Origin of the sequence: Mariprofundus sp. NF (assembly GCF_013387455.1) — a bacterium.
In the GTDB taxonomy this organism is placed as follows: Bacteria; Pseudomonadota; Zetaproteobacteria; order Mariprofundales; family Mariprofundaceae; genus Mariprofundus.
The window spans coordinates 115,344-576,716 of the sequence record NZ_VWNC01000001.1; the positions used below are offsets into that span (position 1 = coordinate 115,344).

Here is a 461,373-nt window from a genome sequence, read left to right on the forward strand (position 1 = left end):
TACCCGCAGTCTCAGGGCTGATGCAGGCGTCATGCTCTCGGCATCGCACAATCCGGCCGGTGATAACGGCATTAAATTTTTTGCCGCTGATGGTTATAAGCTACCTGATGAGGTGGAGCTGGAGATTGAAGCGTGTCTGGATGATCTACCACCGCTGCCTCCGGCACTGGAGATCGGTAAGGCAGCTCGCGTTGATGATGCACGGGGTCGTTATATTGAATTTCTTAAGGGCTCCCTGCCCAGAGGGTTGCGTCTGGATGGCTTAAAAGTTGTTGTCGATTGCGCCAATGGTGCCGCCTACGATGTGGCGCCGCGTATGCTTAGAGAGCTTGGCTGTGATGTAATTGCCATGCACGCCTCACCGGATGGTTACAATATTAATCGCGAATGTGGTTCAACCTATCCTGAACATATGATGCGCAGGGTGGTGGAGAGCGGCGCTGATGTGGGGCTGGCACTTGATGGTGATGCAGACCGCCTGATCGCTTGTGACCATCAGGGGCAAATTGTTGATGGCGACCGCGTCATTGCCATTCTTGCAGAACATGCAAATCGGCATGGGCAGCTCACCGGCGGCGCTGTGGTCACAACCCTGATGAGTAATATGGGGCTGGAGCGTTACCTAGCCGATATGGGACTGGAGATGCTGCGTGCTGCAGTGGGTGACCGTTATGTGCTGGAGATGATGCGCGAGCGGGGCTGCAACATTGGCGGAGAACAGTCCGGCCACATGATTCTTCTGGATCACAATACAACCGGTGATGGCTTGATGACCGGTCTGCAACTGTTAACAGCCATGACCGAGCAGCAGAAACCCCTGTCAGACCTTGCTTTCGGAATGGAACTGTTTCCTCAGAAGTTATGGAATGTAGTGATGAAAGAGCGTTGGGACGTTCTGGCTGATCCTCAGGTGCAGGCGCTGGTTGGCGATGCTGAATCACGACTGGGTGAAAATGGCCGCATCAATGTGCGTATGTCAGGTACCGAGCCTAAATTGCGTATTATGGTAGAAGCTGAAGATGAGGAGTTGATGCTCGGCATTGGCGAGCCGTTGATGCAGGCGATTAAAGAGCGGTGTGAAGAGAGTGAGGGGTAAGGTGTGAGGGGTTAAGATTTTTCACTTTTCACTCGCTACTTCTCACGCATGCCCGATCTGACTTGAGAGCTGACTACGGTTGATGCCCATGCAGCGGGCACCAAAATTCCAGCGCATCTCCGGTGGTTCCTGAAACAGAATATGATGGCTTACCGGCGCAATGATCCAGTCGTTATTGGATAACTCCTGCTCAAGTTGTCCGGCACTCCAGCCGGCATAACCAAGAATAAACATGTAATGTTCAGGTCCTTCACAGCGCGCCAGCTCTTCCAACACATCGCGAGAGGAGGTGAGATGCACCTCTTCAGAGATCTGCATGGTTGACTCATAGATATGCCAACCGTCATGCAGCACGAAACCGCGAAAGGCATCGACAGGCCCCCCTTCAAAGACACGCTGTTGTGCTTCATCGCGTGCATCCGTTTTGGCAGACTGTTCAATACCGAGGTCATCCAGCACATCGGGGAGCTTTATCTCCTGTGGCCGGTTGATGATCAAACCCATGCTGCCCTCATCATCGTGGTGACAGATCAGGATAACGCTGTCGGCAAAACTGGGGTCATGCAGGGAGGGGGTAGCCAGCAGAAGTTGTCCGGTGAGTTCACTGATCTTCTGCACATCTACCTCCGTTTTATGGCTTGTCGCACATTCTTTTGGCCATTGCGATGGCGGCCAGAAGACTTGAGGAAGATACGTCCTGCCTGCCAACCCGGTCAAGTGCAGTGCCGTGATCCACACTGGTGCGAACAAAGGGCAGGCCGAGCGTGACATTCACGGCATCACCAAAGCTTAAGGCTTTGATCGGGATCAGTGCCTGATCGTGATAGCAACAGATAATGGCATCGAAGTTCTTGCGACTGTTGGCAGAGAAGAGGGTGTCGGCAGGTAGCGGATCGGTAATGTTGATGCCTTCAGCAGCGGCAATCCGGGCTGCAGGTGCCAGAATATCAATCTCCTCTCTGCCAAAGTGACCCTGCTCTCCGGCATGGGGGTTGAGACCGCACAGGCCGAGACGTGGCTGTTTGATGCCAAAGCGATGTTTCAGATCATGGTTGACGATGCGAACGCAGTCGAGAGTGGCTTCAATCGAGAGTGCTTCAGGCACTTCACTGATCGCCATATGGGTAGTCAACAGCGCTACACGCAACGTATCAGAGGCCAGCATCATGACGAAATCGGTTATTTTGTCGTCATGGTTTTTACGCGACAGATGGGCGAGGAATTCGGTGTGGCCGGGGAATTGAAAGCCCTGGCTTTTCAGGATTGCTTTTTCAATCGGGCCGGTCACCAGTGCCGCCGCCTCATTAGCGAGGCAGGCGCGGGTGGCCGCTTCGATGCAGCCAATCACTGCATGGGCTGTTGATGCCGATGGGGTTCCCGCAGTCACTGAGCCGACGTCTGTTTCAGGGATCGGATTCCAGAGGCGGAGCTCATCTTGTCCGGGTTTGTAGCTTTTCGCTTCGTTCAGTGAGGAGAAAGCTTTGAGTTGAACAGGCAAATCTATTGCACGGGCTCGATCTTCAAGCCAGCTCAGTGGCGAGACGATAATGCAGTTTTGCAAGGCTTGCGGGGTTTGTGAAAAGGCACGAAGCGTGCAGTCAGGGCCGATGCCGGCAGGTTCTCCAACGGTGATTAAACAGGGTTTCATCTGAATTTGTGCCATCCTAGCTTTGAGCTTGAACCAGCTCCTTAATAATCTGCCATCTGGGGCCATTTTTTTCCATGATCAGCAGTTTATGATCCTCAGATGTTAATCTGTCGGATTCATAACGCTGGTCAAACTCGACAAACGCTTCCTTATCGTCATTAAACTTGATGCTGACGTTGGTAACTGCGATTTTTATGTAAGATTTGTTGGCAATAACTTTTTTTTTATAGCTTTTCCACTGCTCAAGAGTTTTTTTTTCAGGGGCGAAGTTTGGTGAGTAGAAAGCGAAGTACGCCTCAATATCTTGCTCACTCCATGCTTTACGCCACCCCTCAGCTGTGTTGAGCAGCTCCTGAGCATCCTGCTGGATGGCGGTATCTGGCTGTGAAGGGATCTGGAGGATATCGATGCTGCTGCAGTCGTGAATCTCAATCTTGGCTTTTGAGCGCAGGCCGGAGATCCAGCGTGGCGCCTGCTCCTGCATCTCAACGTTGGTCAGGATCTGGGTGATCTTATCACGGTGTGCTTCCAGTGAGTTGGGGTCAATCTTGCGCTTGGCAACGGTGCGAATGATGTGGAGTCCAAAGCTGGATTCAACCACGCCGCTGGTGCCGCCCGCATCCTGTGCAAAGGCAGTCTCTTCAAAGGCAGGAACCATCATGCCACGCCTGAACCAGCCAAGGTCGCCACCTTTACCGGCGCTTGGGCCTTGTGATGCCTCTTTTGCACGGGTAATGAACTCCTCTTCACTGGCCCCCTGCATCTCTTTGGCAATCTCTTCGGCACGTTGGCGTATTTTTGCACTGGTCTTTTCATCACTGAATGAGGGGACTTTAAGCAGAATATGCCGGGCATGTACCTCTTCATAGCTCTCACCCGCCGGGGTGGGTTCTTGCCAACGCTCCTGCATGACTTTCAGGATATGGTAGCCGGAAGGGGATCGAATCGGCTGTGTAATAGCGCCAACGGGCAGATCCAGTGCCGGAGAGAAGCGTTTGGCAATACCGCTCTCCATGACCCAGCCCATGATGCCACCCTGATCACGATCAGAGGATTCAGAGTGCACTGCTACCAGCTGTTTGAAATCATTGCCGGCCAGTAGTTTGCTATGAATTGCTTTGATTCTGCTGCGAACGTCAGCGATTTGAGCCGGAGTTGGTTCACTCGGCAGTGGCAGGAATATCTGGCCCAGTTCCACTTGCCTGCGGGGTTTGGGGTCGGCGAGGTATTTGCGATGGTATTCGCGCAGCGCCTCTTCACTTATTTTTATGTTACTGCGCACAGCGATGTTAATCAGTTTGCCGATCTGAATCTGCTCTTTGAGGTTGCGCTTATACTCATCAAAGCTCATGCCTTGCATGCCCAGTGCCTGCTCAAGTTGGCCGGGCATCAGGTTGTTCTGCATCTCCATCTTCTGAACAGCCTGCTCGACCTCTTCACGACTTACTCTGAGTTCAAGTTTGGCTGCTTCCTGCAGCTGAATGGTTTTTACAATCGTGCTTTCAAGCGCACGTTTGAATAGCTGATCACGTGAACCCGGCTGCTCAACACCACTGGCTTTGAGCTGCATGAGCATAGTGTCAGTATCGCGTTGGATATCATAGCAGGATACGGCTTCGTTATTAATGATGGCCGCAATTGAGTCAAAAGTCTCCGCCTTGGCGACTGAAAATGTCATCAGAATCGCTATCAGCAAAATGGTGAAACGCATGGAACCTCCACAGAGTGTTGCAAATGGCATAAATCAGCGAAAAGGGGTGCCGAATTGTCCGGTTGATGGGTTTTGTGAAGTTTTACTATCAGTGCAGAGAAACAAGTAAAACTATCACGAACCGACGCTACCGAGTCCTTTGAATTCAAGCAAGATACGGAAGCCTATGTTGGCTGCATTGGTGGTGCCGGTACGGCGGTTGGTGCGGTATCCTTCCGCCCCCAGTGTCCAGCATGGATGCTGGTATTTAAGCGTTACCGAGCTCTGCTGGGAGAGTTTTAGTATGGTGTCATATTGCCATGTGCCTGAAGCATGCCAGCGATTGGCGAGGCGAATGTTTGCCGTTGCGTTAATGGTTTGCGATCTGGCAGTGAATCTGGCGTCTGTATAGGCGTAACTGAGGTTCAGGGCATTACCACTGCCATCGGTATAGCCTGCAGTCGCATAACCCGTTGCCCAGTAACGCTCAGCATGGTTGTACTGACCACTTCCAGCAATATGAAAACCGGCAACAGGTGACCAGATCGCCTCAGCCAACAGGTTGGAGAAAGGGCGCGGAGCTGCAGCCTGAAGAACGGGATCAATACTTTTTCTGAATCGATCATAAGAGGCCCCGGCGCGAAGGATTAACAGGTCGCGGGCCGCTTGATCAATATCCGGTTTGTGCTGCAGGCGACTCTCCAGTACCAGAGTGGCGCGATTGCTGCGCTCGATGCGGTCATTACCGATAAAGCGGTTGCCGGAAAGCAGGTTGCTCCAGTTCAGGCCACCGAAGCCTGAATCGAAATTGGGCAGCGCGCTCTGGTCAGGTGCATCGATATAGTCGTAACGGATAATGGGTGAGATCAGATGACGCCAGCTGCGGCTATCACTGATGCGTTCGAAATCGCTGCGCAGTTCGAGGTTGGCTTCAAAAGTTGAGCGGGTGGGTTTGTTGTTGGTCAGATTGGTTTGCTGCAACCAGTAACGCGTGTGATGGGCTCCAACCTGCATATTGGCTGAGAGGCCTCCACCTGCAAGTTGCCATGGAATTTCCACATAGGGGTGCAGGTCTATGCGTCCCCCATCGACACCAATTTTTCTGTCGAAACGTGTAGTTTGCTGATCAAAGTGGAGAAGAAGATTTGGAAACAGTTCCAGCTGCATGCGGCTTTCGACTCTTGGCAGGATTTGCAGTGTTGTTTTGTTGTTGGCCAGTAGCAGGTTTTGCTGGTGACGCGCCTGCACCATCCAGTCTCCACTGAAACTATTGAGATCAAAGCCCTGAGAAAGGGTGGCATGGCTGGTCAGGTAATAGGCGCTGATATTGTCACCGGTGTCATAATCGGCCAGATAATCAGGGTCGCTGACGAAATCGCCATCGGCATCGAAGGCGAAATTTGCAGGTAGATCCCAGTGCATCTTGCCATCAAAGCGGTAGCGCTGCCTGTTGATCTCAGCATCGTCTATCCAGGCCCCCTGCAGTCGTTCAAAGCCAAGGCTGGAGATGTGCCGCAATTCTCCCGAGCCCATCACGCCACGCGCACTCATCCAGTGGGGGGTAGCTGTGAAATCCCAGCTGGGATCGATAGCCAGATAGAGAGGCAGAGCCACCTCAGTTCCACGCCTTTTTCCTGATGCTACCTTGGGCATAAGCAGGCCTGATTTTCGCCGCAGCGGTTGCTGCCACCAGGGCGCGTAGAGCACAGGCACACCCCAGAGTTGAAATCTACTGTGCTGCACAGTCAGAGAGCCGTCTTGCTGATCAAGCTCTGCTTTTGTGGCTGCGATAGACCATGACTCTTCATCGATCGGGCAGGCTGAATAGGTCAGCTCTTCGGCCTCAAAGCGCTGGTCATCAATGCGTTTGACCCGTTCGGCAACCAGACGCGCACCATCGGGCAGGATGATCGTCGCTTTGTTCATGTGGCCGGTTTTACTGTTGGTCTGCATGATTGCATCTTCGGCTTCAATGGTTGCCTGTGCCGACTCAATCACTACATGTCCACGCGCTTCGAGAATTTGCTGTTTGCTGCGATAGAGCACTTCATCCGCACGCAGCGTCTCATTCTCTCTTTTGATAATCACGTTGCCTTTGGCGATGATTACACCATCAGCACCGCGGGATATTTCATCAGCTGAAATATCTACAGGGGCTGCACTGGATGCTGTTGCAGCAAGCAACAGGGTGGTGGCAACGAGAGTCTGTAAAATCCGGCGCAGTTTGAGCATGGGGTGGCAAGCTATCTTACAATTCCCACCCGTCCACTTTACCGTGCTGATGCAGCGCTGTTGCGATCCGCGTTTACAGAGGATCAGAGCGGTTTAATGGCGAAACCGAGGTAGTTGACTGAGAGGTCATCAGAGAGTGAGAAGCGGTCGCTGAGCATGGCATATGAGAGCCCTTTCAGATCTTTGATCTCAAGGCCCGCATCGCGCAGTGCACTGTTCATCTCTGAAGGTTTAATAAACTTGGCATACTCATGGGTGCCTTTGGGCAGCCAGCCGAGAATATACTCCGCGCCCAGAATAGCTTTGATATACGAGGTGGGGTTACGGTTGAGGGTGGCGAAAAAGAAGTGCCCGCCGGGTTTAATCATGGCGGCGCAGGCGGCTACTGTGCGCGGCACATCCGGGACATGCTCCAGTACTTCCAGGCAGGTGACTGCATCATAATGCTCAGCATGGTTCTCAGCCCAATTCTCAGCATCATTCTCTACATAATCAACCGATACCCCTGACTGCTCGCTGTGCAGACGGGCAATAGCCAGTGCTTTGGGTGAGCGATCAAGGCCGGTGACTTTGGCACCACGTGCGGCCATGTTTTCAGCCAGCAGACCACCACCGCAGCCGACATCAAGCACGGTGGCTGTAGCAAGCTTTACCTGCCGGTCAATATAATCGAGCCGGATCGGGTTGATTTTGTGCAGGGGTTTGAATTTACCGGTGGGATCCCACCACTCCTCTGCCATCGCTTCAAATTTGGCGATCTCATCGCTGTCAAAGTGCTGTGTCTGCATAAGCGCAGGCTGTCTTTCAAGCGCATTGAAGGCAAGTGGTGATCTCTCTTGTTGCTGCAGATAACAGGGCTGGTCAGGCAAAAAAACACGGGTAGGCTGCCCGTGTGTTCGGACGAATAATGGCAACCAGACTACTGCAGGCTATTCCCACCTTACTGGGCGTGGCTACGCTGGTCTTTTTTCTATTGCATTTGGTGCCGGGTGATCCGGTTGATGCGCTGCTGGGCGAGACTGCGATGCAGGCTGATCGTGAAGCGTTGCGACAGGCGCTTGGTCTTGATCAGCCGATTCTCTTTCAATATGGCAGCTACCTTAGCGGCCTTGCCACAGGCGAGTGGGGCACATCGCTGGTGGATCACCGGCCGGTGCTGGAGCGTATCCTTGAGCGGGTTCCGGCCACTGCACAGCTGGCGATTGTTAGTCTTATACTGGCGGTGATTCTTGCACTGCCACTGGGTTACTGGGCTGCCCGCCATGCCGGTAAAAAAGAGGATGTGGCGGCGATGAGTTTCTCGCTGATCGGTGTTTCGATCCCCAACTTTTGGCTGGGGCCGATGCTGATGCTGCTGTTTGCCGTAGGCCTTGGCTGGCTACCGGTCTCAGGCATGGATCAACCCGGTTCGATCATTCTGCCTGCAGTAACGCTGGGAACTGCGCTGGCGGCTGTGTTGTCGCGCATGGCCCGCTCCTCATGGCTGGAGGCGATGAGTATGGATGCCACACGCACGGCACGTGCTTTCGGTATCTCTGAACGCTTGATCTGGTGGCGTCATGCCGCACGTCTGGCTGCGATTCCTGTGATCACCATGTTTGCTCTGCAGCTGGGTGCTGTGCTTGGTGGTGCAGTGATCACAGAAACCGTATTCGACTGGCCGGGACTGGGATTGTTGACCATTGAAGCGATCCAGCGCCGCGATTACCCGCTGGTGCAGGGTTGTGTGCTGCTGATTGCCGGTTTTTATGTGTTGGCCAATCTCTTTGCCGATCTGCTCGGTCTCTGGCTCGATCCGCGCCAGAGGCACGGAAGCTGATATGTCCCGTTCAGCCCTGAGACTGGCAGGTTTTTGCCTGACCTTCCCACTGCTGGTGCTGCTGGTTTCAGCAGTGGGTGGCATCGAGAGTCATGCCATTGATCTTGATGCGGTGTTAAACCCCATGAGTTCATCCCACCTGCTTGGCACCGATGCGCTGGGGCGTGATGTGCTGGCACGCCTCTCTGAAGGCCTTCAACTCTCCCTGATGGTGGGTGTCACCGTTGTCCTGTTTGGCGGCTGCGTGGGTATTTCTATCGGCATGCTGGCTGGTTGGATGGGGGGCTGGATCGATGCGCTGCTGATGCGTATTGCTGATATCGTGCTCTCTTTCCCCGGCATCCTGCTGGCCATTGCACTGGCTGCGATGCTCGGCCCCGGCATTGATAATCTGGTGATGGCACTGGTGGTGGTCGGCTGGGTCGGTTTTGCCCGTCTTTCGCGTGCGCAGGTACTCTCCTTTAAATCCGTACCGTTTGTTGAAGCGGCTATCGCCAATGGTTCATCGGTTCCTTACATCGCCATTCGTCATCTGCTGCCCAATATCGCCGCACCTCTACTGGTTGAAGCCAGTTTCGGCCTTGCTGCCGTGATCATTGGCGAAGCAGGCCTCTCTTTCCTCGGTGTCGGTGTGCAACCGCCCGATGCATCACTCGGCACCATGATCCGTGAAGGCACCCGCCTGATGCTGGTCTCCCCCGGCCTTGTCATCTGGCCCGGTCTGATCCTCTTCTCACTGGTGATGGCCGTGAACCTTCTCGGCGACGCCCTGCGCGATAAACTCGATGTGCGCATGGATGTGAAATCATGAATGGCTGCTTCCGACCCAAAGCAGTCATTCAATTGATTGGCACTAGGCTGCTATTATTAGGGGGAATACATTGAAGAAGACCAATAATGCACTGCCTCGATTGGCTGGCATATTAATATTATCTGTCTTCTGTTCTTTCTTTATCTTGGCTTATATGTATCCACTAAAGCCCCATTCATTACTTGGTTGGATTACCTTATATTTAATTTCATTACCAATAACTTACATCTTCGAAGAAGGGGGCAAGAAGCTGCTTGAGAACAAGTTCACTGCCCGGATCGGATCTGCAGGTCGTATTCTGTATGCCGTAATCTTGTTTGGTTTATTCATTGCATTGGAAGTTATGTTTATGCCAAACCTAGAACCATACTTAACTGAATGGTGATGAATGTCCGCTCCTTTAATCGGGCCATTCAGTCAAGCACCCAAAATATACCGAGTAAAACTCGGTTTTGTCTCTCGTGGTGGGTCACGCTCCTTTCCGCAGTCGGGTTGGTTAAACTAACTCGCTGCACGCATAAGTCAGACAGATTGGAGAGCCAGGCTTTTGGTCGCGCTATTATGCGCAGCAGACATTTACGGCTTCATCCAGACATTCGTCCACACGAGGGACGTTTCTGTTACTACTCTAAATCAGTTCATAGTTTTACCTCAGTAGAGTTGTAACGGAAATCGGTCTCATCAATCCACATCCTGTGCAAGATGACAGCAAGCTTTCGTGCCACAGCAATCACTGCACGTCGGTGTCCTTTGGTTTTTGAGAGGCGCACTCCCCATGCCTTGAGATAGGTCCACTTATCGGATCGGATAACCAGTGAGTGCGCTGCCACATAAAGGGCAGAGCGAACATCGGCATCACCTGCTCTGGAGATATGACCGGGATTATCCAGCTCACCTGACTGGAACCGTCTTGGTGTTAAACCGAAGTGCGCTGCTACAGTCCGTGATCGCTTGAACCTAGATGGATTATCCACACCAGCCTTAAAGGTTAAGGCTGTGATTGCTCCAACACCGGGCACTGTCATCAACCGCTGGCAGACCTCATCCTTTCTTGCCATCGCTGTCACTTGAGCATCCAGCTTGAGATAGGTTTGATAGAGCATAAGCCGCGCATCGAGCAAAGGGATCAGTGAATCAACCATTAAACCGTGCTCTTCGATGATGGGTCGAACGAGATCATCAAAAGCACCATGTTTCAGCGTTCCGGGGAGTTTAATGCCAAGAAGTCGGATCAGGCCACGGATCTCATTCTCCAGATCAACACACTTCTTCAGCACCGCTTTCCTACCTGAGAGCAGGGCTCGGGTCAGATGGCTCTCCATGCTTTTGACATACACACGGCTGTACCAACCACTACGCAGGATCTGTGCGATACCACGGGCATCATTCCTGTCCGTTTTGTTACGCATGGCTGATAAAGCAGCACTGACCTGTCTGGCTTCCATACAGATCACTTCAAAACCTGCAGCTTGCAGACCATAGCTAAGATATTGAGTCAGTGTTCCTGCCTCAAAACCAACTGAGCAGACCTCCGGACTGAATCGTTTCAGTGCAGCAGCTATCTCGTCCACTTCTGAAACTACTTTATCTTCAAAACAGATATTGCCATCACCATCAATAATACAGATGGAAACAGAACGCAGGGATACATCTAATGCTGTATGGAAAACCATGATAAACCTCCTATACTCACTCACATCTGAGGGGTACTAGGAGCTTAGACGATAATCGTCAGCCCGATTGCCGATGCTTCTGGCCGTAAGCGGACATTCAGAATAAAGGTTATAAGCTATGAAAAGGCCAATATTTCTGAAGGTGCGTGTTGTTGATGAATGAACATCTGATTATCGGATTGCAGGGTTTACAGCTCACTGAGCAGGAGAGGGTGTGGCTGAAAGAGAAGCCACCACTCGGGGTGATTCTGTTTGCCCGTAACATTGAGAGCCCGGAGCAGGCAAAAGCACTGCTGGATGATGTGCGGGATTGTACCGGCGTGAAGACGTGGGCGGCGATTGATGAAGAGGGTGGTCGGGTCAATCGGCTGCCTTGGGCGCCGTTTAACAATCGTCGGCATGCTGCTGAGTATGAATCTATATATAAGATGGATGAGCAGGCAGGCGTGGATGCGGTTTATGAGGATAGCCTGATCGTGGGCAGGGCGCTGGCTGAGCTTGGATTTACGCACAACTGCGCACCGGACCTTGATCTGTTTCATCCCGAGGGGCACGGCATCATCGGAAAGCGTGCCTATTCGAGTGATATTGATGTGGTGGTTGCGCTGGGGGCAGCCTGTATGCGCGGGTTGCACGATGCGGGCATTGAAGCGGTGGGTAAACATTTCCCCGGACATGGTCGCGCCAATGCTGATTCGCATGTGGCGGTGCCTGAGGTGGATGCTGCTCTTCCGATCCTGCTTGAGGAGAGTGAGACCTTCCGACGATTGATCAAAGAGGGGTTAAAGCATGTGATGACTGCGCATGTGATCTATACGGCAGTCAATCGCGACGTGGGTACACTGTCGCCATTCTGGATTCATCATGTGCTGCGCGAGCGCATTGGTTTCTTCGGGCAGGTGTGGAGTGATGATCTCTGTATGAAGGGCGTCGGTGACGATGTTGTGCAGGCCGCTAATGCGGCATTGGAGGTCGGTTGTGATGTTCTGCTGGTCTGTGAGCCTGAGGGTGTGGCTGAAGTCTACCGCAGCCTGGAGGGTTAGCTTTTACCGATATCGAAGGTGTGGCCCAGTAGTTTTTCCGCTTTTTCCGGCGGCAGAGGCGGGCTGAACAGGTAGCCCTGAATCTGGTCGCACTCACAATCACACAGGAACTGCAGTTGTTCCACTGTTTCAACGCCTTCAGCAACCACACCGAGCTCAAGCGCTTTGGCCAGTGAGATGATCGCTTTAGTGATGGTGGCATCCTGCTCATTCTCCGGGATGTCCATCACAAACGAGCGGTCGACTTTGAGGATATCGATCGGGAAATGTTTGAGGTAACTCATACTGGAGTAGCCGGTACCGAAATCATCAATGGAGATTTTCAGCCCCATCTCCTTGAGCTCTTTGAGTACCCGCATGGCTGCATCAGCATCCTGCATCAGAATACTTTCGGTGATCTCAAATTCGAGATAGGCCGGATCTATGCCTGTTTCGGCCAGAATCTCTTTTACGGCGCCAACCAGTGCGTGGTCGGTGAACTGATGGCATGAGATGTTTACCGAGATGACTACTGGATCAGCACCTGTTTGGCGCCACGCCTTCTGCTGCTGACATGCTGTTTTGATAATCCATTTCCCCATTGGAATGATCAGCCCGGACTCCTCGGCAACAGGGATGAAATCGATGGGTGATACCATGCCTCTCTCCGGGTGAATCCAGCGGATGAGGGCCTCAAAACCAACCACTTTTTGGCTGACAGTATCGACTTTGGGCTGATAGAAGAGGGTCATCTCATCATTTTTCAGTGCTTTGTAGAGTTCACCTTCAAGCTGAATCCGGCACTGGCTCTGTACACGCAGATCATCATCATAAAAGAAGACACCATTTCTGCCTTTGTATTTCACTTGATACATGGCGGCATCGGCATGCTTGAGCAGGGAGTCGATGCACTCACCATCCTCGGGATAGACCGAAATACCGATAGATGATGTTACCACCACCCGATTGCCGCTTAACATCACCGGCTCATTCAGAGAGGCGAGAATACGTTCGGCAATCAGACTGATATGTCTGATATCCTCAATATCACTGAGCATGACAGTGAACTCATCACCGCCAAGGCGGGCCAGAGAGTGGCCATTGCCATCATCGCGCTCTGAACCGGCCAGATCGCTGGGGCGAATGCTTCGGGTCAGGCGTTTTGAGACCTCTTCGAGAAGCTGGTCACCGGCATCATGACCGAGGCTGTCATTGATGCGTTTGAAGTTGTCCAGATCAAGGAACATCACCGCAACCTTGGTGCCGTTACGGGATGCCTGTTTGATAGCTACTTTGAGATGCTCCTTGAACAGGGTGCGGTTGGGCAGGCCGGTGATGGCATCGTAATAAGCCAGCTGGCGGATCTCCTCTTCGGTGTTCTTGCGCTCAGTGATGTCCTGAAGTGTGCCGAAGAGCTGGGATGGGGTTCCATCCGGTTTCCGTTCGGCATGCATATGGATGATGCGCAGCTCACCGTCCGGTGGTGTGATGCGAAATTCGGTATCGGCAGGGATATTTTCTTCTGCACGTTTGATCGCTTTGTCAAAAATGACTCTGTCATCGGGATGGATGGAGGAAAGCAGCAGTTGATGAAAGATGCATGCTGAGGTGCGCGGTACGCCGAAGATGCGATAGGACTCTGTGGAGACATGAATCTCCTTGCCGCTGGTGTCCCAGCTCCAGTTGCCGAGTTTGGCAATGCGCTGTGCATCGGAGAGCAGCTTGGCGCTAAGTGTCGCCTCTTTCATGGCCCGGCTGGCGCGCAGGGTATACTGAATGCGATGGCCGATAATGGGCCAGTTGATCGGTTTGGATATAAAGTCGGTGGCACCACTGTCAAAAGCACGTTCAATTGCATCGACATCATCCTGACCGGTCATAATGATGAGAGGGACATTGTGGCCGTTGGGTAGCTTGCGCAGCGCTTCGCAAAGTTCATAGCCGTTCATCAGTGGCATGGTGACATCCACTAGCAGCAGATCCGGTGCGGATGCTTTAAAGAGCCCCAGCGCCTCTACGCCATTGGCCGCTTCTACGACAGTGTAATCGGAGTCGTGCAGGATCTCTGTCAGCGTCTCGCGCAGGATCTCATCATCATCGACCACCATGATGGTGGCCAGAGAGTTGAAGGGCTTGTGGTTATCAGGCTGTTGCATGGGTTCCAGTCTCAGCAAATCGTGTGCCATTTCTGAATGGGTAACGGATGACTGTCAGTGTGGTTTTATTGATTGGCATAAACTACCAACTTCTTTGTTGTGACACGGAGGCTTTCAATGCTTCAGCGCTGCTGGCGGTCAGGATTGAAAATAAAGCCACCCTGGTGAGAGAACTCAAGCTGGGCCTGTTGTGGGTCTTCAGCGTGGTCGACAATCAGGTTTTGCAGTCGCGGAGTACTATCGATTTTCACCGACTCAAAGCGAAGAGCTAATCCCATCGCCGTGGTTCGAATAACAACGGCTTCGGCTTCAATAGGCAGTTCATGCTGAAAATGGCCAAGCAGGATGCTGACTGTGCAGCGGGTGCCTGCTTCAAGTTTAAGGTTGGTTTTCAGAAAGGTGCCATTCATGCTCACATCGAGCACTTCGACCTCCACTGGTTCTTGATGCTCAAGGGTTAACAGTGCTGCAACTTCAACCTGAGAGCGGGTGTATCTGCGGTGATTGCTATTTGGCATCGAGTCTCCCTGTTGAAGGTATTGTTCGACTTAACTATATACATGACGCTGGTTATGGCAAAGGCATGTGTGCAATTGATGGCTCGGCAGCTTATGGTTTTGCTGTTGATACTTGAAAGTGCGGGAAGGTGGGATGCGAGAAAGAAGCAAAAAAATGAACATGACCAATAAAATTCTGCTCTGGATGGTTGCCGGACTGATTGTCGGAAGTCTGATCAATAATTTTGCATCTGATAACCGATGGATTCAGACCTATCTGGTTATGGGTCTATTTCATGTTGTTGGTGCAATTTTCATCAGTATGTTAAAGATGCTGGTGGTGCCACTAGTCACTTTCTCTCTGATTTGTGGTGTATGTGGCATCGGGGATATCAGCAAGCTTGGCCGTGTGGGCGGAAAAGCATTCGCTCTGTTTATGTTTACCACGGCTTTGGCCATCAGCCTCGCCATTGCCATCGCAACACTCTTTGCTCCGGGGCAGGGTTTTGAACTTGCCTCTGCAGCCACCGGCTCCTTTGCCGCCCCTGCTGCTCCACCATTGAGTCAGGTCTTTATTGATCTTGTGCCGGGCAATCCGATTGCCGCATATGCCGAAGGCAATATGCTGCAGATTATCTTTTTCACCATTCTGTTTGCTGTCTGCATTTTGATGGTTGGAGACGCAGGCAAGCCCATTATCGATATCTCCGAGCGTCTGAATATGGTGATGATGGAAGTGGTCAATGTGGTGATGCATGTGGCTCCCATCGGCGTCTTTGCCTTGATGGCTAAAACCTTCTCCTTGCAGGGCATGGAGATGATTCTGCCCATGCTCGGTTATTTTGCAGTGCTGGTTGGAGCCCTGATCCTGCATGCAACGGGAACACTGATGATTCTGCTTAAGGTGCTTGGACGGGTCAGTCCGCTGCAATTTCTGCGTAAAATGCGCAGTGCCCAGATATTCGCATTCAGCACCTCAAGCTCAAACGCCACGATTCCGATCACGCTGCAATGCGTTGAAAAACGTATCGGTGTTGATAACTCCACAGCCTCTTTTGTCGTACCCTTTGGTGCCACGATCAATATGGATGGCACAGCGATCATGCAAGGCGTGGCAACAGTATTCATTGCCAATGTTTACGGTATTGATTTGGGCCTTACCGGTTATCTGACTGTGATCGCCATGTCGGTTCTGGCATCTATAGGCACAGCGGGGGTGCCCGGTGTGGGGTTAATCATGCTGGCGATGGTCTTTAATCAGGTCGGTCTGCCTGTTGAAGGCATTGCTCTGATTATTGGTGTGGATCGTTTGTTAGACATGATCCGAACCGCAGTAAATATCACGGGTGACGCAGTCATCACAACCATTGTGGCCCGCAGTGAAAACAGTATTGATATGGCGATATTTAACGATCCGGATGCAGGCCATGCGAAAGATGTAGCACTGCCAGCAGTTCATCCCGACAGAGCAAAGGTAGCATCTAAGGTCTGATAAGCGCCGCTGATCGGGTTCATGGATGAGTTATTAAGTTATTCTCTGAATTAACTAGGAGTTGGTGTTTGCTGACCAGGTTGCATCGGCTGCGAACGAGTTGTCCTATCTATTAATAGAAGGGGCGTTAGTTCCATTGGGGATGTGGCGGAATTACACTCGGTGTAATAAATATTTGCATGCATCGAAACCTGTCGCTATGGTTCGCCGCCCTAATGAAAAGGAAAGAAAATAAGAGGTAAGAACGTTCATGTCTTTGGCGCTGGAAGAAAAAAACACAATTATTGAGAAATTTCGTCGCAGTGAAGGCGACACAGGTTCACCAGAAGTACAGGTTGCTCTGCTGACTGAGCGTATTAACCAGCTCTCTCAGGGTCACTTTAAAGAGAACCATAAAGATCATCATTCACGTCGCGGTCTGCTTAAGATGGTCGGCCAGCGTCGTAGCTTGCTCGGTTACCTTAAAGGTAAAGACTTCGGTCGTTATCGTACCCTTATCGAAGCCTTGGGTCTGCGTAAGTAAAACAGTTTCAGGCGGCCCTTTCGGGCCGCCTTTTTTCTTTATACCGGTTTTAGCCACGCCAAAGACAGCGCGTTAATAAGGAAGTAATCCATGTTTGATGTAAAAACTACCCAGGCCGAAGTAGCTGGCCAAACAATCTCATTCGAAACAGGGCGTGTAGCCCGACAGGCCGGTGGTTCGGTTCTGGCTAAGGTTGGCGACGTTGTTGTTCACGTTGCTGCAACCGCTGCCAAGCAGCCACTGCAGGGCGTAGATTTCATGCCGCTGACTGTTCACTATCAGGAAAAAACATACGCAGCAGGCCGTTTTCTTGGCGGTTTCTTCAAGCGCGAAGGTCGTCCATCCGAGAAGGAGACTCTGACTTCACGTCTGATCGACCGTCCAATTCGCCCACTGTTCCCTAAAGGTTATTTCCACGAGACTCAGGTCATCGCGACTGTTATCTCTGCTGATGAAGCTACCAACCCGGACATCATCGCTATCAACGCTGTATCTGCTGCACTCTCGATCTCTGATGTTCCATTCGCTGAGCCTATTGCAGCTTCCCGCGTTGGCCTGATCAATGGCGAGTTCGTACTCAACCCGACTTATGAGCAGGTTGCAGAGTCTGATCTGGATCTGATTGTTGCCGGTACCCGCAGTGCAGTACTGATGATTGAGTCTGAGGCTAAAGAGCTCTCTGAAGAGCAGATGATCGATGCGATCATCTTCGGTCAGGAAGGTTACCAGCCTGTACTCGATGCCATTGAAGAGCTGGTGAAACTTGCTGGTAAAGAGAAGCTGGTTGTAGAGCTGGCAGGCAACGCTGAAGTGAAGGACGCTGTTAATGCAGCATTCGAAGCTGATGTTCGCGAAGCTTATGCCATTGTCGATAAGTCTGCGCGTGCAGCCAAGATCGATGCTTTCCGTGCAGCTGCACAGGAGAAACTGGCTGGTTCTGAAGAGAATCCGGGTCAGTTCTCATCTAACGATGTTAGCTCTGCGATGAAGAATCTTGAGAAGAGCGTTGTTCGTCGCTCTATCATTGCCGGCAACCCGCGTATTGATGGTCGTGCAACCGATCAGGTTCGCGCCATTGATTCACAGATCGGTATTCTGCCTCGTACCCATGGTTCTGCCCTGTTCACCCGTGGTGAAACTCAGGCGCTGGTTACCATTACACTCGGTACCGAGTCTGATATGCAGATGACTGAATCTCTGGAAGGCGTAGCTAAACAGCGTTTCATGCTGCACTACAACTTCCCGCCATACTCTGTTGGTGAAGCACGTCGCTTCGGCCCTCCGGGACGTCGTGAGATCGGCCATGGCCGTCTTGCCCGTCGTGGTATTGAAGCTGTTCTGCCTGCAATGGATGATTTCGGTTATGCAATCCGCTCTGTATCCGAGATTACTGAATCTAACGGTTCATCTTCTATGGCCTCTGTATGTGGTACATCTCTGGCATTGATGGATGCTGGCGTACCTGTGAAAGCAGCTGTTGCCGGCGTTGCCATGGGTCTGATTCTTGAGTCTGACGGTTATGCAGTTCTGACCGATATTCTGGGTGATGAAGATCATCTCGGCGATATGGACTTTAAAGTGGCTGGTACCCGTGATGGCGTAACCACGCTGCAGCTGGATATCAAAATCGGCGGTCTGACCCGTGACATCATGAAGGAAGCACTCGGCCAGGCGCATGCCGGTCGTATTCACATCCTTGATGAGATGGCCAAATGCATCGAAGCACCACGCGGTTCTATTGCTGACCATGCACCTCGCATGATCACCATGAAGATCAAAGCGGACAAGATTCGCGAAGTGATCGGCGCTGGTGGTAAAGTGATTCGTGGTATCGTTGAAGCAACCGGTGCCAAGGTTGATCTCGAAGATGATGGAACCGTGAAGATCTTTGCAGTGACCGGTGAAGCTGGTGAAGCGGCCAAGAAGATGATCGAAGATATTGTATCTGAGGTTGAAGTTGGCGCGATCTACACCGGTAAGGTTGTCAAACTGATGGACTTCGGTGCATTCGTTCGTGTTGTTGGCGGTACTGATGGTCTGGTTCATATCTCACAGATTGCCAACCATCGTGTTGATAAAGTGGCAGATGAGCTCTCTGAAGGTCAGGAAGTTCGTGTGAAGGTACTGGATGTTGATCGTAATGGTCGTATCCGTCTCTCTATGAAGGCGCTTCTGGAAGAAACCGAGAGCTAATGAGGCTTAATTCAAGCTGTTCGGAAGAGGTGGGCTTTTGCCCGCCTCTTCTTGTTTGTGGGTGAAAATGACTGAATCGTATTATCAAGAAACAGATCTGAGTGACGGGCCGCTGGTGCTTACGCATGAGATGCCTGCTGCCCAGAGTGTGGCACTCGGCATCTATATCGATGTTGGCAGCCGTGATGAGTCTCTTTCAGAGGCTGGTATCACGCATGCGCTGGAGCATATGCTGTTTAAAGGCACCAGAGATATGGATGTGCATCAGTTGGCCGAGAAGCTTGATGAACTGGGCGGCAACGCCAACGCATATACTTCCAGAGAGCGCACCTGCTTTCATCTGCATGTGCTGCATGAGAAGTGGCGCGAGGCACTCGATATCCTGATGGCTATGGTGCAGGAGCCTGCACTGCCTGCCGATGAGTGGCCGCGTGAGCGCGAAGTGATCTATGCCGAAATGGCCATGGTGGAAGATACGCCGGAAGAGTGGATCGTTGATCAGCATGTGGAGGCACTCTTCCCTACAGCAGCCATCGGTAAACCTGTACTCGGAACTCATGACTCTCTGGCAGCGATTGGTGCAGAGGATCTGACCGGTTTTTTGAATCGCTGGTATCGATCCCCTCGCATGCTGGTTACCGCGGCCGGTAATATTTCTCATCAGCAGCTTGTTGATGCTGTGGCAGAGGCAAGCTGGCGAAAGAGGGGTGAAGCGGTAGCCCGACAGCAGCCGGATGCTATGGCGACAGGCGTGCAGTCGCTAAAGCGTGAAGGCGGACAGGCACAGATCATTGTCTCGGTTGCAGGAATTCCTGCCAGCTCAGAAGAGCGGCCGGTGGCGTGGCTGGCCAATCAGGTGCTTGGTGGCGGTATGAGTTCACGACTGTTTCGTGAGGTGCGCGAGAAGCGTGGGCTGGCCTACAGTGTCGGTTCACACATGAATTCACTCAGTGATGTCGGAACCTGGAGTGTCACCTGTGGCTCAGAGCCTGAACGGGCTGCGCAGTGTGTATCTCTGCTCTCCTCGTTGATGGATGATTTTGCTGAAAGCATCACCCATGATGAGGTGGAGAGAGCTCGCCGGCAGCTGGAGGTTCAGCTGCGTATGGGGCTGGATTCAGTGGAGGGGCAGATGCTCTATCTGGGTGGCAGGCTCGATGAGTCTGTGCTGATTTCTCCGTTGCAGTGGCTTGAACGAATCAGATCGGTAGATGCTGATACCGTTGCACAGTGGTCTGCATCCCGCCTATCGGCTGAAAAGCTGTGGAGCATTGCCGCACCTGAGAAGGCACTTTCAGAAATCTGTGGTAGAATTCGCTGATGTTTACCGCTATCAAAGAAGATATACGCACCGCATATGACCGTGACCCGGCCGTTCGTTCGGCATGGGAGGTTCTGACCTGCTATCCGGGGCTGCATGCGATCTGGATGTATCGTCTGGCCAATGCGCTGTGGCGTCGACGCTTGTTTTGGCTTGGGCGTTTTGTATCGCATATGGCCCGTTTCTTTACCGGCATTGAGATTCATCCTGGAGCAACCATAGGTCGGCGTTTCTTTATCGATCATGGCATGGGCATTGTGGTCGGTGAAACTACCGAGATCGGGGATGATGTGACGCTCTATCACGGTGTTACCCTCGGCGGTACAACCTGGGAGAAGACCAAACGTCATCCCACGCTTCACAACGGTGTGATTGTCGGTGCAGGTGCGAAGGTGCTGGGTGCGATTACCATCGGACAGCAGTCACGCATTGGTGCCAACTCGGTGGTGTTCCGTGATGTGCCTGAGCACTCAACGGTTGTAGGTATTCCCGGCACAGTGGTGGCAACAACCGAATCACTGATTGAAGATGGTAAAATTAATCTTGATCATCATCTGCTTGCTAACCCGGTATCTGAAGCGCTCGGCCATGTGCTGAAAATGATTGAGGACGTGAATGCGCGCATTGATACCTTCCATCCCGATGCCAAAGGCAGAGAAGCAAAAGAATCCGATGATCTTGATAAGGATCGCCTGAGTGAGCAGGAGAAGCTGGAGCGCTTTCTTGGTGGCGGCATCTAGGGATTCGTCGGGCTCCTCCCTTATTCGATTTACAGGCCATGCATTATTTATTGATCTTAATTCAACCTTAATACTTGACTAAAAGAGTCGGCTTTATAATATCCGACCTTTTTACAGGGTTATTGTATCAGGAGGTTGATATGCGATTAACAAGTAAAGGGCGTTATGCTGTCTCTGCGATGGTAGATCTGAATAAGCAGCAGACTGAAGGTCCGGTGACACTGGCGGCCATCTCTGAACGCCAGTTTATTTCACTCTCATACCTGGAGCAGCTGTTTCGTCGTCTGCGTGAATCGGGTCTTGTTCGTTCTGTGCGGGGTCCCGGTGGCGGTTATCTTCTGGCCAAGGAGTCTGTCGATATCTCAGTTGCCGATATTATTCGTGCAGTGAATGAACCGGTACGCACCACCATGTGTGAGAATGGCGTACGCGGTTGTCATCGCGGCAACCGTTGTGATACCCATCAGTTGTGGGAGTCGCTCGGTCAGCATATCTACCGTTTCCTTGATGCGGTAAGTCTTGATCAGGTCTGCAATGAGGATGTGTTCCTTAATAATGTGGAACTGGGTGACGTTCAAAACTATATTATGCAACCTGAAGTTCACGAAGCGAAGGTGAATATTGCATCGATATCTTGACTGTAACGCCACATATCCACAGCTAAAAGAGAGCCTTGAGGCCATGACCGAAGCGGCCATGGCAGCACCGGGCAACCCCTCCAGCCTGCACTGGGCAGGCAGGGCTGCGCGCCGTATTGTGGATGATGCCAGAGACCGGTTGGCCGCTTTTGTCGGTACAGAAGCCGGTAGCATTGTCTATACATCCGGCGGTACAGAGGCGAATAACATCGCTATCCATAGTGTCCTCTCCACCAGTAAACCGGGCCGGATTATTACGACAGCTATTGAGCATCCTGCGGTTCTCAAGCCGCTGGAGTCATTTGTTGCCGGTCATCCCGAATGGGAACTGGTGAAAGTGCGTCCTGATGTAACTGGTGTGGTCAGCGTTGAGAGTTTGAAAGCGGTGATCAATGACGAGACCCGGCTGCTCTGTCTGATGTATGCCAATAACGAGAGTGGCGCGCTTCAGCAGGTTGAAGAGGTTGCTGCGATATGCCGGGAAAAGACTGTTCCGATGCTGGTGGATGCAGTGCAGATGCTGGGTAAGAAACCGTTACGATTTAATGATCTTGGTATTGACTTTATGAGTCTCTCCGCGCACAAAATCGGTGGCCCCAAAGGTATTGGTGCACTGCTGGTGCGCAGAGGTGTCAAACTCAGCGAGCTGACCCCCGGTGGCGGGCAGGAACGTGGCCGCCGATCAGGCACTGAGAATGTGCCGGGCATTGCCGGTTTTTCTGCGGCATTGGGCAAAGTGGATTTCAGTGGCTGTGAAGCGGTGCGCGATCTCTTTGAATCGGAGTTGCAGAAACGTATGCCGAGGGCCGAAGTGGTTGCAGCTACAGCGCCGCGTACAGCCAACACCTCTCTGGTAATACTGCCGGGTCTTGATGGTGAAACACTGTTGATGCAGCTGGATCTGGCCGGTTTTGCCGTGGCTTCCGGTTCTGCCTGTTCGTCAGGCAAACGTGAACCTTCGCATGTGCTGCTGGCGATGGGGGCTTCCGAGTTAAAGGCGAGAAGTTCACTGCGCGTCAGTTTTGGCCCTGACAATGGCAGTGATGACGCAATCGCGCTGGTTGAAGCGCTGGTAACAGCCGATCAACGACTTAAAAAAATGGCAGGTATGGCAGCATGAGTAGTAAGGCAGCAAACATGAATATTGAACTGACTGAATCGGCTGTAGCCCGGATCAGAGAGCTTGTCAGCAGTGATGGCAAACATGGATTGCGATTGGCAGTGAAAGCGGCGGGTTGTTCCGGCCTTGAATATGTTATGGATGTGGTTGATGGCCCGGCTGCTGGTGATATTGAAAAGGCCTATGAAGGTTTTACGCTCTATGTCGATGCTGAATCCTATACCTCGGCACTTACAGGTCTGAAACTTGATTTTCAGAAAGATGCTCTCTCATCGGCATTCGTTTATCAGAACCCGAATCAGAAAGGTGCCTGCGGATGCGGCGTCTCTTTTTCAGTCTAACTCACAATTCAAATTGAATTAATCCGGCAGGCCTCATAGCCTGAGTGCCTGCAAAATCAGGGGGGCACTTATGTCGAATGTACTTTTATCTATCTCCGGTCACGATCGTGTGGGCATTGTACGGGATGTGGCCGAATCGATGCTGCACCTGAATGCCAATATCGAAGACTCATCCATGACTGCGCTGCGCGGTCGTTTTACGATGATGCTGATCGTAAAGCTGCCTGAAGATAGAAGTCTCGGTGAATTAAAGGCAGCCCTTGCCGAACTGGAGCAGCGCACGCGCCTGACAGTACAGTCACAGGTGATCAGTGATGAAGAGGCCTCCAGGCAAGCGATGGAGCCGGATCATGTCATTACCGTACACGGTGCGGATGCTGTAGGTATTGTGTATGCGGTTACTGATGCACTGGTGCAGTCGGGCGTCTCTATTGTGGATGTATCGACCCAGTCACGTGAATCAGAGGGCAGCAGTGTCTACCTGATGGTGCTTGAGGTGAGTGCATCTGCGCAGAGTGAAGCAATGCTGGCGGCCATGAAAGATGTGGCGACTAAGCGGGATATCGATATTGAGATCCACGCTCTGGATGATGCCGTTCTCTAACTGACCACAGTTAGAGCTGCTTCTATTCGTTGTGACTTTTGAAATTCTGAAAAATCCGGATGAACGGCTTCGCCGCAAGGCTGAGATTGTTGAATCCTTTGGTGATGAACTTACGCAGTTGTTTGAAAAGCTGGAGGCCACCATGCGTGCAGGCCCCGGTGGTGTCGGCATTGCGGCACCGCAGGTGGGTGAAAACCTCAGGCTTGTCGTTGTCGATTGCAGTCAAAGTATGCGCCCATGCAAAAACCATGGCCTGCTCTATCTGGCCAACCCACAGATTGAATCCAGAGAGGGTGAATCACTGGGGCGCGAAGGCTGCCTCTCTGTTCCCGACTGGGTTGGCATGGTGCCGAGGGCAAAAAATATCATGCTCAGTTACAATGATCTGCACGGCAATCGGCAAAACCTTGAGGCGACCGGTTTTGAAGCTCGGGTGATCCAGCATGAGATTGATCACCTTGATGGTGTGCTGTTCATTGATCGCATTGTCTCAAGCAAAGGCCTGGTCAGACGTCTTCCTTCTTAATTTCATAAGCAGCTTGCGGATTGAATATTATCTGCTTTACTAAGGTAAATCGCTCTGCTCGGCAGAGCGATTTTCTAATGAATTAGGAGGGAGATAAATGAAAGTCAGCATGAAAATAGCGGCTATTGCTCTTGGGTTGGGGCTCTTGGCAGGGTGCGCATCAAGTGGTAACGAAGCTCTTAGAGATGAAACAAAGCAAACTGTTTCAAATAAAATAATTGAAGGAACCACCACGGCGGCAGAGGTTCAGGCACAATATGGAGCAGCTACCAGCACAAGCTTTACAGGTGATGGTCTGGAGATTTGGACATATGAGTTTGAAAACACAAGTGCTGATGCCATAAGCTATGTGCCAATTGTTGGTTCTTTTGGTGGTACAGCAAGTGGAACGAAAAAACAGCTGACTATTTTGTTTAATGAAAGTCAGGTTGTAAAACGGGTTAAGTTAACAGAAGCAGCAGTGAAACATAAAACTGGATTGTTTAATAACTGATCGTTTGATTTAATTGATACATGGCAGTTTTGTCATGGTACGCTGCAACCATCCTAGATTACATATCTAATCTAGGATGGTTTTTTTGTATGGAATAATATTTATGAGCTATTTAATCAGAAGTAGATATGCCTGAACTCCCTGAAGTTGAAACAGTCCGAACCGGACTTGAACCCCTGTTAATGAATCGAACAATCAGTGCTGTAACCTGTTTTCGTCAGCAGCTTCGCTATACATTGCCTGATCTCTCTGGATTGGTTGGACAGCGCATCACAGCGGTTGCGAGAAGATCGAAGTATCTGCTATTTCAACTGGATAGTGATCAGCTGCTGGTCTGGCATTTGGGCATGACCGGTCAGTTTCATATGTTATCAACAGCAAGTGAGAAGGGATCCCATGAACATGTGCGTATTGATCTCACTGATGGCCAGAGTCTGCGCTATCGTGATGCAAGACGCTTTGGTTATGCGGGGCTGATCCATGCAGATCAGCTGCTTTCACATCCGTGGTTTGCCAGGTTGGGGCCAGAGCCACTAAGCGTAGATTTTGATAGCAATCATCTCGCTGCCATTTGTCACGGCCGCAAGGCTCCGATCAAAACAGTCATTATGGATGCCGCCAATGTGGTTGGTGTTGGTAACATCTATGCCGCCGAATCACTGCTTCGGGCGGGTATTCATCCTTCCAGAGCCGCAGGCAGAATCTCGAAAAAAAGATTGGCTTTGTTAACGGATTCGATCAAGCAGGTGTTGGCCGAGGCCATCGTAGCAGGTGGCAGTACGATCAGTGATTTTGTTAAAGCCGATGGCAAACCGGGTTATTTTGCGCATAGCTTTCAGGTCTATGGTCGGGAAGGGAAGGCCTGTTTGCGCTGTGATAAACAGATTAAACGAATGGTTCAAGCTGGTCGAAGCACATTTTATTGTCCCGGCTGCCAGCATTAATAGCACAAAGCTCTCCTAATCCCGTGAAAAAGATCGGCTGGGCGGTTAAGATGCGCCGACGTTATCTGAGTGATCACTCGATAAGACCGGAGGCATGGTGAAACAGGCTTTAGAACAGGCATTGCAGCAGGCGTTAGAACTGTTGCTCAAGGATATAGAGGGTGCTGAAGCGCCACAGGTTCAACTGACACGCACCAAGAGCAGAGAACATGGCGATTATGCGACCAATGCGGCGATGCCGCTGGCGCGCCTGCTTAAGCGAAGCCCGCAACAGATCGCAGCATCGATTCTTGAACTGGTCGTGTGGCCGGATGCCGTTGAATCTGCTGAAATCGCAGGTCCCGGTTTTATCAATATCCGTCTGAAGCAGGCGAGTGAAGCGGGCATCCTGAAAACGATCCTGATCGCTGGTGATGATTATGGCCGTGTGCCGCTTGATGAGAAGGCAGAGAAGGTGAATCTCGAGTTTGTCTCGGCCAATCCCACTGGACCTATGCATGTGGGGCATGCCCGTGGTGCGGTTGTCGGTGATGTGCTGGGTCGCCTGCTGGCCATGTGCGGTCGCGATGTGCATCGCGAATATTATATCAACGATGCCGGTGCCCAGATAGGTGTGCTGGCCGAGTCAGTCTGGCTGCGCATGCGCGAGTTGCAGGGTGAAACGATTGAGTTGCCTGAATCAGCCTATCCCGGTGCCTACGTCATCGAAATTGCCAAAGATATTCTCGAACATATCGATTTTCATGCCTTGATCGCCATGGATGATGAGGCGCGGGAAAAACTGCTTGGTCGCGAATCTGTAGCTGCCAATATGGCGATGATCCGTGAAGATCTTGGTGCACTGAATATCGCATTTGATCTCTACTTTCCCGAGAGCGATCTGCATGAGTCCGGCCGTGTTCTTGAGCTGATCGAGAAGCTCAAAGCTGATGGCATTGTCTATCCCGGCACTTTGCCGCCACCAAAAGGTAAAGAGGTCACTGATTACCAGCCGGTAGAGCAGCTGCTGTTCAGAACGACCGATTTTGGTGATGACGTAGATCGGCCACTGGCCAAACAGGATGGCACGCCTACCTATTTCGCTGCCGATATCGCTTACCACGTTGATAAATTTCAGCGCGGATTTGGGCGTATGATCGACGTTTGGGGCGCTGATCATGGTGGTTATGTCACCCGTGTTCAGGCGGCGATGAAGGCGCTAACAGGGCTTGAAGCCCAGCCGGATGTGCTGCTGGTTCAGATGGTAAATTTGACCCGTGATGGTAAACCGGTGCGTATGTCCAAACGTTCAGGAACCTTTGTAACGCTGCGTGAAGTGGTGGATGAAGTGGGTGCGGATGCTGTTCGTTTCAACTTTATGACCCGCAGGGTGGAGAGTCAGCTCGATTTTGATCTTGAGGTGGCCAAGAAGAAGAATGATGAAAACCCTGTCTATTATGTTCAGTACGCCTATGCCCGTGTCTGCGCCATTTTGCGTAAGGCTGAGGAGGAGGGCGTTGTGCTCGGTGATGTGCAGGATGTGGACGTTTCCGTGCTCACCTCACATGAGGAGCAGCGCCTGATAGCCCATCTTCTGGCTTACCCCGAAGCGCTGAAAAAAGCGGCGGATAAGCTGGAGGCCTACCGGATTGCAACCTTCACCATGCGTCTGGCGGCAGATTTCCACAGCTTCTACCACAAACATCGTGTGGTTACCGAGGATGCAACATTGACTGCAGCACGCCTGCTGCTGGCCAAAGCGGTTGCGCAGGTGATTCGCAATGGCTTAGCGGTACTCGGTGTTTCCGCTCCGGATCGCATGTGAATCTGTTGATGAATCATCATAGGGGCCATTAATGGCTCGTGATTTTGCCAAGGTGGTTGCACCGGCACGTTCGGAAAAGAAAAAAGAGAGTGGTTCGATACTCTCTGTTCTGGGCATTGTTATCATTGCCGGACTCTGCTTTGCAGCGGGTTTCTGGTTGGGAGGCAATCAGGCGCAGCCTGTTTCAGATGGCATCTCGCGTTCTGATCTCAACAAAGTACGCAGTGAGCTGGAGAAGAAGGACTCAGAAACAGCAGTGCTGCAGGCAAAAATCGAGACTTTGCAGGATCTGGTTGAGCAGTGGAAAACCAAGGCGGGAGCCAGCGCTCACACCAAAGTCGGTGAGTTGAAGTTTTATCAGGAGCTGCCCGAACAGTCGGTAACCCCCTCTTCAGTTCCTGATTCAACTCCGGCTGCGGCAAGGCCTATGGGGCAGACACTTGAGGTTGAAGCGCCTGAACAGGCTCCTGCGACTTCGGTCATTGATGCCGCTGCCAGCGATCATATCACTTACCGTGTTCAGCTGGGTTCGTTTCAAACAAGGAGTGATGCAACATCACTGCAGTTAAAGCTGATGAAGGCCGGCTTCACCGCTTTTGTACACAGCGTCAATCTGCCTGGTCGTGGCCAGTGGTTCAGGGTTTATGCCGGCCCTTATACGAACAAAGATCTGGCCAAAGATGCGGTGCGTAACATTCAGGAGAAGATGAAGATCAGAGGCCTGCTGGTTCGTGATGGCGGATAGAGAATCACAACGAAAGGGTTGGTTAGAGCACGTTCTGGGTCGTGAATATCAGATCGTACCCTTAGCCGGTGATGCATCGTTTCGCCGCTATTTCCGGGTAGAGGATAGTCAGCGCCACTATGTGTTGATGGATGCACCACCTCCGCATGAAGATGTCTCCCTGTTTCTGGCGGTACGCAGCTGGTTTGTGCGTGCCGATATTCGTGTGTCCAAGATGTTTGCTGAGGATCTTTCCCAGGGATTCCTGCTGATGGAAGATTTTGGGGATCTGACGTGGGCAGGTTGCTGTGAGACAAAATCTGATCTGGAACCACTGTTTAAGGATGGGCTGCGGCAGCTGCATCTTCTGCAAGCCTCTGCCCCTGAAATGGATCTGCCGTTTTTTGATATAGCGAGAATGCGACGTGAATGTGATCTCTATCTCGACTGGTACCTGCCAAAGGTCGCAGGCCTTGAACCGACAAAGGATCAGCGGCAGCAGTTTCATAACGCTTTGGCCGATACCGTGACGATCATTGCAGCGCTGCCGCAGGTGCCGGTGCATCTGGATTACCATAGCCGCAATCTGATGCTTCCCGCCGGTGAGCTGCCACTGGGCATGATTGATTATCAGGACGCCGTCATGGGGCCTGTGAGCTACGATCTGGCCTCACTGCTTTATGACTGTTATCAGGATTATCCTGAACCACAACGCAGAGTCTGGAGCCGTTATTTCTTCGATCATCTGCCGCACTCTTTGGCTGCCGGATTCTCCGGTTTTGACGACTGGCACCAGAAATTGCGCATGACAGCACTGCAGCGCCATATCAAAGCGATTGGTATCTTCGCACGACTTGCCCACCGTGATGGCAAAAAACAGTTCCTCACTGAGATACCGCTAACCAGAAAACATCTGCTCGAAGAGTTGCAGGTTTTAGGCATGCATCAGGATCAGTTTCCACTGCTTTACACTGAACCGTCCAACAGCTGACCTTGAATGTCATTGTGCTTCGCGTAGGGTCGCGCCCCTAAAATGGGGCTGGTGGCAGATGCAACCGGTTTTACAAGCAAGGAGATCAACATGCAGATCAGCAACAACAAAGTCGCTTCATTTCAATATACGCTAACCAATGATGCCGGAGAGACTATCGACTCATCCAGTGGTGGGGCACCGATGGTCTATCTGCATGGTGCTGAGAATATTATTCCGGGACTGGAGTCTGCGCTGGATGGCAAAGGCGCAGGCGATGCGCTGCAGGTAACCATTGAGGCTGCAGATGCCTACGGCGAATATAATGCTGCACTGACTGAAGTTGTACCTGCTGAGATGTTCCAGGGTGTAGAGAAGATTGAGGTGGGTATGCAGTTTCAGGCACAAACCTCCGAAGGTGTTCAGGTGGTGCGTATTGCAGGGGTAGATGGTGATAAGGTCACTGTTGATGGCAATCATCCACTGGCTGGTGAACGTCTGCATTTTGATGTGACTGTTGAAGAGGTGCGCGATGCAAGTGCCGAAGAGTTGGAGCATGGCCATGTGCATAGTGGAGATGAGAGCTGCGGCTGATCTCCACCCATAAGGACGCTGAAGATGATAAAAGGGCTGCCCTCCGGGGTGGCTCTTTTTTTGTGCAGAAGGTTTTTTCATAGTATATGCTTGCTTCTGTGCTACAGTCACAGGGAGATGAGACGGGGATTTCCGGCATGGCAGGGTTTAAAGTGAAATGGGTCGGCAAGAAGGTTCTTATTGTCGATGATGATGAGGTGACACGTATATTCCTTGAATATGCGTTGAATGCCCATGACTATCCCACCGTGGTTGCATCTGATTTCGACACAGCCAGAGAGGCCATGGATGCTGACAGTTTTGCGCTGGTATTGATGGATCTGGTTTTTGTCGATTCTACCTATACCGGATTTGATATAGCTGAGTATATCCGTTCAGTGTCACCGGATACTCCGGTGGTGATTATGACCTCCTACCCAAGTACCGATTCTGCCGTGCAGGCACTGCGCTCGAATGCATCTGACTATCTGCAGAAACCTGTACATATCGAGGAGCTTCTGAACTGTGTAGAGAAGGTGTTAACTGCAGAGGTGGAGACTAAGCCGTTTGATAGCCGACTTGCAGCCAGGCTGGGGCTCACTGAACGGGAGCAGGATGTGCTGCAGCTGCTCTATAAGGGTTGCAGTTATACCGAGATCGGAAAAGCGCTCTCCTTCACCACATCTACAGCAAAAACCTACGGTAAACGTATCTATAAAAAACTTGATGTTCAGTCACGCGGCGAAGCGGTTTATGAGGCTGTTCAGCTTAATCTGATCCGTCACTAATTTTTCTCGTAGTCTCAGGCCCTGTTTTCAACAACAGTGAAATACCAAAACAGAGTTTTTAGATTGTTAAATAGTTCACACATTTCTTGATACTTACTGTTATAGAATTCTCACCACGCTGAAGCCGAAGAGGCAGAGGGAACTATTGAAAGGATCAGGAGTGAAGAGATGAAAAAAAGTATCGCATACCCATTTCCAAGGCCTCTGTTTGAGGCACAGACTGCAAACACTAAAAAAATTTCATCACCTGAAAGTAAAGCTCAGCAGGCCGATGATCGAGGCAGTGATCACAGGTAAATATCGACTGAGTGGGAGTTTTTGATGCGCCACTCACTGCCAATAACTGTTCACTTTACCCGGCTTGATAGATTCCGCCACGCAGGTGGCCGGCAAGATCAATGATCTCCTTTTTCATGGTCAGTTGAGCAGGCGTTTCAGGGAGGCCACAGGGGCCTGTTTCGACCATGATCAGCCCTTCAGGTTTCACGCGTTTAACGCCTTCATTTAGAATGATCTCTATAAACTGCAGGCCATTGGCTTCATCAGTCAGTGCGCCGCGCGGCTCAAAATCCAGTTCCGCTGCAAGATCATCCATCTCATGTTTTGCCACATAGGGCGGGTTGGAGATGATCGCATCAAAAGGCCCATCACTCTCTTTGAGTGGTTGCAGCATGTCGCCGTGGCGAAAGGTGATACGGTCTGAGACATTCAGACTCTCCGCATTGCTGCGGGCTATGGCCAGGGCGCCTTCGGATATGTCGGTGGCGATAATATGTGCCTGGGGAAACTCGCAGGCCAGCGTGATGGCAATACAGCCGGAACCGGTGCCGATATCACAGAATTGGTAACTGCCATTTCTATCCGGGAACTGTTCCAGCACCATTTCGATCAGGTGCTCGGTTTCAGGACGGGGGATCAGCACATCCGGGCTAACCATAAACGGGCGCGACCAGAACTCTTTTTCTCCGATGATATACGCCACCGGCTCGCGTCTCTCACGGCGTTTGATCAGCATCTGGAAGGCCTGCTGGATATCTTCCGGGACTTCATCCATGGCGCGGATGATCAGATCGGTACGACTGGTCTGCCAGACGTGCATCAGCAGAATCTCAGCATCCACCCTTGCCGATTCACAGCCTGCCTCTGCAAGCTGACTGGCCGCCAGCAGAATCATCTCGCGGATGTTCAACGGCTTATGAACCCTGAGCTGCGAGCAGTTCCGCCTGATGGTAGGTGAGGATGGCATCGATTAACTCACCCATTTCACCACCGATAATCTGATCCAGTTTATAGAGGGTGAGATTGATGCGGTGGTCGGTAACACGACCTTGCGGGAAGTTATAGGTGCGGATGCGTTCTGAGCGATCACCGGAACCGACCATACCCTTGCGTGCCTCAGCCCGTTCGTTATCGACTTCGGACTGCTCTTTGTCATAGATGCGTGCCTTCAGCACTTTCATCGCCTGGGCTTTGTTTTTATGCTGGCTGGCCTGATCCTGACAGGTGACTACGATGCCTGAGGGTGCGTGGGTGATACGCACGGCTGACTCGGTTTTATTAACATGCTGACCACCGGCACCGGAGGCGCGATATACATCAATACGGATATCTTCAGGGCGAATGTTGATCTCCACCTCTTCAGCAACAGGCAGAATAGCAACCGTGCAGGCAGAGGTGTGAATGCGGCCACCGGACTCGGTTTCCGGCACACGCTGAACGCGGTGCACGCCGGATTCGAATTTGAAACGGGAGAAAACACCATCACCGGTAATCTGCGCGACGATCTCTTTATAACCACCGACCTCCGACTCACTGGCGGAGAGAACCTCCACCTTGAAACCCTGTGATTCTGCATAGCGGCTGTACATACGGAACAGGCTGCCGGCAAACAGGGCAGCTTCATCACCGCCGGTACCGGCCCTGACCTCGAGAATAATATCGCGGGCATCATTCGGATCTTTAGGAAGCAGCAGAATGGAGAGCTTCTCATCGCTCTCTTGCATGGCACTTTTTATCTCAAGAATCTCTTCTTCAGCCAGTGCTTTGAGCTCAGGGTCGCACTCGGCATCTGCGATCATCTCGCGGTTATCGGCAAGCTGTTGTGCCAGCTGCAGGTAGTGCGCTGCTTCATCTGCAACGGGTTCGATTTCGGAGTATTCGCGGGAGAGCTTAATGAATCGTTTGTTATCAGATGTGACGTCAGGGTCGGAGAGCAGGATGCCGATCTCTTCGCGACGGTGAAGGATATTATCCAGACGATTGTTCATTCTTCCCCTTTGTGTGGGTGAGTGTGGATGGTGTTAATTCAAGGTCAAATAGCCGTTTGGCCGCGCCCATCAGCAGATCGCCTTCAATATCATCGGGAAGCACTTTCAGCGTCTGCAGGGTTGGATGCATGTAGCGCTTCATCAGCGCTTTACTGAAGCGCTCCACCGCTTCGATCTGTGAAGCATCAAGATCTTTCATATAACGCAGCGCTTTCTCCATCTCTTCGCGGCGGCGCAGTTCCATCTGCTGCTGGATGGAGCGGATCAGTGGAACCGATTCAAGAGATTTCAGCCAGGAGAGGAAAGAGAGTGCCTCCTCCTCAATGATTTCACGTGCCTGTTCGGCCTCATGCTGACGGTGTTCAACATTGCCCTGCACAACCTGTTGCAGGTCATCAATATCGTAGAGGTAGGCACCATCAATATCACCAATGCGCGGATCGATATCACGCGGCACAGCAATATCGACCAGAAACATCGGACGCCCTTTACGTTTTTTCATCGCCTTCTGAACGGTTTCAGGCAGCAGCACAAAGGTGCTGGCACCGGTACTGGAGAGCACAATATCGGCGGCATCGAGATAATCAGGGATCTGATCGAGTGTCAGGGCATGCCCCTCAAACTCCATCGCCAGATTCTGGGCGCGTTCCAGGGTGCGGTTGGCAACCAGAATATCTGAGCAGCCATTACCTCTGAGGTGGCGGGCAGCAAGCTCAGCCATCTCGCCTGCGCCCATAAGCAGTACTGTTTTGCCCGCCAAGTCGCCAAAGATGTGGCGGGCCAGCTCAACCGCACAGGAAGAGATATTAACCGCCTGCTTACCGATCTCAGTTTCACTGCGGGCCCGTTTGGCCGCTGCAAATGTCGATTGATACAACCTGTGCAGGACATGACCTGCAGAATTGGATGTCAGCGCGTGCTCATAGGAGGTTTTAACCTGCCCGAGAATCTGCGGCTCACCGAGTACCAGTGAATCCAGTCCTGAAGCGACACAGAAGAGATGCCGGATCGCCTCATCGGTGGTGTAGGAGTAGAGGTGCTCACACACCTGCTCCAGACTCATCTTGGCTTTTTCAGCAAACCACTCATGCACAGCAGCAATGGCGGCATCGGGATCGTGGGTTACCACGGTCATCTCAACACGGTTGCAGGTGGATAGCAGTGCTGCTTCGCGAATGGCCGGATGAGCAATGCGCTGCTTAAGAATCTCGGCAATGTCGGCTTCGGAAACAGCCAGCCTCTCCCGCAAGGCGACGGGGGCAGTTTTATGATTCAGTCCGATATGACAGATACGCATGGGCGAAAGCTTAGCGGTTTGAAGATTGTGGGTACAGGTCGCTCTCTTCCAGCATATTCAGCGGCTGAGGTTGAGTAAGCGCCTGATCAGAAAAAAGCAGTGCATCCATACGGCCCTGGTGACCAAGATCGAGCAGTAGACAGTAGTCTGGAGCACCGCCCAGCTGTGATTCACACAGCTTGCTTAGCGCTTCAATTAACTGCACATCAGGCTGACTGTCGGGGCTGGATGAGAGATAAATACCTCTGCTCTGGTGGTCGCTGTCTGTGCCATGTGTCAATTTGTGGACATCACTATTTACAAAATTCGTGACAGGAAGGGCCGATTCTATCATATTCTCGCCGCCTGCAAGCAAGCCGCAACACGGTTTCGGGTCTGAAACAAGGGCCTGATGAAGTAGTTGTTGCATGCAGTGGCGTTGAATAAATATCTCTTTGCCGGGTGAAATCGATGGATTCATCGGCCAAGGATAAAAGCTTAACTGAGACAGTCAATTAGAGCATTTTAGTTGACTGGTCGTTGAAGGGCGGCACTACAGGTAAGTTGGTAAAGCATGGGGGCTTTTTGCAAAAACTGAAAAAACAGCTGGTCTTCTCCGCCTCTTCGACAGGTCGGATCTTTGGTGTTGTGTTCAGCCGTAAGGTTGCTGTGGCGGGAATCTCTCTGATCTCTGCTGCACTGCTGTTTGGTGGCTGGGGTGCTTATAGCCTTTCGCAAACATCTCAGTTGAAACTTGCCCTTAAACAGACACAGGTGGCACTCGATTATGCGCAGTTAAACAAAGCGCAGGAGCTGGCCTCTCTGCAGTTGAAGCTGGATGCCGATCAGCAGAAGATGGCTGTCTACGCGCGCACCTTGGGCCAGATGCAGGCACGCATCTCCCGTCTTGATCAGTTGGGCAGCAAACTTGTGGATGTTGCCTCCCTCGACAAATCCGAATTTGATTTTGGACTTGAGCCCGCTTTTGGCGGCCCCCGCGAGCAGAAGTCTGAATCGCTAAATATCGAAGCAGGTTTGCACGAAACGATGGCACAACTTGATGGCCGTCTGAGCCAGCTTGGTGCCCAGCTTACCGCTGTAGATTATATGCTTGAGAAGAAACGTGACGCACAGAGTGCCCGCCCGCATGCATGGCCAACCGAAGGTGGCTGGATCAGCTCCCATTTCGGGCCACGTATCAATCCGTTCAGTGGTAACCCTTCAAAGCACTATGGCGTGGATATTGCCAACCGTTACGGCGCTCCGATTCTGGCAGCCAGCCGTGGCGTTGTGACCTTTGCCGGTAAAATGCCCGATTTCGGTTATGTGGTGGATATTGAACATGGTCACGGTTACAAAACACGGTATGGTCATATGGGTAGCTTGTCGGTCAAGATCGGCGATGTGGTAGAGCATAGTCATCTGCTCGGACGTATCGGCTCCACTGGTCACTCCACTGGCCCGCACCTGCATTACGAAGTGCGCCGTCATGGCAAACTGATCAACCCCCGCTCATTCCTGCCTCGCGGCTGAATATCTAACTAAGCATTTATAATAAAGCGGCCACATCTTGTGATGGGCCGCTTTTTTTGTGTGTTAGATGAGAAGGGCACATCAGCAAAAATGGTCTACACTCACCTAAATGAGAGTCTGCTTCCGGCCACAAGCGGTCATTCAAAGCATTATAAATCTAGCACTCCGTACTTTTTATTGAGTTGGCAACATATTGATCCATCTTATCCACAAACTCCACTGGAAGCTTAGTATTACCAGTCAAGATAGCTACCTCCACTCCTGCAAGTAGGGCCATTGAATTCACAAACCCTGCAATTTGGATGACGTCATTGTCACTATAATTTGGCTCTATATATTCATCAGTCACTCGCCGGGATAGTTGGTTGAAGCCTGAGTGAGTAAAGCTGCATAACAATGACCAACCTGAAGCTTTTACAGTTGATAGCACGCCTTCAGAATAACCATCCAGTTCCTCAACATCTGATATTAACTTACCCAAACTGGGATTTAGTGTTTCATTCATAAACTTTCTAAACTGGTCATCAGAAGCACATTTATTTAGCCATATTCCCCTGATGTATGCTTCAAATGCAGATCGAGCCAGCACAAAGGCCGACCCGTACAGCTTATTATCAATCAGGATTGTGAAAGCCTGCTGGTGTTCAAAGACAACATCAAAACAGCTCGCGGAAGCTCTGCCTTTCTCATGCCCAGGTACTGATAAACCATCAATCTTATTATGAAGCCAACTTGCTATCTCTTTAGATTCGGCAACTATTTCACTTTTAATCATCACAAAACCTTACCGAATTCATTAGATAAAGTCCTCTGATATGGAACGTCCGCTTGTGGCCGTTAGCAGCTATTCGCTAAGCTTCTGCACTGAATAAAAAAGGCGACCACATCTTGCGTTGGGTCGCCTTTTTTATGTGGTTGTTACTGAGCCGCTTAAGCGTCGTCAGCTTCGCGGGCGGCGGCGATTGCAGCCATATGGACAATATCATCCACGCTGGCACCGGTCTGCAGTACATGCGCCTGATAGGGCAGGCCAAGCAGGATAGGGCCGATAGCGGTACCGCCACCAAGTTCTCGTAGCAGTTTATAGGAGATATTACCTGCCTGCATGGTCGGGAATACCAGAATATTGGCTGGTTCTTTAAGTTTGCTGAACGGATAATGTTTCATAATCGCTGCATTAACAGCGGTATCAGCCTGCATTTCACCATCAACAACCAGATCAGGGCAGCGCTCATGTAGAATGCGCGTGGCCTCTGCAACCTTGAGGGTTTCGGGATGTTCAGCACTGCCGAAGTTGGAGAATGAGAGCATGCCGACGCGCGCCTCACAGCCCAGAGAAACCGCGGTTTCAGCGGCCAGTTCGGCGAGTCTGGCCAGCTGTTCGGCATCCATATCCACATTGACCGTGCAGTCAGCCATGAAGTAGGCACCGTTCTCCATGATCATGATATACATGCCATAGACATGATGATGGTGACCTGTGGTGTCGTGCCCGAGCACCTTCAGCAGCGGGCGCAGTACCGCAGGGTAGTGGGCAGTACGACCGGAGAGCATGCCGTCTGCAAAACCCTGACGCACCAGCATGGAGCCGAAGATGTTGATATCACCACGTAGTGTTATGGCTGCATCATCATGAAGAATGCCGTGGCGTTTGCGATCAAAATAGTAGGCATCAGCAAGATTTGAGAAGCGGGCATCCTCAACAAGAGGATCGATCACCTCAATGCCATCGAGATCGAGCTGCGCATGCTGGCAGAGCGCATCCATCTGTGTTTTACGACCAATCAGAATCGGCGTGGCGATGCCAAGCTCTTGCATCTCAATAGCCGCGCGTACGATGGTCTCATCTTCGCCTTCAGGCAGGACAAGACGAAGTGGGTTGGCTCTGGCTTTATCCATAATCATACGCATAAACAGGCGTGAAGAGTCAATGCGGCCAGCCAGCTCCTGGGCATAAGCTGCCGGATCTGTCAGCGGCTTGCGGGCCACACCGGTTTCGGTGGCTGCCAGGGCCACTGCGACAGGCACGACTTCGATCAGGCGGGGATCAAACGGCTTGGGAAGAATATATTCAGGGCCAAAGCGTAGCTCTTTGACACCATAAGCTTTAAGCACGGATGCAGGCACATCCTGACGGGCAAGATCAGCCAGCGCACGCACGGCTGCCATCTTCATCTCTTCGTTAAAAGCGGTGGCTCTGGCATCCAGTGCGCCACGGAAGAGGAAAGGGAAACCCAGTACATTATTCACCTGATTCGGATGATCGGAGCGGCCGGTGGCCATAATCAGATCTTTGCGGGCACTCATGGCAAGATCGTAATCAATCTCAGGATCGGGATTGGCCATGGCAAATACAATCGGTTTGGCGGCCATCGACTGAAGCATTTCAACCGTCACCATATTGCCCTGTGAGAGGCCGACAAAGGCATCGGCACCACTCATCGCCTCTTCCAGTGTGCGCTCGGCCCGTTCTGAAGCGAAATAGGCTTTGTGCGGCGGTAGATCTTCGTCACGGTCTTTAGTGATGACACCTTTACGATCGAGAAAGAGGATGTTTTCGCGTTTGGCACCGAGCTGCTCGATCAGCTTCATGCAGGCAAAACCGGCAGCGCCGGCACCGAGGCAGACGATCTTCACATCTTCGATGGCTTTGTTTTGCAGGATCAGGGCGTTGAGGAAGGCGGCAGCAGTGATTACCGCTGTGCCGTGCTGATCATCATGCAGAACAGGGATGTTCATGCGTTTCTTCAGCTCTTCTTCAATAATGAAACACTCAGGTGCTTTGATATCTTCAAGGTTGATGCCGCCGAAGGTGGGCTCCATGCGTGCCACGGTATCGACAAACTTCTGTGGGTCGAGTTCATCCAGCTCAATATCGAAGACATCGATATCAGCAAAACGTTTGAACAGTACGCCCTTACCTTCCATTACCGGTTTACCGGCCAGTGCGCCGATATTACCCAGCCCCAGTACAGCGGTGCCGTTACTGATCACACCAACGAGGTTGGCACGCGATGTATACTCATCGGCCAGTTCAGGGTTATCTGCAATAGCCAGGCAGGGTTCTGCCACGCCCGGGCTATAGGCCAGCGCCAGATCACGCTGGGTCAGGCACGGTTTGGTCGGTTTTACACATATTTTTCCGGGAGTGGGCGAGCGATGATACTCTAAGGCTTCTTTTTTCATCGCATCTTTTGGCATGGTGGGCTCCTGTGGTGTAATCTCGTTGCAGTGCGGCATTATAGCGGCGGATTGAGAAGGAATCGCTGAATAAATTCAGCGATTCTGTGCGGTTCATGGACGAACCGCCAAACCGAAAACGCAAGTGGCCGGTTTGTAAGCAGAAACAAAACGACGTTTTATTTCTGCGGCTTGATTTTTGGCATGATGCCATAAATCAACATCTCATTAAACAGTCATGGAGGGAGTTTGAGAGTTGTCTTTGCAGGAGCCGGGGCAGTGGGTTGTCACTACGGTAGTCGGCTACAACAGGCTGGAAACAGTGTGCGTTTTCTGGCCCGTGGTGCTCACCTGAATGCGCTGCAGCAGCACGGTCTGCTGCATGAATCAGAAGGGAAATCAGTACGCTTGCATGTAGAGACCATTGATCATGGCGCTGAAATTGCTGATACGGATGTGTTGATCTTATGCTGTAAAATGACTGCGCTCATGCCGATGCTTGAAAGTCTGAGCGGGAAAATCGGAGCTGAGACGCTGCTTGTCACATTGCAGAATGGTGTGGAGGCCGTGGACTGGGTCGCCAGAGGGTTTCCGAAGCATGCGGTAGCTGCCGGCACGGCCTTTATTGGTGCAAGGCTTGAAGCGCCGGGCCATGTGATCCACTCGGCAGCCGGAGGCGTTCGCTTGGGATTGTGGCAAGCAGGTGCGGGGGAGCGGTTTCTGCCTGAATTGATTGCGCAGTTTAAGGCTGGTGGTGTGCCTGCGCGTCTGGAGGCTGATCCTGCGCTGATGCTGTGGCGCAAATTGCTCTGGAATACGGGTTTTAATGCCATCACTGCGATCAACCGACGCTTTGCCAGCCAGATGTGTGAGCAGCCCGAAACGCTCTCTATTGTGCGCGCTGCCATGCAGGAGACGGTGGCGGTGGCTCAGGCTGAAGGGATCAAGCTTGGTGAGGAGGATATTCAGGGCCATGTCGATGTGACGCTCTCCATGGGGCCTGTCAAAACCAGTATGTGGCAGGATATTGAGGCGGGTCATACAACCGAGGTGGAGTATCTCAATGGCCTTGTTGTGCGCCTTGGTAAGCTACACGGCATCGCCACACCGGTGAATCGTATGCTTGTCGCGCAGATCCATGCCATCGAATCTGCATGAGAGCCCCTATGCCAGTGCTGTTGGTGCCTCAAACAGGTAACCCTGCATGGCATTGATGCCGAGACTCTGCAGTGACTCCCGATCTGCATCGGACTCCACATGTTCAGCAATCACCTGAATATCCAGGCCGTGTGCGATATCGATGATGGTTTGCAGGAAGAATCGGTTATCGCTGTTCTCTGAGATATTGCGCACATAACTGCCATCGAGTTTGATATAATCGAGTTTCAGCTGACTTAAGGTCTGGAAGGCGCTGAGTTTGCGTCCGAAATGCTCCATCACCACTTTACCGCCAGCAGCATGGATCAGACCGATCAGCTGCTCGCTGATATCGAGTCGCTCCAGCATGGCATGTTCACTGATCTCGAAAAGCATGTTTGATGCTGCAGTGGGGTGCGCTTGCAGGTGTGACTCAAGCCAGCCTATAAATGCACGATGGTGTACCGAGCGGGTGGAGAGGTTGATGGCCAGAGGTTGGGTCTGTCTGCCTGATTCAAGCAGATCAGTAACCCGCTTAATCACGTGGCAATCCAGATCCCTGTTGAGCGCCAGCCGATCCGCCATGGCGGCAAATGTTCCCGGCGCAATCTCCTGTCCACCCTCATCCTGAATTCTGATCACCGTTTCCCGATACAGAGGCGAGTTATCACTGTTCATAATGGGCTGACTTAACAGGCGGATAGTGTTGTTCTCCATAGCGCTGTTGATCAGTCTCTCCCACGCTTGGCTACTGCCAGCATCGCTATCGTTGGCACTACAGAAATAGCTATTAAGCCCCTGGTGCAGCGCCGATGCCAGTGCTGTATCAGCATGAGAGAGAAGTGAAGGGATCGACTCATCATGTTGAAAGGGAACCAGGCCGATATGTGCGATGCCATCAACACCAAGCGAGGCTGAAAGCTCTGTCAGAGCACTGCTGCACTGCTCTGCGAATTCGACGGCGTCTTCTGTGATGGCCATTGGCAGCATCACACTGAATTCAGCGCCTTTGCTGCGCGCTGTCGTGGCATTGAGGTAGGGGGCAGAGAGGGTGTTGATCAGTGATGCTACCGCAATCAACAGATCATCACCGCCCTGAAATCCGTGCTGTTTGTTGTAATCGGAGAAATGGCTAAGGCGGATCAACAGCAGTGCCCCGCAGCCTGTATGTTCCCTGTCTTTGAGATTGTGTTCGAGTGAAGCAAGGAACCCCCGGCGGTTCATCAATCCGGTTAGATCATCGAAGTTCGCCTCTCTGCGCATGATTTCGGCACGCTCTGTCAGGCTGTTGATACTGCTTTTCACCTTGATTGATAAACGATTCATCGCTTCGACAACACGTCGCAATTCGCGCGTGCCGGGAACCCGCTCTACGATAGGGAATTCACGATTACATATGGCATCAGCTTGCCGCTCCACATCATCCAGCGGTTTCAGGATGGTGCGGAGAATCAGAGTCGTGCCGATCAGGGCGATCATGAAAGCGATCATCGACCACCAGAAAATCTCAAGCGTGGTTTGCCACAGCTTCTGATAGGCAAAACCGGGATGTGCGACCAGCTGCAGTCGTCCTGCCTGACTCCAGCCTGTGGTGATCATGGTCTCTGCTGAAGCGGCCTGCAGAGGCAGTCGGTTGATAAACCACTCGGGGACACCGGCGATCATGCGGTTGTTCTGGCGCTGAATCAGAACTTCTCCGGAGATTGAAGTGATGCTGAGCGACTGGTAGTAACCACTGTCAAACAGGGCATTGACCATGGTATTCATGGTTGCGATATCCTTTTTCTTCATATGCGGAATCAGCGAAACGCCCAGTGAGCTGGCACTGTTCTGAGTCTGAGTGGCGAGTTGATCCATCAGATAGGAGCGGGTGTTCTCCACGCTTATCCAGAAGGTTCCCGAGAAGATAAGTAGAAATACAGTCAGAATCAGTGTGATAAGTTGGCGTGATAGTGTCATGGGACACTCCTTTGTAGCGTTGGACTGGTTTCAGTATCGCGGCCGTATTCCCGCTCCTGCCGGATGCGGATATTTAGGTCGCGCCAGAGATTAATGCGCTGTGAACCACCGAGAATGCCACGGCCACGCTCTTTGGACATCCAGAGGTAGTTACCGTTAAAGCTGTAGACAGGAATCAGATCAGAACGTTGCGAAGCAGGTTTTATTTTATCGATCAGATTATCGAGGATCAGGGGTTCACTTTCAGGGGTTTCGTAGTAGGCCAGCACCATGTGCGCCTGATTCAGTTCAACTGCCGTGACATAGGTGATACGAAGTTTTTCATCGGGGATGCCCAGTTCACGAAGCGTGAAATATTTGGCGATGGAGAAATCTTCGCAATCACCGCCATTGGTTGAGAGCATCTCAACCGGTGTAGCCCAGAAATCACGATCTCCCCAGTGCTGTTCATCGGAGATAAAACGGATGCGGTTAAAGAACCGGTTTACCTTGCGCAACGTCTGCCTGTCACTCTGCTCCGTATGTTCTTCAATCAGTGCCTGCCAGTTGATGACCCGCGTTTTGGCCTCAGTGCCAAACTGTTGGGCTATCTTGTTGAGAAATTCGGGGGAAAAACCGACGTTCCCTGCTACGGTCAGGGTAACCGCAAACATGATCCAGATCAGCAGTGGCAGCTTGATGACGGCAGGTTTCAGCAGGGGCTCCTTGTATGCATGAATAGTAGTGAGAGCCAAGCACGAAACAGGCCATTTGACCAGTATTTCAACAGGCAATAAAAAAGGCAGGAGAGAAACTCTCCTGCCTTTTTGAGGATGCTATTTAGCGATTAACGCTTAACCTGCATCAGTGATGAGAGCATCTGATCCGTGGTGAGAATGGTTTTTGAGTTGGCCTCATAACCACGCTGTACAATGATCAGTTTTACGAACTCATTGGCCAGATCCACGTTGGACTGCTCAAGTGCGTATGGCGAGATGGTTCCCATACCACCTGATCCGGGCAGACTCAGTACAGGTGAACCCGATGAGATGGTCTCAGCCAACTGGTTGGCACCCACGTGGCTAAGTACCGCATCATTGGGGAACTTGGCTAGTGCAACCTGATAGATGGCACGGCGCTGACCGTTGGTGAATACGCCGAAGATTTTACCGGCTGAGTCGGTCTCCAGTTTATCCAGGAAGCCGGCAGGGAAACCGTCACGGGTCATCTGACGGGTAGCAAATGCACCTGCCATCTGCACAGTGCCATCCAGACCTGTACCGGTAATGCCCTGCGCATCGGTTGTGGTTGCATTACCATAGTTAATGCTGATTACACTTGGGGCTGCGTTTGCCCAGCTGATCGTTAGATTTGGTGAGACCTCTGTTATCAGTTCACCGGTTGAACCAAACACGATGGACTGTGTGCCTGGAACCCAGGCTCCTGCTACTAATGTTGAAGCTGTAGGTGCACTGACCTCAGTAGGCGTGCCCGGGGTACCAACGGTGAGTTCGCCACCATCAACAGAGGCGTGCCAGTCCCAGACGATGTTGCCGGTTGCATCCAGTCCCATCTTGGTGAACTGCAAACTGACTGGGTGTGTCTGGCCGAGGGCATCAAAAACATTCACCTCGGCTTTATAGTGGAATGTGGCTGGATCGGCCGGGTCGAAGACTGTTCCTGTTGCCAGAACCGTGGAGTTGGAATCGAGTGTGATACCCGCAGTAACGCCCGTAGTTGCCTGAGCCTGAGCTGCCAGATTGGCGAAGGTGATGTCGGTAACATTACCGATCGCTCGACCGGTCACATCATCAACGGCAAAACCCTGCACCACATTACCCTGCGCATTGATGAGATTAAAATCCTTATCGAGAATGAATGCGCCGGCACGTGAGTAGACCAGTGAGTCGGTGGCCGGATCGCGCATGGCGAACAGGCCGTTACCGTTGATGGCCATATCGGTCGGACTGGTGGTGTTCTGCAACGAACCCTGAGCCTGATCTCGAATGATCGAGCCGATACGTACACCGTTACCTACCTGGTTGGCGATGTTGGATCGGGTCACACCCACGGTTTGTGAGAGTACATCCGAAAAGTTTACGTTCTGACTTTTAAAGCCGAGTGAGTTGACGTTGGCGATGTTGTCACCAACCACACGTACAGCCTCACCGAATGATGAAAGACCGGAGGCGCCGATGAAAAGTGCATTATAAATACCCATGTTATTTCTCCTTTAATTCTTTTGTTTTTTGCCGCTTAGATGCGGAGTTCTATGACGTCTGCGAGCGGTACTGCTTTACCACCCACGATTAATTCTGTGCCACCAGCGCCGAACCGGACGCCTTCAACAAGACCTGAAAGTTGAACTGAAGATCCAACCTCGTTGCCACTAACATCAAGTGCACTGACACCTATTAAATAGCTGCCTGCCGAGGCTTTCGCGCCGGAATCGCTCATGCCATCCCAGGTGAGAGCGTTGTCGCCAGCATTCAGGTTGCCCTGCATGGTGCGAACCACGTTGCCGTTGGTGTCGTAGATGAAGACGAGTGAATCAGTGGCTGTGGCATCCATAGCGACATTAAATTTCTGCGTAGTTACGCCGTCGAAGTTGATGGTGCTCTGATCCACAGTTACCGTGTGTCCCAGATAACCGGCCGCGCTTGCAGTGCTTACTGCGCCGCTGCTACCACTACCGTTGGCATCTACCAGCTGTTGTAGCAGTTTGTTGGTGCTGGTCTGTTGTTCGACCATATTAAACTGCGCTAACTGCTGCGACATAGCCGTGGCATCCTGCGGTTTCATCGGATCCTGGTACTGCATCTGGGCAACCAGAAGTTTGAGGAAGATGTCCTTCTGACCGATATCGCTATTAGAGGCTGGAGCCTTATATGCTGCAGTGTTGACGGTTGAGGCATCTGTTGTTGTTAAAGCCATAGTATCCTCCTAAACCCGAATGCTCAGGCCGCTTTCTGCGGTGCGAACTGACTGCTGCATCGATTGGGCGGTCTGGGTCTCTTTGTCGCTATTTTCACCAGCTTTGGCAAACGTGTTTCCGGAACCACTCTCTCCGGAGCCAAAACCACTCTCCTGACTTTGTGAGCCCATGGAGAAGCCGGATAGATCAAAGCCTTGCTGTGCAAGGGCTGCCCTCAAGGCTGGCAACTGCTGGTCGATTGCTGCACGAGTGGTGCCCTGATCGACAACCATATGAACCTGTAGCTGTTTGCTGGCGTCGGTCTGCAGAGTGATCTGAATTTTTCCGAGATGAGCGGGATCGAGTTGAATTTCCAGTTTTGTCTGACCATTGCTGGCTGACTGGGCAATATGTTGCATGCTGTCAAACACGGTCATGACCGGGGCAGATTTGCCGGTCAGGTAGCTCTGAAACTGTGTGTTACCAGTTGAAGAGGTTGCACCGGAACGGGTGTCGCCACTCATGGCTGACATGGCACGGCCATCTTGCGCGCCCCTGTCTGATGCGTGGTTACCGGCATCAGAGGTGGATGCGTCGGATATGGTGCTCTGTGCAACTGTGGCGGTAGCACTGGCTTGAGCTGCGGTCTGTTGAGGCTGTCCATGCGCATTTTTGCCCTGCATGTGGTTTTGTACAGCGGCAGCAAATGCAGCGCCATTCGTAGTTTTACCTAAAGCTGGCTCTTTGGCCTCAGTTTTCATTGCTGTGGCTACATTGGTGGCGATGGTTTTTGCATCACTACCTGCGGCAACGTTAGCGGCAGCTTTTTGCCTTGATAGCTGACCATCTTTCATTAAACCTGAAACAGCCGCTTCCGCTTTTGCCGAGTTCAGATCTTTTGTCAGCTGGGCCGCTACCTCTGGCTTGGCAATGCTGAACTCCGCCTTCTCACCTTTGCTAAGCTGAGCCGATGTCTCTGGTTTGGCGATGCTGAACTCTGCCTTCTCACCTTTGCTCAGCTGAGCCGATGTCTCTGGCTTGGCGATGCTGAACTCCGCCTTCTCACCTTTGCTCAGCTGAGCCGATGTCTCTGGCTTGGCGATGCTGAACTCCGCCTTCTCACCTTTGGTCAGCTGAGCCGATGCATCTGGCTTGCCGATAGTGAACTCTGCCTTCTCACCTTTGCTCAGCTGAGCCGATGCATCTGGTTTACCTATGCTGAACTCTGCCTTCTCACCTTTGCTCAGCTGGGCTGAAACATCTGGCTTGCCAATGGTGAACTGTGTCTGCTCGCCTTTTTTCTTCTGAGTCGATGCTTCCGGATTGCCGATGATGAACTCTGCCTTCTCACCTTTGACAAGTTTGGTCGCAGCTTCAACTTTTTCACCTGCAAACAGGACAGTGGCGACAGGTGTGCCACTTTCCGCTGCTTTCTTTTTAGTGAGAGGATCCTGTTCGGCCATTTTGGCTACGAACTTACCTTTCTTGAGTGCCAGCGCGTCTGGTTCCGTGGCAGTAAACAGCCCTTTGCCTTTGCCCTGACCCTGCTTATCCAGCATTGCCATCAGCTTGGCGAAGAGGCCACCTTTTGCCGACTTCCCTGATTTCCCTAAGATGCCGGATAGGCCGGTTCCATTTATTTGTTCGATCATGCCAACCATTGAGCATTTTTGAGGCCAGATAGAAAACTGTTTAAAAACAGATGTTTAGGTGTGGTGTGGAAGTTTTGTCCGGGCAATGTTTGCCTGTTGCTGGAAAAACTTTCCTTATGCCGCAGAGGCGGCGGCAATCTTTCCCAGCCTCAGATGTTGATCAAAAACTATCTCCAGGCTGCCCATTGCGAGGCATGTGAATCCTGTCGTTTATCTGAATACCGGAAAGTTTGATCATCCGGGAACGTCTGCTAACGGCGCCAAAAGCGGACATTCGGATTCACTTTCTTTGCCCTCCAAGTGAGAGTTGGAAGAATAATTCCTCATCTAATGTTACGGTTTAATATTTCTTGTCTATAATGACAGTCGGGGGATGAACAGCACGGACAAGTTAGAAACAATCAAAAGCCTGAGCGTTGAATTTGTAGTTCTGTTCGCAGTGAAATCATGAGTTACCACTTTTTCTTATTTTCACTCTTAATGTATTCAGTGAGCTTAGCTCTTAAATATGAGGCCTGTCGGCCAGGCTTGGAATACCGACCAAGCTTCAATGAAGTTCGGGCATATCGTATTAAAGATGAAAAAGAACGAAGAAATGCAAGAGCATTTAAAATTCTAGCTATATTTCTTGCCGTCTTTGCAACTATAGCTTTGCCCTTAAACCCTAGTCTCCCAAATCTATTAAATGATAGAGAATTTGTATCTGTATTGCTGCGAATGATTTTAGGTTTTATTCTGTTTTCTAATTTTTTCGCTCGGAACACTCTCTATAAAGAAGAGTACTCGGAAGGATTGATGTATTCTTTCCCATTGATGGGGATTCTTGATGTTTATATAAAAACTGGATGGTTCGTAAAAGGCTCGGACTTCATCTCGTTGGTGGTAAATTTAACCACTGCAATGGCGATAAGTGGGGTGGTGTTATTTCTATATTACATTTGACCGCGAATGACTGCTTCCGACCGTTTGAACCGAAGACCCAAAGCAGACATTCAGATTTTGCTATAATTCTTTCTCAATGGAGGGGGAGTTAACGGTGTTAGAGTCAGTTGTTCATAATCTATTCGGAGCAACAATCAGCTTCTTTCTGATTTTCAGACCTTTGTCTGTTGCTGGATTCATGGGCTATATTTACTGGCAAATGTTAAACTCACCCCCATGGGTGGCAATGAAGAGATGAAAAATCATTTCTTTGGAACAAACCCATTTTGGTTCAGGTTGCTAGGCGTAATGTATGCGGTACTTTGGCTATATCCATTGGTAGTTGCTGAATGACCGCCGCCGAAAGCGGACATTCGATGAGTTGCTTCAGTTAGCGTTTATAGGTTGTGATTGAATGAAAAGTGGCCACGAGTTTTGCAACTGGCGGCCACGGGTTGGGCAGTTTAATGCAAGTGGCTTGCACGTAGCGATAACATGGTTAGTTAATCGTCTTTGTGTTCACCAATCAGAATCAGTTCGGCAATGTTATGATTGAACTTGGTCCATGAGTAGCGGGAGACCGGATTTCCGAATGGGTTGAGAATGATCTGGTGCTGACGAAGACAGGCGTAGTCCTCTTCACGCGGGAAGAGTTTGCGGATGGTGTTCTGCAGAGGATCATTCCATATAAAACTCTCTTTCAGGCGATAGCCAATCCAGACGTAACCATCAGCCAGCAGACTGGCAAACAGCGCTTCAGCATCTTCCGGCAGCGGTGCAGTCACAGTCAGGGTCAGGATATCCATCTCATCAACATCACCGACATCACCCATCAGGTCATCAATGGTGTGGCGCAGGGTGCGCTGCAGTTCATAAGCAGCAGGGTTTTCAGAGCGATACATGTGGTAACTCGTGTGTGCAACATAGGTGCCATAAAAGGCATTCGGCACGGTGACGTGAATCTCGTGTGGCAGATTGAAACGTTCCAGCTCCTCCTGCAGTAGCAATGCCTGGTCACGATTCTCAAGCACAGGGTAGATATCAGGATGGACACCCAGCTCATTCACGATAGTGACCAGATGTGAGAGTACTGTGGCGATACTGGCATAGGGGTGCGCTTTCAGATGAGGGGCACGTGAAAGCAGGATTTTATCGGCATCTTTCACATAGGGGCGCAGGAAATTCATGTTGGCATAATTCCAGCGAACCAGATCAATACTGATTTGATTATCATCACTGCCGGTGCGGCGTTGCAGGTAGGCCAACTGATCTGCGCACTCCTCTTTGCTCATATCATCAATCAGGGTGACATGGATGCTGTCAAAATCATCGAGCAGGCGTTTGAGCAGCAGTGGCAGGCTGCCGACCCATCCGGTGATCAGAAGATTAAGATCTTTCTTGAGTTTGGTTTTGATCAGTCCCTGAGGGGGTTCAGCCAATACCGGGCATGGTCTGTCATGTAGGCGTTTGATGGCAAACAGTGTTTCAGAATAGAGTGCATTAGGGCTGATGGAGATGCCCAGAATGGATGGGATCTGCATCGGCAGCTCTAGTGCGTCAGCCTTATAGAGCGGGTGTGCACGTCCCGATGCATCGGTCAGGCCAAGGAGTGTAACCCCGCGCATCAATAACTGGGCAGCAAGCCTGTTCAGTGGCATCGACTGCTTGTTATCGGGCAGGCTAAGCGTGAGTTCACCATCTTCAAGCTGCAGTGTGCCGTCCCATTCAGAGATCTGCAGAGAGGAGTCCTCTGTGCGATCAGGGATCATCAACCGTTCCATCACCTGATCAAAATCTTTATAGACCAGAATGTTGCGGAATAGATTGGCGCGAACGTCTGCCTGTGAAAGGACGACGGTCGGTTTATTATAAAAGCCGGACGTATCCCAACCCACCTGCAACATATGCTGATGAGAGTCCAGATGCGGGGTTGCCATGCCGGGCGTGGAGACATTGATATAAATTTCCGGATTGACCCGGCGCACGGCAATCAGGGAGTAGGTGGCATGGGCCAGATCATCAGCGCCAGTGTGACCATCGGGAAGATTGATCACCGCCTGTCTGGCGTGGCCCAGATTGATGCGCTGCAGCGATTTTGTCTCTTCCACTTCACCCCAACGGTAGGATACCCAGCTGTGTTCGATGAGTGAATCAGGCATCTTTTCACTGTTGTTGAGGATCACCAGTTTTAATTTGGAGAAGTTGCGTTCTGATACGACTTTCAGCTGTTCAACGATAAATGGTGCAACTTTAGACCATCCCAGCATCACCATGTGGTTGGTAATGTTCAGACGTTCGTTACGTAGTTTGGCCATCAGGCCGGAGACGATGTGGGCACCGATACCGATGAAGAAGGCGAAGATGAATACGCCGACGATGACTGCCAGTACCGAGAAGACGACAATTGAGGTCTCCTCGGGATAGGTCACGGTATTGCCGGGATCGGTAAACATGCGGAAGGCGAACCAGATGGGGGCAAACATGCCTTGATCCTGTGCATTGACCACGCCATCCTGGCTGTAGTCGAAATTAGGGAAGGAGTAGTGGCCGATAACGCCGCCACCGATGGAGAGTACAGCCAGCAAGAGCACGATCAGATTGATCTCCTGCATGAACTGACCTTCGCGCATCACCTCTTTGAGGTTTCTGATAATGACCATCCACGGGCGCAACAGGCGCACCAGTCGCAACATACGTAGCGCGCCACCATAAGGAATGAAGGCAAAGGCAGGGATCATCACAATCGTGGCAATGGTATCGATCCACCAGTAAGTCCATTCAGCTATTTTGTCTTTTCGCGATTCATAATTCATGTGTCGCATAATCAGCAGGCGAATCGCCAGCTCGACAGCGAAGAAGATAATGATAATCCACATCAGGGTGTCTTCGGCAAAGAACGAGAGCAGAATAATCAGTGAGATCAACATGCCATAGGTCGGTGAATACATGGCACTCTGCAGGTCCAGATAGCGGAACATGCGCAGTGTACGCAGCAGGTAGAAGGCACGAATCAGACGGGCTGCCGCAGCGTTTTCGGCATCAATGGGGATATCAAATACGGTAATCAGCAGAGAGAGGATGCCGATGACATCCAGTACTAAAAAGAGCGCGTCAATTTTTTGATTCAGAGAGGAGCGATAGGGGTTGGTTTGGCGTTTGTTGATCATGATGGCAAGACGCATGGAGAGCTCGCCGACAAAGAATATAAAAAGAACTGCAGCCAGAATTTGACTATGGGTGAAGGAGAGTGCAATCAGTGCCATCATCAGGAAACCAAAACGTGGATGCATCAGGATCCACTCCATGTGATGGTAGAAAAGCGGCCGGTCACTGAATACCGATTGCATATTATTATTCTTCATGGTTCAGGCTCACTGTTGTGTGTAGTGGTGAAATAGTATCAATGCCAAATCGAGGTGTCTCATTTTACTGTGCTGATCTGGCGGGTCAGCGCCTGACTGATGGTCACTGCCTTATCCGCCGGCATAAACGAGAGAATCTTACCTACCTTCTTCTCATCCATGAGCAGAAATACTTTGATAACATCTGCAAGCTCCATCTTGGCAATCACCGGTGCCGCCTTCTCGGGTTTCATGCCTTCAAATACAGCCGTCAGTCGTTTTACCTTTTTGCTCTTGATCTTCTTCTCATCATCAAGGCGCTGTTTGATGCTGGTCTCAAGCTGTTCCAGCTCGGTGATTCTCCGCCGTACCTGCTCATCGGCCTCATTGATCGATTTTTCCCGCTCATCGAGTTGTTTGGCGCGGCTGTCCAGGTTCTCTTTGTAGGACCTTAGCTCAGAGAGTGTCTCATCATCGTGACGGGAAGAGGAGCCGCTTCTCGCGGCTTGAGCGGGAGCGGCTGCTTCAGCCCGGGGGATAATATAGGCCTCAAGCATGGCCAGCGACTGGTCGATCGTTGGCTGTTCAGCTGGTCCGCTGGCAGGAATGCTTGGTGTCACAGTCGTTTCAGATGCAGTTGCTGTGTAGATGGCGGCATCGGTAGTTGAGGTGGCAGGCCATAGTGTAAAGCCGAGCTTGCCGCCGAGTAGAATGCCGATAACGATAAAGATTCGAATAGATAGTTTATGGGGTGTCATAGTGTCATACCGATGAGGAGGATCTTCTGGATGCAACCATATCATCCATCTGACGCTGAGCTTTCAGGTCATCCTTCCTGTTCTGTTTTTTTGTCTCTTTCTGATGCATGCTGTCGTAGGTGTAGTGGGTGCGCTGGGCCTTGGCCAGCCGCTCGAATATATCCTTCTTCTCCACTTCCATGGCTTTGATGCCAGCCTTGATTGAGGTGAGTCTGTTCTGCTGCTCGCGAAATGCGGTATCAAAGACCTGCAGCAGCGATGCGGAGTGACGCTTACGCATGGCCTGGTCACGCTGCTGGTTCAACTGCTTGATATGTGCTTCAGAATTGAGGAACTGCTGTTCTAGCGTATGTTTGCGATCATTGAGCTCTGCCAGTTGCGTTTCAACCTTATTGCGCTCTTGCTCGCTGAGCCGCGTTAAAAGTTTGGACGTTTCTAGTTTCATTCAGGCTCTCCTCATTGGTCATGCTACTAACCAGCTGTAGCAATCCCTGTGCCGATTCTTCACGACGGCTTGAAGATTTGAGTTCCTGCTGTAAAAAACTGCGAATTGCTGGAATAACTTCGATCACCTGATCGAGTTCCGGGTTGGTTCCCGACTCATAAGCACCGATAGAGATCATGTCCTCCATATGCTCGTACTGGGACATTTTCTTACGGAAAGCACGCACAGCCTTCATCTGAACGCTGCTCAGTAGCTGGTTATCCAGACGGCTGACACTTCTTAATACATTGATGGCAGGAAAGTGCCCCTGCTCAGCAAGTTTGCGATCCAGAATGACATGGCCATCGAGAATGGCCATGGCGGCATCGGCAACCGGGTCTGCTTGCAGATCGTCACCTTCAATCAGTACCGTATAAAAAGCACTGATATCACCCTTCTTGACGCCCGGACCAGAACGTTCAAGCAGTTCAGCCATGAGTGAAAAGCATGACGGTGTATAACCTTTACTGGCTGGTGGCTCACCCAGCATCAGCCCGATCTCACGCTGGGCCTGGGCAATACGGGTCAGACTGTCGACCATCAGCAGGACATCTTTGCCATCTTCCCGGAATGACTCGGCAATGGTGGTGGCAATATAGGCAGCCCTTACCCTGAGTACCGGCGGCATATCTGAGGTGACCACCACCACGACACTGTTTTGCAGCGCTTCAGCACCGAGTGAGACATCAAGAAACTCACGCACTTCACGACTGCGCTCGCCAATCAGGGCGATAACATTGATTTCGGCATCCGAGTTTCGGGCCAGCATGCCCATCAGCGAGCTTTTACCGATACCGGCTCCGGCAAACAGTCCCATGCGCTGGCCCCAGCCCATAGGCAGACAGGCATCCATCGCCTTGACTCCCAGCTGCATCGGCCTGTCAATGATATGACGATCAAAGGGGTTGAGTTTAATGCCCTGAATATTGCGTACTCTGCCTGTAGCGGGTAGTGGTTTGTTATCCATCGGTTTGCCCATGCCATCAAGTACGCGGCCCAGCAGATGATTGCCGACGCGAATGCTGGGAAGTCCTGAGAGGGGGCGAATCGGGTCACCCGGGGCAATGCCTACAGTTCGGCCTACCGGCATCAGCAGGGTATATTCGGCCCGAAATCCGACCACTTCAGCCTCAAGCGTATGACCGGTAGCGCAGTTGATTTCACAGACATGGCCGACACTTGATTTGAGTCCGGTCGCTTCAAGCATGGGGCCAAGCACCTTGTAGACCTTGCCACGCACCGGGAAAACATTGTGGCACTGCTGCTCAGAAAGAACCTCTTCTCTCTGCTTTTTATCCCAGAGTGGTATGGAGGTTTTAGGCTTGGGGTCCATCGTTGCTTTCCGGTGTAACTACTGTTTCGGTGAGCAGTTCAGGGCGCAACTGATCCATATAGTTGGCTACCGCAGCGACAGGATCAATCAGGATATCCTCTTGAATGGAGATGATGCGGCATGTTGCAGGTTGAATGGCATCATCACTGGTAAGTATGGCCATCAATTCGCTCTCATCGAGCAGCCGTTTAAAGATGGCGTGATCTGCGGGTGCGACAGCGATGCGAAGTCCACTGGTGTCGGGAAGATGTTCTGCAGCCTGCTCTGCAATTTGCCAGAGTTTTGATCTGTCGGTATCCAGTGTTTCAGCGATAATCTTCTCGGCAATATGCTGGGCAACATCCAGTGCTGTTTCGGCAAAGGCCAACTTGACCTCATCAATCGACTTTTCAGCGCCCTGGAGTGTCTCCTGAATCGATTCAAGGAGTTGTTCAGCCCTCTTCTGTCCCAGTGCCATGCCTGCCTTCTCTCCGGCGAGATAAGCGTTGTCATAGGCCTCTTTCTCGATCACCTCAGCTCTGCCTTGCGCCTCCTGCAGCATCTTCTCCAGCTGCTTCATGCGATCAACACCAGCCAGCGGCTGTGCCTCTGCAGCTCGACCCGTATCGGTTACTGTTCTGTAGGGGAAAGCCCCCTTGTCGGTGATGTTCGGGTTAATCTCTTCCCGGAAAGAGAGCGGATTGATCGTATTCATGGGGATCAGACCATGTCATCGGCTGTGCTGAGTGCAATAGCACCATCATCATCGAGCTTGCGGATCACCTTGAGTACGCCCTGCTGAGCCTCTTCAACATCCGAGAGCTTCATTGGCCCCATCACCTCCATGTCCTCGCGCATGATCTCAGCAGCACGCTGTGACATATTGCCAAAGAAACGCTCACCAATTTCATCAGAGGCACCCTTGAGTGCTTTGACCAGATCATCAGAGGAGATATGTTTGAGAATGGTCTGGATATCACGGTCGGAGAGATCTTTCAGATCTTCAAAGACAAGCAGCATACGGTCCACCTGGGTAAACAGATCCTCATCTTTATCGCGCAACTGATCGAGAATCGGACGTGCCACCTCTTTCTCCAGCCCTTTGAGAATATCCACCACACTGATCATACCATCAAAGCTGATGCCGGAGTCACCCTGCATATCCGCCAACTCTTTCTCGAGTGTCTCCTCAATATCTTTAACCAGCTCTCTGGGCACACTTTCAATCTTGGACATGCGCATGACCACTGAGAGCTGCATCTCCTCCGGCAGCAGTGCAATAACACGACTGGCGACCGAGGAGTCGATGTTGCCCAGAATCAGCGCGATCGTCTGCGGATGTTCATCCTTAATATAGGAGGCGATCATGTCGGGTTTCAGACGTGAAAGTTTTTCCCAGATATCAAGCGACTTGGGTGCCGAGAGTTCATTGAGAAGACGGTCTGCCCGCTCATGTTCAATGGCATAACGAAACAGTGAAACGACATCTTTCTGGGAGGAGCGCATGAGCGGATCTTCAGAGCGGTGCAGTTCCAGATACTCTTTGGTTACAGCATCGAGAACTTCTGTATCAATCTTACCCAGTTCCGCCATTCTTCGGCCCAGACGACTGAGTGTTTTGTCATCCATATGCTGTACAAGCGGAGCTGATGCTTCCGGCCCAAGGGCAAACAGAAGAATGGCAGCTTTATCTTCACCGCTTAGCTGAGTTTTCCCCTTCATACCGGATCCACCCATTCGCGCATGACTTTATTGGCTCGATCAGGCTCTGTTACCACGCTCTGCCTGACCTGTTCCATATTGGCCAGACGCGCATAGGCTTCGCCGGACAGCTGATGCTGACCAAGCACACCTTCAGGGCCTTTTCTGGCCGCCTGCTGTTGCTCTGCAGACTCCTGAATACGGCGGGCAAGAGGTCTGAGTACAAACCATCCGAGCAGTAACAGCGCCAGCCCGGCAAGGCTGTAGCGCACAATCTGCATGTAGAAGACTCTGTTTTCGGATGAGGCGAGCGCCTCACCATCAACAACGCTGGAGATATCGATCAGTGGCATGCTCTGCACATCAACTGAATCACCACGATCTTCATTGAAGCCCATGGCACGTTCAACCAGCGCCTGGATGCTGGATAACTCCTCTTTGCTGCGTGGGGCGAAGCTCGTTTCACCATTTTCACCGGTCTGGGTTGCACCGCCGACAATGACGGCTACGGAGAGTTTGTTGATGCTGCCAAAGGGCACAATGCGATGCTCATTGATGGTGCTGATTTCGTAGTTGTTTACATCCTCATTACGGCTTGCGCTGTCACTGGGTTGTGCCCCTGTAGTGCCGGTTGCCGGATTGGCACCGGGGGTATTAGAGGCCAGACCGGGAACGCCGAGGGCAGCACCCTCATTGGACTGGCGATTCTCCGAAATGCTCTTGCGACTGCGCAGTACCTGTTCATCAGGGTTATAACGGGTGTTTTTCTGTTCGATAAACTCGCGGTTGATGTCGGCTGAGACACGAACAACAGCCTGGCTTACACCAACAATCTGCTCAAGCATACCTGTCAGTCGCTCTTCCATGCGCTGCTCAAGTTTACCCTGATACTCCTGCAGCGTTTGACCCTCGCTCATCGGAGCCTCTTTTTCGTTGGCTGAGAGTAGTGAACCTGATGCATCGACAACGGTGACATCACTCTGGTCCATCTCAGCCACACTGGCGGCAACCAGATTCTGAATCGCAATGACTGATCTCTTGGGCAGACGCTGTCCACCGGAGAGTTGCAACATCACCGAAGCTGTAGCTTTGCGGTCACGATCTGCAAATGCTGACTCTTTCGGCAGTACCAGATGTATACGTGCGGCGCTGATTTGCGGCATCACTTCAATGGTGCGTGCAAGCTCACCCTGCAGCGCACGTTGCAGATTGATTTTGCGGGTGAAATCACTAAGGCCGAACTCGTTGCTTTGATCAAAAATTTCAAAGCCGGTTTTACCCGAAGGGGTAACACCCTGACCGGCCAGATTCAGGCGAACCTGATAAACCTGATCCTCTGGAACCATGACGGTACCACCGCCCTCCAGACGGTAGGGGATATGCTCTTTCTGAAGCATTTCTACCACTGTAGCGGCATCTTTTTCCGCCATGCCGGCATAAATGGCCCGATATGGTTTCTCTGATGACCAGAGAACAAGGCCAAGAAAACCGGTCAGCATCAGACTTGCTGCGGCAAAGAGAAGAATTTTTCTGTATTTTGCCAGCACCTGTGGAACCTGGATTGTGGCGCCCGGCGCCGTTGCACCTGCCTCCTGCGAGGTGGCATCAATGGGATTGGTCGCCATGTTCATCGGTGTCTGCGGCATCAGTGAGTCAGCCATGATTTAAATCCCCTATACCTGCATGCGGATGATTTCGCGGTATGCATCCACCAGTTTATTGCGTACGCCAAGCATCATCTGAAACGAAAGGTCAGCCTTCTGAATGGCCATAAGGGTTTCGGAGGTGTTGACACTTTCACCTGTCGCCAGTGCCACCGATGCGCTGGCTGCAGCTTTTTTATCATGGTTCATCTGCTCGGTGTATGCCTTGAGCATTTCGCCGAAATTATCTGCTTTGCCGGCGGTTGATCTGTCACCAACCTGCAGACTGTTGCTGCCGGTAAGGCCAGTTGTGGGTCCAATGCCTTGAATACTCATGACAATCTCCTATTTCAGCAGTTCGAGTGATTTAAGAAACATCCGTTTGGATGCCTCCATGGTGGATACATTGGCTTCAAAACTTCTTGCCGCCGAATTCATGTCCACCATCTCTTCCACCGGATTTACATTCGGCATGCGCACGACACCTTTGCCATCGGCATCAGGATGCGAGGGATCAAAAACCTCACGAAACGGGGTGGGATCCTGCGCTACATGCGAAGCTCTTACCGATTGATGGCGATCTTTTGCAAAACTGCTGTTAAATACATTTGAGAATGACTGGGTTGCAGGTGTGGCCTCAAAAACAGCCTGTCTGCGACGGTAGGGGCCACCATCAGGGGTGCGGGTTGATTCGGCATTGGCGATATTTTCCGCCACAATGTCCATGCGAGAGCGCTGTGCAGTCATGCCTGCTGCACTGATGTGCATGGAGGAGAGAAGATCATTAGCCATTAGCGATTACCCTCCTTGATGGCATTGAGCAGTCCGCTGATGCGACCTTTGGCCAGTCGCATGGAGAGCTCATGCATCAGCTGGTTTTCACTCATGCGCGCCATCTCTTTCTGAATATCCACAGTGTTGCCATCCATTCTGCGGGCCGGACTGTAATCGAAAACGGAGCTGCTGCTCAAACGTCCACTGCCACTATCACTGATATGGCCGGCGTGTGTGGCGGCAGGTTTGCCTGCCCCTTTGTGTTGTTGCCTTTCGCTGAGGAAGTCAGCAAACGAGCGGTTGTCCGCCCGATAGTTAGGTGTGTCGGCATTGGCAATGTTGCTGGAGGTGACGCTCTGCGCTTTTTCTCTGGCGATCAGAGAGGATTCAATGCGCTGGAATCCGTCGCCTAACATATCAATCATGATTTACACCTCCTCTTGCCTTAGCCGCCAATTATTTATCACAGGTAAGAACTACCCAGCAAGTGACATGCCAGACTCATAACCCTGCAGCTTGTTGCGTAGTGTGCGGATGCTGATGCCTAGCAGTTGGGCGGCCTCGGTACGGTTGCCCTGCACATGCACAAGCGTTTTCTCGATCAGTGTGCGTTCCATGTCACGGATGGTGACACCCGCCTGCATCGCATCCTCGCCGCTCTCTGTATTTGCACCCATGTTTGCAGGGGCAGGATCGAGAAAGAGATGTTCAGGATGAATGGTATCACCCTCAGCCATGAGGAAGGCGCGATGCATGCAGTTTTCAAGTTCACGTGCATTACCTGGCCACGGGTGTGATGTAAGGTGGTGAACGGTTGGCCCGGTCAGTTTTGGTGCCGGTTTGCTGTACATGGTGCTGAAGCGACCAAGGAAGTGAATGGCCAGCGGCAAAATGTCACCCTTACGTTCTCTGAGTGGGGGAAGCTGAATCGTAACGACATTCAGGCGGTAGTAGAGGTCCTGACGAAAATCGCCATTTTGAACTGCATGGACGATGTCCCTGTTGCTGGTAGCAATAACCCGAACATCAATTTTCACAGGTTTGCTGCCACCAAGCCGGTCTACTTCACCCTCCTGTAGAACACGAAGCAACTTGGCCTGCAGATGCACCGGCATTTCGGTGATCTCATCCAGTAGAAGTGTGCCCTCATGGGCCAGCTCAAATTTTCCCGGACGGGCTGAAGTGGCGCCGGTAAATGCACCTTTCTCATGGCCGAACAGCTCCGCTTCAAGAACCCCTTCCGGAATCGCAGCGCAGTTGATGGCGATAAAATTATTGTCACGGCGGTTGGAGCAGGCATGAACGTAACGGGAGAGGCGCTCTTTACCGGTGCCTGACTCGCCAATGACCAGTACAGATGCACAGCTCGGAGCCACCAGTGCTACACGATCAAGCAGGCGACGTGTCTCAACATCCTCAGTGACAAAAATATCCTGCTGTTTCATGCGGGCCGGACGTTGTTGTTCGCTGGCCTGTTGTGCCAGTGCACTCTGGTGGCCGCTTTTACGAATATATATTTCGAGAATATCGTCAGGCAGAGGTATCAGGCGGTAATCAATGATGCCCATATGCATCAGATCGGCTGCACGGTCGGCCTGACCGTTGTTAGTAAGGATAACCAGGTTGGCCTGTGGATTGTGGTCAAACAGACGTCGGACAATCGAAGGTGAAGTGACCGTGTCCCAGATAAAAACAAGGGCATCATTGTCACACACGTACTCATGGGTCTGGCTGGGTATCGATTCGATAGCGGTTTGCGGCAGTAGCCTGCCAAGCTGAACGCGTAGCTCAGCCTCTTCGTGCTGAGGAAATCCAACCAGTGCTACATTGGAAAGGCTCATTGTTTTTCCCCCAATAGCTGTCCCGCCTGCTGATCTGCCAGTGCCAGTTTGGCCAGTGCAGCATAGGTTCCTGCATCTTTTCTTAGTGTCAGTGCCTGCAGACGCTGCTCGCCCTGTTGGGTTTCACCGCTATGGATCTGACAGACGCCTACATAGTATTCCCATGCGCCATCACGATCCTCTTCAGGTGTCTCCATATAGAGTTTTCGGGCCTGTGCGTATTCACGGGCAGTAAACAGGCTCTTGGCTTGATTAAGCAGGCCCATGCGGGCATTGGCACCCTGACTCAGCCGGTAGTTACCCCAGGCCTTGGCAGCAGTGTGCCACTGCCCAAGCGTTGCGGAGACCTCTGCACTGGTGAGCCAGAAGTTGGCTCGGGACTCCAGGGCCAGGTCTGAGGCGCGCACTGCATTGAGTGTCTGACGTGCCGCTTGCGCCTGTTTCTGATTGATCTGCATGCGCGCGACTACAGCGAGAATCTCCGGGCGATAGATAGTGAACTCATTGCGGTTAAGCCAGCGCATCACTTTTTCTACGCCATCGGAGTCCTGACGATCCATCCACAGCTTGGAGAGTTCAACCATAACGCGCTGGCCGCGAATGCTGGCCTTGTTGCGCTTATAGAGATCAGTGAGCAGTTTTTCTGCGCCATCAAAGAGCATCAGCAGGCGCATGGCGTGGCCAATGCCCAGTCGAAGCTCCTGCGACAACCTGAGTTTGGGGCGAAGCTGGGGATACTGTTTCCAGATTGTCACCGCTTTCAACCACTGCTCCTGCTTGAGCATGGTGTTAAGGCTTGCCTGCAGCCATACCGCCCCCTCTTTCTGTGCCCGTTGAGCAATGCGTCGATCTGCTGACGTTGCTGCCCTGGCATAGGCGTGCAGAGCAGGGGAGTCTGCTCGTCCTTCGCCACTCTCTTTTTCTGCGGCCAGAGAGGTCTGCTCAATGCGTGCCCAGAATCGCGCAAGCCCCAGCATGGCCTCATCTTCGATAAGAGAGAGTTGATTGGAGTCGGCAATTTTTTTCAGTGAGACCATGGCGGGAAGAAGTTTCTCTTTCTCCGTTTCATCTTTGAATTCCAGCATCAGTTTGCGGATGAATGCCTTGCGCCCGATGGTGGTTTCAGCCTGGTTGGCGGCCAGGATGCCGTACTCTTTTATGGCCGCAGCTGTTTTGTTGTTGTCAGCAATGATGTCGGCATGGATCAGGCGCACAGCGGGAGCCTGGATGGTTCTGATATAACGACGGATAAAATCTTCTGAAAGCTGAAGTGTCTTGTTGTTTCCATTCTCATGCAGCAACTGAATAAAGTTGGCATAGAGAATCGGTTCATCCGTGATGATCTCCGGCCAGTTTTTGTGTACGCCCTGTAGGCTTTTGTAGGCAACTTCAGGGCGTTTTTCTCCCTGATCGACAATGCCCATCCATGCCATGCCTATGGCCTGTCGGTAGCTGTCGCTGCCAATTTGCAGGCTGTATTGAAGCAGGTCACTGCGGGCATAGGCAAACTGCTCCTGCTCAATGTGGATGCGCGCCATCAGCAGCCATGCCCGACGCAGGTTTTGCGGCTGTTGATCTTTGGTGATGATTTCACGCGCGGCTGTCACTGCTTTTTTGTCATCTCCTGCTTTCCAGCGTAACCATGCCTTTTGCCAGCGCAGTTCGGAGGCTTGCGGGTTTTCAGGGAACTCTTTCAGGGATGCATCAATGGCACGAACTGCCAGCGAGATGTTTTCAAAATGTTTATGTGTGGCACGCATGATTTCTGCATCGGCGATCAGGTTTAAGAGCTCTTGACGCTCATCGCGTGTGACCTTCTGACTCTTGAGTACTTTCTCGGCTGTACGTACCGCCTGCACCGGATTGCCGTTGTTCAGGAAGATGCGCACGGTGCGCACGCGCTCGCTTTCCAGCGCGTAGCTGGCAGAAGGTATGACCAGGATAAGTGCAATGACGATGATGATAGAGCGGAGCATGTCCCGTTATCGCAAGATTCATGCCGAAGAGGACAGGGCTGGTTTTTTTCTGCCTATGGATTGGAAAAGTACTGTCTAAACATGGCTTTGGATGACATTAATAGTCACCGTTGCAGGTGCTGCGGGATTGCATATGAGGGGATTTCTGACGGCTGTCAGCTGAGTGTCAGAGTCGCTTAGCTTTCAGCGGGCTGTAACCCCTTCTTTTTGATTTTTTCGACCAGCGTTGTCCGGTTCATAGCCAAAAAATTGGCAGCACGGTTTTTGTTCCAGTTGAAACGTTTCAGGGCTGAGAGGATCAGGTGGCTTTCAAACTCGTCCACTGTGGCCTTCAGATCGATCTGCTCTGCGGCTGTCACATCCATCTGGAAGCTCTGCAGTACGCGCTCTTTGTCGCTGATCATGCGCGAGGGAAGATCTTCGACTTCAACGATGCCATCACGTTTGAGTGTGGTGACCCGCTCGATCAGGTTTTGCAGTTCGCGGACATTACCTGGCCAAGCGTAAGAGAGCATAGAGCGTTTGGCTTCATCTGAAAAGCCGGTGATAGAGGACTCTTTTTCTTTGTTGAAGTGCGAAATAAAGTGATCAGCAAGCAGCAGAATATCATCGCCGCGATCCTTAAGTGGTGCCAGATAGAGTGGAATGACATTGAGCCTGTAGTAGAGGTCTTCTCTGAAACGGCCGGCCATGATCTCTTCTTCAAGATCGCGATGGGTTGCTGCAATAACACGCACATCAACATGGATGCTCTGCTGGCTTCCTACCGGTTCAAAGCAGCGCTCCTGAAGGACGCGCAGAAGTTTAACCTGCAGTTTCGGGCTCATATCGCCTATCTCATCAAGAAAGATAGTGCCGCCATTGGCGATCTCGAAGCGGCCCGGGCGGGCCCGAATGGCACCGGTAAATGCGCCCTTTACGTGGCCGAACAGTTCAGATTCAAGGAGCTCTTCAGGGATGGCGCCACAGTTGATGGAGACCATCGGCTTACCGGAGCGGGAGCCTGATTTATGCAGTGCTTTGGCCAGCACCTCTTTGCCACAGCCGGACTCGCCGCTGATAAGTACCGTACTGTCAGAATTGGCCAGCAGTTTAATGGTCTCCTGGAGTTTGCGAATCGACTCACAGTGACCAATCAGCCCCTCTCTGCTGGTTTGGCTGCGGATCTGCTCGCGCAGGGAGAGGTTATCTTTTTTCAGCTGCCTGGTTTTCATCAGTTCGCTGATACGCACCAGCATCTCATCAATGTCGAATGGTTTTTTCAGAAAATCATTGGCGCCAAGGCGGACTGCATCGACAGCAGTGTCTACTTCGGCGTAGCCAGTCATGATAATAATGCCCATGTCAGGGTCGGACTGACGGAATTCACGCATTAGCTCAATGCCGTTACCATCGGGGAGGCGAACGTCGAGGATAGTCAGATCAAATTTGCCAATAGACATCGCCTCCTGTGCACGGGTGGCATTGGCTGCTGCGGTTACATGATAACCTGTGGCTTCAAGCGCCTCCTGCAGGATGCATCTGAAGTCATCGTTATCTTCAACCAGCAGGATAAATGCAGATTGTTTCACGGTTTTTGCTCCCCTTTTTGCGGCGCCGTCATTGATCAAAGTCAAAATAATGACGGGGCAACAGGTAAAAGCAAGCATTCTCTGTTTCCATATTGGGTTGTCGGGGTGGATTTGGGACGGACGTAGTCAAAAAACCACGGTTTGGTTGTTGTGTTGTCGTGAGAAAGTTTCTTAACCTGCTTAATTGTAAGGGGAAATATTACAATAATAGTGGCTGGTATTGACTGTTTTTGAGCCGATTTATTTTTGACGTTTATGGATTGTTAAAGTTGCGAACAGATTGCCCGATATGTACTGATGTACTGGTAATGTCTGCCTGCAGATCATGTGCAGCAGAGGAGGTGAGGTCACATGGCGATGAATGTTCAGCCCGTAGATGGTTTAATCCACAGGCTTCTTCAGCAGAATGCCAAGCCCTCTTCTGTCCCGGATCGGCAGCAGGGTGGCGCGAAACCAACGACCGATCGTGTCAGCCTCTCTTCTGATGCGCAGCCCTCTCATGCCGGGCACTCAGCGTTACCACAGCCGGAGCTTCCGGCAAGGCCCGGAGAAAAAGCATTGGAATCACACTTGCTAAACCTTTATCGTTCGAATGATAAGTTTGGAGGGTAAGTGTGAAACGCCCCAGGTTGTTGCTGGCCGAAGACGATGAGGCTTTGGCTTCACTATTAGAAGAGTATCTACTCGAAGCGAATTACGATGTAACCCTGCATCGTCGTGGCGATACGGCATTGGAGGCGTTAAAACAGGATCGCTTCGATCTTGTGCTTACCGACATCGTCATGCCTGGCGCCGATGGTTTGACCCTTCTTCGTCATGTCGTTCATGATGAGCTTAGCGATACCCTTGTTATCCTGATGACCGGTTACTCCGGAATCGAAAATGCCCTGCATGCCGTTGAGCAGGGCGCCTATGACTTTGTAAGTAAACCTTTCCAACTTCCTGAAATCCGTGTTCGACTCGACAACGCCTCCCGTTATCAGCAGCTGCTGCGCAGTTGGAATGAGATCACTGGCGAAAACAGTGCAGCTGGTGAGGCTGTGCAGCCTTCAGGTCATGCCGTGGTCAAGGCCTATGGCCAAAGCTTAAAGGGTGGTTACTGATGTTGAACCTTCTTATTATTGAAGATCAGCCTGCTGTGCGCGAGGTGGTCGCTGAAATTGCCGGTGAATTAAGTGAAGAGGTAAGAGTTGCTCAGGTTGGTAGCCTTGAAGAGGCTAGGGCTGTGTTGGTTTCTGAAGAGTGGAACGGCCTTATCACTGATATGAGTCTTGGTGATGGCAATGCACTTGAACTGATTGCATCACTCAAAGAGGAGGGCGTGAAGATGCCCCCAACCATTCTGATGAGTGGCTTTTTGACATCAGCCAGAATGGCGCAGGCGCTGCAGCTGGGCATCGAACATGTGCTGGCCAAGCCCTTTGCACCGGATGTGCTGCTTGATTGTCTGGAGAAGATGCTCAGCAGAGATGATGAGCATACCCCGGCTGCAGACAAGCCAAAGCGTCAGAAGCGCACCTCTGATCGTCTGCTTCCAGAAATGTTTGAGATGGATCGTCGCCTGGGCCTTGTCTATCGCATGTTCGATGAGATCCCCGCTCAGCACGATGTCTCATCTGTCTGCGCCAGCGCTTTGAATCTTGCCGTTGAAGTGGTGCATGCCAAGGGTGGTTACCTTGCATTCTTTGAGCGCAGGCACCACAAGCTTGTCATGGTCTCCTCTCAGGGTATGGGGGAAGTCGCGCCATCCTGTACGCTTGATGAGACCTCTTTTCAGCCTCTGGTTGCTGGCGATGAAGAGCTTATTCAATCCTTCCCTGATGCTCCGGGCATCTGCTGGCCGGGGGTGGAAGAGCCTCATCATGTCGCCATTCCTGTTCGTCTGCAGGGTGTTTCGATGGGTGTGTTATGCCTGCTTGATCCGGCATCGAGTGAGCCTCTGAAGAGTGAGACCCGTCAGATGCTGGGGTTGCTGGTCAAAGAGCTGGATACCCTGCTGGATAATCGTGCCGTGCATGCGGCACTGGCTGATAATATGCGTGAGACTTTGATTGCGCTGGTGCGCTCGCTTGAGGCGCGTGACCGTTATACCCGGGACCACTCCGGGCGGGTGGGTTCACTTTCTGCCGTGCTGGCTGAGGATATGGGGCTGGATCAGGATCGTGTCGATCTCATTCGCACCGGTGGGCTGCTGCATGATATCGGCAAGTGTGGTATTCCTGATGCGGTTCTGCTTAAACCAGACCGGTATACTGAGAATGAGTTCGCCATCATGAAGGCGCATCCTGCGATCGGGGACAATATCCTGAAGAACATGGATACCATGATCAGGGAGCGGCTGATGCTACGTCACCATCACGAACGTTTTGATGGCCTTGGTTACCCGGACCAACTGGCCGGTGAGGATATTCCTCTTGAAGCACGTATCGTCTGCGTGGCTGATGCCATTGATGCGATGACCACGCATCGTGTTTATCGTATGGCAAGGCCCCTCTCTTTCTGTGTTGAGCAGCTGAAGGCAGGTTCTGGCACGCAATTTGATCCAGAGGTAGTCAAGGTAGCCCTTGCCGCGATAGAGCGCGGGGCGGTTAGTACGCAGGCAGATGAGCAACAGAACATTGAAGGTGTTATGCCCCTGTCAGCCCTGATATCTGTAAAAACTGAGGTTCGTAACTATGGCTGAAGCGAAAAATGATCATGGAAGGCAGGATTTTCGTGTCAACGATATGATCCCTATTAGCGACGAAAAAATGACGCAGGAAGCTTTCGAGATCAATAAAACCAAGGTAGGGATCAAGTCCCGGCAGAGTAGCATGCTGCAGGATATGGTCGGCCGTGATGTCTTCGCAGGTGAAGCCCATGAGGGCATGAACCCTGATGTTGCCAATATGTTGGAGTCACTTGATGCCAAACTGAACTATCTGATCGGTGTCAACGTGCTCAATGATGCCAGCCATAGTGAGCTGGAGGAGCGGGCTGTGAATTTGAGTGTGACAGGTGTGAGTTTTATCACCTCCAATCAATACTCCCCTGGTGATAACACAAAAATTATCTTGATGTTGCCATCATTTCCGCCTTCTACGCTGGAGTTGCTTGGCACTGTGCGAAGGGTGGAGTCCAGAGATGGCAAGCGCATCTGGATCGGTGTCCAGTTCTATTATCGCTGTGATGAAGAGGAGGATTCGATCTCAAAGTATGTTTATCGCAGGCATCGTGAAACGATCCGATCACGCAGCAGAAACAGAGATGGTTAATCTATTGCTGTAACAACAGATTTTATTGAAGAGGGCTGATTCAGCCCTCTTTTTTTATGCCTGTTGGGAGACTGTGATCTGATTGCGGCCGTTTCTTTTGGACTGGTAGAGCGCCTCATCGGCGGCTTTGAAGGTGTTGGCGTGGTCTGTGTTTGGCTGGTGTTCAGCGATACCGATGCTGGCAGTGATATCGATCATGCCAGCTGTAGTTCTGAATGATTTCATCTCAATGGAGTGGCGCAGTGTTTCAGCCAGATGGGTGCTGTTCTCCAGGTCTGTGTCGGGAAAGATGACGCAGAACTCTTCGCCGCCTACACGTGCGGCCAGGTCTGTGCTGCGTGTGCATGCATCCAGCATTTGCGCCATCTGCTGCAGCACCTCATCCCCGACATCGTGGCCATGGGTATCATTGATTTTTTTGAAGTGATCAATATCGACAACCAGAAAGCAGAATTTGGACTGGCCAAGTGTTTTCAAGTATTCCGCCAGGCGTCTGCGATTGGCCAGGCCTGTTAGCGGATCATTGCGGGCTTCAGACTCTGCCTCTTCGAGCTGTTTGGAGAGTGTTGATAGTTTTTCGACGTTGAGCTGGATCGATTCATGCAGCTTTTCACTGGCGCTGCTCAATTTGTTGCCGGCTGAAAGTATGCCCAAGCGCGCTTGTTGCAATACAGCTCGGGCCTGTTCAATGTCGTCAGGGAGCTCCTGCTCCAACAGCAGTTTGGCCTGTTTTAGCTCATCGGACTCTTCGCCTGCCTCTTCCAGTACATTTGAGATTGCCTGCAGGGAGGGGGCGATGGCATCGACCAGCTGCTCCAGCTCAGTACGCAGTGCCACATCGTGTTGCAGGTGCTTCTGCAGCAGCTGTTGCAGGTGGCGGGCAGCACGCTGCAGAGAGTCGCTTTTGGGCGCCTTTTCACCAATCATGCCGCTGGTGCTGTCGAGAAGGGCCCGGGTGACCGGGATATCCTGCAGGGCATGCATAATAAGCGCCTGCCTCTGTTCCACCTGAGCCTCTACTGCCGCTTTGGCATCGTCAGAGATCGTGCCGCTGTGGTTAGGGCGAAGCAGTGGGCCATGCTGAGCATCCAATAGCTTTGCAAACTGCTGGATGGCCCAGAGGTGAGTGTTGTTCGGAATGCCGGGGCTCTGCCTGATCTGCTCAAGGGCGGCGATCATGCGCCGCGTGGTTGCGCGAAGCTCGATATCATCGGGCATGGCGGCAAGGACAACAGGGCGAACCACGTCCATGTCATCGAGAAGTTTGTTGAGTAGTTCGACCTGGCTCATTGAATCAGGATTGCAGCGAGCGAATGCGTTCGGCTTCAACGGCAAGCAAGGTGTCAGCCTCTCGAAGCTCTTTGTTCTGGGTGTTGGCTGAAAGGTGCTGTTGAACCTGACCTCTCAGCTGCTCAATGTCTGAGATCATCTGAGCTGTAGGTGCGTTCCCGGATTCCAGGCACTGCATGGCCTGATCCAGCAGGATGACGCTTTCGTTCAGAGCCTGCCAGGCTCGCTTTTCAGGTTCATGCGTAGCTGCCTGATCTGCATTTTCAATCTCATGGCTATCTGAAACTTCAGCGTCAAACAGGGTCTGGAACACACCGGTTGCACTACTCTGTTTTGTTTTTCGAGTCGTTTGGCCGGATACCGGTAGGTTATTATGAATCTTCATCACGGGCTCCGTACTGGTTCATTGTTTCTATCATCAGAAAACAGCTCGCAAGAATCGGGCCAGATGTAGAGGTATGCACAAGCTGTTATCAGCTTGTGGTTGCTTCAGTCCTGATGCTGACAGCATGGATGGTGGCAGGGAAAAGAGGTTTTAAGGCCTGCATTACTTTTCTGTGGCTCTGCATGCGTGACAGACCATTGAAGCTGCTGGACTTTATCTGAACAGTGAAGTGTCCGCCGCCGCTCTCTTTTGCAGCTGCATGGCCTGCATGCTTCCAGGACTCATCTTCGATCTTTATCGACTCAGGGTTGAATTCGGCCTCAAGCGTACGCTGGATAAGTTCTGCCTTCTGACTCAAGAATCGGATTCCCGTTTGCGATAGAGGGTGCAGATTTTTCCGATATAGTTAACAATTTCTGCCCCTGTTTTTGCCGCCAGCGTTTCGCCTGCGGCCTTGCGTACGCTGCGGTCATCTTCGGCAATATGAACTTTAATCAGCTCGTGAATATTGAGCGCCAGTTCGGTCTCTGCAATGAGATTTTCAGTGATGCCTTTCTGACCGATTCTGATGACTGGCTTTAAGGGGTGGGCTTTGGTTTTCAGTGCTGCGATCTGTTTGTTATTAAGGGGCATATATATTCTCCGGCGGCGCATACTAGGGGTTGTTTGTGGATATGAAAATCAAACTCTTCATGCGCATGGGCAGAGCAGCGGCAAGCTGTTTGCAGATCATACGGAGAAGGGGTTACAAAAGTTCTTTGTGACGCTTTTTTTATCTCATTTTTTGGGTAGGGTGGCAGTTATGACGAATGTACTGAAAGAAGATCCGCACCGTGCCGTGATCCTTGGTGCCAGCAGCGGAGGCACTGCTATTCTTGAGATGCTGCTGGAAGAGGATCTGGTTGAAGTGATTGCCGTGGTGGATCGCAATGCGGATGCGCCGGGTCTGGCGCTGGCCAGAGAGCATGGCATCACTGTCTTCTCTGATCTGGAGGAGGCGCTGAAAAACAGCGTGCCGTGCGTGGTCTTTAACATGACCAACAATGAGATGGTTGAGGCGGTGGCCTCAGAGATTCTCGGCGCCGGTGGTGTGATTGGCGGCATGGAAGCCAAGCTGATTCTGCGTATTATCAATAATATGAAAAAGGCCAAGGCGGAGCTCCATTTTCAGGCCAGCCATGATCTGTTGACCGGTCTTTATAATCGCCGTTATATGATGGATCAGTTGCATCAGGGTGTATCGCAGGCGATTCGTTACCAACACAGTTATGCCGTTGCGATGATCGATCTGGATCACTTTAAACAGGTGAACGATCTGCACGGCCACGCGGCAGGTGATCTGGTGCTCTCACATATGGCGCGGGTGCTCAGGGAGTGCGTGCGTGAGTCCGATGTTCCCGGCCGTTGGGGTGGCGAAGAGTTTATCGTGCTGCTGCCGCACACCACGCTGCGAGGTGCCAAAAAGGCGGCGGATACCTGGCTGAATCATCTGAACGAATCTCCTGTTCGTCTGGAGAGCGGAGAGATTGTTACGGTTGGTTTCTCTGCCGGCATTGCCATGCTTGAAGGCAATGAAAAGGCTGATGTGAACACGCTGGTCAACCGCCTTCTGCATGTTGCCGATGGGCGCATGTACAGGGCTAAAGATCAGGGCCGCAACAGAGTTATGATTGAAGGTGATATCCCCGATGCCGTTCACAGTGAGGGCTCCTGAGGCCTCGAGTAAGGACTCTTTTCCAGCGTTGCTCCAATAGGGCGTTTGGATAGAGTGGAGCTGTGCAGACGGATGATTTAAACCCGCAGAAAACTTATCGAATCAGAGCTGAGTCCCTCATGGATGCAGTCAAAACCTATGTGCCACGTATTCCGATTCGCTGGCGATGGACGATGCTCGTTGGTTTTACCGTAGCGCTGGTCGTTGTTTTTCTTTTCTTTGTTATTCTGGATATTGAGCGCGATGCATGGCTTGAGAGTCAGGCAGCGCAGGCTGAACTGCAGGTGGATCGACTGACTGATGAGTTGAAGCTGCCTATGCTCTCGGGCAGTAGTGCCGAGACCGATCTTGTTGTGCAGGGGTTTCTGGAAAAGGTTCCGACAGTGCTCGGTATCTTGCTCAGGAAGTCCGATGGTAAAATTCATTCTTATGGCGATGTTGGCAGCAGTGGTGGTCCGATTGCGGCGATATCGGTGGCTAACAGTGTGAGCCGTCTGCCGGTGGAGGCGCTCTGGTATAGCAAAGGCGTGTTGTATGCAGATACGTCGCTGGGTGCAGTGGGCGTGCGTTTTTCCGAGCAGGCGTGGCAGGATATTGCCGGTAAGCTGGGGCAGAAGATATCGATTGCTGCGGTCATTGTTGTTCTCTTTTCAGCCCTGTGGGTCTACTGGCTTGCCGGACGCATGAGTAAACCTCTTGAGATGCTGGCTGATGCCGCCCGACAGGTGGCATCGGGTGATTACCATGTGGATATGCAGGTCTCCGGTAATGATGAGATTTCTGATGCGGTATCTCAGTTTAATGTGATGGCACGGGAGCTTGCCCATAAAGAGAAGCTGCGGGAAGAGTTTGGCCGTTATCTCAATCCAAAACTTGTAACCGATATGTTTGATGGCGGCTCGACCCGATTGGAGAATCATCGGCAGGAGGTCACGGTTCTGTTCGCTGATATGGTTCACTTCACCTCCTTCTCTGAATCCACCGATACCAGCGAAGTGGTCAATGTCCTTAATACCCATTTTGAGGTGTTTAACAGGATTATCGCTTACTATGGTGGCCATGTGGATAAATATATTGGTGATGCAGTGATGGCGGTATTTAATCACCCTTTTGCGGATAAGGATCATGCCCGGCATGCTGCCAAGGCGGGGCTGGCTATTGCCATTGCCTGCCAGGAGCTGGCTATAAAACGTTCAGATGGTGATCCGATCAGTTTCCGCATAGGCATGAACTGTGGTCAGGCGATTGCCGGTAATATCGGCGCTGCCAAACGGCTGGAGTATACTGTTATTGGTGATGCGGTGAATGTGGCATCACGCATGTCCGGCATCGGGCAGGGTGGTACGTTGGTGATGCCTCGGGCCACCTTTGAATCTCTGGGTCAGGGTTTTGTCTTTGAGAGTATCGGAGAGCGGGATATTAAGGGTGTGACTGTAGAGCTTGAACTGGGTGTGGTAAGTATAAAGAGCAAGCAGGTGGCACGAAATATCGAACATGTCGTTGGTCTGGCATTTGATCTTGATCTTCCCGAGGATGTGCGTCAGATGGCAGGGGAGATATAAGCCGATGAAACGTCTTCTGCTATTTGCCCTGCTGGCTCTGCTTCTCTCTGCCTGTGCTGCCACCAAAAGCAGTATGTTTGAAAAAGGTATGCGCTTCCAGGTGATGAATCCTTATGTGGAGATCAAGTATGATTTCGAGCGGGGCCGAATCATGCAGGCCCGGCTGCGGGTGCTGGCTCTGGATAAGAAGCATCAGGATTATGCTGTAGCACACAGGTATTTGAAAAAGACCATCGAACCGGCCCGCAGACGACTTTTTGTTCACTATCTGCGCACTGCCAAGCGGTTGGAGAGGGCGAAGCGCTGGGCTGATGCGATGGAGGCTTATGCTCAGGCCAAGTCGGTGACCATCAAACCTGAGGTGATGGAGAAAAAACGCTCTGAGATGGAGTTCAGGATGCGCCAGCTGCGTCTGGATCGGCTGCTGAAATTGCGCCGCAACGAGGATTCAGTATGGCTGGGTAACCTGCCGGCATATGAACCACCACATGGCTTGAGTGGCAAAGATGATGTCTATCAGCACCAGCGGGAGGTCTACCTTGAGGGGTTGGATGAACGTGCTGATGCCGCATATCAGGGCGCTAAATTCTATCTGCGCAGAGATCAGCCTGAAATTGCCTATGTCGAGGTCGAATCCCATCTGAGATTGCAGCCCGACTCAGGGCGAGGCAAAAGGATGTTGGCTGAGATCAGCAAAGAGATGCCGAAACAGATAACCATCCATGGTAATATCTATAAAAAGAGAACGAATAACAGCAGTAAGCGTGCTTCAACAGCCACAGCCGCTACAGCCGAGCAGATTCAAACAGCCATGAAGCGCGGTGATCTGCTGGAGGCGAGACGGCTGGCGCATAGCTATCGCCGTGGTGATGGCAAGGATGCAGAGAAGCTGTTGAGTCAGGTGCAGAAGAAGATCGAGGCGAAAGCGGCCGAAAAATTCACCGCAGGTAGCCAGGCCTTCCGCAAAGAGAAGCTGGATGAGGCGATCAGTTACTGGAGTGATAGTGTTGCCCTGATGCCGGAGCAGGCGGAATATGTCGAAGCGCTGCACCGCGTTCGGCAGTTGAAAGAGCGCTTGAACCTGCTTCGTGAGCAGAAAGATTCCGACCCGGTTCCAGAAGAGGAGTAAGATGCGCGATCAGATCGTAGCGAGCAGAAGAAAAACCAGAGAAATTGATGTTGGCGGTGTAAAGGTTGGTGGTGATGCACCGATCGCTGTGCAGTCGATGACCAATACACTGACCACTGATATTGATGCCACCGTGGCGCAGGTGCAGCGGCTGGAGAGTGCAGGTGCGGACATTGTGCGCATCTCTGTGCCCGATCCTGAGTCGGCCGCAGCGATGCCGGAGATTCTGTCCCAGACGAGTGTGCCGATCATCGCCGATATCCACTTCAGTTATAAGATGGCACTGGCCTCTCTGGAAGCTGGCGTGCATGGCCTGCGTCTGAATCCGGGCAATATCGGTTCACGTGATCGCGTGGAGCGGGTGGTGAAAGCTGCTGCTGAACGTAATATCTCGATTCGTATCGGAGTGAATGCCGGTTCGCTTGAGAAAGAGTTGAATGAGAAATATGGCGAGCCGTGTGCTGATGCCATGGTCGAATCTGCTCTGCGCCATATTCATATTCTTGAGGAGATGAACTTCTCCGATATCAAGGTCTCTCTGAAAGCGAGTAACATCCCGATGACCGTTGCGGCGTATCGTAAACTGGCAGCGCAGGTGGATTATCCACTGCATCTGGGCATCACTGAATCTGGCAGCCTGTTTGGCGGCACAGTGAAATCTTCAGTGGGTCTTGGCCTGCTACTGGCTGATGGTATCGGTGATACCATTCGTGTCTCACTGGCGGCGGAACCTGAAGAGGAGGTGAAGGTCGGTTTTGAGATCCTTAAATCACTCGGTCTTCGTCATCGTGGCGTGAATCTGATCGCCTGTCCAAGTTGCGCCCGTCAGAAGTTCAATGTGATTGAGACCGTGGCTGAGCTGGAGAAGCGCGTGGCGCATATCCATGAGAATATTGATGTCGCTGTGATTGGCTGTGTGGTCAATGGGCCGGGTGAGGCCAAAGAGGCTGAGGTGGGTATCACCGGTGGTTATCCGGTGCATATGCTCTACCGTGATGGTGAAAAGGCTGAAAAGATTAAGCAGGACAAGATCCTCGATATGCTGGTTGAGGATATTGAGAAGCGTGCTGCGGCCAAACGGGCTGAAATGGACGCAGATCAGGAGAAGAGTTAACCATGGCTGGAAAAAGTTTACAGAGTATTCGCGGCATCCATGATGGTCTGCCTGATGAGGTGAGGCGTTTTCAACGTGTAGAGCAGGCGGCACGTAAAACCTTCGCTACCTATGCCTGTTCAGAAGTGCGGCTGCCGATATTGGAACCGACTGAGCTGTTTGTACGTTCGATCGGTGAAGAGACCGATATCGTATCCAAAGAGATGTACAGTTTTATCGATCAGGGCAATGATAATATCTGTCTGCGTCCTGAGGGTACGGCCGGAGCGGTACGTGCCTATCTGCAGGGTGGATTGACCCGTGCCGGTGCCCAGCGCTGGTATTATGCCGGCCCGATGTTTCGCCGTGAGCGGCCACAGAAAGGACGCTTAAGGCAGTTCCAACAGATTGGTGTGGAGTGGTTTGGTGTTTCCGGCCCTGTTGAAGATGCTGAAGTGCTGGCTATGGCGCATGCCTTTCTTACTGAACTGGAAATTTCAGATCTCAGGCTTGAGGTGAACTCATTGGGTTGCAAGGAGTGCAGACCCGGTTATCGCGACAGACTGGTTACCTACCTGGATGCAAAAAAAGAGCAACTGTGTGAAACCTGTAACGCTCGTATCGCCAAAAATCCGATGCGTGTGCTCGATTGTAAGGTGGCTTCGTGCCAGGTCGCACTGAGAGATGCGCCGGAGATGGTGGATCATCTTTGCGAGGCGTGTGAATTCCATTTCGATGGTCTGAAACAGGGTTTAGCTGCTTTGGCTGTGCCGTACGTGATCAATGCCCGCATTGTGCGCGGTCTGGACTATTATAACCGCACGGCCTTCGAGTTTGTCACTGATAAACTCGGTGCACAGGGCACGGTTCTGGCCGGTGGTCGCTACGATGGTCTGGTTGAGAGCCTTGGTGGCCCGGCTACCCCTGCTATCGGTTTTGCTGCAGGTGTTGAGCGACTCTCCATGCTGCTGGATGACAAGGAAGAGAGAGGCATTGATGTTGCCGTAGTTGCGCTTGGTGCCGATGTATTGAGTTACTCGCTTACTCAGGCAGCAGGCCTGCGAGCAGCAGGGCTCTCCGTTGTGCATTGCGGTGGCGGGGCAGCCAAACGCCAGTTCAAGATGGCAGATCGTGAGTCGGCCCGTTTTGTTGCAGTGATTGGCGGTGATGAGATGGAATCCGGCAAGATCGCTTTGAAAAACATGGCCAATGGTGAGCAGCAGTTGCTTACACTTGATGAGGTTGTGCTGCTCATCTCAATCTAAGTTTCCCGGGAAGGGGAAAGAAAAAAGGAGCTGCAAATGCAGCTCCTTTTTTTTATGCGGTTAGACTTTCTCTGTTCTTAATACTTCTTGGGAACGAAGTGCTGATCATTGATGTCCGGGCGTTTGTAGTCCGGCTGCTCTTTTCTCGGGCGCAGCGGTTTCGGTGCAGGCATCACGTCCTTATATGGAACCGATGAGAGGATATGGCTCAGGCAGTTGAGTCGAGCCCGTTTTTTGTCATCTGAATTGACCACATTCCATGGCGCTTCATCGATGTCGGTATAGAAGAACATCTCATCCTTGGCTTTGGAGTACTCCATCCAGCGATCACGCGACTCCAGATCCATCGGGCTGAGTTTCCAGTGTTTGGTTTTGTCGGTGGCACGTTTCTGGAAGCGGCGTTCCTGCTCTTCATCACTGACTGAGAACCAGTACTTGATTAGGATAATGCCGGAGCGAACCAGCATACGTTCAAACTCAGGGCAGGAGCGCATAAACTCGCGGTACTCTTTGTCGGTACAGAAGCCCATCACATGCTCAACACCAGCGCGGTTGTACCAGCTGCGGTCAAAGACAGCGATCTCGCCTGCTGCCGGAAGATGTTCAACATAACGCTGGAAATACCACTGGGTTTTCTGGCGGTCGGAAGGGGCTGGAAGTGCAACCACATTACAGCCACGAGGATTCAAAGGTTCCATCAGGCGTTTGATGGTGCCGCCTTTGCCTGCGGCATCGCGGCCCTCAAATATCAGAACAACCTGTAGTCCCTGATCCTTGACCCAGTGCTGCCATTTCACCAGCTCCACATGGATATCTGCAAGGGCAGCATCATAATCTTTTGTAGCCAGTTTCTTAGGCTTGGCAGGCTTTTGTGCCTGCATGACTGGCTGTTTTACCTGTTCTGTCATAAACGTCTCCCTAAATAAGGGGGGCACTATAACACACGATCATGGGATTAAAAATAATAGAAACAGAACCGGGATAACTCAGCGTTCCGAGCTTGTTGTGAGCGATCCGGCTTGCGTAAGTCGGTTGCTCTTGTTGCTATCAGGAGCTTACCCAGAGGGTGACCAGGGCAGTGACGGCCAGGAGTGCAATAAGCACACCCAATGTGATGTTCTGGTATTTTACTTTTTTGATTTCGTCCTGCTCGTTCATGATCTCTCCTCTCTGATGCTGTTCGTGTTACGGAAGCAGAAACAGGATTATATAGTGTTAATAGCCTAAATGCCTTCAGCGTAAGTGACGCGATCACTGCCTGCAAATACAGGTGTGGAGAGGTACTTTTCTCCACCATCCGGGAAGATGGCCACTATTTCACCCGGCAGACTCTGCTCCGCCAGATTTTCTGCAACCTTCAGTGCAGCAGCCAGTGCACAACCGCATGACTGACCACAGAGAATGCCCTCTTCAGAGGCCAGTCGCTGGGTAAAGGTGTAGGCGACATCGGTGTCGATGCCGATCTTCTGATCGTAAACGCTGGCGTCATAAACCCCAGGTACAATACTTGATTCGATATGTTTCAGCCCCTCAATGCCATGGAACGGTGAGTCAGGCTCGGCAGCAATAATCTGAACACTACTGCTCATGCGTTTGAGGTAACGGCCGGTACCAACCAGCGTGCCGGAGGTGCCCATCGAAGCGATGAAGTGGGTCACCTTACCACCCGTATCGCGCCATATTTCAGGGCCGGTCGACTCTTCATGGGCACGAGGATTGGCCGGGTTGTTGTACTGATCCGGTTTGAAATAGTGATCAGGGTCGGCTTCATAGATGTTGCGCGCATCGATGATGGCACCGTCGGAGCCCTCCAGCGGATCGGAGAAGATCAATTCTGCACCAAAAGCGCGGCAGATGCGTTTGCGCTCATCGGAGACATTACCCGGCATCACCAGACGAACACGAAAGCCCATGCTTGCACCGATCATTGCCAGCGCGATGCCGGTATTGCCTGATGTGGAGTCGAGGATGACTTTGCTCTTGTCCAGCTTGCCGTTTTTCAACCCTTCACGGATCATCCACAAGGCAGGACGATCTTTGACCGAACCACCGGGGTTGAAGCGTTCAAGCTTGGCGTGAATACGGATATTAGCGGGAAGATGGCTGGTGATATGCTGTATCGTTGCCATGGGCGTATTGCCAATCAAATCTAATATTGAGTTCAAAATATCACCTTAGAAATCTGTTTCCATCTACAGTGAAGAGGCAAAGCCTCGTGCTGTGATGGCGGCCAATGATGGCATGGAATCAGCGCTTGCCAAGCAGGCGCAGGATTTCGCTGCTCTGGGTGCTGCTTTCCTGCTGCACAAACGGCCAGATCAGTTGCGGCAGAGCAAGCAGACAGCCCCTCAGTTTTTCCGGGTCAACACCCATGCCACGCAGACTTGCCAGCGTGGTTGCGCCATTGCGTTTAGCAAGCCGTTCACCACTGGTAGTATGAATCAGTGGATGGTGGATGTAGATCGGTTCGGGTAGTCCGAGCAGTTGCTGCAGCAGGCGGTGGATGCCGGTACTCGACTCAAGATCCTTGCCGCGAATGATATGAGTGATGCCTTGAATGGCATCATCAACCACGACCGAGAGGTGATAGCTGAAGGAGATGTCCTTTCGACCGATCACCTCATCATGATCAATGTCAGCCATGTGGGAGATTCCCTGATCATCGTGCCAGCAGAGTGGGGCATCTATCAATGCCATGGCCTTGATCGCATTCAGCCGCCAGGCAAATGGGGAGGTCTGCATGCGCCGCTCCTGTTCTTGATGGCAGAGGCCACGGCAGATGCCGGGATAGATATTGGCTGCATCCTCTGCGTGCGGCGCGATAGCCATGCGTTCGATCTCCTGCTGTATGCTTCTGCGGGTACAGAAACAGGGGTAGATCACCTCCAGTCTGCGCAGTTGATCGATGGCAGCGCGGTAATCCTGCAGATGAGAGCTCTGCAGGCGTACCGGTTCTGGCCAGCTTAGTCCAAGCCACTGCAGGTCTTCATAGATGCTATCAATAAAGTGAGGGCGGCAGCGGGTGTGATCAATGTCCTCAATTCTGAGCAGCAGTTCTGCGCAGTTGGCTTTGGCCCACTGGGCGCATAACAGTGCTGAATATGCGTTGCCGACATGCAGAAGCCCGGTCGGGCTGGGGGCAAATCTGCTGCGCAGTTGCATTGTATCTGTCAGGCGTCTGTTTTTACTTTCTTTGAGGGTGGAAGGATGAGGGCCTGTCCCTCTTCTGTACGTTCAGGGCGCATCAGCAGCTTGATCTCATCACCGGCTTCAAATATCAGGTTGTCATGAGGAATCAGGGTTTTGCCTTCACGCACGATAGCAATGGGCTGCACGCCATGCGGGATGCGTGCATCAACCATTTTTTCACCAATAAGTAGTGACTCCTGCTCGACAGTGCGAGCCTCATACAGCAGTCGTTTGCGGTAGGCCTGATCGTTCCAGTAGGTGAAGTTGTAGGGTTTGGCAAACAGTCTGCGCGCCTGCAGCTGGTGGATCAGGCTGGCATGTTTCTCAGCAGCATCCTCCTGCAGAGCAATGTAGATCTCAGGGGTATGATAGTTCTCATTGGCAAGGCTGGCGATCAGCAGGTTATGATCGGATGAGCCGGTCATCACAATCACCACACCGATCTCCTCGGCATGAATAATCTCCCAGTAGAGCGGATCCAGTGCATTGCCGCAGATGGCGGTATAATTTGATCGTTTCAAGCTGTTGATCACCTCTGCATTGAGATCAAGGAAGCGTACCTCGCGATCTTCGCCCAATGCGCGACCAAGCTCAGCGCCAATCTGACCGCCACCGATGATCAGTACAGAGCGTTCGTCACCACCATCAATGGAGAGCATGGTTTTCAAAGGGCGAGCAACAAGACTGTAGATCAGAATGGATGAGATAATAACGATATACACCAGTGCCATAAGCAGCTCGCTCTGAGGGTTGCCACTCTCCTGCAGAATAAGAACGAACAGTGAGGTGATGGCGGCTGCGACCACACCTCGCGGTGCCATGCCGGCCAGATAGAGACTTTCACTGGTATTCAGATGGCTACCCATGGTTGAAAAGAGTACGGCAAGCGGGCGCGCATAACAGGCGAGAATGACAAAGATTATCAGGCCCGGATAGAGATATTCGCGCATCACAGCCAGATTCATATTGGCAGCCAGCAGCACAAACAGTACCGAGATCAGCAGCATGGAGAGACTGCCTTTAAAGTGTTTCAGGCGTTGAATGTCGTGCACTTCCATACGCTGCAGTACCGCGCCCATCATCAGTACGGCCAGCAGTCCTGCCTGCTCACTGATGGAGTCGGAGAGCAGGAATACCCCCCATGCAGAGGAGAGGGTGAGGATGGTTCTGATCTCAACATCCTTGGCCCAGCTGCTTGAAAGCAGCATGGCAAGCAGGCGGCCACCTGCCAGTCCGATGAAAAAGCCGACAACAATTTTTAACAGGATATCCTCGGCAATGAGCATGCCGGACATCTCAGGTGTGAGCGCGACCTGCAGGAATACAATGGCAAGAATCGCACCAACCACATCAATCAACATCGCTTCAGCCGTTAAAATATGGCTGATATTGCGCCCCAACCGCATCTGACGGATGATAGGAAGAATCACAGTAGGGCCACCAACAGATACCAGTGCGCCAAACAGCAGGGCCAACGGCCAGTCGATACCGGTCATCATGTGCGCAGTTGTAGCTCCGATAGCGATGGTTAGTAGCGGCCCGAAAATGACCATGCGTCCGACCACCCAGCCATTGGCGCGCAGTTCTTTCAGATTCATGCTTAAGCCACCCTCAAAGAGGATAATGGCAAGGCCAAGTTCGATCAGGGTGTGCAGAGCGCCTTCCATCGACTCGACATGCATCACATGCAGGCCGAACGGGCCGAGTGCCATGCCGGCCAGCAGCCAGAGCAGGATCGGTGGAAAGCGAAAGCGATTGGCCAGCATCTGGGCTGCCGTCGCAATGAGAACGGCAACAACAAAGGTGGTGGTAGGTGTGGCAGTTTCAGGAAACATTGCGAAAAAGGCTGCCGTCGAGGGCGCGCACGGGCAAGTTAAGTTTTTACCCTTACGATAGTTAGGGTAATGGCGCGCTTATCCTGCATGCGTCCAGCCCGCTCTGGTGCTATCATGCCGCGCTGCTGTTTTGCAGCGGAAATAGTTGAGGTGTCGTCTTAAATGAATTCAGCCGAAAGAAGTAGTGTTTTTTCCATCGCGGGTATCTATGGCCTGCGTATGCTGGGACTATTCCTTATTCTTCCCGTTTTTGCGCTCTATGCCGAAGGGCTGGAGGGGGTAACACCTACCACAATCGGTTTGGCGTTGGGTATCTACGGCTTTACCATGGCGATGCTGCAGATTCCCTTTGGCTGGCTCTCTGATCGTATCGGCAGGAAACCGGTGATAGCCGGTGGGCTGCTTATTTTTGCCGTCGGTAGTGTGGTCGCGGCGATGGCTGACTCGATCTGGATGGTGATTCTCGGACGTGCCCTGCAGGGCTCAGGTGCGATTGCTGCTGCGATGATGGCGCTACTGGCTGATCTTACCCGTGAAGAGGTGCGCACCAAGGCGATGGCTGTGGTCGGCATGACCATCGGCATGTCCTTTACGGTGGCACTGATTGCCGGGCCTCTGCTCAGTGTATGGGTCGGTGTGGATGGCATTTTCTGGTTTACCGCTCTTTTTGCACTGCTCAGTATCGCCGTGCTCTATCTACTGGTTCCCGATCCTGATCATCTGAGTATGCACAGGGATGTTGAAGCAGTACCCGGTGAGTTCGGACGCATTCTCAAGGATGGCCAGCTGCTGCGCCTTGATTTCGGCATTATGATTCTGCACGGCATTATCATGTCACTGTTTATCGGCTTACCGTTTGTATTGCGCGATCATCTCGATATTGCAGCTGTTGATCACCCGTGGGTCTACCTGCCGGTGCTGCTGGTAGCTATTGTGTTTATGGTGCCACTGATCATCGTGGCCGAGAAGAAGGAGAAGATGAAACAGGTGTTTCTCTTCTCCATTAGCCTGATCGCGCTCTCCTGTATACTGCTCGGTCTCTGGCATGACTCGATGTTTTCCGTGATGGCAGCCCTGCTACTCTTCTTTATCGCCTACAATGTGCTGGAGGCGACACTGCCGTCGCTGATCTCGCGGATGGCTCCGATTGACGCCAAAGGGACCGCCATGGGCGTCTACTCCACATCGCAGTTTTTCGGTGCTTTTCTGGGTGGTGCTGTGGGTGGCTGGTGTTACGGCCAGTATGATGTGCAGGGGATCTTCTTTGGCGCCGGTTCACTGGCGCTGCTCTGGCTGCTGGTTGCATCGGGCATGACGATGCCTGTGATGCGCTCAAGTGTGATGGCGCACGTTGAGTCTGATGTGGATGCACTGGCGCTGGAGGTTTCGATTCTTAAGCTGGCGGGTGTCTTTGAGGCTAAAGTGGTGCCGGAAGAGAATGCGGCCTTTTTGAGGGTGGATAAAAAACTGTTTGATGCCAAAGCGCTGGATGCGTTGCTGAAGCCGGAGTCGGTCGGGCAGCCATCAGAGATAGAGGTCGGATAAGCCATGAGTAAGGAAACAGTAAAACCTGTATTGCTGATTGTGATGGATGGTTGGGGTATCGGCACTGGCGGTCCCGAGGATGCCATTGCGCAAGCCAACACGCCGGTGTTTGATCGTCTCTGGTCAGATTATGCACATACCACGCTAATGACCCACGGCCCCTATGTCGGTCTGCCTGCCAAAAATGATATGGGCGGCTCTGAAGTGGGGCACCTGACCATGGGGGCGGGAGAGATTCTCGATCAGGGGCCGACACGTATTAATAAGGCTGTTGCCGATGGCTCATTCCTTAAATCTGATGCGCTGCAGCAGGTGATGGCAGCTGGTGAAACCGGCGGAACGATTCATCTCATGGGGCTGCTCTCCGATGGCAACATTCACTCCCACATCAACAATTTCAAAGCGCTGATCAACGCTTCTTTTGAGCGCGGTATTAAATCTTTACGGGTGCATGCGCTGCTCGATGGTCGCGATGTAGGTATCCAGACTGCGCAGAAATATGTTTGTGAGTTGGAAGAGGATTTCACCTTCATCAATAGCAGCGATGGTTTTGACTACTGTTTTGCCAGCGGTGGCGGCAGGGAACGTATCGTGATGGATCGTGATCGCGACTGGTCCAAGGTGGAACAGGGCTGGAATTTGATGGTGCATGGTCAGGGTGATCAGCGATTCCCTTCAATGATGGCGGCAATCGAGCATATGCGCGGAGAGAATCCGGACCTGATTGATCAGGATATGGATGGTTTTGTCATCGTGGATGATCATGACGAGCCGCGCGGTGCGATGCATGATGGTGATGCTGTGGTGATGGTTAACTTCCGCGGTGATCGCGCCATTGAGATCACTGAAGCCTTTGAGCTGGATGATTTTGACGGCTTTGATCGTGGCAGTCGTCCTGATGTGGTCTATGCCGGTATGATGGTTTACGACGAAGATCGCAATCTTCCTGAGTTGCAGTTGATGGGGCCAAGCAGTGTTGCCAATCCGTTTGGCAGACGCATTCTTGAGTTGGGTATCAAGCAGTTCCGTCTGACAGAGACGCAGAAATACCCGCATGTTACCTTCTTCTTTAATGGTGGTTACCGTCAGCCACTCGACGCCTCAATGGAAGATTATATTCTGATTCCATCGGATAAGGGTGTCTCCTTTTCCGACGCGCCTGAGATGAAGGCCAATGAGATTGCCGAGAAGGCGATCGAGCTGGTGAACTCGGGTGAATACGGTTTTGGTCTGATCAATATTGCCAATGCCGATATGGTTGGTCATTGCGGCATCATGGCGCCGGCGATACGTGCGATTGAGACAGTGGATGCAGCAGTTGGACGCATTATTGAAGCGCTGTCAGCAGTGGGTGGCTCAGCCCTGATTACTGCTGATCACGGCAATGCCGAAGAGATGATGGTGTTTGCCAAAGACGGTGAGTCTGAAGCCTGCACCAAACACTCGATTAACCCGGTACCATGCATCCTGTTTGATCCGGCTTATGACGGCTCCTACAGCCTGCGTCAGCCGGATGATGAGCAGACCATACTGACTCAGCCCGGCCTCGCCCATCTGGCAGGCACGCTGTTTGAGGCGATGGGATTACCGGTTCCCGATGATATCTACCCTTCACTGATCGAGCGGAATTAAGCCCTTTTCAGCCCGTTCGGGGTAGAGGTTGGGGTAGAGATTCCCCCCGCATCGAACAATAAACCGTTGCAGGTCTAGCCGGTATTAGGGATCATGGCTCTAAACCTTGATGATTGAACAGGAGTGTAGCCATGGAACAGCTTGATCAGGTCGCAGCGATACTCGCCATGACAATGGGCGCAGCCTGGGCCAGTGGCATCAATCTCTATGCCGCGATTCTGGTGCTTGGCCTGATGGGCTCGACCGGCAATGTCGATCTTCCTCCGGGCCTTGAAATACTCTCTGATCCACTGGTGCTCTTTGCTGCCGGTGCGATGTACTGCGTTGAATTCTTTGCCGATAAGATTCCCGGAGTCGATACCGGTTGGGATATGATGCACACCTTTGTACGTATTCCGGCAGGTGCGATGATGGCCATGGGAGCGGTTGGTGAGGTGGATCCGGTTGTCGGACTTGCCGCAGGTATTATGGGTGGTGGCCTTGCTGCCACGACACATGCCGCCAAAACGGGGTCGCGAGCTATTATCAACACCTCCCCCGAACCTTTTACCAACTGGACCGCTTCGGTGGCAGAGGATGTGGCTGTGGTGGCCGGTCTGTGGACTGCACTGAACCATCCTGTGCTCTTCCTTGTGCTGATGGTGCTGTTTATTGTGCTGATGATCTGGATGCTGCCCAAGTTGTGGCGTGGTATTAAACGGGTGGTCGCGAAGCTGCGCTCTCTCTTTGGTGGTAAAGAGGTGCCTCCCGAACCGGAACCGGTGGTGCCGGCCAGTGTCACAGCAGAAGCTGTTGACCCTGAACCCAAAGAACCACCTGACAAATCAGCAGGAGCAAGCAGCGGCGATACCGCTGCGCGATAGGCCTTTATCGATAGTCGCCCGTAGGGTAAGGAGTAGGGATGACCCGAATCACAATCCGGCAGGATAGCCGGATTGGACGAGCTTGAACTTGCCCTTCGGGTGAGGGTCATGGATGCCCCGAATCACAATCCGGCAGGATAGCCGGATTGGACGAGCTTCAGCTTGCCCTTTGGGTGAGGGTCATGGATGCCCCGAATCACAAATCTACAGGACAGTAGATTTGGACGAGCTTTAGCTCGCCCGTAGGGTGAGACCCATGGATGCCCCGAATCACAAATCTACAGGACAGTAGATTTGGACGAGCTTTAGCTCGCCCGTAGGGTGAGACCCATGGATGGGTCGAATCACCATTAGGCAGGATCGGCAATCCGAACCGGAGCAAGTGGCACTTCAAAAGCCATCTGCCCAACTCTGTTGTTCCCGCTAACCCTCGATAAGCCAATCAAAGGCCATCGTGATAGTGGTCTTTCAATTTTATATATTTAAAACGCTATTTTCAGAGTGTTACTCTGATTGATAGCTAAAAGCGAAGGTTACTGATTGATGCCGAGAAGGCGGAAGGTGCCCTGGTTGTTCTCACGCAGGTGGGCGATTTTGGCATTGGAGAGCTGGAATCGACCTTCAGGCTCTAACCCCTGCAGGATTTCGATCAGTCGACCACCTGAGTGGTAGTGGGAAACAATCAGGATGTTTTTGCCACTGCCACCAAACATGCGGGTCACTTTATCGGATGATTTGAAGATCATCAGTACACCGTCAGAAAATGAGGTTGGCATATAGACACGCTCAGATTCTTTATCAGGGAAGATGAAGTAGGGGCGCATGGCGGACTCAATCTTGATCATTTCACCGCGCTCAATGCGGAACGCATAGTTGGAGTCTCTCTTCTTCTGCCAGCAGCACTCATCCAGCTCAGGCCAGATTTCGGCTTTAAGATTATTCTTTTTCAGATAGGGGAAGATGGTATTCATTGCCCGGTATTTGGGGCTGACCAGGATTCTGTCAAAACGGGTGCGTTCGAGTTTCTGTGTTAACTCGGCCACCTGCTGCTCTCCTTTTTTTGAAAAGGTGCGGTCATTTTCAGCGCTATGGTTGCCAGTTGTATTACCCAATGTTTCGCCATGGCGCACGATATAGATATTAAGGGGGGAGAAATCCTCTGCAAAAACAGGAGCAGAAAGCTGTGGTAGCAGGCTGACGATAAAGGTGATCAGGATGGCAGCTCTGAAAATCATAATTCTCCTCCATACGCGTCTACAGATGCGCTGATATAACGTACCATATCCTAGTGAAACAGACTCTGCAAAAAGAGGATATATTTCACAGCTATTATGTTTCGTCATGCATGGCATGCGAGGTGAAAACTGCCAGCCAGATTGTCTTCTCTTGCGGGGCAGTCCAACTGATGCGGTGCTTTCTGTGCGCAGGGATCAGGGTATAATCTCCGGCTAAGAGTTTCAGTTCAGAACCATCACCTTCAAATTGCAGCGTTGCTGCCCCCTGCAGAAGTATCACCCACTCATCCTCATGTTGATCGTACCAGAACCCCTCTGGCGAGACCTGCCCCTCAGAGACGATTCTCTCAATGCGAAGATTACTGTTGTCGGCAAGGGTAGAGGTCATCTCATCAGGCAGGTCGATCGGGATATCTGCAAAAATATTTTGCGACTGCATGAGGCTATTCGGTATAGAGCTCGACACTGGCACACTCCGGGTACTCTGCGCATACCCAGAAGAGCATGCCTGTATGTGGCCCGGCACTGGCGCGTTTGAGCACCATCGGAGACTTACATTTTTTGCACTGGCGGAAGGCTTTTGTTGAGATAGTGGCAATCATCTCATCGGGCGTGGCTACCGGTTTCTCAAGGTAGCTATCAAGTAGCTGCCTTATACTGGAGATCGAGTAGCTGCTTTTGCGGGGCAGCCTGTAAAGTCTGATGCCAGCCTTCAGCAGAGCCTGCTCAGCAGAAGATTCATCACGCTGGGTAACCGATTGCAGCTGGATAACGCAGGCCGCTTTGCTGCTCTCTTTACTGAACAGCACAAAATCCAGAAGTTTCTGAGAATCCTTTTTATGGCTGGTGGCAACTGCGCAGAGTGCTACCTTGCTGCGGATATGATACTCCTCTCCGGCAACCTGCTGCAGAGTTTGCAAGCAGCACTGCTCAACCACGCTGAGCTCTCCTGCAGTAGCCTGCATCATCGGTAGCATATCAGCTTGAACACCTTTGTTACTGCCTTTTTTCTTGCGTAAAAGCTGTATTAATACCGCTGCGACAAGCGCGGCGAGAATGATGGCAACAATGGCAGCCTGATCAGGCATATATATTCTCCCTAAAGTTGATGGGCATCATACCAACTGCTGCCCATGCCAATATCAACAATCAGCGGCACATGCAGTTGCACGGCAGATTCCATCGTCTCTTTCATGATTGTAGCAACTTTTTCTGCTTCTGCAGCAGGAGCCTCAACAATCAGTTCATCGTGCACCTGTAGTGTGATCGTTGCTGCGGGCATCTCATCAAGCAGACGCCGGTGCAGGTTAATCATCGCTACCTTGATAATATCAGCCGCCGAACCCTGCAGTGGCGCATTAATCGCTGTACGCTCCGCATAAGCACGATGCATGCCATTTTTTCCATTAATTTCAGGCACATAAACACGGTGACCGAGCAGTGTCTCAACATACCCTAACTGGCGTGCGCTCTCCAGTGTATCGTCCATAAAGGCACGTACGGTAGGGTAGCGGGCAAAGTAGGTTTCAATGAAGGTCTGGGATTCGGACCGGCTGATGCCGAGCTGTTTGGCCAGGCCAAAGGCGCTCATGCCGTAGAGAATGCCGAAGTTGATCACTTTGGCGCGCCTGCGCATCTCACCAGTCACATCAGCAAGATCGATATCGTTCACCGCAGCGGCCGTGGCGGCATGGATATCCTCACCCTTGGCAAAGGCACTGCACAGGGCTGCATCCTGAGAGTAGTGGGCCATCAGTCTGAGCTCAATCTGTGAATAGTCGGCAGCAATCAGTAGATTACCCGGCTCGGCAATAAAGGCTTTGCGAATCTCACGCCCCTCACTGCTGCGGATGGGGATATTCTGTAGATTCGGATCGGAGGAGGAGAGGCGACCTGTGGTGGTGATCGCCTGATTAAAAGAGGTGTGAACACGGCCACTGTCTCGATGGATCAGTTTTGGCAGAGCATCGGAGTAGGTCGATTTGAGTTTGGAGAGTTGGCGCACCTCAAGAATCAGGCGTGGCACCTCATGCTCATCAGCCAGTTTTTCCAGCACATCCTGACCTGTAGCCCACTGTCCCGACTTGGTTTTCTTGCCACCGGTTATGCCAAGCTTGTCGAACAGCAGTTCACCCAGCTGTTTGGGCGACTGGATATTGAACTCCTCACCTGCGGCAGCATGGATCTCGCTCTGCAGTTCACTGATGCGATCACCGAAACGACTTGAGAGTTCAGCCAGTTTAACTGCATCGATACGTGTGCCGCGCCACTCCATATCGGCCAGTACCCGAGATAGTGGCAGTTCAATCTCATCATGGCGGTTTAGTCGTGACTCATCATTCAGTTTCTCGCTCAGCAGTCGGCTAAGGCGCAGGCTGATATCGGCATCTTCGCAGGCGTAGGGGATGGCCGTTTGCAGCGGCACCAGATCAAAACAGATCTGTTTGGCCCCTTTACCAGCCACATCTTCAAAACTGATGCAGTTGTAACCGAGATAATCTGCAGCCACGGCATCCATCTTCGGCGCATATTTGGCCGGGTAGAGGCAGTATGCGAGCAGCATCGAATCGGCCTTGATTCCGGCCAGTTCAATGCCGGCCCGGCGCAGCACCTGCGCATCATATTTCAGGTTATGGCCGCACTTGGCTCTGCTGGCATCCTCAAGAATCGGTCGCAGTGCTGAGAGTACAGTTGCCAGTGGCAGCTGCTGGGGTGCGGGTTCGAGCAGATCGGCTGCGCGATGGCCGACAGGGATATAAAAGGCTTCCCCCTCTTTGACTGCAAAAGAGAGACCGACCAGCTCAGCATCATGGGTGCGCAGTGATGTGGTCTCTGTATCCATGGCAATCAGTTCGGCACTGCTTAGTGCCTGAATGAGTTGATCCAGTTTCTGCGTATCATCCACGACGATATCGGTGCGGTTAACGACCAGAGGTTCTACAGGTTTATCTTCAGCAGTATGAACCTCTTCAGAGGTCACTGCTGCTGTCGCGGGTTCGTTGCCATCATCAAATTCAGCCAGCAGGCGACGGAACTCCAGACGGGTGAACAGTTCGGTGAGCCGCTGCCGGTCAGGGCCAGCTATCGCAAGGTCATCGAGTTTCACATCAACAGGTGTTTCATAATCGAGTGCCACCAGCCGGTAGGAGAGGCGGGCATCTTCAGCAAATTCAATCAGATTTTCACGGCGTTTATTCTGTTTGATTTCAGGGGCATGGCTGAGTACACCTTCAAGATCACCATAGGCCTCCAGCAGCTGCACTGCAGTTTTCGGGCCGATGCCGGGCACACCGGGGATGTTATCGGCCGAGTCACCGGCCAGGGCCAGCAGATCCTGAATGCGATCAGGGCCTACGCCCCACTTCTCTTTCACCTCATCCGCGCCGTACTCCACCCGTTTCATGGTATCGAGCATCCAGACCTTGTCGCTGACCAGCTGCATCAGATCCTTATCGGTGGAGACAATAGTCACATCCCAGCCTTTGGCTTCGGCCTGCTTGGCCAGTGTGGCGATGACATCATCGGCCTCGTAGTTCTCGATGCAGATACGGTTGAGTTTGAAGGCGTCGGTAACCTCATGTACCCACGGCCACTGTGCCGCCAGCTCCTCCGGCATCGGAGGACGATGTGCCTTGTAGTCGGCATACATCTGGTTGCGGAAGGTGCCACCTTTGGGATCGAAAGCGACCGCCACATGCGTAGGGCCAAGATCCTTAAGAATGCTGCGTAGCATCTGCACATAACCGAATACGGCATTGGTCGGTTCACCTTTGGAGTTGGTGAGATTATGGCGCACAGCATGAAAAGCGCGGAATACGTAATTGGGTCCGTCGATGAGAACTAAATGAGGCATATGCGCAGCATGCCCTACAATCGCCGCCGGTCAATTTGTGTTTTCAGCATCAGGCAAGTCTTCTATGAATTTCTCGCAAGCACTATCATTTCAGAAGGCTTTTAACGGCGGCAAAATCCCGGTCGAGCAGTTCATCAGGCGCATTCGGATCAAACAACTCGGCAAGTTGATTGGCCACGGGCAGTGAAATGCCGGATTGCTGTGCCTCTTCCACGACATACTGCATATCTTTGGCCATGTGCCGGAAAGGGAACTGCGGCGGATAACTGTCTGTAATCAGCATCTGCTCTTTGATCTTGAACAGTGGGCAGGCCAGCGCACCTGCACTCACCACCTCCAGAAAAGTTTCAGTCGCCAGTCCTGAAGCTTCAGCCAGATGTGTTGCTTCAGCCAGCCCCTCCATCATGGTGCCAAGTAGCAGATTGATCGCCAGCTTCATGCTTGAACCTGTGCCTGCTTCACCACAATAGATCACGCGGCTGCCCATGCTCAGCAGCAGCGGTTCAAGTTGTTTGATCGCTGTTTCATCGCCACCGGCCAGAATCACCAACGTTCCGAGCTCTGCTGGTATCTTTGAGCCTGAGACAGGGGCGTCGATAACAGTGATGCCGTGAGCCCCCAGTTGTTGCGCCAGTTCACGCGAGTAGGCCGGTGGTACGGTGCTCATGTTGATAATGGTTTTACCTTTGCAATCTGCGGAAAGCAGGCCGTTTCCTCCACCAAGAATGGCATCCACAGCCTCAGGGCCGGTTAGCATCAGAATGATGATCTCACAACGTTCAGCCAGCTCTTTTGGCGAGAGCGCAACCGTGGCACCGGCAGTAGCTAAAGCTGCTGCCTTGTGGCTTGAACGGTTATAAACCGTCAGCTCATATCCCGCCTTGAGAATATTGCCTGCCATAGCCTGACCCATAATGCCGAGTCCGATAAATCCGATGTGTTGCTGCATATCCTTCTCCTTTACATGAAAGAGCAAGGTTAGCTCCGTGAGCTGTTTTAGCGACCATGAAAGCTAAATTCTGTTCAGCGATGAACAGAGAGAGATGTGGTCGAAACTCTGGCGATCTGATGTTCATGACTTTCCATCAAGAGGAAAAAAATCTAGGCTGTCATTCTGCTTTCGCTTCTGTTGCGAGGCAGTTGAGGGAGGGGCCTTCATTTATGCCATTGGTTGAGCATACAGCACTACCTGCATTCGAGAAGCTGCGTCAGCGCGGCGAGAAGGTGCTGACACTGAAGCAGGCGTTGCATCAGGATATTCGCGAGTTGCATGTCGGTCTCTTAAACATGATGCCCGATGCCGCCCTGATCGCCACTGAAATTCAGTTCATGCGTCTGGTGGGCAGCTGCAATCAGATCGTTCAGTTTTATGTGCACCCTTTCACGGTTGAGGGGCTGCCGCGCAGTGAAGAGAGTCAGGAGTACATCGATCACTACTACAACACTTTTGCAGAGATCAAAGCCATGGGGCTGGATGCGCTGATTGTTACCGGTGCCAATGTCTCCAATCCATCACTGGACCGGGAACCTTTCTGGGAGCCACTCAAAGAGGTGGTTGAATGGGCGCAGGATCATGTCACCTCCGTGCTCTGCTCCTGCCTGGCCACGCATGCACTGGTCAAACAGCTCTACCATATTGATCGCCAGCCGATGGCTGGCAAGTTGTGGGGTGTCTATCCGCATCGTATCAAACACCAGGAGCATCCGCTGTTGCGTGATATCAATACCCGCTTTGATGTGCCGCACTCGCGTTTTAATGCCATCCACAAAGAGCCGCTGGAGCGTGCCGGTCTGACCATTCTGATTGAGAGTGATGTGGCAGGAGTGCATATGGCTGTCAGTCCGGATCAGTTCAGCCTTGTCTATTTCCAGGGGCATCCTGAATATGACACCAACAGCCTGCTCAAAGAGTACAAACGAGAGGTGTGCCGTTTCAAATTGGGGCAGCGCCAAGATTATCCACCACTGCCTGAAGCCTATTTCTGTGATGATGCCATCGCGATTACACAGCGCCATCAGCAGGAGATTCTTGATGCGCTGGCGCAGGGCGTTGAACCACCTGCTTTCCCTGAGGCGCACCTTGAGCCGCTGCTGGATAACACCTGGCGCGATACTGCCAAGTCGATTGTAAACAACTGGCTGGGGCTGGTGTATGAGAAGACCAATTTTGAGCGGCAACGCTCGCAAAACAGATCTGCCTGATGCAGGCAACATGTGAGGAGAGAAGATGAAAACTGAAACTATTGCTATCCACGCCGGTTACGAAACCGACCCGACCACCAAATCCGTAGCTGTGCCGATCTATCAGACGGTGGCTTATGAATTTGATAATGCCCAGCACGGTGCTGACCTTTTCAATCTTGCCGTGCCCGGTAATATCTATACTCGCATCATGAATCCTACCAACGACGTGTTGGAGAAACGCTGTGCGGAACTTGATGGCGGCATTGCCGGTCTTGCCGTCAGCTCAGGTAGTGCAGCGATCACCTATGCGATTCAGACCATCGCCAAAGCGGGCAACAATATTGTCACCATTCCGATGCTCTATGGCGGCACCTACACCCTGTTTGCACATATGTTGCCAAGTCAGGGCATTGATGTGCGTTTTGCCGAGGACGATAGCCCGGCAGCACTCGAAGCGCTGATCGATGATAAAACATCGGCGATCTACTGCGAGTCGATCGGTAATCCGGCCGGTAATATCGTCGATATTGAAGCGATCTGTGCGATGGCTGACAAACACGGCATTCCGGTGATTGTCGATAATACGGTAGCCCCATCACTGATCCGCCCGATCGATTACGGTGCATCGATTGTGGTCTATTCGTTGACCAAATATATGGGCGGTCACGGTAACTCGCTCGGCGGCATGATTGTCGATTCAGGTAAGTTCCCGTGGGCAGAGCATGCCGATCGCTTCCCGATGCTCAATGAGCCTGAGGCGGCCTATCATGGCGTGGTCTATACTGATGCGCTTGGCCCTGCAGCCTTTATCGGACGCGCGCGCACCGTGCCGCTGCGTAATACCGGTTCTGCATTGAGCCCGATGAACGCATTTCTACTTCTGCAGGGTATTGAGACGTTGACCCTGCGTATGGAGCGTCACTGTGATAATGCCATTGTAGTTGCCAAGCATCTGCAGGCACATCCGGATGTAGCCTGGGTGCAGTATGGTGGTCTGTCCGATTCGCCTTATCACGAGCTGGCACAGAAATATACCAATGGCCGACCTTCAGCGCTGCTAACCTTCGGAGTTAAGGGTGGTTTTGAGGTGGCTGAGAAGTTCTATGATGCACTCGGCCTGTTCAAGCGACTGGTGAATATCGGTGATACCAAATCACTGGCTGCACATCCTGCCTCCACCACGCATCGTCAGCTTAGTGAGGATGAGCTGGTCTCCGCCGGTGTAACTCCGGATATGCTGCGTCTCTGCATCGGTATCGAGCATATTGATGATATCCTTGCCGATATCGATCAGGCACTGGCTGCAGCAACTGCTTAATCGGCTGACTGTTGAATCAAAAGGGCGTAGCGAAAGCTGCGCCCTTTTCTGTTTGGAGGGGGCTTTTCAAAAAAACATAAAATCGAACCACGAATGCACGCGAATTAACACGAATAGGAGTTGTAGTGCTGCCTGAAGCGGATAATAAGAGAAATCGGAACATCGAACACTTTTAGCTCTTCAGAGTCAGATGACCAGTTTTCGAGGATAAAGTGCTCTATGTGAAATAGTTCACGAAAGTTTCAAGCTACTTACATCTATACTCCCCACCAATTGATGAGGCGGAAACGAGATGGGTATTGATATAGAGCCACCAGAAGAGACGAAAGGAATTGAGAACTGCAAGTTCAGGGCTTCAAATGATCAATGCTGTTATGCACTTAATCCACTGCGGCCGCATCTGTGCAATAGATATTGTTCAGAGAGACTTTATACGTGGTTGAAAACTACACATCCGGAACTTGATGAAGTATCCAGGCTGGATGTGATTATTGAACTGACAAAGGTAGAGCTTGAATCTCCTGCTTAAAGCAGAGGTGATTCAGTAGCTTCTCTTAGCGGGTAAATACGAACTCGTTGCTCGATGAGAGCTCTTCATTAAAAGCGTAATCGGCAACATCAAATGATTTAAGCGCTTCAGGGTCAGATAACCTGTTCTCGATGATAAACCGACTCATATAACCACGAGCCTTTTTGGCGTTGAAGCTGATGATGCGATAACTCCCTTTGCGCAGCTCTTTGAATACAGGCGTGATAATGGACCCTTTGATATTGGCCGTTTTTACCGCACTGAAATATTCAGTGGAGGCGAGGTTGATCAGAATATCATCACCCTGTTCGGCCAGTGCTTTATTCAGGCTCTCTGTAATAATGTTGCCCCAGAACTCGTAGAGATTGCGTCCGCGTTCATTGGCAAGGCGTGTTCCCATCTCAAGCCGGTAGGGCTGCATCAGATCAAGCGGGCGCAGTGTGCCGTAGAGGCCGGAGAGGATGCGCAGGTGCTGCTGTAGAAAGGCAGTTGCATCACCATCCAGTGTGCCTGCATCCAGTCCCTGATAAACATCACCGGTAAAGGCAAAGATCGCCTGTTTGGCATTATCCGGGGTAAAGGGGGTGTGCCACTGTTGGAAGCGCTCCATATTCAGATCAGCCAGATTCATCGATAGCTTCATCAGATCGGCAATCTCAAAGCTGTCCTTCTCCTGCATCACCGCGATCAGTTCAGCGGCATGGTCAAGATGATCCGGCTGCGTGAAATCACTGACAGGCGCAGCGCTTTTGAAGTCGAGTTTCTTGGCAGGGGAGATAACAATCAGCATAGGGCGACTATAAAGATGGTGATAAAAAGATGCACCCCTTCAGCCACACAGGTTTTTCGACTTGATTTGGAAAAAGGAAAAGATCATTCTCATCGGATGCTGACGGAACTTGAGCGCACCCATCACGAAATCTTTATGAAGCAGGCAATTAAACTGGCCCGCCGTGGTATCGGCTCCACACACCCTAATCCGCGTGTCGGTGCGGTGGTGGTCAAAAACGGTCTTATTGTCGGTGAAGGGTGGCATGAGTTTCCCGGTGGCCCGCATGCCGAGGCGATGGCCATTGAGAAGGCCGGTGAGAAGGCCAAAGATGCCACCCTTTATGTAACGCTGGAGCCGTGTGCCGCCCATGGCCGGACACCGGCCTGCACCGATGCCATCCGCAGCTCCGGTATCGCGCATGTGATCTACGCATCCTCTGATCCCAATCCGAAAATGGCCGGTGGTGCTAAGGTGTTAACAGCTTCCCATATCGATGTGATTGGTGGTTTTATGGCAGAAGAGGCCGATAAGTTGAATCTGCCTTTTTTCCACTATATGCGTACCGGACGCCCCTATGTCACTGCCAAGGCGGCGATCTCTCTTGATGGCAAACTGGCTACGCGCACCCACAATTCACAGTGGATCAGTGGTGGAGAGTCACGTATGCATGCCCAGGGCATCAGAGCGCAGGTGGATGCCATTGTGGTTGGAGCTGGCACCCTGCAATATGATAACCCATCGCTGACTGTTCGTGATGTTGAGATCAAGGGCAAGCCACCTTTGAGGGTGGTTCTCTGTTTTGAAACACCGCGTTTTAATGCCGATAGCAAACTTCTCACAGGCGATGCCGTAACCCGTTTTTATGTGCGTAGCAGTAACGAACATACCGAGAAGTGGCAGCAGGCTGGTGTTGAGATTGAGCAGTTGAGTTCTCTGGATGCGATCCTCAAGCATCTGGCTGAAGATGGTTATCTGCATCTGCTGCTGGAGGGTGGTGGTTATCTGCACGCCTCATTCTTTGAGGGTCACTTCACTGATGAGCTGGTGCTCTATCAGGCACCGATCCTGATCGGTGGCCGTGATGCCATCTGCCTCTGGAACGGATTGGGTGTGGAGAGCGTTGGTCAAGCCCTGCATCTTGCAGACATCAAACGCCGCGTACTCGGCGATGATGTCATGATCCGAGGTCGGGTTGTTTACTTCGAAGATTAAGCGCCAGTCATTGTTTGTGTCGTAAACCGGCCCAGAGTGTTAGTTAAATATCAATTGAATCTGACACCATTGAAACTCTATGCGTTGAGTTGTTTGTTGATGGCATGACTAAGTTCATCAATGTTATATGGTTTAGTAAGAACTGTGGGATTGATTGAATTGGTTTTAGTCAGGACAGCTTTTTTGTCATAGCCAGTAGAATAGATAACTTTCGTATCAGGCTTAATTTGATGAATTTGATCCATAGCTTTCACACCACCAAACCTTGGCATGACCAAATCCATAATGATGAGGGAGATGACATTCTTGTGGGCAGTAAATTTATCAATGGCTTCTATGCCGTCTGATGCTTCCAGAACTCGATAGCCCAGTGACTCAAGCACTTGTTTTCCTGTTGAGAGGATATGTTTCTCATCATCAACAAGTAAGATTGTTTCTCCATGCCCTTTAACAATTCCTTTACCCTGTTTTTCTACTAACGTAACAGCCTCTTCAGTCAAAGGGATATAAATGTGAAAGGTGGAACCTTCGTCCACGTTGCTTTCCACTTCCACATAACCATTGTGAGTTTTTATTGACCCAAAGACCATGGCTAAACCAAGGCCTGTTCCTTTGCCCTGCTCTTTAGTGGTATAGAACGGTTCAAATAGATGTTTGATTTGATCTTCAGGGATTCCATGTCCGTTATCTTCAACACTAAGGTGAGCATAGAGAGCAGCTGTAGAGTCCGGGTGTCGGGCAAGGAACCCATCATCCACGTTATACGACTCAAGCATAATATTGATAAATGGCTCATCAACATTTTCAACTGCATCGTGAGCATTGCTGATTAAGTTAACTAGAACTTGATGGATTTGGGCCGCATCCCCATTTACCGGTAAAGGTTGGCTGCATAATTTAGAGTTCAGAGAAATGTTTTCAGGAATTCCTGTGCGGACAAGTTTAAGTGTCTCCTTGATATAAGGGGTTAATGGGAATGATTTCATTTTAACTATGCCTTTTCGAGCAAAGGTAAGCAGCTGTTGAATTAAACTGGCAGCACGAAATGAGAGGTTTTCAATGCTAGTTAGATGTTGAACTGTATCTGGGTTGTCGCGAGCACTTATTTTGGCCAGGTAAATGTTGCCGGTTATGCCTGCCAAAGTGTTGTTGAAGTCATGGGCAATGCCTCCAACCAGCGTTCCTAATGCTTCCATTTTTTGTGCCTGATTGACTTGCTGGATCAGACTCAGTTGTTTCGCCAGATCAGATCTGCGGCGATTATCAAAATAGACAAAGCCAATAAGAATAATGATGGCAATCACGCTGAAGCTCACAATGAGTGTGATTGAAATAAAATCATACCATTTTTGATCCCTGGCAATTGTTGAAAGAAGCTCTGTTTCTACTTTGTCTGCTTGCTCAATCATTGCATTAAATGATTCATCAAATTTTTGATCCAGTTGACTTCCAATGCCACTTTCATTGGTGTTATTCAGCCGGTCATTACCTGCTTTTCTTAAGGCGGCAATCTTCTTAAGAGTCTCTATGACTTCTATACGAAGCTCCGGATTCGCTAAAGGAATATATGTGCCTTCTGCATTCTTACCACCGAATAGCATTGCTTTTGCATACCATTCACTGGCGTCAAGATATGACCAGACGTCTTGAGCATTGATAGATGAATCACCCTGAATAAGCTCTTCGAGCCAAAGGTGGTGCATGGTGGCGTTGAGTTTCACTTCCATACTTGCATCGACAAGTGGGGATTGCTGCTTAGCCATTTTATGGCCAATATTGCTAAGGAAACCTAATGCTGCAAGGAAACTTAAGAGTAAGAAGGTAATGGAAATGAATGGTACAATACGTACCTTCTCATGTAGTACTTTAGGCAAGAACCCCATTAACCCTCCTATTCATGCAGGTATTATAGCAACATTTAACCCAAATGCTGAATATTCGTTAGCAAGCGTTATGAATGACTGATGCGTCACACTCGGCTTGTTGGGCAGTGGACGTTAAAACCGTCTATGATCTGATTAAGATGGAAGGAAACGTTTTCGATGTTCGGCGATTGCCGTTGCTCTGGCCTGTCGTGGTATGGGCTGTGGGGCTGGCACTGGTGCGAACTGATCTGTTTGCGCCAATGATTGCTGCAATCACTCTCTCTGCTCTTCTTGTTCTGCTTTTGGTTCTCAGGAAAAAAACACTGGCTGCTATTCTTCTGGTTGCCGCGCTTTGGGGTGGTGCTGATCTACTGATTGATGCGCGGCATGTGGCAGTAGGTGAGCCTTGGTTAAGCGGCAATGTTCATTTTAGTGCCTCGGTTGAGAAGGTGGAGAAAACAGGCATATCCACGCGACTGCTGCTGGATTCCCCTGTCCGGGATGATGGGCAATCTATCTCCGGCAAGGTGCTGCTCTACAGTTATGGCAAACAGGAAACGATGCCCGTGGCAGGTCAGAGGATTGAGGCCACGGCGCGCTGGCGTCTTCCCCGCAACTATCGCAATCCCGGATCATTTAATTACAAGGCGTGGTGCTTTGATCAACAGATCGCGCTGATTGGTTCTGTGCGTGGTGAGATTAGCACTGTCGATGCAAACATCCCGTGGCTGGAGGTCGCGCGACAGCGCATTCGTACAGCAATCAGCTTTGCCGACAAAGATGAGCAAGGGGTGTTATCGGCACTGCTTCTGGCAGAGCGTTATCGGGTGAGTGAAGCGGTGAATCGTGCCTTTTCTGCGACAGGCACAGCGCATCTGCTGGCCATATCAGGTATGCATGTCGGCATGGCGGCGGCATGGATGTTTGCACTGCTCTGGTGGCTGTTGACCCGACGTGAGGCCTGGATTGTGAATCTTCCGATTCGATCCATTGCTTTGAGTGGTGGTTTTGTCGCTGCTTTTGCTTATGCGATGATGGCGGGCTGGCCTGTACCGGCTATTCGGGCGGCGGTGATGCTGGCCGCTGCTGTGCTGGCATGGCAGCTCTCAACACGTCATGAGCCGATCAATATCCTGCTGGCAGCCTTGGGCCTGATTCTGCTGGTTGATCCGGCTGCCATTGCATCACTCTCGCTCTGGCTCTCTTTTGTTGCGACTGCAGCACTGCTGTTGTGGGGCGTTCACGCATCAACGGCGGTCGAATCGTCATGGTCTGATCGTTTGCGCAGGTCACTGCGGCTGCTGCTCTGGAGTTCACTGCTGGCGATGCTGGCCACGCTACCAATGGTGGTGACTACATTCGGCTCGCTACCGGTCTATGGCCTACCCGCCAATCTGGTATTAGTGCCGCTGTTTGGAATGTTTGTGCTGCCTGTGGCGCTGCTGGGTGAACTTGCTGCACTGATCGGATTTGAGTCACTGGCCTCACTGCTGATGCAGGCCAGTGGTTGGGGCGCAGGTTTCGGGGTGAAGATCATCACTGCGATATCAGAGCTGCCTGCCGGGTCACTTAAAACGGTGGTGCCGCAGTTGTGGCTGTCGCTGCTCTATGGTGTCGGACTTACTATTGCAGGTGTGCTCTGGTGGCAGAAGAAAAGGGTTCTCTCGGCAGTTGTCGTGTCATTGTTGCTTGCCGCTTATCTGACGGCACTGCTGCATGAGTCGGATGTGAATCAACCAACCTGGGTGGTGTGGGATGTCGGACAGGGGGCCTCCTCGACACTGCTGTTGCCGGGCAAGCAGGTCATGGTGATCGATGCGCCGGGGCGGGCGGGCAGTCGCTTTAATGGCGGTACAACAGTAGCTGAGGGATTGCGGGCAATGGGTGTGACCCATGTTGATCGGCTGGTCTTATCACATGCGCAGTCTGATCATCTCGGTGGCGCTCTCTCATTGATCGACAGGCTGAACGGTGTAGGGGAGGTCTGGTTGCCCGACGTTCCATCGGCACGTCAGCACAGGCTTGTGCGCAGGATAGTTGAGCAGGGGAAGATTCCGATCCGCTGGCTTGCCCTTGCAGATCGGATTGAGGGCGATGGTTATGCGGTGGAGGTGCTGTGGCCACCGCGAGGTTTCACACCGAAAAACCGCAACAACTCATCACTGGTCTTAAGAGTGACGCTGGCTGGCGGCAAGTCGTTGCTGCTGCCGGGTGATATTGAGCAGGAGGTTGAGCACGAACTGCTGCAGGGGCCTGAACCTGTTGATCTCATGCTGATGCCACATCACGGCAGTCGCTCATCCAGCTCTGCTGCCTTTGTGCAAGCGCTGCAGCCGGATATGGCCATTGCCCAGACAGGGGTGGGCAATCGCTACGGTTTTCCTGATGCCAGGGTGCTGTCGCGCTATCGCGAAATCGGTGCAGAGATAGCCAATACAGCCGATGGAGCAGTGCTGGTTGGATTCTCTGAAACGATGCAGTGGCAGCAGTGGGGTTTCGGTGGCGAGAGTCGCCGCGAGATGGCGCTGGAGTGGTGGCAGAAGCAGTGAAAAAAGGTGATCACAGGCGGTTTAACTGTTATCAACGCAGAAACTGATACTTTTTTCTCCTGTGGTGGGTGACTTCTGCCTCTAGCCTCACCATAATTGCCGCCACTCTGCAGATGGGCTGAGTCGAAATGTCTATCCATTGTTGTGCATGTTGTTCGATCTTGATGAGATCGCAGGCGCAGTTTCATTGGCAGAAAAGAGAGATGCTGCAGCAGTATTGATTGTTTGCGCATGGAGGCTTGAGTGATTGAATTTATCCAGCAGGGCGGCGTTGTTATGTACTTCCTGCTTGCGGCATCTGTGCTGTCGTTGACCATTATTATCGAGCGCGGCTGGAGCCTGCGCCGTTCCGTGGTGATTCCGCTGGGCGAAGTGAAAAAGATTGAGACAGCTGTGCGCTCAGGTGATGTGAAGGCTGCGATGCAGACTTGTCAGGGCCATAACACGGCCATGAGTCGTATCCTCTGGGTGGCGCTGGCCAATCGCGGTGTGCACCGCTCTGTGATCAAGGAGATTCTTGAGGAGTCCGGTCGTCAGGAGGTGGCGCACATGGATCGCTTTATCGGCGTATTGGGTGTGATCGCTGCAGTTTCACCGCTGCTTGGTCTGCTCGGTACGGTGATCGGCATGATCGAAGTGTTCCAGCAGATCTCACTGGTGGGTGTCGGTAAAGCTGACGTGCTGGCCGGTGGTATCTCCAAGGCTTTGAACACCACGGCATTCGGCCTCTCGGTAGCGATTCCGTCACTGGTGGCCTACCGCTTTTACGAATCCCGCGTGGACAGATTTGTACTGGAGATCGAGCAGCATGCGCTGCGCTTTGTTGAGCTGTTGAAAGGCGAACGTGCATGAAGCTTCGCCAGAAATCACGGGCCGATTACCTGGTGGATATCACGCCACTGGTCGACGTGGTGTTTTTGATGCTGATCTTTTTCATGGTTTCCACCAGTTTCAATCTCTCATCCAGTCTCAAGCTTGATCTGCCTACCAGCAAGGCCACTGCCGCACAGAGTGAGTCCAAACAGGTGACCATCGCCATCAATGCCAAAGGTCAACTCTATGTTCAGGATGAGGCGGTGGATGATAAGGATCTGCGCAAACGCATTCTTAATGTGTCCAAGGGTGACCCGAATATGCGGGTGGTGCTGCGGGCTGATTCGGATGCAAGGCATAAACGGGTAGTGCTCGTGCTGGATACCCTGCGCGAGCTTGAGATGACAAAGGTCGGTATTGCAACAGTTGCAGCCGATGATGCGGAGACGCACTGATGCGTATTGTACAGAAATATGGCGGAACCTCGGTCGGTAGTGTTGATCGTATCCGCAGCACTGCAGATATTATTGAGGGCGAACTAAAACGCGGTAATCAGGTCGCCGTGGTTGTTTCGGCTATGAGTGGTGAGACCAATCGGCTACTGGCACTGGCTGGAGAGATCTCCAGTGATCCGGCCTGTCGTGAGCTTGATGCGCTGGTGGCAACCGGTGAGCAGGTGAGTGCAGCGCTGCTGGCAATGGAGCTACAGAAGCGCGGTGTTGCCGCCTACTCCTTTACAGGCGCTCAGGCTGGCGTCAAAACTGATAGCAGTTATGCCCGAGCACGCATTACCGATGTGCAGAGCGATCATCTGATTGAACATCTGGAACGTTTTGAGGTGCCGGTAGTGACCGGTTTCCAGGGTACGGATGAAGCTGGCAACATCACCACGCTGGGACGCGGTGGCTCCGATACCTCAGCGGTGGCTTTGGCCATCGCTGTGAAAGCTGATGTCTGCGATATCTATACCGATGTTGATGGTATCTATACCACCGATCCGCGCATTGAGAGCAAGGCGAGCAAGATGGATCATATCTCCTATGAGGAGATGCTGGAGTTTGCCTCACTGGGTGCCAAGGTGCTGCAGACCCGCTCTGTTGAGCTGGCCATGCGTTATGATATGCCGATTCATCTGCGCTCCAGCTTTGATCTGGTGCAGGGAACAATGGTTTCGAAAGAGGATGATACGATGGAAAGAGCTGCTATTTCAGGCGTAGCCTACAATCGCGACGAAGCGAAAATTACCATTATGGAGATTCCCGATCATCCGGGCATTGCCAGCAATGTCTTCGGCCCTGTTGCCGCGGCGGGCATCAATGTCGATGTGATCGTGCAGAACGTCAGTGAAGAGGGTCATACCGACATCACCTTTACCGTGCCGCGCAGCGATTACGCACCAACCATGAAGATCATGGCCGACCTCTGCAAAGAGCTGGGCGCCAGCGGTTACAAGGGTGATAACACCGTTGCCAAGGTGTCGGTGATCGGTGTTGGTATGCGCTCACATGCCGGTGTGGCGCAGAAGATGTTTCAGGCGCTGGCAGCTGAGCGTGTGAACATTCAGATGATCACCACCAGTGAGATCAAAATCACAGTTGTCATCGAAGAGAAGTATGTCGAGCTGGCGGTGCGTTCTCTGCATGCGGCCTTTGAGCTGGAGAGTGTCTCCGGCGATTGCTGATTAATCCCAACCTTGCGCTTTCCGATATATTAGTCTATTAAAGTAAGCAGAGGAGAACCCATGCTTATATTGACACGAAAAAAAGGCGAATCGATTGCGATCGGGGATAACATTCAGATTCAGGTGCTGAACGTGAAGGGCGGACAGGTGCGCATTGGCATTGAAGCTCCACGTGAAGTCAGGGTCAATCGCGAAGAGCGCGTTGAAGCTTCCGGAAGCGAAAATCTCGTATCTGCTGCATAACAGAGATCGAATATCTGCTCTCCGCGCTGATGGCTGCGGCAGGGTGAACTGTATCTAAAATATGCAGAGATTTTCTCTCTCTGTAGCTCCCACGTTTAACCTTACAAGATCATCATCATAGCCCATTTCCATCTTTTGTAGATGGGTGGTGAGAACTGTCGACTGAGATGGTGCACCTCAGGGCTATCTGAATGGTGGAAGCGCCGCTATCCTTCAGCGCATGCGTTATTCAAGACTGTTCGTCCCCACTCTCCGAGATGATCCGGCCGATGCCGAGGTGATCTCGCATAAACTGCTGCTGCGTGCCGGTTTTATCCGCCGCGTCACCTCCGGTATTTACGACTATCTTCCCGTTGGTCTGCGTGTGTTGCGCAAGATCGAGGCTGTGGTGCGTGATGAGATGAACCGCGCCGGTGCTCAGGAGCTGCTGATGCCGATGGTGCAGCCGGGTGAACTGTGGGAAAAATCGGGGCGCATGGAGAAGTATGGCCCTGAACTGCTGAAGTTTGAGGATCGCCACGGTCACCAGTCATGTCTGGGCCCGACCCATGAAGAGGTGATCTGTGATCTGGTAAGTCGTGAGTTGCGCTCCTATAAACAGCTGCCGATGAACCTCTACCAGGTTCAGGCCAAGTTCCGTGATGAGATCAGACCGCGTTTCGGTCTGATGCGTGGGCGTGAGTTCATTATGAAGGATGGCTACTCGTTCCATGCTGATGATGAGTCTCTGACAGCCGAGTATCAAAATATGTTTGAGGCTTACAATCGCATCTTCACACGTCTGGGTCTTAAATTCCGTCCGGTTGAAGCCGATACAGGCTCGATCGGTGGCAACAATTCACACGAGTTCCACGTATTGGCTGAGTCAGGTGAAGATCTGATTGCCCATTGTTCGGCCTGTGATTATGCAGCCAATGTTGAGAAGGCAGAATCTTCGCGCATTCTGCCTGAGGGAGCTGCGGCTGAACTGACTGAAGTAGACACACCGAATGTGACCAGTGCTGAAGATGTGGCCGGCTTCCTCTCTATCGATATTGCACAGCTGGTGAAAACGCTGGTCTATCGTGCTGTCGGTGGCGACTCCGATGGTGAGATCGTAGCGGCCTGTGTGCGCGGTGATGATCAGGTGCAGGAGATCAAACTGGCCCATGCTGTGGATGCGGATGGGCTGGAGCTGGCAACAGATGATGAGATCAAAGCAGTTGGCGGCGTGACCGGTTTTGTCGGCCCGAAAGGGTTGAACTGCAAAGTGGTTGTCGACAGCTCTCTCACAGACGCAGTCGGGCTGGTGGCTGGGGCCAACCGTCGCGACAGCCATCTGAGTGGTCTGGATATGCAACGTGATCTGGAAAATGTCGTGTTTGCTGATCTGCGTGAAACCCGTGCCGGTGATCTTTGTGGTCGCTGTGGTGGCAGCATTGAACTATCGCGTGGTATTGAAGTGGGACACATTTTTGAGCTGGGCAGACGTTACTCCGAGCCTATGGAGGTGATGTTCCAGGATCCCAATGGCCGACGTGCCGTAGCCACCATGGGCTGTTACGGTATTGGAATATCACGGTTGATGGCTGCGATTGTTGAGCAGTGTAATGATGATTCGGGCATAAAATGGCCTGTTGATATGGCACCATTTCATGTTGCCCTGATCACCATGGGTAAATCTGATGAGGTGAACGAAGCGTCTGAATCGGTCTATCGCCAATTGCAGGATGCCGGTATCGATGTGCTCTGGGATGAGCGCAAAGTCAGTCCGGGTGTGAAATTTAAGGATGCTGAGCTGATCGGCTTGCCACTGCAGGTGGTGGTCGCAGATCGAGGTTTGGCTGATGGCGTTGCCGAGATTGGCCTGCGCGGTGGTGATCGCATTACAGTAAAACTAAGCGATACAGTCACGCAAACCATCGAGATGTTGAACAGCGTCAGGGCGCAGGGAGCCTCTAGCTGAACTCTGATGGCCTGAAACGCTTGCTGGGCGGGGTCTCCCCTAAAGCCCTGCTTGCCGGTGTGATGGTTGCATGTTTTCTGGTCTCTATTCCGATCTGGCTGACCAGTAGCCCGGAAGATAAGCAGCATCTGGCCCAGACCGCCGTGAAGAAGATGGTAGAGACGAATGTTGATCTGCTCGACTTCAAACCGGAAGAGAAAGAGGAGCTGCGCAACATGCTCAAGCCGGAAGAGCCGGCCAAGCAGCCGGACTTTGAGCAGACGGTATGGGTAAAAGATATCATTCAGACCATTCAACCATGGGTCTCTGATGAGAGTGAGGCCGAAGCGATTGCCCGCTGGGTTTATGTCTACAGTAAACGCTCTAACCTCTCTCCTGAGCTGGTATTGGGTGTGATTGCTGTAGAGTCGCGCTTTGACCATTTTGCCGTGAGTAATGTCGGTGCCATCGGTTTGATGCAGGTGATGCCCTTCTGGAAAGATGAGCTGGGTCAGCAGAAAGATAACCTGCTGGAGATCGAAACCAACATCCGCTACGGCTGTGCCATTCTCCGCATCTACATCAATCGCTACAAAACACTTAGCCGCGCACTGGGTGCCTACAACGGCTCTCTCGGCAGGATGAAATATCCGAATAAAGTTTTCGCCGCCATGAAAAGATTCAAAGCCACCGATTACGGCATCTAGCTCTCCGTTTTCAAGTTGCCTTTATACGATTGAATTCGGAAATGCTGATACTGGCTTCTATAGCGAATATCTGCCTGTTCGAGAGAGCATTTGTAGCAAATATCTGCTAAACTAATCACATAGGTAAAGGGGGTGACTGCTATGGAAGTGTCGCCATGGAGAATTGAGTGGTCAGATGAGCTGAGCATGTCGAATTCAGAGATTGATGCTGAACACCGGAACTTCATTAGATTGGTCAACGAGCTAAATAACGAAATCATGAGCCAGCAGCGTGATAAAGCTGTTGTTGTGCGCATCTTGAACCAGATATTGGATGATGCCATTGCCCACTTCGCGCATGAGGAGCGGCTGTTTATCGAAAAATCGTACCCTGCCAGAGAGGAGCATGCACAACTTCATGCCGAACTGATCAGCAAGTTCAAGCAGGCTCTTAAAGATATTCACGCAACCGAGTATGGCCGCATATGGATTGCAACAGGGCTGGAGATCAGGAGCCTGCTGGTTAACCATGTACTGTTTGAGGATACGCAATACATTGAATATCTACGAACTGAGTAAGCAAAAGTACTTCGATTGTTTCTAACTGTTAACGGATAGCCTGTTTTAGAACGTCGCTGAACATCTCTGGAGTCAGGCGTCTGGTCTGGGTGTTGTAGCGGGAGCAGTGGTAGGAGTCGATCAGCCATCTGCCATCGGGAAGGGTGTGGTTTGCGGCGTGTCCGAATTTCAGTGCAGATAGCTTTAATCCGTATGCACGCAGTACAGCATCGTGTGCAAGTTTTCCCAGAGCAAGAAGGTTGCACGATTCCGGCAGGTTTTTGATTTCATCAACAAGATAGGGGAGACAGTTCTTAACCTCTTCGGTTGTCGGGGCATTCTGCGGCGGTAGACATTTCACGGCATTGGTGATGCGAACGCCGAAGAGTTGTAGACCGTCATCTGCATCTTTTGATTCAGGCGCAGAAGCCAGCCCGAGATCAAACAGGGTTTGAAAGAGCAGTTCGCCGGAAGCATCACCTGTAAACGGTCGGCCGGTTTTGTTGGCGCCATGCAGGCCCGGCGCAAGTCCGACGATGAGTAGCTTTGGATTAGCATCCCCGAAGGAGGGGACAGGTGCGGCATGATAAGTCGGTTGTTCTCTCTTTGTTTGCTTTAGGTAGGAGGCAAGCCGGGGGCATGTTCTGCATCCGGCATTGAACTCAGACACGGTTTTTGAGTCGTTCTGCCATTGCGCGCAGGGCGCGACCACGATGGGATACCGATGCTTTCTCTTCAGGTGTGGAATCCGCAAAGGCTTTGCCTAGTTCAGGGCAGTAGAAAAGCGGGTCATATCCGAAACCTGTGTTGCCTGATAGTTCACGAAGAATGGAGCCATCAACACTCCCTTCTGCTGTTAAGGGAGACGAGGAGTCAGGGAAGGCAAGGTGAAGGGCGCAGACGAAATGGGCGCTGCGCTCTTCTGTGCCGTTCAGATCAGCGAGCAGTTTTATGTTGTTATCGGCATCAGTGGCATTTTCACCAGCAAAGCGGGCGGAGTAGATGCCCGGTGCACCATTTAAGACATCAACACAGAGGCCTGAATCATCGGCCAGTGCCGGTGTGCCATTAGCTTTTGCAAAGGCGTCGGCTTTTTTTTTGGCATTACCAGCGAAGCTATCGGCATCCTCAACTACTTCGACGGAGATGGTCTGCTCTGGTGAAACAAGTTCGATACCTAAAGCACCCAGAATAGCCTGGATTTCAGCGCGTTTCTTTTTGTTGTTGCTGGCAACGACGATTTTCATCGGTAGTCGCTCATCAGGCGTTTGCTACAGCCTGTTTCTGGATCTCGGCCAGATCAGAGATGCCCTTATCGGCCAGAACCTTCAGCTGCATGAACTGATCCCAGTGCAGGGGTTTATCTTCAGCTGTGGCCTGTACCTCGATCACACCACCGATTGGTGTCATGATAAAGTTGGCATCCATCTCAGCTTGTGAATCTTCCGAATACTGAAGATCGAGAAGTGCCTGCCCCTCCACAAAACCGCAGCTTACCGCTGCCAGCTGATCCATCACCGGATCCTCTGTAAGTGTGCCATCGGCAAGTAGTTTGTTTACAGCGATACGCATGGCGACCCATGAACCGGTAATGGCTGCTGTGCGTGTGCCACCATCAGCCTGCAGTACATCACAGTCGATGCTGATAGAGCGGGGGCCAAGCAGATCAAGATCGACAACTGCGCGCAGCGAGCGGCCAATCAGGCGCTGGATCTCGACGGTACGACCACCCTGTTTGCCACGAGCGGCTTCACGCCCGCCACGGGTATGGGTAGCGCGTGGCAGCATGCCATATTCAGCAGTGGCCCAGCCCTTGTCGGTGTTTCTCAGAAAGGGGGGCTGCTTCTCCTCCACACTGGCTGTGCATAATACGCGGGTATGGCCGAATGAGATCAGGGCGCAACCCTCTGCATAGCGGTTGAATGATGTGTCGATGGAGACGGGGCGAAGTTCATCCGCCTGGCGAGTGTCGCGCATATTTGATCCTTGTAATCGTTATCTGTTTTCCAGCCACTTCTTGATATCAGCAGCGGCTTTACCACCGGCAACCATGCGGCCATCACCGGCGATCAGGGCAGGTGTGCCGTTGATATTCAGTTTCTTGGCCAGAGCCGCGATCGCATCAAGTGGTGTGTCGCAGGTGGCTGCTTCAGGGGTGAAGTTTTCCAGCATCACCTTCTGCAGCATTTCATGCTGATCTTTGCTGCACCAGATCGATGCTGACTTGGCACGGGCATTGGGATGCAGCTGTACCAGCGGATAGAGGAAGGTGTAGACCTTAACGCCTTCCAATATTTTCAACTCCTCTTCCAGCTTGCGGCAGTAGGGGCAATCAGGGTCGGTGAAGATAGCCAGCTTCAGCTTGGCGTTTTTGTCACCGGATAGCACAGCTTTTTCCAGCGGCAGGCTGGACCAGTCGATACGATTGATCTCCTCTTTACGTGCACTGGTCAGGTTCTTTTTGGCAGCGGTGTCAATGATGCTGGCGCCGAGTACAAAGTAGTCACCTTTGGCGTCGGAGTAGTAGATGTTTCTGCCACTGCGTACCTCAAAGAGTCCCTTGATCGGGGTCTTGCGTACCTCATCCACCTGCTCAACACGCAGTAGTTCAGCAGAATGTTTTGTGATGGCTTCGATATCAGCCTTGGATGAACCGGCAGAAGCCAGGGTTGGCATCACCAGTAAGAGTAGAATAAGAATTGATCGCATAAAACCTCCGGAAATTTCAACTGTATGAATCATGATTTGTTAACGCTGAGCGTGAAGGGGGGCGTTTTGCGCCTCGGGGAGCAGGCTTTTAAGTAGCTGATCCGAATAAGCTTTGCTGCTCCAGTCGCGCGGCCCTCTGTGCAGCTGGCTGACTTCACCATCGGCATCAATAATGATGGTGGTGGGCAGGGCCTGAGCGCCGAGCTTGCGTGCCTGATTCTCATCAGTAAGCAGAAGCGGCATGTCGATGCCGGCCTCTTGCAGAAAAGCTGTGGCGTTGGCTGCTTTTTGATCCAGCGTTACGGATATTGTCTTGATTTGCGGGTGATTGCTTACCCACTGCGCAAAGGCGGGCATCTCTGCACGGCATGAGGGGCACCATGAGGCCCAGAAGTGGACCAGTGCAGGTTTCCCTTTGAGTGAATCCAGCGTGTAGGTCGTGCCACTCTCATCCATCCATTTGAATTCGGCAGTATGGGCTGGAGTCCATGCCAACAGTGTAATGATCAACACTGTAATCCAACGAATCATAAGGCTCTCCTCTTCTGTAGCAGTTGTTACAAGCGCCCGAATCTTGCAGATAACGTTGCACTACGCCATCATTCCGCGCCATGCGAAAAGTACTTGCTCTGTTTCTGACTGCAACACTGTTGTGTGTCAGCTCTGTTCCTGCGTTAGCGGAAGCTGCAAGTTGTGCTGGACCTGAACTTGCCGTCAGCCTGGCGATGGGCGATGAACATGCTTCTCACCATGATGACGGGCTTGAAGAGGCCCATCTTGGTCATGATCATCACAGAGGTCTGCAGGATGATTGGCAGAAAGAGCGTATTGAGTGCGGCTGCGGCTGTCACAATAGCATCGACTCGCTACCGCATCTTCTCGCCCCGCATAATATCGACACCGCTGTTTTTCATATGGGTGTCGACTCGCTGGCTGCCGCAGTGAGGTTTGAACCGGTGTTCTTTTACCGCGCTGCCCGCATCCCAGTCCCGCCTCCACAACTCATCTCCTGATTTCTTAAATTCTGAACGCCATCTTTTTTGATGGTCTGCTTGCGTATGCTGTCGGATATTCTATCTCCGTTCAGTTGCGCCATACCTGTATTGATTATGATTGCTGTTAAACATGGCTTCGAGCACTCTCTTGGCAACTGTTTGTGAACAGAACGCCGTCTTAGAGATCGTGACGATTGATGCATCATACAGGTTAGAGATGATGAAAATTAATTTGGAGAGAACATGAAAATCGCAAAATCTTTGGCCATCGCGAGCGCGCTGGTTTTATCAACTGCAGGTATGGTGCAGCAATCTGAAGCCAGTGAGTGTGGCCTCTCATGCTGTATTGCTGCCGGTGTTGACGGTGTCGGTTCGGCAACCGGTCTGACCGTCTCACTGCAGTACGACACCATGCTGATGAAAACCAACAGACAGGGGACATCAAAAATCAGCCCGCAGCAGATTATCATTAATAATCTTGCAGCACGCGGATTTGGATCGATGTATGCCGTATCCACCAAAATGACCATGCAGAAGATTGTTGCCAACATGGCTTATCGCATGGATGAGGATAATGTCTTCATGCTGACTGTACCGTATATCATCAACGATATGGAGATGATGATGGGCATGAAAACTCCGGCAGGCATCCGTTACTCTAGCAATACTATGGATACCATTCAGGGACTTGGCGATGTGACTGCGATGTATCTGCGTGATGTGTATAAAGATACCGATATCCGTACTCGTGAGCGTCTGACCCTCGGTCTGGGTATTAAAGCGCCTACCGGCAAATCCAAAGCGCGCAACGGAAGGGGTGATCTGGTACATATGATGATGCAGGCAGGTACCGATTCATGGGATGCGTTCCTGGTAGCCAACGGTACATTTGCCTTTGGTGAGCATGAAGATGGTGGTGCGCAGTGGATGCTCTCACCTTCTGCAAGTTACCATGCCACTACGCGCAACAGCCTGGGTTATAAAGTGGGCGACCGTCTGAATGCCGACATTTCTGCCCGTTACCGCATCACCTCCAAATTTAATGTGAAACTGGATGTGAATAGTGTCTACTCACAGAAGGATGACACCGATGGCACCATTGATCCTACCTCAGGAAAAATCGCTTATCAGAATGTAAATGGCAATGTGCTCGATAATGTGGCCAACACCGGTCTGGCTTCCGTTTTCATCTCACCCGGCTTCCAGTGGATTGCTGCTGATGGACTGATTCTAAGTGGTGAGTACCGTATGCCTGTATATCAGAACGTAAGAGGCATTCAGCAGGTCACCGATCACTGGTTCTTCCTGCGCGCCACGACTTACTTCTAGGCTAAGGGGAATATAGATGAGTAACGATAACTTTTCTGAACAGCGCCGCAGTATGCTCAAAGGGGCAGGTGCGCTTGGTGCCACTGCCGTGGCAGCAACTGCTCTGGGTGGCAGTGCCATTGCGGCAGGTATGGATGCACACCATCACCATGCCGCTGGCGCAAAACATCTTGAGTTGGCCAAATCACTGCATCACTGCGTGGCAACTGCCGAGGCTTGTATTGACCACTGTCTTGATTCGTTCAAGACCGGGGATACAGTGCTGGCGGATTGCGCTATCAGTGTGCAGGAGACGATGGCTTTCTGTACGGCTCATGCCAAGCTGGCTTCGTATAACTCAAAACATCTGAAAGCCATGATTGAGCTGGGGATTCAGGTTTGTGCTGATTGTGAAAAGCAGTGTCGCAAACATGAAAAACATGCTTCGTGCAAAGCGTGTGCAGATGCGTGTGCAACATGCATCAAGGCGTGCAAAGCTTACACCGCATAAGAGAGGTAGAAGCGGGGTAGCCTCTTGGCTGCCCCGCTATTTTCGGAACACCGAGAGGATGATATGAGAATTAAAACGTTATTACTGACAGTTGCGATGATGATTGCGCCAGCATTGGCTGCGGCAGAGATCACTGTGGAAAATGCCTGGGTGCGCATGCCGCCACCTGTTGCTGATACTGCAGCAGGTTACCTGACGCTGAAAAATAGTGGTGATGCAGATATCGAAGTGGTTGCAATTGAATCCTCAGCTGCCGCCAAACCTGAATTTCACAGCATGTCGATGCATGATGGTATGATGCATATGATGAAGATGGAGAAGGTGGTTGTGCCGGCCCATGGTGAGCTGCACTTTGCAACAGGTGGTAATCATCTGATGCTGACCGAGCTGACAGGCGCACTGAATGCCGGTGACCATGTGATGCTGACACTGAAAATGTCCGATGGCAGCTCAGTGATGGTACATGCAGAGGTGCGTGATATGCGTCAGCAGAGCTCGGGTGAGAATGAGTCGAATGGTGAGGGGCACGGTGGTCATCACGGTCACTGATATAAGCTGACCCTTTTATTATTGGCGCTACGGATAGATGGCGCAGATTACGATTTGATGTAATCTGCGCCATATCTGTTTATAGACTACTTTTTAGGCATGTTTTTCCAATATAGGGGGGCAATATGAGATTTGTGATACGGCTTGTGCTCTGCTTCTCTCTATTAAGCTTTACGGCCTGCGAGTTTGATCGCCATGAGATGCATCAGGCACGCCAGAACCTCTCCTATACGACCAAGCTGCATCACCTGCATATGCTGATGAACCACTCCCTGCAGATGGCCACACAGGGCGCAGATATGAATCTTCAGGGCATCGAACATGGCCCGGCGATGTTGGTCAAGTCTTCTGAACTGCTGAAACGCGCGATGAGTGGGCCTGAGATGGCACGCATGCATAAATATGGCAGTGGTAACAAGCCCTTGATGAAGATGACCCAGGAGCTTGCCGATAAAGCTTCTGTACTGATTGAAGCGATGAAAGCGATCTCAACCAAAAGCGAGGATAAAAACGCCATCCGCATGCTCAATCACGCGGTTGAGGTGGCAGCTACCGGCAGCAGCCTGATTATGCTGGGTCAGCAGGGTATGGCCGGAGATATTGATGCGGTGATGGTGAACCATGGCCAGTTGATGCTTGGCGAAGCTTCAGGGCTTCTGCATGACACCACCGGAGCCCCGGAGTACCGGTTGCTGGTCAGTGGTGTGGTACAGATGCTGATCGGGATTCCCGATATGCCGGTGGATAGTGAAGATGACGAAAGTAAGTAAAGGTTTCAGGGAGTAAATCATGACTTCGTTCTTTTCCAGACTAAAAAATGGTCTCTCCCGTAGTCGTGATGCGCTCTCGCAACTGGTGCCCGGAGGTTCAGTTGATGCGCTCTCGGAAGAGGAGTGGCTCGATATCGAAGATGGGCTGATTATGGCCGATTGCGGCGGTGAGCTGGCCGGTGAGCTTGTACACAAAGCAAGAAAGCGTCGCGGTGGTTCAGTGCAGGCACTGAAAGAGTCGATGATCTCCATGCTGCCTGAGGTTGAGCCGGTAAATATGCCTGCCGGCGGGCCATTTGTACTGCTGGTGGTTGGTGTCAATGGCACCGGCAAAACCACAACCATTGGTAAGATTGCAACGATGTTCCGCCAGCAGGGCAAGTCGGTACTGGTGGGTGCGGCTGATACCTTCCGTGCGGCAGCGGTTGAGCAGCTGGCTGTATGGGTGGAACGTGCCGGTGCTGAGATGGTACGTCAGCACGAGGGCGCTGATCCGGCTGCTGTTGCCTTTGATACGATTCAGCGCGGTGTGGCGCGCAATTATGATGTGGTCATCATCGATACTGCCGGGCGTGTACAGACTGATCGTGGCCTGATGGATGAGTTGGCCAAGGTGCGTCGTGTGATCACCAAGGCATATCCGGAGGCTCCGCACGAGGTGTGGCAGGTTGTTGATGGCGGTACAGGCCAGAATGCTGTCATGCAGGTGGATAAGTTCCGTGAAGTGGCTGGCACTTCAGGTTTGATTGTCACCAAACTCGATGGATCGGGTAAGGGTGGCATTGTGCTGCAGCTCTCACACCGGTTCGGACTGCCAATCCGTTATGTCGGCGTGGGCGAAACACTTGAAGATCTGATGGAATTTGATGGCGAAGCATTCATCAATAGCCTGCTACCTGATCAACCCGAATAAATCAGACGATAAGCCCTTCATCAAAGGTGGCTGCGCGCAGCTCAATATTTCTGCTATGGTTTGCATATGAATGAAACTGTTACAAAAACCTGGTTGTCTCCCTCCAAAGTTCCTTCCGGTGATCGACTTATCCCGTTTATCTCGCGCGAAAAGTCTTTGATGATTCGCTTTCCGGCGATGTTTTCTGCGCGGCTGGTTGAAGACCATATCAACTGGTTAAAAGAGGAGGTGCCGGAGAATTACGAGGTTTTTGATGCAGGCTCCACCACTATGTTTCATCGCATCACCATTATCCAGCTTATCTCCGAAGAGGAGGTGATGGCTGTGGCCGATGATCTGATCGCAGCGGCCAGACGTTTTGCCAAAGATGCTACTCAGCTTGCTTATATGGTTGCTGAAGCCAATGGCATTGAGGCAGATACGCTGGCCAAGCATATGTTTACACTGGAGCAGAGCCCGGATGGCTGGGAGCTCTTTCCGCATGGTAAACATCTTCGCTGCACCGATCTTGAAAGTGGACAGGAGATCGAAATTTCTCTGGCCGGAAACGGTTTCGCCATGCTCGATGCAGAGTTTTTCTGCCGTTATCTGGAGAGCACACCCGATCTGGAGTTGCCCGATACATTCGTAGAGCCGCAAGCTGATATGGCGCGTGCATTTGATATCCTTGAACACAATGGAAAATTCAGAGGCGGCTGATCGATAGCTAGCTAACGGCCTTGTTTAGGGCCGTAAGGCGAGCATCTGCTAAGAAGCGTTGAGTAAGCGAATCTCATCCAGTGACATGTTTTTATCGATTAGCGTTGAGCTGGCATCCAGATCGACCTGTATATCGAACTCCTGATCGAGCATCGCCTCGAGATATTCGTTGTCGATCTCTCTGTCGGTAGTGACAACTTTGACCCCTTTGTCATTACTACCATATCGAGGTGGCAGATAGATCGAACCATTATTGAAATCAACAGCAAATGCGATGAGACCGGGCACAATGAAAAATAGCAGGCCAATACCGTCGGCTACGGCAATTTTAATGTCCACCTCATTGGAGTGGCGCTGCCCGATACGTTCAGGATAAAAGAGCGTGCCGCAGGCGGTAAGGTTGATGATTAGCGCCAGGAGAATGAGTTTGCTTGTGATCTTTTTCATGGCTGCCCTCCCACCGAACAGTTGTTAACTGATAGTTAAGGCCTAAAGAGCAGAATGGTCAAGTCGGAGTTGATTTTCGCCACTATAACAAAGAACCCCGCACCAAGGCGGGGTTCCTGTCGCTACAGTTAAGGTTTCTTCGAATCAGCTGGAAGCGAGTTGACGCAGTACGTAGTGCAGGATGCCGCCGTGCTGGTAGTACTCGACCTCTTTCGGGGTGTCGATGCGGACATCAACGATGAAAGATTTGATCGAACCATCAGCAGCAGTAGCAGTAACACTCAGCTCTTTGGCAGAACCATCGCCAATACCAGAGAAGTCGTAAGACTCCTGACCAGTTAAGCCCAGTGATTCGGCTGATTCGCCTGCTTTGAACTGTAGAGGCAGAATGCCCATGCCAACCAGATTAGAGCGGTGAATGCGCTCATAGGTCTCAGCAATCACAGCCTGTACACCCTGCAGGCGTGGGCCTTTGGCTGCCCAGTCACGTGAGGAGCCGGAACCATACTCTTTACCTGCGAGAATGATGCTGGCTACGCCTTCATCTTTGTACATCATGGCTGCATCATAGATACTCATCTTAAGTCCCGATGGCTGATGCAGGGTTACACCGCCCTCAGTACCCGGCGCCAGTTTGTTACGCAGACGAATGTTGGCGAAGGTGCCGCGCATCATGATCTCATGGTTACCACGACGTGAGCCGTAGGAGTTGAAATCTTTAGCCTCAACACCGCGCTCCTGCAAGAAGCGACCGGCCGGAGAGTCAGCTTTGATCGCACCGGCTGGTGAGATGTGGTCTGTGGTGACCGAATCACCCAGCAGTGCCAGTACACGTGCACCTTTGATATCGCTGATGGTGTCCAGATCGAAGGTCATGCCTTCGAAATATGGCGGATGCTGGATATAGGTGGAATCAGCATCCCATGCAAAACGGTCGCCGGTTGGTGCCTCAAGGTTCTGCCAGTTGGCGTCCCCTGCATAGACGTTGCCATAAGAGGCTTCGAACTGCTCAGCGGTTACACATGATGCGACCACATCGGCCACCTCTTTCTGGGTTGGCCAGATATCTTTCAGGAACACATCATTACCATCACGATCCTGACCAATCGGGTCGTTGTAGAGATCGATATTCATCGTGCCTGCAATGGCGTAAGCCACAACCAGTGGTGGAGATGCGAGATAGTTCATGCGCACTTCGGCATGCACACGACCTTCAAAGTTGCGGTTACCCGAGAGTACGGATGTGACTGCGAGATTACCTTCAGCAATGGCAGCCGATACTTCCGCAGGCAGTGGGCCTGAGTTGCCAATACAGGTGGTGCAGCCGTAACCGACAGTGTTAAAACCGAGTGCATTCAGATCCTGAGAGAGGCCGGCTTTATCGAGATATTCTGTGACCACCTTTGAACCGGGACCCAGTGATGTCTTCACCCAGGGTGCAGCAGTCAGGCCAAGGGCTGCTGCTTTTCTGGCCACTAAGCCAGCACCCAGCATCACTGACGGGTTGGAGGTGTTGGTACAGGAGGTGATGGCAGCGATGACAACTGCGCCGTCATCAATGGTGACCTCTTCGCCGTTGATTACAGTGTTTACAGCTTTGGTGCTGATGCCTGCTTCAGCTTTCACTGCCTCTACAGTTTTCTGGTAGATCGCTTTTGATTCAGTCAGTGCGATACGATCCTGAGGGCGTTTATGACCGGCCAGTGATGGCACCACGGTGGACATATCAAGTGAGAGATTCTCGCTGTAGATCGCTTCAGGGGAGCCCGCTTCGCGGAACATGCCCTGGGCTTTGGCGTAGGCTTCAACCAGTGCGATATTCTCTTCGCTTCTATTGGAGAGACGCAGGTAGTTCAGGGTCTCTTCATCAATCGGGAAGATGCCGCAGGTGGCGCCATATTCAGGTGCCATGTTGGCGATGGTGGCACGATCCGCCAGCGGCAGTGAATCCAGACCTGAACCATGGAACTCAACAAATTTACCAACCACACCGTGGCTGCGCAGCATCTCAACGATAGTCAGCACAAGGTCAGTGGCGGTAGCTCCTTCAGGAATCTCTCCTGTCAGTTTAAAACCGACCACTTTAGGAACCAGCATGGATACCGGCTGACCGAGCATCGCTGCTTCAGCTTCAATACCACCCACGCCCCAGCCCAGTACACCAAGGCCATTGATCATGGTGGTGTGAGAGTCGGTGCCGACCAGTGTGTCGGGATAGGCTACGCCCTCATCATTAACGAATACGGTTCGGGCCAGGAACTCGAGGTTGACCTGATGCACAATGCCGCAGCCCGGAGGGACTGCCTTGAATGTTTCAAAGGCATTTTGTCCCCATTTGAGGAAGTTGTAACGCTCGCGGTTGCGCTGAAACTCAATCTCGGTGTTTTTGGCGGCTGAATCGGCATGGCCGAAGTTATCCACCTGTACAGAGTGGTCGATCACCAGTTCTGCAGGGGCCAGCGGCTCAATCTTGCGGGTATCACCACCAAGGGCTGCCATCGCATCGCGCATGGCAGCCAGATCAACGACGGCAGGTACACCGGTGAAATCCTGCATAAGCACACGCGCAGGCATGTAGGCGATCTCGTGACTGGGTTCAGCTTTCTCATCCCAGTTGGCCAGGAAATTGATATCATCAGCAGTAACATTGATGCCATCTTCGCGGCGCAGTTGGTTTTCCAGCAGCACCTTCATCGAGTAGGGCAGGCGGCTTACATCACCCGCCGCATCCAATCGATAGTAGGTGTAGGCCTTGTCGCCAACCTGTAAAGAACTCTTCGCATCAAAACTATTACTCACTGGGCACTCCTGCTTGCTTGATCACTTTAACTCAAAAAAGAGGCCGCAACCTAGCGCCTGCGACCTGATTTCTAAAGCAGTATGGCTTTTTTTCTGCGGCAGGCAGCAGTAGCGTCGTGCCACTGGCTTTGCGGAGGGGAATAATGGATGTGCTGATTGCCTATCATTCTGACTATGGAAACACGAAAAAGATGGCCGATGCCATTGCTGCAGGCATGAAGGTGGCCAATCCGGCTGTCGCGGCAAAGTTGCAGACGGCAGAGGCGACATCACTTGATGATCTGGTTGCTGCGGATGTGATTGTCTTTGGTGCCCCGGTGCATATGGGATCGATGGCGTGGCAGATGAAAGAGCTGATAGATCGGGCTGGAAAACTCTGGATGGAGGGTGCGCTGGAAGGCAAGGTCGGCGGCGTGTTTGCTACCGGTGGCGGTTTCGGAGGTGCCGGTGGTGGTGTTGAGACAACGATGATCGCGCTGCACTCCAACTTTATGGAGCACGGACTGATTACGGTCGGTTTCCCTAAATCGCTACCCGGTTATGCCGATGGCGGATTGCAGTGGGGGCCATACGGCCGCAGTGGTAATCACGAAGGAATGCCGGGCTCGGTCTCAGAAGGTGCACTGGCTGCGGCGCGCAGCTACGGCGCGCATCTGGCTGAAGTGGCGGAGAAGTTTCTCGATTAAAGTATCTTTCAGTCAATCTTTAGACACAGATTGACGCAGATAAACACAGATAAACACAGATAAACACAGATAAACACAGATAAACACAGATAAACACAGATAAACACAGATAAACACAGATAAACACAGATAAACACTTTCTTTGTAGTTCGCTACTGGATCAGGAACAGTTTTCCGAATGTTGGCAAGGCATGTTCAAAACTATTCAGAATCTGCGTTCACAAGGTGAATTGCGCTGGCGCAAGAGAGGGTGCCTTGGGGCATTTGCGTCAATTTCTGGTTTCAATGGTTGATCAACGTTTTGCCTCATAGATGCGCACGGGGATCGCCTCACCGAAGATTCTGGCAGGCATGCCGACAGCCACCATTCTGCGGCCTTTGTTGCGATAGAGCTGGCTGATCTGCTGTTTGGCATCGACCAGATCGGCATAGGATTTTCCTGCGCCGATATAGGGCTGTAAGCGTTTCTGGATCGCCTCTGTGGTCACCAGAGAATTGCCGTAAACCTCAAAGCTGCTGATGTTGAATGTGCCCTGTTGTGCATCCAGAATCGGGGTGACTGCCACCTCTTCAGCCGCGGCTTCTTTGACTGCCTCGGCTTTGGCCGCCGCAGCTTTAGCTTTCTCAGCTTTGACCTTCTCAATCTTAGCTCTGGCAGCGTTAGCCTTCTCCGCTTTGGCGTGAGCGATGTTCACGGCTGCTCTCTCTTTGGCTTTTTCCATTTTAGGGGTAGCTGCTTTCGCTGTGGTTGCGGTAGCTTTCAACTCAGGCTTGGCCGCGCTCTTGGCTACAGTGTTTGCCTTCTCAATAGGTGCAGTCGTTTCCACTACTGTGTCAGCAGGTTTAACTTTTGGTGATGGACTGCTTGCAACGATTACCTCTTTAGCATCGTTGTTTACTACTGTCTCTGGTGTGGCCTTCTGCGTGATTGGCTCTTTAATCTCGGCAGCAGCTGTTTCAGCTGACTCGTTGGCTGCTAAGAGGTTCTCAACGGTTGCTGTGCTTTCCGGCATATCTGCTGGTGCGGCACTTTCTGCTTCTACTGTGAGTTCAGGCTCTGGCTCAGGGAGCACAACAACGGCTGGTTTTTCAACCGGGTCCAGCTTGATGGCGTAGGTTTGAGGTCCTGTAGCTGCCTTGGCTTTGGCTGCTTTGGCGGCCGGGGCAGGCTCAGCTGGAGGTGCGGTTGCAGCCAGATCTTCGGGCGCAGCCTGTTGTTGGTGATCTGGTTGAACAACGGCCTGTTGCGGGTAGGCATCAATATCATCTTCAAAAATTTTGACCATGACTGTGCCAGCTTCACCGGTTGTGGGGATGGCAACGGCCACGCCATCCAGATCATGGCTGCGATAGAGTTTGATAATTGCATAGCGGATACTGAACAGGTCATCTCGGGATCTGCTCTCGCCAACAAATTTTTGCAGATTTTTTTCAATAGTTTCGACTGGTAACAGTAGGTTACCCTCAATTTCAAAGGTTGCGATGGTGAAGCTGTCGTCAACCGGCTCCTCTTCTGCTGTGATTGCACCAGCTTCTAATGTGGCTGTTTCCGTCGCTTCAGGCTGTGGTTCCATTGGGCTCGCAGCCATTGGCAGGGGCTCGGTTGCTTCGGCTGTATCCGGAGTGATGGCCTGATCTGTGGGTGTTTCAGTTGTTGCGCTGACCTTGTCCTCAGTCGGAACGGTTTCCGGTTGCACCTGTGTCATGGTTTCAGACATTGGCATATCAGGTTCATCAGTTTCAGCGGCCTGCACACTGAAGGGCAGGCTAAGGCTAAGCAGGGCGGGGATCATGCGATGCAGTAAGCTGTTCATAGTTCACTCTCCGGTTGGCACCATCTCCCATATTGGCAGCGGTGTCGGTTCAATCATCAGTGCGAAATTGTCTCTTGTCTGCTCTTAAATTCCGTGTTTGGGGTCACGTTCGTCGCTTCAGTAGATTTCACGATTGTGAAAGATTAGTTGTGAACTGCCATTATCGTGGCTGATGCGACTCCAGCAGCAGTAGGGCATGGCCAGATGGCGGGTGGTGGCGATGGGGGCATTCAGGGCGTGAGCGATCAGCATGCGCATGCTGCCGGAGTGGGTGACCAGCAGCAGCTGTTTGCCATCATGGCTTTGGCAAACTTCAGACCACCACTCATTGAGACGGGCCAGCAGCTCTTCGGGTGATTCGCCGCCGGGCGGGCGCATGCCCTGGGGATTGTCGCGCCACCGCGCAAGCATGTCGGGGTACTTAGCTTGCAGCTGCGGGATGGTTTTACCCTCCCACTCACCGTAATGAATCTCAGCGACGCGTGGTTCGATGATGCATTCAATGTCCGCTATTTCAGCCCACTGTCTGGCGGGTTCTGCACAGCGGATCAGGGGTGAGGTGATGATGGCATCTACCTCTCTCTGCAGATGAGACCAGATGCTATCCATGCTGCTTCGGCCGTTAGGCGTGAGTGGGTCATCCGCCCGACCTCGATATTTGACGCCACCTTCAAGAGCTCCGTGGCGAAGTATATTCATTGTAAGCATTGGCTCTCCATCTATACCAATAGTTCAATTGCGGGCTAAAAAACGACATCCATGTGGTTTTTCAGTTCTGCATTACCCTATAATGCGCTATGGTGCCCCGCAGAACGAGAAAAGGAAGGATGTGCTGTGAGTGATGATTTCGACCTGAATGACCCGACCAATATCGAAGGCATGCAACATGTGCGTGGCCTGCTTGAATATATCGGTGAAGATGTGAATCGCGAAGGTCTTCTGGAGACTCCGGCACGTGTGCTGGCCGCAATGCATGAACATTTCTCAGGTTACAAGGAAGATCCACGCGAACATCTGGAGAAGACCTTTGAAGAGGTTGAAGGTTACGATGAGGTGGTTCTGGTCTCCGATATCGCTGTGCACAGCCACTGCGAACATCACATGGTGCCATTCGTAGGCAAGGCGCATGTTGCTTACATTCCGCGCGGCCGTGTGGTTGGTCTTTCCAAGCTTGCCCGCGTGGTTGAAGGTTACTCCAAACGTCTGCAGGTGCAGGAGAAGCTGACCATGCAGATCGCCAATGCCATTGAAGAGGTGCTCGATCCCAAAGGTGTGGCGGTAATCATCCAGTGCCAGCACTTCTGCATGTGCCATCGCGGTGTTCATAAACCGAACTCATGGACTACCACCTCCAAACTTACCGGCGCATTCATGAACAACCCGTCCTCACGCCTTGAGCTTTTCCAGCTTATCGGCATGAATAAATCCGAGGCTTAATTCCTTAGCTGTCGTTTAAAAGCGTTATGAAGTGAGCCACTGGAATAAAAATACAGCTCCGGTGATCAGGCTGAGACAGATCACACAGGCCACCAGAAGTTTAAGCGCCATGGTTTTATCCATCAAAATCCCCGCTCATCAATAAAATTGAATGTCCGCTTTGGAAAGCAGTCATTTAGAACCTTCCTTTTTATGGACTATAAACTCACCCTTTATTAGCTGTTTTATGCTATCATAGTCTGGACTAAGAATGATCATCGGCAATAGCAACAAGCGCACATATATTGGTAAATCATTCCAGTTCATGGTCATAAAAATAAACATCCCAAACCAAAGAATTATATAAATCCATGCGAAGGCAATTATTTTTTCCTCTCGAGTGTTGATGCTTAAAGAACGCATAAACTTTCGAAATAGCACTATTCAAACCTCCCCCTTGAAGGATAACTGCGACCTAAGCTCTCAATGTCCGCTTTGAAAGCAGACACTCAATCGTCTTATAATTTCTGATTGTAGACGGAATTGGCGAATACCCCAAATATAGTCTACGATCAGCTAATGAATCGAATGACTGCAACCGACCCAAAGCGGACATTCAGAACTTAGAGGGAATGCGTTTATAATGAACTTAGTTAAATTGATTTCTACTTTGACAATAGTGTTGTGCTGTTTTGCTTTTGAAAGCCTAGCGGACCCTTTGCAATCCAAATTTAATTTATTTGAGCTTACAAAGCTTGCTAAGGCAGGCGATGTAAAGGCTCAGTTTAGACTTGGTAGCGCATATGATACTGGCACAGGGGTTAGAAGGAGTCGAAATAAGGCAGAGAAATGGTACCGAATGGCTGCAGAAAGTGGGTATGCAGAAGCCCAAAATAGTCTAGGCAGTGGTTATCAAGCAGAAGAAATGTATCAAGAGGCCTTCTATTGGTACGAGAAGGCTGCAAAGCAGAACCATTCTGTGGCCATTGGAAATCTAGGGTATCTATATGACCTTGGTTTAGGAGTTCCACAAGATCGCCAAAAAGGGTATGAGTTATACCTTAGATCTGCTGAGTTAGGATGGGCACAGTCTATGTTTAACATTGGGCAAATGCTTGGCTCAGGACAGCTTGGAAAAACAGATTTAATGAGCGGCTGTGTGTGGACAATTCGAGCGTTAAAATACTCTGATCATAAAAATACAAAACTGAGTTCAAATTATACTTATGATAAAAAGCTAAAGGAACAGGCTTCAGCAACTGTTAATTACTGTAAAAATACATTGTCATTAGATGAGTACAGAAAAGCTGAAAAAGTAGCTAATTCTTGGTCCCCATCATTTATAGATGATTGAGGCAACTCGATATTGAATGTCCACTTTTGGCCGTTAGCAGCCATTGAGCTTAGCTCGGATTAATCAGCGTGACGATGGAAGAGAAGTTTGTTGCGGTACTCTTCCGGGTCTTTGGTCTGGGTCATGGCACCGCCACGTGGGAAGAGGGCGTCATAGAGGCGTGAAACCCAGAAACGCAGTGCACCGAGCCTGAGCAGTAGCGGTAGTGCTTCGGACTCCTCCTCCTGCAGTGGGCGCAGGGATTCATAACCGGCCATAAATGCTTTGATACGAGACTCATCCTGATCAGAGAGTTGAACAGCCTGGGCATTGAGGGTGATGGCAATATCCATCGCATATGGGGCTGTGTGGGCGTAGTAGAAGTCGATAATGCCGGAGGCTTTGTTGCCTTCAAAGAGGATGTTGTCCACGAACAGATCGCCGTGAATCACGCCTGAGGGAAGCGAGTCCCAAGCGCAGGACTGCTGAAAATCGAGTTCATCCTGCAGAAGCTGTGCGGCATCTGCGCCGTAAGTCTCACGCGTGCCGTCCACAACTGCTGCGATATGCTCATCCAGCCATGCCATGCCGGTTGGATTGTCGCGTGATTCGTCAAAATCACCACCTGCCAGATGCAGTTGTGCCAGTGCGCGACCTGAAGAGGTGAGCTGCTCTTCATTCAGTTCATCGAGTGTGCGGCCTGAAAGACATGAGACAATACAGCCCTGCTTGCCGTGAACCTCGAAGAGCAGTGAGCCATCGTTGCGCTGCATCACATCCGGGCATGCCAGCTCATTATGGGCCAGATGACGCATCAGACGCATGAAATATGGGAGTTCTGTCGCATCCATGCGCTCAAATATCGTTAGTACAAAACGGGCGGCGTTGTCGTGGTCTTTGGTGGTTACGAAAAAGTTGCTGTTCTCAATGCCGGCAGCAATGCCTTCAAAACTGGCCAGTTCGCCCAGGCTGTAGCCGGCGAGGATGGCGGAGATATCGGATGCGGAGAGTTCTGTGTAGACGGACATGGGCGGGAATCCTAGCGGATGGCCGGAGCAAAAGTCATCTGCTCTTGTGAACACCCATAAATAAAACGCGTCTTTGGCATGCAAATTGCGTCATGTTGTGCCTGTTGTTGCATTAAAGTGGCAGTAAAGGTTTAACGGTCATGAATTGAGGGGTTGGATAGTATGACATTACGAAAGAAAAGTTTCTGGTTCACAACCATTATCTCATTTGTACTGATTGTGCTCTTCTCTGTTGTTACGATTAAATCATTTAACTATTTCAGTCTGAATACCATTCGCGAGCAGGGGCGCATGGCTGCGGATATGTTGCGCATTACGCTGACTGAGCAGATGCGTACCGGTGTGATCAGTGAGCGTGAGATGCTGGTTAAACGCATGAGTACGATTCCCGGTCTGGTTGATGTGCGCGTCTTGCGCGGTGAGCCGGTAATTCACCAGTTCGGCCCCGGTAAAGATGGTGAGAAGCCCAAACTCGATATGGAGAAGCGGGTGTTGGCAACAGGTACGTGGGAAGAGGAAGTTGTTCATTTCAATGATTCATCCACCTATCGCATTACTATCCCTTATATCGCCACCAGCACCGGCGAGCTGAACTGTTTGAAGTGCCATGATGTGCCGGAGGGCAGTATCAATGGTGCGGTCACACTCGGTTTCTCACTGGAGGAGCTGGAGAAATCTGAGCTGTTTGCGATCGCTCCGATTGTGGTGTTTTTGCTGATGTTTGCCCTCTCGCTCGGTTATTTTCTTAAGCGGCTGTTCACCCCTATTGTGGATACAGCCGAGAGCCTGAAAAATGTTGTAGGCAGCGCCCAAGAGGGTGATTTTACGGGGCGGATAAGTTCTACTACCAGTGATGAGATCGGTGAGATTGCCCATCAAACGAATAGTTTGATGGATACGCTTGAGCAGAGCATGGGTAAAATTTCTACCTCTATCGGCTCACTCGGTGATTTCAGCCAGCAGAGTAGTGGCCAGAATCTGTTGACCCATACCGTACATGTGGTTGATGAGATGGTGGGTGCTGCGCGCTTTAAGCAGGCCGTGGAGAATGATCTCGATCTGGAAGAGATATTCATCCGCATTCGCCGTGTGATGAGTGACCACTTTGGCCTGCGGCGTTTTACCCTCTATCGTATTGAGGGTGACAATCAGATGATGATTCCTGTCTTTGTAGAGGGTGTGGATCGCGATGGTGAACTCTGGTGTGATCAGGAGATCCTGGCCTGTTCAGAGTCATGCCGGGCCAAGCGCACCGCAGCCTGTGTCTCCAGCATTGACTCGCCATATATTTGCACCCGTTACGCAGGTGGTGCCAGAGGTGGCGATGATTTTGTGCATGTCTGTATTCCGATGATGCTCTCAGGGCGTGTTGGCGGCGTGTTGCAGCTGGTGCTTTCAGATGAGGAGTTAAAGAAGCATCCTGATATTGAGCAGACAGCAAGCATCTATCTCAATGAGGCGGCACCTGTAATCGAAGCGCGCCAGTTGATGCAGTCGCTCAAAGATACCGCCATGCGTGATCCGATGACCGGCCTCTACAATCGCCGTTTCCTTGAGGATTATATTGATACTCTGGCGGCCAATACTGTACGTCAGGGTACAACGCTGGGCGTGTTGATGGTGGATGTTGATTTCTTTAAGCAGGTTAACGATACCTATGGCCATGATGTTGGCGATCAGGTGATTATCGGATTGGCTGGTTTACTCAAAGAGAGTGTGCGTACCTCTGATATGGCGATCCGTTTCGGTGGTGAAGAGTTCATGGTGCTGCTGCCCGGTACGGATGAGAAAGGGTGCATGGAGCTGGCTGAGAAAATACGCAAGAGTATGGAGAGTACAAAGTTCCAGACGCCGCAGGGGCCGCTGACCAAAACACTTTCTGTTGGTGTTGCACTCTTTCCCGGAGATGGCGAGGGCTTCTGGGATATTGTGAAATATGCCGATTTGGCGCTCTATCAGGCTAAAGAGCAGGGGCGCAATCGTACGCTGATGTATGATGCCTCAATGCAGGTTGAAAACGGCGAGTCGTGATCTGATTTGGCTGCGGCAAGTTAATCCGTAGCCCGCTTTGTCTGGCGCGTAGAAATGCAGTGTTTCTAAGCATTGTTCCCATGCTGTAGAGCGGCTAGCGTTCGCCTCCTTTATGACACGGGAATTATATGGATAAAATTATCATTCAGGGTGGCAATGTGCTGTCCGGAACTATCGAAGCCAGCGGCGCTAAAAATGCAGCGCTGCCACTTCTTGCCGCCTCGATTCTTGTTGACGGCCCGGTGACCTATCACCGCATTCCACATCTGAAGGATATCTCGACGATGATGACGCTGCTGGCATGGCAGGGTGCTGAGGTCTCTTATGATGACCAGTACTGCCTGCATGTTGATACGCGTCCGGCCACCAAATCCGAGGCACCCTATGAGCTGGTGAAAACCATGCGTGCATCATCGCTGGTACTCGGGCCGCTACTGGCCCGTTTTGGTGAAGCCAGAGTGAGTCTGCCCGGTGGTTGTGCCATTGGTGCGCGCCCGATCGATATGCATCTGAAAGGGCTAGAGGCGATGGGTGCGGAGATTGAGGTGGAGCAGGGTGACATTATTGCCCGTGCACCCAACGGTCTATCCGGTGCCTATATTCTGTTTGATCAGGTGACTGTCACAGGTACTGAGAATCTGATGATGGCAGCTGTGCTAGCCAAGGGTACAACCGTTCTCGATAACGCAGCGAGAGAGCCGGAGATTGTTAATCTGGCCGACTCCCTGCGCGGCCTTGGTGCTAAAATCGAGGGTGATGGTGGCAATACCATTACCATCGAAGGCGTAGCGCGACTGGAAGGTGGTGAGATGATCACCATTGCTGACCGCATTGAGATTGCCACCTATCTGGCGGCAGGTCTGATTACTGGTGGCGATGTGACTGTGACCGGTGCAGATGCCTCTATGCTTGAAGCATTCCTGGCCCGCGTTCGTGATGCTGGCGGCCTTGTGGAGACGGGTGACGATTTCATCCGCTGCAAAGCAAATGGACGCCTGAAAGCTGTGGATATTCATACCCTGCCGCATCCCGGTTTTCCGACCGATCTGCAGGCTCAGTTTATGGCTCTGATGACGCTGGCTGATGGTACAAGTGTGGTGCGTGAGACGATCTTCGAGAACCGCTTTATGCATGTACAGGAGCTGGCCCGAATGGGAGCGAAGATCAGACTTGATGGCAATATGGCGATCGTCACCGGACGTGAAAAGATCTCCGGTGCACCGGTGATGGCAACCGATCTGCGCGCCTCTGCATCACTGGTGCTGGCAGGGCTGGCCGCTGAAGGTGAAACCACCATATCCCGCGTCTACCATATTGATCGCGGTTATGAACGAATTGAAGAGAAGCTGAGCAAGCTTGGCGCTCAGATTGAGCGGCACAGCGCCAGTGAAAACTGGATGCAGGGAGCACGACCGGATGCCTGATACACGACCACTGACGATTGCCCTTTCCAAGGGGCGTATTCTGGAGCAGACACTGCCGCTTCTTGAGGCTGCCGGACTGACACCACATGAGGATGTGCAGAAGACCCGCAAGCTGATGGTGGACGGAGATGTGGATGGCAAAGCTGTTCGCTTCCTGATTATCCGTGCTGCTGATGTCTGCACCTATGTGGAGCAGGGGGCTGCCGATATCGGTGTGGCCGGACGCGATTCACTGCTGGAGTATCGTCCGCATGTCTACGAGCCGCTTGATCTGGGCATCGGTCGCTGTCGCCTCTGTGTCTGTGGCCCGAAAGCGTTGGTGGAGGCGGGGCCTGCTGAGCGTGGTAGCCGTATTCGCGTAGCCACCAAATATGATCAACTGGCGATTGAGTACTTTCAGTCGCAGGGCGTGCAGGCGGAGATCATTCATCTCTACGGCTCAATGGAGCTGGCACCGCTGGTTGGCATGGCAGAGCGCATTGTTGATCTGGTGGAGACCGGTAGCACCTTAAAGGCCAACGGACTGGTGGAGGAGATCACCCTGTGTGATATCTCCAGTCGCCTGATTGTTAATCCGGCCAGCTTTGCCACGCGCAAATCACAGATTCAACCAATTATTGAGAAGCTGCGTTTAGCAGTGGAAGTAAGAGATAAAGGATAAGGGAACAGATATGAGCAACATTCTACGACTCGATTCTCAGCAGGAGGATTTTTCAGCCAGGCTGGATGCCCTGCTTTCACGCGAGGCTGATACCGGCGCCGATGTGCAGGATCTGGTGGCGGGTATTCTTGCCGATGTTAAACAGCGTGGTAACGCTGCACTGTGTGATTATACCGAGCGCTTTGATGGCTGGGCATGCACAGGTGAAACCATTGAGATTAGCCGCGCACGTATGCAAGAGGCGTGGAATGCCGTATCGGATATGGATCGTGAATCACTGCAACTGGCGACGGATCGTATCCGCGCCTACCACGAGAAGCAGCATCAGGATGACTGGGAGTATACCGACGAGGTCGGCATGACCCTCGGTCAGCGCATTACCCCACTTGATCGTGTAGGTCTTTATGTGCCCGGCGGCAAGGCAGCTTACCCATCATCGGTGTTGATGAATGCCGTGCCTGCCGTGGTGGCCGGTGTGAAAGAGATTGTCATGGTGGTGCCAACACCGGGTGGCGAGATCAATGAACTGGTACTGGCAGCAGCCTATGTCTCCGGTGTGCAGCGCGGCTTTGCGGTTGGTGGTGCTCAGGCAGTGGCCGCATTGGCTTATGGTACAGAGACTATTCCGGCTGTGGACAAGATTGTTGGTCCGGGCAATAAGTTTGTGGCAGCAGCCAAACGTCAGGTGTTCGGCACCTGTGGTATCGATATGATTGCCGGCCCTTCTGAGATCGTGGTGGTGGCTGATGGTGGTAATCCATCCTGGATTGCAGCTGATTTCCTCTCGCAGGCAGAACATGATGAGGCGGCACAGAGCATCCTGATCTCCACTGATGCACATCTGTTGACGCAGGTGGCACAATCGATTGAGGCGCATCTACAGGTATTGCCACGTGCCAAAATCGCACGAGCCTCTGTTGAAACGCACGGTGCTTTGATTCTGGTTAAGGATTGGGCTGAGGCTGCGGATGTGGTCAATGTCATTGCGCCGGAACATCTGGAGCTGGCACTGGAGAATCCTGATGAGATTCTTCCAAGCATCAGACATGCCGGTGCCATCTTTATCGGCCACTTTGTGCCCGAAGCGTTGGGTGATTATATTGCAGGTCCGAATCATGTCTTACCGACCAACCGTACAGCTCGCTTCTCAAGCCCGCTGGGTCTATATGACTTTCAGAAACGCAGCAGTGTAATTCGCGCCACCCGTGCGGCTGTCGAAGCGATTGGTCCGGCTGCTGCTCACCTTGCTCATCGCGAAGGATTGCAGGCGCATGCCCTGACCCTCGAGCTGCGCCTGAAAGACAAAGGGTAATGATGTTGCCAACTAAACAACGGAGTGCAACCTCCGCACACGGACGTGCGGCGGGCAAACGAAGTACGCCCGTAAGCGAAGCAAAACCACGCTTTTGCGCAGTGATCAAAAGTGAGGGGCAGGATGCTCCCGAACGGATCAATAAATCATGATAAGAGGCGACATCAAAGCGCTGTCGGCATATCACGTGCCTGATAGCAGCGGCATGATCAAACTTGATGCCATGGAGAATCCGTTTTCCATGCCGGATGATCTGCGCAAAAAATGGGCCAGGCGACTGGCAGCGGTGGATGTGAATCGCTATCCGGATGCTGATATGCTCGCGCTGCGTACAAAGATCGCCAAACATGAGGGCGTGGAGCCTGAGCAGGTACTGCTCGGCAACGGTTCGGATGAGATCATCCAGATGATCCTGATTGCTACGGTGCCTGGAACCTGCGTGGTGCCCGGTCCAACATTTGTGATGTATAATCTGGTGTCGCAGTGGTTGAAACGACCTGTAGCAACCGTGCCTCTGGCGGAAGATTTCACCATGAAAGAGGAACATTTCCTGCAGGTCTGTGCACGTGAAAAGGCTGAAGTGGCCTTTCTGGCATGCCCGAACAATCCAACCGGCAACCTGTGGCGCCAGGAGCGGGTTGAGAAAATCGCCAGAGGTATGGGCGGTATGCTGGTCATTGATGAGGCTTATGGCCCCTTCTCTGAACGTACGCACAACTACCTGATCGCACCCAATGTCATGGTTCTGAAAACCTTCTCCAAGGTGGGCTGGGCTGGCCTTCGCATGGGTTATCTTCTCGGTGATGCAGAGGTGATTGCGCAGCTGAATAAGGTGCGTATGCCCTATAATATCAATTCGCTGACACAGGCTTCAGCAGATTTCCTGCTTGATCACTTTGAGGTATTCGAGGCTCAGGTGGCAGAGCTGCGCGATGAGCGTGAACGCATGGCGACAGCACTGGCTGAGTTTGATGGCATTGAAGTCTTTCCATCACAGGCGAATTTCCTGCTGGTCAGGGTGAATGATGCAATGCATGTGTTTGAAGCGCTCAAGAAATCGGGAATTTTAATTAAGAATATGCACGGCTCTGATAGACTTCTGGTCAACTGCCTGCGTATCACCATTGGCAGCAGAGATGAAAACAGTGCCCTACTGGCGGCACTCCGGGAGATTCAGTTATGAGTCGCAATGCATCGATAGAACGTTCAACCAAAGAGACCTCGATCAGGTTGAGTCTTGATCTGGATGGCACAGGCAAGGCTGAGCTGAACTCATCAATTCCGTTTCTTGATCACATGCTTGAGCAGATCGCCCGTCATGGTCTGATTGATCTGAGTGTGGATGCTAAAGGCGATCGCGAGATTGATGATCATCACACGGTGGAAGATATCGGTATCTGCCTCGGTGAAGCGCTGCGCGATGCGATTGGTGATAAAGCCGGTATCATTCGTTATGGCCATGCCTATGTGCCATTGGATGAGGCGCTTTCACGTGTTGTACTCGACTTCTCCGGTCGTCCGGGTCTGGATTACCATATCGATTTCCCTAAAGAGACAGTGGGTGGCTTTGATATCGATCTGTTCAAAGAGTTTTTCCAGGCTGTGAGTAATCATGGCCGCATTACGCTGCACATTGATGCAATTCGTGGTGACAATAACCACCATATTATTGAAACAGTATTCAAGGCATTCGGTCGTGCGCTGCGTATGGCAGTAGAATCGGATCCGCGCCAGAGCGGAATTCCGAGTACCAAGGGCGCTCTTTAGTAACAGCATGTCCATAACACAAATCCTCTCCATCCATGGAGGGGTGGCGGGCGAATGCAATGAGTCCGTGAACGTAGCAAAACCGCGCTTTTGCGAAGTGTCAAAAGGCGGAAGGCAGGAGCCTGTAGCCGAATGAAAAAAACCGGACTTATTAATTATGGAATGGGCAATCTGCACTCGGTGGCCAAGGCGCTGGAGAAGGCGGGTGGTGAGGTTGAGCTGGTCTCTGATGCCGCTTCACTGAAAAACTATGATCGCATTGTGCTGCCCGGTGTCGGCGCTTTTCGTGACTGTGTTGCTGCCCTGAAAGAGAGTGGCATGGATGTTGCCATCAAAAATGAGATCGCTGCAGGCAAACCATTTCTGGGCATCTGCCTCGGCATGCAGGTGTTGATGGATCACTCACTTGAGTTCGGCCGCCATAAGGGACTTGGCTTGATTGCCGGTGCCGTCAGCCCTTTTCCCGCAGATCATGCCGAGCGTGGTTATAAAATCCCGCACATGGGCTGGAATGATGTCATCTTCTCATCAGAGAAACCGCAGCATCCGGTGCTGGCACCGCTGGCAGGCAAACAGGTCTATTATGTTCACTCCTACTGCTGCATGCCTGAAAATCCTGATCATCTATTGGCCGCCTGCTCCTATGGCGACTACCCGTTTGCTGCCGCAGTGGGTCGCGACAATATCGTGGCAGTGCAGTTTCACCCCGAAAAAAGCCAGAGCGCAGGCCTGGCACTGATGGAGGCATTCCTGCAATGGAATCCGTAAATGTATTTGAACTAATCCCCGCAATCGATCTGAAAGATGGGCACTGCGTACGTCTGAAACAGGGGCGCATGGATGATGCAACCGTCTATGGTGATGATCCGGGTGCGATGGCTGCGCACTGGCAGTCTCTCGGCGCCAAGCGGTTGCATGTGGTAGATCTTGATGGTGCTTTTGCCGGCAAGCCGGCCAACCGTGAAGCGATTCGTGCAATTTGCGCCGAGATGCATATTCCGGTTCAGCTCGGTGGTGGCTTGCGTGATCTGGCTATGATTGAAGGGACACTGAATCTCGGTGTCGATCGTGTGATCCTGGGCTCTATTGCCGTGGCCAACCCATCACTGGTGGAGGAGGCGTGCAAGGCGTTCCCCGGTCAGGTCTGTGTCGGTATTGATGCCAAAGGTGGCATGGTGGCTGTGCACGGTTGGGATGATGTTACTGATGTCACGGCTGTTGATCTGGCGCTCAAGTTTGAAGATGCCGGTGTCTCATCGATTATTTATACCGATATTGCTCGCGATGGCATGATGACCGGCCCGAACATTGAGGAGACGGTAAACCTGGCCAAGGCGATCTCGATTCCGGTGATTGTATCCGGCGGCGTGTCCAAAATGGATGATGTGACTGCCTGTGCCAAACATGTGGACGATGGTATCTGTGGCGCAATCACCGGCCGTGCCATCTATGAGAACACCATCGACTTCGCTGAAGCGATGAGGATTTTGAAATGAAAAACATGAACCGCAAAGGACGCAAAGGTACGCAAAGTTTTTTTGCTGATTATTCCTTTGCGCTTCTTTGCGTCCTTCGCGGTGAAAAAAATGCTGAGTAAAAGAATAATTCCCTGTTTGGATGTGGCGCACGGGCGTGTGGTTAAAGGCGTGCAGTTTGTAGATATTATCGATGCCGGTGATCCGGTTGAGGCTGCCATTAAATATGATCAGCAGGGTGCTGATGAGCTGACCTTCCTTGATATTCGTGCCAGCCATGAGAGCCGCGATACGCTCTACCATATGGTTACCGAGGTGGCCGAACATGTATTTATGCCGCTCACTGTTGGCGGTGGTGTGAAGGCCCTCTCCGATATTGAGAATCTTCTGCATGCCGGTGCCGATAAGGTCTCGATCAACACTGCCGCGATCTTCACCCCCGAACTGGTCAAAGAGGCTGCCGAGCGCTTCGGATCGTCAACGATTGTTGTGGCCGTGGATGCCAAAAGCGTGGATGACCACTGGGAGTGTTTTACCCACGGCGGCAGAAAACCGACCGGTATCAATGCCGTGGAGTGGGCGAAGCGTATGTCTGACTACGGTGCAGGCGAGATTCTTCTCACCAGTATGGATGCTGACGGCACCAAAAACGGTTATGACATCCCGCTCACGCGTGCGGTCTCTGATGCGATCAGTGCTAACGTGGTGGCATCCGGTGGTGTGGGCACACTCGAGCATATGGCTGAAGGTCTGAAGGCTGGTGGTGCTGATGCGGTGCTCGCCGCCTCTATCTTCCATTTCGGCACATTCACGATTGCCGAAACAAAGGAATATCTGGCCAAACAGGGGATTCCTGTCCGCAATTGATTCATGGCATGATTCATGCTCTATTGATGAACATTTACCGGAGAGGCATACATCTGAGCTGATGTGGCTATTCATTAGGGCTTTTTCTAAAGCCGCTGTTTTGAGAGGAAGAACCTTTCTTACATACGCAAGATGCGAATGCAATCACATCTGCCAAACAGTTGTTATGGCGGCCGCTATTGCTCTGTTTGCGCTCACATCTGCGACCTCTATCGCCTCTGAGCAGACTCCGGTTCGCTCCGATGAACTGAAATCTGTATATATCTTCAATTTTATCCGTTTTACCGATTGGCCTGAAAATAGTCCGGATGCTAATGCAACTGGAGTGCGGCTGAACGTTCTCCATGATCAAAGATTGCATGACATACTGCAGGCTATTGCAGAGAAACCGGCAGCCCGGCAACTTGGATTGAAGCTGCTCTCATGCAAGGAGATAACTTGTCTCCGATCCAGCTCGGTTCTGTTTATTGGAGAGCCGGATCGGGGACATTTTGACCAGCTATTGAAACTGGTTGAGGGATCTCCAGTACTTACGATTTCTGATATTCCCGGCTTTGCTGAGCAGGGCGGCATGATCGAAATCAAATATCACAACGAAAAACTCACCTTTATCGTCAATTTGCAGGCAGTCAAACGCGCTGGCCTCTATATCAGTGCGCAACTTCTGCAGCTCGGTGAGATAGTTGGGAGGGATAATGAATAGAGAATCTTCTACTTCTATCCAGCGCCAGCTCCAGATCTTTTTCGTGTTAACACTTGGATTTACCGTGCTCGTGATGGGCGGCGTGTGGATCGGTCACAATCAGGTGTTACTCGAGAGGGAGGCTGAGAGGGTGCTGATTGTTGAAGGTGACATCATAGGCGCGGCAGCAAGGCCGGCTATGATGTTCAACGATCAGCGCATGGCTGCTGAGCTGTTGCAATCGATGCAGTTTGATCCCGACATCTCCATGGTGAAACTGTTCACCTATGACGGTCAGAGCCTGTTTACCTATGCTGCAGAAGACGATACTGCTGCCAGGGTGCAACCGGTTAACTTTCAACAGCTGCAGAGTATCGATTTTTCTGACGGAAGATTACGCCTCTACAGGGTTGTAAAACATAAAGGTGAAGCGGTTGGTGTTATCTATCTGGAGTCCCGCCTTGACCACCTGAAAGAGAGTCAGCGTACCGGTTATATTACGGTGTTGATGGTCATGCTCGGCTCTCTGTTTCTGGGCCTAATGCTGGCATCGCGGTTGCAGAAGAGGATCGCTTCGCCGATCAGCGCACTGGCTGAATTGATGCGCAAGATGGGCCATGATCGTGACTATTCACTCAGAGCCGATAGCCCGACCTATAACAGGGAGACTGAAGAGCTTCTGGTTGGTTTTAATCAGATGGCGGATGAGATTGAAAATAGTTTTCACACCATCAAAGAGAATCACAGAGACCTGAAGGAGGGTGAAGTTCGCTTCAGGAATGTTGTGGAACTTGCGCCTATGCCAGTAGTGATCAGCCGACCTGCTGATGGAGAGATCCTACTTTTTAATGGTGCAGCTGCTCAGATGTTCGGCTTCGAGGGCAAGCAGAGTGAAGATACCAAGACCCTGAAGTTCTACAGGCAACCCGAAGACCGGCAGGAGCTGCTCGGCACGTTGAAGCAGGAGGGTAAGGTTGTCGGCAAGGAGATAGAGGCTGTTGATAGTAATGGCGATCCATTCTGGGTTTCGCTCTCTATGAGCCGGATAACATTTGAGTCTGAGCCGGCACTGTTCACTGCCTTTATGGATATTTCTGACCAGAAGAGCATCGAGAAGAGGCTGGAGGAGCAGGTATCTGAAAGGACATCTGAACTCAAAAACACCCGTGATGAGTTACAGTCGACACTGGATAATATGCTCGATACCTACTACCGCCTCTCTTCAGACGGCGCGGTTGTCTGGGCATCGAGTGCTGTTCACTCGCTGCTCGGTTACTCGCTTGAAGAGGTGACCGGTATGCCAATGAAAGCGCTGTGGCTTGATAGCTGTGGCTTTGCTCAATCGGTGGCTGCTTTGAGAGAGAACAGTGGCGTTCTGATGAACTATAAAATTCAGCTCAAACACCGTGATGGCCAGCTGATCTGGTGCTCACTATCAGCGCATCTGATTATCGATCAGCAGGGTGAGGTGGTCGGTATTGAAGGGGTGGTTCGCGATATCTCACTGCAGGTAGAGGCTGAAACGCAGAAGCAGGAGATGGAGAAGAAGATGGCGCATGTGCAGCGGCTGGAGTCGCTGGGTGTACTGGCCGGTGGCATCGCGCATGACTTTAACAATATATTGGCTGGCATCATGGGTAATGCCGAACTGGCCGAGATGAACATGAAAGAGAGTCTGCCGGCAGATAGAGAGTTGGAGAATATTGTATCCAGCAGTGTTCGGGCTGCTGACCTCTGCAGGCAGATGCTTGCCTATTCGGGGCAGGGGTCACTGGTTAGAAAGGCGGTGAACCTTTCTGGTCTGGTTGAGGAGACTGTCCAGTTGATTGATGTGTCGATCTCCAAAAATGTATCGCTAAAATTTGATCTTCAAGCTCACCTGCCGAGCATTCTTGCCGATAATACACAGATACAGCAGATCATTATGAATCTGATTACCAACGCATCAGAGGCGATTGGCGAACAACATGGCGGGGAGATTCACGTTGTGACTGGATCAATATTTGCAGGTAGAGAGGCGCTGGATAGCCCTTTCCTGGAAGAGAGACGACCGCCAGGTGACTATGTTTTTCTTGAGGTCACTGATAATGGCTGTGGCATGGATGAGGCCACGCTGAATAGAATATTCGACCCATTCTTCACGACCAAATTTACCGGCCGTGGTCTGGGCATGAGTGCAATGCTGGGTATTGTCCGCTCTCATGATGGCGCACTTCAGGTTGAGAGCGCACCGGAGAAGGGGGCCCGTTTCAGGGTGCTATTCCCGGTCTCTTCTGCATCCGTCGATGATATGCAGGCGGGCGAAATAGCCACAGAAAAGCTTAAGCTAAGCGATCAAGAGCTTACTGTTCTGGTGATAGATGATGAGGTGATGGTCAGGGCGATCTTTGAAAAGATGCTCAAAAAAATGGGTTGTGAGGTGCTGCTTGCCTGTGATGGTGAGGAGGGGTTGCAGCGCTATAGCGAGCATCAGCAGAGAATTGATGCGGTGCTGCTGGATATGACCATGCCCAGAATGGGTGGCAAAGAGGCACTGATCAGACTCAGGGAGATGGGTATCAAGGCACCGGTTATCGTCTGTAGCGGTTACAGAAATGAGAATGTCATTCCGCAATTTGAGCAGGTGCAGCCCGAGGCCTTTTTGCAGAAACCATTTTCACTGCAGTCGCTGCATAGTGTCTTGCGTCAGTGTTTGGCAAATATCACAGGGAGTGAGCAATGACAGGGTATCTGTTGTCGTACAGGAGTCTTCGTAAGGCCAGCTTGGTGGCGGGTTTCTCGCTATTGATTTGTTTGTTGACCACACCGCTGGCTGCTCAGGAGCAGGATCAGACCGATGCTCTGCTGGAGATGGATATGCAGCAGCTGATGAACCTGACTGTAACCTCTGCCGGCAAACGAAGTGAGAAGTACTATTCGACTGCTGCCGCAGTGTTTGTAATTACCAACGATGATATTCGCCGTTCAGGTGCGATGAGTATTCCCGAAGCATTGCGCCTGGCTCCCGGCGTTGAAGTGCAGCAGCCCAATGCCAATCAGTTTGCAGTGAGTATCCGCGGTCACAATGATCTCTTCTCCGACAAGCTGCTGGTGCTGATGGATGGGCGGGCACTCTATTCACCGACCTTTTCCGGTGTCTGGTGGCTGGTGCAGAACTATCCACTGGAAGATATCGAGCGCATTGAGGTGATCAGGGGGCCTGCTGGCGCAGTATGGGGCTCCAATGCAGTCAATGGCGTGATTAACATTATTACCAAAAATAGCAGGAAAACGCAGGGTTTGATGCTCTCCGGCGGTGCCGGAACTGAGGAGAAAGGATTTGGTACTGTGCGCTATGGCTGGGATAGTAAGCAGGCACACTACCGTGCCTATGCCATGAGTGAGCAGAGAGATGGCGGCATCTACGATATAGCGGTGGCAAATCTATGGGGTATGCCGCAAGGCAGTGATACCCCCGACTACAGGCGCTTTGGTCAGGCAGGCTTCAGGGTGGATTGGGATGCCACGCATCTGACGCAGCTCTCCCTGAGTGGCAATGCATACAGGGTGAAAGCCGGTGCGTTTGGTTATATGGCTGATGCAGGTGTAACCAACCTTCCTTATGTAAGTAATAATAACTATTCCGGCAGTAATATGATCATGCAGCTCAATCACGAGTTGATGACTGATACGCAGCTCACGGCACAGCTCTATGTTGATCGGGCTAAAATGGAACTTCCGCATTTTGATGAAACGCGCGACACCTTTGATGCGGAGCTACAACTGGATCTGCCGAAGTTCTTCCACCAATCGATCTCAGTCGGTGGTGGCTATCGCATTTCACGGGCCGATATCACCAATTCAGCTGTCATACAGATGCCGGACAGAACGAATTTACTCTATTCGCTGTTTATTCAGGATGATATCTATTTCATGGACAATCGCTTGAAGTTTACCGGTGGCCTGAAGGCAGAGCATAATCAATATAGCGGATGGGAGATGCAGCCGAGCTTGAGGGCTATCTACAGTGCTGATCAGTGGGGCGTGTGGGCTTCCGCTTCGCGTACGCTGCGCATGCCGAATATGATTGAGAATGGGATATCATATGATGTGAAAGCCGGGCCGGGCTATGTGGCGAGACTGATTGGTGATGGCCGTATGAGACCTGAGCAGGTTACCGCTTACGAAGCAGGGTTGCGTTTTCACCCTGATGACGACCTTCTGTTTCAGGCCACTGTGTTTAAGATGTTCTACAAAGGTGTTGCCGACAGTTATCAGGATCCGGCATCGGCATTTATCGAAAACACCTATCTGGTTATTCCGATCTATCTGGCCAACATACTTGATGGCAATGCACGAGGCGTTGAGGTCGATTTTACATGGCAGGCTCTGGAGTGGATGAAGCTGAAGGGCTCATTTACGCACCAGCGCTCCCACTATTTGCCTACGCCGATAAACGATGCGGAGACACGCTACTCCGCTTATGTGCTCAGAGAGCAGACCCCGGAAAACAGGTACCATATCGGCACCAGTATTGATATGGGGGATCATGTTGAACTGGACTTGAATTTCTCCCATTGGGATATCTTTAAGCGTGACAGGGTGGCTCGTTACAATCGTCTTGATGCAAGGCTTGGATGGAGGCCGACCAAGAGTCTGGAGTTAAGCCTGGTTGGCAAGAATCTGTTGAAAGCGACGCATAAAGAGGATCTTGAATCGACGCTTGAAGCCTCTACGCTGCAACAGCAAAGTTATCTGGTGAAGGCCACCTTCCGCTATTGAAAGCCTGAAGGCGATAACCTGTGAGATGCTGACCTCCCGAGCTGGAAAAGAGGGCTTCACACTGTTGGTCGAAGCTTCTAAACTGGGGATAGTTCCGGAGGTGTAGATGAGTGTTCGTCCCGCCGCAGTTGCAGGTATGTTCTATCCGGCACAAGCCGCAGAGCTTTCTAACCAGATTTCCCGGTCGCTGGCTGTGGCTGAAAGCGAGTTGGAGAAGGGGCTGCCTCTTCCCCGTGTTATCATTGTGCCCCATGCTGGTTATATCTATTCGGGGCTGACTGCAGCTTTTGCCTATCAATCCGTTCGCGGGGCTCCATTCAGAAGGGTTGTGCTGTTTGGCCCAGCCCATCGGGTTGGTTTTCAGGGTATGGCCGTGCCCGAGGTTAATAGATACCAGACTCCTCTGGGGGATATTCCCATTGATCGGGAGGCTGTTCGTAGTGCTCTGAGTCATGCTGAGGTTCAAACCTCCGATGTCGCCCATGCAGAGGAACATTCGCTGGAGGTGCAGCTGCCCTTTCTGCAGACGGTGCTGCCGCATTTTGAGCTGCTTCCGATCTGTGTCGGCATGGTTGAGCCTGAAGCTGTTGCCGAGGTGATGGAGATGTTTATCGATGATCGGGAGACACTGATTGTCATCAGCTCCGATCTCTCCCATTTCCACGATTATCAGAGTGCTAATGCGATTGACCATGCAACACTAGAGAAAATCATGTCGATTAACGGGGCGATTAATCATGAACAGGCCTGTGGGGCTACTGCTATTAATGCCCTGCTGATTCTCGCCGAAAAATATGGACTTAAGCCGCGCCTGCTCGATTGCCGCAATTCGGGTGATACGGCGGGAGATAAAAACCGTGTGGTGGGTTATGCTTCGATGGCATGGTTTGAGCAGGGGAGATTGAATGAATGATTCGATAAATAGAGGCAGGGTTCTTATTAGTATCGCGCGCTCGGCCATTGCCAGGCAACTGCGTGTGGCCATCGATGAATTTCCTACCTCTGGTCTGAGCTGGCTGGAGAAGCCTGCGGCAACCTTTGTTACCCTGACTATCAATGGCAAACTGCGCGGCTGTATCGGCACACTGGAAGCGCACCGTTCACTGATTGAGGATGTCGCTGCCAATGCCCGTGCTGCTGCATTTGAGGATTCCAGGTTTCTGCCTCTGACCGCCGATGAGTTTGCCGGTCTGTTGATTGAGGTCTCTGTGCTTACCGAGATTGAAGCGATGCATGCCCATACCGAGGATGTTGCCATATCCAGACTGCGGCCCGGCATTGATGGCGTGGTCTTCAAGTTTGGCACGTACAAAGCGACCTTCCTGCCACAGGTGTGGGATCAGCTGCCCGATCCGGCCGATTTTCTTGGTCATCTGAAGGCTAAGGCGGGTCTCTCCGCTGAGTTCTGGCATCCTGAAGTGCTGCTCTATAAGTATCAGGTAAAGAAATATCGCGAGAAGGATCTACATTCCGAATAGCCTATGATCGCGTCTCACTTTCCCGGCCGCTACTGGCATAAGCTTGAAGATGGGCGCATTCAGTGCGACATCTGTCCGCGTGACTGCAAGCTTCACGATGGCCAGCGGGGACTCTGCTTCGTACGCAAATGTGAAGATGATCAGATTGTTCTCACTACCTATGGCCGATCATCAGGTTTCTGTATCGATCCGATTGAGAAGAAACCGCTCAATCACTTCTATCCGGGCAGCAGTGTGCTCTCCTTTGGCACCGCAGGCTGCAACCTGAACTGCAAATTTTGCCAGAATTGGGACATCTCCAAATCACGCGAATTTGATCGCCTCTGCGATCAGGCTACACCTGAAGCGATCGCTGCAGCCGCTCTGGAGTGGAGATGTAAGAGTGTCGCATTCACCTACAACGATCCGGTCATTTTTCTTGAGTATGCCGTTGATGTTGCGAAGGCCTGCCATGCGTTAGATATTAAAACTGTGGCAGTGACGGCCGGTTATATACATCCCGAAGCACGGCAGGAGTTTTTCACCCATATCGATGCCGCCAATGTTGATCTGAAAGCCTTCACTGAAGATTTTTACCGTAAGCTCTGCGCAGGCCAGCTGGAGCCGGTGCTCGATACATTGCGATACCTCAAGCATGAGACAGACGTATGGTTTGAGATTACCACCCTGTTGATTCCCGGTTTTAATGATGGTGATCAGGAACTTACTGCGCTCTCTGACTGGATTGTAGAGAATCTGGGGCCGGATGTGCCTTTGCACTTCACCGCATTTCATCCCGACTGGAAGATGGGTGATGTGCAGGCAACACCGCAGGCCACCTTAAGCCGTGCCCGCAAGATCGGTATGGATGCCGGTCTGAACTATGTTTATACCGGCAATGCCCACGACAAGAGGGGAGGCACAACAATCTGTCCCGGATGCGGAGAGCGTCTGATTGTGCGCGACTGGTACGAGATAGTGGAGCACAGGGTCTCTTCAGAAGGGCACTGTATTATGTGCGATGCTCCGATTCCCGGTCATTTTGAGGATTTTCAGGAGTGCTTTGGTGCCCGCCGCATCCCGATTCAAATCCATTCGGATGAATGAATGTTTCCAGCCACAAGTATAACTCAGCATATTTTAGGAGCTTGACTGAATGACCCTATTAAAAAAGTAGAGACTCAAGATGTTGGGAGGCGATCCGATAGATAAGGGAATTCCTGAGTCAAAAGGTTGGTTATTGAATGAACGCTTCACTTTTCTTTGAAATATTAGATGGAATGGCTGATGCTGTGATTGTCGTTGGTGGAGATCATCGGGTTTCCCTGTTTAACAAAGGTGCTGAAAAAATATTTGGCTACACTTCTGATGAAATGATGGGGCAGCGGCTTGAAATGCTACTTCCTGAAGGCTTTCGCTCGAACCATCACAAGCATGTCGATACTTTCTCTCGGCAACCACAACAAGCATCTAAATTTATGTCTGATCGGGGTGAAATCAAAGGGCAAAGGAAAGATGGAGAAGTATTCCATGCTGAGGCAAGCATATCTAAGGTTGAAAGTGACGGGAAAGTTGTGTTCACAGCTGTTTTGCGAGATGTTACCGAGCGTAAAAAGGCAGAGGAAAAGCTGAAACATTCCTATATCGAAGGTATAACCTCTTTGGTGAATGCTGCTGAGAATCATGATGATGAAACGGGTGGGCATGTAAAACGAATCGGCCATTACACCAAAGAACTGGCTACGGCCATGGGTATGGATAAGGAATTCTGTAACATGATTTTCCATGCCAGCTCAATGCATGATATAGGTAAGATTGGCATTCCAGACAGAGTTTTACTTAAACCGGGAGCTTTAAACCAAGAAGAGTGGGAGATCATGAAAACGCATCCCAGCATCGGAGGAAATATTCTTAAAGATGGGTTTTCACCCTATTTGCAAATGGGACGTGAAATTGCGATTGGGCATCATGAGCGATGGGATGGAAGTGGTTATCCAAATGGTATCAAAGGTGAAGAGACTCCCATATCTGCACGAATTATGCAGATTGCAGACGTCTATGATGCACTACGTAGTGAGCGTCCATATAAGCCAGCATTTGAACATGCAAAAGCTTTGTCGGTTATCTGCGATGGAGATGGGCGAACAGATCCCTCGCACTTTGACCCAAGAGTGCTAGCAGCTTTCAATGCATGTTCTGATAAATTAAATGAAATCTACGAGAATCTTAAATAGCTAGATCAGCAAATAATTGGCTGTTGGCTGAATGGCCCGATTAAAGGAACAGGCGTTCATAGATAACGCTTCAAGGGAGTGACCTTGCTAGGAGGCGATGTTCTCCAGCATGGTGTTGACCGTTTTTACGGCTTCATTTAATCGCTCTGTATCCTGACTACTCAGACAGATCTTGCCGCAAGGGTCAGGGCCGCAGCGGCCGGGGTAGGAACCGATCTCAACATCATCAAAGTCAGCTTGAATCGCGGTTAGTGCTTTGGCAAAGAGGCTTTCCGGTAGTTCTACTTCGATCTCAATACGTTGGTATGGCCTGTCGCCAAACTGATCCAGAATCGAATCAAGCTGTGATTCAAATATATAGGGAACTCCGGCAAGGATGTAGACATTGCCGATGCGTGCGCCCGGCGCAATGGTCTTCTCACAGCGGATCAGTTTGGAACCCTGTGGGACGCGGGTCATGCGACGGCGGCCCTCATTCAGTCCTTCAGCACCGAAGTGGTCAGTCATCGCCTGCACAATAAAGCTGTGCTCAATCAGCTCAACGTCGAAGGCTGCGGCGATTGATTCCATGGTGATATCGTCATGGGTGGGGCCGATGCCACCGGAGGTGATCACTGCATCGTACTGCTCTCTTAGCCGATTAAGCGTTGAGATGATCGCCTCGCGTTCATCCGGGATAATGGCTACTTCACTGAGTTTGCAGCCGCGCTCAAAAAATTTTCCAGCCGCATAATATGCATTGGCCTCGCGAGTACGCCCGGAGAGAACTTCATTACCAATGACCAGAATTGCTGCTGTTTGATGTGCCATGGTCATATCATAGATAGGTCATCAGGAGTTCGCCAGTGCAAGAAAAAAGGCGCACCGGATAGGCGCGCCTTTGATGCTGTATTAACAGTTGCTGACTATTTGCGGTTTTTCAGTGCTGCGATACGCGCCTCTGTTGGCGGATGCGTGGAAAATAGATGAGCGAAACCTGAAGACTGACCATGGATTTTCATGGTGGCCAAAGCATCTTCACTCATCCCCTCTTCGCGATGTTCTGTAGCCAGCGTGCGTTGAGAGAGTGCTTCGATCTTCTGCAGGGCGGAAGCCATGGAAGCTGCACCCACCGCATCAGCGGCAAAGGCGTCGGCGCGGAATTCGCGACGGCGGGAGAACCAGCAGATCGGAATCATGGCCAGAATCGAGAGCATAAACTGCAGCGCCATATAGACAGCAAAACCAAGCCAGTAGTTACGTTCCATCAACGGACGGGAGATCATACGGGCGAGGAAATAGACAAAGGTGTTCATCAAGCCCTGCAGCAGGGTGGTGGCCATCATATCGCCATTGCTGACGTGACCGACCTCATGCGCAACCACCGCTTTGAGCTCGTCATCGGTAAGGTTCATGGCAAGGCCGGAGGATACGGCGACCATGGCATTGTTGCGGGTAGGGCCGGTGGCAAAGGCGTTGGGAACATCATCCCAGTAGACCCACACTTCCGGCATCTTAATGCCTTCACGCTGCGCAAGTTCAGCAACGGTGTTGTACACCACCTTCTCTTTGGGTGTGGATGGGGTTGTAATCTGCTGCATGCGCATACCGCGCTTGGCGAGAAACTTGGACATAAACAGTGAAATGAACGCGCCGCCAAAGCCGAATACCATCGCCCATGCGAAGTCCTGTGCGGCAACTGCGCCACGCAGATCGATGCCGAAGTTCGGCAAAACCACCTCGATGAGAATGGTGCCGGTAATCGCCAGCGTGAAAAAGATCAGTACATTGGTGATGATTAACAGGAAAATACCTTTAAAGCCGCGCATGAAATCTCCTTTTTTGATTGTCAGGTTAAATGTGGGGATGCTAGCGTATGAATTCAAGTCTTGAAAAATCATGAGGTTAACCTTAAAAAAACATTATGAAACCAGACGATGTTCACGACCCGGAAATTATAGATGAAATAGATAGCCTCGATGTTGGCTCTGCTGATGAGGGTGAAAGCATGGAGGCATCACTGGTGCAGGCCGATGAGGTGCTGCCCGATCAGCTGACACTGTTGCCGCTCTCCAATCGGCCACTGTTCCCCGGCCTGGTGGTGCCGCTGGTTTATGAAAATGAGGATATGAGCAAGGTGGTGCGTGATCTGGCATCCAGCCATCAGCAGCATATTGGCCTTGTTCTGGTGCGTGATGAAAATGAGCCGTATGAGCCGGAAAACCTCTATGAGGTGGGTGTGGTTGCCCGCATTGCCAAGGCGGTAGAGATCGAAGGGCACGGCCTGCATCTGGTGGTCGAGTGTCTGCGCCGTTTCCGCATTGAGGGTTTCATCAGTGATGAGCATCCGATCCGGGTAAGGGCGGCCTATCGTGAGGAGACCTCCTACAAAGATAATATTGAGTTGCGCGCTTATACAGTGGCCGTGATCAATACGATCAAAGAGCTGCTCAAACATAATCCGCTGCATGAGGAAGAACTGCGGCTGTTTGCCTCCCGTTTCGATGTCAATGAACCCAACCGGCTGGCCGATTTTGCAGCCAGTCTGACTACCGCCAGTCGCGAGGATCTGCAGGAGATTCTTGAGACTTATCCTATTTATGATCGCCTGAAGAAGGTGGTGACGCTGCTTAATCGTGAACTCAACGTTAGTAAGGTGCAGCGTAAAATCCGCGACAATATCGAGGAGCGAGTCTCTGATCAGCAGCGCCGCTTTTTCCTGCAGGAGCAGTTGCATGAGATTCAGCGCGAGCTGGGTATGAATGAAGATCCTCGTGAGAAGGAGATCGAGGAGTTCAGGAAAAAAGCCAAAAAACTCAAATTCAGCAAAGAGGCGGATGGTGCATTTGAAGAGGAGCTGAACAAGCTCTCAATGCTGGAAACCTCCTCACCGGAGTACAGCGTAACCCGTAACTATCTGGAGTGGCTGACCTGCCTGCCGTGGGGTAAGACCTGTCGTGACCGCTATAATCTGAAGGCGGCGAGTCGCGCGCTGAATAAGCATCACTCAGGCTTGGAGGATGTGAAGGATCGTATCCTTGAATTTATTGCCGTGGGTGCCCGCAAGAAAGCTGTGGGTGGCTCAATCATTCTCTTCGTTGGCCCGCCGGGCGTGGGTAAGACATCACTGGGTAAAGCCATTGCTGAAGCGGTGAGTCGTCCCTTCTACCGCTTTTCTGTCGGTGGTATGCGTGATGAGGCTGAGATTAAAGGTCATCGCCGCACCTATATCGGTGCCATGCCGGGCAAAATTGTACAGGCACTGAAACGCGTTGAGGTGGCTAATCCGGTGATCATGATCGATGAGGTGGATAAGATCGGCAACGATTTCCGTGGCGACCCATCTTCAGCACTGCTGGAGGTGCTTGATCCCGAACAGAATTCAGATTTCATGGATCACTATCTCGATGTTCGTTTTGATCTCTCGCAGGTGCTGTTTTTGCTGACTGCTAACCAGCTTGATACGGTGCCAAGGCCACTGCTTGATCGTGCCGAGATCATTCGCCTGCCCGGTTATATGGCCAGTGAGAAGGTGGAGATTGCACGCAAACATCTGTGGCCCAACCAGTTGCATGAGCATGCGTTAAAGCGTGCCGACGTGACACTTACCAAGGGTGTGTTGAAGCATCTGGTTGAGGATTATGCCCGTGAACCGGGTGTGCGGCGCTTAGAGGGCTTGCTGAAGAAGATCCTGCGTAAACTGGCGCGCAAGGAAGCCGAAGGTCTGGTGAAGATTCCGTTGCGAATCGGTGTCTCTGATCTTGCTGAATATATCGGTAAACCCCGTTTCCGTGAGCAGGCGATCAAGCAGGGCATCGGCCTCTCTACCGGCCTGGCCTGGACCGCCATGGGCGGTACCACCCTGACCCTGGAAGCGACAATTTCCCATCGTGATCGTCGTGGCATGAAGGTAACCGGACAGCTTGGTAAGGTGATGCAGGAGTCCGTCGATATTGCCTACTCTTATGTTACCGCCAATCTGGATCGTTTTGGTGTTGCCCCCGACTTTTTTGATAAAGCATTCATCCATCTGCATGTGCCTGAAGGGGCGGTTCCCAAGGATGGACCATCGGCAGGTGTTGCTATTGCCACTGCCCTGCTCTCACTGGCGCTGGAGCGCTCACCTGCGCGCATTGCAATGACAGGTGAGCTGACACTGGTCGGTGATGTGCTGCCTATTGGTGGTGAGCGCGAAAAACTTCTGGCGGCCAAACGACTGGGTATCTCTGAAGTGATTCTTCCTGCTGCCAATGCGGTGGATGTGGATGAGCTGCCGGAGAGCGTGCGAGAAGGGCTGGTGATTCATTATGCCCGCCACTTCAAAGATGTGGCACGGTTGATGTTTGGCATTCGCATGCGTTCAGAACGCAGGAAAAAGATCTGAAGAAGAGAGTGCAACGACTCGTTTTTCCGTGTCTGTTGATAGCAGGTTTGACCGCTTGTGTCCCTTATGTGGATCACCCTGTTGCCATCGCTAAAGCGAAACCGCCACTGCTTGGCGAACATGAGCGAATTTCAGATGTTCAGGTCATCGATGGACAGGTCACCATAGAAGGTTTTAAAGGCAAAGTGTTTGAGTTTGTCGGCAGCCGCCTCAAACAAGAGTCGGAGCGTCTGCTGCGTAAGAGTGGCCGCTGGAGTGAGGAAGATGCTCTTACCCTGCATCTGGAGGTCGAAAATATACGGCTGCGCAGAACTGCTGCGGTACTGTTTCTCTGGCAGGTGGCTGGCGTTGATGAGATGGGTATCAAGGTGTGGGTTACCCGGGATGGTTCAGTGATCGCCTCTGAATCGGTCGCGACCATCTATGATGCAGGAGGCACCTATGGCACCAATAGCAACCAGCGGCGTCTGGCCATCCTGACAAATCAGGTGGTGCATAAAATGGTTAAACGTTTTTAAACAGGGATATCTGTTAAGAGTTTAGTCAGTACCAAGCACGGTTTTGTTTCGGCCTGTCTCTTTGGCCTGATAAAGGGCCCGATCAGCAATTCTCAGGTAGTGGTCAGGGGAGTCGGCTTCGGAGCCGGGAATGCATGCAAGCCCTAGTGAAATCGTCACGGAGATCATCTCCTTGTCCGCTGAAACAGCGATCTCTGCAACCGCTTTTCTCAGGCGTTCGGCCAGGATTAGTGCACTTTGGCCATCGGTTTGCGGCAGGATTAAGACAAACTCTTCACCACCGTAGCGGGCTACGACATCGGTATCCCGTGCCAGTTTGTGTAACTCAGTAGCCACTGCGATGAGCAGGGCATCACCTGCAGGATGTCCGTAGGTATCATTAACAGCCTTGAAGTGATCGATATCGAGAATGATCAGCGAGAGCGGCACGTCATAGCGTTTACTGCGATTAAACTCAGTGACCAGATGCCGATTGAAATAACCACGATTGTAGATACCGGTCAGTGCATCGGTGACTGCCATTTTCTCAAGCTCGCCTTCCATCTTTTTACGCTCGGTGATGTCACGCACAATGCCAGTAAACATCCAGTGGTCACTGTACTGCTTGGCGCCGATACAGAGGCTCAATGGAAATGCAGTGCCATCCTTTCTAACTGCTTCAACCTCGCGTGGTTTATCAATGATGTGGGCTTCACGGGTCTCTATATAGCGGCGGAGATAATCATTGTGCATCTCTCTATGCGGGGAGGGGACGAGTAAATTAATATTTTTGCCGATGACCTCATCTGCCGCATAACCGAAGATGGTGCTGGCGGCAGGGTTGAATGAGCTGATGATGCCATTTTCATTGATGGTAATGATGCCATCAAATGCAGAGTCGATGATCTCCCTGATGCGCTGGTCTTTCTCTTTGAGGATCTGACGAGCTATTTTTTTATGAGCCCTGGCGTTGGAGGAGAGCAGAGAGTACATGCCCCAGACAATGGTAAGGATAATACCGAGAACAAGCAGCGGCAGACGTAGTCGACTGCTCTCTGCCTGTATCCGTTCAGAAGGGACAAATGAGACGATTTTCCAGCTGTAGTTGGCAAGGTCGGGATCGCCTGGTTCAGGTTGGTATGCCCGGTAATTACCCGAGGCAGAAGCCCAGCCACTGGTAAGTGGTTTAACTGTGGCGTAGGTGAAGAGTCCGTGCTTCGTGGTCAACGTGCCTTTGTCTGTTGTAGCGATGGTTGACCATGCATCGGGAAAGCGGGAGCCGAAGGTTTTGTTTGACCGTTCAGGGAACATGAAACCCCACTCATCCTCAGAGACCAGTCCCTTTAACCAGTAGCCATCGGTATTCAATACCAGTGTTTCACCCGGCGCATTGGTGCTTATCTCTCCCAGCACGTTGAGAAGATGTTTTCCCAGAAAGTTAAGGATGATGATGCCGTGTCGTACATCATGCTTATCAATTACAGGGATGGCTACGCGCAGCATCGGTTTCAGCGGCTGTTCAATTTTCCCGTTTTCAACATTCAGATCGAAAGGGGAGATATAGATTTGGCCTTTCTCAAGGGATGCTGTTTTTTTAAAGTAGTAACGATCTGCCTTATTTTGCCTCTTCTCCTTTGGGATGATTTTTGGCTGGCCGCTGTTGAGATCGATGCGGACGATTTCAAGCCCTTCCATATTCAGGAAGCGGAGTTGATCATATGTGCCTTTGTGATCAATGAAGGAGAGGAACTCGTGTGAGATATTGAAGAGATGTTTATAGGGGTCGTCATCCAGATCGTTGAGCATCTCTTTGAAGTCGGCATGGCCAGTCAGTACAAGCAGATCCGAGACAATCGTGTTGAACGTGCGGGTAAAGTGCTGTTCCTGCTGATGAACAACCACCTCCTCTTCATGCATCAGACTCTCAATGGCGCTGTCTCTGTCCAGGGCGTAGACAGCATAGAGGGAGATAAGAAACAGGGCGGCAACAGGGAAAAAGAGAAGTGCAGCTCGACGAGCGACCTCCATGTTCGATATGGGATGTTCTGAATCTGCACGCATATAAATTCCCTTCCTAATTAAACATCGGAGAGATAGGAAAAAACTTTAGAAATCAGATGGAACAGACCTTCTGATTAAAAGAGCCTGGGCTAAACTGAATGTGTGAATTTAACGCTGTTTGAAACTGGTGATCAGAAGCATCACCACTGCAATCGAGATGCAGGCATCGGCGACATTAAAGGCAGGCCAGTGGTATTCAGTAGCGCCAGAGCGGACATACCAGTCAATGAAATCGACCACATAACCCAGCTGCATACGATCCCAGATATTGCCGACAGCACCAGCCAGAATCAGCACCAGTAGCCATGAGGTGATACCGGCACTCTGGCGCTCCTGCCACCACCAGAAGGCAACGACTACAGCGATAGCAACGGTGACACCGAGCAGTAGCCAGATGCGCACAGCATCGGGAAGATCGGAAAACATCGAGAAGGCAACGCCCGGATTGTAGGCACGGATGATGTTGAAATAACCATCGACAACGACAAAGGCTTTAAAATCGGGCAGCTGAATCCACCACTTGCTGATCTGATCAGCAGCTACAAGCAGAATAAACAGCAGGATTTGATTTCTGGTTCTATTCATTTTCCATTCCTTTAGAGAAGCGCTGATTTATTCAGCGTTTCCGTGCAGGCCACGGACGGCCTGCCAAATCAGGCTCGCAAGCCCTTGATTTGTAAGCAATCGCAAAACCGCGCTTTTGCGATTGCGCGTTGATTACAGGCAGGAGGCCTATTAATCAGCATCTCAATTAGAGACGGGAACGCTCCGATGCTGAGATAGTGAAGTCAACGGCGGGCATGATGATCGGGTGATGTCTGAAAAGATGATCTGCATCACATTTCTCTGTCAATTGGATGCATAAACTAAGCCCTGTTGCGGCATCTCTTTCGCGGTAAAATGGTTAAAGGATGCATGTTATCTGCCGATATAAGATATCAGAAGCGATAGTGCTTTAAAAAATAGCCCGGGCAAATGTGCACCCTTCCCCTTCCCCCCCCCTTCCCCCGCACATTTCCCGGGCTTAAGCATGCCCGGAAAAGATATCAAACGGCCCTGTTTTCACAGTGATTCAAGCAGACTATTCATCTCTTTTAAGCGCCTGCGCAGTTCCTTCTTAAACATCGCCAAACTGCGTGTTACATTGCGGCCATGGCGAAAACAACGGGTCAAACGACTCACACCCCTATGATGCAGCAGTATCTGAAGATTAAATCCGAGAATTCGGACTGCCTGCTCTTTTATCGCATGGGCGATTTCTATGAGATGTTTTTTGAAGATGCCTTAGAGGCATCGAAGATTCTCGACATCACACTGACCAAACGGGGTAAGGCCAATGGCGATGATATCCCGATGGCCGGTGTGCCCTGGCATCAGGCTGAAGGTTATCTGGCTCGCTTGGTAGCTGCAGGCAAGCGGGTCGCCGTGTGTGAGCAGATGGAAGCCCCCGATGGCAGCAAAGGGCCGGTTCGGCGTGAGGTGGTGCGCGTTGTCACCTCCGGCACGATTACCGAGGCAGAGCTACTGGATCAAAGCCGTTCAGCACCGCTTGTCGCCTGCTATCGCAAGGGTGAGGCCTGGGGATTGGCCGCGGTTGATCTCTCATGTGGCCACTGGCGTCTTCTCGAAGGATCAGGTGATCTTCTTCTCGAAGAGCAGCTGGCTGTAATGGCACCGGCTGAACTGCTACTGAGCACATCTGATGAATCCCAACATGTTATGCCTGTGAATCGGCCGGGAGACTGGAGTTTTAGTGCTGATGTGGCACGCGAACAGCTGCAGCAGCACTTTGGAGTCAGTGACTGGGACGCCCTGAATCTTGAAAAACATGAACATGCAGCAGCAGCAATCGGGGCGGTGCTGGTCTATCTCGGGCAGACCCAGAAGTGTGCACTTGAGCACCTCTCTCTGCCGGTATTTGTTGAGCAGGGCAGTGGCATGCGCATCGATATGCGCTCGAGAAGAAACCTTGAGCTCTACTGCTCACTGGCAGGCGACCCCAAGGGTGGTCTGATCCATGTGCTGGATGAGAGCAGAACCCCGATGGGGGCGCGGCTGCTACGGGAGTGGATCGACAGGCCTTTGAGTGATCTGGTGCGACTCAATGATCGCCAGAATGCAGTGCAGGGCCTGCTCGATGACCAGGATACGTTGCAGTCATTGCGCCAGCGCCTTGGCGGCGTGCGCGATATGGAGCGAATGCTGACGCGAATCGTTCTCAACCGCGCCTCTCCGCGCGATTTTCGGGGTTTGACCGAGGCGATCACTGCTTTGCCTGAATTGTACAGGCTGATCGAGGATCGCAGTGGTCTGTTTGCCGGTATGAGCAGTGCCATGCAGGGATTGGAGTCGCTGGCTGCTGAGCTGGATAGCGGCATTGTTGAGGCACCGCCACAGGTGTTCCGCGATGGTGGCGTGATTCGTGAAGGTTTTGATAGTGAGCTGGATCGCCTGCGCGGCCTGGCCCGCGATGCCAACGATTGGCTGCGCGATTATGAGGCACGGGAGCGGGAGAGAACCGGGCTTGCCAACCTGCGTGTGAAATACAACAAGGTGTTCGGTTATTTCATTGAGATATCAAAGGTGCAGGCTAAAGATGCACCGCCTGATTTCGTACGCAAGCAGACACTGGTCAATGCTGAGCGTTTTATTACCGATGAACTGCACAGCTTTGAGTCGGAAATTCTTGGTGCCCGTGATGCAGCGTTAAATCGTGAAGATGTGCTGGTTGAGACTTTACGCAGAAAAGTATGCAGTGCGGCATCAACGATTCAGCAGGCAGCCCAGGCCGTGGCCAGGCTTGATGTGCTCTGCTGCTTTGCCTGGCTGGCCCGCAGTTATAACTATGTACGCCCCGAGGTGCACAACGGACGTAGTATGAAACTGGTGGGTGGGCGCCATCCGGTGGTTGAGCGTTTTCTCGATAGCAATGAACCGTTTGTTGCCAACGATACCCATATGGACCTGAAAAACCGCCGTTTTATGTTGCTGACGGGTCCTAATATGGGTGGTAAATCTACCTATATGCGGCAGGTGGCGTGGATTGTATGGCTGGCACATACCGGCTGTTTTGTGCCTGCGGATGAGGCGCGCATCCCGTTGACCCGGCGCATTTTTACCCGTGTCGGGGCAGGTGATGAGCTGACCAGTGGCAGATCAACATTCATGGTTGAGATGATGGAGACGGCAACCATTCTCAATCAGCTGGAGCCGCGTTCGCTGGTGATTGTTGATGAGATTGGCCGTGGCACCAGCACTTGGGATGGCTTGGCGATTGCATGGTCAGTTGCCGAGCGTTTGATTGCATCTTCTGATGTGCTGACGCTGTTTGCTACCCACTACCATGAGTTGACGGAGCTGCCGGACGAATTTGAAGCGGCATTTAATGCCTCTGTCACGGTGCGTGAGTGGAATGGTTCGGTAATCTTTATGCATCAGGTAATAGAGGATGCCGCCGATCAGTCCTACGGCATTGCTGTGGCGCAGCTGGCAGGGTTGCCGCGTGAGGTGGTCAAACGTGCGCGTGAACACCTTTTCCGTCTTGAACATGGTTCAGAGTTGGCGGCAGAGAGCGGCAAACCGCAGTTGGGCCTGTTTGCTGTAGCGGAGAAAAAACAGCAGGAGCGAGATCTGGAGCGCCTGCGTGAGTTGGAAAAAACGTTGCTGGCCCTTGATGTTGAATCGATGCGGCCGGTTGATGCGTTGATGTTATTGGATCAATTAAAAAACGAGGTAAGTGAATCATGAAAAAATCAGTATGGATGATCCTCTCTGTAGCGTTGCTTGCCGGTGGCTGCACCTGGGTGGAAACTACCGATAGCGGTGCAACGGTCTCAGTTGCCACTTTTGAGCAGGTTAAAACATGCAAAAATCTTGCGAAGGTGACCGTGGCTGTGCTGGATAAAGTTGTCTTTATTCCGCGCTCTGAAGAGAAGGTGGCTGGTGAGTTACAGACTATGGCAAAAAACAGTGCTGCCGAGATGGATGGCGACACCATTGTGGCTGTCAGCAGGGTGATTGATGGTGAGCAGGCATTTAATATCTACCGTTGCGGTAAATAGCCTTGTCTGAAAGAGAGCAGTTGCGCGAGCTCAATGAAGCTGTAGATGCCGCGTTTAAAGCCGGGGCGAGTGGAACGGAGTTGACCGGTTTGATGTGTCGCGGTGTTGATGCACTGTTGATCCGTCTCTGGCAGCAGAAAGCGCCAACAGCCTCCACCTCTGTTGATCTGGTGCTGGTCGGTGGCAATGGTCGTGGCGAACTGGCTCCTAAATCTGATTGGGATATGTGGTTTCTGGTCTCTGGCGAGTGTTCTCAGGTTGTTGAAGAGGAGATGCAGGCATTTCTTCTGGCACTGTGGGATATGGGGGCCAAGATCGGCCATGCCGTGCGCAGTGTCAAAGAGTGTCTGGAGCATGTGAAAGAGGATTGGAACAGCGCCACTGCGGCATCAGAATCACGCCTTTTGACTGGTCCCGGCGAGCGCTATGAAGAGCTGCAACGAGGGCTGGATAAGTTTTTTAAGAAAAAGCGCAAGGCATTTGTGGAGGCGAAACTCTCCGAGGTCAAAGCGCGTCATGCCCGCACCGGTGGTACAGCCTTCTGGATGGAGCCCGATATCAAAGAGGGCAAAGGCGGTCTGCGTGATGTGCAGTCGGTATTCTGGATGGCCAAGGTCTGGTACGGCTGTGACAATATTGCTGAACTGGTGGAGAAGGGGGCGATCTCGACACGTGAACGTGACGGCCTGTTAAGTGCCCAGGATTTTCTCTGGCGCTGCCGGACTGGTCTGCATCTTGAGATGCGCCGCCCATCTGATCGCCTTGGTTTTGAACAGCAGGCTCTGCTGGCAGAGCTGATGGGTTATAAGCCGATCCCGCCCAGGCCTGCCGTTGATGCCTTTATGAAAGAGTACTTTCGACATGTCGGTCGCATATCGCGCGTCTCCAGTCTTCTTTACATGCACTTCAGAGAGCAGTTAAATCCCCGGCTTTTTGCTTTTAAAAAGTCGGTTAATCACGGATTTATTCTTGAAGGTAAACGCCTGAGTATTGCCGATGATCGTGTGTTCAAAGATGAGCCATTGCGCCTGCTGCGCATTTTCAGGGAAGCGCAGAAGGGTAAACGTCGACTCTCCAGTCGGGCGCTCAGGCAGATCCGGGCCGATGTCTTGCTGATTGATGATGCCATGCGCGATGATCCGGTGGCACAGCGTATATTTATGAAAATTCTGCGCAGTAAACGCAATGTGCAGTGGGCGCTCAGGCAGATGCACGATACCGGTGTGCTGGGCCGCTTTATCCCTGAGTTCCGAGAAGTGGTGGGGCTGGGGCAGTTTAATCAGTATCACGCTTTTACTGTTGATGAACACACCATTCGAGCCGTCGGTGAAGCACGCAATTTCTTTCATCGTGATCGCTATGTGCGGCTGCCGCTGGCACATGAAGTGTGCCACAAGATCAACCGCCCCGAACTGCTCTATATTACCATTCTTTTCCATGATATCGCCAAAGGACTACCGGGTGATCACTCTGAGGTAGGGGCCGTGATGGCGCGCAGGTTCTGTGAACGCATGAACCTTGATCTTGATGCAGTGGAGCTGGTGGAGTGGCTGGTCAGAGAACATCTGTTGATGGCAGTAAAAAGTCAGCGTTTTGATCTCTCTGATCCGGAAGTGATTCGAGCCTTTGCTGAGCGGGTTGGCAATCAGAGCAGATTGAACTATCTGTTGCTGTTGAGCATCGCTGATATCTCTGCCGTGGGGCCCAATGTCTGGAATGACTGGAAGGGATCACTGTTGGCTGAACTCTACCGTTTAACCGAAAGTTATTTCCTAAGCGATGAAACACTGAATGAAACCGCAGAACGCCTCTATCAGACACGTGTGCGATCAGTGCTGGATAGTGTGAAAGATGCTGATGAGGAGGCTATCAAGGCCGCTCTTGGCCAGATGTCACGGCAGTGTGTGATGCATTTTCCACCGCGCCAGTTGACCGATATCGTACCATTGATTGCCGATTCAGATGGCAATGCGGTGAAGTTCTGGGTTGATAATGATCGCAGTGAGACGCTTTTCTATATCGTGGGCCATCCGCGTCCGGGGATGTTTGCCGCTTTTGCCGCGGCGCTAACCTCAGGCCATGCCAGTATCCTGGCAGCGCAAGCCTATATGCTGAATGATGGCCGTGTGCTGGATGTATTTCATCTGCAGGGCAGACATGGTGCTCCGTTTAATGTGTTGAGTGATCTGGAGAGGTTGCAGGAGCGTGTTGAGAAGCTGCTTGATAGTGAGGTGTTGCCGCAGCTTGTCATCAATAAAAAGTTCAAGGTGAGTCTGTTAATGCGCAATGTGCCGGTGCGTGTGCGTGAATTGCCTCAGGCCTCATTCCGTGAAACTGCCATTGAAGTCTCTACTGCGGATCAGCCACGTCTATTGGCACGACTGGCTGATGCGATTGCTAAGCAGGGTTATTCACTACATGGCGCTTCGGTCTCCACCTTTGGTGAACGGGCTGTCGATGTCTTCTTTATTACATGCAATGATTCCGGCCCGCTTGCGACTGATCAGATAAGGGTTTTATGTGATAAACTCTGTGAGGTTGCTGCACTGCCAGCAAGCGAATCAGATCAACGGGTGTTGATCTGATTCGCGCGATAGTTGAAAAAAAGAGTCGTTCAACGGGTGCAGTTGTCACAACGCCCTCAGTGGTTTTAAGGAGTTGAAATAGAGATGAACCTGCTTGATCGCATCTTTGCTGCTCGCCAGGAGAAAAAACACGGGTTTGTACTGGCTCTTGGTGGTGGCGGTGGTCGTGGCCTGGCCCATCTTGGGGTGCTTGAGGTGCTTGAAGAGCACAAACTCAGACCGGATGCGATCATTGGCTGCAGTATCGGAGCACTGTTCGGGGCGATGTATGCGATTGAGCCGGATGCCAGAAAAGTGATGGCTCGAACCATGGATATTATCTCGCATGAATCCTTTTCCAGACTCTCCCTGCCAGAACTTGATGGGGAGGGACCTGAGGATCAGAGCTGGCTCTCCAGGCTTACCGCTGCGGCCAAGCAGTCAATCATGTTAACGCGGGCAGCGACGGATCGATCCATTGCCGATACCGATGCCCTGATCGATATCGCATTTGCTTTCTGTGGCGGTGAATCGTTCAGTGATGCCAAAATTCCCCTCTATATCACGGCCGTTGAGTTTCCCAGCGGCGAGTGCCAGATATTTTCAGTCGACTCGCATGTCAAACTGCCTTGTGCGATTGCCGCAAGCATGGCGATCCCGGGTGTGTTTGATCCGGTACATGTTGGTGGCAAAAAGTATGTTGATGGCGGTGTGGCTTCTGACCTTCCCGTGATCGAAGCGCAGATGGTGGCCCGCCCTCATCAGCTGGTGGTTGCGGTAAATGTCGGGTCAAGACCGCGCAACGATATTGAGCCGAGTAATGTCTACGGCATGCTCGACTGGTCCACACAGGTTAAATCCTTTCACCTGCGCAAGGCCAATCGGGATCATGCCGATGTGGTGATTGAGCCGCTGGTCGGCTTTACCCAGTGGAATGATTTCAGTAATCCTGAGCAGGAGATTGATCGTGGACGGCAAGCGGCATATGAGAAGATGCCTGAATTGATCAAAAAGCTGCAACAGTGATGGATCAGCGAGTAGAGAGAGCTGTCGTGTTGGCAGCAGGGCTTGGAACACGCCTGAAGTGGCTGACCAACAGTCGCCCCAAAGCACTGATGCAGGTGGGCGGGGAACCGGCCATCATCCATGTGATTCGCTCACTGGTTTCGCAGGGTATCCACGATATTGCGGTGAATGCGCATCATCATGCAGACATTCTGAAGTCCTACCTTGGTGATGGTAGCCGGTTTGGCTGTCGCATTCGCATCAGTTATGAGCCGTTGCTGCTCGATTCCGGTGGTGGCGTAAAGCAGGCACTAGAGTTTCTGCCCGGCAGTGGCCCTGTCGCAGTCTGCAATGCTGATGTATTGAGCAGTCTTGACCTGAAACGGTTAAGTGCCGTTCTTCCCGAGGGCGGAGCAGCCATTGGGCTTGTGACCAATCCTACTCACCATCCTGGGGGAGATTTTGCCCTGAATGGAGTCAAGGTAATGAGCGAAGGCGAAACACGTTTCACATTCTCCGGCATTTCGGTTTGGGATGAAAAGGTGTTTGATGGTTTTGAAACGGGCTCTGTTTTTTCTCTGGTGCAACCCATGCGTGAACTGATAGCGAAAGGATTATGTGCCGGAGCGAAACATGATGGCTACTGGTACGATATCGGTCGTCCAGCCGATCTGATGCGTGCTAACAGGCGATACCGCTGATGCGTATCTGGATTGATGCCGATGCCTGCCCCAAAGTGATCAAAGAGATTCTCTATCGCGCTGCAGAGCGTGTGCAGATTCCCTTAACGCTGGTGGCAAATATGAAGTTGCAGTATCCGAAATCAGAGTATATCGATTCGGTTCATGTGGCTGCCGGAGCCGATGTGGCTGATGCCTATATCGTTGATCATTGCGAACCGGGCGATCTTGCCATTACCGCCGATATTCCACTGGCTGCAGGCATGATCGAGAAGGGTGGCTTCGCACTCAATCCAAGAGGCGAGCTCTATACTCCTGATAATGTGCGCAGGGCGTTAAGTGTTCGCAATATGATGGATGAGATGCGCGGCAATGGCGTGATCACAGGTGGCCCGCCGCCTTTCAATCAGGCAGACCGCATGGCCTTTGCTAATCAGTTTGACCGTTTTATTACCAAGCACCTAAAGGGGCAATTATGATTCTGCATCCGCAACTGGAAAAAGACTGTTTTGTCATCGGCCGCTTGCCGCTTTGTCTCCTATTGTTGATTAACGATGCCAACTATCCATGGTTTATTCTCGTGCCACAGCGCGAAGGCATCACCGAAATCCACCAGCTCTCGGATGAAGATCAGCAACAGCTGATGCGCGAATCTTCGCAACTGGCTGCAGTCATCGAAAAAGAGTTCAACGCGGATAAAATCAATATTGCAGCACTCGGTAACATGGTGCCGCAACTGCACATTCACCACATTGTCCGCTACAAGTCCGACCCCGCCTGGCCTGCGCCTGTATGGGGCAAAGTAGAAGCCATTCCTTATCTGGATGAAGAGGTTAAAATATTAAGCTCACACTTGGCTCAGTCACTGACCGGAGCTGGTCTAAAAATCTAAATTTAATCACAGGCCGTTGTGCCTGTTTTAGAACTACTATTTGCGTTGAATTAAATGCGCCATTTCATGACGGCCAGATGGGTGTGCGACTGCATCGCCTTCTGATTCAGGCCACTGCCAGCGTGAAGCATCAAATAGCGGTTTCATCTCAGATAGATCGCAGTGGAAGGGTGGGCCGCCTTCGGCACCGGTTTGCATAAACAGAGCCAGTAGTTGGCCGCCGGGTTTGAGGTGGTTGTGCAACCATTGTTCGTACTCTTTCCACTGGCTGGGTTGAATCGCACAGAGGCATGTCTGCTCGTAGATAGCATCAAAGGGGGGGAGCTCAATCTCGAAGAGGTCACCGTGAATCAGGGTGGCGGTAAGCTTCTCTTTTTCCAGCATGGCCTGCATGTGATCAATGGCAGGTGTCGCAATATCGACAGCGGTTACGTCAAAACCACGACGGGCCAGTTCAATCACCTCATGGCCACGGCCACAACCGGGCACAAGGATGCGGCAGGGCTGCAGCTCTTTAAGCCAATCCAGAAGGGCAGGGCTGGCACTGCCACGATCCCAGCCGGTCTCATTGTTGTGGTATTTTCCTTCCCAGAATGCCCTGACTGTCATTTACTTTTCGATGACCAGCATATGTTTGCCGGCCTCATCGGTGGGTTCATTGGAGAGTACCTTGAAACCCTGTTCTTCACATGAACGAGGAACATTCTGCAGCGGTTCGCCCTCGTTAAGCAGAACTTCCAGCTGCTCACCTGTATTGATCTGGGCCAGTTTCAGCTTCACCTTCACAAAGGTCATCGGGCAGGTCTCGCGGGTAATATCGAGGAAATGTTTCATGGTTGTTAAGTCCTATAGTCCCTAAATAAAGATAATGTGGGCGTTTTCGGATTCGTTGAGGAAGGTGGCTACACCAGCGACATCCTGCACCTCTTCGATCATGTCGCTTTTACCAACCTCAAGAATGTGCATGGCCATTTCACAGGCAACGATACGAATGCCGAGGGCATGGGCAGCTTCAACCAGTTCAGGAAGGGTGGCGACATTATGTTTTTTCATCATGCCGGTCATCAGTTTGGGGCTGGCACCGAAGAAGTTGAGGCGTGAAAGCGGCAGGTTATTCAAGCCTCCCATCAGGAAGTTGAAGGCCTTGGCCATGATGCTCTTACCTGTAGCAGCACGTCCCTTATTCTTCTTCAGAGCGTTAAGACCCCAGAAGGTGAAGAACATGGTTACTTCACGGTTGGTGGCAGCTGCACCGGTGGCAATGGTGAAGGCAGCAACGATCTTGTCGAAATCGCCGGAGAAGCAGACGATGGATACTTTTTTCTTATCAGTGGGCAGGGTCAATGTTTCACCTCCGTTATTAGTAGGGCGGCGAAACCTAGTCGTTGATGGAAAAAGGGCAAACAGGATTAAAATTAAAGTCCGCGTAGAAATTGACGATATATGCCTGACGCAATTGATTATCTATTATCAAAACCAGAAATGAACTTAGTTTGTAAATGGCTATTTCACGGCGTGGTTGGCTCATGTTTTGCTTAGGGCTGTTTGTCTGGGGGAAATGAATTTATGTTAAAAAAATTAGAAGATCGATCGGCGCTTGAAGCTGCGTTTGAAAGCAGTCTGTGGAACTCCCGCTGGGCAGTTCTTGTTGCCGTAATCAGTAGTGTTATCGCTGCGCTGCTGATGTTTTACATCGCCGGTGTTGATACCTTTTATACGATAGAGCATCTGGCCAGCTATGCCGCGAATGATGATTATGGTGAACGTGGTGAGATCAGAGCTGAAGCTGTTGCCCAGGTGGTAGAGATTATTGATATCTTTCTGCTAGCGATTGTGTTGCTGATCTTCGGGTTGGGTCTTTACGAGCTCTACATCAGTAAAATCCATCATGCCTATGAAGATGGCAATGACGCTTCAGACCATCTCCTCTCTATTGACAGTCTGGATGATCTGAAGTCACGCCTGGGTAAGGTGATTATGATGATCCTGATCGTGAAGTTCTTCGAGCTGGCGATCGGTATGGAGGTTGATGATACCACGGCCCTGTTGATGTTTGCTGGTGGCGTGTTGATGAGTGCTGCAGCGCTGGTGCTGACAGAGATGGCAACCCGCAGTAAGTAGCAGGTTTGTGCAGTAGTCAGAGTGTTGAGTTGGGTAAAGTGAAATGAAAAAACCAGGGCTCAGCTTTATGAGTCAGGCGATTTATCTTGTGAGGAATCATGGAAACACCTAAAAAATCAGCATTCTCAAACGGCTTTGAACAGGTCTTATGGACATCCCGATGGGCGGTACTTCTCGCTGTGGTATGTAGTATTGGCGCTGCAATGATTATGTTTTATATCTCGGCAGTTGATACCTTTTATGCGGTAGATATGCTGAAAGAGTATTATCTGCTGGACTCTCCTGAGGCTCGAGGGGTGATGCGAGCAGAGGCAGTTGGTATGGTGGTCAAGGTGATCGATATCTTCCTACTGGCGATTGTATTGATGATTTTTGGCTTGGGCATGTATGAGCTCTACATTAGTAAGATTGACCATGCTTATGGAGAACATGATACATCAGCTGAGCATATGCTTTCGGTGAATAATCTGGATGATCTGAAATCGCGCCTTGGTAAAGTGATTATGATGGTGCTGATTGTGAAGTTTTTCGAGATGGCGATTGGTATGGAGATTGATGGCATCAAGGATCTGATGATCTTCTCTGCAGGTATCCTGCTTATTGGTACAACGCTGTATGTGACTGAACGTGCTTCACGTAAAAAAGGTGAGTGGAAAACCCGCGCATCTGATCGCAGCGGTGTGCCTGACAAGCGTCGCGTAGAAGGCGGCGGTGGCGGCAGCAGGGAAGATCGCCGCTCTTAGGATGTTTTAAGGCGATCCGAACTCATTTGAATCAAAGGCGTGCAGTTTACTGCACGCCTTTTTTATTATTGGCGTAATTAACCCTGAAAGGTGACTGGGATATCGATCTTGCGACTGTTTTGAATGCTGACCTTACGGGCAACATCTCCGGCCAGTTTTTGATAAATCGCGGCCTGTTCCGACTCCGGGAACGCGGCAACGATAGGGGTTCCTTCATCTGCTTTCTCACGGATTTTAATGTCCAGCGGGATATGGGCCAGCAGTTCGGTGTTGTACTCCTGACTCAGGCGCTCTGCGCCCCCTTCAGCAAAAATAGCACTGGATTCGCCGCAATGCGGGCAGATGAATTGACTCATGTTTTCAACAATGCCGAGTGCAGGCACACGCGCCTTGCGGAACATCTCAATGCCTTTACGGCAGTCGAGCAGGGCGATGTCCTGCGGTGTGGTCACCAACACTGCGCCTGTGACAGGCACCTTCTGGGTCAGGGTGAGTTGTGCATCGCCGGTTCCCGGCGGCATATCGACAAACAGGTAATCGAGTTCACCCCATGCCACATCGGTGAGTAGCTGGTTCAGGGCGCTGGCTACCATCGGGCCGCGCCAGATCATCGCTTGATTATCTTCAACCAGATAACCGATGGATATGGTTTTCACACCATAGTTCTCCAGCGGCTGGATGGTTTTGGTCTCATAATTGATCTCCGGCTTGTAACCGGCAAGCCCCATCATGCGAGGGATGGAGGGTCCATAGATATCGGCATCCAGCAGGCCAACTCGGGCACCAGTCTGGGCCATGGCAACGGCAAGGTTTACCGCTGTAGTTGATTTACCCACACCACCTTTGCCCGATGCGATGGCAACAATGTTGGCCACACCCGGGATATGATCCTTGCTCTGAGCGGCTGTAGTCTTCGAACTCATGGTGATATCCACCTTCTCAATGCCCGGCAGTGCAGTTACTGCCGCATCAGCCTGAGAGCGGAACTCCTCTTTAACAGGGCAGGCCGGGGTGGTCAGTTCAATCGTGAATGCAACGTGGCCACCGTCGATGGTGATGTTTTTTACAAAGCCAAGCGAGACAATGTCTTTCTTGAAATCAGGATCGATGATCACGGAGAGTGCTTTGAGGATGTCGGTTTCTGTGATCATGAGGGCTCCTGATGGTTAAAGGCAATGCAGGCGGCATCGTGTGAATCCCCGTTAGATGTGTCAAGAACTGGGCTTTTACGGGTAAACAGGGAGTAGAAGCAGAACGCCCCGCCCGGATGAACCGAACGGGGCGCTGCCGCGTCTTAAGTATAGGGAGGGGAAAGACGCGGCTCGAGAGGACAAATCTCAGGCAAACACCTAACGATAATGTGGGTATATGTCAAACAGTGGTGAACAACAACGCTTGCCTTTTGTGAAAGTGACATGATAATTCGCCGCTACATATTTTGATCCGGCTTTATCCAGAGCGGTGGAGGGTTACAGGCCCTGTGAAACTGCGGCAACCGGCCAAGAGATATCTTTGATAACTTTTGGAGAATGGTGCCAATGCCTGCCCGATGTGAGTAATCACGGAGGGAGCGATGATGGCGGGTTGTTCGTAAAGGGCATTCCTATGCCCTATGCATGACAACCTTCGCATCTATCGCGGAGGTTTTTTTATTTCTGGATGCGCCTGAAAAAACGGAGTATCTATAATGAGTGAAAGTATCGTTCGAGCGTTGAAATGTCGTGAATGCGGGCAGGAGTATCCGATTGAGCCTACGCATGTATGCGAGTTCTGCTTTGGCCCGCTTGAAGTGGCCTACGATTATCACAAGCTGGAGGGTAAATTTACCCGTGAGCTGATCGAGTCTCGTCCGCAGACCATGTGGCGCTATAAAGAGCTGCTGCCGATTGATGGTGAGCCAACTGTCGGTGCACAAAATGGTTTTACACCGCTTGTTCGTGCAAAGCGTCTTGAAAAAGTGCTTGGTGTTAAAGAGCTCTATATCAAGAACGATTCAGTCTGCTATCCAACCCTCTCCTTTAAAGATCGCGTGGTTTCCGTGGCCCTCTCCAAAGCTGTTGAGTTTGGTTTTACCACAGTGGCCTGTGCCTCTACCGGCAACTTGGCCGGTTCGGTTGCCGCTAATGCGGCCGCAGCAGGGTTGGAGTCCTACGTATTTATTCCACATGATCTGGAGCAGGGCAAGGTGCTCGGTGCGGGTATCTTCGGCACCAATATCATTGGCATCAAAGGTAAATATGACGATGTGAATCGTCTCTGTTCTGAAGTGGCCGGCAAATATGGCTGGGCCTTTGTGAATGTGAATGTGCGTCCGTTTTATGCTGAAGGCTCCAAGTCGCTGGCTTATGAGGTGATGGAGCAGCTGGGCTGGAAAGCACCGAAACATGTGGTTGTGCCGATGGCATCCGGTTCGCTCTGCACCAAGGTGGATAAGGCGATCAAGGAGTTCATCAAGCTTGGTCTGATCGAAGACAATGGCACCGCGGTCTATGGTGCGCAGGCGACAGGCTGCTCACCGATCTCCAAATCTGTGAAAGATGGAACCGATATGATCCATCCTGTGCATGCCGATACGATCGCCAAATCACTGGCTATCGGTAACCCTGCTGACGGCTTCTACGCTAATCGCGTTATTAATGAGTCTGGCGGCTGGGCTGAAGATATCTCTGATGAAGAGGTGGTGGCTGCCATGAAGCTGCTGGCTGAGACTGAAGGCATCTTTGCCGAAACTGCAGGCGGTGTAACGCTGGGCTGTGCAATGAAGATGATTGAGTCCGGAAAATTGCCTCGCGATGAGTCCATTGTACTCTGCATTACAGGCAACGGCCTGAAGACTCAGGAAGCGATAGTGGATGCGATCACCAAACCGCGTATTATCAACGCCAGTTTAAAAGAGTTTGATCTGTTGGCGGAAGCTGACGGCGTGGCTGACGCATAAATTTATTAAGATTTTATTTGTAACAGGAGAGAGAAATGAGTGTATCTGTACGTATTCCAACCCCGCTGCGTAAGCTGACTGCTGGCGCTGATGAAGTGACCGTCGATGGCGCAACTGTCGGTGATGTGATTGAAAGCCTCGAGGCTGCACATCCCGGCCTGAAAGAGCGCCTGTGTGATGATGCCGGTGAAATCCGCCGCTTTGTAAATGTTTATGTGAACGACGAAGATGTTCGTTTTCTTGAAGGTCGCGCTACTGCTCTGAAAGATGGTGATGAGCTCTCCATCGTTCCGGCCATTGCAGGCGGCTGCTAAATGAAATTCCGTGTTTATCTGACCTTTGACGAGGCGACCGTTCGTGCTCCGATTATCTGGCAGCTGGGCAAAGAGTTTGATCTGATTACCAATATCCGCACGGCTGAGGTGAGGGATCATATGGGTCTTGTCGGCCTTGAGCTTGAAGGCAACAACGATGTGATCGATGCCGCGGTGAAGTGGCTGGGTGAGCAGGGTGTTCAGGTTGACCCGATTGAACAGAGCATCATAGAGGGCTAGGAACCACTAAGACACAGAGGCACAAAGAAAACCAATCTTGATATTTACTTTGTGTCTTCGTGCCTTTGTGGCGAAAAAATCTCTGGTGAGAAGTTTGTGGTGAAGATAGGAGTTTGAAATGGCAATTTTTAATAATGCTGCAGAAGCAATTGGTAATACCCCGCTGGTTCGTCTGAACCGGATCGGTGCTGATAGTGGTGCTGAAATTGTGGCCAAGCTGGAGTTTTTTAATCCGCTGAATTCGGTGAAAGATCGTATTGGTAAAGCGATGATCGAAGCGGCCGAGGCTGATGGACGCCTTAAAGCCGGTGGTCTGATTGTTGAGCCGACCAGTGGCAATACCGGTATTGCTCTGGCCTTTGTGGCTCGTGCCAAGGGTTACCGCTGTATCCTGACGATGCCTGAGTCGATGAGTCTGGAGCGCCGTAAGCTTCTTAAGCTACTGGGTGCCGAGCTTGTGCTTACGCCTGCAGAGAAGGGCATGAAGGGTGCAATTGCCAAGGCTGAAGAGATTGCCTCGACTACTGAAGGCGCATTCCTGCCTCAGCAGTTTGAAAACCCTGCCAACCCTGAGATTCACCGCAAAACCACGGCTCAGGAGATCTGGTCTGACTGTGATGGCAACGTTGATGCGATTGTTGCAGGCGTCGGCACCGGCGGCACGATCACCGGAGTTGCAGAGGTGCTCAAGCAGCGCAATCCGAATTTTAAGGCAATTGCCGTTGAGCCTGCTGATTCACCCGTGATTTCAGGTGAAGCGCCCGGCCCTCATAAAATTCAGGGTATCGGCGCAGGTTTTATTCCGAAGAACCTGAACGTCGATATTATTGATGGTATTGAGAAGGTCACCAATGATGAGGCCTTCGAGATGGCTCGCCGTCTTGCTGCTGAAGAGGGTATTCCCGGTGGCATCTCATCCGGTGCAGCCGTAATGGCTGCAGTACGTGTAGCCAGCAAGCCTGAGATGAAGGGTAAGCGTATCGTGGTAATTCTGCCATCCATGGCTGAGCGTTATATGTCCACCGACCTGTTCAAAGGCATCGAAGTTTGATTTTTTTGTGAGGTGTCAGGGGTAAGGCGCCAGGTGTAGCTGTTGGTTGCGCTTACGCCCTACCCTTTACTCCTCACTCCTTACTCCTCACGAGGTTATTCATGATTGATTTTACAGAAGCACAGATCGAGCGCTATTCGCGCCATATTATTTTGCCGGAAGTCGGTGCCGAGGGGCAGAGCAAGCTGCTTGAGTCCAAGGTGTTCATGATCGGTGCAGGTGGGCTGGGTTCGCCCGTCGCCTATTATCTGGCTGCCGCCGGTGTCGGCACCATTGGTATCGCCGATGCTGACGTGGTGGATTCGTCCAACCTGCAGCGCCAGATTATTCATAATCAGGACCGCATTGGCATGCCCAAGGTGGAGAGTGCGCGTGAGACAATGCAGGCGCTGAACCCGGATGTGAAGGTCAATACCTACAACTATTTTGTTACCGAAGATAATATTCGCGACATTATTCGCGACTATGATCTGGTGATTGATGGCTGTGATAATTTCCCGACCCGTTTCCTGGTCAATGATGCCTGTTACATGGAGAAGATTCCGCTGATTTCCGGTGCAATGTTCCGCTTTGAAGGGCAGGTGGCGACATTCAAACCACATCAGGTGAAAGGCGCACCTTGCTATCGCTGCCTCTATCCTGAGCCACCACCGGCAGGTCTGGTTCCATCATGCTCCGAAGCGGGAATCTTAGGTGCCCTGGCCGGTGCTGTGGGCACCATTCAGGCCGTTGAAGCGGTGAAAGAGTTGCTTGGTATCGGCGATTCTCTGGCCGGTAAGCTGATGGTTTTCGATGCACTGCGTATGGAGTGGAAGAAGCTGAAGCTGCGTAAGGATCCGGGTTGCCCGCTATGCGGTGATAATCCAACCATTACAGAGCTGGCTACCTATGAGCAGGCTTGTGAATTGAAGTTTGGTGAGTAGATATTTTATTACCGCAGAGGACGCAGAGGACGCAGAGGAAACCAGAAACAGGTTTATTTCTTCGTGTACTCTGTGTTCTTCGTGGTGAGTCTGAGGTTATAAAATGACAGAATTTGATTTCGCACACACATCCGATGTCGATGAATTTGAGGCTGGTTACAAGGCGTTCAAAGAGGGGCGTATGTCCGAAGAGCGGTTTACACCGTTTCGTCTGCAGATGGGTGTTTACGGTCAGCGTCAGGAGGGTGTGCAGATGGTGCGGGCCAAACTGCCCGGTGGCTGCATTACAGCAGATCAGATGGATGTTATTGCCGAGTGCGTTGAGCTCTATGCCGGGCGTATGCCAACAGATGGCACGCTGACTGAGGCGCCTGAGAAGGTGGCGCATGTGACGACGCGTCAGGATATTCAGGCCAACTTCGTTGCGCTTGATGATGTGCCGGAATTTCTGCGCAAGCTTGATGCTGCAGGGATGACCACACGTGAGGCGTGCGGTAATACCGTACGCAATGTCACCACCTGTTTTCTGGCAGGTCGCTGCCCGGCTGAACATGCCGATGTGACCATTCATGCCCGTAAATTCGCAGAGTTCTATCTGCGTCATCCGCTGGGCCAGCAGTTTCCACGCAAATTCAAGGTGACCTTCTCCGGTTGCGCCAGCGATTGCGGTCTTTCAGGCATGCACGATGCCGGTTTTATTGCCACGCACAAAGATGGTAAAGCCGGTTTTCAGGTGTGGGCGGCCGGTGGTCTCTCATCCCAGCCTATGGGCGCACTGCTACTGGAAGAGTTTATCGAAGAGTCGGAGCTGTTTGTGGTCGGTGAAGCGTTGATGCGCATGCACTTTAAATACTCCGATCGCAAACGCCGTGCCCGTGCACGTTTGAAATATGTGGCCCAAAAACTTGGTGCAGAAGGTTTTGTCGAGGAGTACAGAAAACAGCGTGCAGTGATCGAGAAGACCCATGCTGATGATTCAGGTTATGCAGAGGCAAACTGGCGCACACCTACTGCAGCGATGCCATTTGCTGACTCAGGTGTGGTGGATCAGCACAATGGTAAATCCGCCATCCTGCTCAATCTGTTCCGTGGTGATCTGACACCGGATCAGTGCCGTGCCGTGGCCAATGCCGCACGCGCTGCCGCAACCGATGAGCTGCGTGTGACTACTGAGCAGGGCATGGTGCTCTGCGATGTTGATGCTGAAAATGTTGCTGCCGCAGTGGCTATTCTTAATACTGCAGGGTTGCAGACTGAGTATGCACGTGGCATCTCCGATGTTGTGGCGTGCCCCGGCACTGAGACCTGCCGTCTTGGTATCACCTCAAGCCGCGGTCTTGCTGCAGCGCTGCAGCCGTTGATGGCCGATCTGAAGAAGGACACTGCGTTGGCCGGTATCACAGTTAAGGCATCCGGCTGCCAGCACTCCTGTGGTCGTCACCATATTGCTGATCTCGGTTTCCACGGCATGGCCAAGAAGGTGGCCGGTCAGGCTGTACCTCACTACCAGCTGCATGTGGGTGGTTCAGGCGTTGCCGGTTCTCCGTTGGCCTTTGCGACCGATCCTGTGCCGGCTAAATATGCACCGGAAGCGGGTATTGCTGTGCTGAATGCCTATAAAGCGGGCCGCAGTGGTGATGAAAGCATGCACGACTGGGCCACGCGCTTGGGCAAAGAGGGTATCTCAGAGATTCTGACGCCATTTAAGGCTGATGCCGGTGAAGTTGAAGGATTGATCTACGACTGGAGCGAGAACGAAGCATTTAATACCAAGGGCAACAAGAAGGGTGAGTGTGCCGGAGCGGTACTATCGATGTCTGACGCGCTGATCTCTGAAGCCGAGTACGAGCTGTTGATTGCGCGTGCCCATCTTGACGCGATGTTCTGGGCGGAAGCGCTGACCGCGCTGCGTCGCTCCTCTATCTCTGCAGCACGTGCTTATCTGGTGCCTTATGGTGAAGCACCTGAAGAGGATAGCGCTGTCTTTGGTCTGCTGGCGGCGAATGCTGCTGCGGATGCTGATGTGATTGCCGGCCTCAATGCTGTGCAGTCGGCTCTGATGAATATCGATCTGGCTGATCCGGGTGCCGGGGTGACCAAGCTGAAAGAGGTGCAGAGCGCATGGGTAGCACTGGCTGCTAAACGTTTTGCGGCCGTACCTGAAGCAGTAGAAGCGACTGCACAAGCTGAAACTTCAACCGAAACCTCTGCCGATGTTGTGCTGCTCGATCTCTCCGGTGTGGCATGTCCGATGAACTTTGTGAAAACCAAGATCAAGCTGACCATGATGCCTGTCGGCTCGCTGCTGGACGTGATTCTTGATGATGGCGCACCGATTGAGAATGTTCCGCTCTCCCTTATTGAGCAGGGGCAGAAGATTCTCGCTAAAGAGCAGATCTCTGATACTCAGTGGAAAATCCGGGTAGAGAAGATCGGCAGCATCTAAAAGTCGCGATAACTGATACGATGACAACACTGAATCCATTTGCCAATCCGGGCCGCTGTAAGCTGGCGCTGGTAAGTCAGGGTGTCTCCCTGCCGGATGGTCTGCAGGGTGCCTCGCACTGGGTTGCGCAGGCCAATGCCACCGAATCAGTGATCGATATCAGGTTACCATCCGGCCATTTTGCTACGGTGCCTGTGGCCCAACCCTATACGAAGAGTAGTTCGATTCAGCTCAGGCAGCAGGATAGTGATGGCAATGCTTGTCTGCATTGGGGTGATGAAACGCTGGATGTGCAGCTTCTGCCTGCACCACGTTTTTACCGTAACAAAACACGCTCCGGTGCCCGCATGGGTAGCTTTGCCTCACTGCATGAGAACCTGCTGATGCTGCACCCGATTATGGGCTGTGGTTTTTTTGCCGGGCAGAATCTGGCCTGTCACTACTGCCAGTATGATTCGATGCTTAATGAAGATGAGCCGCCGATGCGCGATCCGCTTGAGTTGGTGGAGGTGGTGCGTGCCGCGCTCTCAGAGCGTGAAATTGATACGGTCTATCTCTACAACGGTTTTGCACCGGGTGATGATGTAGGTCTGTCCAGATTGGTACCGGTCATTGCTCTGCTCAGGCGTCATCTTGGCCATCGACAGATTGCCCTGGAGACCGTTGCGCCGAAAGACACCTCGGTAATTGATGCGCTCTATGCTGCTGGTCTGGATATTTTTGTCTGCAATCTGGAAGTGCACGATGCCGAGCGCTTTGCAGAGGTGTGTCCCGGCAAAGAGCAGGTGGGTGGTCAGGTAGCAATCTGGAAGGCACTGGACCATGCCCGTCAGGTATTTCGTGGCGGCGCAGTAGTGAGTCATCTGATTGTTGGTCTGGATGATGTGGAATCAACCAAGAAGGGCATCGATGCGCTGATCTCGCATGGCGTTGTGCCGCTGCTACAGCCGTTCAGGCCGCTGCCGGGAACTCCGCTGGAGGGGCAAGTTGGACCTTCACTGGAAGAGATGGAGGAGCTATTCCTGCACCTCTATGGTGCCATCAGTGCTGCAGGATTCTCGACACATCGGCTGCGCCATATGGGGCGTGTGTTAACGCCAATGGAGAGTCGTGTTCTTGATGGCCGAGAGGCGATGCTTAGTGAACGCTGGGTCTCCTCATCCATAGGGCGTCACTGGGACGGCTGGATGGATGGCCTGCGCCGCCATCTGCGTGCCGGTCACGGCGAAGGTGATGAAACCCTTCTGGATCGCAGACCGATGCATGTGTTGCTGGCTGGCGAGGCGCTGCCTTTTGCCGCTCTGGTTGTGGTAGCACTGCTGGCCTTTGCTGCAGGAAACATGGATGCACCCCAAGGACTGAGTCAGCACGGCTGGAGCTCGTTGATTGTCTTTGCGCTGTGTCTGCTGCTATGGGTGACACAGCTGCTGCCGCTGGCGGTGACGTCACTGTTGGGGCTGGCGCTATTGCCTCTGCTGGGTGTGTTGCCGGCAACCAATGTCTTTGCTCTGTTTGGCAATCCGGCTGTGTTTTTCATTCTGGGCGCTTTTATGCTGGCGGCAGGAGCGATGCAGAGCGGCCTCTCTGAGCGCATGGCACTGCTGACCATCGATCGCTTTGGCACCAGTCCGCGCCGCTTGCTGCTGACGATGTTGCTGTTGCCTGCCTTTATGGCCTGTTTCATGCCTGAACATGCTGTGGCAGCGCTGTTTTTGCCGATAGCCTGGGAGATTGTGCGCAGCCTTGGACTTAAGGCGGGCAATGGTTATGCCCAGTCGATCTTTTTTGCACTGGCCTGGGGCGCGATCATTGGTGGTGTGATCACCCTGCTTGGTGGTGCCCGTGGGCCGCTGGCATTGGCGCTGACCGAAGAGCTGACCGGAGAAACCTTTTCGTTTGCAGACTGGACGCTGGCAGCAGCACCCATTGCACTTTCCGTGTTGTTTGTTTCAGCACTGGTTTTGATGCGCATTACACCTCTGGTTGGTATCGACATCTCATCTGCGCGCCAGCGCATCTCGTTGCGCAGGCTTGAGCTGGGTGATTTCGACATCAAATCGAAAGCGATGGCGGTTCTGCTTGTGGTTACCATGCTGGCCTGGATCTTAGCCGGGCACTCCAGTTCACTGGCTGGCATTGCTCTGATCAGCGTTGTATTCATGTTTGCCCTGCGTCTGGTGAGCTGGCGAGCGGTTGAGAAGCATGTCAACTGGGGCGTGGTATTGATGTACGGCGGTGCGATCGCCATTGGTAAAGCATTGACCGTGACCGGGGCAGGTATCTGGCTGGCGGCATCAATTTTCCCTGAAAGCGTAGCAGGACTGGCCCTGCTGGCCCTGCTGGCGCTGATCACGCTCTTTTTCACTGAAGGGGTCAGTAACGCGGCAGCTGTGGCCATTGTTCTGCCGGTAGCCATCCCCATTGCGGCCGCAGCTCAGATCGATCCTGTCACGGCGGCACTGGCTGTGGGCATTGTCTCCGGCTTTGCCTTTATGCTGCCGATGGGCACGCCGCCAAATGCGATGATTTTCGGTACAGGTTATGTGCGCGCTTCACATATGCTGCGTTACGGGGCACTACTCTCCCTGGCAGCATTTGTACTATTTATGATCACAGTGTCGGTCTGGTGGCCTATGCTGGAAAGGATTGGGTAACAACATGAGTGTTTTAGTTGAACAGGCGGTAAGCCTGTTGAAACAGGCCAAAGAGGCCCATGGTGATGGTCTTGTCTACCCGTGTAGCATGGGTCTTGAAGGCTCAGTCATGGTGGATCTGATCAGTAAATATGGGCTTGATATCCCTATCATGACACTTGATACCGGACGACTGCCGCAGGCGACCTATGATGTGATCAGTGCCTTTGAGGATCGTTACGGCATCCGTGTCAGGGTTCTGTTCCCCGATTGCCATGAAGTGGAAGCGATGGTTCGTGAAGATGGGGTAAATCTGTTTAGAAGGTCGCCGGAGCTTCGCAAGAAGTGCTGCGATATTCGTAAACTACGGCCATTGATGCGGGCACTGGAAGGCAAACAGGCGTGGATCACCGGCAGGCGTCGCCAGCAGTCAAAGGGGCGCTCTGATCTGCAGTCGATAGAGATTGATGTGGTGTATGGCTTGAAAAAATATAATCCGCTGCTGGAGTGGAGCCTTGATGATGTGGAGGCGTATGTGCGTGAGAATGATCTGCCGTACAACAAACTTCACGATGCCCACTATCAATCCATTGGCTGTGAATGCTGCACCCGTGCGATTACGGTAGGTGAAGATGAACGGGCCGGTCGCTGGTGGTGGGAAAATAGTGATGTGGCGGCAGAGTGCGGCCTGCATGTTATGAGCATTAAACAGGTAACCGGCGACATTGAAGGCGGCGAAGGAATTTAGGAGAAAGAGATGTCTGAAAGCAATATATCAGAACATAAACTGACACAGCTCAAGGCGCTGGAGGCGGAGTCGATTCATATCATCCGCGAAGTGGTGGCGGAGTTCCGTAATCCCGTGATGCTCTATTCGGTGGGTAAGGATTCCAGTGTGATGTTGCATCTGGCGCGTAAGGCTTTTTACCCTGCGCCGTTGCCTTTTTCGCTGCTGCATGTGGATACCGGTTATAAGTTCAAAGAGATGTACGAGTTTCGTGACAGCTACTGTAAAGAGGTTGGTGCGGATCTGATTGTGCGTCGTAACGAGGATGCCATTGCCAGGGGTATGAATCCGAAAGAACATGGTGTGGCTCGTTGCTGTGGTGCGTTGAAGACCAAGGGTCTGTTGGATGCGCTGGAAGAGGGCGAATATGATGCGGCCTTCGGTGGTGCGCGTCGTGATGAAGAGCGAAGCCGAGCCAAGGAACGTGTTTTCTCCATGCGTGATGAGTTCGGTCAGTGGGATCCTAAGAATCAGCGGCCTGAGTTGTGGAGTCTCTATAATGGCAAGATCCATGATGGTGAATCGGTGCGTGTATTTCCGATCTCCAACTGGACTGAGATGGATGTATGGCTCTATATCCGCGAAGAGAAGATTCCGATTGTGCCACTCTACTTCGCCAAAGAGCGGTTGATGGTGGAACGCAAAGATTTTCTCATTCCCTATTATGAAGAGACCAAAGACCAGCTACTTGAAGGCGAAGAGCCTACTATGGTGATGAGTCGTTTCCGTACCCTGGGTTGCGGGCCTTGTACGGGAGCTGTGCGCTCGGATGCTACCAATATGGATGAGATTGTGATTGAAGCTGCTGCGGCACGTCGTTCGGAACGTGAAACGCGCATCATCGATCACGGTTCGAATTCGATGGAAGACAAAAAGAAAGAAGGCTATTTCTAGGGATTTATTTACCACGAAGGACACGAAGAGCACGAAGGTTAAATACCTTATGTTTTCTTCGCGAACTTCGTGTTCTCTGTGGTGAGAATGGGGTTTAAAAAATGACTAAATTGAATATTAAGATGACTAAGGAGATCGAGCTGCTGCGACTGGTGACAGTGGGCAGTGTGGACGATGGTAAATCGACATTGATCGGTCGTCTTCTCGTTGATACCAAGGGTGCATTCGAGGATCAGCTTCTGGCCGTACGCAAGAAGAAAGGCACGGTGCATATCGCTTCGGCTGCCGAGATTGATCTGGCCATGCTGACCGATGGCCTCTCCGCTGAGCGTGAGCAGGGCATCACCATTGATGTGGCTTACCGCTATTTTGCTACGCCAAAACGCAAGTTCATCATGGCTGATTGTCCCGGGCATGAGCAGTACACCCGCAATATGGTGACCGGTGCCTCCACCGCCAGTGCGGCGATTATTCTGATTGATGCACGTAACGGTGTGATGCCGCAGACCAAACGTCATACCCATATTCTGGGACTGCTTAACATCCCTCACCTGATTGTAGCGATAAACAAGATGGATCTGGTTGGCCACGATCAGGCAACCTATGAGAAGATTCGTGAAGATATGCAGGCCTACTGCGCCAAGCAGGGTGTGAAAGATCTGATCTGCCTGCCGATGTCGGCACTTGATGGTGATATGGTTGCCGTTCGCGGTAAGAATCTGGACTGGTATAAAGGCAAAACACTGCTGGAGACACTGGAGACACTGCCTGCGCTGGGTGATATCGATAACAAGCCGTTCCGTATGCCTGTGCAGTTGGTGAATCGTCCACAGACCGCAGATCTTCCTGATTACCGTGGCTTTATGGGCACGATTGCTTCAGGTACGGTTAAAGTCGGTGACCAGATCGTATCTGTACCGAGCGGTAACACTTCAACAGTCAAAGAGATTGTCACTTTCGATGGTAATCTGGATGAAGCATTCGCACCGCAGAGTGTGACGTTGACGCTCAATGATGAGATCGATATCTCACGTGGAGATATGATCACCCATGTCGATGACAAGGCGATGGATGCCAAAGAGCTGACTGCCAATATCTGCTGGATTGGCGATGAGCCGTTGACCGAACGTCAGAAGTACATCGTTAAACATACCACCAATAGTGTCAAAGCGATGGTGGCCAGTATCGATTTCAAGACCGACATTCATACGCTGGATCATCAAGAGGATGCAACAGAGCTGGCCATGAACGAGATAGGCCAGATCACTCTGAAGCTGATGAAACCACTACACTATGATACCTATGCTGAGAATCGCACGACCGGCAGCTTTATCCTGATTGATACCTTTACCAACAATACCGTTGGTGCAGGTATGATTATTTGATCGCTGTTGTGAACTGATCATGAAAGAGGAGGCCCTAGCCTCCTCTTTTTGTTGCTAGAGAGTGCCACTCCCTGCGATGTGTTTACTTATTGGGGCCTAAAGTATTTGGTTCTTGTATTGTATCGGCAGACTGCTAGCGGGGGATCAATAGGATTTTAAAACCAGGCATTGACCCGCCAGCCTCTGCTCACAGAATGGCCAGCCCGTTTGATCGTATCATTGCGGGTTAGCAGGAGAGAGAGATGTTCAACAGTTTAAGTGAGAAGCTCGGTAATATTGCCAACAAGCTGCGCGGTGCCGCGCGTGTTTCCGAGGCGGATCTGGATGCAACGCTGCGCGAGATGCGTTTGGCACTGCTTGAGGCGGATGTGGCGCTGCCTGTTACCCGTCACCTGATGAGTGAAGTGCGTGAACGTGCTCTGGGTGCAGAGGTGGCCAAGAGCCTGCAACCGGGTCAGGTGATCATCAAGATTTTGAACGATGCCCTTGCCGATCTGCTCGGTGGTCAGCGTCGTGATCTTGACCTCTCCAAAATTCCTTCAGTTATTCTGCTCTGCGGTCTGCAGGGTGCAGGTAAAACAACCACGGCAGGTAAACTTGCTCGTCTGCTGGTAAGTCAGGGTAAAAAAGTAGCGCTTACCTCAGTCGATGCAACCCGTCCTGCTGCCCGTGAACAGCTGCAGATACTGGCTGGTCAGGTTGATGTGCAGTACATCGCTGGTGAGGGACACAATGCTGCTGCTATGGCCAGGTCGGCTGTTAAGCAGGCCGGTCGTGACGGCCACCATGTTCTGATTCTCGATACTGCAGGTCGTCAGGTTGTTGATGACGAACTGATGAATGAGATCAGGGATGTTGCCACGGCTGTTGATGCGACCGAGCGCCTGCTGGTGCTTGATGCCATGACCGGTCAAACCGCACTGCAGATTGCCGAACAGTTCCACTCAGCCGTGAATATGTCCGGTTGCATTCTGACCAAGACCGATGCGGATGTGCGCGGTGGTGCGGCCCTCTCTGTGGCACATAGCACAGGTGTTCCGATTCGTTATGTCGGTACAGGTGAGAAGATAGATGCCTTCGAGCTGTTTGATCCACAGCGTATGGCAGGCCGCATTCTCGGTCAGGGTGATGTGGTTGGTCTGGTAGAGAAGATTCAATCCTCGGTTGATCATGAGCAGGCAGAGAAAGCTGCTGTCAGGATGAACAAGGGGCAATTCGATCTCAATGATTTTGCCGAGCAGCTGGGCCAGATGCAGAATATGGGTGGTATGGCGGGCATGCTGAAGATGATGCCGGGCATGAATCTTCCACAGGAAGCGATGGATCAGATCGATGATAAACCGGTCAAACGTATGCAGGCGATGGTCTACTCGATGACCGCGAAAGAGCGCAAGTATCCCAAGCTGATGAACGGCAGTCGCAAACGCCGTATCGCCATGGGTTCCGGCACCTCAGTGCCAGAGTTGAATCGTATGCTTAAGCAGTTCATGCAGATGCAGCGCATGATGAAAAAGATGAAGGGTGGCAAAGGCAAACGCATGCTGGCCCAGATGATGGGCAAGTTCGGTGGCGGCGGTGGTATGCCTCCCGGCATGCCGAGAATGTAAGGGCTTCAACGTTTTTTTCTATATAGGAGATAGATATTAACAGGCTACATTTTATCCGTGGCTATGATTAGAATTTATTTTCATCTGACTCCTTGCCCCTGACCCCTGACCCGACTATAGTGCGCCGCCTGTTTTTTGGAGGTTTTACATAGATGGCAACTGTTATTCGTTTGAGCCGCGGTGGACGCAAGAAGCGCCCGTTTTATTCTGTAGTAGTCATGGACGAGCGTAAGCGTCGCGATGGTGCATTCATCGAGAAGCTTGGCTATTTTGATCCATGTACTGATCCTGAAGTGATCAAGCTCGACCTGGACCGTGTGAAAGCATGGACCGATCAGGGTGCACAGGTTTCTGACCGTGTCGCCAGCCTGATCGCCAAAGCGTCAGCTTAATTGATCCGATCAACGAAGCCTGACTAAAGGCTTTAGTTGATGCCGCTCGATTCATCATATCTGCACGTTGGCGATATTCTTGGGACACATGGTCTCAAGGGTACGCTGATCGTGTTCTCGCATACCCGGCCCGCTAACGCGGTCGCCGGGTATTCTTGTTGGTGGCTGGGGAAAACGGCCGAGTCGGCCAAATCTTATGAGATTAAACGTTGCTGGCAGCACGGTAAACGTATGCTGGCTGAAGTTGATGGCATCAGTGACTGCAATAGTGCCGAGTCTTTTAAAGGGTTGAAAGTCTGGGTTCCGGCCTCTGAAGTTGAAGTCGATGACGATGAGTTCCTCTGGGAAGATCTGATCGGTTGTGAAGTGCTGCGCGAGGGTAGTGAAGAGCTGCTCGGCACTGTCGAAGCACTTGAGGAGTATGGTGCGCAGGATAACCTGCTGATTCGCACCCCCGAAGATGCCGAAGTGCAGGGTGAATGGCTGATTCCATTTATTGAAGAGACTATTGTCGAAGTTGATCTCGAAGAGGGCATTATAGTTGTCGATCTTCCCGATGGGATGGACGTATGTTTCACGCCCAGATCCTGACCCTCTTTCCTGAGTTTTTTGATTCACCTCTGGCCTGCTCGATTCCGAAGCGGGCGATAGCATCGGGTATCGTGGAAGTCGATACCATCCAGATTCGTGATTTTGCCACTGACAGACACAACCGGGTTGATGACACCCCCTATGGTGGTGGTCCGGGTATGCTGATGAAGCCGGAACCGGTGGTGGCATCGATTCGCGAAGCACGCTTGCGTCACTCCGATACCCATGTGGTGATGCTCACCCCCTCAGGTTCCCGTTTCACTCAGGCCAAGGCGCTGGAGTTCACTGAAAAACCCGGCATTACGCTGCTCTGTGGTCGTTACGAAGGTTTTGATGAGCGCATCTGTGATTATGTCGATGAAGAGATCTCTCTCGGTGATTATGTGCTCTCCGGTGGTGAACCGGCTGCAATGTGTGTTTTAGATTCAGTGATTCGTCTGTTGCCTGAGGTGCTGGGCAGCCCTGAATCAGCGGTGCTCGACTCCTTTAGTGAGGAGGGCATACTCGACTGGCCGCACTATACCCGTCCGGAAACGTTCGAGGGAAAGCGGGTTCCCGATGTGCTGCTCTCCGGTAACCATGCGAACATTGAAAAGTGGCGTCATGAGCAGGCGCAGCTGCGCAGCAGAAAACGTAGTGATGAGGAATCTGACCGTGGCCAATAGTGAGTGGAGTAGTGAGCGTGCTTCTGAGCTCTATCAGGTAGAGGGCTGGGGCAATGGTTTCTTCGGCGTTAATGATGCCGGCCATATGGTGGCGATTCCCGATGGTGAGCATCAGGTTGATCTGAAACAGCTCTGTGATGAGCTGGCCAAGCGCGACCTCTATCCGCCGCTGCTGCTGCGTTTTTCCGATATTCTCAGACAGCGTATGTCCCAGATTCATCAGCGTTTTACAATCGCACGCGAAGAGTCCGGTTATGAGGGACGCTACTACGGTGTCTATCCGATCAAGGTCAACCAGCAACGCCAGGTGGTAGAAGAGATTATTGAGTTCGGTGCCGAGTTTAACTGGGGACTTGAGGCCGGCTCAAAGCCTGAACTGCACGCCACACTGGCCATGCTTGAAGATGTTGAAGGGTTGATTGTCTGCAACGGTTACAAGGATCGCGAGTTTATCGAGCTGGCCATGATAGGTCGCAAGATGGGTAAGCAGGTGTTTATCGTGGTCGAGAAGTCCAACGAGCTGGATATGATTCTCGAAGCATCCAAACGCCTTAATGTTGAGCCGCTGATCGGTCTGCGCTGCCGACTTGCTGCAACCAGTCAGGGTAAGTGGGAAGATTCCGGTGGTGACCGCTCCAAGTTCGGCTTGGCTGCATCAGAGCTTGTTGAGGTGGTGCGTAAGCTTAAAGATGCCGGCAAACTTGATGCTCTGCGTCTGTTGCACTTCCATATCGGTTCGCAGGTGCCACGTATTCGTCGCATCAAGCAGGCGATGCAGGAGGCGGCGCGTTTCTATGTGGAGCTGCGCAAGCTGGGAGCGCCGATTGAGTATATGGATGTCGGTGGTGGTCTGGGTGTGAACTATGATGGCTCGATCTCCGGTACCCACACCTCGGTGGATTACTCACTGCAGGAGTATGCCAACGATATTGTCTGGTCGCTGAAGGCGGTCTGTGATGATGAGGATCTACCGCATCCACATATTATCTCTGAATCGGGGCGGGCACTGGTGGCCCACCATGCGGTGATGGTGATCGATGTGCTGGGTGTAACCAAACGCAGTAGTCATCCGCCTGTGCATGAGCCGGATGATGAAGCTCCCATGCAGCTGCGCCAGCTCTGGAATACCTATGCCGACTTTGACAAGATCGAAGCGCGCGAGGCGCTGCATGATGTGGTATCCCTGCGTGAGGATGTGAACAGACTATTCGTGCTGGGTCACTGTACACTGGCCGAAAGGGCACAGGCAGATGAGCTCTACTGGCACATGCTTACCGTGCTGATTGATAAGCTTGATGAGGATGAGGTTGCCGAGCTGATTCCGGGTATCCACACACAGATGGCTGACCGCTACTTCTGCAACTTCTCACTCTTCCAGTCACTGCCTGACTCCTGGGCTATTGATCAGCTCTTCCCGGTGGTGCCGATCCACCGCCTCAACGAAGAGCCTGAACGGCAGGGTGTTCTGGTGGATATCACCTGCGACTCCGATGGCAAGATCCAGAACTTCGCGTTGGAGGACGGTCATTCCGAGACACTGCCACTGCACGCTCTCAACGATGGCGATGATTACCTTATCGGCGTATTTCTGACCGGTGCCTATCAGGAGATTCTCGGCGATCTGCATAATCTCTTTGGTGATACACATGCCGTGCATGTGCGCATGGATGGCGATCACTATGAGCTGGAGCAGATTGTTGAGGGCGAAAGCGTGGCTGAAGTGCTCGATTATGTGCAGTTCAACGAGAAGGTGCTGCTTGATCGCATGCGCCGTCAGTTAAGCCATGCCAAAGCTGAAGGGCGTCTGAGTGCTGCAGAGTCGAGTCAATTCCTGCGCTTCTATAAAGAGGGGCTGGCTGGTTACACCTATCTGGAGGAGCAACTTCCCCCTTCTGTCAGCGGTTATTAAGAGATTGTAATAAAAATAAGATTGTGCTTTATTGGATAATGCGCAGGGTGCGGCGCTCCTGAAGCGGGGATACTCTCTGCTTCATCTGCCCGACCAATCACTGATGGTCGGCGATTCGGAAAATAAAACAGGTGCCCAACACTTTCAGTGAGTTACAACTTCGGGCGCCACGGAATTAGAAATAGATGACATTTGACGACCTCGGCCTTTCAGCCGAACTGCTTCGCGCTGTGCGTGAAGAGGGTTATACCACGCCAACACCGGTACAGGAAAAATCGATCCCGATTGTGCTTGAAGGGCACGATATTCTTGCAGGTGCACAGACTGGCACCGGCAAAACCGCAGGTTTTACCCTGCCTATGCTGCAGTTGATGCAGAAAGCACATCCAGAGCGCCAGAACAGACGTCCGATCCGCGCCCTGGTGCTTACCCCTACTCGTGAGCTTGCTGCTCAGGTGAGCGAAAGCATCGCTACCTACGGCAGACATCTCAGCCTGCGCTCTACCGTTGTATTCGGTGGTGTTGGCATCAACCCCCAGATTCAGAAACTTAATCGCGGCGTCGATATCCTCGTTGCTACACCCGGTCGCCTGCTCGATCTGATTAGCCAGCGCAAATGCGACCTCAGCCAGGTTGAGTTTTTTGTGCTTGATGAAGCTGATCGCATGCTTGATATGGGATTCATCCACGATATTCGCAAGGTGCTCAAGCTGCTGCCGAAAAAGCGTCAGAACCTGCTCTTCTCAGCCACCTTCTCCAGCGAGATCAAACAGCTGGCAAGCGGCTTTTTACATGACCCTGTGTTTGTTGAAGTGGCTCGTAATGAGACAGCTCATCAGGTCACTCAGGTTGTGCATCCGGTAAGCAAAGCCAAGAAGCGTTTCCTGCTGGCACACCTGATTAAAGAGGGTGACTGGCAGCAGGTATTGGTATTTACCAAAACCAAACATGGTGCCAACAAACTGACCACACAGCTGGAGAGCGAGGGCATTCAGGCCTCTGCGATTCACGGTAATAAGAGTCAGACAGCCCGTACCAAAGCACTGGCCGCCTTTAAGGCTGGCAGCATTCGCGTGCTGGTGGCTACAGATATTGCTGCCCGTGGTCTTGATATTGATCAGCTGCCGCATGTGGTGAACTTTGAGCTGCCTAACGTCCCTGAAGATTATGTGCACCGCATCGGTCGTACCGGCCGTGCCGGTAACACAGGTGAGTCACTGTCACTGGTTTCAGCCGATGAGAAAAAACTACTGGCTGATATCGAGAAGCTGATTAAAAAGTCGATCCCGAAAGTTGTGATTCCGGGTTTTGAACCGGGTGAGAACGAGCCGACTGAGCTGCCGAAACAGCAGCAACGCAGAAGGCCTGATCACCGCAGGCATGATCCGAGTTCACCACGCAAGCCGCACAGCACGCGTGGCCGTCGTCCCGGCAGAAATGAGCGGGCGGCAGCCAAGAAGGTCTGAGTCTGATGAGCTGTAAGTCTACTATCGGAGTCTGTTATGGGCCCCGCTGCAGTGATTTCGGTGGCAGGGATATGGCTGAAGAGCTGAGAAAGATGGGTCATGAGGTGGAGGATCTGGATTGCCAGAGCCTCTGTCCGCATGCGCCTGCTATCCGTGTCCATGATCGTTTTGTACACAAGGCAACCATGGAGAAGGTGATCGAGAAGCTGTAAGGCTTTTTATTTTCCTCCCAGTCAAAATATAAAAGGCTCGCAGTTTATCGCTGCGGGCCTTTTTTTGTCCGGAAAAATCCGAATGATCTGCTATACTGGGAAAAAGGCTGGAGGGGGAAACCCATGAAATATTTGCGACTCTTTGTACTTATTCTGATCAGTGCGGTATTGGCTGGTTGTGCCTCAAATCGGCCAAATCTTCTGCCGGTAGATAGTCCACCCAAAATCATCGTTCAGAATGGATTCTCATTTATGCCTTTAAATGAATCGGAGTGGTATATCATTGAGCGGCAACCTTATGAGGTTTCTCTGGCAAAAAGAGGTGCGGCCACAGATGAGACTTTTGCAATTCAGGGAAAGGTTTTTCAATTTCCGACTTTCGCTTCAAATGAATCGTTTATGCAAGCGGTTAAGCAAGGGCAGGCCAATGACACGGACCCTGCTAATCCAGGACGATATGTAACGCTCACCCATGATATCGAGCTGTATGAACATCGTGGTGAAACCTGCGCCTATTCTCATATTGTTACCGAAGATCATGCGGCAAGGAAACGAACGTCGACACCTGGCTTTATGATCCTTGATGTCTACGCCCTGATTTGCAGGCACCCCCAGAATCAAAATGCCGCTATCAGTTTTAATTACTCACAACGCAATTACGCTCAGAATCTGGATAAAACTTTAGAGAGCAAGGCAAGGCGCTTGATTGAAAGCCTTGAATTTACAGCACTGCAGTAAAGTGGCATAGACGAGGTCTCAGGGTTTCAGCTTAGATTACAATACATCTACAGTAATAACTGTAGGCAAATAGTTATTCAGCCCTGATTAATGGGATTTTTCTGGTATCGGCCAGATGTGGTGGTGGAATAGTTTTTCCGATCAGTTTGACTACCCTCGCCGATTCGCGCCGGTAGGTGGTTAGCTTGCCGCCGTAGATGGCGATATAGGTCGGCTGTTTCTCATTGTCACAAAGCAGCACTGTCTCGCGGCTGGCTGCAAAGGCTCCGCCCTTACTCTCGGGCAGAACTCGCAGACCACAGTAGGTGCCGATGATGTCGCTTTTTTTGCACTGCATCTGCGGGAAGTAGTGGTTGTAGCTGGCAAGAATAGAGGCGGTCTCCTCACCTGTAGGTTTGATTCTGGCGGGGTCACCGGCATAGGGGGTTTCGGTAGTGCCAGCCAGAGTTTTCCCCTGCCATGGGCGGAAGAAGATCACCCTGCCATCCACGGATTCGCTGTAGATAAAACCGGGACAGTGCCGATTAAGCATCAGATGGCTGCCCTGTACCAGATGCATCGTCTGCTGAGGCGGGGCCGGTTTAATCCTGTTGCCGAGCCGGTTGATCCAGGCGCCAGTAGCATTGATGAGAATCCGCGCAGTGATCTGCTCGCCACTGCTTAGTTTCACGTGCCAGCAGGAACCATCATAACTTGCCCGCTGCAGAGAGGTCGATTCGGAGATTTCACAGCCGAACTGCTTTGCCGATTCGGCCACAGCGACGGTGAGGGAAGCATCATCTGTGGCTGCATCTTCATAGGCCAGCACTGCTTTTAGTCCCTTCTGATTGAGTCCGGGCAGCAGCTCGCTCCACTTCCGGCGCGGGATCTGTTTGAAACGGGAGCGGCCAGCCGAGAGCAGCCAGTAGAGCAGTAGTCCGGCGCGGATCATCCAGACAGGGCGCCTGCTATCCTCATAGACCGGAATATGGAACCACTCGCGACTGACCAGCTCAGGAGCCAGTCTGAGCAGATGTTCACGCTCGGCCAGTGCCTCATAGACCAGCTTCAGGTTGGCCTGTTCCAGGTAGCGCAGACCTCCATGAATCAGCTTGGTCGACTGGCTGCTGGTGCCCGAGGCAATACGGTTCTTCTCAATGATGCGGGTTGTGTAGCCGCTGGCGGCAGCCGCCTGAGCCGCACCGCAGCCGTAGATGCCTGCACCGATAATCAGTACATCGTAATCAGTCATGGGCTTCTGCCAAACGGCTGAAATAGTCGGTTTCAATCAGATCGGCACCGGCTTCCAGCAGTGTGTGGGCACCGCTGATATCGTTGACGGTGTAAAGCCCCACTTTGATACCGCGCGCCTGCCAGCTTGAGATCGTGCTGCTCCGCTGGCTGGGCATGAAGATGTAATCGAATGCAGTGGTCGGCTGGCGGTGGCTTTCGGCAACCCAGCCGGTGCGGCAGCCAATATGATTCTTGCAGGCATCGATAATGTCGGAGTTCTGACTGATCAGCACAACCTGTTGCAACAGTGGGGCGGGAATCTGGTCGACCAGTCGTCTGGCGATGGCTCTGGCGGTGAGTCTGCGCCGGATGGGAGGTTTGATCTCGATAAACAGGGTTAGATGCGGCACCTGCAGCAGCCAACTGAGCAGTTCGCTCAGTTCACAGAGCTTGAACTGAGCGCTGCAGATCTGTTGCAGATCTGCCAGCTCCGTCTGCATCACCTTCACATCAGGGCGGTTGCAGAGCCGTTGAAGCCGGTTGTCATGGATGACCACGGCAACCAGATCGCGGGTGAACTGGATATCACACTCGGCATAGCGAGCCCCATGGGCTGCAGCATATTCAAACGCGGCCAGCGTATTCTCAATGCCACCGGCGCGGTCACCACGGTGGGCGACCAGCTTTGAAGTCGGGATGCGCGTCTGCCTCTGCATACCACTATTAAAGCACAGATAGTGCCATCTCACCGGCATGCTGTTTTGTAACAGTGTTGTGGAAAAGAGAAGGCCTGCCGGGGAGGGGGGGGACGGCAGGCCTTCGGAGGATTCTTTGTCGTTGCCCGGCTTGATGGCCTGTAATACTGAACCCTCGCAAAAGGTGGGTGCCGCAATCCGATATCAGGTATCCCGGTTCGGGGATTCACACAACCTGGATCTATAAGCTCCCGTTCAGTAGGCATCGGCCCAGAGTTAAAAACCACCATGCCGGTACAACGAACTAGTAATTATCTATGAGCATAAACAGTGCCAAAACAGGCCGTGCAGCCGGTAACGTTGCAGTCACTCGCTTTTTCGCTGCTTCTGCAAAACAGCGTTGTCGCACAGGTCGGCAATAGCTGCCTCATCAAGGAACCATGTTGCTGCACCAATCGTGGCGGCAGGCAGCTTTTCACCGGCAAGGATACGAGTCAGAGCTTCGCGCTTATCCTCACCAGCCGCGATGACAATACGTTCACCGGCATCTCTGATGCTGTTCATGCTCAGTGAAACCCGCTGCGATGGTGGTTTGGGGGCATGGTGAACGGGTACTGCCCGGCTCTGCATGGCCAAAGCCGGATTGTCAGGAAAGAGGCTGGCGGTATGACCATCCTCACCGAGACCCAGCAGCACAATATCCAGGCGCTCGATGCGACTCAGCGCTTGAGTGTACTGTTGGGCAGCGACTTCAGGACCGAGCTCTGCAGATATGCCGTGCAGTTGTGCCGGTGGAGGCGGTGAACCTGCCAGCAGCGCTTCTTTGACCATCGTGTCGTTACGTTGCGCATCACCTGCCGGCAGACAGCGTTCATCGCCAAACCAGAAGTGTAGCCGAGACCACGGCAGATCCATCTCACGCAGCAGTGCATAGGTGGCTCTGGGGGTATTGCCGCCAGCCAGTGCCAGATGGCAGGACTCACGCTGAGTTAATACCGTCGCGATACGCTCGGCAATATAGGCAGCCGCCTGCCGGGCAAGCGCCTGTGGATCAGGCGCTTTTCGAATATCCATGCTGGTGCAGCTCCGAGAGATCACGCCAGCAGCCCACACACCCCTGCATCATGGTTTCGATTTCAGGGATATCCCAGCTGCCCGCCTCATAGAAGCGGATGCTCTGTTTCTGCTTCCAGACATCCATCACCGGGGTGACGATGCGCCAGGACTCCTCAACCTCATCGGCGCGGGAGAAGAGCGCATTCTGGCCGAGCAGGGCATCGTGCAGCAGTGTCTCATAGGCTTCGGGCGAGTCGGCACCGGCCACGGCGTAGGGGGCATCCAGCGCCAGTTCACGCAGCTGGTCATTCAGCCCGGGCAGCTTGGCATTGAGTAGATAGACCATCCCCTCATCGGGATGCAGGCGGAAGATCAGCTCATTCTGCGGCAGCTGTCTGCTACTCTGTGAGAAGAGATTCATCGGTGGCCGTTTAAAACGGATGGCGATCTCAGAGACGCGGTTGGGCAGCCGCTTGCCGGTGCGCAGCAAAAACGGCACATCCTGCCAGCGCCAGTTATCGATATAGAGCTTGATGGCGGCAAAGGTCTCAATCGTGGAGTCGGGATCGACACCGGGTTCATCGCGGTAGGCCGGGATACGTTTACCTTCAACGGTACCGCCAGCGTACTGGGCGCGAACGGCAAATTCACTGACCCGCTCAGCCGGAATCGGGCGCACCGCCTTGAGCACCTTCACCTTCTCATCACGCACAGCATCACCATCGAGCGAGACCGGCGACTCCATAGCCACCAGTGTCATCACCTGAATCAGGTGGCTCTGAATCATATCAATCAGCGCACCAGCCTTTTCATAATATCCAGCCCGATACTCCACCCCCAGACTCTCGGATACGGAGATCTGCACATGATCGATATAGTTGCGGTTCCAGAGCGGTTCAAAGACGGTGTTGGCAAAGCGGAACACCATCAGATTTTGTACCCCCTCTTTGCCGAGGTAGTGGTCGATACGGTAGATCTGCCGCTCTTTCATATGTTCGCGCAGGGTGCGGTTTAGCTCCTGAGCCGAGGCAAGATCGCTGCCGAAAGGTTTCTCGATGACGATGCGGCGGAAGCCGTTGCTCTCATCCAGCAGCCCTGCGGCATTGAGGTTGGAGGCAACGCGCTCATACCATTCAGGAGGAATGGCGAGGTAGAAGAGGACATTGGTTTTGCCATCGGCACTAATCAAAGTTTCGCGCAGCCGTTCATAGGTCGCCGCATCGGAGAGATCACCGACAGTCAGTGCCAGCATATCGCTGATCGATTGCCATGCAGATGCATCACTCAGGCAGTCGGGTCTGAACTGTTGCAGTGCGTCATGCACATAGCTGCGCCAGTGATCAATACTCCACTCATGATTGCGTACAATGCCTGTGATGCGTGAGTTCGGGGCGATCAGATTCCAGTGGTGCATGCGTGCCAGTGCAGGCAGCAGTTTGCGTTTGGTCAGATCCCCGGAGGCACCGAAGATGACAATGTTGCAGGGTTCAGGTTGTGGAACTGAAGCGCTGTTCATGGTTTCTCTACCGGTTTGATAGGGTGGCCACCGAAACCGGCGCGCATGGCATTTACAACTTTTCCTGCAAAAGCGTTCTCCTGCCGGCTGCGAAAGCGCATCTGCAGCGCCAGTGTCAGCACCGGTGTCGGAATGCCGAGATCGATCGACTCATTAACCGTCCAGCGCCCTTCGCCGGAGTCATCCATCCAGTCGGAGAGGCTGCTGAGATCACCATCCTGCTGCAGCGCATCGGCAGTTAGATCAAGCAGCCATGAACTCACCACCGAGCCCTTCTGCCAGACCTGGGCGATCTGCTGCATATCAAGATCAAACTCTTCTTTTGCCTGCATCAGCTCGAAACCCTCAGCGAAGGCCTGCATCATGCCGTACTCGATACCGTTGTGGACCATCTTGACGAAGTGACCGGCTCCGGCAGGGCCGACATGCGCCCAGCCTTTACCACTGTTGGCGGCCAGTGCAGTCAATGCCGGTGTTATGCGTGTGATGGCCGCATCACTGCCGCCGATCATCAGGCTATAACCGTTCTTCAGCCCCCAGATGCCACCGGAGGTGCCGCAGTCGGCAAAGCTGATGCCGCGCTCCTCAAGCATGGCTGCCCGCTGTTGCCCCTCTTTGTAGTTAGAGTTGCCGCCATCGATAATCAGGTCGCCTGACTCAAGTCCGGCATCGAGAAGCGCTGTGATCGTTGTATCAACAACCTGATGCGGCACCATCAGCCAAATACTGCGCGGCGCAGGCAGGGTAGAGATCAGTGTTGCAAAGTCGGCTACCGGCGTGATCTCATGGTGGCCTGCTGCCACGGCCTCTGCTGTGTTAAAATCAATATCGAATGCAGTCACACGATGACCGGCCAGTGCCAGTCGTGTTGCCATATTGCCGCCCATGCGGCCCATTCCCACCATTGCCAGTTGCATGTGTCGCTCCTTTTGCCTGTTCATTACGGCGATATCATCTGCCTTTTTTGCAGTCGATGCCAGAGGCTATGCAGTGAACGATTACGCGTGATTTTTTACTGTGGGTGGAACGGTGTTGCCCGATGCCTGCATCTCGATCGCTTCAGGATGGGCGCGATAGTGGTTGCGTACCACAGCAGCGAGCCTGCGTTTAACTTCGGTATCCACCAGTGCCGGAGTGCTATCGGGCAGAGCTGCAACCAGCGCATTAAGCAGTTGATGCTGAGGTGGTTGCATGCGATCAATCCATGATCTGAGCAGGTCACGATCCACATAAGCAGGGATCGATCCCATGATGCCGACATCATTCTGGTCGTGTACCAGCAGTCCGGTGGTGGTGCCGCGATCGAGCGTCAGTACCTGGAAGAGGTAGAGGGTGTGGTAGGCGAGCTGTGCCGCTTGCTCGGCATCTGTTGCTACAGTTCCGCTCTTTAATGTGTTGCCGAGAATATCGAGATAGGTGTCGATGGCCGCTTCACCCACGCCTTTGGCCAGCTGGTAATCAGCTTCGGCATTGTCGGTAGCGTAGTTCTCCAGATAGAAGTGGGCGATGCCGCGATGACGGTTCAGGGCCGGGATATAGAAGTAGCGATCCCCCTGCTGCTCTGCCTCTTCAAACTGTGCCGGAGCCGCCTGTTGCAGGGCGCTCAGGAAGGTGGCCTTGTCTGCCTCATTGTTATTGGATGGATTCAGATCGGCCATCATGCGCCAGTAGCCGCTGCCATCCTTCATCTCGGTCCAGCTGATATGGATATGCACCGATGGCGCCAGCGGATGAACCGGATGGATGATGGTGGAGATCGCAGAGGCCGAACCCAGCTTCTTCTCCGGGTTGTCATCGTAGTGCACCTGCGACACATTCACCGATCCGCGACCGAAAAGATCACCATCGGCCGTCTCATAGCGGATACCACCGCCATGCACGCCCTCATCACGGAACCACTCCACAGGTGAGAAGCGCTGCGCACTGCCAAGTTTGCCTGCCAGTTTCTCAAGCCCGGCCACAAATCGGCTCTGCAGTGATGAAACTAGTTCATGCCCTTTTGTCGCACTTGTCGATTTTGCTGGAATTCGTTTCATCAAATTACCTCGGATCGGAATGGTGCTGAACTATGGCTGTCTGAGGTGTTTGCTTCAACAATGGGGATGCCTGACTTGAATCAGATATTGCTTTTCCAGAACCTTTCGGGGATCTGTTTTGGCCCGGCGAAGACGTGAATGGTTTCACCTTCATCTTCTTTACATTTGACGCTGAGCCAGCCTCTGGGCCAGTCGGGTTTGCTGCGAGGGGTCTCCTCAATGACATGCGAGGCGATATCAGCGTGGCCATCGTGAACCGCTTGAATAACTTCGCTTAGATAGAGGCATTTGCCGCCGATCTCTGCTGGTGATTCATAGTAGTAGGAGTCCGCCTTGGTTGAGACTCTGACCATCTCTACCTGAATATGCGGATTGAGCGCTTTGATGTTCGTAGCAACCTTATTGGCATATTTTAGTGCCAAGGGGGAGCTGTGAGTAGCCAATCGTATGTATTGTTTCATGGCCGCATGATCTGCATTTTAACGAGAGATGTGAAGTAAAATGAAGCGGCTACCTTCCTCCCATAACGCAGCATAGAGTGGTGGCCATGAGACGGATATTTGTGCCCTATGGGGAGAGTGAAGCAGAGCAGGGCATGGATGGGGTGCAGCGCAAGCGGCTGATTCAGCGGCATGAGCATAGTTTCTCTGAGTTTGGTTACTCCCCTGAAGCACTTCACTGGGGTTCGCGCGGGACGCAGAAAGTCCGCTTTAAGGTGCTGGCTGAGATTGGAGTCTCTGGCGGGGATTCATTGCTCGATGTCGGTTGTGGATTCGGTGATCTCTACAGCTGGCTAAAAGGGCGTGATATCGCCGTGGCGTATACCGGCATTGATCTCTCTCCCGATATTCTGGGCAGAGCCATTGAACTGAATCCGGAACTGATTCTGCTGCAGGGTGAAATCTTTGATTTTGACTGGCCGCCGCAATCCTTTGACTGGGTCTTTCTCTCAGGGACATTGAACTGGGATCTGGGTGATAACGGTGATTATGCAAGGCGCGTGATAACGCGCATGTTCAAGCTATGTCGTAGAGGTGTGGCGTTTAATATGCTCGATAGTCTGGGGCTTGATGCCTCGCTGGTTGGTCAACTGATTGCTTTTGAACCGGACGAAATCATGGAGTTCTGCAGAGCTATTACACCTGACTGTCAGCTACGCAGTGATTACCTGACCGATGATTTCACCATCTACATGCGCCGCGTCTAAAATTTCAATTAATCCGGTTGTGTAGCTATTTCGGCATGACGAACACAGTTGCGGCCGGACTCCTTAGCCTTATACACACACTCATCAGCAATGATAATCATCCTCTCCATATCCATGCCTTTAGCGCTGCATACGCCAATACTGCTGGTGATGGGAATTGAGGTGTGCTGTTCATGGGAGATTTTAAGGGAGGCAATATCTTGGCGTATGCGCTCAGCGGCCTGTAGTGACTGTGCATGGTCACAGTTCACCAGCACCAGTGTGAACTCTTCACCGCCGAAGCGGATAAGGATGTCATAGGTGCGGCAATGTTTTAAAAGGGTCGCAGCAACCTCGATCAGTACGGTGTCACCTGCAGCATGGCCGTAGCTGTCGTTTACCTGCTTAAAATGATCCAGATCAATCATCATCACCGAGATGGCATAGTTTAAGCGGTGAGCCATGGAGAACTGTTTTGGGCCTTCCAGATAGAGGTGGCGACGGTTGTGAAGTTTGGTGAGCGGGTCATGCCTGCGCTCTTTATCCATTCTGTTGGCCAGCGCAAGGAGCTCCTGACGCTGTCGCTCACTCTCTTTTTCAGTGGCCAGAAGGGTGGTGCCAATGCTGCCAATCTCATCGCGACGTGGAGAGAACTCCACCTCACTGCGGTCTTCATCACTGCCAATTTTGCGTGCCAGTTTTTGTAAACGAAGGATAGGGCTGATCACCAGCCGATGCAGAGAGAGCCAGACGCAGAGCATCATAAGCAGAAGAATGAAGAGTATGGTGAGCGTTTGATCCCGGCCATCAATAAGGAGAATCAGAGCTGCTGCTCCGATTGAGAATGCGGTAAGCAGAATGAGCGCGATGCGCACCCTCAGAGAGCGCTGAATCAAGGTCGGTATTTGTAGGTTTTTACCCGGATTTAAAATCACCCAAGCATTATAGCAAGGTGGATGCCGATAAACATAAGCGCTAATCCTATGGGTGGTTATGGCGGTCTCCTAAGCTATGCCGCAGCGGAGTGGCGTTTAATATGCTCGATAGCCAAGGGTTTGATGCCTCACTGGTTGGTTAACTGATTGCTTTTGAGCCGGACGAGATCATGGAGTTCTGCACAACGATTACACCTGATTGTCAGCTGCGCAGTGATTACCTGACTGATGATTTCACCATCTATATGCGGCGGCCTGCTTAACCGTTTCAAAATCAGTAACTGTTGTTTATCTCATCCCTATCAGCCTATACTGCTTCAGTAACGAGGTGTGTTTATGCGGGCTGAAGAGATTCGAGACGAGATTAGTGCTTTGGCGTTGTCGGATAAGTTGCTCCTTGTGGAAGATATCTGGGACTCGATTGCCAAGGGTAATGATGAACTTCCGATGCCGGAGTGGCAGAAGCAGGAACTAGACAAACGTTATCAGTCATTCAAGGACGGTGAGCAGGAGCTGCACGATTGGCAATCAGTTCATGAGGAACTAAGAGCCAGCTACAAGTGAAACTGCGCTATACCAGTAGAGCCAGACGAGATCTGGAACTGGCGTTTATCTGGTACGAAAGACAAAGGCGTGGACTTGGATTTGAGTTCTTGGATTGCGTTGAAAACAGCATCCATTCCATATTAGAGAACCCGGCGAAATTTCGCATTCTCTATGGCGATATTCGCGGACGCGTGATCAGACGATTCCCTTTTTCAATATTTTATAGCATCGAGCAGCAAGCGCTTGTCGTGCATGCTGTGTTTGATAACCGACGAGACCCCGACAGAAGGCCCTGATCAGGAGAGGCGGTCGCGGAAATCTTCATAGGTAAAACGGCGTACCAGCTCGAAGGTGTCATCACTGTGCCAGATGCCGATATCGGGATGGCGGACACCGTTAAACATGGTCGTTTTCACCATCGTGTAGTGGATCATATCCTCAAAGATCAGACGGCTGCCAATCTCAAGTGGCTCATCAAATGCGTAGTCACCAATCACATCACCGGCAAGGCAGGAGGTGCCGCCCAGACGATAGGTGTGGGGTTTCTCTCCTGCTGCTCCGGCATCGGTGATGGTGGGGCGATAGGGCATCTCCAGCACATCGGGCATGTGTGCTGTGGCGGAGATATCGAGAATCACCACATCCAGACCATCGGTGGGCACAATATCGAGTACTGATGTGATCAGCGGGCCGGTGCGCCAGGCGATGGCACCTCCGGGTTCGAGATAGACCTGCTTGTTCCATTTGGCTTTGAAGGTTTTGATGCGCTCAATCAGCTTATCCACATCGTAGTCGGCGTGGGTCATCAGATGACCGCCGCCGAAATTGACCCATTTCAGCCACGGGATGTAATCGGCAAACTTCTCTTCAAAGGCATCGATCAGGGCAATCGAGGAGTCGGCCATGTTTTCGCACAACGCATGCGCATGCATTCCCTCAATGCCGGAGAGTGATGCCCCCTTCAGATGCTCAGGGCGCACGCCAAGGCGGGAGCCTGAAAAGCAGGGGTTATAGAGATCAGTCTCTACCTCGGCGATACCCGGATTCACACGGATGCCACATGATACACCGGATTCAATGGCCTGCTTGCTGAACCGGTTCCACTGATTAACCGAATTGAAGACGATATGACCGGCAAGCTGGCAGATCTCGGCAAACTCATCTTCGCGATAGGCAGCAGAGTAGATATGGTTTTCACGCCCGAACTTCTCATCGGCCAGCTTCAACTCATAGAGGGAGCTGGCCGTGCAGCCGGGCAGATACTGTTTTACCAGATCAAAGGTCGACCACATGGAGAAACCTTTCAGCGCCAGAATTACCCTGGCACCGGACTCCGCCTGTACCCGCTTAATGATCTCGAGGTTGGCGATCAGCTTCTCCTCCTCCAGCACGTAACAGGGGGAGGGGATTTGTGCGATATCAAAACTCATGGTTACAACCTTTTACCACAGAGGACACGAAGAGCACGAAGGGGAGATTTCCAATGTTGTCCTGGCTCATTCTCTGATTCATAGCGAAAACGCAGGAGCGCAGATGAGAGCCGAAAATAGCCATTTATCTTCGTGTCCTTCGTCCCCCAGGGGGTATTCTCTTTCGCAGGCGAAATTCACCTGATGCTCTCTGTGGTGATTCATTATTCAGGTAAAGCGTCGACATCGATGTCGGTTTCGATATCGGTCCACGGCAGGCCATGCTCGTTGAGAGCAGCCATGAATGGATCGGGATCAAACTCCTCCATGTTGTAGACACCGGCCTTCATCCAGTTGCCCTGAATCATCATCATCGCACCGATCATGGCAGGTACACCGGTTGTGTAGGAGACACCCTGAGCGTTGGTCTCTTTATAACACGTCTGATGATCACAGATGTTGTAGATGTAACGCGATACAGGTTTGCCATCTTTAAATCCTTTCACGATGACACCGATATTGGTTTTACCAACCGTGCGCGGGCCTAAGGATGCCGGATCAGGCAGCAGCGCTTTGAGGAACTGGATCGGCACAATCTCGCGTCCTTCAAACATAATCGGTTCAATCGAATCCAGACCGATGTTGCGGAACACCTCCAGATGCTTGAGATAAGCATCACCGAAGGTCATCCAGAAACGCATGCGTTTGACACCCTTAAGATTGACCGCCAGAGACTCCATCTCCTCATGGTAGAGCAGATACATGTTCTTCGGGCCCACCTGATCAAAATCAAACTGCTTCCTGTACTGCATCGGTGTGGTCTCAATCCACTCGCCATTCTCAAAATAGCGGCCGTTGCTGGTCACTTCGCGGATATTGATCTCAGGATTGAAGTTGGTGGCAAAGGCGTAACCGTGATCGCCACCGTTACAGTCGAGGATATCGACATAATCCATTGTATCGAAATGGTGCTTCTGCATATAGGCGGAGAAGACATTGGTGACACCCGGATCAAAGCCGGAGCCGAGCAGCGCCATCAGTCCCGCTTTTTCAAAACGCTCGCGGTAGGCCCACTGCCAGCTGTACTCGAACTTCGCCTCATCCAGCGGCTCATAGTTGGCGGTATCGAGATAGTGAACGCCGGTCTCCAGACAGGCATCCATAATGGTCAGATCCTGATAGGGCAGTGCCACATTGATAATCATAAACGGGCGAACCTGTTTGATCAGCGCAACCAGCTCAGGCACGTTATCGGCATCTACTGCTGCGGTCTGAATGCTACGGCCGGTCTTCTCGCGAATCTCCAGGGCGATCTGATCGCACTTGGATTGGGTGCGGCTGGCCAGCCAGATGTCGGAGAAGACATCCTCATTCTGAGCGCATTTGTGTGCTACTACACGTCCGACGCCACCTGCGCCGATAATCAGGACTTTTTTCATGATAGAGACCTTCATCAAAAATTTTCGCCTTTACGGCGGCTTTGCCGCCTTACTGGCGGCAGAGCAGGCTAATCCCGGAATCGAGCTTCGACTAGTCTGCATCTATGCGAGAGCGATTTATACGATTATCATCGCGCCATGTTTGATTTTACTGATCGGGATCTGAAAGAGCCCCACGACATCCGCATTATCGGTGCACCGTTTGACGGTACCGTCTCATTTCGCCCCGGCGCAAGGTTTGGCCCGGCTGCCATTCGCGATGCCTCTGATGGAGTGGAGACCTACTCCCCCTATCTCGATGGTGATCTGGAATCGATTCACTACGCTGATGGCGGCGATCTTGAACTGCCGATGGGTGACACCAAAGCGGTGCTGGCCATTATCCGCGAAACGGTTGATGAGTGTCTGAATGATGATGTCATTCCCTTTCTACTGGGTGGTGAACATCTGGTGACACTGCCTGCGGTCGAGATGGTTTATGAGAAGTATCCTGATCTGGTGGTCGTACAACTGGATGCCCATGCTGATCAGCGTGAAGATTATCTCGGTATTGAGCTCTCCCACGCCTGTGTGATGCGTCGTGTTTCCGAATTGATCGGTGATGAAAATATTCGCCAGCTTGGAATCCGCTCGGGAACAAAATGTGAATATGAGTTGATGAAGAGTTTTGGCACCCTCACCACATTCCTGGCTGATGATCTCGATGAGCTGATTGAGTGGATCGGTGAGAGGCCTGTTTACCTGACCGTTGATCTGGATGTTTTTGATCCGGCCTGTTTCTCCGGCACCGGTACCCCGGAACCCGGTGGTATCGACTGGTGGACCTTCAACCGCTTTATCAAAGTGATGCATGCGGTTGATATTGTTGGACTCGATGCTGTTGAACTTGCACCACAGCTGGATTCCTCCGGCTGCTCATCGGTGCTGGCGGCCAAAGCGGTGCGTGAGATGCTGCTGCTGGCAGGAAGCGATATCGCTTGATTACTCATTACATTTAAAAGGAAATCTTATGTTTAGAACCAATGAATACTTCGATGGTAATGTGAAGTCCATCGCATTTGAAACAGCAGAAGGGCCTGCAACGATCGGTGTAATGGCTGAGGGTGAATACGAATTCGGCACCTCATCCAAAGAGATTATGTCGGTCACCTCCGGTCAGCTTGATGTTAAACTTCCGGGTACCGAAGTCTGGGTATCCTACTGTGCGGGAGATCAGTTCACTGTTGAGAAGGGTGTAAGCTTCGGCGTTCGTTCTATCGGCCAAACCGCTTACCTCTGTCTCTATCGGTAAACGCTTAACTGCGGATTCGGAACCAGCCGGTCAGACTCAGGCGGTCGCGTCTGGCAGGTAATACCTCGTGCGGAAACAGTTCGCTGATAAAGCAGACCAGTCGTCCGCCATGCGGTAGTACCTGTAGAGGCAGCGGCAGTGTCGATGGTTCGTTGCCCTCATATACCTTCAGTTCACCACCGTCTTCATTCTGCCAGCTATTATTGAGATAAAGGATGCACGTCACCACCCGCTCCATTGAACCGATGAAACGGTCCAGATGTATGGCGTAGGAAGCGCCGGGTGGATAGAGGGCAAGGTGGCCTTCGAGCTCGAACAGGCCGAGGTAGAGGTTGCGATTGATCTCTTTGCGCAGGGTTTCCAGATCGAGGAAATAGGGGCGCTGGACGGCGGTAGGGTTTTCCGGGTCCAGCCAGAGGACGCGGTCATTGCGAATCTCGGGCCGAAGCTGCATCGATGCCCCTTTACCGACACGCGCATGGCGGAATGCACCTCTCTTGTGGAGCGTTCTTGCTTCAAGGGCCATGTTGCTGACCAGCAGCGGGGAGATGAAATTGTCGCAGATTGAAAACCCGGTATCTGTGAGGTCGGCTATGATGCGGTCGAATTTGCTGAATGAGCCGTTACCGGCGGGAAGCGTCTGAACCATCGTCTGGCGACCTGTCCCCATAAATTAGGGCATTGGATTATCGTTTACAGAACTGTTCCCGGCAACAGATATAATATTTCACTGTAGAGGTCGCAGCGTGTCACCTGATTCTTCGATAGTTGTCTATTATTCCGGGACGAGCCAGCCGAAATATTTTTTGCCTTTGCCATCGGTCAGGTGATCACAGACCCAGTTAAGTGAGTCCTTCATCGCCTGCTCGGCATGCCAGGGCGGATTAACAATCAGCATGCCTGAACCACTCATCTGCATCTCAGGGAAACAGTCGCCGCAATCAAGCTCCACGCGCAGGATTTTTCTGATACCTGAAGCTTTCAGCTCTCTGAACAGATCGAGGTGTCTCTCGGCTGGCAGTAGCGGATACCAGATCACATAAACGCCGGTAGCAAATCGGCGGTGCGCCTGAGTAACGGCTTTGGCAATAGCCCGATACTCCTCTTTGATCTCATAGGAGGGGTCGAGAAAGATCAGGCCGCGTTTCTCTTTCGGCGGCAGTAGTGCTTTCAGTGCTTCAAAGGCATCACGTTTAAGCAGGCTGAACCTTCGGTTGGCCTGAAAAGACTCACGCAGTTTATCAAACTCCTGTGGATGCAGATCGCAGGCGGTTAATCTATCCAGTTCGCGAGCCATGTTATGCAGCAGCGCGGTGGAGCCGGGGAAGCGGTTAAAGCCACCTTCAGGGTTTTCTGTGGCGATCAGCTTGAACCAGCGCGCTACACCCTGCGGATTACCGTAGTTGCGTAGCTCCCAGAGTTTGCCAATGCCACTGTCGAACTCTCGATTCTTCAGCGCCTGTTCTGAATCCAGTGCATAGATGCCACGACTGGCAAAAGCATCGAGCATAAACAGTGGTTTCTCTTTATTGAACATGCCGGCAAGAACATCGCCAAGAATGATATGTTTCAATACATCGGCGTGATTGCCGGCGTGGTAACTATGTTGGTAGCTGAGCATGGCGCCACTCTGAATGGATCGCTTAACGATGCATAGCGATAGCGCAATCAACAAGATGCATAGCACAATAGTTGCATAATACAACTAAGGTGCATAAGGTTCGGCCCACAGGAGAGAAGTATGAGTGAATCAATACTGGATTTTCAGCTGGAGCAGGCCATTGGTCTGAATGTGAATCGTACGGCATTTCTGATGACCGAAGAGATTGCCCGCCGCTTTGCAGCCAACGGCTACCCGTTATCGGCACAGGATTTCGGCATTCTTTTTCGTCTGATGAAGCAGGGGCCGATGACTCAGGTGGAGATCACACAGCTGTTGATGCGTGATAAAACCACCATCACCCGCCGCATCGACGGGCTGGTAAAGAAGGGGTTGGTGGAGCGCAACCCGTGCCCGGACGATCGGCGCTGTTTTCGCGTTGGTTTGACAGAAACGGGGCATCAGGCGCTGGCGGTGATGATACCTCTGGTGCGTGATTTCCAGCAGGAGGTGCTCAGTGATATTCCTGATGAAGAGAAAGCGATCACTATCAAAACACTGAAGAAGATTTCAGAACGATTGATTGCGATCAGATAGATTGAAAAACAACGGAGAAAATAACATGAAAAAAACCACACCTCACTGGATCGCGATTGGACTGTTGGTAACGATATTGGCTGTGGGCGCATTCAAAGTGATTGTGCTTGGCAGCACAGAGAAGGCTGAGGATGGTCGCACGGCTGTTATTCTTGAGCCGGCTGAGCGACTTGCTGTGCTCGATGAGATGAGGCTGCTGCTTGAGACAACACAGGCTGTTGTCGAGGCGCTGGCCAATGATGATCTGGCAGCCGTAGAAGCTGCGGCACGCCCCATCGGTAGTGCTGCCATTGCCACCGTTGATTTCAGGCTTCGCGCCAAACTGCCACTTGAGTTTAAGAAACTCGGTTTCGGAACCCACTACGCCTTTGATGAAATCGCTGATATGGCCAAAGCGGGTGAGCCGAGCAAAGCCATTCAGAGAAAACTGGCTGAAACGATGAATAACTGTATTGCCTGTCACGCCAGCTTCCAGCTGCCTGAAGTAGCAATCAATAAGTAAGAAAGAGGAGAATATTATGACGACAGAACGCGTTATCCGAATTATTGCAGGATTTTTTATCATGCTTTCAGTGACCCTGAGCTCAATCTATAATGGTTCAGTACTCAACGAGCCGACCTGGCTCTGGTTTACCCTGTTTGTGGGTGCCAACCTGTTCCAGTCCGGTTTTACCCGCTGGTGCCTGATGGAGAAGATCCTCATCAAGCTGGGTGTTAAACCCGGTGGTGCCTGCGGCAGCTGCGAAAGCTGAAGCCATACAATGCATAACAAACAATCAACCATAAGTAATGTAACCACCTGGCTTGCTGCTGCCGTAGCTATCATCTTTGGCATCTTAACCATCAAATCAGGCGGGCAGGTGCTGTTCGGTGATGAGAGCTACAGAGTTGCAGCAGGCAACTATGTGCCCTTTGTGCTCTGGTTTAACTTCACTGCCGGATTTGTCTATCTGATTGCCGGTGTCGGTCTCGCCCTGCGCAAGCCATGGGCTGCGGGTATCGCTCTGGTGATTGCAGTTGCCACGCTGTTGGTTTTTGCCGCTTTTGGACTGCATATCTTTGCTGATGGCGCCTATGAGATGCGCACTGTTGCAGCCATGACCCTGCGTTCTACCATCTGGATTGTGCTATTTATTCTGGCCTATCGTCAGTTGATTGGCAGGCGCGCACAGTAAGCTTTGATGCTGTAATCGAGTGAGGTCTGCGACAATATGCCGCGGCTGGTGACGGTTGTCTGTATGGTGGTTCGATGTAATGTGCCAATATGATATCAATTTAGAATATGTTTATGTGAAGTTATACGGGGTTGTTAAGGAATAGCATCCCGGGGAATTGCTGGATGCAGAAACGAATAAAATACGCCCTTGTGGGCATGATCATAGTGCCATTGTTTGGCCGGATTGCTCTGCATGGCACTGGTCATGAGGATGAGATCTTCAGGTTTCTGGTGCCTATGCTGGTTGGTGGTGTGGCTGGCTTCCTTATCGGTCTGGCCAAAGACCGTGTTCAGGCGAGTCTGATGCAGAGCCGTTCCATTCTTGATGCGATGCCCTATGGCGTTGTTCAGTGTGACAGTTCGGGTCAGCTGTTGTTTGCCAATCAAAAGATATGCGACATTCTCGGGTGCAGTAAAGATGAGTTAATGGGCTCTCATCTGTGGGAGTTCTGTTCCAGTGATCTTTGTCGAAGTTCACTGCAGGCGTCATTCGCACAACTGGTAGAGAGTGGCGCATCAACACAGGCTGTACCGGGCTCTTTTAGCTCGAAAGCAGGAAAAAAATCCAAGGTGGAGATCCATTGGAATGACCAGGGCCATTTCGACGTGTCACTGGGTCGTCACGCCTATATGGCCACCATTATCAATGTCACCAGCCAGGTTCATTCCCAGAGGCTGCTGGAGAAACTATCGCAGGCTGTTGAACATGCTGATGAGCTGATCATGCTGACTGACCGGCATGGTATTATCGAATATGTGAACCCGGCTTTAGAGCGGGTATCGGGTTATTCTGCGCAGGAGCTGATAGGCGAAAAGCCTTCGACACTGAAAAGCTCTGCTCAGGATGCATCAGTCTATGCGCAGTTGTGGCAAACGATTATATCGGGTCAGACCTGGCGTGGTACGCTGATAGATCGCCGAAAGGATGGCAGTTTTTATCCAGTGGTGATGTCGGTAACACCTATTCTCAACGATCAGAGTGAGATCGTTGCCTATGTCAGTGTTCAGCAGGATATGACGGAGCGCCAGGAGCTGGAGGAGCAGCTTCTACAGTCTCAGAAGATGGAGGCACTAGGTACGCTCGTAGGCGGTATCGCCCATGATTTTAATAATATTCTGGCGGCAGTTAAAGGACACACCTATCTGGCAAGTCGAGAACTGAAAGATCTGGAAAAGAGTGCGCAGCGACTAAAAAGTGTCGATAGCCTTGCTGATCAAGGGACAGAAATGATTAAGCAGCTGTTGGCTTTTGCCAGAAAAGATCTGCTTGAGAAGCGGGTGTTCTCCCTCAATGAATTTATGAGGGATGGATACCGACTGGCAAAATCCATTATTCCTGAAAACATCGTGCATGACACAGACTTCTGCGATGATGATCTGTTTGTCTATGGGAACTCAACACAGTTTCAGCAGGTGATGATGAACCTGGTGAATAATGCCTGTGATGCTGTGGTTGGCGTTGAAAATCCTAAGACCCGATGTGTACTCAGTCGCTTTCAGGCTGATGATGGCTTTCGTAAGCGGCATCCAGATATGCAGGGCGATTACTTTGCCAGAATCAGCGTTTCAGATAATGGGTCAGGCATCAAGCCGGAGCAGGCATCTAAAATATTTGAGCCCTTTTTTACGACCAAGGGGGTTGGCGAAGGTACGGGATTAGGGCTTGCTATGGTCTATGGTGCAGTCAATGGGCATGGCGGTGTTATTGAGGTGGGGCGTGAAGAGGGGTGGAGCACTACCTTCTATATCTATCTGCCATTAAGTGGAAGAGAAGCCGATGACATTGCGATTGAAGAGGAGGCGCCAGCCTCGACAGTAGCAGGCGAGCTTCTCCTTTTAGTTGATGATGAGGCATCTCTGCGCCATACCATGTGTGAGGTGTTGGAGAGCAATGGTTATCGGGTGATTGAGGCGGGTGATGGCGAAGAGGCACTGCAGTTGTTTAAATCCAGAGTTCAGGATATTTCACTGATCATTACCGATATTGTTATGCCTAAAATGGGCGGTATCGACTTCATCAAGGCGGTTAGGGTGATAGATCAGAAAATGCCGGTTATCTATATCACCGGTTATGAAGGTGGGCCTGAACAGAGGGATATGCTGGCTGAGGATTTTAAACAGAGCCGTGTGATGAATAAGCCATTCCAGATCTCTGCTTTAACCGTTGCCGTAGGCGAGATGATAGCAGCGTCTTGATGTGTGAAGTGAAATCAGGGTCCTGCACTGGCAGGGCCCTGATTTGATTTAGTAGCGCAGAAACCGTGCCCTAATGCGTCCGGCCTGATTGCTGAATTCAAAGACAGCAAGACCAGAGAGAATCAGAACTGTTCCCGCGATGATGTTCAGGGTTAATGGCTCATTATTAAACAAATGCCCCAAACCCAGGGCGCATAGTGGCGTGATCAGCGTCAGTAGTGCCACTTTTGTTGCTTCCACCTTGCTCAGTACATAGTAGTAGAGCGCAAACCCCAATACTGAACCGAGCAGGGCAAGATAACCGATGGCCCCCATGGTTCTCATGGATAGTTCATCGGGCAGATGAGCGCCCGATAGGATCCATGTCAGCAAAAACAGCGGTGCGGCAAACAGCAACCCACCACTGGTCATGACGATAGCAGGTACGTTTGCATCGATACGTTTGATCCATACCGCACTGGCGCAGTGAATGCTCACCGAGACCAGCATGCCGAGTACACCGAGTGCCGCCTGATTATTGAGACTGAAACTGGAGCCGAAGATGATCGCCAGACCCAGCAAACCGATCAGCATGCCCAACAGCCTGGAGCGGGTAAGCTTCTCACCCTCCAGCCACAACTGCGCCATCAGGGCAGTGAAGGGCGGAGAGAGCCCAAAGATTACCGAGATCCAGCCGGTCGGGATGAACTGTACAGCCCAGTAGGCGCTGATCATGCCGCCATAGATGCCGATGGCAGCAGCAGTGTAGGCGAGTTTGGCGCGGCGATGCCATTTCAGTCCGGAACCCAGAAGTGCGGCTACAATCAGTGCCAGCACGGCACCGATAAGCATTCGGCTGGTTACACCAAACACAAAACCGACCTCTTCGCTGCTCCACAGTATGGCAAGCGGGGTGGTACTCCAGATGATAATGACGCCTAAATACGCCGATGGCACACTCATTTTACTCTCCTCATTTTATTTATTAGTAGGTTCAAGGACTCGAAGTCATTGCTATCGCGCAGCGGGACAAGCGCTGCTTGCTGGCACAAAAAAAACGGCCACGGGTTCAGCAAAACCCGTGGCCGTTCAGCAGCAGTAACTCTCTTTTAGTTAATCAGAACTGTCCGGGCACAGGAAGTCGAATCGGCGGGCCACTAGCCAACCGATCGGTGCAATCTTCTTATGTGCGCAGTACGTGTTCATGGGGGCAAAGCTTGGGGTTCAATGGGCTGATTGCAACAAAGTGACACACCTGTGTGGCAAATTGATTCACTGCAGCATATTACCAATGGTGGATTGCTAACGCTTCAGGGGGTGAAAAAATGAACTGTTGCTCATCAACCTCTGATGTATTGTCTGCGATATCGTGGTTGGAGGTGGTCAGATGCGGTTGATGAAACAGGTTGTTGTGATATTTGCGGCGCTGGTGCTACTCGCCAGCTGTGCGTCGGTATCAGAGAAAAATCAGAAACTGGCCGAGCAGAGTATGCAGAAGGGAGATTATGCCTCGGCTTTTGATCAGGCCTCACAATCGCTTAATGCTGAGATTGGTAACCATAAAACCATCGCTCTGTTTCCCTCCATTGCTGAAAATGCGTTTACACAGAAACTGACAGAGATTGACCATTCCAAGGCTGAAGCCAACTGGGACCGGGCTGCTTATGGTTATGATCGCATTATCGCCATGAATCGTACCGTGCAGAGCATTCAGGATGCGATGCGGATCTATGCGCCGAGAGTGCAGGTGACCAAGGCCAAACGAGCCGCGATGAACCAGCTGCTGGCGATCAGGCAACATGATGTGGCGGCCCTGCACGATGAGGCTTATGAGCAGGCTGCTGCAGGCCATTATGGTAGCGGCAAGCGCTATCAGGCGGCGAAAGATTATCGTCAGGCAGCTGGCGAGTTTAACCGGGCACTCTCCTTTGTAGCCGGTTACAGAGATGCCATCAAGCTGGCAGCAGAAACAAAACACCTTGCCGATCTGGCCGATGCGAGAATCGAGTATGTTAAAGGGGTGCAGGCGGTAGGTGCCCATGAGCACCGCGCTGCCGCCACTGCCTTTGCCAGAGCCGATGCCTTTATTCGCGGTTTTAAGGATGCACATCAGTTGGCCATGAAATACAAGGCAATCGCTGACCAGGAAGATGCGCTTGCCAACTATTTGCAGGGTGAACGGCTGGCAGAGGCGCACCACTACAGGGATGCGGCTGCAGCTTTTACCACCGCACTCGGTTTTGTCCCCGATTTCCGCGATGCCGGTCTGCTCTCAGCCCGCTATACCGATCTTGCCAACCGCGAGGATGCGCGACGGTACTATAGAAAGGGCGAGCGCTTGATGGATCGTCAGGAGTTTGATCAGGCAGCCATTGCTTTTGATCAGGCAGACCGTTTTGTACCCGGCTTCCGTCATGCCGGAGCCATGGCCGACAGGGCCAGATCATACATCGCACCGGAGTTTTTCGAGCTCAAACGACTGGTGCAGAAGAGTGTGGATAGAGGTGTTCCGCTAAGCTGGTTGAGAGATGTGCATAATGGATATGCCGAAGATGTGAAGATCTCCACTATCCGCATCATCAGGCAGGGCCGCTTTAATGCAACCCATGAATACTGGCCCTACAGATTACAGGTGAAAGGGGTCTGTGATCTGGAGGTTGCCAAAGGCAATGAGCAGAAACTCGCCTTTGATACAGTCGTCGATTACCGGGTCTTTCGCGATGATTTTGGTGAGTGGCGAGCCACCTTCCGATAGTGCGCTCTGAATATACTGAGGGATAAGGGAAAACGAAAAGGCCTGCCGGGGGAGGGGAGGGTGGCAGGCCTTCGTTAAGTTGTTGATGTTACCAGTATAGATGGTATCTCCGGATAAGCAAATGCAGGATGAAATTATCTTCATGGTTGGTTCACAAGAGTCTAACCCTCCCCCACGCATTGTCTCGGCTGTCCGGAGCCGATCACCCTCCCTCCCCTCCCTCGATTTCTCCGGACAATCATTCTCCTCCTGGAGAATAGTAAGGCCCCGGCTAATGTCGGGGCCTTTTTATTGTATCTAAAAGTGGCAGTGAGGATTGCCCGTTTCTTTCTCTAAAACTGGCTATAAACTGCCGCCGACTTCGGGGTCGCCGAAGATGATGCCCCACACTGTTTTGTTTCGGGAGAAACCATGCGAATTGAACTACGTATCGCCAAAGAGTTGAAGGTGAACGAGCGCCAGACTACGGCTGCTATCGGACTTCTGGATGGCGGTGCAACGGTGCCGTTTATTGCCCGTTATCGTAAAGAGGTGACCGGCGGGCTGGATGATACGCAGTTGCGTTATCTTGAAGAGCGTCTGCGTTACCTGCGCGATCTGGAATCACGCCGGGCCACCATCCTGAAATCGATCAATGAGCAGGGGAAGCTTACCCCTGAACTGGAGAAGGTGATCAAAGCGGCTGAAACGATGGCGCGTCTGGAGGATCTCTATCTTCCCTATAAACCAAGGCGTCGTACCAAGGCGCAGATCGCCCGTGAGGCAGGCCTTGAACCACTGGCTCATGCGCTGATGGCCGATCTGAAACAGAATCCCGCAGCATTGGCTGAAGCATATATTAATGAAGAGCACGGCATTGAGAGTGCTGAACTTGCCCTTGATGGTGCGCGACAGATTCTGATGGAAGAGTTTGCTGAAGATGCCGATTTGATTGGTCGTCTGCGTGATTATCTGAGTAAACATGCAGTGCTGGTCAGTACTCTGATAGCAGGAAAAGAGGAGCAGGGTGGCAAGTTTGCAGACTACTTTGATTACCGTGAACCTCTGAAGAGGATTCCATCACATCGGGCTCTGGCGCTGTTTCGTGGTCGCAATGAAGGCATATTAAGTGTGAAAATACTTGAGGATGATGAGGCTGAGAGTCGTTCAACGGCGGGTTACTGTGAATCGGCGATTGCCAGCCACTTCAGAATAAGTGATCGCGGCAGGATTGGCGATAGCTGGTTGCTGGAGACGGTACGATGGGCGTGGAAGGTGAAGATATTCATGCGTCTGGAGCTCGATCTGTTTGTCGAGTTGCGCCACAAGGCTGAAGAGGAGGCGATCAAGGTGTTCGCCAATAATCTGCGTGATCTTCTGCTCGCTGCACCTGCCGGGCAGCGTGCCACCATGGGGCTTGATCCGGGTCTGAGAACCGGAGTGAAGGTGGCCGTAGTTGATCCGACCGGCAGAGTGCTTGATACCACCACCATCTATCCACACGCCCCGGCCAAACGATGGGATGAGGCGATTGCTGCACTGGCTGTACTGGCCGATAAACACCATGTGGACCTGGTCTCAATCGGCAACGGAACAGCCTCGCGTGAAACCGAAGCGCTGGTGAAAGAGCTGCGTGAACGATTTGCCCAGCTACATCTTACGCAGGTAATGGTCTCCGAAGCTGGCGCTTCGGTCTACTCAGCCTCTGCGACAGCAGCTCAGGAGTTCCCCGATCTTGATGTCTCCCTGCGCGGGGCAGTATCGATTGCCCGTCGACTACAAGATCCGCTGGCTGAGTTGGTGAAGATTGAACCGAAATCGATCGGAGTCGGTCAGTATCAGCATGATGTCAGTCAGAGTCAGTTGGCCCGCAGTCTTGACAGTGTGGTTGAAGATTGTGTGAATCATGTCGGTGTTGATATCAATACAGCTTCGGCAGCGCTGCTCACCCATGTGGCGGGTCTCAGTCGCTCAATGGCTGAAAATATTATTCACTTCCGCGATGAAAAGGGGGCTTTCAGCAGTCGCCAACAGCTTCTCAAGGTGCAGGGCATCGGACCAAAAAGTTTTGAACAGGCAGCAGGATTTTTGCGTATTCCCAAGGGTGATAATCCACTGGATGCATCTGCAGTGCATCCGGAGGCCTATCCTGTGGTAGAGAAGATCGTGGCCCGCACAGGCAGGCCGGTGGCTGAGCTGATGGGAAACCGCGACTTTCTGCAGCAGCTGAAGGCTGCTGATTTTGCCGATGAGAGATTCGGTCAGATCACTGTGTCCGATATTCTTCTGGAGCTGGAGAAGCCGGGTCGCGATCCGCGTCCTGAATTTAAAACCGCGAAGTTCAAATCCGGTGTAAAAGAGCTGCGCGACTTGCGTGAAGGCATGATTCTGGAAGGGGTGGTGACCAACGTCGCCAATTTCGGTGCATTTGTTGATATCGGTGTGCATCAGGATGGCCTTGTACATATCTCGGCGCTGACCAATCAGTTTATCGATGATCCCCGTAAGGTGGTGAAAGCCGGTGCCGTGGTGCAGGTGAAGGTGCTGGAGGTGGATGCCAAACGTAAACGCATCTCTCTGACCATGCGTATGGATGATCAAGCGGGTGCTCCTGTTGAAAAAGAGGCTCCTTCAGAGTCTGGTCGTTCAGGGCGTAGTCGTGACAGCAAGGGCAGCGACAGACCACGTTCGAATAGTCCACGTCAGAAGGCAACTCGTCCCAATAAGCCAAAAACGGCTAAGGATCAGGTAAAGCAGAAGCTGGATCGCAATAAGAAGAAACCGCTGAGTGCTCTGGAAGCCGCTTTTGCTAAGGCGCTGGCAGATGCTGATCATTAAGGGGAATCTCTCTTTGTGTTTGATCATGAGACTGTAAGTTTTGTGAGTGGAAACGAAAAGGCCTGCCAAGAGGGGGGAGGGGGAGAGGCAGGCCTTCGTTAAGTTGTCGTCATTTTCATTACACTGGTATTATGACCTATAACGATCTGAACCCTTTTCGAAAAGGTGGGCGCAGCATCCTCGCATCAGGTATCCCGAATTCGGGATTCACACAGAGAGGATAGACAAGCTCCCGTTCAGTACGCATCGGCCCAACCTTATAAGCCATAAAACCAGTGTAACGAACTGTTATAAATCTATGAGCATATATGATGCCAAAATCGTGAATGTGGAAAATTTATCTGCAATAGTAAGCATGAACTTTTTTTCATGGTCAATTCACAGATGCATCACGCAGCCACTCTAATCTACGAGTTGTCCGAAGCAGGTTTTCCCTCCCCTCCCTCCTAACCCCCTTCGGACACTGATTTATACTCGTGTTGAAGAAGTGCAAATATGGCCCCGGATCCTCCCCCGGGGCCTTTTTTTGATTCAGGCCATCCGTGGCCATCACCCTGCGGGCGTGCTTTGCTCGTCCCAATCGACACTCCTGTCGATTGGTGCCTTTGGTTTGAACCAGTTCAGTTGCTGTGAGAATAATTCTCACAATTGCGTGATGAGTTTTTCTTCCTTATTGAGGCGGCCGGTCAGCGTTATTCGTCTTGCGAGAAGCTTTTGATGATGTAACCACCTGATTTTTCATCCAGTTCAAGCACCAGAAGGCCGCGAGTTTGTGCCTCATCGAGTAGTTGACCGAAGCTGCGGAAGCCATGGTAGCTCTCAGAGAAGCCGGGTTGCCGCCGTTTCAATGTCTGTTTGACCATCGAACCCCACACCTTCTCCTCTTCACCGCGCTCTTTGAAAAGATCCTCCACTGTTGCCATGACCAGATCGATCCCCTCCTGTTTCAGTGTTTCGGGATCCTCTTTCAGATTCGGGCTTGCAGCTTTGCTCTTGGGTTTGGCGCTGCTGCGTTTGCGTTTGGCTTTGCCTTTGCTTTCGGAGTCACGAACCAGATCATCGTAATAGATAAACTCATCGCAGTTGGAGGTGAGCAGGTCAGAGGTGGAGTTCTTAACACCGACACCGATCACTACCTTGTCATTCTCGCGTAGCTTGGAGACCAGCGGTGAGAAATCGGAATCACCTGAGATGATGACAAAGGTATCCACATGTGATTTGGTGTAACAGAGGTCGAGGGCATCAACGACCATGCGTATATCCGCAGAATTTTTGCCACTCTGGCGCACATGTGGAATTTCAATCAGCTCGAAGGAGGCTTCGTGCATGGGAGCTTTGAATTTTTTGTAGCGCTCCCAGTCACAGTAGGCCTTTTTAACGACAATGTTGCCTTTAAGAAGCAGCCGTTCCATCACTTTCTGAATATCGAATGCAGCATATTTAGCATCCTGCACCCCGAGGGCAACATTCTCGAAATCGCAAAACAGCGCCATGCTGCGGGTCTTGTTTTTATCGCTCATAAAACCTCCGAAGGGGTGGGGAGCCCTGATTGATGTCTGGCATAAGTATAGCAGTGAATGTTACTGATGTTGCTGCATTGCCTATTTTAGCGTTAACTTTTTTTTTGTGGCCCAGGCATTGAGCAGGCGAATGCCATCGGTCTCAATTGTGATCTGTTTCTTTTTGTAGAGTGCACCGACTGCTTTTTTATACATCTTTTTACTGGTGCCGAACCGCTGTTGAATCTCTTCCGGCGAACTTTTGTCGGTGGTGGTGATAAAACCGTCATTTTTTCTGAGGGCACGGATAATCAGTTGTGAGACATCATCGGTCTTCTCACTTGGTTTGCTGTGCAGGCAGAGATCAATACGGCCATCCTCACGAATGTTTTTGATGTAGCCGGTCAGGCGCTGACCGCGGCGGGGCGGCACGGCTACCTCATTGTTGTGCAGTAGTCCCCAGTAGGTGTCATTAACGATCACCTGATAACCGAGATCACTTTTGTTGGAGATGAAGATGGACACCTCTTCACCTGCCTCAAGTTCACCCTCGGATTCGCGGTAGAGAAAATCATCGAGTCTGGCAGAGCCGACAATGCGGTTGCTCTCCTCATCGAGGTAGATGCGCACGACGTAGGATTTATCCTCCTCCATGCGCGGCTTCTGCTCGCCGAACGGCACCAGCAGATCCTTCATCAGACCCCAGTTCAGGAATGCACCCATGTTGGTGACAGAGACAACCTTGAGCAGTGCGAACTCACCAACCATAGCAAACGGTTTTTCTGTCGTGGCAACAAGACGGTCTTCAGAGTCACGGTAGACAAACACTTCAAGCTCGTCGCCAATATTGCACGGCACAGGCACATAGCGGATTGGCATCAGAATCTCGCCCAGCTCACCACCGTCGAGATAGACGCCGAAATCGAGCTCTTTCACCACTTTCAGTCTGTTCAGTCGGCCGATATCTGTCATAAATACATCCCTGCAGAAGAATGGGGCGAAGGTACACGTAAAACGGCCTGACTGCATCGAAGAGTTAAGCCGGGCAGTGACAGACATCATTGCGCCAAACATCTCAAGACGTACTCTTGGCTCATGGTTGGTCTGCTCTTTATCCTTGCCACTGCGGCTCTCTGGTTTCTCGGTCCCGATCAGTTTGATCGGCTGGCATTCGACCGCTTTGCCATTCTTAATGGCGAGTGGTGGCGGCTCTGGAGCTCGCATCTGGTTCACTACTCCCGTGGTCACATGATTGCCGATGTCGGCACGCTCTTTTTCCTTGCACTTGTTGTTGGCCGTTTTACCAAAGTGCTGCATCTACTGCTCGCTTTTCTGTTTGCCATGCCGGTGATTACGGCGCTGGTGGTTCTGATGGTGCCGGCTCTGGAACATTTTCGTGGTGCATCGGCGATGGTGATGATGCTCTGGATGGTGGTTAGCTGGTATCTGATTGTTGAGAGCAAAGGTTTTAATTTTCAGTTCGTTCTCGGTTACTGCCTGCTGGCCGTTCTGATTGGAAAGATTGCCGTGGAGTATCTGGGGCTGATGCCATCATCGCTGGATATGCCGCGTGGTTATATCCCACCCTGGCAGGTGCACATCTTCGGTGCGCTTGTCGGATTACTGGCCTTTAACGCCTTCTATCAAATCTATACGCAGCAGAACCTGCGCCGGATTGAAAAGATAAGAGCCAGGAAGAAGAAGGCTTTGCCTACCAAGCTGAAGGATTACAAGTTGCCGGAGACTCCGCAGCAACCTGTAAACCGGAAATAGATTGGCAGCTCTGGCGGTTGCGCTGCTCTGCTGGCTGGTCTGGTTTCTGCCTGAGGCCTATCAGGCGGCGCTTGTTTATGACTCCAATGCAGCAGTGGCGGGTGAGTGGTGGCGCCTGTGGAGTGGCCATCTGACCCACTATACGCTCTCCCAGTTGATTGCCGATTCAGGCCTTGTGGCACTGCTGGGATTGGTGTTGCACCGCGTTATCAGCCCTTACCTGTTTGCCATCTCAATTATAGTGGCGCTGCCGCTGATCTCGTTGCTGCTGTTATGGCTGGTGCCGGAGATGAACAGTTATCGTGGTGCTTCGGGGTTGGCCGCCATGCTCTGGTTTATGGTCGGCTTGCATTTGATCGTGCAGGCAAAGAGTGGCTCAGTTCCGATCTGGATTGGTCCGCTGTTTATACTGCTGTTGATTGCTAAAGTGGCAGGTGAGGCGCTGGCTCTGTTCCCCGCGCTCTCTGAACTTCCTGCCGGCGTTGTTGTGGCATGGCAGGTTCACCTCTTTGGTATGGTGATCGGATTGATGGTATATCTGCTTTGCGTGAGAAAGCAGAGCGATTAAGCTGCCGCCATGTCTGAAATTGCTGTAGCGCTGGTCCATCATCCTATCCTTACCCGCACAGGCGGGACGGGAACCACTGCCATCACCTCGATTGATGTGCACGATTTTGCACGCTGCTGTGCCTTTTATGATGTGGCACCTGTCTACCTTGTGCATCCGGCCGATGGCATGCATGCACTGATCCATGATATGACCGACTACTATATTAATGGTGCAGGTGGTGAGCGTAATCCGGGCCGCCGTGAAGTGCTGAAGGCGATCCGCTGTGTTAAATCCATAGAGGAAATTCCGGGACTGGATGAGTACAAGCTCTGGTACACCTCAGCAACCCCGCCGCAGGGGCATACGATTGAGCCATCCGAGATCCCGAAAATGGCCGGAAAACACCTGATTGTGCTGGGTACAGGCTGGGGTCTGGATAGCGATAACATGCCGAATGAAAATGGATGGTTGTCACCGATAGAAGGTATCGGTAAAGTGCGCCACCTTTCTGTACGGGCTGCCTTGGCGATTTATCTGGATCGCTTGAAAAAAGGTTGAAAAATATGGGCCCGACAGTGGTTAAGTTTGGAGGCAAAACAAAATGCGTGCACTGGATGATGTAACTAAAGATCAGCTACGTGATGATATCCCGTCTTTCCGCGAGGGTGATACTGTCCGCGTAAACGTACGTCTTATCGATTTTAAAGACACCAAAAACGGCGTAGTGAAGACTGAACGTCTGCAGGCCTATGAGGGTGTTGTAATCGCCCGTCATAACAAAGGCATCTCCAGCAGCTTCACTGTTCGCAAGATTTCCAACAATGTTGGTGTTGAGCGAGTATTCCCGCTGCACTCTCCAATGCTGGAGAGTATTACTGTAGTGCGTCACGGCCGTGTTCGTCGTGCCAAGCTCTACTACCTGCGTGATCTGCGTGGTAAGGCTGCCCGTATCCGCGAGCGTCGCTACTAAGACCAGACCGGTTGTTATCAGGCAACAGGATTTAAAGGGGAGCTTCGGCTCCCCTTTTTCTTTTTGTGCGTTGGCTATTACAAATTTATTCACCATGAACTTTCTGCTTGGTTTCCGTTGGTGAGATCATAGGATGCGGATATGACCGATCAGACCTCCTCAACCCATATCATTACACTCAAAGGTAAAAGTGCTCTCTCCGACTTCCGGCGAGATAAGCTGCTTGCTTCGATTAGGGCGCTGGGCCTTACCGATACAGCAATTCAGGCTGACTTTATCCATGTCGCCGAAGTCAACATGGCCTGGGGTGCCGATGACACCAGCCGTCTGGCCGAACTGCTGGGTGATGAAGTCCAACTGTTTGGGGATCATGCTGCGGATAATCTGTTTATTGTGGTGCCGCGTGTCGGCACGATCAGTCCATGGTCATCCAAGGCGACCGATATCGCCGATCTCTGTGGTCTTGATGCGCTGGTTCGACTGGAGCGTGGCATTGTCTACCATATCAGTGGTGTGCCACAGGCGTTGCACGCTGAGGTTTCCGCACTCCTTCATGATCGCATGACTGAATCAGTACTCTCTGATGTCAATGAACTTGAATCTCTCTTTGCCCATCATGCACCGGCACCGCTGGTGAAAATCGATCTGCTGGGTGGTGGTCGTACTGCCCTTGAAACGGCCAATCGTGAACTGGGACTGGCACTGGCTGAAGATGAGATCGATTACCTGCTTGAAAATTTCCTGGCACTGGAACGTAATCCGTCCGATGCCGAGTTGATGATGTTTGCCCAGGCTAACTCCGAGCACTGCCGTCACAAGATTTTCAATGCCGACTGGGTGATTGATGGCGAGACAATGGATCGATCACTGTTTGCGATGATCCGCAATACTCATCAGCTCAATCCTGAAGGCACGCTGGTTGCCTACAGTGACAACTCTTCGGTGATTGAAGGCGGAAAGTCCAAGCGTTTCTATCCTGATCGCGATGGTCACTACAAAGCACATGATGATGATCTGCACATTCTGATGAAGGTGGAGACGCACAATCATCCCACTGCCATCTCTCCGTTTGCCGGTGCTGCTACCGGTTCCGGTGGTGAGATTCGTGATGAAGGCGCAACCGGTATCGGCTCCAAACCGAAGGCCGGATTGTGCGGTTTCTCCGTATCCAATCTGCGTATCCCCGGTTTTGAGCAGCCATGGGAAGTCGATTACGGTAAACCTGATCGTATTGTCTCCGCACTTGATATTATGATTGATGGCCCGATTGGCGCTGCCGCATTTAATAATGAATTTGGTCGTCCGAATCTGGCTGGATACTTCCGCACCTATGAGCAGGAGGTGGGTGGAGAGCTGCGCGGTTATCATAAGCCGATCATGATCGCCGGTGGCGTTGGTAATATCGATGCCCGCCACGTGCACAAAAAAGAGGTGCCGGTTGGCAGCCTGATCATCCAGCTGGGTGGCCCTGCTATGTTGATCGGCCTTGGTGGCGGTGCAGCTTCAAGTATGGATACCGGAGCTAATGCCGAGTCCCTCGATTTCGATTCCGTACAACGCGGCAATCCTGAGATGGAGCGTCGTTGTCAGGAGGTGCTCGACCGCTGCTGTCAGATGGGTGATAACAATCCGATTCTCTTTATCCATGATATCGGGGCTGGTGGCCTCTCCAATGCTGTGCCTGAGCTGATTGATGATGCTGGTCGTGGTGGCTGGGTTGATCTGCGTGCTGTGCACAATATGGAACCGGGCATGAGCCCGATGCAGATCTGGTGTAATGAGGCGCAGGAACGCTACATGCTGGCAATCGCACCTGAATCACGCGCCCTGTTTACCGAGCTGTGTGAGCGCGAACGCTGTCTGTTTGCTGTGCTTGGTGAAGCAAAAGAGCAGCGCGATCTTACTGTTCATGATCCAGAGTTCGATAATCAGCCGGTAGATATCTCACTGAGTGTACTGCTCGGCAAGCCACCAAAGATGGTTCGCGACGTCACTCATGCGCCAAGTAAACATGAAGCATTGGATTTGAGCGCGATTGACCTGAATGAAGCGGTTGGTCGTGTTATGCGCCTGCCTGCAGTCGGCAGTAAAGAGTTTTTGATCACCATTGGTGATCGCTCTATCACAGGTCTTGTAGCCCGCGATCAGATGGTTGGCAGATGGCAGGTGCCGGTAGCCGATGTGGCGGTGACTGCAACTGACTATACGAACTATACAGGTGAAGCGATGTGCATGGGTGAGCGTACCCCTATTGCCGTGCTGGATGCACCGGCATCCGGTCGTATGGCGATTGGTGAGGCGCTGACCAATGTGGCGGCAGCTGCAATTGAAAAAATCGGTGACATCAAACTGTCGGCCAACTGGATGGCGGCTTGTGGTCATGAGGGTGAGGATGCACGTCTGTTTGATACCGTAAAAGCGGTGGGTATGGAGCTATGCCCGGAACTCGGTATCTCCATCCCGGTGGGAAAAGATTCACTCTCCATGAAATCGGTCTGGCAGCATGAGGATGGCAAACGTGAGATGTTTTCACCGCTCTCGCTGATTATCTCCGCATTTGCACCGGTGAGTGATATTCGCAAAACACTTACGCCTGAACTGCAACTGGATCAGGGCGACAGTGATCTGATTCTGCTCGATCTGGGTGATGGCCAACACCGACTTGGTGGCTCTGCACTGGCGCAGGTTTATGGTGTAACCGGTGAATCGGTTCCTGATGTTGATGATTCGACTCTACTTAAATCATTCTTCAATGGTATCCAGCGCCTGAATAGTGAAGGGCTGCTGCTGGCTTATCATGATCGCTCCGATGGCGGTCTGTTTGCCACGCTGGCGGAGATGGCCTTTGCTGCCCGCACAGGTTTGAAAATCCATCTGGAAACATTAATGGGTGATCACTGCGGAGATGAGACACGTATACTCTTCTCCGAGGAGCTGGGTGCAGTGATTCAGATCCGTCGTGCTGATCGTGAAAAGGTACTGGCACATCTTGCTGATCTTGGACTTGCACATGTGGCTCATATCATCGGTCATCCGCGTACAGATGGTCGCATCGTGATGGCCTGCCATGATCACGCTGTTTACAGTGAAAATGTACAGACGTTGCAGCAGGTCTGGGCAGAGACCAGTTACCGTATGCAGGCGCTGCGTGATAATCCCATCTGTGCTGAAGAGGCGTTCGGCGCGATTACCAATGCGGGTGATCAAGGCTTGTTTGCAGAGCTTGGCTTTGATCCGCAAGAGGATATCACTGCCCCCTATATCGGTAAGGCGAGGCCGAAAATGGCTGTGCTCAGGGAGCAGGGGGTAAACGGTCAGGTTGAGATGGCTGCGGCCTTTGATCGGGCCGGATTCGACTGTGTCGATCTGCATATGTCCGATATTATCAGCGGGCGCAGGGAGCTTGAGGAGTTTCAGGGGCTTGTTGCGTGTGGCGGATTCTCCTTTGGTGATGTGCTCGGGGCCGGACGTGGCTGGGCCAATTCGGTGATGTTCAATGCACGTGCTCGCGATCAGTTTGATGCGTTTTTCCATCGCAGTGACTCGTTTGCGCTGGGTGTCTGCAACGGTTGCCAGATGATGAGTGGTCTGAAAACCATTATTCCGGGCGCTGAGAGCTGGCCGAGTTTTGAGCGTAATCGCTCAGAACAGTTTGAAGCACGTCTGCTGCAGGTTGAAGTACTTCAGTCGCCTTCAATCTTCTTGGATGGGATGGCTGGATCGAAAATGCCACTGGTTGTCGCGCATGGTGAGGGCAGAGCGGAATTTGCTACGGCTCAGCAGCAGGCCAATGTAGTTTCAGCGCTGTGTTATCTTGGTCCTGACGGTTTGGCTGCAAACAGTTATCCGCATAATCCGAACGGCTCGCCGGATGGTCTGACCGGCTTCACCACGGCCGATGGCCGCTTCACGATTATGATGCCGCATCCCGAGCGCCTGTTCCGTAGTTCTCAGTATTCATGGAAGCCGGAAGGGTGGGGTGAAGATGGGCCTTGGATGCGGATGTTCCGCAATGCCAGAAAATGGTGCTAATCACCTATTTATTAATCGCTTTTAACTGGCGAAGGATGGCAGGTTCTGATAACTTGCCGCCCCGTCATGAATAATAATACTCGATTCGTTTTTGTAACCGGCGGGGTGGTCTCATCACTCGGCAAAGGTATCGCTGCCGCCTCTCTTGCGGCTCTCTTTGAAGCGCGTGGTCTGAAGATCACGATGCAGAAGCTCGACCCCTATATTAATGTGGATCCCGGTACCATGAGTCCATTCCAGCACGGTGAGGTTTTTGTCACCGATGATGGCGCAGAGACCGACCTCGATCTGGGTCACTATGAACGTTTCACCCACGCTACCATGTCCAAGCGTTCCAACTTCACCAGCGGCCGTATCTATGAGTCGGTGATTCGTCGTGAACGCCGCGGTGACTATCTAGGCGCAACTGTACAGGTGATCCCGCATATTACCGATGCGATCAAGAATGCGATTCTCTCTCTCCGTTCTGAAGATGTGGATATCGCACTGGTTGAGATTGGTGGCACTGTGGGTGATATCGAATCACAGCCGTTCCTGGAAGCGATCCGTCAGCTGCGTTTTGATCTGGGTCGTAAAAATACCGCCTACATTCATCTTACCCTGCTGCCTTACATCAAATCGGCCGGTGAGATTAAATCCAAGCCTACCCAGCACTCGGTGCAGAAACTGCGTGAAATCGGTATCCAGCCGGATGTCCTACTCTGCCGTTCCGAGCATCCGATTCCAAAGGGCCAGAAAGATAAGATTGCCCTGTTCTGTAATGTTGATCGCGATGCCGTCATTGATGCGCCTGATGTCGACACGATTTATGGCGTACCGTTGAAACTGCGCGAAGGTGGTCTGGGTACCGTAGTACTTGACCATTTCGGCATTGAGACACCTGAGCCGGATCTCTCGGTCTGGGAGAACATCTGCCGAGAGATCAGGGAGCCTGAGCAGGAGATCAGCATTGCCATGGTTGGCAAGTATGTTGAACTCGCTGATGCTTACAAATCGGTCAATGAAGCGCTGATCCATGGCGGCATGAGCAACGGCGTGCGTGTTAAAATCAAATATTTCGATGCTGAATCACTGGAGAAGTCGGGTACCGACTGTCTGCAAGGTATGGATGGTATTCTGGTGCCGGGTGGTTTCGGTGAGCGTGGTACTGAAGGCAAGATTGCAGCGATCCGTTATGCCCGTGAAAATGACGTACCGTTCCTCGGCATCTGTCTGGGTATGCAGCTGGCCGTGGTTGAGTTTGCCCGCCATGTTGCAGGCCTTGAAAAAGCGATCAGTAGTGAGTTTGATGAACGCGCTGAGCAGCCTGTGATTGCACTGATGACCGAGTGGGATCAGGAAGGTAGTCGTGTTCAGCGTGATTTTGATAGTGATCTGGGCGGCACGATGCGTTTGGGTGGTTATCCCTGCAAAGTGATAGAAGGTACCTCTGCTTTTGCTGCCTATGGCGAGAGTGAAGTGCGTGAACGTCATCGTCACCGTTATGAGTTTAACAACACCTACCGTGCACAGTTGGAAGAGGCTGGCCTGATTGTATCAGGCACACTGCCTGATAATTCGCTGGTGGAGATGGTAGAGGTCGCCGATCATCCATGGTTTGTTGCCTGTCAGTTCCATCCTGAGTTCCTGTCGCGTCCATACAAACCGCATCCTCTGTTTGCAGCATTTGTAGGTGCCAGTAAAGAGAAGGCGACGATCTGATGGCTTCAGTCGTCTCTGTAGGCGACATCAGGATCGCCAATCACCTGCCATTGGTTCTTTTTGCAGGGCCATGTGTCATTGAAGGTGAATCCTTTACCCTGAAAACAGCCGAAGCGATTGCTGCTATTGCAGCAGATGCCGGTGTGGCGCTGGTGTTTAAATCGAGCTTTGATAAAGCCAACCGTACAAGCAAAGATGGTTTCCGTGGCCCCGGTCTTGATGAGGGGCTGAAGATTCTGCAACGGGTGAAAAGTGAGCTCGGCCTACCGATCATTACCGATGTGCATACACCCGAGCAGGCTAAAGCGGTAGCTGAAGTCGCCGATATACTGCAGACCCCTGCATTTCTCTGTCGACAGACCGATTTTATTCAGGCTGTGGCAGAGACCGGTAAACCTGTGAATATCAAGAAGGGTCAGTTTTTAGCCCCCTGGGATATGAAACATGTGCTCGATAAGGCACTGGCGACCGGTAATGAGCAGATTATGCTCTGCGAACGAGGTGCCAGTTTCGGCTACAATAATCTGGTCTCGGATATGCGCTCGCTGCTGGTGATGAAAGAGTTTGGCGCACCACTTGTGTTTGATGCTACCCATTCGGTACAACAGCCGGGTGGACTTGGTGGTGCTACCGGCGGCAATCGCGAATTTGTACCGGGCTTGTCACAGGCGGCTGTCGCCACTGGTATTGCGGCACTGTTTATGGAGGTGCATCCGAATCCGGATGAGGCGCTCTCCGATGGCCCGAATTCACTGGCTCTGGCTGATCTTCCGAAGCTGTTAAACAGGCTGAAACGGTTCGATGCCATTGCCAAAGAGTGTTGATGAAATGAAGTAAACAGCGTGTTTGTAGATGATATTCACCCCATGATGAGAGCCAGGAGAGAATATCATCCGGATACGTTTGGGACGGTCAGGATGACCGACTGGGAAATTTGAAAATGAGAAGATATCCGGTAATAGGATCGGATACAGGAGAAGAAAGTGAGTGAAATTGTAAAAGTCCATGGACGGGAAATTTTTGATTCGCGCGGTAACCCAACCGTTGAAGTTGATGTGACGCTGGCTGGTGGTGCCTTTGCACGTGCAGCAGTTCCAAGTGGTGCATCCACAGGTTCGCGTGAAGCCGTAGAGCTGCGCGATGGCGGCTCCCGCCTTGCGGGTAAAGGCGTGAAAAATGCTGTTGCCAATGTCAATGGTGATATTGCTGCTGCTGTAACAGGTATGGATGCTGCTGATCTGGCGGCTCTGGATAACGCACTGATCGAGCTTGATGGCACGCCAAACAAAGGACGTCTCGGCGCTAACGCAATTCTTGGCGTATCGATGGCTGTAGCTAAGGCTCAGGCCTTAGAGAATGGTCAGTCACTGTTCCGTTATCTCGGTGGCGCTGATGCCAACCTGATGCCTGTTCCATGCATGAACGTGATCAATGGCGGTTCCCATGCGGATAACAGCATCGATTTTCAGGAGTACATGATTGCACCAGCTGGTGCCTCTACTTTTGCTGAATCGATGGATATGGGCGCTGAAGTGTTCCATGCGCTGAAATCTGTATTGAAAGCCGGTGGTCATATCACAGCTGTAGGAGATGAGGGTGGTTTTGCCCCGAATCTCGGTTCCAATGAAGAGGGTATCACCGTTATTCTTGAAGCGATTGAGAAAGCAGGCCTGAAGGCCGGTTCTGATATCGTTATCTGTTCGGATATGGCTGCATCTGAATTCTACCATGACGGCATGTATGTGCTGGCTGGTGAAGGCAACCGCAAGCTCGATGCTGCAGGCATGGTTGATCTGATCGACTCACTCTGCAGGCAGTACCCGATTGTCTCGATTGAAGATGGACTGGATGAGAATGACTGGGATGGCTGGAAGCTGTTGACTGAACGTGTTGGTGATCGTGTGCAGCTGGTCGGTGATGACCTGTTTGTAACCAATCCTGCGATTCTGCAAGAGGGCATTGATAAGGGCATTGCCAATGCACTGCTGGTGAAGGTCAATCAGATCGGTACGCTGACTGAAACCATCGCTGCTGTGAATATGGCCCATGATGCGGGCTACCGCTGCATGATGAGTCATCGCTCTGGCGAGACTGAGGATGCAACCATTGCTGATCTGGCTGTGGCACTGGCTTGTGGTCAGATCAAGACAGGTTCGGCATCTCGTTCGGATCGTATGGCGAAATACAATCAGTTGCTGCGTATCGAAGAGGAGCTTGGTAGTGCCGCACGTTATGCCGGCCTTGCCGCCTTCGGTCTCTCCTCCTGATTGGCGAGAGAAGACCGCGCCTGTTGGCGTAGTGAGCATCTGAAGTGGTGAAATTAGCAGGTCGCTGGCTCTTCTGGGGGCTCTCCAGCGTTGGCCTCTGTTACATGGTTTGGAGTCTGGTGTTTTCCGATCACGGTTATCTGGTCTATCGCCAGGAAGCGATGCAGACCGGTATGCTCAGGGAAGAGCTGAAAGAGCTTCTGGCTGATCGGGAACGACTGGCTGAAGAGGTGCTTCGACTTAGGAATGATCCTGATGCACTTGAGGAGCTGGTGCACCGTGAGCTGGGATATGTCTACCCGGATGAGATTATGCTGATTATGCCGGAAGGCAGAAGCAGTGAGGTGTCAGGCGTGAAGCGTGAGGGGAGCAAGCGGTGAAACGCTCTCATCATGAGTTACGTGCATGGCAGGAAGCCATGAACTTTGTTGAAACTGTTTATCAGATCACCTCGGGTTTTCCGGATCATGAGAAATTCGGACTGACTTCTCAAATAGAGAGGGCAGCTGTTTCAGTGCCAAGTAACATTGCAGAGGGAGCAGGACGAAGTGGAGAAAAGGAGTTTCTCAGGTTTCTCTATATCGCACGTGGTTCACTGTGTGAGATTGAAACACAATTGCTGATCGCTCAGCGTCTGGGGTATGTTTCAAACATGGAAAAAGTGATGGATGAGATGAATATACTGTTTGGTTTGCTCGGTGGCCTGATTAATTCGCTTCAAAAAAGAGGTGATGCATGAGCCATGCCGCCTCACCCCTCGCCCCTAACGCCTCACAGGTAACCACCCGATTTGCGCCATCACCAACAGGGCTGCTGCATCTGGGTAATGTGCGCACGGCTCTGCTTAACTGGCTCTATGCCCGCAAACATGGCGGCTCTTTTCTGTTGCGCTTTGAAGATACCGATCAGGATCGTTCACAAATTGAATATATCGAAGCGATTAAAGCGGACTTGAGTTGGCTGGGTGTGGATTGGGACGGTGATGTGCTGTTTCAGTCTGAGCATGCAGCCAAACACAGCCAGGCGCTTGAGAAGCTGGCTGAGAAGGGATTGGCTTACCGCTGTTTCTGCAGTGAATCAAAACTTAATCTTGACCGTAAACTGGCCACCTCCCGTGGTTTGCCACCCCGTTATGCCGGTCGTTGCCGTCATCTTGATGCCGATCAGGTAGCAGATCGCGCCAAAGATGAGCCATTTGTCTGGCGTTTGGCGATCCATGCTGATGCTGGTGAAGTAATTGTGCCCGACGCACTACATGGCGATGTCACTTTTGCCCTGCGTGATCTTGATGATCCGGTAGTCGTTCGTTCTGATGGAAGCTTCACCTTCCTACTGCCCAATGCGGTTGATGATGCAGTGGATGGCATCACCCATGTTCTGCGTGGTGATGATCATTTGACCAACTCCGCCTATCAGGTATGGCTTCTCAACAGCCTCGGTTACAAAGCTCCGATCTATTTCCATCACGGGCTGCTGCTCGGTCAGGATGGAGCAAAGCTGTCCAAACGTAGCGGTAGCCACTCTGTCGCAGAGCTGCGCGATGAGGGACTTCTGCCCGGCGCACTGGTGCAGGCGATGGCCAGACTCGGCCACCCTAATATGCCGGATGCTTTGCACGATTCAACGGCCATTGCAGCCCATTTTAATGCTGAACATGTTTCAACCAGCTCCGTACGCTGGTCGGATGAAGAGATGTGGCGCTGGCATACACGCCTGCTGCATGAACTGGACAGTGAACTTCTGATTCCGATGATCAGACCGTTTGTGCCGGAGGTGCAGCCGCAACGATTGGTTGAGTTTGCCGCCCTGATTGAGAGAAATCTTGAACGTGCTTCTGATGCGACACTGTTTCAGCGGCTGCTTGCTGTTGATGCAGCGCTGGAGGCTGAGGCGCTGCCTGTGATGCGCGAGGCAGGTGCAGATTTCTATCAGCATGCGCTGGATGCATGGCAGGACAATCCTGAATGGAAAAGCTGGACTGCCGATGTAAAAGAGCGGTCAGGGGCAAAGGGTAAAGCACTGTTTATGCCGCTGCGTGTGGCACTTAGTGGTGCACTGCACGGTCCTGAGATGAGTGATGTGGTGGCATTTCTCGGTAGTGAAAACATTGTGGCTAGACTTGAGAGTGCGAAACATCTCTGTTTAGAGGGGCAGGCAGGATCATGACGTTACATGTTTATAATACGATCAGTCGTAAGAAGGAGCTGTTTATCCCTCTGGTGGAAGGCAAAGTGGGCATGTATGTCTGCGGTGTAACCGTTTACGACTACTGCCATGTTGGCCATGCGCGTGTCATGGTGGTGTTTGATATCATCAATCGCTGGCTGCAGCAGTCGGGTTATGATGTTGATTATGTGCGCAACTTCACCGATGTGGATGATAAGATCATAAACCGTGCCAATGAACGTGGCGTTTCGATCTCTGAACTTACCACCGAGATGATTGCGGCTTTCCACGAGGATGCCGATGCACTGGGTTGTCCGAGGCCAACGCATGAGCCGCTCGCTACCAGCCATATGGATGAGATGATCGAGATGATCGATGCCCTTGTGAAAAAGGGCCATGCCTATGTCTCTGACTCTGGTGATGTGTTGTATGCAGTTAGAAAATTCCCTGAATACGGACTGCTCTCGGGTAAGAATATTGATGAGTTGGAGTCGGGCAGCCGCGTGGATGTGGATCATACCAAACGTGATCCGCTTGATTTTGTACTCTGGAAGATGGCAAAAGAGGATGAACCGGGTTGGGAATCACCCTGGGGTACAGGACGTCCCGGTTGGCATATTGAGTGCTCGGCTATGAGCTGCTCCCATCTTGGCACCACCTTTGATATTCACGGTGGCGGTATGGACCTGAAATTCCCGCATCATGAGAATGAGATTGCGCAGGCGTGTGCCGCCAATGATGGTGATTTCGCCCGCTACTGGTTGCATAACGGCTTTGTGAATATCAATTCGGAGAAGATGTCCAAATCATTGGGTAACTTCTTCACCATCCGCGAAGTGCTGAAAAGCTATCACCCTGAAGTGTTGCGTATGTTTATGCTCGGCACCCACTACCGCTCGGCACTGGATTTCTCCGATCAGGTCCTTGATGAGGCCAAATCGGCACTCGACCGGCTTTATGAGACCAAAAAGCGCCTTGCTGAAACCGCGGCAATGGGTGCAGCGCTGCCGCAAAAGTTTGTCGATTCAATGAATGACGATTTCAATACGCCGGAAGCACTGGCGGTACTGTTTGATAGCTCGCGTGCTCTGAATAAGGCCATCAACGACGGTGAGGATGTTGGTCTTCTGGCAGGTCAGTTCAATGCCATGACGAATCTTCTCGGCATTGCGCAGCATGATGTTAATGAGTGGTTTCAGGGCGGTGAATCAGATACCGATCAGATCGACGCGCTGATTGCCGAACGTGCAGATGCCAAGAAAGCGCGTGATTTCGCACGTGCCGATGCGATTAGAAACGAGCTGGCTGCACAGGGTATTGTTCTGGAAGATACAGCTACCGGAACCACCTGGAAAAAAGCCTGATTTTAACCTCAGTATATTGGATGAATCGCTAGGTAGTAATGTCTGTTTGTTGAATTAAACAGACATTTACATCTTCAAACAGAAACAGCAGCCGGGTTAGCGGCTGCTGTTTCTGTTTGCGGTTAAGACTCTGATCAGAAGCTGGTTCTGTAGTGCGGATCAAGCCAGCATTTGGGTAGTGCTTCACCAGATGGGAAGACCAGTCCTGATTTGGCTGCTTCCATTGGGTCACCAGCCTCTTCACCAGCGTGGTAGCGAACTGTGACCGAGGAGGCATTGGGATCACTTAATTCACTTAAATTGACTACCTCAGCCAGATCGCCGTTACTTGCATTTTTCAGGAACATATCAACCTCCTGTGTTGAAATCAGTTATCTGACTTCACTACTAGTGTAGGCCATCTATCTGTTACCTGCCAACCACAGCTTTATTGTGGCTGTTCACTGCTCATTGGCGCAGTCGGTGCGATCAGGACAATATCGATACGACGGTTTTTGGTGCGACCGGCTGCTGTCTCATTATTGGCAATCGGTTTCTCTTCACCATGACCGATGGATGAGAAGCGATCCGCACTGTTCTCCATCTGCATCAGCAGGTGATCACGTACAGCATTGGCACGACGCTCTGAAAGCTCCTGATTGTACTCATTTGTACCCATGAAGTCGGTATGGCCCTCTACACGAACACTGCGACCCGGGAAGATATCGATCGATTTGATGGTGTTATCCAGCAACACATACGCTTCAGGCGGGATCACGGCACTACCACTGAGGAAGTTGAGTCTCTTCAGGCGCAGAATCACATCCGCATCAGGGGTGAGCAGAATCTCTACCATCTCCGGATCGAAGAGTTTGGTCAGGCGTTTGATCTTGGCTTCAGCTTCACGTTTGAGCTGAAGTTTGCGACGCACCTCTGCCATGTCGGAGAGTTCACCCTCATAACGGGCCAGTTTCTCACCCAGCTCACGTACCTGTTTGTCAGCATCTTCGATCTGAGCACGATGCTCAGACTGCATATCTTCCACAGCCTGTTTAAGCAGTGCGAGTTGCGCTTCCGGGCTCTGCGATCGATCCAGTTGCAGACCAAGTACGGATGCCAGTGTTGCCATGCGTGCATCACTGGCATCAACCCATGATTCTACAGTGGCCGGTTTATGATCGAACTTTGAACCTAAACTGGCAACACGCATGGAGTGGGCGGCGGCAGCCTGACCAGCCTGCGAGAGCGTGTAGGCTTCACTTTGTGCATCGGGATTGCTCTTGATCAGTTTTTCAATATCAGACTGCGTCTGTGTAGCGCTGTTGTACGCCTTGGGTGAATAGTTGCGGGCTTTCTGTTTGCGAGCTTTGGCAATGGCTTTGGAGATCGGGCGAACAAACTGTTCACGTGCCGCAACCGTCTGGGCTGCATTAAATGTGCTCACTGCAATCTTCTCTTCACGTTTTGCTTTTTTAAGACTGCCATTTTCTGCGGCCTCAACCACACTGGCAAACTCTCTCTCGGAGCGCTCACCAAGATCATCACGCACATATTTATCACCGGCAAGTTTCAGGCGGTCACGCGAGTCAACAAGTTTTGGGAAGTTGCGGGTAAATTTCTCAGCAAGGCTGGATGCATGTTTGGCATCAATGGTTGCCTCATTAAGAAGGTTTACCACTTTCGCTGTATCCCTGTGGGAGGTCATCAGCTTTTCTGCTTCAGCAAGTTTGGCTGTTGCACTTTTCAGATGTGCAGGCGCAAACTCGGAGGCGCGCAGTGCTTCGGCTTCGGTGATAGCTGCTTTGGCATCATCCATGGGGGCTGCTTGCAGGGATCCCGCGGTTAACAGTGACAGGGTCAGACAAGCCGCAAAAAATGAACGCAATAACATAGAAAACTCCTCTATTCAGCCGACTCACGGCTGTTTGAAGATCGAATTATCTTCAGAGATTGATGCGTTGATGTGACGGTTCACACATTTTGCAATGCATGAAGGTTTGCTCAGCGCTGCTTACTGTAGCTGCGTTTAGCTGAAATAGTGTTTGCGATAGAATGCCAGCTCTTTGATCGATTCGCGCACATCCGATAGCGCCAGATGTTCGGCCTGTTTTACAGGCGCTTTCATATTCGGGTACCAGCGGCGTCCCAGCTCCTTGATCGTGCTGACATCAATATTGCGATAGTGAACGAAGCCCTCAAGCTCCTTCATATAACGAGCGAGGAAAATACGATCCTGATGGATGGAGTTGCCACAAAGTGGCGAGCAGCGTTCAGGCACATATTTTTTGATGAAATCCAGCGTTTCAGTTTCGGCTTTACGCATACTGATTAATGAATTGCGTACTCTGGCCGTGAGTCCCGACTGGGCATGGTGCTGGGTGCACCACTCATCCATATTATCGAGCACCTCATCCGGTTGGTGGATGACGATATTCGGCCCTTCAGCAAGCACATTCAGCTCACCATCGGTAATGATGGTGGCGATCTCAAGGATGGTTTCGCGTTCCGGATCAAGGCCGCTCATCTCAAGGTCCATCCAGACCAGGTTTTGTCGATTAATTGTCATGGCATTACCTTAAACAATTTTTATGCCGAAAGCATCTGCAAGTTGCAGAAGCTTCGCATCTTCCGTGTCAAAATGAACCGGAGAGAGCTTCCATGAGCGCCTGACAGGGTAGTGACGGCGGTAACCACTGAAAGCATGAGCCAGTTCAGTTGCGGTACATTCAGCCCAGCCTTTCATGGAATCATGATCATCGAGCAGCGGATAAAGGGTGTTGGCAGCCCGATAGAGCGATAACCATACTTCATCCGAATAGTCGATATCTACCGACGATGGCGAAAGGGGCAGTCGCGCTTGCATATCCCATTCAGCATCAAGTCCCAGAAAGCGACACAGGGCTTGATGAACATATAACGTGTTGGCTGCTTTGCCATCGAGTGAATGGCCCGCGATATGGGGTGTGGCGATGACCATCTGAGGGTGCTGCAGAAGCTCGATCATGGGGCTGGGCTCAAACTCCCAGCAGTCGAGCGCCGCAAATCGTGAAACATCCCCATCCAGCCAGTGAAGCAGGGCTGCGTTGTCCACGCAGCCACCACGGGCGGCGTTGAACAGGCCAATACCTTTGAAACGATTTAACTGTTGCTGATTAATCAAATGAGCCGTGGCATCTTCACCTTCGCGAATCATCGGCGTGTGCAGGCTGATGATATCCGCTTTATCGAGCAGCTCATCCAGTGTTGAGAATGCATCCTGCCCTTCACTGCGTGCACGTGGAGGATCGTTGAGAAGTGCCTTCATGCCGACAGCTTCACACACCTTTGCCAGAGCTGAACCTATGCGTCCGACCCCGATAATGCCGATAGTGGTCTCAGGAATATTGATCAGCCCGTTCACATGCAGGTGGAGAAGTGAGGTGATCATATATTCAATCACTGAACCGGTGGATGAACCTGCTGCATTGGCCCAGACGATACCGTTATCATCGAGCCACTGTTTGTCGTAGTGATCATCACCAATGGTGGCAGTGGCGGCGAATTTCACAGGGGTGCCCTGAAGAAGTTCAGCGTTCACCTTGGTCGATGAGCGGGTAAGCAGGATGTCGGTATCATGAAGCGCCTGACGGGTGATATCCCGGTTCTCTAAAATGGTGAGTTTGGCATTGAAACCACCCAGTTCAGAGAAGGCAGATTCAACACCCCAGATATGGGCATCAGCGACAATATTCAGCTTGTGACTCATCGGCTAACGATGACGATTACAGGTTGGACAGCAAGTTATTTGTTGCTCTATGCTGCTGTTGAACAGAGAGCATCAGAGAAAAACTATCCGACCTGCTGGATACGGTTGATCAGTGCGGTGGTGGAGTGACCATCAACAAAGGTGATAACCGAGACATGGCCACCATTGTCGTGAACCTCTTTGGCGCCCACGATATTTTCCGGCTCATAATCGCCACCCTTGATGAGTATATCCGGAAGCAGGGTTTTGATCAGCTCCAGTGGTGTCTCTTCAGCGAAAGGGACCACCAGATCCACTGCTTTCAGGGCGGCAAGCATGCATCTCCTGTCTGCAAGAGGGTTGATCGGACGGCTCGGCCCTTTTAAGCCGGTGATCGATTCATCATCATTAAGACCAACAATCAGCACATCACCGAGGGCGCGCGCTTTGCCCAGATAGTCGATGTGGCCGGGATGCAGCAGGTCGAAGCAGCCGTTGGTGAAAACAATGGTTTTACCCTGCTCTCGCCAGGCAGCAACCTGTTTGCGTGCTGCCTCCCATTCGGCGGCATGGTTCATTTTTGGGCCACCTGCATCAGATCAATGACAGCGGTAACACCCTGAATCGACAGGGCAAGTTTTTTGGCATGCTGGCGCTGCACAAAATCATTCACAATACCCTGCAGATAAACTTTACCATTCACCGTCTCCACCTTGATGGCATAACCGGATACCTGATCATCGTTAAACAGTTTGGATTTAACCTGCGTGGTGATCCAGCTGTCTTCCATGATCGAACCGATCTTGGGTATGCCGATCTGTAGTTCCGAATGCACTGAGCGCACACCGCGAATCGACTTGGTGATAAAGATGGCGCGTTCGATATGGCGTTGAGTTGGCAGGTGACCGGTCAGGGTGGCGGCACCATGGATCACCTGCACGCTGACCCAGCGTGACGGCATATCCCTTTCTGCAATCAGACGCGCATCAACCTTGGCGGTCAGCGATGCATCATCAAGCTGGGTGCCGATGCTGCGTTCATCATTGACCGAGGTGCCAACCGCAGCTGTACCACCGACAATGGCTGCGAAACAGCCTGAGAGTGAGAACAGCATCAACAGAATAAGTAACGGACGTAGCATAAACATTATAAACTCCATGGAACTAAATAGCTCAGCACAGTTGCAGAGCAGTGATTTGATCTGGGCAATGCTGCCAATATATAATGGCAGGTCTATCCTGGACCGATTTAAATAATCTCATCACCCAGTGCTTCCAATACAGAGGCAAAGAGCAGCGGCAGAAGGATCTCATCAGGGCCAGATAACCAGTAACCCTGCCCATCGGGTTGTGACAGGCGTGCTACCACATCGGTAATGGCCGAACTACTGGCTGCCGGATCAATCACCGCTGTGCTCAGATCTTCAATGCTTTTGCCTACATTGCGTGCAGCATCCAGTGCCTGCAGAAGTACCCGTGGCATGATCACGCTTGAAGCTACATTGACGACCACACCATGACTGGATTCAGCCAGCATGCCGGCCAGTAGTCGGAAATCTCTGAAGCCGGCAGAACCGAGCGATTCACCATGGGCGGCCGGATGCATACCAAAAGCATCAGCACCAATGGCCGGATGTACGGTAACAGGAATGCCGTACCGTTCGGCCGTGGCAACGATGGAGTGATCCAGATGTTCAAATTCAGATTCCAATAGCCGTTTGCCGACACTCTTGCCAATGCCCCAGTTTTCAGTGACACCATAATTGATGGCATCGTTGATCAGGCAGCCGGTCTCCTCAGTCAGACAGTAGTTGCCAGCGCTCAGTTCGCGATCACGGGGGGAAACGGTCTGCCCCAGAATAGCTATCTCAACATCCTGCTCCAGTGCCGCTCCGGTCAGCGCCAGACCACTGATGATACGCTGCTCAATCAGACGACAGATCAGAGGTCCCAGACCTGAATCGAGAACATGGCCACCGCAAGCGAGAATCACCTGATGTTTGTGGCGGTGAGCGGCGACGATCGCATCGCGCAGGCGAAACAGGTCAGCAGCACAACCGAGATTAGGAAGGCTGCAGAGAAAATTTTCAAGGCCGCTGCCAGCTCGATAGGGGGCGGCAAAATCCATGCCTTCGCTATCCACTTTGCGGTCAGCGATCGGTGTGGTTTTCATCTTGGTGAATGAGAGTGGTTTAATGGTCATGGCTTATCTCCGAACATGTGCTGATCGACAAGGGAGCAGATGATATGCAGGCAGGTGATATGCATCTCCTGAATGCGAGGGGTGGAGTTGTGCGGGATATTGATATGAAATTTAATCGTCTCATTGCTGCCGAGTGTGCCACCATCGCGACCGGTCAGGGCGATGGTCTGCATGCCTGCAGCGGCAGCGGCATTGGCGGCAGCTGAAACATTGTTTGAGGTGCCACTGGTTGAGATGGCGAGCAGAAGGTCACCGGGTCTGCCCAGAGCCTCCACCTGCCTTGAGAAAACCTGATCAAAAGAGAAGTCATTGGCGATACTGGTGATCACCGATGCATCATGGGTCAGCGCCACAGCTGGCAGGCCACGGCGGTTGATTTCAAAACGGTTTACCAGTTCGGCAGCAAAATGTTGGGCATCGGCCGCAGAGCCGCCATTGCCACAGGCAAGGATTTTGCCGCCACCTTCAATGCAATCAACAATGGCTCCTGCTGCATCCAGCAGTGGCTGTGACAATATCTCCAGACATTGCCTGCGAAGTTCTATGCCATCTTCAAATGCCTGTGTGATTAGTTCATGTCTCATCAGTTAATAATATCCTTCATATGCTCGATACGCGGAGGTATCCAGCTGGGTAAGCCCATCCTAGGGGTGACGATGATTAAATCAAAGCGGCATTGTAAACCGGCGTAAGCGGGATGTTTGGCCAGCCAGGCTTCAGCAGCGGAGTAGAGACGGGCGCATTTATCCTCGTTCACGGCTAGCAGTCCAGACTCCCGCGTTTTGTGGGTTTTAACTTCGACAAACAGCAGGAGTTCATCGGAGCAGGCGATAATGTCGAGTTCACCGCGTCCGATACGAATATTGCGCGCAATAATGTTAAAACCTCTGCGGCTAAGATAGGAGGCCGCTTTCTCTTCGCCACTGCGCCCTTGTAAAGTGCTCATTGCCCCGAGATCAGATCATAGACCCGTGATTTATTGATGCCGAGCTCTTTGGCAATGGTTTTAGCTCTGGCAGAGGGTGGCAAGAGTTGCATCGCAGCAGTATCCAGCAGCGCCTGAATATCACTGTCACTGATCTCACCGCGCACCTTCGGCAGGGCCGGTGCCACTACCACTACAATCTCACCACGTGGTGCAGAGGCTGAGAAGTGTGTGATCAGCTCTGCAACGGTGCCGGCAATAAACTCCTCATGCAGCTTGGTCAGTTCACGGGCAACCACCAGTTCACGCGCCTCTTCCAGCAGTGGTTGCAGCTGTTTCAGGCTGCTTAACAGGCGACGGGGTGATTCAAGGATGACGTTGGTTTCAGATGATTCGGCTACCCTTTGCAGCGCAGCTGAACGCGATGAACCACTGCGCGGCAGGAATCCTTCAAAACGGAAGTGGTCGGTAGGTAGCCCGGCAGCACAGAGGGCGGTCAGTACACTGCTGGCGCCGGGAATCGGCGTGATGCGAATGCCTTCGCTACGCAGCTTACGAACAAGCCGGTAGCCCGGATCACTGATCAGAGGCGTACCTGCATCTGAGATCAGCGCGATGCTCTCTCCCTGTTGCAAACGTTGCAGAAGTTTGCCTGCGGCGTACTCCTCATTGTGCTCGTGTACCGCCATCATCGGTGTATTTATGCCACAGTGTTGCAAAAGTTTGCGACTGGTGCGGGTATCTTCGGCGGCAATCAGATCAACGCTTTTTAGCGTCTCTACAGCACGATAGGTAATGTCACCAAGATTTCCGATCGGAGTGGCAACGACGAAAAGTTGGCCTGTAGGTATTAGATGTTTAGTCTGCGATTCCATGTTCTGGATACGTTATCGTTCTCACTCACATGCTGCAATGGCGGCCTCACCTTTTTCATGGATGAAAGTTGCACTACTGACTGTCTGTGCACTGCTCCTGCTCAACGGCTGTCAACCCAAACAGCCGGGTTCGATGGCGAGGGAGAAGCCGGGCAGCAGAATGCTGGCTGCTGCGCCGCAGAGTGCAGTTGAAATTAAGTCGCTGATGCAACAGGCCAGAGAGGGGACTGATCTCGATACTGTTCTGGCTGAATTTGATCGTCTTATTGCCGATAGCCCGGCTCCAATTCGTGAAGAGGCAGAGTTTCGCAGAGCTGAGCTGATGCTTGAGAAGCGTAGACCGGGTGCTCTGAAGAGTGCTCTGGCGGTGATGCAGAAATATCCCAACCATGCACTGGTTCCCTACGCGGCATTCTGGACCGGCAGATGGTGGCTTGCTCAGGATGAAGCGGGGCGCGCACTGGAGCGGATGCAGTGGGCTCTGCAGCATAAACGACTGACCCGTGAACTTGCTGATTCCGTTTTCGATCTTGCCCCGTCAGTGGCTCAGGATGCGCCGGAACGAGAAGCCGTAAACTGGTTTTTGGTGGCGGCAGAGATTAACAGTGGAAGTCAGGAGAGCTGGCTGCGTCTGGCGGCGCGACGCGCCTCACTGGAGACCATTGAACAGATTCACCGTGACGGTTCACTCTCTCGCCACCTGATGCCGCAATTTGATCTGCATGCTGGTCGGGCTCATTTGATGACGGGAGATCGGGAGGCGGTGAAACGTATCGCTGACCTGCTTGCGGCTGTTATGCCACATCATAGCGCTACAGCTCAACTTCATGCCTGGGCATCGGGTGAGATGAGGGCGGCTACCATTGGTGTGTTACTGCCGTTGACTGGTCAGTACGCGCGTTACGGGCAGGAGGCCTTGCGTGGCCTGCGCATTGCCCTGGCCGATGTCGGCAGCAGTGCTTACATTACCCTGCGTGTGGAGGATACCGCATCTGACCGCAACATGACGATAGCCGCCTATAAACGACTTGCCAATGAGTCGGTGAATATGATTATCGGGCCGCTGCTTTCGGATACGACCGAGGCGTTGATCCCCTATCTTAAGTCTGGATTGCCGGTGATGAGTTTGACTGGTCGTATTGATCTGGCACATCGTTCTCAATCGCTGTTTGTACATACGCTTTCACCTCTGGCTCAGGTCTATGTCATGGCCGATTATGCCCGCCAGCATGAAGCAGAGAAGATGGTGGTGATTACCGACAACTCCGCCGATCAGGCAGAAACCGAGATGTTCAGCTCATCCTTTGAAGCGCTTGGTGGTCAGGTGATGCATACCCTGCAACTGGACAAACGTGTGCTGGATCAGCGCAGCAGACTAAGAGAGCTGCGCTCTGAAACCGATAACGAAGAGCTTCTGGCTGAACTGGATGAAGATATGGCGCTGTTTATGCCGGAGATGGAGATGGAGATTGATCTGCCGGTTGGTTTTGATGCCATCTATCTCGCACTTGATGGTAAGCAGGTCTCTCTGCTTGCCGGTCAGCTTGCCTATGCCGATATCTCAGGTGTACCGATCTATGGCAGCAGTCGCTGGCAGGATGGTCATCTGCTGGATGATCGTGGTCGCTATCTTTCAAGAGCCCGTTTTGCAGCCTCCAGCACCTCTGCCGATATGCAGAGCGGTGCCGATGATCAGTCACTACGCCGTTTCCGTTTTGTGCACCGTGAGGTGTGGGGCAATGATAAAACTTCAGAACTGATGGCTCTGGCCTATGACACCATGCGTATCGCCACAGTGATGACCAGTCGGTTGGGTCTTTCCAAATCAGAGTTGAGTCGTGAGCTGCATGGGCAGGAAGGTTTCCCGGCCATGACTGGCCATGTGCACTTTGATGATTCCGGTGTAGGCCAGAAACAGCTGGATGTGTTCAGGATCAAACGCGGCAAGATCGTCCCAGCGGGATGAGGGGTAACCCGTGAGGTGTGAGGAGATAGGGGAAAGGTGCAAAAACCAACCCCTTACGCCTCACACCTAACGCCTTACTTTCTTAAGCCAGCTTATCATCAGCTACGTGGTAGTGCGGATCTTCCTTGATATTCACTTCCACCAGATCACCGGCATTTTCCAGTAGTGCTTTGCACTCAATACTCAGATGACGCAGATGCAGGGTTTTGCCTGCCTTGGTGTACTTGTCTGCCAGATTATCAATGGTTTCGATCGCTGAGTGATCCGCCACGCGTGAGTGGGCGAAATCGATAATCACATCATCCGGATCATTTTTGATATCGAACAGCTCATTAAAGCGGTGTACCGATGCGAAGAAGAGTGGGCCGTGTACGACATAGACCTTGCTGCCGTTCTCATCAATGCTGTTATCTGCATAAACATGACGCGCCTGTTTCCAGGCAAATACCAGAGCTGTGGCAATCACACCAACCACCACGGCAATGGCCAGATCCGTAGCGACGGTTACAGCCGCAACGAGAATAACAACAAAAGAGTCTTCGCGTGGCACTTTATTCAGCATATTAAAGCTGCCCCACTCAAAGGTGCCGATCACGACCATAAACATGATACCAACCAGCGCTGCGACCGGAATCATCTCGATCAGTGGTGAAGCAAACAGGATAAAGCTGAGCAGGAAGAGGGCGGCGGCAATACCCGAGAGATTACGCAGGCCACCGGAGGAGATGTTGATCATGCTCTGGCCGATCATCGCACATCCTCCCATGCCACCGAAGAAACCGGTGACGATATTGGAGGTGCCCTGACCGATGCAGACACGGTTGCCCTGTCCTCGCGTGTCGGTCATCTCATCAATTACACTCATGGTCAGTAGTGATTCGATCAGGCCAATGGCAGCGAGAATAATGGCGTAGGGGAAGATGATCTGCAGGGTTTCAAAATTCAGTGGAATCTCAGGGATATGGAATGGAGGGAAGCCGCCACCGATACTGGCGATATCACCTACAGATTTGGTATCAAGACCACCGAGAATCACAATGGCAGAGATGGCAACAATAGCAGCAAGACCGGAGGGGATAGCACGGGTAAGTTTAGGCAGGAAATGCATGATCAGCATGGTTAGCAGGACCAGCCCGCCCATAATATAGAGTGGTGTGCCACTCATCCATGAGCCATCTTCAACCTGGAACTGTTGCAGCTGGGCCAGGAAAATCACGATAGCCAGACCATTAACGAAACCGAGCAGCACAGGGTAGGGCACCATGCGGATGAACTTGCCCAGTTTGAGCAGGCCCGCACCAATCTGAATGAAGCCCATCAACACAACGGTAGCAAAGAGATATTCAATACCGTGCTGGGCAACCAGTGCCACCATCACCACAGCCAGTGCACCTGTTGCACCGGAGATCATGCCGGGGCGACCGCCGATCAGTGAGGTGATCAGACCAACCATAAATGCCGCATAGAGACCAACCAGAGGATGTACGCCAGCTACAAAAGCAAAAGCAACGGCTTCAGGAACCAGTGCAAGGGCAACGGTGAGGCCTGAAAGTATATCGTCTTTGGCTTTGGCGGCGTGATCATAATAGAGCTGAAACATGGGGTACTCCTGTTGGGGGCGGCACTCTAAAGGAGGGGCAGCGGAGTGCAAGGTGGCTTCCGGTCAGCAAAAACTATGCGAATAAAAAAATACGGGCCGCCATAGGCGACCCGTATCGGGGTGATACAGAGCTTGAACTGTTTTAGTTCAAGACGCGAAGTTCAACACGACGGTTTGCTGTGCGCCCTTCTTTGGTAGCATTGCTAACGATAGGCTGTGATTCACCATAACCTTTCGAGGTCAGTCTGCTGGCACTGACACCGTGGGTTCCCAGATAGTTCATCACGCTGGCAGCACGACGATCAGAGAGAGCCTGATTGTACTCATTGCTACCGGAGCTATCGGTATGGGCTGCGACTTCCACCTTGATGCTGGAGCGACGCTGCAGTGTTTTGACTGCGTTATCGAGAATGGCAGTAGCTGCCGGAGTCAGCCTTGCACTGTCATGTGGGAACTGAATGCCGGAAAGCTTGATGATCTCAGGCATGCATTTTCCCTTGGATGCCGCTTTGGCCGCTTTGGCTTTTGCAACAGCCCGTGCAACCAGCATCGCCTCCTCTTCGGCATGCTCGCCTGCATCATAGTTGCCAGTCTCTTCGAGTTCATGGCCAGCCCAGTAGAGAGAGGCAACGGCCTGAGCCTGAAGTTTCGGTGCACAGCGCTCTGCACCTGCGGCTTTAGCATCGGCAATGGCTGCTTTGGCTTCTGACAGTTCGTCGAAACCAATATTGATGTTGCTGTAACCGGCACATGCGGCGAGTGAGAGAGAAGCGGTTAGTGTTATCATGCGTTTAATCATTTGGCACCTCCAGCCTGAGCGGCGTGGCTCTCTGCCATTCTGATAAATTCGAGTGCGGCAGTGACATCGTGCTGGCCTTTCTCTTCAATGGCAACATTGGCCAGTTCGCGAGCCAGATGTGCATGGTAGCTGTTGTTGCCTTCCAGCTGTGCTGAAATGTGATTTGCCCTCTCATCAATGGTTGAAAACATACCAGCGCTGGCCGGCAGGCTGAAAGCAAACAGTGTTAATAAAAGTAAAGTAATCCTCATAGATACGCCTCCTGTGTAAGCTAATTCTAAGTATAGCAGAAATTTCAACAGTCGAAAGGCAGGGAAAATATGGGATTGTTGCTGTCAGCCTTAGTAGAGCGATAAAGGTGCCGGAATGCGGACAAAAAAATACGGGCCACACAAGTGCGGCCCGTATCGAGATCACCTCTTATAAAAGAGGCTGCTTAGTTCATCACACGAAGTTCAACACGTCTGTTCTGTGCTTCACCGGCACGTGTGCTCTCATCTGCGATCAGCTGAGTTTCACCATACCCTTTCGAGGTCAGGCGATCTGCAGCGATACCGTGAGAAACCAGATAATCCATCACGCTTGCAGCCCGGCTCTTGGAGAGTGAGAGATTGTATGCAGCAGCGCCACGGCTACTGGTATGTGCAGCCACTTCTACATTGATATCCGCACGCCGTTTCAGTGTTGCCACCGCACCATCAAGGATAGCGATAGACTCAGCAGTCAGATCAGCACTGTTATTGGCAAAATTAACACCGGAGAGTTTGATGATTTCAACCACTTTTGGTGCTGGTTTCGGTGCACAGTTGGTTTTGGCCTGAGCTTTGGCTGCATTGGCTTTAGAGATAGTCCGTTCAGTCAGTTCAGCCTCCTCAGTGGCGTGTCCGCCCTCCTGGATCTCATGGGCTGCCCAGTAGAGTGAGGCAACGGCTTGTGCCTGCAGCTTCGGTGCACAGCGTTCAGCACCGGCAGCTTTTGAGGCCGCTACTGCTGCTCTGGCTTCTGACAGTTCATCAATATCGATATTGCTGTGTCCACCTGCACATGCGGCAAGTGAGAGGGCAGCAGTTGCTACTATCATGCGTTTAATCATTTTGAACCTCCGGCCTGTGCTGCGTGATCTTCAGCCATTCTGATAAATTCGAGTGCGGCAGTCACATCGTGCTGTCCTTTCTCTTCGACAGCCACATTGGCCAGCTCACGCGCCAGATGTGCGTGGTAGCTGTTGTTCCCTTCCAGTTGTGCTGAGATTTGATTTGCCCTGTCACTGATTGTTGAAAACATGCCAGCATTGGCTGGCAGGCTAAAAGCAAATAACGTAAATAAAAGTAAAGTGATCCTCATTCGTACGCCTCCGTTCTATAGTTATGCAAAACTCTGCAGCGATAAGCATTGATAGGTGTGCATATCAAAAGCCCAGGCTACATTGTGCTGTATAGTGCGAACTTTAGATGCAAATAGCAAAAGCGGCGTGTGAACTATTTCACACATCGATGGTCAGGGCCGTTGCGTTAGTGTGAACAGCTCCTAATCGAGGCTGATACTCTTTTGCAGAAGTTCCAGTTCACGCAGAATCGCTTTTCTTCTCAACAGCAGCGTCAGATGGCCACCGCCGTTAGAACGCCAAAGATGGGCAGCACGCAGGCCTGCCATCAACAGTGTTCTGACGCGCCGTGTATTCTCACTTTGACTGAGATGTTCACTTTTGCCACGCACAATAATGCGTGGTTTCATGGTGCTGATGGTCTCTCCGTAGAGATCAGCAATGGCGGCGCAGACACTGGGATGCACGGCACTACCGAAATAGTGTTTTTGTTTATCGATGCGGGCCATGCCTTCGCCCAACTTGCTACGCATCTTATGATCTTTGTTCAGGCGCTGCTCAATAGTGAGAAGACCGGCACTGTAGCTCATCAGGGCTTTGGTCTGCGGCATGGACTTGCCCTGCAGGATTTCACGGCTGATGCGGATGCCGGTAGAGAGCTGCTTTATTCCGCCGTAGACTTCAGCTGGTGAGTCATTAGCCGAAGGGTCGTTGAAAATACTTTCAATCAATGCTCTGCTATCCTCGGCATCAGCCAGCCCTTTGCGGGCAATCGAATCGACCAGATAGACTGCCTGTGTGAGCGCGGCAAGGGCAATCGCCCGCCGCTGTAGAGGCGTAACCTGAGTGCTATTGGATGGTGAAGATGCGGTCATGGCCGACATGCTGGTGTTAGAGAGGGAGATGCTCAAGCGATGAATGAACTTAGAGACGGTGCGCGTCAGGCCCTGTTGATCAATGATGTGGATAAGAAGCTTGCCGCGGTGCGCGAGCTGAATCGACTGTGGCTGCAGGGGGGGCTCGCGTTGGACCCTGCGTGGACTCCTGAGCCGATCAGAAAACCGGGCAGACCCGAGTTTCCCGAACTGGTCAAAGCCAGTCGGGTGAAACGTCGCGGTTTCGGTACAGCCGAGGGGCGGGCAACCCTGATGCATGCCGTTGCCCATATTGAATTTAACGCCATCAATCTGGCGCTTGATGCGGTGCAGCGCTTTTCAGACATGCCAAAGGAGTATTATACCGATTGGCTGCGCGTGGCCCATGAAGAGGCCTACCACTTCGAGTTGATTCGCGGGCATATGCGTCACCTGGGGGCAGAGTATGGTGATTATGTTGCTCATGGTGGTTTGTGGGAGATGTGCGAGAAGACCGAATATGATGTGCTGGTGCGTATGGCGCTGGTGCCGCGTGTGCTGGAGGCCAGAGGGCTTGATGTGACGCCGGGTATTCAGGAGAAGCTGACCCAGGCTGGTGATAATAATGCGGTGAGTCTGCTTGATATTATTCTGCGTGATGAGATCGGCCATGTGGCCATTGGCAATCGCTGGTATCACTATCTCTGCAAGCAACGTGGTATTGATGCGGTACCGTTTTTTCTGGAGCTGCTGGATAAGCACTATCCCAAAGGTCTGTTTGGCCCTTACAATATCGATGCACGGGAACGCGCCGGTTTTACGCAAAACGAGATAGCGCTGCTGACAAGTTCACTGGGGTGAACAGCTTTTACACCTTTCTTCTGCCTCAGCTCAGTTTTTGGCTTACCAGTCGGGCCAAATCAAATACTTCATAAGGTTTGGTCAGTACGGTTTCAACATCGGCCATGCCGTGTGCCTCCAGCACCTTGGATCGGTCATATCCAGTGGTAAAGATACACTGGATGGACGGGGCAACTTTACGAATCTCCAGCAGTGCCTCGACACCGCCAAGTTCAGGCATCACCACATCGAGAATCAGCAGTTTAATTTCATGGCGGTGGGCAAGGAAGGTATCAACTGCTTCGCGGCCATTGGTGGCAGTGATGATGTTGTACTTCATATCCTCGAGAATCTCGCGCACAGTGCTGAGCAGTGCACTATCATCATCGACCAGAAGAATCGTCTCCCCTTTACCATCCATGATTTCAGCATCATAAAGGGCAGAGCAACTGGTCTCTTCCACGTTGCTTCCAATCAGTGGCAGGTAGATGTCAAAACTGGTGCCTTTACCTTTACGTGAATTGATCTCGATAAAACCACCATGTGATTGCACTGCGCCATAGACCATGGAGAGCCCAAGGCCTGTACCCTGGCCTACTGCTTTGGTGGTGAAGAAGGGTTCAAACACATGTTCAAGATTTTCACTGTCGATGCCAGAACCGTTATCTGTAACAGAGATCAGGGCAAAGTCGCTGATCTCTGTGTCCGGGTGTCTCTCATAAAAACTCTGGTCTGCGACAAATTTCTTCAGGGCGATTGATATGACAGGTTTCTCCACGCCTGCAAGCGCATCGCGTGCGTTATTGACCAGATTAAACAGCATCTGCTGCAGCTGATTGGCATCAGCCTGGATATACAACTCCTCCTCTTTGATGGCTAAATTGAGGGTGATGTTTTCAGGTATGGAGACCTCATGCAGCTTGGCACTCTCTTTGATAAATGAGGGTAGATAGATCTGCTGCATAGAGATTACGCTGCGGCGAGAAAAAGCCATCAGTTGTTGAATCATCTCCGATGCTCTAATGGCAAGTGTCTCAACACTCTCAACTTTGCTTATCACATTGGTTTGACCCTGGACTCTTTTTTTAATCAGATAGAGGTTACCGATAATGCCTGCCAGTGTGTTGTTGAAATCATGGGCAATGCCTCCCACCAGCGTTCCGATCGCCTCCATCTTCTGGGCCTGCTGAAAGCGCTCCTCCAACTCCTCATACTCCTGCAGGTTCTGTTGCAGTCCGATAAAGTGGGTGATGTTGTTGTTCTCATCAAAGATCGGTGAGATGTTGAGTATGGCCGGAAAAACAGAGCCATCCTTGCGCCGGTCAACAATCCTGCCCTGCCAGTTTTCGCCAGCTTTGATGGTTCTCCACATCTCTTGATAGAAGCGACGATTCTGTTCACCACTGTTGAGGATTCTGGGGTTTTGGCCAATGATCTCATCGGACTGGTAGCCGGTGATGTCGCAGAAAGCGGGATTCACATATTCGATGGTGCCTTCGCTATCGGTGATGATGATTGATTCACCGGCCTGCTCAATAGCCTGAGAGAGCTTGCGTATCTTTTCAGAGGCCTTTTTCTGCTCGCTCAGATCACGAATAAAAGCGATAAACTCATGTTTCTCATTGGCTTTGGCGGCTGAGATGGATATCTCGATGGGAAACTCATGGCCATCGAAGTGCTGGGCCACGGTCTCGACACGCTTGCCAAGTATGGGTGCCTCTTCACTCTCAAGATAACGGGCGATACCTCTTCTATGCATATCGCGAAAGCGCTCGGGGATGATGATGTTGGTAATATCTTTTCCAATGACGGCATCATGGGGGTAGCCAAAGGTTTTTTCAGCGGCTCTGTTGAAAGTAAGAATACGGTTCTCCACATCGATGATGATGACACTGTCCATCGCCATCTTCACCGCCTCATTCATTCGTCCCTCTGCAACACGGGAGCTCATTTCAGCCTGTTTTCTGCTGCTTATCGCTTTGGCAAGCAGTATCGAGATGATAGCCACCAGAAGTAGCGCAATGGCTGCCCATAGGGTGATGATAGTTCTGCTACTTGCCAGCAAGGCATCAAGCTCTTGGTTTGAGTTGAAGGCGATGATCTTCAAGTCAAGATCGTGTTGATCTCCGGCAAGCACAAAGTCGGGCCGGATTTTTGCCAGAGGGGACACTGTTGTGAAGCAGTAGATACCATGATCCAGTTCTAGGTGGCCACGATCTTTTCTGCTGATTGTTTGCCACGCCTCTGCATGGTCACGCTGGAACCTGATCTCTTTTTTATCCGCAAACATGAACCCCCACTCAAGGCCATGCGGGTTACTGTGTAGCCAGTAGCCATCACTGTTCACAAGATGCGAGAGGCCCGGATTATCATCATGAATATTGATGAAGTGCTCGAGCATCTGCTGGCCAAGATAGTTGCCAACAATAAATCCAAGACGTTTGCCATGGCTGCTGACCACCGGTGTAACAAATCGAATCATCGGTTTATTGGGGCTCTCCACTTTGCCCTTCTCTACATTAAGATCAAATGGAGAGATGTAGAGCTCACCCGCTTTGAGATTCAGGCTTCGGGTAAAATAGTAGCGATCTTTTTTTGATTGGAGTTTATCCCGAGTTACAATGGATGCATTAGTGCCATCAAAATTGATACGAATGCGCTCCATGCCACTGTTATCGATAAACCGGATCTGGTCATATATTTGTTTCGTCTGTGTAAAGTTCTTCAGTTCCATGCTGGCCTGTTGCAGGTGGTCAGCATCCATCTCTTCAAATGCTTCTTTAAGCTCACTCTCACTGGCAAGGAATAGGATATCAGAGGTAATCATAGAGAAATCCTGAATGATGGCCTCGCGTTGCAGTTTGATCATGTTCTGGTTCTGTTCGACCTTCAGTGCAATCTGTCCTTTGGATTCAACAGCGAAGATGGCATAGGCAACAACGCCGATGATCAGTGCAAATGGCAGAAAAGTGGCGAAAAAATACTCTTTGAATGCCCAGGATTCGGGCAAAGTGGAGTGGCTGGAGCTGTTGGCTCTTTGAGAGTCGGTCATGGCGTTCAAAGGGAAGCATAATCGGTGCCAAGAACGCATGAAGCCAGTCTGTTTTTCGATGCTCGCCACTTGCCGATCTGTGGCGATGAGAGGAGCATTGGTGAACTGATCTAGCGATGGGCTGTTGAGCCCCATCTGCCCTCTGGAGTTTTTATGTCTCTGATTCGTCCCTTTGCCGGTTTAAGACCCGCTGCTGAATGTGCTGAAGCGGTGGTGGCACCACCCTATGATGTGCTCAACAGCAGTGAGGCGAGAGAGCAGGCGGCAGGCAAGCCGTGGAGTTTTCTGCATGTATCCAAGGCGGAGATTGATCTTCCTGAGGATACCGATCCCTTCGATGCATCTGTCTACGCAAAATCGGCAGAAAACTTTAACCGTATGCTGGCCGAAAACGTGCTCATTCAGGATGAGGCACCGTGCTATTACGCTTACCGACTGAAGATGGGTGACCACGTTCAGACAGGCATTGCCGCTGCCGCATCTGTGGATGCTTATGATGCAGGGCGTATCAAGAAACATGAGTTTACCCGTCCTGTTAAAGAGGATGATCGGGTACGTCAGGTTGATGCCTTGAGTGCGCAGACCGGCCCGGTATTTTTAGTCTATCGCGCCAATGCAGTTGTCGATGGCATTCTTGCTGATGTTGCAAATAGGACACCTGATATGGATGTCACAGCCGATAGCGGTGTGCAGCATACACTCTGGGTGATCCGTGATGCCGATAAGATTGCAGCCATCAGTGCGGCATTTGAGGCTATGGATGCACTTTATGTTGCCGATGGTCACCATCGCTCTGCTGCTGCCTCACGTGTAGCAGCTGCTCGCAAAGCCGCCAATGCCGGCCACACTGGTGATGAGACCTACAACTACTTTCTCTCTGTGATCTTCCCGCATGATCAGATGTATATCCTCGACTACAACCGTGTGATTCGTGACCTGAATGGACTAGATGCCAACAGGCTGGTTGCCAGAATCGGGGAGTCCTTCGATATCGAAATGGCCGATGAGCCGGTTCACCCGCAGAGAGCGAACAGCTTCGGCATGTATCTGGATGGTTCGTGGTATGCACTGACCATACGGGATGAGTTGATCCCTCAGGATGATCCGGTAGCCCGTCTGGATGTATCTCTGCTTGCCAATAATCTGATCGAGCCGCTATTGGGCATCTCCGACCCGCGCCGTGATCCACGTATCGATTTTGTCGGTGGAATCCGTGGACTGTCCGAGCTTGAGAAGCGGGTCGATTCCGGTGAGATGGCGGTTGCCTTCTCAATGTTTGCCACCTCTATGGATGATCTGATGGCGGTAGCCGATTCCGGTGAAGTGATGCCTCCAAAATCGACATGGTTTGAACCGAAACTGGCTGACGGTGTGGTTTCCCACCTGTTGGATTAAGAGTCCAGCGTCTATTGTTGATCGGGCAAATGTTTTTCAAATATTGAATGGTTATTGGCCATAAAATCCTTAAATATTTTAAGTGGTTAGGCGCACATGACTTGACTTTATCTGCTGTGTTGACAATGATCATTTCTGAATCATCACGTTAAAAGGCAGATGTTGCAGGCTGCCTGTTCTTCAGAAGGCCGGTTTTAAGTTGAAGAACCTGGAAGTTACATGCCAAACACCAGGAGTTATGGATGACCATTCAACTTGTTGGAAACATCATGAGCAGGGAAGTCATAACGGCACATGCCGATATGAGGCTTTCCGAGATCCTTACCCTTCTCTCAGAGCATAATATCAGTTTTGTCGTACTCAGAGAGGGCAGCAAACCTGTTGGTGTGATTACCGAACGTGATATCGTACATTTAACTGCTGAAAATCTTGATACATCACGTCTGACTGCCCGTGATGTGATGAGTAGTCCGGTCGTGGTATCCAGCGGCTGTGAAGTGGATATCGCTGAGGCCTATCATCGCCTGAAACTGCAGAATAAGCGGCATCTGGTTATCGTCACCGAATCAGGTGATATCCTGGGTGTTGTGACACTTAGCGATTTTATCAAACATCTCGGCGTAGAAGCATTTATTGAACATAAACCGCTGAATCATGTTTTGACTTCCAGCCCGACGACCGTTGAACCTGGTACGACAGCACTGCAGGCGATCAGGCTAATGGACGAACAGAAAATCAGCTGCATCATTATTGCAGAGCAGGGCAAGCCGGTTGGCATTCTTACCGAACGTGATGTGGCGCGAATCAGTACAGCAGGCTTAACAGATTTGCATGTTGTGACGATTGGTGAGTTGATGACCCAGCCTGTTGTTGTGGCACATGCGTATATGAATACATCCGATGCCTCAAAACTTATGCGCAGTAAAAACATAAGACATCTGATTGTTGTTGATGATGATGGATTGATTGTTGGTGTGGTCACTGAAACAAACATCGTCAGAGGTATGGAAGGTCGTTATGTCCAGAGTTTAGTGGAGCTTCTGGATGAGAAAGAAGCTGAACTGCGCATCATTAATGAGGAGCTTGAGGCGCGTGTAAAGGAGCGGACCAAAGCGCTGTCTCGGGAGATCAAAGCGCATAAGGCGATTCAGAGCGCGATGCATAAGCTCACACAAGCGCTGGAGCAGGCTGGTGAGGCGGTACTGATTACCGACCGGGATGGTTGCATTGAGTATGTGAATGAGGCTTTTGTAGAGACCACAGGTTATACACTGCAAGAGGTGCAGGGTAAAAACCCGAGTTTGCTTCAGTCGGGCCGTCAGGATAAGGCGTTTTATGAACTTATGTGGCGATCGATTGTTGAGCATGGTGTCTGGAAAGGGGTGGTCTGGAACAGAAGGAAAAGTGGTGATATCTATCCGGAGCAGTTGCATATTCGTTCGATCAGGGGAGAAGATAACCGCGTCATCAACTATGTAGGCACATTTTCAGACATCACTGAGAAGATGGCCATGGAGGCTGAGTACAGACATGCCCAGCGTATTGAAGCTGTTGGTGCGCTGGTGGGTGGCGTTGCCCATAACTTTAATAATATTCTCGCCGGTCTCGGAGGTAATCTCTATCTGGCCATGCAGAAGGCAGAAACCTCCCCTGAGCTCCTCTCCTATCTCAGGTCTATAGAGGATCTGACCGATCAGGCTTCAGAGATGGTTCGCCAGCTTTTAACCTTTGCGCGCAAAGAGGTGACAGAGAAAAAGAGTATTGCACTCACGCCTCTGATGCGGGAGACCCTGAAAACCTCGCGCATGGGGGTGCCGGAGAGTATCCAGCTATCCGGTGATTTCTGTGATGAGTCACTGAGTATGTTTGGTGATGCAACACAGCTGCAGCAGGTGTTGATGAATATGATCAATAATGCCCGCGATGCCATTGGTGACAGAGATACCCGAACCATTGCAGTGGCGCTTAAAAGGATTGATGCCGATGATGCCCTGTTAAGCAGGCATGAGAAGTTAAGAGAGAGGCAACTGGCTTGCCTTACTATCGAAGATAGCGGCGAAGGTATTGCAGAGGATGTTCTGGAACACGTTTTTGAACCCTTCTACTCGACAAAAGAGGTGGGCAAAGGAACTGGTCTGGGGCTATCGATGTCCAAAGGTTCTATTGAGTCGCATGGCGGAGTGATCGAAGTGGAGTCGACACCCGGCAAAGGAACACGATTTGCGATTTACCTTCCTCTGCTGGCTAACAGCCCTGCTATGGAGGGTTCGCAAAGCACGGAGACTCTGCAGGGCGACGGCCAGTTGATCCTGCTGGTTGATGATGATCCGGTTGTGCTTGATAGTGCAAAAGGTGTTCTTGAGATTCTTGGTTATCGTGTGCTTTCGGCGGACGATGGTGAGCAGGCTTTTGATCTGTTCCTGGAACATCTTCAGGATCTGGCGCTGATTATGACCGATGTTGTGATGCCGAATATGGGAGGCCATGAGCTGGCCCAGAAGGTGCGGCAACACTCCGCAGTGCCGATCATATTTATGACAGGTTACGATTACGAACAGAAGATTCATGGCAGTGATGCACTGATGGCGACCATCTCCAAACCCTTTAATGTGCAAAAGCTAAGTCTGGTGCTTTCCGACTTTCTTAACGGCTAATCAGAATAGTTTTGGGTCTGTGTTAGAGCAGATCGAGAGCCCGGTCCAGGCCGCCGTAGGAGAGGGCGTAGGGGGCCAGTTCGCGCACACGCGGTTTGGCGTGAAAGGCGATACCCATGCCTGCCACCTCAATCATCTGCAGATCGTTGGCGCCATCACCGATGGCAATGGTTTGAGTCATCGGAATGTTCCACTCTTTGGCCTTATTCAGCAGGGCTTCGCGTTTACTTCTGGCATCGACGATTTCACCGATAAAACCACCGGTCAGTTTGCCATCAACAATCTCCAGTTGATTGCCCTGTGAGAAATCCAGTCCGAGTTTCTCTTCAAAGTAGTCGGTGAAGAAGGTGAAGCCGCCGGAAACCAGACCGGTCTTCCAGCCGTGTGCCTGTAGCCCTTTGATCAGCGCTTCAGCACCGTCGGTAAGAACAATACGTTCATCCAGTACACGCTGCAGCACAGATGCATCCAACCCTTTGAGCAGTTTGACGCGCTCAGTGAAGGAGGCGACAAAATCGAGTTTACCCTCCATCGAGAGCTGGGTGATGGCGGCGACCTGCTCCTTGATACCCATAAAATCGGCGATCTCATCGATACATTCGTTCTGAATCAGCGTGGAGTCCATATCCATCAGCAGCAGACCGGGCTCGGCAAGGTTGGGGGAGGGTTTCAGTGCAGTGACCGCGATATCCACCTTCAGTCTCTCGGAGAGCGGGCGCAGGCGCGTGGTCATGGTTGTAGCATCTGCACTACCGGTCAGCAGCATGCGGCAGTGGCCGGGTTGTGTGCTGACCTGCAACACACCGATACGCTCAAGCATCAGCGATTCACAAATCTCCTTGAATGCGCTGAAATCATCACAGCCGAAGATGTGGGCATTCATGTGCGCTGCATCCAGTTCCGACTGCCAGATATCCAGCCGTTTTCCCTCTTGCAGATTGATCTGCATCTGAACTGCTTCAAGTGTCGCACAGCCATAGTGTTCGCGCAGGCGATAGGCGTCATGGGTGCTGCAGAGTAGAAGACGTCCACCACCGGGGGTTGCAAATAGCGGTGAGTTAACCGGGATCGGCAATTCATAGTCTGGTGGTAGCAGGAAATTACTCAGCATGGCAGGGCTCCTGAGGTGATAGAGGGAATGAGCATTACGATGCTGAACTATTCAGCAGGGAATCGAGAAAGGCAATGCAGCCTTTAAGGCGTTGACGAATCTCCGATTCACGCAGTAGCAGCGTGAGATTGCCATCCGGTGTAAGACGGAAACGGTTGGGCTCAGCCTGTACACGCATCAGAAGATCAACCGGTTCAATCGGAGAGTTGGCAGTGAAGTTGAGGCGGATGCCCTGATTCGAGGCACGGAGCGATGCCAGTGCCAGAGCTTGCGAACGCCAGCGGATACGGGCTGTTTCCAGACAGTATTTTGCTTCATCGGGCATGCGACCGAAGCGGTCGGTCATCTCTTCAAAGAGCATGCTGATCTGGTTGTCATCAACAGCACGGTAGATGCGACGATAGAGATTCAACCGCTCGCCCGGTTGCGGCACATAATTCGGAGGCAGGATGGCATTCACACCAAGATGCATGTCGGTTGGCTGAACCGGCTTTTTAGCTTGTCCACGTGCTTCAGAGACCGCTTCGCTGAGCATCTCCATATACATATCCAGTCCGATCTCTTCGATCTTACCGCTCTGTTCCGCACCCAGCAGATTACCTGCACCGCGAATCTCCATATCCTGACGGGCCAGCAGGAAGCCGGCGCCCAGTTCGGTATGCTCGGCAATGGCCTGCAGTCGTTCACGGGCATCGGCGGTCATAGCGCGGGCATCCGGGGTGAAGAGATAGGCATAGGCCTGACGATGGCTACGCCCAACGCGGCCACGGATCTGGTGCAGTTGCGAGAGCCCGAGCAGGTCGGCGCGTTCAATAATCAGGGTGTTGGCATTGGGCACATCCAATCCGGACTCGACAATCGTGGTGCAGACCAGAATGTGCAGGCGCCCTTCGTAGAAGGCCATCATCTGGCGATCGAGTTCAGCCGGACTCATCTGGCCGTGAGCGATGCCAATCTCAGCCTCGGGAATATCTTCACGCAGGCGTGCGGTGATGCGTTCGATGCTCTTAACATGGTTGTGCAGATAGTAGACCTGCCCACCACGATAGAGTTCACGCCGGATCGCCTCATTGGCAATATGGGCATCAAAGCTGGATACCATGGTGCGGATCGCTTCGCGCTCAGCCGGTGGTGTGCTGATAATCGAAACCTGACGCAGGCCCGAAAGGGTCTGATGCAGGGTGCGCGGAATTGGCGTAGCGGTAAGGGTGAGCAGATCAACAGCGGTGTTGAGAGCTTTGAGCTTCTGCTTGTGTTTTACACCGAAACGCTGCTCTTCATCAACAATCACCATGCCGAGATCAGCAAACTCAAACTGCTCGGAGAGCAGACGATGGGTACCGACCAGCAGGCGAACTTCACCACTGCTAATACCCTGTCGGATACGATCGACCTCTTTTTTACCCTGCAGGCGGGAGATCATCTCTACCTTCAGACAGGTACCGGAAAAGCGTTCGCTGAAGCTGGAGAAGTGCTGGTTGGCCAGTACAGTGGTCGGGGCAAGGATCGCCACCTGACGTCCTGATTGGGCAACGACAAAAGCAGCGCGCATGGCCACCTCTGTTTTGCCAAAACCGACATCACCACAGACAACACGATCCATTGGCCGGTCCAGTGCCAGATCAGCCAGCACCGCATCAATCGCTTCGGCCTGATCATCGGTCTCCTCAAAGGGGAAACGGGTGACAAACTCTTCAAAGGCATCAAACAGTTCGCCCTTAAGCTCGATTGCCGGACGTCTCGCACCGGTTCGCTCTGCTTCTACTTCGATCAGCTCATGGGCCATCGCCAGTAGATCGCGCTCTACACGTTCACGGGTGCGCTTCCACTTTTCTGAGCCCAGCGTATTGAGTTTGGGTGACTCTTCGCCGGTATAACGGTGCAGGCGGGAGAGCTCTTCAACCGGTACAAAGACGTGTGAACCGGAGGCGTATTCGATTTTGATGAAGTCAGCCAGCTCATCGGCATCTCCCATCGTTTCAAGTCCCTGATAGCGTCCGACACCGTGATCCTCATGCACAACCGGGTCTCCGACTCGCAATTCTGCAAGAGAGTTGAAGATATCTGCACGCAATACCGTGGTGCCATGACTACGTTTGCGTGGCAGGCGCTGGCCGAGTAGTTCGCGGCCGGTGAGCAGCAGTAGTTTTTTATCAGGCAGGGCAAAACCGCTATCGAGATACCCGATGCAGCTGCTCAATTTTTGCTGTTTGCTGACCTGCTGCGGATGCATCTCGGCAATGGGGAGATGCAGTCCGGCACACGCTTCAAGCATGCGCTCCTGCTGACCCAGACCATGGGCAATCAGACTGATCGACCAGCCTGCATTGATGCGTTCGGCTAATGCCTCCTGAAGTGCATGCAGCGGCTGCCTGCGATCACTGAAGTCGGTAATGGATGGTGCTGTCTCAATCGCTTTGCCATGCAGGGTTTTGCAGCGGGTGGCTGTATCAACGGCATAGAGCTCCTGCGGAGAGATGCTCGGTTCGGCACTGGCTTTGACCATCTCAAACTGGGCGCGTACCTGTCCGGCAAATGCAATTTGCTGCTGTTCAAGCCCTTCGGCAGCATAGATCGCTGTCGCTTTTGGCAGGTAATCAAGCAGCCGGGCGGTATGCGGATAGGCCAGTGGCAGCAGCGCCTCAATGCCGGGATGAGGGCGACCGACCATGGCTGCGGAGAGCATCGGGTGTTTGCGCAGTTGCGGGAATCGTGCCCTGAATGCCGATGCGAAGGTCTCCTGCCCGGCTTTGTCGAGGATCACTTCACGTACAGGTACCGAGGTGAAACGATCAAGTTCTTCACCACTGCGCTGGGTTTCAGGATCGAAGCGGCGAATCGATTCAATCTCATCACCAAACAGATCGATGCGCAGCGGGGTGGTCTCGGTGGCAGGCCATACATCGAACAAGCCGCCTCGGGCGGCAAACTCGCCCGCCGCCAGCACGCGTTCGGAGGCGATCATGCCCGCTTCACTCAAGCGTGATTTAAGTATGCTGATATCAAAGGGGGCTCCGACCTCCAGTTTCCAGACTTGGGAAGCTACGGTTTCCGGTGGTGCGATACGCTGCAGCCAGGCGGGTAGGGCTGTAAGCACCAGACCATTGGCATTGGGCGTGTTAAGTAGTCGACCAAGCGTTGCGAAGCGTTGTCCAACGATGGCGTGGTGCGGCGACACACGATCATAGGGCAGTACTTCCCAGGCAGGGAATCGCCACAGCAGTTCGGGCTCATCCTGCAGGAAAAAGGCAATCTCTTCAGCCAGCTGCCGGTAGCTGCGCAGATCGGGGCAGATCCAGACAGAGAGTTTGCCGCTGCGAGCAAGCGTGGCCAGTTGCCATGCCAGACCTGTCATTGCTGATGATCTGGCCGGGATTTTATCTTGACTGCTCTCATTCATCGGGCGCGCATCCTGCCGGAAAGTGGCTGGATCATCTACGTACTTAAATAGTTTATAAGGCTGCTGAGATACGCATTAACGAGGAGAGATTTTATCTCTTGCCTGCTTGATGATCCGGGTCATCTCTTCGGTCGATTCGAGGATGTCTTCAACACCTTTTGTAACATTGTCCGGCAATTCGCTCATGAGCAGAAGGTCGCCTGCCATCATGATGCCGGTCAATGCATTATTGAGATCGTGAGAGAGTTTGGAGCAGAACTGATCGCGACTACTCTCAGTCTGAGCCAGTTTAAGTTTTCCATCAGCGATGGCGGAGAGCAGTCCCCGTTTCTCCTGATGAATGGATAACTGCTCCAGCGCATTGACTATGCGTGCCTTGAACAGTGTCGCATTAAACGGTTTGAGAAGGAAATCATCGGCACCGGCTTTGATGAAGGAAGCGATAGCATTGAGATCATCTGTACCGGAGATCATCACAATGGCTGTTTTATTGAGCCTCTGATCCTCCCTGACTGTTTCGATGATCTCCATACTGTTGGAGCCCGGCATCATAATATCAAGCAGAATTAGATCGGGTCTCTGCTGTTCGATCATGGTTAGCGCATCACTGCTGCTGGCGGCGGAGATAGCTTCAAAGCCCAGCGCCCGAACCAGCTTTTCGAGAATATTGCGGATGATATCCTCATCATCAACGATAAGAATCAGGGGTGTTCTGCTCATCTATTCAGTCCAGTGATACGCACTACGTAAACGTAGGCAATCTGATGAGCTTTGTACATATGCTTTTAACCGGGCTGTATGAATAAATGACCATTTCAAGGCTACTGGCAGTGGTGTAGCCTTGCGCTGTTCGCTAGTCCCTGTAAACAGATACTGAGGAGGAGTGCAGTGCATAACCATGATGACAGTCAGGAACTGCTAAGCAGCAAGGAAGCACTGCATCTCGCCAAGTGGGATGAGTCACGACTTGAAGAGCTGTTGTCGACGATGCACGGCTCGGAACTCGGTGAGCTTCTGCTTGCCTGCCGCAAGGATAGTGAACGTCATACCCTGATTGAATATATTCCCGATGAGATGCTGGGTGAGGTGCTGCTCGAACTGCCGGAAGGTATGCAGGAGGATCTGCTTGCCGATTACAAGGCCGGTGAAGTTGAGGATTTTGTAGCCCATCTCGATTCCGATGATGCAGCCGATATTCTGCAGGCGGTGGATAAAGAGGTGGCCGATGAGGTCATTGAACATCTGGAGCCGGCAGAGCGACGCGAAATCGAACAACTCATGATCCATGATGAGGAGTCTGCCGGTGGTCTGATGCAGGCTGAGCTCTTCAAGGTGCGTGATGACTGGTCGGTCGAGAAGGTACTGCAGGTGCTGCGCCGCTTTGGCAGGGAGATCGAAAACCTTAACTACGTCTATGTTGTCGATGATGATGATCTTCTGGTCGGAGTCCTGTCACTGCACGAGCTGCTGTTTTCCGAACCGGATGTGATTGTTGCATCGGTTGCCAAAGCAGATTTTCCACGTGCTTTTGCCGGACAGGATCAGGAAGATGTGGCGCACATCTTTGAAAAATATGATGTGCTGGCACTGCCGGTTGTTGATGAGCGGGGCGTGCTTGTCGGCCGCATTACCGCCGATGATGTGATCGATGTGATTCAGGAAGAAGCAACCGAGGATATGTTTAGACTGGCAGCACTTTCGGATGATGACGACCTGGCTGAACCGGTCGGCATTACTGCGCGCAGGCGTGGTGTCTGGCTGGCTGTGAATCTGATGACCGCCATTGCCGCTTCCTTTGTCATTGCTCAGTTTGAGGCGACCATTGCGCAGATTGTGGCGCTGGCCGTGTTGATGCCGATTGTTGCCAGCATGGGCGGCATTGCCGGCACCCAGACATTGACGGTGATTGTACGCGGTATTGCGCTTGGAAGGGTTACCTTTGCCAATTCACGCCGTACGCTGATCAAAGAGGTGTCGGTCGGTTTGGTTTCCGGCATTACCTTTGCCGTAGTGATCGGCACCATTGCCTCATTCTGGTTTCCTGATCTGGGTATCAGACTGGGCTGGATTATTGCTGCGGCGATGATGATCAATCTGTTTGCCGCCGGTCTTGCCGGTTCAATGATTCCTCTTACTCTGCAACGGCTGAATATTGACCCGGCACTGGCATCAGGCACGATTCTGACTACGGTGACCGATGTCGTCGGTTTCTTCTCGTTCCTCGGCCTGGCAACCCTTTTCCTTATCTGAGGATTGCACCGCCAAGGGCGCAAAGGTTCGCAAAGGAAAATCAATATTATATAGCAGTTGGCGACAGATCAGCCTCGGTGTCCGCTTTGTCATTCGCCGTTGAATGCCCCTTTCAAATACTTTGCGCTCTTTGGGCCCTTGCGGAAAATGATTTTCTGTCATTGCGATTCGGGGGGGCTGCGCTAGGTTTCATCATCGATTTTTTCTGCGGAGTTTTTCATGTCTGATTCTGTTCACCATCATTTGATCATTCTTGGTTCCGGCCCTGCGGGTTATTCGGCTGCAATCTATGCCGCCCGTGCCAACCTGAACCCTGTTGTTATTCAGGGGCAGCAGGCCGGTGGTCAGCTGACCACGACGACCGATGTGGATAACTATCCGGGTTATAAGGATGGCGTGCAGGGTCCTGAGATGATGGAAGATTTCAAAGCTCAGGCTGAGCGTTTCGGCACTGAGATCATCTGGGACCATATCAATGAGACCGATCTCTCCAAACCTCCGTTCACACTTAAAGGTGATGACGGCACCTACACCTGTGATGCACTGATCATCGCGACAGGCGCTTCGGCTCAGTATCTGGGGCTGCCGAGTGAAGAGGCCTTTGCAGGACGGGGTGTTTCTGCCTGTGCCACCTGTGATGGTTTCTTCTATCGCGGTAAAAATGTAGCTGTGGTCGGTGGTGGTGATACTGCTGTGGAAGAGGCGCTCTATCTGGCCAATCTCTGCAATAAAGTCACATTGATCCATCGTCGTGATGAGCTGCGTGCTGAGAAAATTATGCAGGATAAGCTGCTAGCAACTGAGAATATTGATGTGGCATGGTGCAGTACGACCGATGAGATCCTCGGTGATGATTCAGGCGTGACCGGTATTCGCCTGAAATCAACTATTGATGGCACCACCCGTGAACTGGATGTGCATGGTGTCTTTATCGCCATTGGTCACAAGCCCAACACAGGCTTCCTTGGCGGGCAGCTGGAGATGGATGCAACCGGCTACCTGAAAACCCGCGGCAAGAGCACAGCCACTTCGGTCGAAGGCGTGTTTGCTGCAGGCGACGTAGCCGATCCGGTTTATCGTCAGGCAGTGACCAGTGCCGGTGAAGGCTGTAAAGCAGCACTTGATGTAGAACGCTGGTTCGCTTCTCAGGAGTAACAGCAACAATGATTGAAAAAAAGGGCCGCTTTTAGCGGCCTTTTTTTTGTACCTGAGGAACAGAATGGCAAGTGAATAACAGTGATAGTGATTTTTGGCATTATCATTGCTCGTACATATGGGTACATGAACAAACAGCTTCTCCAGGAGTGTGTTGAATGAGTCGTGATCATTTATTATTGAATGGGCTAACCCGTTGAGCCGAGCTACCGGCAGCAATTATAAAAGCGACCTGATTATTGCAGCAGTAGTTGTTGCCGCAGTATGGTCGGCGGGCATCTTCCTGAACCTGTTTGAAGTTTGCTACGATATTCTTCATAGCAATGAGCAGTGGCAACTTGATGAGGCACTGTTGGCACTTCTATCCTTTTCGTTGGTTGCTTTCTGGTTCTCCTTCAGACGTTGGCAAGAGGCCATCAAAGAGTCTGAAAAATCTTTAAAATCAGAAGTGGAAACTCTGAGATATCAAGACATCGCAAATAATATGAGAGTTGGCCTGCACGTGTACCAGCTTGAAGATTTGGATGATGACAGCTCATTACGTCTGATTGATAATAATCCGGCTTCATCCGAATTTACAGGTTTCGATATTTCGCTGCTGATTGGCAAAACGATTGATGAGGCATTTCCGGATATTCGCAGCTCTGGATTACCACATCAGTATGCTGAGGTGGTACGAACAGGTACCCCATTTACTATTGATGAAGTTGAATATGGAGATGAACGGGTTGAGCGATCAACCTTCGCTGTGCAGGCATTTGCTCTTCCTGAGCAGTGTGTTGGCGTGCTGTTTGAAAATACCACTGAACGGAGTCGTACCACAAAAGCACTGCAGAAGTCAGAGACAATGCATGAAGTTGCGCAAGAGGTTGCTCAACTTGGACACTGGGAACTTGACCTTACCAACAACAACCTTTTCTGGTCCAATGAGAACTATTACATCTTTGGTGTAGAGCCGGGAGAAGTAAATACCTATGAGACGTTTCTGGAGAGGGTACACCCTGATGATCTGGATTTTGTGAATTCGGCCTACACTACCTCAGTTGAGAGTAGGACAGAATATGATATCGAACATCGTCTGCTTATGCTTGATGGCACAGTCAAGTGGGTACAAGAGAAGTGTCAAACCGAATATGAGGATGGCATAGCAGTTCGCTCGGTAGGCACCGTGCAGGATATCACCAAACGCAAGCTGGTAGAGCTGGAGATGATCGCCAGTAGAGATCGCTTTTCAAGTATTGTGGAGATGGCAGCAGATGCGATTGTATCCATCAATCAGCATCAGGAAATTATTTTGTTTAACAGAGCGGCTGAGATGATGTTTGGCTACACAGAAGCTGATCTGTTGGGTAAACATGTAGATCAATTGATTCCTGAGAAGTTTAAAGAAGGGCATAGCCGTGGTGTTGAGGCCTTTAAAAAAGAAAATTCCAACATAATGATTCATCGCCGAAGTAGTGGCATTTTTGGATTGCGAAAGAGTGGTGAAGAGTTCCCCGTAGAAATATCAATTTCTAAAGTTGTCGTTGAAGATGATACTATTATGACTGTGATGATTCGTGATCTGTCTGATCAGGTTAAAGCTCAGGCTGAACAGCGCAAACTGTTAATGGCGATTAGTGAGGCTGGTGAGGCGATTCTGATTACCGATCGCAATGCAGTGATTGAATATGTGAACCCGGCTTTTTGTCAGATTACCGGCTATCAGCCCGATGAGGTGCTTGGAAGAACGCCATCCATGCTTAAAAGTCATGCTCAGGATCCCTCCTTTTATAAGGAGTTGTGGGAGACCATCACTGCGGGAGAGGTTTGGCATGGTACGCTTATTGACCGACGTAAGGATGGTAGCTTCTATCCGGCGCTGATGAATGTAGCGCCGATTCACGATGAGTCTGGTGAGATCACCCACTTCGTATCCCTGCAACAGGATATGACCGAACATGAGAAGCTTGAAGCGCAGTTCATGCAGGCTCAGAAGATGGAGGCGATAGGTACACTGGTCGGTGGCATTGCCCACGATTTTAATAACATGCTGGCCGCTCTGCAGGGCAACGTCTATCTGGCCAAGCGCAAGATTGATGAGCCTGCTGTTGTGGCCGACAAGTTGGAGAAGGTGGAGAAGCTAAGTGTCCGGGCTGCGGATATGGTACATCAGCTGCTCACCTTTGCCCGCAAGGATATGGTTGAACTGCGTTCGATCCATCTCAATGCTTTTATTAAAGAGGGGCTGAAACTTGCCTGTAGTGCAATCCCTGAGAACATCAGGGTGAGCAAGTCGGTGACAGAGCAGAGTATGCTTATCAAAGGTGATGCCACCCAGCTGCAGCAGGTGGTGATGAACCTGCTGAATAATGCCCGTGATGCAGTGGCTGATAGTGAGAACCCTTGTATCACAGCATCTCTTGAGCTGTATGGAGCCACGCAGGAATTCCAGCAGAAATATCCTGAGCTGAAAGGTGATCAGCTGGCGCATCTCTCTGTACAGGACAGTGGCTGTGGCATTCCATCGGATCTGATCGATAAGGTGGTTGAACCGTTTTTCACCACCAAAGGGGTAGGTAAGGGAACCGGCCTTGGTCTGGCGATGGTATATGGCGCAGTGCAGACACACGGTGGTGTGCTTGAGATTGATAGTGAAGCAGGGCAGGGCACAACCATGCACATCTACCTGCCATTGCTGCAGGAGCAGCGAAGTGAAGAGAGAGAGGTCGAAGAGGAGGCGGTTGCCGGTTCGGGGCAAATGGTGTTGCTGGTGGATGATGATGAGGTGATTCTTGAAACCGTGGCTGAGGTGCTGAGGAGCCTGGGCTATCTGGTGGTTGAGGCCGCCAATGGTGTGGCAGCATTGGATTACTATCGGGACCATCAGGATGAGATTGCTATTCTGCTGTCGGATATGGTGATGCCGGAGATGGGCGGTGTTGAACTGATTCAGCAGGTTCGCAAGCTCAATAGCGACATTCCAGTCATTCTGATGACCGGTTACGACTTTTCTGGACGTAGTGAAGAGGTTGATCAGTTCGATAACTTTGAGCTGCTGAATAAACCGGTGGCGATTCAAGAGTTGAGTCAATTGATGCATACAATGATGGCATCAAAATAATTTCACCGTTCTTCGCTTTTCTCTATCCGGTGCAGCGCGTATTGTTCCGGCATGGATAGAGGCAAACAGATCAGACCAAAAGCCGTGCTGCTGGATCGTGACGGGGTGATCAATTTTGATTCGCCCGATTATATTTTAAGCCCCGAGCAGTGGCAGCCGATTCCCGGCGCCCTTGAGGCGATTGCACGCCTGCACAGCGCAGGAATCAAATTGGCTATTGTCAGCAACCAGTCCGGCCTTGGACGCGGCATGATGGATAGGGATACATTCAACGATATCCATGCCAAAATGATGCTGGCGATTGAGCAGGCTGGTGGTTATATCTCACATGTCGCCTACTGCCCGCACGGGCCGGATGATGGTTGTGTTTGCCGTAAACCTCTGCCGGGCATGGTGATCGACTCCCTTGCTGCACTGAATCTCCCTGACAAGCCTGAAGATGCACTGTTTATCGGTGATTCGATCCGTGATGTCGAGGCGGCCTTTGCAGCAAAGGTTCCTGCCATGCTGGTGCAGAGTGGATATGGCGATGCTGATAAGATTTTAGAGAAATCACGACAGTTGATGCCGGAGATTCAGGCTTTTGCCAATCTGGCCACAGCAGTTGATGCTGTTTTGGGAGAGTGCTGATGCTGGCTATTCGATCAGCGCTGTTTAATGCCTGTTTTATGATTCTTACGCCGCTCTTCTCGCTGCTGGTGATTCTGTTTCGCCCGTTTGGTTTCTCTGCCTCATGGGTATGGGCCAAAATGTGGTCAAACACGACATTCTTTTTGTTGAGGGTGCTCTGTGGCATTCGAGTGGTGATTGAGGGGCAGGAACATCTGCCCGATCACGCCTGTGTGGTGGTGGCCAAACATCAATCGGCAGCAGAGACCGTGGCTATGCCTATGCTGGTGCCGCCCTACACATGGATTCTTAAACGGGAGCTGTTCAATATCCCCTTCTTCGGTTGGGCGCTGGCACTGATGGGTACGATCGGCATTCGCAGGGGAAGCCCGCGCGAGGCGATCAAGCAGGTGATCCATGATGGTACAGCTATGCTGGAGCAGGAGCGCTGGGTGGTGATCTTTCCCGAGGGGACACGCTCAGCTGTGGGTGCTACAGGTAACTATCAACCAGGCGGTGTGATTCTGGCGCAGAAGGCGAAGGCTGGCATTTTGCCGATGGCACACAATGCCGGAGCCCTCTGGCCCAAACGCGGTTTCATCAAGAAACCGGGAACCATTACCTTCCGTTTTCTCCCCTATATCTCTGCAGATGAGGTGAACGCGGTGCGGCGCAATGATCTGCTCAAACAGCTTGAGAGAGATATCGAAGCTGCCACCCGCGAACTCGGCGGTTGAGGTTACATTACATTACTCTGTTTTTGAGTTATCAGAGATAAAAAAAGGGCGGCACCGATTTCGGGCCGCCCTTTTTTATTGAGATAGTAGCAGGTTAATCTTTTTTCTCTTCACTACTGATTTCAGGTTCGGAGTCAGCAGGTTTCTCTTCTTCAGCCTCTTTCCTGGCTGCAGGTTTGCGTGGTTTACGCTTTGGTGCTGGCTTCTTCTCTTCAACGACTTCTGCTTCTGCGACAATTTCCGGTTCAACAGCAGGAGCCTCTTCGGCAGCAACGACTACTTCGTCCTCAGCTTCATTGTCATCCAGTAGGGCTTCATCGGATGGGAAATCATCAAAAGGAAACGGACGTTTTTCGGTGTTGAAACTCAGGTAACGGTAGATTTGATAGAGAAAGGTTGCCAGCTGAGAGCCGAAGGAGAGCAGTTTATCATTGCGCTTGGCGGTAAATAGTACCCAGAGGAACTGCACAGCTATGACAGCTACCAGTACCACACGTGTAGCAGCAAATACCACGGCAAACAGCAGCATGAAAACCAGTCGCAGCCAGATGTTGGTATCCATGACATTTTCTTTGAGATCATCACTCATGATTATAACTCCTGATAATTATGGTCTGATAACAGACCGATTCGGGCTATCCTAGCAGAGGTGCGATCACCAGAGAAACGATGGCCATCACATTAATCAGGATATTCATTGATGGGCCGGAAGTATCCTTGAACGGGTCACCCACAGTATCGCCAACAACCACGGCTTTGTGAACATCTGAACCTTTACCGCCGAGATTACCCTGTTCGACATATTTCTTGGCATTGTCCCAGGCACCACCGGCATTGGCCATGGTCAGTGCCAGCAGCACACAGCAGACCAGCGCGCCACCAAGCATGCCGCCGAGTGCCTCTGGTCCCAACCCGAAGCCGACGAGTACAGGGGCTGCCACAGCCAGAACACCGGGCAGTACCATCTTTTTCAGAGCGGCATTGGTGGCGATGCTGATACAGCGTTCATGATCGGGTTCTCCTGTACCCTCCATCAATCCGGGAATTTCACGGAATTGCCTACGAATCTCTTTGATCATCTCAAAGGCGGCATCTCCGACAGCTGTCATGGTCAGGGATGCGACCCAGAAGGGGAAGAGGGCACCGATAAACATACCGACCAGCACAATGGGATGAGAGAGCTCAAGGCTGAAGTCGGGGACATTGGCCGATACGGTCTGTACATAGGCGGTGATGATGGCCAGTGCAGCAAGGGCTGCTGCACCAATGGCAAAACCTTTGCCGATGGCGGCGGTGGTGTTGCCCAGCTCATCGAGAGAGTCGGTGATAGCACGTGTCTCATCACCAAGGCCTGCCATCTCCGCGATGCCGCCTGCATTATCGGCAACCGGGCCGTAGGCATCGATGGCCATGGTCATGCCGACTGTGGCCAGCATACCGACAGCAGCAATGCCAACGCCGTAGAGGCCACACAGATTCGTGGAGATAAAGATGATCGCAGCAATGGTCAGTACGGGGATAATCACCGACTGCATGCCGATAGCCAGACCGGAGATGATGACGGTGGCAGGGCCGGTTTCACCAGCCTTGGCAATATCACGAACCGGCTGGTCGCCGGTATAGTATTCTGTGATAAGTCCAATGACGATACCGCCAAGTGCACCGGAGATAACAGCTCCCCAGACATGGGTAGAAACATCACTAAGTGAGATGACGAAATAGGAGGCGGCAATAAACAGCAGTGTGGCACCAATGGTGCCGGTACGCAGGGCAGCCTCTGCCTGATGGGCTGATAACATTTTGACCAGTCCAATGCCGATGATCGAGCAGATCAGGCCGGTAGAGGCGAGCGCCAGCGGCAGAAACATCAGTGACTGCTGTGCGCCCAATGGATCAAGAATGTCTGCTGCCAGCGTTGAGGCCATAGCGATCGTTGCAATGATAGCACCGCAGTAGGATTCGAAGATATCCGAGCCCATGCCAGCCACATCACCGACATTATCACCGACATTATCGGCAATCACACCGGGATTACGCGGATCATCCTCAGGTATTCCCGCTTCAATCTTACCCACCAGATCGGCACCGACATCAGCACTTTTGGTGAAGATGCCACCACCGACACGTGAGAAAAGGGCAACGGATGAGGCACCCATACCGAAGCCGTGGATGGCGTGTGCCGTGGCAGGGTCACCACCGAAAAAGAGGTAGAGGGTGCCAAGTCCCAGCAGGCCGAGTGAAGCAACGGTAAGTCCCATGACTGAGCCGCCGAAGAAAGCGATGGTCAAGGCTGTGCCTGCACCCTCATGCTGGGCGGCTACGGCTGTGCGTACATTGGCTTTGGTTGCAGCAAACATGCCAAAGTAGCCGGCCATCGCTGAGCAGGCGGCACCGACCAGAAATGCAATCATGGTATGGCTGCCCAGGCTGACGAAGAGGGCGAAAGCGACGACGGTTACAAAGATGGCCAGAATTGTATATTCACGCCGCATGAAGACCATGGCACCAAGGTGAATGGCGGCCGCGATTTCGGTGACTTTACCCTCGCCTGCGGGGAATCGCTTAACGGCCAGATAGATGTACCAGGCGCAGGCCAGTCCCAACATGCCAAATATGATCGGAATCATAGTTGTGATCATTAGAACCTCCCTGTCGACATTTTGAATAGCCATAAAAAAAGGTGGCTGATTGCTCAGCCACCTTTATGAAGTTTTAAAACGAAACCGTCAAGCTTCAGCCTTGTAATTGGCAATGGAATCCGTGATCTCCTTCTTGGCTGCTTCAGCATTACCCCAGCCTGTTACTTTCACCCACTTGTCTTTTTCGAGATCTTTGTAGTGCTCAAAGAAGTGTCGAATTTGAGCAGTCAGGAAGGAGGGCAGATCTTCAGGACCATGAACACGACAATTCACAGGTTTTAACTTTTCCGCAGGTACTGCCAGCACTTTAGCATCCATGCCCGCTTCATCTTCCATCTGTAGTACGCCAATAGGACGGCAGTTGATCACGCAGCCTGGAATAAGAGGGAACTGAGAGACCACCAGCACATCTACCGGGTCACCATCATCAGAGAGGGTATTGGGTATAAAACCATAGTTGCACGGATAGTGCATGGCGGTGTGCATGAAACGATCTACGAAAACGGCGCCGGACTCTTTATCCAGTTCGTATTTGATCGGATCGCCATGCTGAGGTACTTCGATAACTACATTGATATCATCTGGCGCATTATTGCCGGCAGGAATTTTTGTGATGTCCATGTTTAACTCTCCCCTATGTCTATGCTCGGATTATACATTAAATCTGAAGTGCATGACATCGCCATCCTTGACGATGTACTCCTTTCCTTCAAGCCTCATTTTGCCTGCCTCTTTGGCTTTGGCTTCGCCACCAAGGCTAACATAATCTTCATATGCGATAGTCTCGGCACGAATAAAACCTTTTTCAAAATCATTGTGAATCACTGCCGCAGCTTTGGGTGCGGTATCACCACGATGAATAGTCCAGGCACGCACCTCTTTTACTCCGGCTGTGAAATAGGAGATCAGATCGAGCAGTGTGTATGCCTCGCGGATCACGGTATTTAAGCCGGGCTCGGACAGTCCCAGATCAGCCAGAAACTCTGTCTGTGACTCCTCATCCATCTCAATCAATTCAGCTTCGATCTGGGCGGATACAACGGCAACACCGGCACCCTCCTGAGCTGCAAACTCACGCACCTTTTCGACATAGGCATTACCATCGGGCAGTGAGCCATCATCAACATTGGCCACATAGAGGACCGGTTTGGCGGTCAGCAGGCAGAGCTCTTTGATCTTAACCAGCTCATCAGAACTTAAACCCTGACGACGGACGGGTGTGCCATCCTCCAGCCCCTTGCTTACCTTTTTGAACACTTCAGCCTGCAGTTTGGCATCCTTGTCGCCTGTGCGCGCCAGCTTCTCGATGCGGATTAAGCTTTTCTCAATGCCATCCATATCCTTGAGCATCAACTCGGTGTCGATAATTTCGATATCGGAGAGCGGATCAATCTTACCCGCAACATGGGTTACATTTTCATCATCAAAGCAGCGTACCACGTGAGCAATAGCAGAGCATTCGCGAATATTGGCGAGGAATTTATTACCTAACCCTTCGCCACTGGCAGCACCGGCCACGAGTCCGGCAATATCTACAAACTCAACGATGGCGTGTTGGATCGCCTGCGGTTTGACGATGGCAGAGAGTGCATCAATGCGTTTGTCCGGCACTGGTACAATGCCGACATTCGGATCAATCGTGCAGAATGGGTAGTTGGCCGCTTCTGCGCCGCCACCATTAAGTGCGTTAAACAATGTCGATTTACCTACATTGGGAAGACCTACAATTCCGATGCTCAGTGCCATGTTATTACCTCGTAAGGAGTTAGGGGCAGGGTGTCAGGGGAAGAAGAAGTGAATTTATGCCTCACGCTCTCCTCCTTACGCCTCACCCGCACGTAGTGCGATATGAATGCGATTGGCTGCAGTGTCTGACTGGCCATCGAGCAGGGTTCCTGCCTCTTCGAGCAGGGCTGCAAAGATTCGGTTTTCATCAGCACGATCACCCTCATCGGGTTTGCCCAGTACCCACGCAGTGACATCGCCATGAGGCGGGCGACCGATACCGATTTTGATACGCGTGTATTCAGGCGTTTCCAGATGTGCGTTAAGCGACTTCAGCCCGTTGTGGCCACCGTGGCCACCACCCTGTTTGATGCGCAGTTTGCCGCTGGGTAGATCAAGATCATCATAAACAACGAAGATATCCTCGTCATCCACCTGATAATAACGGGCCAGAGCACCAACGGCATCGCCGCTGTGGTTCATGAACGTCTGGGGTTTGATCAGTAGAACGCGCTGACTGGGTGAGCGGTTCCATATGCAAGTCTCGGCATGAAAACGAGGGGCTGCGTCAAAGCGCAGCCCCTCCGATTTCGCCAGCAGATCGAGAAAACGAAAGCCGATGTTATGGCGCGTCTGCTCGTATTTGCTACCCGGATTACCCAGGCCGACAAGCAGTTTCATTTAAGCTTTACTCTGCTGAGCCGTTTTCTGTTTCTGTTTCTACTACTGCTTCTGCAGATTCTTCGGTTTCTTCAGCTTCTGCTGCCTTAGGTGGGGCGATGTTCAGAATGGTGAAGTTAACATCGTGATGGACTTCCGCGCCTTCTGGCAGCGTGACGTCTTCGATGTGCACAGTAGCGCCCATCTCAAGTCCGGTACAGTCGATTTCGATGCTCTCAGGAATAGAGTCAGCACGGCAGGTAACTTCCAGCGCGTGGCGAATGAGAGCGACCATGCCACCCTGAGCAACACCCGGGCATGTTTCGAAGTTGATGGCAATCACTGGAACTTCCATAGTGATGCTATCTGCAGCAGATACACGCATGAAATCAAGGTGTGTAGCAGTGTCTTTCAGAGGATCATACTGGGAATCCTTCAGCAGAACGGTGTTCTTGCCGCGTGAGCCTTTTACTTTTACTTCCAGCATGGAAGTGTGGAATGCTTCCTGATTCAACAGCTTGGAAACAGTGTTATAGTCCATGGTGATTGGCAGGTCAGGTTTGTCACCGCCATAAATAATGCCGGGCAGTTTGCCAGCACGGCGCATGCGGCGTGCGGCGCTGCGGCCAGTCTCTTCACGAAGCTCAGCTTCAACAACAAAATCAGTCATAGTATATCCTCCAAAAATACACCGTCGGGTTATCCCGTGACGGCGGCGTTGATACAGGTTTTCAACGCGGGCGCGCACTCTATGCATTGCATCATAAAAGTCCAATTCATCGTCTCCCCTCTATTGGGGCTATACAGGTTTCGGCTATACGTTGAGAGTTGGCGGCTGAATGGATTGGTGGGAGCAGGTGTTGATTAGAATAAAATCTGGCAGTGGAATTTGAGATGACAGTACAAACAGTCATGATCATGACGTTGCTACTGACCATGAATAGCGCTTTTGGGCTCTATGTCTATATCCGTTTCGGGCCTAAGAGACTGTTCATGATTGAGATGTCCGAAGAGCAGTGCCGGCGCTATAAAGAGTCCCTGCCTCCGATAAGCAAGCTCAATGGTTATGGCAGGAAACTGGTGCTGTTCACCTGCCTGACGGTGATCATCTCGCTGCTGCTTCTTTTTGAACTGTTTCGTGCGTTGCCCCCCTTGCTGTAGAGATCAACGCCATCGCTTTTGATCTTAAATTACTCAGGAGTAGGCGTTCTTCCGTCACACCGCGTGCACTGCAGTGGGCATTGCCATGCATCCAGATGAGCTTTAGCCGTTAAATTTTTACACGTCGTATTCACAGCCGAGCCTTGTTCATCAACACATCGAACGATGGAGCTTGCGATAGCGATGAATTTTTCCGGATGGTATGGCTTAGATAAGAAATGGCATATTTTCTTTTCGTAGGCGTCTTGGCCTTCATCGTAACCAGAGGTCACTACGATTTTCTGTTGAGGATATTTCGCATGAATTTTATCGATTAATGTGAGTCCACTCATCTCAGGCATACGGACATCAGTAAAGATGGCTATGGGAGAGACATAATTCTCACTGTGGAGATATGCGATGTAATCAAGCGGATTTGAGAAAGCTGTCGCCTGATAGCCTGCAGAGGTGAGTAGTTCTACCGCCAGCTCACACAGGATGATTTCATCATCAATGATATGAAACATGTCTTAGATTGTGGATGGCTATGCATGATGCAACAACCCCGAGTTTTCGTCAGGAATAGTCTGTCTGGAAGTATGGAATGGGAGTTCAATGACTACAGGCTTTGTGGAAGTAATGGAGTTGATTGACTAATATGTGCTGCAACACTGTATGAGCTGCCCTTTAATGGGCGATTGAACAGTTGTAATAAGGAGAATAATCCAATGAAGTTGAATACCATAGTCATAGCTATCGCTGCTGTAGTTACACTCTCTTTAGCAGCCTGTTCAAATGAAAAACCTGCAGAGACAGCGATTCCGGCTGCGGCTTCCGATGCTATGGATGCAGCTTCTGAAACTGCAACTGATGCAGCAAAAGCTGTGAGCGAGGCTGCTTCTAAAGCTGTGGATGCCGCTTCTGAAGTTGCCTCTGATGCAGCCGAGGTTGTCAGTGAAGCTGCCTCTGATGCTGTTGATGCCACTGCTGAAGTGGCAACTGAAGCAGCAGAAGTCGTTAGTGAAAAATCTTCCGATGCCGTTGATGCCGCTGCGGCTGCCATGAAGTAACCCGATTCGGGTTAGAAGCGAAGTAATCAAGGTCTGGCGTAAGTCAGGCCTTTTTACGTTTCCAGATATTAATATGGCAGTCAGATCCATTGCTGTGATGAGAAGAGTCTAACTTCAGCCGATGATTGGTGATAAGTTTAGGGCTGAGTGTGAAATCGAAATTTTGGGAGGCATGCAAAAGCGGATGAAAGAGAGACTGTTGATTTGGCTGGTGCCGCGATTGATCAAGCTGATCATCGCATTTCTGTCGCATACCATTCGCTGGCAGCGAGTGGGTGATGCTTACGATCCGGCTGATCCAGAACGCCATATCTTCGCCTTCTGGCATGCTCGTATCCTGATGATGGGGGTCGCTCTGAAAGGGTGTCGTGGTTATACACTGATCTCCGAACATCGCGATGGCGGTTATATTGCTGACACACTGCACCTGCAGGGTTTCAGAACCATACGCGGCTCTTCCACGCGAGGAGGGGCCAGAGCACTACTGCAGATGGTGCGCACTTTCCAGAGAGAAAACTGTGATTTCGGCATTACACCGGATGGCCCCAAGGGGCCACGCGAGAAGGTACAGCTCGGAACGATTCAGCTGGCTAAAAAGACCGGGCTGCCGATTCGCCCGGTTATCTGGGCAACCAAACGGCAGTGGCGCATCACTTCATCATGGGATCACTTCTATATTCCCAAGCCCTTTACTGCGGGTGTGATTGTCTATGGTGAGGCTGTGAACGTGACAGCCGATGGTGATGATGAAGCTCTGCAGCGTGTTCAGCAGGCCATGGATGCCACGCAGCAGGCAGCAGACAGCTATTTCGGGTAGCGAATTACCTGTAGAGGTCAGCACGGGTGAGCGGCACTCCTGAGGGGCCTTTGGAAGCGCGCTTGCTTGCTACGACCTGACAGATATGCATGGAGCCGTCGGTAAAACCAATGGCTACTCCGGCCAGATAGAGCGTCCACATGTTGAACTTCTCCTTACCAACCAGAGCGATCGCCTCATCTTTGCGCTGCATCAGTTGGCGATACCAGTGCTGGCAGGTGAGCGCGTAATGTTCCCGCCACGCCTCCATATCGTGCACCTCGAAACCACTTATCTCCATCATATCGATGGTGTGACCAACATTATCCAACTCGCTGCCCGGGAAGATATATTTGAGTAGTAGACGCCGCTCTCTCCTGATCTTTTTGCCGGCTCTTGTTGACGGTTTAGCGTGCCTTGAGATGCCGTGGTTCAATAGAATACCGCGGTCACGCAGCAACGAATTTATTTTCTTGAAATATTTCTCCATATTATCGATGCCGATATGTTCGAACATGCCGACACTGGAGATCTTGTCAAAGCTACCCTCCAGCTTCTCATAATCCTTAAGCTCAATAGTGATTTGATCTTGCAGGCCAAGTCGTTTGATCTTCTCGGTGGTAAAATCGAACTGTTTTTTTGACAGCGTCACGCCGTGCGCCTGGACACCGTAGTGTTGGGCTGCATGGCAGACCAGACCTCCCCAGCCACAGCCAATATCGAGAAACTTATCACCCGCTTTCAGCCGCAGTTTTTTGCAGATCATATCCAGTTTGTCAAACTGAGCCTGATCAATGGAGTTATTTGGATCAGTGAAATAACCGCATGAGTACTGCATCTCCTTGCCGAGAAAGAGTGCGTAGAATTCGTTGCTGATATCGTAATGGAACTGAATGAAGTCCATGTTCTTTCTGCGAGACTCTTTGCGTCCTACTGCATCGTTGTTGTAGCTGTGCTGCACTTCAATTTTGTCAGTGGGTGCGAAGAGGAGCGGGAAAGCTGTTTTGAGCAGTTGCAGGCGCCCAGGCCGTTTACTGCGATCACGCGGCTGCTTTTGGCGAGCAAGATTAACGAAATTGATCAGGTCACCATGAATTTCTATAGTTCCATTGGCGTAGTGAAACAGAAGGTTCTCATAGCTGGGTTTGCGCATCAGTGAGCCAAGAACCCCCGCTCCTGAGATGGCGATGAAATAGTCCGGATCGCTATTTTCCCCCAGTGGTATCAGTGAGCCATCCCATAGTTGTACCGATATGCGTCGATTGAGCTGCGGGGCCAGCAACGTGAACAGCTGACGGGCAGCATCCAGCTGTTGCTGTTCTGAAAAGATAGCCATCACAAATCCCCCCCCCCTCATGAAATGAAATCAACTTTCTACCTTAAGGTTAGCAGGTGTTTTTCGATCAGCAAGGTGGGTTAGGTTGAATGGGTTCAGCTCAAGCAGGCAAGTTCTGACATCATTGCAGCGAGCAGGGATGCCCCTTTGGCAATCTGCTGGGGAGAGCTCTGCTCATCAGGCGAATGGCTGATGCCGTTACGACATGGGATAAAGATCATGCCGACGGGAATAGTTGTGCCATCACCCCTCACTTGTCGGGCTACAGTTCCAGCATCATGCCATGCCCCGCTAGGCAGAGTGATGTGCTTGAGGTTTAGTGCGTGGCTGGTTTCGGCCATTAAGTTCTGAAGATCAGAATTCAGTGCTGGAATACCAGCTTGATCAGAGAATGTATCGATCTCCACGCTGACCCCAAATCTATTGGCCGTGTCATGAATCAGCGCAAAAGCACGATCACAGTAGCTGTTCACGCTCTGCGCATCACAGCCGCGCACTTCAAAAGAGAAGCAGGCTGCGCCACTTACTTTGGTGAGGGCATTATCACGAAGAGGCATGCTGAAACCGGATTGTTGAGACGGATTGATCAGGCCCACGGTTTGCACAAGATCAGCGCCATCATTATTGGCTTGCCCAATCAACTGATCGAGTTCGACCATGGTATATGCCATAGCCAGATTGGCATCCTGCCTGAATTCAGTCCCCATCGGCGTGGCACCGGAGTGGTCGAAGGTACCGTGAAGATTGACCCAGCTGCGTCTGGAGCCGCGGATGGCAGTGACGATGCCGATATCAGTGTCACTGCATTCGAGCACTTTGCCTTGCTCAATATGCAATTCAAAAAAAGCGGCAATGCCATCACGTTCATGATCATCCATTGCAGGTTTTCCTAAGCGAATAAATTCAGGATCGGCCTGCTGCTCAAGCATGGCATCAGCAAGTGTTTTTCCCTCATAGGTCTGATCAAGTGCCGATGCATCAAGTTCGCCAAATGCAGCTTTTGAACCGATGGAGGTGACACCAAAGGTGGCAGACTCTTCTCCGCGCCATATGCGCAGACGAAGTCCGTGTTTTAAAACAGTTTCGGATTTGTGGATGGCTAATAGTGCTGCAAGGCCGGCCACTACACCTGCGGTACCATCGAAATTACCACCGCCTGGAACAGTGTCGATATGAGAACCTGTTTCAATCCATGTTGAAAAGGAGCCGGGTGTTTCAACGATCAGGTTGCCGACAGCATCAGATCGGCAGTTAAGCCCTGCTGTGGTCGCGGTCTGTTGGATATAGCTGATCGCAGCCGTTTCGGCATCGGAGTAGGGGGCACGCAGGAAGCCACTGTTCAGAACACCATCGAGAAGACCGATCCGGTTCAGCGCAGCGTAGAGATGCTCAATAGTTTGGGCATGAATGTGGATCAGGTTCATCGGCTTCCCGTCATGTTGGCATCTGTGAGATGCCGCTTCTAGGAATCAGTCCTCGTAGAGGCTGCTGATCGAGCGGGCGTCGTAAATGCGGGTGATCGCTTCACCCATCAACGGGGCGATGGAGATGCTACGCACTTTGCCGGTATCGAGAATCTTCTGAGGTTGCAGGATGCTGTCAGTAATCACCAGTTCATGCAGGTTGGACTCGGCAAGGCGCTGAGCAGCAGGTCCTGAGAGGACACCGTGAGATGCGTAAGCGCTCACCTTGGTTGCACCACGCTCAAGCAGCGCTTCAGCAGCACCACAGAGGGTGCCGGCAGTATCAACCATATCATCAATCAGGATGCAGTGTTTACCTTCAATATCACCAATGATATTCATCACTTTGGCAACGTTTGGAGCAGGACGACGTTTATCTACAATGGCCATATCGACATGCAGGCGACCGGCCAGCGCACGGGCACGAACCACACCACCGACGTCTGGAGATACGATGATCACATCTTCCATGTTTTCATTTTTCTCTTCGATATCCTTGCCGAATAGCGGAATGGCAAAGATGTTATCAACCGGGATATCGAAAAACCCCTGAATCTGGGTGGCATGCAGATCGAGTGTTAATACGCGTGTTGCGCCTGCACGCGAGATCAGGTCGGCAACCAGCTTGGCAGAGATCGGTGTGCGGCCTGCACTTTTGCGATCCTGACGGGCATAACCGAAATAGGGGATGACTGCACAGATGTTGCGTGTTGAGGCGCGTTTGGCTGCATCAATGAAGATGAGCAGTTCCATCAGATTGTCGTTGGCAGGAGAAGATGTGCTCTGGATAAAAAACGCATCCAGACCTCGGATGGTCTCTTTGACCTGGATGAAGATTTCACCATCGGAAAAGCGCTGGGTATAGATCTCACCCTGAGGTTTGCCGATGTGTTCACAGATTGCCTGTGAAAGCGGTGGATTGGAGGTGCCGGAAAAAAGCCGCAGTTTCTCGTACATGGTGAGATCACTCCTCTGTTCGATAGTGTAAGCGATGATCGTTTACTTTATCGGGTTCTGCTAAAAACTGGCTGGGACGGCAGGATTCGAACCTGCGCATGACGGGATCAAAACCCGCTGCCTTACCGCTTGGCTACGTCCCAATATTTCTCATCAAGCGGATGTTTCTGCTGCATGCTGCCGACAAACGTCCAGTAGGCCGGGTTCTGCATCTTTAGATGCTCTGCCACGGCGCTTGCCTGCTCCGGATCATCGAACAGGGCAACAGATGTCGAGCCACTTCCGCTCATCCATACTGTCTCTGAATGTTTGCGCAACGCTTGCAACAGTTGCGACACCTCCAGACTCAGGCTGCATGCGCTGCCCTGGAGATCATTTTTCCCAAGGCTGCTTGAATCGCGGCGGATGGTATCCAGCCCCTCTGACGGGGTCAATGTGCGATCCCCGCTATGAACCTGATGATCAAAGTGTCGGAATACTTCGGCGGTGGAGAGGCCTGCATCCGGCCAGACCAGTAGCAGCGCCTTTTCAGGCAGTGAATGCGGGTAATTATATAGCTTTTCACCAATGCCGTGCGCCTGGCTGCTCTTACCAAACAGGAAGCAGGGGATATCAGCACCGAAGGGCGCTGCAAAAGTAATCAGTTCTTGCAGCGGAATATCTGCATGCCATAACCGGTTGGCTGCAAGCAGCGCGGTGGCTGCATCGGAGGAGCCGCCACCCAAGCCGGCCTGCGCAGGAATCTTTTTAATGATATGCACGGCGAGTCCCTGTCTGATCTCATATCTCTCTCTAAAAGCTGCAAGCAGCTTATGCACCAGATTCTTTTCGCCTGAGAGATCTGGATTAGAGCAGCTGACTCTCAATTCGTCACAAAGCTCTATCTCCAATTCATCACAGATATCTGTATAGGCGAAACTGGTATCAAGTTCATGCATGCCATCCTTACGAATGGCGGTAACAAACAGGTGCAGGTTAATTTTAGCCGGTGCCGGAAGCCTCAGTTTCATGGTTGAATCAGCATCGTTGCCCGGCGCCCATGTTTAATGTCAGTCATGGTCAGTTTATGTAGTGACGGGGTCCACTGCAGGCGAATCGGGTTGCCGGATGCTCTGCTCTCCCAGAGCCCCTCTTGCTTGTTGATGAAATGGCCGGGCATCTGACCCAGTAGAATAGAGGCCAGCTGTTGCGGAGGAATAACGATACCCTGACTGCCCAGTTGTACTGCTTCGATGGGTTCCCACATCCGGGACTGCGTGCTGCGAAGCTGCATCTGATCATCAAGCCAGCGCAGTTCGATGACGGTGCCGGTAGCGGCATGGGTGAGTCTTACATCGCCCCTGTCAGGGGAGTCGGCATGCCACTGCAGCATCACCTGCCAGCGGCGCTTGGGTTCGATGACAATAAGCCGGGCTGTAAAGTTGCTGAAGGGGCCGATAGATGTTTTTTCAGTCGTTGTAACAGGCTGTTTAACACATGCCGATGTCAGCATAGCTGTGAAGATTAACAACAGCGCTAGAGAGCTGAACCGAGATCTGGCCGCTGCAAACATCAGTCGCTATCCAGGCCGTGTTGAATTTTATTATTGAGCTTATCGGCATTCTCACTATTCATCTGCAGTGATTTTTCCCATGCCTTACGGGCAGCAGGCTGATCGCCATTTTTCCACAGTATATCACCAAGATGTTCAAACATGATGGCGTCATCACTGATCTGTTTGAGGGCTCTGTTCTGGGTGGTCAGTGCCTTCTTGAATTCGCCACGCTGGAAGTAGACCCATGCCAGAGAATCAAGGTAGTAACCATCATCCGGTTTCAGATCCAGCGCCTTAAGGATCAGTTTTTCGGCTTTATCCAGTTCAATGCCCTGAATGGCATAGCTGTAACCGAGGAAATTCATCGCCTCAGAGTGTTTCGGGGAGTGGGTGAGCAGTTGTGAGAGCATCACCTCAAGCTGGTCATACTGTTTCAGGTGATCAAAAGCGACAGCCCGGTTAAACAGCAGTTGCGGATGCACCTTGTCCATTGCAGAGAGGTCACGGGTCTCCTCAATCAGCAGCTTATACTGCTTTTGGGTCAGGCGAATGGCTGAGCGCATCAGATGGGCTTCGGTGTCGGACGGTTTGGATTCCAGAACACGATGCAGTCGTGTTAAAGCACTTTTCAGATCATCCTTTGTGAAATCCATGCCAGCCAGACGTATCTGTGCAGCATCTCCCATTGCCCCTTTCGGATCGATCTGCTCATAAAACGGTTTTGCTTCATCAGGGCGCTCCAGTGCCTCAAGGCTGGCAGCGAGGTAAAAACGGCTCTGATCGTCAGGACTGTTTTGGTGCAGCTTTCTGAAGGTGGCTTCTGATTTCTCAAAATCCTTATAGCGGAAATAGAGCATGCCAAGCGTTTTCAGGATTTCCGGGTTCTGACCACTCTGGTTGACCAGATCACGATAGATCATGATCGCTTCTGCGATGCGGTTCTCCTCAATGAGCACTTTACCAAGGGCGTGCCCCACCCGGATGGCATGCGGATAGGCATTGAGGAAATCACGCAGCTCCTTCTCGGCGCTGTTGCTATCATCCTCATTCAGGGCGATGCTGCTAAGTAGCAGTACAGCAGTATCATTTTCAGGGGCCAGAAGACGCATGCGCTGCAGTGATACCCTGGCGGCTTTGCTGTCGTTCTGTTTGAGCAGCAGTTGCGCCTGCAGAAGACGGAATTCGGGCAGCTCTTCGATAAGGATTGCCTCATTGATAGCAGTCAGTGCCTCATCAAAACGCTTCTGACCGGAGAGGATGCGCGCCTGCAGGTCACGGCCGGGCAGGTTGGCAGGGTTCTCTTTGAACAGCTCATCAAGAAGGGCGAGCGCCTCATCCTGCAGGTTTTTGCTCACCTTCATGCGAGCCTGAGTCAGTAGCAGTCTCTCCAGGTCATCTTTTTTAAGCTCTTTTTTGAGCAGCAGCGCAATCTGTTTCTCTGCATCATCGCTCTTGCCCAGCTGCAAGAGAAGGCTGGTCAATTGGATCTGTGGTTCAATAGCCTCAGGGTCTTTCTCGACAAGAGAGGTGAGGAACTTCACTGCCAGAAGGCGGTTGCCATCTTTGAGTGCATTTTGAGCTGCCAGATAGAGAAACTGGGGATCCATCTGCGCTATCTGTTGCTGCTGCTTCTTTTCTGCTCTCTCAGATTCAAGCTTTGCTGATTCCTGGCCAGATTTCTGGATGCTACAGGCTCCGAGCAGGGCTGCGCAGAGCAGCAGGATGGATGCTTTTAAGCAGGCGTTCATGCAGCAGCCACAACAGGATTCTGCTGAAAGCGATCGCCACTATCATTGACAGACCAGCAGCGAAGATCGGCAGCTTTGCCGTCACAGATGCTGATGATGGGGTAAGCGAAACCTTCCCATGCGCTGCCAAGATCGGTCGGTGAAGGTTTTGCCGGACAGTCAGGATGGGAGTGATAGACGCCAACGATCTCATGGCCAGAACCACGCAGTTCACGGTCAATGCGCTGGTAGGCTGCCGGATCAAGCTCGAAACGATCAGCTGCCCGCTCGCTGTTAAGGTTATCAACCTGCCTGACTTCCGCGATCATCCAGCCATGTTCTGTGATGCTGCCAATCAGCAGGCCACATATCTCATGCGGGTAACCAGCTTCACCCTGGCATTGCATCGCCTCTTTGCAGGAGGCCGGCAGAGAGAGTTGTGCTGTGGATTCACTATCATCGAGAACCGCGAGATACTCCGGGCTGCTGAAACGTACAGGTTCATAAACGGATATGGTCAAAGTGGTTCTCCATAGGTGTGGTGATGGAATCGGCATCTGTGATGGGCTCAGCGATCAGGGCTTAACCTATCGTCTGACAGGGCGTTGCCAACCATCGGCATATAGCAGGATACAAAAAATGCAAAAAAAAAGGGAAGGCGCAATGCCTTCCCTATTAAAATGTCTCTTGCGAAACTTAACGCTTGGAGAACTGTGGAGCACGACGTGCTTTCTTAAGGCCTGCCTTCTTACGCTCAACCTTACGAGAGTCACGGGTCAGGAAACCAGCAGCTTTCAGTGCAGGACGAAGACCAGCATCATATTCGAGCAGAGCACGAGCGATACCGTGGCGAATTGCGCCAGCCTGGCCTGAAGTGCCACCGCCAAAGACGTTAACACGAACATCAATGCGGCCGATCAGATCATTTGCAGTCAGTGGCAGCAGTGCCTGCTGACGAACAATCTCAACCGGGAAGTAGTTTTCTACTTCACGACCGTTAACCAGTACATTGCCCTTACCGGACTGGATGATTACACGGGCTACGCTACGTTTACGGCGACCAGTGCCGCGATACATTGTCTCTGCCATCTTTATGTTCCTCTTAATTCAGTTTCATTACTTCAGGTTGCTGAGCGGCATGCGGATGATCGCTGCCAGCGTAAACCTTCAGTTTTTTCAGCATAGCGCGGCCCAAAGGACCCTTTGGCATCATACCTTTAACAGCCAACTCAAGAATACGCTCCGGGAATTTCTCGCGCTGTTTTTCCAGCGTGATGCTTTTCAGACCGCCGGCATAACGGGTGTGGCGATAATAGGTTTTGGCGCTCTCTTTATTGCCGGTAACAGCAATTTTTTCAGCGTTGATAATGATAACATGGTCACCACAGTCAGCTTCGGGCGAGTACTGCGGACGATGCTTGCCGCGCAGAACGGTTGCTACCTGAGTAGCCAGACGGCCCAGAATAAGATCATTGGCATCTACAATATACCATTTGCGTTCAATATCGCCGGGGCGAACAGTCCAAGTACGCATAAAAATTTTCTCCATGTTTGCGAGTGTTACGATGACCCCTTTTTCAAGGTGGTCTGCCGTGCAAGGGCGGCGCATTATAAGTTGGGGGTGGTGGTTGTCAAACACTGTATGCGCAAGAGAGGAGCGCTGCTCCTGTTGTCCCCCATTTGGGGGAGATAAGCCCTTTCCCTAGAGTTTTGGCGAACTTCTTGCTAATTTTTTGGTGTGATTAAGAAATAGGGGTTAAATCATATGCATATCAAGGATCTGAAGGAACATGATGACCATCACCTGCACCTGACGGGGCTGCGCAAAGTGCTCAATGAGCTGCTTTTTGATACGCGTACGCTGGCCGGGCGCATCACCAACTGGAGCATGCTTGCTCTGATTATGATTGTGGTGATTGGCTCCATGGTTAACACTGTTGAAGCCTATAATGCGCAGTGGGGTGAGCAGATTCATGAGTTTGAGCGCTGGGTGCTCTACGCCTTTGCACTTGAATATGTGTTGCGGGTTTATTCGGCGCGCAACCGTAAGCATTACATACTCAGTTTTAACGGTGTTGTAGATCTGATTACGGTGTTGCCACTGTTTGTTGTGGGTGACTCATTTGTGTTGGTGCGTCTGCTGCGTCTGGCACGTGTGATCAGGGTGGCGATCTCATTCCCCGTTGTTCGTTCCCTGTTTGCCTCACTCAGAGGTTCACTGAAGCTGCTTATGGGTGTACTGGGAACTATCGGCCTGATCTCTGTGATGGTAGGCAATATGATCTATATCCTTGAGCCGGAGACTTACTCCAACGCATTTGAAGGAACATGGTGGTCGCTGGTGACCATGAGTACGGTGGGTTACGGTGATTTTGTCCCGCAAACTGCAGTCGGCAAAATGTTGGCGGCAAGCCTGATCATGTCCGGTATCTGTATGTTTGCGATGGTGACGGCGGTGATTTCTGTGAAAGTGGGTCGAATGATTAATCATTCTGCCAAGTGCAGCTCCTGTAAACACGGTATAGCACCGGATTATCTCTTCTGCCCACACTGTGCTACTGCGCAGGAAGGGGCTCAACCAGAGGTTTTCGAAGAGGATGACGCCTGATCTGAGATCGGGGTTTTGATCGCTTCTTTCGGGATGCCGGTTGTTCCGTTATCATGCCGCCCTCTTTTTATACGGATTTCGGAGGTAACAATCGCATGAATGAGCAGATGCTGGGTGAGGGACTAACCTTTGACGATGTGCTGCTGGTGCCACAGGCAAGCAGCGTCATGCCACGCGGGGTTGATACCTCTGCACAACTAACCAAAAAGATCCGTCTGAACATTCCGGTGGTTTCAGCTGCCATGGATACCGTAACCGAATCGGGCACAGCCATTGCGCTGGCTCAGGAGGGCGGCATCGGTGTTATTCATAAAAACATGACACCTGATGAACAGGCCGCCGAAGTCAGGCGTGTGAAACGTTTTGAAGCAGGTGTGGTGCAGGAGCCTTTGACAGTAAGCCCTGAGACGACTCTGGCACAGATGCATGCGCTGGCTGCAGAGCACGGCTTCTCAGGTTTCCCGGTATTGGATAACGACGGCAAGGTGTGTGGTATTATCACCAACCGTGATATCCGTTTTGAACGTGACCCTAATAGTAAAGTTAAAGATATGATGACCCCGCGTGAGCGGCTGGTCTCTGTTGAACATGGTGTTGATCTTGATACCTGTAAGGATCTGTTCCGTCTGCACCGCATTGAAAAGCTGCCGGTCGTGGATGCTGCAGGGCGTCTGCAGGGTATGGTGACCGTACGCGATATCGAAAAATCTTCAGCCAATCCTAATGCCGTACGTGATGATCTTGGTCGTCTGCTGGCAGCTGCTGCAATCGGTGTTGGTGATGCTGAGATGCAGCGCTTTGAAGCGCTGTATGCGGCAGGCGTGGATGCTATTATTGTTGATACTGCCCATGGCCACTCACAGGGTGTGATCGAGCAGGTGCGCGAAATTAAACGCCTGTATGGCGACAAGATTCAGGTGGTTGGTGGCAATATCGCCACAGCTGAAGCTGTGCGTGATCTGGCTGATGCCGGTGCTGATGCAGTGAAGGTCGGTATTGGTCCGGGTTCGATCTGTACAACACGTATCGTTGCAGGTGTGGGTGTGCCACAGCTGACAGCGGTGATGCAGTGTGCTGTTGCCGGCAGAGAGGTGGGTGTTCCGATCATTGCCGATGGTGGCATCAAATTCTCAGGCGACTTTGCCAAGGCGATGGCCGCCGGTGCTGCGACCTGTATGTTCGGTTCGATGTTTGCCGGTACTGAAGAGGCACCTGGCGACAAGATTCTCTATCAGGGCCGTACCTATAAAGCTTATCGTGGCATGGGTTCGATTGGCGCCATGAAACAGGGCAGTAAAGATCGCTATTTCCAGGGTGATGTGGATGAAGCGATGAAGCTGGTTCCCGAAGGTATTGAGGGTCGTGTGGCTTATAAGGGTGCACTGACTGATATATTGCATCAGCTTGTTGGTGGTCTGCGCGCATCCATGGGTTACACCGGTGCTGCCAGCATCGATGAGATGCACAAGCGTGCCAAGTTCGTTCGCATTACAGGCGCAGGCCTGCGCGAATCGCATGTGCATGATGTAACGATCACCGAAGAGGCTCCGAACTACCGTTTCGAATCCTGATTTTTAGACGCAGATGAACGCAGATATACGCTGATTTAGCATTGACCTCTGTTCATCTGAGTCTCTTAAGGGTTTGGAGTCGCGCAAAAATATTTGATTTTATTATGACGTTGGTTTGCCATTTATCTGTGTTGATCTGCGTTCATCTGTGTCTAAAGGTTGGGTTATAATGGATAAAATATTAATTCTGGATTTTGGTTCACAGTATACGCAGCTGATTGCGCGGCGTGTACGTGAAGCGCAGGTCTATTCTGAGCTGCATCCCTGGGATATGACAGAAGCGGATATCCGCGCCTTTAAGCCATCCGGTATTATTCTCTCAGGTGGCCCAAACTCAGTCTATGAAGATGAGACCCCTAAGGCTCCGGCCTGTGTGTTTGAACTGGGCGTGCCTGTGCTCGGTATCTGTTACGGCATGCAGACCATGGCTGTGCAACTTGGTGGTGTGGTTGAAACCGGCCATGTGGCTGAATTCGGCTATGCTGAAGTCATGCCTTGCGGTGATTCGTCACTGCTGCGTGGAATCGATGAGGGTAAAGAGGGAGGTGCCCTTGATGTCTGGATGAGTCATGGTGATAAGGTCTCAGCACTACCTGCCGGTTTTGAAGTGATCTGCAGTAATGCCTCTACACCGATTGCCGGCATGGCTGATGAATCACGCCGTTTTTATGCACTGCAGTTCCATCCGGAAGTGACCCACACCCATCAGGGCAAGGCGATGCTCTCCCGCTTTGTGCATGATATCTGCGGCTGTGGTCGTGAATGGACCATGCCGCACTATATTGATGAGGCGGTCGCCCATATCCGTGAGCAGGTGGGTGAGGAAGATGTGATTCTCGGCCTCTCCGGAGGTGTTGACTCCTCCGTAGCTGCTGCGTTGTTGCAGCGTGCCATCGGTAGTCAGTTGACCTGTATCTTTGTCGATAACGGATTGCTGCGCCTGCATGAGGCTGAGCAGGTGATGGAGATGTTCGCCAATAACCTTGGTGTGAAAGTTGATCATGTTGATGCCTCTGAGAAGTTCTTAAGTGAGCTGGCCGGTGTCTCTGATCCGGAAGCCAAACGCAAGATTATCGGTCGCGAATTTGTACATGTGTTCCAGGAAGAGGCGGAGAGTATGCCTAACGCCAAGTGGCTGGCACAGGGTACGATCTATCCTGATGTGATCGAGTCGGCCGGTTCCAAAACCAAAAAAGCCCACACTATCAAGAGTCATCATAATGTCGGTGGCCTGCCAGACACGCTGCATCTGAAACTGCTGGAGCCACTGCGTGACCTGTTCAAGGATGAGGTGCGTGAGCTGGGTGTGGCGCTCGGTCTACCTCGTGAGATGGTCTATCGCCATCCGTTCCCGGGTCCCGGGCTTGGTGTTCGAATCTTAGGCGAAGTGAAAAAAGAGTATGCCGAACTGCTGCGTCGTGCTGATGCGATTTTTATCGAGGAGCTGCGTGCCTCAGGCTGGTATGAGAAGACCAGTCAGGCATTTGTTGTCTTCCTGCCGGTAAAATCGGTCGGTGTGATGGGTGATGGCCGTACCTATGAGTGGGTGGTTGCGCTGCGTGCTGTAGAGACTCAGGACTTTATGACCGCACTCTGGGCAGAGTTGCCGCATGCACTGTTGGCCAAGGTATCCAATCGTATTATTAATGAGGTGCGTGGCATCAACCGTGTGGTCTATGATGTTTCGGGCAAACCGCCAGCTACGATTGAGTGGGAATAAATTATAGGCAGAGGGTCACAGTGAAATATTTGGCCTTGCCATATTCAGAGATATCAGCTTTGATAAGCGGGTAGTTAATAGTTTCTTATGAAGGGAGAGATCATGAAAAAGGTATTTATTCTTGCCTGTGTTGTTCTGCTTGCTGCATGCAGTCAGCAGGAAGAGAAAAAGGCTCCGGCGCTAACGCTTGATAGCGAAGAGTCCAAGCTCGCTTATGCCATTGGTATGGATATCGGCATGTCACTGAAAACAATAGGTACTGATCTGGATCGGGCCGTGATGATTGCCGCAATCAATGATCGACTGGATGGCGCCGACAGCAAATTGAGTCAGGAAGATGCCAACAAGGTGAAACAGGCCTTTTTTGTGAAACAGGCTGAGAAGAAGGCGGCTGAGCAGAAGGCGGCAGCTGAAAAGAACAAGGCAGAGGGCGCCACTTTTCTTGCTGAGCATGCAGGAAAAGAGGGTGTGACTGTAACACCGAGTGGTCTGCACTATCAGGTTATCCTGCAGGGTGAGGGTGCCAAACCTACTCTGAACGATAAAGTTACCGTTCACTACAAAGGTACAACCATTGATGGTGTTGAGTTCGACTCCTCCTACAGCCGTGGTGAGCCGATCACTTTTCCTCTGGCTGGCGTGATTGCCGGTTGGCAGGAGGGCGTTCAGTTGATGAATGTCGGCTCCAAATACAGGCTCGTTCTGCCATCTGAGCTTGCTTATGGTGAGCGTGGTGCCGGAGCCAAAATCGGCCCCAACAGTGTTCTGATCTTTGAGGTTGAGCTGATTGCGATCGTCGATGAGAAGGCTGAGGCAGAGGCTGCGGCCAAGCTTGAAGAGGCTGCCAAAGCGGCACAGGCCGAAGCCAAAAAGTAGGAAGGCATGAATGATGCGTCGTAATAGATTCATCATTTTGTCATAATTCTCAGATAACATTGCTGACCCTTCCCCCGTATGGGGGGAGGGTTATTTTTATGAAATAACCGGAGTCACGCATGACTTTGGCATGAGATAGGAGATCTGAATTGAAAGAGAAGATGTTGAAGTCGTACAAGGCATGGGATGCCCCCACGCGTATTTTCCACTGGGTGAATTTCACGACCGTGCTACTGCTTATCTTTATGGGCCTGATGATGCTGTTTAAAAAGGATATGGGCATCACCAGTCTGGAGGCGAAGATCACGCTGAAAACCATTCATGTGTTGATCGGTTACGTTTTTGTATTGAATCTGGCTGTGCGTATTGGCTGGGGTTTTGTCGGCGGTCGTTACTCCCGCTGGATGAATATCTTTCCCGGTAAGGGATATATCGGTGAGCTGAGCAGTTATCTTGCCAGTATTAAAGCGGGTGAGCCAAAACAGTATGTGGGTCACAATCCGCTGGGTCGTCTGGCTGTAGCGGTGATTATGCTCTCGCTCTCTGTGATGGCTGTGACCGGTCTGGTTCGTGCCGGTACCGATATCTATTACCCGCCGTTTGGTTCAACGTTTGCCGCACAGATCGCCGCCGATGGTGTTGATCCTGCAACGATCAAACCGTATGATAATACAGGTACTGATGCAGCGAAGGCCAAGGCGCTGAGCGCATTCAAAGGCCCGTTCGGCACTGTGCACATCTACACTTCCTACTTCCTGATGTTCCTGATCCTGCTGCATATCTTCGTGGTGGTACGTACCGAGATCAAAGAGGGTGGAGGGCTGGTCTCTGCGATGATCACCGGGCGCAAAGCGCTTACCAAAGAGCCGGAAGATCTCAACGGTTAATCAGAAAGCTGTAAGTGCAATAGAAAGGCCCCGCAAATGCGGGGCCTTTTTTTCATCCTGAAATTTCTGCTGCATCCATGCGGCAGATCCATTCGCCCCATCCCCGACCGAATGGAAATTGTTTTGCCCTTATGTCACTGCTTCAAAGCAGCGTGGGCAGAGCTCATTGTGCACTGCATGCGTTGAATCTGCAGGCGCACTGAAGTTCCAGCAGCGTGGGCACTTCACACCATCCGCAGCTCTGATCGTGATGGCATCACCAGATTCTACTTTGGCGACGATGAACAGCTGTTCCCAGCTCTCACCTACAGCTTCAGCAAATGCGTTATCCAGATTTGGCACTGTCACAGTTGCCGCAATGGATGAACCGACAATCTTATCCTTCTTGGCCTGATCCATTGCCGTGTTGACCTGCTCACGCAGGGCAAAGAAGACTTCCCACGCCTTCTCATCCACCTTTATATCAGCAACCGGATGGAAGCGCTGCAGGTGGATGCTCTTGGCATCAGAGCCGGGCAGGAACTCCCACGCTTCATCAGCGGTGAACGGTACAATCGGAGCAATCAGTCGAATCAGGGTATCGGCCAGATCAAACAGGGTAGCACGCGCAGAGGCACGGCGATTGGAATCCGCCGCATCACAGTAGAGGCGATCCTTGATGATATCGAGGTAGAAGCCGCCCAGATCAACCGAACAGAAGTTATGCACCTCCTGATGGATACGGTGGAACTGGTAGTGCTCATAAGCGTCATGCACCGCATGTTCAACCTGTGAAAGCCTGTGGCTGGCCCACTGATCAAGTGGTGTGCGATCTGCCACTGCAACAGCATCACGAACCGGATCAAAACCATTGAGGTTACTCAGCAGGAAGCGGATGGTGTTGCGAATGCGGCGATAGGCTTCAGCCAGCTGCTTTAAAATCTCATCAGAGATGCGGATATCCGCTGAATAGTCGGCAGATGCGATCCACAGGCGCAGGATATCAGAGCCGAGTTGCTGGATGATCTTCTGCGGTGCTACGACATTGCCTTTGGACTTGGACATCTTGTTGCCGTTTTTATCCACCACAAAACCGTGCGTGAGCACACCTTTAAATGGTGCAACGCCACGGGTACCGACACTCTCCAGCAGTGAGGACTGGAACCAGCCGCGATGCTGATCAGAGCCCTCAAGGTAGAGATCGGCAGGGGTAGAGAGATCGTCACGATGTTCCAGCACGCAGGCGTGCGTACTGCCTGAATCAAACCATACATCGAGAATGTCGGTCTCTTTCTCAAATTCCGAGCCGCCACAATCAGGGCAGGTTGCATCGGCAGGCAGGAATGCATTCACATCCTTGGCAAACCATACATCTGCACCACCGGCTTCTACCTGTTTGGCAATACCTTCAACTACCTCAGCAGTGGTCACTTTATGGGAGCCGCAGGCGCAGCGGATGGCGGTGATCGGTACACCCCAGTTACGTTGACGTGATACACACCAGTCAGGGCGCTGCTCCACCATTGCGCGGATACGGTTTTCACCCCATTCCGGTGTCCATGCTGTCTTTTTAATCTCAGCCAGTGCTTTGTTGCGCAGGTCATTGGCATCCATGGAGATGAACCACTGTGGCGTAGCGCGGAAGATCAGTGGTTTGTGGCAGCGCCAGCAGTGCGGATAGGAGTGGCGAACTTCACTGGTCTCAAGCAGGGCACCACAGTTAAGCAGATGCTCAACCATGATGGCATTGGCCTGATAGACGTGGCGACCGGCAACAACAGGGGTGGCCTCATCAAATATGCCGGTATCACCGACAGGGTTGAAAGCCTTCAGGCCATATTTCATGCCGATCTCGTAATCTTCCTGACCATGGCCCGGTGCGGTGTGCACCGATCCTGTGCCCGCTTCCAGTGTGACATGATCACCCACCAGAATCGGAGCATGCTGATCGAGATAGGGGTGGCGGAAATTGCGTTTGTCCAGCTTCTCACCGCTAAAGGTTGTTACAACCTCACCTTCAGCGCCGATAGCCTGCATTACTCCGGCGCGCAGATCCTCCGCCAGGATGATGGTTTCACCGGCTTTGAGGTTGCGGTTATCTCCGGTAGCGGTGATTTTAACGGCTGAGTATTCGATAGCGGGGCCGACTGAGACAGCCAGATTGGCAGGGATCGTCCACGGCGTGGTGGTCCAGATAACAATAGAGAGATCACCTGTCAGTTCAGGTGCGATATCGCTCAGATCTTCACCGGCAGCAAATTTCACATAGATCGAGTGTGAGGTGTGATCCTCATACTCCACCTCCGCCTCTGCCAGAGCGGTGGCGCAGGAGACACACCAGTGCACAGGTTTGGCGCCCTTATAGAGGCCACCATTGCCGAGGAACTTGCCGATCTCACGAACGGTGTTGGCCTCAAAGTTATAATCCATGGTGACATACGGGTTTTCCCAGTCACCGGTGATACCGAGGCGCTTGAACTCTTCGCGCTGCACATCGATCTGCCCTTTGGCATATTCACGGCACTCGGCTCTGAATTCAGAGTCGGAGATATCCTCTTTTTTGCGTTTCTTCTTTTTGAACTTCTCTTCCACCTTCAGCTCAATGGGCAGACCATGGCAGTCCCAGCCCGGCACGTAAGGGGCATCAAAACCGAGCATGGTACGGGAGCGGGTGACGACATCTTTAAGCACTTTGTTCAGGGCGTGGCCGATATGGATGCTACCATTGGCGTATGGCGGGCCATCATGAAGCACGAATTTCGGGGCATCTTTACGAGCTTCGCGAATCTGCGCGTAGAGATCTTCATCTTCCCATTTTGCGAGGCGTTTAGGCTCACTCTGCGGCAGGTTGCCACGCATGGGAAAGTCTGTTTTCGGCAGGAAAACAGTGGATTTATAATCGAATACTTCTTGCTCAGACACAGTGTTGCTCCATTTTAGACGCAGATGAACGCAGATATTCGCAGATTTAACTTCTGCTCTCTATCTTGCGCCGGATTTCCACCCGTTTCTCTGCGAAGTTAATCAATAGTCCGATTTCAAGGCCTGTTGCCTTGAGATAGTTGACCAGTTGAACTTCATGAACCGGCAGGATATGCGATACTGATTTCAATTCCACTATGATTTTATCATTCACCACCAGATCAGCGAAATATTCACCAACACATTTCCCATGATATGTGACGTGCAAAGGTTTCTGCTGTTCTACTTTTAGTCCAATTCTGGTCAGTTCAATAACCATTGCATTCTCGTAAACTTTTTCCAAAAAGCCTGAACCCAGAGCATTGTGAACCGTGAATGCAGCCTGAATAATCTGTTCAGTCAGCGCTGCATGCTTATATCCATCTGTGTCCATCTGCGTTAATCAGCGTCTAAAATCTGCCTGGCCATATCACAATCTTTGGCGATCTGGGCGGCCAGATCGGCGTGACCGGTGAATTTGCGATCCTCACGAATACGCTGAATAAAGCTGACATTCAGGCACTGGTCATAGAGATCAGGTGAATCATCCAGCAGGTGGGTCTCCAGCAGCAGGGTGCGGCCATTGAAGGTGGGGCGGTAACCAAGATAAGCGGCACCATTCCACTGTTTTGATCTGTCTCTGGTATTGGCACGTACGGCATAGATACCAACCGGAGGGTGTGCCAGATCAGCCACATCAACATTGGCGGTCGGGAAATTCATTTCGCGGCCCCGTTTTTCACCGTGCAGTACTTTACCGGCAATCGAGTAGTCGCGACCAAGCAGTGTTTTAGCCAGTTCAAAATCAGCGGCTTCCACCGCCGAGCGGATACGCGAGCTGGAGACGACTGCCCCCATCATCTCAAAGGCAGCAGCTACCGTAACGTTAAATCCAACCTCATCACCGAGATTGCGCAGATCATCAACATGACCTTCGCGATCATGGCCAAAGGCAAAATCGTAACCGACATGCATATGTTTGAAGGCGAATGTTTCATAGAGGGTGGAAGAGAACTTTTCGGCAGGCCATCCAGCCAGCTCTTTGGTGAACTCCAACAGCAGTACGGCATTCACACCTTCAGCTTCAAGGTAGCCCAGTTTCTCCTGTAGATGACACAGACGGCGCGGTGCCTCTTCAGGATAGAGTACGGCGCGCGGATGCGGTTCAAAGGTGACCACAATCGTTGGCCCGTCGGCATTCATGGCGTGGCCGCGTGTCTCGGCCAGCACCTGCTCATGACCCATGTGCACGCCATCGAAGTTGCCGAGGGTGATGGCACCGCCGCGAATTTCGGAGGCGCGAGCCTCATCCCATGAGTGAAAAATCTGCATGTTCGCAACTATATCGTCAGACAGCGCAATTAAACAGAGAACAGGAATAGGGGGACTCATGCTTGAGTCGGAGGTGATCTGTCGGCACGATACCGCACCATGGATATTGTGACACAGGGATTGGCAGGCGCTGTATTGGCTCAGAGCTTCAGCAAAAAAGGTGAGACACGCATCGCCATGGTGATCGGTTTTCTGGCCGGACTGCTGGCCGATATTGATGCACTGTTCACCCGGTCCGAAGTTGACCCTCTCCTACAACTCGATTTTCATCGGCACTTTACCCACTCGATCTTCTTTATCCCTTTTGGTGGTCTGATCGCTGCCCTGTTGATGTGGCCGATGCTGAAAAAGGTACTGCCTTTCAAACGGCTGCTGATTTTCACAACCGCCGGTTACGGCACATCAGGATTGATCGATGCCTGCACCAGCTACGGCACATCACTGCTTTGGCCACTTACCGATGAACGTATCTCCTGGAATATTATCTCGATCCTTGATCCGCTCTTCTCCATCGCATTGATCACCGCCATCGCCTTTGCCGCAGTCAAACGCACACCGCGCTATGCCGCCTTCGGCCTCTGCTTTGCGATCTCCTACCTGCTGGTCGGTTTCTCCCAGCATGAGCGTGTGGAGGCGATGGCCATGGCACTGGCTGAATCGCGCGGGCATCAGGTGGAGCGTATCGAGATTAAACCAACGATGGGTAATCTGGTGTTGTGGCGATCGATCTATGAGGCCGATGGTTATTTCCACATGGATGCCCTGCGCGCCGGACTACCCGGTGAAGAGAAGTTGTACAGCGGCGAATCGGTAAAACGCTTTGAGCTGACCGACCTGCCGGAAGTGGCAGAAGGTTCAGTGCTGGCAGAAGATATCAAACGCTTTGAGTTTTTCTCAGATGGTTACATCGCTCTGTTTCCCGGAGAGAAACCTTTGATTGGTGATACCCGCTACTCGATGCTGCCAACCTCCACCAAGCCGATCTGGGGCATCGAACTGGATCTGGCTGATCAACAGCGCCATACCCCTTTCAACCAGTTCCACGACTCATCTGATCTGACCCGCCAGACCTTTATCGATATGCTGTTGGGAGATGATATCCGCATCGTAAAAGAGGACGCCAAACCTGAACCGCAGGTAATGGCTGATTCACTCGAAAAGAAAATTTAACCACAGGTTTCTGCAAGTCAAAAGCAGTCACTTTCTCGGATTTAATTAAGTGAAAAACCATAGGTCATGAATTCCGATCTTAAAATACTTGAAGTCGTAAAATAACTGGTTTAATTTCTGCTTATAAATTGTTATTACTTTCAGGGAATAGTATGGCGAAAAAAAGCGAAAATAAGATTGATTCAGTCCTTTCAAAAGAGAGTGATAGTCAGCCAAGCTATTATGTAGGTATCGGCGCCTCGGCAGGCGGGCTGGAAGCAATTGAAGAGTTTTTCAAGCAGGCGCCCGAAGATGCAGGCATGGCCTATGTTGTGATTCAACACCTCTCACCAACCCATAAAAGTATGATGGTGGAGTTGCTCTCCCGTCATACTGAGATGCCGGTGTTGCGCGCAGAAGATGGCATGGATGTTGAGCGTGATACCATTTATCTGATTCCACCCAATAAGACCTTAAGTATTTTTCACGACAAGCTGTTGCTCTCGGAAGTGGATCATTCGCGTGAACTGAATCTTCCGATTGATATCTTCTTCCGCTCTCTGGCAGAGGATCAGGGGGAGAAGGCGATCGCTATTGTGCTCTCCGGTACCGGCAGTGATGGCACACGGGGGCTGCGTAATATCAAGGAGAAGCTGGGTATGGTGATGGTGCAGGAGCCATCCTCCGCGAAATTTGATGGTATGCCGAAGAGTGCGATAGCCACCGGCCTGTGTGATTATATTCTGCCTCCTAATGAGATGCCGGGTCAGCTGATGGAGTATGCCAAGCACCCCTATGCCAGCCGCTCCAAGATATCAGAGACTGTGTTAACCGATGAGGATGGTTTGACGCGTATCTTCTATCAGTTAAGAGAGAAAACAGCTGTTGATTTTACACTCTACAAGCCGAGCACGCTGGTGCGTCGCATTGAGCGTCGCATGCTGGTCAATCAGATGCATGATCTGCCAGATTATGTGCGTTTTCTGGAGTCCAATCAGACCGAAGTGATGACCCTGTATAGGGAGATGCTGATTGGCGTGACAAGCTTCTTTCGCGACTCCAAAGCATATGAGCTACTGGAAAAAACATTCCTGCCTGAGTTGATTCGTAAAAAAGAGGGGCAGGAGCTGCGCATCTGGGTGGCAGGCTGTTCTACCGGCGAAGAGGCCTATTCACTGGCCATGCTCTGCCATGATTGCATTGAACGGTTGGAGATTTCAGTGAAGGTGAAAATCTTTGCCACTGATGTCGATCGCGATGCCATTATCCGGGCCGGTAACGGTGTCTATCCGCAGTCGATCGCTGCCGATGTTCCGGATCGCCTGCTTGCGCGATATTTTTACCGTCATGAAGATAGCTATCATATCATTCGCCAGATTCGTGAAATGGTGGTCTTTGCGCAGCAGAATCTGGTGAAGGATCCGCCATTTACCAATATGGATATGGTCACCTGCCGCAACCTGTTGATCTATCTGCAGCCGATTCTGCAGCGCAAGGCGCTGGAGATGTTTAACTTCTCGCTCAGGCCGGAGGGCATTCTGTTTCTCGGTGCGAGTGAAACCACCGGTGAGATGTTCGAATACTTCGAGTCACTGGATAACAAATGGAAAATCTTCCGCTCTCGCGGCAAGCGTCGCGAACGCTCACTCACCGATGCTGATTCGATGCTGTATCGCAAAACAATAACCAGCATGCCCTATTCGAGCACTCCGCTACCGCGCAGCTATTCGCAAAGATTGCAGGAGGAGGAGCGGATTCTTGATCGGCTGTTGCAGTCGATCACTGGCAGTGCCCTGACCCTGGCACTGGCGGTCAATGAGCAGATGGAGCTGCAGTATGTAGCTGGTGACACGGATGGTTTTTTCAAACTGCCGTCAGGCAAGATTGAAAACAATATCGCCAAGATGGCGGTAAAGGATCTCTCGATTCCGCTCTCTACCGGTATTCAGAAAGCCTTCGCCAAGGGTGAAGAGGTACTCTACTCCAACATCTCCATTGAGCATCGCAACGGCCCTAAAGTGTATGATATGCGGGTAAAACAGCTGGCAAAGAAGAAGGGGCAGGCGCCACTGGTTGGTGTGTTCCTGAATGAGAACAGAAAAATTCCGGTCATAGAAGAGAATGGTGATGCCTCGCATGTTTATGATGTCAGCAAAGAGGCGCAGCAGCGCATCATCGATCTGGAGCAGTCTCTGCAGTTCCATAAAGAGAATCTGCAGGCAACAGTGGAGGAGCTGGAGACCTCCAATGAGGAGTTGCAAGCCACCAATGAGGAGCTGATGGCCAGTAACGAAGAGCTGCAGTCCACCAATGAGGAGCTGCAGTCGGTCAACGAAGAGCTCTATACGGTGAATGCTGAGTATCAGAGCAAGATTGTTGAGCTGACCGAAGCCAACAACGATCTGGAAAACCTCAACGCCAGCACCAATATCGCCACTGTGTTTCTCGATGAGAACTTTGATATTCGTAAGTTTACGCCCGCCTTTTCAACGGTGTATAAGATCATCGAATCGGATGCCGGGCGTCCATTCAGCCACCTGAGCCACTATCTGCACGCTATCGACCCCTATGAGGTGGTGAAGTCTGTGGCCAGAGATGGTGGACCGGTGGAGATGGAGGTGGAGCACGAAAACGGTAACACCTACTTTATGCGCGTACTGCCCTACTATATCGCTCCGGAAGTCTATTCGGGAGTGGTGCTCAGCTTTATTGATGTCAGCCCGCTAAAAGCCGAAAGCCATGAGCGCAGGCTGATCAACGCTGTGCTGAATGGCATGGTCGATGGGCTGGTGGTGTGCGACAGCTCTGGTGTGATCAGGCATGTGAATCCGACGGCATGTAAAATTTTCGGCTATGCGGAGAAGGATCTTCTCGGCCAGAGTGTGAATATACTGATGTTTGAGAAAGAGGCGAATGAGCATGATAAGCATATCGCCAGGCAGATGAGTAGCGGTAAGCACGTGAATGCCTGTGGTCAGGATGTGACTGGCAGACATCAGGATGGCAGCAGCGTTGATCTGCATATCACACTCTCCGAATCCTTTCTGGAGGGTAACAAATACTTTACTGCTGTGATCAGGAGACAGGATTAAAGCATGGAGGGGAAATCTCGAGAGTTTGATGCGCGCTTTTCAAGGCTAAAAGATCAGGCCGAGGAGCTGCTGCGTGAGGATCCGCAGCGGGTTCATGAAATTGATGCGGCGCATGATCTGATTCATGAGCTGCAGGTCTATCAGGCCGAGCTGGAGATTCAGAATGAGGAGTTGCGGGCAAGCCAGCAGGCGCTCGCGGCCTCGCGCGATCGTTTCTCCTACCTCTATCACGAGGCGCCGGTCGGTTATGTCTCTCTGGACCGCGATGGGATAGTGCGTGAAGCCAATGCCAGGATGGCACAGATGCTAAAGGTTCAGCTCTCTGATCTGATTGGCAAGTCGTTGCAGAATTTCATCTATCCCGGTGACCGGGATATCTATTTAGGACGATACCGCGCTTTTTACAATGCACCGGATGGCAAAGAGCTGGAGCTGCGCATGGAGTGCTCGGATAACAAGGTAATGGATGTGCTGATTGAGGGGCGTTCAGCAACATTGAAGCATGAGGATATCTCCTGCGACGTGCTGGTATTGATGGTGATCACCGATATCAGTGAAAGAGTGGCGGCAGAGGCGAACCTTCGTCTGGCCGATAAGGTGATTCAGACGGCTCAGGAGGCGGTGATTGTGACCGACAGCGCTGGCCTGATTATTAGCGTTAACCCCTGTTTTGAGAAGACCACCGGCTATCAGAAGCATGAAGTGATCGGAAAAAATCCGCGCATCCTGCAGTCCGGGCGGCAGGATAGATTTTTTTATGAACAGATGTGGCAGGAGATTGTTCATAAGGGGCAGTGGCAGGGTATTGTCTGGAATCGCAAGAAGAGTGGTGAAGAGTATGCCGAGCGACTCTCGATTAGTTGTATTCGCGATACTCGCCAACATATCACCCATTATGTTGGTGTGTTTACCGACATTACCGAGCAACTCGAGCTCGAGGAGCAGCTCAGGCAATCCCAGAAGATGGAGGCGATCGGAACACTGGTTGGCGGCATCGCGCATGATTTCAACAATATGCTGGCCGGCATCACCGGTAACCTCTATCTGGCCAGAAAAGCCAGTGCAGACAGGCCAGAGGTTGTTTCTAAACTGGATGTGATAGAAAAGCTCAGCCTTGATGCAGCGACCATGATCTCTCAGATGCTGGTGTTTGCTCGCAAGGATCTCGTTCGGCATGACTATCTGGATTTGAATCGCCTTGTGCAGCAGTTCAGTAGTAGCGTGGCTCGGGTAACCATTCCAGAGACCATTCAACTCGATGTCCAGCTGGAAACAGAATCTATGGTGGTATTGGCCGATGCCACGCAAATTCAGCAGGTCATTCTTAACCTGTTAAGTAATGCCCGTGATGCTGTAGCCGCCATCCGACAACCTGAGATCAGCATTGAGTTGGAGCGGTTTATCCCCGATGAGCTGTTCAAGTTACGCAACCAACACTTTTCCGGGATGGAGCTTGTTCGATTAACGGTGCGCGATAATGGCTGTGGAATGGATGAGGAGATACAGAAGCGCGTGTTTGAGCCGTTTTATACCACCAAAGAGGTTGGTGAAGGTACCGGACTTGGGCTCTCCATGGTGTATGGTGCAGTGCAAGGCTTTGACGGGCTGGTTGAGATTGATAGTCAGCCTGATGCTGGCACGGCAATACATATCTATCTGCCACTTCATAAGGCGGAGATTGATGATATAGCCAGTAGTGATGAAGAGGTGCCGAGCCTTGAATCTCGTGGTGAGTTGATTCTTATCGCTGATGATGATGCCATGGTTCGTGAAGTCACCTCAGAAACCCTGAAGAACATGGGTTATCGCGTTATTGAGGCCGAAGATGGCTCCAGGTTGCTGGATCTTTTTATTGAGCATCGAAATGAAGTTGATCTGGTTCTGCTTGATATGGTGATGCCGAAGGTGAGCGGCTGGACGGCTGCTGAGAAGTTGCGCCGATTGCGGCCTGATCTGCCTATTATATTTATGACCGGATATGATCGTGAGCATGTGCTGGATGAACATGGAGAGATGGATAATACACGCGTTCTATCAAAGCCATTTCCGCCCGATCAACTTAATGCTGCAATGCGGTCGCTGTTAACCTAAAGAATAATTTGAATCGAAGGCCGGAAGCGGTGATTCATTACGACTTAAATAGCAGTTGGTTTTTCGGGCCAGGTGCATTCTGCGGCTACGGCGCAGGTGTGGCATTTGGGTTTTCGGGCAGTACAGGTGTAGCGGCCATGCAGGATCAGCCAGTGGTGGGCATGCTGCATAAACTCTTTGGGGATTCTTTTCAGTAGTCCCTTCTCCACATCCAGTGGCGTTTTACCCGGTGCTATGCCGGTGCGGTTGCCGACCCGGAAGATGTGGGTATCCACCGCCATGGTCGGTTCACCGAATAGTACGTTAAGCACCACATTGGCGGTTTTTCTGCCTACGCCCGGCAGTGCTTCCAGCTCCTTGCGGGTGCGAGGAACCTGACCATTGTGCAGCTCAACCAGCATCGCACAGGTCTCCATCAAGTGCTTTGCTTTGCTGTTATAAAGCCCGAGGGTGGCGATATAGGATTTCAGTCCCGCCTCACCAAGATCGAGAATCATCTGCGGCGTATTGGCAACCGGATAGAGTTTGGCGGTGGCTTTGTTGACACCCACATCCGTGGACTGGGCTGAGAGCATCACGGCTGCCAGCAGTTCGAAATCATTGCTGTAGTTAAGTTCGGTGACCGGTTCAGGATCAATGGATTGCAGGTGTTCAAAGAAACGCCGCACATTGGCAGTCGTCATGCGTTTTGCCATGTGAGGGGGACTGTTACTCGTTAACTTCGTTCATGGTCAGATTGACCTGACGATCGATAATCTCACCGGCGGGATTGAGCACCTGTTCAACGAGGAAGAGGGTATCACCGGTGATCTTCTCGATCTTACCGTTGTTTTTACCCATGTAGTTACCGCGACGTACGATATAACCCTTGGCAGTGCCATCCTGCACCATACCTACGCGCTCACCACCCATTGAGAATATGGCAACCAGCTTCAGTGTGGAGAGATCATAATCTTCGAGTTTTTCGCGTTCGCGGTTGGAGAGGCGGGTTTTGCTATTGAGCAGGGCGCTCTGACCACGTGAAGCGACACGCACCAGATAGGAGGCGAAAGGATCACGCAGATTGGCAAAATCGATCTCAGGGGCGGTAACCAGATGCTGCATGGCATCAGGCATCGATCCCTCTTCTGATGTGACAGCATCTTCTGCCGATGCCGTAAAAGCACCTGTTAAACATACCGCCAACAGACCGGCCCAAAACTTCATCGTTATCTCCCTGCTGCCATAAAACAGACGTTTATGCAGATCGTCTGTGAATTAGAGCATTGTTATCAATGTGATGCAAAGCAAATCTGAGGCCAGCCGGATGCACGCTGCCTCTACTTTCTGCCGGAGCTGCCAAAACCGCCGCTACCGCGCTGGGTTTCAGAAAGCTCTGAAACTGCTTCGAAATTAGCCTGCACAAACGGGGCAATGATCATCTGGGCGATGCGGTCGCCACGGCTGACAGTGAATGGTTCTTTGCCGTGGTTGATCAGGATTACACCCACCTCGCCACGGTAGTCGGCATCGATGGTGCCCGGTGTATTGAGCACGGTGATGCCGAATTTCAGGGCAAGACCTGAACGGGGACGAACCTGGGCTTCAAAATTATCAGGCAGGGCCATGGCGAAACCGGTTTTGATCAGTGCTGTCTCTCCGGGTTGAATGATCACATCATCATCAACCGCTGCGCGAAGATCGGCTCCCGCCGCGTGGGTGGTGGCGTAGAAGGGGAGATCAATACCTTCACCATGAGGTAGTCGTTGAATCTGTACTTTCGGGTTGCTCATCACTTTAGCTCCGTAATGTGTTGAATAATCTGTTCGGCAAAGGCCTGTTTGCTGACTGTGTCGATCGTGGTTTCGCTCTGCGGAGTGATCCACCAGCCGCTGGCATTGTGCGATCCCATGTTGTTGACATCGTTAGCAACAATCGCATCGACATTTTTTTGCGACAGTTTGCTCTTTGCATACGCGATATGGTTGGACGATTCAGCGGCAAAGGCGATGACGTGAGACGGGCGCTTCTCCATCTTGGCGATGTGGGCGACGATATCGGGGTTGGCGATCAGTTCGACATGCATGCTGGTTGTGCCGCCGCGTTTCATCTTCTCGGTATACATCTCATGAAAACGGAAATCACTGACGGCGGCTGTGGCGATAAATGTATCGGCACCTCTGGCTGCTTTCAGGCATGCACTGAGCATATCATCTGCAGATTCAACATCGATGCGTTTCACCTGCGGATGAGTATGAGGGGTTCCCGGGCCTGCAATAAGTGTAACCGCTGCTCCCATGGCTGTGGCAGTTGAGGCAAGCTGTGCACCGAGTTTGCCGCTGGCGCGATTGGTCAACACGCGCACGGCATCCCACGCCTCGACAGTCGGTCCGGCATTGATCACCCACTGTTGACCTTTCAGAGCCTGATCTTGCCAGAGCAGCGGTTGCAGTGCCGCGACAATCGCTTCCGGTTCAGAGAGGCGGCCTGTTCCCTGTTCTCCGCAGGCCAGTGTCCCCGCTTCAGGGCCGATAAATGATATGCCGCGCGCTTTGAGTGTTTCAACATTGCGGCAGGTGGCATCGGACTCCCACATCGAGCTGTTCATGGCAGGAGCAAGTAGAATTGGTGCCTCATTGACCTGCATCATGGTGGTCAGCAGGTCATCGGCGATACCATATGCAAGCCGGGCCAGAATATTGGCCGTGGCCGGTGCGATCACTACGGCATCAGCCCAGCGTGCCAGTTGAATGTGGCCCATATTACGCTCAGATGTCAGATCAAAAAGCTCTGTGTGCACCTCATTGCCTGTCAAAGCCTCAAAAGTCAGTGGTGAAACAAACTCGGTTGCCGAGCGGGTCATGATGCAACGCACCTCTGCCCCTGCCTTGATCAGCAGGCGGGCAAGCTCGGCCACGCGGTAGACGGCAATGCCGCCACCGATGCCGATGAGGATGCGTCTGTTCTGTAACATGTTAGCTCTGTGCTTCCTTCAGAGTGTTCAGCACCTCTTCAACATGACCGGCAACCTTCACTTTGCGCCAGACGTTAGTAATCACACCTTCAGGGTTGATGATGAAAGTGGAGCGCTCAATGCCAAGGTACTCTTTGCCGTAGTTCATCTTCATCTGCAGAACATCAAAGGCTTTGCAGAGTGTTTCATCAGGATCAGAGATAAGCGGGAAGTTGAGATCCTGTTTGGTAACGAAGTTCTGGTGTGATTTCACGGAATCACGACTGACACCGACAATGGCTGCATCGGCAGCGGAGAAGTCGGGCAGGGCATCGCGAAACTCACATGACTCGGTGGTGCAACCGGAGGTGCTGTCTTTCGGATAGAAGTAGAGAATGACCCACTTGCCTTTCAGATCAGCCAGCTTAAGTGTGCCTTCAGGCCAAGTCTGCAGCTCGATATCGGCTGGTGCGGCATCGCCGGGATTGATGGTGTATGTGCTCATTTAAAGCTCCTTGGCTGAGGTTGTCAGTCCAAAACTGGATTATCGGATGCGCAAGCATAGGACACGATGCTAGCCTTCGCCACATGGAGATATGTTTATGAGTCAGGTGCTGTTGGTTGAGCCGCGTGGTTTCTGTGCCGGTGTGGATCGCGCTATCGAGATTGTTGAGCGGGCGCTGGAGGTCTACGGCGCACCGGTTTATGTGCGTCATGAGATCGTCCATAACAAATTTGTCGTTGAAGGGTTGAAGGCGAAAGGGGCGGTGTTTATCGCTGAGGTGGATGATGCACCGGATAATTCGCTGCTGATTTTCTCAGCCCATGGTGTGAGTAAGTCGGTGCGTAGCAGTGCCGATGTGCGTGGTCTGCGTGTGATTGATGCTACCTGTCCGCTGGTGACCAAGGTGCATCTTGAGCTGCTGCGCCACTATCAGAATGGTGATCAGGTGATTTTGATCGGCCATGCCGGACATCCTGAAGTAGAGGGCACAATGGGGCAGGCACCAGAGGGTTCTGTGTTGCTGGTTTCACAACCTGAGGATGTCGAGCAGCTTGAAGTTGCAGATGCGGAGAGGGTTGCCTATGTTACCCAAACCACACTTAGTGTTGATGATACGGCCGATGTGATTGCCGCGTTACAAACACGGTTCCCCAATATTCAAAGCCCGAAACGTGAAGATATCTGTTATGCCACCAGCAACCGTCAGGCGGCGGTCAAAGAGCTGGCTGCTAATTCTGATGTGGTGCTGGTGATAGGCTCCAAAAACTCATCCAACTCGAATCGCTTGCGTGAAGTGGCTGAACGTTCGGGTTGCTCCGCCTATCTGATTGATGGTTGTGAAGATATCGAACCTGGCTGGTTCGGTTTTGATGACCGCATAGGTATCTCGGCCGGTGCATCTGCACCGGAAGTGCTGGTTGAGCAGGTGAGTGAGTGGCTGAAGGCACGTGGTTTTGCTGCTCCGCAAGTGCTTAAGGTACGTGAGGAGAATGTTACCTTCAGTCTGCCGACTGAGCTGCGCTGAATTTCTTATTTTGATGGGTTTAGTATTAAAAAGAGGGTAACAATTCAGTGCATACATTCAGAACCACGAATGGCCCTGACCACCTTCTCTGCATAGTGGTACATTCACCTTGTAGACACAAATGAGCACGAATTTAAAGATATTCAACCAGTACGGCCTCTCTTATTCGTGTTGATTTGTGTGCATTCGTGGTTCGATTTTATGTTTTTTGTAACTATTTCAGAAAATTATCGATGTTTTTAGCCTGATCGGCGGCGTTGCCGATGTAGGTGGCAGGTGTCATCTCAATCAGTGACTGCTTGGCATCGGCCGGGATCGCCAGTGTTTCGATAAATTCACGCAGGCGCTCGGGTGTGATGCCTTTACCACGGGTCAGGGCTTTCATCTGCTCGTATGGATTCTCCAGACCATAGCGACGCATGACCGTCTGCACCGCTTCGCCGAGAACCTCCCAGCTGGCATCAAGATCAGCATTGATGCGCTCGGCATTGATCTCCAGTTTGCTGAATCCGCGCATCGCTGAGCTATAGGCGAGAATCGAGTAACCAAAACCGACACCGAGATTGCGTAGTACGGTGGAGTCGGTCAGATCACGCTGCCAGCGTGAGATCGGCAGTTTTTCAGCCAGATGTGCCAGCACCGCATTGGCCAGGCCAAGGTTGCCTTCGGCATTTTCAAAATCGATCGGGTTGACCTTATGTGGCATGGTGGATGAACCGACCTCACCAGCAATCACTTTCTGTTTGAAGTAACCGAGTGAGATGTAGCTCCAGATATCCCGACTGAAATCGATCAGGATGGTGTTGAAGCGGGCCGCACTATTGTTGATCTCAGCAATGTAGTCGTGCGGTTCGATCTGGATGGTGTACGGGTTCCAGCTGATGCCAAGGGATTCAACAAAGTTTTTGGCAATGGCTTCCCAGTTCAGTTCAGGGTAGGCGGCCAGATGGGCGTTGTAGTTGCCGACTGCACCGTTGATTTTGCCCAGTACCTCGGCATTTTCAATCTGTTTAAGCTGGCGGGAGAGGCGGTAGGCGACATTGGCCCACTCTTTTCCCATGGTGGTCGGGCTCGCGGTCTGGCCGTGGGTGCGCGCCAGCAGTGGCTGATCGGCATGGGTTTTGGCACCGGCAGCGATGGCATCAACAATTTTCTGCATCTCAGGGATCAGCACACTCTGGCGTGCTTCATTAAGCATCAGTGCATAAGAGAGGTTATTAATATCTTCAGAGGTGCAGGCAAAATGGAAGAATTCTGAGATCGCTGACAGCTCCGCATTGCTGGCCACCTTCTCCTTGAGAAGATATTCAACCGCTTTTACATCGTGGTTGGTGGTGGCTTCGATCTCTTTCACACGGTTGGCATCGGCTATAGAGAAGTCGGAGACAATGGCATCAAGAAAGGCTTGCGCCTGGGTCGAGAATGCAGGGACTTCGCTGATCTCACTATTGGCGGCCAGCATCTGCAGCCAGCGTACTTCAACAGTCACACGCGCCTTGATCAGACCATATTCACTGAAGATCGGACGCAGTGCCCCGGTTTTGCCGGCATAGCGGCCATCCAGTGGTGATAGGGCGGTAAGAGGTGAAACCTGCATGGGGACTCCAGTGTAACAATAGTCAGTATAGGTGCTGCTCAGCTTTTGCGGGGGCGAAAGATACACATCAATGGCGCTATTTCCAAAGGCATCTTTGTGTCTGGATTGTGAAACATGATGCCGTTTCTTGATTTCGATTAAGGCGGTGGCATTATTCGCCTCCGTTTTGCAGGGGGTAAGACTCGGTCTTACTCCTTTTTTGTGAAACACAGGGCCTGTTAATACTGATTTAGGTGTTGGCGCTGCTGTACCAGATGAGACCAATCAAGGCGCGAAGAATGAACTTTGGTGATTCCAAACGAATTCCGAGCTACGCTGAGTGATCTCATCTGGTGCGCAGCCCGAAGGGATTGTCCATTTTTCCGTCCTGCTGCGTTACTGCATGCTTATGTGCAACAAGCACACTTCGCGTGCAGTGCCTTGCAGGGCCACAAAAATGACCGAATCGCCGCCATCGAAATCAGTGTTAACAGGCCCTTGAGCGAGGATGGCGGAATTGGTAGACGCGCTGGTTTTAGGTACCAGTACCTTTGGTGTGGGGGTTCGAGTCCCCCTCCTCGTACCATTTATTATAGATAGAAGGTGACCCTGCCTTCTACTTGTTCAGTGATAAGTAGCAGGTGAGATCCTGCATATTTGGAGATGGCAATGATTCAGACAGAAGTGAAGTCCCTTGGTAATAATGAGCATGAAGTGCACGTGGTTGTGGCGCAGAGCGAGTTTGATCGCATCTACGCTGAGCAGACCAAAAAGGTGATGCAGAAGGCTAAACTTCCGGGATTTCGTCCGGGCAAAACTCCGAATGGCGTGATTAATAAGCAGTTCGGCCCCCAGATCCGTGAAGATAGCATCTCTGAATTGATTCAGACGCACTTTATCGCTGCCATTGAGTCCTCCGGCCTTACCCCTGCTGTGCAGCCGCAGCTGCAGATTGTACCTGCACCGGAAGAGGGCGGGTTCGCATTCACCATGAAAGTAACCACATGGCCTGAAATTAAGTTGAATGCACTGGACAAGCTGAAGTTCGAGACAACAACCGTTGAAGTGGATGACGCTGACGTCGATCAGGTGGTTACACGTTTGCAGAAGTCTCAGGTGAAGTTTGAGGCAGAGGCAGAGCGTCCTGCAGAGAGTGGTGATCAGCTGCATATCGATTTCGTAGGTTCGATTGATGGCGAAGAGTTTGCAGGTGGCAAGGGTGAGGATGTTCCTCTGGTGCTCGGCGAAGGCCGTTTCATTCCCGGTTTTGAAGAGCAGTTGGCTGGCAAAAAAGCCGGTGATGATGTCATGATTGAAGTGACCTTCCCTGCCGACTATCAGGCCGCTCATCTTGCAGGTAAAGCTGCAAGTTTTGCCACTACCCTCAAAACTGTGGGCAAACCGCTCACCGCTGAGAATGATGATGAGCTGGCGAAAATGCTCGGTTTTGATGATGCGGCAGCCCTGCGTGAAGATGCCCGCACCCGTCTGACTGAAGAGGCCAAAGAGGCTTCTCATCAGGTTACCCGTGAGGCGGCACTTGATGCGCTGCTTGATGCCAATGCGATTGAGTTGCCTGAGGCGCTGATTGAGCAGGATGTAAAAGAGACCGCAGTGCGCGTGGGTCAGAATATGAAACAGCAGGGTCTGGAAGTTACCCCTGAAATGTTTAAAGACGAAGCGTTCAACGCTGAGATTCGTATCCGCTCTGAGCGTGGTTTGAAACTCTCCGTACTGCTTCAGGAAGTTCGCGAAGTCGGTGGTTTGACGCTTGATGATGCAGAGGTTGATGCTGAAATTGATCGCCAGTCTGCCCAGTATCCAGAGGCGCAGCGCGGCCAGTTTAAAGAGTGGATCAAATCGCAGCAGGATCAGATGGCTTCCATGCGTGATGCACTGCTGGAGCGTCGTTGTGTTGATTATATTGTTTCCCAGGCCAAGACAAAATCTGTGACCAAACCACTCTCTGTCTGGCAGGCTGAACAGGAACGCTAATTCTCCGGGCACCCTGCTCCTGAAAGGGAGAGGGTCTCTTTTTTTATCATAGTGGACGGCTTTGCGAGCCTTTGGCAAGCTGCGTGCTATGACTTTTGCCTGCGTATACTTTATGCTGAGCCGCAAAACTATTGATCGATTGTGATAAAGGAGAGTTTATGAATCTGGTTCCGGTTGTTGTGGAGCAAACTGCACGTGGAGAGCGTTCCTACGACATCTTCTCCCGTCTGTTGAAAGAGCGTATCATTTTCCTTAATGGTCAGGTTGATGATCATATGGCCAATCTGATTATTGCACAGCTGCTATTTCTTGAGTCTGAAGGGCCGGATAAAGATATCTTTATCTATATCAATAGCCCCGGCGGACTGGTGACTGCCGGACTGGCTATTTACGATACCATGAACTATCTCCGCTGCGATGTATCAACACTCTGCGTGGGTCAGGCCGCCAGTATGGGTGCGCATCTGCTCTCAGCAGGCACCAAGGGGAAACGTTTCGCACTGCCCAATGCCCGCATTATGATCCACCAGCCACTGGGTGGTTTCCAGGGTCAGGCGACCGATATTGAAATTCATGCACGTGAAATCCTTAAACTTAAAGATCGTTTGAATGAGATGATGGCCGAGCATACCGGTCAGCCGCTGGAGAAGATCACCGATGATGTGGAGCGGGATTATTTCCTCACCGCACAGGAAGCGGAGAGTTACGGTTTGATTGATAAGGTGCTCACTTCCCGAGCGGAAATAGTGACTGGAGGTCCTGATGGCGACACAGAGTAACGGCGGAGATAACACGCTATACTGTTCGTTTTGTGGAAAATCGCAGCACGATGTAAAGAAGTTGATTGCCGGCCCTACCGTTTTCATCTGTGATGAGTGTATTGAGCTATGCAATGAGATCATCGTTGAAGAGCTTTCCGGTGAGCCGAAAGAGGGCAAAGAAGAGGGTGGTCTGCCAAAACCTCTGGAGATTAAAAACTTTCTTGATGAGTATGTGATTGGTCAGGAGGCCTCCAAGCGCCTGCTATCGGTTGCGGTCTATAACCACTATAAACGCATTGCCCACAATGAGACCTCTGATGTGGAAATTTCTAAATCCAATGTGCTGCTGCTGGGGCCGACCGGTTGTGGTAAAACACTGCTGGCACAGACACTGGCGCGTGTGTTTGATGTGCCGTTTGTGATGGCTGATGCTACAACACTGACCGAAGCCGGTTATGTCGGTGAAGATGTTGAAAATATTATTCTTAAGCTGTTGCAGGCTGCTGATTACGATGTCGAAAAGGCGCAGCGTGGCATCATCTATATTGATGAGATCGATAAACTTTCCCGTAAGTCTGAAGGGCCATCAATCACACGTGATGTCTCCGGTGAAGGTGTGCAGCAGGCGCTACTCAAGCTGATTGAGGGTACCGTTGCGGCAGTTCCGCCACAGGGTGGTCGCAAACATCCACAGCAGGAGTTCATGCAGGTTGATACGACCAATATCCTGTTTATTCTCGGCGGCGCATTTGCCGGCCTGGAAAAACTGATTGAAGTGAAAGGTAAACCCCGCTCCATCGGTTTTGGTGCTGAGGTGGTTGCTGATAGCGAGAAAGATATCGGTGTGATTTTAAGTCAGGTGGAGCCTGAAGATCTGATCAAGTTCGGTCTGATTCCTGAGTTGGTAGGGCGTCTTCCTGCCGTGGCAACATTGGGCTTGCTGGATAAAGATGCGCTTCTGCGTATCTTGACTGAGCCAAAAAATGCGCTGGTAAAACAGTATGCTGCACTGATGAAATATGATGATGTGGATCTTTCGTTTACGGATGACGCACTCGAAGCGATTGCCGAAAAGGCCATTTTACGTAAAACAGGTGCACGTGGCCTGCGCGCCATCATGGAGTCGGTGATGCTGGATGTGATGTATGATATTCCGAGCATGACCAATGTTGAGAAGTGTGTGGTCAACCGCGAAGCTGTTGAAAACAAAAGTAAACCGGTACTGATGCTCAAAGGAGATCAGGATGATCAGGTGGCAGAGGCCGCGTCCTGATCTTATTACTACGATTGATTATGGTTTTCATTCCCTGTGGCTTGCCGCAGGGTTTGTGTTTCTGGCTTAAGGAGTAACAGGTGGCTGAATTTTCCAAAGAGAAGCAAGCTGAGGTGACGCAGGAGGTAGAAGATATCCTGCCGGTACTGCCGCTCAGAGATATTGTGGTCTTCCCGCACATGATCGTGCCGCTTTTTGTCGGGCGCGAAAAATCGGTTAAGGCACTGGAAGATGTGATGGGTAGCGGCAAGAGGATTGTGCTGCTGGCTCAGAAGGATGCCCAGCACGACGATCCCGGTATCGATGATCTCTATCAGATCGCCACGATCGGTAATATTCTGCAGCTGTTGAAACTGCCTGATGGCACAATCAAGGTGCTGGTTGAAGGTGGCGAACGCATCTGCATTGATGAGATGTTCGTTGAGGGTGATTTTCTGCGTGCCCGTTTCTCTCCTATGCAGGAGATCAGTGATGATGAGCAGGAGCTCGATGCTGTTGCCCGCTCGCTGATTAATAAATTTGAATCCTATGTGAAGCTGAACAAGAAGTTGCCTCCTGAGGTGATGGTCTCTGTATCTGCCGTGGATGAGGTGGATAAACTTGCCGATACCATTGCAGCACACCTGAATCTGAAGATTGAAGAGAAGCAGGAGCTGCTTGAGCTGCGCAGTGTGATCGGTCGTCTTGAGCGTCTGTATGGTCATATGGAAGATGAGATGGAGCTGCTGCAGGTGGATAAACGCATCCGTGGCCGCGTTAAGCGTCAGATGGAGAAGAGCCAGCGCGAGTATTACCTCTCTGAGCAGATGAAAGCGATCCAGAAAGAGCTCGGGGATGAAGATGGCGAGAGCGACCTGCTCAAGCTGGAAGAGAAGATCCAGAAGCTGGGCCTGAGCAAGGAAGCCAAAGAGAAGGCCGAAGCTGAGTTTAAGCGACTGAAAATGATGCCTGCGATGAGCGCGGAAGCAACCGTGGTACGCAACTATCTCGACTGGTTGATTGATATTCCGTGGAAGAAGCGTTCCCGTGTCAATAAAGATATCACTGCTGCCGAGAAGATACTGGAAGATGACCATTACGGTCTTGAGAAGGTGAAGGAACGCATTCTCGAGCATCTGGCAGTGCTGCATCTGGTACGTAAGATGAAAGGGCCGATCCTCTGCTTTGTAGGCCCTCCGGGCGTGGGTAAAACCTCACTGGCCAGATCCATTGCGCGAGCAACCAAACGTGAATATGTACGTATGAGTCTGGGCGGCGTGCGCGATGAAGCCGAGATCAGGGGGCATCGCCGTACCTATATCGGCTCGATGCCGGGCAAGGTGATTCAGTCGATGAAGAAGGCGGGCACGAAAAACCCGCTCTTCCTGCTCGATGAGATCGACAAGCTGGGCGCTGATTTCCGCGGTGACCCATCCTCCGCACTGCTTGAGGTGCTTGACCCCGAGCAGAACCATAGTTTTAACGATCACTATCTGGAGGTTGATTACGATCTCTCAGATGTGATGTTTATTACCACGGCCAATAGTTACAATATTCCCGGGCCACTGCTTGATCGTATGGAGATTATCTCCATCTCAGGTTACACCGAACATGAGAAGCTTGAGATCGGACGTCGCTATCTGCTTGAGAAGCAGCTCAAGAATCATGGGCTGGATGAGAGTCAGTTGGTGATTGAAGATGATGTGCTGACTGAGATTATCCGTTACTACACACGTGAAGCCGGTGTGCGCGGTCTCTCCCGTGAACTGGCCAAGCTCTGCCGCAAGGTAGCACGTAAGTATGTGCAGTCGGCAGGAAAAGAGCCTATTCGTGTGGCAGCAAGTGATGTTGAGGATTTCCTTGGCGTGCGAAAGCACCGCTTTGGTCTGGCTGAAGAGCTGGATCAGATTGGTGTGGTAACCGGTCTTGCCTGGACAGAGGTAGGTGGCGAGCTGCTGCAGATCGAAACCGCACTGATGCCTGGTAAGGGCAAACTTACAGTGACAGGTCAGCTGGGTGATGTGATGCAGGAGTCGATTCAGGCAGCACTGACCTACGTGCGCTCACGTGCTTCTGAGCTGGGTCTGAAGCCTGATTTCCATCAGAAGGTGGATATCCATGTGCATGTGCCTGAAGGTGCTATCCCTAAGGATGGGCCATCGGCTGGCCTTGCTATGGCAACCTCGATTGTTTCAGCTTTGACAGGCATCCCTGTCAGACGTAATGTCTGCATGACCGGAGAGATCACCCTGCGAGGTAAGGCACTACCAATCGGTGGTTTGAAGGAGAAACTTCTGGCTGCCCACCGCGGTGGTTTGACTGAAGCAATCATCCCTGAAGAGAATGAAAAAGACCTGAAAGATATTCATAAGGATATTTTGCAGGGATTGAGCATTCATATAGTGCCAAACATGGATAAAGTGCTAGAACACGCCTTGACTCGCTTGCCTGCAGGTATGAGTATGTCCGGGAATTTTGTGCCGGGGAGCGTTGGCGATATCTATCTGGATGACAGCTCAACGGTGGCGCATTGAAAATAGAGAAAAAATCAAAAATACTGGTTGACAGGATATGGGGTCTATTGCTTATAGTTCGCGACCCATTGAACGCAGCGGGAGGAATGAATGAATAAAGCAGATTTGGTAAACCACGTGGCCGCATCAGCGGACCTTAGCAAAAGTGCAGCTGGTGATGCTGTCGAAGCAGTTCTGAGCGGTATTAGTGGCGCTCTGGCTGGCGGCGATTCAGTAAGCATCGTTGGTTTTGGTACTTTCTCAGTAGCGGAGCGTGCAGCACGTACAGCACGTAACCCACGTACTGGTGAAGCTATCGAAGTTGGCCCATCTAAGGCTCCTAAGTTTAAAGCCGGTAAAGCTCTTAAAGACGCAGTTAAGTAACACCTGAGAGCAGAACATTTCGAGGAACAAGGGCTATTTAGCCCTTGTTTTTTTCGGGCGCTTAGCTCAGCTGGGAGAGCAACGGCCTTACAAGCCGTAGGTCGCAGGTTCGAACCCTGCAGCGCCCACCATTTATAAAGGCTCTGTGCATCTGATGCGGAGCCTTTTTTCCGGTCAACTTTTTATTGGTTGATTTTCGGGGAGTAAGTTATTACTTTGCGCCCCCACCGCTGGAGCGGTAGTTCAGTTGGTTAGAATGCCGGCCTGTCACGCCGGAGGTCGCGGGTTCGAGTCCCGTCCGCTCCGCCACATAGTGAGCCCCTGTCATGGGGGCTCTTTTTTTAATCCCGGCAGGTTGATTTAACCTGCTGAAGATGGGCGCTTAGCTCAGCTGGGAGAGCAACGGCCTTACAAGCCGTAGGTCGCAGGTTCGAACCCTGCAGCGCCCACCATCTTGAAAACACTGATTACCTCAATGGAGCGGTAGTTCAGTTGGTTAGAATGCCGGCCTGTCACGCCGGAGGTCGCGGGTTCGAGTCCCGTCCGCTCCGCCACATAAAAAAGGCCCTCGATGCATCCGCATCGGGGGCTTTTTTTTATATTGCTAGGCGGATGGCGATGAGGGCCCGATTGGGTCTGACAAAATTGCAGGAGCAATTTTGAACGTCGGAGGCACGACGACGGCCCGCAGGGGGTGGAGGGCAGGAAGCCCGGAGTACAATTTGCAGGAGCAATTTTGAACGTCGGAGGCACGACGACGGCCCGCAGGGTGGAGGGCCGGAGCCCGACATAGTCCCGTCATCAGCCTGTGTCTTTACAGCGTTCTATTATTTTCCAGTTCGATCTTTGCTTCCCATATCCAGCCCTCGCTGCATCTGATCAGCCCGCTGCTTGTAACCAAGCGAACGTAGCGTGTTTACAAGCCGCTGACGCGTCTCTTTCTCAGGCTCTATAGCAAGACTGCGCTGATAGGCGGTGAGCGCCTCCTGCTCCATTTTAGAGCTGCGCAGGATGTCACCATATTTGCGCCAGCAGGGGGAGCAATCGGGTAGCAGCCTTGTGGCTTTGTCTCCGTGTTTTAGGCCATGGTCTGCAAGTTTGTGACGTGATTGAAATGCCGCATAGTGAAGGTAGGCAAAACCATTAAGCGGATCGACTTTCAATGCCTTGCGATATTGTGCGGTGGCTTTGGTGATGTTGTTTTGCTGTTCAGAAATGGCGGCCAGCATATACCACGGGGTTGCCTCATGTCTGAGATTTTTGGTTCCCTTCTCAAGCCACTGTTGCGCTTTGGCTGTATTGCCTGACGCTTTCAGTGCTGATGCAAGGTTAGCCAGGCTGGGCAGATGCCAGGCGATGCCTAAATTCTCCTGGTATAGAGATATGGCATCGGATTTGTGGCCGGACTGCTCTAGAATAATGGCCAGATTATAGCGGGCTTCGACATTATCCGGGCGTATGCGAAGCTCTGATTCAAGGGCGCGCCGTGCTTCTGTGGTTTGCCCTGTTTCAATGAACTGTTGAGATGCCTGAAATGGTGTTTCTGCCTGAGTTGAGAGAGGTGTGAGTGCAACGATAAAAAAAGGCACGGCCAGTGCAAAAGAGCTTAGCCACGCGGTTGAATTATTGATGTGAAGGCGCAATGCCCATCCTGCCTGTGGTCATTAACATCTCTTCCATCTTCTCCTGCCTGGCCCGTTTACTGGCTTTTATTTCAGGCTTTTCACTCATCAGTTTCCATGGGTTGCGTCTGATATCATCAGAGAAAGTTTCAAGATTTTCTGAGGTTTTGCGCAGTTCAAAGAGGGTTCGATAGAGATTTTCACGGTTATCAAGCAGCGTGCTGTTCAGGGCTTCAGATGCTTTAGCACCCTCTTCAAAGAATTTTCGACTGGCGCGTGTTGTCTGCGGCAGATCTTTCTCTAACTTCTGCATCAGACGCTGAAGTGATGTGGTGACCTCTCTGATCTGTGATCTGTTCTCTTTGACCATCATACTCAGTTCCTGGGAGGCAGCATTGATGTTGGCAATGACCTGCTGGAAAGATTCACGGCCTTCACTGCTCCTGCTGCCGGTCAGAGACTGGGTGAGTTTTTTGATATCATCGGTGATGCCGGATGCTTTAGCTATAAAAGTGTTGATGTCACCGGCTGGATCAGAAGGGATGATGGCACCATCAGGCAGGATCTCCGTATCACCGGGTGTGGCAGTGAGGCCGAGGTTTTTTTCGCCAACAAGGCCGCGGCCAATGATAGTGGCCCGGGTCGATGCAGGCAGCATAACACCGGGATTCAGCGCGATTTTAACTACGGCACGACCGCCTCTGAGATCGATCTCCTGTACAACGCCGACTTTAACACCTGCCATGCGAACCGGAGACTGAACATCCAACCCCAGAATATCATCAAACTCAGCCTCAACAACATTATCATCCTGTTTGGGCCAGGCGATATCACCAATTTTGCCGGTGGCAAAAGCGAGAAGAAGCAGGGCGGCAAGCACAAAGGCTCCAAGGCGGGCATGTGGGTTCATCGTTGTACGGCCTCCTCGATCTGTTTTCCCCATAAACTGCAGTTGATCGGGCCTTCTGCTTTACCCTCAACAAATTGTCTGAGCATGGGATCCTGATTAGAGTCTAGTTCATCAGATGCGATTTGCATATGAATTCGCCCCTGGCAGAGCAGGGCGATATGGTCGCTGATCATGGCAGCGCTCTTCATGTCGTGGGTAATACTGAGGATTGTGGCGCCGGAATCTTTATGCAGGCGTACGATCAGCTTGTTGATGACATCGGACATGATCGGATCAAGTCCGGTGGTAGGTTCATCGAAAAACACGATGTCCGGCTTGTGGCATATGGTGCGTGCCAGCCCTACGCGCTTGGCCATGCCGCCTGACAGTTCGGCAGGCATAAGCTCTTCAACCTTATGCAGTCCCACCCATTCCAGAACTTCAATAGCACGCTCTTTCGCTGACGATTTACTTGTGCCCCGGCGCAGCAGCGCAAAGGAGACATTCTCCCAGACAGGCAGTGAGTCAAACAGAGCTGCACCCTGAAATAGCATGCCAACTCGCTGCATGCGCTGCAGTTGATCATGTTCCTTCAGTTCAAGCCAGTTCTCTCCATCAATCAGTATTTCGCCACTATCGGGTTTGAGCAGGCCAAGAATACACTTGATCAAAACACTTTTGCCGGTGCCGGACATGCCGATTACCGTGGTTGATTTACCTGACATGATATCAAGATCGACACCGTCGAGGATGATCTTGTCATCGAACTGTTTTTTCAGGCCTCTTATGCTGATACGCGGGGTCTCGCTATTCATCCGAACATCCAAGCGGTGAGAAAGTAATCTGAAATCAGAATACTCATGCAGGAGATCACCACCGCGCGCGTGGTGGCTATACCGACACCTTCAGCGCCACCTTTACAGTTAAAGCCCTCCGTGCAGCCGATTATGCCAATCAGCAGACCAAAAAAGGCGGCTTTGACGAGGCCTGAATAGAAGTCGGAAAGCTCCATGTACTGGGTGGTGTTCTCAATATAAACAGCCGGGTTCTGGTCGAGTAAATGAACGCTGATGGCATAGCCGCCATAGATGCCGACAAAATCTGCAACAATGACCAGCAGCGGCATCATCAGGGTAACAGCGATCAGGCGTGGAATGATCAGATAGCGAACCGGGTCGGTGGAGAGGGTCCAGAGTGCATCGATCTGCTCGGATACGCGCATGGTGCCCAATTCCGCAGCAAAGGAGGCGCCGATTCTGCCTGCCACCATAAGTCCTACCAGAACCGGGCCGAGTTCACGCACGACCGACATCGAAACAACAAGGCCGGTCAGGCTTTCGGCAGAAAAACGGTGAAATACGATGTAGGACTGTAGCGCCAATACCATGCCTGTGAAGAGGGCGGTGAGCAGTACGACGGGTAGGGATTGCACGCCAACCTGTTCAGCCTGCTGCAGCAGCATGCGCAGGTGCCAGGGTCTGGAGTTCATTCTGCTAACAGCGCGGGCAAAAGTGTGAGCATAGAGCCCCAATCTGATGCAGAGACCCTCCACAACTTTACCGGTTGCTGACAGCATGTTGATCACACTAGGGCCTGTTAACACTGATTTTGCTTGCAGCGGCGAGGTCATTTTTTCGCTCCTGCAAGGCATTGTTAGCGTAATGTCCTTGTTGCACATCAGCGCGCAATAACACAGCAGGATGGAAAAATGGCCCGCCCCGTAGGGCTGCGTGCCAAATGAGGCTATTCAGCGTTCCTCGTTGTTCATTTGGATTTACCAAACTTCACTCCTCGCGCCTTGACTGGCCTCATTTATCACTGCAGCGCTTCAATCAAAATCTGTATTATCAGGCCCTTACTCTCCTCACTCGTTCGCCAATGCCGGTGAACAGGGTATAACTGATCGTGTCGATCTGCGCTGCCACTTCATTGGCGGAGATGTGTTCACCCCAGAACTCCACCTGATCCCCCGCTTGCACCTCACTGTTACTGATATCAACCATAGTATAGTCCATACAGACGCGTCCGATAACCGGATATTTCTGGCCACGTATAAAAACGGTGCCCCTGTTGGATAGTGGGCGAGGAATACCATCAGCATACCCCATGCCGATAACGGCAATGCTCATCGGTTGCTCTGCAGTGAAACTGGCACCATAGGAGACTGCATCACCGGGTTGTATGTCGCGGCGCTGCATCACCTCGCCGGTCAGAGTCATTGCCGGTTTTAGTCCCATGGCTTGATCTGCAACAGGCTCTGCACCGTAGAGTGCAATGCCCGGCCTGACCACTTCAAAGGTGTGGTCAGGCAGGGAGATCAAACCCGCACTGTTGAGCAGTGATTTCGGTGTCTCTGGTGCGAGATGATTACAGATCTCGAGGAAGCTGTTGGCTTGCGCGAGATTCATCGGATGCTCTGCTTCATCGGCACAGGCAAGGTGTGACATGAATCCGCAGATATGCAGGTCGGAGCTTTCAGCCAATGCAAACAGTTCGACTGGATCAGCTGCGCCAAGCCGGTTCATGCCGGAATCGAATTTGAGCCAGATGTCACCGCTGAACTCTGCTTTGGTCAGCAGTTTGATTTGATATGGTTCTGTAATCACCGGTGTAAGTCTGTGATCTACGCATAGTTCGGCATCGTCTTCATCGAACAGGCCTGAGAGCAGGGTGATTGCTGTACTCTCTAATTCGCCAATGATAGCGCGCAGCTCCGAGCCCTCTGTGGCATCGGTAACGCCGAAGTTTCTGCACCCCTCTTCAAACAGCGTGGGGGCCACCAGGTACTGTTCGTGGCCATAGGCGTTGGCTTTAACCACAGCCATAATTTCACTTCTTCCCGCTCTTTGTTTGAGCAGGCGATAGTTATGGCGCAGGTGATCGAGATTGATTCGGGCAATGGCTGGTCTGGACATCTGAAAATCTTGGCTGATTTCAGGTCAATGATAAAGTGTTTATTGCTGTCGCTGGGATGGTAATGCTATGTTTGGGTTGAAACATTGCTTGCTAATCGCTTGAGTCATCATATTAATGGTTTGATGTTTTTTTCACTGTAGACGAGATGAGGCAGGTCGGAAAACGGGATTGGATTATTTGATGGTGCTTTTTCAATATAGGAGTTGATATGAAAGTCCTTGCCTTGGGTGGAAATGGTTTTATTGGTTCACATGTCGTGGATCAACTGCTTGCCGCTGGACATAGCGTTCGTGTGTTTGATCGATCTGCAGAATGTTTTCGCCACCCTTTGCCGACGGTGGAATACCTCTTGGGGAATTTTAACGATACATTCCAAGTGGCTGAAGCCCTGCAGGGTGTTGATGCCGTTTGCCACCTGATTAGCACTACCATTCCAGGGACATCGAATCTTGATCCGGTTGCCGATGTTGAAAGCAACCTGATCAACACATTGCATCTCCTTGAGCAGATGAGAAAGAAAAATATTAGCAGAATTCTTTACCTTTCATCCGGTGGCACTGTGTACGGCAACCCTGAACACTCTCCGGTCAGCGAAAGTTGTCTCCTGAATCCGATCAGTTCCTATGGCGTTGTGAAGGTGGCAATCGAAAATTATCTACATATGTATAAGCATCTCTATGGTCTTCAGCCAGTTATTCTGCGGCCTTCTAACCCCTATGGGCCAAGGCAGGGAGGGGCAGGCCTGCAAGGTCTGATAGGCACATTGTTAACATGTATATTGCATGATGAAGGTATTGAAATATGGGGTGATGGTTCCATAGTGCGCGACTATATCCATGTTAGTGATCTTGCTCGTTTATGTGTTATGGCCTTGGAGAGTGAAAGCTGTGGCTTGTTTAATGCAGGAAGTGGCATGGGGTGTTCAATCAATGAGATGATCACTCTGATTCAATCTTTGGTTAATGAGCAGCTGCAGGTGCAGTATCGGGAAGGGAGGGCATTTGATGTGGAAGAGATAGTCCTTGATATCAGACGTGCTGAAAATCGATTTAATTGGAAGCCAGAGATTTCTCTGGGTGATGGAATTAGAGGGCAAATGAATTGGCTGCGTGGTTTACGCTGTTGACGTGCCTTTGGCCTAATGAAGAGCTGTTGTATGGGGTGATGATTAGAGCAAAATGCTAACCCCTATGCTGTGAATTGGATTGCATTCCAAGTAATTTGAGTCGAGTGTTGCGAGGGCTTTGCCTCTCTGAAAAAGGGGTGACATCATTCTTACGTATGTTTTATAGCAAAGACATTTTTTAATTATTGTCTGATGCAAGGAGTAGGGCTTCTCGTGCAAATGCCACTAGATTTTGGTTGCTTGATCCAAATATGATTATAGTTCGGAAGCTATGGTATTTGCTTACTCGAGAGCATCGTCGAGCGGCTATGATTTTACTAGGTTTTATGTTGCTTGGCATGTTGCTGGAAACTTTGGGTATCGGGCTGGTAGTGCCTGCGTTATCTATTATGACACAAGACGACCTCGTCGCGAACTATCCATCACTTGAACCATGGTTATATAGTATTGGTAACCCCAGTCATGAGCAGCTAGTTATTATCGGAATGCTTTTGTTGGTTGGTGTGTATGCTGTTAAAGTGCTTTTTCTTTCTTATTTGGCTTGGAAGCAGATGCGGTTTGTCTATGGTGTTCAGGCAGATTTGTCGCAACGATTTTTTGTTGGGTATTTGAATTTACCATATACGTTTCACTTGCAACGGAATTCAGCCGAACTCATTCGAAATATTCTGACTGAAACATATCAATTTACGCATACAGCGCTTATGGCGGGTGTGATCCTTCTGTCAGAACTAATGGTCTTGATTGGTATTATGGCTCTCCTTCTAGTTGTCGAGCCGGTTGGTGCAATGATTGTGATGAGTGTGCTTGGTATGGCGGGTTTTTCGTTTCATCGCCTGACTCGCCACTATATCTCTCGCTGGGGGGAAGCAAGACAGGTGCATGAAGGGTTGCGTATTCAGCGTCTTCAAGAGGGTTTGGGCGGAGCTAAGGATGTGAAACTTCTTGGTCGAGAGGCGGACTTCTTTGCTCAATATCAAATGCATAATACTGGCAGTGCCAGAGTTGGCCAGAGGCAGGCAACGCTTCAGCAACTGCCTAGATTGTTGCTTGAGTTCCTTGCTATCTGCGGATTGGCGGCTCTAGTGATCGTTATGATCAATCAGGGGAAACCATTGTCAGCTTTGGTTCCAACGCTGGGCTTGTTTGCAGCTGCTGCATTCCGCCTGATGCCTTCTGCGGTTCGGGTAATTGGAATGTTTCAAAATGTGCGCTATGCGTTGCCAGTTATTGATACCCTGTGTAATGAAATGCGGCAGTTTGATACTAATGTGTCGACTCAACAATGTGACAAGCCAGTGCTGTTTAATGAGAAACTGACTCTTGAAGGCGTGAACTTTTCCTATCCATCTTCTGAAACGCGTTCTCTGAAAGATATAAATCTCTCTATTGTAAAAGGAAGCTCGGTCGGATTTATTGGTGGCAGTGGTGCAGGGAAGAGCACGTTAGTAGACCTTATGCTTGGTCTGCTTAGCCCGAGCAACGGAAGTATCTATGTTGATGGAATTGATATTAAGGGCAACCTGCGTGGCTGGCAGGATCAGATTGGTTATGTGCCGCAGACTATTTTTCTGACTGATGACTCCCTTCGCCGCAATGTTGCGTTTGGGCTGCCGCATGATCAGATTGATGATGCAGCTATCAAGCGTGCAATTGTTGCTGCCCAGTTAGAGGAGTTCGTCAATGAGTTGCCTCTTGGTTTGGATACGATTGTAGGCGAGCGAGGGGCGCGTCTCTCAGGAGGGCAAAGGCAGCGGATTGGTATTGCCAGAGCGCTTTATCATGATCCACAGGTTTTGGTGCTGGATGAAGCTACAAGCGCTTTGGATACCACCACCGAGCGCGGTGTTATGGATGCTGTGCGTGCCCTGAAAGGTGATAAGACGATTCTTATCGTTGCCCACCGGTTATCAACCGTAGAACATTGTGATTATCTGTTCCACCTTGACCACGGTTGTGTGGTGAATGAGGGTAAGGCTGAAGCTGTATTGGCCAGTTTAGACGGGCAGACCGGCAGTATTGAAGAAGTTAAACCCATCAAAAAAGAATCCACGTGAAGACAGGCAGACACACTATGTTCAATGATGAAACAATATTGATTACCGGTGGTACAGGTTCTTTCGGTCACACTTTTGTACCGATGACACTGGAGAGGTTTAATCCGAAGAAATTAATTATATTTTCTCGGGACGAGATGAAGCAATGGGAGATGGCCAAGCTGTATGGCAATGACCCCAGGGTGCGTTTTTTCATTGGAGATGTCAGGGATAAAGAGCGCTTGCATCGTGCTCTCAATGGTGTCGATTACGTTGTTCATGCGGCAGCGACAAAAATTGTACCGACCGCTGAATATAATCCTTTTGAGTGTGTGAAAACCAATATTAATGGTGCGATGAACCTGATCGATGCTTGTATTGATCAAGGTGTGAAGCGCGTTGTCGCGTTATCGACAGATAAGGCAAGTAGCCCTGCAAATTTATACGGTGCCACCAAACTTGCATCCGATAAGCTTTTTATCGCAGGGAATTCATATGCTGGCGGTAATGACACAAAGTTTTCAGTTGTTCGATATGGAAATGTTATGGGATCGAGAGGTTCGGTGATTCCTTTTTTTCTTAGTCTTGCTGAATCAGGACACTTACCGATCACGGATTCACGCATGACCCGGTTTATGATTACCCTTGAACAAGGGGTAGAGCTTGTATGGCATGCTTTTGAAGACATGGTTGGTGGAGAGGTCTATGTTAAAAAGATTCCATCAATGAACCTGATAGATATAGCTCAAGCTGTTGCTCCTGAGGCAACGCAGGACATCGTTGGTATTCGCCCGGGAGAGAAGCTGCATGAGCAGATGATTAGCAGTGAAGACTCATATTTCACTTACGAATATCCTGAGCATTATAAAATATTACCGGCTATCCATGAATGGAGTGAAGACCCGACGCGAATTAAGAATGGAGTCAAGGTGGCGGAAGGTTTTTCATACGCATCGGACAACAATAAAGAGTGGATGGATGTTGCAAGCTTGCGGCGGTGGATTGAAGAACACAGGAGAAAAATAGGGGAAATTTAATGACAGGCGTAATTCCTTATGGGCGACAGGATATTTCTGAAGCTGACATCCAGACTGTTGTGGATGTATTGCGTTCAGATTTTTTGACGCAGGGCCCGGCCGTTCCCTCATTTGAAAAGAGTGTTGCCGATTACTGTAGTGCTCAACATGCTGTAGCTGTGAATAGTGCCACCAGTGCTCTGCATATCGCATGTCTGGCATTGGAGATAGGTCCGAATGATGTGGTTTGGACAACCCCTGTCACCTTTGTCGCAAGTGCCAATTGCGCACTCTATTGCGAGGCGACTGTAGATTTCATTGATATTGATCCGCTCACTTACAATATGAGTATGCCGAATCTGGCTGAAAAATTACTACAAGCTGAGCAGGCAGGAAAGCTACCTAAAGTTGTGATACCTGTGCATCTCTGTGGCCAGTCCTGCGATATGGCTTCTTTATATGCTTTGGGCCAGAAATATGGGTTCAAAATCATTGAAGATGCTTCGCATGCCATTGGCGGGAAGTATCGTGGCAAGCCCATTGGCAATTGCTGTTATAGTGATATCACCGTATTCAGTTTCCACCCGGTCAAGATCATTACAACAGGCGAGGGTGGCATGGCCATCACTAACGATGCCGGACTGGCAAAAAAAATGGAGCTGTTGCGCTGTCATGGTATCACCAGTGATGCGGCAGATATGCACGCTCGGCCACCAGAAGAGATCTGGAACTATCAGCAGATAGAGTTGGGTTTCAACTACCGTATGACAGATATTCAGGCTGCGCTAGGCCTGAGCCAGATGCAGAGACTGGACGTTTTTATCAGTAAACGACATGATATAGCCCGGCGCTATGATGAAATGCTGGATGATTTGCCTGTCATGAAGCCCTGGCAGCATGCGGACAGCTATTCCAGTTTTCATCTTTACCCGGTGCGTTTGAAATTGGCTGAAATCAAAAAGACGCATCGCCAAGTTTATGAAGAAATACGTGCGCAAGGGATACTTGTAAACTTGCATTACATCCCTGTTTATCTACAGCCTTACTATGAAAAGATGGGCTTCAGAGAAGGATATTGTCCCGAAGCGGAGCGATACTACTCAGAAGCTATCAGTATACCGATGTATCCGACAATGAGTGAAACTCAGCAGGATCAGGTGGTGGAAGCCATGCGAAAAGCGGCGTGTTGAGATGAAAGTTGGCCTTGGCACCGTTCAGTTTGGCGTGGATTACGGGGTTTCGAATCCTTCTGGAAAAACGGACAGGGAAGAAGTAAAACGGATTCTTCAGTATGCCTGGGAGCTTGGCATTACTGTTGTAGATACTGCCGCAGCATATGGGCAGAGTGAATCTGTTATCGGGAGTGAAACTCCGCCAGAGGCATGTTTCTCTATTGTAACCAAGCTTCCACCTTTTACGAATGCCGTAATTTCCAGACATGATGTTGCATCTGCGCAAGGCATTTTGGATCAATCATTAGAAAAATTACATCGGGACAGTGTGCATGGTTTGCTATTACATCAGGCGAGCGATCTTCTTAAAGAGGGTGGTTCAGATTTGTATGAGCAGTTGTGTGCGTTCAAGTTATCCGGGCAGGTAAAAAAGATCGGAGTTTCTGCATATGACCGGGAGACACTGGACCGGGTTCTTCAGGCTTTCGAAATTGATCTGATTCAGGTGCCGGTCAGCGTACTGGATCAACGCCTTCTGGAAGGAGGTTATCTGGCATCTGTGCATCAATCCGGCGTTGAAGTTCATGCAAGATCTGCTTTTTTGCAGGGGCTGTTGATGATGGACCCTGCCTCGTTGCACCCTTACTTTTCATCTGTTCGTGAGCACTTGATCGGCTACAGGGTCTTCCTGGATAAAAAGGGGATGTCGTTGCTTGCAGGCTCACTTGCGTTTGTATCCGCACTGGATGAGGTCGACTCAGTAATATGCGGTGTGAATAATCTTGATCAACTTAAGGAGATTGTTATGGCCTCTTCGTTGGAGGTGGATGTGTCCGATTTCTTTCAATTCTCTATTCAGGATGACAGGGTTTTAAACCCTTCGAGATGGGAGTTGTAACATGATTCAGGATGAGGTTTTTTATTCCGGTGAAGGGGATTCATGGTTTGAGCGGAATAAACAAAGTATATGTCAGAACAGAGGTGATGATCTCCCTTTTCAAATTCTAAAAGAGTCATTACAGCTGGCTGAAGTTAAATCTGTTCTTGAGGTGGGATGTGCTAATGGCTGGAGGCTAAATTTGCTCTCCGAGATGTTTCCTGATGCAACTTTTTCCGGCATGGATGCCAGTCTGGCAGCCATAGAAGATGGCAAAAAACGTTATCCGGGAATCACCTTGACTCATGGGTTGTTGTCAGAGATTCCGTTTGAGAAAAGCTTTGATCTCGTAATTGTCAATTTTGTGCTACATTGGGTGGATCGCAGCTCTTTGATAAGATCAGTCTCTGAAATCGACAGAGTTGTGAATGATGGAGGTTACTTGTTATTGGGTGATTTTTTACCGGATATGCCTCAGCGAAGAATATATCACCATGTGGATCAAGGCGTTTATACTTATAAGCAGGATTACCCTCAGCTGTTTAAGTCCTTGGGGACATATCAGGAAGCTGTGCGTAAACTGTTTAATCATGATGATAAATCAAAATCACTGGCTGAGACGGATGCTTCATCACGTGCAGTGTGCTCTTTATTGGCTAAATCTTTGTCTGACTATTACATGGAAAGCGAATGATCCTGGCTATTTTACAAGCAAGACTATCATCTACGCGCCTGCCAAATAAGGTTCTGCTTCCTTTGTTTGGTAAGCCTATGCTGGTCAGGCAGATCGAGCGTGTAATGCGTTCAAATCGAATTGATCAACTTGTCGTTGCCACGAGTGATGGGGCATCAGATGATGCGATTGAAACGCTGTGCGACTCCTTAAACATCAGTTGTTTCAGGGGGAGTCTTGATGATGTGCTTGATCGCTTTTATCAGGCTACGGTTATGCAAGGGCCTGATCATGTGGTCAGATTAACTGGTGATTGCCCATTGGCAGATCCGGACGTGATTGATGGTGTTATTCAAATGCATCTGTTGAATCAGAATGACTATACATCAAACTGTATTCATCCGACGTTCCCCGATGGACTGGATGTTGAGGTGATTCGTTATGAGGCCTTAAAAGAGGCCTGGAGCAATGCTGAGTTAAAGTCTCAACGCGAACACGTTACCCCATATATTTATCAGCACCCAGAGCGATTTAAAATCTCGAACTATTATCACTCTGGAGAAAACCTGTCCCATCTTCGGTGGACGGTAGACGAGGCGCGTGATTTTGAATTGGTCACTGAAATTTATCAGAGGCTATATCCGGAAAAGCCGGAGTTTAACATGCATGATGTGCTGGAACTTCTCGAGGAACACCCTGTGTTAAAAGCTATAAACACTCATATAGAGCGAAATGAAGGATATCAGAAGTCACTATTAGATGATGGTGTTGAGCATAAAAAAGAGATGTAAACATGAGTGAATATTGTCATTTAAATATTAAGCAGCACTTGATTAAGAGTTAAGGAGTCATCATGGGCACAGGCCAAAAGCTATATAAAAGAGCAAAGAATGTTATTCCCGGCGGTACGATGCTGCTATCGAAGCGACCTGAAATGTTTCTGCCTGATCTTTGGCCGTCGTATTTCAGTAAATCAAAAGGTTGTAAAGTTTGGGATTTAGATGATAACGAGTTCATTGATATGTCGATTATGGGCATTGGCACTAATACCTTAGGCTATGGTCATCCGGAAGTGGATGAAGCGGTAATCCAAACAGTAAGAAATGGTAATATGTCTACCTTTAGCTGTCCTGAAGAGGTATATCTTGCAGAGAAACTGATTGATATGCACCCGTGGGCAGACATGGTGAGGTTAGCCAGGGCCGGCGGTGAAATTAACTCTATCGCGATACGTATTGCCAGGGCTGCAACTGGAAGAGATAAGATCGCAATTTGCGGATACCATGGTTGGCATGATTGGTATTTATCAACGAACTTGAATAGTGATAAAAACCTGGATGGACATTTGTTGCCAGGCCTGCAACCAAATGGCGTACCAAGGGGGTTAACAGGCACTACTCTTCCATTTAATTATAACGATCTTGAGCAGCTACAAGGTCTTATTGATTCAAATCCTGATCAAATCGCGGCAATAAAAATGGAAGTGTCTCGAAATGAAGGCCCTGAAGATAACTTTTTACAGAAAGTGCGTAAGCTTGCAACAAAACATGGCATAGCCTTAATTTTTGATGAATGCACATCAGGGTTTAGAGAAACCTTTGGAGGGTTGCATAAAAAATATCAGGTTGAGCCAGATATCGCTATTTTTGCGAAAGCATTAGGTAATGGTTTTGCTATATCAGCATGTATCGGTAAGAAGGAGTTTATGCAGGCGGCTCAGCAAACCTTTATAAGCAGTACGTTCTGGACAGAGCGTGTTGGGCCAACGGCTGCGTTAAAAACACTGGAAGTTATGGAGCGAGAAAAGTCTTGGGAGAAAATAACGGCAACAGGTTTGGATATTACTTCCAGATGGAAAAAATTAGCTGAAAAATATGAACTGGGTATAAATACTTGGGGTTTGCCCTCTTTAACGGGTTTTAGCTTTACGAGTGAAAATGTATTGGCATATAAAACATTATTGACTCAGGAGATGTTGGCAAAGGGTTATTTGGCAGCAAATAGTGTTTATGTGTGTACTGAGCACTCTCATGAAGTAGTTGATGGTTATTTTGAGGCATTGGAGCCAATATTTTCTTTAATTAAAGAGTGTGAAGATGGAAAAGATGTGATGAGCCTTTTAAAAGGACCTGTGTGTCACGGTGGTTTTAAGCGGTTAAATTGAACTCCGAAGTGCAGCAAATGAAAGTTGCCATACGCGTTGATGCCTCCAGCCAAATAGGTACCGGCCATTTTATGCGCTGCCTGACTTTGGCTGAAACGCTACAGCAGCGGGGCATGCACGTTCGATTCGTTTGCCGTCATCTACCCGTGCATTTGCGTGATATGTTAACAAGCAAAACAATTGAGTTGGCATTGTATGATGTTATGGAAGATATGCATGTGGCTGATGATTTGGCACATGCGCACTGGCTCGGGGTTAGTCAGGATCAGGATGCGCAAGATATGATTCAAGCATTGTCTGATAAAACCTGGGACTGGGTGATCGTTGATCATTACGGTATTGATCAACGATGGGAAACAACACTGCGTGGAGCGCTCGATTGCAAAATGTTAGTTATTGATGATTTGGCGGACCGCAAGCATGACTGCGATGTTCTGCTGGACCAGAACTTCTACGCAGATATGGATCTTCGTTACATCGGCAAGGTGCCTGCGCATTGCCGCTTGTTGCTGGGCCCCGGCTATGCACTCCTTCGAGAGGAGTTTCGAAAACTGCACGGGCAAATTAAACCGCGCAGAGGTCCTGTTGTACATGTGCTGGTGTTCTTCGGTGGGGTAGATGCTGACGACTATACTGGCCGCACTATTAAGGTATTATCAGAAATCGGCATTTCTGGCCTGAATGTCGATGTGGTGATTGGTGCACAGCATCCCTGCTGTGAGGAAATTAAAAGTTCTTGCGCGTTGCACGGATTTGTTTGTCATATACAAACCGATAAAATGGCTGAACTGATGGCAACTGCCGATTTGGCGATAGGTGCAGGTGGTTCGTCAACTTGGGAGCGTTGTTCGATGGGGTTACCTTCAGTTATTATGGTGCTTGCTGAAAATCAAAATGAAGCAGCCAAGGATTTAGAGGCTGCTGGCGTATTAATTAATCTCGGTGATGCTAAGCTGGTCACAAATGAAAAGTTATCCTATGAAATTAGAAAGCTTATGGAGGATGTGGAGTTGCGATATAAATTGTCAGTGGCCTCATTAAAGCTCGTACCTGTGTCAAAGCATAGTGGTGTCGTAGAGGTAGTGGTTGGTCACGATGTTTAATTACGATAGTTTTTCAATTCGCCCAATTGAAATCAATGACAAAGATCGAATCTTGCAATGGCGTAATTCTGAAAGAGTGCGCTGCAATATGTATAACGATCATGTCATATCACAGCAAGAGCATGAAATATGGTTTGAGCATGTAGAGAAAGATGCTTCCGTCTGTAATTTGATCTTCTCTCATGAAGGTGAAGCGATTGGTTTTGCCTCATTTACAGGTATTAGTACCGTTAACGGACGTTGTTATTGGGCTTTTTATTTGGGTGAAGGTGATGCGCCACGTGGTGCTGGTTCGGTAATGGAGTTTTTTGCCCTTGATTATGCTTTTACTACTCTCGAAATAAGGAAGCTGTGTTGTGAGGTCTTTGCATTTAATGGGAGCGTAATAAAACTGCATGAAAAGTTTGGGTTTATTCAGGAGGGGCGATTCCTTAAACACTATTTGAAAAATGGTAAGTATGAAGACATTGTGTGCTTAGCAAAATTTGGTGAAAATTGGATAGTTGAACGAGAGATATATAAAAAACGCCTGTTTGGCAAAAGGCATGGGTAGAAATGACATTGAATATTGGGAATAAAAATATTGGGCAAAAGCACCCCCCTTTTATCATCGCTGAGATGTCCGGGAATCATAATCAGTCTCTGGAACGTGCGCTGGAGATCGTTGATGCTGCAGCAAAGACAGGGGCGCATGCACTGAAAATCCAGACCTATACACCTGATACGATGACACTGGACCTGGATGAAGGTGAGTTTTTTATTTCTGATCCAAATTCTTTATGGAAGGGCAGTTCACTCTATAAGCTCTATCAGGAGGCCTATACACCATGGGAGTGGCATAAGCCGATTTTTGAGCGCTGTCGTGAGCTTGGCATGATCGGGTTTTCCACACCATTTGATGAAACCTCAGTGGACTTTCTCGAAGAGTTGGATGTGTCTTGTTACAAGATTGCTTCATTTGAGAACACCGATATTCCTCTGATTCGAAAAGTTGCGGCTACAGGTAAGCCAATGATTATTTCTACGGGCATGGCAACGGTCGCCGAAATGGATGAAACAGTCCGGGCAGCACGTGAGGCGGGCTGCAAGGATTTGATTCTGCTTAAGTGCACCAGTACCTATCCAGCATCGCCGGAAAACACCAATATACTTACCATTCCACATATGCGCGAGCTCTTCGATTGCGAGGTTGGTTTGTCCGATCACACGATGGGGGTGGGGGTTTCCGTAGCGAGTGTTGCGCTAGGTGCGACGGTTATTGAGAAGCATTTTACCTTGAGCCGTGCTGACGGCGGTGTAGATAGTGCATTTTCAATGGAGCCCGCAGAAATGAAATTGCTGGCTGTCGAGAGCGATCGTGCATGGCAAGCGCTGGGGAACATTCGCTATGGAACGACAGAGAAAGAGAAGCAGTCTCTCCTGTTTAGAAGATCGATTTATATTGCAGAGAATCTTAAGGCGGGGGATGTACTTACATCAAGAAACTTACGTTGTATACGCCCGGGAATGGGTCTGCCTCCGAAGTATTACGACGTGCTGTTAGGAAACAGGGTGAATCAAGATGTTAGACGAGGAACTCCCATGAGTTGGGATTTCCTGGGGTGATTGGATGAATTCAAGTTTCTCAAAACCCAAACGCATCGCTGCAATCATTGAAGCCCGCATGACTTCCAGTCGTCTGCCCGGAAAGGTATTGATGGATGTTTGTGGAAAGCCTGCTCTGCAGCATCTCGTTGATCGCTTGCGTCAGGTTGAAACTATCGATGATATTGTGATAGCGACAACATATAACTTTGATGACGATCCGGTGCATGCTCTGGCAGAGCAGTTGGGAGTGCTCTGTTACAGGGGATCGGAATCCGATGTTCTTGGCAGGGTTCTTGGCGCTGCGAAGACCTTTTCTGTTGATGTGATTGTAGAGATAACAGCAGATTGTCCATTACTGGATCCACAAATTTCTGCGCGCTGTATTGATGCATATTTTGACTCAGGTTCTGATTATGTGTGCATTGATACCGGTTCTTATCCAAGCGGTTTGGAGACACAGGTTTTTGCAACCTCTGTACTCTCCGAGGTGGATGCCAGTCACCGGGATGACCCTGATGCCAGAGAGCATGTTTCCCTTCCCATTTACCAGCAGGGTAGCCCTTATAAGTTGCACTATCTGCAGCCGTCTGGTGAGCATCTCTGGCCAGGGTTGCGTCTGGACCTGGATACAGCCGAGGATTATGCATTTATCTCTGCAATCTATCAGGCTCTGTATGCAGAAGACCCATATTTTGGTCTTTCGAAGATATTAAAGCTGCTTGATGATCCGGGCTTTTCGATGCACAGGCATCGACCAGTAACTGGTTAGTCTGATGTCGTATCAACTCTCGGCTGTTGTCATCGGATGTGGTTTTGTTGCTGGCGGATATGATCAGGAGCCAATCCCCGGAGTTATTCAGACTCATGCTATGGCATATCAAACATCTTCTGACGTAACACTGATGGCTGTTGCCGATGCGGATAGTAAGAAGGCTGAATCCTTTGCCAAGCGTTGGGATGTAGCTGAAGTATATGATGATGTGCAGGAAATGCTGACAGTCGTACAGCCTGATCTGGTGAGCATATGCTCACCCGATGAAACTCATGAAGATTATTTGCGTTTGTGCCTGGCTACACCTTCGGTCATGGGAGTATGGTGTGAAAAACCTCTTTCTCTTTTACCTAAAGGGTGTGAGGCGTTGGTTGAAGCGTTTCAGAAGGCAGGCAAAGTGTTGCTGGTGAACTTCCAGCGCAATTTCACTCCTGCATATAAGGCGTTGAAATCTGACCTGGTTTCCGGGGCTTATGGCGAGATACAGAAGGTGGTTGTGCACTATACAAAAGGCATTATTCATAATGGCTCTCATGCCATGGATTTGCTTATTGACTGGTTCGGGGTGCCGGATGATCTGCGCGTTCTTTCTGCCAAGGTGGATTATAAAGTAACTGATCCAACTGTAGATGCGTTGCTGATGTTTGATGCCATGCCAGTTTATTTCCTGGGATTTAACGAAAACGATTACAGTATATTCGAACTTCATGTATATACTGAAACATCAATACTATCCTTAACTGAAAGCGGTCAGATACTTCGCATTAGAAAAGTTAAAGATAAAAGTACAGCAAGTGGGCATAAAGAGCTCGAAAGATTGTCTGACCAAAATATGGGGCTTGATATGGCCATGCTGGATGCATTGAATAGTTTGGTTGATGCCGTAAAGGATCGAGGTAGCTTGGTCGACGGAAAGCGCGCCCTTGCGGGGTTGAAAATTACGCATCAGTTGGCAGAAATGGGAATGAAAAGGATTGAGTGTGAATCGTAATAGTTTGGCAATGTTTGGCGGTAGCCCCGCAGTGAAGCATGAGTTGAAACGGTATAATGTGATTGGTGGTGAGGAGCTTGAGGCTGCTAAATCAGTGATTGAAACTGGTGTGCTTTCCCAGTTTCTTGGCTGTTGGGACGAAGACTTTTACGGCGGATCAAAAATCAGGGCTTTTGAGCATGCCTGGCGCCAGTATTTTAATGCTGAGCATGCAGTGACGGTCAATTCAAATACCTCAGGTTTGATGGCTTCTCTCGGAGCACTGGGGCTAGAGCCGGGTGATGAAGTGATCGTTAGTCCATGGACGATGTGTGCATCAGCCACGTCGATTCTTGTTTGGAATGCCATTCCAGTATTCGCCGATATTGAGGCGGATACATTTAATCTGGACCCGGTATCCATTGAAAAAAATATTAGCAAAAAAACCAAGGCGATTATGGTTACGGATATCTTCGGACATCCTGCGATGCTGGATGAAATCATGGCGATTGCTGCACGCAATAATTTAAAGGTGATTGAAGATGTGGCCCAGGCTCCCGGAGCATATTATAAAGGTCGCTTTGCTGGCACAGTGGCTGATGTTGGTGTGTTCAGTTTGAACTATCACAAACATATCCATACGGGTGAGGGGGGCGTCTGCGTCACCAATGATGCTTCTTTGGCAGAAAGGATGCAGTTGATCCGCAACCATGCAGAGGCTGTTGTGGAAGATAAAGGCGTAGACAACCTTGTGAATATGCTGGGTTTTAATTTCCGTATGGGTGAAATTGAGGCCGCCATTGGCATAGAGCAATTGAAGAAGCTGGATAAACAGGTTAATCGCAGTATTTATGTTGCAGATCGAATGTCTGAGGGTCTTGCAGGCCTGAAAGGACTGCGCACGCCAGTAGTGAAGTCTGATTGTACACATGTCTATTATGTTTATCCGCTTGTATACGATGCTGAGCTTACAGGCGTGTCCCGGACTCGTCTGGTTGAGGTGTTATCAGCTGAAGGGGTGAGTATTTCCGGTGGTTATCAAAACGTTCATCTGCTCCCGATTTTTCAGAAGAAGATAGCTTACGGTAGCAGAGGCTTTCCGTGGCGGATGGATGGTGAAGAGTCTGATGTGAGTTATGACAAGGGTATTTGTCCTGTGGCTGAAAAGTTGCATGATGAATCTTTCCTGTGCCTGCCAATGTGTCTGTATGAATTTACTGATGAAGATGTTGATTCGGTTATTGAAGCTTTTCACAAGGTATGGCGCCATATGGATGGCATATGAATACGTCTGAAGAGCAGGCTGTGATAAGTGAAACAGACAGGCTTTATTTTCGAGGTCTCTGCAAAGCCGATATAGATGGTCCCTATCTCCACTGGTTTAATGATCAGGAAGTGTGTCGCTTCAATTCGCATGGTGTCTTTCCCAGTACCCGCCAGCGTCTGGAGGAGTATATTGATATGCTTCAGTCCTCAGGCAGTCATCTTGTATGGGCAGTTTTTCTCAAAGAGGACCATCGGCATATTGGCAATATAAGCCTGCAATCTATTGACCGTTATAATCGATGTGCAGAGTTTGCTATTATCATGGGAGACCGGAGCTGTTGGGGGCATGGCTATGCTGAAGAGGCTGCTCGCCTCTTATGTAGTCATGGGTTCAATAAGGTAGGTTTGCACAGGATTCATTGTGGGACCTCTGAAAATAACGCTGGCATGATTGCTTTGGCGACAAAGCTTGGTATGAAGCAGGAAGGCGTGCGAAGGCAGGCGTTGTTTGAAAACGGATCATTCGTTGATGCGGTTGAGTTTGGTTTGCTGAAGGGAGAGTTGGATCCTGAACGTTGAAAAGGGCAACGATATGCTGGTCATATGCTATGATGCGGGAGGGGCTGAAGTTGTCTCTGCATGGGTAAGGCGTAATCCGGATTACCATTACAGATTTATCCTTGATGGCCCCGCCATTAAAGTTTTCAAGAGTAAAATCACAGGACTTGAATTTGCTGACTGCAGCAACCTGGTTCATCTTGTTGATCAGAGCACAATGGTCTTGACGGGAACAAGCTGGGCATCGGACCTGGAAAAAGAAGCCATCAGGTATTCAAAAGAGCGACAGGTTAAAGTTGCTTCCTTTCTTGATCATTGGTGCAACTACCTGGAGCGATTCCAGCTTGATGATGTGTTGGTCCTTCCTGATGAAATATGGGTGGGTGATACCTATGCACAGCATATCGCCGAAGAGAAGTTTTCTGATGTTCCAGTTCGACTCATTGAGAACCCTTATATGATGGATATCAGAGAAGAGATCAATCAATGCCGTGATAAACAGGATACCGGGAAGGGCTGTTATAATATTCTGTATGTTTGTGAACCGGTTTCTGTTCATGCCCTCAAAGACAGTGGCAGAGAAGATGCGGTTGGTTATACCGAATTTGAGGCGATGGATTTGTTTATCTCTCACCTAAAGGTACTTGATCATTCGGACGGGGAAATTCAGGTGCGGATTCGTTCTCATCCATCTGAACCTGCGGACAAGTATGCCCATTATGCAAAATCGTACTCGTCAGGCCTGGGAATAACCCTATGTAGAGAAACTTCCCTGATTGAGGATTGCGTCTGGTCTGACATGGTTGTGGGTATGAATAGTATGGCACTTATTATTGCGCTTGAGGCTGGAAGAAAGGTCTTTTGCTGCATTCCGGGGCACTCGAAGCCAACCGGCTTGCCACATGAGGGTATTCTTAACTTTCTTGAGTTGAAAAAAATATAATGCATGTACAAGTGAGTATATAAAATCGATGAATGCGCAGGGTTTCTTGAAGAGTATTTTACACAGGTTTAATTCTCTATTTGCTGATCAGCAAGAAGTGTTGTTCATGAAGCACAACCAGAGCGTATGGGGAAATAGAAATCACTCCCAGCAAGATGGTGAAGTTCTTCTCGAGTTGAATACTGCGCAAAGTGCAATAATCTCCTATAGCTATCTGGCAAATGTGCTGGCAGAGAAGCATCAGGCCAACGTGGTTGCCTATACCACAATTTATACACCGCATGGTAATGCGTTCGTGGCTGCGTTTATTAGAGCTTCGAGAGCTATCAGTACACGTGTGGTGAAAAACATATATGCTTCTTTTGGAGTTACATCGTTTGTTTCAGTGGATCCAAACAAGCAACAAATAGCCAGAGCGGCACAGCTCTTTAAGGAGATATACCCTTCACTGGCAAGTAAACAGGATGTTGAAAACCTAGTTGTGGAAGGCGTATGGATTGGTGATTTGATCTACGATACTTTCCTCAGGAGATATTCACTACCGACAATTGACTTGAAGAGTGAACAATTCGCCCGTTTTATGCGTGAATCATTAGAGCTCTTTATTTATTGGCAGGATTATTTCATTACTCATAAGGTAAAAGCTGTAAATGTGAGTCACTGTGTTTACAACAATGCCATGCCTCTGCGTATTGCTGTGAAGCATAAAGTTTCTGCCTACCAGACAAATGCCACCCACGTGTACAGCATGGATGAAAATGATGTGTTTGCCTATGGTGACTATAAGTATTTCCCCGCTGTTTTTGCGGGGCTTCCCTCTCAACAGCAGCAGGCAGGCATAGAAGAAGCGAAAAGAAGGATAAACTTGCGATTTACCGGTGAGGTTGGCGTTGATATGGCGTACTCGACTAAGTCAGCATACGGGAGAGCTATGGGGGAACCTGTTCTGCGGCAATCGAATAAGAAAAAAATACTGATTGCAGCGCATTGCTTTTTCGATAGCCCGCACAGCTATGGTAATAATCTATTCCCTGACTTTTATGAATGGTTTGATTTTCTCGGTAGAATTTCAAATGAGACAGATTACGACTGGTACATCAAAACCCACCCTGATTTTTTGCCAGGCAATATCGAGATTATTGATTATTTTATCAACAAATACCCTCGCTTTACATTGATTGATGCCAGCACATCCCACCACCAGCTTATTGAGGAGGGGATCAGCTGTGCACTGACCACATATGGAACAATCGGGTTTGAGTATGCAGCGCTCGGAGTTCTGGTGGTGAATGCTTCAGATTGTAACCCGCATATTGCTTATGATTTCAATCTGCATCCAAAGACAGTGGATGAGTATGAGCAAATTGTCCGCAACCTTGATGTGCAATCACTGCAAATTAATCAGTCTGAAGTGTATGAATATTATTATATGAAGTTCATATATAATACTGAAAACTGGCTGTTTGAAGATTATGAAAAGATGACCGAAGAGCTCGGAGGTTATTACGGACAGTTCACTTCCAATGTATATGAGATATGGTTGCGAGAGTGGACAGAGGGAAAACATCTTGGGATCAGAAAATCATTGCGTAACTTTACTGATTCCGGTGATTTTCGTTTAAACCATTCTCATATAGGGGGTGCAAAGTGAAGGCTGTTATTTTGGCTGGTGGTCTTGGTACAAGAATCAGTGAAGAGACGCATTTGAAACCCAAACCTATGATTGAAATTGGTGGGAAACCGGTTTTATGGCATATCATGAAGAGCTACAGCGCTTACGGTATCAACGATTTTATCATCTGCCTTGGTTATAAGGGTTATATGATCAAGGAGTACTTCGCCAACTACTTCCTGCATACATCAGATGTTACCTTTGATATGAATGATAACTCCATGAAGGTGCATCAGAATACGGCAGAACCCTGGAAAGTAACGTTGGTGGATACCGGTGATGCTTCGATGACAGGTGGTCGCTTGAAACGTGTGGCAGATTATGTTGGCGATGAAGACTTTTGTTTTACCTATGGCGATGGTGTCAGTGATGTGAATATCTCTGAGTTGGTTCGCTTCCATGCCGAGCAGGGGGCTCTGGCAACAGTGACAGCAGTTCAGCCGCCGGGCCGTTTCGGGTCTCTTGATTTGCAAGGGAAGAAGATTGTCGATTTTGAAGAGAAACCGCATGGTGATGGTGGTTGGGTCAACGGGGGTTACTTTGTGCTCTCACCCAGGGTGTTCGGGCGAATCGAAGGGGATGCAACCTCATGGGAATTAGCCCCTTTGAAGGGACTGGCAGCAGAAGGCGAGCTTGCGGCATTTAAACACGGTGGCTTCTGGCAGCCTATGGATACGCTGCGTGATAAAACGTATCTGGAAGAGTTGTGGGATTCAGGCAAGGCACCCTGGAAGGTTTGGTGATGAATCCAGCATTTTGGAAGGGTCGTCGGGTTTTTGTAACAGGTCATACTGGATTTAAAGGCAGTTGGCTCTGTCTGTGGCTAACTCAGCTTGGTGCAGAGGTTACCGGTTATGCACTGGAGCCAGTAACTGAACCGTCTCTTTTTGATGCAGCGAATGTCGCTTCCGGGATGAACTCTGTTATTGGGGATATTCGTGACCGCGAGAAGCTGACTCAGACTATGCTTGCAGCCAAACCAGAGGTAGTGATTCACATGGCTGCCCAGGCTTTGGTTAGATATTCATATCAGCACCCGGTTGAAACTTATGAAGTGAATGTGATGGGAACCGTCAACCTGCTGGAATCCATACGTAGTTGTGATTCAGTACGCAGTGTATTGGTTATTACCAGTGATAAATGTTATGAAAATAGAGAGCGCGATGTCGGTTATAAGGAAGATGAACCGATGGGTGGTTATGACCCTTACTCAAATAGCAAGGGCTGTACGGAACTTGTAGTGTCTGCTTACCGTCAGAGCTTTTTCTCCGCTGATCATTCTGTCGCTGTTGCCACGGCCAGAGCTGGTAACGTCATTGGTGGTGGTGACTGGTCGGCAGACCGACTATTGCCGGACATGGTGCGCTCTTTTCATGCAGGTGAAGCTGTGTCCATTCGCAATCCGGGTGCAGTACGTCCCTGGCAACATGTTCTTGAGGCTTTACATGGTTATTTACTGTTATTGGAGCACATGGACAGAGAGCCGCAAGACTTTGCTCAGGCGTGGAACTTCGGGCCTGAAGATGCTGACACTCAGGATGTCGCCTGGATTGTTGGGCATTTTGTGGAGCATTGGGGAAATGCATCATGGCATGTCGAGCCCGATGTTGAAAATATGCACGAGGCTCATACCCTGCGGCTTGATTGCAGCAAGGCCAGAAATGAGTTGAACTGGCGCCCAGCTATTGATCTTGAGCTTGCACTGAAATGGATCGCCGAATGGTATCGTTGCTATTATGATAGGGATGATGTGGCACTGTTGTCACAGAATCAGCTTGAAGAATTTCAGGGAATGGTGACAAGATGAGTTTGAAATGTCGTTTTTGTAATGAGGAGCTTACGCAAAGCTTCTGTGATCTGGGCATGTCACCGTTATCCAATGCCAATGTCAGGCCTGAGAAGGCAAACCAGATGGAGCCATTTTACCCGCTGCATGCGTATGTTTGCAACTCCTGCTGGCTGGTGCAGTTGGACTCGTTTGAAGCTCCTGATCATATATTCGATGATCAGTACACCTATTTCTCATCCTATTCCGACAGCTGGCTTGCCCATGCGAAGAGCTATGTCAAAACGATGAGCGATCGCTGGAAGCTGGATTCAGCCAGTCATGTGGTTGAGATCGCCAGTAATGATGGTTATCTGCTGCAATACTTTGTTGAACAGGGCACGCCGGTGCTTGGAATTGAGCCGACAGCCAATACAGCTGCAGTAGCGAGAGAGAAAAATGTACCGACGCTGGAGAAGTTTTTTGGTGTTGAGACAGCAAACGCTCTGGCTGCAGAGGGTAAACATGCTGACCTGTTGCTTGGCAATAATGTGCTTGCTCATGTGCCGGATCTGAATGACTTTGTCGGTGGCATGAAGGTTCTACTCAAATCCGATGGTGTGATTACCATGGAGTTTCCGCACCTGTTGCAACAGATTCGCAATAATCAGTTCGATACGATTTATCATGAACACTTCTCCTATCTCTCTTTTATTACGGTGGAGCAGATATTTGCTGCACATGGGCTAACCCTGTTTGATGTTGATGAGTTGCCAACCCATGGCGGTTCGCTGCGTATTTATGGTCGCCATGCAGCAGATCAATCCAAACCTGTTACACAGGCCGTCGTGGCTTTAAAAGCCAAAGAGATAGAAGCAGGGCTGAATGGAGCTGATGTTTACAGTGCTTTCGCTGAGCAGGTGCGCGAAACCAAGCGCGGCTTGCTGGAGTTCCTGATCGAGGCCAAGCGAAGCGGTAAAATTATCGTTGGCTATGGCGCACCAGCCAAGGGTAATACCCTGTTGAATTATTGTGGTGTGCGCGTTGATTTTATCGATTACACAGTGGATCGCAGCCCGCATAAACAGGGTACGCTTCTGCCGGGCACGCATATCCCTGTCTTGCATCCTGATCGCATTGCCGAGACAAAACCGGATTATATTCTGATCCTGCCATGGAATCTGAAAGATGAACTGATCGGACAGCTTGCCTATGCACGGGAGTGGGGGGCGAAGTTTGTACTGCCGATTCCGCAGGTTGAGGTCATCGATTGATTTTCCGCCAAACCAAACTGGCAGGTGCTTACCTCATCGATGTTGAGGCGATGAATGACGAGCGTGGTTTTTTTGCCCGCAGTTGGTGCAGGGATGAATTTGAAGAACATGGATTGAACAGCAATCTGGTGCAGTGCAATATCTCCTATAATAGCAGCAAGGGGACGCTGAGAGGCATGCATTTTCAGTTGCCGCCCCATGAAGAGGCCAAGCTGGTGCGTTGCATCCGTGGTGCGATTTACGATGTGATTGTTGATTTGCGTCCAGCCTCTCCCACCTATTGCCAATGGCAGGGTGTCGAATTGAACGAAAGCAATAGAAGTGCGCTGTATATTCCTGAAGGTTTCGCGCATGGATTTCTCACGCTTACTGATGATGCAGAAGTGTTCTATCAGATGTCGTCCGTGTTTGTGCCCGGTAGCGCAGCGGGTATTCGCTGGGATGATCCGACTTTTGCTATCCACTGGCCGGAGCAGCCGCAGTGTTTGTCGGACAAGGATCAGACTTATCCGGATTTTGTGAAATGAAGCGGGTCCTTGTAACCGGTGCGGATGGATTTATCGGTCGTTATATATTGCCGTTGCTTGTTAAAGCTGGGTATGAAGTGCATGCGTTGTGCTGGTTAAGTGAAGCCCGGGGTGTTGAGGGGGTGATCTGGCACAAAGTCAATTTGATGGATTACCCGGCTGTGGATGCTCTGTTACATGAGTTACAAGTCACACACCTGCTGCATCTGGCCTGGTATACCGTGCATGGCAAGTTCTGGAACGCTGCTGAAAATTTACATTGGGTCGGGTGCAGCCTGAATCTCCTGAAATCGTTTGTTGAGCATGGGGGTAAGCGTGTGCTTATGGCCGGTAGTTGTGCAGAATACGACTGGAGCAAAGGGCACTGCATCGAACAGGAAACATCATGTAATCCGGCGACACTGTATGGAACTGGCAAACATGCTTTGCATCAGGTTGCCCGGAGTTATTGCGTACAACATCAGGTCAGTTTCTCCTGGGGGCGTATTTTCTTTCTCTATGGGCCCGGCGAAGTGGGCGGCCGCTTTGTTCCTGCTGTTATCAACGGTCTTTTGCGGCAGGAAACAGTACCTTGTTCAGATGGCAGGCAACTGCGTGACTTTATGTATGTGCAAGATGTGGCTTCTGCTTTTGCCGCATTGCTTGAAAGTGATCTGACTGGTGCTGTGAATATTGCATCCGGCGTATCATGCACGCTGAGAGGGATTGGTGAAGAAATCATGCAGCAGATAGAAGGTCGTGGACGGATTGAATTTGGTGCCCTGCCAAATCGTGAGGATGACCCTGCAGTATTGACGGCCGATGTGAGCCGTTTGTGTGACGAATTAAACTGGCAGCCAGCGTTTTCACTGGAGCAGGGATTGTCTGAAACGATTGGGTGGTGGAAACAGAATCAGGGTGATTACAATGCCAGTTAAAGCTTGCCCTTTGTGTAACTCGCAGCAGCTATCGAAGTTCCTGCATCGCCCGGCTGTGCCTGTACACCAGAATCTGCTGATGAGAAGCTACCAACAGGCTCAGGATATTGTGCGTGGTGATCTTGAGATGACAGTTTGTGCCGATTGTGGCTTTGTCTTCAATGCGGCATTTGATCCAGGTTTGCTCAATTATGGCGACAGCTATGATAATAATCAGGGTTGTTCATCCAGTTTTCAGAGTCATCTCAATGCCCTTATCTCACTGCTGATCGATAAGAAGGGTGTCAGGGGCAAACAGGTGGTTGAGGTTGGCTGTGGGCAGGGCCAATTTTTGCAGCGACTTGTGCAAGAGGGTGGCAATAGCGGTGTAGGTTTTGATCCGAGTTATGCAGGTCCACCGTCACTGCTCGATGGCCGCATGTCTTTTGAATCCCGCTATTATGATGAGAGTTGCACATCAGTGCCTGCCGACGTGGTGATTTGCCGGCATGTGATTGAACATGTTCCTGATCCGGTAATGTTGCTTAAATCGGTGCGGGCTGCAATTGGCGAGCGCACCAGTGCAAAGGTCTATTTTGAAACACCGTGCGTGGAGTGGATTTTACGTAACGGTGTCATCTGGGATTTCTTTTATGAGCACTGTTCGCTGTTTACTGCCGCATCACTTTCCAGTGCATTTCAGATGGGCGGATTCAGGGTTGATGAAGTCAGACATGTATTTGGCGGTCAGTACCTGTGGATTGAAGCAAGTCCGGTTGCCTCTGATGTGAAACTTAATGGTGGCGAAACCTATGCGTTGGCAACTGGCTATGCAGAGCACGAATTGACGCTTCTGCAGGACTGGAAGCAAAGGGTGCTGGCCCTTGCAACTGATGGCCGGGTTGCGCTGTGGGGGGCTGGTGCAAAAGGTGTTACATTTGCTAACCTGATTGATCCCGATTGTGAGCTGATCGACTGCCTGGTCGATCTGAACCCAAACAAGCAGGGTAAATATGTGGCGGGAAGTGGCCATGCTATTGTTGATCCACTTCAGCTTAAAGAACGCGGTGTGAGCGATGTGGTTCTGATGAATCCGAACTACCGTGATGAGAACAGGGAAATATTAAAACAGGCTGGAATGAGCCTGAATATGATAGAGTAGGTCGCTATGAAATTAACTATTGATACCGATAACAAGACACTGATCCGCGAGGAGAATGGTGAATCGTTGGAGTTGCCGCTGTACAGCAAGAAGGCATTTGAAGAGATCAGTCGCCAGTGGGTACGCGTGGGCTGGAATGAGAAATACCAGTACAGTTTCAGCTGGATGGGACGACCGATCATTCAGTTGCCCGAAGATATGATCCGCACTCAGGAAGCCATCTGGCAGGTAAAACCGGATGTGATTATCGAAACCGGAATCGCTCATGGCGGCTCACTTATTTACAATGCCAGCCTGTGCAAGGCGATGGGTAAGGGGCGTGTGATTGGTGTGGATATTGAGATTCGCCCACACAACCGTGAAGCAGTTGAGGCGCATCCGATGTCTGAACTGATTACCATGATCGAAGGCAGTTCTACTGCTCCTGAGATTGTGGCGCAGGTCAAAGCTCTGGTTCAACCGGGAGAGGTTGTACTGATCATTCTGGACTCCAATCACACCAAGCAGCACGTAGCTGATGAACTTGAGGCATATCACGATCTGGTGACACCCGGTTCCTACATCGTGGCAACTGATGGCATTATGTATGATCTGGCTGATGTGCCGCGTGGCGAAGTCGACTGGGACTGGAATCACCCGACAGATGCTGCAAAGGAATTTGCTGAAGCTCATCCTGACTTTGTCGTTGAGCAGCCTGTGTGGCCATTCAATGAAAGCGATTTGACTGAAAACATCACGCACTGGCCTGGAGCATGGTTGAAGAAAAAATAACCACCCAATTTATGGAAGTGTATATCAGACAGGTTGCCAAATTTGATGTGCTAGACAGGGAGTGCTCGCGCTTAGGCGAGAGGCCGCTGACAGCAAAGAGGTGGTGACCCATCAATCGCGTTAGTGTGCATATGCTCATAGGTATTCCGATCGTTATCGAGGGTTGCCCGGTATCTGAGCAAAAAGAGTTCGCATAAGCTATTGTCAGAGTATCGGTGTTTGCGAAAACGGTGCTGGGGGCAGCATATGTGGGGTAATCAATAGTGAATAAATTAGTAACTGCTCCTAAAGTTAGTATTGGAATGCCAGTATTTAATGGTGAACAACTGGTAAGAACTGCGCTGGACTCGTTGCTAGCGCAATCGTTTGGCGACTTTGAATTAATCATCTCCGACAATGCATCTACGGATGGGACAGAGCAGGTTTGTCGAGAATATGCTGGTCGGGATGAACGGATCAGATACGTGCGGCAAACAACAAATATCGGGGCATCGGCTAATTTCAAAGTTGTGCTGGATGAGGCGCATGGTGAATATTTCATGTGGGCTGCTTGTGATGATACGCGATCACCGGACTTTATAGACTTAAATGCCAAATTTCTGTCTGAAAATCCGGAATATGTTGCTTCGACATGCCCGAACGGATTTGATGATCGTCCACTGGGCCAGCAAAAACTTATAAACTTTGCCTTGGATGGTGAAAAGTTTGATCGATTTGTCCAGTTCTTTGAACATTGCTGGCTTTCGCATGGAATATTTTATTCCCTGATACGGACCGATGTGTTGCGAGGTTGCAATATGATTGGCCAATCATTTATTGCTGCAGATTGGGCGATAGATTTGTATCTTGCCAGCAAGGGGAAAGTGAATCGGACAAAGAATGGGTACGAGATATTTGGAGTCAAAGGAATTAGTAGGGGCTCAGCTGCTTATAGCGAATTCAGAAACCATGTGATTGAGGTGCTATTACCTTTTTTCAGGCTGACAAAATACGTTGTCAATTTAACCGATGACCTGAGCTTTAAGCAAAGAAGCAGGATTTTATTGATTCTGATGAAGTTGAACTTATCTGTGGCATTTGTTCAGCTTCGGCGTACATTTTTTAAATCATGAATGGGAAAGGACACACTTGATTGAATCGGGAACTGTATATTGATGAAGAAATACATAAATAAAATAAAATCGACTGTTAAAATGATCAACGATTTTGATCAGCGTCTTGGATTCATTCAGGAGGCCCTGGGAAGAATCGAAGCCAGACAGGATTGCAGTAATGAATCTCTTCGTATTGAAGATCATGAATTCAGGGTTTACTCGCAGTGGGGTGAAGATGGAATCATCCAACATCTAATCCGCCATGTGCCAATTGAAAATAAGACATTTGTCGAATTCGGTGCGTCGAATTATCTCGAGTCCAATACCCGTTTTCTGTTGATTAATAATAACTGGTCGGGTTTGGTCATGGATGGTGATCCGGAGAATATCGCATGTATCAAATCCGATCCGATTTACTGGCGTTACAATTTAAAAGCAGAGTGCTCTTTTATCACCAAAGAGAATATCAACGATCTTCTGAAAAGTAATGGCATGTCCGGTGATATCGGGTTGCTCTCCATTGATGTGGATGGCAATGATTATTGGGTTTGGAAAGCAATCGAGGGAGTCTCGCCGAGGATAGTTGTGCTTGAGTATAACTCGAGATTTGGCGCTGACAGAGCCGTGACTGTTCCTTATGATGCAAACTTTGTTCGTCATCAGGCGCACCATTCATTGCTTTATTTCGGGGCATCTCTGAAAGCGCTGGTGAATCTGGGCAAGCAAAAAGGTTACTCCTTTGTCGGATGCAACAGCAACGGTGTGAATGCATTTTTTGTCCGATCGGATCTGCTTGCTGATCCATTGCAGGAGTTGTCTGTGGATGTCGGTTTCGTGGCCGGGAAATTTCGAGAAGCAAGAGATGCCGATGGAAAGCTGCTGTTTTTGAGTGCCGAAGATGAGAGGACAATCCTCGAATCACTACCATTGATTGAGCTTGACGATTGAGTGTGAATAGTAATTTGAAAGTAGTATTCGATGATCAGGTTTTCTGCTGGCAGGCGTTTGGTGGTATCTCCAGGTATTTCTATGAGCTGACTAGACGAATAGGGAATGATCCGGATTTTTCGGCTTCAGTTGTAGCTCCGATGCATGTTAACAGCTATCTGTCAGAGGGTGATGTGGATGTTAAAGGTATACGCATACCCAAATTCAAGCATAGTGGCCGAATAATCAGCGCCCTTAATAGTATAGTCGAGCCTATGATGATCAGGGCTGAGAAGCCGGATGTGCTGCATGAAACCCATTATTACCGTCGGCGCTCTCTTGCCCCTTCCGGTTGCCCAACGGTGTTGACAGTTTTTGACATGATTCACGAAAAGTTCCCGGAACACTTTCTCGCACGTGATCGCACTTCTGAAACGAAGCGGGAAGCTGTTGAGCGGGCGGATCGAATAATCTGTATTTCTGCTAGCACACAGCGTGATTTGATAGACCTGTTTAACGTTCCGTTAGAAAAAACAGTCGTTGTGCACCTCGGGTTTTCGTTGACAAACAGTGGTGAAATACTCTCGAGCCAGGGCGAACAACATCCTTTTATACTGTATGTAGGGCCACGTGGCGGATACAAGAATTTTGATACATTGCTACAGGCCTTCGCTGCATCATCAGAGTTGAAAAATAATTTTTCTGTCGTTGCTTTTGGTGGTGGTGGTTTTTCTTCGGAAGAAGTTGATCGTATTCGTGCCTTGGGTTTGACTGACTCTATACGGCAGCTCTCAGGGGATGATGCATTGTTATCCGGATTGTACAGGAAAGCTGAAGCATTTGTTTATCCGTCACTTTATGAAGGATTCGGCATCCCACCTTTGGAAGCTATGAGTTTCGATTGTCCCGTGATTTGCAGTAACACAAGTTCAATCCCTGAAGTAGTGGGCGATGCAGCCAGGTTGTTCGATCCGGATGATGTCGATGAATTGCGCACAAGTATCGAGGAGGTAGTCTCATCGAGTGAATTAAGTGATGAATTGATTCAACGCGGGCGAGAACGTATTCGCTGTTTTTCATGGGACCGAACTGCGAGTGAATCAATGGATGTTTACCGGGAGTTGTTGCAATGAAACGTGCTTTGATTTGTGGTATCGGCGGGCAGGATGGTGCCTACTTGGCCAAGTTTCTTTTGGAAAAAGGATATGAAGTGGTTGGAACATCCCGAGATGCCATGGCCACACCTTTTACGAACTTGACGAAACTAGGTATTCGCGAACAGGTGCGAACAGTATCTATGGCCATTAACGATTTTCGTAGTGTGTTTTCAGCCCTCAAGAATGAAGAACCAGACGAGGTTTACAATTTGGCCGGACAGAGCTCGGTTGGCTTGTCATTTGATCAACCTGTGGAGACCATGGAAAGCATCGCCATAGGTACACTGAATATGCTTGAGGCAATTCGATTTATCGAGAGACCAATTCACTTCTACAATGCTGGGTCCAGCGAATGTTTCGGCGATACGGGTAATGAAAAAGCCCATGAAAATACGCCATTTCACCCTCGTAGTCCCTATGCAGTGGCGAAGGTTTCGGCCCATGGCCTGGTCGTAAACTACCGAGAATCGTATGGTCTGTTTGCCTGTACTGGAATTTTGTTTAACCATGAGTCGAGTTTGCGCCCTGAACGTTTTGTTACTCAAAAAATAATTAAAGCTGCTGCGAGAATTGCCAATGGCAGCAAAGAAAAGCTGGCGTTGGGAAACCTTGATATTCATAGGGACTGGGGCTGGGCTCCGGAATATGTTGAGGCGATGTGGCTTCTCATGCAGCGGGATATAGCAGAGGATTTTGTTATTGCTACTGGTCGAACTGTCTCTTTACAGTATTTTGTAGGGCGCGCTTTTGAACATTTTGGTTTGGATTGGCAATGCTATGTTGAATCGGAAGCCGCACTGTTGCGACCATCGGATATTCAATATGGGCGTGCCGATGCAAGTAAGGCTGGTAAAATTCTCAATTGGCATCATAAAACGGATGTGGATGGTGTAGTTGAGAAGATGTGTGATGCAGCATTTAATGAGCTGACAGGCGTGTCAGCCTAGCTGCCTGAGCAGTAGAGTGTTGATAACCAATATGATGCGCAAATCTCGTTGCATATGTGATTCTTAGACATAGTGACTATTTGTGTCGCTATATAGTGAGAGATGATTTTGACCGAAAAGAAAAAGAAAAAACGAGCAACGATCAGTATTATTACGGCAACTTTTAATGCGGAAGAGCATTTGCCACGGCTGATTAAAAGTTTGCGTTCACAAACAGACAGGGACTTTGAATGGGTTGTTACGGATGGTGCATCAAATGATGCTACGCTTGAGATACTGAACACCATCACAGATCTTAATATTGTCATTTCCTCACAGCCGGATTTCGGCATCTACGATGCACTTAACCGCGCCATTCAACACTCTTCAGGTGAGTATTATATCGTAGCCGGGGCTGATGATTTCTTTGAGAGTGATGCAATTGCTAATTTTCGGCATGCCGCTGAAGCATCTGATGCAGATATTATAGTTGCCAATGCGAAGTACGGTGAGCGCCGCATGAAAATCAGGAGCGGCCTAGCATGGTTGTATGGCCATATCGCATTCATTGCATCGCATACACTGGCGACAGCATTTAAAAAAGATCTGCATCAGAAGTATGGAGATTATTCCAGAAAATTCCCGATTGCGGCTGACCAGTTGTTTGTGATGAAGGCATGTGAAGGTGGTGCCAAGCGTTATGAGAGTGATTTCATTGCTGGAGAGATTGGGTTTGGTGGTGTCAGCACGGTTGATTTATTAGGCAATGCAACGGAGGTATTTCGTGTGCAACTGATGCTTGGGCGATCAAGAGTGGTGCAAAGTATATTGCTGCTGCTGCGACTGCTGAAATGATCGTTGCGATCACTGGTGGCACCGGTTTTATTGGTAATAAACTGGCTTTGGCGCATCTTGCCAGAGGAGATGAGGTGCGCATCCTTTCGCGGAGTTCTCCTGCCTTGCCTGTTAACAGGGTTAAATATTTCTCAGGGGATTTGATTGCAAAAGACAACAGTCTCCAGCCGTTTGTTGATGGCGTGGACCTGCTCTACCACTGTGCTGGTCAGTTAACAGATGAAAATGCGATGCGTTCATTGCACGTGGAGGGCACGCAGAAGTTGGTTGAGGCGGCTACCTGTAGCGGTATCGGGCATTGGGTGCAGCTTAGCAGCGTGGGGGTTTATGGCCCGGTTTCGGATGGTATGATAACTGAAAGTTTTCCCATTAAGCCGGTCGGTGAGTATGAAGTGACCAAGGCAGAATCAGATGCAATTGTATTAGCTGCTGTAAAAAATGGTGCATTCAGTTGCTCAGTACTGAGGCCTTCGAATGTTTTTGCATCGGATATGAAAAATCAGTCACTGTTCAGTATGATCAATATGATTGATCGAGGTTTATTCTTTTTTATTGGTAAACCGGGTGCATCTGCAAATTATATTCATGTCGATAATGTTGTTGAGGGACTTATTCAATGCGGTACCAATCCGGCTGCAAAGGGCAAGATCTATAACCTTTCAGATCACTCTGCATTAGAAGCCTTCGTTCAGATCATTGCATCAGAACTCGGTCGCCGTTCTCCTTCACTTCGATTGCCTGAAGGATTTATGCGATGGGCATGTAAAGTGACGTCAGGCATCCCTGGCTTGCCTCTTACTCAGGCAAGGGTTGATGCATTAACCAATCGTTCTGTTTATTCCATTGCCCGGATTCAGAAAGAATTAGGTTATGAACATGTGATCTCCATGGAGAATGGCTTGAAGGATCTGGTTTCCGGATATCAGAGGCGACAGTGAGCAGTAATGTGAAAAGGCTCTGTATCGTTGTTAGCTCTGAGATGACCATCAAGGCATTCCTGGAAGAGCATATTATTGCCTTGAGTGAAAAATATGACGTGACGCTGGTGTTGAATACCACGCAGGAAGATTTTGCAGTCCGGAATGGCCTGCCGGTAAAGGTTATGCCGCTAGCTATTGAGCGAGCAATCACCCCATTGGCAGATCTGCGCGCACTATGGCAACTATACCGGTTATTTCGCAAAGCCGGCTTTGATCTGATCCATTCGGTGACACCAAAAGCCGGGCTGCTGGCGATGTTGGCAGGAAAGATGGCCGGAGTGGCTTTGCGTATCCACACCTTCACGGGTCAGGTTTGGGCAACGCGATCCGGTTTTTCTCGAATGCTGCTCAAAGGTATGGATCGTTTGCTGGCAAGCTCTGCCACACACCTTCTGGCTGATAGCGACTCCCAGAAAGGGTTCTTGATCGACCAGGGCATTTGCCGTTCAGGGAAGTTGGCAGTGCTTGCTGATGGTTCGATCAGTGGCGTCGATACAGAACGTTTCAGGCCTGATGAGAACCGGCGAGTAGAGGTAAGGGATGTACTGAATATTGGTGATAATGATGTTCTGCTGCTTTTTCTTGGGCGTTTGAATCGGGATAAAGGCGTGCTTGATCTGGCATCTGCTTTTGTTGCAGCTGCAGCAAGGTGTGAGGCATTGCATCTGCTATTTGTTGGGCCTGATGAGGGTGGTTTGAAGGAGCAGATCAGAGCGCTTTCAGCAGCTTATGATCAGCAACTTCATTTTGTCGACTATACAGATCAACCGGAGTCCTATTTTGCAGCTGCTGATCTGTTTTGTCTGCCGAGCTATCGCGAGGGTTTTGGCAGTGTGGTTATCGAAGCCGCAGCGTGCGGAATTCCGGCCATTGGTTCTAGGATTTATGGTCTGTCAGATGCGATTCGTGACGGGGAGACAGGATTGTTGTTTGAGGCAGGCAATATAGATGAACTCACGCAGGCGATCACCATGATGACGACGAATTCGGAAATGCGTCACAGTATGGGTGAAGCAGCGCTACAGCGGGCCAGAGATGATTTTCCTACCAAACGTCTGGTTCAGGCGTGGTTGAATTACTATGATGGCCTGCCATGAAACGACTCTTTGACCTTGTTGTAGCGATCATCGGCATACTGTTATTGTGGCCGCTGCTACTGCTGCTTGCTCTGCTGGTGAGAATCAAACTTGGTTCACCAGTGCTGTTCAGGCAGCAGCGCCCCGGTCTGCATGGCAAACCGTTCTATATCTATAAGTTTCGCAGTATGACCGATGCCAGAGATGCTAGCGGTGAGCTATTGCCTGATGAAGAGAGATTGCCACCTTTTGGCCAGTTGTTGCGATGGCTGAGTTTGGATGAGTTGCCACAGCTGTTGAATGTTTTAAAGGGTGACATCAGTCTGGTTGGGCCAAGAGCACTGTTGATGGAGTATCTGCCGCTCTATAGTGATGAGCAGGCTAGACGCCATGATGTGAGACCGGGTATCACCGGCTGGGCGCAGGTGAACGGGCGCAATGCCATCAGTTGGGAAGAGAAGTTCCGTTGTGATGTCTGGTATGTGGAGAACCGGTCAATGCTGCTGGATCTGAGAATCCTCTGGATGACACTGCTGAAGGTGTTGCGTTCAGAGGGTGTGTCACAGTCCGGGCATGTGACAATGGAAAAGTTTCGGGGGAGTTCCAAATGAATCATCAGCTACTCATTCTTGGTGCCGGTGGGCACGGTAAAGTGATGGCCGAGGTGGCTGAAGCCAGAGGTGATTGGCAATCCATTGCCCTGCTTGATGACAGGTTTGCCATGCTCAATGGTTCAATGCGTTGGCCTGTATTGGGGGCAGTTGAGCAGGCTGGTGAGTTTGTATCGCAATTTTCCCATGCCGCTGTGGCGGTGGGTGATTACAGCTTGCGACTGCAGTGGCTTGAGCAGTTGATCGCTTGCGGATTCAAGATTCCTACGCTGACTCATCCCACTGCCTGGGTAAGCCCATCGGCCAGGCTGGATGCCGGCTGTGTAGTGATGGCCAATGCCACGGTGCAGGCAGATGCCAGGCTCGGTCGAGGTTGCATTGTGAATACTGGTGCAAGTGTGGATCACGACTGTCGTCTGGATGATGGTGTGCATGTCTGTCCGGGAGCCAGTATTGGTGGTGGTGTTAAGGTGGGTAGAGGTAGCTGGCTTGGGATTGGCTGTTCGGTGATTCAGGGTATTCGAATTGGTAGCCACGTTACCGTTGGTGCAGGAGCAGCGGTGATCGGTGATATTCTGGACTGCTCAACGGTTGTCGGTGTGCCGGCAAGAGGGATCTCCGGAGGTATGGAGTAGCGATGGATTTCCCTCTCTGGCCTGAGTATCAGGATGATGAAATCGCTGCTGTCGAAGCGGTGCTGCGATCTGGTAAGGTGAATTACTGGGGTGGAGAGCAGGGCGACTGCTTTGAGCGAGAGTTTGCAGCGTATATCGGAGCCTCCCATGCCGTTGCACTTGCCAATGGAACACTGGCACTGGAGGCCGCTCTCTATGGTTTGGGGATAGGGGCTGGAGATGAGGTGATCGTGCCAGCCAAAACCTTTATTGCTACAGCCAGCAGCGTGGTGATGCGCGGGGCAGTTCCTGTGGTGGCAGATATCGATCTGAGCAGTGGCAATATCACTGTTGATGCTATTGATGCGGCGCGCAGTGAAAAAACACGGGCGATCATTGTCGTGCATCTTGCCGGCTGGCCCTGTGATATGCCTGCAATTATGGCCTATGCCCAAAAATATGATCTAAAGGTGATCGAGGATTGTGCACAGGCTCATGGCGCTGAGATCGATGGACGCAAAGTCGGTTCATTTGGTCACGCCGCAGCCTTCTCGTTTTGTCAGGATAAAATTATCTCTACCGGTGGAGAAGGCGGTATGCTGGTTACCAGTGATAAGGATGTGTGGCATAAGGTGTGGGCTTTCAAGGATCATGGTCGTGATTATGATGAGGTGTTCCATCGCGAGCATGGTCCTGGCCATCGCTGGTTCTGCACCAGTTTTGGCAGCAACTGGCGGCTGACAGAGATGCAGTCGGCCATCGGCAGGATACAGCTGAAGAAGTTGCCACAGTGGTTGGCTATTAGACGTAGCCATGCAGCGATGCTGATCGATGGGCTCAGCGATCTGCCAGGATTGAATCTTCATCGTCCTGATCAGAATGTTCTGCATGCCTATTATCGCTTCTATGCATCTATCGATGCAGCGGCTCTAAATAGTAAATGGAATCAGGATCGCATCATTGAAGCGATTAATGCTGAAGGTGTTCCCTGTTTTCACGGTAGTTGCAGCGAGATCTATCGTGAAAAAGCCTTTATACCGTTTATGCGAGATAGCTATCCACTGCCTAATGCCGAGTGTTCCGGGCAGCGTAGTCTGGTACTGCTCGTGCATCCAACACTTGAAAAGCAGCACATTGAAAAAACCATTGCAGCGGTAAGGGTGGTATTTCAACGTGCCGTTGCCTGATCTATTACCTGCCTGGCAGGGAGCAAAATCTGTAACACTGCTGTTTCTCTGCATAGCGATACTCTGCTTTCCCTTCTCAGTGGCGGCTACTAATGTCGCTCTTGGTATTGTGCTGGCATTGGGTTTGTTAAGTGGCATCTGGTGGCAAGGCCTGATGGCTCTGTGGCAGGCTCACAGAGGATTGGTGCTGGCACTGATTGCTTATCTTGCACTGGTGGTTATCGGCCTGATCTGGAGTATTGATTATGCTTGGGGTCTGAAGATTTTGGGTAGACACTGGTTCTGGTTATTGTTGCCCATTGTTGTTTCGGTGCTTTCTATGCAAGGGAACAGACAGGTGTTCCTTGCAGTTGCAAGCGTTGGATTTACAGCAAACCTGCTGTTTTGTGTTTTACAGGCCAACGGTTTGGCTGACGGTCATTCTGCATCTGGCTCATCAGCAGAGAATGCGACTGGCCATATCGGCCATACTAGCTTTGGATTTATATATGGTATTTGGGCTGCTTGGCTAATTCATCTTGGTCTTCTGTGTCGAAACAGGTATAGCTGGTTATTATGGGGGCTGAGCCTGTGGGCTCTAGTCATGGTGTTTATGGCACAGGGAAAAAGTGGTTACATCGTAACACTGGCCGTCATGTTGTTTGTAATGGTGAAGTGGTTGCAGGAGGGGAGTAGCAGGAGAATGCTCATCTCCTTAGCCTCGATACTGTTTCTGGTGGGTTTGACGATTTCTTTTGGCCCTGGCAAGGATCGACTTCTAGGCACATGGCATGCTCTTACTGGCAATGTGAATAGCCAATCAGAGCTTAATTGGGATCAGACTTCAGCAATCTCTTCTGCAACGGCGCGACTTGAGTGGTGGAAGGTGAGTTACGAGACGTGGCTGAATAAACCGATTATAGGCTTTGGAACAGGCAGCTTTCCGAAAGCAGTTGCTGACTGGAAAGCAAACCATGTTGATGAGTGGAGTTATGATGTACCTATTGTACATCCCCATAACCAGTATCTGTTATCCATGGTTCGATGGGGAGTGATCGGCTTGGTCTTACTCCTAACGCTACTCTACTTCTGGGTCCGGGAGGGGATTTCCAAGCCATGGCGCAATTCAACCGTGATGCCACTGATAACTTTGACAGGGGCTGCATTGTTGGTGCATGGATTGTCATCCGCCAGTATGGAAGAGCATTTCTCGACTATATTTGCTGTACTGATGTTAAGCGCAGGCTTGTCTGAGACTTTGGGTGAGAAGGATACTTAAGGTTGATTAGCGAATAGCAATGTCTTCATTCTTGAATTAAGTGGTGAATGATCATTCTGATGATGGGATTCTGCTCTGAATTGTATAGGAAAAGACTGTTGCTTATCGTGGTGAACACGGCGCTTTTGCCAGCGTGGATGATCTGCTCAATATCAAAGGACTTAGCGAGAAAAAACTGGCGAGAATCAAAGGCTCTGTCGAAGTCGGCGGAGATAATGATAAGGATATGGCCAGTCACTAGTATATTCTTAACGATATGGTGCGGCAGTTTTACGGATAGAGATTGCCGCGCCATCTTTTTTGTGAAGCATGGCTGGCTATGAATAAGTTGCTGACATTGCGGAATCCTCTTCTGGTAATGATCCACGATCTCTTGTGGATTCCTCTTGCGATTTGGTTTGCCTTCTGGCTTCGATTCAACCTCGATGTAATTCCTTTTGAATATATTAAATCACTTCAGCTCTTGATCGTAATTGCGCTGCCAGTTCATGCGGTTGCATTTTGGTTTCTCGGACTCTACCGAGGGGTCTGGCGTTTTGCTTCTCTTCCTGATCTTGTTCGAATATTTAAAGCTGTACTCCTTGCTGCATTGGTCAGTTTTGTTGTGATGTTTATTTGGCAGCGACTGGAGAGTTTGCCACGTTCTGTGTTGGTGTTGTATCCCGCCATATTAGCTTTTGGCTTAGCTGCACCGAGGCTGCTATATCGCTGGATCAAGGATCGCCATCTTAATTTTCGATCTTATGGACGAAAACGTGCGTTAATTGTCGGTGCTGAGCAGGCCGGTGAACTGCTTGTCCGTGATCTGCTGAAATCCGGTCCTTACGAGCCGATAGGCTTTCTTGATGATGGTGACCGTAGGCAGGGGCAAGAGATTCATGGTGTCCGTGTTATCGGAACACTGGAAGATCTTGGTTTGGCAATAGGGCAGCGCGATATCGAGGTTGTGTTACTGGCATTGCCATCTGCTTCGCACCAACTAATTAAATCAGTCGTAGAGCAGTGCCAGGCACAAGGGGTGACCTGTCGCATTCTACCTTCAGTTGCTGATCTGGCCGATGGCAAGGTTGAGGTTTCCCGTTTGCGACAGGTTCAGATTGAAGATCTGCTCGGGCGCAAGAGTGTTGAGCTGGATCATTCCGGTATCCACCAGCTACTGACCGGCCGCAGTGTTCTGGTCACCGGTGCCGGTGGTTCGATTGGCTCAGAGCTTTGCCGTCAGGTTGTTCGTCTGCAACCAGCGCAACTGATTCTTCTCGATCATGGCGAGTTCAACCTCTATAGCATTGAACAGGAGATACGTTCTCTGCTTGCCTCTGAAACGCGTTTGTATGCCCTGCTCGGTGATATCCGGGACGTTTCGCGCATGAGCTGGGTGTTTGAAGAGTTTAAACCTGATGTGGTGTTTAATGCGGCGGCTTATAAACATGTACCGCTGGTGGAGGAGAATCCTGCAGAAGGGGTAAAAACGAATGTTTTCGGCACCTGCAGCATTGCCGATCTGGCGGTGCAGTTTGGGGTTGAAAAGTTTGTGCAGGTATCTACCGATAAAGCGGTGAATCCGACCAACGTCATGGGCGCAACCAAACGCACCGCTGAGATCTACTGCCAGAACCTGAACCTGCGTGCCGATCACACCGCTTTTATCACCACCCGCTTTGGCAATGTGCTGGCATCTGCCGGTTCTGTTGTGCCACTGTTTCGCAAGCAGATCGAAGCAGGTGGCCCGGTCACTGTGACCCACCCCGATATCACCCGATATTTTATGACCATCCCTGAAGCGGCAAGCCTGATTCTGCAGGCTGGAAGCATGGGTGAAGGTGGTGAGATCTTTGTGCTTGATATGGGTGAGCCGGTGAAAATTGTTGATCTGGCTGAGCAGATGATCCGCCTTACCGGTCTTGAGCCGGGCAGGGATATTGAGATCAGCTTCACAGGCCTTAGGCCCGGTGAGAAGCTCTATGAAGAGCTGTTCCACGAATCCGAACACCTCAGTGCCACCACCCATCCCAAGATCATGCTGTCGGGAAGTCGGGTGGTTGCATGGGATGAGATGAAGGTGGTGATGGATGAACTTCGCTCCGCCTGTGGTAAGCGTGATGTGCAGCTTATCTATGACGGTTTGCAGCAGCTTGTACCCGAGGCTGATTTCACAGCAGCCGATGGGGATGGACGCGCTGAGTAGTTTGCAGGGTCAGCATGTTGCAGTTGAGGTTGCGGTGTTTGCACCCCTTCCCGGCAGCTTCACCTACCTCTGGCCGCAATCGCTTGGTCAACCTCTCTGCGGTATCCGTGTTCAGATTCCGTTCGGTAAAGGGACGCGCTTCGGATTGCTGCTCTCGATTACAGAAGTCTCTGATGAGAAACGCGAGACACTAAAAGTGGTATCTGACCGACTCGATCTTACTCCGCTACTGGATCAGTCACGTCTGGCATGGCTTGAACGGGTAGGGCGCTACTATCTTGCCGCACCCGGTGAGCTCTGGAGCAGTGCGTTGGGCTGGGCACTGCAGGATGATCTGCGCCGCTTTCGCTGCAGTGAACCCACCCAGCTAGCCGACCATCCTCTGCTTGCCAATCTGTTCACAACCCGTGCCGCAGTTACCCTGAAAACCGTTCTGAAACGTGCGGCAGAGCAGGGGCTGACGTCAGGTGTTCGCTATGCGCTTCTGAGCGCTGTGGCATCGGGGTCTGTAGAGATTGTAGCGACTGAACCGTTCCAGCCGGTAGAGCAGGCTCCATCTGTTGGATTTGCAGCTACTACAGATCAGCAGAAGGCGATCGATTCGCTAATTTCGCATCTTGACGCATTTAAGCCCTACCTGCTTTTTGGCCGCACCGGATCGGGTAAAACCGAGGTCTATCTTAAAGCCGCCGAAACGGTGGTGGCCAAGGGTGGGCAGGTGCTGGTACTGGTGCCGGAGATAGGCCTTACGCCGATGTGGCTCTCACGCCTGACCAATCGCTTTAAACATGTATCGATCTGGCATTCTGCGCTTAGTGGTGGTGATCGACTGGCTGTACGCCAGCATCTGGATAAGGCCGATGTGTTGATCGGTACGCGCTCAGCTCTGTTTCTGCCGCTGCCAAGGCTGAAGATGATCGTTGTTGATGAGGAGCATGATGCCAGCTTTAAACAGCAGGAGGGCATGACCTATTCAGCCCGTGATATGGCTGTGCTGCTGGCGCAGGAGTTGAACATTCCGATTGTACTCGGTTCAGCAACACCGAGCCTTGAGAGCTGGGCTCAGGTTGAGGCAGGTCGCTATAGCCGCCTTGATCTTCCGCTGCGTGTCGCTTCCCATGATATGCCGATGCAGAGCCGGATCATTGATATGCGCGGCATCGACAACCCTCTCTCCGAGCCACTGCTTGAAGCCATGCGTGAAAATCTGGAGCGCGGTGATCAGACTATTCTGTTTCTCAATCGGCGCGGTTATGCTCCTGCTTTGCAGTGCACGGCCTGTGGTGATGTGCCGGAGTGTCCCGGCTGCTCAATCCGGCTCACCCTGCACAGGCGGGCAGGCCAGCTGCGTTGCCACACCTGCGGTTTCCGCAGGCGTGTACCCAAAACCTGTGAGTCGTGTGGCGAAGATGCCTTTATGCCGCTGGGTGAAGGCACGGAGAAGCTTGAGGAGTACCTGCAAGCCTCGATCCCCGATCTGCGCTTCAGCCGTTTTGATCGTGATGTCATTACCAGCCACTCACGCCTGACCGAAACACTCGCCGCCTTTGAGGGAGGAGAACTTGATTGCCTGATCGGCACGCAGATGCTGGTGAAGGGCCATGATTTCCCTAATGTGACACTGGTGGGCGTGGTGAATGCTGATCTCGGTGTCAGTCTGCCCGATTTCAGGGCCGGAGAGCGCTGGTGGCAGCAGATGACGCAGGTGACAGGCAGGGCAGGGCGTGGTCATAAAGCCGGTCGCGTAATTATTCAGACTCGCATGCCCGAGGCTGACTGGCTGACGCGCATCTCTGAAGATGATGCTATTCAGACCCTTGGCGAAGAGTTGAAGCTGCGCGAAATGCTCAGCTACCCACCCTATGCCCGCTGGGTGCGGCTGGTCTTCTCATCGAGCAAGCTGGAGCGGGCAACCGAGATTGCCATGCTCTTTGCCGGTCACTGTGAAAAGTTGGAAGGGGTAAACGTTACCGGCCCGATGCCGTGCCCATTGGAGCGGATGGCAGGCAAATATCGAATCGAAGTTCTGCTGCGTGATGCCTCACGCAAGCTGTTGCCATGGAAGCTGCAGCCACTTCTTTCTGGCATGGTGCCTCCGCGTGATGTCCGCATAAGAGTGGATGTTGACCCGCAGGATATGATGTAGGCACATCCTGTGCCTACACCCGATGGGCGGCTATTCGCGTCCATTATTCTGCAGTCCTGCAGATTTGTGATGTAAACTCATCTTGGGCTGAGGGATGAGGGGTTTTTAAAGCATGATTTTATGGACTGCTGCTGAAATCTGAACTGGCGTTAGTATCGGCCGCCGATGAATCAGGAGCAGTGATGAAAAAAAGTTTCATGAAGTTGGTTAACGATGTAACCGCTGCTCGCCAAGCGTGGGATCATTTGTCGCTGAAGTTTGCGCTGAGCATGGTGCTGGGTGTTGTGGTCTGTGAAATGGCAGCAGGCTCTTTGCTGGCCGGTTTTGAGTTGCAGACACAACTGCTGATTCTTCGTCTGGCCGAACTGATTGTGATCGGACTGCTTATTATCTATTTTAAAATGGGGGATAACCTCGGACTGGGTAGACCAGGTGCTGATGGAGTGCGGGTATTTGCGCTACTGGCTGCTATTACACTGGTTCTGTTCACCATCCTGCTGCTGGTTTTCTGGCTTTTTGACTACTCCCTGCTTGCACATCTGACTGCTCCACCATGGCTTTCTGGTCTGGCTGGTCTGCTGCTTATGGTGCTGCTGGCGCCTGTGGTGGAGGAGCTGCTGTTTCGTGGTTTGATCTTTCGTCTGCTGCGCCAATCTTTCGGCATGCTGCTCTCCGTACTGTTGAGTGCAGGCTGTTTTGCCCTGATGCACGGTCAGCCGGAGTGGCCGCAAATTTTCGGCGGCCTTGTGTTTGCGCTGGCCTATGAGTGGAGTCGCAACCTATGGATTGCAATCGCTCTGCACGCTGCCGGTAATACTGCTATTCTGCTGTTTGCTCTTCTAAACTAAAACAACGCACTGAATTTTCCGACCATTCCTGTTATCTCACTTTAGAGAGACACATGATCTGTTATCTCACTTTAGAGAGACACATGATCTGTTTCTCATCTGTCTGCTCCTGCCATCGTTACTTGGGCTATGAGCAGGTGGCTTGTTCTTAAGTGAATATCTTATCTCCAAATGGTATCTCTACCTATTACGCGCCTGTTTTCCTGTGGATATATTTCTGCATCTACGGGGGCATTGAACCAATACATCGGTCTGTTCTCGTAACTCAGGTTGCGAAAAACGGCAATCTGAAGCGCTGCTTCCAGGGGGGAAACAATGCATGGTATGAAGTCTGATCAGTTCAAGGTGATTGCAGGTGTGTTCTTTATTGTAGTTCTGTTGGTTGTTATGGAAGTTATCTCAGGTTAGAGCAGGCATGGGCTGGTGGGCAGAACTATCATCTCCTGCTGGCAATCAATCCTTATCCATTCACTGTAACATCTCCATCTCTACTATTATCTACTCTTTAGCTTAAGGGGCGGCGACAGGTCGTTTCTTTTTTTGTGGCCGCTTCATAGAGTGGGTCGTCTGAAGTTACAGCTGGAGTAGTGATGAGTGAACCGGTCATTCGCGTCGAAGGGGCGCGGGTACATAATCTGAAAAACATCAGTCTGGAGATCCCCCGCGAGAAGCTGGTGGTGATCACCGGCGTATCCGGTTCCGGCAAATCTTCCCTGGCTTTTGATACCCTCTATGCCGAGGGGCAGCGGCGTTATGTTGAGTCGCTCTCAGCCTATGCGCGTCAGTTTCTCGGCATGATGGAACGCCCTGATGTTGATGCCATTGAGGGACTCTCTCCTGCCATCTCCATTGAGCAGAAGACCACCAGCCGTAATCCGCGCTCCACGGTTGGCACTATCACCGAAGTTTATGACTACCTGCGCCTGCTCTTTGCCCGTATCGGCCAGCCCTACTGTCATGGCTGTGGTAAACCGATCACCTCGCAAGCGGCCAGTGTGATTATTGATCAACTTGAGAGTCTGGAGCAGGGGGCAAAGGTGCAGCTGCTGGCCCCGATTGCACGCGGTAAAAAGGGTGAGTTCCGCAAGGAGCTGGAGAAGGCGGGCAAAGATGGTTTTGTGCGCGTGCGTATCGATGGTGAAGTGATGCCAATTGAAGATGCGCCGGAGCTGAAGAAACATATCAAACACAATATCGAGCTGGTGATTGACCGGCTGGTGATCCGCGATGGTATCCGCACCCGCTTGGCCGATTCGGTGGAGACCGCCCTGCGTTATGGCGAAGGCATGATGATCGCCCTGATAGCCCAGGCTTCAAAGAAACCCGAAGAGCAGCTCTTCTCTGAACGCTTTGCCTGCCCGGATTGCAATATCTCCTATCCCGATATTGAGCCGCGCCTCTTCTCGTTCAACTCACCGGTCGGTGCCTGCCCCGCCTGTGACGGACTGGGCAGTAAAACGGTGTTTGATCCGGCGCTGGTGGTACCTGATCACTCACTCTCGGTGGCTGATGGCGCGATTGAGCCGTGGGCCGGGCGTGAAACCTTTATGTATCGCCAGACACTGGAAGCGGTCGCGACGTTTGTCAGCAGTGATATGGACACCCCGTTTAACCAGCTCTCCGAGGGCGCCCGCAAGGCCTTTCTCTACGGCAGTGGTCGTGAAAAGATCCGGTTTGTTTATGAGACACCGGGACAGAATCGTACGGTTGAGCGCCCCTTTGAAGGGGTGATTCCCAACCTTGAACGGCGCTATCGCGAGTCGAGCTCTGATGATGTGCGCGAAGCGTTATCCAAATATATCGACACCATCGCTTGCCCGAGTTGTGCCGGATCACGATTGACCCGAGCTGCACGCCATGTGCGCATTAACGACAAATCACTGCCTGAAATTGTGGCCATGCCGCTGCGTGAAGGGGTGAAGTGGATCAATGCACTGACACTCACTGAACAGCAGCAGGCGATTGCCGAGAAGGTGCTGGAGGAGATCTCTGCACGCCTCGGGTTTATGATTGAGGTGGGACTGGATTATCTCTCGCTGGAGCGCACATCAGGCACCCTCTCAGGTGGTGAGGCGCAGCGTATCCGGCTGGCCACGCAGATCGGTTCGGCGTTGGTTGGTGTGTTATACATTCTTGATGAGCCCTCTATTGGCCTGCATCAGCGCGATAATGATCGCCTGCTGGCCACACTCAGACGTCTGCGTGACCTCGGTAACTCAGTGATTGTTGTTGAACATGATGAGGATGCGATCCGCAGTGCTGACTGGGTGATCGATATGGGACCACTGGCCGGCGAACATGGTGGTGAGGTGGTCGCGCAGGGTAAACTTGAAGATATTCTCAAAGCCAAAACACTTACCTCCGATTACCTCTCCGGGCGCAAGAAAATCAAGGTTCCCAAACGCCGCAAGGTGCTGAAAAAGCATGATATGATCGGTGTTGAGGGTGCCAGTGAGCATAACCTGAAACAGGTCACAGCTCAGTTCCCGATTGCCCGTTTCTCATGCGTGACAGGTGTATCCGGTTCCGGAAAATCCACCCTGACTAATGATACCCTGTTTCGTGCTTTTGCCCGTGCCAAGGGCTTGAAAACCGAACGGGTTGGCAGCCATGGGCGACTGATCGGTGACAGTCTGGTCGACAAAATTATCGATATCGATCAGGGGCCGATCGGTCGCACGCCACGCTCCAATCCGGCCACCTATACCGGCATCTTCACTCCGATTCGTGAGCTATTTGCGCATGTGCCTGAATCACGTGCCCGGGGTTATAAGCCGGGTCGTTTCTCTTTTAATGTCAAAGGGGGGCGCTGTGAGGCGTGTCAGGGTGATGGCATCATCAAGGTGGAAATGCATTTTCTGCCTGATGTCTATGTGCACTGTGAAACCTGTCAGGGTAAACGTTATAACCGTGAAACCCTCGATATCCGCTACAAGGGCAAAACCATCGATGAGGTGCTACATATGACGGTGGAGGAGGGGCTTGAGTTCTTTGCCGCCATTCCATCCCTGAAAAACCGGCTGACCACGCTCTCTCAGGTGGGGCTGGGTTACATTCAGCTCGGGCAATCGGCCACCACCCTCTCCGGTGGCGAAGCCCAGCGTGTCAAACTCTCCAAAGAACTGGCCCGTAAAGCGACCGGAGACACCCTCTATCTACTTGATGAGCCGACCACAGGCCTGCATTTCCATGATGTCGCCAAGCTGCTGGATGTGCTGCATGCACTGGTGGATCGGGGCAATACGGTGATTGTCATTGAACACAATCTGGATGTGATCAAAACCGCCGACTGGATTGTTGATATGGGGCCGGAGGGTGGCGATAAGGGTGGTACGGTTGTGGTTGCCGGAACCCCTGAGCAGGTCGCTGCCTGTGAGGCCTCCCATACCGGACATTATCTAAAGGCATCATTGTAATTCTGAATGGATTGAACATCACCTCGCTGCTAGGTTGCTGGCATGGGTGATCTGGAAGAGAAACTGAACGAATTACGTGTAGCGATTGATGCGGTTGATGATGAGGTGCTGGATCTGATCCGCAAGCGTGCGCAACTTGCCACGCAGGTGGGTGAGGCCAAGCAGAACAAGGGTAATGCGCCATTTTATGTGCCGAGCCGTGAGGCCTCTATTATCCGCCGACTGCTGGCACGCAATGCTGTTGCGGCAGATGCATCACACGAAACCAAAATTTCCGATGAGGCGATCCACGGCATCTATCGCGAGATTATCGGTGCCTGTCTGGCGCTTGAACATCCGATGACCATCGCCTATCTCGGTCCTGAAGGCACATTCAGCCATACCGCGGCCACGCGTCAGTTCGGTGCAACACCGAAGTATCTGCCATGCAGTTCGCTGGAGCTGGTATTTGATGAGGTTGAAGCAGGGCGCGCCACCTATGGCGTCGTGCCTGTTGAGAACGCATTTGAGGGGGCGGTAACGCCTACGCTTGATCTCTTTGCCGATATGGAGCGCGATGTGTTCATCTGTGCTGAAGTGCAGCTCTCGATCCACCACCACCTTTTCACCTATGCCGACTCACTTGATGAGATTGAGGTGGTGCTTTCGCATCCACAGCCATTGGGTCAGTGCCGCAACTGGCTGGCATCACATCTGCCGAACGCGCAGATGATGGACTCATCCTCCACCATCCGTGCCGCACAGATTGTTGAAGATGCAAAAGCCCACGGTTCCGGTTCGCTGGACTGGAAAAAGTGTGCTGTGATTGGCCCCTACTCGATTGTTGATCAGTCGGAGCTGCCACTGGTAGAGCGTAATATTGAAGACTTTCATGATAACACGACCCGTTTTTATGTGATCGGTCAGCATGATTCACCTGCTTCAGGTGAAGACAAAACATCACTGGTGATGTCGATCAAGGATGAGCCGGGAGTGTTGCATAATCTGATCTCATCCTTTGCCGGTCGCGGCATCGGCCTGACCCGTATCGAGTCCAGACCATCCAAGAAGAAGCTCTGGGAGTATGTCTTCTTTGTTGATGTGCAGGGCCATCGTGACGATGCCAATGTGGCTGAAGCGATAGCTGAGATTCAGGCTAAACCGGGTGGATTTATTAAGGTGCTGGGTTCCTATCCGGTCTCCAAGCCGCTGTAGCTAAAAGCATTAACCACGAAGGACACAGAGGGCTCGAAGAAAAACATGCATCTAAAATATGAGAACCATAGATTCTGGCTGTATCTGACCGGATTGTTTATGGAAAATTTGGATTAGGCATTTTACACATGGAGTTTGATGCGTTATCAAAAAAAGTGATTGGTTGTGCAATTGAGGTGCATCGTAATCTTGGCCCGGGGTTGCTCGAGTCAGCCTATGAAAAATGTTTGGCTTATGAGCTTGAATGTAATGGAATACCTTATGCTGTACAGGCTCCCGTTTCGGTGGAATATAAAAGTATTCGACTTGATTGCGGGTATCGTATTGATCTGTTGGTGGACAATAGATTAATTGTCGAATTAAAGAGCGTGGATAAATTACTGAATATTCATCAGGCACAATTACTGACCTATATGAAGCTGTCAGAGGTGAACACTGGTTTGCTAATAAATTTCAACGTACAAATTTTAAAGGACGGACTGAAACGTGTTATTTTGTAATATGAAGAACTTCGTGCTCTTCGCGTCCTTCGTGGTAATTAAAAGATTATGACTATTAACTGGTTGGCACGGGCTGTGCCGCAAACTTCCGGGTTGTATCCCTATGTGCCGGGTAAACCGGTGGAGACACTGCTGCGCGAAAAGGGACTCTCCCACGCGGTGAAACTGGCTTCCAATGAAAATCCCTATGGCCCCTCTCCCAAGGCTGTCATTGCTATGCAAAATGCCGCGGCAGGTGTGAACCGCTATCCCGATGGTGATGCCAACGTTTTGAAAGAGGCGCTGGCAGCATTTCACCATGTGAACCGTAATCGGTTTCTGATCGGTAATGGCTCCAATGAAGTGCTGGATATTCTGATCCGTACCTTTGCCGGTGCCGGTGATGAGGTGATCTTCTCCAGTCGCGGTTTTATCGTTTATGCACTGGCGACGCAGGCGGCAGGTGCCACATTGGTCTCTGTGCCCGAGGCAGATGGCCTGAGCCACGATCTGGATGCTATGGCTGCCGCAGTGAGTGAGAAGACCAAGGTGGTCTGTGTTGCCAATCCGAACAATCCAACCGGCACCCTGCATGGCAACAGCGCACTGCAGGCATTTCTCGATAAGTTGCCACGAGATGTGGTGGTGATTATTGATGAGGCCTATTACGAGTTCGTTGCCGAAACACAGGGTGATTCGGTGCATGAGCTTTCGCATCCGGGACTGGTGATCAGTCGCACCTTCTCCAAAGCCTACGGGCTGGCAGGATGTCGGGTCGGATATGCCATTGCTGATGCCCAGATCGTGGCACTGGCCAACCGTTACCGTGAACCATTTAATCTTAATCTGCTGGCTCAGGTTGCAGCTGTAGCAGCACTGGATGATCGTGACTGGGTGATGGCACGCGTGGCAGATAACAATAGCGAGAGAAAGCGGCTGGAGTCTGCCCTTGATGCATTGGGGCTGCTTGGGGGCCGCTGTTTCGGCAACTTTGTACTGCTGCAGCACAGTCAATGCGCTGAAATTTTGCGCAGACTGGAAGATAGAGGCATCATCCCACGCCCGCTGGCACCTTATGGTATGGCGGATTATCTGCGCATCTCGGTAGGCAGCGCAGAAGAGAATAGCGAATTCCTGCAGGCACTGAATGCCATTCTTGCAGAGATTCAGGAGTAGTTTGTGTCCCATGCTGAAAAGCCATTGATTGGTCATCTTGTTATTATCGGCGTCGGTCTTATCGGCGGCTCGGTGAGTCTTGCCCTGAAAAGAGCGGGTATCGTCGGTCGTGTTACCGGTGTTGGCCGTAGTCGCGACAATCTGGAGCTGGCTCAGAAGCTCGGCATCATCGATGCCTGGAGCCACGATATATGTGAGGCAGTGCGTGATGCCGATGTTGTGCTGCTGGCTGTGCCGATGAATGCCTATGCCTCGGTTTTCTCTGCCATGGCCGATAGCCTGCCAGCATCAGCTGTGGTTACCGATGCCGGAAGCACCAAACAGACAGCTATAACCGCTGCCCATCAATGCCTGCCAAAACCTGAGCGTTTTATCGCGGCCCACCCGATTGCCGGAACCGAGCAGTCCGGTGCCGGTGCCGCTTTTGCCGAACTGTTTGATAAACGATTGACTGTGATTACACCAGAGCAGGGTTCTGATACAGCTGCATTGGCACTGGTTCAACAGCTTTGGGAGCAGACAGGTAGCCGGGTGGTCACCATGGATGCAGCAGAGCATGATGATTTTCTCGCTTCGGTCAGCCATCTGCCGCATCTGGCAGCATTTGCGCTGGTCAATGCTGTCAGCAGGCAGAAGTCTGACGGGCATGACCCGTTCTGTTTTGCGGCAGGAGGGTTCCGTGATTTTACCCGTATCGCCTCATCCTCACCTGAGATGTGGCGCGATATTGCCCTGAGTAACCGTGATGCACTGCTCGGGCAGCTGGATGCCTTTCAGCAGGAGTTAGATGGATTGCGTGAAGCGCTGTTGGCTGATGATGCTGAGCGACTATTGAAAGAGTTTGCTGCGGCCAGAGAAGCACGTGAAACGTGGCTGGCCAAACATGGAGAAGGTTTATAATGGAGATCGGTGGAACACTGATTGCAGGGCCTGCCAAAGGGCCACTGAAAGGGGATATTGTTGTTCCCGGAGATAAATCGATGTCACATCGCTCGGTGATGCTCGCATCGCTTGCTGATGGCGTCACCGAGATTCACGGCTTTCTACCCGGCGATGATAATGTGGCTACTGCCCAGATGTTTATCGATATGGGTGTGAAGATTGAGTGGCTGAACAGTGAGAAAACTGCACTGCGTCTGTTTGGTGTGGGGCTGCACGGATTGCAAAAACCTGAGAAGATGCTTGATGCTGGCAATGCCGGCACCTGTGTGCGCCTGATGACCGGTATTCTGGCTGGCCAGAATTTTGAGAGCACCGTGACCGGTGATGCCAGCCTCTGCAAACGCCCGATGCAGCGCGTGGCTGATCCCGTACGCAAGATGGGCGCAACAGTCACAGGCAAAGATGGTGGCAATCTGCTGCCGATCACTATCTCCGGAGGCAAGCTGAAGGCGATTCACCATGTTTCCGAGGTGGCCAGTGCACAGGTGAAGTCGTGTGTGCTGTTGGCGGGCCTCTATGCCGATGGCGTAACCTATGTGAATGAACCGAAACCGACGCGTGATCATACCGAGCGTATGCTGCCGTTGTTTGGACAGCCGGTGGATGTGGCCTTGGATGGCACCATCTCAATTTTTCCCAATAACAGACTGACTGCCCCTGAGGGCGTGGTCGATATCCCTGCTGACCCGTCATCGGCCTGTTTCTTCGCCGTGGCGGCAAGTCTTGTTGAGGGATCGGATGTGACGCTGAAATCGATTGGTATCAACCCGCGTCGTGATGGCTGGCGACGGGTGATGGCGGATATGGGTGCTGATCTATCGCTTGAGAATGAGGCGAATGTGGGTGAAGAGCCGGTTGCTGATGTGCGTGTTCGCTCCGGTGGGCTGCACGGTATGCATGTGGATGCCAATGATGTGCCGGATGCGATTGATGAGTTTCCGGTGATTTTTGCTGCGGCGGCACTGGCCGATGGTAAGTTTGTGCTTGAAGATGCTGAAGAGTTAAGGGTGAAAGAGTCTGATCGCATCTCCGCCATGGCCAATGCCCTGACTGCTGCCGGTGCTGATCTCGATGAGCAGCCTGATGGCGTAATCATTCGCGGCCTGAGCAGTCTTAAAGGCGGTGCTGATGTGGATGCGCTGGGAGATCACCGCATTGCCATGGCGATGGCCGTGGCGGCACAGCGGGCTGAGGGTGAGATTCGCATCCACAATGCGGCGGCGATCGCTACCAGTTTCCCCAATTTTGTAGCACTGGCTCAGAGCATTGGCATGAACGTGCGCTGGCAGGATGAGGTTTAAAGCGTGAGCCAGTGGCAATTGATACCGGGTCTGCAGCTTGCCCTTGATGGACCGTCGGGTTCAGGCAAAGGTACGGTTGCCAAAATGGTGGCTGAAGAGCTCGGCTTGCCGGTGCTTGATACCGGACTACTCTATCGCCTGATTGGTGGCCTTGCACTGCAGCGCACTGTTGCGCTGGATGATGAGCAGGCGCTGGTGGCATTGGTGGAAGAGATGCTGCAAAAGGTGGCGTGGACGGTAGATGGCATCTCTTTTGATGGTGAGAACTGGACTGGTCGCCTGCGCAGTGAAGCGGTTGGTAATGCGGCTTCAACGGTGGCAGCTCTGCAGCCGGTACGTGATTTGCTGCTCGGGTTGCAGCGGAAAATCGCCGAATCCGGTTGTGTGATGGACGGGCGAGACGTGGGTACGGTTGTACTTCCCAATGCACAGGCGAAGTTCTTTTTGACCGCTTCTGTGCGTGAGCGGGCGCGGCGGCGCTGGGCACAATTGAAAGATGATGGTGGAAGCTCTCTTGAGGCGGTGATTGATGAGCTTAAAGTGCGTGACCAACGCGATAGAGAGCGTCAGCATGCACCACTTAGGCAGGCTGATGATGCGATTGTCATCGACTCGACAACCATGCGGGTGGATGAGGTGGTAGATCGGATGCTGGGGGTTCTGGAGCGGCGAGGTTTGATCCGCTCCTGAAATGGAAAACGAACACAATACTGAATAACAATTCGAATGAATTGAACTAGGATGGATAACGACATGAGTGAAGCCAAAACATTGGAAGTAGCAGCTGAAGTAGCTGAAGTAGCTGAAGTAGCTGAAGTAGCTGAAGTAGCTGAAGTAGCTGAAGTGGCTGAAGTGGCTGAAGTGGCTGAAGTGGCTGAAGTGGCTGAAGTGGCTGAAGATGAAAATGAAGAAGAGTCATTCAAGCAGATGTTTGAGGCTTCACTGAAAGAGCATCCTGAGGTTCGCCGTGGTGAGATGGTCAACGGCATGGTCGTAAGCATCAATTCTGATGCTGTGATTATGGATGTGGGGGCCAAGAATGAAGGTTCGATTCCGTTAGCTGAATTTTCCGAGGCTGGTCTGGAACTGCCTGCCGTTGGCGATATGATCAACGCCATGGTGCAGTCGGCTAGTGGTTCAGCTGGTGTAAAACTCTCCGTGCTCTCGGCAAGAAAGATCGAAGCATGGGTTGCAATTGAAGCGGCAGCAGCCAGTGGTGAAGCGATCGATGCAGTGATTACTGCCGAGATAAAAGGTGGCTTCCGTGTTAATCTGAACGGCCTCTCTGCATTCATGCCGCGCTCCGAAGCTGATACCGATATGCATGTTAATTCCGAAGCACTTGTGGGTCAGGCTTGTAAAGTCGCTGTACTTGAGGCTCGTCGTAAACCTGAGAATGTTGTGGTCTCCCGCAAGAAGCCGATGGCTGTTGAGGTTGAAGCACAGCGTGAGAAGTTTTTCGAAGGCAAAGCGGTTGGTGACAAGCTCTCCGGTGTTGTTCGTCGAATGACCGATTTTGGTGCATTTATTGATCTGGGTGGCGTTGATGCGCTGCTGCATGTCTCTGATATATCATGGCGTCGTATCCAGAAACCTTCTGAGATGCTCACTGTTGGCCAGAGTGTAACTGTTGAAATTGTTAAGCTGAATGCCGAAACCGGTAAAGTATCTGTATCGATGAAAGCGCTGCAGTCTGATCCGTGGGAGAGCGTGGCAAACACCTATGAAACAGGTATGCGCCTGACAGGCACTGTGCGCCGTCTTCTCGATTTCGGCGCAGTGATCGAACTTGAGCCCGGCATTGAAGGCATGATTCACCGCTCTGAACTGAGCTGGACCAAGAAAGATGTCAAGCCTGCCCAGGTTCTCGCTGAAGGCGATGTGGTTGATGTGGCAGTACTGGAAGTGGATGCGGATGCACGTCGTATTCGTCTGAGTCTGAAAGCTGTAAGTGACAATCCGTGGCAGAGCTGGTTGGCTGATAATCCGATCGGTTCTCATGTAAAGGGTAAGATCAAGAATGTTACCGATTTCGGTTTCTTTGTGCCGGTGGGCTCTGATCTTGATGGTCTGGTACATATGGAGAATCTCTCTTGGGAGAAACGTGGTTCCGAGGCGCTGGCGGATTTCAGTAAAGGTCAGGAAGTCGAGTGTGTTGTGTTGGGTGTGGATGTTGAGAAGCAGCGTATTGCGCTGGGTATCAAACAGCTCTCAAGTGATCCTTTTGAGCTCTTCCTTGAAAATGTAAAACGTGGTGACAGCGTCAATGGTAAAGTCCTTGAGATTAAACCAAGCGGTGCGGTTATATCACTAACCGAGCATGTGACTGCATACCTGCCCAAGCGTGAAATCCCGCGTGATCATGCAGAGCTGAAAGAGGGAAGTGAGATCGAGGCGAAAGTGATTGAAGTCAATCGCAAACGCAGGCAGGTGGATCTCTCCATCAGTCAGCAGATTCGTGATGAAGAGCGTGACGCCATGCGCAACTATTCACAACAGGCTGCCAGCAACTCAGCACCTTCAGCGCTGGCGCTGGAGCTGCAGCGTAAACTGTTGGGTAAAATTGACACAAAATAAGATTGGGGGCCTGCTAACACTAATTTAGGTACTGGCGCTGCTGCTCCAAATGAGGCCAATCAAGGCGCGAGGAATGAAGTTTGGTGATTCCAAATGAATTCTGAGCAACGCTGAGTGGCCTCATTTGAAGCGCAGCCTTTCAGGATAGGCCATTTTTTCCGTCCTGCTGCGTTATTGCAGGCTTATGTGCACCAAGCACACAGCGCCTGCTCTGCCTTGCAGGGACACAAAAAATGACCGTATCGCCAGCATCAAAATTAGTTTTAACAGGCCCAGACAAAAGCGAAACTTGCGAATCGCGATTGATCTCTTATGCTCATGGGTTCAATTGGAGGGTGTTATGACGAAATCGGAACTGGTAGAGATTATTGCTGAGAAGCAGGGCGGTATAACACGTCGTGAAGCTGAGGTGGTGGTCAATACCATTCTGTCGGTCATTGGTGATGCGCTGGCCACAGGTGGTCATGTAGAGCTGCGCGGTTTTGGCAGCTTCTCCACCAAGCAGCGTAATGCCCGACTGGGCCGCAATCCGAAAACCGGTGATTCAGTCGTCGTGCCCGCCAAAACAGTACCCCACTTCAAACCGGGTAAAGAGCTGCGTGAGCGTGTCGGAAGCGCTGCCTGAGGATTGATCGCTTAACCATGCAGAGCCTTAACTCTGTAAACTGGATCAACGTCCTGCTGGTGATCGTGCTGACATCGTTTGCAACGATGTTTGCCATGGCTAATCTGACGCCGATTCAGCTTCACTTCCTCGGGGTCAGTAGTGGCTCTGTTCCACTCTATATCCCTGTCTTTACTGCTTTCATGCTTGGCTTCTTTGGCGGCGTGCTGGCGCTGACCTTTTCACGACGCAAACATAAACATGAGATATCCAGGCTTAAGCAGGAGAATGAGCGCCTGCAGCGTGAAGTGGATAATCTGCGGAATATCCCGCTGCAAGACGACGTATGAATACACTGCTGTTAGCCATTACCGCCATTGCGCTGGTGGTGCTGGTGGCGCTGGTGCTGCGGCCGCTACAGGAGCAGGAGCAGCCTGAACCTGAAGAGGATGAGCGTATCTCGCCACTGCTGCGCGGCATCAATTATCTTCTCTCCGATGAACCCGACCTTGCCCTGCAGGAGATGGTGCAGGTGGCACGACTGCGCTCTGAAGCGGCCGATGTCTATATGGCGCTCGGTGAGATGTTTCGCTCCAAAGGTGAGATTGGACGTGCGGTTCGTATCCATCAGAATCTGTTGGCACGACCTGATCTGCCGCGCTCCCTGCATCTGCAAGCGCATCTGGCACTTGCTCTGGATTTCCAGACAGGAGGCTTGCTTGATCGTGCCCTGATGCAGTATCAGAAGGCGCTGGATATTCGCTCTGATCATGCCGGAGCCCTTGAGGCGAGCCTGAGGATTCGGGAGCAGAGTAGTGAGTGGCTGCTGGCTGAAGAGCTGCTCTCCCGACTTGAACGGGTTCGTAATACCTCCTATAGCTCACACCGTGCATACCTTTTTTCAGAGATGGCCAGCCAGTGTTGCCAAGACAGAGATCAGGATGGCGCGGCAGAGTATGCAGCCAGAGCGCTGGAACTTGATTCGGCCTGCGCACCTGCCCGTATGGTTGAGATTGAGCTGGCACTGCAGGCGACTGATGATCAGGCCGCAGAGACGGGTATTCATGCCTTATGGGAGCACTCCCGCGAACATTTTCCGCTGGTGATATCCCTGCTGCTTGAATATGAAAAATTCTATAAAAAACGCGCTGTCGATCTGTTGCGGGCGTTTAGTCTGCAGGGCAGAGATGCTGAATTGGTGCTGGCATGGCTGGAAGCGGTGGCCAACAGTTTTTCACGTCAGCAGGCGATAGAGCTCTGTAGTGAGCTGGCCTTTGTGCCGGGCACACTGCGGGAGTCTCTCAGGCTGCAGGCGTTGATGGGTGAAGAGGCTGATCCACATGCCGAATTTTCGCGGCAGTGGCGTTTGACCGCCAAGAACTACAGTTGTGAAGAGTGCGGTGTTGAAGTGGTTGCGGTGCGCTGGCAGTGCCCGCAGTGCCATGCATGGGGAACACTGCACCCGAAACAGAAGGAGAAGGTTTGATGCAGGATCGGTTGATGGTCGCACTTGATGTGGATGATCGTGAGAAAGCAATGCTTATGCGTGACAGGGTAGGTGATTCGGTGGGCTGGTTGAAGGTGGGTCTGCGCCTGTTTGTTGCTGAAGGGCCTGAGCTTGTACGCGAGTTGAACCGGACCCATAAACTGTTTCTCGATCTGAAATTTCATGATATCCCCAATACCGTTGCGCAAGCCATTGAGAGTGCCGGTGGTCTGGGTGTGGATATGGTCAATGTGCATGCCGGTGGTGGTGAAGAGATGCTGGCTGCCGCAGCAAATGCTGCCAAAGCGTTCCCGAACATGAAGTTGATTGCTGTGACCGTGTTAACCAGTGATCCGATGCCCAAGGCTCAGGCGCGGGAAGTCGCGTTGCAGCGTGCGAAGATGGCGCTGGATGCAGGGCTTGATGGCGTTGTGTGCAGTGTGCATGAAGCCCAAGCCATCAAAGATCTCTGTGGCGAAGATTTTATTACTGTCACCCCGGGCATCCGCTGGGGCGGTCAGGATGTGCAGGATCAGAAGCGGGTTGCAGACCCGGCCTCTGCTATCGCCAATGGTTCCGACTACCTGGTAGTTGGTCGTCCTATACTGCATGCAGAAAACCCTGCTCAGGCTGCTCAGGAAGCTGTGGCGATGATGCAGTCTGCGGCCTGAATTTGTGAATGTTCCTGCTGATTACGAATCGATTCTTGCCCCCTATGCCTGCCGTAGCATCCATTCGCGAGGCCGGGTTTATGATGAGCCTGAATCACCGCATCGAAATGCTTATCAGCGCGATCGTGACCGCATTATTCACTCCGCCTCATTTCGCAGGCTGGAGTACAAAACCCAGGTCTTTGTTAATCATGAAGGCGACCACTACCGCACACGCCTGACCCACTCCATTGAGGTGGCACAGATAGCCCGTTCGGTCTGTCGTTCGATGCATCTGCACGAAGATCTGGCAGAGGCAGTCGCACTTGCTCACGATCTCGGCCATACCCCGTTCGGTCACTCCGGTCAGGATGCACTCGATGAGATGATGAAACCCTATGGTGGTTTTGAGCATAATCGTCAGTCACTACGGGTGGTAGAGCAGCTGGAACATAAATATGCCGCTTTTACAGGCCTGAATCTCAGCTACGAAACCCGCGAAGGCATCGTTAAACATCACTCGGCCTACGACACCCCCAAAAATCGCGATCTGGCCCATTTCAATCTGCATGAGCAGCCACCACTTGAGGCGCAGATCGGTAATCTGGCCGATGAGATCGCCTACAATAACCACGATATCGATGATGGCTATCGCGCTGGCATGCTCACTGTTGATGGCCTTCTGCAGCTGGAGTTGTTTCGCATCCACTACGAGCAGGCGGAGCAGGAGTGCCCCGGTGTCAGTGAACGATTGAAGGTGAATGAGACGGTTCGCCATATGATCAACTTTCTCATTGTTGATGTGATTAAAGAGACGTTGCGACGCATAGATGAGGCTGGCGTAAAGAGTTTTGATGATGTGCGCGCCGCTGCAAAACCACTGGTAAGTTTGAGCAAGCCGGTTCGCCAGATGAACGGTGAGATGAAAAAGTTCCTCTTCAAAAATATGTATCGCCACTACCGTGTCGCACGCATGTCCAACAAGGCAGAGCGGGTCATTCGCGAAATTTTTGAAGTCTACATGTTGCATCCCGCCATGTTGCCGGAGAATCAGCAGTTTGAACTTGAGGCTGCAACTGCACTGGCAGATGGTGGTCTGACTCCCAAACGGCAGGCAAGAATCATCGCCGATTACATCGCAGGCATGACAGACCGCTATGCACTCGAAGAGTACGAACGCCTCTTCAACGTCAGCGCCCGCCCGTAGTTCACTTCGTTTAGCGTTTCAACGGGAACTTACTCCATGGAATTGATTGCACTTGGTTTTGATGGTTGGTTTGAAGAACAGGCCAACGAGCTGTCTGAGCCGGGGCAGAGCATTGCTCGGGTGATCGCGGTAGATAGAGAGAGGTGCATCGTCAATGATGGGCAGAGAGATACTCCTGCAGTTCTGCCGGGCAAGTTCCTGCATGAGATTGAATCACCCGTTGATTATCCGTGTGTTGGCGATTGGGTCAGCATAGAACAGCATGACGAAGGTGATTTCGCGACTATTCACTCCATTCTGAAAAGAAAGACGCTGTTGCGTCGGCAGGCTGCGGGCAGGGATATCGAGGCCCAGATGATCGCTGCCAATATTGATGCGGCCTTCATAGTCCAGTCATGCCACTTCGATTTTAATATCCGCAGGCTTGAACGATACCTGGTGATGGTTAACGAAGGTCAAATTGAGCCGGTGATTCTTCTTAGTAAGACAGACCTGATAAGTGCAGATGAGTTGGAGCTATTGATTGCTAACATTCGCACTGCAGGCATTCACACTGAAATCATTGCCCTGAGCAGTGTGACCGGCAGCGGTATTGAGCAGGTCAGGGAGCTTATGGCCACCGGGAAAACCTACTGCCTGCTTGGCTCTTCCGGTGTAGGCAAAACCACACTGATCAATCAACTTTTAGGCAATGCTGAACTGGAAACCAGAGCGGTTAGCGGCACAGGTGAAGGTCGACATACAACGACGCGCCGTCAACTTATAATGCTTGAAGACGGTGCGATGTTGATCGATATGCCCGGCATGCGAGAGCTGGGCATGATCAGTGGCGGTGACGGCATAGATAACAGTTTTAGTGATGTTGTGGCACTTTCAGTAAATTGTCGCTTTGCAAACTGTAGCCATAGCAATGAACCCGGTTGCGCGATATTAACGGCAATAGAGCGTGGTGAGTTGAGTGAAGAGCGCTTTCAGAGCTACCTGAAGCTCAATAAAGAGTCAGATTTTTATGAGATGTCTAATCTCGAAAAGCGCAACAGGGACAAGGCCTTCGGTCGAATGGTCAAATCAGCAAAGAAGCATAAAGCTAAGCATTGAATGTCAGCTACTGCTGTCAGTTCAAATGTGCATTCGAAACAGTGAAGCTGTGCGTCTATTTCCCTAATATGCGAGAGAAGAAACCGCCGGATTTTTTGGGTTCGGCTTTCTTGCTTGCTTCGATAAGGATGACCGAGATGTTGTCCGGGCCACCGGCTGCGTTGGCGAGGCGAATCAGTTCATCGGCTGCTTTGTTCATGTCTTTGCCGTGGCGGGTGAGGGTCTGCTCAATAATCTCATCGGAAACCACATCGGTGAGGCCATCGGAACACATCAGATAGAGATCACCGGAAAATACTGTGTCTTCCACAATGTCGGGATCGACACCTTTGCCTACACCAAGGGCGCGGGTAACCAGGTTTTTGATGGTGGAGTTGCGGGCATCTTGAGCGGTAACAAGGCCGCGACGCACCTGTTCATGGATCAGTGAGTGATCTTCGGTGACATGGGTCAGTTCACCATCACGCTGACGGTACATGCGCGAATCACCAACATGGGCTGCGGTGATGCGGTCACTGTAGAAAACGGCAACCAGAACGGTGGTGCCCATGCCTGCGCATCCAGCTTTTTTCTGCGCTGTGTCGTAGATCGAGTCGTTGGCATGGCGGATAGCGTTGCGCACCAGAATCGATTCGCTGGTGAAGCCGGTCTCACTATCAATCTGGGCGGCAGGGATATCGAGAACTTTGGCTTTAACTTCATTGGTGATGATCTCAACAGCCATGGCGCTGGCTACTTCACCGGCACTGTAGCCGCCCATACCATCAGCCAGTACGGCGATGCCATGCGTAGGCGTGGTGCCGACAAAATCTTCGTTATGTTTGCGCCGGATACCGACATCGGTTTTGGCTAACATCTTTAATTTCATCATCAGCTGCCTCCCTGGCTTCTGCTCTCTTGCAGGCACTGCTGGATGCGATCAAGTGCCTCACCGGCTGAACCGATACGCTGGTCAGCTTTTTTGGCGAGCAGGCTGTTAATAAGATCTGCGACACTGTCGGGTGTGTCAGTATTGAGCTTGCGCACATCCACATGAGGCTCTTTAGCGATTTTGAACATCAGTTTGGAAATTGATTCGGCCTTAAAGGGGCGAGCACCTGCCACCATCTCATAGAGCATTACACCAAGGGAGAAGAGGTCGGAGCGGCCATCAATCGGTTTGCCGGAGAGCTGTTCCGGAGACATATAGGATGGGGTGCCAAGCACGGTACCCGCCTTACTTTTGCTTGATTCGGTAATGTGGGCGATGCCGAAGTCGGTCACCTTCACCGCTTTGTTTTTCAGAATCATGATGTTGGCCGGTTTAATGTCACGGTGAATGACGCCGTTATTGTGGGCGTATTGCAGTGCTTCGGCGACCTTGGCGATGATTTTCAGGGTCGTGGGAATCGGCAGGGTTTTGCCCTCTTTGGTGTAGGGGATGAGATCGATGCCATCGAGATACTCCATGGCGATATAAGCCAGATCATGTTCATCACCGGCATCAAAGATGGTGACAATATTGGGATGATTGAGCATGCCGGCAATCTCAGCCTCGTGGAAGAAGCGCTCTTTCACCTCTTCCAGCTGATCAGGTTCAAACTCTTTGGAGAGTGCGAGTGTTTTGATGGCAACCTGACGATTGATTTTAGGGTCTCTGCCCAGATAGACAGTGCCCATCGCACCTTTACCCAGCTCGCTGAGAATCTCATAGCGGCCAAGGGTCGGTTTATTATCACCGCTTGCCAGCAGGCTCGATATACCGGCATTGGAGCCTTTGTCGGAGAGGGTGTCGCGAGCATTTTTGGCGCTGATAATGCGGGTCTGAATATCGCGGAAGGTGCTGTTGTGCGTTGCCATATGCTGGTAGACGCTGATGGCATCATCAAACTGGCGTTTACGTTCAAAGGCCAGACCGAGATCATAAAGAATGGCGAGCATATCTTCATTCATCGGGCAGGTGAGGAACTTCGCATAGGCATTTTCCAGCATGCCCTGACTCTGAAAGGAGAGTCCCAGCATCTTATTGGTTTCATTGGGGTCGCTTGCCGAGGTTGGCTGCTTCTCTTTGATCACCAGATACTGTTTAAGGCTGATGCCGAGCTGCCCGACAATTAGTAGCAGGCAGCTGATGGCCATGTGAATCCAGAGGCTGAGCGCAGATATGAAAATATAGCCTGTTATCAGCAGGGTTAAGCTTATCGCAACGGTGGCAATGACACCGACCAGTGGTGTGAGGCGTGGCAGTAGCAGGGTCAGGTAGAGGCCGACCAGCAGCAGAAGTGCCAACTCGGCATAGGTCGACCAGTCCGGGCGAATAACAGACTCCTCTTTGAGGATGCTCTGCAGGGCGTGGGCGGTAAATTCACTGCGGGACATATTCTCTTTCAGTGGCGTATCTACGCTGTTGGCCGAGCTGCCAATCAGAACGATTTTACCTTTAAAAAGATTGCCAGGGATGCTGCCGGAAAGAAGCTGCGAGATTTTGTAGCTGGTGAAGCTGGTGCCGCTGTTGTCTGCATGGAAGGCAGGAAAAATGCGCAGTTGCTTGTCGGTCGTCACATTTATTGCACCAAGTTCGATATCGGTGCCGAGATTCAAGCGTACGTCACTCAACGGAATATTCATCGCACCTGCAGCCAGTGAAAGCGCCATGGATGGATAATATTGACTGGAAAAGGCTACAGCCAGAGGTAAGGAGCGAAGTGTCTCATTCTGGTCGACTGGAAGATTAAAGTGGCCAAAGCCCGCCGCGCCTTCTGATAAGCTGTTATAAGGATGGCGAAGCATGAATGCATTCAATGGCGAAGCACTGCTGTTGCTGAAATTGATCTGTCTGATAGCCGAACGCCGGATATAGTTAGGGGCAAGGATGTTGCTTTGGCTCTCTTCGCTGGAAAAGTCAAAATAGAGTGGCAGCAGGATATTGCCTGCCAGATGAACCTTTTCGGCCAGAATATCTTTTTGAGCGCCCTCGCTGGCGGGTTTGAATTCGGCTTCACTGTAGAGCATATCCAGTGCAATCAGTTTCGTGCCGGCATTGGAGAGCTTTTCTATCGCGGAGGCTAGACTGCTCTGGGGTAGCTGGTCGCTGCCTTTCTGATCAACGTCGATAAGTACAATGCGATCATCTACCGGCAGCCTGTTTGTGCTGGCGGTGAAATCATAAAGGACGTTATCGAAGCTCTGAAAAGGGGAGAGCTGGCTGCTGTATCCGATCAGTGTGAGTAGAGAAACCAGAAGACCAATAAACCAGTCTGATTTCCAGATAGTGCCATAGCTCAAAAACAGTTCCCCTTAATGGTATTCGCGCACTGGGAGTGCTGATCTGGTCATGATTTCCCGGCAATCCACGGATGGATTGCCAAACCGGACAGAGTAAGTGTCTGGTTTGTAAGCAACAATAAAACCACGGCAATGATTCTTGCAAAATGATTTTTTGGCATAAGCCAATTAATCAGTATCTCCCTAGCGATCAGGCATATTGGCGATAATGGCTAACTGATGCAATAGCGAGGGTAATATTCCCTGCACAACGGCCTCTGAAATTATCGTTGATTATGCTGTTGACAGGGCAGGGGTCGCTCACTACGGTTCGGCCTCGATTTTCCCTGATAGTTCAGTTGGTAGAACGGTGGACTGTTAATCCATATGTCGCAGGTTCGAGTCCTGCTCAGGGAGCCATATAAGAGTCTCATAACGACTCATGAAGCCTGTAAGCCTTGTGTTTGCAGGCTTTTTTTATTTACCCAAAGTCTCAGAAAGTCTCACACCGTCACAGGAAATGCCGTAAAAACGACGGTACAAAGCACGGTATATGATTCTAATTCGGTTTAGAGACTAAATTTATACCGTGTATCGTACCGCCCATTCAGAGGTGTGATATGCTATTAACTGACAAAGAAGTGCAAAACAAAAGGCTGCCTGAAGGTAAAAAACAGCTAAAATTGAGAGATGGAAATGGCTTATATTTGTTGATCAATAAGTCAGGTAAATATTGGCATTATGACTATAAGATAAATGGCAATAGAAAGACCTATTCATTTGGCACATATCCGGCAATTCCACTGGCTGGTAAGAAGGTCAGTGCTGGGTACTCAAAAGGTGCGAGAGATTTCCTTGTTGAGGTCAAAGCATTAATCAAACAAGGCATTGATCCGAGTTTGAAGAAGCAAGAGGACAGGCAGCTTGAGGTTGCAAAAGCCACAGCCAAGAAGAAACAGGCGAAGGCTGAAAAAGATACTTTTGAGAAAGTCGCAAGACGGTGGTGGAAGCTCCAAACGTATTGGTCATCTAAACATGCACGGACGGTCTTGGGGCGATTAGAAAGCCACACGTTTCCGTGGATAGGTAATATACCTGTTAATCAGTTAACCAAAGGTAATATTACAGAATCACTTCAACATATGGTTGATGCTAATGTATATGTGGTTGCGGACAGAGTTCATGGTTACATCACGAATGTCTTAGAGTTCGCAGAGGATCATGATCTTATCGAAGCTGCCAAGATTCCGAAAAAGCGAAATATTATTCCTGCCCGCAAAGCAAAACCAACTAAGGCGATCACTGAATCCAAACGGATCGGTGAACTCATGAGGGCCATTGATGGATATAAGGGTACTACTGTTGTTTGTGCGGCATTGAAGCTATTGCCTTTGCTTGCTGTGAGGACTGGTGAACTCAGGCATGCACACTGGGCCGAAATGGACCTTGGTAATGCCTTGTGGACTGTTCCTGCTCCCAATAGAAAATTGAAAGAAGAATTCAAGTTAAATCCAGAGAATGTTCACTATGTCCCTTTGTCGAAACAGGCTGTCGAGTTGCTAAAGGAACTATGGCACTGGACAGGGCGCGGTAATCACGTTTTCCCAAGCAACAGGGGTGATAGCCGCCCGATGAGTGAAAATACGATTAACGGGGCTCTGAGTGCGCTTGGATTTAAAGAAGAGATGACCGGTCATGGTACGCGTACGATGTTCAGTACCATCCTTAATGCTGATGGCTTCAATCCCGATGCGATTGAAACGCAATTGCAGCACAAGAGTAAGGATTCAATCCGTGCAACATACAACCGCGCAACATACAGAGAAGAGCGCGAAATGATGATGCAATATTGGGCCGATTGGCTGGACGGAATCAGAAAAAAATGAACACTTCAATCATGCGCCTCATAAAAGCCCCGCTTTGTCGCATGACTACTGACAGCCGGAACAGGCCGTTCGTTTTGGTTTATTAGTGCGGAATCAGCAATGCAAAAAACACCTTAATTTATAAAACCGATTGACAGTCGGTTTTATGTTCTCATTATAGGCAATCAGCAAGATGCATGTCCTACAAGGAGAACTCATCAGTGAAACGACAAAACCTTGGCGAATTAGAAATGGCTGTCTTGGAGCACCTTTGGGTTGCGGAATCAGGAGATGCTAAGGGTGTTCATAAAAGTATAGGCACTGAGCGAGGGATTTCGCTAAATACTATTCAGTCCACCTTAGAACGATTATTCAGAAAGCAGCTTTTAAGTCGTGAGAAGGTCAGTCATTCATATATTTATACGCCATCGGTTCAACGCGGTGAGCTCATGACTCAACTCATCGGTGATGTGGTTGAAACGCTGTCTGATGGAAAAACTGATTATTTATTGTCCGCGTTTATCGATTATGCTGCACGGGAAGATGAATCCAGTCTTGACCGTTTGGAGCAATTGATCGCACAACGTCGAGCGGAAATAGAAAAATGAGCAACTACGTTGGGGTGCTCCAACTTGGACTTTTTGCAAGCATAGGCTTTGCTGTTCTGGTAGCTGTTGTTAGTGCGGTCATCTACCCGTTTGCCAGACAGCGACTGGCGAAGTTGCCACCTCAATTACGCTCTAACATCCTGCTTGGCTGGTTGGTTGCACCGGCCTTCATAGGGGGAGTGCTGAGTCTTCTAAGCTTCATGCCCTCACTTATTAGCCTTTTTGGTTTTGTTCCCGATCATTGCAGTGTCCATGATGGGCACTTACACCTTTGCTTGATTCACCCACCTCTACCAGTAGATAGCAGTATTCTTCAGTTCTTTCTTGTCACATTGGTTGGAGTAACTATTTATTTTATTGGAATTTCAATTTTTGATCTCTTACGTGCACATAAGTTTCAACGGACACTGATGGCGGCAAGTTATCCTCATGAAACGTATCCTATTCGTATAGTCGATTGGGACATGCCATTAGCCTTATCAGCGGGAATTCGCCGTATGAGGGTATTCATATCTTCTCAACTTGTGGAAACCTTATCTCCGAAACAGTTGGAGGTAGTGATTGCTCATGAGCAAGCTCATTTAAGTCGTAGAGATCCATTGCGGCATTTTATTGCGCATGCTTTCTCTTTCGCCCATATCCCCTGGCTGCGAAAAGGCCTGTTGATGGACTTTGATCTTGCCACGGAACAAACATGTGATGACCTGGCTGCAACTAAAACAGGTGGAAGGTTACATGTCGCTGACACTATTCTTGCTGTTGAGCGTTTATTCATTATGCGGCGACTTCCATCCATGGTGATGTCAATTTCGGGCAGTAATATTACTGCACGCGTGGAATCTCTTTTGGCTCAGCCTCCTGTTTATAGATCGGTATCAAGAAGTTATATGAACATCCTTGGTATAGGAGTCATGATTGGGGCGTTTGCCATAATGAATGACCTTCATCATTTCACTGAATCAATTCTCCAACTCATGACAGGGCATATGTAAATGTCACTAATAAAAAGAGCACTGCCGATCAATATAGCGCTAACTCTCACTCTACGGAGAAATATGCATGAAGAGCTTAACAATAATAATCCACACAGATGATCAACAGGATTTGACTAATCAACTGCGTACGATTGAACAGGTAGAAGGGTTTACGCTAAACCATATAGAAGGTCATGGGATTGAATCCGAACGTGACCCCTTTCTGTCGGCGCGTGATGATGTGGTAGGAGCCAGCCCACGAGTGCGGGTAGACATCGTTCTGGAAGACAGTGATTTAGACACTGTGCTTAATGTCCTTCGAGATGCGAAAGAGAATGGCAAGATGAATGATGCCTATTATTGGGTTTCACCCGTAGAACAAGAGGGGCATCTATAATGGGTTTAAACATCAGAAATATATTTTCTAGCCCTAAGCTCATGTCTCTATTGGTGGGTATGCTAACAGTCGGCCTGATATCACAAGTAGCATACGCTCACGGCATGTCTGAAGCTGATAAGCAGGCAATTATTGATGGTGGGAACTTACTCTATATGTGGATTGGTGCGACACATATGCTATCGGGTTATGACCACCTTGCCTTTGTGTTTGGCATCATCTTTTTCCTGAGTAATTTCCGCGACATTGTTAAATATGTCTCTGCATTTACCATCGGCCATAGCATCACCCTGATCTATGCCACTTTTAATGGGGTTCAGCTCAATTACTTTCTCATCGATGCAGTGATTGCCTTGAGTGTCTGTTATATTGCCTTTGCCAACATTGATGGCTTCCGTAAGTACCTGAATATTAATCCACCGAACATGATGTTAATGATTGTAGGTTTGGGCTTGATTCATGGGTTTGGCTTATCCACTCGTTTGCAGGAACTGCCACTAAGTGAAGATAGTCTGTTACTCAACATCATCTCGTTTAATGTGGGGATTGAGTTTGGACAAATTACAGCACTTGCGGTTATGTTGCTGCTCATCGCTGCATGGCGTAAAAGACACTCATTCAAAGCTTTTAGCCTGATTGCAAACTACAGTCTCATCATAGCGGGGGGACTACTATTCCTTATGCAAATGCATGATTTCTCGCATGATGGTGAAAAGGGCAATGTTGCTGTCGCGGCTGAATTGACTCAGCCCATTAAAAGCAATCAAATGAATGCTAAACAAGACACTATTACGGTCACCGTCCCTGCCAGAGGTGATGTTGAATACAAACTTATACTTACTAAAGGCGCATCGCTGCAATATTCATGGAAAACAGATGGTGCCGAGCTTTTCTTTGATTTTCATGGCGAGCCGAAAGGTGATGAGACTGGTTACTTTGAAAGCTACAGTAAGAGTACAGAGAGTGTTTTAAGTGGTTCTTTGGTAGCACCCTTTGAGGGAACCCATGGCTGGTATTGGAAAAACAACACTCAGTCACCTGTTCGTGTCGTACTGGAAATCAAAGGGGCTTATCAACTAAAGCAGAAACCAATGCCAATTTTGCCAGAAGAGATTCCGGCTCCAAAAGTCCACGATAGTCTTTGATTAAGGATAGGAGAGCTACTACATGCACTTAAAAGCACTATTGATAGGTTTCATCGCATTATTATTTTCACTCTCCATTACGGCATGCTCCGATCATGGGCATGACCATGGAGATCCTCACGGCCATAGCCATGAATCAGCGACTCAACAGCAACCAGAACTAAGCCCCACAACTCACGATAACATTGATTAATAACAGGAGAAGCATATGAACATAAAAACATTTATTTTTGCACTTTCGTTAATATTGTCACCATTGACTGCTTTGGCAGGCGGTGGCCATGGTCACTCTCATGGGCCAGCTCTAATCAGCCAAAGCCAAGCAGAGTCGGTTGCAGCAGGCCGTGTTATGATGCTAATCGAACAAGAGAAAATTGATAAAAACTGGAAGTCAGCAAAAGCTTCATCGGCTGAAAAGAAAATGAATGGTAATCAAACTGAGTGGTTAGTCACATTTAAAAATAGCCAAGTAGCGGATTCAGCCAAGGATACACTTTATATCTTCCTAAGCTCTACAGGCGATTATATTGCGGCAAACTTTACGGGCAAATAGAACATGAGCGCTCAATCAGATTGGGATGCCTCTATATTTGAGGTGCCTCAACCTTACTTATGTAAGGCGATAAATGAATTTGATGTTTATTAAGTCATTTGGCCAGGATATCTGGAACATGATACTGACTAGAAATTCTAAGTGTTCTTGCTTCAGCTAACATCAGTCATTACCTTGTCTGCATGCGCTCGTTAGCACTTATGGCCTTCTTGGCTCTGCAGTTGTCCGTTTTTACATGTGGATTCGATATCCATGTGCATGCAGCGGGTATCGATGAGGGACATGTTGCTGAACATCTCCATGATGATGGTGCAGATCATGAAGAAGAGTCTCATGACCATGGATGCCATGTTCATGCGTCGCATTCGTTCACAATGACTAAAGTTGAAAAGGTTGACTCGGTTTTAGACGTTTCAATAATTCAACAGTTCAAATTGGCAGGATTTCATATGAAAGACCTGTCGTTCTTAATAGAGCACCCCCCAAAGCTACAGTACTGCTGATTATCTGATTTAGTGGCATAAGACAGTCTAAATAGGCTGTGCCTGTTTCATTCAAATTAGAGATCAGCCTTCCCCAATCAATTCAATAATAACACAGGGGGAAACTGTGCGAATACGTTTTTTAATAACAGGAATGCTGTTATGCATTTACCCGTCACATGCGAATGCTGTGACGTTGAACGAAGCAATGGATACTGCCCTTGAGCAGCATCCCTTGTTGAGGATCTCAAATACCCAAATTGAAGGGGCACAAGGCGAGCTACAGGAGCAGAGGGCTTATGCATACAACCCTGAGCTTTCAGTGGAGCCTCAACGACGGAGACTCAATGGAGGTGGCTCATCTAATGATTATTACGTCACCCTGTCTCAGGGTATTGAATTAGGTGGAAAGCAAGGATATCGGGAGAGATCAGCTCAAGCTGCATTAGAGGCTACAAAGCTCGAATTCGGAGTAAACCGCCATCGTATCATGGTAGATGCAGCAAGGGCATTGGTTGCACTGTATTTCTCCAAACGAGAACTGTTGTGGCGAAACCAGCAGTCGTTAACACTACTGCAGTTAAATAAAGCTGTGAGTAGACAGATGGAGGTTGGAGAGGCTAACCAACTGGATGTAAATCTGGCCAAGTCTTCTTTGACTCAAGCTATTCATGCCGAAGCTTTGGCAAAACAGCAGCACGCAATGAACGTGTCCAAATATCTAATGGCAACAGGTGAATCCAGCGTGCCAAATGATATACAGGTTGAATTACCTAAACTTTTGGTTGGGTGGGAGCCTTTATCTGACCCGATAGAAACTGCTATGAACTCTCGGTCAGAAATCAAAGCCAAGAGGCAGCGCCTAGCCCAATACTCAGCCAAATCAGATTTAGCAAAGGCCCAACGTATTCCTGATGTAACTGTAGGCATAACTGCCGGACGTGAATCGGGAGATCAGCTCTATTCTCTAGGTTTTACGGTGCCGATTCCTGTTCTGAATAACCATAATGGAGCTTATAGGGCTGCAATGTCTCAAGCTACTGCGCAACAAGCTGAACTGGAATGGCTTGAGAAACGCGTGAAGCTCGAAGTGCAGGAAGCGATATACAATCATGGTACAGCCATGCGGGCTGTCTTAGCGGTCAATGAAGTAGAAAAAACTGATGTCTCCAAGGATAATATTTCTTTGGCCAAAGCTGCATTTGATTCTGGTGAACTTAATATCGAAGAGCTTGTTGTACACATTAATCAAATCCTTGAATCACGTATCAACTCTGCAGCCATTCTTCAACAAGGTTGGATGGCACGCATCCGCCTTGCAGAAGTGCTTGGACATCCAGAATATATTCTCGAAGGAAACAAATAATGAAAACTCTAATCACTTTAATTGCGACATTCACATTGTTGTTGAGTGTTCCCGTATTTGCTGAAGATGATGGACACAATCATGATGAAGCTGGTCACACCCAAAATGGAGATGGCGGCCACAAAGAAGATGGTCAGCATGAAGAAGATGGAGATGTTATCAAGCTGACGCCTACTCAGATTAAACAGGCAGGCATTGAATCAAAAGCAGTTTTTCTCCGACCTAAATTACAAGCTATAAAAGCTCCTGGAAGTGTAACTTTCAATGAGTATAAATTGGCTGATGTCACAACATTGGTTGATGGAGTTGTTCATGCTCGTCATGTGCGCTTAGGAGATGAAGTCAAAAAAGGTAAAAAACTTGTAACTATCACCAGTTCAACTCTGGCGCAGGCAGAAGCTGAATACCTAAGAGCTGAAGCAGAACATCGTAAAAGTAAACTTGATCTAAAACGCATTGAAGGTTTAGCAAAAGAAAAGATTGTTTCTCAGGCACGCCTTCAACAGTCAACAAGTATTCATCAGGCTGCACATGCAAATTTGGCTGCAGCTCGCGCTACACTGGCATCCAACGGATTATCCAGTGGGAAGATTGATGCGCTTATTAATTTAAAACAATATGGTCAGCTAACACTTTATGCCCCAAGCTCAGGAACGATTGTCTCCGATGATTTTCGTTTAGGGCAGCACATTGCTGCGGGGACACTTCTACTTCAGGTCGCTGATGAATCAACGGTCTGGGTTGAAGTGAAATTTTCCCAATCTCAAATGAGTGGTATCAAAGTTGGGCAGTCTGCAGTCGTTACACTGAAAAACAGCCATGCTCGGTTTAAAGGCCGAGTCATCAATATTCGTCATCAGCTTGATCAAACAACACGAACTGTAGGTGTACGCCTTGAAGTTCAGAACTACGAAGATGGTTTGCATCCTGGTATGTTTGTAAATGCAGAGATTGAAGCCGCTAGTGGTGAAGATGCATTGCTATTACCTGATGAGGCCATTCAGAGACAAGGTAGTGAGTTGATTGTGTTTGTTGAGGAAGAACCAGGTCACTTTGAACGCAGAGAGGTCCGAGTTGGTAAGTCAGTAATGGGACTTACCCCTGTCATTGAGGGTATTAAAGAAGGTGATCCTGTTGTTGTGAAGGGTGCATTTGTCCTTTCTTCAGAACTGGCGAAATCCGGTTTTGAAGTCCACAACCATTGAGGTAATGCCAGATGTTTTCAAAATTAATTGATGCGGCGGTAAATAACCGCCTTCTGATTCTATTGTTGTTGCTGGGTTCAATGACTTATGCACTGTTAGTTGTGCCGAAATTGAATCTCGATGCATTTCCTGATGTGACCAATGTTCAGGTACAGATTAATACCGAAGCTGAGGGCTTGGCTTCAGAAGAAGTGGAGCAGTTGATTACCTATCCAATTGAGGCAGTCATGTATGCACTGCCTGAGGTGGAAGAAGTTCGCTCAATTTCCAGAACAGGTCTTTCTATTGTCACAGTTGTATTTAAAGAAGGCACCGATATCTATTTTGCCAGACAGTTAGTGTTCCAAAAACTTCAGGATGCTAGTCAGACTGTACCATCGTGGGCGGGTACTCCAAAAATTGGGCCGAACACTTCAGGCCTTGGCCAGGTATTCCAGTATATTATCAAGTCCTCTCCTGATGCCGATTTTGATGCCCTGACACTTAGGGCGCTTAATGACTGGGTGGTGAAGTTAATGCTAATGCCAGTTGAAGGTGTGACTGACATCCTCTCTTATGGTGGTGAAGTGCGTCAGTACCAGGTGCATGTGAACCCTGAACAACTGCTTTCCTACAGCTTGCATGTAGATGATGTGGCAAAAGCCATTGAGGCTAATAATCGCAATGCTGGTGGCTGGTATTTGCCGCAAGGTGATGAGCAGTTAGTGATTCGCGGTGTGGGCTGGATTCCTGGTGGCGAAAGGGGACTAAAAGCAATTGCCTCAATTCCGGTTAAAACAATAAATGGTACATCTGTTCGAGTGTCTGATGTTGCGACAGTAGCCTTTGGTGGTGAAATTCGTCAGGGCGCAGTCACTATGACTGAGCGAGATGAAGATGGGAAAATAACCTCGCTTGGCGAAGTCGTAGTTGGCATTGTACTAAAGCGCTTTGGTGCCAATACGAAGAACACGATTGATGATGTTAAATCACGATTGGAGATTGTTCAGAAGGCGCTTCCTAATGGCGTTACCATTGAACCATTTTATGATCAGTCTAATTTGATAAACAAGGCAGTCTGGACTGTTGAAAAAGCTCTACTGGAAGCCTTTGTACTGATTATCATAGTACTGTTCCTGTTTTTGATGAATATGCGAGCAGCGACTCTGGTATTGTTATCTGTCCCGCTTTCAGTTCTGGCTGCTTTAGGTGCTATGCAACATTACGGCATTTCAGCCAACCTTATGAGCCTTGGTGGCCTGGCCATTGCCATTGGTATGATGGTCGATGGTTCTGTTGTAATGGTGGAGAACATTTTTAAACATTTAGAAAAACTGCCGGATGAAAACCGTGGTGTTGCACTGCGAATTACTGAGGCTTCGAAAGAAGTCGCTCGTCCAGTGCTGTTTGCCGTACTCATAATCCTCTTGGTATTTACACCTCTGTTTGCCCTTGAGGGTGTGGAAGGGAAAATGTTTACACCAATGGCGCTTTCAATTTCCTTTGCCATGTTTGCTTCATTACTGGTGGCCCTGTTTGTGATGCCAGTATTGGCGACCTATGTGTTTACCAAGGGAGTGGCTCACAAAGAAAGCCCAGTGTTGGCTCCTATTGCTCGTGCTTATCATGGGATGCTTGAATCTGCTCTGAAAGCTCGCAAAGCAGTTGTTGGCGGTGCAGCTATGGCCTTTGTGGTAACTCTTGCCACTGTCCCATTATTGGGCACTGAGTTTGTGCCTGAGTTAGAGGAAGGGACATTAGCCATTCGCATTACATTGGCACCATCATCTTCGCTTGATTATGCCAAGGGCGTTGGTGAAAAGCTGGAACGGGTATTGATCGAGAAATTTCCGGAGGTCACTTATGTTTCGGCTCGAACAGGCCGATCAGAAATTGGTGGCGATCCGGAGCCTGTTTCTAATGTGGAACTGTTCGTTGGTCTTCAGTCTGTTTCAGAGTGGTCAAGTGCCAGTGACAGGGAAGAGCTGCAACAGTTGATGCGTGAGAAGATGGAAGTGGTGCCTGGCATTTTGGTTTCTTTCACCCAACCTATTGCGATGCGAGTGGATGAACTTCTATCCGGGGTTAAGGCAGCACTTGCGATTAAACTATTCGGTCCTGATCTGAAAGTACTTGCAGAAATGGGCAAGAAAATCGAAGTGGTTGCGAAAAGTGTTGAAGGTACCCGCGATGTGGAGATGGAACAAATTGAGGGTGAAGCTCAGCTAGTAGTTCGTCCTGATCGCAGTAAGCTGGATCGTTATGGCATCCCTGTAGATGATGTAATGAGTCTGGTTGCAGATGCTATTGGTGGTGCATCTGCGGGGCAGGTGATTCAGGGCAATGAGCGATATGACATCTATGTACGACTGGCAAAAAACTACCGTCACAATACAGAGTCGATTGGTGGTCTAATTTTACATTCGCCAAGCGGCGCATGGGTGCGCCTTGAAGATGTGGCCTCCATTGGAGTGGAACAAGGTCCCCCCATGATCAAGCGAGATGATGTGCAGCGTCGAGTTGTGATTCAGAGTAATGTGGAAGGTCGTGATATGGGTGGCCTTGTGGCTGAACTAGATCAACGCATTCAAAGTGAAATCGAGTTACCTCCTGGTTATACAGTAGTGTTTGGTGGCCAGTTTGAAAATCAGCAGCGGGCGCAGGCAAAGCTGATGGTCGTGGTGCCTTTATCGTTGTTAATGATCTTCCTGCTGCTTTATTTCGCTTTTCATTCCGTCGGGCAGGCGGCGTTGATTATGCTCAATGTGCCAATGGCTTTGATTGGAGGCATTCTGGCTTTGTTAGTTTCAGGTCAATATCTGTCTGTACCATCTAGTATCGGCTTTATTGCCCTGTTTGGTGTAGCTGTGCTTAATGGCGTTGTGCTGGTTGATGCGATTAATCGCCACCTTGATGAGCATGAACTGAATGATGCTATTCGACATGGTGCTGAGAGCCGTTTAAGACCTGTGCTAATGACAGCCATGATTGCGGCGTTGGGTTTGATCCCATTACTCCTAGCTACAGGTATTGGCTCTGAAATTCAAAGGCCATTAGCAACAGTAGTGGTGGGCGGTCTCATTTCATCGACGCTATTAACACTGTTTGTTTTGCCATGTCTCTATGAACGGTTCAGTTGTAATCGTATTTCATCTAGGAAGCGATGATGAATTGAATGGATTGTGGATAAGAGGTGTACCCTTTGTGTGCATGAAAACACCTTGTATATTAATTACTTACGATTGACATTCGAGATTTCTTTGATATACTGATTAAACGATAATCAATGGTCAGATTCGCCAGCATTAATAATTTACAGAGAAATGATTTTACTTATTCCTTTTTGGAAGCGGTATGGGTGGAGGTGTCTTTGCGTGATTACTATTCTTGATTTTGAGGCTTCAGGATTAGAACCGGATAGCTATCCAATCCAGGTGGCTTGGAATGTAGGTGATGAAATTACGTCATTCTTGATTAATCCAATGACAGCAGATGATTGGGATTGGTGGAGCAGTGAGTCTGAACTAGTTCACGGGATCCCACGGGATTTTTTAATTGAACATGGGAGTCATATTCAGGATGTGGCTGCAGCTATGGTAGAGCATCTTTCAGGTACACTGGTTTATTCTGATGCCGTTTCTTTCGATTCATTTTGGTGTCGTCGCTTGTTTGATGCAGCGGGTGTCCAGGATAAGCTATTGTGGCGTGATTTCTGGTTTCGGATCAATGAGGGAAGGCCCGATTCAATACCAAGCTCTATTTCTTGGGAGTGCGGTGAGTGGAGACGACAGTTAAAGCAAGAGGCTTTAAGAAATGTTATTTTACCGGAGCATAAGGCGGATAACGATGTTCGTATTCGGATGGAGATCTTCAGACTAGCCACATCAGGTTGATGTTTTGTAGCCGAGGCACCAGCAACCAGTAGTAACTTAATGCTTTATTGTACCTTAATTGCGTAAGGGAGATGTTATGTCTTATGAGCAGAAATTAAATGAATTCATCAAACACGTTGAAAGGCTGAGGCGTGTGAATCGAGTTGCAGTGATTAAGCAAAATAAAATCATGGACCAGCTCATGAAGAAAGTTGCTAAAATGGATGATGGGTTCCTCGTCAACGATCAGGTTATAAGTGAATTTTCCTCCCTGATTCCAAGTCGTCTGTATATCAGTTCAAAACATGATTTTGATTCAGCCTCTAAAGCTTTATGCCAAAAGATATTTAAAGACCGGATGCATATGCTCAATACGAGGCTAGAAACTCTATGGGATGGTGAGGGATGTTATCCCATCGCATCGCTTTTTGTAGTAATGCAAGCAAGTGAATTAGTTAGCATCTCAGCTAAACGGATTACTGCAGATACTGTGTCTAAAGGTGATAGAGCCTATATGAATTTGCTTGATGCTTTCAGAGATAATTTTGAAAGCTATAAATCATTTTTGGTAAGAGAAATTAAGAATTCGGAATATAAGGGGAAAGAAGACCTTATTTATGATGCGATATTATCAGAATATGAATTGTTTATGTATGAGTTAGAATGTCTTTGGTGCAAATCCGAGGTGAAAAATAAGAGGCAATTTCAGGGAGGCTTCAGAGCTCGTAAGGATACCTCAATTGCTCATAAGAAGGTTAAATGTAAAGAGCCCTCTATTCAGCTTTGTGATTCAAAAGAAGTTAAAAAGCTGGTTGATTTATTGAGAAACTCACAAAAGAAAAATCATGAGGTCTACATACCTTTGTTAGAAGATCTGCTCACCACTAACGGCCGGGCCTCTTTAGCAATGGTTCCAAAAAACTACAAAGATGTGCTGGTCAAATTCAGATTAAGGTTTCCGCACCTTTCGACTCTGGCCGACGAAATCGAAATGAATTTATGTCTATCTATGTTGGGTGGTTCTAAAGCACCTCTGAAACTCTTTGATTCAATGTATATCTTTGATGGTCCACCAGGGGTAGGGAAGACTGCGGCGCTACACTATTTGGCTAAAGAGTTTGGAGTAAAGCATAGGATCATCGGCGCTGCGGAGCTGACAAATGGGTTTGATATTTCCGGTCAATCACGTGGGTGGGGGACGGGAAAGCCGGGCCATGTTGCAAACCTTCTTATAGAAAACCGGATGCCAAATTGTTTAATTATAATGGATGAAATTGATAAAATGATTGAGGGGTCAAACAACTTTCCGCCAGCCCAACCGCTGTATACTTTACTGGAACGGATGAGTGCTAAACGGTTCAGGGATGAATTCTACGACTTTGAAATTGATGCGAGTTTCATAAATTGGGCCGCTACGTCAAATAACATTAAAAGGGTGCCTGAGCCGATTAGAGATAGAGCACACGTTATCAATGTTTCTTGTCCAAGTTTAGAGCAAAGAATCCAGATTTCATCGATCTTGTATGAAGATTTACTGGCAGAAAATAAGCAGGGGTGGGGCAAGTGTTTTTTTTCTGAAATAGGTGGTGATATCCCTTTTATAGTTGCGTCAGTAGATGGGATCTCAATCAGAGGGATGCAGCAGATCATTATGAGGTCCATTTCATTAGTAGCTAATCGCGTTGAAGGACAAAAGATCACTTCAGAACAGTTAGAACTGAAAGACACAGATGTGTTGGCAGCTATCCAAATGTTAGGGATGAAGGGCGACTCTAAATCTCAAAATGGGATTGGGTTTATTCTTAATTAGGCTGCCAGCAAAGTGCCAGCACTTTTTCCAGCAGACACGAATCAGGTGCTGGCACCTTATTTTCCAACGTTTCTTGGGGGGTGAGGGTTCTCTCAGAAGTTGCATCGTGAAGGGCTGCCAGCAAAGTGCCAGCACTTTTTCCAGCAGACACGAATCAGGTGCTGGCACCTTATTTTCCAACGTTTCTTGGGGGGTGAGGGTTCTCTAAGAAGTTGCATCGTGAAGGGATGCCAGCAAAGTGCCAGCACTTTTTCCAGCAGACACGAATCAGGTGCTGGCACCTTATTTTCCAACGTTTCTTGGGTGGTGAGGGTTCTCTCAGAAGTTGCATCGTGAAGGGATGCCAGCAAAGTGCCAGCACTTTTTCCAGCAGGCACGAATCAGGTGCTGGCACCTTATTTCTCAACGTTTCTTGGGTGGTGAGGGGCTCTCAGAAATTGCGGTATGAAGATTTGCCAGCAAAGTGCCAGCATTTTTTGCCAGCAGATACAAATTACATGCTGGCACTTTGGTTGTTGTTGGTTTTTTAACGGGCTGAGTTCTTCAATGAATGTCAAATATGGTTGCCAGCACTTTTGCCAGCAACGTAATGAATGGTTCTATAAATTCAGGTTTTCAGAGTTGAACGGGTAAAGTTAACGGGTAGTTGTAACGGGTACTTTTTTATTTACCCGTTAAGATAGGGAAGGGGTCGTCTTACCATGAACAATTGAATGTGCCTTTTAAAGTCGCCGAAAACGTCCAAAAAACCATGGGTCTGAAATTGATAGGGTTTAACTATAATGGGTTAGCTCTACCTAAGGATGATTTATGAAAATGATGTCAGATTATATTTTCTGGTAAATGGCAGCTATAGGTTTATTCCAATGGGTTTGATCGAATAACGTTATTTTTTGCTGCCAAATAAATTTAAGGGGTGATGGCATCAAGGAATCAAAACCCGGAACTTTGACGACTATCAATGAGGCTCAGGTCTCTGCTTGGTTTTCTCTCAAGATATCTTCTGTAGGCATTCTTCTGATTAAAGGCTTAAGGCGTAAGTCGATCTGATTGTAAGAGATGATTCTTGGGTCGGTACAGATCACAGGGAAGCGGCTGATGACGTAATGTTCAATTTTGTCGAGTCCAAGCGCTCCTTTGAGCAAATGTTCGCGTTTTTCTTCCTTGGCTAGTGCACGACGGTAATAGTTTACTCGTGAGCGGTTGTAGCGAACGAATAGCTTTCGGTCGTTCTCTACCTTGGCCAGGTCAATCCAATTGTTTTTACACTGAAAGTTATAAATCACTCCACAATGCGTAGTGACCACATCAAACTCCTTGCGATTAATCCGTTTTATGTCGGTGACATGAAAGCCTATCGTTTCGAGGTCTCGTTTGATCATGTCCTCAAAAATGAATCCACTATGAATTTGGAATCGGCGACGGCTTCCAAGATGTACATTCTTGAAGACGTAGAGAAAACGCATTAGAAGATTGACGTTAGATACCACCATATCACCTAAGTTGATGAAAGGCTCAAAAGCATTTGTATTTCTGGCATAATTGCTAGGCACATTCACTAGCAGTAGTTCTAGCTCATCTGGGTTAAGGCGTGTCTGTGCGAGTAGCATCACCCGGAACTTGGTCTTTGGTATTTCAATGAAATAATCATCTCTACACTGTCGGGAAAATGCGATTATTAATTGTGCCATCGTCGAGAAATCAGAATCATTAAGACCAAACGTTGCGTAAGCTGCTTGAATCAATTTTACGGCGTTACGCAACTCAGATGCAGAAAAGATCTTTTTGGGATCAATGTTCTCCAATTTTGGTTGAATGAATTGATCTGGACGTAGTTCGGCCATGGCATGGATGGAGGCTCGTTCAGGTTCTAGGTACAACCCTTCCAAAGTCTCGAATGAGTGACTGGCCATCGCGCCAGTCTCACCGACTTCCAAACTGAAATTATCCAAAGTCTCTAAAAGGATAAGTTGTTGATGAAAGCTAGTGATCGAGATACAGCTTTGTTCAATTTGGGGCAGAAGGACATTCAGTGTGTCGAGCGATGTTAGGATCTTTTGCCCTCGGCATGCATAGGGCATGGTGTATAGCAATGAAACAAGATGACGACGGCGTGACTGGAAATACTTCACCGCGCCTCCCACTCGGTCGAGTGCTATCCCGTCGCCAAAGGATGTCTGACCATGCATTCGGAATGAACTAGCGATACTTCCAATTTGCAGCATAGTGAGCAAATAGCGCCGTACTACCGCTGGTTCGAAATGGGGTGATAGAATTTGCTTCACAATCTGCCAAGCAGGCTCTGGATTGGAGATGAAACGGTCATCGATCAGAATCGTCAGTAGGCGCTCACTCAAGCCAGGATCCTCAATCTCGAATAAAGGAATGTTGATGAATTCTTCGATTGCCTGGATCGTCCCATGGAGGGCCTTAATTGCATGCGGTAACTGGTACTGTGATAAAACTGAGATAATACCCTGACTATGAAGTGCCAGTTGGGTTTCAATCAGGGCTCTCACCTCGTTCCCCTCAACACGTCGAGTCGAGAAGGGATTGGGATCCATATCCCCAACAATATTATTGTTCATATCCTCAGAGTACACACAATATATGATCCTTATAACTTTATTTTCAATTTGATAAAGCATCGAACGTAGATGCAGGATTGCATGAATGGGCTAATGCGGACATTCACAAATGGAGATGTATGGTCTATGCTCTATTATTAGGGGTGGAATCTTCATATATGAATAGGCATGAGTACATCCAGCAGATTATTAAGTCACTTACTTGGCTGTCGACTGAAGTGTCTGTTAGTAACTCCATGAACTTTACTGACATTAATGTTCACTCTGAGAATTTCTATCGAGATTTGCTTAATCTTGCTTTTGATTATGAACTAGTGAATATCAATATTCTTGACCAAAATGCCGCAGCTATAGATCTTGGTGATGAAAAAAATAGTATCGCTATCCAGATCACTTCCACATCAGGTCTAGTCAAGACAACTCATACTGTAACAAAATTTATTGATAAGAAGTTATATCAAAAATACGGCAGGCTGATCATTCTCAATATAGGTGAAAAGGTGGATCATAGGGCTTCAAAAGTTGGGGATGCCAGTGCCTATGAGTTAGATACTAAGTCAGATATTTGGGGTATTAAAGAATTAAGTGCTAAGATCAATAATTTGCCAACACCAAGGCTAAAGCAGGTGTGTGATTTTTTGAATGAAGAATTACACATGAAGCCAGTTGGTGCTGTGCCAAAAAATGTTTCAACTATAATTAACCTGATCGAGCTAATTAGTGATGAAGAGCATCCTGAAGTTGGAAATGGGTGCTTGGAAGAGCCATTTCCCACCGAGAAAATATACAAGAGATTTGCTGACCATTCAGTATTTCTTGAGAAAGAATACCTGACACTATATCAAGATTATGGAGCAGTATTGGATTCTGTCGAAAAAGAAGCAGATATTAGTCCTGTAAAGCTTCGTCGTGCTGCTCAACACCTCAAGAGCTTCAGTGATAGTGTTCTCACCGAGTGTAATGCTGATCCTAAGGTTGCGATCAATAAGATCGTAGAATATTTCACAAACGCACTTCAATCAAAAGGGTGTGGTTTTGATACTGGTGCCGTTGAATTCTATATAATTAAACAGTTGATTATGTGTAATGTGTTTCCAAATAAAGAGGCATCGAATGGCTAGTCTTATATCTAAAAATGAAGATATGACAAAATCTGCACCTTATATCGGCTTTGAAATATTAAAGCTGCTGAAGGACAGTGGTGAATCACGCTTAAGTATATTTGATATTGCAAAAAAACTTCGTAAAACCAACAAGACAAGTGCTAGAAGTATTTATTACGGGATGTTGTTTCTATACTCACTTGATATCGTTGATTTTGACGAACCGTATGTAATTCAAAATGTTGAAAGTTAGAAAGCTCTACAGCAAGCCAGAAACTTTTTCCCCTATCTCTTTTGTTGATGGGTTTAACTTAGTGATGGGCGAAACTACTGAGGGTGACATTAAAACTAACGGTGTTGGTAAATCTATGGCTATAGAGTTTTTGAACTATGGTCTATTAAAACGCCATAGCGATAGTCGTGTGTCACTCATATCAGGAAATGACCTCTCAAATAAAACAGTTGTATGTTTGGATTTTGAAATTGGACCGCACAAAATCACCACGATGCGAAGTATTGAAACACCAGAATGTCCGACTCTAATAATTGACGGAGAAAGTAAGACCTATTCTAATTTAAGTGATGCAACTGAGCATCTAACAGTGCTGCTTTATGAATCCTCGGACGTTGAAAATGTTCCTTCTGTTCGTCAAATGATGGGGCCGCTTATTCGAGATGAGGGCTCAGAGTTTAAATCAATAATAAATTGCTTTGATACTGATAAGCGGATACCACCTGACTATACGCCGCATTTGTTTTTACTTCACATAGACCCGAAACCGTATACAGAAGCCAAGAATCTCTACAAGCAAATACAAATTGTATCTAAGGCTAGAAAGAAGATGGAAGATAGCATCGAGGCCATCACTGAGAAAAAAGTGTCTGAATCAAAATCAGACCTTAACGAGCTGGAAAGCCAAGTGAGACTAATACAGCGTGATATTGACCAGTTGGAAAACATAGAGGGTTTTGACGTTGTAAAAGAGGAAATTATTGCTGTTGAAAACGAGCTTGAACAAGAGCGTTCACGGCAAGGCGTGCTTAGATCAGAGCTGTCAAAAATAAAGCTATTTCGTGGTGATAATTATATAGATCAAGAAGAAGTTGCTGAACTATATAACCAATTCAAGGAAGGCTTGGGTGATCTGATCAAGAAAGAAATTCAGGAAGTTTCAGCTTTCAAACAAAAAATTGATAACTTCCAAAGAACATTGATTGATAATCGCAGAGGTTCAATTGATGAGGACCTTAAAGCAATAGGCGGTAGGATAATCGCCCTAAATCGGATTTATAAGGAAAAGCTATCGCTTCTGGATCAAGAAGGTTTTTTAAAGAGCCTTAAGCAGACTATTGCAATACATCATCAGAAGATTGAAGAACATTCTGCGTTGTCATCCTTTATCAATAAATATAATGACTACGACTCTGAGCACAAAAACAAAAAAAGAGACAGGGACGAACAAGTTTACCTTCTTGAAAGTTATGTGAACGATTCCATCGGCAATGTGGAATCGGCGGAAAAGGCCATACTCGACATTCACGAATACGTTTATGGTAATCGAAAAGGCTCTTTTGATATCAGTGTTTCAAAGAAAGCTGAAATTGTTAATTTTGATCTTCGTATTGATTCAGATGGGAGTCACAGCATCAACCGAGAAAAGGTGTTCCTTTATGACTTGGCTTTGTTGCTAGATGCAAATGCAAGTGATCGTCACCCTGGATTACTAGTTCATGATAATATTTTTGATGTGGACCAAGACACGCTTATTAAGAGTATGAACTACATTTCAGATAACATGAGTTTATTGCAAGATAAGCAATACATTCTAACCATCAATAGTGACAAATTCAGTGAATCAGATCATGAACTTTTAAAGTTTAATGTAGATGATTATTCAAGGGCAGCATACACGAAGGCCAACAAGTTCTTGAAGATGAATTATCAGGAACTCTCAAGAAAATGAGTTTGGCTAAAGCAGCTAACAAATGCTGGGCTTGGATAAGAAGGTATTGAGCTTGTTATAGGGGAGGATGATGTGCTGTATAAGTACAGGGGAATAAAAGAATTTCGCTACTTCGTTGATATTGTGCTGAACAAGCGGTTTTATGCGGCACCGTATTTTGATCTTAATGACCCTATGGAAGGGCACTACTTATATAACTCTGGTGAGCTTGATTCTGATGTAAGGGATCTCATAAAGAGTCAAAAAGAAAAGCTTCGGATTTGTTCTTTGTCAAAGGTGGCAGATAATGAACTAATGTGGTCTCACTATGCAGAAGGACATCGAGGCGTTGCAATTGGGGTGACGGTTAATGAAAGCAAGCACGCAGTTGTTCCAGTTGATTATGATGGCCCACTACAAATAGAGCGGGTTGGTATTCATAACGCTACAGCTCAAGAGATTTTATCCCACAAGTTGAAGGTATGGTCTTATGAGGAGGAGGTGCGTGTTTTTATTCGGAATAAGCAGTATGTAGATGTCAAAGTGGAAGAAGTCCTGTTGGGTCGCAGTATGAGCAAGCAAGATATTGGTTTTATTAAAAAGCTCATTGCTAGTGTTGATGAAAGCATTGAAGTGAAGGGTGCTTCCAGTAAATACGATTGATTGAGGAGATTAGGCCGCCATCAATATTTTCAACTCGTCATCAGTCAGGGGGTTTTCGAGAACCATTCTGATTTCAAATTCATACCAGCCAACAGATCTTATGCTGCGACCAACCTTTTCGGGATAATAGTCCAATTTTATGCCGCGATACCATGTTGATTTAGATACTCCGACTAGGCGCAACACCTCAGGTAGGCGCACGATGCGTAAATCCTCGATCGGACGGCCTTCAGTGATTCTTTGTTTGGTTTGAAATAACATAGTGTGGCAGATGTTACTGTTCTGATTTTTCGATACCAAACCAACCTTGTATCTAATAGGATAGGTTGATATCTTTTTAACATATCAAAAGCACGGTATAAATGACGGTATTTTTGAGACTAAATATAAGGGTGTTTTCTGATCCTTTGGTATTTATAGGTTTTATTGGTTGTTCGAGTCCTGCTCAGGGAGCCATATACAAAGGCCGGCAATTTGCCGGCCTTTTTTTCTCTACTGCGGATTATATTGAAACTGGCTCTATGGTGAGTCGTTACATGTCATTGTTTTTTCAATCATGATGGTTTTAAGCCGCTCTGTTAATTTGCATTTGTTCTCAGGTTTGCTTGGCCAGTATCACCGCTCTGTTGTGAAATAATTCACACTGTTCTCGCATACTTTTACCTAGGATTTTCGCCTAGACGCAGTGATGGGGCTGCGTGGCTCTGAATCAATGACCTGACCGTGGAGACGCGGACAGGATTTATTCTTCAATAGCCGTAATATATAACGGTTTTATAAGGTGTTTGCTTGCTTGATAATGGGCGGGCAAGAGGCTACTGTACGTTCGTTAGATTTCTGTATTGACGGGAAGCAGGCAGATCTATTTTTTTATGCAGCATGGGACGGGAACTATGAAAACTTACTTTTGGCTAACTAAAAAACTTAATAACTTATTGATGTTTGGCTCTCTGTTGATGCTATTGGGAGTTCTTGCACCTCTCTCTGTAGAGGCCGCGATTGGTGATCGACTGGAGGTTACATCCAGTGGGGCAATGCTCTATGCCGGTCCCGCATCCTCTGCGGCCAGGGTATCCCGGCTTTCTGTTGGTGATCAGATGGTGGAAATGGAGCGTCAGGGTGGCTGGGTATTCGTCTCGGTGAAGCAGAGTGGCGCACAGGGTTGGATTGATTCCAGTGTCGTGCGAAAAGCTGTTATGAAGCCTAAGCGTGTAGAAAAAACAAGAGTGATTAAGAAAGGTAAAACAGTCACCGTAAGAAAGATTGCCGAAAGGCCAATCAAGGTTCCGGATCTGCCGGTAGTAACCCGCACTGTGGCACTTAAAGAGCTCGGCTATCGCAAGGGTATTATGTTTGAGGGCGCCTATATCCACTCCAAGACCGTCTTCTTTGATGCGCCGATGGATTCCCAGATCGCTTATGGCTCCTTTAAAATGCTTTTCCGTGCTACGCCGACACTGCACAAGTTAGCCAATGTTCGGGTATCTATTAATGATATGCCGTATAAACAGATCAATATTCCGGCAGGTGAGGGCTTGCATGAGATGGATGTGCTGCTGCCATCATCCGCATTTCAAGGCAAGCTGGTTAAGGTTACCATCGTTACATCACTACCGGTCTCCGATGACCGCTGTTTTGATGATCGTCTGAATGATGTGTTTCTGCATGTTCTGCCTGAATCAACACTGAATATATCCTATCAGCCGGTAGAGAAGTCTATCCGTGATGCATGGCGTCTGCTGCCTCAGGATGTCACGATCTCTCTCTCCAGCGGTGCGTTGGGTAAGAGTCAGTTTGCTTCAGCGCTGGCGCTGATGGCGATGCTGGTTGATGACGAGAAGAGAGTGAAGCTCGTTCGTCTGCCAGAGGTTGGTAATATTGTTATTGCACCGAAGTCGGAGATCGAGTCTCTGATTCGTCAGAAGCTGCTTATGCAGGATGATGGTAAGCCGATGGCTGAGGCAGGAAAGTCACTGGATCACGTCAGCAATCTCGCCCTGATGCGTCTGCCTAACCGTTCCGTACTTGTGGTGACCGATCCTTATGATATTCAGCCAATGTACCTGCTTAATGATGCCTGGAAGCTGACTGCTGCAGGCGATCATTACCGCGTCTTCAAGCCTGACAACCTGCTTGCCTACAGCGAAATGCTGGGCACAGAGGGTGATGCCGGTTACTACTCGTTGCCACTGGATAAGCTGGGTATGAATCTGGAAGCCAAGGCTCTGACCAGAGAGGTGAGCTGGCAGACTGTGATCAGCCCATTTGTGATTCCTCTGGGGACACGTCCGGACTTTATGCTGCTGAATATCGTGGCACCGGTACGCTGGGAGAAGGATCCAACCTATGAGCTGTATGTATTCCTTAATGATGTACTTGTTAAATCTGCCCGCCTTGAGAATACAGGTCTGAAGCAGCAGTTTACCGTTAACCTGCCGAGTGAATATCAGAAGCAGTACAACGATATCCGTGTGGTTGTGCAGCATGACATTGAGATAGGCGATTGCCGGGCTGTGATGCCTCACGATTATGTGCAGGTGACTCCGGACAGTGCGCTGGTTGTGAAGCGGGAAGAGAGTTCAGCACCGCAGAAATTCTCTGATCTTTCACGTTACTTCCTGCACGGGTTTGATACCTATCTCTCTTTTGATTATCTCGAGAAGCCTGAGCATGTGTTGCAGCTGATGGCGCGTCTGGCAGCGGATTTCCCTCTGATGATTGATCACACCCGTGTCCATTTTGTCGAGAAGGGTTCAATGCTTAAACCTGAAGGTCCATTCGTGGCAGTGGGTAACTTCCCACTTAGCGAAGAGATCGAAGCACCTGTTCGGTTTGATCAGGGACGTGTGAAGATTGTTTCGCCTAACGGTGAGTCCTATTTCGATGTCAACAGGCTACCTCATATTACTGTGGCCGAGATTGCCAAATCGTTTGACTCTTATGGCCTATGGATTAATCCATCTGATTCGGTTGAAGGTCCTCCGATGATTGAGAGGATTGATCTGGCTGAGGATGATGTTGCCTTTATCGATGCCAATGGCGTCATCAAAACCATGGATAGTAGTGAGCCGTCACTGGCTCAGGTCTACTACCCGGATGTTGAGAACTGGTTCGATGTACTGGGTAAATATCGTTTCTGGTTGATGGTTCTGTTGTGGTTCCTGCTGACTATGGTTGTGGTATACCTCTATCGTATGTCCAGAGCTAACAAGATGGCGCGTGAAGAGGATGATGCGCTCTATCAGGAAGAGGAAGCCAGAATGCAGGGCGATCATGCAGCACACATGCATGAAGATCACACCATCCATCCAACCGATTCTTTGGATCATCTTGATGAGAAAAGGTGATTTGAGGTATGAGCCAGCCGGAAGCGGGCGCTAAACCTCGCATTGGTGAACTGCTGGTGGGCCGTGGGCTCATCAGCAGTGACCAGTTGCAGGAGGCGCTTGATCAGCAGCAGGCGGAGGGCGGAAGGCTAGGAGATATCCTGCTTTCCCGTCGCGCCATCACAACTGTCGCATTTTATGATGCCCTGACAGATCATTTCCGTCGTGGACGGATCGGTGACCTGCTGCTTGAAAGAGAGTTGATCAGTGAGTATCAGCTTCAGGAGATTCTTGAGACCCAGAAACAGTGGGGCACCCGCTTTGGTGATATTATTCTGGCCAAGGGGTGGGTGAAGCCCTTCTTCCTGAGTCAGGTGTTGGCTGATCACTTTGATAAACCGAACATCGATATGATCAAAAACAGGCTGGATCCGAGTATTCTCGACCGTGACAGCCTCTCTACCTATTCAGAAAACCTGTTTGTGCCGTGGCGCAGAGAGAATGGGCTGCTGAAGGTGGCAGTGGTTGATGTAACCCCTGAGCTACTGCAGATCGTGGATCGCGTGGTTGGTGAGCCGTTTGATTTTGTTATCACTTCAAAATTTGACATTATCTGGACACTGCAGGAGATCGGAAATCAGTTCTATACGGAAAAAGCGGTGCATGAGCTTGCCAATATTATGCCGCAGTTCTCCGCCAGTGAGGTGTTCACGCCTAAGCAGCTGATCTTTGCCTTTGTCTGGATGACCCTGAGTGTGGCTGCCCTGACGCTCTGGCCGATTAACTCCATCATCGCCTTGAATCTGGCGATCTCAGTCTTCCTGCTGCTTAACTTTGCCCTGCGTATGGTCTTGACCTGGGTGGGCGGTGATCAGTATTTTGATAATCTGGTAACCGATGAAGAGGTGAACGCGATAGATGAACGGACGCTGCCGGTCTATTCGATCCTGCTGCCGATGTACCATGAGTCAGCAACACTTCCGCATATCGCGCAGGCACTTCGTTCCCTCGATTATCCGCTCTCCAAGCTCGATATTAAATTGATTCTTGAGCAGGATGATGATGAAACCATTGAGACTGCGAAAGATCTCGGTCTTGAGGGTATCTTTGAGATTATCCGTGTGCCGGAGTCATTCCCGAGAACAAAGCCCAAAGCGTGTAACTATGCCCTGCACTTCTGCCGGGGAGAGCTTGCCACCATTTATGATGGTGAGGATGCACCGGAACCGGATCAGCTGAAAAAGGTTGTGATCGCTTTCCAGAAAGCACCAAAGAATACTGCGGTGATTCAGGCCAGATTGAACTACTTCAACGTGGCAGAGAACTGGTTGACCCGCATGTTTACCATGGAGTACTCCCTCTGGTTTGATTTCTACCTGCCAGCTCTGGATGCGCTGCGTATTCCTATTCCGCTTGGCGGTACCTCCAACCACTTTAAGATGGATGTACTGCGTGAAATGCAGGGCTGGGATCCCTATAATGTAACTGAGGATTGCGATCTTGGTGTACGACTGACGCAGCGCTTCTATCGTGTGGGTGTTGTGAACTCGACCACCTATGAAGAGGCCAATAACTCGATTCCTAACTGGATTCGCCAGCGCTCCCGCTGGTTGAAAGGTTATATGCAGAGCTATCTGGTGCATATGCGTGCGCCACTAAAGCTCTATGGCGAGTTAGGCCATATCGGTTTCTGGGGTTTTCAGTTCTTTATTGGTGGAACGATTGTGAGTGCGCTGGTTACCCCGATTCTGTTCTTAATGTATATCCTCTGGCTGATTACGCAGACGATGGTGTTTGATCCCTATTTCCCATCTATCGTGCTCTACATTAATCTGTTTAATCTGCTTATTGCCAATGGCTTCCTGATCTATCTGTTTATGCTCAGTGGCTTCAAGCGCAGATATTTTGACCTGATTCCATGGGCTCTAACCGTACCTTTCTACTGGATTTTGCAGTCATGGGCCGGGTACAAAGGGCTCTGGCAGTTGATTCATAACCCGTTCTACTGGGAGAAAACCCATCACGGTCTGACAACATTCGAAGTGTCTCATGATAAGGATGAAGGGGCGCCAACGCATGCGCCGGGACCTGCCAAATGAGTGCTGAAAGCAATCGGACAGGCTTGGAAGGGCAGCTGTTCCTTGCCTTAATGACCATTATTCTCGCGGGCATGACGATCTGGATTTTATCCAATGGATTTATGCTCGATTCAGCGACTATTCGCTGGACGCGTGTGGTCAGTGCGCTGGATGCCGAGCATATTATGGTAGAGAACCTCTCTTTCCTGATGCCGCATCTGCCGCTCTATCTGCTTATTCCTTTCTATTATATTCCCGGTCTGGCCACAGGTGCGGCGCCATACCTGCTTTCGCTACTGGTCGCTATTTATCTGCTGCACCTGTGGGCGAAGAATCTGAAAGAGGTGGAGCTCAGTGAGCACAGGCTGGTAATTCTTGGGCTTTTGGTGGTGCTTCACCCCGCCTTTCTCTGGAGTGCAACCGCAGGTAGTCATATTGCACTGAGTATGCTCGCTTTTTATCTGCTTTACCGTGCCGCTCAACATATTATTTCTGACCATGATCTGCACTCCTACATCTCACTTGCTGTTGTGTTTGTCTTCTACTTCTTTATCGATGGCTCAGCGATCTTCATCTTCGTTGCACTGATCCCCCTGCTGGTGGTGATTGCACCTATTCGAACCATCATGGTATCACCGATGAGTCTCTATCTGATTGTGGGAACCCCTTTTGCCTTCGCACTGTTCAGTTGGGCCTATTTGAACTGGATTTTTGAAGGTTCATTTACCAACTTTATTACCGATGCCGATTCAGATTTCCTGGGTGGTATGCTGCATGTTTTCGATTATCCCTGGCTTCTCGATTATGGCGGGCAGTTCTTCATGCCGCTGCTGGCCGCTACCGGATACCTGCTCATTGCATTCCCTGTATCGGTATATCTGCTGCTGGATACCATCAACAACAGTTATCGATTCCGCGCCTCTTTCGTGCTGCTGCTGCATCCCCTGATCGCTATTGCCATTGCCACCAGTCAATATTATCTGACCCACCCGTTTGAGATTCTGACACTGGTGAGTGCGGGTCTGATGGCTGAGCTTACCTATGTGAAGATGCAGACCAAACGTGAGTTTGTATTCCTCGTTATTTTCATGATGGTCAGTGTGGTTGGTGGCTGGTGGCTGTTTATCGAGACAGCCAGCCCGCAGATGGCGCAGTGGGTACAGGCTTTAAAGGGTGAAGAGTTGCACACGGCTGAAACTGATAGCGATCTTCAGCTGGGCCTGTGGCTGAAAGAGCATCGTCAAACGACTATGATGTATGAGCGCAGTGCTTTCAGGGTGATTGCTGCCAGAGGCGATGCTAAAGGGCTGGTGCTCTCTTTTTCACATGACTTTAAAGCAGCTATGCGATCAAGGATTCCGGATGTGGAACAGATTGCTGTACCAGAACCTGATTCTCTTATCGGGCGCAGGGACTGGCTGAATATCAGGCATCCGAATCTTTACAGTTACGGTATGAAGGGGTTCGATCTGGTATACGATTATATGGGATGGCGGGTTTACCGTAAGCATGGTTAATTCTGTTGTGAAATGGAGCCTGTTGGCTGTGGTAGTGGTACTTCTTGCGGGTTGTGCCAGTGAAGCGCTGATCCAGAACAAGAGTATGAAACGCGGTTTCAATGCACTGCAGCATGAGAGTGTGCCGTGGGACAAACCTGAGGCCAGAAAATCGATCAGCAGGCTTGCATCACTTGGCGCCAATGCGGTTGTGTTTATCTCTTTTATGGAGCAGGAGAGACCTGATTCACAGCAGGTTAGACGCTCTAATGCTGTGACGATGCATCAGCTTAAAAAAGCAATCTCTTATGCACGTGCTCACAAGCTGCATGTGACACTGAAACCGCAGATGCTGGTGCGTGGCTCATGGGCGGGTGAGATCAATCATCGTAGCGCTTATGAGTGGGATCTCTGGTTTAACAACTACTCCAGAGAGATCATTGAGTATGCCATCTTTGCCCAACAGCAGGGTGTGGATGCATTTGTTATCGGCACTGAACTTGCCAAAGCATCGGCGCATGTGAATTGGCCCCGGCTGATAAGTCAGTTGCGCCGGGTATTCCGCGGTCAGCTGACCTATGCGGCGCATAATGCCGAGGGAGTGAGGGCTTTTCCTAGCTGGAATATGCTCGATGCAGTTTCGCTGACCTTCTATCCATCGCTTGGAGTCAGCAGCAAACGGGCCTCGATGCAGGCACGCGTGGATGTTGCCGTTGAGGAGTTGCGTCTTGCTGCAGCTGCAATAAATCGGCCATTGTGGGTCATGGAAGTGGGCATCCCTTCTGCTCAGGGCGCGTCAGAAAAACCCTGGGAGTGGCAAAGCTTAAAGCATAGCAGGGTGGATTTGGCACTTCAGAGTGAAGTGCTTGATATCTGGTTGAGGGCACTGGATCAACCGTGGGTTGATGGCGTGTATATCTGGGCGTGGTACAGCAATGCTCGTGCCGGAGGCCAACGCGATACTGATTACACACCGCAGAATAAACCTGCGGAAGATGTGATCGGGCGTTACTGGTGAGGGGTAAAGTGATGGATTTATTAAACTTTAGAAAAATAGTGATTCAAACTGTTATGGCAGTGCTGTTTGGCATCGGTTTAACTACCACTGCTTTTGCCGGTGTTGGCATTCTTGAGGAGGATGAGAACTCTATCTCTGCATCCCTCTCGTTTTCAGGCAGTAACAAACAGTGGGATAGTAACAGGAATGTGCTGACCTCAATCTGTAAGCGACGCAATGTCGATCTCTCTCTCGGATATGAGTACGGCTGGTCCTATTTTCACACTGTCTATAGCAGTGTGAATCTGGCTTATCGCAAGTGTGGCGTGGGTAGTGTTCGTACTGCTATTCCAGGAGCGCCTGCCGGTTTCACGGTAAGCAACCAGTACGCATCTGGCAGGTCCTGGGGTTTGGGTGATGTCGAACTGGGTATCCGTACCCGCTTTGGTGGGAACTATCTTAATAATGCCGCATGGGAAACCTTTATGATTATTCCTACCGGCTATGATAACAACAGCCCCTCTGCACTTGGCCGGGGAGCTCTTGGTGTCGGTCTCGGTTTGATTTTCTCATCAGATGCATCTGACAGATATCCTAATAAGTGGGGATACAGTCATAAGAAGTGGGGTTGGAAGGCGGGTAGTAAATTCACCTACTTCTTCTCCTCCAAAGGTAATTCACTCTCTACATTTGCGGCAGTTCAGTATGCCTTCACAGCCAGTGACTTTGAGCAGACGGGTGATTATTTAGAGTTCCGCATTGATAACTCCATCGGCTTTCAGAATGGTGGCGTTCAGCAGCAGGTCTTTATTAATCAGGCACCAACGGCCATGACCAGCTCTGATCAGACCTCGTTCAAGATAAAATACAGCCACGCCTTTATCGGTACGGGCTGGTCGGGAAGTATCAGCCTTGGCCACGCCTTCTTTGGTCGTAATGCAGCAAAATCCACCTCTATTGCAGCCGGTGCAAACTACCGGTGGAGAGACTAAACAATGATTAAAACGGTAACCCTTGTTCGCCTGCTGGCGCTGTCATGTGTGACGGCAGCCAGTGCTGTTGCGTTTGCAGCAGAGGGGGATGTTTACCGTTTAATGGATGATTCCAACCTTCGTCAGGGCCCTGATAGCTCTTATGCAGCAGCAGCGATGGCTCATAAGGGTGATGAGGCGGTTGAGCTGAGTAGAAGTAGTCGGTGGGTGCATGTTCGTATGCAGGATGGTTCAACAGGCTGGTTATACAACGCCTCACTGCAGCCGATTGCCACTGCTACAACGTCAGTTTCACCCATCCAGAAACCTGCTGCGGTTCAAATTTCTGATCAGAAGAAAACGTTGGTCGTAAGTGAAGTTCAACCACTCACTGGAGAGCAGAAGACGACTGCCGTTAAACCTGTGAAACCAGCGGAACATCGCCCAGTGATCAAACAGGGCGAAGTCTCCGAAGCATTTGTACTCAATGGCTATGGCGCTGTTTCTGAAAAAGAAGAAACAACAGCAGTACCAGCTAAAACAGTTGCTCAGTCCAAGCCTGTGGTTGTAAGTGAAGTTCAACCAGCAGAGCAGCAGGCGGCTATCGTTAAACCTGTGAAACCAGCAGAACATCGCCCAGTGATCAAGCAGGGTGAAGTGGCCGAAGCGTTTGTGCTCAACGGTTATGGTTCTCTGCCAGCAGCTGAAGTTAAACCGGTTGTCATGCCTGAGAAGCGTGTTGATGAAATGCCGGTGGTAAAAGCTGAAGAGCCTGTGGTTTGGCAGCTCTCTCCAGAATCCACAACAGAGTCTGATTCCCGGACAGCCACTGCATCAACACAACAGCCTGTCGTGACAGATAAAGAACCGGTGTCGCCTGTTTCCGTGGCGGTTAAGGACGAGCTGGCAGATGTTCCGACATCTGTTGAGGCTAAGGAGCAAGTTGTTGTCGTTGAATCAACTGCAGGCACGACTGGTGTAATAGAGTCATATCAGATTGATTCAGAAAAACCGATTGAAAAGAGTGCTTCAGTAGTCGCGGCTGATGCAGCTACTGTTGGTATGCAACAAGAGGGTGATGTTGCGGTTGCAGATCTACTTAAGGAAGAACCATTAGTTGAATCTGCGTCTGCTGCGAAAATAGCAGAGAAGGCAGCGACAGAGAGAGCAGCGGCAGAGAGAGCAGCGGCAGAGAGAGCAGCGGCAGAGAGAGCAGCGGCAGAGAGAGCAGCGGCAGAGAGAGCAGCGACAGAGAGAGCAGCCGATGTTCAGGTTGAGGCCACACCTTTGCTGATCAGGGACGAACCTGAGGCAACGGTTGCTGCCGTTGAAATCCAACAGGGTGAAGCGTCTCAGATTGTTCAGACAACGACCATTCGATCAGGGCCGGGAGCACTGTTTGAAGTTCTGGGTTGGGTAGGGTCCGGCGCTGAGATTGTAACACTTGATCAGCAGGGTCACTGGTTGAAAGTACAGATGAAACAGAGTGGCCGCATCGGCTGGATTGAGGCAGAAGCCTTAAATCAGGGACCAGTGTCGGATCGGCCTGTATATGTTGCAAAAGAGAGTGTGCCTGCGTTGCCTGCTGAAGAGGTTGCCCCTTCACCACTAACGCCAGTTGTAGTCGAGATGCCAATGGCAGAAGTGAAGGCTGATCTGCAGCCAACCTCCCCGATTGCTGAGCAGGATGCGGCTAAGGACCTCTACCGCTTTGAAAAGAATGCAAATCTGCGTGCAGGCCCTGATGCCAGGTTTGATGTGGTCTCATGGGCAAGCACGGGTGCCTATGCTGTTGAGTTGGCTCGTCAGGGTAGTTGGTACCGCATGCAGATGCAGGAAAGCAAATTGATCGGCTGGGTCTACAAGAACTCTATTGCACTTGTCCGGGCAGCAGCGCCGGTGGTTGTTGAGAGCGCGCCACAGGTGCAGGAGCAGCCTGCGATGGTTGCTGTAAAAGAATCAGCACCCGTAACAACGACTACGCCATCGGTAGCACCGATAGCTGCTCCTGCAACAGAAAAACGCTACCTGTTTGCATCTGATGCCGGACTAAGGGCAGGGCCTGGAAGTCAGTTTGATGTGGTCGCTAATGGTGCAGCCAACGAGACGGCGACCGAGATAGACCGTAAAGGAACGTGGAGCAGAGTTCGTTTGACCCTAAGTAACAAGGTGGGATGGGTTGCAAGTTCTCTTCTAACGCCACTTGTAGCGGGAGCCACAACTGTTGCAGCTGTAGCGACACCTGTTTCTGCTACAGCAGTGACTGAACTCCCAGCTTCTGAAGTCGATCTGCAGCCCACGGTTATACCACTGAAAGCTGGTTTGGCAGAGTCTGAGCCGGTTGTTAAACCTGTTCCAGTTAAGCTGGTTGCAGATAAGAAACCACTCTTTTTCTTCAAAGAGACAAGTAAACTTAAGGCTGGCCCAGGCAATCAGTTTGATGCTGTGGCATGGGGTGCTCGCAATGAGACCGCCAGTGAGATTGATCGCAAAGGCGACTGGTCGAGGGTTCGCCTGACACTGAGCAATAAGGTTGGCTGGATTACTAATGCGCTGCTGATTCCTGCTGAGGTGGTGACTCACACCGCATCTGCTCCTGCACTGCTGACATCGTCGACAGATATGCCGCAGGCAGGCGGCCTCTATGAGGTGATCAAAACCTCTACCTTGCGTGTTGATGCGAAAAGTAGTGCCGAGGTCAATGGCTGGATCGGAAAGAGCGAGCCTGTTGTGGTGCTTGAGCGCCGGAGCGGTTGGGCACGCGTGAATCCGCAGGCTGCCAATAACCATGTCGGCTGGATCAAAACAGATGTATTGAAGGAGATCTCTGCTACGACTCTGACGCTGCGCGAAGGCGAACATTTCATCAGCAAGCGTAATCTGAATAACTACGCTGAAAGAGTATCACACGGCGAAACATTTAACTTCTCCTATGCTGCACTGGAACAGGCCCTCTACAGGGTGCCTGTTGAGGAGTTTTTTATCGACATCGACAGGGATGATCTCGAAGCGATCTTCCGCAAAGATGTGTATGATAAATCCTCTTTTGATTTTGAGATGAAAACCAAAGGGCTTACACTGAACAGAACGATGCTTGGCCGTCTGAGTGTGCTGGGAAGTTCGACACGTGTATTTGAAAAGAAATCTCTACTCATCAAGCTGGATAAAGATTCCGGCCGCTCCTATGGACGGCGCAGGATAGCTTTGCGAGCCATGGCTACTGATAAGGCGATGATGCGTGAGTGGATGACCTGGAAATTGCTGGCGGCACTGGGTATGAAGGTGCCGGAAGTTCACTTTACCCGTGTCAATTTTAATAACGGTGAAAAGGTTGGCATCTATCTCTCGGTTGAGTGGATGGGTGATAGCTTCCTGGCCGGTAATGATATGGATGTGAATGGTGAGTTCTTCCAGCCCGAAGATGCATTCCACTGTGGTGATCTGCATACCACTGATCAGGAGCAGTTGGCCCTCTGCTTCAACAAGATTACGCCACCGGATGCGGATTACAGTTCATTGAGCGACATGGCAAAAGCCGTTAAAGGTGCTTCGGTTGAAGAGATGCATAAGGTGCTGGCGAACTATTTTGAGGATGAGTCGGTCATCAACTGGATTGTGATCAACTCGCTCGTTACCAATGGTGATACCTACAATAAGAACTACTGGTTATACAGGGATCCGACAAAGGGTAAGTGGACCGTAGTGCCATGGGATTATAATCTGACATTCGGACGCACCTACGATGCCTTTGTTGAGAGCCCCTACACGATCTTTAATGATAACTTCCAGTACTGGTATCCACCTGATGTGGGTGCGAGTAACCCGATAAAAGATAAAGCGCTACAGAATCCACAGCTACGCAGCCGTATTGAGAAGAGAATCCGGCATCTGTTGGGTCTGGAGCCTAATGGTACCGAATCGACCTATGGCTGGTTCTCGCCAACTGTAATGCATGCGAGGATTGGTAATCTGGCATCGGTGATGGGTAAGGAGCTGTTCAAGGATAACCTGCTCACCTATGGCGAAGAGGATTTCAAGAAGATTTATGAAACGCTGATGTATTATGTTACCTCACATGCCAACTTCCTGAACGTGAAACTGTTCGGAGAGTTTAAGTGGGTGCCGGCAGATCCGAATGCCCCTATCGTATTTGATCCTCCGCTGCCTAAACATCTCTATGGTGAAGGTGAAATCAAAAAAGGTGGAGACTCTCTGCGCATGACAGATCAGAGCTGGGGTCTGCTTGCCGGTTATCTGATGCTCGACAGGCCGGTAGAATCCACAACAAAATTTTCACTTGAAGTTGAAGGTGGGCAGCGGCCGAAATCACTGCCGACCGGGCAGCAGGCAAAGCGTTGCGTGCAGCGTTCCTGGGTGCTCTCTACGAAAGGAAAAGCTGTTAATGGCGACCTGTTGGTCGAGTACACTCAGGAAAACTCAAGGCGGACCGAGGTGCCTGAGACACTGCATGAGAATCAGCTGGAGCTCTGGATGTATAATGGCGATCGCTGGAAACCTCTGAAGACTGAAGTGAATGAGTATGCCAACACCCTTACGGCCAAAGGTGTACGATTTACTTCCGGAAAAGCACATAGGTTTGTGGCTTGTAGTCCATTTTAATTCTGACTGCAGGCTTCAGAACTGTTGGTTTAAGAACGGCGTGATGCTGTTTTGTCATTAGATTTCACATTGCATCTGATGAAGTTATATCGATTTTGAGATAGTCTCTGGATGAGTATGAATTCCAGCATGGCTGAAACAGACTGAATCTTCTTGTTGTGAAGATGGAGCTTGAATGAATGGTGAAGCATGAAAAATCTGATCGCTAAAGTATGGGAAGACTTCCGCAGCCCTGAGGGTATTGCCACCATGCGTTTTGCCATTCGACTGTTTCTCATTCTACTGGCTTACTATCTCATGAAGCCGGTGCGGGAGGAGCTGATCCTTGATGGCGGCAGTGCCGTGATCAGGAGTTATGCGCTGGCGGCTCAGGCAGCAATATTGCTGATTATGGTGCCGATATACGGGCACATCATCAAACATCTGCATGGCGATAAACTTTTCCATATTGTTACTATTTTCCTGGCAGCCAATATCGGTCTGTTCTATCTGCTTGGCTCTTCGGGCATGGATATCGGTGTGCCATTCTTTATCTGGCTGGGCATCTTCTCGGTGGTTCAGATATCCCAGTTCTGGACCATGGTCAGTGATTACCACTGTGTGGAGAAGGGTAAGCGACTCACCTCATATATTGCCATTGGCGGCTCACTTGGTGCAATGATTGGCTCGATGGTGGCCAAGACACTCTATGTGGAACTCGGTGCATACGGATTGATGCTGATGGCCATTGCTATGCTGGTTGTGGCTGTGATTATCCCTGGTGCCAACGTTGAGATGCGTAAGGATGAGGATGACAAGGTGGATGATGAGTCACTCAAACATCTGCTTGGTGGCCTCAAACGGGTTCTGGATGTCCCTTATTTGCGCTGGATTGCCGCCTCGGTTGTGCTGCTGAATCTTATTAACTCCACCGGCGAGTTTGTGCTTGCAGATTTTGTTACGGCAGAGAAAAGTGGTAAGGAGATTGGTGAGTTCTACTCCACCTTCTACCTCTATGTGAATATCGCCACACTTGTACTGCAGGCCTTTGTGGTGCGCCCTCTCTATCAGGCTATTGGTGTCGGCGGTGCCCTGATCAGTCTGGCTGTGATTAATCTCTCGATGTATATCTCAGTGCTTGCCTTCCCTGTTCTGGCCTGGTTTGCCATTGTTAAGATGGCTGATAACAGTATCGATTATTCGGTGGCCAATACGACCAAGCAGATTCTCTTTCTGCCGCTGGACCGCTTTACACGTTATGAAGGTATGCTGGCAGTGAATACCTTTTTCACCCGCTTTGGAGACCTGATTCAGGGCGGTCTCATCTTTTTGGTTATCTCTTTTCTGGCACTTCCGACCATGGTACTGGTCGGTGTCAATATTGCGCTCTGCCTGTTATGGCTGTTTGTTACCTATAATGTAAGTAAACGTTTTAAAGAGTGGAGTAAGCGTTCCGAAGCAGTAAATAAAACATAAATCTGATTTAATTATGGTGGGGATCATATGAGTTCAACAATTAAAGCGATAGTTCTGGCCGGTGGTTCGGGAAGCCGTTTGTGGCCGCTTTCCAGGCAGCAGTTGCCCAAGCAGTTTCTCAACCTTAACGGTGTAGACAGCATGCTCAGTGCCACCATTGGTCGACTCGCGCCGATGGTGCAAAAAAAGGATGTCTGGGTGGTGACCGGGGAGTCACATGCAACCGGCGAAGCATTCTCTGAGCTGGATGGGTTGAACAAGATTCTTGAGCCTTGTGGACGCAATACGGCACCTGCGATTGCCATTGCTGCAGCCCTGATGCAGGACATGACAGGAGAGGACCCGATCATGGTGGTTCTGCCTGCTGATCATATCGTGGCCAAAAAAGAGGCATTTCAGGATTGTCTGATGCAGGCAGTTAAAGTGGCTGAAGCGGATCAACTGGTCACTTTCGGTATTGTGCCGACGGATCCGGAAACCGGTTTTGGTTATATTCAGGCTGATGCAGCCGGAGAGGGTGGTATCCGTAAGGTTCTTCGTTTTGTTGAGAAACCGAATCTTGAAAATGCCCAGCGTATGCTTGATGACGGTAACTATTACTGGAATTCAGGTATGTTTGTCTGGAAGGCCTCAGTGATTCTTGAAGAGGTAGAGCGTTATATTCCAGAGCTTTCTGCGTTGCTGAATTCAATGCGCCAGCGCTGGAATGGTGATGAGTCCTGGCAGAATGTGCTGCGTGAATGTTTTGATCAGATGCCGGATGTCTCGATTGATTATGGTGTCATGGAAAATTCACAGCGTGTATCACTGGTCTCTGCAGATATCGGCTGGTCGGATGTCGGTAGCTGGGATGCTGTGCATGAGATGGCTGATCATGATGAAAATGGCAATGATGTTGTGGGTCATGTGCTGGCTATTGATTGCCACAATACCCTGCTGCGCAGTGAGAAGAGCCTGATCGCGGCGGTTGGACTGAAAGATATTATTGCCGTGGAGACACCCGATGCGATTCTGCTCTGTAAGGTGGGCGAGAGTCAGCGTGTACGTGAGATCGTCGACGCCCTGAAAACGGGTGAGGATAGTTATCACCTTGAACATGTCACAGTACGCAGACCATGGGGTAGTTATACTGTCTTAGAGGGGCGTGCCGATGGTTACCAGATCAAGCGCATTGTCGTGTTGCCGGGCGCCAGCTTGAGTCTGCAGTCGCACCAGCACCGTTCAGAGCACTGGGTGGTTGTGGCTGGAACCGCGACGGTAACCTGCGGTGAGATGATTCGAACCGTGGCCAAAAATGGCAGCGCCTATATCCCGATTGGTGAGGTTCATCGTCTTCAGAATCTTGGCAAGGTACCCCTGCAGCTGATCGAAGTGCAGGTGGGTGATTATCTCGGTGAAGATGACATTCAACGTTTTGAGGATACCTACGGACGCCAGTGAATATGAAGCGTTGCTGATCAGCCTCTTTACAGGAAGTATTGGCTTACGATGAAATCGATCAGGCCCATATTCGGACTTATTGCACTGTTACTTCTGCCGATGCTTGCATCTGCGGCTGAAGGTGAAGTGCGCGATGTGCGACTGTGGACGGCACCTGATCACTCGCGCGTTGTGTTTGATCTCAATCAAAAGGTCGAATACAAAGTATTCCGTCTGCACAGTCCCGAACGCATCGTCATAGATATTGAGCATGCAAAGATCATCTCTGATTTGAAAAATCTGAAGCTGCCCGATCCTGTTGTGCAGACTGTGCGCCATGGGAAGCCGACGCCGGATGTATTGCGCATTGTCATGGATGTGAAGGAGAAGGTGCAGCCGCGCTCTTTTCTGCTTAAACCGATGCAGGGTAAACCCTATCGGCTGGTCGTTGATCTTACCCGACCTGAGCAGGCTAAAAAAGCAGCAGTAACTGCGGGTGAATCCAAATCGAAAAAGGGGCTGATTATTGCCATTGATGCGGGTCATGGTGGTGAGGATCCCGGTGCTGTCGGACCGCGTAAACTGTATGAGAAACAGGTGACACTGGCCGTTGCCAAAGAGCTGGCTAAAATCGTTAATGCAACGCCGGGTATGAAAGCGGTGTTGATTCGTAAGGGTGACTACTTTGTGCCGTTAAAGAAGCGGGTGTTACTAGCGCGCAAGTCCAAGGCAGATCTGATGATCAGTATTCATGCCGATGCGGTGCGCCAGCGTAATGTTGAAGGTGCAAGTGTCTATACCCTCTCTGAGCGTGGTGCGACCCAGGATAAAGCCGCACGTGCACTGGCTGCCAAAGAGAATGCGGCAGATGAGATTGGCGGTGTTGAGATTGATCAGGTGGATGATCCGATGGTGAACATGATTCTTGGTGATATGTTCCGCCGAGATAGCCTCAATAGCTCCCAGATTCTGGCCGAATCGATTATTGGTAAGTTGAGGGGCGCAGGTCCAATTAAGTACTCCACCCCTAAACGAGCCCGTTTTGTGGTGTTAGGGGCGATGGAGATTCCCAGTGTTCTGGTTGAGCTGGACTACATATCCAACCCGGCCAGGGAGAAGAAGCTGAAAAGTAGCAAGCATCAGAAGCGACTCGCCTCAGCCCTGTTTGGCGCCAGTATGAACTTCTTTGAGAAGATGGGGCGCATCAAAAGCTCCACAGGCCAGGCAAAATCTTCTGCCGGATTAAAATCTGCCGCTGATCAGAAACAGCTTGCAGTGAACAGTCCAACACTCTGAACATGAATAACTCTACTGCTCTCTACCGTCGCCTGCTGGCGTTCCTGCTCCCCTATAAATGGCGTCTGGGTATCGCTGTTACCTGTATGGTGGTGCTGGCCGCCTGTACGGCTGCAGTAGCATGGATGATGAAACCTGTGCTGGATGAAGCGCTCAGTGGCAAGAATCAGGAACTTATCTATATCATTCCGCTTGTCATTATAGGCCTCTACCTTCTCAAGGGTGTCGCCTATTTCGGTCAGGCCTACATGATGGGTTATATCGGTCAGAAGGTGATCTTTGATCTGCGTAATATGCTCTATGAGCGTCTGACGTCACAATCACTGGCCTTTTTCTCGCATCGCAAAACAGGCGAACTGCTGGCGCGCCTCTCTTACGATGTCACACTGGTTCAGGCTGCAGTGAGTACCGCTGTAACTGCACTGATGCGCGATGCGATATCGATCGTGTTCCTGCTGGCTGTCGTGCTTATTCAGGACTGGATGCTGGCTATGATTGCCATCCTGGTATTTCCGGCTGTGATCTATCCTATTGCCCGGTTTGGTCGCAAGATGCGTCATGCTACTCTGGATGGTCAGGCCTCCATGGGTGAGTTGACTGCTCTTCTTGAAGAGACCGTTGGCGGTATCCGGGTGGTAAAAGCCTTTGGTATGGAAGCCTATGAGCAGGGGCGCTTCCGCAAATTCACCGGTGATTTTCTAGCTCATCAGCTCAAGGTGTTCAAGGTGCATGCGCTCTCTTTCCCGATTATGGAGCTGCTGGCCGGCTTCGGTATTGCCGGAGTACTCTTCTACGGCGGTATTCGCGTCGCATCAGGTGAAACCACGCCGGGCACACTGGTATCGTTCCTGGCTGCGCTGCTGATGCTTTATGAACCGGTTAAACGCCTCTCCCGCGCCAACAACGAGATTCAGCAGGGGTTGGCTTCGGCTGAACGTATCTTTGAAGTGATGGATGAACCGATTCTGGTTCAGGATAAACCTGATGCCATCGAACTTGCACCCTTTGCTGATTCGATTGTCTTTGAAAATGTGGGCCTGCAGTACCCCGGTTGTGAGCAGAAGGTTCTCAAGCAGATCAGTTTTCCAGTCTCTTCCGGTCAGATTGTGGCGCTGGTTGGACGCAGTGGTTCGGGTAAAACATCACTGGCCAATCTTGTGCCCCGTTTTATCGATGCCACTGAAGGACGCATTTTGATTGACGGCATTGATGTTCGCGATGCCACCCAGCAGTCACTGCGCAGTCAGATCGCGCTGGTGACGCAGGAGATCATCCTGTTCAACGACACCATCCTCAATAATATCGCTTACGGACTTGAAGGCGTTGATCTGAAACGGGTGGAAGAGGTTGCCCGTGCCGCCAATGCGCATGAGTTTATCGAGCGTCTGCCCGATGGTTATAACACGCTGGTGGGCGAGCGTGGTGCGATCCTCTCCGGTGGCCAGCGCCAGCGTTTGTCTCTTGCCCGTGCACTGCTTAAAGACTCTCCGATTCTGATCCTTGATGAGGCGACCAGTGCGCTGGATACCGAGTCCGAGCGTTTAGTGCAGCAGGCAATTGATACACTGATGCAGAACCGTACGGTGATTGTCATTGCCCATCGCCTGAGCACCATTCGCGATGCTGATTGCATCGTTGTGCTTGATCAGGGCAGGGTAGTTCAGAGTGGCAAACATGATGTTCTTCTCGAAGAGGGTGGCATCTATGCCGAGCTTTACCAGCTACAGTTCAGCGAAACTGAATCCAGTGAGGTCGCCGAGGGTGAAGCCCCTGAACTGCTGATCTAACCGGAGCTTATTGCGCTGTCAGTGCCGATTTTATTTTTGCCAGATTAGTTTCAATAAACTGTAGTGTCTCCTGACACTTCTCATCGTTCAGTAGTCCGAGACCGTAGTGGGCAAGAATGTAGCAGAACGCAAAAGCCATGATCGGATCGTTGAGGTTCCTGTTGCCCGCATCCTGATTGGCGATATAGCTGCCGATGGCGGCATCCCGCGCATTGGTCAGACTCTCTTCTGAACCGATAAGGCCGCGAAACTTCACACAGACCAGTGGCGCTATATGAAACAGATCAGCTTCACTCATCGTTTTGCCTGCAGCCTCAGCAAACGGGATCGCCGCTTTGGCATCCTCATAAGCATCCATCATTTCAATCACCCAGCCTTCACTGGTTGTTGCAAGTGGTCTTGAATCTGTCATGAATAAGCTTCCTTTAAGGTACTGAGCTTGGTTTGCGCGCACTATAAACAAATTTTGAAGGATTATAGAGTGTTAGTTGTTTTCGAGAGTTGCCGTACTGAATAACGGCTTTTAACGCTCACCACTAAGTAGTCATTTACTGATGCATACCTTCATCAAGTGAAAAAACGATGTGCTAAGCCTTGTTGGCGATCTGAAGCCAGAGGCCTTCGAGCAGGCCTGCATCGACAGTAATTAACTCATCGTAGTGCCAGCGTTGCATTACTGCATCGACAATGGCTAAACCGGCAATGATCAGGTCGGCCCGGCCCGGTTCGATGGTGCGAATCTGCTGGCGCTGTTCGAGAGTCATGGATAGCAGCCGGTCACGAAGAGTAATGAAGTCAGCTCTACTCATGCGGTAGTTGTTGATCTGCTCTGCATCATAAGGGCAGAGATCAAGTGCTGTGGCAGCCAGTGTGGTGACTGTGCCCGCTGTGCCGACCAGATGCCTTGGGGCATGATGATCCGGCCAGTGGGCCTCAACGGCTGCCAAATGTTCATTGGCGGCGGCTTTAAGGGCCTCGTAATCATCTATTGATGGGGGATCGCTCTGCAGATGAGCTTCGACCAATCGGACCACACCCATCTTGCGGCTGATATCATCAATACGAACGCCGTTCTGGGCACGGATGAACTCTGTGCTGGCACCACCGATATCAAACAGCAGCATATCTTCTCTTGTTGCAGGTTCGAGAACCGAGCTTGCCCCGGCAAGTGACATGCGTGCTTCATCTGTTCCGCTGATGATCTGAATCTCGATGCCTGTTTCAGCTTTGACGCGCTCAGCAAATGCCTGACCGTTTTCTGCTTCGCGCATGGCTGCAGTTGCAGCTGCAAAGGTGCGTTCGGCAGGTATGCCGTGTTTGTTCAGCAGTTCGGAAAATACTCTGTAGCTTGCAATGGCGCGATCCATGCCGGCTTCGCAAAGGCGACCGGTGTGATGCAGTCCTTCACCAAGGCGGGTCATGCGGTGGGCATACTCCACGCGTTGCCATGGCTTAGCGCCGCTTGATGGTTCAGCAATGAGAAGGCGGAAGGTGTTGGAGCCGGTATCGATAGAGGCAAAAGCCATATCAGCTGCCTTTGTGTTTTTTTGAGACTTCAACATAGCTTCTGGCGGAGCGGTTAAGGAAATCCTTCTCCTCCTGCGTCAGCTCCCTGCGCTCTTTGGCAGGGCTGCCAGCATAGAGATAGCCGCCACGCAATATTTTGCGTTCGGTGACCAAGGAGCCTGCGGCGAGAAAGCAACCCTCTTCCAGCACAGCCTGATCCATAATGATCGAACCCATGCCGATCAGGCATCGATCCTGAATCTCACAGCCGTGCAGGATTACCCTGTGGCCGACAGTAACATCGTTGCCAACAATGCAGGGCGAGACACCACCACTGGTATGCAGGATCGAGTGATCCTGAATGTTGGAGCGTTCACCAATTTCGATATCATGCACATCACCGCGCAGTACCGCCTGATACCAGATGCTGGAGTCAGTACCGATTTTTACGCGGCCAATCACATCGGCTGACTCGGCGATAAAAGCGGAGTCGGCAATTTCTGGATTCCAGTGCAGATAAGGTTTAATCATCGATCACTCCCGGGCTGGCTGAAGCATGGCATGACTAAGAATAGGGATAGTGAACTGATTTGTATTGCGGTTAGTCAGATCAGCGATGGTGATGATCAGATTCTCAGGTTGCCATGACTCTGTCCAAACCAGAGAACCGGAGACAAACTGCTGGGTAGTCATATCAAATTTGTATTTCTCTCTACCCTTGGGGCTGCGCAGTGGTAGCTCTTCACCCTCCGGGTTGAGCACGGAAAAGCTTAGTTCGCCCTTCTGCCAGCGTGGGAAGTTTTGACCTTTGACCAGAATCAGGCTGTAGCTGATCTGGTCACTCTGCTTCCAGTAAGCAGTGGGTTTAAGCATGTGCAGACCCTTATTTTTACGGGCAGCCAGCACATCATTAAACATATCCAGTCGCTTCTGCATGGCCAGCTTCTCATGTTCAATCTGCTTCTGCTGTTGCTTCATGGCATCAATCTGGGCATCGCGCAGGGAGAGTTGCGCTTCAACTTTAGAGTTCTGCTGGCTAAGCAGGCTCTGTTGATGCTGTAGCTCGCTGATCTGATACTGCTGGGAAACAAGCAGCTGTTTATCCAGAGCCAACGTGGTAATGATGCCCACAGAGATAATGATAAACAGCAGTGCCGCTGCCAGTAGCAGAACTATTGGATAGAGGCGGAAGCTTAAGGTGCGCTTGCCATTGGATTGCGTCAGTTTGAAATGTATGGGGGCACTGAATGCCTCATACAGCGATTTTATAAAAGCCAATGATCAGGGCCAGAGTGCGTGTCTGGCCAGGCCAGTAGTCTCATCAAAGCCGAACATCAGGTTGGCATTCTGGATCGCCTGACCCGCAGCACCTTTAAGCAGATTATCGATACAGCTGACAATCACCGCTTCGCTCTCACTGAGCAGGGCAATTCCGATATCACACCGGTTGCTGCCACTGATGCCTGCCGTGGAGGGCAGCGTTCCCTGTGGCAGGATTTTAACAAATGGCTCACCAGCATAGGCCTGCTGCAGAAGATCAAACCAGCTTGCAGTATTGCTACCGGAGAGATGCAGGGTGCTGAGCATGCCCCTGTTCATGGGCAGGATATGCGGCACAAAACGAACCTTTGTTTCGCAACCTGCAAAACCAAGGGCCCACTCTTCCATCTCCCAGGCATGCCTGTGCCTCGGCAGACCGTAGGCTTTTACCGATTCATTGATTTCGCAGTAGAGCAGGTCGGTTTTTGCACTCCGACCAGCACCGGATGTACCCGATTTCGAGTCGATAATGATTGAGGATGTAGTATCGATGACACCGGCTTTGAGTAGTGGAATCAGAGGCAGCAGTACTGAGGTGGGGTAACAGCCGGGATTGGCAACCAGCCTGGCACAGGCCACCTGATCACGAACATGTTCTGTCAGTCCGTATACCGCCTCATTAAAGAGTTCTGGGTGAGGATGATCTGCCCCGTATGCTGCTCTGTAGACATCGTGAGTTTTATGCCGGAAGTCAGCCGATAGATCGACCACCTTTTTTCCAGCCTCAAGCGCAGTGAATACACTGGCTGCAGCAGCGCCATGCGGCAGAGCAGTAAAGACCAGCTCTACTTCATCTGGCAGTAGTGCATCGGCAGGCTGTAGTGTCATGGCTGCAATATGACCACCTACACCGGGCAACACCTCACCAGCCAACTTGCTGGCCTGTGAATGGGCGCCCAGATGAGCGATCTCAAAATGGGGGTGGGCATCAATAAGCCGAATAAGTTCAGCACCGGTGTAACCGGTTGCTCCGAGAATGGCGACAGATATCTTCATAGTGCAGGCATGATACGCAATGCTTGCACGCCTTCAAATGATTTCACTCCGATGCAGCTTCTTAGTGGAGAAAAATAAAAATTCCTGCTGGATTATCTGAGAGAAACAGCGAGGTTTCAAGCCTTCCTTGATTGCACCAGAAACAGGCTTGCGATATCATAGGAAAAGCATCAATTTCACCACAAGGGGAGCGCATGATTCAGCAGATAGAGCAGGTAACACTGTGAATCTTCGTCATCTGGCCCAACCGTTTCGGCCGCTGTTTGAAGCAGCCCGGGATCTGACACCCATTATTCTGGTGATCCTCTTCTTTCAGGAACTGGTGCTTAAACAGCCGATCCCCAATATGGAAGAGATGTTGATTGGCATGTTGATGGTGCTGTTGGGGCTGGCGCTGTTTGTGCGCGGTCTTGAAATTGGCCTCTTCCCGTTGGGTGAATCGATGGCCTTTGCCTTTGCCAAAAAAGGTAATGTTTTCTGGTTGCTGCTGTTCGCATTTCTACTTGGATTTGGTACTACTGTTGCCGAACCGGCGCTGATCGCGGTTGCCGGCAAGGCGGCTGAGATTGCAGCCCAGGGTGGCGTCATTGAATCAACGCAGGAGGCAGTGGAGAGCTATGCCGATGGTTTGAGGCTGACTGTAGCGCTCTCTGTGGGTACAGCCATCGTGCTGGGTGTGTTGCGTATTCTTAAAGGCTGGCCGCTTCACTTCTGTATTATTGGCGGTTATTTCATCGTTGTGGCGATGACCTATTTTGCACCGGATGAGATTATAGGTATCGCTTACGATTCCGGTGGTGTGACCACCTCAACCATTACCGTGCCACTGGTGACTGCGCTTGGTGTCGGTCTGGCCTCCTCGATTCGAGGTCGCAATCCGATGCTTGATGGTTTTGGACTGATCGCCTTCGCCTCACTGTTGCCGATGATTTTCGTTATGCTCTACGGCATCATGATATGAATCATATCGACCTGTTTCTGGAGACCATGCAGTCCACACTGCGGGATGTGATTCCGATTGCGCTTGTACTGATCGGTTTCCAGATGTTTGTTCTGCGCCAGAAGATCGCCCATGCCTGGCGGGTACTGCGTGGTTTTATCTATGTGTTGCTGGGTCTGGCTCTCTTTTTGATGGGGTTGGAAGAGGCGATCTTCCCGCTCGGTGAGGTGATGGCAACCCAGCTTACCAATCCGGCCTTTCTATATGGTGATCTCTACAAAGATGGCATCACCGTGATAGAAACGGTTCGCTGGCAGGATTATGGGTGGGTTTACGCCTTCGCCTTCGCAATCGGCCTGGCAACCACGCTTGCCGAACCCTCCCTGATCGCAGTGGGCATGAAAGCGCAGCAGGTATCCGGTGGTGCGATCTCGGCATGGGGTTTGAGACTTGCCGTATCGCTTGGCGTGGCTATCGGTGTGTCACTGGGCTGTTTTCGCATTGTCACGGGCACCGATCTCTGGCTCTATATTGTAGTGGCCTATGTGCTGGTGATCCTGCAGACGATGCGGGCACCTAAAATGATTATTCCACTGGCCTATGATTCCGGTGGTGTTACCACTTCAACCGTAACAGTTCCGTTGCTTGCAGCCCTTGGACTTGGGCTGGCGGCAACAATCCCAGGTCGAAGCCCGTTGATTGACGGTTTCGGTCTGATCGCGTTTGCCAGCGTTTTTCCAATTATGAGTGTGATGGGTTATGCCCAGATCAGTCGCTGGTTGGAAAAGAAGAAACAGAAGACAGGAGGAGAAGATGCGCTTTAAACTACTGATTGCACTCGTCGCAGATGACAAAACAGATGAGATCATGCGTGTTGCCAGAGAGGCCGGAGCCACGGGAGCTACGGTTGTTGGTGATGCTCGGGGTGAGGGGCTGAACCCGCAAAAGACCTTCTTCGGGCTGACTCTGGAGTCGCAGAGGGATATGCTACTGTTTCTGGTTGAGGAGCATCTGAGCCGGAAAATTCTGGAACGCATTGCTGAAGAGGCTGGATTTGAAGATAACCCCGGTTCGGGCGTAGCATTTCAGGTAGATGTAGAGGATGCCATCGGAATGGGAGGGCAGATCATGTGTCTGCTTGATGAAGTGGAGGATAAGCTATGAGTGAGCAGAAGATCATTACCGTACGGGATGTGATGAAGCAGAACTATGACATCGTCGAGGGTATGGCTACGGTGCGCCAGGCGCTGGAGGTGATGCGTTACGTTGACACCAAAAGCCTGATTGTAGATAAGCGGCATGAGCAAGATGAGTACGGCATCGTGCTGCTCTCAGATATTGCGAAAAAGGTGCTGGCGGCAAACAAATCCCCTGACCGGACAAGTATCTATGAGGTGATGACCAAACCTGCACTTACGGTTCATCCTGATATGCATATCCGTTATGCCAGTGCCCTGTTTGCCCGTTTCGGCATTTCACGCGCACCGGTTGTTGATGGCTCGGGCAAGATTGTTGGCATTGTCAGTCATACCGACATGGTCATGAAAGGCTTGATGAATCTGGTCTGATAATCATGATGACGGGTGGTTGCACCTTTAGATGTGTAAGAAGGTGCTTTTTCGATAAAGGGTATATGTGAGGGATAACGATGCGTTTAATGATTGCTTTGATTGTTTCACTATTTCTGTTGAGTTCATGTGCAACCATGGAGTCCGCCTGGGATAGTACTGTAACTGCTACTGGCGATGCCTATGACTGGGTTGTCGGCAACGATGAAGAAGAGACGAAATAAGAGTTCAGGGAACTAAAATAGTATTTTGATTTCTTCATGAGTCTGCTGCTAAGTAAAGCGGTGTCGCAGCTTCTTCTGCCACCGGGAGGAGTGATCCTTCTGGCCCTGCTTGGGCTTATTTTCTACAAACGGTTCTGGGGCCGGCTGCTTGTTTTTCTGGCACTGCTACTGTTCTGGCTGCTCTCTACCGAACCTGTTCGCGATACACTCCTTAATCCACTGGAGCAGGCGTATGCGCCACTTCAGACAGAGCAACTTCCTGCAGATGAAAAGCTGGCCATCGTACTGCTTGGCGGAGGCCTTTATGAGAAGGCGCCGGAGTATGAAGGCAGGGATAGCCTTAGCAGCTTTGCCATGATGCGTACCCTCTATGCGGCCGACCTGGCTCTGAAAACAGGCTTTGATGTCTACCCGTCCGGTGGTGCCGTACTATCTACGACAACTGAACCCGAAGGGGCGGTGATGCAGCGCTGGCTGAAAAGATTCGGTGTTGCTGAATCAGCGATTCATATTGAAGCCGCTGCCAGAAGCACCTGGGAAAACGCTATGAACATCAAAGCAAAACTTGCAGAACAAGACGTTTCTACGGTGATTCTGGTGACCACTGCATGGCATATGCCGCGATCGGTCTGGTCTTTTGAGAGTCAGGGTTTAAAGGTGATTGCTGCCCCCTGTGATTACAAAGTTGAGAGAGAGCCTTATGATCTGCGCAGTTATCTGCCGCGCTGGAATGTTTTCTCTGAGAGTTGTGATGGCCTGCATGAATATCTGGGACTACTCTGGTACAGGTTGAAGCATCTGCTGTAGGGGATAATCAGCTCTGGTCAATCTGGCGTTGTGAGTCTATAAATGGGTATGAGATCTCTGGAGGTTTTGTGAGTCAGTCAAAGGCAGATGATACCGGAATTCAGGATGAACTGTTCAGTGCAGGAAGCTCCTATCTTGAAGAGCTCTATGAGCAGTATCTCAGAGATCCTGAATCGCTGGATCAGCAGTGGGTGGCTTACTTTTCTGAACTGGAAGAGCTGAGGGAATCAACAACATCACATCAGTTAATGCTTGATTCGATGCGTCCGCAAGCGCGAACGGCTCAACGTTTTTTCGACGATATACCTTCGCTTGCCGGGCGCGGTGATATCGAATATCCATCCCGAGCCATCTACCTGATTCAGGCCTACCGCATGCATGGACACCTGCATGCACGACTTGATCCGCTACGACTTGATCCGCGCCCATCCAGCCCAGAGCTGGATCTGGGTTATTACGGACTCTCTGAGGCTGATCTTGAGCATGAGTTTCCAACCGGTGATCTGACCGGTGACAGGCAGATGCCACTGCGTGAAATTATCCAGCTTCTCAAGCAGACCTACTGCGGCCATATCGGGCCGGAGTTCATGCATATCACCGATTCAGCACGTCGTCACTGGATTCAGTCGCGGCTTGAACGTATTCGCTCGCGAGCTGATTACGATGCCGATACACGCAGACATATATTTGGCCGGATTATGCATGCCGAGGAGTTTGAACGTTTCCTGCATACCCGTTATGTCGGCCAGAAACGCTTCTCATTGGAGGGCGGCGAGAGTCTGATTCCGATGCTCGATGCGCTTATTCAGCGTGCAGGCAGTAACGGCACCAAAGAGATTATCATGGGCATGGCACATCGTGGTCGATTGAACGTGCTGGCTAATATCATGGGTAAATCGCTCTCCGATATCTTCTCCGAGTTTGAAGGCACGCAGTTTCAGGAGTCTGCTCAGGGTCAGGGTGATGTGAAATATCACATGGGCTTCTCATCAGATGTACGTACTCCCGGTGGAACACTGCATCTCTCGCTCGGCTTTAATCCATCCCACCTTGAGATTATTACACCGGTAGTACTCGGCAGTGTGAGGGCTCGTCAGTGTCGACGTAAGGATAAATCGAAGACTGAGGTGATGAGTGTGCTGGTGCATGGCGATGCCGCATTTGCAGGGCAGGGAGTGGTCGCCGAATCACTGCAACTCTCCAAGCTGCGTGGTTTCCGTATTGGTGGTACGATCCATATTGTGGTGAATAATCAGATCGGCTTTACTGTCAATCCGTTTGATGCGCGCTCTACCACCTACTGCACTGATATCGCCAAAATCGTGCAGGCTCCGATTCTGCATGTGAATGGTGATGATCCTGAGGCGTGCTGTCTGGCTGCTGAGATTGCTGTGGAGTATCGTAACACCTTCCATGAAGATATTGTCATTGATCTGATCTGCTATCGTCGGCATGGCCATAACGAGACTGATTCACCAGAGGTGACACAGCCGCTGATGTATCGTCGGATCGGCGAACATCCAACTGTGGAACAACTCTATCGGGATCGTCTGATTGCTGATCATATTCTTAGTGAAAAAGATAGCGATGAGATGGTGCGCACTTATCGCGACTGCATGGATAAGGTGCGGCGTGCCAGTAATCGACCAGCTCCGAGTCCGGCAAATAGTCTGCAGGGGCGCTGGGAAGGTTTCGTTTTTGAAGGTGCCGAGGAGCCTGATACCGCACTTGATGCAGAGCTTCTTTCCGATCTGGCGCGCCGAGTGCATCGCCTTCCTGCCGGTTTCTCGATGCATCCGAGGGTAGAGAAGATTTATGAGAGTCGTATCCAGATGATGGATGGCAAGCTGCCCATCGACTGGGGTTGCGGGGAGGCGATGGCTTATGCCTCATTGGTGCATGAGGGTGGATGGGTACGCCTGACTGGCGAGGATTCTGGTCGCAGTACCTTTTTTCATCGTCATGCTGTGGTTTATGATCAGAAAAACGGTAAAAGCATTGTTCCACTGCGACAGGTGGAGAATGGCCCACTATCCCACTTTATTGTGGTCGATAGCATGCTCTCCGAGATGGCGGTGATGGGTTATGAGTACGGTTACTCCGTAGCAGAGCCGCGAGCGCTGGTGATTTGGGAGGCGCAGTACGGCGATTTCACCAATATCGGCCAGGTGGTGGTAGATCAGTTTATTGCTGCAGGTGAGACCAAGTGGAATCGAATGTCCGGTCTTGTCCTCTGGCTTCCGCATGGCTATGAGGGGCAGGGTGCAGAGCACTCTTCAGCCCGGCTTGAACGCTTCCTGCAGCTCTGTGCAGAAAATAATATGCAGGTGGTCTATCCCAGTACACCGGCACAGCTGTTTCATATGTTTCGCCGCCAGTTGATGAGCCGGGTACGTAAGCCGATGATCATGATGGGGCCCAAGAGTATGCTGCGTAATCAGCTATCATTTTCACCCATGGTTGATTTTGTGGAGGGTTCTTTCTTGCCGGTGATGGGTGAAAGGCATCTTGCAACATCGACGCCACGACGTGTTATTTTCTGTTCAGGAAAGGTCTATTACGATCTTCTGGCTGAACGACAGAAGAGAGAGATTGATGATGTTGTGCTATTGCGTATCGAACGGCTCTATCCGTTCCCGGCAGATCAGGTGCAGGCTGAGCTAGAGCGATACAGCGAGACCAGTGAAATATTCTGGGTTCAGGAGGAGCCGGTTAATCAGGGGGCATGGCTTTTTGTAAATAGTCCGATCAGGCAGGCGCTGTTGTCCAATCAGAAGATATTTGGTGTGACCAGAGCCGAGTCGGCAGCACCGGCAGTGGGTTCGGCCAAACGCCATAAACAGGAGTTGGAACAGCTGCTCAACGCTGCATTCGCAGAGGGGACAGAGGCGTGCTGGTATGACAGACACAGATATGATGCGGCTAATCAAGGGAGTAGATGATGAAAGTTGAAATCAAAGTACCCAGCCTCGGAGAGTCCGAGACCGAAGCGACATTGATTGCCTGGCTCAAGCAGGAGGGAGATGTTGTTGCCGTTGATGATGTGCTGGCCGAGATCGAGAGTGACAAGATCACCATGGAGATCACTGCCCTTGATAGCGGCGTACTGACAGGAATATTGAAAAAGGTTGAGGATATTGTCGAACCCGGTGAAGTGATCGCTTATATCGATGATAGTGCCGAGGTTGCGACAGGGGCGAAAGTTTCTTCAGCAGCAGTTGAAGCAGCCGTAACTACGCCTGAGAAGGTTGAGGTTGAGGAGATTTCGGCTCAGGTCGAGCCCGAGCCCGAAGCAACAGAACCAGCACCTGTGGCAAAGGTTTCTGAAGCTCCGGCAGGAGAGCGTGTTATCTCCACATCGGGCCGTAAGCAGGAGCGGGTTCCGATGAGTCGTCTGCGCCGCAGGATTGCCGAGCGCTTGAAACATGCGCAGAACACTGCCGCGATGCTGACAACCTTTAATGAGGTCAATCTGCAGGCGGTGATGGATCTGCGTAGCCGCTATGGCCAGAGCTTTCAGGATAAACATGGTGTGAAACTCGGTTTTATGTCCTTCTTTGTGCAGGCCGTTAGCCATGCCATCTCGAAATATCCGGCACTCAATGCCTATATCGAAGGTGATGATATTGTTTATCACGATTATGTGGATATCGGTATTGCCGTCAGTACGGAGAAGGGGTTGGTGGTACCTGTGCTGAGAGATGCCCATCTGTTAACTCTGGCTGAGGTGGAGAAGGGGATTCTTGCCCTGGCTGGCAAAGCCAGAAGCGGCGGATTGAGCCCGGATGATCTGAAAGGAGGAACCTTCTCGATCACCAATGGAGGCATCTACGGCTCCATGCTCTCAACACCCATTCTGAATCCACCCCAGAGTGGTATTCTCGGTATGCACACCATTCAAAAACGGGCTGTGGTAGAGAACGATGCCATTGTGATCAGACCGATGATGTATCTGGCACTCTCCTATGATCATCGTCTGATTGATGGCTCTGATGCGGTACGTTTTCTGGTGGCAGTGAAAGAGGCACTCGAATATCCGGCCGGTCTTACGCTGGATCTGTAATCGCTGACAGGCAGATGGATGATGCCAGGCTTGAACTTTTGCAGTCGATGCCGGTCTTTGGCGGTGTTAGTCAGGGGACGTTGATCTTTCTAATGCAGAGGGCATCTATCCTGAATCTGGAGAAGGGTGAGTTTTTCTTTCATGAAGGTGATAGTGCTACCTCAATGTTTGTCCTTGAATCTGGCGTTGTCGCAGCCATGAAACAACGTGATGGTCAGGAGCTTGTGGCCCGAGAGCTGGGGCAGGGTGACTGTTTCGGTGAGATGGCACTCCTTGATCTCTACCCCCGCAGTGCATCGGTTATAGCCAGAACTCACTGCCGGGCGATAGAGATCAGCCAGGCATCCCTGTTTGCGCTGCATGAGGAGAATCTGGAGCAGTTCACCATTATTCAGATGAATATCGGTCGTGAAATCAGTCGTCGGCTGCGTCTCTCAGATGAGAAGCTGTTCGAGATGAGTGGCGCGGTGATGTAATGAAGCGCTGTCAGACAGGTATTAGTGACGAATTCGCTTCTCATCAATCTGGATTGCGATTGTGTCACCATCTACCTGCTCGGGCAGATTGACCTTAACCTTTGCATAACCGGACATCTGGTAGAGGCTGATGACATCATTTCTGATCTGTTTGATGTCGGAACGGGGCCGTTCATCACCGTAGTAGTCCCTGAGGCTGATCAGGATGAAGTCGGTAGGCAGAAGTTTGTTGCCGCTGACCTCAAACCGGTTGATGGTGAATGATTGTGATTCGATAGCCGTCCAGATGTCACGTGCCACCACTTTTTTAGCCGGTGTGATGTTACGGTAGAGCTTGATGTTGGCAAAATGGTTGTCCGATATAGGACCTGATCTGAATTTTTTACTCTCACAGGCAAGCAGGAAGCCGGAGATACCAGCCGCCTTTTTCAGACTCTTGAGCTGTTCCTGACGGTCAAAAATATCTGCAGGTACATGGCTGGCAGAGAGCACATAGTAGATATCCCTGCCATTCATATTTGAGCGAATAATCATCGCCTTGTGTTCAGGACCTACTTTTTGAAGTCGATTCACAGCGTTACCCAGCTGAGAGAAAGCACCAAGCGTGGCAAGCAGTCGATCACCGCTTAATCCATTGAGGCCACGCTGCCATTTGAGCAGGGCAGTTGCATAATCCTGCTGCTCGAAATATTGCCATCCCTCATCTATCCAGTCCGGATTGCCAGCTTCTAGCGAAGCTCTGTTAAGCATTGTTTGTAAGGGCTTTGCAGTAGTGGCATAAACAGTTACCTCCTGTTTCTGAGTTGCAACTGATGTAACCTTAGCTTTTGAATCACTCTTTTTCTTTGGCGCTGCAACTTCTGCTTCAGCCTTGGCGCGCTGTTTCAATGCCATAGCCCTGGCTTCGGCCTCAATCTTCAACTTTAAGTTTTTTGCATCCTGTTTTGCTCTCTCTCGCATGGCTAAGAAGTCTGCTTCTGCTTCTGCCTGTCGTTTTGCAGCTGCAAGTTTTGCATCTCTTAACGCTTTCTGTTTTAGAGCTGTAGCCTCTTTTTCAGCCTGTTGACGCATCGCAGTTATTTTCTTCTCGGCCTCGAGTTTCTTCTGCATTGCAGCAGCTTTCGCATCAGCCTCTGCCTGCCTCTTCATCGCACTGATTTTTTTCTCGGCTATCACTTTCTGTCTCAATGCAATGGCTTGCGCTTGCGCCTCAGCTTTCAGTTTTAGAGCAGTTGCTTCTGCCTCTGCCACTCGCTTCATAGCGGCAATCTTTGCATCAGCTTCAGCTTTCTGTTTCATGATTGCTGCTTTTGCATCTGCTTCAGCCTTCTGTTTCAGCGCTGTAGCCTCTGCCGCCGCTTCTCGCTTCATGGCGGCAATCTTTGCATCAGCTTCGGCTTTCTGTTTCATGGTTGCAGCTTTTGCCTCAGCAGCAGCCTTCTGTTTCAGCGCTGTAGCCTCTGCCGCCGCTTCTTTTTTCATGGTAGCAATCTTTGCATCAGCTTCGGCTTTCTGTCTCCTGATAGCAGCCTTTGCCTCAGCTTCAGCCTTCTGTTTCAGGGCATAGGCTTCTGCCTCTGCCAGCCTCTTCATGGCGGCGATTTTTTTATCTGCCTCAGCTTTTTGTTGTTTCGCCAGCAGTTTGGCTTCCACTTCCGCTTGCTGCTTTAGAGCAACTGCTTCTGCTTTAGCTTTTAGCTGCAGCGTTGCAACTCTGGTTTTTGCATCCGCATCAGCTTTTCTCTTTATTGCGGCAGCCTCTGATTTTGCTGCGATCCTCTGCTGGTTGGCGGCAGTTTTTGCCTCTTCCAAGGCTCTGGCTTCTGCCGCTGCCGCTGCTTTTGCAGCACGCTTTTGCTCGGCTTCAGTCAGGGCCTGCTGTTTGAGTATTGCCAGTTTTTCAGGTGATAGCGGTGATTTAAATTTGCGAGATTCATTGGCCAGAAGCTTGCCCTGCATGCCTGTTTTCTGTTTCAGCGCGGCCAGCTGGATCTGTCGGAGATTAATATCCTTGAGAACCTCTTGAGCCGTCAGCAGGTGGTAACCTCTGCTCTCCTGAGGGTCATGAATGATGAACACTTTCTCCTGACGACCAGCCAGTTTCAGGCGCTCAAGGGCATTGGCATATTCAGAGAAAAACCCCAGAGAACCCAACAGTTGCTTATCAGGCAGTCTGTTAACGCCCTCCTGCCAGATAGCAATTGCCGCTTCATGCTGGTTCTTTTCGATCTGATTCCAGCCTTCATCCAGCCATAGTGAGCTGGTTGCATTGGCAGAAACGAAAAAAGGCGCAACGAGGCAAACAAGCCCGAAGACTATTCCAGTTCCCTTTTTCAATAGCATGTCACATCCATGTTTGCAGCATCCCCAGCAGTTAATATTGAGGCTTACGCATAAAGAATGCCAACACTATTTGATTTGGAAGTTGATCTTCTGCAGGAGCAGGCGTGATTGAGAAAAAAACCAGCCCCTGTTTTATTTTCAAACAAGGGCTGGTTTTGTGGGCGTTTTACTGTGTTAGCAGTGCGTTAATTTTACGAACAAAACCGGCCGGATCTTCGGGGAGTGCACCCTCTGCAAGTACAGCCTGATCAAACAGGATGCTTGAGAAATCATTGATTTTGTCTTTGGAGCGCATCTTGGCCAGACGCTGAATCAGTTCATGATCAGGATTAATCTCCAGGATAGGCTTCATGTCCGGAACATCCTGTCCGGCCTGTTTAAGGATGCGCTCAAGATTGCTGCTCATATCAAAGGTATCAGAGATCAGACATGCCGGAGACTCGGTCAGACGATCTGTGGTACGAACCTCTTTTACCTTGTCACCAAGAGCTTCTTTGATCTTCTCAACTGCAGGTCCTGCAGCTTTGGCTTTCTCGTCATGCTCTTTTTTCTCTTTCTCAGCATTTTCTCCGATAGCAGAGAGATCAAGCTCACCCTTGGCAATCGACTGCAATTTTTTACCGTCGAACTCGGTCAGGTGAGAGGTCAGCCACTCATCAATGCGATCATGCAGAAGTACAACTTCGATGCCCTTCTTGCGGAAGATCTCAAGGTGTGGACTGTGCTTGGCTGCCGCAAGCGATTCGGCAGTAATGTAATAAATGGTATCCTGCCCCTCTTTCATGCGGCCGATATAGTCGCTCAGAGAGATGTTCTGCTCATCGCTTTCGGTGCTGGCGAAGCGCAGCAGGGAAGCGATCTTTTCGCTATTACCGGAGTCTTCGATCATGCCCTCTTTCAGGCAGTTGCCGAACTCACCCCAGAAGGTGGCGAAATCTTCAGCACTGTTCTTTGCCATATCTTCAAGCATGCCAAGTACACGTTTGGTCGCGCCCTTCTTCATGGCATCCATGGCAGGGCTCTTCTGCAGGATTTCACGCGATACATTCAGTGGCAGATCGTTGGTGTCCATGACACCACGCACAAAGCGCAGGTAGCGCGGTAGCAGGTCTTCGCTGGCTTCCATAATGAATACGCGGCGCACATAGAGTTTTACGCCATGTTTGGCTTCAGCCTGCCAGAGGTCGAACGGGGCTCGCTTAGGTAGGTAGAGCAGCAGTGAATACTCATATTTTCCTTCAAGTTTCTGGTGCAGACGCGCCAGAGGATCATCGAAGTCGTGGCCGATATGCTGGTAGAAGTTGTTGTACTCCTCATCAGATATCTCTGATTTCGGACGTGTCCAGAGTGCGGATGCCTGATTCACAGTGACCACTTCAGCAGGTTTGGCCTCTTGATCTTCAGTAGCCGGGGCAGGGGCGCCCATCATGCGGATAGGGAAAGGGATATGGTCGGCATATTTGTGCACGATGGTTTTCAGGCGCCAGTCATCAAGGTACTCATCGGCCTCTTCGCGCAGATGCAGGGTGATCTCGGTACCGCGACTCTCTTTGTTGACGGTCTCCAGCTCATATTCGCCGTCGCCTTTAGATTCCCAGCGTACGCCATGCTCATGTTCCAGGCCTGCACGACGGGTAGTCAGGGTCACTTTGTCAGCAATAAGGAATGAGCTGTAGAAGCCAACACCGAACTGGCCGATCAGGTGTGCATCAGCTTCCTGATCGCCACTCAACTGGCCGAAGAACTCTTTGGTGCCGGAGCGGGCGATGGTGCCGATATTGTCGATCACTTCATCGCGGCTCATGCCGATACCGTTATCACGGATGGTGATGGTGCGGTTCTCTTTATCGACATCGATGAAAACATTCAGGTCGGAATCGCCCTCAAACAGTGCATCATCAGTGGTTGCTTCAAAACGCAGTTTATCTGCTGCATCGGATGCATTGGAGATCAGCTCACGCAGGAATATCTCCTTATTCGAATAGAGTGAGTGGATCATCAGATCCAGAAGTTGTTTTACTTCAGTCTGAAAGGCACGGGTCTCTTTTGTTGCAGTCATGTGTTCTCCTTAAGTCTTGTCAAAATCAAAACCTTTCACCGCAGAGTACGCAAAGGTACGCAGAGGTAAGGCATAAATAGTGTGAAGTGAATAGATAGGGGCGAACTTAGCTGTTTTCAAGGGTGTCGCGGACTTTTTTCCAGCTTGCAAGTTTTTGTGTGCGATTCATCGCTGCATTGGCAGGGCTTGTAGAGGGCAGCAGGTACTGTTCAATCGTTTGAAATTCCGATGCAAGTGTTGGCAATACCAGTCTGCGATAAAGCTCTTCAGCTTTGCGCCCGTTAAAGAAGATAGCCCGGATATGCCGGTGTGTTTTGAAGAGTGTCTCGAAATCGTTGGCAACAACCGATTCCATCTTTATCGCACTATCCAGACTACCCGGTCTTACACACTGATGTGCCACATCCCACAGTGCCACACCGCTCTCTCTGAGGAGAACCAGTCGCTCTTCATAGGGGAGTGCCGCATCAAAATCGAACAAGTCTCCCATGATCACCCAGAATGCATTCTGCGGATGTGCATAGTACTCCGCTTTTACAAGAGACTTCACACTCGGCATTGAACCAAGAATAAAAACTTTTGCATCTCTGTTTGCAGAATAGGGAAAGCCTCTGTCGATCATAAGCGAACCGTTACAGCGAAGTGACCATAGGACAAGGATAAGTGTGAAAAGAAAAAGGGCCCCAGAGAGGGACCCTTTGTTGAACTTTGTCCGGAGGAACTAAGGGAGGGGAGGGAGGGTGTCCGCTCCGGACAGGTCAAACATTATATTCCTCCGGTTAGAATCGAATTAATTGACAATGAAAACTTATTAATGATTGATAATATTATAATGGTCTATTCTTGCTCTCTCTAAGGTGTTGTTCTACAGCATGGATCAATAGACATTGAATCAACTCCAGTCTTAACTGCTGGCGCACCTGCCTAGTGAATAAAATGAAGGCGACCTCGTGAATCACATTCGAAGGTGTAGATGTCCCAGCGCACAGCTTTTGAGCGCTCCCGCTCAAGGCGCTGTGCAATAATTACACGGCTGCCATCGGTTCGCACATTGATCATGCCATAGTTACTGACAGAGCGTTCAATCACTTCCAGATGTTTATCCAGCCGTTTCTCAGCGGCATTTTTTTGGGCGGCTGTCGCAGCATAGTCATGAATGATATTCATCTCTTTGTTGATGTTATCTTTGAGTTCCCGCCTGACAAGATTGGGGTGTTTGATATTTTCATTACCCGATCTGGCAAGCTCAGTGGAGAAGATTAAAGGTCGGTCTGAGCGGCTGTATTTACCGATAAGTCCCAGAGTATCGGGGCGGGGGTGGGAGTGTGGTTCATTATCTCCACTGGAGATGATCGTCACCAGCGGGTTGGTTGCCTGCAGGAAGTTTGGCGAAACATGGGCGCTGCCGTGATGGCAGGCTTTGGCTATATCAACCTGAAAATGTTTTCTGCCTTCACTAACCAGGGTTTCCACCTCTGTGGGTGTTTTTGGGTGCGGGCTTAAACCGGTGTAGTGCTCAAGCAGGTATTCCTGCGACGGCTCATTCAGGTCGCCGCCAAGCAGCATCCTGATATGGCCAATTTCCAGCAGCAGCACAACCGAATGGCCATTTTTGGTCACGCCGGTATTGCCGATTTTCGGCAGGGCGGTTTTGCCGTTGACCAGTTGCTGGGGAACCGGCCCGAGCAGCTTGAGTGTCATGCCACGATTATCATCAGGGCTGTATCCGGGTAGATAGTTGGGTTTTCTCCAGTCGGAACTGGCCAGCATGCCGATGATATCGTTGACGCGCCCCGACTCCGCGGCAGTTTTTAACATGTTGGGATACTGGCGCCTGCCGCAGCGCACAGGGCTGTTGGTAATACTCTTTAATTCGGCCATGCTCTGTACGATGCCGGTAAGGAATTTCTTTTTTCCCTGTTTGCTCTCACTGCCGAGTGTGCTTCTGCCACCGTATACCTGCTCAATAATGGTATTATGATACACCGTATCGACATGCACATTGTCATGCTTAAAAAGATCCGAGAAGCCGTAGTAGTGATCCTGATCCGGGTGGCTGATGATAAATGATTCGAATTCGAATTTATGAGCAAACTTACCAAAGCGCCAGCGTAGAAAGCGATACATGTTATCGCCTTCACCGGCATCAATGACAATAGCTTTGTCTTCAGGTGTCTGAATATGACATCCATCGCCCTGACCAATATCGACAAAGTTCACTTCCAGAAGCCGGTTGGTCTGAAGTTTATCCTTTTTAACCCAGCCGTTGCGATGGCGTGATCGAACCTCAATCCAGTCACCTTCAACTTTAACCACACGTGCCCAATCACCCCAGAGCAGCTGGTTCACTGCCTGTTTAGATTTTTTCCCTACTGCTGCCTCTTTTGTTTTGAAATGAACAGCAGAGGGATAAGCGATATATACCTGATCATTTACCTGCATCTTGAGCTCCCTCTGTAACAAAGCATATCTATGGTATAGACCACTATTTAGAGGGCGTCAAAAAATGATTTATAGAAATTTGCTAGAGATGAGGACCTGTCCGGCTACTTTTTGCACAGCAGTGCTACCAGGTGATAGTTACTTTGCGTTTACCCCATTGGCGGGCGGCTTTGATATCACGTCCCATGTAGATGTCGATTTTGCGACTCCAGCGTTTGTTCATCTTATCTTTGACCAGAAAGGTACCGGGCAGGCCGTCAATCTTTACCCGCGTATTATGCTTTAAACCCATGCGCAGAAGATCACGCGAGACAGCAATTACCTTCATGCCGGGTTTGAGACGATCTCCCCATGCGCCGATGGAGGGGTTTCCCTGAGTTTGTGCTTTGACCGAGTTGTAGGCGGTAGCGGTGACCGTGAGTGAGTGGCCGGACAGCGAACCGGAGTGGGCAATACTACAGCTTCCCAGTGCAACAAAGAGCATGAGTAAAAAACTGCGCTTAAGTGATATTATCGATTTTCTCATAGGGTGAAGGCTGCCTGAATCGCTGATTTTAACTGTGATGCTGCTCAATAATGGCTGCAGCGGCTTTCATGCCATCAACAGCAGCACTGACAATGCCACCGGCATAACCGGCACCCTCACCAACAGGGTAAAGACCTTCTATATTGACCGATTGCATCGATTCATTGCGTTCAATGCGGATCGGTGAGCTGGTACGGGTTTCACTGGCCAGAAGGTTGGCTTCATCAGTAACAAAACCGCGCATCTTGCGATCAAAACCCAACAATCCTTCCGCCAGTGGATTGGCAACCCAGTGTGGCAGCAGCTGCCAGAGATCGGTAGCTATGGCTTCAGGCTTGAAGCGGGTAGGAGCGAGTTTGCCGGTTGCGCGTCGTTCAACGAAATCGGTGAGGCGCATAGTTGGGGCTGCATAGTGATCACCCGCTGCTTTGAAGGTGGCAACTTCAAGTTCTCTCTGAAATGCGATGCCCATCAGTGGATCCTCTTTGATGCCGTGACGTGCAATATCCTCAGGTGTGACCTGCACAACAATGCCGGAGTTGGCCCATTTTCCGCCACGCTTGGCATTACTCATACCATTGACTGCCATGGCTCCACTCTCTGTAGGTGAGGGTACAATCAGTCCTCCTGGACACATGCAAAAGCTGTAGACGCCACGTTGACCAAGATGTTTGTCGGCCACCTGATGGGTCAGTGAATATTCAGCAGCAGAGAGTTTGGCATGACCGGCTCTGTTGCCGAACTGGATGGCATCGATCAGGGCTTGCGGGTGTTCGGCACGAACGCCGACAGCGAAGGCCTTGGCCTCCATTTTGATGCCGAGCTGTTGCAGCCGTTTAAAGGTATCACGGGCCGAGTGGCCGGTAGCAAGAATCACATGATCCGCGCTGATTTCATCACCGCTGTCTGTGCGCACACCGTAAACTTTCCCATTTTCAATGAGCAGATCATCGACACGAGTCTCAAAGCGGTAATCGACACCCAGTTCAAGCAGGTGGTTGCGCATATTGCGCACGATGCGAACCAGTTTATCAGTGCCCAGATGCGGATGCGCATCAATGAGAATATCTTCTCTGGCACCGAAACGGACGAACTCGGCCAGTACCCAGCGCAGGAAGGGGTGTTTGATGCGGGTATAGAGTTTGCCATCGGTATAGGTGCCTGCACCGCCTTCACCGAAGCAGATGTTACTCTCAGTATCAAGTTCACCACGAGAGCGCAGGCGACCGATATCACGCATGCGCGTCTCCACCGGTTTGCCACGTTCCAGCAGGGTGACGCGGATACCGGATTCAGCCAGTGCCAGGGCAGCAAAGAGACCGGCCGGGCCAGCTCCGATGATTACAGCATGATGCTGCGCAGTAACCTTTCTGGTGAAAACTTCCGGTCGTGGCGGGGAGAGGGTGGAGTGTTCAAGTTTGCGGCAGTTGTTGGGTAGCGGATCGATGATTTGATCGACCTCAATCTCATAACTGCAGACAAAATGGATGTTCGTTTTTTTGCGCGCATCGATGGCACGGCGTGAACAGGTCGATGATAAAATCGCCTCTACAGTCAGATTCAACTGCTGCGCAATGCGGCGGGTTACGCTCGAATCACTCTCATCAAGTCCGACCTCAATATTGGAAATGGCATAAAGCACTTAGAGCGGCTGCTCAGACTGCTGCAAGGTGACCATGGCTGGTGTGGGTGATGGCGTTGTCGCCATTCACATAGACCAGTGCCGGATTGAAGTGTTCAGCCTCTTTGGCTTCCAGTTCAGCGTAGGTGCAGATGATCAGCAGATCACCGGGGCTGGCTTTATGAGCGGCAGCACCATTAACACCGATGGTGCCGGAACCGCGAGGAGCGGTGATGGCGTAGGTGGTGAAACGTTCGCCATTATTCACATTATAAATATGCAGCTGTTCAAAGGGCAGGATATTGGCCTGATCCATCAGATTCAGGTCGATGGCGCAGGAGCCTTCATAATCAAGCTCAGCGTGTGTCACGGTGGCGCGGTGAATTTTGGATTTCAGCATAGTCAATTTCATGGGGTTACTCCATCTGTAGCCAGGGGCAGCGGCATATTATCGATCAGGCGTGTGTTGCCGACGTTGGCGGCAATAAAAGCGCGGGCCGGTTGTCTGTTGAGTTTACGTTTCATCTTGAGAGAGGCTGCACTGCGGATATCAAGGTAGTCCGGTGTAATGCCGGCGTTATGCAGTATTCTGGTCGCGACAGCTTTCACCGCTTCGATATCGGACTCTCCGCTGGCAGCCATCTTCTGCATGGCAATAAGCGATTTAGAGATGGCCAGAGCAACCGTCCTGTCACCACCTGAGAGATAGCGGTTGCGACTGCTCAGCGCCAGCCCGTCAGACTCGCGCAGGGTAGGGCAGCCAATGATCTCAATGGCCATCTGCAGATCGGAAACCATGCGTTTGATAATTGCCAGCTGCTGCCAGTCCTTCTCTCCGAAGATGGCGATATCGGGCTGCACAATATTGAAGAGGATATTCACAACGGTGACCACACCATCAAAATGGCCGGGGCGAGATGCCCCGCAGAGGCACTCCGATAGCTTGGTTGCTTTCAGGGTGACTTTCGGGCCACTCTTCGGATAGAGGGTGGTGGGATGAAAGATGAAATCAACACCAGCTTCGGCGCACAGTTTGGCATCGTTTTCAAAGGTGCGCGGGTAGCGATCCAGATCCTCGTTGGGGCCGAACTGCAACGGATTAACATAGATACTGACAACCACGATATCAGCCATCTGCCTGGCCTTGCGGATCAGGCTTAAATGCCCCTCATGCAGGCAGCCCATGGTTGGCACAAAGGCAATGGTTTTAGAGCCGCGCAGCGATTTAAGCTGACGGCGGATTTCGGCTGCGGTGTTGGCTACTCTCATTTCGGAAACTGACCGGATTTAACATCGGCGCTCCAGCGGGCAATGGCGTCAGACATTACTTTGCGCACATCGGCATAGGCCGGAGCAAATGGCGGATTGGATTCGGAGATACCGACCAGATCATTGAAGACCAGTACCTGGGCATCACACTCGGCACTTGCACCGATGCCAACCGTTGGAATCTCCACATGCGAGGTGATGGCGGTTGCCAGCTCAGCAGGGATATTCTCCAGCACCAGTGCCACAGCACCGGCTTCAGTCACGGCTCTGGCATCGGCAATCAACTGCGCCTGTTCACTCTCGCTCTTGCCGCGTTTGCCATAGGAGCCGAACTTCTTCACCGATTGCGGGGTAAGTCCGATATGGGCAACCACAGCGATACCGCGCTCAGCCAGAAAACGGATGGTTTCGGCCATATGCAGGCCGCCCTCGATTTTCACCGCATCACAGCCGCTCTCCTGCAGAACACGAACGCTGGAGTCAAAGGCCTGCTCAGCAGATCTCTGATAGCTGCCAAAGGGGAGATCGCAGACCACCCATGCAAACTTGCGGCCGCGTACAACAGCGGAGGTATGGTGAATCATCTGATCAAGGGTAACGGGAAGGGTGGAGTCGTAGCCAAGGGATACCATGCCAAGGGAGTCGCCAACCAGCAGCACTTCGGCTCCGGCCATCTCGGCGATGGCGGCTGATGTCGCATCAGTAGCGGTCAGCCATACACTTTTTTCGTCACGCTGCTTGGCGCGCAAAAGCGTCGCTGCGGTGACAGGTTTGGTTATAGTCATCTCATTCCTTTCTGCTTCGGTCCGCCTCGTAAAAGGGTAGGTACCGTCTTTCAGGATGTGCGAAATATATATGTTGCTGGCTTACAATGCTAATAGAGCTCGAATTAGTCTGTTTGTAACTGTAATTGTTAAGCAGGTTTCTAGCTGTAATCGGCCCAGAACTCGTTGTGGGATTGCATGTTGCCGATGCGCTCGATCAGGGCATCGATTGTCTCATCCTGATCGGCAAAGTTCATGCGGTCGGTCTGTACGATCAGCAGGGGTGTCTCCTGATAGTGGAAGAAATATTGATCGTAAGCGCTCATCACCTTCTGAAGGTAGTCAGAGTTGATACCGCGCTCCATCGGGCGGTTGCGGCCCCTAATACGCTCCATAATCACACGCGGATTGGATTGCAGGTAGATCACCAGATCGGGTTTGTAGATATCGATAGCTACAAGCTTAGCGACCTGCTCATAGAGAGCCAGCTCCTCATCGGAGAGGGTGACTGTGGCAAACAGATGATCCTTGGCGAAGATAAAATCACTGACAACACCCTGTGTGAAGAGATCCTGCTGATGCAGCGATTGCCACTGTTTCAGACGTGAAAAGAGAAAGGAGAGCTGAACAGAGAGGGCGTGGCGGGAGGGGTCCTGATAGAAGAGTTCGATAAACGGATTGTCATCGACCTGTTCGAAAAAAGTGGTGCTACCGAGCTTGTCGGCAAGTTTTTGGGTCAGCGTGGTTTTACCAACGCCGATGGCTCCCTCAATGGCGATATGACACTGATCCAGTGGCCTCTTGCCAAAACGCTTGTCCATCAGTGTTACCATGCTTCCCCCTCAGGTAGTGGCGATTCGCCAGCCGCGATGATCTTCTCCAATCCTTCGGCTGCACTCAGCTTCAGCTGTGGATGTTGCCACTCCGGAGCCAGATCGCAAAGAGGGCGTAACACAAACTGACGCTCAAACATCAACGGGTGCGGCACAGAAAGTCTTTCCAAACTGATGATCTCCTGCTCAATGGCAACGATATCGAGATCAAGGGTGCGTGCTCCCCAATGCTCTTTGCGCTCTCTACCGTGCGCCAACTCAATGGCCTGTAGTGCATCAAGCAGCTCAATCGGCTGCATCTCCGTTGCAATGGCAATGACGGCGTTCAGGTAGTCGGGTTGTCCGGCAGGCCCGATAGCCGGGGTGCGGTAGCGTTTTGATGATTCAGTTACGCGTGTGTCGGGCAGTGCTGCAATCATGCTGCGGGCAGAGATGAAGGCGGCTTTAACGTCACCGAGATTGCCGCCAAGGGCGATATAAACAGTTGTCATGCGAAAGCGATGGCGCCGCCACGGCGGGGATCGCCGCAGCCATGCATATTGCCGGTTGCGGAGCGGGTGATGGCGTGAACACCACCGAAATAGACACTCTGACTCTGCCAGTCGCGTAGTTTCCAGCCCATCTGCATCAGCAACTCCCGCTCATGATCATTGAGGAATCCCGGTTCAATATCGAGTTGGTCGCCTTCGTTGTGCAGGCGCGGTGCATGCACAGCCGATTCAACATCTTGACCAAGCAGTTGATAGCGCAGTAGTGCTTGCAGAATAGCTCCACGCAGACGATTGGAGCCGCCGCTACCAAGTACCAGTGCGGGTTTGTCGTGCTCAAGGAATATTGAAGGAGCCATCATCGAGGAGAGTGTGGCACCACCGGGCAGGGCGTGGAAGCCCAGCGGATTGATATCCTCCTCTCCCAGCATGTTGTTCAGGTGAATGCCGGTGCCGGGCACAACAATGCCTGAGCCCTCACCATTGCTGCTGGTCATCGAGACGGCCAGTCCATCTTTGTCGATGACGCTGATGTGGGTGGTGCTGCCGTGGCGATTGTCAGGTTCTTTTGATTTTTCATCACCGATGCCCAGAAAACGTTCGCTGATTCTGGCAGCTGCTTTTTCAAGATGGTCGGGTTCAAACATCTGCTGCGTGATTTCAGGATCGTGGATGCGGGAGTCAAAACCCTCCCGGCGCAACAGGCTTGCCGCGCGCAGTCCTTCAGCGACCAGAACCGGCCACGGCAGGCCTGATGTCTCATGGTTTTGATAGAGGTGATCGAGCATGGTGGCTGCAAAACCGATGAGCAGGCCACCTGAGCTGGGGGGTGGATTGGTCAGCAGTGTGCCGCCAAGTAGATCGATGCTCAGAGGTTTGCGTTCAAACACCTGTCTGGCTCGCATATCCTCCATGCCGAGCAGCCCATAGGGGGAGCAGCTTTTAACAATCTCTTTGGCCAGATCACCGTGATACATCTCATCGATGCCTTCGATCGTTAACATCTCCAGCGTATTGGCCAGATCAGGGTTGCGGAAGGATTCACCCTCGCGCCATAACTCTTCTGAACTATCCCCAATCCTCATCGGTCTGTGCAGTGCTCTGCATGCATCGGTGTCGGTGAGAATAGGGGTGAGAAGTTTGATAAATGAGGCTTGCAGCTGATTCAGGCGGATGCCGCTTCTGGCTGCATCCAGACCCGGTGCCAGCACCTCCGATAGCGGTAGTTTGCCATGCACCTTGTGGGCATGAAACAGCATCGCCAGCAGTGACGGGGTTCCGACCGAAGCCTGACCGATATGAAAGGTTTGCACGGTATCACCAAAATCGATCGGTACCGCTTTCAGTTCAGGCTGGATACCGGTCAGTGCTTTACCAAACGGCATACGGGCAAAACCGTCATAGAGGGTGGCGCGGCTGGTGGAGTCGGCGACCAGCATAAAACCGCCACCTCCGGCGGCAGTGAGAACAGGTTCAGCAATAAATGATGTGGTGATGGCAGCAATGGCGGCATCAACGGCATTGCCACCGGCATTAAGAGTGAGTGCACCCGCTTCAGCAGTGGCCGGATGACCAGCGGCTACAATCCCGCGACTGTTTCCGCTCATGTTCCTTTCTGGTGAACGATAAAACCCCTGGTTTTCATCTTCTTTTCAATGGCGATCTGAAGTTTGTCTGCCTCGGCTCGCTGCTGCTCAGGGCCAGCCCAGACGGCATACAGCCCATTCGTTTTTTTAGAGAGAACACCACTCCAGCCATGATGTCTGAGCTGATCAATCAGACCCTGTGCCCGAGGTTTCTCCTTGAATGCACCCAGCTGTACGTAAAAACCACTGCCGGGCTCATCTGCAGAAGGGGCAGCTTTGATCACCGGTTGTTTGGCAACCTCTTTTTTGACAACAGGTTTAGCTGGTGCGATAACTGTTTTGGGTTTGATCGGTTCGGCAACAGGTTCCGGCTCGATCCGTTCGGGTTCCTCTGCAATGGTAGCAGGCAGATGTTTAGCCAGCGGTTTAGCGCGCTCTTCCTTCACCTCAGCTTCAGCAACCTGTTCAGGTGATGTTGTGAATAGATCGGGTTTAAGTGAGGCAATGAAAATAAGCAGCAGGCAGCAGGCAGCTACAATCCATGCCGTACGATGCTCTATCACTGATGCTTGCCAGTTTGTCTCTCCACTCATATCAGAAGCTCTTTGAATCAGCCGAGCACTTCATCCAGCTTTTCAGCAAAGCTATTGTAGCGGAAAGGTTTCTGCAGAATGTTGAAGGGTTTATCAGGGAAACGATCATAGAGATCTTCAGGGTAACCGGTGACAAACAGAATGCGATTGAGAATATTTGGATTGACCTGCTCAAGTGAGCTGTAGATCTCATCACCGCTAAGCTTGGGGATACGAACATCCAGAAGAATCAGTTGATACTGATCACCATGCGTGGTCAGCTCAAAAAGAGACTGCACAGGATCGCTCATGCTGGTGATGGCGCTCTGCATCCCTTTTTCACTGATATAACGGTTGAGAAATGCGGTCAGAATGCTCTGGACGCTATCTTCATCATCGATAATGAGTGCTTTCATTTCCATTACTCTTCCCCTCTAAGCAGCGCTGTTCCTCGCTGCTGCATGAGTCCCATCCATGGGTCTGGATCGGCTATCTGATTATAGCAGGCTTTCCGGATTTACGCGAGCCATGTTAAACCGGACGCCCCAGTGCAGGTGTGGGCCGGTTGCTCTTCCTGTAGCACCGACCTCACCGATGAGTTGGTGTGTTTCTACCCACGCCCCTTTTGTGACATGGATTTTACGCATATGCGAAAAGACGGAGACTAAACCATTTCCATGGCCGATGGCTACCGTATTACCATTAAGATACATCTCTCCGGCAAACAGCACTTTTCCAGCCAGCGGTGTCTTGATTGCGGTACCTGCTGCTGCGGCTATGTCGATACCTGAGTGCGGCGAGCGGGCAGCACCATTAACATAACGCTGAGCGCCGAACGGGGTGGATTCAATCCCTTCAGTCGGTTTGCCGAACATCCTGATATCAGGCGTCGCAGTCACGGGTTCAACATAGGTGGCTTTAAGCGCTTTCACCTCTTTGCGGATGCGGGCCAGCGTTGGTGCATCAAACTCGGCCATCTTCTTTTTGACCTGAATATGGGAGATGCGGAACTCACCCTTGATGACCATCAGCGTATCTCTGGCGATCACCTGTTTACCATCAGACCACTCAATGGGTAGCTCCCCCGGTTTGGTTTTAAGATCAACGCCAATCCAGCCGCGCCATTTGCCATCAGCCTGTTTTTTGGCTGGCCAGCGTTTGCCGAAACACCAGAGCCGAAGATTGCTGCTCTCAGATGCGGTCTCAACGGTGACCACATCACCCTGAATGGCCTGCCATGCTGCGGCCTGGGCTGTGCCAGTCATACCTGTGATCAGCAGCAGGCTGTAGATCAGATATCTCATATATTGTTCTCCTTCACACTTTTGACCTCGGTCTCTGCACTGCCATCATGGAAATGGATGTGAATCTGATCACCTGTAGCAAGGCCTGCGGCGGCGGTGATCAGTTTGCCACTGCTGTCGTAGCTCAGGCTGTAACCGCGCTTGAGTACACCAGTCGGATCCAGCTCTTTGAGTTTACCGGCCAGCAGTTCGAAACGGTGACGCTGCTCTCCAATTTGGGACTGTTCTGTTTTAAGATTACGCTGCTGCTCTTGCAGTCGTTGCCTCTGTTTCTGTAGTCCGCTGAGCAGTGACTGGCTGAGCTGAATCGCACTCTTCGACCAGTCAGAACGCTGTTGCTGCAGTCGCGCTCCGGGCTGTAGTGGTGCCAGCCGCTTCTCAATCGTGCGCAGCGGTGACCGCAGCTGGCTGATATTGATCTGCGCCGCATGTTTCAGACGCGTACGTGCCTGCTCGCTTCTATGATGGCGCGCATCAAAATGGCGCTGCCATGCCGATTGCTCTCGAGAGCGCATGCTCTGCAGCTGCTCAGAGAGTCTGCTCAACTGCTGCTGCATCAGTCCGCGCAGAGCAGCGAGGCGGGGCAGCTGTTTGCGAAGCTCATCACGGGATGGGATCGCGATCTCTGCAGCATTGGAGGGGGTGGCAGCACGAATATCAGCAGCAAAATCAGCCAGCGTGGTATCGATCTCATGGCCTACGCCGGAGATGATCGGAATGGGGCAATCCACGATAGCTTGCACGGTGATCTCATCATTAAAACACCAGAGATCCTCAATGCTACCGCCGCCACGCACCAGCAGGATCAGATCCGGTGGTGAATCCATGCTGCTCAGTCGCCTGATGGCAGCAGCGATGGCGGCTGGTGCACTGCTTCCCTGCACCAATGCAGGGGAGAGGGTCAGTTGTAGCCAGGCCGGGCGTGTGGCCAATACTTTTTTGACATCTTCAAATGCAGCGGCGGTGGGGGATGTGACAATACCGATATGTTTGGGTAGTGAAGGTGGTGTGCGTTTGCTTTGCGGATCAAACCAGCCGCGTTCGCTAAATAGCTGCTTTCTGCGTTCAAACTCTGCAGCCAGTGCGCCTGCCCCGGCAACTTCAATCCTGGTCACCACCAGCTGGTAGCTACCGCGCGGCTCATAGAGAGAGAGGTGGCCGGTAAAGGTGAATTCACCACCCTCTTCGGGAAGGGTTTTCAGGCGCAGGGCAGCCGAGCGCCAAACCACTGCAGAGATCGCAGCATGTGCATCTTTGATGGTGAAATAGAGGTGGCCGGAAGATGGTTTAGTTAGTCGTGAGACTTCACCGGTCACTTGCACATGCGCAAATCCCTGCTCCAGCATCTGTTTGATACGGGCAGTAAGTTCGGTAACCGAGAAGACCTTGTGATCAGAAGCTGTGGACACCTGGATATTGTGTCGTGCTTGGCTACAGGGTCAACAGAAGGATTGTTGCTGCTCTACTCCTCTTCGGAAAACTTCGCTTCATCATCCAGTTCATGTTCATAGGGAAGATCCATAAAGCAGCCCAGTTCCGAGTGCGCAATATGCGGGCTCATATAGGCATAACTTCTCATTAATTTACCAAGATCAATATCGTCATTAAACATCTCTCTCTCCTTGTTTATTTCAGCGTAGTTCTGATCGATTCCTTTTGTTGGTCAGCGTGTAGATCTATTGTGTGATCATGATGACAATCGCATGACAGCGCTGTGACATGGAGGTATAGAGAGGCTGTGATGTTGATGTAGGAGTAACCTGCCCATGCCGCATTGCTCATCAAGCCCTTTACCGGAACTGTTGAAATAGAAAAAGCCGCTTACCCCTCTGTTTCTGGCCAGACGCATTACAGGTGTATTGACACCTTTGCATAGCGCATAGGTGGTCGCAGTTGGATTAGATTTTTTATACCACTCAAGCAGTGCGATGCCTCGACAACCGGGATCATCAATATCGGCGATAAATATCCCGGGCTGTAGTCTGCAGAGATTGTGAAAGCCGCTATTGGGGGGGAGGATGGTCATCTTCCAACCATGTTTATGTAAAAGTTCGCCAATCTGATGGCAGGCTTGAGATTGTTGTGCAATGATGGCGGCTTGTTTTTGTTGCTGCATATGGCTTTCACTCCTCTGCAGTGATACTGACAGGTATGCATGGCAACTTGATGACAACAATTTGTCATGGTCGTGCCATGGTCATTTGCTATGCTCTGCACAACTGCAGTGAACCATCTACAGTGAGGAGATATTTTGAGCCAACAGCCAACTATAGAACTTGACCATAGCGACCTCTATCTGAACCGGGATATGAGCATGTTGCAGTTCAACCGGCGTGTGTTTGAGATGGCGGCCGACAGCGCATTGCCGCTGCTGGAGCGGTTGAAGTTTCTCTGTATCAGCAGCACCAATATGGATGAGTTTTTCGAAGTGCGCGTGGCAGCGCAGAAGCATCGCCTTGCCATGGGTTCACTCTCAACGGCGGCGGATGGACTGACTGCCGGTGAGATTCTCTCGCAGGTGCGTGGTCGTGTGGATGCACTGGTGGCCGATCAGTATACGCTGCTTAATGAGTCGCTACTGCCTGCACTGGAAGAGGAGAATATCCGGATTCTGCGCCGAGCTGACTGGAGTGAAGCGCAGACAGTCTGGATTCGCCGCTTCTTCCGTCGTGAACTGCTGCCTCTGCTGACCCCGATCGGGCTGGATCCGGCTCACCCCTTCCCGCGCCTGCTCAGCAAGATTCTAAATTTCGTTGTTTCGCTGGAGGGCAAGGATGCCTTTGGTCGCGAAGCTCATTACGCCATTGTGCAGGCACCGCGCTCGCTGCCGCGGGTGATCCGCTTGCCAGAGGAGATTGCCGGTGCCGGAGATCATTTTGTACTGCTCTCCTCGATCATTCATGCCCATGTCGGTGACTTTTTTCCCGGCATGGAGGCCAAAGCCTGTCATCAGTTCCGCATTACCCGAAACAGTGGCCTGCTGGTCGATGAGGAGGAGCTTGTTGATCTGAAACAGGCAGTTGCCGGTGAGTTACTGGAGCGCCGTTTCAGCAAAGAGGTACGTCTTGAGGTATCACAGCGCTGTCCGCAGGAGCTGGTTGAGTTTCTGCTAGAGCAGTTTTCACTCGCCCATCAGGATCTCTACCGCGTGGATGGATTGGTTAACCTCTATCGACTTGCAGCTATTTATGATGAGGTCGACAGGCCCGATCTGAAATACCCGGTATTTGAGGCCGGGGTCCCGGCACAACTGCGCGATGAAGAGTTCACGATGTTCGATGTGATTCAGCAGGGTGATCTGCTGCTCCACCACCCTTTCCAGAGCTTTGCACCGGTGGTGGAGCTGCTTAATCAGGCAGCCGCTGATCCGAATGTGCTGGTGATCAAGCAGACGATGTACCGGGTGGTGCCCGATTCGCCGTTGGTGGATGCGCTGGTACGGGCAGCGCGTGCCAACAAAGAGGTGGTGGCAGTTATCGAACTGATGGCACGCTTTAATGAAGAGGAGAATATTGCCCTGGCCAACAAGCTCTCAGCTGCCGGTGTGCAGGTGGTCTACGGTGTGGTGGGTTATAAAACCCACTGTAAAATGCTGATGGTGGTGCGCCGTGAAGGTCGCAAACTGCGTCGGTATGTGCATCTGGGTACCGGTAATTATCACACCGTGACCAGTCGTTTCTACACCGATTTCGGGTTGCTTAGTTGTCATCCGGAACTGGGTGAGGATGTGCATAAACTGTTCCAGCAGTTGACCGGGCTTGGCAAAGCCATGCGCCTGAAAGCGATGTTATCGGCACCGTTTACGCTGCATAAGGGTGTGATTGAGCGCATCAACCGCGAGGCGGAAACTGCGCGTAGCGGAGGCGAGGCGAGAATTCGCGCCAAGATCAACGGGCTAGAAGAGCCTGAAGTGATCAGGGCGCTCTATCGTGCCTCCCAGGCCGGTGTGAAAATTGATCTGGTTGTGCGCGGCATCTGCTGCCTGCGTCCGGGCATAACCGGGATTTCAGAAAATATCCGTGTGCGTTCGGTGCTGGGTCGTTTTCTTGAGCACACCCGTATCTACTATTTCCACAATGGTGGTGATTCAGAGGTGTTCTGTGCCAGTGCGGACTGGATGAGCCGCAATCTGCTCAGGCGCGTGGAGACCTGTTTCCCTGTGCGCGATCCCGCCTTGAAAAAAGAGGTGATTGCTCAGGGGCTGACGCCTTACCTCTCTGATAATGCGGCAACATGGCAGCTGAAATCCGATGGCTCATATCAACGTGTGCAGAGTCGGACGCAGATAAAAAATGCGCAGGTGATGTTGATGCAGAAACTGGGAACCTTGAAAGAGTAGGGTTTAACTTGGTTGTTCGAGGTCGATGTGCAGGGGCAGGCCAAAAGCTTCTCTGAAATAGTCTGCGGTCTGAAGGGCGGCCCAGCGTTCCAGCAACATATCACCACTGCCTTCGATATTCAGGGCTGCGGTCTCCGGCTCAACATTCAAACTCAAGCGACTGATGCGGTTGCGGCGCTCCTTGTTCAGAGCGATAGCCAGTCGCAGCAGGGCACTGAGTTGCCACACCTTCAACTGGGCACTTTTAGATAGCTCTGAGAACTCCTTGTGGCTATCTGAGGGGCTGCCTTTGCGTTGATAGCGCACAAGCTGGGTGAGTATCTGTTTTTCATTATCACTTAAGCCGAGCAGCGGTGCTACCGATATGAGATAGGCGGCATGGCGGTGGTGACCGCCGACGCGCACATACATGCCGATCTCATGCACCAGGGCTGCGACCTCCAGCAGAAGTCTGTCACGATGGTGTAGGGCATGCAGTTCACGGCTCTGATCAAACAGTACCAGCGCAAGACCTGCCACCTCTTTGCCATATTTACGATCCACATGGTATTTGTTTTTCAGACTGCGTGCCCATGCAATGAGATTACGACGCTGTGAATCAAAGGTCTGCTCTTCGCTGTCCACCATATCCAGAACAATGCCATCGAGCAGGCTGGCATCAGGCATCACCATTTTCTTGGCGCCGGAGAGCTTCATAATCTCATAAAACACCATGGCAGCAGGCAGGATTACATCGGCTCGATCAGGCCTCAGCCCCAGATCACGAACACGCTCCTCAAAGCTGAGTTTGGATAGTTTTCTGATCAGTTTTTTCAGCTCTTTGCGACGGATGCAGGCTGCTGATTCAGTTCCCAGAATCTGAAAAGCCAACTCACCGATGGCAGAAGCATTGCCACCGGTTGCAATGCAGCTGTCGGCCTTGCGGCTGCCGATCTGTTCGCGAAGTTTTTTGCGTGTGCCATCGAGGTATTCAGAGAGCAGGGTGTTGAAATCACCCTCCTGACCGAGCATCTCCAGCAGGCGAACGGTGCCGATCTTAAAGCTTTGGGCACCAATCACTTCGCCATCATCACATGTGGTGACCTCAACGCTGCCGCCACCCATATCGATCAGTACCGTAAACTTATCTTCCATATCGACACGGCGGCTGATCGAGTAGTGCACCAGTCGTGCCTCCTCTTCGCCGCTGATCAGTTGAAGATCTATGTTTGTTTCATCAAAAATACGTTTGGCCAGCTCTCTGCCATTTTTGGAGTCACGCATCGCACTGGTCGCCGTGGCGCGGTATTTCTCAATCTGGTGCTGATCAAGGATGCGGCGAAACTGCCGGAATGCCTCCAGCGCATCTTCCATGGTCTGCGGGCTGAAGGTACCGCTGGTAAAAGCGTCATGACCAAGACGAACCGGCTCTCTGTAGCGCTGAACCAGTGTCGGCGTGCCGCTGGTATCCTGCATGGCGATACCAAGACGCATGGCATTGGAGCCGACATCAATAGCCGCGACAAGAGCGCTGTTCTCGGGTAGTGCATCATCTGAAATAAGGCTGACAAATTCCATCTGCTTATGCTGCCGTGGTGTTTAGGAAATCGCTATCTAATTTCGGCACAGATCCATATTCCTGTGTATTAATTGTGGATTTGCAGTGTAGAATATTTCGTCCTCTGTAGATAGGGGCGACACTCTACTCAGGGAGTATGCATGATGGATGCACCGTTTAATGATGAGAATCAGAATAAAGAGAGTTCACAGCGTAGCTCAAATCCGGAGACAAGGCCTTACGATGCCTTGATCAATCAACATGGTTTTGATGATAGTAAGGTTGAGAAAATCATCACCTCCTATCTGCAGGAGCAGGAGCTTAAACCCTATCAGGCTGAGCTAATTAACCTTCAGCAACACCTTGAACAGACCAAGCAGCGCATGATTATTCTCTTTGAAGGCAGGGATGCCGCGGGCAAAGGTGGAACCATTCGCAGTGTGACCCGTTATATGAATGAGAAGCACTATCGCGTTATTGCGCTGGGTAAGCCGACCGAAGAGCAGCGCACGCAGTGGTTTTTCCAGAAGTATGTCTCCCAGTTTCCCCGCGGTGGAGAGATCGCGATGTTTGATCGCAGCTGGTACAACCGCGCTATGGTGGAGCCGGTGTTCGGCTTCTGCACGGATGAGGAGTATAACAACTTTATGACCGGTGTGGTCGGCTTTGAGAAGGATCTGGTGCGTCAGGGAACTATTCTGGTGAAGATCTACTTCAGTGTGACCAAAGAGATGCAGCAGAAACGATTTGAACGTCGTAAGGATGATCCACTACGGCAGTGGAAGCTCTCCGAGGTGGATGTGCAGGCGCAGGAGCGCTGGGACGATTTTGATAAGGTGAAGTTCGAGATGCTCAAGCATACCCACACTGCAGCTGCACCGTGGACGCTTATCCGCTCTGCCAATAAACACCTGGCCCGCCTCAATGCCATTAAAGTGATCCTTAACGCTGTGGAGTATGAAACCAGCAATCTGGAGCTCGATTATGTGCCGGATGACACGATTGTGATTTCCGGAGCAAGAGAGATTGAACTGATGCAGAAGGAGAGGTTGCGCAGCAAGGGGAAGAAAAAAGGGTAAATGGCCTCCTCAGACAGGCAAGGGAGCGCTTGATCATACCCTTGCCTGTTTTATGGTCGTGTTGTAGTAGTGATAACTGTCGGAGTGCAATTTGAGGCTTCAAGATTTGCTCAGGGTGTGTATAATGCTACCCCTCTTGCGGAACCGCTCCGCGTGAGCAATTCAACCCCTGGAGAATAATAATGACTACCTTGGTTAATGCTGATTTCACCCCTAAAACAGATGAAGCTGATGGCTCAGAAGCTCAGGCCAAGTGTTATGACCGGCTGATTGAAAAAAATGAGCTTACTGATGAGAAGGTGAAGAAGGTTCTCACCAAATATCTGCAGGAGCAGGAGCTTAAACCGTTTCAGGCGGAATTGATTAATCTGCAGAAGCATCTGGAACAGACCAATCAGCGCATGATTATCCTCTTTGAGGGCAGGGATGCAGCAGGCAAGGGCGGCACCATTCGCCGTGTTACCCGTTACATGAATGAGAAACATTATCGCATCATTGCCATGGGCAAACCGACTGATGAGCAGCGCACGCAGTGGTTCTTCCAGAAATATGTCTCCCAGTTCCCACATGGTGGTGAGATCGCCATGTTTGATCGTAGCTGGTACAACCGTGCGATGGTAGAGCCGGTGTTCGGCTTCTGCAGCGATGCCGAGTATAAGAACTTCATGAAGGGTGTCGGTGGTTTTGAGAAGGATCTGGTACGTCAGGGCACCATTCTGGTGAAGATCTACTTCAGTGTAACCAAGGATGTGCAGCAGAAGCGCTTTGATCGCCGCAAGGATGATCCACTGCGCCAGTGGAAACTCTCTGAAGTGGATGTGCAGGCGCAGGAGCGCTGGGAAGATTTTGATAAGGTGAAGTTTGAGATGCTTAGGCGCACCCATACTGCCTCAGCACCGTGGACTGTGATTCGCTCTACCGATAAACATCTGGCTCGTCTGAATGCCATCAGGGTGATCCTCAACTCAGTCGATTATGACAAAGTGAACATGGAACTTGATTATGTGCCTGATGACAATGTGGTGATTTCAGGTGCGCGTGAGATTGAGTTAATGCAGCGGGATCGCTTGCGCAGTAAGAGCAGAAACAAAGTAGCGGATGATCTGCCAGAAGCGGATCAGTCAGCATAACGATCAAAGGGCGGTTTTTACCGCCCTTTTTTTTATTCACAACCTGTATGAAACAGCCACAATCGAGTTTATTCATATTTCAAAGGGGCTGCTTTTGTGTATAATGCCGGGTCCTTTTGGAGATGTAGCGTGTCAGAGGGAATTCAAATATTTAAGGAGTAGAAAGAGATGAATCTGTTGGCAAACCCTGAGGTTACCCTGGATGAGGGCCCGGAGGTCATGCCGCAAGAAAATCCTCCCTGCTATGAACAACTCATAGAAGAGCATGGACTAAGCGACAATAAAGTAGAAAGCATCATCACCAAATATCTGCAGGAGAGAGAGCTCAAGCCCTATCAGGCCGAGCTGATCAAACTGCAGCAACATCTTGATAAAACGAATCAACGTATGATTATTCTATTTGAAGGCCGGGATGCAGCAGCCAAGGGCGGCACCATTCGCCGCGTTACCCGTTACATGAATGAAAAACATTACCGCATCATCGCTATGGGAAAGCCGACCGAAGAGCAGCGTAGTCAGTGGTTCTTCCAGAAATATGTCTCCCAGTTTCCACATGGTGGCGAGGTCGTGCTGTTTGATCGCAGCTGGTACAACCGGGCCATGGTTGAGCCTGTTTTCGGATTCTGTTCAACAGAAGAGTATAAAAATTTCATGAAGGGTGTGATTGGTTTTGAGAAGGATCTCATTCGTCAGGGTACAATTCTCGTAAAACTCTATTTCAGCGTCACCAAAGATGCCCAGAAGGCCCGCTTTGACCGGCGCACCACTGATCCGCTCAGGCAGTGGAAGCTCTCTGAAGTGGATATGCAGGCACAGGAGCGCTGGGACGACTTTACCAAAACAAAGTATGAGATGCTTAAGCGCACGCATACCTCATCAGCGCCATGGACGGTGATTCGTTCGATGGATAAACATAAATGCAGACTCAATGCCATCAAGACCATCCTCAATGCGGTGGATTATGAAGGTTATAATGAAGGCCTGGATTTTGTACCTGATGAGAAGGTGGTGATCTCCGGAGCCAGAGAGATCGAGCTGATGAATAAGCAGCGTCTGAGAAGCGGTAAATTTACTGGCTGATCGTTGATCATATGTAACGCCCTCTGAGATGGGGGCATTAAGGTTTCCCTTGCCTGCGCAATCTGCCTGGCAGGGCCTAATATTTTATATGAAGGAATAGGATATAATATTCGTGAAAAGCACACTGCATAAAATAATGCTTCCGGCCATTCTACTGGTTCTGGCCTACGGCTTCTGGGTCAGTCCCGACTTTAAAGAGATTGCAGCGGGCGTTGCAATTTTCCTCTTCGGCATGCTCTCCCTTGAGGAGGGTTTCAAAGCATTTACGGGCGGAATTCTTGAGAAGATTCTCAAGAGAACTACCAACAGGCTCTGGAAGAGTGTCTCTTTCGGTATCCTTTCAACGACCATCATGCAGTCCAGTTCGCTCGTCTCTGTGATTACGATCTCATTCCTCGGTGCCGGGCTGATCGGCCTTGCTCAGGGTGTTGGTATTATCTTTGGTGCGAATATCGGTACGACAACCGGAGCCTGGCTGGTGGCCGGTTTCGGTCTGAAGGTGAAGATTTCGGCCTATGCCATGCCGATGCTGGTCTTCGGCGTGATTATGATTTTCCAGAAATCGCGCCACATCAAAGGCATCGGTTATGTTCTGACCGGTCTCGGCTTCCTCTTCCTCGGTATTCACCATATGAAAGAGGGTTTTGAAACCTTCAAATCTGCCATCGATCTGGCCGAATATGCGGTGACCGGATATCCCGGACTTTTCCTGTTTACGGCAATCGGAATCTTTGCAACGGTGGTGATGCAGTCGAGTCATGCCACGCTGGTGCTGATTATTACCGCATTGGCTGCACAGCAGATCTCCTATGAGAATGCGCTGGCACTGGCGATTGGCGCCAATGTAGGTACGACGATTACGGCAATTCTCGGCGCACTATCATCCAATGAGGTGGGCAAACGGCTGGCCGGAGCACATCTTATATTTAATGTGACGACAGGTCTGATTGCGATTGCCTTTATTCACCAGCTATTGGTGGCTGTGGATCTCATCAGTGCCTATGTAGGTATTGGCGAAACTGATTACACCCTTAAACTGGCCGTATTCCATACCCTGTTCAACCTGATCGGAGTCATCGTGATGATCCCGTTCACTAATCATCTGGTGGTTTTCCTTGAGCGGGTGATTAAGTCTGAGCCGGATCGCTATGCACAGCCGAAATACCTCAATGAAGGATCACTCGAGTTTGGCGATACCGCCCTTGAGGCGTTGCGCATGGAGACGGCACGTGTGTATGGGAAAGCAACCGATGTGATCGCCAAGGGTCTGTCTCTGAATAAGGAGGAGATTCTCTCTGATGCTAAACTTAAAAAGGTGATTGCACAGCATGCTCGTGCGATTGATTATGATATCGATGATGTCTATGAGCATGAGATCAAGCATCTCTGCAGTGCGATTCTCGATTACACCAATAAACTCTCCTCTGCTGATCCGGTCATTGCCAGGCAGATCAGTCGAATCCGCATGGCCAATCAATCGATCCTGATTGCACTCAAAGATGTGAAACATCTACAGAAGAATATGAAGCGCTATATTGCTTCTGATAACCCGGAGATCAGCGCTGAATATAACCGGCTGCGTCAGCGTATCGCCAAGGTGATGCGCCGACTGGAGAAGATTCGTGCCAGTGGTGAGACGAGTACGACATCCATTCTTTCGCTGGATGCGTTGAAGCTGACACTGGAGAAAAATATGAGTCTGTTGCATGAGCGTATGAATGAATTGATCCGTGATGGCAAAGTCTCGGCTGAGATGGCGATATCGTTGATGAATGACAGTAATTATACCTATAGTATTATCCATAACCTGATTCAGATTAACCATAACTATCTGAAATCCGAAGAGGGGGGTGAGACAGAGGCCGAACATATGATCGCTTTGAATCGGGAAGAGATCGGCACTGTACTGGCAGATGATCGGGAAATTACAGAGTATAGGTGAACGGGGATTAGCATGAAATTTGACAATACATTGAAAAAGAAGCTGTTGAAGAAGCTTAAATCGTACATGAATGCAGAGGCCGAACAGATCCAGCAGGAAGATGATGGTCTCTCCAAAGTGCTTAAAAAGCTTAAAAAGAAAGAGAAGCATCTTGAATCGTTGATTGCTTCTGAGCGTGATAAAGATGAGCGCGAGATGCTTGAGCAGGAGTTGCAAGTGGTGCATTCACAACGCAAAAAAGGCATCACACTGCTCTCCTCTGTGCGTAAGAAAGGTAAAAAATAAGCAGTTCACACTGCCTCTGAACCCCTGCTTCAAACGCAGTGCTCTGGTTTTTCCGGGCGCTGTTTTTTTATGCAAAGGAAAAAGTGTCATTGTTCCTTTGCTCACAAAATCAAGCACTTAGAGTGCACGATTTTGGCAGACCGTCCATGGTCTGCTCGGTTACTCTGACTTTTTCAGAGTAACCTTAATAACAATTAAGGATATATATAACATGAGGAACACACTGCGAAAGGTGATTCTGCCTTCGATTATGCTGATTCTGGCTTACGGCTTCTGGATCAGCCCTGACTTTAAAGAGATCTCTGCCGGCGTGGCTATTTTTCTGTTTGGCATGCTGGCGCTTGAGGAGGGATTCCGGGCATTCACCGGCGGTGTGCTTGAGAAGATACTCAAGAGAAGTACCAACAAAATGTGGAAAAGCCTCACCTTTGGCTTTACTGCAGCCACCGTGATGCAGTCGAGTTCACTGGTTTCTGTGATCACCATCTCATTCCTGAGTGTGGGGATGATCGGGCTGGTTGAGGGGCTGGGAATTGTCTTTGGTGCCAATGTAGGCACCACGACAGGTGCCTGGCTGATTGCCGGTTTCGGCCTGAAGGTGAAAATCTCTGCTTATGCCATGCCAATGCTGGTGTTTGGTGTGATGCTGATCTTCCAGAAATCGAAGTCGATGAAGGGTGTCGGTTATATTCTGGTCGGTCTTGGTTTCCTGTTTTTCGGTATTCATCATATGAAAGAGGGGTTTGAGGCGTTCCAGAATAGCCTTGATTTGACAGCTTATGCGATGGAGGGGATGGCAGGCATTCTGGTCTTTACCCTGATCGGTATCATTGCCACGATTATCATGCAATCGAGCCACGCCACACTGGTGCTTATTATCACCGCGCTCTCTGTGCAGCAGATTACCTATGATAATGCACTGGCACTGGCGATCGGTGCCAATGTGGGCACAACCATTACCGCGGTGCTTGGCGCACTCTCATCAAACGTCGTCGGCAAGCGACTGGCTTTGGCGGATGTGCTGTTTAAGGTGTGTGCAGGTATCCTGTTTATTCTATTTATGCAGCCGATGATGGGACTGGTTGATGGCATCTCTTCTCTGATTGGCCTGGCCGATGATGACTACACGATGAAACTGGCGGTTTTCCATACCATCTTCAATGTGGCCGGTGTGATAATTATGGTACCACTGATCAATCCGCTGATAGGGCTGGTGACGCGACTGTTCAAATCTGAGCCGGATATTCACGCTCAACCGATGTATCTCAATGAAGCGTCACTGGAGTTCGGTGATACCGCGCTTGAAGCACTACGCAAGGAGACCGCGCGCATCTATGAGAAAGCGATCGGGGTGATTGCCAAAGGTTTGTCTCTGGATAAACAGGAGATCCTCTCCGATGCCAAACTGAAGCAGGTGATTAAGGCGCATGATAAAGCGGTTGAATATGATATTGATGAGGTTTACGAACATGAGATCAAAAGCCTCTGCAGTTCTATCCTTGATTATAGCAACAGGCTCTCTACCGATGAGGCCACATCACGGCAGGTCAGCCGCATTCGTCTGGCCAATCAGTCGATCCTGATCACACTTAAAGATGTCAAACATCTGCAGAAGAATATGCTGCTCTATATCGATTCGGAGAATGCGCATATCAGCGCTGAATACAATCGTCTGCGTCAGCGCATCGCCAAGGTGATACGCAGGCTGGAGAATATTCGCAGCCAGGAGAGTACGGCTACATCGATTCTCTCACTCGATGCGCTGAAGCTGACGCTGGAGAAAAACATGAGCCTGCTGCATGGCCGTCTGGATGAGCTGATTCGCGAGGGTCATATCTCGGCGGATATGGCGATCTCTCTGATGAATGACAGTAACTACACCTATAGCATCATCAATAGTCTGATTCAGATTAACCACAACCACTTGAAGTCTGAAGAGGGATCAGAGACAGAGGCTGAGCATATGATTGCCCTGAACAGAGAGGAGATCAATTCAGTTCTCAGTGATGAGCGGGAGGTTACTGAGCGGGAGATTGCTGAACGTCGCTGATGCAACGCTAATATACCTCTTTTAGGCCCTGGTCACATAGATGTCACAATTGAATTGTAGCATCTATTGTCCGCAGCGATGAGCACCTTTATGCGGTAACATGATCGGTGAGGGGAGTGGGGATGAAACTGAAGAAGTTACTAAAACGACTTAACTTTTTTGATAGTCATGCCGGGCAACTTAAGGAGTCAGAAGAGGGGCTCAGCAAGGTGATGAAAAAGCTTCAGGAAAAAGAGGCGCAGCTTAGGAAAGCGATAAATCTGGAAGCAGATGAAGAGGAGCGTGAGTTGTTGCTGCAGGAGCTAAATATCTGTCTCTCACAGAGCCGGAAAGGTAGTGAACTGCTTGTGAAGATTCGTGCGCAGACGGAGCCTTGAATTCAATAGATAGAATCTTTTTTGCAAAAAAAAGCGTGCGGATATCCGGGCGCTTTTTTTTGTGCTGGGAGCCGGCAACACCCCGTCAAAAAAAGATGTCGTATTTGTCATATTCCTGACTTATATGTCACACGAATGTCACAATTGGACTGTAGTATGTTTTCGTTTTAACGCTTTAGGTCGCAAGGCCAACATTCGGGAGTGAATATGGTTAGAAGAAGTCCAATATCAAATATGTTTGCCGGTTCGCCGGTGGCACCGCTGCAGGAACATATCAGCAAGGCTCATGAAGCTGTGAAAAAACTCGAGCCATTCTTTGCGGCTGTGATCGCAAAAGATTACGAGCAGGCTGCTGTTTTGGAGCGAGAGATTCACAGACTGGAAGTAGAAGCTGATGATCTGAAACATTCGCTTCGTATCCAGCTGCCAAATTCACTATTCATGCCGATGCCACGCGAACGCATCCTTGATATCGTATTGAATCAGGATCGCCTGGCCAACAAAGCCAAAGAGGTTGCCGGTTATGTGAGCGGTCGTCAGATGACAATTCCGGATGAGATTGCAGATCTGCTGATTGAGTTGGTCAAGCAGTGTATTGCTTCCTCCCGTCAGGCCAAGAAGATTGTCAATGAGCTCGATGAGCTGGTTGAGGTTGGTTTCCGTGGCCGTGAAGTCAGCAGTGTTGAAGAGATGATTAACGATCTCGACGATATCGAATACGGTGCAGATAAGCTTGCTACTCAGCTCAATAACGCACTGTTTGTCATTGAAAAGAGTCTGGATCCGATTGATGCAGTGTTCCTCTATCGCATGATTCAAAATGTAGGTGAGGTGGCCGATATCGCTCAACGCGTTGGTGCACGTCTCGAACTGTTACTGGCACGATAAGGGGAGAAATTCGTGGACATTCTTGTTGCAAATTCAACTATATTAATTGGCATGGCCGTTGTATTCGGCCTGTTCATGGCCTGGGGTATTGGTGCGAACGACGTTGCCAATGCTATGGGCACATCGGTCGGATCAGGTGCGCTGACCTTTAAACAGGCGGTTATTATTGCCGCCATATTCGAGTGTGCCGGTGCGGTTCTTGCCGGTGGTGAAGTAACCAAAACCATTCGTAAGGGCATAGTCGATGTCTCATCGTTAGGTAGTACGCCCGAGCTTCTTGTTTACGGAATGCTTGCATCCCTGCTGGCTGCAGGTATCTGGCTGCTGGTCGCTACCCGTATGGGTTGGCCTGTATCCACCACTCACTCAATCGTTGGCGCTATCGTCGGTTTCGGAGCAGTTGGTATCGGCATGGAAGCGGTTCAGTGGGCCAAGGTTGGTACCATCGCACTGAGCTGGGTCACTTCGCCACTGATGGCAGGCGCGATCGGTTTCGCACTGTTCAGAAGCATTCAGAAGCTGATTATCGATACCGAGGATCCGCTTGAGAAAGCCAAGAAGTATGTACCTTATTATATCTTCCTGGTTGGTTTCATCATGGCCATGGTAACCCTGCTCAAGGGTCTGAAACATGTCGGTGTGAAACTGCCGTTTGACGAGAATATGATCTATGCTGCGCTTATTGGTGTGGTCTTTGCGGTAATCGGTACGTTCATGATCAAACGACTGACGTTCACCAAGAAAGAGGATAAAAAATTCCACTTTGCCAATATGGAGAAGATCTTCGGCGTATTGATGATCTTTACAGCGATTGCCATGGCCTTTGCCCACGGCTCCAACGATGTGGCCAATGCGATTGGTCCGGTTGCAGCAGTCTACGGCATTGTCAGTAGTGCTGGTGAAGTTGCTGCCAAGTCGGCGACTCCGATCTGGATTCTGGTGCTTGGTGGCGGTGGTATCGTCTTGGGTCTGGCGACTTACGGTCATAAAGTGATCGCAACGGTTGGTTCCGGTATTAGTGAGCTGACGCCAAGTCGCGGTTTCGCTGCGACTCTTGCTGCTGCAACGACTGTTGTTGTGGCTTCGGGTACAGGTCTGCCGATCTCAACCACGCATACACTGGTGGGTGCGGTGATTGGTGTAGGGCTTGCTCGTGGTATTGGTGCTTTGAACATCGGTGTGATCCAGACGATCTTCCTGTCATGGATTATCACATTGCCGGCAGGTGCGATTCTGTCGATTCTGTTCTTCTTCTTCTTCAAAGGCGCATTCAGCTAAGAAGTAGAGGAAGTGGAGGGGAGAAAGAAAAGCAGGGGCCTTGTGCCCCTGCTTTTTTATTTGTAGCCGTTAAACTGGGTAGTGATTAAACCTCTTCATCCAGTTCGCCGCTGACAATTGCAGTCGCGGTTTTATGGTCGATATGGCGAATATCATTACCCTTAACCATATAGATCACCATCTCAGCCACATTGACTGCGTGATCGCCAATGCGTTCAAGGTCTCTGGCAATATTGGATGCGATCAGTGCAGCCGTGATCTGACGCGGATCCTCAAGCATGTAGGTGAGAAATTCGCGCTGCATGGCTTTGTACATCTCATCAATCCTTTTATCGCCATCAATACATTTAAGCGCCGCATCCACATCACCGCGGGCGAATGCATCCAGTGCATCCCTAAGCTGGGTGAGTACCACTTCAGAGAGACGCTGTAGTGATGTCACCTGCATCAGCGGATGATCTTCGGTGTCGAGCATGTTCTCAGCGATGTCTTCAGCCAGATCACCCATGCGCTCAAGATCAGTCACTACCTTGATCGTAGTCATCACGAAACGCAGGTCGCTGGCGGCAGGCTGGCGCAGAGCCAGCATGGTACGTGTCATCTCATCGATCTCGATCTCCATTGCATTAATGGTATGGTCGCGTTCGATTACCTTATGGGCCCGTTTAGCATCATGTTTAATCAGGGAGTTCATGGAGCGCTTGGTCGCTTTCTCAACCAGACCACCCATGGCGAGCACCTTATCTTTCAGCTCGTTCATTTCATCTTCAAATCGTTTAATCGTATGTGTTTTCATGGTTCTATCCTTAACCGAAACGGCCGGTAATATAATCTTCAGTCTTCTGGTTCGCAGGAGCTGTGAAGATAGTGTGGGTATCGTTGAATTCCATCAGATCGCCAAGATAGAAGTAGGCGGTGTAATCGGAGACACGGGCTGCCTGCTGCATGTTATGGGTGACGATGACGATAGTGTACTCCTCTTTCAACTCATCCATCAGCTCTTCAATCTTGGCTGTGGCAATCGGATCAAGGGCTGAACACGGTTCATCCATCAGAATGACCTCAGGTTTCACAGCAATGGTGCGGGCAATACAGAGGCGTTGCTGTTGGCCACCGGAGAGGGCGGTGCCGGGCTGTTGTAGTTTATCCTTCACCTCATCCCAGATGCTGGCACGTCGGAGGGCTGTTTCGACCAGCTCATCCATCTCAGCGCCATCTTTGACCATGCCGTGAATGCGCGGGGCATACGCGACATTTTCATAGATGCTTTTAGGGAAGGGGTTGGGCTTCTGGAACACCATGCCAACATAAGAGCGCAGCTGTACAACATCGACAGAGGGTGCATAGATATCCTGCCCATTGAGCAGTATCTCGCCCTCTACACGGCAGCCCGGAATGCGGTCATTCATACGATTTAGGGTGCGCAGGAAGGTGGACTTACCACAACCGGAGGGGCCGATAAATGCGGTTACTTTGCCTTTCTGGATATCCAGATCGATGCCGTGCAGGGCTTCATAGTCGCCATACCAGAGTTTCAGATCCCGGATGGTGATAGTATTTTCTACGGTTGTCTTATTCATGATGTCATTACCACGTGTTCTCAGAACGATTTCTAAACTTAACGGCGACTGCATTGAGGGTCAGCAGTACAGCCAGCAGTACCATAATGCCTGCCGCAGTCCTCTCTTCAAAGGCGCGCAGTGATTCTGATGACCATGTATAGATCTGGGCAGGCAACACTGTGGTTGCTTCAAAGATCGATCCCGGCGCTTCCGGGATATAGGCCATCATACCGACGATCAGTAGTGGCGCGGTTTCACCCATTGCCTGTGCCAGGCCGATGATTGAGCCGGTCAGAATACCCGGCATGGCCAGCGGCAGCACATGATGCCAGACCACCTGCAGGCTGGATGCGCCAAGCCCGTAGGCCGCTTCACGGATTGAATCGGGTACAGCGCGAAGGGCAGCGCGTGTGGCGATGATAATTACCGGCAGGGTCATCAATGCCAGCGTCAAACCACCCACCAGTGCCGAAGATCGCGGCACACCCATAAAGTTAATAAAGATCGCCAGCCCAAGCAGGCCGTAGAGGATCGAAGGAATCGCAGCCAGATTGTTGATATTTACCTCAATGATCTGGGTGAGTTTGTTATCCGGGGCAAACTCCTCCAGATAGATGGCTGTCATCACACCGACCGGTACGGCAAAGAGCATGGTCAGTAATAGCACCAGTATTGAGCCGATGGCTGAGGCGAGAATACCCGCGTTCTCCGGCAGTTTTGAGTCGCCTTTAGTGAAGAAACCTGTGTTGAAGACAAGGCGAACGGTTCCCTCTTCCAGCATCTGATTGATCACTGTCTGGTATTTAGATTTTAGTCGGTGCCCTTCGTTGCCTTTGAGAAACTGATCAACACGGTTCTCTGCAAGCACCCACTCTTCACGATCTGTTCCCATCAACTCCGGGTTGTCACGCATCTGATTGGGTACAAGGCGTAGCCAGGTTTTACTGACCAGTGTTTTATATTGTCTGTCGACCGCCCTGTTGTAGTTGTTCATGGTCGCTTCACTGTAGTGAACATTGACCTTGATCTCCGCCTGCTGGAATGCAGGCAGACCCTTGCCGATGATATCTACGAAGAAGAAGAGAAGAAATGCCAGTGCAAATGTAATGGCAGCCAGTCCGTAGAACTTAAAACGTTTGTCGGCCCGGTCACGTTTACGTTTGCGGGCATCAGCTTGAAAACCATGTTGTGACATCTTATTCGTACCTCTGCTTGAATTTGCGTACGACAATGCTTGAGACAATATTCAGCATCAGGGTGATCAGAAGCAGTACAAATCCGAGTGCAAAAGCTGACTGCGTAAAGGCCGAATCAAACTCCTGATCACCTGTCAGTGCCTCTACAATCTTCACCGTTACCGTGGTGATTCCCTCCAGCGGATTGGCAGTGAGGTTGGGGCGCAGGCCTGCAGCCATCACCACAATCATTGTTTCACCGATGGCACGTGAGGTAGCCAGAAGAAAAGCAGCGACAATGCCGGGCAGGGCGGCAGGCAGAACAATATGGCGAATGGTTTCGGCTTTGGTGGTGCCCAGCGCCAGTGAACCATCACGCAATCCCTGAGGCACGGCAGTGATTACATCATCGGAGAGTGAGGAGACAAACGGAATAATCATCACACCCATGATCAGGCCGGGAGCCAGTGCATTGGTGTAGTCCGCCTCAAGGCCGAGTGCATGGGCGGCTTTTACAACCAGTGGGCTGATGGTGATGGCTGCGAAGAAGCCGTAAACTACAGTAGGGATACCAGCGAGAATCTCCAGCATCGGTTTGAGTCTGCCGCGTGCCGCGTGTGAAGCATATTCAGACATGTAGATCGCTGAAAACAGCCCTACAGGTACGGCCACCAGCAAGGCGATGGCGGTAATCATAAAGGTGCCGGCAAAGATCGGCACCGCACCGAATGCTGGTGGGGTCATTCCCGCTGTGTCGCGGCCCGCACCAATCAGGAATGCTGTATCAGGCTCCCACTTGGTGCCGGTAATGAAATCCCAGAATGAGATGACCTGAAAGAACCTGACCGATTCAAACACAACCGAAAGCACAATGCCGAGTGTGGTAAGGATGGAGATACTGGCGGCAGCGATGAGCAGGGCGGTTGCGACCTTCTCTACCTTTTCACGTGCCCTGAACTCTACATTGATATGACGTAGTCCATACCAGAGACCGGCAGCACCGATGGTGAACATGGTAGCCAGTAGCATCGGGGCAGGGATGGTGAACAGGCCAAAGAGATGGGCGGCACTGAAAACAAGGCCGCTGAGCATGGCGGGCAGAGCCAGCCAGATCACGGCATACCAGCCATAATAGCCGGGCAGGGAGTGCAGACGAGAGCCATCCTTCTCGCTACCCAGAGCTCTACTGCGAGCCACCATGAATGCAGTGATAGCCAGCGGAATCAGACCGCCAAAAAGCCAGAAAAACAGATCTGAATATATCATTGCTGGCCTGCTGTATCTCTATCTTGAATGAACAAACTTTTCTCCATATATAACGGGTTGTTAAATAAGAAAAAACTGGCCGGAGATGCTCCGGCCAGTTCATCTTTGGGGATGAGCCTTATTTCTTGGTAAGATCTTCAGGTTTCATGTTGGTCAGGTTTGCAGCCTGAGCACGGTACTTCGAACGCATGGCCTCAGGCAGTGCGATCAGACCGATCTCGGTGCAGGCTCCATCATCACCAACCATCTGCTCAGAGGTGAAGAGATTAACGTACTCTTTCATGCCCGGAACCTTCTCCATGTGAGACTTCTTGATGTAGAAGTAGAGTGAGCGGGAGAGTTTGTATGAACCATCCTGAACAGCTGCAGGGGATGGCGCTATACCCTTGATGGTTGCCGCGGCAATGCGATCAGAATTCTCTGCGAGGTATGAGTAGCCGAAAATGCCGAGTGCTTCAGGGTCTTTGGTCAGTTTCTGAACAATCAGGTTATCATTTTCGCCGGATGGAACGTAAACACCGTCCTGACGTACTTCATGATACTTCTTGTACTTCTTGTTGGCTTTCTGATCAGCCTTGTAGAGGTTGGTATAAACATCCATCTTCTTGGCCACTGCTTTCATGGTCAGGTCTTCAAATGCATCACGGGTACCGGATGATGTTGGCGGGCCGTAGAAGGTGATTTTGCGGTGGGGCAGGCTGGCATCAATCTCGTTCCAGTAGCGGTAAGGGTTAGCAATCAGAGCAGTGCCCTCTTTGTTGGGTACTTCCGCAGCCACAGCCAGCAGAATCTGTTTGCGGGTCAGGTTTAGAGGCGCTGTATCTTTGCTCTGGGCCAGTGCAATGCCGTCATAACCGACAACAACTTCAGTAATATATTTGACGCCGTTTTCCTGACATGTCTTGTACTCTTTCGCCTTCATACGACGTGAAGCGTTGGTGATGTCAGGCGTATCCATGCCATTGCCTGCGCAGAACAGCTTCATGCCGCCGCCGGAACCGGTGGACTCAACAACCGGAGTTTTGAACTTGGTGGTAGCACCCAGCTCTTCAGCCACATAGCTGGAGAAGGGGTAAACTGTGGATGAGCCGACGATATGAATCTGTTCGCTGGCCTGTACTGCATTGGCGCCAATCAGCAGTGCTGCGGTTGCCATGATGATTTTTTTCATTTGAGAAGTTGCTCCTATTCTTGATAGAGGTCAGGGATTTGCCGAGGTCACGCCTCTGCGTTTTTGTAACTGGGCGAACCCTGTTGTCAGTTTGTGTCAACGATGTGTCATACAGAGCGGGATGGGCGCATGACTTAAATGAGTCACATATGTCATATTGGTGTCATATAGGCTGAACGATGTTGTCACCCCATGCTTCGCTTTAGCGGTAAAGACAAATCCTCAGGATAGAGGAATTGGACGGCCACAGGCCGCCCGCAGGGTGAGGCCCATGGATAATCCGAATCACCATTAGGCAGGATAGCCTAATGGGACGAGCTTCAGCTCGCCCATCGGGTGAGGGCCAGGAAGGCCCGAATCACAAATCTACAGGATTGTAGATTTCATAGCGCACATCCGTGTGCGCCACCCTTACAGGGCGCAGGCGTGCCATTGTGCTCTCCTGCACAATGATGGACGAGCTTCAGCTCGCCCGCAGGGTGAGATACATGGATGACCCGAATCACAATCCGGCAGGACAGCCGGATTGGACTCGCTTTAGCGAGCCCGCAGGGTGAGGGTCATGGATGACCCGAATCACAATGGCTGAAAAGTGTTGCCATGTTTAAGTCTGAACCAAAAAAAAGGCCGGGACAGATCCCGGCCTCTCCTGTTGATCGTAGTTGAACGTTTACAGTTTAACCTGAGTGTAGATACCTACGCGGTTGTCTTTATCCGTTGTGGTTGCAACACCACCACGGCCAGTCAGCTTGCTTGAGTCAACAACAGCAGCGATGGTGACGTTTTTAACCGGGCTGTATTCAATACCGGCAACATAACGAGTGACCTTCTCCTGCGTTACGTTGGCAATGCCACCACTGTAACTTTTGTTTTTCAGAGATTCGAAGCGACCGAACACGCCGAAGTCGCCGCCAACTTTGGCCCAGCCCCAGAGAGCCATGCCGCGGGATTTCACTTCATCACCAGCAAGCGCGGTTGCGAAGTTTGAGCTGACATTACCACCGTGTTTGGTAGAAGCAGTTGCAGAACCGGCTTTATCGTTGTTCATCAGGTAGTTAGCGCCAAGGCGGAACTCTTTCGTGCCGTAAGAGGCCATGACCTGAGCCAGAGTGGAGCGTACGCCTGATGTAGCAACGTTAGCGATGTTTGTCTTGGTCGCTTTGTAGCCATTCATGTACTGGAAATCGATATCCAGCCCTTTGAGCGGGTGCAGACCGATACGGCTGTTGTAATCGATGCCGTTCAGGCCGGCTCCAGGATTACCTGTGCCATAGCCGGTACCGTTGGTAGCGGTGACGAAGTAGTCAACCATACCGTCAAGAAGCTTACCCTTCAGGCCGAAACCGAGGTCAGCGGAGGTGTCGAACTTGTACTGATCAGACATTACCTTGGCAACATAACGGTGTTTCCAGAGGCTCTGTTCATAGTCGATCCACGGGGTATGAGACTGACCGATACGCAGTACAGCGGCTTTACCAGCCAGCTTGCCCTCTACATAGGCGTATTTCAGATAGATATTCTGCTGTTTACCAAGTGTGCCCTCATGGCCCACATCTGTGGTGAAACGCATCATCCAGTCTTCGTTCATCTGGTACTTGGCGGTGAAGTAGGCGCGATCGACAGCCATGCCAGTGGTTTTGGTCTTAACGCTGTTACCGGCAGTGATGCGGTCATCAGTCTGCTGAAAGGTGTTGAGGTAAAACAGTGCTTCGAGTTTAAGTTTGCTTTCACCATCGTCGTAAACATTCACACCGCCAGCGATTGCCGGCGTTGCGAAGGCTACCATTGCAGCTGCTGCGACTGTTTTGATTGATGCTTTCAAGTTGATCTCCTGTTGATCTGTAAGTCCCTGAATTTGGGTTGCGGCGAACGTTAGGAGGTCATTATGTCATCAGTATGTCATTGCTGTGACAGCAATATGACATGCTCTGTCTGTTGTTTTGCAGGCAAAAAAAAGGCCCGCACATTGTGCGGGCCTTTTGATTGTGTCGCTATGTTTAAGCTTACAGGGCAACCTGAGTGAAGAGACCAAAACGGGTGTCTTTGTTGATGTCGGTTGAAACACCATTCACGTTTTTCAGTTTGGTTGAGTCAGCCACCAGTGCGAAGGTCACACCCTTGGTTACAGTGTATTCAATACCACCCATGTAGCGGGCCAGTTTCTCTTTGGTCGCTGCATTGTTGAGTTTGGTGTTCATGTTTTCATAACGGGCAAATGCACCGAAACCACCGCCGAACTTGGCCCAGCCCCAGACTGCAAAGGCGTTGTTTTTAGCCACATCACCGGCTACAGCAGTAATGTATCCACTTCTGACATTACCGCCATGGCGAACTGATCCAGTTGCATCCACTGCTTTATCCTTGTTGCGGATATAGTTGCCACCGAGACGGAAATCATCAGTACCGTATGAGAGCATCGCCTGCATCAGCTGTGATTTTACACCCTGAACGGTAGAGGTCTTGGTACCACGTTTACCATCGCGGAACTGGAAGTCCAAAGTCAGTCCTTTAACAGGGTAGAGGCCGATGCGGGCATTGAGATCAACTGAGTTGGCGCGAGCAGCATTGCCGTAACCAGTACCGTTGGTTTCAGTCACGAAGTATTTAACCATGCCATCAGCCAGTGAGCCTTTCAGGCCAAAACCGAGATCAAATGAGTCATCAAATTTATATTTATCGGTGAATACCTGAGATGCATAACGGTGTTTCCAGAGGCCCTGCTCATAATCGATCCATGGGGTGTGTGACTGACCGACGCGCAGAACCAGTGCATCACCGGCCAGTTTACCTTCAAGGTATGCGGCTTTGAGGAATACGTTCTGTTTCTTGCCTGCCAGAGACGGGTCGTTACCGGCATCGAGGGTGATGCGCATCATCCAGTCGTCGTTCATGAAATATTTGGCGGTGAAGTAGGCGCGATCAACAGCCATACCCACAGTTTTGGTGGTTGTAGTCGTTGCAGCGGTGATGGTCTGTGCTTTCTGGCTGTATGTGTTGAGGAACAGCAGTGCTTCGAGTTTGAGTTTGCTATCGCCCTCTTCAGCTACAGTAACGCCGCCGGCAAAGGCGGGTGTTGCAACGGCCATGATGGCAGCGGTTGCGATAGATTTCATAGTCGTTTTCAATTGATACTCTCCCATGCATGGTCATGCATTTTTTCTCCCTACTCGGAGTTGCACGGCATCCTATTCTGCAATTGTGACAATTCAATGACATTTAAGACATTGGCGTGACATCTGTCCGTGTCATGTCGATGTCACAATCTCAATTCATATTGGCCGCACTTAAACGATAAGAGAGAAGAGGAGTGTGAATGAGCACACAGCCGTTAGACCATGCCTTTGAGGCATCTATTAAATCGAACTCGCAGTATCGCAGATTCTCTGCTCTGCCACTCTGTGCCGATCTCTCCGATGATGAGAGCATGCAACTTTTTTCATCTCTGGAATCACGCCTCATCAGCGCAGGATCTGTTGTTTATGAGGCAGAGAGCCTTTCCGATCAGACGATCTACCTGATTACGGATGGTTGTGCTTCTGTCTCCAGACCAGGCCACAATATCTATGCGCAGTTGCATGCGGGAGATCACTTTGGTCTCTACTCCTTTCTGGATGACGAGCGGCAACATGCTGCGACGATTAAAGCGGTAACCGATCTGGAGCTGTTAACGATCAATCGCGTCTACTTTGATCTTATTACTCTGGAAGAGCCGCAGCTGGGTAATCAGATACTGCGATTTATGTTTCATCTGCTCTCCGGCAGGACACTTGAAGTGAGGTGTGAATATGCATCGATGCATGAATTTGAGACAGCTGGTGATGACTGATGCTTGAGCTTGACGACGACTCCTTTCAGTATCACGAGATAATGAGTGACAAAGAGAAATATAAGAGCGGTGCAGACATCCTGATTGTTGAGGATGATGAGTCGATTGCACGGCTGATTAATCTGCATCTGCAGGCGGCCGGTTACTCTACCTACTGCTGTGGCGATGGTGACAGCGCACTGGAGTGTATCCGTGACGGCAGTTGGCGTCTGGTGGTGCTGGATCGTATGCTGCCCGGAGTCAGTGGTATGAAGGTGTTGCGTAAGATTCGCAAATCATCAACCCATGCCAATGTGCCTGTACTTATGGTCACGGCGCTGAGTCAGGCCAGTGAGCGTGTGCATGGCCTTAATGAGGGGGCAGACGACTACCTTGCCAAGCCGTTTGAACCTGCTGAGCTGGTGGCGCGAGTCAAA

At 50.9% G+C, this 461,373-nt stretch carries 414 protein-coding genes, 7 tRNA genes, 2 pseudogenes and 1 riboswitch (2 of these 424 running past the window's edge); of the genes and pseudogenes, 257 read left to right on the forward strand and 166 right to left on the reverse strand.

Annotated elements, in window-relative coordinates:
• A protein-coding gene (glmM, locus tag F3F96_RS00590) for a phosphoglucosamine mutase (RefSeq protein WP_176961320.1) crosses the window boundary here: on the forward strand, window positions 1-1,096 show its 3' portion. The gene continues 260 nt to the left of window position 1, outside the view; only the last 1,096 of its 1,356 coding nucleotides appear in the window; its start codon lies beyond the left edge, outside the window; it ends in the stop codon at window positions 1,094-1,096.
• Between the two features lie 42 nt (window positions 1,097-1,138).
• On the opposite strand, the gene F3F96_RS00595 is transcribed toward glmM, so the two are convergent.
• The 5 genes from F3F96_RS00595 to ubiG form a co-directional block, all read right to left on the reverse strand.
• A complete protein-coding gene (locus F3F96_RS00595; RefSeq protein ID WP_176961321.1) occupies window positions 1,139-1,714 on the reverse strand; it encodes a YqgE/AlgH family protein in 576 nt (191 codons plus the stop codon).
• A gap of 13 nt (window positions 1,715-1,727) precedes the next feature.
• The gene (pdxA, locus tag F3F96_RS00600; protein ID WP_176961322.1) at window positions 1,728-2,744 is read right to left on the reverse strand and encodes a 4-hydroxythreonine-4-phosphate dehydrogenase PdxA; all 1,017 of its coding nucleotides are present in this window, start codon (window positions 2,742-2,744) and stop codon (window positions 1,728-1,730) included.
• Window positions 2,745-2,760: 16 nt separating this feature from the next.
• Window positions 2,761-4,455, reverse strand: coding sequence for a peptidylprolyl isomerase (locus tag F3F96_RS00605; RefSeq protein WP_176961323.1), 1,695 nt, complete (start codon window positions 4,453-4,455; stop codon window positions 2,761-2,763).
• A 114-nt stretch (window positions 4,456-4,569) separates the two neighbouring features.
• On the reverse strand, window positions 4,570-6,666 hold the full coding sequence (locus F3F96_RS00610; protein ID WP_176961324.1) for an LPS-assembly protein LptD: 2,097 nt from the start codon (window positions 6,664-6,666) through the stop codon (window positions 4,570-4,572).
• 83 nt (window positions 6,667-6,749) lie between these two features.
• Window positions 6,750-7,454 carry a bifunctional 2-polyprenyl-6-hydroxyphenol methylase/3-demethylubiquinol 3-O-methyltransferase UbiG gene (gene ubiG, locus F3F96_RS00615; RefSeq protein ID WP_176961325.1) on the reverse strand — a complete coding sequence of 235 codons (705 nt, stop codon included), beginning with the start codon at window positions 7,452-7,454 and terminating at the stop codon, window positions 6,750-6,752.
• A 104-nt stretch (window positions 7,455-7,558) separates the two neighbouring features.
• Here ubiG and F3F96_RS00620 point away from each other — a divergent pair, with 104 nt between their 5' ends.
• The 3 genes from F3F96_RS00620 (at window position 7,559) to F3F96_RS00630 (ending at window position 9,681) form a co-directional block, all read left to right on the forward strand.
• The gene (locus F3F96_RS00620; RefSeq protein ID WP_176961326.1) at window positions 7,559-8,485 is read left to right on the forward strand and encodes an ABC transporter permease subunit; all 927 of its coding nucleotides are present in this window, start codon (window positions 7,559-7,561) and stop codon (window positions 8,483-8,485) included.
• A gap of 1 nt (window position 8,486) precedes the next feature.
• Window positions 8,487-9,296, forward strand: a complete 810-nt coding sequence (locus F3F96_RS00625) for an ABC transporter permease (protein ID WP_176961327.1) — start codon at window positions 8,487-8,489, stop codon at window positions 9,294-9,296.
• A gap of 70 nt (window positions 9,297-9,366) precedes the next feature.
• Window positions 9,367-9,681, forward strand: a complete 315-nt coding sequence (locus tag F3F96_RS00630; RefSeq protein WP_176961328.1) for a hypothetical protein — start codon at window positions 9,367-9,369, stop codon at window positions 9,679-9,681.
• 253 nt (window positions 9,682-9,934) lie between these two features.
• Here the strand turns inward: F3F96_RS00630 and F3F96_RS00635 are convergent, their stop codons facing one another.
• Window positions 9,935-10,969: an IS110 family transposase gene (locus tag F3F96_RS00635; RefSeq protein WP_176961329.1), complete on the reverse strand. Its 1,035-nt coding sequence runs from the start codon at window positions 10,967-10,969 to the stop codon at window positions 9,935-9,937.
• A 155-nt stretch (window positions 10,970-11,124) separates the two neighbouring features.
• On the opposite strand from F3F96_RS00635, the gene nagZ reads away from it, so the two are divergent.
• Window positions 11,125-12,012, forward strand: coding sequence for a beta-N-acetylhexosaminidase (gene nagZ, locus F3F96_RS00640; protein WP_176961330.1), 888 nt, complete (start codon window positions 11,125-11,127; stop codon window positions 12,010-12,012).
• On the opposite strand, the gene F3F96_RS00645 is transcribed toward nagZ, so the two are convergent.
• Together F3F96_RS00645 and F3F96_RS00650 are read right to left on the reverse strand one after the other, a co-directional pair.
• A complete protein-coding gene (locus tag F3F96_RS00645; RefSeq protein WP_176961331.1) occupies window positions 12,009-14,147 on the reverse strand; it encodes a bifunctional diguanylate cyclase/phosphodiesterase in 2,139 nt (712 codons plus the stop codon). The genes nagZ and F3F96_RS00645 overlap by 4 nt on opposite strands.
• Before the next feature lie 122 nt (window positions 14,148-14,269).
• Window positions 14,270-14,665 carry a PilZ domain-containing protein gene (locus F3F96_RS00650; RefSeq protein ID WP_176961332.1) on the reverse strand — a complete coding sequence of 132 codons (396 nt, stop codon included), beginning with the start codon at window positions 14,663-14,665 and terminating at the stop codon, window positions 14,270-14,272.
• Between the two features lie 154 nt (window positions 14,666-14,819).
• Between F3F96_RS00650 and F3F96_RS00655 the strand changes: the two genes are divergently transcribed.
• The 17 genes from F3F96_RS00655 (at window position 14,820) to F3F96_RS00735 (ending at window position 30,438) form a co-directional block, all read left to right on the forward strand.
• Window positions 14,820-16,136, forward strand: coding sequence for a dicarboxylate/amino acid:cation symporter (locus F3F96_RS00655; protein WP_176961333.1), 1,317 nt, complete (start codon window positions 14,820-14,822; stop codon window positions 16,134-16,136).
• 250 nt (window positions 16,137-16,386) lie between these two features.
• A complete protein-coding gene (gene rpsO / locus F3F96_RS00660) occupies window positions 16,387-16,659 on the forward strand; it encodes a 30S ribosomal protein S15 (RefSeq protein ID WP_176961334.1) in 273 nt (90 codons plus the stop codon).
• 90 nt (window positions 16,660-16,749) lie between these two features.
• Entirely contained in the window at window positions 16,750-18,852 is a 2,103-nt protein-coding gene (pnp, locus tag F3F96_RS00665; RefSeq protein WP_176961335.1) for a polyribonucleotide nucleotidyltransferase, read from the forward strand.
• A 67-nt stretch (window positions 18,853-18,919) separates the two neighbouring features.
• Window positions 18,920-20,173, forward strand: coding sequence for a pitrilysin family protein (locus F3F96_RS00670; protein ID WP_176961336.1), 1,254 nt, complete (start codon window positions 18,920-18,922; stop codon window positions 20,171-20,173).
• Window positions 20,173-20,913 carry a serine O-acetyltransferase gene (cysE, locus tag F3F96_RS00675; protein WP_176961337.1) on the forward strand — a complete coding sequence of 247 codons (741 nt, stop codon included), beginning with the start codon at window positions 20,173-20,175 and terminating at the stop codon, window positions 20,911-20,913. Before F3F96_RS00670 ends, cysE begins: the two co-directional genes overlap by 1 nt.
• Before the next feature lie 140 nt (window positions 20,914-21,053).
• Entirely contained in the window at window positions 21,054-21,551 is a 498-nt protein-coding gene (locus tag F3F96_RS00680; RefSeq protein WP_176961338.1) for an Rrf2 family transcriptional regulator, read from the forward strand.
• Entirely contained in the window at window positions 21,535-22,671 is a 1,137-nt protein-coding gene (locus F3F96_RS00685; protein WP_176961339.1) for a cysteine desulfurase family protein, read from the forward strand. Before F3F96_RS00680 ends, F3F96_RS00685 begins: the two co-directional genes overlap by 17 nt.
• Window positions 22,668-23,012, forward strand: coding sequence for an iron-sulfur cluster assembly accessory protein (locus F3F96_RS00690; RefSeq protein WP_176961340.1), 345 nt, complete (start codon window positions 22,668-22,670; stop codon window positions 23,010-23,012). The genes F3F96_RS00685 and F3F96_RS00690 overlap by 4 nt, the downstream gene beginning before the upstream one ends.
• 70 nt (window positions 23,013-23,082) lie before the next feature.
• The gene (locus F3F96_RS00695) at window positions 23,083-23,616 is read left to right on the forward strand and encodes a glycine cleavage system protein R (protein ID WP_176961341.1); all 534 of its coding nucleotides are present in this window, start codon (window positions 23,083-23,085) and stop codon (window positions 23,614-23,616) included.
• Between the two features lie 31 nt (window positions 23,617-23,647).
• On the forward strand, window positions 23,648-24,142 hold the full coding sequence (gene def / locus F3F96_RS00700) for a peptide deformylase (RefSeq protein ID WP_370465476.1): 495 nt from the start codon (window positions 23,648-23,650) through the stop codon (window positions 24,140-24,142).
• A 97-nt stretch (window positions 24,143-24,239) separates the two neighbouring features.
• On the forward strand, window positions 24,240-24,635 hold the full coding sequence (locus F3F96_RS00705; RefSeq protein ID WP_176961342.1) for a hypothetical protein: 396 nt from the start codon (window positions 24,240-24,242) through the stop codon (window positions 24,633-24,635).
• Window positions 24,636-24,763: 128 nt separating this feature from the next.
• Window positions 24,764-25,579 (forward strand): bifunctional DNA-formamidopyrimidine glycosylase/DNA-(apurinic or apyrimidinic site) lyase, encoded by an 816-nt coding sequence (gene mutM, locus F3F96_RS00710; protein ID WP_176961343.1) that lies wholly within the window; start codon window positions 24,764-24,766, stop codon window positions 25,577-25,579.
• Between the two features lie 94 nt (window positions 25,580-25,673).
• Window positions 25,674-27,383, forward strand: coding sequence for an arginine--tRNA ligase (gene argS, locus F3F96_RS00715; protein ID WP_186338861.1), 1,710 nt, complete (start codon window positions 25,674-25,676; stop codon window positions 27,381-27,383).
• Window positions 27,384-27,414: 31 nt separating this feature from the next.
• The gene (locus F3F96_RS00720; protein WP_176961345.1) at window positions 27,415-28,128 is read left to right on the forward strand and encodes an SPOR domain-containing protein; all 714 of its coding nucleotides are present in this window, start codon (window positions 27,415-27,417) and stop codon (window positions 28,126-28,128) included.
• Window positions 28,118-29,098 (forward strand): aminoglycoside phosphotransferase family protein, encoded by a 981-nt coding sequence (locus tag F3F96_RS00725; RefSeq protein ID WP_176961346.1) that lies wholly within the window; start codon window positions 28,118-28,120, stop codon window positions 29,096-29,098. Before F3F96_RS00720 ends, F3F96_RS00725 begins: the two co-directional genes overlap by 11 nt.
• A 90-nt stretch (window positions 29,099-29,188) precedes the next feature.
• Window positions 29,189-29,671: a peptidylprolyl isomerase gene (locus F3F96_RS00730; RefSeq protein ID WP_176961710.1), complete on the forward strand. Its 483-nt coding sequence runs from the start codon at window positions 29,189-29,191 to the stop codon at window positions 29,669-29,671.
• Window positions 29,672-29,808: 137 nt separating this feature from the next.
• Entirely contained in the window at window positions 29,809-30,438 is a 630-nt protein-coding gene (locus F3F96_RS00735; protein WP_176961347.1) for a response regulator transcription factor, read from the forward strand.
• Between the two features lie 352 nt (window positions 30,439-30,790).
• Here F3F96_RS00735 and prmC read toward each other — a convergent pair whose 3' ends face one another.
• From prmC to F3F96_RS00755, 4 genes are read right to left on the reverse strand one after another with little or no spacing between them, the layout of a single operon-like run.
• Window positions 30,791-31,684 (reverse strand): peptide chain release factor N(5)-glutamine methyltransferase, encoded by an 894-nt coding sequence (gene prmC / locus F3F96_RS00740; RefSeq protein WP_176961348.1) that lies wholly within the window; start codon window positions 31,682-31,684, stop codon window positions 30,791-30,793.
• Window positions 31,632-32,705 (reverse strand): peptide chain release factor 1, encoded by a 1,074-nt coding sequence (prfA, locus tag F3F96_RS00745; RefSeq protein ID WP_176961349.1) that lies wholly within the window; start codon window positions 32,703-32,705, stop codon window positions 31,632-31,634. Before prfA ends, prmC begins: the two co-directional genes overlap by 53 nt.
• A complete protein-coding gene (gene hemA, locus F3F96_RS00750) occupies window positions 32,686-34,002 on the reverse strand; it encodes a glutamyl-tRNA reductase (RefSeq protein WP_176961350.1) in 1,317 nt (438 codons plus the stop codon). The genes prfA and hemA overlap by 20 nt, the downstream gene beginning before the upstream one ends.
• A 10-nt stretch (window positions 34,003-34,012) precedes the next feature.
• The gene (locus tag F3F96_RS00755) at window positions 34,013-34,462 is read right to left on the reverse strand and encodes a hypothetical protein (protein ID WP_176961351.1); all 450 of its coding nucleotides are present in this window, start codon (window positions 34,460-34,462) and stop codon (window positions 34,013-34,015) included.
• Between the two features lie 104 nt (window positions 34,463-34,566).
• Here F3F96_RS00755 and F3F96_RS00760 point away from each other — a divergent pair, with 104 nt between their 5' ends.
• Window positions 34,567-35,514 carry a M23 family metallopeptidase gene (locus F3F96_RS00760; RefSeq protein ID WP_241697571.1) on the forward strand — a complete coding sequence of 316 codons (948 nt, stop codon included), beginning with the start codon at window positions 34,567-34,569 and terminating at the stop codon, window positions 35,512-35,514.
• Window positions 35,515-35,671: 157 nt separating this feature from the next.
• Here the strand turns inward: F3F96_RS00760 and F3F96_RS00765 are convergent, their stop codons facing one another.
• Both F3F96_RS00765 and F3F96_RS00770 read right to left on the reverse strand, forming a co-directional pair.
• Window positions 35,672-36,289: a hypothetical protein gene (locus tag F3F96_RS00765; protein ID WP_176961352.1), complete on the reverse strand. Its 618-nt coding sequence runs from the start codon at window positions 36,287-36,289 to the stop codon at window positions 35,672-35,674.
• Window positions 36,290-36,444: 155 nt separating this feature from the next.
• Entirely contained in the window at window positions 36,445-38,715 is a 2,271-nt protein-coding gene (locus F3F96_RS00770) for an NADP-dependent malic enzyme (protein ID WP_176961353.1), read from the reverse strand.
• A gap of 228 nt (window positions 38,716-38,943) precedes the next feature.
• On the opposite strand from F3F96_RS00770, the gene F3F96_RS00775 reads away from it, so the two are divergent.
• Window positions 38,944-39,852 (forward strand): ketopantoate reductase family protein, encoded by a 909-nt coding sequence (locus tag F3F96_RS00775; RefSeq protein ID WP_176961354.1) that lies wholly within the window; start codon window positions 38,944-38,946, stop codon window positions 39,850-39,852.
• Window positions 39,853-39,858: 6 nt separating this feature from the next.
• Here the strand turns inward: F3F96_RS00775 and F3F96_RS00780 are convergent, their stop codons facing one another.
• The 5 genes from F3F96_RS00780 to F3F96_RS00800 all read right to left on the reverse strand — a co-directional run bounded on the left by F3F96_RS00780 (window position 39,859) and on the right by F3F96_RS00800 (window position 46,335).
• Window positions 39,859-41,790, reverse strand: coding sequence for an EAL domain-containing protein (locus F3F96_RS00780; protein ID WP_176961355.1), 1,932 nt, complete (start codon window positions 41,788-41,790; stop codon window positions 39,859-39,861).
• Window positions 41,787-42,443: a transglutaminase-like cysteine peptidase gene (locus F3F96_RS00785; RefSeq protein ID WP_176961712.1), complete on the reverse strand. Its 657-nt coding sequence runs from the start codon at window positions 42,441-42,443 to the stop codon at window positions 41,787-41,789. Before F3F96_RS00785 ends, F3F96_RS00780 begins: the two co-directional genes overlap by 4 nt.
• 173 nt (window positions 42,444-42,616) lie before the next feature.
• Complete coding sequence (locus tag F3F96_RS00790) at window positions 42,617-43,990, reverse strand: flagellar hook protein FlgE (RefSeq protein ID WP_176961356.1); 1,374 nt, start codon at window positions 43,988-43,990, stop codon at window positions 42,617-42,619.
• Between the two features lie 35 nt (window positions 43,991-44,025).
• Entirely contained in the window at window positions 44,026-44,703 is a 678-nt protein-coding gene (locus F3F96_RS00795; protein WP_176961357.1) for a flagellar hook assembly protein FlgD, read from the reverse strand.
• Window positions 44,704-44,712: 9 nt separating this feature from the next.
• Window positions 44,713-46,335 carry a flagellar hook-length control protein FliK gene (locus F3F96_RS00800; RefSeq protein WP_176961358.1) on the reverse strand — a complete coding sequence of 541 codons (1,623 nt, stop codon included), beginning with the start codon at window positions 46,333-46,335 and terminating at the stop codon, window positions 44,713-44,715.
• Window positions 46,336-46,824: 489 nt separating this feature from the next.
• On the opposite strand from F3F96_RS00800, the gene F3F96_RS00805 reads away from it, so the two are divergent.
• Window positions 46,825-47,277: a hypothetical protein gene (locus F3F96_RS00805; RefSeq protein ID WP_176961359.1), complete on the forward strand. Its 453-nt coding sequence runs from the start codon at window positions 46,825-46,827 to the stop codon at window positions 47,275-47,277.
• A gap of 482 nt (window positions 47,278-47,759) precedes the next feature.
• Here the strand turns inward: F3F96_RS00805 and F3F96_RS00810 are convergent, their stop codons facing one another.
• The 13 genes from F3F96_RS00810 to F3F96_RS00870 form a co-directional block, all read right to left on the reverse strand.
• Complete coding sequence (locus F3F96_RS00810) at window positions 47,760-50,618, reverse strand: ion transporter (RefSeq protein WP_241697573.1); 2,859 nt, start codon at window positions 50,616-50,618, stop codon at window positions 47,760-47,762.
• A gap of 59 nt (window positions 50,619-50,677) precedes the next feature.
• Window positions 50,678-51,355 carry a MotE family protein gene (locus F3F96_RS00815; RefSeq protein WP_176961360.1) on the reverse strand — a complete coding sequence of 226 codons (678 nt, stop codon included), beginning with the start codon at window positions 51,353-51,355 and terminating at the stop codon, window positions 50,678-50,680.
• A 4-nt stretch (window positions 51,356-51,359) separates the two neighbouring features.
• Window positions 51,360-51,800 carry a hypothetical protein gene (locus tag F3F96_RS00820; protein WP_176961361.1) on the reverse strand — a complete coding sequence of 147 codons (441 nt, stop codon included), beginning with the start codon at window positions 51,798-51,800 and terminating at the stop codon, window positions 51,360-51,362.
• Entirely contained in the window at window positions 51,745-53,172 is a 1,428-nt protein-coding gene (locus tag F3F96_RS00825; RefSeq protein WP_176961362.1) for a FliI/YscN family ATPase, read from the reverse strand. The genes F3F96_RS00820 and F3F96_RS00825 overlap by 56 nt, the downstream gene beginning before the upstream one ends.
• Window positions 53,156-53,866 (reverse strand): FliH/SctL family protein, encoded by a 711-nt coding sequence (locus tag F3F96_RS00830; RefSeq protein WP_176961363.1) that lies wholly within the window; start codon window positions 53,864-53,866, stop codon window positions 53,156-53,158. Before F3F96_RS00830 ends, F3F96_RS00825 begins: the two co-directional genes overlap by 17 nt.
• Window positions 53,867-53,871: 5 nt before the next feature.
• Complete coding sequence (gene fliG, locus F3F96_RS00835; protein WP_176961364.1) at window positions 53,872-54,873, reverse strand: flagellar motor switch protein FliG; 1,002 nt, start codon at window positions 54,871-54,873, stop codon at window positions 53,872-53,874.
• A complete protein-coding gene (gene fliF / locus F3F96_RS00840; protein WP_176961365.1) occupies window positions 54,870-56,513 on the reverse strand; it encodes a flagellar basal-body MS-ring/collar protein FliF in 1,644 nt (547 codons plus the stop codon). Before fliF ends, fliG begins: the two co-directional genes overlap by 4 nt.
• A 12-nt stretch (window positions 56,514-56,525) precedes the next feature.
• Window positions 56,526-56,831, reverse strand: coding sequence for a flagellar hook-basal body complex protein FliE (gene fliE / locus F3F96_RS00845; RefSeq protein ID WP_176961366.1), 306 nt, complete (start codon window positions 56,829-56,831; stop codon window positions 56,526-56,528).
• A gap of 9 nt (window positions 56,832-56,840) precedes the next feature.
• Window positions 56,841-57,287, reverse strand: coding sequence for a flagellar basal body rod protein FlgC (flgC, locus tag F3F96_RS00850; protein ID WP_176961367.1), 447 nt, complete (start codon window positions 57,285-57,287; stop codon window positions 56,841-56,843).
• Window positions 57,287-57,694 (reverse strand): flagellar basal body rod protein FlgB, encoded by a 408-nt coding sequence (flgB, locus tag F3F96_RS00855; protein ID WP_186338862.1) that lies wholly within the window; start codon window positions 57,692-57,694, stop codon window positions 57,287-57,289. Before flgB ends, flgC begins: the two co-directional genes overlap by 1 nt.
• Window positions 57,695-57,745: 51 nt before the next feature.
• Window positions 57,746-59,110 carry a sigma-54-dependent Fis family transcriptional regulator gene (locus F3F96_RS00860; protein WP_176961368.1) on the reverse strand — a complete coding sequence of 455 codons (1,365 nt, stop codon included), beginning with the start codon at window positions 59,108-59,110 and terminating at the stop codon, window positions 57,746-57,748.
• Window positions 59,107-61,086, reverse strand: coding sequence for a tol-pal system YbgF family protein (locus F3F96_RS00865; RefSeq protein ID WP_241697574.1), 1,980 nt, complete (start codon window positions 61,084-61,086; stop codon window positions 59,107-59,109). The genes F3F96_RS00860 and F3F96_RS00865 overlap by 4 nt, the downstream gene beginning before the upstream one ends.
• 176 nt (window positions 61,087-61,262) lie before the next feature.
• Window positions 61,263-62,657, reverse strand: a complete 1,395-nt coding sequence (locus F3F96_RS00870) for a sigma 54-interacting transcriptional regulator (RefSeq protein WP_176961369.1) — start codon at window positions 62,655-62,657, stop codon at window positions 61,263-61,265.
• A 614-nt stretch (window positions 62,658-63,271) separates the two neighbouring features.
• Between F3F96_RS00870 and F3F96_RS00875 the strand changes: the two genes are divergently transcribed.
• Genes F3F96_RS00875 through F3F96_RS00885 form a run of 3 tightly spaced genes read left to right on the forward strand, consistent with a single transcriptional unit; the run spans window position 63,272 to window position 65,911 of the window.
• On the forward strand, window positions 63,272-63,760 hold the full coding sequence (locus F3F96_RS00875; RefSeq protein WP_370465477.1) for a response regulator: 489 nt from the start codon (window positions 63,272-63,274) through the stop codon (window positions 63,758-63,760).
• Window positions 63,760-65,340 (forward strand): HD domain-containing phosphohydrolase, encoded by a 1,581-nt coding sequence (locus F3F96_RS00880; RefSeq protein ID WP_176961370.1) that lies wholly within the window; start codon window positions 63,760-63,762, stop codon window positions 65,338-65,340. Before F3F96_RS00875 ends, F3F96_RS00880 begins: the two co-directional genes overlap by 1 nt.
• Window positions 65,333-65,911, forward strand: coding sequence for a PilZ domain-containing protein (locus F3F96_RS00885; RefSeq protein WP_176961371.1), 579 nt, complete (start codon window positions 65,333-65,335; stop codon window positions 65,909-65,911). Before F3F96_RS00880 ends, F3F96_RS00885 begins: the two co-directional genes overlap by 8 nt.
• A gap of 54 nt (window positions 65,912-65,965) precedes the next feature.
• On the opposite strand, the gene F3F96_RS00890 is transcribed toward F3F96_RS00885, so the two are convergent.
• From F3F96_RS00890 to yhbY, 4 genes are all read right to left on the reverse strand, one after another.
• Window positions 65,966-67,201 carry a diguanylate cyclase gene (locus tag F3F96_RS00890; RefSeq protein ID WP_176961372.1) on the reverse strand — a complete coding sequence of 412 codons (1,236 nt, stop codon included), beginning with the start codon at window positions 67,199-67,201 and terminating at the stop codon, window positions 65,966-65,968.
• 4 nt (window positions 67,202-67,205) lie between these two features.
• A complete protein-coding gene (locus F3F96_RS00895) occupies window positions 67,206-67,586 on the reverse strand; it encodes a hypothetical protein (RefSeq protein WP_176961373.1) in 381 nt (126 codons plus the stop codon).
• Between the two features lie 88 nt (window positions 67,587-67,674).
• Window positions 67,675-67,944 (reverse strand): BolA family transcriptional regulator, encoded by a 270-nt coding sequence (locus tag F3F96_RS00900; protein ID WP_176961374.1) that lies wholly within the window; start codon window positions 67,942-67,944, stop codon window positions 67,675-67,677.
• A complete protein-coding gene (gene yhbY / locus F3F96_RS00905; protein ID WP_176961375.1) occupies window positions 67,941-68,219 on the reverse strand; it encodes a ribosome assembly RNA-binding protein YhbY in 279 nt (92 codons plus the stop codon). Before yhbY ends, F3F96_RS00900 begins: the two co-directional genes overlap by 4 nt.
• Before the next feature lie 169 nt (window positions 68,220-68,388).
• On the opposite strand from yhbY, the gene F3F96_RS00910 reads away from it, so the two are divergent.
• From F3F96_RS00910 to hisS, 5 genes are all read left to right on the forward strand, one after another.
• Entirely contained in the window at window positions 68,389-69,300 is a 912-nt protein-coding gene (locus tag F3F96_RS00910; protein ID WP_186338864.1) for a GGDEF domain-containing protein, read from the forward strand.
• 119 nt (window positions 69,301-69,419) lie between these two features.
• Window positions 69,420-70,862: an adenylate/guanylate cyclase domain-containing protein gene (locus tag F3F96_RS00915; RefSeq protein WP_241697575.1), complete on the forward strand. Its 1,443-nt coding sequence runs from the start codon at window positions 69,420-69,422 to the stop codon at window positions 70,860-70,862.
• 4 nt (window positions 70,863-70,866) lie between these two features.
• Window positions 70,867-71,991, forward strand: a complete 1,125-nt coding sequence (locus F3F96_RS00920; RefSeq protein WP_176961376.1) for a hypothetical protein — start codon at window positions 70,867-70,869, stop codon at window positions 71,989-71,991.
• A 1-nt stretch (window position 71,992) separates the two neighbouring features.
• The gene (gene ispG / locus F3F96_RS00925) at window positions 71,993-73,105 is read left to right on the forward strand and encodes a flavodoxin-dependent (E)-4-hydroxy-3-methylbut-2-enyl-diphosphate synthase (protein ID WP_176961377.1); all 1,113 of its coding nucleotides are present in this window, start codon (window positions 71,993-71,995) and stop codon (window positions 73,103-73,105) included.
• 2 nt (window positions 73,106-73,107) lie between these two features.
• A complete protein-coding gene (hisS, locus tag F3F96_RS00930; protein WP_176961378.1) occupies window positions 73,108-74,349 on the forward strand; it encodes a histidine--tRNA ligase in 1,242 nt (413 codons plus the stop codon).
• Window positions 74,350-74,426: 77 nt separating this feature from the next.
• On the opposite strand, the gene ppk2 (F3F96_RS00935) is transcribed toward hisS, so the two are convergent.
• The 4 genes from ppk2 (F3F96_RS00935) to F3F96_RS00950 form a co-directional block, all read right to left on the reverse strand.
• Window positions 74,427-75,257, reverse strand: coding sequence for a polyphosphate kinase 2 (gene ppk2 / locus F3F96_RS00935; RefSeq protein ID WP_176961379.1), 831 nt, complete (start codon window positions 75,255-75,257; stop codon window positions 74,427-74,429).
• A gap of 315 nt (window positions 75,258-75,572) precedes the next feature.
• Window positions 75,573-76,514 carry a PLP-dependent cysteine synthase family protein gene (locus tag F3F96_RS00940; RefSeq protein ID WP_176961380.1) on the reverse strand — a complete coding sequence of 314 codons (942 nt, stop codon included), beginning with the start codon at window positions 76,512-76,514 and terminating at the stop codon, window positions 75,573-75,575.
• Between the two features lie 82 nt (window positions 76,515-76,596).
• Complete coding sequence (gene gluQRS, locus F3F96_RS00945) at window positions 76,597-77,511, reverse strand: tRNA glutamyl-Q(34) synthetase GluQRS (protein WP_176961381.1); 915 nt, start codon at window positions 77,509-77,511, stop codon at window positions 76,597-76,599.
• 8 nt (window positions 77,512-77,519) lie between these two features.
• Window positions 77,520-79,373: a cation:proton antiporter gene (locus F3F96_RS00950; protein WP_176961382.1), complete on the reverse strand. Its 1,854-nt coding sequence runs from the start codon at window positions 79,371-79,373 to the stop codon at window positions 77,520-77,522.
• Between the two features lie 162 nt (window positions 79,374-79,535).
• Here F3F96_RS00950 and F3F96_RS00955 point away from each other — a divergent pair, with 162 nt between their 5' ends.
• The 3 genes from F3F96_RS00955 (at window position 79,536) to F3F96_RS00965 (ending at window position 83,413) form a co-directional block, all read left to right on the forward strand.
• Window positions 79,536-80,918: an MFS transporter gene (locus F3F96_RS00955; protein WP_176961383.1), complete on the forward strand. Its 1,383-nt coding sequence runs from the start codon at window positions 79,536-79,538 to the stop codon at window positions 80,916-80,918.
• A gap of 3 nt (window positions 80,919-80,921) precedes the next feature.
• Complete coding sequence (gene gpmI, locus F3F96_RS00960; protein ID WP_176961384.1) at window positions 80,922-82,550, forward strand: 2,3-bisphosphoglycerate-independent phosphoglycerate mutase; 1,629 nt, start codon at window positions 80,922-80,924, stop codon at window positions 82,548-82,550.
• Between the two features lie 131 nt (window positions 82,551-82,681).
• A complete protein-coding gene (locus F3F96_RS00965) occupies window positions 82,682-83,413 on the forward strand; it encodes a DUF4126 domain-containing protein (RefSeq protein WP_176961385.1) in 732 nt (243 codons plus the stop codon).
• 533 nt (window positions 83,414-83,946) lie between these two features.
• Here F3F96_RS00965 and F3F96_RS00970 read toward each other — a convergent pair.
• The 5 genes from F3F96_RS00970 to F3F96_RS00990 all read right to left on the reverse strand — a co-directional run bounded on the left by F3F96_RS00970 (window position 83,947) and on the right by F3F96_RS00990 (window position 89,450).
• Window positions 83,947-84,648, reverse strand: coding sequence for a histidine phosphatase family protein (locus F3F96_RS00970; RefSeq protein WP_176961386.1), 702 nt, complete (start codon window positions 84,646-84,648; stop codon window positions 83,947-83,949).
• 94 nt (window positions 84,649-84,742) lie between these two features.
• Window positions 84,743-85,087, reverse strand: coding sequence for a cupin domain-containing protein (locus F3F96_RS00975; RefSeq protein WP_176961387.1), 345 nt, complete (start codon window positions 85,085-85,087; stop codon window positions 84,743-84,745).
• Window positions 85,088-85,091: 4 nt separating this feature from the next.
• A complete protein-coding gene (locus F3F96_RS00980; protein ID WP_176961388.1) occupies window positions 85,092-85,736 on the reverse strand; it encodes a DUF2726 domain-containing protein in 645 nt (214 codons plus the stop codon).
• An 11-nt stretch (window positions 85,737-85,747) separates the two neighbouring features.
• Window positions 85,748-88,501, reverse strand: a complete 2,754-nt coding sequence (gene polA / locus F3F96_RS00985; RefSeq protein ID WP_176961389.1) for a DNA polymerase I — start codon at window positions 88,499-88,501, stop codon at window positions 85,748-85,750.
• Between the two features lie 85 nt (window positions 88,502-88,586).
• Window positions 88,587-89,450, reverse strand: coding sequence for an NAD(P)-dependent oxidoreductase (locus F3F96_RS00990; RefSeq protein WP_176961390.1), 864 nt, complete (start codon window positions 89,448-89,450; stop codon window positions 88,587-88,589).
• 212 nt (window positions 89,451-89,662) lie between these two features.
• On the opposite strand from F3F96_RS00990, the gene F3F96_RS00995 reads away from it, so the two are divergent.
• Window positions 89,663-90,703, forward strand: coding sequence for a homoserine O-succinyltransferase (locus F3F96_RS00995; RefSeq protein ID WP_176961391.1), 1,041 nt, complete (start codon window positions 89,663-89,665; stop codon window positions 90,701-90,703).
• 25 nt (window positions 90,704-90,728) lie between these two features.
• Window positions 90,729-92,003: an O-acetylhomoserine aminocarboxypropyltransferase/cysteine synthase family protein gene (locus F3F96_RS01000; RefSeq protein ID WP_176961392.1), complete on the forward strand. Its 1,275-nt coding sequence runs from the start codon at window positions 90,729-90,731 to the stop codon at window positions 92,001-92,003.
• Between the two features lie 554 nt (window positions 92,004-92,557).
• On the opposite strand, the gene yaaA is transcribed toward F3F96_RS01000, so the two are convergent.
• The gene (gene yaaA / locus F3F96_RS01005) at window positions 92,558-93,322 is read right to left on the reverse strand and encodes a peroxide stress protein YaaA (RefSeq protein ID WP_176961393.1); all 765 of its coding nucleotides are present in this window, start codon (window positions 93,320-93,322) and stop codon (window positions 92,558-92,560) included.
• Window positions 93,323-93,418: 96 nt separating this feature from the next.
• Here yaaA and ribD point away from each other — a divergent pair, with 96 nt between their 5' ends.
• A complete protein-coding gene (gene ribD / locus F3F96_RS01010; RefSeq protein WP_241697576.1) occupies window positions 93,419-94,516 on the forward strand; it encodes a bifunctional diaminohydroxyphosphoribosylaminopyrimidine deaminase/5-amino-6-(5-phosphoribosylamino)uracil reductase RibD in 1,098 nt (365 codons plus the stop codon).
• A 77-nt stretch (window positions 94,517-94,593) separates the two neighbouring features.
• On the opposite strand, the gene F3F96_RS01015 is transcribed toward ribD, so the two are convergent.
• The gene (locus F3F96_RS01015; protein WP_241697577.1) at window positions 94,594-96,390 is read right to left on the reverse strand and encodes an ATP-binding protein; all 1,797 of its coding nucleotides are present in this window, start codon (window positions 96,388-96,390) and stop codon (window positions 94,594-94,596) included.
• Between the two features lie 116 nt (window positions 96,391-96,506).
• On the opposite strand from F3F96_RS01015, the gene F3F96_RS01020 reads away from it, so the two are divergent.
• From F3F96_RS01020 to F3F96_RS01055, 8 genes are all read left to right on the forward strand, one after another.
• On the forward strand, window positions 96,507-98,930 hold the full coding sequence (locus tag F3F96_RS01020; RefSeq protein WP_370465478.1) for a DNA internalization-related competence protein ComEC/Rec2: 2,424 nt from the start codon (window positions 96,507-96,509) through the stop codon (window positions 98,928-98,930).
• Window positions 98,931-99,173: 243 nt separating this feature from the next.
• Window positions 99,174-99,782 (forward strand): MotA/TolQ/ExbB proton channel family protein, encoded by a 609-nt coding sequence (locus F3F96_RS12395; RefSeq protein WP_176959468.1) that lies wholly within the window; start codon window positions 99,174-99,176, stop codon window positions 99,780-99,782.
• Window positions 99,779-100,198, forward strand: coding sequence for a biopolymer transporter ExbD (locus F3F96_RS01030; RefSeq protein WP_176961396.1), 420 nt, complete (start codon window positions 99,779-99,781; stop codon window positions 100,196-100,198). The genes F3F96_RS12395 and F3F96_RS01030 overlap by 4 nt, the downstream gene beginning before the upstream one ends.
• Window positions 100,198-101,424, forward strand: coding sequence for an aspartate kinase (locus F3F96_RS01035; RefSeq protein WP_176961397.1), 1,227 nt, complete (start codon window positions 100,198-100,200; stop codon window positions 101,422-101,424). Before F3F96_RS01030 ends, F3F96_RS01035 begins: the two co-directional genes overlap by 1 nt.
• Before the next feature lie 60 nt (window positions 101,425-101,484).
• Window positions 101,485-101,667, forward strand: coding sequence for a carbon storage regulator CsrA (gene csrA / locus F3F96_RS01040; protein WP_176961398.1), 183 nt, complete (start codon window positions 101,485-101,487; stop codon window positions 101,665-101,667).
• 220 nt (window positions 101,668-101,887) lie between these two features.
• Window positions 101,888-103,612, forward strand: a complete 1,725-nt coding sequence (locus tag F3F96_RS01045) for a proline--tRNA ligase (protein WP_176961399.1) — start codon at window positions 101,888-101,890, stop codon at window positions 103,610-103,612.
• A 20-nt stretch (window positions 103,613-103,632) separates the two neighbouring features.
• Complete coding sequence (locus F3F96_RS01050) at window positions 103,633-104,298, forward strand: lytic transglycosylase domain-containing protein (RefSeq protein ID WP_241697578.1); 666 nt, start codon at window positions 103,633-103,635, stop codon at window positions 104,296-104,298.
• A gap of 141 nt (window positions 104,299-104,439) precedes the next feature.
• Complete coding sequence (locus tag F3F96_RS01055) at window positions 104,440-104,856, forward strand: bacteriohemerythrin (protein WP_255461133.1); 417 nt, start codon at window positions 104,440-104,442, stop codon at window positions 104,854-104,856.
• 28 nt (window positions 104,857-104,884) lie between these two features.
• Here the strand turns inward: F3F96_RS01055 and F3F96_RS01060 are convergent, their stop codons facing one another.
• Genes F3F96_RS01060 through F3F96_RS01080 form a run of 5 tightly spaced genes read right to left on the reverse strand, consistent with a single transcriptional unit; the run spans window position 104,885 to window position 108,075 of the window.
• Entirely contained in the window at window positions 104,885-105,505 is a 621-nt protein-coding gene (locus F3F96_RS01060; protein ID WP_176961401.1) for a uracil-DNA glycosylase, read from the reverse strand.
• Window positions 105,498-106,082, reverse strand: a complete 585-nt coding sequence (rdgB, locus tag F3F96_RS01065; protein WP_176961402.1) for an RdgB/HAM1 family non-canonical purine NTP pyrophosphatase — start codon at window positions 106,080-106,082, stop codon at window positions 105,498-105,500. Before rdgB ends, F3F96_RS01060 begins: the two co-directional genes overlap by 8 nt.
• A 13-nt stretch (window positions 106,083-106,095) precedes the next feature.
• Window positions 106,096-106,812: a ribonuclease PH gene (rph, locus tag F3F96_RS01070; protein ID WP_176961403.1), complete on the reverse strand. Its 717-nt coding sequence runs from the start codon at window positions 106,810-106,812 to the stop codon at window positions 106,096-106,098.
• Between the two features lie 18 nt (window positions 106,813-106,830).
• A complete protein-coding gene (locus tag F3F96_RS01075) occupies window positions 106,831-107,544 on the reverse strand; it encodes a DsbC family protein (RefSeq protein ID WP_176961404.1) in 714 nt (237 codons plus the stop codon).
• 39 nt (window positions 107,545-107,583) lie between these two features.
• Entirely contained in the window at window positions 107,584-108,075 is a 492-nt protein-coding gene (locus tag F3F96_RS01080; protein ID WP_176961405.1) for a TlpA disulfide reductase family protein, read from the reverse strand.
• Window positions 108,076-108,155: 80 nt separating this feature from the next.
• On the opposite strand from F3F96_RS01080, the gene F3F96_RS01085 reads away from it, so the two are divergent.
• The 7 genes from F3F96_RS01085 to F3F96_RS01115 all read left to right on the forward strand — a co-directional run bounded on the left by F3F96_RS01085 (window position 108,156) and on the right by F3F96_RS01115 (window position 113,289).
• The gene (locus tag F3F96_RS01085; RefSeq protein WP_176961406.1) at window positions 108,156-108,557 is read left to right on the forward strand and encodes a hypothetical protein; all 402 of its coding nucleotides are present in this window, start codon (window positions 108,156-108,158) and stop codon (window positions 108,555-108,557) included.
• Window positions 108,558-108,782: 225 nt separating this feature from the next.
• Window positions 108,783-109,868, forward strand: a complete 1,086-nt coding sequence (locus F3F96_RS01090) for a hypothetical protein (protein WP_176961407.1) — start codon at window positions 108,783-108,785, stop codon at window positions 109,866-109,868.
• 16 nt (window positions 109,869-109,884) lie between these two features.
• Window positions 109,885-110,358 carry a Csp1 family four helix bundle copper storage protein gene (locus tag F3F96_RS01095; RefSeq protein WP_206675239.1) on the forward strand — a complete coding sequence of 158 codons (474 nt, stop codon included), beginning with the start codon at window positions 109,885-109,887 and terminating at the stop codon, window positions 110,356-110,358.
• Between the two features lie 63 nt (window positions 110,359-110,421).
• Complete coding sequence (locus F3F96_RS01100) at window positions 110,422-110,907, forward strand: copper chaperone PCu(A)C (RefSeq protein ID WP_176961408.1); 486 nt, start codon at window positions 110,422-110,424, stop codon at window positions 110,905-110,907.
• Window positions 110,908-111,032: 125 nt separating this feature from the next.
• Complete coding sequence (locus F3F96_RS01105) at window positions 111,033-111,677, forward strand: hypothetical protein (RefSeq protein ID WP_176961409.1); 645 nt, start codon at window positions 111,033-111,035, stop codon at window positions 111,675-111,677.
• 19 nt (window positions 111,678-111,696) lie between these two features.
• Complete coding sequence (ftsY, locus tag F3F96_RS01110) at window positions 111,697-112,590, forward strand: signal recognition particle-docking protein FtsY (protein ID WP_176961410.1); 894 nt, start codon at window positions 111,697-111,699, stop codon at window positions 112,588-112,590.
• A gap of 66 nt (window positions 112,591-112,656) precedes the next feature.
• Window positions 112,657-113,289, forward strand: coding sequence for a hypothetical protein (locus F3F96_RS01115; RefSeq protein ID WP_176961411.1), 633 nt, complete (start codon window positions 112,657-112,659; stop codon window positions 113,287-113,289).
• A 48-nt stretch (window positions 113,290-113,337) separates the two neighbouring features.
• On the opposite strand, the gene F3F96_RS01120 is transcribed toward F3F96_RS01115, so the two are convergent.
• The gene (locus F3F96_RS01120; protein ID WP_176961412.1) at window positions 113,338-113,736 is read right to left on the reverse strand and encodes a hypothetical protein; all 399 of its coding nucleotides are present in this window, start codon (window positions 113,734-113,736) and stop codon (window positions 113,338-113,340) included.
• Window positions 113,737-113,880: 144 nt separating this feature from the next.
• Complete coding sequence (gene acnA, locus F3F96_RS01125) at window positions 113,881-116,535, reverse strand: aconitate hydratase AcnA (RefSeq protein ID WP_176961413.1); 2,655 nt, start codon at window positions 116,533-116,535, stop codon at window positions 113,881-113,883.
• A 143-nt stretch (window positions 116,536-116,678) separates the two neighbouring features.
• Here acnA and F3F96_RS01130 point away from each other — a divergent pair, with 143 nt between their 5' ends.
• The gene (locus tag F3F96_RS01130) at window positions 116,679-117,221 is read left to right on the forward strand and encodes an NAD(P)H-dependent oxidoreductase (protein WP_176961414.1); all 543 of its coding nucleotides are present in this window, start codon (window positions 116,679-116,681) and stop codon (window positions 117,219-117,221) included.
• Window positions 117,222-117,514: 293 nt separating this feature from the next.
• Here F3F96_RS01130 and F3F96_RS01135 read toward each other — a convergent pair whose 3' ends face one another.
• Window positions 117,515-119,035, reverse strand: coding sequence for a POTRA domain-containing protein (locus tag F3F96_RS01135; protein WP_176961415.1), 1,521 nt, complete (start codon window positions 119,033-119,035; stop codon window positions 117,515-117,517).
• Between the two features lie 117 nt (window positions 119,036-119,152).
• Window positions 119,153-119,743: a histidine phosphatase family protein gene (locus F3F96_RS01140; protein WP_176961416.1), complete on the reverse strand. Its 591-nt coding sequence runs from the start codon at window positions 119,741-119,743 to the stop codon at window positions 119,153-119,155.
• A 126-nt stretch (window positions 119,744-119,869) separates the two neighbouring features.
• Here F3F96_RS01140 and folE point away from each other — a divergent pair, with 126 nt between their 5' ends.
• Entirely contained in the window at window positions 119,870-120,472 is a 603-nt protein-coding gene (folE, locus tag F3F96_RS01145; RefSeq protein WP_176961417.1) for a GTP cyclohydrolase I FolE, read from the forward strand.
• A 622-nt stretch (window positions 120,473-121,094) separates the two neighbouring features.
• Entirely contained in the window at window positions 121,095-121,805 is a 711-nt protein-coding gene (locus F3F96_RS01150) for a tetratricopeptide repeat protein (protein ID WP_176961418.1), read from the forward strand.
• 59 nt (window positions 121,806-121,864) lie between these two features.
• Here the strand turns inward: F3F96_RS01150 and F3F96_RS01155 are convergent, their stop codons facing one another.
• Window positions 121,865-122,812: a homoserine kinase gene (locus F3F96_RS01155; RefSeq protein WP_176961419.1), complete on the reverse strand. Its 948-nt coding sequence runs from the start codon at window positions 122,810-122,812 to the stop codon at window positions 121,865-121,867.
• Window positions 122,813-122,974: 162 nt separating this feature from the next.
• On the opposite strand from F3F96_RS01155, the gene F3F96_RS01160 reads away from it, so the two are divergent.
• The 16 genes from F3F96_RS01160 to F3F96_RS01235 all read left to right on the forward strand — a co-directional run bounded on the left by F3F96_RS01160 (window position 122,975) and on the right by F3F96_RS01235 (window position 141,483).
• Window positions 122,975-124,843, forward strand: coding sequence for a diguanylate cyclase (locus tag F3F96_RS01160; protein ID WP_176961420.1), 1,869 nt, complete (start codon window positions 122,975-122,977; stop codon window positions 124,841-124,843).
• A 128-nt stretch (window positions 124,844-124,971) separates the two neighbouring features.
• The gene (murA, locus tag F3F96_RS01165) at window positions 124,972-126,267 is read left to right on the forward strand and encodes a UDP-N-acetylglucosamine 1-carboxyvinyltransferase (protein WP_176961421.1); all 1,296 of its coding nucleotides are present in this window, start codon (window positions 124,972-124,974) and stop codon (window positions 126,265-126,267) included.
• Window positions 126,260-126,928 (forward strand): ATP phosphoribosyltransferase, encoded by a 669-nt coding sequence (hisG, locus tag F3F96_RS01170; protein ID WP_176961422.1) that lies wholly within the window; start codon window positions 126,260-126,262, stop codon window positions 126,926-126,928. Before murA ends, hisG begins: the two co-directional genes overlap by 8 nt.
• Window positions 126,929-126,938: 10 nt before the next feature.
• Window positions 126,939-128,240, forward strand: coding sequence for a histidinol dehydrogenase (hisD, locus tag F3F96_RS01175; protein WP_176961423.1), 1,302 nt, complete (start codon window positions 126,939-126,941; stop codon window positions 128,238-128,240).
• 148 nt (window positions 128,241-128,388) lie between these two features.
• Window positions 128,389-129,423 carry a histidinol-phosphate transaminase gene (gene hisC, locus F3F96_RS01180; RefSeq protein ID WP_176961424.1) on the forward strand — a complete coding sequence of 345 codons (1,035 nt, stop codon included), beginning with the start codon at window positions 128,389-128,391 and terminating at the stop codon, window positions 129,421-129,423.
• The gene (gene hisB, locus F3F96_RS01185; protein ID WP_176961425.1) at window positions 129,420-130,007 is read left to right on the forward strand and encodes an imidazoleglycerol-phosphate dehydratase HisB; all 588 of its coding nucleotides are present in this window, start codon (window positions 129,420-129,422) and stop codon (window positions 130,005-130,007) included. Before hisC (F3F96_RS01180) ends, hisB begins: the two co-directional genes overlap by 4 nt.
• A 132-nt stretch (window positions 130,008-130,139) precedes the next feature.
• A complete protein-coding gene (hisH, locus tag F3F96_RS01190; RefSeq protein WP_176961426.1) occupies window positions 130,140-130,775 on the forward strand; it encodes an imidazole glycerol phosphate synthase subunit HisH in 636 nt (211 codons plus the stop codon).
• Window positions 130,763-131,503 carry a 1-(5-phosphoribosyl)-5-[(5-phosphoribosylamino)methylideneamino]imidazole-4-carboxamide isomerase gene (gene hisA, locus F3F96_RS01195; RefSeq protein ID WP_176961427.1) on the forward strand — a complete coding sequence of 247 codons (741 nt, stop codon included), beginning with the start codon at window positions 130,763-130,765 and terminating at the stop codon, window positions 131,501-131,503. Before hisH ends, hisA begins: the two co-directional genes overlap by 13 nt.
• 90 nt (window positions 131,504-131,593) lie before the next feature.
• Window positions 131,594-132,349, forward strand: a complete 756-nt coding sequence (gene hisF, locus F3F96_RS01200) for an imidazole glycerol phosphate synthase subunit HisF (protein WP_176961428.1) — start codon at window positions 131,594-131,596, stop codon at window positions 132,347-132,349.
• A 166-nt stretch (window positions 132,350-132,515) separates the two neighbouring features.
• Complete coding sequence (locus F3F96_RS01205; protein ID WP_176961429.1) at window positions 132,516-133,052, forward strand: YfiR family protein; 537 nt, start codon at window positions 132,516-132,518, stop codon at window positions 133,050-133,052.
• A complete protein-coding gene (locus tag F3F96_RS01210) occupies window positions 133,045-135,753 on the forward strand; it encodes a PAS domain S-box protein (RefSeq protein ID WP_176961430.1) in 2,709 nt (902 codons plus the stop codon). Before F3F96_RS01205 ends, F3F96_RS01210 begins: the two co-directional genes overlap by 8 nt.
• Entirely contained in the window at window positions 135,750-137,792 is a 2,043-nt protein-coding gene (locus F3F96_RS01215) for a TonB-dependent siderophore receptor (RefSeq protein ID WP_176961431.1), read from the forward strand. The genes F3F96_RS01210 and F3F96_RS01215 overlap by 4 nt, the downstream gene beginning before the upstream one ends.
• Before the next feature lie 106 nt (window positions 137,793-137,898).
• A complete protein-coding gene (amrB, locus tag F3F96_RS01220; RefSeq protein WP_176961432.1) occupies window positions 137,899-138,705 on the forward strand; it encodes an AmmeMemoRadiSam system protein B in 807 nt (268 codons plus the stop codon).
• Window positions 138,698-139,270: an AmmeMemoRadiSam system protein A gene (gene amrA, locus F3F96_RS01225; RefSeq protein ID WP_176961433.1), complete on the forward strand. Its 573-nt coding sequence runs from the start codon at window positions 138,698-138,700 to the stop codon at window positions 139,268-139,270. Before amrB ends, amrA begins: the two co-directional genes overlap by 8 nt.
• A gap of 3 nt (window positions 139,271-139,273) precedes the next feature.
• Window positions 139,274-140,356, forward strand: a complete 1,083-nt coding sequence (gene amrS, locus F3F96_RS01230) for an AmmeMemoRadiSam system radical SAM enzyme (RefSeq protein ID WP_176961434.1) — start codon at window positions 139,274-139,276, stop codon at window positions 140,354-140,356.
• A gap of 137 nt (window positions 140,357-140,493) precedes the next feature.
• On the forward strand, window positions 140,494-141,483 hold the full coding sequence (locus F3F96_RS01235; protein WP_176961435.1) for an HD domain-containing phosphohydrolase: 990 nt from the start codon (window positions 140,494-140,496) through the stop codon (window positions 141,481-141,483).
• A gap of 87 nt (window positions 141,484-141,570) precedes the next feature.
• Here F3F96_RS01235 and F3F96_RS01240 read toward each other — a convergent pair whose 3' ends face one another.
• On the reverse strand, window positions 141,571-142,293 hold the full coding sequence (locus F3F96_RS01240; protein WP_176961436.1) for a molybdopterin-binding protein: 723 nt from the start codon (window positions 142,291-142,293) through the stop codon (window positions 141,571-141,573).
• A 95-nt stretch (window positions 142,294-142,388) separates the two neighbouring features.
• A complete protein-coding gene (gene htpX, locus F3F96_RS01245) occupies window positions 142,389-143,291 on the reverse strand; it encodes a protease HtpX (protein ID WP_176961437.1) in 903 nt (300 codons plus the stop codon).
• A gap of 95 nt (window positions 143,292-143,386) precedes the next feature.
• Here htpX and lon (F3F96_RS01250) point away from each other — a divergent pair, with 95 nt between their 5' ends.
• Together lon (F3F96_RS01250) and F3F96_RS01255 are read left to right on the forward strand one after the other, a co-directional pair.
• Complete coding sequence (gene lon, locus F3F96_RS01250) at window positions 143,387-145,846, forward strand: endopeptidase La (protein ID WP_176961438.1); 2,460 nt, start codon at window positions 143,387-143,389, stop codon at window positions 145,844-145,846.
• A gap of 8 nt (window positions 145,847-145,854) precedes the next feature.
• Window positions 145,855-146,364 (forward strand): hypothetical protein, encoded by a 510-nt coding sequence (locus F3F96_RS01255; protein ID WP_176961439.1) that lies wholly within the window; start codon window positions 145,855-145,857, stop codon window positions 146,362-146,364.
• Between the two features lie 21 nt (window positions 146,365-146,385).
• Here the strand turns inward: F3F96_RS01255 and F3F96_RS01260 are convergent, their stop codons facing one another.
• Together F3F96_RS01260 and lspA are read right to left on the reverse strand one after the other, a co-directional pair.
• Window positions 146,386-148,371 carry a GGDEF domain-containing protein gene (locus F3F96_RS01260; RefSeq protein WP_176961440.1) on the reverse strand — a complete coding sequence of 662 codons (1,986 nt, stop codon included), beginning with the start codon at window positions 148,369-148,371 and terminating at the stop codon, window positions 146,386-146,388.
• A gap of 141 nt (window positions 148,372-148,512) precedes the next feature.
• Window positions 148,513-148,989, reverse strand: a complete 477-nt coding sequence (gene lspA / locus F3F96_RS01265) for a signal peptidase II (protein WP_176961441.1) — start codon at window positions 148,987-148,989, stop codon at window positions 148,513-148,515.
• A gap of 567 nt (window positions 148,990-149,556) precedes the next feature.
• Here lspA and mutS point away from each other — a divergent pair.
• The 7 genes from mutS to F3F96_RS01300 all read left to right on the forward strand — a co-directional run bounded on the left by mutS (window position 149,557) and on the right by F3F96_RS01300 (window position 157,606).
• Window positions 149,557-152,151 carry a DNA mismatch repair protein MutS gene (mutS, locus tag F3F96_RS01270; RefSeq protein ID WP_241697580.1) on the forward strand — a complete coding sequence of 865 codons (2,595 nt, stop codon included), beginning with the start codon at window positions 149,557-149,559 and terminating at the stop codon, window positions 152,149-152,151.
• Window positions 152,148-152,465, forward strand: coding sequence for a DUF4156 domain-containing protein (locus F3F96_RS01275; protein WP_176961442.1), 318 nt, complete (start codon window positions 152,148-152,150; stop codon window positions 152,463-152,465). The genes mutS and F3F96_RS01275 overlap by 4 nt, the downstream gene beginning before the upstream one ends.
• 2 nt (window positions 152,466-152,467) lie before the next feature.
• Complete coding sequence (gene glnD / locus F3F96_RS01280) at window positions 152,468-155,050, forward strand: [protein-PII] uridylyltransferase (RefSeq protein ID WP_176961443.1); 2,583 nt, start codon at window positions 152,468-152,470, stop codon at window positions 155,048-155,050.
• 84 nt (window positions 155,051-155,134) lie between these two features.
• A complete protein-coding gene (locus tag F3F96_RS01285) occupies window positions 155,135-156,055 on the forward strand; it encodes a patatin-like phospholipase family protein (protein ID WP_176961444.1) in 921 nt (306 codons plus the stop codon).
• The gene (locus F3F96_RS01290) at window positions 156,055-156,735 is read left to right on the forward strand and encodes a nucleotidyltransferase family protein (RefSeq protein ID WP_176961445.1); all 681 of its coding nucleotides are present in this window, start codon (window positions 156,055-156,057) and stop codon (window positions 156,733-156,735) included. The genes F3F96_RS01285 and F3F96_RS01290 overlap by 1 nt, the downstream gene beginning before the upstream one ends.
• Window positions 156,735-157,193 carry a YaiI/YqxD family protein gene (locus tag F3F96_RS01295; RefSeq protein ID WP_176961446.1) on the forward strand — a complete coding sequence of 153 codons (459 nt, stop codon included), beginning with the start codon at window positions 156,735-156,737 and terminating at the stop codon, window positions 157,191-157,193. The genes F3F96_RS01290 and F3F96_RS01295 overlap by 1 nt, the downstream gene beginning before the upstream one ends.
• Entirely contained in the window at window positions 157,190-157,606 is a 417-nt protein-coding gene (locus F3F96_RS01300) for an HIT domain-containing protein (RefSeq protein WP_176961447.1), read from the forward strand. The genes F3F96_RS01295 and F3F96_RS01300 overlap by 4 nt, the downstream gene beginning before the upstream one ends.
• Before the next feature lie 36 nt (window positions 157,607-157,642).
• Here the strand turns inward: F3F96_RS01300 and F3F96_RS01305 are convergent, their stop codons facing one another.
• The 3 genes from F3F96_RS01305 to F3F96_RS01315 are packed head-to-tail and all read right to left on the reverse strand — an operon-like array spanning window position 157,643 to window position 158,950.
• Window positions 157,643-158,215, reverse strand: coding sequence for a methyltransferase domain-containing protein (locus F3F96_RS01305; protein ID WP_176961448.1), 573 nt, complete (start codon window positions 158,213-158,215; stop codon window positions 157,643-157,645).
• Entirely contained in the window at window positions 158,216-158,440 is a 225-nt protein-coding gene (locus F3F96_RS01310; protein ID WP_176961449.1) for a sulfurtransferase TusA family protein, read from the reverse strand.
• A 21-nt stretch (window positions 158,441-158,461) separates the two neighbouring features.
• Window positions 158,462-158,950: a DsrE/DsrF/DrsH-like family protein gene (locus F3F96_RS01315; protein ID WP_176961450.1), complete on the reverse strand. Its 489-nt coding sequence runs from the start codon at window positions 158,948-158,950 to the stop codon at window positions 158,462-158,464.
• Between the two features lie 222 nt (window positions 158,951-159,172).
• Between F3F96_RS01315 and F3F96_RS01320 the strand changes: the two genes are divergently transcribed.
• Together F3F96_RS01320 and F3F96_RS01325 are read left to right on the forward strand one after the other, a co-directional pair.
• Window positions 159,173-159,727: a YqhA family protein gene (locus F3F96_RS01320; protein ID WP_176961451.1), complete on the forward strand. Its 555-nt coding sequence runs from the start codon at window positions 159,173-159,175 to the stop codon at window positions 159,725-159,727.
• A gap of 98 nt (window positions 159,728-159,825) precedes the next feature.
• Entirely contained in the window at window positions 159,826-160,470 is a 645-nt protein-coding gene (locus F3F96_RS01325; RefSeq protein WP_176961452.1) for a YqhA family protein, read from the forward strand.
• A 77-nt stretch (window positions 160,471-160,547) separates the two neighbouring features.
• On the opposite strand, the gene apbC is transcribed toward F3F96_RS01325, so the two are convergent.
• Window positions 160,548-161,621 carry an iron-sulfur cluster carrier protein ApbC gene (gene apbC / locus F3F96_RS01330; protein ID WP_176961453.1) on the reverse strand — a complete coding sequence of 358 codons (1,074 nt, stop codon included), beginning with the start codon at window positions 161,619-161,621 and terminating at the stop codon, window positions 160,548-160,550.
• Between the two features lie 295 nt (window positions 161,622-161,916).
• A riboswitch (SAM riboswitch) is annotated at window positions 161,917-162,050 on the forward strand.
• Window positions 162,051-162,157: 107 nt separating this feature from the next.
• On the opposite strand from apbC, the gene thrC reads away from it, so the two are divergent.
• From thrC to F3F96_RS01420, 18 genes are all read left to right on the forward strand, one after another.
• Window positions 162,158-163,408, forward strand: coding sequence for a threonine synthase (thrC, locus tag F3F96_RS01335; RefSeq protein ID WP_176961454.1), 1,251 nt, complete (start codon window positions 162,158-162,160; stop codon window positions 163,406-163,408).
• Between the two features lie 35 nt (window positions 163,409-163,443).
• Window positions 163,444-163,722 (forward strand): ubiquitin-like small modifier protein 1, encoded by a 279-nt coding sequence (locus F3F96_RS01340; RefSeq protein ID WP_176961455.1) that lies wholly within the window; start codon window positions 163,444-163,446, stop codon window positions 163,720-163,722.
• On the forward strand, window positions 163,723-163,962 hold the full coding sequence (locus F3F96_RS01345) for an NIL domain-containing protein (RefSeq protein ID WP_176961456.1): 240 nt from the start codon (window positions 163,723-163,725) through the stop codon (window positions 163,960-163,962).
• Between the two features lie 118 nt (window positions 163,963-164,080).
• Complete coding sequence (gene cysK, locus F3F96_RS01350) at window positions 164,081-165,013, forward strand: cysteine synthase A (protein ID WP_176961457.1); 933 nt, start codon at window positions 164,081-164,083, stop codon at window positions 165,011-165,013.
• Between the two features lie 101 nt (window positions 165,014-165,114).
• Complete coding sequence (moeB, locus tag F3F96_RS01355) at window positions 165,115-165,936, forward strand: molybdopterin-synthase adenylyltransferase MoeB (RefSeq protein WP_176961458.1); 822 nt, start codon at window positions 165,115-165,117, stop codon at window positions 165,934-165,936.
• Between the two features lie 103 nt (window positions 165,937-166,039).
• Entirely contained in the window at window positions 166,040-168,382 is a 2,343-nt protein-coding gene (locus F3F96_RS01360; RefSeq protein WP_176961459.1) for a sulfurtransferase TusA family protein, read from the forward strand.
• 20 nt (window positions 168,383-168,402) lie between these two features.
• Window positions 168,403-171,036: a DASS family sodium-coupled anion symporter gene (locus F3F96_RS01365; protein ID WP_176961460.1), complete on the forward strand. Its 2,634-nt coding sequence runs from the start codon at window positions 168,403-168,405 to the stop codon at window positions 171,034-171,036.
• Between the two features lie 4 nt (window positions 171,037-171,040).
• Entirely contained in the window at window positions 171,041-171,763 is a 723-nt protein-coding gene (locus F3F96_RS01370) for a phosphoadenylyl-sulfate reductase (RefSeq protein ID WP_176961461.1), read from the forward strand.
• A 9-nt stretch (window positions 171,764-171,772) separates the two neighbouring features.
• A complete protein-coding gene (gene cysD, locus F3F96_RS01375; protein ID WP_186338866.1) occupies window positions 171,773-172,696 on the forward strand; it encodes a sulfate adenylyltransferase subunit CysD in 924 nt (307 codons plus the stop codon).
• A gap of 101 nt (window positions 172,697-172,797) precedes the next feature.
• Window positions 172,798-174,081: a GTP-binding protein gene (locus F3F96_RS01380; protein WP_176961462.1), complete on the forward strand. Its 1,284-nt coding sequence runs from the start codon at window positions 172,798-172,800 to the stop codon at window positions 174,079-174,081.
• Window positions 174,082-174,323: 242 nt separating this feature from the next.
• Complete coding sequence (ffh, locus tag F3F96_RS01385) at window positions 174,324-175,688, forward strand: signal recognition particle protein (RefSeq protein WP_176961463.1); 1,365 nt, start codon at window positions 174,324-174,326, stop codon at window positions 175,686-175,688.
• A 152-nt stretch (window positions 175,689-175,840) separates the two neighbouring features.
• The gene (gene rpsP, locus F3F96_RS01390; RefSeq protein WP_176958350.1) at window positions 175,841-176,080 is read left to right on the forward strand and encodes a 30S ribosomal protein S16; all 240 of its coding nucleotides are present in this window, start codon (window positions 175,841-175,843) and stop codon (window positions 176,078-176,080) included.
• 39 nt (window positions 176,081-176,119) lie between these two features.
• Complete coding sequence (gene rimM / locus F3F96_RS01395) at window positions 176,120-176,671, forward strand: ribosome maturation factor RimM (RefSeq protein WP_176961464.1); 552 nt, start codon at window positions 176,120-176,122, stop codon at window positions 176,669-176,671.
• Window positions 176,650-177,336 carry a tRNA (guanosine(37)-N1)-methyltransferase TrmD gene (gene trmD, locus F3F96_RS01400; RefSeq protein WP_176961465.1) on the forward strand — a complete coding sequence of 229 codons (687 nt, stop codon included), beginning with the start codon at window positions 176,650-176,652 and terminating at the stop codon, window positions 177,334-177,336. The genes rimM and trmD overlap by 22 nt, the downstream gene beginning before the upstream one ends.
• Complete coding sequence (speA, locus tag F3F96_RS01405) at window positions 177,311-179,245, forward strand: biosynthetic arginine decarboxylase (RefSeq protein WP_186338867.1); 1,935 nt, start codon at window positions 177,311-177,313, stop codon at window positions 179,243-179,245. Before trmD ends, speA begins: the two co-directional genes overlap by 26 nt.
• 185 nt (window positions 179,246-179,430) lie before the next feature.
• On the forward strand, window positions 179,431-180,711 hold the full coding sequence (locus tag F3F96_RS01410; protein ID WP_176961466.1) for a DEAD/DEAH box helicase: 1,281 nt from the start codon (window positions 179,431-179,433) through the stop codon (window positions 180,709-180,711).
• A gap of 5 nt (window positions 180,712-180,716) precedes the next feature.
• On the forward strand, window positions 180,717-180,923 hold the full coding sequence (locus tag F3F96_RS01415; RefSeq protein ID WP_176961467.1) for a (2Fe-2S) ferredoxin domain-containing protein: 207 nt from the start codon (window positions 180,717-180,719) through the stop codon (window positions 180,921-180,923).
• A gap of 123 nt (window positions 180,924-181,046) precedes the next feature.
• Window positions 181,047-181,661, forward strand: coding sequence for a hypothetical protein (locus tag F3F96_RS01420; protein WP_176961468.1), 615 nt, complete (start codon window positions 181,047-181,049; stop codon window positions 181,659-181,661).
• Window positions 181,662-181,734: 73 nt separating this feature from the next.
• On the opposite strand, the gene F3F96_RS01425 is transcribed toward F3F96_RS01420, so the two are convergent.
• The 7 genes from F3F96_RS01425 to F3F96_RS01455 all read right to left on the reverse strand — a co-directional run bounded on the left by F3F96_RS01425 (window position 181,735) and on the right by F3F96_RS01455 (window position 188,637).
• Entirely contained in the window at window positions 181,735-182,892 is a 1,158-nt protein-coding gene (locus tag F3F96_RS01425; protein ID WP_176961469.1) for a glycerol-3-phosphate dehydrogenase/oxidase, read from the reverse strand.
• Window positions 182,885-183,589 (reverse strand): glycerophosphodiester phosphodiesterase family protein, encoded by a 705-nt coding sequence (locus tag F3F96_RS01430; RefSeq protein ID WP_176961470.1) that lies wholly within the window; start codon window positions 183,587-183,589, stop codon window positions 182,885-182,887. The genes F3F96_RS01425 and F3F96_RS01430 overlap by 8 nt, the downstream gene beginning before the upstream one ends.
• Before the next feature lie 345 nt (window positions 183,590-183,934).
• Window positions 183,935-184,642, reverse strand: a complete 708-nt coding sequence (gene pgl / locus F3F96_RS01435) for a 6-phosphogluconolactonase (protein WP_176961471.1) — start codon at window positions 184,640-184,642, stop codon at window positions 183,935-183,937.
• Window positions 184,620-186,140 carry a glucose-6-phosphate dehydrogenase gene (gene zwf / locus F3F96_RS01440; protein WP_176961472.1) on the reverse strand — a complete coding sequence of 507 codons (1,521 nt, stop codon included), beginning with the start codon at window positions 186,138-186,140 and terminating at the stop codon, window positions 184,620-184,622. Before zwf ends, pgl begins: the two co-directional genes overlap by 23 nt.
• Window positions 186,137-187,057 carry a phosphogluconate dehydrogenase (NAD(+)-dependent, decarboxylating) gene (gnd, locus tag F3F96_RS01445; RefSeq protein WP_176961473.1) on the reverse strand — a complete coding sequence of 307 codons (921 nt, stop codon included), beginning with the start codon at window positions 187,055-187,057 and terminating at the stop codon, window positions 186,137-186,139. Before gnd ends, zwf begins: the two co-directional genes overlap by 4 nt.
• An 81-nt stretch (window positions 187,058-187,138) precedes the next feature.
• Window positions 187,139-188,176 carry a coproporphyrinogen III oxidase gene (locus F3F96_RS01450; protein WP_176961474.1) on the reverse strand — a complete coding sequence of 346 codons (1,038 nt, stop codon included), beginning with the start codon at window positions 188,174-188,176 and terminating at the stop codon, window positions 187,139-187,141.
• A gap of 80 nt (window positions 188,177-188,256) precedes the next feature.
• Window positions 188,257-188,637, reverse strand: a complete 381-nt coding sequence (locus F3F96_RS01455) for a hypothetical protein (RefSeq protein ID WP_176961475.1) — start codon at window positions 188,635-188,637, stop codon at window positions 188,257-188,259.
• A gap of 86 nt (window positions 188,638-188,723) precedes the next feature.
• On the opposite strand from F3F96_RS01455, the gene F3F96_RS01460 reads away from it, so the two are divergent.
• Complete coding sequence (locus F3F96_RS01460; RefSeq protein WP_241697582.1) at window positions 188,724-189,383, forward strand: trans-aconitate 2-methyltransferase; 660 nt, start codon at window positions 188,724-188,726, stop codon at window positions 189,381-189,383.
• 8 nt (window positions 189,384-189,391) lie between these two features.
• Here the strand turns inward: F3F96_RS01460 and F3F96_RS12640 are convergent, their stop codons facing one another.
• The gene (locus F3F96_RS12640) at window positions 189,392-190,297 is read right to left on the reverse strand and encodes a GGDEF domain-containing protein (protein ID WP_176961476.1); all 906 of its coding nucleotides are present in this window, start codon (window positions 190,295-190,297) and stop codon (window positions 189,392-189,394) included.
• A 336-nt stretch (window positions 190,298-190,633) separates the two neighbouring features.
• On the opposite strand from F3F96_RS12640, the gene F3F96_RS01470 reads away from it, so the two are divergent.
• A complete protein-coding gene (locus F3F96_RS01470) occupies window positions 190,634-190,861 on the forward strand; it encodes an addiction module protein (RefSeq protein ID WP_176958335.1) in 228 nt (75 codons plus the stop codon).
• A complete protein-coding gene (locus tag F3F96_RS12645) occupies window positions 190,858-191,139 on the forward strand; it encodes a type II toxin-antitoxin system RelE/ParE family toxin (RefSeq protein WP_176958334.1) in 282 nt (93 codons plus the stop codon). Before F3F96_RS01470 ends, F3F96_RS12645 begins: the two co-directional genes overlap by 4 nt.
• Here F3F96_RS12645 and nspC read toward each other — a convergent pair whose 3' ends face one another.
• Window positions 191,140-192,273: a carboxynorspermidine decarboxylase gene (nspC, locus tag F3F96_RS01480; RefSeq protein WP_176961477.1), complete on the reverse strand. Its 1,134-nt coding sequence runs from the start codon at window positions 192,271-192,273 to the stop codon at window positions 191,140-191,142.
• 203 nt (window positions 192,274-192,476) lie between these two features.
• Window positions 192,477-193,691, reverse strand: a complete 1,215-nt coding sequence (locus F3F96_RS01485; RefSeq protein ID WP_176961726.1) for a saccharopine dehydrogenase family protein — start codon at window positions 193,689-193,691, stop codon at window positions 192,477-192,479.
• A gap of 138 nt (window positions 193,692-193,829) precedes the next feature.
• Between F3F96_RS01485 and speB the strand changes: the two genes are divergently transcribed.
• Window positions 193,830-194,672, forward strand: a complete 843-nt coding sequence (speB, locus tag F3F96_RS01490) for an agmatinase (protein WP_176961478.1) — start codon at window positions 193,830-193,832, stop codon at window positions 194,670-194,672.
• A 28-nt stretch (window positions 194,673-194,700) separates the two neighbouring features.
• Entirely contained in the window at window positions 194,701-194,982 is a 282-nt protein-coding gene (locus F3F96_RS01495; protein ID WP_176961479.1) for a pyrimidine/purine nucleoside phosphorylase, read from the forward strand.
• Window positions 194,983-194,986: 4 nt separating this feature from the next.
• Here F3F96_RS01495 and F3F96_RS01500 read toward each other — a convergent pair whose 3' ends face one another.
• On the reverse strand, window positions 194,987-195,631 hold the full coding sequence (locus F3F96_RS01500; protein ID WP_176961480.1) for a 2OG-Fe(II) oxygenase: 645 nt from the start codon (window positions 195,629-195,631) through the stop codon (window positions 194,987-194,989).
• Between the two features lie 126 nt (window positions 195,632-195,757).
• The gene (locus tag F3F96_RS01505; RefSeq protein WP_176961481.1) at window positions 195,758-196,603 is read right to left on the reverse strand and encodes a 23S rRNA (adenine(2030)-N(6))-methyltransferase RlmJ; all 846 of its coding nucleotides are present in this window, start codon (window positions 196,601-196,603) and stop codon (window positions 195,758-195,760) included.
• A 120-nt stretch (window positions 196,604-196,723) separates the two neighbouring features.
• Here F3F96_RS01505 and F3F96_RS01510 point away from each other — a divergent pair, with 120 nt between their 5' ends.
• The 5 genes from F3F96_RS01510 (at window position 196,724) to F3F96_RS01530 (ending at window position 200,591) form a co-directional block, all read left to right on the forward strand.
• Window positions 196,724-197,179 carry a MarR family winged helix-turn-helix transcriptional regulator gene (locus F3F96_RS01510; protein WP_176961482.1) on the forward strand — a complete coding sequence of 152 codons (456 nt, stop codon included), beginning with the start codon at window positions 196,724-196,726 and terminating at the stop codon, window positions 197,177-197,179.
• A gap of 25 nt (window positions 197,180-197,204) precedes the next feature.
• The gene (locus tag F3F96_RS01515; RefSeq protein ID WP_176961483.1) at window positions 197,205-197,681 is read left to right on the forward strand and encodes a hypothetical protein; all 477 of its coding nucleotides are present in this window, start codon (window positions 197,205-197,207) and stop codon (window positions 197,679-197,681) included.
• Between the two features lie 16 nt (window positions 197,682-197,697).
• Entirely contained in the window at window positions 197,698-197,931 is a 234-nt protein-coding gene (locus F3F96_RS01520; protein ID WP_176958327.1) for a DUF2892 domain-containing protein, read from the forward strand.
• A gap of 9 nt (window positions 197,932-197,940) precedes the next feature.
• Window positions 197,941-198,354, forward strand: coding sequence for a hypothetical protein (locus F3F96_RS01525; RefSeq protein WP_176961484.1), 414 nt, complete (start codon window positions 197,941-197,943; stop codon window positions 198,352-198,354).
• Between the two features lie 197 nt (window positions 198,355-198,551).
• The gene (locus F3F96_RS01530) at window positions 198,552-200,591 is read left to right on the forward strand and encodes a PAS domain-containing sensor histidine kinase (RefSeq protein ID WP_176961485.1); all 2,040 of its coding nucleotides are present in this window, start codon (window positions 198,552-198,554) and stop codon (window positions 200,589-200,591) included.
• Between the two features lie 48 nt (window positions 200,592-200,639).
• On the opposite strand, the gene F3F96_RS01535 is transcribed toward F3F96_RS01530, so the two are convergent.
• The gene (locus tag F3F96_RS01535) at window positions 200,640-201,533 is read right to left on the reverse strand and encodes a DMT family transporter (RefSeq protein ID WP_176961486.1); all 894 of its coding nucleotides are present in this window, start codon (window positions 201,531-201,533) and stop codon (window positions 200,640-200,642) included.
• 424 nt (window positions 201,534-201,957) lie between these two features.
• Between F3F96_RS01535 and F3F96_RS01540 the strand changes: the two genes are divergently transcribed.
• A complete protein-coding gene (locus F3F96_RS01540; protein ID WP_241697584.1) occupies window positions 201,958-203,325 on the forward strand; it encodes a hypothetical protein in 1,368 nt (455 codons plus the stop codon).
• A gap of 411 nt (window positions 203,326-203,736) precedes the next feature.
• The gene (locus F3F96_RS01545; protein WP_176961487.1) at window positions 203,737-206,142 is read left to right on the forward strand and encodes a Tex family protein; all 2,406 of its coding nucleotides are present in this window, start codon (window positions 203,737-203,739) and stop codon (window positions 206,140-206,142) included.
• 692 nt (window positions 206,143-206,834) lie between these two features.
• Here F3F96_RS01545 and F3F96_RS01550 read toward each other — a convergent pair.
• Both F3F96_RS01550 and F3F96_RS01555 read right to left on the reverse strand, forming a co-directional pair.
• Window positions 206,835-207,662, reverse strand: a complete 828-nt coding sequence (locus F3F96_RS01550; RefSeq protein ID WP_176961488.1) for an NYN domain-containing protein — start codon at window positions 207,660-207,662, stop codon at window positions 206,835-206,837.
• Between the two features lie 81 nt (window positions 207,663-207,743).
• Entirely contained in the window at window positions 207,744-208,613 is an 870-nt protein-coding gene (locus F3F96_RS01555; protein ID WP_176961489.1) for a S1 RNA-binding domain-containing protein, read from the reverse strand.
• 123 nt (window positions 208,614-208,736) lie between these two features.
• Here F3F96_RS01555 and F3F96_RS01560 point away from each other — a divergent pair, with 123 nt between their 5' ends.
• The 12 genes from F3F96_RS01560 (at window position 208,737) to cysS (ending at window position 222,464) form a co-directional block, all read left to right on the forward strand.
• On the forward strand, window positions 208,737-209,414 hold the full coding sequence (locus F3F96_RS01560; RefSeq protein ID WP_176961490.1) for a rhomboid family intramembrane serine protease: 678 nt from the start codon (window positions 208,737-208,739) through the stop codon (window positions 209,412-209,414).
• A gap of 1 nt (window position 209,415) precedes the next feature.
• Entirely contained in the window at window positions 209,416-209,982 is a 567-nt protein-coding gene (locus tag F3F96_RS01565) for a rhomboid family intramembrane serine protease (RefSeq protein WP_176961491.1), read from the forward strand.
• Between the two features lie 9 nt (window positions 209,983-209,991).
• On the forward strand, window positions 209,992-210,522 hold the full coding sequence (locus F3F96_RS01570; protein WP_176961492.1) for an RNA methyltransferase: 531 nt from the start codon (window positions 209,992-209,994) through the stop codon (window positions 210,520-210,522).
• 43 nt (window positions 210,523-210,565) lie between these two features.
• Window positions 210,566-210,934, forward strand: a complete 369-nt coding sequence (gene rplS / locus F3F96_RS01575) for a 50S ribosomal protein L19 (RefSeq protein ID WP_176961493.1) — start codon at window positions 210,566-210,568, stop codon at window positions 210,932-210,934.
• 141 nt (window positions 210,935-211,075) lie between these two features.
• Window positions 211,076-214,966: a phosphoribosylformylglycinamidine synthase gene (purL, locus tag F3F96_RS01580; protein WP_176961494.1), complete on the forward strand. Its 3,891-nt coding sequence runs from the start codon at window positions 211,076-211,078 to the stop codon at window positions 214,964-214,966.
• A gap of 66 nt (window positions 214,967-215,032) precedes the next feature.
• Window positions 215,033-216,667 (forward strand): CTP synthase, encoded by a 1,635-nt coding sequence (locus tag F3F96_RS01585; protein WP_176961495.1) that lies wholly within the window; start codon window positions 215,033-215,035, stop codon window positions 216,665-216,667.
• The gene (gene kdsA / locus F3F96_RS01590) at window positions 216,667-217,491 is read left to right on the forward strand and encodes a 3-deoxy-8-phosphooctulonate synthase (protein WP_176961496.1); all 825 of its coding nucleotides are present in this window, start codon (window positions 216,667-216,669) and stop codon (window positions 217,489-217,491) included. Before F3F96_RS01585 ends, kdsA begins: the two co-directional genes overlap by 1 nt.
• 159 nt (window positions 217,492-217,650) lie before the next feature.
• Complete coding sequence (gene eno / locus F3F96_RS01595; protein ID WP_176961497.1) at window positions 217,651-218,934, forward strand: phosphopyruvate hydratase; 1,284 nt, start codon at window positions 217,651-217,653, stop codon at window positions 218,932-218,934.
• Window positions 218,935-218,981: 47 nt separating this feature from the next.
• Window positions 218,982-219,314 (forward strand): septum formation initiator family protein, encoded by a 333-nt coding sequence (locus F3F96_RS01600; RefSeq protein WP_370465479.1) that lies wholly within the window; start codon window positions 218,982-218,984, stop codon window positions 219,312-219,314.
• Window positions 219,311-219,673 carry a four helix bundle protein gene (locus F3F96_RS01605; protein WP_176958313.1) on the forward strand — a complete coding sequence of 121 codons (363 nt, stop codon included), beginning with the start codon at window positions 219,311-219,313 and terminating at the stop codon, window positions 219,671-219,673. The genes F3F96_RS01600 and F3F96_RS01605 overlap by 4 nt, the downstream gene beginning before the upstream one ends.
• Window positions 219,670-221,100 carry a glutamate--tRNA ligase gene (gltX, locus tag F3F96_RS01610; protein ID WP_176961498.1) on the forward strand — a complete coding sequence of 477 codons (1,431 nt, stop codon included), beginning with the start codon at window positions 219,670-219,672 and terminating at the stop codon, window positions 221,098-221,100. The genes F3F96_RS01605 and gltX overlap by 4 nt, the downstream gene beginning before the upstream one ends.
• On the forward strand, window positions 221,097-222,464 hold the full coding sequence (cysS, locus tag F3F96_RS01615) for a cysteine--tRNA ligase (protein WP_176961499.1): 1,368 nt from the start codon (window positions 221,097-221,099) through the stop codon (window positions 222,462-222,464). Before gltX ends, cysS begins: the two co-directional genes overlap by 4 nt.
• 134 nt (window positions 222,465-222,598) lie before the next feature.
• On the opposite strand, the gene F3F96_RS01620 is transcribed toward cysS, so the two are convergent.
• The 10 genes from F3F96_RS01620 to rsmI all read right to left on the reverse strand — a co-directional run bounded on the left by F3F96_RS01620 (window position 222,599) and on the right by rsmI (window position 230,169).
• Window positions 222,599-222,811 (reverse strand): acetyltransferase, encoded by a 213-nt coding sequence (locus F3F96_RS01620; protein WP_176961500.1) that lies wholly within the window; start codon window positions 222,809-222,811, stop codon window positions 222,599-222,601.
• Between the two features lie 80 nt (window positions 222,812-222,891).
• Window positions 222,892-224,334, reverse strand: coding sequence for an OmpA family protein (locus F3F96_RS12605; protein WP_176961501.1), 1,443 nt, complete (start codon window positions 224,332-224,334; stop codon window positions 222,892-222,894).
• A 135-nt stretch (window positions 224,335-224,469) separates the two neighbouring features.
• The gene (orn, locus tag F3F96_RS01630; protein ID WP_176961502.1) at window positions 224,470-225,009 is read right to left on the reverse strand and encodes an oligoribonuclease; all 540 of its coding nucleotides are present in this window, start codon (window positions 225,007-225,009) and stop codon (window positions 224,470-224,472) included.
• 9 nt (window positions 225,010-225,018) lie between these two features.
• Window positions 225,019-226,188 carry a 4-phosphoerythronate dehydrogenase gene (locus F3F96_RS01635; protein WP_176961503.1) on the reverse strand — a complete coding sequence of 390 codons (1,170 nt, stop codon included), beginning with the start codon at window positions 226,186-226,188 and terminating at the stop codon, window positions 225,019-225,021.
• 83 nt (window positions 226,189-226,271) lie between these two features.
• Window positions 226,272-226,745 (reverse strand): D-glycero-beta-D-manno-heptose 1-phosphate adenylyltransferase, encoded by a 474-nt coding sequence (gene rfaE2, locus F3F96_RS01640; RefSeq protein WP_176961504.1) that lies wholly within the window; start codon window positions 226,743-226,745, stop codon window positions 226,272-226,274.
• Entirely contained in the window at window positions 226,742-227,314 is a 573-nt protein-coding gene (locus F3F96_RS01645) for a BON domain-containing protein (protein ID WP_176961505.1), read from the reverse strand. Before F3F96_RS01645 ends, rfaE2 begins: the two co-directional genes overlap by 4 nt.
• A 101-nt stretch (window positions 227,315-227,415) precedes the next feature.
• On the reverse strand, window positions 227,416-228,369 hold the full coding sequence (locus tag F3F96_RS01650) for a deoxyhypusine synthase family protein (protein WP_176961506.1): 954 nt from the start codon (window positions 228,367-228,369) through the stop codon (window positions 227,416-227,418).
• Window positions 228,366-228,953: an SIS domain-containing protein gene (locus tag F3F96_RS01655; protein ID WP_176961507.1), complete on the reverse strand. Its 588-nt coding sequence runs from the start codon at window positions 228,951-228,953 to the stop codon at window positions 228,366-228,368. The genes F3F96_RS01650 and F3F96_RS01655 overlap by 4 nt, the downstream gene beginning before the upstream one ends.
• On the reverse strand, window positions 228,953-229,315 hold the full coding sequence (locus F3F96_RS01660; protein ID WP_176961508.1) for a YraN family protein: 363 nt from the start codon (window positions 229,313-229,315) through the stop codon (window positions 228,953-228,955). The genes F3F96_RS01655 and F3F96_RS01660 overlap by 1 nt, the downstream gene beginning before the upstream one ends.
• Complete coding sequence (gene rsmI, locus F3F96_RS01665) at window positions 229,312-230,169, reverse strand: 16S rRNA (cytidine(1402)-2'-O)-methyltransferase (protein ID WP_176961509.1); 858 nt, start codon at window positions 230,167-230,169, stop codon at window positions 229,312-229,314. Before rsmI ends, F3F96_RS01660 begins: the two co-directional genes overlap by 4 nt.
• A 37-nt stretch (window positions 230,170-230,206) precedes the next feature.
• On the opposite strand from rsmI, the gene F3F96_RS01670 reads away from it, so the two are divergent.
• Window positions 230,207-232,135 (forward strand): penicillin-binding protein activator, encoded by a 1,929-nt coding sequence (locus F3F96_RS01670; protein ID WP_176961510.1) that lies wholly within the window; start codon window positions 230,207-230,209, stop codon window positions 232,133-232,135.
• Window positions 232,136-232,217: 82 nt separating this feature from the next.
• On the opposite strand, the gene F3F96_RS01675 is transcribed toward F3F96_RS01670, so the two are convergent.
• The 6 genes from F3F96_RS01675 to hflD all read right to left on the reverse strand — a co-directional run bounded on the left by F3F96_RS01675 (window position 232,218) and on the right by hflD (window position 236,733).
• Window positions 232,218-233,735 carry a SulP family inorganic anion transporter gene (locus F3F96_RS01675; protein ID WP_176961511.1) on the reverse strand — a complete coding sequence of 506 codons (1,518 nt, stop codon included), beginning with the start codon at window positions 233,733-233,735 and terminating at the stop codon, window positions 232,218-232,220.
• Between the two features lie 142 nt (window positions 233,736-233,877).
• Complete coding sequence (locus F3F96_RS01680; protein WP_176961512.1) at window positions 233,878-234,534, reverse strand: OmpA family protein; 657 nt, start codon at window positions 234,532-234,534, stop codon at window positions 233,878-233,880.
• Window positions 234,531-234,785, reverse strand: coding sequence for a hypothetical protein (locus F3F96_RS01685; protein ID WP_176961513.1), 255 nt, complete (start codon window positions 234,783-234,785; stop codon window positions 234,531-234,533). Before F3F96_RS01685 ends, F3F96_RS01680 begins: the two co-directional genes overlap by 4 nt.
• Window positions 234,786-234,970: 185 nt before the next feature.
• Entirely contained in the window at window positions 234,971-235,627 is a 657-nt protein-coding gene (locus F3F96_RS01690) for an OmpA family protein (protein ID WP_176961514.1), read from the reverse strand.
• Window positions 235,624-235,818, reverse strand: coding sequence for a hypothetical protein (locus tag F3F96_RS01695; protein WP_241697585.1), 195 nt, complete (start codon window positions 235,816-235,818; stop codon window positions 235,624-235,626). Before F3F96_RS01695 ends, F3F96_RS01690 begins: the two co-directional genes overlap by 4 nt.
• Before the next feature lie 243 nt (window positions 235,819-236,061).
• Entirely contained in the window at window positions 236,062-236,733 is a 672-nt protein-coding gene (hflD, locus tag F3F96_RS01700; protein ID WP_176961516.1) for a high frequency lysogenization protein HflD, read from the reverse strand.
• Between the two features lie 39 nt (window positions 236,734-236,772).
• Between hflD and F3F96_RS01705 the strand changes: the two genes are divergently transcribed.
• Window positions 236,773-237,573: a ferritin-like domain-containing protein gene (locus tag F3F96_RS01705; protein ID WP_176961517.1), complete on the forward strand. Its 801-nt coding sequence runs from the start codon at window positions 236,773-236,775 to the stop codon at window positions 237,571-237,573.
• Between the two features lie 25 nt (window positions 237,574-237,598).
• Here F3F96_RS01705 and F3F96_RS01710 read toward each other — a convergent pair whose 3' ends face one another.
• Entirely contained in the window at window positions 237,599-240,604 is a 3,006-nt protein-coding gene (locus F3F96_RS01710) for a PAS domain S-box protein (RefSeq protein WP_176961518.1), read from the reverse strand.
• Between the two features lie 153 nt (window positions 240,605-240,757).
• Here F3F96_RS01710 and F3F96_RS01715 point away from each other — a divergent pair, with 153 nt between their 5' ends.
• Together F3F96_RS01715 and F3F96_RS01720 are read left to right on the forward strand one after the other, a co-directional pair.
• A complete protein-coding gene (locus F3F96_RS01715; protein WP_176961519.1) occupies window positions 240,758-241,999 on the forward strand; it encodes a DUF1015 domain-containing protein in 1,242 nt (413 codons plus the stop codon).
• A gap of 242 nt (window positions 242,000-242,241) precedes the next feature.
• The gene (locus tag F3F96_RS01720; RefSeq protein WP_176961520.1) at window positions 242,242-244,653 is read left to right on the forward strand and encodes a CBS domain-containing protein; all 2,412 of its coding nucleotides are present in this window, start codon (window positions 242,242-242,244) and stop codon (window positions 244,651-244,653) included.
• Window positions 244,654-244,675: 22 nt separating this feature from the next.
• Here F3F96_RS01720 and serB read toward each other — a convergent pair whose 3' ends face one another.
• The 3 genes from serB to F3F96_RS01735 all read right to left on the reverse strand — a co-directional run bounded on the left by serB (window position 244,676) and on the right by F3F96_RS01735 (window position 249,884).
• A complete protein-coding gene (gene serB / locus F3F96_RS01725) occupies window positions 244,676-245,764 on the reverse strand; it encodes a phosphoserine phosphatase SerB (protein WP_241697586.1) in 1,089 nt (362 codons plus the stop codon).
• A gap of 34 nt (window positions 245,765-245,798) precedes the next feature.
• The gene (mfd, locus tag F3F96_RS01730) at window positions 245,799-249,164 is read right to left on the reverse strand and encodes a transcription-repair coupling factor (RefSeq protein ID WP_176961521.1); all 3,366 of its coding nucleotides are present in this window, start codon (window positions 249,162-249,164) and stop codon (window positions 245,799-245,801) included.
• Between the two features lie 75 nt (window positions 249,165-249,239).
• A complete protein-coding gene (locus F3F96_RS01735) occupies window positions 249,240-249,884 on the reverse strand; it encodes a response regulator (protein WP_176961522.1) in 645 nt (214 codons plus the stop codon).
• Between the two features lie 168 nt (window positions 249,885-250,052).
• Here F3F96_RS01735 and mgtE point away from each other — a divergent pair, with 168 nt between their 5' ends.
• From mgtE to F3F96_RS01760, 5 genes are all read left to right on the forward strand, one after another.
• Window positions 250,053-251,414 carry a magnesium transporter gene (mgtE, locus tag F3F96_RS01740; protein ID WP_176961523.1) on the forward strand — a complete coding sequence of 454 codons (1,362 nt, stop codon included), beginning with the start codon at window positions 250,053-250,055 and terminating at the stop codon, window positions 251,412-251,414.
• 219 nt (window positions 251,415-251,633) lie between these two features.
• Complete coding sequence (gene trxB, locus F3F96_RS01745; RefSeq protein ID WP_176961524.1) at window positions 251,634-252,569, forward strand: thioredoxin-disulfide reductase; 936 nt, start codon at window positions 251,634-251,636, stop codon at window positions 252,567-252,569.
• A gap of 196 nt (window positions 252,570-252,765) precedes the next feature.
• The gene (locus F3F96_RS01750) at window positions 252,766-255,672 is read left to right on the forward strand and encodes a PAS domain-containing sensor histidine kinase (protein ID WP_176961525.1); all 2,907 of its coding nucleotides are present in this window, start codon (window positions 252,766-252,768) and stop codon (window positions 255,670-255,672) included.
• Window positions 255,673-255,723: 51 nt separating this feature from the next.
• Entirely contained in the window at window positions 255,724-256,302 is a 579-nt protein-coding gene (locus F3F96_RS01755) for an HAD-IIIA family hydrolase (RefSeq protein ID WP_176961526.1), read from the forward strand.
• Window positions 256,302-257,018 carry a 1-acyl-sn-glycerol-3-phosphate acyltransferase gene (locus F3F96_RS01760; protein WP_176961527.1) on the forward strand — a complete coding sequence of 239 codons (717 nt, stop codon included), beginning with the start codon at window positions 256,302-256,304 and terminating at the stop codon, window positions 257,016-257,018. The genes F3F96_RS01755 and F3F96_RS01760 overlap by 1 nt, the downstream gene beginning before the upstream one ends.
• Before the next feature lie 94 nt (window positions 257,019-257,112).
• Here F3F96_RS01760 and F3F96_RS01765 read toward each other — a convergent pair whose 3' ends face one another.
• From F3F96_RS01765 to F3F96_RS01790, 6 genes are all read right to left on the reverse strand, one after another.
• Entirely contained in the window at window positions 257,113-257,607 is a 495-nt protein-coding gene (locus F3F96_RS01765) for a DUF4389 domain-containing protein (protein WP_176961528.1), read from the reverse strand.
• Window positions 257,608-257,653: 46 nt separating this feature from the next.
• Complete coding sequence (locus F3F96_RS01770) at window positions 257,654-259,657, reverse strand: sodium-translocating pyrophosphatase (RefSeq protein WP_176961529.1); 2,004 nt, start codon at window positions 259,655-259,657, stop codon at window positions 257,654-257,656.
• Window positions 259,658-259,744: 87 nt separating this feature from the next.
• Window positions 259,745-260,278 carry an inorganic diphosphatase gene (gene ppa, locus F3F96_RS01775; RefSeq protein ID WP_176961530.1) on the reverse strand — a complete coding sequence of 178 codons (534 nt, stop codon included), beginning with the start codon at window positions 260,276-260,278 and terminating at the stop codon, window positions 259,745-259,747.
• Window positions 260,279-260,308: 30 nt separating this feature from the next.
• Window positions 260,309-261,403 (reverse strand): redox-regulated ATPase YchF, encoded by a 1,095-nt coding sequence (gene ychF, locus F3F96_RS01780; RefSeq protein ID WP_176961531.1) that lies wholly within the window; start codon window positions 261,401-261,403, stop codon window positions 260,309-260,311.
• Between the two features lie 75 nt (window positions 261,404-261,478).
• Entirely contained in the window at window positions 261,479-262,063 is a 585-nt protein-coding gene (gene pth, locus F3F96_RS01785) for an aminoacyl-tRNA hydrolase (protein WP_176961532.1), read from the reverse strand.
• A gap of 7 nt (window positions 262,064-262,070) precedes the next feature.
• Window positions 262,071-262,712 (reverse strand): 50S ribosomal protein L25/general stress protein Ctc, encoded by a 642-nt coding sequence (locus F3F96_RS01790; protein WP_176961533.1) that lies wholly within the window; start codon window positions 262,710-262,712, stop codon window positions 262,071-262,073.
• 224 nt (window positions 262,713-262,936) lie between these two features.
• On the opposite strand from F3F96_RS01790, the gene F3F96_RS01795 reads away from it, so the two are divergent.
• Complete coding sequence (locus tag F3F96_RS01795; protein WP_176961534.1) at window positions 262,937-263,203, forward strand: hypothetical protein; 267 nt, start codon at window positions 262,937-262,939, stop codon at window positions 263,201-263,203.
• A 29-nt stretch (window positions 263,204-263,232) separates the two neighbouring features.
• Here F3F96_RS01795 and F3F96_RS01800 read toward each other — a convergent pair whose 3' ends face one another.
• Entirely contained in the window at window positions 263,233-263,709 is a 477-nt protein-coding gene (locus tag F3F96_RS01800) for a response regulator (RefSeq protein ID WP_176961535.1), read from the reverse strand.
• Window positions 263,710-263,910: 201 nt separating this feature from the next.
• On the opposite strand from F3F96_RS01800, the gene F3F96_RS01805 reads away from it, so the two are divergent.
• Together F3F96_RS01805 and F3F96_RS01810 are read left to right on the forward strand one after the other, a co-directional pair.
• Complete coding sequence (locus tag F3F96_RS01805; RefSeq protein WP_206675241.1) at window positions 263,911-264,252, forward strand: hypothetical protein; 342 nt, start codon at window positions 263,911-263,913, stop codon at window positions 264,250-264,252.
• Window positions 264,253-264,436: 184 nt separating this feature from the next.
• Window positions 264,437-265,069 carry a lysophospholipid acyltransferase family protein gene (locus F3F96_RS01810; RefSeq protein ID WP_176961731.1) on the forward strand — a complete coding sequence of 211 codons (633 nt, stop codon included), beginning with the start codon at window positions 264,437-264,439 and terminating at the stop codon, window positions 265,067-265,069.
• A gap of 4 nt (window positions 265,070-265,073) precedes the next feature.
• Here F3F96_RS01810 and F3F96_RS01815 read toward each other — a convergent pair whose 3' ends face one another.
• From F3F96_RS01815 to rplM, 10 genes are all read right to left on the reverse strand, one after another.
• Window positions 265,074-266,384, reverse strand: a complete 1,311-nt coding sequence (locus tag F3F96_RS01815) for a cyclopropane-fatty-acyl-phospholipid synthase family protein (RefSeq protein WP_176961536.1) — start codon at window positions 266,382-266,384, stop codon at window positions 265,074-265,076.
• Between the two features lie 95 nt (window positions 266,385-266,479).
• Window positions 266,480-267,808: a Zn-dependent hydrolase gene (locus F3F96_RS01820; protein WP_176961537.1), complete on the reverse strand. Its 1,329-nt coding sequence runs from the start codon at window positions 267,806-267,808 to the stop codon at window positions 266,480-266,482.
• Window positions 267,809-267,853: 45 nt separating this feature from the next.
• On the reverse strand, window positions 267,854-268,792 hold the full coding sequence (locus tag F3F96_RS01825) for a ribose-phosphate pyrophosphokinase (RefSeq protein ID WP_370465485.1): 939 nt from the start codon (window positions 268,790-268,792) through the stop codon (window positions 267,854-267,856).
• 80 nt (window positions 268,793-268,872) lie between these two features.
• Window positions 268,873-268,947, reverse strand: a tRNA-Gln gene (locus F3F96_RS01830).
• On the reverse strand, window positions 268,927-269,814 hold the full coding sequence (ispE, locus tag F3F96_RS01835) for a 4-(cytidine 5'-diphospho)-2-C-methyl-D-erythritol kinase (RefSeq protein ID WP_176961539.1): 888 nt from the start codon (window positions 269,812-269,814) through the stop codon (window positions 268,927-268,929). The genes F3F96_RS01830 and ispE overlap by 21 nt, the downstream gene beginning before the upstream one ends.
• Window positions 269,811-270,296 carry a hypothetical protein gene (locus F3F96_RS01840; RefSeq protein ID WP_176961540.1) on the reverse strand — a complete coding sequence of 162 codons (486 nt, stop codon included), beginning with the start codon at window positions 270,294-270,296 and terminating at the stop codon, window positions 269,811-269,813. Before F3F96_RS01840 ends, ispE begins: the two co-directional genes overlap by 4 nt.
• Before the next feature lie 59 nt (window positions 270,297-270,355).
• Window positions 270,356-272,086, reverse strand: a complete 1,731-nt coding sequence (locus tag F3F96_RS01845; RefSeq protein WP_176961541.1) for a tetratricopeptide repeat protein — start codon at window positions 272,084-272,086, stop codon at window positions 270,356-270,358.
• Entirely contained in the window at window positions 272,083-272,586 is a 504-nt protein-coding gene (locus F3F96_RS01850) for a Mov34/MPN/PAD-1 family protein (RefSeq protein WP_241697588.1), read from the reverse strand. Before F3F96_RS01850 ends, F3F96_RS01845 begins: the two co-directional genes overlap by 4 nt.
• 175 nt (window positions 272,587-272,761) lie before the next feature.
• The gene (rpsI, locus tag F3F96_RS01855) at window positions 272,762-273,154 is read right to left on the reverse strand and encodes a 30S ribosomal protein S9 (RefSeq protein ID WP_176961543.1); all 393 of its coding nucleotides are present in this window, start codon (window positions 273,152-273,154) and stop codon (window positions 272,762-272,764) included.
• 13 nt (window positions 273,155-273,167) lie between these two features.
• Window positions 273,168-273,599, reverse strand: coding sequence for a 50S ribosomal protein L13 (gene rplM, locus F3F96_RS01860; protein WP_176961544.1), 432 nt, complete (start codon window positions 273,597-273,599; stop codon window positions 273,168-273,170).
• A 231-nt stretch (window positions 273,600-273,830) separates the two neighbouring features.
• On the opposite strand from rplM, the gene F3F96_RS01865 reads away from it, so the two are divergent.
• The 5 genes from F3F96_RS01865 (at window position 273,831) to F3F96_RS01885 (ending at window position 279,727) form a co-directional block, all read left to right on the forward strand.
• Window positions 273,831-274,673: an ion transporter gene (locus F3F96_RS01865; RefSeq protein ID WP_176961545.1), complete on the forward strand. Its 843-nt coding sequence runs from the start codon at window positions 273,831-273,833 to the stop codon at window positions 274,671-274,673.
• Window positions 274,674-274,768: 95 nt separating this feature from the next.
• Window positions 274,769-276,244, forward strand: coding sequence for an IMP dehydrogenase (gene guaB, locus F3F96_RS01870; protein ID WP_176961546.1), 1,476 nt, complete (start codon window positions 274,769-274,771; stop codon window positions 276,242-276,244).
• Between the two features lie 169 nt (window positions 276,245-276,413).
• The gene (gene guaA / locus F3F96_RS01875) at window positions 276,414-277,964 is read left to right on the forward strand and encodes a glutamine-hydrolyzing GMP synthase (protein ID WP_176961547.1); all 1,551 of its coding nucleotides are present in this window, start codon (window positions 276,414-276,416) and stop codon (window positions 277,962-277,964) included.
• 102 nt (window positions 277,965-278,066) lie between these two features.
• Window positions 278,067-278,840, forward strand: coding sequence for an FKBP-type peptidyl-prolyl cis-trans isomerase (locus tag F3F96_RS01880; protein ID WP_176961548.1), 774 nt, complete (start codon window positions 278,067-278,069; stop codon window positions 278,838-278,840).
• Between the two features lie 149 nt (window positions 278,841-278,989).
• Window positions 278,990-279,727, forward strand: coding sequence for a cytochrome b/b6 domain-containing protein (locus F3F96_RS01885; protein ID WP_206675242.1), 738 nt, complete (start codon window positions 278,990-278,992; stop codon window positions 279,725-279,727).
• A gap of 129 nt (window positions 279,728-279,856) precedes the next feature.
• On the opposite strand, the gene ileS is transcribed toward F3F96_RS01885, so the two are convergent.
• From ileS to F3F96_RS01900, 3 genes are read right to left on the reverse strand one after another with little or no spacing between them, the layout of a single operon-like run.
• Entirely contained in the window at window positions 279,857-282,628 is a 2,772-nt protein-coding gene (gene ileS / locus F3F96_RS01890) for an isoleucine--tRNA ligase (RefSeq protein ID WP_176961549.1), read from the reverse strand.
• Between the two features lie 46 nt (window positions 282,629-282,674).
• Window positions 282,675-283,061, reverse strand: coding sequence for a GxxExxY protein (locus F3F96_RS01895; protein ID WP_176961550.1), 387 nt, complete (start codon window positions 283,059-283,061; stop codon window positions 282,675-282,677).
• 5 nt (window positions 283,062-283,066) lie between these two features.
• A complete protein-coding gene (locus F3F96_RS01900; RefSeq protein ID WP_176961551.1) occupies window positions 283,067-283,999 on the reverse strand; it encodes a bifunctional riboflavin kinase/FAD synthetase in 933 nt (310 codons plus the stop codon).
• A 99-nt stretch (window positions 284,000-284,098) separates the two neighbouring features.
• Between F3F96_RS01900 and F3F96_RS01905 the strand changes: the two genes are divergently transcribed.
• The 3 genes from F3F96_RS01905 to F3F96_RS01915 all read left to right on the forward strand — a co-directional run bounded on the left by F3F96_RS01905 (window position 284,099) and on the right by F3F96_RS01915 (window position 290,331).
• Window positions 284,099-285,169, forward strand: coding sequence for a metal-dependent hydrolase (locus F3F96_RS01905; protein WP_176961552.1), 1,071 nt, complete (start codon window positions 284,099-284,101; stop codon window positions 285,167-285,169).
• Window positions 285,170-285,321: 152 nt separating this feature from the next.
• Entirely contained in the window at window positions 285,322-288,240 is a 2,919-nt protein-coding gene (locus tag F3F96_RS01910) for a chemotaxis protein CheB (protein WP_176961553.1), read from the forward strand.
• Window positions 288,241-288,243: 3 nt separating this feature from the next.
• Window positions 288,244-290,331, forward strand: a complete 2,088-nt coding sequence (locus tag F3F96_RS01915) for a PAS domain-containing sensor histidine kinase (RefSeq protein WP_176961554.1) — start codon at window positions 288,244-288,246, stop codon at window positions 290,329-290,331.
• 44 nt (window positions 290,332-290,375) lie between these two features.
• Here F3F96_RS01915 and nth read toward each other — a convergent pair whose 3' ends face one another.
• From nth to F3F96_RS01940, 5 genes are all read right to left on the reverse strand, one after another.
• Window positions 290,376-291,014 (reverse strand): endonuclease III, encoded by a 639-nt coding sequence (nth, locus tag F3F96_RS01920; RefSeq protein WP_176961733.1) that lies wholly within the window; start codon window positions 291,012-291,014, stop codon window positions 290,376-290,378.
• A 25-nt stretch (window positions 291,015-291,039) separates the two neighbouring features.
• Window positions 291,040-291,537: a pilus assembly protein PilP gene (locus F3F96_RS01925; protein WP_241697590.1), complete on the reverse strand. Its 498-nt coding sequence runs from the start codon at window positions 291,535-291,537 to the stop codon at window positions 291,040-291,042.
• Window positions 291,538-291,650: 113 nt separating this feature from the next.
• Window positions 291,651-292,103 carry a dUTP diphosphatase gene (gene dut / locus F3F96_RS01930; RefSeq protein ID WP_176961555.1) on the reverse strand — a complete coding sequence of 151 codons (453 nt, stop codon included), beginning with the start codon at window positions 292,101-292,103 and terminating at the stop codon, window positions 291,651-291,653.
• Window positions 292,103-293,284, reverse strand: a complete 1,182-nt coding sequence (gene coaBC / locus F3F96_RS01935; protein ID WP_176961556.1) for a bifunctional phosphopantothenoylcysteine decarboxylase/phosphopantothenate--cysteine ligase CoaBC — start codon at window positions 293,282-293,284, stop codon at window positions 292,103-292,105. The genes dut and coaBC overlap by 1 nt, the downstream gene beginning before the upstream one ends.
• A gap of 1 nt (window position 293,285) precedes the next feature.
• A complete protein-coding gene (locus tag F3F96_RS01940) occupies window positions 293,286-293,768 on the reverse strand; it encodes a peroxiredoxin (RefSeq protein ID WP_176961557.1) in 483 nt (160 codons plus the stop codon).
• Window positions 293,769-293,865: 97 nt separating this feature from the next.
• Between F3F96_RS01940 and ispH the strand changes: the two genes are divergently transcribed.
• Window positions 293,866-294,792, forward strand: a complete 927-nt coding sequence (ispH, locus tag F3F96_RS01945; protein ID WP_176961558.1) for a 4-hydroxy-3-methylbut-2-enyl diphosphate reductase — start codon at window positions 293,866-293,868, stop codon at window positions 294,790-294,792.
• 214 nt (window positions 294,793-295,006) lie between these two features.
• Here the strand turns inward: ispH and purB are convergent, their stop codons facing one another.
• The gene (gene purB / locus F3F96_RS01950) at window positions 295,007-296,389 is read right to left on the reverse strand and encodes an adenylosuccinate lyase (protein ID WP_176961559.1); all 1,383 of its coding nucleotides are present in this window, start codon (window positions 296,387-296,389) and stop codon (window positions 295,007-295,009) included.
• A 481-nt stretch (window positions 296,390-296,870) separates the two neighbouring features.
• Between purB and F3F96_RS01955 the strand changes: the two genes are divergently transcribed.
• The 10 genes from F3F96_RS01955 to F3F96_RS02000 all read left to right on the forward strand — a co-directional run bounded on the left by F3F96_RS01955 (window position 296,871) and on the right by F3F96_RS02000 (window position 303,827).
• Window positions 296,871-296,954, forward strand: a tRNA-Leu gene (locus tag F3F96_RS01955).
• Window positions 296,955-297,037: 83 nt separating this feature from the next.
• Window positions 297,038-298,363: a trigger factor gene (tig, locus tag F3F96_RS01960; RefSeq protein WP_176961560.1), complete on the forward strand. Its 1,326-nt coding sequence runs from the start codon at window positions 297,038-297,040 to the stop codon at window positions 298,361-298,363.
• Window positions 298,364-298,521: 158 nt separating this feature from the next.
• Window positions 298,522-299,142 (forward strand): ATP-dependent Clp endopeptidase proteolytic subunit ClpP, encoded by a 621-nt coding sequence (gene clpP, locus F3F96_RS01965; RefSeq protein ID WP_176961561.1) that lies wholly within the window; start codon window positions 298,522-298,524, stop codon window positions 299,140-299,142.
• Window positions 299,126-300,397, forward strand: coding sequence for an ATP-dependent Clp protease ATP-binding subunit ClpX (gene clpX / locus F3F96_RS01970; RefSeq protein ID WP_176961562.1), 1,272 nt, complete (start codon window positions 299,126-299,128; stop codon window positions 300,395-300,397). The genes clpP and clpX overlap by 17 nt, the downstream gene beginning before the upstream one ends.
• Before the next feature lie 80 nt (window positions 300,398-300,477).
• A complete protein-coding gene (lon, locus tag F3F96_RS01975; protein ID WP_176961563.1) occupies window positions 300,478-302,910 on the forward strand; it encodes an endopeptidase La in 2,433 nt (810 codons plus the stop codon).
• 90 nt (window positions 302,911-303,000) lie between these two features.
• Window positions 303,001-303,273 (forward strand): HU family DNA-binding protein, encoded by a 273-nt coding sequence (locus F3F96_RS01980; protein WP_176961564.1) that lies wholly within the window; start codon window positions 303,001-303,003, stop codon window positions 303,271-303,273.
• A gap of 55 nt (window positions 303,274-303,328) precedes the next feature.
• A tRNA-Val gene (locus F3F96_RS01985) sits at window positions 303,329-303,404 on the forward strand.
• A 101-nt stretch (window positions 303,405-303,505) separates the two neighbouring features.
• Window positions 303,506-303,582: transfer RNA gene (locus tag F3F96_RS01990), tRNA-Asp, on the forward strand.
• A 67-nt stretch (window positions 303,583-303,649) separates the two neighbouring features.
• Window positions 303,650-303,725 (forward strand) — tRNA-Val (locus tag F3F96_RS01995).
• Window positions 303,726-303,750: 25 nt separating this feature from the next.
• Window positions 303,751-303,827, forward strand: a tRNA-Asp gene (locus tag F3F96_RS02000).
• Between the two features lie 273 nt (window positions 303,828-304,100).
• Here the strand turns inward: F3F96_RS02000 and F3F96_RS02005 are convergent.
• The 5 genes from F3F96_RS02005 to alr form a co-directional block, all read right to left on the reverse strand.
• A complete protein-coding gene (locus tag F3F96_RS02005; protein ID WP_370465480.1) occupies window positions 304,101-304,862 on the reverse strand; it encodes a tetratricopeptide repeat protein in 762 nt (253 codons plus the stop codon).
• A gap of 34 nt (window positions 304,863-304,896) precedes the next feature.
• Window positions 304,897-305,805, reverse strand: a complete 909-nt coding sequence (locus tag F3F96_RS02010) for an MlaD family protein (protein WP_176961565.1) — start codon at window positions 305,803-305,805, stop codon at window positions 304,897-304,899.
• Window positions 305,802-306,599, reverse strand: a complete 798-nt coding sequence (locus tag F3F96_RS02015; RefSeq protein WP_176961566.1) for an ABC transporter ATP-binding protein — start codon at window positions 306,597-306,599, stop codon at window positions 305,802-305,804. The genes F3F96_RS02010 and F3F96_RS02015 overlap by 4 nt, the downstream gene beginning before the upstream one ends.
• Window positions 306,596-307,369 carry an MlaE family lipid ABC transporter permease subunit gene (locus F3F96_RS02020; protein WP_176961736.1) on the reverse strand — a complete coding sequence of 258 codons (774 nt, stop codon included), beginning with the start codon at window positions 307,367-307,369 and terminating at the stop codon, window positions 306,596-306,598. Before F3F96_RS02020 ends, F3F96_RS02015 begins: the two co-directional genes overlap by 4 nt.
• 262 nt (window positions 307,370-307,631) lie before the next feature.
• On the reverse strand, window positions 307,632-308,699 hold the full coding sequence (alr, locus tag F3F96_RS02025; protein ID WP_176961567.1) for an alanine racemase: 1,068 nt from the start codon (window positions 308,697-308,699) through the stop codon (window positions 307,632-307,634).
• A 209-nt stretch (window positions 308,700-308,908) separates the two neighbouring features.
• On the opposite strand from alr, the gene F3F96_RS02030 reads away from it, so the two are divergent.
• The 53 genes and pseudogenes from F3F96_RS02030 (at window position 308,909) to rsgA (ending at window position 365,024) form a co-directional block, all read left to right on the forward strand.
• Window positions 308,909-309,826, forward strand: a complete 918-nt coding sequence (locus tag F3F96_RS02030) for an NAD-dependent epimerase/dehydratase family protein (RefSeq protein WP_176961568.1) — start codon at window positions 308,909-308,911, stop codon at window positions 309,824-309,826.
• A gap of 308 nt (window positions 309,827-310,134) precedes the next feature.
• Complete coding sequence (locus F3F96_RS02035; protein WP_206675244.1) at window positions 310,135-311,883, forward strand: ABC transporter ATP-binding protein; 1,749 nt, start codon at window positions 310,135-310,137, stop codon at window positions 311,881-311,883.
• Between the two features lie 17 nt (window positions 311,884-311,900).
• Window positions 311,901-312,899 carry a UDP-N-acetylglucosamine 4,6-dehydratase (inverting) gene (gene pseB / locus F3F96_RS02040; protein ID WP_176961570.1) on the forward strand — a complete coding sequence of 333 codons (999 nt, stop codon included), beginning with the start codon at window positions 311,901-311,903 and terminating at the stop codon, window positions 312,897-312,899.
• Window positions 312,899-314,068 (forward strand): UDP-4-amino-4,6-dideoxy-N-acetyl-beta-L-altrosamine transaminase, encoded by a 1,170-nt coding sequence (gene pseC / locus F3F96_RS02045; protein ID WP_176961571.1) that lies wholly within the window; start codon window positions 312,899-312,901, stop codon window positions 314,066-314,068. Before pseB ends, pseC begins: the two co-directional genes overlap by 1 nt.
• 1 nt (window position 314,069) lies before the next feature.
• Window positions 314,070-314,948 (forward strand): aldo/keto reductase, encoded by an 879-nt coding sequence (locus tag F3F96_RS02050; RefSeq protein ID WP_176961572.1) that lies wholly within the window; start codon window positions 314,070-314,072, stop codon window positions 314,946-314,948.
• A gap of 1 nt (window position 314,949) precedes the next feature.
• The gene (locus F3F96_RS02055; RefSeq protein WP_176961573.1) at window positions 314,950-315,621 is read left to right on the forward strand and encodes a trans-aconitate 2-methyltransferase; all 672 of its coding nucleotides are present in this window, start codon (window positions 314,950-314,952) and stop codon (window positions 315,619-315,621) included.
• Window positions 315,618-317,764, forward strand: a pseudogene (locus F3F96_RS12650) (aminotransferase class III-fold pyridoxal phosphate-dependent enzyme). The gene F3F96_RS02055 and the pseudogene F3F96_RS12650 overlap by 4 nt, the downstream one beginning before the upstream one ends.
• Window positions 317,765-317,781: 17 nt before the next feature.
• Window positions 317,782-318,867: a UDP-2,4-diacetamido-2,4,6-trideoxy-beta-L-altropyranose hydrolase gene (gene pseG, locus F3F96_RS02070; protein ID WP_176961576.1), complete on the forward strand. Its 1,086-nt coding sequence runs from the start codon at window positions 317,782-317,784 to the stop codon at window positions 318,865-318,867.
• Complete coding sequence (gene pseH, locus F3F96_RS02075) at window positions 318,860-319,420, forward strand: UDP-4-amino-4,6-dideoxy-N-acetyl-beta-L-altrosamine N-acetyltransferase (RefSeq protein WP_176961577.1); 561 nt, start codon at window positions 318,860-318,862, stop codon at window positions 319,418-319,420. Before pseG ends, pseH begins: the two co-directional genes overlap by 8 nt.
• Window positions 319,421-319,422: 2 nt before the next feature.
• On the forward strand, window positions 319,423-320,472 hold the full coding sequence (pseI, locus tag F3F96_RS02080) for a pseudaminic acid synthase (RefSeq protein ID WP_176961578.1): 1,050 nt from the start codon (window positions 319,423-319,425) through the stop codon (window positions 320,470-320,472).
• Between the two features lie 4 nt (window positions 320,473-320,476).
• Entirely contained in the window at window positions 320,477-321,223 is a 747-nt protein-coding gene (locus F3F96_RS02085; protein WP_176961579.1) for a cytidylyltransferase domain-containing protein, read from the forward strand.
• A 4-nt stretch (window positions 321,224-321,227) separates the two neighbouring features.
• A complete protein-coding gene (locus tag F3F96_RS02090; protein ID WP_176961580.1) occupies window positions 321,228-322,217 on the forward strand; it encodes a Gfo/Idh/MocA family protein in 990 nt (329 codons plus the stop codon).
• A 10-nt stretch (window positions 322,218-322,227) separates the two neighbouring features.
• Window positions 322,228-323,481, forward strand: a complete 1,254-nt coding sequence (locus F3F96_RS02095; protein WP_176961737.1) for a DegT/DnrJ/EryC1/StrS aminotransferase family protein — start codon at window positions 322,228-322,230, stop codon at window positions 323,479-323,481.
• The gene (locus F3F96_RS02100) at window positions 323,478-324,041 is read left to right on the forward strand and encodes a GNAT family N-acetyltransferase (RefSeq protein ID WP_176961581.1); all 564 of its coding nucleotides are present in this window, start codon (window positions 323,478-323,480) and stop codon (window positions 324,039-324,041) included. The genes F3F96_RS02095 and F3F96_RS02100 overlap by 4 nt, the downstream gene beginning before the upstream one ends.
• Before the next feature lie 13 nt (window positions 324,042-324,054).
• On the forward strand, window positions 324,055-324,963 hold the full coding sequence (locus tag F3F96_RS02105) for a hypothetical protein (RefSeq protein WP_176961582.1): 909 nt from the start codon (window positions 324,055-324,057) through the stop codon (window positions 324,961-324,963).
• Between the two features lie 28 nt (window positions 324,964-324,991).
• Window positions 324,992-326,614: a hypothetical protein gene (locus F3F96_RS02110; RefSeq protein WP_176961583.1), complete on the forward strand. Its 1,623-nt coding sequence runs from the start codon at window positions 324,992-324,994 to the stop codon at window positions 326,612-326,614.
• Window positions 326,611-327,378 (forward strand): glucose-1-phosphate cytidylyltransferase, encoded by a 768-nt coding sequence (gene rfbF / locus F3F96_RS02115; RefSeq protein WP_176961584.1) that lies wholly within the window; start codon window positions 326,611-326,613, stop codon window positions 327,376-327,378. Before F3F96_RS02110 ends, rfbF begins: the two co-directional genes overlap by 4 nt.
• Window positions 327,378-328,442 carry a CDP-glucose 4,6-dehydratase gene (gene rfbG / locus F3F96_RS02120; protein WP_176961585.1) on the forward strand — a complete coding sequence of 355 codons (1,065 nt, stop codon included), beginning with the start codon at window positions 327,378-327,380 and terminating at the stop codon, window positions 328,440-328,442. Before rfbF ends, rfbG begins: the two co-directional genes overlap by 1 nt.
• A complete protein-coding gene (locus F3F96_RS02125) occupies window positions 328,439-329,674 on the forward strand; it encodes a class I SAM-dependent methyltransferase (protein ID WP_176961586.1) in 1,236 nt (411 codons plus the stop codon). The genes rfbG and F3F96_RS02125 overlap by 4 nt, the downstream gene beginning before the upstream one ends.
• Window positions 329,671-330,201, forward strand: a complete 531-nt coding sequence (rfbC, locus tag F3F96_RS02130) for a dTDP-4-dehydrorhamnose 3,5-epimerase (protein ID WP_176961587.1) — start codon at window positions 329,671-329,673, stop codon at window positions 330,199-330,201. Before F3F96_RS02125 ends, rfbC begins: the two co-directional genes overlap by 4 nt.
• A complete protein-coding gene (locus tag F3F96_RS02135; RefSeq protein ID WP_176961588.1) occupies window positions 330,156-331,118 on the forward strand; it encodes an NAD(P)-dependent oxidoreductase in 963 nt (320 codons plus the stop codon). Before rfbC ends, F3F96_RS02135 begins: the two co-directional genes overlap by 46 nt.
• A 79-nt stretch (window positions 331,119-331,197) precedes the next feature.
• Window positions 331,198-332,259: a class I SAM-dependent methyltransferase gene (locus F3F96_RS02140; protein ID WP_241697593.1), complete on the forward strand. Its 1,062-nt coding sequence runs from the start codon at window positions 331,198-331,200 to the stop codon at window positions 332,257-332,259.
• Between the two features lie 6 nt (window positions 332,260-332,265).
• Complete coding sequence (locus tag F3F96_RS02145) at window positions 332,266-333,030, forward strand: cephalosporin hydroxylase family protein (protein ID WP_176961590.1); 765 nt, start codon at window positions 332,266-332,268, stop codon at window positions 333,028-333,030.
• A 201-nt stretch (window positions 333,031-333,231) separates the two neighbouring features.
• Entirely contained in the window at window positions 333,232-333,294 is a 63-nt protein-coding gene (locus F3F96_RS12655; protein ID WP_370465486.1) for a hypothetical protein, read from the forward strand.
• Window positions 333,294-334,142: a glycosyltransferase family 2 protein gene (locus F3F96_RS02150; RefSeq protein ID WP_206675246.1), complete on the forward strand. Its 849-nt coding sequence runs from the start codon at window positions 333,294-333,296 to the stop codon at window positions 334,140-334,142. Before F3F96_RS12655 ends, F3F96_RS02150 begins: the two co-directional genes overlap by 1 nt.
• 42 nt (window positions 334,143-334,184) lie before the next feature.
• A complete protein-coding gene (locus tag F3F96_RS02155; RefSeq protein ID WP_176961591.1) occupies window positions 334,185-335,072 on the forward strand; it encodes a hypothetical protein in 888 nt (295 codons plus the stop codon).
• A gap of 14 nt (window positions 335,073-335,086) precedes the next feature.
• Window positions 335,087-336,184 carry a glycosyltransferase family 1 protein gene (locus tag F3F96_RS02160; RefSeq protein ID WP_176961592.1) on the forward strand — a complete coding sequence of 366 codons (1,098 nt, stop codon included), beginning with the start codon at window positions 335,087-335,089 and terminating at the stop codon, window positions 336,182-336,184.
• The gene (locus tag F3F96_RS02165) at window positions 336,181-337,155 is read left to right on the forward strand and encodes a GDP-mannose 4,6-dehydratase (RefSeq protein WP_176961593.1); all 975 of its coding nucleotides are present in this window, start codon (window positions 336,181-336,183) and stop codon (window positions 337,153-337,155) included. The genes F3F96_RS02160 and F3F96_RS02165 overlap by 4 nt, the downstream gene beginning before the upstream one ends.
• Before the next feature lie 102 nt (window positions 337,156-337,257).
• The gene (locus F3F96_RS02170) at window positions 337,258-337,989 is read left to right on the forward strand and encodes a glycosyltransferase (RefSeq protein ID WP_176961594.1); all 732 of its coding nucleotides are present in this window, start codon (window positions 337,258-337,260) and stop codon (window positions 337,987-337,989) included.
• Window positions 337,986-338,927 (forward strand): NAD(P)-dependent oxidoreductase, encoded by a 942-nt coding sequence (locus F3F96_RS02175; protein ID WP_176961595.1) that lies wholly within the window; start codon window positions 337,986-337,988, stop codon window positions 338,925-338,927. Before F3F96_RS02170 ends, F3F96_RS02175 begins: the two co-directional genes overlap by 4 nt.
• Window positions 338,924-340,066: a glycosyltransferase family 4 protein gene (locus tag F3F96_RS02180; protein ID WP_176961596.1), complete on the forward strand. Its 1,143-nt coding sequence runs from the start codon at window positions 338,924-338,926 to the stop codon at window positions 340,064-340,066. Before F3F96_RS02175 ends, F3F96_RS02180 begins: the two co-directional genes overlap by 4 nt.
• Window positions 340,063-340,656: a sugar transferase gene (locus F3F96_RS02185; protein WP_176961597.1), complete on the forward strand. Its 594-nt coding sequence runs from the start codon at window positions 340,063-340,065 to the stop codon at window positions 340,654-340,656. The genes F3F96_RS02180 and F3F96_RS02185 overlap by 4 nt, the downstream gene beginning before the upstream one ends.
• Window positions 340,653-341,291 (forward strand): acetyltransferase, encoded by a 639-nt coding sequence (locus tag F3F96_RS02190; protein WP_176961598.1) that lies wholly within the window; start codon window positions 340,653-340,655, stop codon window positions 341,289-341,291. The genes F3F96_RS02185 and F3F96_RS02190 overlap by 4 nt, the downstream gene beginning before the upstream one ends.
• 2 nt (window positions 341,292-341,293) lie before the next feature.
• Window positions 341,294-342,457: a DegT/DnrJ/EryC1/StrS aminotransferase family protein gene (locus F3F96_RS02195; protein WP_176961599.1), complete on the forward strand. Its 1,164-nt coding sequence runs from the start codon at window positions 341,294-341,296 to the stop codon at window positions 342,455-342,457.
• Window positions 342,444-343,715, forward strand: coding sequence for an O-antigen ligase family protein (locus tag F3F96_RS02200; RefSeq protein ID WP_176961600.1), 1,272 nt, complete (start codon window positions 342,444-342,446; stop codon window positions 343,713-343,715). Before F3F96_RS02195 ends, F3F96_RS02200 begins: the two co-directional genes overlap by 14 nt.
• Before the next feature lie 103 nt (window positions 343,716-343,818).
• Window positions 343,819-343,956 (forward strand): annotated as a pseudogene (locus F3F96_RS02205) (helix-hairpin-helix domain-containing protein); the annotation flags it as partial.
• A 117-nt stretch (window positions 343,957-344,073) separates the two neighbouring features.
• Entirely contained in the window at window positions 344,074-345,900 is a 1,827-nt protein-coding gene (locus F3F96_RS02210; protein ID WP_241697594.1) for a nucleoside-diphosphate sugar epimerase/dehydratase, read from the forward strand.
• Window positions 345,884-348,046: a primosomal protein N' gene (gene priA / locus F3F96_RS02215; protein WP_176961603.1), complete on the forward strand. Its 2,163-nt coding sequence runs from the start codon at window positions 345,884-345,886 to the stop codon at window positions 348,044-348,046. The genes F3F96_RS02210 and priA overlap by 17 nt, the downstream gene beginning before the upstream one ends.
• Before the next feature lie 182 nt (window positions 348,047-348,228).
• A complete protein-coding gene (locus F3F96_RS02220; RefSeq protein WP_176961604.1) occupies window positions 348,229-348,894 on the forward strand; it encodes a CPBP family intramembrane glutamic endopeptidase in 666 nt (221 codons plus the stop codon).
• 590 nt (window positions 348,895-349,484) lie between these two features.
• A complete protein-coding gene (gene uvrA, locus F3F96_RS02225) occupies window positions 349,485-352,310 on the forward strand; it encodes an excinuclease ABC subunit UvrA (RefSeq protein ID WP_176961605.1) in 2,826 nt (941 codons plus the stop codon).
• A gap of 42 nt (window positions 352,311-352,352) precedes the next feature.
• The gene (gene pheA, locus F3F96_RS02230; protein WP_176961606.1) at window positions 352,353-353,504 is read left to right on the forward strand and encodes a prephenate dehydratase; all 1,152 of its coding nucleotides are present in this window, start codon (window positions 352,353-352,355) and stop codon (window positions 353,502-353,504) included.
• 128 nt (window positions 353,505-353,632) lie between these two features.
• A complete protein-coding gene (locus tag F3F96_RS02235; RefSeq protein ID WP_176961607.1) occupies window positions 353,633-354,004 on the forward strand; it encodes a GxxExxY protein in 372 nt (123 codons plus the stop codon).
• 48 nt (window positions 354,005-354,052) lie between these two features.
• Complete coding sequence (gene hisC / locus F3F96_RS02240) at window positions 354,053-355,159, forward strand: histidinol-phosphate transaminase (RefSeq protein WP_176961608.1); 1,107 nt, start codon at window positions 354,053-354,055, stop codon at window positions 355,157-355,159.
• A 3-nt stretch (window positions 355,160-355,162) separates the two neighbouring features.
• Window positions 355,163-356,059, forward strand: coding sequence for a prephenate dehydrogenase (locus F3F96_RS02245; protein WP_370465481.1), 897 nt, complete (start codon window positions 355,163-355,165; stop codon window positions 356,057-356,059).
• Entirely contained in the window at window positions 356,059-357,402 is a 1,344-nt protein-coding gene (gene aroA, locus F3F96_RS02250; RefSeq protein ID WP_176961609.1) for a 3-phosphoshikimate 1-carboxyvinyltransferase, read from the forward strand. Before F3F96_RS02245 ends, aroA begins: the two co-directional genes overlap by 1 nt.
• A 3-nt stretch (window positions 357,403-357,405) precedes the next feature.
• Window positions 357,406-358,092, forward strand: a complete 687-nt coding sequence (gene cmk / locus F3F96_RS02255) for a (d)CMP kinase (RefSeq protein ID WP_176961610.1) — start codon at window positions 357,406-357,408, stop codon at window positions 358,090-358,092.
• 63 nt (window positions 358,093-358,155) lie between these two features.
• Window positions 358,156-359,979, forward strand: coding sequence for a 30S ribosomal protein S1 (locus tag F3F96_RS02260; protein WP_241697595.1), 1,824 nt, complete (start codon window positions 358,156-358,158; stop codon window positions 359,977-359,979).
• A 184-nt stretch (window positions 359,980-360,163) separates the two neighbouring features.
• Window positions 360,164-360,604, forward strand: a complete 441-nt coding sequence (locus tag F3F96_RS12500) for an integration host factor subunit beta (protein WP_206675247.1) — start codon at window positions 360,164-360,166, stop codon at window positions 360,602-360,604.
• Between the two features lie 17 nt (window positions 360,605-360,621).
• On the forward strand, window positions 360,622-360,933 hold the full coding sequence (locus F3F96_RS02270; RefSeq protein WP_176961613.1) for a lipopolysaccharide assembly LapA domain-containing protein: 312 nt from the start codon (window positions 360,622-360,624) through the stop codon (window positions 360,931-360,933).
• Complete coding sequence (locus tag F3F96_RS02275; protein ID WP_176961614.1) at window positions 360,930-362,069, forward strand: heat-shock protein; 1,140 nt, start codon at window positions 360,930-360,932, stop codon at window positions 362,067-362,069. Before F3F96_RS02270 ends, F3F96_RS02275 begins: the two co-directional genes overlap by 4 nt.
• Window positions 362,069-362,740, forward strand: coding sequence for an orotidine-5'-phosphate decarboxylase (gene pyrF, locus F3F96_RS02280; RefSeq protein WP_241697596.1), 672 nt, complete (start codon window positions 362,069-362,071; stop codon window positions 362,738-362,740). Before F3F96_RS02275 ends, pyrF begins: the two co-directional genes overlap by 1 nt.
• A 4-nt stretch (window positions 362,741-362,744) precedes the next feature.
• Window positions 362,745-363,926, forward strand: a complete 1,182-nt coding sequence (locus F3F96_RS02285) for a deoxyguanosinetriphosphate triphosphohydrolase (protein WP_206675248.1) — start codon at window positions 362,745-362,747, stop codon at window positions 363,924-363,926.
• Window positions 363,927-363,962: 36 nt separating this feature from the next.
• Entirely contained in the window at window positions 363,963-365,024 is a 1,062-nt protein-coding gene (gene rsgA / locus F3F96_RS02290) for a ribosome small subunit-dependent GTPase A (protein ID WP_176961615.1), read from the forward strand.
• 55 nt (window positions 365,025-365,079) lie between these two features.
• Here the strand turns inward: rsgA and F3F96_RS02295 are convergent, their stop codons facing one another.
• Both F3F96_RS02295 and F3F96_RS02300 read right to left on the reverse strand, forming a co-directional pair.
• The gene (locus F3F96_RS02295) at window positions 365,080-365,895 is read right to left on the reverse strand and encodes a Stp1/IreP family PP2C-type Ser/Thr phosphatase (protein WP_176961616.1); all 816 of its coding nucleotides are present in this window, start codon (window positions 365,893-365,895) and stop codon (window positions 365,080-365,082) included.
• The gene (locus tag F3F96_RS02300) at window positions 365,895-368,288 is read right to left on the reverse strand and encodes a serine/threonine-protein kinase (protein WP_176961617.1); all 2,394 of its coding nucleotides are present in this window, start codon (window positions 368,286-368,288) and stop codon (window positions 365,895-365,897) included. Before F3F96_RS02300 ends, F3F96_RS02295 begins: the two co-directional genes overlap by 1 nt.
• 323 nt (window positions 368,289-368,611) lie before the next feature.
• On the opposite strand from F3F96_RS02300, the gene F3F96_RS02305 reads away from it, so the two are divergent.
• The 12 genes from F3F96_RS02305 (at window position 368,612) to F3F96_RS02360 (ending at window position 382,523) form a co-directional block, all read left to right on the forward strand.
• Window positions 368,612-368,687 (forward strand) — tRNA-Asn (locus F3F96_RS02305).
• Window positions 368,688-368,887: 200 nt separating this feature from the next.
• Window positions 368,888-370,153: a tyrosine-type recombinase/integrase gene (locus F3F96_RS02310; protein WP_176961618.1), complete on the forward strand. Its 1,266-nt coding sequence runs from the start codon at window positions 368,888-368,890 to the stop codon at window positions 370,151-370,153.
• 200 nt (window positions 370,154-370,353) lie between these two features.
• Complete coding sequence (locus F3F96_RS02315; RefSeq protein WP_370465482.1) at window positions 370,354-370,740, forward strand: BlaI/MecI/CopY family transcriptional regulator; 387 nt, start codon at window positions 370,354-370,356, stop codon at window positions 370,738-370,740.
• Window positions 370,737-371,732, forward strand: a complete 996-nt coding sequence (locus F3F96_RS02320) for a M56 family metallopeptidase (protein WP_176961620.1) — start codon at window positions 370,737-370,739, stop codon at window positions 371,730-371,732. Before F3F96_RS02315 ends, F3F96_RS02320 begins: the two co-directional genes overlap by 4 nt.
• 67 nt (window positions 371,733-371,799) lie before the next feature.
• Window positions 371,800-372,111 carry a DUF3240 family protein gene (locus tag F3F96_RS02325; protein WP_176961621.1) on the forward strand — a complete coding sequence of 104 codons (312 nt, stop codon included), beginning with the start codon at window positions 371,800-371,802 and terminating at the stop codon, window positions 372,109-372,111.
• Between the two features lie 104 nt (window positions 372,112-372,215).
• Window positions 372,216-373,256 carry a HupE/UreJ family protein gene (locus F3F96_RS02330; RefSeq protein WP_206675249.1) on the forward strand — a complete coding sequence of 347 codons (1,041 nt, stop codon included), beginning with the start codon at window positions 372,216-372,218 and terminating at the stop codon, window positions 373,254-373,256.
• 208 nt (window positions 373,257-373,464) lie between these two features.
• Window positions 373,465-373,809, forward strand: coding sequence for a DUF6488 family protein (locus F3F96_RS02335; RefSeq protein ID WP_176961622.1), 345 nt, complete (start codon window positions 373,465-373,467; stop codon window positions 373,807-373,809).
• Between the two features lie 609 nt (window positions 373,810-374,418).
• Window positions 374,419-375,657: a TolC family protein gene (locus F3F96_RS02340; protein WP_176961623.1), complete on the forward strand. Its 1,239-nt coding sequence runs from the start codon at window positions 374,419-374,421 to the stop codon at window positions 375,655-375,657.
• On the forward strand, window positions 375,657-376,862 hold the full coding sequence (locus F3F96_RS02345; RefSeq protein ID WP_176961624.1) for an efflux RND transporter periplasmic adaptor subunit: 1,206 nt from the start codon (window positions 375,657-375,659) through the stop codon (window positions 376,860-376,862). Before F3F96_RS02340 ends, F3F96_RS02345 begins: the two co-directional genes overlap by 1 nt.
• An 11-nt stretch (window positions 376,863-376,873) precedes the next feature.
• Window positions 376,874-380,008, forward strand: coding sequence for an efflux RND transporter permease subunit (locus tag F3F96_RS02350; RefSeq protein WP_176961625.1), 3,135 nt, complete (start codon window positions 376,874-376,876; stop codon window positions 380,006-380,008).
• 207 nt (window positions 380,009-380,215) lie between these two features.
• Entirely contained in the window at window positions 380,216-380,734 is a 519-nt protein-coding gene (locus tag F3F96_RS02355; RefSeq protein WP_176961626.1) for a hypothetical protein, read from the forward strand.
• 76 nt (window positions 380,735-380,810) lie between these two features.
• Window positions 380,811-382,523, forward strand: coding sequence for an AAA family ATPase (locus F3F96_RS02360; protein ID WP_176961627.1), 1,713 nt, complete (start codon window positions 380,811-380,813; stop codon window positions 382,521-382,523).
• Between the two features lie 968 nt (window positions 382,524-383,491).
• On the opposite strand, the gene F3F96_RS02365 is transcribed toward F3F96_RS02360, so the two are convergent.
• Window positions 383,492-385,111, reverse strand: a complete 1,620-nt coding sequence (locus tag F3F96_RS02365; RefSeq protein ID WP_176961628.1) for a hypothetical protein — start codon at window positions 385,109-385,111, stop codon at window positions 383,492-383,494.
• Window positions 385,112-385,230: 119 nt separating this feature from the next.
• On the opposite strand from F3F96_RS02365, the gene F3F96_RS02370 reads away from it, so the two are divergent.
• The 4 genes from F3F96_RS02370 (at window position 385,231) to F3F96_RS02385 (ending at window position 388,820) form a co-directional block, all read left to right on the forward strand.
• The gene (locus F3F96_RS02370) at window positions 385,231-386,232 is read left to right on the forward strand and encodes an SMEK domain-containing protein (RefSeq protein WP_206675250.1); all 1,002 of its coding nucleotides are present in this window, start codon (window positions 385,231-385,233) and stop codon (window positions 386,230-386,232) included.
• Window positions 386,225-386,467, forward strand: coding sequence for a hypothetical protein (locus F3F96_RS02375; protein ID WP_176961629.1), 243 nt, complete (start codon window positions 386,225-386,227; stop codon window positions 386,465-386,467). The genes F3F96_RS02370 and F3F96_RS02375 overlap by 8 nt, the downstream gene beginning before the upstream one ends.
• Window positions 386,454-388,178: a DUF2326 domain-containing protein gene (locus F3F96_RS02380; RefSeq protein ID WP_176961630.1), complete on the forward strand. Its 1,725-nt coding sequence runs from the start codon at window positions 386,454-386,456 to the stop codon at window positions 388,176-388,178. The genes F3F96_RS02375 and F3F96_RS02380 overlap by 14 nt, the downstream gene beginning before the upstream one ends.
• Before the next feature lie 72 nt (window positions 388,179-388,250).
• On the forward strand, window positions 388,251-388,820 hold the full coding sequence (locus F3F96_RS02385) for a DUF2971 domain-containing protein (protein WP_206675251.1): 570 nt from the start codon (window positions 388,251-388,253) through the stop codon (window positions 388,818-388,820).
• 9 nt (window positions 388,821-388,829) lie between these two features.
• Here F3F96_RS02385 and F3F96_RS02390 read toward each other — a convergent pair whose 3' ends face one another.
• Window positions 388,830-389,081, reverse strand: coding sequence for an AlpA family transcriptional regulator (locus F3F96_RS02390; protein ID WP_176961631.1), 252 nt, complete (start codon window positions 389,079-389,081; stop codon window positions 388,830-388,832).
• 677 nt (window positions 389,082-389,758) lie between these two features.
• Between F3F96_RS02390 and F3F96_RS02395 the strand changes: the two genes are divergently transcribed.
• From F3F96_RS02395 to msbA, 10 genes are all read left to right on the forward strand, one after another.
• Window positions 389,759-392,167 carry a cellulose biosynthesis cyclic di-GMP-binding regulatory protein BcsB gene (locus tag F3F96_RS02395; protein ID WP_176961632.1) on the forward strand — a complete coding sequence of 803 codons (2,409 nt, stop codon included), beginning with the start codon at window positions 389,759-389,761 and terminating at the stop codon, window positions 392,165-392,167.
• 8 nt (window positions 392,168-392,175) lie between these two features.
• A complete protein-coding gene (locus F3F96_RS02400) occupies window positions 392,176-394,245 on the forward strand; it encodes a glycosyltransferase family 2 protein (RefSeq protein ID WP_176961633.1) in 2,070 nt (689 codons plus the stop codon).
• Window positions 394,246-394,316: 71 nt separating this feature from the next.
• Complete coding sequence (locus F3F96_RS02405; RefSeq protein WP_241697597.1) at window positions 394,317-395,741, forward strand: hypothetical protein; 1,425 nt, start codon at window positions 394,317-394,319, stop codon at window positions 395,739-395,741.
• Window positions 395,734-396,738: a hypothetical protein gene (locus tag F3F96_RS02410; RefSeq protein ID WP_176961635.1), complete on the forward strand. Its 1,005-nt coding sequence runs from the start codon at window positions 395,734-395,736 to the stop codon at window positions 396,736-396,738. The genes F3F96_RS02405 and F3F96_RS02410 overlap by 8 nt, the downstream gene beginning before the upstream one ends.
• 11 nt (window positions 396,739-396,749) lie before the next feature.
• Window positions 396,750-397,709 (forward strand): hypothetical protein, encoded by a 960-nt coding sequence (locus F3F96_RS02415; protein ID WP_241697598.1) that lies wholly within the window; start codon window positions 396,750-396,752, stop codon window positions 397,707-397,709.
• Between the two features lie 3 nt (window positions 397,710-397,712).
• Entirely contained in the window at window positions 397,713-402,308 is a 4,596-nt protein-coding gene (locus F3F96_RS02420; RefSeq protein WP_176961636.1) for a CotH kinase family protein, read from the forward strand.
• Between the two features lie 189 nt (window positions 402,309-402,497).
• Window positions 402,498-403,763 carry an NTP/NDP exchange transporter gene (locus F3F96_RS02425; RefSeq protein ID WP_176961637.1) on the forward strand — a complete coding sequence of 422 codons (1,266 nt, stop codon included), beginning with the start codon at window positions 402,498-402,500 and terminating at the stop codon, window positions 403,761-403,763.
• A 27-nt stretch (window positions 403,764-403,790) separates the two neighbouring features.
• Entirely contained in the window at window positions 403,791-405,203 is a 1,413-nt protein-coding gene (locus tag F3F96_RS02430) for a mannose-1-phosphate guanylyltransferase/mannose-6-phosphate isomerase (protein WP_176961638.1), read from the forward strand.
• A 48-nt stretch (window positions 405,204-405,251) separates the two neighbouring features.
• Window positions 405,252-406,478 carry an N-acetylmuramoyl-L-alanine amidase gene (locus F3F96_RS02435; protein ID WP_176961639.1) on the forward strand — a complete coding sequence of 409 codons (1,227 nt, stop codon included), beginning with the start codon at window positions 405,252-405,254 and terminating at the stop codon, window positions 406,476-406,478.
• 2 nt (window positions 406,479-406,480) lie between these two features.
• A complete protein-coding gene (gene msbA / locus F3F96_RS02440; RefSeq protein WP_176961640.1) occupies window positions 406,481-408,265 on the forward strand; it encodes a lipid A export permease/ATP-binding protein MsbA in 1,785 nt (594 codons plus the stop codon).
• A 7-nt stretch (window positions 408,266-408,272) separates the two neighbouring features.
• On the opposite strand, the gene F3F96_RS02445 is transcribed toward msbA, so the two are convergent.
• The 5 genes from F3F96_RS02445 to argC form a co-directional block, all read right to left on the reverse strand.
• Entirely contained in the window at window positions 408,273-408,677 is a 405-nt protein-coding gene (locus F3F96_RS02445; protein WP_176961641.1) for a hypothetical protein, read from the reverse strand.
• A 175-nt stretch (window positions 408,678-408,852) separates the two neighbouring features.
• Window positions 408,853-409,791, reverse strand: a complete 939-nt coding sequence (locus F3F96_RS02450; protein WP_176961642.1) for a Ppx/GppA family phosphatase — start codon at window positions 409,789-409,791, stop codon at window positions 408,853-408,855.
• A gap of 1 nt (window position 409,792) precedes the next feature.
• The gene (locus tag F3F96_RS02455) at window positions 409,793-410,302 is read right to left on the reverse strand and encodes a gamma carbonic anhydrase family protein (protein ID WP_176961643.1); all 510 of its coding nucleotides are present in this window, start codon (window positions 410,300-410,302) and stop codon (window positions 409,793-409,795) included.
• A 3-nt stretch (window positions 410,303-410,305) separates the two neighbouring features.
• On the reverse strand, window positions 410,306-411,049 hold the full coding sequence (locus F3F96_RS02460; RefSeq protein ID WP_176961644.1) for a hypothetical protein: 744 nt from the start codon (window positions 411,047-411,049) through the stop codon (window positions 410,306-410,308).
• 3 nt (window positions 411,050-411,052) lie between these two features.
• A complete protein-coding gene (gene argC / locus F3F96_RS02465) occupies window positions 411,053-412,087 on the reverse strand; it encodes an N-acetyl-gamma-glutamyl-phosphate reductase (RefSeq protein WP_176961645.1) in 1,035 nt (344 codons plus the stop codon).
• 223 nt (window positions 412,088-412,310) lie between these two features.
• Here argC and F3F96_RS02470 point away from each other — a divergent pair, with 223 nt between their 5' ends.
• From F3F96_RS02470 to F3F96_RS02510, 9 genes are all read left to right on the forward strand, one after another.
• Window positions 412,311-413,048, forward strand: a complete 738-nt coding sequence (locus tag F3F96_RS02470) for a DUF1538 family protein (RefSeq protein WP_370465483.1) — start codon at window positions 412,311-412,313, stop codon at window positions 413,046-413,048.
• The gene (locus tag F3F96_RS02475; RefSeq protein ID WP_176961646.1) at window positions 413,045-413,851 is read left to right on the forward strand and encodes a DUF1538 domain-containing protein; all 807 of its coding nucleotides are present in this window, start codon (window positions 413,045-413,047) and stop codon (window positions 413,849-413,851) included. Before F3F96_RS02470 ends, F3F96_RS02475 begins: the two co-directional genes overlap by 4 nt.
• Window positions 413,841-414,191 carry a P-II family nitrogen regulator gene (locus F3F96_RS02480; RefSeq protein ID WP_176961647.1) on the forward strand — a complete coding sequence of 117 codons (351 nt, stop codon included), beginning with the start codon at window positions 413,841-413,843 and terminating at the stop codon, window positions 414,189-414,191. The genes F3F96_RS02475 and F3F96_RS02480 overlap by 11 nt, the downstream gene beginning before the upstream one ends.
• Window positions 414,188-414,595, forward strand: coding sequence for a CBS domain-containing protein (locus F3F96_RS02485; protein ID WP_176961648.1), 408 nt, complete (start codon window positions 414,188-414,190; stop codon window positions 414,593-414,595). The genes F3F96_RS02480 and F3F96_RS02485 overlap by 4 nt, the downstream gene beginning before the upstream one ends.
• A gap of 80 nt (window positions 414,596-414,675) precedes the next feature.
• The gene (locus tag F3F96_RS02490; RefSeq protein WP_176961649.1) at window positions 414,676-414,819 is read left to right on the forward strand and encodes a hypothetical protein; all 144 of its coding nucleotides are present in this window, start codon (window positions 414,676-414,678) and stop codon (window positions 414,817-414,819) included.
• A gap of 36 nt (window positions 414,820-414,855) precedes the next feature.
• The gene (locus F3F96_RS02495; protein ID WP_176961650.1) at window positions 414,856-415,626 is read left to right on the forward strand and encodes a YdcF family protein; all 771 of its coding nucleotides are present in this window, start codon (window positions 414,856-414,858) and stop codon (window positions 415,624-415,626) included.
• Between the two features lie 68 nt (window positions 415,627-415,694).
• Window positions 415,695-418,568 (forward strand): 2-oxoglutarate dehydrogenase E1 component, encoded by a 2,874-nt coding sequence (locus tag F3F96_RS02500; RefSeq protein ID WP_176961651.1) that lies wholly within the window; start codon window positions 415,695-415,697, stop codon window positions 418,566-418,568.
• The gene (sucB, locus tag F3F96_RS02505; protein WP_176961652.1) at window positions 418,568-419,689 is read left to right on the forward strand and encodes a dihydrolipoyllysine-residue succinyltransferase; all 1,122 of its coding nucleotides are present in this window, start codon (window positions 418,568-418,570) and stop codon (window positions 419,687-419,689) included. The genes F3F96_RS02500 and sucB overlap by 1 nt, the downstream gene beginning before the upstream one ends.
• Before the next feature lie 14 nt (window positions 419,690-419,703).
• Window positions 419,704-420,165, forward strand: a complete 462-nt coding sequence (locus F3F96_RS02510) for a Crp/Fnr family transcriptional regulator (protein ID WP_176961653.1) — start codon at window positions 419,704-419,706, stop codon at window positions 420,163-420,165.
• A gap of 21 nt (window positions 420,166-420,186) precedes the next feature.
• Here F3F96_RS02510 and F3F96_RS02515 read toward each other — a convergent pair whose 3' ends face one another.
• The 18 genes from F3F96_RS02515 to F3F96_RS02600 all read right to left on the reverse strand — a co-directional run bounded on the left by F3F96_RS02515 (window position 420,187) and on the right by F3F96_RS02600 (window position 438,088).
• Entirely contained in the window at window positions 420,187-422,508 is a 2,322-nt protein-coding gene (locus F3F96_RS02515) for a POTRA domain-containing protein (RefSeq protein WP_176961654.1), read from the reverse strand.
• Window positions 422,509-422,674: 166 nt separating this feature from the next.
• A complete protein-coding gene (gene htpG, locus F3F96_RS02520; RefSeq protein WP_176961655.1) occupies window positions 422,675-424,567 on the reverse strand; it encodes a molecular chaperone HtpG in 1,893 nt (630 codons plus the stop codon).
• A gap of 106 nt (window positions 424,568-424,673) precedes the next feature.
• Window positions 424,674-425,189 (reverse strand): DNA-deoxyinosine glycosylase, encoded by a 516-nt coding sequence (locus tag F3F96_RS02525; protein WP_176961656.1) that lies wholly within the window; start codon window positions 425,187-425,189, stop codon window positions 424,674-424,676.
• Window positions 425,190-425,491: 302 nt separating this feature from the next.
• Window positions 425,492-427,009: a ComEC/Rec2 family competence protein gene (locus F3F96_RS02530; RefSeq protein ID WP_176961657.1), complete on the reverse strand. Its 1,518-nt coding sequence runs from the start codon at window positions 427,007-427,009 to the stop codon at window positions 425,492-425,494.
• Between the two features lie 124 nt (window positions 427,010-427,133).
• Window positions 427,134-427,535, reverse strand: a complete 402-nt coding sequence (locus tag F3F96_RS02535) for a 3D domain-containing protein (protein WP_241697600.1) — start codon at window positions 427,533-427,535, stop codon at window positions 427,134-427,136.
• 28 nt (window positions 427,536-427,563) lie between these two features.
• Window positions 427,564-429,177 carry an FAD-dependent oxidoreductase gene (locus tag F3F96_RS02540; protein WP_176961658.1) on the reverse strand — a complete coding sequence of 538 codons (1,614 nt, stop codon included), beginning with the start codon at window positions 429,175-429,177 and terminating at the stop codon, window positions 427,564-427,566.
• 13 nt (window positions 429,178-429,190) lie between these two features.
• Window positions 429,191-429,568 (reverse strand): aspartate 1-decarboxylase, encoded by a 378-nt coding sequence (panD, locus tag F3F96_RS02545; protein WP_176961659.1) that lies wholly within the window; start codon window positions 429,566-429,568, stop codon window positions 429,191-429,193.
• The gene (gene panC, locus F3F96_RS02550; protein WP_176961660.1) at window positions 429,565-430,425 is read right to left on the reverse strand and encodes a pantoate--beta-alanine ligase; all 861 of its coding nucleotides are present in this window, start codon (window positions 430,423-430,425) and stop codon (window positions 429,565-429,567) included. Before panC ends, panD begins: the two co-directional genes overlap by 4 nt.
• Window positions 430,422-431,210, reverse strand: a complete 789-nt coding sequence (gene panB, locus F3F96_RS02555) for a 3-methyl-2-oxobutanoate hydroxymethyltransferase (protein ID WP_176961661.1) — start codon at window positions 431,208-431,210, stop codon at window positions 430,422-430,424. The genes panC and panB overlap by 4 nt, the downstream gene beginning before the upstream one ends.
• Window positions 431,211-431,350: 140 nt before the next feature.
• Complete coding sequence (locus tag F3F96_RS02560; RefSeq protein ID WP_176961662.1) at window positions 431,351-432,022, reverse strand: deoxynucleoside kinase; 672 nt, start codon at window positions 432,020-432,022, stop codon at window positions 431,351-431,353.
• Window positions 432,016-432,513: a 2-amino-4-hydroxy-6-hydroxymethyldihydropteridine diphosphokinase gene (gene folK / locus F3F96_RS02565; protein WP_176961663.1), complete on the reverse strand. Its 498-nt coding sequence runs from the start codon at window positions 432,511-432,513 to the stop codon at window positions 432,016-432,018. The genes F3F96_RS02560 and folK overlap by 7 nt, the downstream gene beginning before the upstream one ends.
• Window positions 432,510-434,117 carry a gamma-glutamyltransferase family protein gene (locus F3F96_RS02570; protein ID WP_176961664.1) on the reverse strand — a complete coding sequence of 536 codons (1,608 nt, stop codon included), beginning with the start codon at window positions 434,115-434,117 and terminating at the stop codon, window positions 432,510-432,512. Before F3F96_RS02570 ends, folK begins: the two co-directional genes overlap by 4 nt.
• Window positions 434,114-434,689, reverse strand: a complete 576-nt coding sequence (locus tag F3F96_RS02575) for an SPOR domain-containing protein (protein WP_176961665.1) — start codon at window positions 434,687-434,689, stop codon at window positions 434,114-434,116. Before F3F96_RS02575 ends, F3F96_RS02570 begins: the two co-directional genes overlap by 4 nt.
• Window positions 434,690-434,706: 17 nt before the next feature.
• Window positions 434,707-435,084 carry a response regulator gene (locus tag F3F96_RS02580; protein ID WP_241697601.1) on the reverse strand — a complete coding sequence of 126 codons (378 nt, stop codon included), beginning with the start codon at window positions 435,082-435,084 and terminating at the stop codon, window positions 434,707-434,709.
• Window positions 435,085-435,165: 81 nt separating this feature from the next.
• On the reverse strand, window positions 435,166-435,972 hold the full coding sequence (locus tag F3F96_RS02585; RefSeq protein ID WP_176961667.1) for a M23 family metallopeptidase: 807 nt from the start codon (window positions 435,970-435,972) through the stop codon (window positions 435,166-435,168).
• Window positions 435,969-437,381 carry an exodeoxyribonuclease VII large subunit gene (xseA, locus tag F3F96_RS02590; RefSeq protein WP_370465484.1) on the reverse strand — a complete coding sequence of 471 codons (1,413 nt, stop codon included), beginning with the start codon at window positions 437,379-437,381 and terminating at the stop codon, window positions 435,969-435,971. Before xseA ends, F3F96_RS02585 begins: the two co-directional genes overlap by 4 nt.
• 53 nt (window positions 437,382-437,434) lie before the next feature.
• A complete protein-coding gene (locus tag F3F96_RS02595; RefSeq protein WP_176961668.1) occupies window positions 437,435-437,584 on the reverse strand; it encodes a hypothetical protein in 150 nt (49 codons plus the stop codon).
• Window positions 437,585-437,659: 75 nt separating this feature from the next.
• Window positions 437,660-438,088 (reverse strand): hypothetical protein, encoded by a 429-nt coding sequence (locus tag F3F96_RS02600; RefSeq protein WP_176961669.1) that lies wholly within the window; start codon window positions 438,086-438,088, stop codon window positions 437,660-437,662.
• 135 nt (window positions 438,089-438,223) lie between these two features.
• Here F3F96_RS02600 and ppk1 point away from each other — a divergent pair, with 135 nt between their 5' ends.
• Entirely contained in the window at window positions 438,224-440,311 is a 2,088-nt protein-coding gene (gene ppk1 / locus F3F96_RS02605) for a polyphosphate kinase 1 (protein WP_176961670.1), read from the forward strand.
• 3 nt (window positions 440,312-440,314) lie between these two features.
• Here ppk1 and F3F96_RS02610 read toward each other — a convergent pair whose 3' ends face one another.
• Window positions 440,315-441,868 (reverse strand): Ppx/GppA phosphatase family protein, encoded by a 1,554-nt coding sequence (locus F3F96_RS02610; protein WP_176961671.1) that lies wholly within the window; start codon window positions 441,866-441,868, stop codon window positions 440,315-440,317.
• 141 nt (window positions 441,869-442,009) lie between these two features.
• Between F3F96_RS02610 and ppk2 (F3F96_RS02615) the strand changes: the two genes are divergently transcribed.
• From ppk2 (F3F96_RS02615) to F3F96_RS02655, 9 genes are all read left to right on the forward strand, one after another.
• A complete protein-coding gene (ppk2, locus tag F3F96_RS02615) occupies window positions 442,010-442,927 on the forward strand; it encodes a polyphosphate kinase 2 (RefSeq protein ID WP_241697602.1) in 918 nt (305 codons plus the stop codon).
• A 182-nt stretch (window positions 442,928-443,109) separates the two neighbouring features.
• Window positions 443,110-444,057, forward strand: coding sequence for a polyphosphate kinase 2 (ppk2, locus tag F3F96_RS02620; protein WP_176961672.1), 948 nt, complete (start codon window positions 443,110-443,112; stop codon window positions 444,055-444,057).
• A gap of 219 nt (window positions 444,058-444,276) precedes the next feature.
• On the forward strand, window positions 444,277-445,137 hold the full coding sequence (gene ppk2 / locus F3F96_RS02625; RefSeq protein ID WP_370465487.1) for a polyphosphate kinase 2: 861 nt from the start codon (window positions 444,277-444,279) through the stop codon (window positions 445,135-445,137).
• A 112-nt stretch (window positions 445,138-445,249) separates the two neighbouring features.
• Entirely contained in the window at window positions 445,250-447,079 is a 1,830-nt protein-coding gene (locus F3F96_RS02630) for a Na/Pi cotransporter family protein (RefSeq protein ID WP_206675252.1), read from the forward strand.
• A gap of 12 nt (window positions 447,080-447,091) precedes the next feature.
• Entirely contained in the window at window positions 447,092-447,364 is a 273-nt protein-coding gene (locus F3F96_RS02635) for a hypothetical protein (RefSeq protein ID WP_176961674.1), read from the forward strand.
• A 211-nt stretch (window positions 447,365-447,575) separates the two neighbouring features.
• The gene (locus F3F96_RS02640; RefSeq protein ID WP_176961675.1) at window positions 447,576-449,414 is read left to right on the forward strand and encodes a Na/Pi cotransporter family protein; all 1,839 of its coding nucleotides are present in this window, start codon (window positions 447,576-447,578) and stop codon (window positions 449,412-449,414) included.
• Window positions 449,415-449,536: 122 nt separating this feature from the next.
• On the forward strand, window positions 449,537-449,791 hold the full coding sequence (locus F3F96_RS02645; protein WP_176961676.1) for a hypothetical protein: 255 nt from the start codon (window positions 449,537-449,539) through the stop codon (window positions 449,789-449,791).
• A 207-nt stretch (window positions 449,792-449,998) separates the two neighbouring features.
• Window positions 449,999-450,679 (forward strand): TIGR00153 family protein, encoded by a 681-nt coding sequence (locus F3F96_RS02650; RefSeq protein WP_176961677.1) that lies wholly within the window; start codon window positions 449,999-450,001, stop codon window positions 450,677-450,679.
• 51 nt (window positions 450,680-450,730) lie between these two features.
• Entirely contained in the window at window positions 450,731-451,957 is a 1,227-nt protein-coding gene (locus tag F3F96_RS02655) for an inorganic phosphate transporter (RefSeq protein WP_176961678.1), read from the forward strand.
• A gap of 85 nt (window positions 451,958-452,042) precedes the next feature.
• Here F3F96_RS02655 and phoU read toward each other — a convergent pair whose 3' ends face one another.
• From phoU to F3F96_RS02690, 7 genes are all read right to left on the reverse strand, one after another.
• Window positions 452,043-452,753, reverse strand: a complete 711-nt coding sequence (phoU, locus tag F3F96_RS02660; RefSeq protein WP_176961679.1) for a phosphate signaling complex protein PhoU — start codon at window positions 452,751-452,753, stop codon at window positions 452,043-452,045.
• Between the two features lie 10 nt (window positions 452,754-452,763).
• Window positions 452,764-453,537, reverse strand: a complete 774-nt coding sequence (gene pstB / locus F3F96_RS02665) for a phosphate ABC transporter ATP-binding protein PstB (protein WP_176961680.1) — start codon at window positions 453,535-453,537, stop codon at window positions 452,764-452,766.
• A gap of 7 nt (window positions 453,538-453,544) precedes the next feature.
• A complete protein-coding gene (pstA, locus tag F3F96_RS02670; RefSeq protein ID WP_176961681.1) occupies window positions 453,545-454,714 on the reverse strand; it encodes a phosphate ABC transporter permease PstA in 1,170 nt (389 codons plus the stop codon).
• A gap of 1 nt (window position 454,715) precedes the next feature.
• Complete coding sequence (pstC, locus tag F3F96_RS02675) at window positions 454,716-455,960, reverse strand: phosphate ABC transporter permease subunit PstC (protein WP_176961682.1); 1,245 nt, start codon at window positions 455,958-455,960, stop codon at window positions 454,716-454,718.
• 118 nt (window positions 455,961-456,078) lie between these two features.
• On the reverse strand, window positions 456,079-457,131 hold the full coding sequence (locus F3F96_RS02680) for a PstS family phosphate ABC transporter substrate-binding protein (RefSeq protein WP_176961683.1): 1,053 nt from the start codon (window positions 457,129-457,131) through the stop codon (window positions 456,079-456,081).
• A 670-nt stretch (window positions 457,132-457,801) separates the two neighbouring features.
• The gene (locus F3F96_RS02685; protein ID WP_206675253.1) at window positions 457,802-458,953 is read right to left on the reverse strand and encodes a hypothetical protein; all 1,152 of its coding nucleotides are present in this window, start codon (window positions 458,951-458,953) and stop codon (window positions 457,802-457,804) included.
• Window positions 458,954-459,134: 181 nt separating this feature from the next.
• Complete coding sequence (locus tag F3F96_RS02690) at window positions 459,135-460,256, reverse strand: hypothetical protein (RefSeq protein WP_176961684.1); 1,122 nt, start codon at window positions 460,254-460,256, stop codon at window positions 459,135-459,137.
• 188 nt (window positions 460,257-460,444) lie between these two features.
• Here F3F96_RS02690 and F3F96_RS02695 point away from each other — a divergent pair, with 188 nt between their 5' ends.
• Together F3F96_RS02695 and F3F96_RS02700 are read left to right on the forward strand one after the other, a co-directional pair.
• Complete coding sequence (locus F3F96_RS02695; protein ID WP_176961685.1) at window positions 460,445-460,957, forward strand: cyclic nucleotide-binding domain-containing protein; 513 nt, start codon at window positions 460,445-460,447, stop codon at window positions 460,955-460,957.
• Window positions 460,957-461,373, forward strand: partial view of a response regulator gene (locus tag F3F96_RS02700; RefSeq protein ID WP_176961686.1) — the 5' portion only. 339 nt of this gene lie beyond the right edge of the window; only the first 417 of its 756 coding nucleotides appear in the window; it begins with the start codon at window positions 460,957-460,959; its stop codon lies beyond the right edge, outside the window. Before F3F96_RS02695 ends, F3F96_RS02700 begins: the two co-directional genes overlap by 1 nt.

Bases quoted from the DNA above. Each gene is read 5' to 3' on its own strand.
- F3F96_RS01410 (WP_176961466.1), top strand. From the start codon at position 179,431: ATGACATTTGACGACCTCGGCCTTTCAGCCGAACTGCTTCGCGCTGTG.
- F3F96_RS01455 (WP_176961475.1), bottom strand. From the start codon at position 188,637: ATGAAACAATACATACGATTGGCTACTCACAGCTCCCCCTTGGCACTA.
- F3F96_RS01085 (WP_176961406.1), top strand. From the start codon at position 108,156: ATGCGAAAAGTACTTGCTCTGTTTCTGACTGCAACACTGTTGTGTGTC.
- pstB (WP_176961680.1), bottom strand. From the start codon at position 453,537: ATGAATAAGACAACCGTAGAAAATACTATCACCATCCGGGATCTGAAA.
- F3F96_RS01075 (WP_176961404.1), bottom strand. From the start codon at position 107,544: ATGCGATCAATTCTTATTCTACTCTTACTGGTGATGCCAACCCTGGCT.
- F3F96_RS00825 (WP_176961362.1), bottom strand. From the start codon at position 53,172: ATGGACCCCAAGCCTAAAACCTCCATACCACTCTGGGATAAAAAGCAG.
- F3F96_RS00635 (WP_176961329.1), bottom strand. From the start codon at position 10,969: ATGGTTTTCCATACAGCATTAGATGTATCCCTGCGTTCTGTTTCCATC.
- F3F96_RS00970 (WP_176961386.1), bottom strand. From the start codon at position 84,648: ATGATTTTCAGAGCTGCCATCCTGATCACCTTTATCGTCAGCCTGCTA.
- F3F96_RS02585 (WP_176961667.1), bottom strand. From the start codon at position 435,972: ATGAGATATCTGATCTACAGCCTGCTGCTGATCACAGGTATGACTGGC.
- F3F96_RS02185 (WP_176961597.1), top strand. From the start codon at position 340,063: ATGAAACGACTCTTTGACCTTGTTGTAGCGATCATCGGCATACTGTTA.
- F3F96_RS02645 (WP_176961676.1), top strand. From the start codon at position 449,537: ATGAAACTGAAGAAGTTACTAAAACGACTTAACTTTTTTGATAGTCAT.
- fliG (WP_176961364.1), bottom strand. From the start codon at position 54,873: ATGAAGGGGAAAACTCAGCTAAGCGGTGAAGATAAAGCTGCCATTCTT.
- mfd (WP_176961521.1), bottom strand. From the start codon at position 249,164: ATGAATGAGAGCAGTCAAGATAAAATCCCGGCCAGATCATCAGCAATG.
- F3F96_RS01130 (WP_176961414.1), top strand. From the start codon at position 116,679: ATGGATGTGCTGATTGCCTATCATTCTGACTATGGAAACACGAAAAAG.
- hisC (WP_176961608.1), top strand. From the start codon at position 354,053: ATGACTATTAACTGGTTGGCACGGGCTGTGCCGCAAACTTCCGGGTTG.
- F3F96_RS01420 (WP_176961468.1), top strand. From the start codon at position 181,047: ATGAAATATTTGCGACTCTTTGTACTTATTCTGATCAGTGCGGTATTG.
- F3F96_RS00790 (WP_176961356.1), bottom strand. From the start codon at position 43,990: ATGGGTATTTATAATGCACTTTTCATCGGCGCCTCCGGTCTTTCATCA.
- speB (WP_176961478.1), top strand. From the start codon at position 193,830: ATGTTTGATTTTACTGATCGGGATCTGAAAGAGCCCCACGACATCCGC.
- moeB (WP_176961458.1), top strand. From the start codon at position 165,115: ATGATTGATTTTACAGAAGCACAGATCGAGCGCTATTCGCGCCATATT.
- pseG (WP_176961576.1), top strand. From the start codon at position 317,782: ATGAAAGTTGCCATACGCGTTGATGCCTCCAGCCAAATAGGTACCGGC.
- F3F96_RS02510 (WP_176961653.1), top strand. From the start codon at position 419,704: ATGGATGATGCCAGGCTTGAACTTTTGCAGTCGATGCCGGTCTTTGGC.
- amrA (WP_176961433.1), top strand. From the start codon at position 138,698: ATGAATGATTCGATAAATAGAGGCAGGGTTCTTATTAGTATCGCGCGC.
- F3F96_RS02650 (WP_176961677.1), top strand. From the start codon at position 449,999: ATGGTTAGAAGAAGTCCAATATCAAATATGTTTGCCGGTTCGCCGGTG.
- F3F96_RS02320 (WP_176961620.1), top strand. From the start codon at position 370,737: ATGAGCAACTACGTTGGGGTGCTCCAACTTGGACTTTTTGCAAGCATA.
- F3F96_RS01505 (WP_176961481.1), bottom strand. From the start codon at position 196,603: ATGCTCAGCTACCAACATAGTTACCACGCCGGCAATCACGCCGATGTA.
- ispH (WP_176961558.1), top strand. From the start codon at position 293,866: ATGAGTCAGGTGCTGTTGGTTGAGCCGCGTGGTTTCTGTGCCGGTGTG.
- F3F96_RS02365 (WP_176961628.1), bottom strand. From the start codon at position 385,111: ATGAACAATAATATTGTTGGGGATATGGATCCCAATCCCTTCTCGACT.
- F3F96_RS01535 (WP_176961486.1), bottom strand. From the start codon at position 201,533: ATGAGTGTGCCATCGGCGTATTTAGGCGTCATTATCATCTGGAGTACC.
- gluQRS (WP_176961381.1), bottom strand. From the start codon at position 77,511: ATGCAACTGCGCAGCAGATTTGCCCCCAGCCCGACCGGGCTTCTGCAT.
- F3F96_RS01895 (WP_176961550.1), bottom strand. From the start codon at position 283,061: ATGGACACAGATGGATATAAGCATGCAGCGCTGACTGAACAGATTATT.
- F3F96_RS01790 (WP_176961533.1), bottom strand. From the start codon at position 262,712: ATGACTGATTTTGTTGTTGAAGCTGAGCTTCGTGAAGAGACTGGCCGC.
- rfbG (WP_176961585.1), top strand. From the start codon at position 327,378: ATGAATCCAGCATTTTGGAAGGGTCGTCGGGTTTTTGTAACAGGTCAT.
- htpG (WP_176961655.1), bottom strand. From the start codon at position 424,567: ATGACTGCAACAAAAGAGACCCGTGCCTTTCAGACTGAAGTAAAACAA.
- F3F96_RS02195 (WP_176961599.1), top strand. From the start codon at position 341,294: ATGGATTTCCCTCTCTGGCCTGAGTATCAGGATGATGAAATCGCTGCT.
- F3F96_RS00795 (WP_176961357.1), bottom strand. From the start codon at position 44,703: ATGGCTTTAACAACAACAGATGCCTCAACCGTCAACACTGCAGCATAT.
- hisA (WP_176961427.1), top strand. From the start codon at position 130,763: ATGGAATCCGTAAATGTATTTGAACTAATCCCCGCAATCGATCTGAAA.
- flgC (WP_176961367.1), bottom strand. From the start codon at position 57,287: ATGGCTAATGATCTTCTCTCCTCCATGCACATCAGTGCAGCAGGCATG.
- F3F96_RS00610 (WP_176961324.1), bottom strand. From the start codon at position 6,666: ATGCTCAAACTGCGCCGGATTTTACAGACTCTCGTTGCCACCACCCTG.
- clpX (WP_176961562.1), top strand. From the start codon at position 299,126: ATGGCGACACAGAGTAACGGCGGAGATAACACGCTATACTGTTCGTTT.
- F3F96_RS00800 (WP_176961358.1), bottom strand. From the start codon at position 46,335: ATGATCGAACAAATAAATGGAACCGGCCTATCCGGCATCTTAGGGAAA.
- F3F96_RS02455 (WP_176961643.1), bottom strand. From the start codon at position 410,302: ATGATTAAACCTTATCTGCACTGGAATCCAGAAATTGCCGACTCCGCT.
- panB (WP_176961661.1), bottom strand. From the start codon at position 431,210: ATGACTATAACCAAACCTGTCACCGCAGCGACGCTTTTGCGCGCCAAG.
- hisC (WP_176961424.1), top strand. From the start codon at position 128,389: ATGATAAGAGGCGACATCAAAGCGCTGTCGGCATATCACGTGCCTGAT.
- F3F96_RS02640 (WP_176961675.1), top strand. From the start codon at position 447,576: ATGAGGAACACACTGCGAAAGGTGATTCTGCCTTCGATTATGCTGATT.
- orn (WP_176961502.1), bottom strand. From the start codon at position 225,009: ATGACAATTAATCGACAAAACCTGGTCTGGATGGACCTTGAGATGAGC.
- F3F96_RS01275 (WP_176961442.1), top strand. From the start codon at position 152,148: ATGAAAAAATCAGTATGGATGATCCTCTCTGTAGCGTTGCTTGCCGGT.
- rsmI (WP_176961509.1), bottom strand. From the start codon at position 230,169: ATGGAATCGCAGACTAAACATCTAATACCTACAGGCCAACTTTTCGTC.
- dut (WP_176961555.1), bottom strand. From the start codon at position 292,103: ATGAGCAACCCGAAAGTACAGATTCAACGACTACCTCATGGTGAAGGT.
- sucB (WP_176961652.1), top strand. From the start codon at position 418,568: ATGAAAGTTGAAATCAAAGTACCCAGCCTCGGAGAGTCCGAGACCGAA.
- F3F96_RS01735 (WP_176961522.1), bottom strand. From the start codon at position 249,884: ATGAGCAGAACACCCCTGATTCTTATCGTTGATGATGAGGATATCATC.
- F3F96_RS02375 (WP_176961629.1), top strand. From the start codon at position 386,225: ATGGCTAGTCTTATATCTAAAAATGAAGATATGACAAAATCTGCACCT.
- F3F96_RS01925 (WP_241697590.1), bottom strand. From the start codon at position 291,537: ATGAAGTTTTGGGCCGGTCTGTTGGCGGTATGTTTAACAGGTGCTTTT.
- nspC (WP_176961477.1), bottom strand. From the start codon at position 192,273: ATGAGTTTTGATATCGCACAAATCCCCTCCCCCTGTTACGTGCTGGAG.
- F3F96_RS01235 (WP_176961435.1), top strand. From the start codon at position 140,494: ATGAACGCTTCACTTTTCTTTGAAATATTAGATGGAATGGCTGATGCT.
- lspA (WP_176961441.1), bottom strand. From the start codon at position 148,989: ATGAATAGAACCAGAAATCAAATCCTGCTGTTTATTCTGCTTGTAGCT.
- pseC (WP_176961571.1), top strand. From the start codon at position 312,899: ATGACAGGCGTAATTCCTTATGGGCGACAGGATATTTCTGAAGCTGAC.
- F3F96_RS02295 (WP_176961616.1), bottom strand. From the start codon at position 365,895: ATGATGAAATTAAAGATGTTAGCCAAAACCGATGTCGGTATCCGGCGC.
- F3F96_RS02055 (WP_176961573.1), top strand. From the start codon at position 314,950: ATGATTCAGGATGAGGTTTTTTATTCCGGTGAAGGGGATTCATGGTTT.
- F3F96_RS00950 (WP_176961382.1), bottom strand. From the start codon at position 79,373: ATGTTTCCTGAAACTGCCACACCTACCACCACCTTTGTTGTTGCCGTT.
- zwf (WP_176961472.1), bottom strand. From the start codon at position 186,140: ATGAACAGCGCTTCAGTTCCACAACCTGAACCCTGCAACATTGTCATC.
- F3F96_RS02220 (WP_176961604.1), top strand. From the start codon at position 348,229: ATGAAAAAAAGTTTCATGAAGTTGGTTAACGATGTAACCGCTGCTCGC.
- F3F96_RS01365 (WP_176961460.1), top strand. From the start codon at position 168,403: ATGACAACACTGAATCCATTTGCCAATCCGGGCCGCTGTAAGCTGGCG.
- uvrA (WP_176961605.1), top strand. From the start codon at position 349,485: ATGAGTGAACCGGTCATTCGCGTCGAAGGGGCGCGGGTACATAATCTG.
- aroA (WP_176961609.1), top strand. From the start codon at position 356,059: ATGGAGATCGGTGGAACACTGATTGCAGGGCCTGCCAAAGGGCCACTG.
- F3F96_RS01655 (WP_176961507.1), bottom strand. From the start codon at position 228,953: ATGAGACATGAACTAATCACACAGGCATTTGAAGATGGCATAGAACTT.
- F3F96_RS01370 (WP_176961461.1), top strand. From the start codon at position 171,041: ATGAGTGTTTTAGTTGAACAGGCGGTAAGCCTGTTGAAACAGGCCAAA.
- rpsI (WP_176961543.1), bottom strand. From the start codon at position 273,154: ATGGCAGAGACAATGTATCGCGGCACTGGTCGCCGTAAACGTAGCGTA.
- gnd (WP_176961473.1), bottom strand. From the start codon at position 187,057: ATGCAACTGGCAATGGTGGGAATGGGCCGCATGGGCGGCAATATGGCA.
- F3F96_RS02485 (WP_176961648.1), top strand. From the start codon at position 414,188: ATGAGTGAGCAGAAGATCATTACCGTACGGGATGTGATGAAGCAGAAC.
- cysD (WP_186338866.1), top strand. From the start codon at position 171,773: ATGTCTGAAAGCAATATATCAGAACATAAACTGACACAGCTCAAGGCG.
- F3F96_RS01345 (WP_176961456.1), top strand. From the start codon at position 163,723: ATGAAATTCCGTGTTTATCTGACCTTTGACGAGGCGACCGTTCGTGCT.
- hisH (WP_176961426.1), top strand. From the start codon at position 130,140: ATGAAAAAAACCGGACTTATTAATTATGGAATGGGCAATCTGCACTCG.
- F3F96_RS01035 (WP_176961397.1), top strand. From the start codon at position 100,198: ATGCGTATTGTACAGAAATATGGCGGAACCTCGGTCGGTAGTGTTGAT.
- csrA (WP_176961398.1), top strand. From the start codon at position 101,485: ATGCTTATATTGACACGAAAAAAAGGCGAATCGATTGCGATCGGGGAT.
- pseI (WP_176961578.1), top strand. From the start codon at position 319,423: ATGACATTGAATATTGGGAATAAAAATATTGGGCAAAAGCACCCCCCT.
- F3F96_RS00625 (WP_176961327.1), top strand. From the start codon at position 8,487: ATGTCCCGTTCAGCCCTGAGACTGGCAGGTTTTTGCCTGACCTTCCCA.
- yaaA (WP_176961393.1), bottom strand. From the start codon at position 93,322: ATGCTGATTGTTATCTCCCCTGCCAAGAAACTCGACTTCAAAAGCGCT.
- F3F96_RS00730 (WP_176961710.1), top strand. From the start codon at position 29,189: ATGCAGATCAGCAACAACAAAGTCGCTTCATTTCAATATACGCTAACC.
- F3F96_RS12605 (WP_176961501.1), bottom strand. From the start codon at position 224,334: ATGTTATTGCGTTCATTTTTTGCGGCTTGTCTGACCCTGTCACTGTTA.
- F3F96_RS01635 (WP_176961503.1), bottom strand. From the start codon at position 226,188: ATGAGTCACAAGCTGAATATTGTCGCTGATGCCCATATCTGGGGTGTT.
- F3F96_RS00865 (WP_241697574.1), bottom strand. From the start codon at position 61,086: ATGCTCCGCTCTATCATCATCGTCATTGCACTTATCCTGGTCATACCT.
- F3F96_RS00820 (WP_176961361.1), bottom strand. From the start codon at position 51,800: ATGAAACTAGAAACGTCCAAACTTTTAACGCGGCTCAGCGAGCAAGAG.
- guaB (WP_176961546.1), top strand. From the start codon at position 274,769: ATGAATGAGCAGATGCTGGGTGAGGGACTAACCTTTGACGATGTGCTG.
- guaA (WP_176961547.1), top strand. From the start codon at position 276,414: ATGGATAAAATATTAATTCTGGATTTTGGTTCACAGTATACGCAGCTG.
- serB (WP_241697586.1), bottom strand. From the start codon at position 245,764: ATGCTGAGTAATTTCCTGCTACCACCAGACTATGAATTGCCGATCCCG.
- F3F96_RS00980 (WP_176961388.1), bottom strand. From the start codon at position 85,736: ATGCCTGATCAGGCTGCCATTGTTGCCATCATTCTCGCCGCGCTTGTC.
- F3F96_RS02155 (WP_176961591.1), top strand. From the start codon at position 334,185: ATGAAGAAATACATAAATAAAATAAAATCGACTGTTAAAATGATCAAC.
- F3F96_RS00920 (WP_176961376.1), top strand. From the start codon at position 70,867: ATGAAACGTCTTCTGCTATTTGCCCTGCTGGCTCTGCTTCTCTCTGCC.
- F3F96_RS01585 (WP_176961495.1), top strand. From the start codon at position 215,033: ATGAATAATAATACTCGATTCGTTTTTGTAACCGGCGGGGTGGTCTCA.
- F3F96_RS01570 (WP_176961492.1), top strand. From the start codon at position 209,992: ATGTCTGAAATTGCTGTAGCGCTGGTCCATCATCCTATCCTTACCCGC.
- fliF (WP_176961365.1), bottom strand. From the start codon at position 56,513: ATGGCTGACTCACTGATGCCGCAGACACCGATGAACATGGCGACCAAT.
- ispE (WP_176961539.1), bottom strand. From the start codon at position 269,814: ATGAAACTGAGGCTTCCGGCACCGGCTAAAATTAACCTGCACCTGTTT.
- F3F96_RS02425 (WP_176961637.1), top strand. From the start codon at position 402,498: ATGAAAAATCTGATCGCTAAAGTATGGGAAGACTTCCGCAGCCCTGAG.
- F3F96_RS00755 (WP_176961351.1), bottom strand. From the start codon at position 34,462: ATGAATCCATCGATTTCACCCGGCAAAGAGATATTTATTCAACGCCAC.
- prfA (WP_176961349.1), bottom strand. From the start codon at position 32,705: ATGAACAATCGTCTGGATAATATCCTTCACCGTCGCGAAGAGATCGGC.
- F3F96_RS01900 (WP_176961551.1), bottom strand. From the start codon at position 283,999: ATGCAGATTTTTCACTCATGGGATGAGGCTCGCGCCTCCGAAATTCGC.
- F3F96_RS00810 (WP_241697573.1), bottom strand. From the start codon at position 50,618: ATGAAGAATAATAATATGCAATCGGTATTCAGTGACCGGCCGCTTTTC.
- F3F96_RS02480 (WP_176961647.1), top strand. From the start codon at position 413,841: ATGCGCTTTAAACTACTGATTGCACTCGTCGCAGATGACAAAACAGAT.
- rph (WP_176961403.1), bottom strand. From the start codon at position 106,812: ATGCGCGACACTCGCCAGGCGGATGAACTTCGCCCCGTCTCCATCGAC.
- F3F96_RS01285 (WP_176961444.1), top strand. From the start codon at position 155,135: ATGAACCTGCTTGATCGCATCTTTGCTGCTCGCCAGGAGAAAAAACAC.
- F3F96_RS01845 (WP_176961541.1), bottom strand. From the start codon at position 272,086: ATGAACGCCTGCTTAAAAGCATCCATCCTGCTGCTCTGCGCAGCCCTG.
- F3F96_RS02380 (WP_176961630.1), top strand. From the start codon at position 386,454: ATGTTGAAAGTTAGAAAGCTCTACAGCAAGCCAGAAACTTTTTCCCCT.
- speA (WP_186338867.1), top strand. From the start codon at position 177,311: ATGAGGAATCTGACCGTGGCCAATAGTGAGTGGAGTAGTGAGCGTGCT.
- F3F96_RS02125 (WP_176961586.1), top strand. From the start codon at position 328,439: ATGAGTTTGAAATGTCGTTTTTGTAATGAGGAGCTTACGCAAAGCTTC.
- murA (WP_176961421.1), top strand. From the start codon at position 124,972: ATGGATAAAATTATCATTCAGGGTGGCAATGTGCTGTCCGGAACTATC.
- F3F96_RS00895 (WP_176961373.1), bottom strand. From the start codon at position 67,586: ATGAAGATTCATAATAACCTACCGGTATCCGGCCAAACGACTCGAAAA.
- F3F96_RS00695 (WP_176961341.1), top strand. From the start codon at position 23,083: ATGTCGAATGTACTTTTATCTATCTCCGGTCACGATCGTGTGGGCATT.
- F3F96_RS02235 (WP_176961607.1), top strand. From the start codon at position 353,633: ATGGAGTTTGATGCGTTATCAAAAAAAGTGATTGGTTGTGCAATTGAG.
- F3F96_RS00650 (WP_176961332.1), bottom strand. From the start codon at position 14,665: ATGCCAAATAGCAATCACCGCAGATACACCCGCTCTCAGGTTGAAGTT.
- pnp (WP_176961335.1), top strand. From the start codon at position 16,750: ATGTTTGATGTAAAAACTACCCAGGCCGAAGTAGCTGGCCAAACAATC.
- F3F96_RS01940 (WP_176961557.1), bottom strand. From the start codon at position 293,768: ATGAGCACATACACCATCAATCCCGGCGATGCCGCACCAGCCGATATC.
- F3F96_RS00890 (WP_176961372.1), bottom strand. From the start codon at position 67,201: ATGAGCCAGGTCGAACTACTCAACAAACTTCTCGATGACATGGACGTG.
- F3F96_RS02035 (WP_206675244.1), top strand. From the start codon at position 310,135: ATGATTTTACTAGGTTTTATGTTGCTTGGCATGTTGCTGGAAACTTTG.
- ribD (WP_241697576.1), top strand. From the start codon at position 93,419: ATGCTGACGGAACTTGAGCGCACCCATCACGAAATCTTTATGAAGCAG.
- F3F96_RS02610 (WP_176961671.1), bottom strand. From the start codon at position 441,868: ATGGAATTTGTCAGCCTTATTTCAGATGATGCACTACCCGAGAACAGC.
- F3F96_RS00785 (WP_176961712.1), bottom strand. From the start codon at position 42,443: ATGTTTGCGGTTACCCTGACCGTAGCAGGGAACGTCGGTTTTTCCCCC.
- F3F96_RS02445 (WP_176961641.1), bottom strand. From the start codon at position 408,677: ATGACAGATTCAAGACCACTTGCAACAACCAGTGAAGGCTGGGTGATT.
- F3F96_RS02600 (WP_176961669.1), bottom strand. From the start codon at position 438,088: ATGCAGCAACAAAAACAAGCCGCCATCATTGCACAACAATCTCAAGCC.
- F3F96_RS01520 (WP_176958327.1), top strand. From the start codon at position 197,698: ATGACGACAGAACGCGTTATCCGAATTATTGCAGGATTTTTTATCATG.
- F3F96_RS00910 (WP_186338864.1), top strand. From the start codon at position 68,389: ATGACGAATGTACTGAAAGAAGATCCGCACCGTGCCGTGATCCTTGGT.
- pdxA (WP_176961322.1), bottom strand. From the start codon at position 2,744: ATGAAACCCTGTTTAATCACCGTTGGAGAACCTGCCGGCATCGGCCCT.
- htpX (WP_176961437.1), bottom strand. From the start codon at position 143,291: ATGCGCGGCTTTAAAGGTATTTTCCTGTTAATCATCACCAATGTACTG.
- F3F96_RS01795 (WP_176961534.1), top strand. From the start codon at position 262,937: ATGACAGTACAAACAGTCATGATCATGACGTTGCTACTGACCATGAAT.
- F3F96_RS00860 (WP_176961368.1), bottom strand. From the start codon at position 59,110: ATGAGCCTTTCCAATGTAGCACTGGTTGGATTTCCTCAGCACGAAGAG.
- F3F96_RS01650 (WP_176961506.1), bottom strand. From the start codon at position 228,369: ATGACCATTAAACCACTCTCATTCACCAAGATGAAAACCACACCGATC.
- trxB (WP_176961524.1), top strand. From the start codon at position 251,634: ATGTCTGATTCTGTTCACCATCATTTGATCATTCTTGGTTCCGGCCCT.
- F3F96_RS02580 (WP_241697601.1), bottom strand. From the start codon at position 435,084: ATGAAAGCACTCATTATCGATGATGAAGATAGCGTCCAGAGCATTCTG.
- F3F96_RS01155 (WP_176961419.1), bottom strand. From the start codon at position 122,812: ATGTCCGTCTACACAGAACTCTCCGCATCCGATATCTCCGCCATCCTC.
- folK (WP_176961663.1), bottom strand. From the start codon at position 432,513: ATGACAACTGTTTATATCGCCCTTGGCGGCAATCTCGGTGACGTTAAA.
- F3F96_RS02260 (WP_241697595.1), top strand. From the start codon at position 358,156: ATGAGTGAAGCCAAAACATTGGAAGTAGCAGCTGAAGTAGCTGAAGTA.
- rfaE2 (WP_176961504.1), bottom strand. From the start codon at position 226,745: ATGAACCATGCCGCCGAATGGGAGGCAGCACGCAAACAGGTTGCTGCC.
- F3F96_RS02525 (WP_176961656.1), bottom strand. From the start codon at position 425,189: ATGATCGACAGAGGCTTTCCCTATTCTGCAAACAGAGATGCAAAAGTT.
- F3F96_RS01105 (WP_176961409.1), top strand. From the start codon at position 111,033: ATGAGATTTGTGATACGGCTTGTGCTCTGCTTCTCTCTATTAAGCTTT.
- F3F96_RS01675 (WP_176961511.1), bottom strand. From the start codon at position 233,735: ATGTTTCAGCTCTATTATGATCACGCCGCCAAAGCCAAAGACGATATA.
- F3F96_RS01720 (WP_176961520.1), top strand. From the start codon at position 242,242: ATGACCATTCAACTTGTTGGAAACATCATGAGCAGGGAAGTCATAACG.
- F3F96_RS02090 (WP_176961580.1), top strand. From the start codon at position 321,228: ATGTCGTATCAACTCTCGGCTGTTGTCATCGGATGTGGTTTTGTTGCT.
- pth (WP_176961532.1), bottom strand. From the start codon at position 262,063: ATGAAACTGCTTGTCGGCCTGGGTAATCCGGGTAGCAAATACGAGCAG.
- purL (WP_176961494.1), top strand. From the start codon at position 211,076: ATGACCGATCAGACCTCCTCAACCCATATCATTACACTCAAAGGTAAA.
- F3F96_RS01705 (WP_176961517.1), top strand. From the start codon at position 236,773: ATGAATGAACTTAGAGACGGTGCGCGTCAGGCCCTGTTGATCAATGAT.
- F3F96_RS01905 (WP_176961552.1), top strand. From the start codon at position 284,099: ATGGATATTGTGACACAGGGATTGGCAGGCGCTGTATTGGCTCAGAGC.
- F3F96_RS01810 (WP_176961731.1), top strand. From the start codon at position 264,437: ATGAAAGAGAGACTGTTGATTTGGCTGGTGCCGCGATTGATCAAGCTG.
- F3F96_RS01360 (WP_176961459.1), top strand. From the start codon at position 166,040: ATGACAGAATTTGATTTCGCACACACATCCGATGTCGATGAATTTGAG.
- F3F96_RS02415 (WP_241697598.1), top strand. From the start codon at position 396,750: ATGGATTTATTAAACTTTAGAAAAATAGTGATTCAAACTGTTATGGCA.
- F3F96_RS01865 (WP_176961545.1), top strand. From the start codon at position 273,831: ATGCATATCAAGGATCTGAAGGAACATGATGACCATCACCTGCACCTG.
- trmD (WP_176961465.1), top strand. From the start codon at position 176,650: ATGTTTCACGCCCAGATCCTGACCCTCTTTCCTGAGTTTTTTGATTCA.
- F3F96_RS02530 (WP_176961657.1), bottom strand. From the start codon at position 427,009: ATGCAGGTAAATGATCAGGTATATATCGCTTATCCCTCTGCTGTTCAT.
- F3F96_RS00680 (WP_176961338.1), top strand. From the start codon at position 21,054: ATGCGATTAACAAGTAAAGGGCGTTATGCTGTCTCTGCGATGGTAGAT.
- F3F96_RS01710 (WP_176961518.1), bottom strand. From the start codon at position 240,604: ATGACCGACTCTCAAAGAGCCAACAGCTCCAGCCACTCCACTTTGCCC.
- F3F96_RS02105 (WP_176961582.1), top strand. From the start codon at position 324,055: ATGCTGGTCATATGCTATGATGCGGGAGGGGCTGAAGTTGTCTCTGCA.
- nth (WP_176961733.1), bottom strand. From the start codon at position 291,014: ATGACGACTGCCAATGTGCGGCGTTTCTTTGAACACCTGCAATCCATT.
- amrS (WP_176961434.1), top strand. From the start codon at position 139,274: ATGATCGCGTCTCACTTTCCCGGCCGCTACTGGCATAAGCTTGAAGAT.
- apbC (WP_176961453.1), bottom strand. From the start codon at position 161,621: ATGATCACAGAAACCGACATCCTCAAAGCACTCTCCGTGATCATCGAT.
- F3F96_RS01135 (WP_176961415.1), bottom strand. From the start codon at position 119,035: ATGAACAGCTTACTGCATCGCATGATCCCCGCCCTGCTTAGCCTTAGC.
- F3F96_RS01815 (WP_176961536.1), bottom strand. From the start codon at position 266,384: ATGGCTATCTTTTCAGAACAGCAACAGCTGGATGCTGCCCGTCAGCTG.
- F3F96_RS01545 (WP_176961487.1), top strand. From the start codon at position 203,737: ATGCGAATTGAACTACGTATCGCCAAAGAGTTGAAGGTGAACGAGCGC.
- F3F96_RS01540 (WP_241697584.1), top strand. From the start codon at position 201,958: ATGCGGTTGATGAAACAGGTTGTTGTGATATTTGCGGCGCTGGTGCTA.
- F3F96_RS02190 (WP_176961598.1), top strand. From the start codon at position 340,653: ATGAATCATCAGCTACTCATTCTTGGTGCCGGTGGGCACGGTAAAGTG.
- F3F96_RS02165 (WP_176961593.1), top strand. From the start codon at position 336,181: ATGAAACGTGCTTTGATTTGTGGTATCGGCGGGCAGGATGGTGCCTAC.
- F3F96_RS02475 (WP_176961646.1), top strand. From the start codon at position 413,045: ATGAATCATATCGACCTGTTTCTGGAGACCATGCAGTCCACACTGCGG.
- F3F96_RS01470 (WP_176958335.1), top strand. From the start codon at position 190,634: ATGCGGGCTGAAGAGATTCGAGACGAGATTAGTGCTTTGGCGTTGTCG.
- tig (WP_176961560.1), top strand. From the start codon at position 297,038: ATGATTCAGACAGAAGTGAAGTCCCTTGGTAATAATGAGCATGAAGTG.
- prmC (WP_176961348.1), bottom strand. From the start codon at position 31,684: ATGCCATCCTCACCTACCATCAGGCGGAACTGCTCGCAGCTCAGGGTT.
- rpsP (WP_176958350.1), top strand. From the start codon at position 175,841: ATGGCAACTGTTATTCGTTTGAGCCGCGGTGGACGCAAGAAGCGCCCG.
- F3F96_RS01205 (WP_176961429.1), top strand. From the start codon at position 132,516: ATGGCGGCCGCTATTGCTCTGTTTGCGCTCACATCTGCGACCTCTATC.
- F3F96_RS01760 (WP_176961527.1), top strand. From the start codon at position 256,302: ATGCTGGCTATTCGATCAGCGCTGTTTAATGCCTGTTTTATGATTCTT.
- argS (WP_186338861.1), top strand. From the start codon at position 25,674: ATGGTGAAACAGGCTTTAGAACAGGCATTGCAGCAGGCGTTAGAACTG.
- F3F96_RS01460 (WP_241697582.1), top strand. From the start codon at position 188,724: ATGAGACGGATATTTGTGCCCTATGGGGAGAGTGAAGCAGAGCAGGGC.
- F3F96_RS00645 (WP_176961331.1), bottom strand. From the start codon at position 14,147: ATGCAACAGCCTGATAACCACAAGCCCTTCAACTCTCTGGCCACCATC.
- F3F96_RS02345 (WP_176961624.1), top strand. From the start codon at position 375,657: ATGAAAACTCTAATCACTTTAATTGCGACATTCACATTGTTGTTGAGT.
- argC (WP_176961645.1), bottom strand. From the start codon at position 412,087: ATGAAGATATCTGTCGCCATTCTCGGAGCAACCGGTTACACCGGTGCT.
- F3F96_RS01210 (WP_176961430.1), top strand. From the start codon at position 133,045: ATGAATAGAGAATCTTCTACTTCTATCCAGCGCCAGCTCCAGATCTTT.
- gpmI (WP_176961384.1), top strand. From the start codon at position 80,922: ATGAGTAAGGAAACAGTAAAACCTGTATTGCTGATTGTGATGGATGGT.
- F3F96_RS02635 (WP_176961674.1), top strand. From the start codon at position 447,092: ATGAAATTTGACAATACATTGAAAAAGAAGCTGTTGAAGAAGCTTAAA.
- F3F96_RS02145 (WP_176961590.1), top strand. From the start codon at position 332,266: ATGAAATTAACTATTGATACCGATAACAAGACACTGATCCGCGAGGAG.
- F3F96_RS00725 (WP_176961346.1), top strand. From the start codon at position 28,118: ATGGCGGATAGAGAATCACAACGAAAGGGTTGGTTAGAGCACGTTCTG.
- nagZ (WP_176961330.1), top strand. From the start codon at position 11,125: ATGAATGAACATCTGATTATCGGATTGCAGGGTTTACAGCTCACTGAG.
- rimM (WP_176961464.1), top strand. From the start codon at position 176,120: ATGCCGCTCGATTCATCATATCTGCACGTTGGCGATATTCTTGGGACA.
- F3F96_RS01450 (WP_176961474.1), bottom strand. From the start codon at position 188,176: ATGAAACGAATTCCAGCAAAATCGACAAGTGCGACAAAAGGGCATGAA.
- F3F96_RS01755 (WP_176961526.1), top strand. From the start codon at position 255,724: ATGGATAGAGGCAAACAGATCAGACCAAAAGCCGTGCTGCTGGATCGT.
- cysS (WP_176961499.1), top strand. From the start codon at position 221,097: ATGACGTTACATGTTTATAATACGATCAGTCGTAAGAAGGAGCTGTTT.
- F3F96_RS01645 (WP_176961505.1), bottom strand. From the start codon at position 227,314: ATGTTTATGCTACGTCCGTTACTTATTCTGTTGATGCTGTTCTCACTC.
- F3F96_RS02535 (WP_241697600.1), bottom strand. From the start codon at position 427,535: ATGAGAAAATCGATAATATCACTTAAGCGCAGTTTTTTACTCATGCTC.
- hisD (WP_176961423.1), top strand. From the start codon at position 126,939: ATGAGCAACATTCTACGACTCGATTCTCAGCAGGAGGATTTTTCAGCC.
- clpP (WP_176961561.1), top strand. From the start codon at position 298,522: ATGAATCTGGTTCCGGTTGTTGTGGAGCAAACTGCACGTGGAGAGCGT.
- gltX (WP_176961498.1), top strand. From the start codon at position 219,670: ATGAGCCATGCCGCCTCACCCCTCGCCCCTAACGCCTCACAGGTAACC.
- pheA (WP_176961606.1), top strand. From the start codon at position 352,353: ATGGGTGATCTGGAAGAGAAACTGAACGAATTACGTGTAGCGATTGAT.
- F3F96_RS02175 (WP_176961595.1), top strand. From the start codon at position 337,986: ATGATCGTTGCGATCACTGGTGGCACCGGTTTTATTGGTAATAAACTG.
- F3F96_RS01000 (WP_176961392.1), top strand. From the start codon at position 90,729: ATGAAAACTGAAACTATTGCTATCCACGCCGGTTACGAAACCGACCCG.
- F3F96_RS01320 (WP_176961451.1), top strand. From the start codon at position 159,173: ATGTTAAAAAAATTAGAAGATCGATCGGCGCTTGAAGCTGCGTTTGAA.
- F3F96_RS01500 (WP_176961480.1), bottom strand. From the start codon at position 195,631: ATGGTTCAGACGCTTCCCGCCGGTAACGGCTCATTCAGCAAATTCGAC.
- F3F96_RS00885 (WP_176961371.1), top strand. From the start codon at position 65,333: ATGGCTGAAGCGAAAAATGATCATGGAAGGCAGGATTTTCGTGTCAAC.
- F3F96_RS02095 (WP_176961737.1), top strand. From the start codon at position 322,228: ATGTTTGGCGGTAGCCCCGCAGTGAAGCATGAGTTGAAACGGTATAAT.
- flgB (WP_186338862.1), bottom strand. From the start codon at position 57,694: ATGATTGATATGTTAGGCGACGGATTCCAGCGCATTGAATCCTCTCTG.
- F3F96_RS01800 (WP_176961535.1), bottom strand. From the start codon at position 263,709: ATGTTTCATATCATTGATGATGAAATCATCCTGTGTGAGCTGGCGGTA.
- F3F96_RS02680 (WP_176961683.1), bottom strand. From the start codon at position 457,131: ATGAAAAAAATCATCATGGCAACCGCAGCACTGCTGATTGGCGCCAAT.
- F3F96_RS01765 (WP_176961528.1), bottom strand. From the start codon at position 257,607: ATGAGTGATGATCTCAAAGAAAATGTCATGGATACCAACATCTGGCTG.
- F3F96_RS02560 (WP_176961662.1), bottom strand. From the start codon at position 432,022: ATGGTAACACTGATGGACAAGCGTTTTGGCAAGAGGCCACTGGATCAG.
- F3F96_RS00915 (WP_241697575.1), top strand. From the start codon at position 69,420: ATGGATGCAGTCAAAACCTATGTGCCACGTATTCCGATTCGCTGGCGA.
- F3F96_RS00880 (WP_176961370.1), top strand. From the start codon at position 63,760: ATGTTGAACCTTCTTATTATTGAAGATCAGCCTGCTGTGCGCGAGGTG.
- F3F96_RS01555 (WP_176961489.1), bottom strand. From the start codon at position 208,613: ATGACAGATATCGGCCGACTGAACAGACTGAAAGTGGTGAAAGAGCTC.
- F3F96_RS00780 (WP_176961355.1), bottom strand. From the start codon at position 41,790: ATGACACTATCACGCCAACTTATCACACTGATTCTGACTGTATTTCTA.
- F3F96_RS02655 (WP_176961678.1), top strand. From the start codon at position 450,731: ATGGCCGTTGTATTCGGCCTGTTCATGGCCTGGGGTATTGGTGCGAAC.
- F3F96_RS01485 (WP_176961726.1), bottom strand. From the start codon at position 193,691: ATGAAAAAAGTCCTGATTATCGGCGCAGGTGGCGTCGGACGTGTAGTA.
- ychF (WP_176961531.1), bottom strand. From the start codon at position 261,403: ATGGCACTGAGCATCGGAATTGTAGGTCTTCCCAATGTAGGTAAATCG.
- F3F96_RS02390 (WP_176961631.1), bottom strand. From the start codon at position 389,081: ATGTTATTTCAAACCAAACAAAGAATCACTGAAGGCCGTCCGATCGAG.
- hemA (WP_176961350.1), bottom strand. From the start codon at position 34,002: ATGCGTATCTGTCATATCGGACTGAATCATAAAACTGCCCCCGTCGCC.
- coaBC (WP_176961556.1), bottom strand. From the start codon at position 293,284: ATGTTACAGAACAGACGCATCCTCATCGGCATCGGTGGCGGCATTGCC.
- pgl (WP_176961471.1), bottom strand. From the start codon at position 184,642: ATGGATATTCGAAAAGCGCCTGATCCACAGGCGCTTGCCCGGCAGGCG.
- pstC (WP_176961682.1), bottom strand. From the start codon at position 455,960: ATGATATATTCAGATCTGTTTTTCTGGCTTTTTGGCGGTCTGATTCCG.
- cysE (WP_176961337.1), top strand. From the start codon at position 20,173: ATGTTTACCGCTATCAAAGAAGATATACGCACCGCATATGACCGTGAC.
- F3F96_RS01880 (WP_176961548.1), top strand. From the start codon at position 278,067: ATGAAAAAGGTATTTATTCTTGCCTGTGTTGTTCTGCTTGCTGCATGC.
- pseB (WP_176961570.1), top strand. From the start codon at position 311,901: ATGTTCAATGATGAAACAATATTGATTACCGGTGGTACAGGTTCTTTC.
- ppk2 (WP_176961672.1), top strand. From the start codon at position 443,110: ATGACTACCTTGGTTAATGCTGATTTCACCCCTAAAACAGATGAAGCT.
- kdsA (WP_176961496.1), top strand. From the start codon at position 216,667: ATGGCTTCAGTCGTCTCTGTAGGCGACATCAGGATCGCCAATCACCTG.
- rpsO (WP_176961334.1), top strand. From the start codon at position 16,387: ATGTCTTTGGCGCTGGAAGAAAAAAACACAATTATTGAGAAATTTCGT.
- F3F96_RS01080 (WP_176961405.1), bottom strand. From the start codon at position 108,075: ATGATTCGTTGGATTACAGTGTTGATCATTACACTGTTGGCATGGACT.
- F3F96_RS02595 (WP_176961668.1), bottom strand. From the start codon at position 437,584: ATGTTTAATGACGATATTGATCTTGGTAAATTAATGAGAAGTTATGCC.
- F3F96_RS01150 (WP_176961418.1), top strand. From the start codon at position 121,095: ATGAACTTAGTTAAATTGATTTCTACTTTGACAATAGTGTTGTGCTGT.
- F3F96_RS01260 (WP_176961440.1), bottom strand. From the start codon at position 148,371: ATGGAGGTCGCTCGTCGAGCTGCACTTCTCTTTTTCCCTGTTGCCGCC.
- F3F96_RS02405 (WP_241697597.1), top strand. From the start codon at position 394,317: ATGACGATCTGGATTTTATCCAATGGATTTATGCTCGATTCAGCGACT.
- F3F96_RS02435 (WP_176961639.1), top strand. From the start codon at position 405,252: ATGAAATCGATCAGGCCCATATTCGGACTTATTGCACTGTTACTTCTG.
- rplS (WP_176961493.1), top strand. From the start codon at position 210,566: ATGCGTGCACTGGATGATGTAACTAAAGATCAGCTACGTGATGATATC.
- F3F96_RS02490 (WP_176961649.1), top strand. From the start codon at position 414,676: ATGCGTTTAATGATTGCTTTGATTGTTTCACTATTTCTGTTGAGTTCA.
- F3F96_RS02370 (WP_206675250.1), top strand. From the start codon at position 385,231: ATGGTCTATGCTCTATTATTAGGGGTGGAATCTTCATATATGAATAGG.
- F3F96_RS01090 (WP_176961407.1), top strand. From the start codon at position 108,783: ATGAAAATCGCAAAATCTTTGGCCATCGCGAGCGCGCTGGTTTTATCA.
- F3F96_RS01620 (WP_176961500.1), bottom strand. From the start codon at position 222,811: ATGTTCCTGAAAAATGCAAGTAACGGCGATCTGGCTGAGGTAGTCAAT.
- F3F96_RS01425 (WP_176961469.1), bottom strand. From the start codon at position 182,892: ATGACTGATTACGATGTACTGATTATCGGTGCAGGCATCTACGGCTGC.
- F3F96_RS00990 (WP_176961390.1), bottom strand. From the start codon at position 89,450: ATGCAGCAACACATCGGATTTATCGGACTCGGCATTATGGGTCAGGCT.
- F3F96_RS01840 (WP_176961540.1), bottom strand. From the start codon at position 270,296: ATGCTGACATCGGCATGTGTTAAACAGCCTGTTACAACGACTGAAAAA.
- F3F96_RS00705 (WP_176961342.1), top strand. From the start codon at position 24,240: ATGAAAGTCAGCATGAAAATAGCGGCTATTGCTCTTGGGTTGGGGCTC.
- F3F96_RS01560 (WP_176961490.1), top strand. From the start codon at position 208,737: ATGGTTGGTCTGCTCTTTATCCTTGCCACTGCGGCTCTCTGGTTTCTC.
- F3F96_RS02570 (WP_176961664.1), bottom strand. From the start codon at position 434,117: ATGAGCGGAAACAGTCGCGGGATTGTAGCCGCTGGTCATCCGGCCACT.
- F3F96_RS00965 (WP_176961385.1), top strand. From the start codon at position 82,682: ATGGAACAGCTTGATCAGGTCGCAGCGATACTCGCCATGACAATGGGC.
- ispG (WP_176961377.1), top strand. From the start codon at position 71,993: ATGCGCGATCAGATCGTAGCGAGCAGAAGAAAAACCAGAGAAATTGAT.
- F3F96_RS01100 (WP_176961408.1), top strand. From the start codon at position 110,422: ATGAGAATTAAAACGTTATTACTGACAGTTGCGATGATGATTGCGCCA.
- F3F96_RS01140 (WP_176961416.1), bottom strand. From the start codon at position 119,743: ATGCTTACAATGAATATACTTCGCCACGGAGCTCTTGAAGGTGGCGTC.
- F3F96_RS02515 (WP_176961654.1), bottom strand. From the start codon at position 422,508: ATGCTATTGAAAAAGGGAACTGGAATAGTCTTCGGGCTTGTTTGCCTC.
- F3F96_RS00655 (WP_176961333.1), top strand. From the start codon at position 14,820: ATGAACATGACCAATAAAATTCTGCTCTGGATGGTTGCCGGACTGATT.
- F3F96_RS02350 (WP_176961625.1), top strand. From the start codon at position 376,874: ATGTTTTCAAAATTAATTGATGCGGCGGTAAATAACCGCCTTCTGATT.
- rsgA (WP_176961615.1), top strand. From the start codon at position 363,963: ATGGAATTGATTGCACTTGGTTTTGATGGTTGGTTTGAAGAACAGGCC.
- pyrF (WP_241697596.1), top strand. From the start codon at position 362,069: ATGCAGGATCGGTTGATGGTCGCACTTGATGTGGATGATCGTGAGAAA.
- F3F96_RS01430 (WP_176961470.1), bottom strand. From the start codon at position 183,589: ATGCAGAGGCAGACGCGCATCCCGACTTCAAAGCTGGTCGCCCACCGT.
- F3F96_RS02430 (WP_176961638.1), top strand. From the start codon at position 403,791: ATGAGTTCAACAATTAAAGCGATAGTTCTGGCCGGTGGTTCGGGAAGC.
- F3F96_RS00815 (WP_176961360.1), bottom strand. From the start codon at position 51,355: ATGACACCCCATAAACTATCTATTCGAATCTTTATCGTTATCGGCATT.
- F3F96_RS01510 (WP_176961482.1), top strand. From the start codon at position 196,724: ATGAGTGAATCAATACTGGATTTTCAGCTGGAGCAGGCCATTGGTCTG.
- F3F96_RS02170 (WP_176961594.1), top strand. From the start codon at position 337,258: ATGATTTTGACCGAAAAGAAAAAGAAAAAACGAGCAACGATCAGTATT.
- panC (WP_176961660.1), bottom strand. From the start codon at position 430,425: ATGAGAGTAGCCAACACCGCAGCCGAAATCCGCCGTCAGCTTAAATCG.
- F3F96_RS02085 (WP_176961579.1), top strand. From the start codon at position 320,477: ATGAATTCAAGTTTCTCAAAACCCAAACGCATCGCTGCAATCATTGAA.
- F3F96_RS01805 (WP_206675241.1), top strand. From the start codon at position 263,911: ATGAAGTTGAATACCATAGTCATAGCTATCGCTGCTGTAGTTACACTC.
- F3F96_RS01310 (WP_176961449.1), bottom strand. From the start codon at position 158,440: ATGAAACATTTCCTCGATATTACCCGCGAGACCTGCCCGATGACCTTT.
- ppk2 (WP_241697602.1), top strand. From the start codon at position 442,010: ATGATGGATGCACCGTTTAATGATGAGAATCAGAATAAAGAGAGTTCA.
- F3F96_RS01160 (WP_176961420.1), top strand. From the start codon at position 122,975: ATGACATTACGAAAGAAAAGTTTCTGGTTCACAACCATTATCTCATTT.
- pstA (WP_176961681.1), bottom strand. From the start codon at position 454,714: ATGTCACAACATGGTTTTCAAGCTGATGCCCGCAAACGTAAACGTGAC.
- hisF (WP_176961428.1), top strand. From the start codon at position 131,594: ATGCTGAGTAAAAGAATAATTCCCTGTTTGGATGTGGCGCACGGGCGT.
- F3F96_RS00690 (WP_176961340.1), top strand. From the start codon at position 22,668: ATGAGTAGTAAGGCAGCAAACATGAATATTGAACTGACTGAATCGGCT.
- F3F96_RS01690 (WP_176961514.1), bottom strand. From the start codon at position 235,627: ATGATTAAACGCATGATAGTAGCAACTGCTGCCCTCTCACTTGCCGCA.
- F3F96_RS02410 (WP_176961635.1), top strand. From the start codon at position 395,734: ATGGTTAATTCTGTTGTGAAATGGAGCCTGTTGGCTGTGGTAGTGGTA.
- F3F96_RS02050 (WP_176961572.1), top strand. From the start codon at position 314,070: ATGAAAGTTGGCCTTGGCACCGTTCAGTTTGGCGTGGATTACGGGGTT.
- F3F96_RS01115 (WP_176961411.1), top strand. From the start codon at position 112,657: ATGAATGAAACTGTTACAAAAACCTGGTTGTCTCCCTCCAAAGTTCCT.
- F3F96_RS02395 (WP_176961632.1), top strand. From the start codon at position 389,759: ATGTTTGGCTCTCTGTTGATGCTATTGGGAGTTCTTGCACCTCTCTCT.
- F3F96_RS02360 (WP_176961627.1), top strand. From the start codon at position 380,811: ATGTCTTATGAGCAGAAATTAAATGAATTCATCAAACACGTTGAAAGG.
- F3F96_RS00765 (WP_176961352.1), bottom strand. From the start codon at position 36,289: ATGATTAAAAGTGAAATAGTTGCCGAATCTAAAGAGATAGCAAGTTGG.
- F3F96_RS01215 (WP_176961431.1), top strand. From the start codon at position 135,750: ATGACAGGGTATCTGTTGTCGTACAGGAGTCTTCGTAAGGCCAGCTTG.
- F3F96_RS01340 (WP_176961455.1), top strand. From the start codon at position 163,444: ATGAGTGTATCTGTACGTATTCCAACCCCGCTGCGTAAGCTGACTGCT.
- pseH (WP_176961577.1), top strand. From the start codon at position 318,860: ATGTTTAATTACGATAGTTTTTCAATTCGCCCAATTGAAATCAATGAC.
- panD (WP_176961659.1), bottom strand. From the start codon at position 429,568: ATGAAATTGACTATGCTGAAATCCAAAATTCACCGCGCCACCGTGACA.
- F3F96_RS02495 (WP_176961650.1), top strand. From the start codon at position 414,856: ATGAGTCTGCTGCTAAGTAAAGCGGTGTCGCAGCTTCTTCTGCCACCG.
- hisG (WP_176961422.1), top strand. From the start codon at position 126,260: ATGCCTGATACACGACCACTGACGATTGCCCTTTCCAAGGGGCGTATT.
- F3F96_RS01240 (WP_176961436.1), bottom strand. From the start codon at position 142,293: ATGGCACATCAAACAGCAGCAATTCTGGTCATTGGTAATGAAGTTCTC.
- F3F96_RS02330 (WP_206675249.1), top strand. From the start codon at position 372,216: ATGTCTGAAGCTGATAAGCAGGCAATTATTGATGGTGGGAACTTACTC.
- F3F96_RS02450 (WP_176961642.1), bottom strand. From the start codon at position 409,791: ATGGCTTTTGCCTCTATCGATACCGGCTCCAACACCTTCCGCCTTCTC.
- F3F96_RS01120 (WP_176961412.1), bottom strand. From the start codon at position 113,736: ATGAAAAAGATCACAAGCAAACTCATTCTCCTGGCGCTAATCATCAAC.
- F3F96_RS02275 (WP_176961614.1), top strand. From the start codon at position 360,930: ATGAATACACTGCTGTTAGCCATTACCGCCATTGCGCTGGTGGTGCTG.
- F3F96_RS00770 (WP_176961353.1), bottom strand. From the start codon at position 38,715: ATGCCAAAAGATGCGATGAAAAAAGAAGCCTTAGAGTATCATCGCTCG.
- F3F96_RS01290 (WP_176961445.1), top strand. From the start codon at position 156,055: ATGGATCAGCGAGTAGAGAGAGCTGTCGTGTTGGCAGCAGGGCTTGGA.
- cysK (WP_176961457.1), top strand. From the start codon at position 164,081: ATGGCAATTTTTAATAATGCTGCAGAAGCAATTGGTAATACCCCGCTG.
- F3F96_RS02015 (WP_176961566.1), bottom strand. From the start codon at position 306,599: ATGAATAGCGAGACCCCGCGTATCAGCATAAGAGGCCTGAAAAAACAG.
- F3F96_RS00830 (WP_176961363.1), bottom strand. From the start codon at position 53,866: ATGAATACGATCAATCCGCTCTCTTTCCGGGAAGAGATTAACCCGAAC.
- F3F96_RS01670 (WP_176961510.1), top strand. From the start codon at position 230,207: ATGGCGGCCTCACCTTTTTCATGGATGAAAGTTGCACTACTGACTGTC.
- F3F96_RS00670 (WP_176961336.1), top strand. From the start codon at position 18,920: ATGACTGAATCGTATTATCAAGAAACAGATCTGAGTGACGGGCCGCTG.
- ppa (WP_176961530.1), bottom strand. From the start codon at position 260,278: ATGGACATCACAAAAATTCCTGCCGGCAATAATGCGCCAGATGATATC.
- amrB (WP_176961432.1), top strand. From the start codon at position 137,899: ATGAGTGTTCGTCCCGCCGCAGTTGCAGGTATGTTCTATCCGGCACAA.
- F3F96_RS01300 (WP_176961447.1), top strand. From the start codon at position 157,190: ATGATTCTGCATCCGCAACTGGAAAAAGACTGTTTTGTCATCGGCCGC.
- ubiG (WP_176961325.1), bottom strand. From the start codon at position 7,454: ATGCAGACACAGCACTTTGACAGCGATGAGATCGCCAAATTTGAAGCG.
- F3F96_RS01715 (WP_176961519.1), top strand. From the start codon at position 240,758: ATGTCTCTGATTCGTCCCTTTGCCGGTTTAAGACCCGCTGCTGAATGT.
- F3F96_RS01685 (WP_176961513.1), bottom strand. From the start codon at position 234,785: ATGAGGATTACTTTACTTTTATTAACACTGTTTGCTTTCAGCCTGCCG.
- F3F96_RS01295 (WP_176961446.1), top strand. From the start codon at position 156,735: ATGCGTATCTGGATTGATGCCGATGCCTGCCCCAAAGTGATCAAAGAG.
- F3F96_RS01415 (WP_176961467.1), top strand. From the start codon at position 180,717: ATGAGCTGTAAGTCTACTATCGGAGTCTGTTATGGGCCCCGCTGCAGT.
- ftsY (WP_176961410.1), top strand. From the start codon at position 111,697: ATGACTTCGTTCTTTTCCAGACTAAAAAATGGTCTCTCCCGTAGTCGT.
- priA (WP_176961603.1), top strand. From the start codon at position 345,884: ATGGACGCGCTGAGTAGTTTGCAGGGTCAGCATGTTGCAGTTGAGGTT.
- hisS (WP_176961378.1), top strand. From the start codon at position 73,108: ATGGCTGGAAAAAGTTTACAGAGTATTCGCGGCATCCATGATGGTCTG.
- alr (WP_176961567.1), bottom strand. From the start codon at position 308,699: ATGTCCAGACCAGCCATTGCCCGAATCAATCTCGATCACCTGCGCCAT.
- F3F96_RS01530 (WP_176961485.1), top strand. From the start codon at position 198,552: ATGATCATAGTGCCATTGTTTGGCCGGATTGCTCTGCATGGCACTGGT.
- F3F96_RS02140 (WP_241697593.1), top strand. From the start codon at position 331,198: ATGAGAAGCTACCAACAGGCTCAGGATATTGTGCGTGGTGATCTTGAG.
- hflD (WP_176961516.1), bottom strand. From the start codon at position 236,733: ATGACCGCATCTTCACCATCCAATAGCACTCAGGTTACGCCTCTACAG.
- F3F96_RS02110 (WP_176961583.1), top strand. From the start codon at position 324,992: ATGAATGCGCAGGGTTTCTTGAAGAGTATTTTACACAGGTTTAATTCT.
- rplM (WP_176961544.1), bottom strand. From the start codon at position 273,599: ATGCGTACTTGGACTGTTCGCCCCGGCGATATTGAACGCAAATGGTAT.
- F3F96_RS02010 (WP_176961565.1), bottom strand. From the start codon at position 305,805: ATGAACCCACATGCCCGCCTTGGAGCCTTTGTGCTTGCCGCCCTGCTT.
- F3F96_RS01045 (WP_176961399.1), top strand. From the start codon at position 101,888: ATGCGTTATTCAAGACTGTTCGTCCCCACTCTCCGAGATGATCCGGCC.
- F3F96_RS00720 (WP_176961345.1), top strand. From the start codon at position 27,415: ATGGCTCGTGATTTTGCCAAGGTGGTTGCACCGGCACGTTCGGAAAAG.
- ppk2 (WP_370465487.1), top strand. From the start codon at position 444,277: ATGCCGCAAGAAAATCCTCCCTGCTATGAACAACTCATAGAAGAGCAT.
- msbA (WP_176961640.1), top strand. From the start codon at position 406,481: ATGAATAACTCTACTGCTCTCTACCGTCGCCTGCTGGCGTTCCTGCTC.
- F3F96_RS01695 (WP_241697585.1), bottom strand. From the start codon at position 235,818: ATGTTTTCAACAATCAGTGACAGGGCAAATCAAATCTCAGCACAACTG.
- F3F96_RS02100 (WP_176961581.1), top strand. From the start codon at position 323,478: ATGAATACGTCTGAAGAGCAGGCTGTGATAAGTGAAACAGACAGGCTT.
- F3F96_RS01660 (WP_176961508.1), bottom strand. From the start codon at position 229,315: ATGAGCACTTTACAAGGGCGCAGTGGCGAAGAGAAAGCGGCCTCCTAT.
- lon (WP_176961438.1), top strand. From the start codon at position 143,387: ATGAAACCAGACGATGTTCACGACCCGGAAATTATAGATGAAATAGAT.
- F3F96_RS01820 (WP_176961537.1), bottom strand. From the start codon at position 267,808: ATGAACCTGATCCACATTCATGCCCAAACTATTGAGCATCTCTACGCT.
- F3F96_RS02310 (WP_176961618.1), top strand. From the start codon at position 368,888: ATGCTATTAACTGACAAAGAAGTGCAAAACAAAAGGCTGCCTGAAGGT.
- hisB (WP_176961425.1), top strand. From the start codon at position 129,420: ATGAGTCGCAATGCATCGATAGAACGTTCAACCAAAGAGACCTCGATC.
- F3F96_RS01910 (WP_176961553.1), top strand. From the start codon at position 285,322: ATGGCGAAAAAAAGCGAAAATAAGATTGATTCAGTCCTTTCAAAAGAG.
- F3F96_RS02335 (WP_176961622.1), top strand. From the start codon at position 373,465: ATGAACATAAAAACATTTATTTTTGCACTTTCGTTAATATTGTCACCA.
- F3F96_RS00955 (WP_176961383.1), top strand. From the start codon at position 79,536: ATGAATTCAGCCGAAAGAAGTAGTGTTTTTTCCATCGCGGGTATCTAT.
- F3F96_RS01495 (WP_176961479.1), top strand. From the start codon at position 194,701: ATGTTTAGAACCAATGAATACTTCGATGGTAATGTGAAGTCCATCGCA.
- F3F96_RS02210 (WP_241697594.1), top strand. From the start codon at position 344,074: ATGATCCACGATCTCTTGTGGATTCCTCTTGCGATTTGGTTTGCCTTC.
- F3F96_RS12500 (WP_206675247.1), top strand. From the start codon at position 360,164: ATGTGCACCAAGCACACAGCGCCTGCTCTGCCTTGCAGGGACACAAAA.
- F3F96_RS01305 (WP_176961448.1), bottom strand. From the start codon at position 158,215: ATGACAGTCAGGGCATTCTGGGAAGGAAAATACCACAACAATGAGACC.
- F3F96_RS02325 (WP_176961621.1), top strand. From the start codon at position 371,800: ATGAAGAGCTTAACAATAATAATCCACACAGATGATCAACAGGATTTG.
- mutM (WP_176961343.1), top strand. From the start codon at position 24,764: ATGCCTGAACTCCCTGAAGTTGAAACAGTCCGAACCGGACTTGAACCC.
- F3F96_RS02420 (WP_176961636.1), top strand. From the start codon at position 397,713: ATGATTAAAACGGTAACCCTTGTTCGCCTGCTGGCGCTGTCATGTGTG.
- F3F96_RS02695 (WP_176961685.1), top strand. From the start codon at position 460,445: ATGAGCACACAGCCGTTAGACCATGCCTTTGAGGCATCTATTAAATCG.
- F3F96_RS01680 (WP_176961512.1), bottom strand. From the start codon at position 234,534: ATGATTAAACGCATGATAACACTAACCGCTTCTCTCTCACTCGCCGCA.
- ffh (WP_176961463.1), top strand. From the start codon at position 174,324: ATGTTCAACAGTTTAAGTGAGAAGCTCGGTAATATTGCCAACAAGCTG.
- rdgB (WP_176961402.1), bottom strand. From the start codon at position 106,082: ATGAAAATCGTCGTTGCCAGCAACAACAAAAAGAAACGCGCTGAAATC.
- F3F96_RS01380 (WP_176961462.1), top strand. From the start codon at position 172,798: ATGACTAAATTGAATATTAAGATGACTAAGGAGATCGAGCTGCTGCGA.
- yhbY (WP_176961375.1), bottom strand. From the start codon at position 68,219: ATGCCCCTTAATAACAAACAGATCGCAGCACTGAAAACCAAAGCCCAC.
- fliE (WP_176961366.1), bottom strand. From the start codon at position 56,831: ATGAGTATTCAAGGCATTGGACCCACAACTGGCCTTACCGGCAGCAAC.
- mutS (WP_241697580.1), top strand. From the start codon at position 149,557: ATGGCGAAAACAACGGGTCAAACGACTCACACCCCTATGATGCAGCAG.
- F3F96_RS01055 (WP_255461133.1), top strand. From the start codon at position 104,440: ATGGAAGTGTCGCCATGGAGAATTGAGTGGTCAGATGAGCTGAGCATG.
- F3F96_RS00975 (WP_176961387.1), bottom strand. From the start codon at position 85,087: ATGCAGTCGCAAAATATTTTTGCAGATATCCCGATCGACCTGCCTGAT.
- F3F96_RS00995 (WP_176961391.1), top strand. From the start codon at position 89,663: ATGCCATTGGTTGAGCATACAGCACTACCTGCATTCGAGAAGCTGCGT.
- F3F96_RS01770 (WP_176961529.1), bottom strand. From the start codon at position 259,657: ATGATCACAACTATGATTCCGATCATATTTGGCATGTTGGGACTGGCC.
- F3F96_RS02400 (WP_176961633.1), top strand. From the start codon at position 392,176: ATGAGCCAGCCGGAAGCGGGCGCTAAACCTCGCATTGGTGAACTGCTG.
- F3F96_RS01550 (WP_176961488.1), bottom strand. From the start codon at position 207,662: ATGAGCGATAAAAACAAGACCCGCAGCATGGCGCTGTTTTGCGATTTC.
- F3F96_RS01325 (WP_176961452.1), top strand. From the start codon at position 159,826: ATGGAAACACCTAAAAAATCAGCATTCTCAAACGGCTTTGAACAGGTC.
- F3F96_RS02030 (WP_176961568.1), top strand. From the start codon at position 308,909: ATGAAAGTCCTTGCCTTGGGTGGAAATGGTTTTATTGGTTCACATGTC.
- thrC (WP_176961454.1), top strand. From the start codon at position 162,158: ATGAGTGAAAGTATCGTTCGAGCGTTGAAATGTCGTGAATGCGGGCAG.
- F3F96_RS01980 (WP_176961564.1), top strand. From the start codon at position 303,001: ATGAATAAAGCAGATTTGGTAAACCACGTGGCCGCATCAGCGGACCTT.
- F3F96_RS01030 (WP_176961396.1), top strand. From the start codon at position 99,779: ATGAAGCTTCGCCAGAAATCACGGGCCGATTACCTGGTGGATATCACG.
- F3F96_RS00605 (WP_176961323.1), bottom strand. From the start codon at position 4,455: ATGCGTTTCACCATTTTGCTGATAGCGATTCTGATGACATTTTCAGTC.
- F3F96_RS02575 (WP_176961665.1), bottom strand. From the start codon at position 434,689: ATGAGTGGAGAGACAAACTGGCAAGCATCAGTGATAGAGCATCGTACG.
- F3F96_RS01525 (WP_176961484.1), top strand. From the start codon at position 197,941: ATGCATAACAAACAATCAACCATAAGTAATGTAACCACCTGGCTTGCT.
- F3F96_RS01095 (WP_206675239.1), top strand. From the start codon at position 109,885: ATGAGTAACGATAACTTTTCTGAACAGCGCCGCAGTATGCTCAAAGGG.
- ppk2 (WP_176961379.1), bottom strand. From the start codon at position 75,257: ATGACAGAACAGGTAAAACAGCCAGTCATGCAGGCACAAAAGCCTGCC.
- F3F96_RS01515 (WP_176961483.1), top strand. From the start codon at position 197,205: ATGAAAAAAACCACACCTCACTGGATCGCGATTGGACTGTTGGTAACG.
- F3F96_RS01915 (WP_176961554.1), top strand. From the start codon at position 288,244: ATGGAGGGGAAATCTCGAGAGTTTGATGCGCGCTTTTCAAGGCTAAAA.
- F3F96_RS02270 (WP_176961613.1), top strand. From the start codon at position 360,622: ATGCAGAGCCTTAACTCTGTAAACTGGATCAACGTCCTGCTGGTGATC.
- phoU (WP_176961679.1), bottom strand. From the start codon at position 452,753: ATGAAAACACATACGATTAAACGATTTGAAGATGAAATGAACGAGCTG.
- polA (WP_176961389.1), bottom strand. From the start codon at position 88,501: ATGCCTCATTTAGTTCTCATCGACGGACCCAATTACGTATTCCGCGCT.
- purB (WP_176961559.1), bottom strand. From the start codon at position 296,389: ATGCAGGTTTCACCTCTTACCGCCCTATCACCACTGGATGGCCGCTAT.
- F3F96_RS00735 (WP_176961347.1), top strand. From the start codon at position 29,809: ATGGCAGGGTTTAAAGTGAAATGGGTCGGCAAGAAGGTTCTTATTGTC.